Below are 461373 nucleotides of genomic sequence, written 5' to 3' on the forward strand. Positions count from 1 at the left end.
GTCATCGACGTGGGCGGCGCGGAGACCCGGTTCAGCTACGACGACGAGCACTACCTGCGCTCGGAGACGCGGGCCGACGGCGTCGTCTTCCATTTCGTGTACCAGGACGCGGGCGGCGAGCGGCGCTGCGTGGAGACCTGGGGCGAGCTGCCCGGCGGCGACCTCCTCGCCGCGCTCGGCGCCCCCGAGGCGCACGTGGCCGACGGTCCCCGCGGCATCTTCCACACGCGCGTCGCGTACGGGCCCGAGCCTCACCAGACGACGGTGACGGACGCGCTCGGCCACGTGCATCGTTACCAGGGCAACGCGCTCGGCCTCGTCGAGCGCTACGTCGACCCGCGCGGCTACTCCATGCTGTTCACGTACGACGGGGTCGGGCGCCTCATCGCCGTCACCGACGGCGCAGGGGCCACGCAGCGACGCCGCCACGATCTCGCCGGACGGCTGATCTCCCTCAGCGACGGCGGCGGCACGGTCCGGTACCAGACGGACGAGGAGCGGCAGGGCGTCACCACCATCGCCCCGAACGGCCACCGCTCCACCGAGCGGCGCAGCCGGGGGCGCGTCGTCGAGCTCGAGGACGCGCGCGGCAAGACAACGGCCGAGTACGACGCGCGCGGCAAGAACACGAAGATCACGTACCCGAGCGGCCTCGTCGACACGCTCGAGTACGACGCGCACGGCAACCTCGTCCGCTACGCCCAGGGGGAGCGCGTGTGGACCTACGTGTACGATCTCCTGGGCATGCCCGTGCGCATCGAGTCGCCCGGCGGCGCGGCGACAACGCTCGAATACGACTCCTCGGGCAACATCGTCTGCGCCGTGGGGCCGAGCGGGCAGCGCACCGAGCACGCCTTCGACGGGCTCGGGCTGTGCACGGCGACCTCGTACCCCGGCGGCGGCCGCGCGCAGTACCGCTACGTGGCCAGTGCGCTCGTCGAGCAGGTGCTGCCGGACGGCTCGCGCTGGACCATGGGCTACGACGCGCTCCTCCGGCTGAGCTGGATGCAGAACGCCGCGGGCGAGCGGCGCTCGTTCGAGTACGACGCGGCCGGCAACCTCGTCCGCGAGACGACGTTCACGGGGCTCCAGTATCGCTACGAGTACGACGGCGCGGACCGGCTCGTGTCGATCCTCCGCCCCGACGAGTCGATCGTGCGGCTCTCGCGCGACGGCGCGGGCAACGTCGTCTCGCGAGAGTACTCGTCGGGCCTCGTCGAGCGCTTCGAGTACGACGCCCTGGGGCGCGTCGCGCGCGCGACGAACGGCGCCTGCACGACGGAGCTCGCGTACGACGAGCGCGGCGCGATCCTGCGGGACACGCAGACGTGCGGCGGCTTCAAGTTCGTCACGAGCTACGACTACGACGAGGGCGGCCAGCTCGTGGCGCGCCGGTACTCGTCCGGCTGGCGCGTGGCGCTGGAGCACGACACGTACGGGCGGGTCGCCGCGATGGGCGTCGGCCATCCAGACGCCGCCGAGCGCTTCGTCTTCGAGCGCGACGAGCAGGACGGCGAGCGCGCCCGCCGGCGCGACGGTGGCGCCGGCGCCATCCTGACCCGGCGCAACGCCGAGGGCTTCCCGGTGGAGATCCAGGTGGAGGGCGCGTCGGGCGACGTCGTCCGCTCCCGCGCCTACCGCTGGCACCCGACCGGGGCGCTGGCCGCCGTGATCGACAGCGAGCGCGGCGAGCGCCGCTACGACCTCGACGCGCACGGGCGGCCCGCGGACGTGCGCGGGCTCGGCGCGACGGAGGCGTTCTCCTACTCGCCACACGGCACGGCGATCGCGCGGGGTGAAGCGTCGGTCGGCGCCGGCGGGCGGCCGCGCGCGGCGAGCGACCAGGTCCTGACCTGGGACCGGCTTGGCCGGCTCTCGGGCCGGGACGCGCCCGAGCCGCAGCGCACGTGGCGGTACGCCTTCGACGAGAACGATCGGCTGACCGAGGCCGTGCGCGGCGACGGGCTGAAGATCCAGTACATCTACGACGCGCTCGGCCGCCGCGTGGCCGAGATCGTCGGCCAGGGGAGCACGTGGTTCGGCTGGGACGGCGACAGCATCGTCGAGGAGCGCGCCTCGGGCGGGCAGGTCACGCGCCGTGTCTTCGACGCGTCAGGTCACATGCCGCTGCTCGAGTCGCAGGGCGGCGCGGGCTTCCGCCTCGTGGCGACCGACGCCGCGGGGACGCCGTGGCTCACCCTCGACGCGGCCGGCGAGATCACCGAGATCGAGCTCACCACCTGGGGCGAGGTCGCCCACAAGCGCGGCGAGCCGGGCGCGCTCCGCTTCGCCGGGCAGCGCGCCGACGAGCTCACCGGCCTCCACTACAACCGGTACCGCTACTACGCGCCCGACCTGCGCGTGTTCATCTCGCCGGATCCCATCGGCCTCTCGGGCTCGCTGCAGGAGATCGGCTTCGTCCCGAACCCGACGCTCTTCATCGACCCGCTCGGGCTGCTCACGATCATCACGGCCTCGAACGATCCAAAGCTCCACAACGCGTACTACTCGCAGTACGCGGCGAAGTACCCGGGCGCGACGATCCTCAAGCCGAACCAGGTCGTGCCTGGCAGCCTCAAGGGCGAGACCGATGTCGTCATCGACACCCACGGCTGGCCGGGAAGCGTCGAGTGGGCGGGGAAGAAGATCTCGGGGGCCCAGCTCGCGGACAAGCTGAACGCCGCCGGGTTCAACGGGAAGATGCCTGGAACGCGCGTGGACGTCGTCACGTGCAACGGCGGGACGAAGCCGAACTTCATGGGCCGCAGCGTCGCCCAGGCGGTCGCGGACCGGACCGGCGCGACGACGTCCGGCGCGACAGCGAAGGGCGTCCCGGGCGTGGCCTCCGCTGGGCAGATGGGCAACGCGGGCGCCTCCGGCCTGGTCAGCGGGATGCCCACCGGCCTCGGATCCGGCAACGCCCCGGGCAACCTGCACGTCAACGGCGGCGGTCACCTGATCAAGGACATCAAGCCGCGCTGGTACACGTTCGGGCAGTGACGGGCGGCCCGCCGCTCAGGGCGCGCCGGCGGTCGCGGCGGTCGCGCCCTCAAGCGCCTCCGGCGACCCGAGCCAGACGGCGAGCCGCACCTCGTCCTGCGGCGGCGCGCCCAGGACGACGACGAGGAACGGGCCGTCGCACACGAAGTAGCGCTCGTACATATCGCCGCGCCCGAGGGTGAGCGGCCCGGGCTCGGTCGGCGGGAGCGCGTCCCACCCCAGGCGGAAGCGGACGGCATGGCGGGCGTCGCCGATCCGGCGCCCCTCCCCGCCCGCGAGCGGCTTGCCGACGAGCTCCTCGTGCGTACGCGCCGCGCACAGGTCGAGCGGGGGGATCTTCAGCGCACAGCGCCGGTCGAAGGGCTTCACGCCGAACCATCTCCCGAGCCAGCTCCTCGGCCTCCGCGCCGTCGCGACGACCTCCGCGACGGCGGCCCCCAGCGTCTCGGGGCGCTGGCACCGCGCGACGACCACGCGCTCATCCCCCTTGGCCTCCATCTCGATCACGAAGTCGTCGGGGCCGCTGTGGCGATGCACCGTCAGCTGCGCCGCGGCCCGCGACCACGTCGCGTCGTCGACGTCGTTCCAGAGCCCGAACGCAGGCAGGACGCGCTCGCCGAAGAGGACGCCCTCACGCCGGCTGGCGAAGGGCGCTGCGAACGACGGGCGCACGAACGAGAACGCGTACGCCCCGAGGGCGTCTCCGGGCGCGCCCTCAGGCAGCGCGCCCTCAGGCGGCGGCCCGAACCTGCGCGCGCCCTCCTGCGCCACCTCCCGGAGCGCTTCTGCCGCGGCGCCGACGCGCGCGACCGACCAGAGCGACCCGGCGGCGCGCGGCACGGCGGACGCCTCCCCCGCTCGCTCCTCCAGAGGGAAATCCGGCGAGAAGATCAGGGTCTGGTCTGGCGCGATGGGGGACGACAGCGACGGCACGAGCACGGTCGCGCGGCTCATCGTGGGCATGAGGTCCTCTGGTCCTGGAAGGAGGCGGGTAGTATACCGCTCTCCTCCCACCCTCATCGCCGCGCCCGCGACGATCGTGGACCGAGCCATGCCGCTGCCCGATTTCCTCCCTGCGCTGCTTCGTCCGGAGCTCGCCGAGCTCCACGCCTACACCCCGGTCGCCGGGCACTTCCCTGTGCGCCTCGACGCCAACGAGAGCCCGCCGCTGCTCTCGGCCGAGGCGCGGGCGGCCCTCGCGCGCGCCTCGGCGCCCGAGGACTGGGGCCGCTATCCCGACGCGCGCGCCCTCGATCTCCGCGAGGCCATCGCCGCCCACTGCGGCGCGGATCCTGACGAGATCGTGGCCGGCGTCGGCTCCGACGAGGTGATCTCGATCGTGCTCACCGCGCTCAGCCGCCCGCGGCAGGGCGCGGACGCGGCGAGCGTCGTCACGGTCAGCCCCACGTTCGTCATGTACAAGCTGAGCGCGCGCGCGCGCGGGATGCGCGTCGTCGAGGTCCCGCTCGACGCCGGCTGGGATCTCGACGTCGCGGGCCTCGTGCGCGCCGTCGATTTCGCGCGCCCCAACGTCGTCTTCATCGCCTCGCCGAACAACCCGACGGGCGCGCTCATGTCGGAGGACCGCCTCGAGGCGGTCGTCGCCGCGGCGAGGGACGCCCTCGTGATCGTCGACGAGGCGTACATCGACTTTGCCCCGCGCGACCAGCTCGCCCTCCTGCGCAAGCACCCGAACGTCGCCGTGCTGAGGACGCTCTCGAAGATCGGCCTCGCGTCGCTGCGGATCGGCTGGCTCATCGGCGCGCGGGAGCTCGTGGCCGAGCTCGACAAGGTCCGCCAGCCCTACAACCTGCCCACCCCGTCGCAGCGCGCGGCCGCCTTCGCCCTGCGGGAGCTCGGCGGCGAGCTCCGCCGCGCCGCCGCCGCCGTGACGGCCGAGCGCGAGCGCCTCGCGGCCGGGCTCGCCGAGCTCGGCCTCTCGGTCGCGCCGAGCCACGCCAATTTCCTCTGGATCGGCACGCGCCGCCCTGCCGGCGAGGTCTTCGAGGCGCTCGCCGCGCGCGGCGTCCTCGTGCGCAGCTTCCACGCGGCGGGCGGGCGCCTCGCGCACCGGCTCCGCATCACCGTCGGCCTCCCGGAGGAGAACGATCGCCTCCTCGCCGAGATCGCCGCGTGCGCGTAGCCGTGGCGTTCTCCGCCGCACGGCGCGCGCCGCGCGTGTTCCTCGCGACGTTCGCCGCGCACGCGGCGCTGACGGCGCTGGCGCCATTGACGGCGTTGACGGCATTGACGTCCACTGCCGGCTGCGCCGCGCCCCGGGTCGCGCGCTCGATCGACGGCCAGATCATCGAGGGTCGTACCATCGCGGCGCACGCCTATGCGCTGTATGCGATCGGCGCCGAGGCCGAGGCGCGCGGCGATCTCGCGACGGCGCTGGAGGCGTACGAGCTGGCGGAGGACGGAGACCCCGACAGCGCGGACATCTGGACGCGTATCGGGTCGGTGCGCTGCCGGCTCGGGCGCGGGGAGGCCGCGGGCGCCGCCTTCGAGCGCGCCCGCGCGATCGAGCCCGACTACGAGCCGGCCTACCGCGAGCAGGCGCGCTGCGATCTCTCGGCGGGGCGGCTCGAGGCGGCGCTCGGGCGGATCGATCGCGCGATCCTGCTCGATCCGGATCGTGACGACGGTGCCCTGCTCCGGGCCGAGATCCTGCGGCGGCTGGGCCGCACGGACGACGCGCGCCTCGCCTTGCGGGCGCTCGTGGTGCGGCGCCCCTGGTCGACAGAGGCGTGGCGCGCGCTGCACGCGGTGGCCGTCGAGGCGGGCGATCGCGCGGTGGCCGAGCAGGCTGCGCGGCGCCTGCGGGAGCTGGCCGCGCCGGGGGCAGCCGTCCTGGGGCGGCGGATGCCGTCAGGGGGGCGGCTGTCCGAGGTCGACGAGGCGCTCGTCCTGGGCCAGCTGCGCCGCGCCCGCCGCCTGGCGCGTGACGCGGATCTGACGCCGGCCGAGGTCGCGGTGCGCGCGGCCGCGCTGGGCCGCCTCGGTGAGGCCCGCGAGCAGGCCGAGCTCGTCTCGGCGGCCGATCCGGCGAGCGCCGAGGCGCTCGTGGCGCTCGCGGTGGCGGCCGATCTGACCGGTGATCTCGACGCGCTGACGCGGGCCTGCGACGCCCTCGACCTGTCCGCGGCGGCTGGCGGCCCCGCGGTGGCCCCCTCGCGGCTCGCCCGGCTCCTCTTCGCCGAGCTGCTCTTCCGTCGCGTCGGCCGCGACGCCGCGCTCACCTGGCTCGGCCCGCCGCTACCGCCCGCGCTCGTCGGCGGGGATGCGCTGTCCCAGGAGGTCGAGCGGCGCGTCCACCGAGAGCTCGCGGGCGGCGCACCCTGATGGGCGCGTCAACGCAGCGTGCCCCCGCCGTCATGACTCAAGGCACGCGCTTTGTGTGCGGCTTCTCGTTGTACTTCTTGAGGTCGAAATTGAGCTCGAAATCGAGCGTGTTCTCGCCCTCCTTGATCTCGATCTCCCTCTTCACGTCCTGATCGATGGCCGGCAGCAGGGCGGCGGTGAGCACCTTGCCCACGGGGATGCCCTTGATCTCGTACTTGCCGTCGAGCCCGGTCACGTCGTGTGTCGCGAACTTGAGCACGAAGACCTCGGCCTTGAGGAACGGCTTCGGCAGCTTGTCCACGAGGTGGTAGTAGCCTGGCTGCGGCGGGTAGAACTTCACCGGGTCGCCCTGGGGCACGGCGACGAGGACCGCCATGAAGGGGGCGCCCTCGAGGTTCGGCATGTACGGCTCCAGGGGATCGAGGTTCGCGACCTCGAGCCGCTGTCCGTAGGACATGACCACGGTCCGCTTCGAGAACGCGCACCCGTGGATGGTCACCTTCTCCGCCTCTTCGCGTTCCGGCACGTAACCGCTGTAGTTGACGACGGTGACGAGCGCGTCGGCGACCCCGTTCTGCTGTCCCACGCGGAACAGCCGCCCGTAGGTCGCGGCGGCCTCGCCGCACTTGCCGATCGGGAAGCTGAGCCCTGTATCGGGCGGCGGGTCGCCCTTGATGGTGACGCGTCCTCGCAGCGTCCCCGTGGGCCCGCTGTACGGCGCCTGTCGCTTCGGGTTCATCACCTTCGCGACGACCTCGGAGGTCAGCGAGAGCGCGGGCGCCTCGCCCGCCCCGGCCTGCGCGCTCCCCGCAGCGCCGGCGCTCGCGCTCCCTGCGGCCGCCGGCGCTGCGCTCCCCGCGGCCACAGGCGCTGCGCTCCCCGCGGCCACCGGCGCCGCGCTTGCCACCGGTGTCGCGCTCCCTGCGGTCGCGCCGCCGCTCGCGTTCCCTCCCTGACACCCGAGCGCCCCGAGCAGCGCGACGCACGCCGCTCGCATCCTCGCATCGCCCGCTCTTCTCTGCAGCTTCTCGCCGGTTCGCATCGGCGCCGACTTTAGCAACTCGCACGCCCCGCGCAGCACCGCGGATTCACGGCCGAACGAAGCGCGAGCGCCTCGAGCGCCAGCGCTCCGTTGCCATCCGAGTTGGCAGCGCTCCTCCAGGCCTGCACCCGCGTTGCCGAGCGGGGGTTCACCCGCACAGGAGATGGGCCCAGATCGGCGTTTTCGGCGCGCAGGCGTACTCCAGTACGCCGAGCACCGAAAACGTCGAGGTGGGCCCGTATCCGAAGCGGGTGGGCCCCCGCTCTAGCGAGACGCCAGGACCGCGCGGACCGCGATCCCGAGCGAGGTCGTCGGCCAGATGCCGAGGACCATCACGAGCACCGCGGACACCACAAGGGCCGCGTTGACGTAGCCCGAGCGCATCGGCCGCGCGATCGGAGCGCCGGGGGCCGGCTCGCGCATGTACATGTACACGAGCACCCGCAGGTAATAGTAGGCCGACAGCACGCTGTTGAGGAGCAGCGCCACGGACAGCGTGTACAGCTCCGCGCCCATCGCCGCCTTGACGATGTAGAGCTTGCCGAAGAAGCCCGCGGTCGGCGGCACGCCGGCCAGCGACAGCAGGAAGAGCGAGAACGCGAGCGCCGCCACCGGGTGCCGCTTGCCGATGCCGGAGAGGTCCTCGTAGCTCACCGCCTCGGCCCCACGGCTGCCGCAGAGGATGAGCGTCCCGAAGGCGCCGACCGTCGAGACCGTGTAAGCGAGCAGGTAGAACATCACGCTCGCCTGCGCGTCCTCGCTCGCCCGCACCGTCGCGGCCACGCCCACGAGCAGGTACCCGGCGTGCGCGATGCTCGAGTACGCGAGCATCCGCTTCACCGACTCCTGCCGGCCCGCGACGAGGTTCGCGACCGTCATCGTGAGCAGCGCCATCACCGCCACGGCCGGCGGCCAGCCCGCGGCCCACGACGAGAGCGCCGGGCTACCGAACGCCCCGAGCAGCACCCGCAGGAGCGTCGCGAACGCCGCGCCCTTCACCGCCACCGCCATGAACGTCGTGGCCGGCGTCGGGGCGCCCTCGTACGCGTCCGGCGTCCACATGTGGAACGGCACCGCGCTCACCTTGAACGCGAGCCCGACGAGCACCAGCGTCGCCCCGATGAGCAGCAGCGCCGGGTTCGGCGCCGCCGCCCCCTTCGCGCCCGCGATGGCCTCGCCGATCCCCGCGAGGTCGGTGTGCCCCGTCGCCCCGTAGATCAGCGCGCCGCCGTACAGCAGCAGCGCCGCCGCGAACGAGCCGAGCAGGAAGTACTTGATCGCCGCCTCGGTGCTCCGCGGCGACGTCCGGCGGAAGCCGGTCAGCGCGTACGCCCCGAGCGACATCGTCTCCAGGCCGAGGAAGAGCGTCAGCAGATCCCCCGCGCCGGCGAGGATGATCGCCCCGACCGTCGAGAAGGTCAGCAGCGGGTAGAACTCCCCGCGATCGAGCCGGTGCTCCGGGAGGTACCCCCCGGCGAGCAGCGCCGCGAGCGCGCCGCCCAGGCAGAGCACGAAGGAGAAGAACAGCGTGAACCGGTCCATGACCAGGTACGGGGCGAGCGAGTCGAACCCCTCCAGCGTCTCGGGGCCGACGAACCCGACCGCGCCCGAGAACACCGCCCCGGCGAGGAGCGTGATCGCGGTCCCGAGCGCCATGTCGGACGAGGGGCCGGAGCGGCGATCGTGCGACTCCTCGCGGCGGTGCGAGAACGCCTCCGCGAGCATCAGCAACGCGCCGCCGAGCGAGACGACGATGAGCGGCGATACCGCGATGTACGGTCCGAGGATCATCGCGCCGCCTCCCCCGCGCGCGCAGCGAGCGCGCCGTCTCCTCGGCGCGCGCCCCGATCGCGCCGAGCCTGCTCGTCTTCACCCGCCCCCGCCGCGCCCTCACCGGAGCCCAGCGAGGGGGCCCCCTTCAGGAAGGCGGGGGAGAACGTGTCCTCGGGCAGCAGCTTCGCGTTCCGTTCGTCCGCGAAGAGGATCGCCTGCCCGGAGACGACCTTGAACTGGTTGTAAGTAGACAGGACCGACTCCTTCATCCGATCGAGGAAGATCGCAGGGAACAGGCCGATCACGAAGATCATGAGGATCAGGGGCGCGAGCGCGAGCCCCTCGCGGGGCGTCACGTCGGGCAGGTGTTTGTTCTTCGGGTTCGTGAGCGGCCCGAAGAACATCTTCTGCACAACGCTCAGCATGTAGACGGCGGCGAGGATGACGCCCGCCGCGGCGCCGATCGTGTGGATCCCGCTGAACGTCCCGAGGCGCTCGGAGGCGTAGGTCCCCATGATGATCATGAACTCGCCGATGAACCCGTTCGTGCCGGGCACGCCGACGGAGGCGAACGTCACGATCAGGAAGAGCGTCGCGTAGACCGGCATCACCTTGGCCAGGCCGCCGAACTCCGAGACCTCCCGGGTGTGCCGGCGGTCGTAGATCACGCCGACGAGGAGGAAGAGCGCGCCGGTGGAGACGCCGTGGTTCACCATCTGGATCACCGCGCCCTGGATCCCGCTCGGCGTGACGCCGAAGAGCCCGAGCATCACGTAGCCCAGGTGGGCGACCGACGAGTACGCCACGAGGCGCTTCACGTCGGACTGCTTCCAGGCGACGAGCGCGCCGTAGATCACCCCGCCGAGGATCGCGATGCCCGCCAGGTTGGCCGCGAGGCTGGAGGCCGGGCCGGGGAAGAGGCCCATCGAGAAGCGCAGGTACGCGTACGTCCCGATCTTCAGCATCACCGCGGCCAGGATCACCGAGCCGCCGGTCGGCGCCTGCACGTGGGCGTCCGGCAGCCACGTGTGCACCGGCCACATCGGCACCTTGATGAAGAACGCGATCGAGAACGCCCAGAAGCAGAGCATCTGCGCGCTCCGGGGCAGCACCACGCGCGACAGCGCGAGGTAGTCGAACGTGTAGGCGCCCGTGAGCTTCTGGTTCGCCCACACGAGGTACACGATGCCCGCGAGCATCAGCATCGAGCCCGCCATCGTGTAGACGAAGAGCTTGATCGCCGCCTTGATCTTCTCGACGCCGCCCCAGATGCCGATCATCACGAACATCGGCACCAGCATCAGCTCCCAGAAGACGAAGAACAGGAACAGGTCGAGCGCGACGAACGCGCCGAGCATCGCCCCCTGCAGGAACAGGAGGCAGAAGCAGAGCTCCTTGATCCGGCTCTTGATCGAGCCGAACGACGCGTACGCCGCGATCGGCGCGATGAACGTCGTCAGCAGGACGAGCCAGAGGCTGATGCCGTCGATGGCGACGTGCCACCGGATGCCCAGCGTCGGGATCCACTCCTTGATCGACTGGAAGTGCCAGCCCACGGTCATCGGCACGGTGAGCAGCCACAGCGAGGCGAGGAAGCCCGCGCCGAGCACGGCCAGCGTGAAGCCCCGGAGCAGCGAGAGCAGCTGCCGCGGCACGAACAGCACAGCGGCGGCGCCCACGAAGGGCAGCCCGATGAGCACGTTGAGCAGCGACGGCCACTCGTCTGTCGCTCCCGCCGCCTCCGCCGCGGCGCCGGACGGCCAGAGCCACTGCACGAAGAGCACCGTGAGCGCCGCGATGAGCCCGAGGCCGGCGCGCTGCCACGGGGTGTACCCCGCGGCGGCGTGGGCCTCGCCGTGCTCGTCACCATGGTGGTCGTCGCCGTGGTGGTCGTCACCGTGGCCGTCGTGGTGATCGTCGCCGGCGTGGGCGCCCTGCGCGTCGCCCGGCGGGAGGATCGCTCCCACGACGCCGGCGGCGAGCGCCGGCCAGTACTGCGTTACGAGGTCGAGCGCGCTCATTGCAGGCCTCTCGGCTGGATCAGGTCATGGATCTGCTCCGCCGGGGTCGCCCCCGGGGGCAGCGCGGGCACGTCCGAGCCCAGCATGGTGGTCGGGCCCGCGGGGGTCTTGCGGCTCGCCGGCCTGGAGAACGAGAAGGTCTCGGTCGCCTCGCGGTCGAACGCGTTGCGCACGCGGAGGACGACGTCCTTGGTCTCGCCGGGCTCGAGCTTCACCGTGACGTCGGCCGCCTCGGAGAAGTCGCGCGCCGGCAGGCCGGGCGCCTCCCAGCGGTACCGGTAGCCGAGCCCCGGCGCCGCCGAGAGCCTCACCTCGCCGGACCGGCGCAGCTCCGCGTCGTCGACGTTCGCGTCCGCGTGCGGCTTGACGAGGAACCAGCCGACGCCGGCGAGGCCGACGACCATCGACGCTGCGTAGACCTGCACGCGGCCCGTCTGGAGCGCGCGCAGCACCGTGCCGAAGAACCCGACAAGCGCGGCCGAGAGCTTCGCGATGACGCCGTCGATGATCCACTTGTCGGCCATCGTGAAGATGTCGGCGATCGCGTCGACCATGCCCACCACCGTGGCGTTGTAGAGCTCGTCGATCCGCCACTTGTCGTAGATGAGCCGGTAGAGCCCCGGGACGCTCTCGGCGAAGCGCCGCTCGGGCTCGCCGCGCTTGTTCCAGTACACGAGCATCGCCAGGCCGATGCCGGTGAAGCAGGCCGCGACGCCGGGCAGCATCATCGGGAAGAGCAGCCCCTCCACCCCCTCGCGCGCCTTCACCGCCCGCTCCGTCAGCGAGAAGACCGGCTCGAGCAGGTGCGCGAGCGGCGCGAACGCGTGGTTGTGGGTGAGGTGCACGAGCGGCTCCGCCATGAGGAAGCCGGCGAAGACCGACAGCGCCCCGAGCACGATCAGCGGGATCGTCATCGGCAGCGGCGACTCGTGCGGCTCCGGACCCTCGAGCTTCTCGCCGTGCGCGTGCCCGTGGTGGTCGTCGTGGTGGCCGTGCGGGTGCGGGTCCTTCCAGCCGCGCACGATCGTCCAGCCGCGGAACTCGCCGTGGAACGTCTGGAAGTACGCGCGGAACATGTAGAACGCGGTCATCGTCGCGGCCAGGATGCCGAGCCAGTAGATCGCCGGGCCGAGCCACTCGGGCCACTGCCACACCGGCTGCCCGCGCGTCGAGACCGACTCGATCCGGCTGGAGAAGGCGCGCCACAGGATCTCGTCCTTCGACCAGAACCCGGCGAACCCGGGGAAGCCCGCGATCGAGAGGCACGCGAGGAGGAAGGTCCAGCGCGTCAGCGGCATGTGGTTCTTGAGGCCGCCCATGTTGCGCATGTCCTGGGACTGGTCGGTGTCGTGGATGCGGGCGTGCATCGCGTGGATCACCGAGCCGGCGCCGAGGAAGAGGCAGGCCTTGAAGAAGGCGTGCGTGAGGACGTGGAAGAAGCCGGCGGCGAACGCGCCGACGCCCACGCCGATGAACATGAACCCGAGCTGGCTCACCGTGGAGTAGGCGAGCACCTTCTTCAGGTCGTTCTGGAAGAGCCCGATCGAGGCGGCGAACAGCGCCGTGGCCACGCCGGTCACCGCGACGACCGCCATCGCGAACGGCGACAGCACGAACACCGCCGAGAGCCGGGCCACGAGGTAGACGCCCGCGGTCACCATCGTCGCGGCGTGGATCAGGGCGGAGACCGGCGTCGGGCCGGCCATCGCGTCGGGCAGCCAGACGTAGAGCGGGATCTGCGCGCTCTTGCCGGCGCAGCCGAGGAACAGCGCGAGCGCGGCGAGCGTCCCCGCGTACACGAGCACCGGCTGCGACGGGACGAGGAAGCTCAGGAAGCCCGGCACGGTGTCGACCGACATGTTGCCGATCGGCCAGATCTTCACCGCGGAGAGCAGGTTGCCCGCGTTCGCCGCGATGCCGTCGAAGTTCAGCGTGCCCGTGTAGTAGGCGAGCATCGCCATCGCCACGAGGAGGCCGAAGTCGCCGATGCGGTTCACGACGAACGCCTTCTTGCCGGCGCTCGCGTTCTTGTCGTCCTTGAACCAGAACCCGATCAGCAGGTAGCTGCACATGCCGACGCCCTCCCATCCCACGAAGAGGACGGCGAGGTTGTCGCCCATGATCAGGACGAGCATCGAGAAGATGAACAGGTTCAGGTACGCGAAGAACCGGTAGTACCCCGGGTCCTCGCGCATGTACGCGGACGAGTAGAGGTGGATGAGGAAGCCGACGCCGGTGACGACGAGGATCATCGTCCCGCTCAGGCCGTCGACGCTGAAGGCGGCGTCGATCGGGATCGACTGGCCCATCCGGCCGGTGATCGAGAACCAGCGCCAGGCCGTCCAGGTGAGCTTGCCGCCCTCGTGAGGCAGCATCAGGAACGTCGTGACGGCCGCCAGGAAGGCGCCGCCGAGCGCGGCGAGCGCCATCAGCCGGACCGCGTCCTTGCCGAGGCGCTTGCCGAAGAGGCCGTTCACGAACGCGCCGAGCGCCGGCAGGCCCAGGATGACCGCGAGCAGCGCGAACTCGGACGCGGGGAATAAGACTCTCAGGGCTTCCACGCTAACTCCTCAGGAGATCGGCGTCGTCCGAGCGCATCGTCTTCCGGATGCGGTAGAACGCGAGCACGATCGCGAGACCGACTGCGGCTTCCGCCGCCGCGATGGCGATGACGAAGAAGGTGAAGATCTGCCCGGCGTGATCGTGCGGGTGCACCCGGTTGTACGCGACGAGCGTGAGGTTCACGGCGTTGAGCATCAGCTCGATGCTCATCAGGAGGACGAGGAGGTTCCTGCGGAGCAGGAAGCCGATCGACCCGATCACGAACAGCACCGCCGCGACGACGAGGTAGTACTCGATGGGGACGGAGATCATCAGTGCGGCTCCTTCGCCGACAGGGTGGCGTGTCCCGCGAGGGCGCCCGGCTGCGCGGCCCCCTGATCGCCCGGCTCCGGCGACGCGGCGTCCGCGCCTTCGCCGGCGGGCAGCAGCGTCGGGTCGACCTGCTTGCCGCGGGCCACGGCGACGGCGCCGATCACGGCGACGAGGAGCAGCGCGCCCGAGAGCTCGAACGGCACGATCCCCTTCGTGAAGAGCTCGTGCCCGAGCGCCTCGATGGTCCCGAGCGACTCGGGGGCGGCCGGGACGGCCAGGACCCCGGGCTTCGACGCGCTCGCGACGAGGGCGAGCGCGCCGATGCTGCTCGCCCCGAGGACGCCGGCGCCCACGTAGCGCGGCACCGCGGTGCGGGCGTCGCGCGGCGACGTCGCCGACGGGCCGAGGAGCATGATCACGAAGAGGAAGAGGATGACGATCGCGCCCGCGTACACGAGGATCTGGATCGCGGCGAGGAACTCCGCCGAGAGCATCAGGTAGAGCCCCGCGATGCCGACGATCGACGTGAGCAGGCCCATCGCGCCGCGGATCGGGTTCCTGGCCGCGACCGTGGCCAGGCCGCCGAGCAGGACGAGCAGCGACGCCAGCCCGAAGAAGGCGAACTCGAAGATTTTCACGGCGTAAGCACCCCTGTCGACGAGCGGCCCTTGGTCTGGATGTACGCCTCGAACTCCTTGCGGAACTTCCGGAGGAAGCCGAGCGCGGGCATCGCCGTGCCCTCGCCGAAGGCGCAGATGGTGTTGCCCATGATGTTGTCGGCGATCTCGTGCAGCCGATCGAGCTCCTCGATCGTCCCCTCGCCGTGCACGATGCGATCGAGGATCCGGTGGATCCAGGCGCTGCCCTCGCGGCACGGCGTGCACTGGCCGCACGACTCGTGGCGGTAGAAGCGCATCAGGTTGTGCATCGCGAGGACGGGGCACGCCTTGTCGCTGAGCACGATGGCGCAGCAGGTCCCGAGCATCGTCCCGAGCGAGCGGAACGTGTCCACGCCGAGCGGCACGTCGAGCACGCTCTGGCCGTGCCACGGGTGGAGCGGCGACTTGTCGTTCGGCGCGTTGACGACCTCGTCGGCGCGCAGGATCGGGCACGACGAGCCGCCCGGGATGACCGCGAGGAGCTTGCCGTGCTTCACGCCGCCGCCGTACTCGTAGATGAGGTCGCGGAGCGTGACCCCGACGGCGGCCTCGAAGATCCCGGGGTTGTTCACGTGGCCGCTCACGCCGAAGAGCCGGCAGCCGCCGTCCTTCAGGTGGTGCAGCGAGGAGAGCTTCGAGAAGTTCTCCCCCCCGAGCTCGAGCGCCGTGGGCACGGCCGCGATCGTCTCCAGGTTGTTCACGGTCGTCGGCATCCCGAACGCGCCGAACTGGGCGGGGAACGGCGGCTTGAGCCGCGGCTCGCCGCGCTTGCCCTCGAGCGAGTTGAGGAGCGACGTCTCCTCGCCGCAGATGTACGCGCCGGCGCCGGTGTGGACGTAGACCTCGACGGGGTAGTCGATCCCGAACGGGCGCTTGCCGAGGTAGCCCTTCGCGCGCGCCTCCTCGATCGCCCCCCAGAGCCGCGCCTTCGAGAGGTGCAGCTCGTCGCGCACGTAGATGTACGCGGCGTGGGCGCCGATCCCGAAGCACCCGATGATGCACCCCTCGACGACGGCGTGAGGGTTCTTCTCCATCAGGGTGCGGTCCTTGAAGGTGCCGGGCTCGCCCTCGTCCGCGTTGATGACGAGGTAGTGCGGCCGCTCGGGCTTCGGGGGCCACGGCATGAAGCTCCACTTCACGCCCATCGCGAAGCCGGCGCCGCCGCGGCCGCGGATGTTCGCCGCCTTCATCTCCTCGACGAGCGCCTCGCGCGTCATCCCGAGGGCGCGCTTCGCCTGCTGGTAGCCGCCGCCCTTCTCGTAGACGGCGAGCTTGTGGCCGTCGGGCGTGTCGTAGTTCTTGGTCAGATAGCGCGTCAGCCGGAGCATCTCGTCACCTCGTCAACCGGTCGAGGATCGCGTCCACCTTCTCGAGCGTGAGGCCCTCGTGGTAGTCGCGATCGACCTGCATCATCGGGGCGGTGCCGCACGAGGCGAGGCACTCTGCGGTGCGCAGCGTGATCTTCCCGTCCTTCGTGGTCTCGCCTGCGTGGATCCCGAGCCGCTTCTCGCAGTGGTGGAGGACCTGGTCCGCGCCGTTCAGCGCGCAGCTCAGCGTCCGGCACACCCAGACCTGGTGCTTGCCGACGGGCTCCTTGTTGAAGAGCGTGTAGAAGGTCGCGACCCCCTGGACGTGCGCCGCCGAGAGGCCGAGCTGCTCGGCGACCCAGCGGAGCACCCGCTCGGAGACCCACCCCTCCTGTTCTTGGCAGAGGTGGAGCACGGGGATGCACGCGGCCTGGCGGTTCGGGTAGCGCGCGAGGATCTTCTCGAACTCGGTTCGCCGCTCGGCGGTCAGAGCAAATTGTTCGGTCATGTCGGCTGTTGGCACGGTCCGCTGGCTCCCTGGGCGCGCCGCGCTCGCGGCGTGCCCGCTTCCACATGCAGTCGGGACCCCGCAACGCGGGTCCCTTTCAACGAGGGTCCGCCCGGCAGACCGGGCGCTACCTCGTGCGCCTCCGATCTGGAGGCGCCTGCCGGAGGCGGACAGCCCCGCGCACCGGCGGCCGGGCATTCGGTTGTCCGTCGTACGGAGCCGTCCCGAGGCGCGGGCACGCTAGTGAGCGACGGTGGTCACTGTCAAGGCGCGCCGGGGGGAAACATAAAGCGGACCACACAAACCCTGCCCCTGCCCAGAAACCGGACCTCTCCCCCCCGACGTGGCCGTGCCCGCGATCGTTCTCCTAGTCGTGGTCGTGATCGTGGTCGTGGTCGTGGTCGTGGTCGTGGTCGTGGTCGTGGTCGTGGTCGTGGTCGTGGTCGTGGTCGTGGTCGTGGTCGTGGTCGTGGTCGTGGTCGTGGTCGTGGTCGTGGTCGTGGTCGTAGACGCGGCCCCCCCGCCTGGACCCGGCCCCCCAGCTGGAGCACTTGGCCACGCGGTACTCCCTGGGTTTTCTGACGAAGACCGCGTAGCCTGCCGAGAAGTCCGCAGCGTTCTTCGTCTTTCACTTGAGAACCGGAACGCGCTTCAACTACCCTCGGCGCCCATTACGACGCGCAGGGGCGCGGACATCCGTAACAGCGAATCCCCCGCCGGAGGTGGTGCGTGTTCTGTCCGAATTGTGGGACGCAAAACTCGGAAACGGCGTCCACGTGCACGAAGTGCGGCTACAACCTGAAGAGCGCAGCCGCGCCGAAGTTCAAGGGCACCATGCTGATGAGTCAGCCGTCCTCCGGGGCGGGCGCGGCGGGTCCGCGCGCGCCGGGGGCGCCTCCGCCTCCGGCGCCTCCTGCCGGAGCGCCGCCGGGCATGGCCGCGATCCCGAGCCCGCCGCAGGGCCTCGCCGGCACGGTGGTCGGCGTCCCGCCGGCGGGGCTCGGCGCTTCGGCGGGGCCACCCCCTGCCCCGCCGCCTCCCGGAATGGGCTACGGCTCGCCGTCCCCCGGCGGACAGCAGCCGTCTGGCCCGGCCTTCGGCGGCGCGGCCGCGAGCCCGTCGGGCGGCTATGCGCCGTTCGGCCAGCAGCCCCAGGGCGTGAACCCGCTCGGCGGCACCATGGCGATCGACCAGCTGCCCGGTTACGGCGCCCCGGGCCAGCCGCCCGGCGGCATGGGCGGGGCCGCGGGCGCGCCGCCCGGCGCGTTTCCTCCGCCCGGCGGCTACGGCCAGCCCCCTCAGGGCGGCTACGGGCAGCCCCCGCAGGGCGGCCCGGGTGGGAATCCTTTCGGACCGCCCCCGGGCCAGGACCCGATGGGCGGCCTCGGCGGCGCGCCTCCCGGCTACGGGCAGCCGCCCGGTTACGGGCAGCCGCCTGGCTACGGGCAGCCGCCCGGCTACGGGCAGCCGCCTGGCGAGCCGCCTGGCTACGGGCAGCCGCCCGGCTACGGGCAGCCGCCTGGCGGCGCGCCTCCCGGCTACGGGCAGCCTCCGCAGCACGGCGCCAGCGGGTACGGGCCGCCTCCGGGCCAGGACCCGATGGGCGGCGGCTACGGCAGCCCCCCGGGCGGCAGCTACGGCAGCCCTCCGGGCGGCGGTTATGGCGGGTCGCCGGCCGGCGGCTACGGCAGCCCTCCGGGCGGCGGCTACGGCGGGTCGCCCGGCGGCAGCTACGGCAGCCCTCCGGGCGTGAGCGATCCCGGCTACGGCGGGTCGCCCGGCGGCGCTCAGATGTCGGCGCCCGGCCAGTTCGGCCAGGCGGCCAGCAACCTGGGCGTGTACGGCGGCGGCGGCTCGATGGCCCCGGGCGGGAAGGGTGAGATCCGCAATCCGGTCACGGTGTGCGTGATCGGGATGGTCTGCTTCCTCTACGCCATCTGGCAGATGTGGGCGATGCTGAACGAGCTCCAGCAGGCGACGAAGGACCCCGAGTTCAAGCCCTGGTACCTCTTCATCCCGTTCCTCAACTACTACTTCCTCTGGGTGAAGGTGCCGGAGCAGGTGACCCGGGCCAAGCAGATGGCCGGCTCGCGCAACCAGCAGGCCGAGGGCATCGTGCTCTACGTCTTCCTCCCGCTCTACGCCCTCGCGAAGGACCTCAACGAGGTCTGGGACCCGAACGCCGCCTGACCCGCGCCGCGGTCTCCGCCGTGTCGCCGTCCAGCTCGACCGAAGCCCGTTCGCCCGCTCCGTCGGCCCTGTCCCGATGGAGCGCGGCGCACGTGCGCGGCCGCGCTGCGCGCCTGGGCACGGTGGCGGCGGTGCTCGGGCTCCTCGTCGCGTGCGGCGCCCCGCTCTGCCCGTTCGCGATCGTCACCCGCCACCCCTGCCCCGGCTGCGGGCTCACGCGCGCTACGCTCGCCCTCGCGCACGGCCACCTGGCCGACGCGCTGCGGCTCCACCCTCTCTCCCCGGTCATGGCGCCGCTCGTGATCGCCGCGCTCGCGTACAACGCGGCGATCTACGTGAAGGACGGCCGCATCGCGGCCGCCGAGGGGGTGCAGGGCGCGTGGATCACGCGGGTCGGCATCGCGCTGGCGGTCCTGATGCTCGCCGTCTGGATCGCGCGCTTCCTCGGCGCGTTCGGCGGCCCCGTGCCGGTCTAGCAGCTAGCAGCCGCGGACGCGGAGCGCTTCGCCCCTCCGGCGCGACACCGGGCGCAGGGAGCGCACGGCCTGGGCGCCGCGCCGGGGCCAGCCGCGCTGCGAGCGCGGGAGCGGGGCGCCCGCGGCCACGCCCACGCGCAGCAGCACCTCGTAAGCGCGCTCCAGATCGCTGCCGATCACGTCGAGCTGCTCGTCCGTCAGGCCCCGCTTCGCCTTGGGGAACAGGATGTCCTCCTCCTCGTCGGCGTGGTGGGCGAAAATGTCCCGCAGGAGCCGGAGGCGCGCCTCGAAGCGCACATCGGTCACGCGCGTGCGCAGCAGGTTGTCCGCCGCGAAGCGCGCGAGGCCGTGCTTCTCGTACGCGTCGTGGAGCGGCTTCCTGTCGCCGGCCATCCGCTCGGCACACACCGGATAGAGGTACGTCTCCTCGATGCGTACGTGCGCGTCGATCATCCGGGAGAGCTGCGCGACCATCGCCGTCCGGAGGCCCGGGCTGGGCTCGCCGGCGATGCGCGCCATCAGGGCGCTGACTTCGAGATGCTGCTGCTCCAAGAGATCGAGTGCGTCCATGGGGTTCCCCTCGCGTGAAGCTCACCGCCCCGCGCCGTCGCGCTTGAGCAGCGCGTGCACAGCCCCGGATCGCGGTGCCGGGCGGCGCGGTGCAGGCGGCACCGTCGTGGCAAGGAGCGGGCCGGCGCCGGGGCGCGCGGAGCGCTGCTTTGGCTACACCGGCACGCCGGCGAGGGCGTCGCGCATCGCCGAGGCGCTGGGGAAGCGGTGGTCGGGGTGCTTGGACAGGGCCCGCGAGAGCACCTCGTCGAGCACGCGCGGGACATCACGGCGCTCCCGCCGGAGGGGCACGGGCGCGGACCGCACGATCGCGACGAGCACGTCGAGATCGCCCCGGCCCCGGAACGGGAGCTTGCCCGAGAGGGCGTAGTAGATGAGCAACGCGGCCGCGAACAGGTCGCTCCGCTCGGTGATCGCGCGGCTCCGCATCGCCTGCTCCGGCGACATGAAGAGCAGCGTGCCGACGAGCGACCCGGGGCTGTCCGGCGTCACCCCGTCGCCCGTGTCGACGCCGGGCTCGTGCGCGAAGCCGAGATCGATGAGCTTGACCGTCGTCGCGCCCTCCCCTGCCCCGGCGCCCCGCGCCCCGGGGACGAGCAGGATGTTGCCGGGCTGGAGGTCGCGGTGGACGACCTTCGCCGCGTGCATCGCCGCGAGGCCCGCGAGGATCTGGTCCGCGAGGGCGAGCGCGCGGCCGATCGGCAAGGGGCCGCGCTGCCGGACCTCCTCGCTCAGCGTCACGCCGTCGAAGAGCGGCATCACGAAGAACGGCCGCCCGTCCTCGAGGCGCCCCTCGCCGAGGACGGGGCAGACGTTCGGGTGGTCGATGCGGCGGGCGAGCCGCACCTCCCGGGCGAACCGGCCCTCGATCCCGGAGTCCCCCGCGTGCACGCGCCGGAGCGCCTTGAGGGCGACCGGCTCTCCCGTCGCGGCGCGGCGGGCCGCGTACACCGCGCCCATCCCCCCCTCGGCGATGAGCCGCTCGATGTGCAGTCCGTGCTCTGTACGACCGACGAGCGGGTCGACGGCCAGCCGCCCACACGCCGGGGCCCCCGTGGTGATCCCGCCCACCGCCCCGGCGCCACGCCCCGGCGGGAGCCCCTTCGGCACCCCTCGCTCGCGGCCCGCGTGGCGGACGATCCCGGAACGAGGCGGCAACTGTCGCTCCTCGGCTGGACCGCGGCCCGCGTCGGCAGGGTCAGGCAGCGCCTCAGCGATCACGGATCTCTCCCTGGCCGAACCGGAGGAGCAACGCAGTTGGGAGCCAGGATCCACGTAGAGAACCTCGTCAGAAATTACCTGACGAGTGTCCATGGACCAGGCCCGCCAAGCAAGCGGATTGGGTGCCGAAACGACCAACGACGTGTGGGTGCACCTCCGGCTTATGTCCCGTTTCTACTCAGTTTTTGCCCGGACGAAGCGAACCGCCCAAGGCGTTTCTGGACGGTCAGGAAAATCCTGAAGGAAATTGCGTCCCGATCCCCGTTACCTTCGCGGCGCACTCCTCACTACATGCCGAGGGCGACGACGTGGCGAAGCGTCTTGATCTCATTCTCGTGATCGACGTGGAATCGACCTGCTGGGACGGGGACCCGCCGCCGGGCGAAGAGAACGAGATCATCGAGATCGGCGTGTGCCCGCTGGAGGTCGCCTCGTGCCGGCGCCGGGAGCGGCGCTCGATCCTGGTGCGCCCTGAGCGCTCGCGCGTGAGCCCGTTCTGTACGGCGCTCACGACGCTGACGCAGGCGGAGGTCGACGCGGGCGTGTCGTTCAGGGAGGCGTGCGCGACGCTCCGGAGCGAGCTCAAGGCGCAGGATCGCCTCTGGGCGAGCTACGGCGACTACGACCGGCGCATGTTCGAGCGGCAGTGCCAGTCGCGCGGCGTGCCGCTCCCGTTCGGGCCGAGCCACCTCAACGTGAAGAGCCTCTTCGCGGTGACGCACGCGCTGTCGCGGGAGGTGGGGATGGCCGAGGCCCTGGAGCGCGCCGGCCTGCCGCTCGCGGGCACGCACCACCGCGGCGTCGACGACGCCCACAACATCGCGGGCCTGCTCGCGCACCTCCTGCTGGCCGCGCGGCGGTGACGCCGGCGGCGCCGGGCGCTCAGGCGATCGGCGCCGCCTCGAGGGCCTCGGGCTGCGCCCCTGCGGCGTCCCGGGGCGGTGGTTCGCCGGCGGCGGCGCCTCCGGGCGACGCCGCTCGCTCGTCGTCTCCAGAGGCGGTCGCCCCGGCCGCGGCGGGCGGCACGGTCGCCGCGGCGAGGAGGTAAGCGAGGCCCGCGCCGAGCAGCAGGGCGCTGTAGCCGAGGTTCAGCGCGCACAGGGCGCCGAGGGCCATCGCGGTCGCGCCCGCGAAGGCGCAGAGCGCCCAGCACCACGGCAGCAGCGCCGACGAGACCGAGTCCACGATCTTGACCCCGAGCGGCGCGAGCGAGCCCGCGAGCACGCCGAACGGCACGACGATCGCGATGGCGAGGATCGCGCGCGGGAAGGCCCCTAGCCCGAGGCCCCACCGCGCGAGCGGCACGAGGCCCACCGCCGAGAGCGCCGCGGCCACGGCGAGCGCCTCCGCCACCCTCGCGGAGACCGCCGTCGCGGCGCCCGGGGCCACCCGGGCGGTGAGGTAGCCGCCCACGCCGGCCGAGACAAGGAGGATCACGAGCAGGGCCGGGAGCTCGTGCGCGGGCAGGTCGAGCAGGAGGAGACCGTGCCGGAACACGGCGAGCTCGACGAGGGCGAACCCCGCGCCGATCGCGGCGAAGAACGCGAGCGCTCGAGCGGGCGGCGTCGACGACGCGGTCGACGCGCGCGCCGTCTGCGCGGGCGCGTCCTGCGGCGCGAGGCGCCCGCGCAGACGGCGCGCGGCGAGCGCCGGGAGCAGCACGCCGAGCGCGAAGAGGACCGCGCCGACGGCGAGCAGCAGCGCGAGCGCGAAGAGGGCCGTGTGCCCGGCGCGGAGGGCCCCGACGTCGCCGAGCACCGCGGGCAGGCGGCGCGCCGGGACGGTGTACGCGAAGAACGGCCTGTCGTCGGTGGGCGGCGTCAGATCGGCCTCCGCGGCCGCGCCCTCGGCGACGCGCGCGGCCGCCGCGGAGGCCGAGGGCGCGGCCGCCGCGACGAGCAGGCTGCGGACCGGGGTCGCCGGGCGGTCGGGGGCGAGGACCTCCGAGAACCTGTGCTTGCGGCAGTGGCGGCGGAGCGCGTCGACGTCCTCGCGCGCGAGCGGCGCGCGCCGGGCGAGGAGCGCGGTCTTCTGCGCGGCGCTGCACGCGAAGAGGTGGTCCTTCGGCGCGGCCACGCCCGCGCGGCGCAGCGCCGCGGTCACGAGCGAGAGCAGCCGATCGAAGTCCGCGTCCGCGCGGGTCAGGACGAGCGTGCCTTCGGGCAGGAGGCGCGAAAGGAAGTCCCCGACACCCTCCAGCGTGTGGAGCCGGCTCTCCGAGAGCGCGAGCGCGCCGGTCGTCGACGCTTCGACCGTGTCGGCCGACGGGATCACGATGTTCCTGAAGAGCAGCGGCGTGCGCCTGGCGAAGCTCCGCCCGTCGCCCACCACGAGGTGGACCTCGGGCTTGTCGAACAGGTTGCCGCTGAACGCGGCGTACCTCCCGCGCATCACCTCGAGGACGCCGCGGTCGCCCTCGACGGCGACAACCTCCTTCTGCCCGGCCTTGAGCGCGGCGCGCACGTCGCGCCCGCCGCCGGCGCCGACGACGAGCGCCGGGCCTTGGTCCTTGTGCAGCGCGTACGCCATGTCCTCGGGCTGCGGCGGGGGCGTCGTCTTCGCGTCGAGGATCGGGCTCGCCGCGGCGCCGCCGAGCCGCATCAGCGCCGCGCCGGCCTTCGGTCGATCGACGGTGATCAGCGAGCGCTCGGTCCAGGCCTCGTGCTCGGTCCGGTCGGGCGACGCCCGGCGGATGCCGGCGAGCCGGAGCCACGGGGCGCCGACGTCGCCGGCGAGCAGCACGAAGGAGCCGAGCACGAACGTGGCGACGAGGCCGCCGGGCGCCCGCTCCTCGCGCTCGCAGCAGCGCGACCCGAGGTAGAAGAAGATGCCCGCCACCGCGAAGAAGATCGCCGCCGCGAGCGCGGCGCGGGGCGCGCCTGCGCGGAGCGCTCCGGCCGCGGCGAGCCCGCCGAGCGCGCCGCCGACGAGATCGAGCAGGTAGAGCCGGGGCATCTCCGGCGCCGCGTGCCGGATCGCGGCCGCGAGCGCGAGGCCCGCGAACGCGAACGGGACGGTGGAGGCCGCGTAGCACAGCGCGAGCCACGGGAGCGACCCCGGCGCGGGGACGGACAGGGGCTCGCGATGCGCGAGCAGGATGACCGCGGCGAGGGTCGCGCCCGACGCGAGCGCGGCGAGGGTCGCCATGCGGGCGAAGAGCGCCGGCGGGCGGGCGAGCGACGGCACGACGTAGAGCAGCGCGCCGCCCACGCCCGCGCCGACGAGCGACAGCGAGAGCGCGAGGAACGCGTGGATCTCGCCGAACAGCGCCGCGTAGATCCGCGCGAGCGAGATCTCGAGCAGGACCGAGGCGCACGCGAGGGCTGCGACGCCGCTGAAGAGGCCGCTCCGCTGGGGGACCCGCATGGGCCCGCTCCTACCACAGCGCGAAGCGGCGTTTCACCTCTCTCGACCGAGCGGGGCGAGCGGCCACGGCGCGAGCAGCGGCACCGGGCCGCTCTGTCGGCCCAAACGCGGCTCCGCCGCGCCGCTTTGTCTGATCGCGCGCGCGCACTCGTCGACGGTCAGGCGGCGCGGCCCGTACGCGGAGGCGTTGGCCGCGTCGGCGTCCATCAGCCGGGTCGGCGTGTCGATCCCGAAATCGTCCGGGTGCCCCGGCTCGTCGAGCAGCACGTGGCCGAGCTCGTGCGCCAGCGCGAACGACGCGCGATCCGCGCGCAGGCCGGCGCGATCCTCGATGATCGTGTTCCGGATCGCCCCGCCGTCGGCGAAGATGAACGACTCGCCGATCCGCCCGCCGCCCGCGAAGCTCGGGACCATCACGACGTCGACGGTCGAGGGGTCGCCGTCGTCGAACGCCTTGAGCAGCGCCCGCTCCTCGACCGTGCCGGCGATCGCGTCCGTGTCGCTGAAGTGCTGGAGGCCGTCGTCGAGGTCCACGGCGCCGATGCACGCCGTGAGCGTCGCGTCGGTGCTCAGCGCGCCCGCCGCCGGCGGCTCGATGGTCGCGAGCGCGCCGCCCGGCCGCCGCACGAGCACGTCGGTGGTCCCGTGGGCGCCCGCGCCGATGACCGGGTTGTCCGAGAGGCGCACCGAGAACCCCGCCGCGCCGATCGCCGCGGCGACGGCCCGGGCCGCCGCGTCGGGGCGCGCGCGGGGCGCGATCGCCGCGGTGACCTCGTGGCCGTCGACGCGCACCCGGATCGCGCCGCCGCTGGCCGGCAGGCCGTGGTCGCAGCCGATCGCGAGCAGGTGCGGGCGCGGCGGATCGACGAAGGTGACGTCGAGCGCCTCGGGCGGGCCGAAGCTCACGCCGCACGCGCCCCAGAGGGCGTTCGCCCGCTCGACCTCCGCGCGCGCGATGGCGAGCGCGCCCGCGTCGTCGCCGCCCATCGGCGGCGGGCCGCCGGCGCGGGGGCGCACCATGACGATCCGGAGCCGCGCGCGCGTGCGCCCGAGCGGCCCGAGCGGCGAGGCGCGCGGGCCGGCGACGCGGATCATCTGGACCTTCGGCCCGCCGGGCAGGGCGACGACGAGCGCCCCGCCGACCTCGCCCTTCACGGATCGATCGACGATCATCGGGTGGTTGCGATCGATGTCGTCCGCGACCACCCGGAGGGGGCGCGTCGATCCGCACACGAGGCCCGGCGGCACGTCCTCCGGGCACCGCACGTGGCCGAGCGGCACGTCGGAGAGGCGATCCATCGCCGCGCCGGACGGCGCCGCGGAGTGGACGTCGAGCGTCAGCGGCAGATCCTCCGGCGCGCCGATCACGAGCAGCCGGATCGCGTCGGGATCGTCGAGGTTCGCGAACGGATCGTCGCCGAGCCGGTCCGGGGGCGTGCGCTGCAGCGAGGCGTGGGAGCGCGCCATGTCGATGCGCCGCCCGGCGCCGTCGATCGCGCGCACCTCGAACGCGCTGATCGTCCGCGCCTCGCCGAAGAGCGCGATCTCGCTGCGCCCGGCGCGGACCGCCTGGATCTCGACGCGGCGGGCGCCCGCGGGGATCGCCGCGCCGGGCTTGACCGGGCTGCCGTCGACGAGGAGCCGCAGGCCGGCGGGGATCGCCGCGGGCGCCTGGCTCGCGCCGCGCGGCGCTCGCAGCGCCAGGAGCTCCGGGGCGGGCGGCGCGCGAAGCTGCTCGCCGTCCGGCACGCCGTCGGCGTCGTCGTCGTCCAGATCGACCGCGACCAGCGCCGGATCGGCCGCGGCAACGCCGGCCGGGCCGAGCAGCCCGCTCAGGAGGACCGCGAGTGCAGACTGCCGCCTGTTCATGTCGTCATCGCCCTGCCCGCTCGCCCTCCCCGGCCAGTCTATCGCGACTCCGGCCGAGCGCAGCCGGCGCGGCGCGGGAGGGGCCGTCGGGAGCCCTCCGATGGCGGTGCGTCCCGCCCTGCGCCACGTGTCGCGCCATGGTCAGCGTCAGCGCCGTCATTTTCGGTGTCGACGGCACGATCCTCGACACCGTCGATCTGCACGCGGCCGCCTGGCAGCAGGCCTTCCGGCGGTTCGGCCGCGAGGTCCCGCGGGAGAAGCTGCGCGGCCAGGTCGGCAAGGGCGCGGACCAGCTGCTGCAGACGTTCCTCTCGCCCGAGGAGCTCGGCTGGATCGGCGCCGGGATCTCCTCGCTGCGCGACCAGATCTACGGGCGCGAGCTCCTCCCGGGCGCCCGGGCGTTCCCCTGCGTGCGTGAGCTGTTCCAGCGCGTCGCGCGCGACGGGCGCCGGATCGTGCTCGCCTCGCCGACGCCGCGCGGCGAGCTCGACGCCAGCGTCGAGCTCGCCCGGGTGGGCGATCTGGTCTCGTGGACGGTATCGGCCGACGACGCCGACAGGTCGAAGCCGCGCCCCGACGTCCTCGAGGCGGCGCTCGACCGGCTCGGCAGCGTCGATCCTCGCGAGGTCGTGCTCGTCGGCGACGCGCCGTCCGACGCCGAGGCCGCGGCGAAGCTCGGCCTCCTCTCGGTGGGGCTCCTCTGCGGAGGCTTCCCTGAAATGGAGCTCCTCGAGGCCGGGTGCGCGGCGATCTACCTCGATCCGGAGGATCTCCTCGCGCGCTACGGCGCGTCGCCGCTCGCGCCGCCGGGGGAGCGGCTCGCGTCGTAGCGACGCTCGGGCGGGCTCAGGAGACACCGGGCGGGCGCCCGGCGCGCGCCGCCGGGGAGCGCTGGCTCTCCGGGGCGCCGAGCCGCTCCCTGAGCGCCCTCCGCTGCGCCTCGTCGATGGACGACGCGGCGGTCGCGCCGTCGCGGCGCTCCACCGAGTAGACGGCGTCGGGCGGCATTAGGTCGAGGAGCGCGGGGCTCTCGGTCGTGAGCAGGAGCTGGCGCTGGGCGGACGCGCCGCGCAGGTACTCGAGGAGCGCAGGCAGCGCGGCGCGATCGACGCCCGCGTCGGGGTGCTCGAAGCCGGCGAGCACGAGCGGGGGTTCCTGCGAGAGCGCCGTGACCATGGCGGCGAGCCGCAGCGTGGCGTCCGGCTCGTCCGCGGCGGCCCGCCAGCGCTCGCGCCCGTCGCCGTCGACGCCGTGGCGCAGCTCCGGGACGAGGAACCCGCCGGACGAGGACGCGCGGGCGCCGTCGACGTCGCCGATCACCTGGGACAGCCCCGCGAGGAACTGGTCCTGCCATCGCTCCTTCGCGAGCGCACGGAGGACCGAGCCCCAGTTGTCGCCGCTCGCCTTGAGGCGCCGGGAAGCGCTGAGCTTCTGGGGCGAGCGCAGCGTGCGCGGCGCGAGGGAGTAGAGGACCGCCCGGCGCAGCTCGTCGAGCATCGGGGTGAGCGGTCCGTCGGAGAGCAGCGGCAGGACGAGCTTCGTGCCGCTCACGGCGATGGGGGCGACGCCGCGGTACGCGAGCGTGCCGCTGCGCCCCTTGTCCTTGCGCGAGAACCCCTTCGGGCTGCCCTTCAGCCGGTCGAAGGAGACCTCGGGCGCGTCGCTGCCGGCGTCGAAGACCTCGCGCAGGCCCGGCTTGACGAGCCGCGTGAGCGCGCTGCGCTGCCACCATGCGGCCGTCTCGCTCTTGACGCGCGCCTCGCCCTCCCGCTCTCCCGGCGCGAGCTGCACGAGCCAGAACCCGTGGCCCTCGGTCCTGGAGACCGCGACCCCGAGCGTGGTGAGCGCGCCGTCGCCCCGCGCGCCCGCCAGCGCGCCGCCGCGTCGGTTCGCCGCCGCCAGATCGAACGCCCCGTTGGCGCACTCGGCGAGGAACCGCACCGCGTCGAGCAGGCAGCCCTTGCCCGAGCCCGGCGGGCCGGCGAGCGCGGTCAGCGACCCGAGCGTGAGCTCGATCCCAGCCCCGACGCTGCCGTAGTTGCTGACGTAGACGTGGGTGATCATCGCGGCGCGGAGCCTCGCCTCGAGGACGTCCGCCGGGCAGGCTGTCGCCCGTCACGGGCCGGCGATACGCGGCCCTCGGTCTCGGTACCGTCCTGAAAGTCTCCGATGCGCCCCACCCGACGACGATCATCGAACGCCTCGCCAGCGATGTCCGCAACAAGATCCTTGCGGAACGAGCGCCGCCCCGCGATGCGAGGCGGTCACCCCCGCAGGATCGTAAGGCCCGGCACGTAATCGCGCCGGAGCCCCGCGATCGGCGCGGTCGCATCGAACGCCCTGGAGCCCCCTTCGAGCGTTCACCCATGGCCTCCACCTGAGCCGCTGATCTCGCCGGTCGAGCGTCGCTTCATGAACGCCACCGGCGAGAGCCCCGCGAGCTCACGGAACTCCCTGACCAGGTGCGGCTGATCGCAGTACCCGCTCGCGAGGGCGATCTCCGACCACGACCCGCGGGCGACCTGCGCGTTCGAGACGACGCGCTGGAAGCGGGCGATGCGCGCGTACTGCTTCGGCGAGACGCCGACGGTCGCAACGAAGGCGCGCCGCAGGTTCCGCGGGCTGACGTGGAGCGCGCTCGCCGTCTCTTCCACGGTGATCCCTCCGAGCGAGAGCTTCCGGAGCGCGGCGCGCGCGACGGCCGCGGATGCGGGCTCGAACACGTCGGGACCGAGCATGCGGCCCTCGAGGGCGCGTTCGATCGCCTCCAGGCGAGCTCGCGCGGGGTCCCGCGTGACGCCGGCCCCGACCGCCACCAGCTGCTCGAGCAGGGCGTCGGCGCGCTGGCCCCAGAGATCGCGCGCCGGGACGACGCGATCGGCGAGCTCGTCCATCGGCACACCGAAGAAGGGGTACGCGCCGCCGGGTCGAAAGACCACCTGCACCGCGAGCAGGAAGCGCGGCACGCGCTTGTACACGGCGCGCGTCTTGGGCCCGAGGACGACGATGTCGGCGCGATCCGCGTCGAGGAGGCGAAAGACCAGCGACGTCGTGCCATCGGGCAGCAGGTCGAGGTTCGTGACCGGCGGCGCGCTGGCGCGGACGGCGACGACGAAATTGCGGAGCACACGCGACGCCGACGCGCCGGCCTCCGGATGCGGGGCGCGCCGGGCGACGGCCTGTTCGATCGATCCCACCACGTTCGCCATCGTGGGCTCCCGTCGGACGGCCATCAACCCACCCGGCCCCGTCTCGGCCGTTTCCTCCAAGATTGCACGCCGCCACGGGCGCACGGTGCGGTCCAGCGAGGGCTCTTCAGCCCGAACCCCCAGGAGGACCACGATGAACCTCGACCACTACGTCACCCTCGGCCGCTCCGGGCTGCGCGTCAGCCCCCTGTGCCTCGGCGCCATGACCTTCGGCGAAGACCACGGCTTCGGATCCAGCGTCAAGGAGTCCGAGGCGATCCTCGATCGCTTCCTCTCGCGCGGCGGCAACTTCATCGACACCGCCAACGCCTACACCAAGGGCCACTCCGAGAAGATCATCGGCGATCACCTCGGCCGCCACCCGAGCAAGCGCGACCGGGCGGTGATCGCCACCAAGTTCACCGCCAACCTCTACCTCGGCGACCCCAACGGCGGTGGCGCCGGGAGGAAGGCCATCTTCGCGCAGTGCGAGCAGTCGCTGCGCCGCTTGCAGACCGACTACATCGACCTCTACTGGATGCACGTCTGGGACAGGAACACGCCCATCGAGGAGACCATGCGAGCCCTCCATGATCTGGTGGCGGCCGGCAAGGTCCGTTACGTCGGCGTCTCCGACACGCCGGCGTGGAAGGTGGCGCAGGCGCACGCTCTGGCGGGCTTCCGCGGGTGGGCGCAGTTCATCGCGCTGCAGATCGAGCACTCGCTCCTCGAGCGCACGGTGGAGGGGGAGCTCATCCCCATGGCGCGCGAGCTGGGCCTCGGCGTCACGCCCTGGTCGCCCCTCAAGAGCGGCGTGCTCTCCGGCAAGTACACGCGGGAAAATGCCGGCAAGCACAAGACCGATCGCGGCCCGTTCGTGCTCTCAGCGCTCACCGACAAGGCGTACGCCGTCGTCGACAAGCTCGTCGAGATCGCCAGGGCGCTCGACACCACGCCGGCGCGCGTGGCGCTCGCCTGGGTGGTGGCCCGGCCGGGCGTCACCTCCACCATCATCGGCGCGCGCACGCTGGCGCAGCTCGACGACAACCTCGCCTCCCTGGAGGTGAAGCTCGCGCCCGATCAGGTGGCCGCGCTCGACGCGCTCTCGGCGCCGACGCTCGACTTCCCCGCCGGCTTCCTGCGCGTGGCCGGCACGTTCATGAACGGCGGCACGACGATCAACGGCGAGAGCGCGCCCGCGTGGCCGATGGCGCCGAAGAACGACAGCGAGCGGTACTGAGCACGCACCGAGCGCCCGGGCGGGGGCGCTCGTACGGGGCGTCTGGCGCTAGGGCCGCGGAGGCGGGTAGACCTTGAGAGCGGCGGGCGCGGCGAGGAACCGCAGCGCGTTCTCGAGTGTGCGGAACGACCTCGACCCAGAGGTTCGGAGCACACCGAAGTCGACCCACTGGGTGAGCTTGAGCTGATCGAACGTGGGCTTGTAGATCTTGCCCGGTGGGAAGCGCTTCGAGAGCCACCCCTTGACGTCGCGGATGCCCTCGGGATCCCACGGGTACTCCGTGCCCTCCGCAATGCGCACGCCGGGCCGGATCTCCCGTCCCGCCATCAGGTGGATGCACGGCAGGAACCACGCCTCGAACTCACGGTGTGCCAGCACCACGGCGGCAGGAAATGGAAGGCTCGCGGCAGCGACCCACGCCGCGGTCTCGGGTCCCGCCGTGGCTGGGCACCCGTCGTCCTCATCGCGGAGCAGCAGCGCGAAACCGCAGTCGCGCTCGCTGCGCAGGATCTCGCAGGCTCGCAGCACGCCGGATCGAGTGTTGAGCCCCTTGCCGCGCTGCGGTGCACCCCAGACTGCATGCGGAAGTCCGAGGTCAAACCAGAGCCGGGTGACCAGATTCTTCGCCGCGTCGACCTCACCGTGCCCCTCGACGACCAGGTAGCCCTTACGCATCGTCAGCGGTTCCCTCGGGGCGGAGGCCTTCGGCGTGCAGGAGATCGCTCGTCGACAGCAGGCGCTTGTGCACGAGCTCGCGCTGCCGCTCCTCGATCCGCGCGACCGTCGTCGCGCCGTCGCGCCGCTCCACGACGCGGATGTCGTCGATGGGGAGCAGATCCAGGAGGTCAGGGCTATGCGTCGTGAGCAGGATCTGGCTGCGAGTCGACGCTTCCTTGAAGAGATCGAAGAGGATCGGGATCGCGCCTGGATGGACACCCAGCTCCGGCTCCTCGAAGCCGATGAGTGACAGCGGCGTCTCCTGGAACAGCGCCGTAAGGATCGCCGCGATCCGCAGCGTCCCATCCGATTCCTGCGCGGCACCGAGCCAACGCGCGTCACCCAACGCGTCGACGCCGTGCCGGAACTCCGGGATCGCATACCCGGCGGCAAGCACGACGTTGTAGTCGTCGATATCCCCGGCGATGCGGTTCAGCGCGCAGACAAGCTCGCTACCCCAATTTGCCTTGTCCAGCGACCTCAGGGTCGAGGCCCAGTTCTCTCCGCTCGCCATCATCGGCTTCACCGGACTCGGTCCACGCGGTAGGCGCAGGACGTTCGGGAACAGCGAGTACATCGCAACTCGGGTGAGCTCGTCTGCGAGTGGCCTCAGAGCGTCATCAGAGACCTGCGGAAGCACCAGCGCCGTCTGGATGGGCGGGGGAAGAGGGTCGAGGATGTCCCCAACCCCACTGTAATGAAGTCCCTGGAATCGAAGAAACCCGGGGGCCGACAGACGCCTCATCCCTTCCTGCAGTTCGGCGACCTCTTCAAGGTACAGCAACTTCTCCAGCTCCCGACCTGCCCAGCTACCCGGTGTGCCTCCTGGCAACCACGCTGCCCGCTCGCTCTTCACCTCGAAACCGCCCTCGCGGCCCGCCGTCTGAAGCGTGAAGGCCCAGATGCCCAGGCCGCCGTCGGTACACACCTCCGCACCGACGGTCAGCTCCGACGCTGTCTCCTTGCCACGTCGCAGGAGCGATCCGAACCCCTGCCGCTGATGCATGGTCATGGCAAAGGTGAGCGGTGCGAGTCGACAATCGGCGAGGAATCGCACCGCGTCGACGATGTTGCTCTTCCCTGAGGCGTTCGGCCCGACGAGCGTCGTGAGCCTCTCCAGCGGGAGCTCGATGTTCTCGATGCTGCGGAAATTGCGGGCACAGATCTTCGTGATCATCGCAGCTCACCATCCCCCCCGGCGCCCTCACGGCGTCCGCGCGAGCGTTATCGCGAGCGCCTCGCCGTCGACGTTGACCTCGCGCCGCTCGGCCTGCCCCCACGCCGCGGGCGCCGCGCCCAGCACGAGCTCGGCGGCGAGCGCCTCCTGCATGAGCATCTCGCGCGCCGCCTCGGCGACCTTGCGGGCCCGCTCGCCGCCGTCGAGCGCGAGCCGGATCCGCTCGGTGAAGCCGAGATCGAGCTCCTTGCGCAGCCCCTGGACCCGCGAGAGGATCTCCCGGCCGAGCCCCTCGTCGCGGAGCGCGTCCGTGAGCGCCGTGTGCAGCACGACGACCCCCGCGCGGCCGCCGGCCGCCGCGAACCCCTCGCCCGCCTCGACCGCGACGTCGATCTCCTCGGGGCCGAGCTCGACCTGCTCGCCGTCGAGCGCGATCGCGATCTTGCCCTCGGTCGCGAGCGCCGCGCGGAGCGCCGCCGCGTCGGCCTTCGCCAGCACCTGCTTCGCGAGCTGCACCTTCTTGCCGAGCTTCGGCCCGAGCGCGCGGAAGTTCGGCTTGAGCACGTAGCGGACCGCGCTCCCCTCCTCGCCGGGCTTCAGGAAGCGCACCTCGTGGACGTTGAGCTCCTCGGCGATGAGCGGCACGTGCTCGGCGAGCGCCGCCGCGAGCCCCTGCTGCGACAGCACGACGTCGGCCCGGGAGAGCGGCTGCCGCACCTTGAGCTTGTTCGCCGTGCGCACCTGCAGGCCGAGCGAGACGAGCTCGCGCACCGCGCGCATCTCGATCGCGAGCGGCTCGTCCACCGCGGCGGCGTCCGCCTCGGGGAACGCCACGAGGTGGACGCTCTCCGGCTGCGACGCGGGCCACGGCCGCCGCACCAGGTTCTGGTACATGGCCTCGGCGAGGAACGGCGTGAAGGGCGCGCTCAGCTTGGCGAGCGCGACGAGCACCTCGTACAGCGTGAAGTACGCGTCGCGCTTGTCCTGGGCCGCCCGCACGGTCCCCGGCGCAACCTCCAATGTATCGCCGATCGAAGGGGCCCAGAAGCGCGCGCGGCTCCGGCGGACGTACCAGTTCGAGAGCGCGTCCACGAGATCGACAAGCCGCTGCGCCGCCTCGTACAGACGGTACTCGTCGAGGTGCGCCGTCACCTCCCGCGTCGCGAGCGCGAGCTCCGACAGGATCCACCGGTCGAGGAGGGACCGCTCCCGCGCAGGCCGGTAACCGGCGCTCGCCGCGAGCGCCGCGGGCGACGTGTCCGTCGCGCCCGGGTTCCCCTCCGCGGGCGAGAAGCCGTCGATGTTCGCGTAGATGGTGAAGAACGAGTAGACGTTCCGGAGCTTGACCGCGAACTCCTTCTGGTACGCGCGCACGTTCGTGAGCGAGTGGCGCGTGTTCGTCCACGGCGGGGAAGACGCGTAGAAGAACCAGCGGAACGCGTCGGCCCCGGGCGCGGGCGTCGCCGGGTCCTCGATGAAGACGCGCTGGTCCTGCGGCAGCCTGGGCACGTCGTTGGGCATCACCGAGAGCGCCTTGTCGGCCGGCGAGAGGCCCAGGCGATCGAGGTCTCCGCGGGAGAGCGCGACGATGCGGCGCGGGAGGCGCTTGTTGCCCGTCGCCGGCCTGAGCTCCAGCGTCAGCGCCGCGCCCTCGCGATCGGCGCGGTAGACCCGCACCTTCGCCGAGTCGCCCGTGAGATCGAGCCCCTCGTAGTCCTCGCGCGCGATGATCGCGACGCCGTCCTTCGCCGCGCCGAGCCCGGCGCCTCCGCCGTCGGCCGCCGCGAACTCCATCCGGACGCGCTCGAGGATGACCTCGGGCGGCGTGTAGTTGCCCTTCGACTTGCTCTCCTTCTTGCCCTCGCGGTCGCAGACGTGCCCGAGCACGACGCACGTCTGGTACGGGTGCGGGTAGCTCCGGACCCGCGACAGCCCGAGCTTCTCCTGCGTGGCCTCGTCGAAGACCAGCGTCGAGACCATCAGCAGCGAGTAGAACCAGCCCCGCGTCTGATCGATCGCCTCGCTGATGAAGTCCGCCGGGAACGCGCGATCGAACAGCTCCTTCGAGCCCTCCGCGTGCGGGTAGCCCCACTGCGCGAACGGCATGCTCCCGCTGTCGAACCAGGCGTCGATGACCTCGGTCACGCGGCGCATCTCGCCGCCGCACGTCGGACAGGGGAACGTCACCTTGTCGATCCACGGCTTGTGGACGATGAGGTGATCGTTCAGGCCGGGGTCGGCCTTCTTGGCGTCGCGGAAGTGATCGAAGGCGCGGGGGTTCAGCGCCTCGATCTCGGCGACCGAGGCCGGGGCGAGCTGGTGCTCCTCGTCGTTCGCGCAGACCCAGACGTTGAGCGGCGTCCCCCAGTACCGCTCGCGCGAGAGCGCCCAGTCCACGTTGTTGGCGAGGAAGTCGCCGAAGCGGCCCTCCTGGATGTGGGACGGGTGCCAGTGGACCGCGCGGTTGTTGGCGATCGCCTTGTCGATGTTGTCCCGGGTCCTGATGTACCAGGCCGGCCGCGCGAGCTGGATCAGCGGGTCGTCGTCCGCGCGCCAGCAGAACGGGTAGTCGTGGCGGTACTTCTCCTCGTGGACGAGCAGCCCACGGGCCGCGAGATCCTTGATGATCAGCGGATCGGCGTCCTTCACCCAGAGGCCCGAGAACGCCGTGAGCCCGGGCTCGAACGTGCCGTCCGGCCGCACCGCGCAGAGCATCGGGACGTCGGCGCCCGGCTCGGCGAGCTCCGCGATCCGCCGCCGGTGCGCGTTGAAGTCGTCCTCGCCGAACGCGGGCGCGACGTGGACGATGCCGGTGCCGGAGTCGAGCGTGACGAAATCCGCGCCGAGGACGACCCAGTAGAGCGGCTCTGCCTTGCCGTCCTTCCTGCGCAGGGAGGCGCCCTCGAGCGACCTCGTGAAGGCGTCGAACGGCGGGTGGTAGCGCTTGCCGACGAGCTCGCTCCCCTTGAGCTCACGGAGGACGGGCAGGTCCCGCTTGAACTTCTTGGCGAGCTCCTCGCGCAGCGCCGCGGCCACGATGAGCTTGCCGGCCACGGGCGCCGCGCCCCCCGCGGGCGCGCCCGCGTCCACGACGACGTAATCGAAATCGGGCCGGACCGCGGCGTAGCCGTTCGAGGGCAAGGTCCACGGGGTCGTCGTCCAGGCGCAGAGCGCGGTGTCCGGCTCGTCGACGAGCGGGAACGCGACGAACACGCTGGGGTCGTCGACCGTCTTGTAGTTCGATCCGACCTCGGCCGCGCTGAGCGCCGTCCCGCCCTGGGGCCACCACCAGCAGACGCGGTGGCCGCGGTAGAGCAGCCCCTTCCTGTGGAGCTGGGAGAGCGCCCACCAGACGCTCTCGACGTAGCTCCGGTGGTAGGTGACGTAGGCGCTGTCGAGGTCGACCCAGAAGCCGATCTTGTCGGTCAGGTTCTCCCACGCCTCGGTGTACCGGAAGACGGAGTCGACGCACCGCGAGATGAACGGCTCGACGCCGTACCGCTCGATATCGGCCTTGCCGTGGATGCGCAGCTCCTTCTCGACCTCGACCTCGACCGGCAGCCCGTGCGTGTCCCAGCCGGCCTTCCGCGGCACGTCGTAGCCGCGCATGGTCTTGTACCGGGGGAAGACGTCCTTCACGGCGCGCGTGAGCACGTGGCCGTTGTGGGGCATGCCGTTGGCGGTCGGCGGGCCCTCGTAGAAGACGAACGTACCCCGCGAGGGGCCGGTGGCGCGGGTCTCGGCGCGGAGCGTCTTCTCGAAGATGCGGCGCTGCTTCCAGAAGGCGAGGATCTTCGCCTCGTCGGCGGGGAAGTTCAGCTCGGTCGCCACCCTGTCGAACAGGGGCTCGTGCGGGCCGTCGGTCGGTTTCTTCGAGGACGCTTCGGACATGGCCCGGCCTAGTAGCAAGGCCTATTGCCAGCGTCGAGGGAAGCGCTGGCCGGCGCGGAGCGCGCGCGACGAACAGGAGGGGTGCTAGGATCTGACGATGAGCGCGCAGCCCCCGTTATTTCCAGGCAATGCGCCCGAGGTGGAGGCCGCGTTCCAGGCCGTGCCGGACGAGATGGTGGCCGAGATCCTCGACGGGGAGCTGTACACGTTCCCGCGGCCGGCGCGGCCGCACACGCGGACGGCGTCGCTCCTGGGCTCAAGTCTCACGGGCCCCTTCGATCGCGGTAGAGGCGGACCTGGCGGCTGGGTCATCCTCGACGAGCCCGAGCTCCACCTCGGACCGCGGCCTGACAAGGTCGTCCCCGATCTCGCCGGCTGGCGTCGGGAGCGCATGCCCGACCCGCTCGGCCCGGAGGACGCGCCTGCGCACTACGACGTCGCGCCCGACTGGGTCTGCGAGGTGATCTCCCCGCGCACCGAGCGCGTCGACCGGGGCAAGAAGATGCGGATCTACCGCCGCGAAAGGGTCCGCCACGCCTGGCTGATCAACCCGGTGGCGCAGACGCTCGAGGTCTACCGGATCGACGACGGCCGGTGGTCCTTGCTCGACACGTACGAAGGCGACGAGATCGTGCGGCCCGAGCCGTTCGACGCGCTCGATCTGCCGCTCGCCGACCTCTGGGCGCGGTGATCACCGGCCGGGCCTGTCGGCGCGGAGCCGCAGCTCACCCCGCGCGCGGCGCCGGCAGCGCGCCGCCGAAGTCGGCGCGGATGGCGGCCACCCCGTCCGCGCCCGCCTCGAGGCAGGCCGGCGCCAAGGCCGCGTCGATGCCGCCTAGGGCGAGGAGCGCGACGTTGCACGAGGTCGCGGCCAGGCGGGCCCGCGCCTCGCGCAGGGCCGCGAGGCCGAGCGGCTGGCCCTTGCCGGGCGTAGCGAAGATCGGCGAGAGCACGGCAGCGTCCGCGCCGGCCTCGGCCGCCCGGAGAACGTCGTCGACGCCGTGGCACGCGACGGAGACGAAGGCGTCCGCCCCGAGCAGGGCGCGCGCGTCGGCCACCGCGACCGAACGGCCGCCGAGGTGGACGCCGTCCGCGCCAAGGAGGAGCGCCAGATCCAGGCGATCGTTGACGAGGAACGAGGCGCCGAGCGCGGCGGTGGCGTCGCGCAGGCGCCTGCCGAGCGCGTGGAGCGCCGCGCCGGAGAGCTCGGGATCGCGGAGCTGCACCGCCACGCGGGCGCGGGCCTCGGGGGGCAGAGCGCCGAACGCCGAGAGCCGCGCCAGCAAGACCGGCTCCGGGACGTCCGACGCCTGGGTGATGAGGGTCAACCTGGGGGTGAGCATGGCCGTCCTCCAGCGCGCCGGCGGCGCGTCATCGCGCTCCGTCGCCCGCGGGGCGCTCTGCCGGGGCGCCCGCCTCGCCGAGCGCCTCGAGATCCTGCCGGGCCATCCCGGCGAACCGGCTGGCAGGATACCGCTCGACAAGGAAACGCAAGGTGTCGACCTGGGCGCGGCGATCGCCGCTCGCCTTGAAGCGCTCGGCCAGCGCGTACAGGGCCTCGCTCGGGTCCTCGTACACGCGGCGATCCGGGTCGACCTCGCTCGCGCACTGGTAAGGCGCCTGCGCGACGGCGGCGAAGATCGCGATGGAGCCGAAGGCCGCGCGGAAGCCGGTGAACACGAGCGGCATTCGCCGATGAACGAGCGCGAGCGTCAAGAGGACGCCGCGACCCCGGCGACGCCGCTCTTCCTGCCGAGCCGCGCGGGACCGCTCGGCCGGGCGGCCGGCGACGGGGCTAGTTGAGGGACGCGCCCGTCCGGGCGGCGCCGTTCTCGAACCCGCCCTTCGAGGCCGGGGCGCCGAAGGGCGCGTCGCCCGTGTCCTGACCGCCCGTGCTCGACAGGGGCTCGCCGCAGGCGCGCAGGAGCGACTCGTGGAGGGCGCGCGCGCTGTCATCCCAGTCGCGCCGGCCGGCGAGCTCCGCGATCCGCTCCGGGTCGTAGTCGGCCCGGGCGGCACGGAGCAGCGCATCCATCAGCACGCCCCGGTTCCCCGGCGGGATGAGCTCGCCGAGCTCGGCGCTGCGCAGGACGTCTGGGATGCCTCCCACGCTCGTCGCGACCACGCGGCGCCCCGAGGCGAGCGCCTCGAGCAGGACGTTGGGCGTCCCCTCGTGCTTGCTCGGGAGCGCGAGGGCGTCGCACGCGCCGAGCCACAGCGACACCTGATCGTGCGGCAAGTAGCCGGTCACCGTCAGCCGGCCGCCCAGACGGGCGGCGGCGGCCCTGCACGCCTGCTCCTCGGCGCCGCTGCCCACGAGCGCCAGCTCGATGTCCGGGTGGACCGGCGCGAGCCGCTCGAACGCCTCGATCAGATCGAGCACGCCCTTGTCGCGGCTCAGGTGGCCGACGAAGACGATCAGCCGCGAGCTCGGCGACCTCCCGAGCGCGGCGCGCGCCTCGGCGCGGTTGCGAGGCTGGAACGTCTTCACGTCGACGCCGTTCATCACGATGTCGATGCGATCGCGCGGCACGCCGAGCGCCTCGACCCCGTCCGCGAGCTTGCGGCTGACCGTGACCACCCGGGCGGCGCGCGTGAGCCCCCAGCCGAGCGGCCGTCGCAGCCGCCGGTCGCGCGGGATCACGTCGATGTCCGAGCCGTGTGTCTTGATCACGGCCGGCACCCCGAGCAATCGCCCCAGACAGACCGCGGCAAAGCCGTCCGGGTAGGCGAAAGCCCCGACGATCACGTCGGGCAACGGGCCGCGCCCGATGAGCTCCGGGAGCATCGACGCCGCATACAGCGGGCCGTTCAGCACGGGCGCGATCCTCGGCACATAGAGGTACCGCGGGTGCCGGACCGCCAGCCCATCGATGACCTCCTCGCGCGGCGCGCTGGCGCCGATAGGCCACTTCGAGAGGCGCGCCATGCCGGGGAACCACGGAATCGTCGCGAGCACCCGGACGTCGCAGTAGCGCGACAGCGCGGCGAACTGCCGCCGATTGTACGGCGCCTCGTCCGGGTGAACCGCGTTCGGAAAGATCTTCGTGATCAGCAAAACGCGCATCCGCCGCAAGAGCTCCTCCTCTCCGAGCGGGCGAGCGCCTCGAAAGAGGACGTCGTTCGCGCTCGGAATCGTATTCGGTCTAGCCAGTCTCGCTCAGTCTCGTCAATCGCGCCAATGTCGCTCGGTCTCGCCAACCTCGGTCAGCCCCGTTCAGCGCCCCATTTTGCCTCGCTCAGCATCGTTCGATGTCCCATTTTGCCTCGCTCAGCATCGTATTCGCCCTGGTCAGGTTCGATTCGGTCTCACCTGGTGTCGTATGTCGTTACACGTCCAGACCGACCCGATGACCAACCCGTCCGTTGCCGTCGTCCCGTCCAGCGGCCGGCCCGGAGGCCCCCGTGGGGGTCGACCACGCGCGGGCCCGGGACGGGGCGTCGCCCCCGCGCCGCCTGGCGATGAGCTCGTCGAACAGGCGCACATGCCCGTCGACCATTGCTTCCAGGCTGAATTGCTCTGTGAACTTCGCGGGGCCGCGCGCGCGCGCTCGCTCGCGGAGCTCCCCGTCGCGGGCGACCTGCGCGAGGTGCTCGACGAGCGCGCCAGGGTCCTTCGAGGGGACGAGGAACCCGTCGACGCCGTGCTCGACGATCTCGGGGACGCCGCCGACGCGGCTCGCCACGATTGGCTTTCCGAGCGCGAGCGCCTCGAGCAGCGCGAGCGGCAGCCCCTCCCAGAGCGACGGGAGCACGTAGGCGTCGAACGCCGAGACGAGCTCCGGCACGTCGGAGCGATACCCCGGGAAGATCACCCGGTCGCCGAGCCCGGCGTCCCTGGCGCGCTGCTCCAGCCCCGGCCGGAGCGGGCCGTCGCCGGCGATGACGAAACGCGCCTCCGGCGCGCGCCGCAGCACCTCGGGCGCCGCCTCGAGGAGGTAACGGAGCCCCTTCTGCTCGATGTGCACAACGGCGCACCCGAACACGAACTCCCGCTCGCCGATGCCGAGCTCCGCGCGGATGCGCGCGCCCGCGCCGCTCTCGCGGGCGCGGGCGAAGCGCGTCCCGTCGATACCGTTGTGGATGACGCGGACCGGCGCGCGGACCTTCACGTCGTCGACAAGGATGCGCCTGAGGTCGTGCGACACCGCGACCATCTCGTCGGCGAGGTAGGCGTAGTAGCCGAACTTGCGACGATCGAAGCCCTTCGCCCGGTTGATCTGGTTGTGCTCCGAGTAGACGACCAGCGGCCGATTCCGGAGCAGGCGCGCCGCGAAGCCAGCGAAGATGAGCGGAGCACGGTTGTGGACGTGGACGATATCGACCGAGCGCTGGTGAAAGAAGCGCCGGATCCACAGCAGCGCCTCAGGATCGCTCTTGAGGCCCGGCAGCACCGGCCGGAGGTCCTTCGTGATCACGAGGCACTTCGAGCGGGGGAGCTTGACCTCCGAGAACAGCCGTCCCTCGCCGTCGAGGCAGATCAGCGAGAGGTCGAAGCCGTGATCGCCGAGGCGATCGAGGAGGCTCAGCACCACCTTCTCGAGCCCGCCGACCTCGAGGTTGTTCACGACCATGCAGACGTTGGGCTTGCTCATATTCTCCTGAGCGGACCGTCAGGTCGCCGCGGTCGTCGTCGGAGCGCCATGACGCGCCACGACAGCGTGTCGACCGTGCGATGAGCGTTCCGTGTCATTTTGGCTCAGGTAGGTGAGCGTATCATGACATGCCGATGCTGTTCGCTTGACGTGGCGGCGTCGCAGCAGCGCCGTGCTGGACGTCGGACTTGCTCGTTCATCATCCCTCATCGCACCCGCGAGCGCCTCCTCATCGGTGGAATACGCCGGGAACGCGAGCGCGCGGGGATCGAGGTGCGGGGCCACACCCGCAGCGCCGCGCTACAGCGCGGCGATCTTGCCCTGCTCCGGCGAGGACGCCGTCGCATAGAGCTTCTTCGGCATCCGCCCCGCGAGATACGCCATCCGACCGGCCCTCACCGCGTCCTTCATCGCCTGCGCCATCAAGATCGGGTCCCGCGCGCCCGCGATGGCCGTGTTCATCAATACCCCATCACACCCGAGCTCCATCGCCACCGCGGCGTCGCTCGCTGTCCCGACTCCCGCGTCCACGATCACCGGCACCTTCGCCGTCTCTCGGATGATCATCAGGTTGTACGGGTTGCGGATGCCGAGCCCGCTGCCGATCGGCGCCGCCAGGGGCATCACGGCCGCGCACCCGATGTCTTCCAGCTTACGACAGACGATCGGGTCGTCCATGCAATAGGGCAGCACCGTGAAGCCTTCCTTCACCAGGATCCGCGCCGCCTCGAGCGTCGCCTCGTTGTCCGGGAACAGCGTCCGTTCGTCGCCGATGACTTCGAGCTTCACGAGCTCGGACAGACCGAGCTCGCGCGCGAGCCGGCAGGTGCGGACCGCGTCCTCGACGGTATAGCAACCGGCCGTGTTCGGCAGGATCGTGACGCGTCCCTGCTGGAGCAGCGACATCATCGACCCCTCGCCCCGTTCCTTCAAATTGACGCGGCGGAGGGCCACCGTGACGACCTCCGCGCCGGACGCTTCGAGCGCGCGACGGGTCTCATCCAGGTCCTTGTACTTGCCCGTCCCCACGAAGAGGCGGGAAGTGAACGTGTATTTGCCGATCGTCAACGCGTCGCTCGTCATCGCAGGCTCCTCGGGTCTCGACCCAGACGATCTGCTAGTCGGACCGGGACACAGGGTCCAGCGCGTCGACGAAAACCGGCGCTTCCGGCGCGCCTCGCTCGGCAGCATGGTATCTTTGCGCCCATGTCTCCCAGAGCTCTTGGCATAGCCCTCCTCGTCGCGTTGCCTCCAGCGCTCACGCTCACGCCCTTCCCGACAGCGGACAGCCATGCGCAGGCCGGCCAGGAACGCGCCGGGGTGAGCCGCAGCGCGCTGCTGTCCGGGCCGCGCGCGGCGCAGGCGGCCGTGGCGATTCAGCTCTCGCTGGACGAGCTCGTCGCGGCGGCCTCGTACGTCGTGGTCGCGACCGCGCTCGAGCAGCGCAGCCAGTGGGAAGAGCTCGGCGGGGCCCGGAGGATCGTCACCTACACCCGCCTGTCGATCGATCGGACCGTGGCCGGACAGCCCGACGGCGAGGTCTGGGTCAGGACGCTCGGGGGCGTGGTCGGGGACGTCGGACAGCACGTGTCGGGCGACGCGCAGATCGCGCTCGGCGCGCAGGCGATGGTCTTCGTCTCCAGGGTGGGCTCGGCCCTGGTCGTCTCCGGGATGGCCCAGGGCCACTACCCCGTCGTCGACGGCGAGGAGAAGCCCACGGTCGCAGGCGGGGCCGGCGCGCGGCGCATCGCCGTGCGGCGGCTGGCTGCGAGCCCCGACAGCGGGACCGTCCTGCCGCGGCCGGGCCCCGCGATCTCGGCCCGCGAGCAGCTCATCGGCGCGGCGCTCGACACGGCGATCGACGCGGTGAACCAGGCATGGAAGGCGAAGCATGCGCAGAAGTGACCTCGCGCCGCGCCCCGCTGGCGCGCGCCGCCCCGCGCGCGCCCACGCCATCGCCGCAGCCTGCAGCGCGCTCGTCGCCGCGGCGCTCGCCTACCCCGGGGACGCCCTGGCCTTCTGCCGCACGAGCGTCTGTCCGCCGGAGAAGACAGCGTCGGGGAAGGCGGAGACCGCGGCGGTCTGCACGCCGCCGCAGGGCAACGACTGCGGCACCCCGCTCGCCTGGCCTTCGCCGTGCGTGAGCTACTCCCTCCAGGAGGACGCCTCGGTCCAGGTGTCGCTCCAGGAGGCGGAGGCGATCTTCGAGCAGGCGTTCGCCGCGTGGACGGAGGCCGACTGCGGCGACGGGCAAACCCCGCGCATGGAGGTCACCTACCTGGGCCCGGTCGCGTGCGACGCGCACGAGTACAACAAGCGCAAGGCGAACGCGAACATCATCATGTTCCGGGACGACGGGTGGCCGTACCTCGACAGCGGGAACACGCTCGCGCTCACGACCGTCACCTACCACCTCAAGACCGGCGAGATCTATGACGCGGACATGGAGGTCAACTCGTTCGACGTGGTGCTCTCGCAAGGCGACGACGGCGGCACGTTCGACCTCCTGAGCATCGCCACCCACGAGGCCGGGCATTTCCTCGGGCTCTCGCACTCGATCGAGCCGGGCGCGACCATGGTCACGGGCTACCAGCCGGGGCTCAGCGACCTTTCCCAGGACGACCGCGACGGGATCTGCGCGGTGTACCCGCCCGGGGAGCCGATCAAGGGCTGCGACCCCACGCCGCGCCACGGCTTCTCTGCCCTGTGCGCCGCGGATCAGCCCGAGGTGAAGGAGTCGGACGGCTGCGCCGCGGCCCCGCGCGGCGACGCTGGCCAGGGCGGGCGCGGCGGAGAGCTCGTCCTCGTCGCGCTCGCGCTGGTCGGCGTGGCCGTGCGGGCGAGGCGCGGCGCGGCAGCGCGGGCGGGCCGGGAGGAGGCCTGCTGAGCCAGAGCCCTCCCGTCCTGGTCGAGCGCGAAGGCGAGCTCGCCCGGCTGGTCGAGCGCGCCAGCCGCGCCGACGCGCTCGCGGTCGACGTGGAGGCCAACGGGCTGTTCGCGTACCGGCCGCGGCTCTGCACCGTCCAGCTCGCCTTTCGCGAGGGGGACGACATCGCGATCGGGGTCGTCGACGCGCTCCGCGTGCCTGTCGCGCCGCTCGCGCGGCTCCTCGGGGCCGCGGGCCCGCCCAAGGTGCTGCACGACCTCACCTTCGACGCGCGCATGCTCGCCGAGGCGGGCGCGCCGCTCGCTGGCGCGCACGACACCTCGGTCGCCGCGCGCATGCTGGGGTGCGCGGCGACGGGGCTCGCCGCGCTGCTCCTCTCGGAGCTCGACGTGAAGGTCGACAAGCAGCTCCAGCAGCACGACTGGGGGCGCAGGCCGATCGAGGACGCCGAGCTGCGCTACCTGGCCGACGACGTGCGCCACCTGCTCTCGCTCCGCGCGCGGCTCGCGGAGCGCAGCCGCGCCCTCGGGATCGACGAGGAGATCGAGGAGGAGTGCGCCTACAAGCTCGCGACCGCCCTCGGGCCGCCGCGCGATCCGCGGCCCGCCTACGCGCGCATCAAGGGGGCCCAGGCGCTCGATCCGCAGGGCCGGGCGATCCTGCGGCGGCTCGTGGCGGCGCGCGAGGCCGTCGCCGAGGGGGCCGACGTGCCCTCTTTCAAGATCGTCGCCAGCGAGGTGCTGCTCGAGCTCGCGCAGCGGAGGCCTGCCAGCGCAGACGACGTGCGCGCGATCCGCGGGGCCGCGGCGGGCCGCGCGGCCGGGTGCGTCGCGGCGTGGCTCCGCGCGGTCGAGCTGGGGCGCAGCGACGGCGACGTGCCCGAGGGCGAGCGCGCCCTCTTCCAGCAAGCCCGCCCGCCCCGGAAGGAGCTCGCCGCGCGGCGCGCGGTGGAGACCCGGGTCGCGGCGTGGCGCAGGGCCGAGGCGAAGGCGCGGAAGGTGGACGAGCAGGTCGTGCTGCCCGGTCACTGCGCGCAGGATCTCGCGGAGATCGCGCTGGCGGAGGGCCACGCCGGGGACGAGGCGATCGCCGCCGCGATCGCGCGCATCCCGGGGCTCGGCGCGGGACGGCTCGCGCGTTACGGCCGCGCGCTCGCGACGCTCGTGGCCGCGGCGCGGCCGGGCGAGCCGCCAGCCGCCGCGAGGTAGCGCCGCGCGTCGGCCACGTGTCGGTTCCGCGCGTCCGCGATCCCCTGCGCGATCTCCGACACGTGGAGCCCGCTGCGAGCGAGCGCACGTGGCGCGCGCGCCGCCCGGTCGACAGAGCCGCCGGGCGATGGAATAGCAGGGCCCATGCCCTCGACCGATCACCCCAAGGCGCCGAGGAGGCTCCGCCTCTGGCCGCCGGCGATGTGGCTCCGCGCCGCGTTCGCCTTCGCGCTCGTGTTCGGGTGCGCCCTTCTGGGAGCGAGCGCCGGAGAGCTGTCCCCTCCGCCGCCCCCGCCGTCGCCGCCGCCCGCGGCGAACGCCGAGGTCGGCCCGGAGCCGGAGGCGACCCCGGTCGCGCCCGACTCGCCTCGAGCCTCCATGCGCAGCTTCGTCGAGCTGTGCCGCGCGGGCGACTACGCCGAGGCCGCGCGCTACCTGGACGTGCCGCCGAGGGCGAACGGCGAGGAGCTCGCGCAGAAGCTCAAGGCGGTGCTCGATCGGCACCTCTGGCTGGACGTGGAGACGCTCTCGCCGCAGCCGCAGGGGGACACGCAGGACAACCTCGGGGCCAGCGTGGAGCAGCTCGGCAAGATCCCGACGCGGACGGGGTCCCAGCCGGTGCGCCTCGTGCGGCGCACGACGCCCGACGGCGTGCGCTGGATCTTCTCGCGCGCCACGGTGGAGCGCGTCGACGAGTGGTACGCGCGGCTCGAAGATCGCTGGCTCCGCGATCACCTGCCGCCGGCGCTCCTGCGCCCCGGCCCGCGCGAGCTGCTCTGGTGGCAGTGGCTCGCGCTGCCGGTCCTCGCGGTGGCCGGCTGGCTCGTCGGCGCGGTGCTGAGCTACCTCGTCCGCGCCGTGCTCCGCCGCGTCATCGCGGGGACGGAGTCCACGCTCAACGCGGTGCTCCTCGCGGCACGCGGTCCGTTCACGTTCGCGGCGGCGCTCCTCGTGATCACGGCCGCGCTCCCGTGGCTCGGGCTCTACCTGCCGGCCGAGGAGTTCCTCGACAAGGTGCTGCGCGCCGGCGTCTTCGTCGCCGTGTTCTGGTTCGCCCTGCGCACGATCGACGCCGTCGGCGGCCGCCTGCTCGCCGCCCCCGCGACGCGCGACAACCCCGCGGCGCGCTCGCTCGTGCCGCTCATGGGGCGGATCGCGAAGGTCTCGATCGTGATCATCGGCGTGATCGCCGTGCTCTCGGAGCTCGGCTACCCGGTGGCGAGCCTCATCGCCGGCCTCGGCATCGGCGGCGTCGCGCTGGCCCTCGCCGCGCAGAAGACGGTGGAGAACCTCTTCGGCTCGGTCGCGATCGGCATCGACCGGCCGTTCCAGGTCGGCGACTTCGTGAAGGTGGACGCGCTCCTCGGCACGGTCGAGAGCATCGGGCTCCGCTCGACGCGGATCCGCACGCTCGATCGTACCGTCGTCACGATCCCGAACGGCAAGCTGGCCGATCTCCAGATCGAGTCGTTCACGGCGCGCGACAGGATCCGCCTCGCCTGCGTGCTGGGGCTCGATCGCGACACGTCGCCCGAGCAGCTCCGCGCCATCGTGGAAGAGTGCGAGCGCGCGCTGCGGGAGCACCCGAAGACCTGGACCGAGGACGTCGTTGTGCGCTTCATCGGCGTCGGCCCCTCGTCGCTCGACGTCGAGGTGATGGCCTGGTTCCGGACGAGCGACTTCGCGGAGTTCCGGGACGTCCGGCAGGCGATGCTGATCACCTTCCTGCAGATCATCGACATGGCCGGGTCGAGGCTCGCGTACCCGACGCACACGCTGCACGTCGCGCCGCGCGGAGGGGAAGTCCCGCAGCCGGAGGGGGCCTCGGCGGGAGGTACGGCTAACGGGCAGCGCGCGCCGCGGCGGGCGCCATCGGCTGAAGCCCCGCCTTCTCGATGAGCGCGCGGTCCTCGTCCTCGCCGGGGTTCGGCGTCGTGAGCAGCCTGTCTCCGTAGAAGATCGAGTTCGCCCCCGCGTACATGCAGAGCAGCTGCGTCTCGCGCGAGAGCTCCGTCCGCCCCGCGGACAGGCGCACCATCGCGCGCGGCATCATGACCCGCGCGACCGCGATCATCCGGACGAACTCGATCGGATCGACCGGCGGGAGGCTCTCGAGGGGCGTCCCCGGCGAGCGCACGAGGGCGTTGATCGGCACGCTCTCCGGGTGGGGGTCGAGGCGCGCGAGCTCGACGAGCATCTCGCAGCGGTCGGCGATCGACTCGCCCATGCCGATGATGCCGCCCGAGCAGACGGTGATGCCTGCGCGCCGGACGTTGCGCAGGGTGACGAGCCGCTCGTCGTACGTGCGCGTCGAGATGATGGTTTTGTACGCCTTCCGCGAGGTGTCGAGGTTGTGGTTGTAGGCGTCGAGGCCGGCCTCCTTCAGGCGGCGCGCCTGGTCGTCGGTGAGCATGCCGAGCGTGCAGCACGCCTCGAGGCCGAGGGCCTTCACGCCGCGCACCATGTCGAGGACGCGCTCGAAGGCGGGGCCGTCCTTCACCTCGCGCCACGCGGCGCCCATGCAGAACCGCGTCGAGCCGCCGTCGCGGGCGCGCTCCGCGGCGGCGAGGACCGCGCCGACGTCGAGCATGCGCTCCGGCCCGACCTCGGTCTCGTAGTGGCTCGACTGCGGGCAATAGGCGCAGTCCTCGGGGCAGCCGCCCGTCTTGACGCTGAGCAGGGTGCAGAGCTGGACCTCGTGCTCGCCGTGGAACGCGCGGTGGACCGCGCGGGCGCGGTCGATCAGCTCGAAGAGCGGGAGGTCGTGCAGGGCGACCGCCTGCTGGGCGGTCCAGTCGTGGCGGGGCGCGCCCGCCGACGGGGCGTGCCCGGCCGGGCCGCTGCATCCATTCCTGTGCTCCGCCGCCTCTCGTTCGATCCCTTCGAGCATGGGCTCGCTCATAGCCGGGCTTGAGGCGCCGCCGCAAGCAAGGCGCGACAGGGAGGGAGCGCCTGGCGTCCCCGGCGTCCTTGACGGCTCGAAATTCTGCTCTGTTCTGGCGGTCTTGACCCGATTGACGCCTCTAGAGCGCCGTTACCGCCTTCGCCGTCTCCTTGGCGATGGTCCCCTGCGCGACGAGCTGCCTGAGGTGCGCGTCGAAGGTCTGCATGCCGTACGGCGTGACCCCCTTCTCCATCAGCTCGCGCAGCGACGGGCTCCCGTCCGGCCGGCGGATCGCCTCGCGCACCGCGGCCGTCCCGACGAGCACCTCGGCGGCGAGGACCTCCCCCGCGCCGTCGCGGCGAGGGAGCAGGCGCTGCGCGACGATGCCATGGAGACAGTCGGCCAGCCGGTCGCGCACCTCGCTCGGGCTCTTACCGAGCGCGATCAGCCGCCCGAGCGCGCGCGTGACGTCCGCCGAGCTGACCGCCGCGAGCACGAGGTGCCCTGTCTCCGCGGCGTGAAGCGCGAGATCCAGCGACTCGCCGTCGCGGAGCGCGCTGATGAGCACGACGTCCGGGTCCTGCCGCAGCGCGGAGCGCAGCGCGGTCGGGAAATCCGCGGTGTCGACGCCGATCTCGCGCTGGCTCACGCTGGAGCGGTTGTCCTCGTGCACGTGCTCGATCGGATCCTCCAGCGTCACGATGTGGCGCGGCAGGGTCGCGTTGATGTGCCCGACGAACGCGGCGAGGGTCGTGCTCTTGCCGCTGCCGGCCGTGCCCGCGACGAGGACGAGGCCGTGTTCGTGCTCCACCATCGCCCGGACCGCCGAGGGTACGCCCAGCTCCTCGAACGTCGGGATCTTGAGCGGGATGCTCCGCAGGATGATCGCGAGCGAGCCGCGCTGGCGATAGATGTTCACGCGAAACCGGCCGAGGCCCGGTACGACGTACGCGGCGTCGAGCTCCTGGAGCGTGGCGAGCAGCTCGCGCGAAGGGCGCCCGGCGAGCAGCACCCGCGCGGCGGCCTCGCTGTCCTCGGGCCGGATCCTGTCGACGCGGAAGTAGACCATGTCGCCGCGCACCCGCGCGCCCGGCGGCTGACCGACCTTGAGGTGGATGTCGCTGGCGTGGGCGGCAAGCGCCTTGCCGAGGAGCTGATGGAGGAAGGCCTCGGAGGTGTACGGCGTCGTCACGGGGGGCAAGGTACCAAATTGGAACCCGACCGGCCCAAAGCGCGGCTGCACGAACCGAAAGCCGACAGGGCGCCGCGCCGCCGCGCGGGACGGCCGCGCGGCCCGGGACCGCCGCGCGGGACGTCAGGGACGCGGCGCCGCCGGGCCTCCCGCGGCGCCCGCGACGGAGCCCTCGGGATCCAGATCTGCCGGAATACGGAGAGGATCGACGAGCCCCCGCTCGGCGAGCGCGCGCGCCGCCGAGATGGCGAGCGCGCGCTGGTCCGAGGGGAGGTCGCGCCGGCCCGACAGCTCGACCAGGGCCGCGGCCGCGCCGCGCGCCCCGTCCGGGTCGAGCGGCTCGCGCGGGCGCGGTGGCCGCCCGGCGATCCCGAGGAGCGCCTCGAGCAGGGGCGGAAGCGACGGCCCGGACGCCGCGCGGGCGCGCTCGGCGAGCGGCCCGAGCGCCAGGTCGGCGTCATCGGCGTACGGCAGCGCCCGCAGGGCCGTGAGCGTGATGTCGCCGCCGTCGTCGAGCGCGGCGAGGAGGCCGGAGGCGCCCTCGGCCTCGGCCAGCCGGGCGCACTCCAGCGGGTCGTCCCCCGCGGCGAGGCGCCAGCGGGGATCGGTGAGGCGGGGGCTCGGCGGGCGCGGCGCCTGGGAGGGCGAGGCGGCGGCCGAGGCGGGCGACGCAGAGGCGCGAGGGGCGCTCCCCTGCTCGCGGCGACAGCCGAGGGGCGCGAGCAGGACGAGCGCGACGGACGCGACGAAGGCGAGGCGCGCCGCGACAGGCCCCCTCCGCCGCGCGCGGCGGACGCCCTCGCGGCCCCTCCCCTGCTTCACGGCTGATCGAGGACGGAGAGCGACCGCTTCGTGGGCGCGTTCTCGGGCTCCTGCCGCGCGTTGTACTCGTCGACCACCCGGTTGATGTGCATCGAGCAGAACTTCGGCCCGCACATCGAGCAGAACTCCGAGGTCTTGAAGTACTCCTGGGGGAGCGTCTCGTCGTGCATCGCCTGGGCCGTCTCCGGATCGAGCGAGAGCGCGAACTGCTGCTTCCAGTCGAAGGCGTAGCGGGCGCGGCTCAGCGCGTCGTCGCGATCCCGCGCGCCCGGGCGCTTCCGCGCCACGTCCGCGGCGTGGGCCGCGATCTTGTACGCGATGAGGCCCTGCTTGACGTCCTCGGGGTTCGGCAGGCCGAGGTGCTCCTTCGGCGTCACGTAGCAGAGCATCGCGGCGCCCGCGAAGCCGGCCATCGTGGCGCCGATGCAGCTCGTGATGTGGTCATAGCCAGGCGCGAAGTCGGTGACGAGCGGGCCGAGCACGTAGAACGGCGCCTCGTGACAGAGCTCCATCTCCTTCTGCACGTTCATCGCGATCTGATCGAACGGCACGTGCCCGGGGCCCTCGATCATCACCTGCACGTCCTTCTCCCAGGCGCGCTTCGTGAGCTCGCCGAGCGTCTTCAGCTCGGCGAACTGGGCCGCGTCGCTGGCGTCGTGGAGGCAGCCGGGGCGGAGGCCGTCGCCCGCCGAGATCGTGACGTCGTACTTGGCGCAGACCTCGAGCACCTTGTCCCAGTGGGTGTAGAACGGGTTCTGCTTGTGGTGCTCGATCATCCACTGCGCCATGATCGAGCCGCCGCGCGAGACGATGCCGGTGATCCGGCCCTTCACGAGCGGCAGGTGCTCGAGCAGCACGCCCGCGTGGATCGTGAAATAATCGACCCCCTGCTTCGCCTGATGCTCGAGCATGTCGATGAGGTCCGCGGCCGTCATCTTGTCGGTGCCCTTGCACGCCTCGAGCGCCTGGTAGATCGGCACCGTCCCGATCGGCACAGGGGAGTCCGCGATGATCGCGCGGCGGATGCCGTCGATGTCGCCCCCGGTCGACAGGTCCATCACGGTGTCTGCGCCGTACTTGATGGAGTAGCGCAGCTTCTCGAGCTCGCCGCTCACGTCGCTCGTGGTCTGGCTGTTGCCGATGTTCGCGTTCACCTTGCAGAGCGACGCGATGCCGATGCACATCGGCTCGAGGTTCAGGTGGTTCTTGTTCGCGGGGATGATCATCCGGCCGCGCGCGACCTCGCTGCGGATGAGCTCGGGCGAGAGCTTCTCACGGCGGGCGACGTACTCCATCTCCTCCGTGACGACGCCCTTCCTCGCGAAGTGCATCTGGCTCTGGTTCGGGCTCCCGGCGCGCTTGCTCACCCATTCGGACCGCAACATCGACGACCTCGCTTTCGAGGTGGGCGGTTTAGGTCGCGACCGCGCGCGACGCAAGCGCCGCGTCGCGCCTGGCCGCCCGACCTCGAGGCGGCGAGAGAGCGCGCCTCTGCCAGCGCTCGGCCAACGCTCGCAGCGCTCGCCGCGAGCGCGCCGCTGTCCACGCGCGCGCCGCTGTCAGGGAGGCGGCGCTTCGGGGAGCTCGGTCATCATGCCGAGCGTCTGGGCGCCGGCGGCCTTCGCGCCGTCGAGCACCTCCACGACGGTGCCGTAGACGGCGCCGTCGTCGGCGACGACGAAGACGATCCTGTCCTGAGGCCTGCTGTAGCGCTCGAGCAGCGGCCTGAGCTTGCCAACGAGCTCGGCGCGCTCGACCGGCTCATCGTTCACCCGTAGCTCGCCTTGCGCGCTCACCCGGACGACGAGCTGGTCGGGCGGCGGCGGGGTGTCCTGCTTGACCTGCTCGGTGTCCGGCACCCGCACGCCGATGTCCTTCTCGAGCAGCGGCGTCACGACCATGAAGATGATGAGCAGCACCAGCACGACGTCGACGAGCGGCGTCATGTTGATGTCGGAGTTCAGGGGCACCGCCGGCTTGATGACGAACTTCCTCTTCGCGCTCATCGCCGCTATCTCCCCTTCAGCTCCTCGACCGCCAGCGAGACGCTCTTCGCGCCCGACTTGCGCGCCGTCTCCATCACCCTGCGGACGTCGCCGAACGAGAGGCGCTGGTCCCCCTTGACGAGCACCTTGCGCCGCGGCTGCGCCGCGAACTCGCGCGAGAGCCGCTCGGCGAGCCCGGCGTCATCGTATCTGTCGTTCTCGACCCACACCGTCTTCTCCAGCGTCACGGAGAGGATCAGCGGGTCCACCTCCTTCTTCTCCTCGTCCACCTTCGCGGCCTGCGGCAGCTTCACGTCCTTGCCGCGCTGAAGCATCGGCGTGACGACCATGAAGATGATGAGCAGCACCAGCACGACGTCGACGAGCGGCGTGACGTTGATCTCGCTCTTGGGGCCCCTCTGCGGGCCGACACCCATCCCCATCGGAACGCTCGCTTCCCTGCTGGGCGCGTCACCGCCCGCCGCGCCGCGGGCGCGAGGCGCCGGGCGCCGCGCTCCGCGGAGAGGCGCGCGGGTTGTCGCGCGGGTCCCCTGTCAAGCAGCCTCTTCGGCGGTCGGCGCGAGGCGCCCGTCGAGCCGCTTCGCCACGACGTCGAGGAGCTCGTTCGACGACTCCGAGATGTCGATCGCCCGGGCTTCGACCCAGCCCTGGAGATAGTTGTAGCCCATGACGGCCGGGATCGCGACGATCAGCCCGAAGGCGGTCGTGATGAGCGCCTCCGCGATACCCGCCGAGACGGTGCCGAGGCCACTGGTGCCAGCGGCCGCCATCTGCTGGAACGCCGTCACGATGCCCATGACCGTCCCGAGCAGCCCGACGAACGGCGCCGTGGATCCGACCGTGGCGAGCAGGCCATAACCTCGCTTCAGGCTGAGCACCTCGCGCTGCGCCTGCCGCTCGAGCGCCCGCGAGACCGACTCGAACACGCCGTCGCGCTCGTGCCCCTGCGCCGGCAGCCGCGACGGCGCGCTCGAGGCATATGCGGCGAGCCCAGCGCCGACGACGCGCCCGAGATAGCCGCTCTCCCCGCCCGGCTGCGCGGCGGTCCAGGCCCCCTCGAGCTCGCCTCGGGCGAGCATCGGCCCGACCCGCGCCGCGAACGCGCGGGAGGCGGCGCGCGACAGGAACGACACGACGATGCGCTCGCCCAGGACGATCAGCGACGCAACGGACATGATGGCCAGCGCGAAGACAATCAGCTTCGCGAAGAGCCCCATGTGGCCCCACAGCTCGATCAACGTGAATTGCATCGTCTCGCGCCTCCCGGCGCCCCATGTGGCGTGATGGTTCTGGCTATGCTGAAACAGCGACTCTGCCGGACACCGAGCGGACTCGACAGCACCGCAGCGCGGACCTGCCCGTACCCTTATCTACTACGTGCTCCAGCGGTTCAATAACACCCCTGCGCGCCCGGACGTCAAGGGAGCTTGAGCCGGATGGGGAACACGTAGTCCACCGAGACCGGACGCCCCTGATACATGACGGGGGTGTAGCGGTGCGTCGCGAGCGCATCGAGGATCGCCCGATCCATGTGAGGAAGCGACTTGGCCATCCGGCAGCCGCTCAGCGAGCCGTCCAGCTTGATGATGCACTTGACAATCGCGAGCCCCTCGACACGCGCGGCGAGCGCCTCGCGCGTGTACTGCGGGTCGCGCCCCGCGATCTTCGAAGGGCGGGTCATTCCGGCGCCGAACGCCAGCACCACGTTCTGCGGCGGCGCCGTGCTGCCCACCTGGCCGCCGACTTTGCCGCCCAGCTGACCGCCCATCTGCCCGCCGACCTCGCCGCCGACAGTGCCCCCCTGAACGCCGCCCTGGACTCCCCCCTCGACGCCGCCCGGCTGCTCCGGCGCATCCTCCTTGACCGGCTCCGGCTCCGGCTTTGGCTCCGGCTCAGGCGCCTTGGCCTTGGGCTTCTCCGGCATGTCGTAGATGGTGTCAGGCGTCTTGACGGGCTTCGGCTGCTCGATGCGCTCCACCTTCGGCGGGCGCTTCGCGCCGCCGCCCGGAGGCGGCGGTGGCGGCGGCGGAGGTGGCGGCGGCGCCGGGGCGAAAAATGTGACCTCGACGTCCTTCGGCTTCTCGGTTCGGGGGCGCGTGGCCTGCCAGAGGATGGCGCCCGCGATCGCCACGTGGGCGACGATGGAGAGCGCTGCCCCCGTCCCTAGCCGCCCCTGGGTGGCGGTAGCGCGACCGAGTACCGAGTCGAACATGAGGGGTCGTAACTCCTAGGACTCGAGCCGATCGAGGTAGAGAAGCCGCGACGTATGGAAGCGTGCGGCGCCTACCCGGAGTGTACAAGCGAGCGAGTCCTACAAAAAAGTCTATTGTCTGGCGCGATTCCTGTCTAGGGTAAGGAAGGACTCGAGGGGCATACACTTTTGGAGGGAATTCCGTGAAGTTTCTCGAAAAGAGGCTGGAACACGGAGGGCGCTCACGTGCGCCGTTGGGGCCGTGGGCGGCGTTGCTGCTGCTCGCGATGACTTTGTTGACCGCGTACCCTGCGTTCGCGCAGACGGGCAGCGGCGTGCTCCTCGGGCGGGTGGTCGACGCGTCGAACAGGGCGCCGGCCGCCGATGTGGTCGTGACGGCGACATCGCCAGCGCTGCAAGGGGAGCAGCTGGTCGTCACGGACGGCACTGGCCAGTACCGTATCCCGAACCTGCCGCCGGGCGACTACACACTGCGCTTCGAAAAGGACGCGTTCAAGCCGTACGCGCGCGGCGGGATCGCGGTCCGCGCCGCGACGACCATCCGCGTCAACGTCGAGCTGCTCCCGGAGGCGCTCAAGGCGGCGGAGATCGTCGTTGTCGGCCGCGCGCCGACGGTCGACGTCGGCTCGAGCAGCGTGAGCCAGAGCATCACCCAGGACTTCACCCGGCGCATCGCCATCTCGCCCCCCACGGGGAAGGGCGCAACGACCCGCTCCTTCGAGTCGGTCGCCGCGACCGTCCCCGGGGCGCAGGCCGACGAGTTCGGCACGTCCATCGCCGGCACCTCCTCCCCCGAGAACCAGTACGTGATCGACGGCCTGTCGGTGAACGACCCGGCCTACGGGATCGTCGGCACGCCGCTCACGATGGAGTTCATCAAGGAGGTCAACGTGGTGGCCGGCGGGTACATGCCCGAGTTCGGCCGCGCGACCGGGGGCGTCCTCGATGTCGTCACGAAGAGCGGCGGCAACGCGTTCCAGGGCTCGGTCTTCTTCAACATCACGCCCGGCGTCCTCGAGGGCGCACCCAAGGCCGTCCGTCGCCAGGGCGAGACCATCCAGACGGACGAGGCCCTGTCGTCGATCCGCGACTACGGGTTCGAGGTCGGCGGCCCCATCCTGAAGGACAAGCTCTGGTTCTACGCGGGCGCGGATCTCGCGTTCAAGAGCTACTCGATGGAGCGCAACCTGTTCGCAACGCGCTACAACCCCACCACGTTCGAGCCGGTGACGGATCCCGCGACCGGGCTCAACGTCGTCGACCGGCTGCCGGGGACGCAGCGCTTCTACCGCGCCGAGGAGCAGACGCTGCAGTACCTCGGGAAGCTGACCTACCAGATCGATCCGGACCACAGCGTCGCGCTCTCCGTCTACGGCTCGCCCTCCACCTCGGGCGGCAATGGCACGTTCGGGTTCGACCCGCAGCAGGGCGTGACCGAGCTCTCCAACATCATCGGCGAGTACGGCGCGATGGCGCACGAGTATGTGGCGTCTTCCACCGACGTCGCGCTGAAGTGGTCCTCGGCGTTCAAGAACAAGACCCTGCTCCTCGACGCGACCCTCGGCTGGCACAACCAGCGGAGCGCGCGGCTGCCCCCGGACGGCTCGGAGATCGGGACGGACCAGGGCCTGGCGGGCGTGCCCCTCATGGTCTGGCAGCGGTACTCCCCGACCCTGTACTCGATCGACGATTTCGAGAAGCTCTCGCCCGAGGCCCGGGCCATGTGCAAGCCGCTGACGACGGAGACCGGCGAGATCGCGGCGGTGCCCTGCGCGGTGCGCCAGTACTGGCAAGGCGGCCCCGACTACATCGACGACGCCGCGCTCAACCGCTTCCAGCTGAAGGCGATGGTGACGAGCATCTTCGAGGGGCTCGGGCACCACGTGGTCAAGGCCGGCATCGACGGCGAGATCACGACGTACAAGCACATCAAGGGGTACGCGGGCGGCACCACCTACGTGGAGGAGGGAGAGTGGGATGCCTCCCATGACGAGCGACAATTCGGCTTCCTGACCGGCCCGGACGGCCTGTCGACCGGCCTGGGCGCCAGGGACTATGTGATCCAGGACAAGCTCACGGTGTCGTCGCTCGGCGCGACGATCGGCGCCTTCGCACAGGACAGCTGGAGCATCCTCGACCGGGTGACGTTGAACATCGGCGTGCGCTACGACGCGCAGTACCTGTACGCGAGCGACGGCGCGCTCGGGCTGGCGCTCGCGAACCAGTGGTCTCCGCGCGTGGGCGTCGTCTACGACATCACGCAGGAGGGCCGGTCGAAGGTGTTCGCGAACTACGCGCGGTATTACGAGAGCGTCCCCCTCGACATGCTGGATCGCGCGTTCGGCAACGAGCGGTACACCCGCTCCTTTCACCGCGGGGGTGCCAGCGGCTGTAACCCTGGGAATCCCGAGGACGCGACGGGTTATGACGCAGGGCAGTGCCGGAGTGACGACAACCGGGTTCCGCTCGACGAGGCCTTCGGCGCCCCAGGGGCCTTGAACCACGACCCGAACAAGAACTGGTTCACGTTCGGCGGCGGCAAGGCCCCGGTGGATCCGGACATCGAGCCCCAGTCGTCCGACGAGCTCGTGCTCGGCGGCGAATACGAGATCCTCCCGAACGGGCGTATCGGCGCGATGTACACGAAGCGCTGGATGAACAACGTCATCGAGGACATGAGCCGGGACGAGGCGAACACCTACTTCCTCGGCAACCCCGGGAAGGGGATCGCCAAGGACTTCCCGGAGGCGAGGCGCGACTACGACGCGCTGACCCTCTATTTCAACAAGACCTTCTCCGACCTGTGGCTCGCCCAGGTGAGCTATACGCTGTCGTACCTGCGAGGCAACTATCCGGGCCTCTTCAAGCCCGAGACCGACCAGCTCGATCCGAACATCAACACGGAGTTCGATCTGGCGTCGCTCCTCGTCAACCGCGATGGGGCCCTGCCCGGCGACAACACGCACGAGATCAAGATCTACGGCGCGAAGGCGATCGAGCTCCCGAAGGGAATGGTCCTCGACCTCGGCCTCACGTACAGGTCCCGCTCCGGCGCCCCCATCGACACCTGGGGAGCGCATTACCTGTATGGCCCCGACGAGACGTTCGTCCTGCCTCGAGGCGAGGGCGGCCGCCTCCCCTGGATCCACAACATCGACGGTCACATCGGCTATTCGGTCAAGCTCGCGAAGGACAGCGAGCTCACCGTCACCATGGATGTCTTCAACCTCTTCAACTTCCAGGAGATCGTCCAGGTGGACCAGCGCTACACGGCCGAGTACGTCGACCCCTGCGTCGGTGGAACGAAGGAAGATCTGAACCCGAGCAGCGGCCCGACGTGCGTGAAGAACCACAACACCGGCGAGCCGCTCGATCCCAAGGCCGTGAACCCGAACTACGGCGAGCCGACGCAGTTCCAGACACCGCGGCAGTTCCGGTTCGGCGCGCGGGTGACGTTCTAGGCGCGGCGCGCGCGGGAAAGGATGCAAGCGATGAAGAAGCGATGGCTTGTTTGGATGGCAGGGCTCGCGGCGCTCTCACCGCTCGCGGCGATGTCTCCGGGCTGCTCGCAGCCCAAGCCCGAGTGCACGGTCGGCGGCGCCCTTGCGTCCCCGTTCGCAGCGAAGTTCACCCGGATCGACGGGGATGCCGAGGGCCCCTGTGCTCGGAAGGACGGGACTGTCGAGCTGGCCGGGATGCAGGTGTACGATCGGGACGAGAACGGCGACCAGCTCCCCGACGCGGACGCGAAGCGCGTCGCGATCCAGACCCTCGAATTCGGCACTTGGTACCGCGGCGGCGCCGCGATCGACCCGAACCCGGATCTGAACCCGTTCGCGATCGGTGCCTTCACGGCGCGCCAACCGGATGACAACGAGATCTGCACGGTGCCGACGTTCGATCCCGCCGAGGTGGTGTTGCTGCCCGGCGGCGAGGGCGGCGCCGGCGGCGAGGGCGGCGCTGGCGGTGCCGGGGACGGCGGCGCTGGCGGTGCCGGTGGTGCCGGGGAAGGCGGCGCTGGCGGCGCTGGTGGCGCCGGGGAAGGCGGCGCTGGCGGAGCGGGTGGTGCCGGCGACGGTGGCGCCGGCGGTGCGGGCGAGGGCGGCGGTGGGGAAGGCGGCGGCGCACCGCCGGTGGCGCCGGGATCGCACAAGCTCGAGTGGCGCAACATGCGCGTGTACGTGACAGCCGCCAACCTCGGCAATCAATTCGAGGCAGAGGTCACCTACTCGGAGGAGAGCTGCTCGGCGACGTACAAGGTCGTCGGAGTCTGGCCGGCGATCGATTGTCGGGTCTACGCCCCGAATCCCGAGCCCGGGGGCGCTCCGATCCCCACGGACAAGGGCGATGATGCCCTCTGCGTGGATCCTCGCATCTCCCCGGAGCTCAAGGTGAAGTGCGACGTCGGCGCGGGCCTGTGCGTGCTCGACGCGGACTCCATCCCCGCCATGAAGTAGGCAATCTGGAGGCGGGGCGCCCATCGTCCCGCCTCCGCTCCTCCGGCCCCTCTCCCCTCACCTCCCGTAAACCGTCATCGCCCGGGCGCATCCCTGGTCGTCCGAAGGCGGCGGGCTCGAAGAGCCCCCGTTCGCCGCGCAGCGCCGGCGAGGGTCGATGGTCGAGCGAGAGGTGATGCGCGTCCGCGACGACGCGCCCGACCGGCGGCCCAGAGATCAGCGAAGCTCACGTCGCGATCCCTCGGATCGCCGGCTCACGGCGTGGGCTTGGCGGCCAGCCGCGCCAGCGCCGCGCAGCCGGCCCCGCTCGCGATCTCGAGCTTCGTCGTGAGCGCGCACAGGCGCGACGCCCGCCCGAGCGCCGCCGGATCGCCCGATACGATGGCCCGCTTGGACTCGTATCCTGTCCGGACCCCGAGCATCGTCTGCGCGCGGGGGGGCAGCTCCGCGCGCCGCGCCACGAGCAGATCACCGAGCTTCGGGCCGGGATCGGCGGCCGGCGCCCACGTCCAGACCGACGCGACCAGGGCGTCCGCGAAGGCCGCGCGCAGCTCGTCGCCGCCGCGCGCGCCCTCGCACGGCAGCGCCGGACCGGCCGGCCCGACGTCGGTGGCGAGGAGCCTCCGCCCCGCGATCCGCCGGAGCAGATCCTTCTCCACGCCGGCGATCTTGCCGTCGTCGTCCGAGAACGCCCCCGCCTTGAACCGCACGGCGAGCGCGGCGCACTTCTCGTCGCGCTCCGCGCGCAGCCGCTGCTCCTCGCGGGCCCTCTCCTCGGCGCGCAGCCGCTCCTCGCGCTCACGCGCCTCGCGGGCCTCCACCGCGGCGCACTGCTCGAGCCGCGCGGCCACGCGCCGCTGCTGCTCGCTCGCCGCGCGGCCGAGATCGTCCTCCGCGATGTCGCGGACCGCGCACACCTCCGGGCGCTCCAGGACCGCATCGACGCGCGCGCGGGCGGCGCGGAGCCGCACGATCACCGAGAGCGCCGCGACGATCACGAGCGCCGACACGACGATCGACGCGATCCTGCGGAGCCTTCGCCGGCGATACGCCTTGGCGAGCGCGCCGCCGCCGCTCTCGTCGAGCAGCTTGCGGCAGCGGCCGATCATCGCCTGCCATTGCGCGATGTCCTCGGCGAGCACCTGGAGCGGCTCCGCGAACGGGCGATCGCGCCGGACCTTGTTCGCCAGCCGCTCGAGCCACATGCCGGCGTCGGGGGCCCGACCGTGGTCGGTCACCTCGGCGACGCCCTCGAGCAGCCCGCCGATGCGCCCGGCGTAGACATCCCAGGCGACGAGCGCCTCGGACTGGCTGTCGCCGAGCCGCTCGATGGCCTCGCGCACGTCGGCCATCGGGAGGAGGCGCTCGACGTCCTCCCGGCGCACGCCCGCGAGCTTCGCGGCTTGATCGACGCCGCGCTGGAAGCCTCCGAGGAGCCCCGCCGGCGCCAGCTCGCGGAGCCCCTCCGGCACCCGCCTCGCCTGCATGCACGCGCCGGCGTGGTGCAGCGGCCCCATCGCGCAGGTCAGGAAGGTGCCGCCGAGCTTCACGTCCATCGAACCGTGGCTCTCCTCTCCACGACTCCCCACGAGATACCCTGGACAGCCCGGCGCGGAAAGGCTCGCCGCGCTGTCCGGGGTGATCACCGGCCGCCGCGTGAGACCTCGAGGTCCCAGAGCGCGTAGAGCACGTCGACGTCGTACTCGGTGTGTCGCCAGCCGGGGTGGAGCCGGTAGCTGCGCGGGAGCAGGCCAGAACCCAGGATGGCGTCCGTCTGCTCGGCGAAGGTGTAAAGATACATCTTCACGCCGGTCAGCTCGGCGTCGGAGAGCGGGCGCGCGTGGCGCTCGTGGAGCCGGACGTTGGGCCTGCGCTCGACGATGCTCACCAGCAGGCGGCCGCCGGGGCGCATCGCGCCGGCCAGGTTCTTGAGCACGAGCGAGAGATCGTCGCAGAACTCGAGGGTGCCGAGCGCGAGGGTGACGTCGAACCGCCCCCAGGAGCGGGGGATCGGGAGGTGGTAGTCGTGCCGGTGATAGGCGCCTTGGGGCCGCTTCTTGCGCGCGATCTCGAGCATCCCCTCGGCGATGTCGAAGCCCACGACCTCGACGGACGGCGGGAGATCGCGCGTGAGGTGGCCCGGGCCGCAGCCCGCGTCGAGCACGCGGGCGCCGTCGGCGACCGCCTCGCGCAGGAACGCGCGCACGGGCTTCTCGTAGTGCTGGATGTCTTTCCAGGTGGAGACGTAGTCGGGCGCGAAGTCCTCGTAGTAGTCGACGAGCCGCTCGATCCGGGTCGCTCGCTTCATGACGCCTTTCAGGTGATGTCGTCGACCGCCTGGACGGTCTCCTGGATGTCGTGCTCGTGCGTGTAGCCGAGGATGTCGCGCGCCCGCCGGTCGTCGACCATGCACACGTAGCGGATGTGATCGAGCTCGGGGGCCGGGAACGAGGTCGCCCTGAACCGCCAGAGCCGCGGGATGATCGTCTGCATGACGAAGTGGGGGATCGCCGCGCGCGCCCGGCCGGTCATCTCGATGACGCGCGAGAGCGGCAGCGGCGCGGGCCCGGCGAGGTTGAAGATCCCGCGCACGCCGGGGCGGAGCGCCGCGAGGATCGCGGAGACCACGTCGTCCTGGTGAATGACCTGCACCATCGGGTCGAAGCCGAGGAGGGTCGGGATCACGTTGAGCCGGAGGTAGTTCGACGGCGCGTTCCGCACGGAGCCGAGGATGTGGACCGGCCTGAGGATGACCGTCTCGGTCTGGGGGTGCTTCCAGAAGAACGACTGCGCCAGCATGTCGACCTCGATGAGGTCGCGGATCTCGCTGAACGACGCGCCGCCGAGCAGCGGGGCGTCCTCGGTGATGAACTGCGGGTTGTCGGGGCGCGGCCCGTAGGCGTTCGCGCTCGACAGCACGATGAGCTTGGGCACGTCGTACTGCGCGACGAACTCGAGCAGCCGCTGGAACCCGGCGAGGTTCCAGCTGTGGTGCTCCATCTGGCTCACCCGCGGATCGTGCATGACCCCGAGGTGGACCACCGCGGCGAGCTGCTCCTGGCGGAAGATGTCCTGGGTCTTCTTGCGGCGGATGTCGATCTGGTGATGCTCGATGTCCTTGGGGCGCCCCTCGAAGCTGCGCCGGTCGACGCCGATCACGCGCCGCTCGCGGTGGAGGCGCCGCGCCAGGCGCCGCCCGAGGCGACCACAGATGCCGGTGATGAGGATGGACCGGAGGGACGGATCCGTGTCCGCGGCGGGACGGCGGCCTCGACCGAGCATTCGTTCGCTCATCGGAGCGACGGTCGCTTCGAGGAGGCCGATGGTCAAGCCCTTCGTGCCGGTGCAGGCCCACGCGAGTTTTGCTATCGTCCGCCGCCCATGGCCAGCAGAACGAGGCTCGCCAGGCTGAGCCACTTCGTCACCCACAGCGCGCTGCCGCTGGCGCGCGTCGGGGTCGACAGCCTGCGCGGCACGATCGACGACGCGACCATCCGGCTGCTCGGTCAGGACTTCGAGGACCGTCTGCGCCGGGTCGCGCTGCCTCACGCGGCGGACGGGGTCGACCCGTTCGGGCTCGACCGGGAGTGGGCGAAGTACGCGGTCGGGGTCGCCGCGTTCTTTCATCGCCTCTATTTCCGGACCGAGGTGTTCGGCATCGAGCGCGTCCCGGCCGGCCGTGTGCTCCTCATCGCGAACCACTCGGGCCAGCTCCCGTTCGACGGCATGCTCATCGCGGCCTCGCTGTTCCTGGACGCGGAGCCGCCGCGCCTGATGCGGAGCATGGTCGAGAAGTGGACGCAGACGCTGCCGTTCGTGGCGACCTTCTTCTCGCGCGTGGGCCAGGTGGTCGGCGTCCCCGAGAACGCGCGCCGGCTGCTCGACATGGGCGCGGCGATCCTCGTGTTCCCGGAGGGGACGAAGGGGATCTCGAAGGGGTTCTCCAGCCGCTATCAGCTGCTCGACTTCGGGCTCGGGTTCATGCGGCTCGCGCTCGAGACCGACACGCCGATCGTGCCCATCGCGGTCATCGGGGGCGAGGAACAGTACATCTCGCTCGGCAACCTCGAGTCGGTCTCGAAGGCGCTCGGCATGCCGACGTTCCCGATCATCCCACAGCTCCTGCTCCCCGGCGGCCAGATGCCGCTGCCAACCCGATACCGGATCTACTTCGGCGAGCCGATGACGTTCCACGGCGACCCCGACGACGACGACGCGGTGATCCAGGAGAAGGTGGCGCTCGTGAAGGGTCGGATCCAGTCGATGCTGAACCGCGGCCTGAAGGAGCGGAAGAGCGTCTTCTGGTGATCGCGTGACCGCGTGACCGCGTGACCGCGTGACCGCGTGACCGCGCGGGCGCTCAGGCGCCCGCCAGCGTGACCGCTGCGTCGGGGCCGTGCGCGAGGACGCGCGCGAGGCCGCCGAGGATGGCGGGCTCGTTGCGATGGCCGTGGCCGATCGGCAGCCCGGCGACGACGGGGATGCCCAGCGGGAGCAGCCTGTCGCGGAGGACCTCGTCCACCGTGATTCCGTCGGGGCCTGGTGCGCACTGTTCGAAGTCGCCGAGGACCACCGCCGCGGCGGGGGCGAGGTGGCCGCCGACCTCGAGCGTCGCGAGCATGCGATCGATGCGGTAGGGCCGCTCGGTGACGTCCTCGAGCAGGAGGATGCACCCCGCCGGGACCCGGAGCCGCCCCGCGGCGGCGCAGGCGTGGAGCAGGGCCAGGTTGCCGCCGAAGAGCGGCCCCTCGGCCACCCCGGCGCGCAGCGTGGTGAGGCCGTCGAAGCGGCGCTCACCCAGCGGATCTTCGAGGGCGCGGATCAGCGCGGCGCGGGCGCGGGCGTCGCCGCGCCCGAGCGCGGTGACATGGACGCCGTGGAGCGACGCCACGCCCGCGCGCGCTGCCTCGACGTGGAGGGCCGTGACGTCGGAGAAGCCGACGATCCAGCGGGGGTGCGCTGCGAGGGCGCTCCAGTCGAGCCGGTGGACGAACCGGTTCGCGCCGTAGCCGCCGCGGGCCGCGAAGATGGCCCTGACGTCGGGGTGCGAGAGCGCGCGGGCGAGCTCGCCGCTGCGCCGGGCGTCGCTGCCGGCCAGGTACCCGGCCCGCGCGAACAGCCCGTGATGGGAGGGCGCCGACAGCGATGGCGGCCCGCCGCGCCGGCCGTCGCCGTCGCCGTCGAACGGAGGCGGAGGCCCCTCGCCCGCGTCGAAGAGGACGCGGTAGCGCTGGGCGAGCCAGCCGATGCCGACCCGCGCGAGGACGTGCTCGAACGGGCTGGAAGGGGCGATCACCGCGACGGTATCGCCTGGCCGGAGCGCCGGGGGCAGGATCGGCGGGGGAGAGCTAGCGAGCACCAGGGTCGTCGTCGATCAACTCCACGTCTTCCGCATCCGTGTCGACGTCGATCGCGTCGGAGCCAGGCAAGGGCGGCACGACAGGCGCCATGGGGGCAGCGGGCGCGACGGGCACCGCAGGGGCCGAGAGGGGCGCCTCCTCGTGCGCTCGATGGGCCTCGCCGTTGTCGACGTCGCCGAGCGTCGGCGGCCCTGCGGGAGCGTCGAACTCCGACCACTGCGCGGGAGCGGCTGGCGCATCGGAATACGCAGCCGGAGCAACGTGGAGGACCTGGGTGGCGCTATCCAGAGGGAGCCTCTGCCCCTCGTGCAGAACCACATCGACATGGGCAGCGCCGCTGCCCGCGTCGGCCGCGTCGGCATGCGCAGCGACGCCGTAGGCCCAGACCGGCTGCTCCGGCTCGACCGGCAGCGCTTGCGAGGCGGCTGCGTCCGCCGGCTGCGCCTCGGGAGCCGAAAGCGCCTCCGCCGCCGGGTACGCCTCCGCAACCGGGTACGCCTCCGCCGCCGGGTACGCCTCCGCAACAGGCTGCGCCTCTGCCGCCGGGTACACCTCCGCCGCCGGGTACGCCTCCGCAACCGGCTGCGACTCTGCCGCCGAGTACGCCTCCGCCGCCGGCTGCGCCTCCGCAACCGGCTGCGCCTCGACGCCCTCGTGCGCCTCGGAGCCCGCGTAGCCGTTGTTCACCGCCGCCACCGCGCCGGCCTCGAGGCCGAGCGTCTCGAGCGCCGGCGCCCGGGGCGCGAGCGGCGGCTCGGTCAGCGGCGGGCCAGGCGCGCGCGTCGGCAGCGAAGGAGGCGGCGGGGTGCGCTTGAGCTTGCCGGTCTTGGCCCGCTCGAGGCCCGCAGTCGCGTCCGGATCACCCGCCTTCATGCGGAGGACGCGGCGCCAGGCGTCCGCCGCCTCGCGCGCTTCGCCGAGCTCCTCCTCCCAGAGGCGCGCCACCTTGCGCGCGAGCTCCGCCCGCTGCGCCGGATCGCGGCCGCGGAGGATCTGGTCCTCGTAGAGCTGGATCATGCCGCGGTGATCGCCGAGCTCCAGCAGGAGACCCGACAGGTCGTTCACCACGTCCTGATCCGAGGGCGCCAGGTCGTGAAGCTTCTTCAGGTCCGCTGCGGCGCCCTGCCGGTCGCCGAGCACGTCGCGCCGCAGCCTGGCGCGACGCTGCAGGATCTTTCGCACGAGCGGGCCGTCAAAGACCTCGTCCAGCGCGCGGTCCAGCGTCGCGCCGACGCGGGGCAGGTCGCCCACCTCGCGCCCGAGGGCCTCGAGCGCGTCGAGCGAAGCGTCGTCGACCTGCGTGAGCACGGCGCCGCCCAGCCAGCCGAAGGCGCGGTCGACGTCCCCGAGATCCTTGTAGGCGATCGTGGCCGCGCGCCGCAGGAGCGCCGCCCGGGTGCGGCCGCCGTCGCGCGAGCCCTGGCCGCCGGCCGCGAGCGCCTCGGCGAGGATCGCGCGCAGCGCCGTCGACCGCGACCGCTCGTCGTCGTCCCGCGCCACCTGCTCGAGCGTGGCGATCGTCTCCTCCTGGACGCCGCCGCCGAGGGCCAGCTCGAAGAAGCTCCTCGCCCGGTCGGTGGCGCCGCGCTCGCAGGCGATCTGGGCGGCGCGGACGAGCGCCGCGAGGCGATCGGCCGGCGTGCGGCACCGGCTCACCTGGCGCTCGAAGAGATCGATGATGAGGCCAGGGGCCTCGGCCAGCGCCGCGAGCCGCTGGAGCAGCGGCTCGACCTCGGCGGTCGGCACGCTCGCGAGCGCGCCCTCGCCGTGGTGGATCGACTCCAGCGGATCGGCGCCCACGGAGACCCGGACCTCGGCCTGCCGCACGAGCTCGGCCGCCCGGGCCACGCCCGAGAGATCCCTCGCGAGGAGCTCGTGCGCGACGGTGAGGGCCTCGCGATCCTGGAGCTCCACCGCGATCGCCTCGAGCTTCTCCGCGAGGCCTGCGTCGGCGGTGCGGGAGCGCGCGAGCTCCATCGCCACGCGCGCGGCGTCCTTCTGGCGACCGACCTCCACGAAGCGCTCGAACGCCCCGCGGAGGGCGACCTCGCGCCCCGCGCGCGCGAGCGACTCGTTCCAGGCGACCAGCTTGGTCGCGACGATCCCCTTCCACCCGTGCCGATCGCCGAGCGCGACGTACGCCTCTCGGCACGGCTCGTCGCCCTGATCGGCGAGCCGCTCCAGGAGCGCCAGCGCCTCGTCGCTCTTGCCCAGCTGCTGGTCGAGGATCTCGGCGAGGCGCCGGGTCATCTGCGACGCCTCGTCGTCGTCGCCCTCCATCTCGATCAGGATCGCCATCAGGCGCGCGACCGTCGGCCAGTCGTTCAGCCGCTCGGCGAGCCGCAGGAGCCGGGCGACCGCGTCGAGGTCGTCCGGCTCGGCGGCGTGGACGATCTCGAGCGCCCGGACGGCGCCGCGCGGATCGTCGAGCGGGCCCTCGTACAGCGCCGCGAGCCGCTGCGCGATGTCGACCTGGTCGTGACCGTACACGAGCACGAGCTCACGCTCGAGCGCGCCCGCGACCCCCCTCGGGTTGCCGCGCCGCTCCTCCAGGTCGGCGATCCCCTGCAGCGCGATCCGGTTCTGCGGATCGAGCGTCGCCACGACCGCCTCGTAGCGCGCGATCGCGGCCTCGAGGTCGCCAGGGCCATCCGCGAGCATGCGCGCCTCGCGCAGGGCGAGCGAGATCTTGCCGGGCTCGCTGTCCGTCAGATCGCCGAGCTTGCGGAGGAGCTCCGCGCCCTGCTGGTGATCGCCACGCTCGCCTGCGTCCTGGGCCAGCCGCTCGATGGCCTCGGCGTCATCGCCGTCGGCGAGCAGGAGCGTGAGCGTCGCGCGCTCCCCGTCGCGATCGCCGAGCTCGCGCTGCAGGGCCGCCGCGGCCCGCCGCGCCGCGACGCGCTCCGCCCTGTCGCCGAGCACCTCGGCCCGGCTCAGGAGGAACCGCACGAGCTCGGGCCACCGATGGGCGCGCCGGTACAGATCCTCGATCGCGGGGGCGGCGGCGGTCGCCGGATCGATCTCGATGGCGCGCTCGACGCGGTCGAGCGCACCGTCGACGTCCCCGGCGCTGAGGAGCAGCTCGGCGGCCTGGACGAGGAGCGCCGGGCGCGCCTTGCGGTCCGCGAGCAGCGCGCGCTCGCAGAGCGCCCTCGCCGCCTCGGCGAGCCGCCCCGCCGCGACGTAGGCCTTCTGCGCGAGCTCCCACAGCCTCGGTTGGCGCAGCAGCTCGGCGGCCTGGCCGTAGGCGTCGCCCGCGGCGCCCGGCTCATCGAGCCGCATCCGGAGCTCGCCGAGCTTCTGAAGGAGCGGCCCGTGGTTCAGCTTCCCCTTGAACCAGGACGTCGCGTCGGCGAGGACCCGCGCGGCGAGATCGAAGCGCTCGCCACGCTCGAAGAGCTTGACGGCGGACAGGAGCGCCGCGCCGTCGTCGGGCGTGAGGCCCGCGATCCGCACCCACGCCTCCGCGGCCGCGATGGGGTCGCGGCGCTTCTGCTCGTGGAGCACGACGAGCGCCTTCTCGATCTCGACCCTCTGCGCGACGTCGGGCGTCGCGGCGGCGTCGTGCTCGAGCAGCGCGGCGAGGTCATCCCACCGCGAGCTCTGCTCCAGCAGCCGCCTCAGCTCGGCCTGGGCCCGCGCGTCCCCGGGATCGAGCTCGGAGAGCAGCTTCCAGGCCTGGACCGCGGAGTCGACGTCGCGCAGCTGCGCCTCGCACAGCCCGGCGACGTCGCGCAGCTGCGCCTTCCTGCGCTCGATGGGCGCCTCGGGGACGCGCGCCGCCGCGAGCAGGACGTCCCGCAGCTCGACGAACATCCGCTTCTGGCGCAGCTGCTCCTCGACCTGCGCGAGCACGTCCGGGTTGGCCGGCTCGCCCTTGAGCACCTCGCGCAGCTTGGCGAGCGTCAGCGGCTTGCGAAGCTCGGCCGGCTCCTCCCTCGGCGGCTGCAGCGCCTCCGAGGGGGCCGAGCCGCCGATGGCATCAGGCGCCGGCGCGGCGTCGGCCAGGCCGTACGCCCCCGCGGGGGCCTGCGCCGCGGCGTCCGCGGGCGAAGCCAGCGTGTCCGGCGCCGTCGACCCCGGCGCGGGGGCGAACGAAGACGCCGGCGCGAACGCGGCCACCCCCAGCTCGACCAGCCCGGCGGCAGCCGGCGACGAGAGGACGCCCGAGGGTGGCACGGACGCGTGCGCATGGGCGGCTCCCGCGCTGGGCGGCACCGACGACCGGTGCGCGGGCGCGGCGGCCACGCCCAGGGGCGGCGGCGGCGCCGACGGCAGCCGCGGGGGGGGCGGCACGGACGCCCGCTTGCGCGCCTCGGGGGCCATGAACCCGTTCGGGTTGACCTGGAGGTAGGCGAGGTAGCGCGGGCGGAGCTCCGCGATGCGGCCCAGCTGCTTCCCGTAGTGGTCGGCGAGCTGCATCGCGCGATCGTGCCCCGGCGCCGCGCGGAGGGCGTAGACCGAGTACGAGTAGCCGTACTCCCCGTCGTACGTCTCCGCGAGCGCCACGAAGAGCTCCGCGGCCTCGTCGCGCTCTGGCTGCGGCACCGGCTCGCCCGCCTCGATGCGGTCGACGATGGCGACGCCGAGCGCCTGGATGAGCCCCATGTCGTGCGGCACGAACGCGCGCGCGTTCCGCAGCGCCACGGTGGAGCCCGCGAGATCGCCGGCGCGGCGCCGGATGTCGGCCTCGTCGCGCAGCAGGGCGAGCCGCCGTTCCGGGTCGTCGACGAGCGCCTGCTCCATCGCGAAGTACGGGATCGCCTCGGCGTACTGCTGCTGGGCCTTCAGCATCTCGCGGGCGGCGTAGATGGCGTAGACGTTGTGCGGATCGAGCTCCGCCAGGCGGCGCCAGTTCTCGAGGGCGCGCTCCGGCCGCGAGAGCGGCGGCTCGCTCCACAGCCGGCCGAGCTCCTCGTGCAGGGTCGAGACCTGCGCGCGCACCTCGGGCCGCTCGAAGAGCAGCGGCGTGAGCGCCTTGACGAGCCGCTCCAGGAGCGCGACGAGCGCCTTCTGATCGCCCTTGTCGCGGTAGAGCTGCGCCAGCCGCTCCGCCGCGGTCCGCTGCGTCGGATCCTTGTCGATGGCGATCATGAGCGTCCGCGCGGCGTGGTGCGCGTCGCCGATGGTTGTCGACCACACGTTCGCGGCCTCGCTCAGCCAGTGCGCCGCGTACGATGGATCTGCGGTGGAGCTGCCGACGCGCTCGAGCAGCATGGCGTACGAGCGTGGGTCCTGCTCCCCGGCTCGGTGAGCATACGCCAGGGCTTCCCCGTCATGCGGATTCGTGACGAGCCGCTGGACGAGCGTTTCCATCTCACGGGGATCCATCGGTGCGCGGCGAAGTTACACGTTAGCCTCCGGCTCGTACAGCGACTCTCGGTGTCCTTCGCGATCGGACGCCGCTGTCTCTCGCGCGACGGGACTCCATGGAAGAGCGGGGCTTCGGGGGCCCACGTCGGCCTTGCGCAGCGGTGCCGCGCGCGTGCCGTCATCAGTCGAATTTCACATATGGCTTGCGCTGCTGCGCTGGCTTTCGCCTCGGTGTCGACGCCGATGGGACGCCCGTGGGCGCGGGCGCCGCGCTGGCGACACCCGCGGTCGGCGCGGCGGGCGGCAGCGCCGGCGCGGCGGGCGGCGGCGGCGTCGGCGCGGCGGGCGGCGTCGGCGCCGCGGCGGGCAGCGTCGGCGCCGTGGCGGGCGGCGTCGGCGCCGCGGCGGGCGGCGGGTCGGCGCGCGAGATCGCGCTCGCGAGTGCCCGCGCTTCCAGCGCTACCCCTTTCTGAAGGCTGCGCGCGCCGCCGTCCACGGGCCGGCGGAGCTCGCGCACGGCGAGCGCCATCACGATCAGGGACAGGGCGCCGGCGCCGACGGCCACGCGCGACGTGCGCCTCCGCGGCGCGCGACGCAGCGTGCTCGGCGCCGGCGCGGCGCCTTCGCCGTCGCCCACGACCGCGAGCAGCTCGCTCGTGGCGCCGACCTCGGCGGGCTGAGCCGGGCCGAGGCGCTCGCGGTCGAGGCTCGGCCTGGCCTCGTCCATCGCGCGATCGAGCTCGGCGATGAACGCCTGGGCGCTCCGCGGCCGATCCTCGGGCCGCTTGGCCAGGGCGCGCTGCAGGAGCTGCGAGAGCGACGGCGGGATCCTGGCGTCCGGCGCGGCCTCGCTCGCCTGCACGGGCGACGACGTGATGTGCCTCGCCATCACGACGACCGCATCGTCGTCGATGAACGGCGGCCGGCCGACCAGCATCTGATAGAGCAGGACGCCGAGCGAGTAGAGGTCGCTCCGCGCGTCGAGCGGCCTGCCCTGCGCCTGTTCCGGCGACATGTACCGCGGCGTCCCGAAGACGGTGCCTGCCTGGGTCTCGAGGGCGTCGACCGGCCGCTCTGTCCCGGTCATCACCTTCGCGATGCCGAAATCGAGCACCTTGCAGATCTCCTCGTGCTCGCCCGCGGGGGGCCTCGCCAGGAACAGGTTGTCCGGCTTGAGGTCCCTGTGGATGATCCCCTTGTCGTGCGCCTCGGCCAGCGACAGGAGCGCGTGCCGCGCGAAGCGGGCGGCGTCGCCCACGCGCAGCCGCCGCAGGCGCTTGAGCCGCTGACCGAGCGACTCGCCCTCGAGCAGCTCCATCGCGAGGTAGAGGGAGCCGCTGCTCGACGTCGTCCCCTCCCCGGGCGAGTTCTGCTCTGCGGAGCGACCACGGCCGAAGGCCGCGTCCGTCGCGTCGTCCACGACCTCGCCGAAATCGAACACGGTGACCGTGTACGGCGACCTGAGGAGGCTCATCGCGCGCGCTTCGCGGGTGAAGCGCGCCTTCGCCTGCGCGTCGAAGGCCCTGTCCGACCGCAGTATCTTGATGGCCACGTCGCGGCCCATCGCCTCCTGGCGCGCGCGGTACACCGTGCCCATCGAGCCGGCGCCGAGCTTGCCCACGATCACGAACCGATCCGCGATCGCGATCCCCAGGAACGGATCTCCGTCGGCCTCGGCGAGCACCTCGCGGCTCACGAGGGCCAGCCCGTCATGGGGGCAACGAGGCAGCCTCGCGCTCTGGCCGTCGTGGGAACCGCGCTCGCCGGCGGGAGACGGAAGCTGGCTGGACGAGCTCCTCCCCTCCAGCGCGACGGCCCCGAGGTGGTGGCAGCGCGGGCAAATCAGCGCCATGGCCCTGCTGGGCTCGCCGGGCGACCCGGGGGCGCTGGCTGGGAACTGGCCGTCAGCTGCACGAACTACCACCGCGATGGGGGGGATCGTCCGTTACTTGGGCTCGCATCGCAAGGCCCACGACTCGCCTGTCGCTCGCGGATGGCAGCCGAAGAACGCGGCGTCGCCGCAGGACGCATCGCTGCAGCAGACGTCGCTACAGAATCGCTGCGTTTGTTCAGGATCCTTGATGCACATACCACTCCGACAGTCCTCGGGCGTGGTGCACGGAACGCCGACGGCCGCGAGGCTGTCCCCGGACAGCAGCGTGATGCACGCGCGGACGGTCGAGCGTCCGTCGATCGCGAGCTCGGCGCAGCCGACGCGCTGCCTCACCTCGCCGGGCGTGTCCGGGCACATCTCCGATCCACAGCACGGGATGGTGCAGCGGCCGCTCCCTTCAACCTCGGCGCAGAGCCCGGACGCGCAGTCCTCGTCCCGAGCGCACCGCTCGAAGTAGCCTCCATCGCCCAAGGCGGCGGCCTGGCACGCCCAGGCCGGACCGGACGAGACGAGGCCCGTCGTGAGCCGGCACGCCGCCCCGTTCGTGGCGCAGCCGGTGTCGGAACAGCAGGCGTCGACGCAGGCGCCGTCGTCGCAGATGCCAGATCGGCAGTCGCCGGGCGCGGCGCAAGGCGCGCCGGAGAGCCCCGTGCCCACGTCGGGCCGGCCGACCTCCCGGCCGACGCGACAGAGGCCGCTCCCCCCGCCGTCGGGGATCCAGCAGACCGCATCCCGGGCAGGATCGCAGTCGCTCGAGCTGCAGCAGGCGCGCGAGCAGACGCGCGGCCCCTCGACGTCGAACAGCGCGGGATCGAGGCAGAAATCGAGCGCGCCGCAGTCCTCGTGCCGCGCGCAGCGCGCGCCCAGCGCGCGCTCCAGCTGCTGCTCGGCGCAGGCGCCGTCCCTGCAAACGGCGCCCTCGGGGCACGCCGGCGGCCCGAGCGCGCCCTCGTCCGTGCAGTGCACCGGGCCCAGCGTGCCGTCGACGAGGACCTCGCACCCGGCGCCGAGCGACACGAGCGCGGCGAGCCCGCGGAGCAGCCTGCGCCGCGCGGCGATGGGGCGCATCAGAACTGCACCCGGAGCCGGGCTCCCTCGGCGCCCAGCGACAGGCGGATCCCCTGCGCCCCTGCACCGGCGCCGGGCGGGAGACGGCGATCCTGCCCCGGCGTCAGCGCACGCGAACCGACGGCCGAGGCCCCGCGAGCGGCTGGGCTCGCCGCGGGGGCCCCCGGAGCCAGGTACAGGTAGAGCGCCGCTGCCCCGGAGAGCCCGGCGACCAGCAAGGCGACATCCGCGGCGACGGCGCACCGGTGGGCGGCGCTCGCGTCGGCCTGCAGGTCGGCGATGGAGACGCCGGCCCCGGTGCGCTCGCCGGCGCCGGGATCCCGCGCCACGGCGAGCGCGGCAAAGACGCCGCCGACAACGAGCGACCCCGCGGCGATGCCCCCGCTGACGCCGAGCCAGGTCGCGCGCGGCATCGCGCCGCCGACCGCCACGGGATGACGCGCCAAGCGCGGCAAATACGGCAGCGCCGTGGAGACCGAGGCGGCCTTCGCGGGCGCGGACGGCTGCGGCTTCGCGCTGACGAGCTCTCGCTTCGCGCCCTCGAGCCGCTTGAGGACGGCGTGCACCTCCTCACGCGCCTTCGGGAGCGCCTCCATGTCGAGGTAGCGGCGGTAGTAGCGCTCGGCCTCGTCGATCTCGCCCAGCCGCTCGTGGATCATCGCCAGGTTGTAGATGAGCTCTTTGCCCTCGGGATCCAGCGCCACGGCGGCCTCCAGCTTCGCGATGGCCGCGCGGTACTCGCCGTGCTGGTAGCGCCGCTGCGCCTCGTCGTGCAGCGCGGTCGCTCGCTCGATGCGGAGCCGCTTCGTCTCCTCGTCTCGCGAGAGCGGCGGCGGGGCGGGAGGGCTCGGCCCGCCGCCCTGCGGCGGCTGTGCGGGCGGGGCGGCGGGCGCGACAGCAGGCGCGCTGAGCGGCTCCGGCGGGGGCACCTGCGCCGCCAGCGCCGGCGGCGCGCTGTGGGCGACCGCCGCGGCGGCTGCGACCGCGGAGGCGAAGCACACGACGATGCGCCCGGCCTTGGGGCCAATCGAGCGAGGCAAGCGCGCTGTGGGGCTCGTCACGGCCGCCCACCATAGCGTAACTTCCGCGCGGATAACGGCGTCTTGCGGCGGGCGGGGTGAAGGCCGCCGCCCCGGCGATCACCTGAGCTTGCAGCTGTACTCGCCGGCGAACACGAGCGCCCGCTCGCACCGGACGCCCACGGCGCGCTTCGCCGTGGTGAACTCGAAGGTCTGGCCGAACGGCGTCCGTTCCAGCCGCGTCATCTGCGCTCTGCAGCCCTCGCTCGCGCGGCGCGGCTCCGGCGCGCTCGCGGCGCCGTCCTCGCCGCACGCGACCAGCGCCGCCCTCCGTTCGACGTCGGCGTTGTCGGAGACGACGTTGTAGACCGCCGAGACGCTGAACGCGACGCAGAGGGCGAAGAGGGCGAGCTGGCCGAAGCGCTTCACAGCCGGAGCTTACCCTGTCCGGCGCGCGAGGGGCTCGTCGCCGCGCGCGACCCGGCTCAGAGCCGCATGCCCGAGCCGGGCAGCGGGTTCCACGGCTGCCGGCGGGTCGTGTACTGGCCCCGCACGAACGCCCCCAGCACGGGCGCGATGTTGCGCGCGATGTCGTCGTCCCACTCGCCGCCGTTGATCCCGTCCTGCGGGGAAAGATCCGGTGAGAGCAGGAAGAAGCCCGGATAGAGCCGCCGCGGCACCTTGATCTGATCGAGATCTTCCTTGAAGAGATCGATGTCCACGCGCACGAGCCGCACGCTCCGGAGGGCCGTCTGCATCAGCGGATCGCCGAGCGAGCGGTCGACCCCGCGGCACGGCTCGCAGGGATCACTCGTCGTCATCACGAGGACCTTCTCGCCCTGGGCGTATGCCTCCGCGCGCTGCTTGGCGAGCTCCTCGCTGAGCACGGACACGTCGACGCCGATATCGACGATGGAGACCCCGCCGATGCGCCGGTGGGTCGTGTGCTGAGGGACGCTGCCGCTCGGCTGCACCGCCGGAGGAGGCGCCTCCGGCAGCGGCATCGACGGCGACGCCGTGCTCGCCGGCTCCGGCGAGGCCTCCCTCTCCGGGAGGGCAGAGGCCGTCTCTCCGCTGTGATGGGTGCTCCACATCCACACGCCGAAGCCGATCGCGGAGCTCCAGCAGAGGGTGAGCAGGACGCCGAGCGCGAGCCCGACGCTGGCGAGCGCGTACCCCCTGCGCACGGCCGGGGCCTGCTCGATCTCGCGGCGAGCCGCCCAGCCGAAGGCGATCGCCGCGATCGCCCCGAGCGGCCCGAACAGCGCCGCGACGAGCGAGCTCACGGCCAGCGTGGAGAGCTGCCGTCGCTCCGGCGGGGGCGGCGGCGTGAGGTAGGGATCCTGGATGATCAGCCGCGCCGCCTGCGCGCGGCTCAGCTGCGCTGCAGCCGGCGCCAGCGCGACGCGCCCGCGGGCCGCGACCGTGTCGCTGGGCGGCACTGCGGCAGGCGGCTCGCTTTCGCAGGGCAGGGCGCCCGTCTGCACGTCCCTGAGCGCTGCAGGCGGCTCGTTCGCATCGCGGTTCGGCGGTGGCTGAGTCGGGCCGAATGCGTGGCTCACGCTCTTCATCCTAGCGCCGGAGGCAGCGCTACGCCCGCCGCACGGGCCCTCTCGTCGCGTGAGCGCTCAGGGGATGCAGGTGCGCTCGAGCACACGCAAGACTGCGCGCTTCGTGCTCACACCGGTGCTCATGGGCTCCGTCCATGCGACGCCCACCCGCTCACCGGCGAGCGCGACGCTGGGAGAATCCTTTACGGGAAACACCCCATCCGACACCCGGATCCCTCGAGCAGAGGGCGCTCCGTCGGCGGCCAGCTTCACGAGGAGGGCTTGCCCCTCCACCTTGCCATCGTGGCCGACCCACGCCACGAGGGCCCCGTCGCCGCTCGGCGCGAGCGCGCGCCACTTGCCCTTGCCAACGACCCAGGGCGCCTCGCGCGGCCGCGCCTCGGCGTCCAGCGCGCGGGCGATCAAGGTGGCTCCCTCGCTCCAGACCAGCAGCGCGCCGGCGCTGCCCGTGGCCACAAGGCCGAGCCGCTGATCCCTGTCCGGCGTCTCCTGAGCGGCGCCAGCCGGTCGGTCGCCGCCATGTCGCCTCGCAACGACGTGGGCATTCCCTTCCCTGCCCGCGGCGTCGAACCGCGAGGCCCGGATGCTCCCGTCGTCCTCGTCCTGCCAGGCGACGAGGTAGCCACCGGACGCGTCGGCAGCGACCGTCGGCCAGCGCGGCTTCTTGGCGCTTCGCGTGACCCCGACCGCCTTGAGCTGCGGCTGCGCAGGATCCACCGGCGCGAACTGGAACACCCCCAGGCGCTGACGGTCGGGCCCGAAGGGCGCCGCTGCTACCAGGGCGCCACCTGGAGCGGGCGCGAGGGCCACATGGTCGCTGACCTCCCTCCCGATCGCGCCGACGCGCTGGATCTGCACAGGCGGGTTCGTCTCCCAGCGGGGCCGCGCGTACGCGAGCCCCTCCGCGTCGAACCACGTGACCGCCCATTCGTCGCCCGAGGAGAAGATCCGGAGCCCTGCGTCTCGCGTGCTCGAGATCGCCCTCGCGCGAGCGACCTGCCGGGCCTCGCTATCGAAGCCGGCGAACGCGATCTGCGCGTCCCCTCCCTTGAGGTCCACGAGCCACACGGCCCCGAACGAGCCGTCGGCGCGCCCGGCGATCCCCATCCCCTCGCGCAGGATGTAGGTCGCGATATCACCCGACTTCGCCTTGCACCCTTCGAGGGAGCCGACGGGCACGAACTCCTGGACGCCGGTCCCGCGCGGCAGCTCGGGCTCGGCCGGCGCAGTGGCCACGGCGGGCTCGGTCGGGGCGCTCGACGCAGCGGCGGCAGCGAGGACCGCCCCCGAGGCGCTCGAGCCAGGGGCTGCACTCGCGGCTCCTCCCGCCGAGGGGGAGGAGCGGCGATCACAGGAACTGCTGGAGACGGCGAGCAGGGACAGAGCCACGACCTTGGCAAGAGTCGTGGCTAGAGAAGCAGGATAAGAAGAGCGCTTGGTGCGAAGCAGAGGACTTGAACCTCCACGGGAGTTACCCCACTGGAACCTGAATCCAGCGCGTCTGCCAATTCCGCCAGCTTCGCGAGCGGGGACGGCATCACTACCTCACCCCCTCGCGTTCCGTCAAGCGCTGTATCACGCCCCGAGCGTTTTTCTTCCGCCTGCGGTTCCGTCCGTTACGCATGTTGCGTCCGCTACGCCCGGATCTTCCCGGCTGACCCTGGCGCGGTCTCCTCGGTCTCCTTGCCGCGAGTACCCCAGGACCGCCGCGTCGGTTCCCCCGCTGACGCCGCACCGGTGCACGGCGAGGAGCGCCTGTGCTAGGGGAGCGCGCTCCCATGGCGGCCATCGGCTCACCCCCTCCCCTCCTTCTCTTCGTCGGCGTGCGCGCCGTCGACCCGGCACAACAGCTCGACGACGTGATCGATGTCGTCGTGGAAGACGGCGTCATCACCCGGGCGGGACGCGGCGCAGCGACCGACGAGCTGCGCCGCGCCGACCGGGCCGAGATCATCCAGGGCGACGGGTTCCTGCTCCTCCCCGCGTTCGTCGATCTCCACGCCCACCTCCGCGAGCCCGGGCAGGAGTACAAGGAAGACATCGCCTCCGGGCTGGCGGCCGCGGCGGCCGGCGGCTTCGCCCACGTGTGCGCGATGCCGAACACGCGGCCCGTCAACGACACCCGCTCCATCACCGAGGCCATGATCGCGCGAGCCCGCGCGATCGGCGGTCCCGCGCTCCACCCCATCGGCGCGATCACGATGGGCCAGAAGGGCACGGAGCTCACCGAGATGGCCGATCTCAAGGACGCCGGCGCCGTGGCGGTCTCCGACGACGGCCGCTGCGTGACGTCGAGCTCCGTCATGCGCCGCGCGCTCGAGTACGCGAAGACCTTCGATCTCACGATCATCCAGCACGCCGAGGACCACGCGCTCACCGACGGGGCGCAGATGCACGAGGGGGCGATCTCGACGCGGCTCGGCCTCCGGGGCTGGCCGCGCGTGGCCGAGGACATCATCGTCGCGCGCGACGTGCTGCTCGCCGAGGCCACCGGCGCGCGCTACCACGTCGCGCACATCTCGTCGCTCGGGGCGGTCCGCATCCTCCGCGAGGCGAAGGCCCGCGGCATCGCCGTGACCGCCGAGGTGACGCCGCACCACCTGACGCTCACCGACGCCGCCGTGCTCGGCTACGACACGGCGTGCAAGGTCAACCCGCCCCTGCGCGAGCAGGCGGACGTCGACGCGCTCCGCGAGGCGCTCGCGGACGGCACCATCGACGCGGTCGCGACCGACCACGCGCCCCACTCCACGCTCGAGAAGGACTGCGAGTTCGCCGAGGCGTCGCCCGGCCTCATCGGCCTCGAGCTCGTCGTCCCGGTCCTGCTCGACCTCGTCCGGCAGGGCGCCCTCCCCCTCGGGCGGCTCGTCGACGCCCTCACCCGCGCCCCCGCCCGCATCGCGCGGCTCGAGGCGCCCACGATCAAGGCCGGCGCCCGCGCCGAGCTCTGCCTCGTGGATCCGAACCTGAGCTTCGTGCTCGACCCGGCGCGCCTCCGCTCGAAGAGCAAGAACACGCCGTTCCTCGGCCGGCAGCTCACGGGCCGCGTCAAGATGACGCTCGCCTCGGGGCGGGTCGTCTTCGTCGACGGCGAGGGAGCGGCGACATGAGCTCGCGCAAGGTCCATTTCGTCAGCCTCGGCTGCCCCAAGAACCGCGTCGATTCCGAGGTGATGCTCGGCGTCGCGCGCGCGGCCGGCTACGCGCACGTCGATGACGCCTCCGAGGCCGAGGTGATCGTCGTCAACACCTGCGGCTTCATCGGCGAGGCGAAGAAGGAGTCGATCGACGCCATCTTCGAGATGGCGCAGCACAAGGAGCACGGCAGCTGCAAGCGCCTGGTCGTGTCCGGCTGCCTGTCGCAGCGCCACCCCGAGGAGCTCGCCCGCGAGATGCCCGAGGTCGATCATTTCCTCGGGTCGAGCGACATGCTCAAGCTCGGCCGGGTGCTCGCGGGCGACGCGGAGCGGATGCTCGTCGGCAACCCCGCGGAGTGGCTCATCCAGGCCGCTGATCCGCGCACCCTCTCGACCCCCGGCGGCAGCGCTTACGTCAAGATCGCCGAGGGCTGCAACCGCACCTGCTCGTTCTGCGTGATCCCGGACCTGCGCGGCGCGCAGCGCTCCAGGCCCATCCCGGACGTGGTGCGCGAGGTGGAGCAGCTCGCGGCGGCGGGCGTCCGCGAGATCAACCTCATCTCGCAGGACACGATCGCTTACGGCCGCGACGCGGCGGGCCGCGCCGAGGACGGCGCGCGCGCGACGCTCGCGCAGCTCGTCGAGCGGGTCGCCGACGTGCCCGGCGTGCGCTGGGTGCGGCTCTTCTACCTGTACCCCGAGACGATGACCGACGACCTCGTCGAGCTGCTCGCCGGCCACCCGCGGGTCGTGCCCTACGTCGACATGCCGCTCCAGCACGCCGCCGACGCGATGCTGCGGCGGATGCGGCGCGGCCACGGCGGCGATCGCCTCCGCCGGGTCGTCTCCACGCTGCGCGAGCGCGTCCCCGACCTCACGTTCCGCACCGCGTTCATCGTCGGCCACCCCGGCGAGACCGACGCCGAGTTCGAGGAGCTCTGCGACTTCGTGCGCTGGGCCGAGTTCGAGCGCGTCGGCGTGTTCCGCTACTCCGACGAGGAGGCGAGCCGCAGCTACGAGCTCGAGGGCAAGGTCCCCGCGCGCACGGCCGCGAGCCGCTACCGCCGCCTCATGACGCTGCAGCGCCGCATCGCGCACAAGAAGAGCGCCGCCATGATCGGCCGCGAGCTCGAGGTGCTCGTCGAGGGGACGAGCGACGAGCACGAGTACGTGCTCATGGGCCGCCACGCCGGTCAGGCGCCCGAGATCGACGGACAGGTCTACCTCTCCGGCGGCGAGGTCCGCCCCGGCGAGATGTGCCGCGTCCGGATCACGCAGGCGAGCGACTACGATCTCGTCGGCGAGCTGCTCGACGACGAGGAGAGCGGGCGCGGCGCCGGGCTCCCCCCGGCCGCCGATCTCGGCGCCGTCACGGCGAAGCGGCGCGTCGCCCTGCGCGTGCTGCAAACCGATGGACGCGAGCGCCAACAGAATTGACGGTCCAGCGATCGGGTCGCGGCGCGATCGCTGAAAATCCCGCTGCATCAGCGCGCTCCGCGGCGGAGGGGGCGCGGCACACGGTGTGCTATGACGCCGTGCCGTGCCGATGCTCCGCCGCGCTGCGCTTCACCTCGCCGTCGCCTTCGCGATCTCGCTGCTCGCCGGTGCGGCGTGCCTGAGCCCGACGCTGCCGCTCCCCCCACCCGAGCCAGCCGACACGATGCGGCCCGCCGCAGATCGCGAGGGCGTGTGGCAGATCTCGGGCAACTGCAGCCCTGGCGCGCGCGTCAGCCTCTTCAACGAGCGGACGCAGCGGGGCGTGATCGAGGACGACACCGACGGGAACGGCCGTTACTTCCTCGAGATCGAGGCCCAGGTCTGCGACACCCTGCTCGTATGGCAGGAGCTGGAGGGCAACGGAGGCGAGGAGAGCGAGGCGCAATCGTTTGTCGTCGAGGAGCGCACACCGCTCGGCGTCGTGAACGACGCCTGCCCCTGAGCGCGCGACGAAGCTTCATGCGCCGAAGTGGCAGAGTGACGACGCGGCGACGTGACGATGCGGTGACGTGACGACGCGGCGCGCCGCGCCCGATGGCCGCTCTCGACGCGTGAGCGGAGCATCGTGATAGGGTGTTGGCGTGATGGCGTCGATCCCGCCGAGCATCCCGCAGAACGCCACCCGGGTGCTGGTCGTCGATGACGAGCCGGGCCTCCGCCAGGTGCTCCACATTGCCTTCCACCGCCAGGGCTACGAGGTCGTTGTCGCGCCCGGAGCGCGCGCCGCCATCGAGGCCATCCGCCAGAACCCGCAGCCGTTCCCGCTCGTCCTCACCGACCTCGTGATGCCCGACGGCTCGGGGATCGAGGTGCTCACGGCCGCGAAGGCGCGGAGCAACGCGACCGAGGTGATCGTGATGACCGCGCACTCCACCGTGGAGAGCGCGCTCGACGCGATGCGCCACGGCGCGTACGACTTCGTGACCAAGCCGTTCTCGCCGGCGGAGCTCACCGCGCTCGCCGCGAAGGCGCTCGAGAAGAGCTCGATCGTCGCGGAGAACCAGCGCCTGCGCGCGCAGCTCGAGCGGCTCGATCTCCCGTCGCGCGAGCCGCTCGGCACGAGCGCCGCGATGCAGCGGATCTCCGAGCTGATCGCCAAGATCGCGCCGACGCGCACCACCGTGCTGCTCACGGGCGAGAGCGGGACCGGCAAGGAGCGGGTCGCCCGCGCGATCCACGACCAGAGCGATCGCGCGACCAGGCCGTTCCTTGTCGTCAACTGCGGGGCGCTCCCGGAGGCGCTCATGGAGAGCGAGCTGTTCGGCCACGAGAAGGGCTCGTTCACGGGCGCCGGCGCGCGCTCGATGGGCCTGTTCCGGGAGGCGGACGGCGGGACGCTGCTGCTCGACGAGATCGGGGAGCTGCCTGCCGCGCTTCAGGTGAAGCTCCTCCGCGTGCTCCAGGAGCGGAAGGTCCGCCCGGTCGGCGCCGCCGCGGAGATCTCGGTGGACGTCCGGGTCCTGGCCGCGACCAACCGGGACGTGGAGGCCGAGGTCCGCCAGGGCCGGTTCCGGCAGGATCTCTATTATCGGCTGAACGTCATCCGCATCGAGCTGCCGCCGCTGCGCGAGCGCCCCGGGGACATCTCGCGGCTCGCCGAGCGCTTCCTCCGCCGCTTCGCCGCCGAGCTCGGCAAGGACGTCCGCGGCCTGACGACGGACGCGGTGCGCGCGCTCGACGCCTACAGCTTCCCCGGCAACGTGCGCGAGCTCGAGAACATGATGGAGCGCGCGGTGGCGCTCGCCGGAGGGCCCACGATCGGCCTCGGCGACCTCCCGAGCGCCGTCGCCGGCCTCAGCGCCAGCCCGGCGCCGCTGCTCGCGCAGCTCCCGCCCGAGGGGTGCGCGCTCGACGAGGTGATCGGCGAGGTCGAGCGCCGGCTCATCCTCCAGGCGCTCGAGCGCACCGGCGGCGTCCGCAAGGCGGCCGCGAAGCTGCTCGGCGTCACGTTCCGGTCGCTGCGCTACCGCCTCGCCAAGCACGCCCTTGCCGCCGATGGGGAGGGAGACGACGACCCGGAGGGAGGATCCCGACGAGAATCGTCACCGCCGGGCGCCCTGCAGTGACGGTTTTCGTCACCGCCGCAAAAGAACACAACCCCACACCTCCGGCCCCCTGCCCTCCGCACCTCAAGGAAAACCGAGGCAACTCATGAGCTTCTCGCGCAACTCGAAGACGACGCCGCGCCGCGCGCTCCTTGGCACGTCACCTGCTGGAGCGTCAGGGCGCATGCGGAGCAGGCGGCGACAGCGAAGCGCAGCGAGCCGAGCGTTCACGCTCGTCGAGCTCCTCGTCGTCGTCGCGATGGTGGGTGTCCTCGCGGCGCTCGCCATGGTCGGATACCGCAGGTACATGAACGCGGCGGGCATCGCCGAGCCGAAGGCGGTCATTCAAGGCATCCGCGGTGCGCAGGAGTCCTACAAGGCCGAGATGCTCGTGTACCTCGACGTCTCGAGCACGCTCGAATCATGGTATCCCGCAGGGACTCTCAACGATCGGAAGCGCGGGTGGGGCGGCGCGGGTGACGGCCAGGCCAACTGGCGTCTGCTCAACGTCTCGACGGACGGCGCGGTCCGCTTCGGGTATGCGACGAAGGCCGGCGTCGGCAACGCCTTCACGGTGACGCCGAACGCGGGCTTCACCTGGGCGGGAATCCCCGGGAACCCGCTGGTGAATCCGAACTATCTGCCCAACGGGCCCTGGTATGTCGTCCAGGCGGCCGGGGATCGGGACGGGGATGGAACGCTGGCATTGCTCCTGACGGCATCCACGATGGCCGAGATCTACTGGGAGAACGACGCGGAGTAGAGGAGTGTTCGCCCCGGCGCGGCGCGGAGAGCGCCTGTCCGTGGGAGAGGTTTTCGCGCTGCGGGCCGGCCGAGCCCGCACCAGGCGACATCATGGTCAGTCTCGGCAAAGCATCCAATTAAAGAAAGCATCACGGAGGATCGACACTCATGCGTGCAATCAAGCGATATGACAGGAGAGGCTTCACGCTCGTCGAGCTCATGATCGTCGTCGCCATCATCGGCGTCCTCGCCGCGCTGGCGATCTACGGCGTGCGCCGGTACCTCGCGAGCGCGAAGACGTCGGAGGCCAAGAACACCGTGGGCGCGATCTCCCGCGCCGCCGCCGCCGCGTACGAGCGGGAGACCGCCGCCTCGCAGATCCTGGCCGGCGGTGGTACCTCGGACGCCGCGAGCCACGACCTCTGCGATGACGCGGTCCAGATTCCGGCGACGGTTCCTCAGGGCAGGAAGTACCAGCCGAATCCGGCGGGTGACTTCGCCACCGGCGCCGACAGCGGCACGCCGACCGCGGGTTGGCAGTGCCTCAAGTTCTCGATGTCGCAGCCGATCTACTATCAGTACGACTATCACCGCGGCGAGAACGATCCCGATGTCGTGGGCACGCCCCCTCCGCCCGCGGTCGGTGCCACCGGCTTCGATGCGAGCGCCGTGGGCGATATCGACGGCGACACCGTGCTCAGCGCCTTCTCGCGCGGCGGCACCATCAATGGCGGAGAGCTGGCGCTGGCCACCCAGGTCTACATCTCGAACGAGTTCGAGTGAGGTTCTCTGGCTGCTCGGCTCGCATGAGCCGGGCAGCCGTGCTTCATGGGCGTCGTCTGCGAACGGAAAGGGCGTGTTATGTCGAGCACGACATCGGTCCGTGGACGAGGCTTCACCCTCATCGAGGTCATGATCGTGATCGCGATCGCCGGCGTGCTTGCCGTGCTGGCGATCGTCGGCGTCCGCAACTACCTCGTCACGGCGAAGACGGCTGAAGCGAAGCAGACCGTCGGCGCCATCACCCGCACCGCGATCACCCAGTACGAGCGCGAGCGCGACATCTCGGAGATCCTGTCCGGTGCGGGCCTCGTCGCTGCGAACACCCACCTCCTCTGCGCCTCGGCGACGCCGGTCCCGCTCGCCTTCACCTCCGTCGAGGGGAAGAAGTACCAGCCGAACGATGCGCCGGGCCTCGACTTCAACTCGGGCTCGACGCTCGAGGGCTGGCAGTGCCTCGGCTTCTCGATCAGCCAGCCCATCTACTTCCAGTACTCGTACCAGGTCGGCGGGAGCTACGTCAGCCAGGGCCTGCCTGGCGCCTCCCTCCCCAGCGGGGAGGGGTTCGAGGTGGGCGCGGTCGGCGACCTGAGGGGCGACGGGCAGACGTACACGATCGCCCGCACCGGCGAGGTGCGCGACGGCGAGATCGTGACCAGCACCGCGATCTACACGAACATCGACTCCGACTGACGGCGGCCGCACCTCGCTCGCGCTTGTTCGATCGTGGAGGGGTGAGGTAGAGAGAGCCCATGACCTGGCGCTCCTGGAGCGCGCTGGAGCTCAGCGCGGCCTTCGCGGTCGGCGGCAGCGTCCTCGCCGTCGCCGTCCCCGCGTTCTTCCGAAACCTCAGCGCGTCCAAGCTGAGCGAGCCCATCGAGGGGCTCGACCGGCTGGTGACGAGCGCGGTCGCCTACGCCGAGTCGCGGCCGCAGGAGATCAGCTTCCCCCCGTCCGCCCCGCTGACCCCGGCCCAGGTGCCGCGCGGCGTGCGCGCGGTCGATCCGCCGGAGTCGTGGGAGCACCTCACCTGGCGGTCGCTCGACTTCCGCTTCGAGGGGCCCCACGCGTTCTCCTTCCAGTTCACGAGCGAGCTCGACGCGTCGAAGGCCATGCGCTTCACCGCGACCGCGCACGGCGACCTCGACGGCGACGGCGTGCTGTCCACGTTCGAGGTGCGCGGCGAGCGGATCCCCGGGGAGCCGGCCCGCGTGCTGCCGGGCATGTTCGTGGACCGCGAGGTGGAATGATGGGCGCCCCTCCGGCGCCCGGGCCAGGGGCCCCTCCGGCGGCCCCCTCGCTCCTCGCCCGCCTCGCTGGCGCGCGCGACGCGCTGGTCACGGTCGCGCTCTCGGCCGCCGCCGCCGTCGCCATCGGGAGCGTGCGCGCGCCGGCCGCGGACCTGGAGCGGCGCGTCGCCGAGACCTCCGACGTGTACGTCCTGCCGCCCCCGGACGAGGTGGTCACCCTGTCGCTCGGCTACCGCGCCGCGCTGGCCGATCTGCTCTGGTCGCACGTTCTCGTCTCGCAGGGCATGCACACCCTGGAGCGGCGTCGGTTCGAGAACCTCACCCTGCTGCTCGACGCCATCAACGCGCTCGACCCGACCTTCCGCGAGCCCTACCTGTTCGCGGACGCGCTCATCACGTTCCAGACGAGCGACACGCCGCGCCACGAGATCATCAAGGCGCGCGAGATCATGGAGCGCGGGGTCCAGAACCGCCCCCTCGACGGCGAGATCTGGCTCGCGCTCGGCCAGTTCGTCGGCTTCATCGCGCCGGCCACGTACCTGACCGACCCCGAGGAGAAGGCGCAGTGGCGCCTCGATGGGGCCCGGATGCTCGCGCGCGCCGCGGAGCTCGGCGGCGGCGACGCGAACATCAGCTGGCAGGCGCTCGGCGGCGCGGGCATCCTGGGGCGCGCCGGCGAGCGAGAGGCGCAGATCCGGTTCCTCCAGCGCACGCTCGCCGTCACCGACGACGAGGAGCTCAAGCAGAAGATCCGGGCGCAGCTCGACAAGCTCCTCGACGCGCGCGACGCAGAGAAGTACCGCCGGCGCCTCGACGGGTTCCGCGAGCTCTGGCGGCGCGATCTGCCGTTCGTCAGCAACACCGCGATCCTCGTGCTGGGCCCCCCGCGCGACCCGGCGTACTGCGCCGGCGGCGCGCACGCGGACGAGCCGCGCTGCGCGACCACCTGGCGCGCCTGGGCGGAGCGGGTCGAGGGCGAGCGGTGAGCTGCCCCGGGCGCTGAAGCGGCGCGCGCCGGACGCGGGCACGACGCCCGGGCGTCCCCGGAGCGGGCCGAGTGAACCGCCAGAGCCCGCAAGGCCGGCGTCCAGCGGCCTGGACTCGATGACAGCTCGTCCGGGTGTCCCTGGCGGCTCCCTCGGCGCACTTGGCGGCTCTCCAGGCGTCGCTGGCGGTCAGATGTTCATTCGAACTTGACGGCCGCGGTCTTGGTCTCGCCTGCCTTCAGCGTGACGGTGACCGACTTCTTCCCGAGATCGGGATGGATGAACATCACCGTGTGCGACCCCGCAGGGACGCTGACGCCCACCTTGGGCGTGCTCCCCAGCGGCCGCCCGTCGAGGACCACCTTCGAGACCGGGATCGAGTTGATGTTCAGCGTCGCACCGCCAGCAGCCGCCGCGGGCTCCGGCGTTTCCGCCGGCGTCTCCGCCTTCGGCGCGGCGGCCACGGGCTCCGACCTCGGTGCAGCCGGCTCCGGAGCAGGCGCGGGCGCAGGCGCTGGCGCCGGCGCGGCGGCGGCCGGCTCGGACTTGCGCGCCTCCTCGAGCGCGATCCGGATCGTCTTCTCGGCCTGCCCGTCCTCGAACGAGATCGACTGAGAGAAATCCTGGTGCCCCTTCTTCGTCGCCACGATCTTCCAGCGCTCGGACGCGGCGACATCCACCTTGACCGGCGGCTTCTTCCAGGCCGAATCGGGCAGCTTCTTCTCCGTGCCCTTGGCGCTCACCAGCTTGACCGAGGCGCCCGACGTCGCGAGCTCCAGCGTCACTTGCCCCTTCAGCACCTTGAGCGCGACCGCGCCGAGGTCCTTCATCTGACCCTGGCCGACGTCCACCGTCTGCTCCAGGGGCTCGAAGCGCTCGCCGCCGTCGAAGCGGATCTTGTGCTCCCCCGGCGGCACGCTGACCTCGACGGGCAGCGCGCCCTTCTCCTCGCCGTCGATGAAGACCTTCACGCCGGGCGCGCCCGACGCCTTCAGGCCAGTCGTGGTCGACGCGCTGGTGGAAGACCGCTCCGCGTTGGCCGCGTCGAGCGTGATCACGACGACCTTCTCCTTGCCGCCCTCGACGATCTCGACGGTGTCGCGCGGCGGGAAGTCGGCGGCGAGGATCTTGACCACCTTCGAGCCGGGCTCGAGATCACGCACGACGCAAGGCACGGTGTCGCAGCGCTTCTGACCGTCGAGGAAGATCTCGGCCCGGTCGACGGAGCCGCCGCCCGGGGTCTTCAGGTCGATCGTCAGCGCGCCCTTCTTCGGCACCAGCATGACCACCGCCAGGATGAGCACGGCGACCAGCGCGAGCCCGCCGAGGAGCACGCCCGCCTTGCCGGCGCCCTGCTGCACCACGTGGCGCGGGCGGATCTCCGTCGGCTCGTCCTTGCGCGACAGCGCGCGGAGCCCGAGGTCCGGCGGCATCGCCGGCGCGGGCGGGGCGCTCGGGATCGGCGGCGGCGCCGGGACGGGGGTGCGCACCCGCGAGGCCGACGCCGCGCCGCCGGAGCTCGCGACGAGCGCCGCGGCCGCCTTCGGGATCGCCGGCGAGCCCGCCGCCGGCAGCGCGCTCGAGCGCCCAGGATTGTAGTCGTTTCCCTGCTTGTCGTAGACGTGGGTCGACTCCTCGTCGTCGTCCCAGTTCATGTCGACCGCGGTGCCCTTGGCCGAGCGAGGCTTCGCGTCGTCACCCGCCTTCTGCGGCGGCTTCACCGACGGCAGGCGCACCGGCGGAGGGACCACCGGAGGCAGCGAGGCCGAGGCCCCGCTGACCGGCGCCGGCGGCAGCGGGCTCTTCGACGGCAGGGCCGGGGCGCTGATCGCGGGCAGGGACGGCTGGCGCGACCGAGGCGCCACAACGGGCGGCAGGGAGCCCGTCTTGACCGAAGGAGGCATCGGCGGCGGAAGCGACCCCGGGCTCGTCCCCTTCGCCGTCAGGGGCGGCGGAAGCGACGCCGGACCGGTCCCCTTCTGCGTCACGGCCGGCGGCGGGAGCGACGGCGGCGGGAGCGACGGCGGCGGGAGCGACGGCGGCGGGAGCGACACCGGACCGGTCCCCTTCGGCGGCACCGGCGGCGGAAGCGACCCCGGGCTCGTCCCCTTCGCCGTCAGGGGCGGCGGGAGCGACGACGGGCCGGCCCCCTTCTGCGCCACGGGCGGCGGAAGCGGAGACGGCACGCCGCTGGGGAGCGTCGCCGCATGGTTCGGCGGCGGCACCGCCGCGCCGACGAGGGTGCGCGACCGCGCAGGCGGCGAGGGAGGTACGAGGGCGGTGCTCGTGGCGGGCGACTTCTTCTTCGCGAGCCCCTCGAATACGTCCAGATCGCTGCCGCCCTTGTTGTCCGCCATGTTCGAGAACTCCTCAGGATATGCGGCGCCGTTCGCAGCGGCGTCCCGGAAACGGAAACGATCGCGCATGCTCCGCGCGACGAGCGTGAGCTCGATGTACAAGCGCTCGTCGCGGGCGAGCTCGGAGCGCGCTAGAATCCCCTGATCCGCTGCAGCGTACCGCCGGTCCGGTGACTTCGCGAGCGCCATCGGGAGGATCTCGGCGGCAGCGAGGCGCCGCGCGCGCCGCGATCTCGCGCGGATCCAGCGCTCCACCGCCGGCGATGCGACGCGCGACGTCCGCTGCGCTCCGCAATGCGACGCTGCGCGCGATCCACCCCCCGCACATCGCGCGCACGCCCCCGCCCGGCGAGCCCACGCAGATCCGCGCCGAGATGTCGCAAGCTCCGAAGGATCGCAGTCGATGCACCGGCCGACGTGTATTAGTCCGTCGGGCCGCCAGCGCACAAGCGCCTGCTGCACGTCAGGGAAGGGCCAAGGCGCGGCCACCCTCAGTGATCGCCGCCTGCCGTTTCCTCTTTCTTCGGCTTTTTGAAGTACCGAACGCGCTTTTGCTGCAGCGGGTACCAGACGCTGTGCGGAACGATCGGTGTGGATTCGAACATCCTGCCAGCGCCAGGCGCCTCGGCGCGCGTGAGCCGGACGGCGCGCGGGCCCGAGGGCGGATGGACGGCGGCGCCGGAAAGATCGGTATCGCCGCCGAGGGCCACCGAGAGCGGCCGAGGCAGGTAGATCCGCGAGGAGCAACCGAGCCCCGCCAGGAAATCCTGGAGCAGCTTGGCGTCGCGCGGATCGGCGGGTGCCGGAGGCGGCACCGATGCGTCCGGCGCCAGCGCGGCGTCCGGTGCGCTGGACGGCCCGGCCGCGGCCCGCTCGACGTAGATCAGCATCCCATCCTCGTCGTTGACGCCCAGCGCGGCCACGGCCCTCGCGCTGCCGAGCGCCCCCGTCGCGACCCGGACCGCGCCGCGCACCGGGGCTGTCGGCGAGGCGGAGAAGGACCCGGCCGAGTGCCAGATGCTCGATCCCTCGCCCTGCCCCGCGCCGTGCGTCGCGGCGCCGTCGCTGAAGACCGCGACGGTCGCTCCCGCCCCGGCCGGCGGGGACGCCCCGGGCTCGCCCGTCGGCGCGGCCGTGACGGTCCGCGGGTCCACCTTGAGCACCCGCAACCGGACATCGGGCCGCGCGGGATCGGGGCGGATCTCGGTGATCGCGAGCGCATAGGGGAAGCCGTGCTGCGGGAGCCCCTGGGTGCGCCAGGCGCCCTCCCCCGCCTCGGCCGGCGCCGCGCGGGGCGCCAAGGGCGGCCCCGGCAACAGGTGCCGCAGCGTCATGTAGAAGAAGTCGCGCGCCTCCCGCCGGATATAACGGGGGAAGTTCATCAGGCCCATGCCGCGGATGAGCCGGCGGCCGCGGAACCGGTAGCCCGAGAGCCCCGAGACATCGCCCTCGGTCTCCCATTCCCCCTGGAGCGGGCGCCCCAGCGGCGGCAGCTCGCCGCTCGGCGCCACGCGATAGAACTCGAGCCCGCTGTGGCCCGCGTTCATGTCGAGCGCGATCCCGTAGGAGCAACGGGCCTGGATCATCGCCTGGGCCAGGGCCTCCGGGCTCACGTCGGCGCCATAGAAATAGGCGACGAAGCGCTCCCGGGTCAGGCAGATGCCGGTCCTGACCGTGTGCGTCTTGTCGGCCCACCCGGGCGGCGTGCCTCCCCACCACGTCCGGCCGAAGGGATTGAACTTCTCGTCCTCGACCATGACCGTCATGTTCTGGCGGAACGACAGCATCCATTCGGGGACGGTCTCGTCCTCCGACCAGCTCCCGAAGACGGTGCTGCCGTCGCGCCGGACGGCCACCGTTGCGGCGTAGGGCTTCGGCGGCAGGTACATCACCCCGTCGGCCATCATGCCGAACTCGCCGTGCATCGCCTGGAAGCCGGCGTTCGACGCGGCGACCACGCGCTTCATGACCTCGGGCGTGCGCGGGATGAGCCCCGGCCCGGCCTCGCCTGTCGCGCCCTTGGGCTCCACCGTGCCCGCCATCATGTGGAGCTCCACCTGGCGCGGGTCCCAGAGCGCGATGTAGACGCGCGTCGCCTTGCGCGAGCGGTCCGTCCGGAGGAACGTGGTCATGAACGCCGGCGGGAGCCCGTCGAGCTGGCGCACGAAGGCGTCGCCGCCCTGGGGGTTCCACTGCCCCTCCCCGGGCAGCGGCGGCGTCACCCACGGCTCGAGCGGCGCCGGCGGCCAACCGATCTCGGGATCGATCGGGATCTGGCGGACGGGCGGATCCAGCTCGCTCTGGCCGAGATCCGCGGCGATGTCCTCCGCGCCGGTATCGCCCGTCACCGCCTCCTTGTTCCGGAGGACGAAATCGAGCGCCGTGAACGCCACGGCCTTGACCGTCTGCATCGCGGCGTCGCCGATCACGAGGCGCACCCGGTCGACCGCCCAGGTGACGAGGTTCCCGGGCCGCGCGACCTCGGACGCCTCGGCGCGGATCCACGCGGGCAGCGCCGCGTCGTCCACGCCGCGCACCGGCAGGCGGGCCTCGCGGCCGCCCGCGCGGACGACGACCGCGCTGTCGTCCTCCAGGGCGACCACGACGTCGCCCGCGTCCGGGGCGCGGCGGCTCCGCGGCTCTTCGGCGCGCGGCTCTTCGGCGCGCGGCTCTTCGGCGCCCGGCTCCTCGGGGCGCGGCTCCTCGGCGCCGTTCTCCTCGCTCCGGGCAAGGTCGATCGCGAAGGTCCGCCGGCCGATTCCCCGCGGCCGGCCTGTCGCCTGCCAGCTCGTGACGGCCTGCTGGAGCCGCTCGACGAGGGACCAGTCCGCGCCGCCCGAGAGCTCTTGCCCGTCCAGATCGAGCACGTGCACCGTGGGCGACGCCGCCTCGATCAGCGGGCGCGAGACGTAGGCGAGGGCCTCGCCGCGGAGCACGGGCTTCGACTCGTCCGCGCCGCTCGTCTCGGTGAGGTTGTGGATCGCCGAGACGTCGAGCAGGACGCCCTCCGGCGAGAGCCTCGCATCGACGAGGTACAGATCGGTGGGCTCCCCGCGCTCGCCGCCGGCGCGCACGCCGCGCGCGACCGCGCGCGCATCGACGCCGAACGGGCGGAGGCCGCCGCGCGGCGGATCCACCCACACCACGTCGCCGGCCGCCGCGGCGATGCCCCGCTCCGCGAGCTCCACGGCGAGCGCGGTCGAGCGGTCGCGGGCGCCTCCGCCGACGGCGGGCGACATCGCCACGGCCGCGGACGCGCAGAGGACGAGGATGCCGATGCGCTCGCGGCGCAGGAAGGGCGTTTTCGGAGACTGCATTCGCGAACAACGCGCGGAGGGGCGGGGCTCTTGCCCGGGCGGTCGAGGACGACCGGACGCGCGCGCGGCAGCCGTTATCACCGTTTTTGTACCGCGGCCAGGTTCGGGGGCGCGCGGCGCTAGCGTCCGCCGAACCGGCGGTGCTACATCGGGCGCGCCCATGTCGAACGCTGACTCGCCCCCTCTCCGCCGCGACGAGGCGCTGACGATAGCGCGCCTCGCCCACCTCGACCTCTCCGCCGAGGAAATCGAGCGCCTCACCGGTGATCTCGGCAACATCCTCAGCTACGTCCGGCAGCTCGAGGAGCTCGACGTCTCGGCGGTGCCGCCGACGGCGCACGTGCAGATCGAGCGGCTGCCGCTCCGCGCCGACGAGGAGGCGCCGAGCCTGCCGCGCGAGGTGGCCCTGCGGGAGGCGCCGCGGGTCGAGGACGACGGGTTCGCCGTTCCGGCGTTCGTGGACGAGGGGTGACGCCGATGGACACAGCGATCCTCGATCGATCCATCCCGGAGCTCGCGGCGCTCGTGCAGCGCGGCGAGGTGAGCGCCGAGGAGGTGGCCAGGGCCGCGCTCTCGCGCATCGAGCAGCGCGACGGCGCGCTGGGCGCCTTCCTCACCGTGCAGGGGGAGCAGGCCGTCGCGGCGGCGCGCGCGCTCGACGCGCGGCGCGCGCGGGGCGAGGCGCTCGGCCCGCTCGCCGGCGTGCCGATCGGCCTCAAGGACGCGCTCTGCACCGAGGGCGCCCCGACGACCGCCGGCTCGAAGATCCTCACGCGGGCGCCGGCGGGCGGGGACGGCGCGCCCAAGGCGCCCGACCCGGCGCGCGGGTTCCGCCCGCAGTTCGACGCGACGGTCGTCGCCCGCCTGCGCGAGGCCGGCGCGATCCTGCCGGGCAAGTGCAACATGGACGAGTTCGCGATGGGCTCGTCGAACGAGAACAGCGCCTTCGGCCCGGTGAAGAACCCGTGGGACCCGTCGCGCATCCCCGGCGGCTCGTCCGGCGGCAGCGCGGTCGCGGTGGCGGCGGGGATGACGCCCGGCTCGCTCGGGTCGGACACGGGGGGCTCCATCCGCCAGCCGGCGAGCCTCACCGGCGTCGTCGGCATCAAGCCGACGTACGGCCGCGTCTCTCGTTATGGCCTGATCGCGTTCGCCTCGAGCCTCGACCAGATCGGGCCGTTCGCGCACGACGTGAAGGGCGCGGCGCGCCTGCTCGAGGTGATCTCGGGCCGCGATCCGCGCGACGCGACGAGCCTCGACGCCCCGGTGGGCGCCTACGAGGCCGCGTGCGGCCGCGACGTCGCGGGGCTGCGCATCGGCGTGCCCGAGGAGTACTTCGCGAAGGGCATCGACGCGCGGGTCGAGGCGAAGGTGCGGGAGGCCATCGAGGGCCTGCGCGGGCTCGGCTGCGAGATCAAGCCCGTGCACCTGCCGCACACGCGGTATGCCGTGGCGGCCTACTACATCGTCGCGACGGCCGAGGCGTCGTCCAACCTGGCGCGCTTCGACGGGGTGCGCTTCGGGCTGCGCGTGGAGGGCGACCGCGGCGGGAAGGCGGACCTCCAGGGCCTCTACGGCAGGACGCGCGGCGAGGGGTTCGGCCGGGAGGTGAAGCGCCGGATCCTGCTCGGCACCTACGTGCTGTCCGCGGGCTACTACGACGCGTACTACCTGCGCGCGCAGAAGGTCAGGACGCTGATCCGGCGCGATTTCGACGAGGCCTTCCGCGAGGTGGACCTCATCGCGGCGCCGGTCTCGCCGACGGTCGCGTTCCGGCTGGGGGAGCGGGTGGACGATCCGCTGTCGATGTACCTGGCCGACGTCTACACGCTGCCCGCCAGCATGGCGGGGCTGCCCGCGATCAGCGTCCCGTGCGCGACCGCGCAGGCGCCGGACGGCGGGCCTCCGCTGCCCGTCGGCCTGCAGCTCATCGGCCCTGCGCTCGAGGAGGCGCGGCTCTGCCAGGCGGCCTACGCATGGGAGCAGATCTCCCCGGTGCGCGGGCTGCGCGCGCGCGTGTCGAACGCGTGACGAGCGGAGCGCGCCGATGAGCTCCGCGATCACCGTGGCGGCGGCCGGCCCCGAGCACCTCCCTGGGCTCGAGGCGCTCTTCGAGGCCGCCGGCACGCCCTGCTACTGCCGGTACTACCACTTCGGCGGCACCAACAACGAGTGGCTCGCGCGGTGCTCGGACGGCCAGGGCGAGAACCGCCGGGAGTTCGCCGAGGCGCTCGCCTCGGGCAGCGACGAGGCGCGCGGCGTCGTGGCGCTCGCGCCGGAGGCGCCGCACGTCGTCGGGTGGCTCAAGGTCGCGCCCGCGGCGGTCGTGGCGAAGGCGTACGAGCGACGCCTGTACCGCGGGCTGCCGTGCTTCGCGGGCGATCGCGCCGGCGTCTTCCTGATCGGCTGCGCCGTCGTGCACCCGGGCCACCGGCGGCGAGGCGTCGCGACCGCGCTCGTCGCGGGCGCGGTGGAGCTCGCGCCCTCCTGGGGCGCGCGCGCCCTCGACGCGCTGCCGCGCCGCCCGAAGGAGCCGGTGAGCGACGAGGAGCTGTGGACCGGCCCGGTCTCCGCGTTCACGAGGAACGGATTCGTCGAGGTGCACACGTTCGAGCCGTATCCGGTCCTGCGCCGGGTGTTGTGACAGCGCCGCGGCGAGCCCCGGCGGGGTCGCGCTTCGCTTGCGCGCGCCGGCCGACCAGGTAGTGTCGCGCCCGGCGCATGGCTCCCACCTCCGAGCACCCTGAAGCCGCGGCCCACGACGCCGCCGAGCGGAGCTCTGCCGCCGGCGCAGATCACGCCGCTCCCGCCTCCTCCGCGGGCGCGGCCACGGCCGGCACGAGCGAGCCTCCGGCGTCCGCAGCGGCGGAGGCCTCGCCGACCAGCCGGCGCGCGTCGTCCGGCCCGAGGGGCCGGGTCATCGCGCTCACCGGCGCCGCGTCCTTCCTCGGGCGCAACCTGATCGGGATCCTCGAGGAGGATCCGCGCATCGCGCGCGTTGTGGCCATCGACATCAAGCGGCCGGACACGGGCGGCTCCAAGCTGCGCATGCACACGGTCGACCTGACGGAGCCCGCGTCCGAGGAGCGCGTCGCCGAGGTGCTCGCGGCGGAGCAGGTGGACACGCTCGTCCACCTCTGCTTCCTGTCGTCGCCCACCCCGGCGACCGCCTGGGCCCACGAGCTCGAGTCGGTCGGCACGATGCACCTGCTCCACGGGGCGCGCCAGGCGAGCCTGCGCAAGCTGATCCTCTGGAGCCAGACGATCCTCTACGGCGCGCACCCCACCAACCCCAATTTCCTCACGGAGAAGCACCCGCTCCGGGCGGATCCGGACGAGCGCTTCTTCGCGGACAAGATGGCCGCCGAGCGGGAGCTCAACGCCTTCGGCGCGAAGGCCAAGGGCACGACCGTCACCATCCTGCGGACCGCGCCGATCCTCGGCCCGACCGTCCAGAACTACGTCACCCGGTTCCTGGCGCGGCGCCTGGTCATGACGATGCTCGGCTTCGATCCGCTGTGGCAGTTCATCCACGAGGTCGACGCCATCGCCGCCTTCAAGCTGGCCATCGACAGCGATTTCCCCGGGACCTTCAACATCGTGGGCGACGGCGTGCTGCCGCTCTCGACGATCGTGCGCCTCGCGGGCCGGACGGCGGTCCCGGTGCTGCACAGCGCCGCCGGGCCGCTGGCCTCTGCGCTCTGGGCTGCGCATGCGGCGATCGCCCCGCCCAGTTTCCTGCGCTACCTGCGCTATCTCTGCGTGGCGGACGGCGAGAAGGCGGCGCAGGTCATGGGGTTCCGGCCGGTCTACACGACGCGCGAGGCGTTGCTCGATTACACCAGCGCGCAGCGGCTGCGGGACGTGCGTCTGCTGCAAGAGACGCCTGCGTGATGCGGTTCGGGGGGTGAGCGATGGGCACGGAGCACGATCGAGAGCTCGAGGAAGCAGGGGCAGGGAATGGCTCGCCGCCGTCGACGCGCGGGCGCCCCGATCGGACGGGGCCCAGGCAGATCGTGCCGAGCGCCGACATCGAGGACGACGAGGCCCGGTACCTGGCGCCGATCGGCCCGACGGAGCCCTCGGACGGGCGGAAGACGCAGTCGTCCGAGGTGCACGCCCCGGTCGTGCCTGTGACGGCCGAGGAGCTCCAGCGTCAGATCAGGGAGCTCGAGGCGCGGCTCAAGCGGATGCTCGCCGGGGGGCCATCGCCCGACGCGAGCGGCGCGGTGGGAGGAATGCCCGAGACCGAGCGGAGCCCGCGCCTGGGCGGAGCGCCCGCCGCGTCGGCCGGCCTCGCCAGCGAGCCGCCGCTGTCCGAGCCCGGGACGGCGCGCGACGTCCTGTCGACCGACTTCTACCTGCGGCAGTGGGGCCGCGCCGGCCTGCGCCGCCGCTCGGAGGAGGTCGACGAGTTCGGCTTCGATCCCAAGTACGAGGCCCGGTACAGGTCGCTCTTCGACTTCCTGCACAGGCACTATTTCAGGATCGAACTCGAGGGCATCGAGCGTATCCCCGCCGAGGGGCGGTGCCTCGTGGTGTCCAACCATTCGGGCGGGCCCATCCCCTACGACGGGCTCATGCTGCGGGCCGCGGTGCGGCGGGAGCACCCGGCGCGGCGGGAGCTCCGCTGGCTGGCCGACGATTTCGTGTACTACCTGCCGTTCGCCGGCACGATCATGAACCGGCTCGGGGCCGTGCGGGCCTGCCAGGAGAACGCCGAGCGGCTGCTCGCGGGCGAGCGGCTCGTCGCGGTCTTCCCGGAGGGCGTCAAGGGCAGCGGGAAGCTCTACAAGGACCGGTACCAGCTCCAGCGGTTCGGTCGCGGCGGCTTCATCCGGCTCTGCCTGCGCACGCGCACGCCGCTCGTCCCGTGCGCCATCGTGGGGGCCGAGGAGACGAACCCGCTGTTCTATCGGCTCGAGCACCTCACGCGCGCGCTCGGCATCCCGTACCTGCCCATCACGCCCACCTTCCCCGCGCTCGGGCCGCTGGGCCTCGTTCCGGCGCCGACCAAGTGGAAGATCCGCCTGGCCGATCCGGTGCGGTTCGACGCGTACGGCCCGGAGGCGGCGGACGATCAGATCCTGGTGCGGCGCCTCGCGGAGCGCGTGCGCGCGACGATCCAGGGGCTCATCGACGAGACCCTGGCCACCCGGAAGTCGATCTGGTTCGGATGAAGCGATCTGCCGAGGCGAATCCTCACTCCATGCCCGAAAACACAAACGAAGGGGATCCGCCCGCCGAGCCCGAGCGAGCGACGACCAGGGGCGCGCGGCCGGAGGGCGTGCTGGTGATCGACAAGCCGCGCGGGCCGACGAGCCATGACGTCGTGGCCCGCCTGCGCCGCGCCCTGGGCGTGAAGCGCATCGGGCACGCGGGGACGCTCGACCCGATGGCGTCCGGCGTCCTCGTGGTGCTCGTCGGCGAGGCCACCAAGCTCGCCCCGTACCTGACCGCGCAGGACAAGCGCTACACGGCGCGCGTCGTCCTCGGCGTGGGGACGGACACCCTCGACGCGGACGGGGAGATCACCGCGACGCAGCCCCTGCCGCCGTGGCTCGACGCGGAGCTCGGCGCCCTCGCCGGGCCCGGCGGGCCTCCCGCCGGTGAGGCGCTCGCACGCGCGGCGCCGCGCATCGCCGCCGCGATCGACGCGGAGCGCGCGCGGCGGGAGCAGGCACCGCCGGCCTACTCGGCGATCAAGGTCGCCGGGCAGCGCAGCTACGCCCTGGCGCGCGCCGGCCAGGCGGTGGAGCTGTCGGCGCGGGCCGTCGAGGTCCGGTCGCTCGAGGTGACCGGCGCCTCGCGCGGCGAGCCTGGTGCACCTGCCGCGGGTGCTGCGCCGGCCACGGGCGCTGCGCCGGCCGCGGGCGCTGCGCCGGCCACCCTCGATCTCGAGCTCGGGGTGAGCAAGGGCTATTACGTGCGCTCGCTGGCGCGCGACCTGGGCGCGCACCTCGACGTCCCCGCGCACCTGTCCGCGCTCCGCCGCACGGCGAGCGGCAGCTTTACTCTGGAGCAGGCCGTGTCCCTCGACGCCGGCGCCGAGGCGCTGCGCGCTTCGCTGCGCCCGCTCGCCGACGCAGCGGCCGCGAGCCTCCCGGTCGCCCACCTGACCGAGAACGGCGCCCGGCGCGCGCGCATGGGACAGGCGCTCACCGAATCCGACTTCTCCATGGCTCCTGCGCATCCTGGCGCCGCTGTATGGCTCGATCCGGACGGGGTTGTCGTGGCGCTCGGCGCCTCGGAGGTCGCCGATGTGGACGCTGGTGAGGGCCATCCAGCGCCATCGCCGACTCGGTTTTCCGTCCTGCGCGGTTTTTCTGAAGCGCCCGACATGCGTGGGAATGCTGCTAGATAAGAGAAACCCACAGCACATGGCAATTCCCTGGACTTCGGCAGATCTACGGCGCATGTCACTGGCAGCGCTCGGCAGGATCGGTCGAGCTGGGGAGTCCGCCTTCGGGCGAGAGCGGCAAGAACGCGTGGTTCGGTCATCTCCTGAGATTTCGCGTCCCGGTCCGGTTGCGCTCCCCTCGCCTGTTCCGTTACGATTCGTCCGTTAGGAGCCTCTGTTTGAGTCCCGATTTCGTTCCATTGCCAGCGCTCGGCGCTGCAGTTCTCTCCGCTGTACTTGGCTCGCTGTTCGTCGGTGCCGACACCGCACTGACGACGTTGAGCGCGACGAGACTCGGCGCGCTGATAGAGCAGGCGACGGGCCCCACGAAGGCCGCCTACGAGCGGATTCGTCAGGAAGACGCCAAGCTCCGTTCCCGCTACCTGCTCGGCTGGGTCGTATCGACCAGCCTGACGGCCGCCTGCTTCGACCTCTTCTTCCAGCGGATTGTCCCTGGCGCTGCGCTTTATCTCGGGCTGGCGACCACCATCGTCCTCAGCGGAGCCCTTTACGAGGTCAGCTCCACGCTGGGCCGCAAGCACGCCGATCGGACCGCATCGTTGGCGGTCCGCTTCTTGCGCCCTCTCGAAATCGCGATGCTGCCGCTCGCCGTACCGCTCGGCTGGATCGGCTCCAAGCTGGGGCCGCGGGACGGTGAGCAGCCGTCGGACCCGAGGGTTGCCGAGGCGGAGGTCGAGATCCTCGTCGATGAGGTCGAGCGTTCTGGTCTCTTCGGGCGAGAGCCGGCGGAGATGATCCGGAATGTGCTCGAGTTCGCCGATCTCACGGCGCGGGACGTGATGGTGCCGCGATCCAAGGTCGAGGCCATCGAGATCTCCACTCCGCTCGAGAAGGTGCTGGAGATCGTCACCGAGAGCGGGCACTCGCGGTATCCCGTCTACAAGGATCAGACCGACAACATCGCTGGTCTTCTCTACGCGAAGGATCTGTTCAAGGTCCTCGAGGAGCGCCGGCTCAAGAACACGACGCTCCGGGAGATCACGCGGAGCCCTGCCAATTTCGTCGCCGAGTCGCAGCCCCTCTCTTCGCTGCTCCGGGAGATGAAGAGCCGCAGACAGCACCTCGCCATCGTGGTCGACGAGTTTGGCGGGATGTCGGGGATTGTCACCCTGGAGGACGTGCTCGAGGAGATCGTCGGAGACATCCGGGACGAGCACGACGAGACGGACGACGGCGCTGCCATCCAGGATCTGGGCGACGGCCGCCTGGTCGCCGACGCGGCCGTATCGATGAGCGATCTCTCGGCCTATCTTGGCGCCGAGCTCGACCGTGAGGGGAAGTACGAATCTCTCGGCGGGATGCTCACGCAGCACGTGGGCAAGGTGCCCGAGGTCGGCACGGCCGTGAGCAAGTTCGGCCTGCGCTTCATCGTGCGCGACAGCGACGAGCGCCACATCGGCAAGGTCGAGATCGTCCGCCCCCGCGCCCTGGGCGCCGGCGGCGCCGCCTAGATCGCCCCGCGCCGACCCAGCGCGAGCACGGGCGGCCACCGCCGCCCCCCCTCGGCTCCCCTAGTAGCCCGTGAAACCCCGTACGCCTCCCGCAACGCGGGCGGTCCCTCAGATCTGCGCCGGCCGAGCGGCGCGCGCCCGCACAGGAGACGGGCCCAGATCGGCGTTTTCGGCGCGCAAGCGCACTCCCGTGCGCTGAGCACCGAAAACGCCGAGGTGGGCCCGTATCCGAAGCGGGCGCGTGCCGCTCAGCGGGCGAGGGAGAGTTTGCGGAGCTCGTTCGCGAGATCGTCGCCCTCTTTGATGAGGCCGGGCGTCTCTTCGACAGGGTTGTCCTTGTTGCCCTCGAGCAGCTTGCGGATGTCCGCCATCGCGCTGGCGAGCCTGAAGACCATCTGCTCGCTCGTGAGGCCAGCGACGGACTGAGGATCGACCGGGAGGGCCTGAAGATCGCCGCCGGCGATGTCGCCCTTCGTCCAGCGGGTGGCCTCCTTCTCGGCAGCCTTCATGCCCTGCTGCGTGCGCTCGAGGCGGTTCACCGTGTACTTCGCCGGCCAGTCCTTGCCGAACGGGAACGGCGCCTTGTTGGGAACGAGCTCGGCCAGCGTCTTGTCGCCGTCCCGGCGGAAGACCACGGAGAAGTTCACGACCGGCTCCTCCTGCTCCTTCCACGATTTCTCGACGGGCGCCTGCGCGGCCGTGAGGACGTTCTTGAGGCTGTCCTTGGTCTTGTTGAGATCCTGGACCGCCGTGGTGTAGGCGAGGACCTGGCGCATCACCCGCCCCGGGAGGCCGCCGATCTGCTTGCCCTCCAGGTTGGTGGCATCGAACGGGACGTTGATGCCGCCCAGCTCGCCCACGAGCTGCGCGGGGAACTTCTTCCCCTCGAGCGCCGTCCGGCCCGCATCGAGCTTCTCCTTCAGCTCGACCATCTTCTCGTTCGCGGCCTTCACGTCCTTCGCGAGCGCCGCGGCGCCTTCGACCGCGAGCTTGCCGCGATCGCCGCGCTCCTTCGCGCCGCCGATGGCGAAGCCCACGCCGATGCCGACGATCGCCGCGAGGCCGGCGTAGAGCGCCGTCTTCTTGGAGGCCTTCCGCCGCTCCTGCTCGACCTCCTCGCCGACCTCGACCTTGATGGTCTGCGCGGCGGCCGTCGGCTTCGGCGGAGGCGTCTGGATCACAGGACGCGGCGCCGGCGCGAACGGAGGCAGCGGGATGCCTGGCGAGATCCCGGGCGGGGGCGCGATACCCCCCACGGAGGGCATCGGCGGCCGCGCGCTCGGATGCGGCGAGGGCATGCCGACCGGGCCCGCGCTCATGTCGGGAGGCGGCCCCGATCCGGGCTGCGAACCAGGCACGGGAAGGGGGACGGCCGCTCCTGGCGCCCCGCCTATCGCCGTTTTGCCAAGCCGAGCCTTCAGATCGATTTTGCTCTTCTTCTTTTCTTCAGCCATCGGCTCCTCGAGGACGGGATCGCTGCACCACTTCGCGCTGAAAACTCCAGCTCGCCCGAGGGAATCGACCCACCACGGCCCGAACCGGAGCTGCCCCTGCGCGAGCGGCAACAGAAGACGACACGGGCCGGCCTCCAACAGACCGACATGGGAGCGGGGAGGGAAAGATCAGCAACACGACGGGAGCGCCGGGCGAGCGGACAACCCGCCGGGCACGTTAGCGGCGCGCCGCCTGGAATGTCAACGCGATGGCGATCGCAGCGCGGGATGTGTTTCGACAGGCGATCGCCAGGCCACACGGGCCACCCGGCCCCACGGCAGCCCCCGCCGGCCCGCAGCTGCGCCCTCGCCGGGTCTGCGCCGGCGTCCCCCGCCCGTCCTGCGGGCGACCGCCGGCAGCCTGGCCCTCCGCGAAGGGACCGGGTAGGAAGCAGGGGGTTCATGGTCTCGTTCAAGTTCGGCGGGGGTCGGCCGCCGCGGCTCCGCTCTCCTTCCGGCAAAGGACCGCAGGCGCCGCCAGCTTCATCCACCGGCAACAGACCGCACGCGCCACCCGCGGCTTCCTCTGGCGACGGGCGGCAGGCGCCCCCCCCGCTTTCCAGCGGCGGGCGGCAGGCGCCGCCCCCTCCTGCCTCCAGCGGGGGCCGGCGGGGGTCGCCCCCGCGGCGGCCATCGCTCCGGATGGAGACCCGGCGGGTCACGAGCTTCGATGGAACCGACATCACCTACCGCGTGACGCCGCCGCCGTTCGAAGGGGCGAAGACGGTGGTCCTCGTCAACGGGCTGGGCGGGCCGTACCTCGCCTGGCGGGCGCAGGTCGAGTACCTCTCCGACCAGTACCGGTTCATCACGTGGGATTACCGCGGAATGTACGCGTCGAAGCGCCCGTCACCGGACGTTCCGGGCGCCTATGCGGTCGCGAACCATGTCCGCGACCTGGAGGCGATCCTCGCCGTCGAAGGGATCCGGCACGGCGCGCTGATGGGATGGAGCGTGGGCGTCCAGGTGGCGCTGGAGGCGTTCCGCAGGCTCCCGGGGTTCGCCGCGAACCTGGTGCTGCTGAACGGCACCTACCGCCGGCCGCTGGAGACGATGGGGCCGCTGCCGGGGCTCGGGCGGCTGTTTCCGCCGTTCGTGGCGTTCGCGGCGCGCGCTCACACGCTGGCGGCCAGGATGACGGGCAGCACCATCGGCCCGCCGGACGCGGTGCTCTGGCTGAAGCGAATGGGGCTGCTCGGCAAGACGCTCGACAGCGAGGCGTTCGCCGAGCTCGTGCAGCCGTTCGGCCGGCTCGACATGCACGCGCTCTTCAGCAACCTCCGCGCGCTGGACGCCCACGACGCCGAGCACGTGCTCGAGCAGATCGACGTCCCGACGCTGCTCATCACCGGCGACCGCGATGCGTTCACCCCGCGGGCGCTGGCGCAGTCGATGGCGCGCCGCATCCCGATGGCGGAGATCCTCGTGGTCCGCGGCGGGACCCACACCACCGCGGTGGAGTTCCCCGAGCTCGTGTCGCTCCGGATCGAGCGGTTCTTCGCCGACCACGGGTTCTAGCGCCGCCCGCCTGGCCCGAAGCCAGGCGGGCGCGCCGATCACTTCCGGAGCAGATCGGCGAACGGGTTGTTGCGGAAGCCGCCCGACGAGCTCCCCTGCCCCTTCCCTTGCTGCTGCCCCTGAGCCGGCCGGCGGCCGTCGCCGCGATCGTTGCGGCCGCGCGCGTCGCCGCCTGCAGAGGGGCCGCCCGCCTGGGGACGCGCGCCGGCGGGAGCGCCGCCCTTCTTCGCGGTGAGCGAGATGCGCTTGCGCACGAGGTCGACCTCGAGCACACGCACCTTGATCTTCTCGCCCACCTTCGCGACCTCGTTCGGGTCCTTCACGAACCTGTCCGCCAGCTGCGAGACGTGCACGAGGCCGTCCTGGTGGACGCCGATGTCGACGAAGGCGCCGAACGCCGTGACGTTGGTCACAACGCCCTCGAGCTCCATGCCCTCCTTGAGATCCTCCATGGTCCGCACGTCGTCGCGGAACTTCGGCGGCTCGAACGTGGCGCGCGGGTCGCGGCCCGGCTTCTTCAGCTCGCTCAGGATGTCGTTCAGCGTGAACGAGCCGACGTCGCCGGCCTCATACTTCTTCGCATTGATCCGCGCGATCGCCGCCGTGTCGCCGATGAGCGACCCGACCGGCACGCCGAGATCCGCCGCGATGCGCTCGACGAGGCCGTAGCGCTCCGGGTGCACGGCGCTCGCGTCGAGCGGGTGCTCCCCGCCCCGGACCCGCACGAAGCCCGCCGCCTGCTCGAACGTCCGCGGGCCGACGCCGGGCACGTCGAGCAGCGCCTTGCGGCTCTTGAACGCGCCGTTCAGGTCGCGGTGGGCGACGATCTTCTTCGCGAGGCTCGGGCCGATGCCGGCGACGCGGGCGAGCAGCGGGGCGCTCGCCGTGTTGAGCTCGACGCCGACCAGGTTGACGCAGCTCTCGATCACCTCGTCGAGCTTCCTCGCGAGCAGGCCCTGGTAGACGTCGTGCTGGTACTGGCCGACGCCGATGCTCTTCGGGTCGACCTTCACGAGCTCCGCGAGCGGGTCCTGCAGCCTGCGGGCGATGCTGATCGCGCCGCGCACCGTGAGGTCGAGGTCCGGGAACTCCTCGCGCGCGACCTCGCTCGCCGAGTACACGCTCGCGCCCGCCTCGCTCACCGGGACGCAGAACAGCTCCTTCAGGCCCTCCGACGCGAGCACGTCCTTCACGAACGCCTCGGTCTCGCGGCCGTGCGTGCCGTTGCCCACGGCGACGGCGCGGAGGGGGTACTTGCGGCAAATGCGGCGCAGGTCCTGGCGCGCGCGCTCGAGCGAGTCGCTGCTCCCGACCAGGTAGATCGTCGTGTGCTCGAGGAGCTTGCCCGTCTCGTCGACGACGGCGCACTTGCAGCCGGTGCGCTGGCCGGGGTCGATGCCGAGCACCGCCTGCGTGCCGAAGGGCGCCGCGAGGAGGAGCTCGCGGAGGTTCTGGGCGAAGACCTCGACCGCGGCGCGATCGGCCTGCATCTTGAGGTCGACGCGCACGTCGCTCTGGACCGCCGGGAGCAGGAGCCGCTTCACGGCGTCGTCCGCGGCCTTCGTGAGCTCGCCGGCCCACGGCGACTTCGGCTTCAGCCCCACCGCGGCGTGGATCGGGGGGACGAGCGGCTCGGGCGCGAGCTCGATCGAGGCGCGGAGCACGCCCTCGGCCTCGCCGCGGCGGATCGCGAGGTAGCGGTGCGACGGGATGTTCGCGACGGGCTCCTCGAAGCTCCCGTACATGTCGAACTTCGTCTGCTTGGCCGCGTGCTCCTCGTTCTTCTGGACCTTGATGACGCCTTCCTTCGCGTAGGCCTCGCGGACGAGCTTGCGCACGTCGGCGTGCTCGGCGATGCGCTCGGCGCAAATGTCGCGCGCGCCGGCGAGGGCGGCCGCCGCGTCGGGGACCTCCTTCTCGGCGCTGACGAACGCGCGGGCCTCCTCCTCGGGGCTGCCGTCGCCCGGCTGCGACCACATGCGATCCGCGAGCGGCTCGAGGCCCCGCTCCTTCGCGATGATGGCGCGCGTGCGGCGCTTCGGCTTGAAGGGGAGATAGAGGTCCTCGAGCTCGGCCTTGGTGCCGCAGGCGCGGATCTTCGAGGCGAGCGCGTCGGTGAGCTTGCCCTGCTTCTGGATCTCCGTGAGCACCGTGGCGCGGCGCTCCTCGAGCTCGATGAGGTAGGCGCGGCGCTCCTCGATGGCGCGGATCTGCACCTCGTCGAGCCCGCCGGTCGCTTCCTTGCGGTAGCGAGCGATGAACGGCACCGTCGCCCCCTCGGCGAGCAGCTTGGCCACCGCCGAGACCCCCTGGCGCGGGAGGCTCAGCTCCTCGGCCAGGAGCGGGACCGGATCGAACGAGCTGTCCGCGCGGCTCGGGACAGCGACAGGGCTCTGCGTCTCAGTCATGGGCGCGGCATACGCGCAGGGTGCACGCGCGTCCAGGCTTGACTTGCTGTCTGCCTCAGCACGCCGCCGCGATGACCTCGCCGTCGCGCAGCACGGCCCGCGCGCGCGGCGCGCCCCAGGGCTGCACGATCGCGTTCTCGTGGGGCAGGTCCCACACGGCGAGATCCGCGCGCAGCCCGGGACGGACGGCGCCGCACACGCCGCCCAGGCCGAGCGCGGCCGCCGCTTCGCGCGTCGCGCCCAGGATCGCCTCCGCGACCGTGAGCCCGTAGAGCCGCACCGCGAGCGCGAGCGCGAGCGGCAGGCTCTCGGTCGGCGCCGTGCCGGGGTTCGCGTCGCTGCCCACGATCAGCGGGACGCCTGCGGCCCGGAGCGCGGCGACGGGCGGCGGCTCCTGCCGCAGCGTGAAGCTCGCCACGGGCAGCAGCGCGGCGGCGACGCCCGCCTGGGCGAGCGCCGCGATGCCCGCCGGCGCGACGTGCTCGAGGTGGTCGGCCGACGCGGCGCCGAGCGCGGCCGCGAGCTCGGCGCCGCCCACGTCCGCGAACTGCCCGACGTGCACGCGCACGCCGAGCCCCAGCGCGCGCGCCCGCTCGAGCACCGGCCGCGCCTCGTCCACCGAGAACGCGCTCCGGTCGATGTACGCGTCGACGTAGCGCGCGAGGCCGGCCGCGGCGATCGCGGGCAGCCAGGAGCGCGCGACGGTCCCCGCGTAGGCCGCGCGGTCGCCGCCGGCCTCCGGGGGCAACGCGTGCAGCGCGAGGTACGTCGGAACGACGCGGGGCAGGCGCGCGTCCCTCCCCGCCTCGGCGACCGCCTCGAGCTGCTTGCGCTCCGTCGCCTCGTCGAGGCCGTAGCCGCTCTTGGCCTCGACGGCGGTCACGCCGAGCGCGGCCATCCGGCGGAGGCGGGCGCGGAGCGTGTCCGCGAGCTCGCCGGCGGTCGCGGCGCGCGCCGCGCGCATGCTCGCGACGATGCCGCCGCCGGCCGCGGCGATCGCCTCGTAGTCGCCGCCGGCCATGCGGATCGCGTACTCGGCGTCCCGCGAGCCTATCCAGGGCGCGTGCGTGTGGCAGTCGACGAGCCCGGGCGTGACGACCCCCGCGGCCTCGATCGCGATCGGCACGCCGGCCCCGGGCCGCAGGATCTCGCGCCGCGGGCCGACCGCGTCGATCGCGCCGCCTCGCACGACGATCGCGGCGTCCTCGATGACGCCGAGGGGATCGCCGGCCGAGGCGCGCGACGCGTCGCAGGTGACCAGCCGGCGCGCGGTGATGGCGAACGGGCGCTCGGGGTGCCGCGCGGCCTCCGCTCGCGCGGCCCCCGGCGGCGCCGTCACGTCGCCGCCTTCGCGGCGCGCGCCCGCTCGATGTCCTCGACCACCGCCCGGGACGCGGGCCCGCCGACGATCTCGGCGAACGCCGCGGGCGAGGAGACCGGCCGCGGCGGGCACCGGCGGCGCAGGCCCAGGCACCGCGCGGCCGCCTCGACGCAGCGCTCGCGGAAGCGGGGCTCGCGCTCGGCCTTGCGCACGAGCGCCTCGTGCACGCGGTCCTGCAGGTCCTCGCTGTGGCAGATGAGCAGCGCGTCGCAGCCCGCCCAGACGGCCGCGGCGGCGGCCTCCTCGACGGCGTGGTGCGCCGCGATCGCGGCCATCTCGAGATCGTCCGAGAAGAGCACCCCCTCGAAGCCGATCTCGCCGCGCAGGAGGTCGGTGCAGATGGCGCGCGACAATGTCGCCGGGACGCCGGGATCCAGCGCCTCGACGACGATGTGCGCCGTCATGAGCGACGCGACCCCGGCGCCGCAGGCGGCGCGGAACGGCGGCAGCTCGATCTCGTCGAGGCGACCGCGCGCGTGCGAGAGGGTCGGGAGCGCGAGGTGGCTGTCGAGCGCCGTGTCGCCGTGCCCCGGGAAGTGCTTGCCGCAGGCGAGCACGCCCTCCTCCTGGAGCCCCTCCAGGAACGCGACGGCGCTCCGCGCGACCGCGCCGGGGTCGCGGCCGAACGCGCGATCGCCGATGATCGGGTTCGCCGGGTTCGAGTCGACGTCGAGCACCGGGGCGAAGTTCAGGTTGATGCCGACGGCCCGGAGCTCGGACGCGACGGCGCGCGCCGCGCGGCGCAGCAGCGGGAGGTCCGCGAGCTCGCCGAGCGAGCGCATCGACGGCAGCGTCAGGCACGGCGCGGGCAAGCGGGTGACGCGGCCCCCCTCCTGATCGATGCCGATGAAGGGAGGCCGATCTGGGCCGCCCGCCGCGGCGAGCGCCTGGCAGAGCCGCGCCGTGGCGACCACGTCAGGGACGTTGCGCCGGAACAGGATCGCGCCACCCCGCCGCCCCTCGGCGAGGGCCTTCAGGTACCGGGACGGCGGCTCCGCGCCGTCGAAGCCGCCCACGATGAGCTGACCACACAGGACCTCGAGCTCCAGATCGAGCCGCATCGTCCACCACCTCTCGCGCGGCGCTGGCGAGTGGCCGGCCGCGGAATCCGTTCGTAGACGACTCGTAAACGACTTGGGCCGACGAGGCCACTTCCGCGGGATGCCGGCGCACCGGAGGGGAGGCCGCGGCGCCGGAGGGACGCGACGCGCCGCGGCCGGCTCCCTCAGAACCGGATCGCGATCTTCCCGAAGTGTGCGCCGCTCGCCATGGACTCGATCGCCTGGCGCACCTCGGCGAACGGGACCACGCGGTCGACGACCGGCCGGAGCCCGCTCGCCGCGATCGCGCGGTTCATGTCCTCGAACATCGCCCGCGACCCGACGAAGATGCCCTGCGCGGTGATCTGCTTCATCAGGAGGGGGAACAGGCCGACATCCCCCAGCGCGCCGCCCGTGAGCACGCCGATGAGGCTCACACGGCCGCCGAACCGGACCGCGCGGAGCGAACGGGCGAGCGTGCCCGCGCCGCCCACCTCGATCACGTGATCCACCCCCGCGCCGCCGGTGAACGAGCGCGCAGGCGCGTCCCAGTCGGGCTTCGCGCGGTAGTTGATGGTCTCGGACGCCCCCAGCGACCTCGCGCGCTCGAGCTTCTCGTCGCGGCTCGAGGTGACGATGACACGGGCGCCCGCGAGCCGGGCGAACTGCAGCGCGAAGATCGAGACGCCGCCCGTGCCCTGCACGAGGACCGTGTCGCCCGCCTTGAGGTGGCTCGCCACGAAGAGCGCGTTCCAGGCGGTCACGGCGGCGCACGGCAGCGACGCCGCTTCCTCGTCCGTGAGGTGCTGCGGGACCGCGACGACCCCCGCCTCATCGAGCAGCACCCGCTCCGCGGCCACGCCCGGCAGCTCCCCGCCGAGCGCCCCCCGCGCCTTGTCCGCGGAGATCTCCCCGTCGATCCATCGCTGGTGGAAGATCGGGCTCACGCGATCGCCGACCTTCACCCGCGTCACCCCGTCCCCCACGGCGACGACCTCCCCTACCCCGTCGGAGAGCGGGATGAGAGGCAGCGAGAACTTCGGGTTGTAGAGCCCCTTCGCCACGAGCAGGTCGCGGAAGTTGAGCGACGCCGCCTTCATCTGGAGGACGATCTGCCCAGGCCCCGGCTCAGGCTCCGGAAGCTCGATCGGGCGGAGCGCGTCGAGACCGAACGAACCCTGGAGAGCGAACGCTTTCATGCAGATCCTCCTTGAGCGGAGATCCGCTATCCCACGCGGGGTGGAGGCCGGTCAACGCGCCGGCCGCCGCGCGTCGCGCAGCGCCTGGGCGGCGAGCCACAGGCCGGCCGCCGTCACCAGCGCCGCCCCGAGCAGCTGGTCCGCCGACGGGCTCTCGCCGAGCCAGGCGGCGGCGAGCACGTGCGACAGGACGACCCCGACGTAACCGATCGCGCCGATGCGCGCCGCGCTGTCGATCGCGTAGGCGCGCGTCATCGCGAGCTGCGCGAGGCCACCGGCCAGCCCCGTCCCGACCAGCAGGAGAGCGCCGAAGGCGTCGGGCGTCCGCCAGACCGGGATCGAGAGCGCGACCATCGCGGCGCTCGCCACAAGCGAGAAATGCAGCGCGATCGCCTCGGGGCTCGCGCGCTCCCCGCCTGCGCCGATCCTGCGCAGCCAGATCATCGCGAACGCCGAGAAGACGGCGCCGAGCGTGGCGATGAGCGCGATCTCACCCGCGATCGCGAGCCTCGGCGCGGCGACCAGCCCGACGCCCGCGAAGGCGAGCAGGGTCGCGAGCCAGAGGCGCGGGCTCGTCCGCTCGCCGAGCAGCCGCGGCGCGAGGAGCGCGACGAAGATCGGGCTCGTCGCGCCGAGCGTGACCGCGTCGCCGAGCGCGATCTGCGGCGTGCCGAGCGTGTAGAAGCCGCAGAGCATCGCCCCTGTGCCGCAGAGCGAGCGCGCCCACGCGAGCCGCCGGTCGCCCCGGCCCACGGAGAGCGGCGCCCGGCGGACGAGCGCGACGCCGAGCGCGGTGGCCGCGCCCACCAGCGTGCGTGACGCCGCCACCTCGGGCCACGGAGCGTGCTCCGAGGAGAGCCGCGCGAGGACGTTCATCGCGGCGAAGAGCGATTGGGCCAGGAGCATCCACAGGACGCCCGCTGTCGGGTGCGCCGCGCGCCCCTCGCGCTCCGCGGCGAGGACGATCGCGGAGGCCCCGGGCGGGTGCGCGGCGACCGCGCCCTGCGACGATGACGACGTGCTCACGTAGCGCATCGATTACCACCTCGACCTCGCCGCCGTACACGCCGCCGTGCGCCCGGAGGCGCCGGCGCTCCCGGGTGCGTGCGCGACATCGAAGCGCTACGGTCGCAACGATGCGCGCGATCATCGGAGCCACGAGGAGAAGCGGGACAGGAGCGATGGATGGTCAGCGGGAGCGCCGGTCCGGGGCGCTCTGGCTCGGGCTCGTCGCCGCGGGCGCCCACGCGCTCGGGTGCGGCGCGAGCGCCGCGAACGAGCCGGCGGAGGGGCCGTCCGGGGGCACGGCAAGAGAGGGAGCGGCGGAGGAGAGCGCGCGCCCCTCGGAGGGCAAGGCCGCCGGCGTGGAGGCCGGCGGCGAGGCCCAGGGCGCCCAGGCCCCGCCCGCGCCGGGCCAGCAGATGACCCGCGCGGAGGCAGCGCGGTACGTGCTCGGCCTCGTGAACCGCGATCGCGCGGCGCACAAGCTGCCGCCCGTCCGGTGGGACGAGACCGCGGCGCGCGCAGGGCGGCGGCACGCCGAGGACATGGTCCGGATCGGCTTCACCGGCCACTGGGGCAGCGACGGCTCGGTCCCGGAGGAGCGCTACACGGCCGCGGGCGGCGACGGGTTCCCGATGGAGAACGCCGGCTGCTTCGCCGACGCGACCCCCCGCGAGCTCGATCCGGATCCGCGCTTCTCCGCGGAGAGCCTCGAGCGCGTGCACAAGGCCTTCATGAACGAGAAGCCCCCGGCCGACGGGCACCGGCGCAACGTGCTCACAGCGTCGCACACGTCGCTCGGGGTCGGGCTGGCCAAGGCGAAGGGGTTCGACATCGCCTGCCTGGCGCAGGAGTTCGTCGACGACTACGGGACGTACCAGCCGCTGCCCAGGCGGGCGACGATCGGCGAGCGGATCCGGGTGAGCGGCGAGCTCGCCGCGCCGGCGAAGATCGCGGGCGTCGGGATCTCGCGGGTCGAGCCGGGGAAGCCGATCAAGCCGGAGAAGCTGCTCAAGATGGGCGGATACCCGATCCCGCCCCCCTACGCGACGTTCTTCCCGAAGGGCTTCAAGACGCCTATTCCTCTCCAGGTGAGCGGCAATCGATTCGACATCCAGGTCCCGCTGGACGACCGCGGGCGGCCCGGGCTCTACGGCGTCAGCGTCTGGGCGACGTTCCCCCCCTCGGACGAGCTGAAGATGGTCTCGCTCCGCACGATCGACGTCGTCGGCAAGGGAGGCGCGCGATGAGCCAGAGCCGCCCGCCCACGGCGTCCGAGGAGCTCGACGCGGTCAAGGTGCTCGATCACCTGGTCCGCCGCGCGGTCTCGATGGGCGCGAGCGACATCCACGTCGAGCCGAAGCGCGACGGCATCCGCGTGCGCTACCGCGTCGACGGCGTGATGGTGGCGCAGGGGCAGATCCCGATCGAGATCGCGCCGTCGCTCACCTCGCGCGTGAAGGTGCTCGCGCGGATGGACATGACCGAGCGGCGCCTGCCGCAGGACGGCCAGTTCAGCCTCGAGCTCCACGGCCACCCGCTCATCCACCTGCGCGCCTCGACGTTCCCCGCGATCCACGGCGAGACGCTCGTGCTGCGCGTGCTGCTGAGCCACCAGCTGATCCCGCTCGACAAGCTCGGGCTCGCCGAGGGGGACCTGCCGCGGCTCGAGCGGCTCGCCGACCGGCCCTCGGGGCTGATCGTCGTGTGCGGACCGACCGGATCCGGCAAGACCTCGACGCTCTACTCGCTGATCAAGGTCATGAAGACGAGCGAGCTGAGCATCGTCACGCTCGAAGATCCGATCGAGGTCGAGTTCGCCGACATCACGCAGGGGCAGACCAACCCGAGGCAGGGCTTCACGTTCGCGACGGGCCTGCGCGCGATCCTCCGGCAGGACCCGGACGTGATCATGGTGGGCGAGATGCGCGATCCCGAGACGGCGCAGATCGCTCTGCAGGCGAGCCTCACGGGGCACCTCGTGCTGTCGACGCTGCACACCTCCGACGCGGTGGACACGGTCGCGCGCCTCGTGGACCTCGGCGCGGAGTCGTGGATCGTGGCGAACGCCCTGCTCGCCGTGGTCGCGCAGCGGCTCGTCCGCAAGCTCTGCGAGGAGTGCGCGGAGACGTACGAGCTCGAGACCGCCGTGACGGGCGAGGAGGACAAGGTCCTCATCGCGAAGGGCGCCGAGCTGAAGCGCAGCGTCGGGTGCCAGACGTGCCACATGACGGGCTACCGGGGGCGCATGGGCCTGTTCGAGATGCTCGAGCTCGACGACGACCTGCGGGATCTCGTGAAGGCGCGGGCGGGAAAGCGCGCCTACCGGGACGCCGCGCGCAAGGTAGGTCTCGTGCCGCTCCGCGAGGCCGGGCTCGCCAAGGTGAAGGAGGGGCTCACCTCCCTGGACGAGGTGCTCCGCGTGACGTGACGCTCCCCGCTCTGGAGGAGGTCTCGCCGAGCGTCTCGGCCAGACGCGCCGCGGTTCGCCCTGCGATCCGCGGCGCGCCGCCGGTCAGGTGGCCTGCGAGGAGCCGTCGTCGACCGCGTTGGCGGCGATGACGCCCTTGTACCAGAGCGCGCTGTCCTTCGGGATGCGCCGCTGCGTCTCGTAGTCCACCCAGACGATGCCGAACCGCTGCGAATAGCCGCGATCCCACTCGTAGTTGTCCATCAGCGACCACACGAAGTACCCCGCGAGCGGCGCCCCCGCGTCCATCGCGCGCCGCGCGGCGACGAAGTGATCGCGCAGGAACTCGAGCCGCCGCGTGTCCGGGATGCGGCCGTCCTTGTCGGGCTCGGTCGAGTAGGCCGCGCCGTTCTCCGTCACGTAGAGCTTCGGCACGCCGTACTCCACATGCAGCCGGAGGAGCAGCCGCCGGAGCCCTTCCGGGTAGACCTCCCAGTGCATCTCCGTCTGCTCGGAGAGGGGGGCGACGTGCACCGTCCTCGGCAGGTTCTGCTCCTCGGGCACCTTGCTGCTCCGCAGGACCGCCCGCGAGTAGTAGTTGAGGCCGAGGAAGTCGCACTGCGTGGCGATGATCTCGAGATCGCCCGGCTTGCACACGGTAAACCCCTCCGGCGGGAGGTGGCCCAGCGCGATGTAGTCCTCGATCATGTCCGCCGGATAACGCCGGCCGTACAGCGGATCGAGGAACCAGCGGTTGAAATATCCGTCGTAGTGGCGGCACGCGTCGTAGTCTGCGGCGCTGGGGGACGCGGGCATCGCGTAGTTCATGTTCAGCGTGATGCCCACCTCGGCGCCGGGACAGTTCTGGCGCACCACGGGCACCGCGAGGCCGTGGGAGAGCAAGAGGTGATGGCTCACCGCCAGCGCCTTCTTGAAATCGTGCCCGCCCGGCGCGTGGATCCCCTTCTCGTAGCTGAGGAACGCCGTGCACCACGGCTCGTTGTGCGTGATCCACTTCTTCACGCGATCGCCGAGCTTCCGCGAGATGACGTCGGCGAACTCCACGAACGCGTCCGCCGTCGAGCGGTGCTGCCAGCCCCCGACCTGGTCCTGGAGCACCTGCGGCAGGTCCCAGTGGAAGAGCGTCGCGTACGGCTCGATCCCGGCCGCGAGGAGGCCGTCCACGAGCCGGCTGTAGAAGTCGAGCCCCTTCTGGTTCACCGCGCCCCGGCCGTTCGGGAGGATGCGCGGCCACGCGATCGAGAACCTGTAGGCCATCATGCCCAGGCTCTTCATCAGCGCGATGTCCTCAGGCCACCGGTGGTAGTGGTCGCACGCGACGTCGCCGTTGGTCCCGTCGACGATCTGACCGGGCGTCTTCGCGAAGCGATCCCAGATGGACTCGCTGCGGCCGTCCTCGTTCGTAGCCCCCTCGATCTGATAGGAGGACGTCGCGGTCCCCCAGACGAAATTGTCGGGAAATCTCAGAGACGGCATGTCGACTTGTGGTTCTCCTTAGAGCGGTTTTCAGCTGAGCCTGGTACGAACGTCACAGAGCGGCGGTCGCCCGCACAGGAGACGGGCCCAGATCGGCGTTTTCGGCGCGCAAGCGCACTCCGGTGCGCTGAGCACCGAAAACGTCGAGATGGGCCCGTATCCGAAGCGGGTGACCGCCGCTCTAGAGAGGTCCGGCCTCGACGGAGGCGGGCACCTTGCGATCGTAGAGCGCGGAGGGCGCGATGACGGAGCCGGGCGCGTAGAGGTGGCAGCGGACCCAGTGCCCCGACCCGACGTCGACAGGCCCCGGCGTCTGCTCCCGGCACGTGTTCATCACGCTCGGGCAGCGGTCTGCGAAGGGGCAGCCCGGCGGCGGGTCGATGAGCTTCGGCGCCCCGGAGCGGGCGGGGAGATCGCCGCGGATCGAGCCGTTCGGATCCGGGACCGCAGAGAGCAGGAGCTTCGTGTACGGGTGCGCCGGCTGCTGCATCAGCTCCTCGCTCGGCGCGCCCTCCACGATGTGGCCCGCGTACATCACCATCGTGCGATCCGCGACGTAGCGCGCGCTCGCGATGTCGTGCGTGATGTAGAGGTAGGAGATGCCGCGCTCCTCCTTGAGCTTCTCCATCAGGTTCAGGACGCCCATGCGGATCGAGACGTCGAGCATCGAGATCGGCTCGTCCGCGAGGATCACGCTGGGATCCACCGCGAGGGCGCGGGCGATCGCCACGCGCTGCCGCTGACCGCCCGACAGCTGGTACGGGTACTTGAGCGCGACCTCCGCGGGCGGGTTCAGATCGACCGTCTTGAGGAGCGCGTGCACCTTCTCCCGGAGGATCGCCGCGGTGGGCGCCTTGTTGTGGAGCAGGAGCGGCCGCTCGAGGTGGTAGCCGATGGTGTGCACCGGGTTGAGCGAGCCGAACGGATCCTGGAAGATCATCTGCACCTGCCCGCGGTAAGCGAGCGAGGCGCGGGTCGGCTCCTCCTTCAGCACGTCGCGACCCTTGAACACGATCTGCCCGCTGCTCGGCGGCATCAGCCGCGCGAGGAGCCGTGCGATCGTGCTCTTGCCGCTGCCCGACTCGCCGACCAGCGCGATGACCTCACGCTCTGCCAGCGAGAACGATGCGTCGTGCAGCGCCCGGAGCTGCTGCGATCGCAGCCCGCCGCCGACGGGGAAGTACTTCCCCAGGCGCACCACGTCGAGGACAGGCGAGACAGAAGGTTGCGTCATCGTCATCGTCAGTAGAGGTGGCAAGCGCCGCGGTGTTCGGGCGCGATTTCACGAAGGACGGGCAGCTCGTTCTGGCAGGTCGCGAAGGCCTGCGGACACCGGGGGTGGAAGCGGCAGCCGGCGGGCGGGTTGCGCATGTCGGGCGGCGAGCCCGGGATGCCCTGCAGCTTGCGGCGCGGCCCACGGACCGAGGGGAACGACCCGAGGAGCCCCTGCGTGTACGGGTGCTTCGGATCGCTGAAGAGGTCCTTGGCGCGGGCGGTCTCCGCGAGCTTGCCGGCGTAGAGGATGGCGATGCGCGTGGAGAACTCGGCGATGAGCGAGAGGTCGTGCGTGATGAAGAGGATCGAGAAGCCGAGGCGCTCCTTGAGCTCTGCGATCTGCTGCAGGATCTCCCGCTGCACGACCACGTCGAGCGCCGTCGTCGGCTCATCCATGATGAGGAACGGCGGCTTGAGCGCCATCGCGATCGCGATCACGACGCGCTGCCGCATGCCGCCCGACAGCTGGTGCGGGTAGCTGTTCAGGCGCGACGAGTCGATGTTCACGAGCTTGAGCAGCGCGGCCGCGCGCTCCATCGCCTGAGCGGGCGTCACGCCGTCGTGCGCGATGATCGGATCGGAGATCTGATCGCCGATCGTCAGCACCGGGTTGAGCGCGGTCATCGCGCTCTGGAACACCAGCGCCATCTTCCGCCAGCGGAAGGCGCGGAGCTGCTCCTCGTTCATCGCCAGGACGTCCTGCCCGGCGAAGTACACGTGCCCGCCCGTGATGACCGCCGGCGGGCGGAGCAGCCGCATGATGGCCATCGCCACCGTCGACTTGCCGCTCCCCGACTCGCCCGCGAGGCCGAGCACCTCGCCCGGGGCGATGTCGAAGGAGACGTTGTCGACCGCGCACACCGGACCCGTCGGGGTGATGAACTCGACCCGGAGATCCTGAACGGAGAGAAGCGGACTAGGCGCCATGAGTCCTCACCACCGGCGTAGACGGACCCGCCGTGACCTTGCGGCTCCTGAGGAGACGCGACCAGGCTCCCTCCGCGCGGAGCCGCGGATTCGAGATCTCGTCGATCGCGTAGTTGATGAGCGTGAGCGCGAACCCGACAAGCGCGACGCACACGCCGGTGGGCACGATGGTCCACCAGGCGCCCGTGAGGAGCGCGGCGTTGTTGCTCGCCCAGTAGAGGTTCGTGCCCCAGGTGACGGCGCTCAGGTCGCCGAGACCGAGGAACTCGAGGCCGACCTGGGCGCCGATGGCGTAAACCGTCGCGCCGATGAAGCCGGACATGAGGAGCGACGTCATGTTCGGCAGGATCTCCACGAAGATGATGCGCGCGCTGCTCTCGCCGCTCACGAGGGCCGCGGACACGAAGTCCTTGTCGCGCAGCGCGAGCACCTGCGAGCGGAGCACGCGCGCGTTCCACGCCCAGCCCGTGATGACGAGGACGAGCAGGATCGTCATCGGCCCGGCCGGCAGGTAGGCCGCGATGACGACGGCCATCGGAAGGCCGGGGATGATCAGGAACACGTTCGTGAACAGCGAGAGAACGCTGTCGATCCAGCCGCCGAAGTAGCCCCCGGCCATGCCGATCGCCGCGCCGATCGCCATCACGGCGAAGCCCGTGGCGAAGCCGACGGCCAGAGAGGTCCGCGCGCCGACGATCGTCTGCGCGAGCACGTCCTGCCCCTGGCCGTTCGTCCCGAACAGGTGCTCGGCGGAGGGAGCCTCGTGCGGCATGCCCACGAACGCGTGCGGATCTTGCCGCACGATCGACGGGCCGAGCAGCGAGAGGAGCAGGAAGAAGAGCACGATGAGCGTGCCCACCATCGCCTTGCGATTCGAGAGGAGCAGGCGGAGCCATCCCGCCGCACGGGAGCCGCCGCCCCCGCTGTTGCCTTGTTGCGCAGCCATCGCTTCTCCTGGACCCAGCCGTCAGCGCCCGCGGGCGCGAGGATCAAGAAACACGTAGATCACGTCGACCAGGAAGTTCGCCCCCAGCACGGCGAACGTGATGGTGAGGAAGATCCCCTGCATGAGCGGGTAATCCTGATTTCGAACCGCCTGGATGAGCAGATAGCCTTGCCCCGGATACGAGAAGACGATCTCGGTGAGCAGCGAGCCGGCGAGCACGAAGCCGAGCGCCATGCCGAAGCCGGTGACGTTGGGCAGGAGCGCGTTCCTCGCGGCGTAGGTGAACATCACCCGCCACTGCGAGAGCCCCTTGGCCTGGGCCATCGTGATGTACTCCTCGGACAGCACGGTGACCATCGCGCTGCGCATGCCGAGCATCCAGCCGCCGATGGTGGCGATGACGATCGACAGGGCGGGCAGGACCATGTGCGACAGCACGCTCCCGATGAACTCCAGGCTCCAATCGGGCGAGAGCGTGTCGCTGTAGGCGTGGCGCAGCGGGAAGGCCCCGAGCACGAACCCGAGGATGTAGAGCGACACCATCGCGAGCCAGAAGTAGGGGAACGCGCCGAGGAACATCAGGACCGGCGGCATGATCGAGTCGAGCCAGCCGCCCCGCTTCCACGTCGCGATGATCCCGAGCAGCGTCCCCAGGCCGAAGCTGACGATCACGGCGGCGCCCGACAGGAGCAGCGTCCAGCCGAGCCCCGTCGCGATGACCTCCGTCACCTTCGCCGGGAAGTGCGCAACCGAGGTCCCGAGATCGCCGGTCAGCGTGTGGCTCAGGTAGGTGATGTACTGCTTGTAGAGCGGCTCACCCGTGAACCCGAACGCCTTCCGCAGCGCATCGATCGCCTCCGGCTGCAGCTGCCCCCGGAAGCGCACGAACATGGCCGAGGCTGGATCGCCCGGCATGGCGCGCGGAATTAGGAAGTTCAGGGTGAGCGAGGCCCACGCCGCGATGAAGTACAAGCCCAGCTGTCGCAGAAGGTAACGCACAGAAGCTCTCTCTTTTAACCTGCGCTCCGGATCAGGTCACGCCCAACTTCACTTCGGCTTGAGCTCGGTGAGGACCAGCAGGTACTCGGGCGGGTTGTTGGGCGACAGCTTCGCGTACGGGTTCTCCTTGCTGGGGAACCCGGTGAAGCGGCGTGTGTTGTACTCGCCCCAGGACGGCCCGGGGAACAGCGGGATCGAGGGAGCCGCCTCGGAGAAGATCTCCTGGAGCTGCTCGATGATCTTCTTCTGATCCGCCGGCTCGGTCGCGGCCTCGAACGCCTCGAAGAGGCTGTCGGCCTGCTTGGCGCCGAAGCGGTGCCAGTTGCGCGCCGACGTCTCGCCGACCGGCTTCGCGGTCGCGGTGCCGAGGAGGTCCCGGTAGAAGTTGTACGGGGTCGGCTCCTCGTTCGACCAGCCCATCGACAGGTCGAACGTGCCCTTCTGGAGCGCCTCGAAGAACGCGCTGAAGTCGTACGTCTTCAGCGTGGCCTCGACGCCGATCTGCTTCACCTGCTGCGTGACGATCTGCGCCGCGCGCACCCAGTCGGACCAGCCCGTGACGACGTTGAGATCGAAGCGCAGCGGCTTCCCGTCCTTCACGCGGATGCCGTCGGCCCCCTTGGCATAACCCGCCTCGTCGAGGATCTGGTTCGCCTTGGCCACGTTGAACTTGACCCAGTCGCCCGCCTCGACCGTCTTCTGGCTGCGCCAGCGCTCGTGCGCGTCGCTCAGCGCCGTCGCGTCCGCCGGCCGCGTGTAGTTGTTCATCGCGACCTTGACGATCTGCTCGCGGTCGAGCGACATGCTGATCGCCTTGCGCACCCGCGCATCGTCGAGGGGCTTCTTCGTCGTGTTCGTGTAGACGAACACCGTGCTGCCGACGAGCGGGAACCAGTAGTGGTGATTCGCCGGGTCCTTGCCGACGTAGACCTTCTCGATCTCCGGGACGAAGTTGCCGGCCCAGTCGACCTCGCCGTTCAAGAGCGCCAGGTTCGCCTGGTCGTTGCCCGGGTACGCCGGGAAGCGGAGCCCCTTGATCGCCGGCTTGCCCGGCTGCCAGTAGTTCGGGTTCCGGCCGAGCTCGTAGATCTGGTTCTGGAAGGTCTTCACCTCGGTGAAGGGCCCCGTCGCGACCGGGTTCTCGTTCGTGTACGTGACCGGATCCGCCACGTCCTTCCACTTGTGCTCCGGCACGATCGGCTGGTGGCCGAGGAAGACGAGCCCGGGGACGTAGGGCCGCGTGAGCGTGAACTCGACCGTGGAGTCGCCCTTGGCCTCGACCGAGGTCAGCCACTTCCAGACGCCCTGCAGGTCGAGGGCGGCGTGCTTCTTCAGGAGCCCGAAGGTGAAGGCCACGTCCTTCGCCGTGAACGGTTGGCCATCGGACCACTTGACCCCGGGCCGCGTCGTGACGGTGAGCGTCTTGTTCCCGTTACCCCACTCGTACTTGGATGCGAGCCAGGGGGTGAACTCGCCCTTCATCGTGTTGTAGACGAGGAGCGGCTCGTAGATGCCAGCGACGGTTGGCCAGCGAACGTTGCCTGATGCGAGCAGAGGATTGAAGTTCCGCACCCATGACGCTTGCTGCTCGATCGAGACGGTCAGGAAGGTGTCGGCGGCCGGTGAGGACTTGCCCGGCCCCGGCGCGGTGCTCGCGCCGCCCGCGGACTCCTTGGTCGGTTCGGTCTTCCCGCACCCCGCTGTGACACCGACCGAAAGCAGCAACGTCGACAACACGAACGTCCGACGCGGCAACAACCAGTTCCTCATGAGAATGCTCCTCGCGGGGCCCTCGTGGATACGCCCGAGCGCCCACCGTCCCTCTCCCACTCCTCAATCTCCCTGGAAGCCACCACGCAGCAGAGCGGCTCGCCGGAATTCGACACCGCGACGCAGTGCGCCATACCAGCATCCAGGCGTCGGCACTGTAGCCGTTTTCGCACAGCAGTGTCAACGGGGATTCGAGGTCGCTGTCAAGTTCTCGCGCCGCTTACTCAGGCGCGTTTTCAAGGGAGATGTCGTGGTGCGTCATGTCTCGCAGCAGCAACTCCGTCTCATGGTGCTCATGGTGCTCATGGTGCTCATGGTGTCATCACGCGTCATGAGGAATGATGGCTTAAGCACTTGCACTGTTATTTTCTTTGGCCGCAGAAAGAAAGTAAGCAGTCACCGACTGCGTCGGTTCAGGCACCTGAGGTGCGCCGCGGTCCACGCGCGTCCGGGGCACGTCTATACAGACGTCCGCGGGCGATTACAAGACCAGAAATTTCCAACTTCGCGCCGGTAGACAGGGGGCGCGCTCCCAGGGCGAGCGCGGACACCCCCCTGGGCGGGCAGAGAGGGAAGGCCGCGTCAGGGGCGGACGCGGGCGGAGCGTCGGATGCGCTCAGCGTTGTAGTGCGGGCCGCTATTCGACGCCTGATGGGCTGGTCCTCTCCGCCGTGGCCGTGAGTGCCACGTATCAGGAAAGGCTCCCTTCGATGTCAGCAATGTTTCGCGCGGGCGCGGGCGCCGGCCAGACGAGCGGCCGCGAGCGCGTCTCATGGGAGCGGGGGAGCGGACGCTGGCACGCGGAGCTCGCTGCCGAAGAGCTCGTCGGCGGTGCAGTTGTCGACGAACGCGGTCTCCTTACCCAGCTTCAGCTGAGGCTCGGGCGAGCCCTGCACGACCAGCCCGAAGCGGTTGTCCAGGGCGCGAACCCGGGAGAGGCGACCGGTGCTCCGGTCGTACAGGATGCCGGCGCGCGCACAGCCTTCCACCCGCACGTCGTCGAGCGCGACGGTGGAGCCGGCGAGCGCGAGGACGCCGTCGGCGACGAGCTCGTCGCGCCGCCTGCCCTGTGCGGCGCGGGGATCACCCGTCACCCCGTCGACGACGGTCTGCGAGATCTCCGCCTCGGAGCCGAACAGCACAACGCCGGCCGTGCGGCTCCCGCGGACGAGGGACGAAGCGAGCCGGATCTCGTACCCCGCGGCTGCGACGCCGATGCCCGTGCTGTCGTCGTCGTCGTCGTCATCGTCGTCATCGTCGTCATCGTTTGATTCGCCGCCCGAGGTGCCGTCGATCAGGTTCCCGATGATCTCGACCTTGCTGCCGAGGATCTCCGTGCCGGCGAAGATGCCGACGGAGCGGTTGCCGCTCACGACATTGCCCGCGAGCACGGCGGTGGCGCCCCGGTAGATGACGATCCCCTGCCCCACCGGCGCGCGGCGGTCCGGCGCGACATGCCCCTCGACGAGGTTGCCTGTCACGGTCGCCTCGGACCCGTCATATCCCACGAGCAGGCCGGCGCCCTCGTTGCTGCGAATGGCATTCGACACGAGCGTCACCCGGCCCTCCGCCACGGTCAGCCCGGCGCCGTCCCCCCAGCCGCCTTCGGCGAGGGTGCCTTCGATGAGGTTGCCGCCGGCGATCAGCTCGGCGGAAGAGTCGCCGACGTGAACCCCGGTGCCGCGGTTCCGGACGACCGCGCTGTCGTGGAGGCGCATCGCCGCGCCGCGGGCGACGGCGACCCCGAATCCGCCGAGCAACGACCCGGTCGGGGCCGCCACCGTGCCCTGCACCAGGCTCCGCGTCATCGTCGCCGCGCTGCCCTCGCCGATCACGGCGACGCCGATCTCCGTGTTGCCGAGGACCACGCTCGAGTCGATGGCGACGCGCGCTTGCCCCGCCGCATACACGCCGACGCCGTAAGGCGGGTCGGAGGTCCCGGGGCTCGTCCCCTCGACGAGCACGCCGGAGAGGGTCGCGGACGCGCTGGCCGCCACGAGGATCCCGGACAGCTGGTTACCGACGACAGCCGTGCTCTCGATCGACGCCTCGGCGCCGTCCTGCACGACGATCCCCTGGCCGTCCGCCGGGTAGCGCCCCGACGACACGGTCCCCTCGACGAGGCTGCCCACCACGGACGCCGTGGCGCCCGCCTGGAGCGCCGCCACGCCCGCCGCGCGGTTGCCCGTCACGGCGCTCTCCTTCACGAGGAGCGCGCCGCCGGCGTCCGCAAAGGCGCCGATGCCGGTTCCTGCGCTGCCGTCGCGCGTCCCCTCGATCCAGCTCTGCGCGACCGAGAGGCGGGCGCCGTCGCCCGACAGGACGCCGGCATGCATGGCGTCCTTGATGTGAACGCGCTCGAGCGTCACCGCGCTCGCGCCGGTCGCCACGACGCCGGCGCCGTCTCCGCCGATCTCGATCCCCCGGAGCGTCACCTCCCCTGCGTCGAGCACCGCCACGATCGCGGGAGGACGCACGGCCGAGCTCACCCCGCGGATCCGCACGCGCGAGGCGCACGGGCCGGCGATCTCGAGCGGCTTCGTGATGACGACCGGCTCGTCGTAGGTCCCCGCCGCGAGCGCGATCGTCCCGCCGTCGGCGACGAGCCCCAGCGCCGCCTCGATCGTCGTGACCGGCCTCGCCTCGGATCCGTCGCCGTCCGCGCCGGAGTAGCTCGGATCCACATAGACGTTCCCGGACACGCGCGGGACGCTCCCCCACGGCCCACGCCCGCAGCCGACGGGGCCGTCGACCGGCACACACCCCGCTTCCGGCGTCGCGAACGTGCCAGTCGGGCACCTCGCCATGGCCGGCCTGCAGAGCCCGTCGTCGCCCGCGAGCTCCGGAGCGCAGCGGGGGATGCCAGCGGGAATGCAGCCCTCATCGAACTTCGGGATCGTCCCTGCAGGGCATTTCTCCATCGATGGATGGCAGAGCCCGTCGTCCTCCACGAACAGCGCGGCGCAGCCCTGGATGCCCACCGGCATGCACGCGTCCGCGGGGCCGAGGACGTGCCCAGGCGCGCAGCTCGGCGCGCGCGGCGCGACGCCCTCGCAGACGAGCGGGGCGCCGGAGCTCCCCGAGGGGTCGCTGCACGCCGCGACGAGCGGCAAGAGGGCCGCAATGCAGGCGGCCAGGCAAGATGAACCCGCGCGCGTGGCGCAGAAGCGCATGCAATCCCCTCCTTGGAAAGCGCTGCCTCGCGCGCCGCGGGCTCCCGCTCCTCGGGCGAACAGCTCTCCAGAGCTCCCGCAGCAGCGCGGAGACCGCGCGTCGCCTCCATGAACAGGCGCTCCGAGCGCCCGAGATCGTCGAGGAGCCCGCGCCAGTGTGACGAGGACGCCGCCTGTGCGCCTGTGCGCCTCTGCGGCGCCGCGCGAGCTCCTTTAGCGTAATGAATCCTACAACGGAAGATGCGCTCCTGCCAGGCAAAGGAGCCGTGATCACGCCGACTTTCCCTTCGCTGCAGCGCCACGGACGGCTGCGCCGCGCTGGGTCTCCCGGGCGTGGGCGCGCGAACCTCGCTGACACCGAGGCTCGCGCGCGGCCGAGCGTGTGGGTCAGACGTCTTCTGTCAACCACGTTGAACCGGTCGAACGCGGCGCGGGACGCCCCGCGAAGGCGGCCGCTCCCGCTGCATCGCGGGCCCGCCGTCCGCGGCTGAAGGCGGCGACCGCGCCGTCGTTCCGGACGACGGGGTGACGCGCGGCGCGGCGCAGAGCGCGGCACACTCACGCGACGACGGCGAGGTTGCCGCAGGAGGAGCGCCGGACAGGGCCCTTGTCGGCCGAAGTGGGCTGCGCACGGCGTGACCAGATGGCCGCAAGCGATGAGAACATCGCCGCCGACGAGCGCAGATGTCGAGTCGCAGCAGCCCCTGATTGCAGGGATCCACCAGGTCTTCGGAAATGCGGCTTGCCGGGCGCGATAAAGCCGCAAGTCGGGTCGTCCTCCCCCCGGCTCATGCCGTCCCGCCGCGCGCGACGCGCGGCGGGCGCCCCGCGATGGGCGTCGACATTTGCCTTTCTCCAGCGCTCTAGAGGCTCCCACATCGGCGCGTGTCGGCGCGCGCCGGCGCGGCGGGCTCCCCGGCGCGATGAAACGGGGAGAACGCTCCCCCGGCGCGGATTCAGACAATGCACTTTCGCCGTCGCCGACGCGGCAGGCTCTGCACACGAGGAGTCAGGCACGCAGCCTGCTCTCCACGCCGTTCAACATGCCGGCGCGGGCCCGAGGGCCGTAGCAGGGCATGGAAGGAGGACGGATGGTTCGCTCAATCGATATGAAGATGGCGCACGCGGCGATGCTCTTTTCTGTGTTGATGACCGGGTGCGCAGTCGACGCGGTGGCTCCGCAAGAGTCCGACGTGGACCAGGCCGACGTCGACGTGGCGTCGAGTGAGCAGGCGTTGGAGGACGAGGAAGCGACGGACGAGGAGACGCGGGGCGGCGGCCTGATCGGCGCGCCCGGGGTGCCGGGCAAGACCGATATCGGCCAGGCCCCCATCAAGGGCGGCGGCCCGCTCCAGGGCCCCGGCGGCGTCGGACAGGGCCCCTTCAAGGGCGGCATCGGCGGCCCCGGCGGCCCGCTCCAGGGCCCCGGCGGCATCGGACAGGGCCCCTTCAAGGGCGGCATCGGCGGCCCCGGCGGCCCGCTCCAGGGCCCCGGCGGCATCGGACAGGGCCCCTTCAAGGGCGGCATCGGCGGCCCCGGCGGCCCGCTCCAGGGCCCCGGCGACATCGGACAGGGCCCCATCAAGGGCGGCGGCCCGCTCCAGGGCCCCGGCGGCGTCGGACAGGGTCCCATCAAGGGCGGCCTTGGCGGCCCCGGTGGCCCGCTCCAGGGCCCCGGCGACATCGGCCAGGGCCCCGTCAAGGGCGGCGGCCCGCTCCAGGGCCCCGGCGGCCCCGTCGGCCAGGTGGGGCAGATGCCCGGCGGCCCGGTCGGGCAGATGGGCGGGATCCCCGGCCTCGGCGGCTTCCCGGGCATGGGCGGCTTCGGGTGGCCGCTCGGCATGGGCGGCTATCCGTACGGCGGCTTCGGCTTCCCCGGCGGGTTCGGCGTGCCGCTCGGCGGCTTCGGCGGCGCGGGGTGCTGCGGCGGGGGTGGGTTCCCTGGATCGCTCTTTCCCTGACGTCGTTCCCCGGGCGCGACGGCCACGCTGCCGCCGCGCGCCGTGGTGAATCGAACCGAGGGTCCGCCCGAACCAGCGGGGAGAGTCACACGAGCTCCCCGCGAGGCGGGCGGCCCGTCCGTCGACCGGCCTCCCGAGAGAGTGCGCCCTCCGTGGAGCGCGGGGCCCGCGAAACGTTGGACCCCCGCCGCGCGGTCGGGGCAGCATACGGCGATGGAAGACGCCCCCCTCCTAGAGCGCGAGCCGGAGACCAACATCTTCGGCGAATCCATGGTGGTGTTTCACACCGCCGCGGACCTCATCGGCCTGGCTCCCCGCATCCGGCTGGAGCTCGAGCAGCCCGACTACGAGCACATCTTCTACATCACCACGCAGCTCCAGGACCGCCTCGTCCCCTTCCGCGGAGAGGCGGCCGCGGCCTACGAGCGGCTCCCTGCGTCGGTGATCCCGAACCGGGCCGCGATCACCCCGCTCTTCAACGGCAAGCTCATCCTCCGCCCCGAGGCGCTCCGGAGCGGCTCGATCCACGTGCAGGACGGGACGATCCGCCTCGCCGATCAGGGCCTTTACCGCATCCAGCCCGGCGCGTTCGTGCGCTTCAAGGCCTATCGGGTCCAGCACAACCAGGCGCGAGGGCCCTACAAGGGCGGGCTGCGCTTCCACAAGGCCGTGTCGCTCGACCTGTTCAACGCGCTCGCCGCCGAGATGACCTGGAAGACGGCCATCGCCGATGTCCCGTTCGGCGGCGGCAAGGGGGGTATTCGCATGGACCCGCGCGAGCACAGCAAGGAGGAGCTCGAGGCGATCTCGCTCCGGTACATGTACCGGCTGAAGCAGCTCATCGGGCCCAACGTGGACATCCCCGCGCCCGACGTGGGCACGAACGCCGAGGTGATGGCGTGGCTCCTGCGCCAGTACAGCGACGGTGAGCGCGAGCGGGTGAACCACCGCGGCGTCGTCACCGGCAAGGACGTGCGCATCGGCGGCTCCGAGGGGCGCGTCAAGGCGACCGGGCAGGGGCTCGCGTACTGCATCGAGGAGTGGTACGCGCAGCGCGGCGCCCCCCTCGCGGGGGCGCGCTTCATCGTGCAGGGCTTCGGCAACGTCGGCTCCGCCGCCGCCGAGATCCTGTGCCGGATGGGCGCGCGGTGCGTGGCCGTGCAGGACGCCGACGGCGCGATCTTCGACCCGAACGGCGTCGACGTGGGCGCGCTGATGGCGCACGTCAACGAGAACCCGCAGAACCTCCGGCGGTCGGTCGCCGGCTACAGCGGCGCCCAGGCGATCGCGCGGGACGATTTCTGGAGCGTGGACGCGGACATCTGCATCCCGGCCGCGCTCGGCGACGCCATCACCGGCGAGGTGGCCGAACGGCTGAAGGCGAAGCTCGTGGCCGAGGGCGCCAACCGCCCGACCACGACCGAGGGCGACAAGGTGCTCGCGGAGCGCGGCATCAGCGTCATCCCAGACATCATCGGCAATGCGGGCGGCGTGACCGTCTCCTATTACGAGTGGATCCAGAACAAGCGCATGGAGCACTGGACCGAGGGCGAGGTGAACGCGCGGCTGGAGCGCGCCATCAAGAGCAACTACCGCCTGATCTGCGACATCGCGGACGACCGGCCGCGCCGCGCGGAAGCTCACGACTCGACCGGGCTCGTCGTGGGCAAGCGCCTGCCGATGCGGCTCGCCGCGATGGTGCTCGCGCTCAAGCGGATCGAGGCGCACTACATGCTGGAAGGGTTCTCTCAGTGATCTCGGCCAAACGACGAACGCGGCGCCGGAGTCCGGCCGTCCCTATGGCCGGGTTCCCGGCGGGCGGCGGGCGGACCTAGCGAGCGACGCCGTACCCGAGCTTCTTGATGCCGTAGACCTTGATCTTGTGCTGGAGCGTTCGCAGCGGCAGCTCGAGGCGACGCGCCGCCTCCGTCTGGTTCCAGTCGGACGCGCGCAGCGCCTCGAGCAGGAGATCGGCCTCGATCTGCTCGAGGCGCGTCTTGAGGCCGACCGCGGGGGCCGCCCCCTGCCCCGGATCGGACGCGCGCGGGGGGATCGGCTCGGACGGGCGCGAGGGCAGCGGCTCGGACGCGCGGAGGGAGAGGGCCGGCGCGACGCCGGGCTCGGACGAGCGCGAGACGTCGACGGCGCGAGAGGGCGTGGGCGGCGAGCTGGGGGAGGTCACCGCCAGGCGGATGCGCTCCGGGAGATCGCGCGCCATGATCGCGTCGCCCTCCGCGATCACCACGGCCCGCTCGATCGCGTTCCGGAGCTCACGCACGTTGCCGGGCCACGAGTAGCACTTCAGGAGGGCCAGCGCCTCGGGCGCGAGCGACTGGACCCTGCTGAGGTTCGCCGAGTTCGCCTGCGCCAGGAAGCCCGCCGCGAGCGTCGCGATGTCGTCGCGGCGCGCGCGGAGCGGCGGGATGTTCAGCGTCATCGCGTTCAGCCGGTAGAGCAGATCGAGCCGGAACGTGCCCGCGTCGCACATGGCGTCGAGGTCGCGGTGCGTCGCCGCGATCACGCGGACGTCGACCTCCAGCTCCTTGGTCGCGCCGACGCGCGTCACCCGCTTGGTCTCGAGCACGCGCAGGAGCGCGGCCTGCGCTGCCGCGGGCAGCTCGCCGATCTCGTCGAGCAGGACCGTGCCGCCGGCGGCCGCCTCGAACACGCCCTTGTGCTGCTGGCTCGCCCCGGTGAAGGCGCCGCGCTCGTGGCCGAAGAGGGTGCTCTCGACGAGCAGCGCCGGGATCGCCCCGCAATTCACGCAGATGAGCGGCTCGCCGCGCCGCGGGCTGCCGTCGTGGATGAACCTCGCGAGCACCTCCTTGCCCGTCCCGGTCTCGCCGCGCAGGAGCACGGGGATCGAGGAGCGCGCGGCCCGCAGCGCCACCTCCACGAGCGATCGCATGAGCGGGCTCTTGGTCGCGAGGAGGTGGCCGTCGGCCTCCCACTGGCTCTCCGGCGGCGCGCCCGGCGGGCCCGCCTCGTCGGGCGGCCGGGTGCTGTCGACCTTCGGCGTGACGTAGACCAGCGCGCCCTCCGGGGACGCGAGGCGCACGGGCTCGGCGGGGGTGGCGCTCCGCGACGCCTCGTGGCTGACCTCGATGAGCTTGTCGATGGACGTCGCGGCGTCGGGGGACACGGCGACCCCCGCGACCAGCACGGGCTCGCCCTCGCGGCGCGCGACGATCGCCTTCGCGAGCTCCTCGGCGAGCTCGGGGGTGACCTCGGGGAGCAGGATCTCGAGGGTGTCGGCGCTGTAGAAGGCGACGCGATCGACGGGCCTCAGCGCCTCGCGCACGCGGAGCCCCCAGTGGCGGAGGTGGCTCGCCTGCGCGCCGAGCGAGCGGACCACGACGAGCGCGAACTTGCGGCCGAAGAACCTGGACCGCACGATCTCGGCCTGGAGCGCGAAGCGGAGCGCGTCGGAGCCCTCCAGGCCGAACGGGGGCATCTCGCCCCCGGAGAGCACATGGACCGACGCGACGATGCCGCCGAGCAGCACCTCGTCCCCGGCCTTGACCACGCCGCTCTCGACCCGCTGCCCTGAAATGCGCGTCCCGTTGCGCGAGCCGAGGTCCTCGACCACGACCTCGCCGCCCACGAGCGTGAAGCGCGCGTGCCGCCGCGAGATGCTCCTGTCCCGGATCACCACGTCGGCCGGAGCCTCCCTGCCGACGACGACGCCGACGCCGGGGCTCATCGGGGCCATCTCGACGCCGTCATGATGATAGACGAGCAGGAGCACCCGACGCTTCTCCGAGCGCGCGCCCTCGAGGAGCTCCCCTGTCTTGATGGACAGCGGCGCGGTCGTCGCCATGGGGCCGGTCCTGTAACCGCTCACACTGCCCAACTACGCCTCATTCCTCCCAACGGCAACCGGGAAGCTGCGGCGCGCCCGGTCTTCGGCGAAAGCGCGCGCGGGGCGTCCGCATGGTAAGGAGGTCGGATGCTCCGTCTCAACGCCGAATGGACACAGGTGCTCCGCCGGTACAAGGAAGACCACCAGGATCCACGCAACCAGGCGTGTCACCAGGTCGGCATACCGCTCATCGTCGCGAGCTTCCCCGTGGGCGCGACGCTCATCGGCCTCCCGCTCGCGGCCGCGATGTTCGCGACCGGCTGGGGCTTCCAGTTCGCGGGCCACTGCTTCGAGGGGAAGAAGCCGTCGTTCGTGGACGACAAGCGGAGCTTGATCATCGGCGTGCTCTGGTGCCTCGAGAAGTACGGCCTGCGCGTCTTCGAGGAGACGCCCGCCCCCTGACGCTCCTCGCCAGGCGCTTCCCGGGCGCCGTCCACGTACACGGCTGTGACGCGGACAGATCGGCTTCCTGCATCAGAAAACCTGGAACATGGTTTTCTCTGCCACTGTGCTGCATTGCGCAAAGCTTTCTTGACGTGATGCACGCACGGTCGTACCTGTGTCGCGGGCGGGGGCGACGACTCTTCCTGTTTCGGGTCCTCGGCAGGCACCGCGCCCGCCGGTGCATCGACGTCCGTCCGCCCGTGCCTCTGTCCCGACGAGCTCCCGGAGCGTCGGGACCGGCCCGCCGCAGGCGATGAGATGGACGAGGACGAGGAGACGGGGGATGGGGGGTGCGGGGAGCATGAGGGGGAAAGTCGCCGTGATCACGGGGGGCACCTCGGGGATCGGGCTCGCGACGGCATCCGCGCTGGCGCGGCAGGGCGCCCGGGTGACCGTGCTCTGTCGCCGGACCGGCTCCGACGGCGCGAGGAAGCTCGCCGCGCTGAAGGTGCTCGGCGAGGTCAACCTCGTCGAGTGTGACCTCGGCCGGCTCGCGTCCGTGCGCGCGGCGGCCCGCCAGGTGGCCGACAGGTGCGGGGTCGTTCACCTGCTCGTGAACAACGCGGGCGTGTTCCTGCGCGAACGCGCGGAGTCGGCCGACGGCCTCGAGATGACGTTCCAGGTGAACTACCTGTCGCATTTCCTGCTGTCGAACCTGCTTCTCGACCGGCTCAAGGCCGCGCGCGACGCGCGCGTCGTCAACATGGTCGCGCCGGTGGACAGCATCCGGCTCGACTTCGATGATCTCATGTCGAAGCGCTCGTATTCGTTCCTCTCCGCCTCCGCGCGGTCGAAGCTCGCGCTCGTGCTCGCGGCGCGCCGCCTCGCGGAGAGGCTCTCGGGCACCGGAGCCCAGGTGCTCTGCTACTACCCTGGCCTCGTGCGCTCAGGGCTGTTCGAGGGGACCTCGCGCGTCCTCAAGGCGCTGATCGACGTCGTGGGCGCGACGCCGGCGCAGGCGGCCGCGAACCTCCTCGCGATCCTGGCCGAGACGGCGCCCGCCGGGAGCCCCGCCTTCTTCGAGCGGACCAGGGCGAGGCCTCTCAAGGGAATGGCGACCGACGCAGAGGCGGCCTCGCGGCTCTGGGAGATGAGCTCGAGGCTCGTCGGCTTCACCTGAACGGAAGGGCCCCCCGGCTCACCGGAACCCCCGCTTCTTGAGCTCCGCGGCGAGCGACGACTGCACGCGCTCGACCTCCCGGCCGATGGCCCGCACCGCCTCCGTCGCGCTCTCGAGCGTCCCCGCGCGCGCCTCGCGATCGAGCCGGGCGCAGAGCTCCTTCAAGCTGGAGGCCGCGAGCGCGTCGGCGCTCTCGTAGAGCGCCCAGGCGAGCCGCTCGAGCTCGCCGAGCGCGCCCTGCGCCGCGGCCTCGCGCATCGAGGCCACCCGGGTCGGGGCCTCCGTGAGGAAGAGCTCGCTCATCTCGGTGACGACGTCGGGCTCGACGGCGCGCAGCCCGCCCCGCGGCCGCGAGGAGGCGGGCTGGCCGCGCTTCGACGTCGGCGGGGGCGAGGGCGTGACCAGGGTCGGCGGAGCGAGCTCCACGCTCGGCGGCGCGCCGTCGGGGTGGGCGGCCTCGTACGCCCCGGACCGCGACGTCGCGCCGGGAGGCCGCCGCCCGCGGTCCGCCTCGTCCTGCCTCGGCGGCTTCGATGAGGCCGTCGCTCGCGCCGACTTCGGCGGGTGCGCGCGCGCCCCGGCGGACACGTGCTCGGGCGGCAGCCCTGCGAGCAGCCGCAGGCTCGAGTGCAGCTGCGCGCGCCGGATCGGCTTGATGAGCACGGAGTCGACCTCGGCGCGGCTGGGCGCCTCCCTGCCGGCGTAGGTCATGAGGCCGACGCGAACGGGCGCGATCGCGGGGTCCGCCTTGATGCGCTGGAGCAGCATCAGGCCGTCGAGATCGGCCAGCTCGAGGTCGATCAGCACCATGTCGTAGGCGGCGCCGGCGTCCGCCGCCTCGCGCAGCGCAGCCAGGGCGGCGGCGCCGCTGCCCGAGGTGCGGCACGCGAGCCCGAGCTCCTCGCTCAGCTTTCGCACCACCTGACGCACCGAGCCGCTGTCGTCGACCACGAGCACCCGCTTCCCGGGCAGGTCGATGCGCGGGATGAGCGCGCGCTCCGCGCCGCGCGCGCGCCGCTCGAACGGCAGCGCGAACGAGATCCCATGCCGGCGCGCATCGATGTCCGCGGGCTCGCAGAGCTCGCCGCCCATCGCGACGACCAGGCGCTTCGCGACGGCCATGCCGGACGCCACGCCGAGGTCTCGCCCGGACGCAGGGCGCGCTCCGCCGCCCCGCGCGCCCGCTGCCCCCGGCGCCGCCGCGCCGTCCGCCCGCCCTGCGCCGCCCGCGAGGCGCACGTCGAAGCGCACCCGCGCGCGCGATCGCTCGGGCGCGCCGTCGAGCCTGCCCTTCGCCTCGTCGTTGCGGGCCGCGTCCAGCGCGGCGCGCACCAGCACCTCGCCTCGAGGCGCCGCGCCGATCGCGGTCGCCACGACGTTCAGCAGGATCTGCCGCAGCCGCGTGGCGTCGCCGCGCACCGCCGCCGGCACGTCCGGCTCGACGTCGAGCACGAGCTCGGTCCCATCGTCATGAGCGCGATCGCCCAGCAGCTCCGCGGCGTCCTCGATCGCCCGGCGCAGATCGAAGTCGGCGTGCTCGACGGGCAGCCCGCCGCGGCCGTCCGGCTGGCCGAGCGAGATGAGATCGTCGACCATCGACAGCACCGCGTCGCCGCTGCTCCGGATGCGCCGCGCCCAGGCGCGCTGCTCCGGGTCGAGCTCGCTGTCGAGCAACAGGCTGCTGAACCCGACGATCCCGCCGAGCAACGTCCGGATCTCGTGCCGCATCTGCGCGACCGCGCTCGCCTCCCCCTCCTCATGGGCGAGGGCCCATGGCCGCGCGGCCGGCTCCTGCGGCGCGAGCGCGCGCTCCGCGGACTCGCTGCTCCTCGTGCCGGTGCTCTCTGGACCGCTCCGGCGCTGCTCTTTGCCTGCCATCGACGCCCCGCCACGCCTCGGTCACCCGCCCCACGCGGACCCCACGACGCCGGAGCTTCAAGTGTACTGCTTACAATGCCCCGGAGAGAAGCTCGCCGTCGCTTGGAAAGGGATCCTGTCGAAGGCGAGCGCGCGCCGGCGGCTCGCGGCGGACGCTGCGAAAAGCATCGGGCAGGGCCCCCGTCAGTGACGGATGAGGAGCCGTCTCCTCGAGCGCACACGACGGTACGGGCGGCACCAGAGCGCAGCTGTTCGGCGCGGCGCGCCCTAGCGCGCCCCGAGGGCGGAAGGCTGCTCGGCGACGACGGATCCGTGCGCGCTCGATCGACCGGCCGCCGGGCGGCGCCGGGCGGACGACCCGGGGGGCATGTCGCTCAGGGGCCACACGCACGCCGCGCAACCGTACGCGACGCCACGCAGCGCCGCGCGAGACCCCCGCGCAGGCCGAGACGCGCGCTCGTCGCCGTGGCGCGCTTTGTACGCCCCTCCGGCTGGGATACCATAGTCGACCCACTGTGTTCTTCGAGCAGCTCGAGCTCCCCCTCGGAGGGCTCTATCCCCAGACCGAGCCCACGCGCATCCCACGGACCCGGCGCGTCTTCGTCAACCGCAACCTCAAGCTGGCGGGGATCGACTGGGTCGGCTTCGACATGGACTACACCCTGGCGATCTACAACCAGACCGAGATGGACAACCTCTCGATCCAGGGGACCGTCACGAAGCTCGCCGCGCGAGGCTACCCCGAGGAGCTCCTGCGGCGGCTCCGCTATCCGATCCACTTCCCGATCCGCGGCTTGCTGATCGACAAGCGCTTCGGCCACGTCCTCAAGATGGACCGGTTCAAGGTGGTCCAGCGCGGGTACCACGGCCTCCGGGAGCTGACGAAGGACGAGCTCCGGTCGCTCTACCAGCACCGCAAGATCCGGCCGAACACCGCCCGCTACCACTGGATCGACACGCTCTACGCGCTGAGCGAGGCCACGCTGTACGCCGGCATCGTCGACGCCCTCGAGGAGCGCGGCGTCGCGCTCGACTACGCGCGGCTGTTCACCGACATCCGCGAGTGCATCGACGAGGCGCACCGGGACGGCACCATCCTCGACGTCGTCCTGTCCGACCTGCCGCGCTTCGTCGAGCGCGACCCGAACCTGGCGCAGACGCTCCACAAGTTCCGCTCGGCGGGCAAGAAGCTCTTCTTGCTCACGAACTCGCGCTGGCCGTTCACCGAGAAGATGATGACGTACCTGCTCGGGGACGCGATGCCGGAGTACCCGAGCTTCCGGCACTACTTCGACGTCATCGTCGTCGCCGCGCAGAAGCCGGCGTTCTTCCAGGAGCGCCGCCCGCTCCTCATCCGCGACAGCGCCGAGCCCCGCCCCGCCACGGCCCCGCTCGAGCGCGGCGCCATCTACGAGGGCGGCAACCTCAACGACTTCGAGAAGTTCCTGAACATCTCCGGCGACCGGGTCCTCTACGTCGGCGATCACATCTACGGCGACATCCTCCGCTCCAAGAAGGAGAGCGCGTGGCGCACGGCGATGATCATCCAGGAGATGGAGGCGGAGGTCGCCGCCCACGAGTCGTGCCGCCGCGAGCACATGGAGAGCGCCCTGCTCGAGGGGCGCCGCGAGGAGCTCGAGGACCAGCTGCGCTTCTACCAGCAGCGCTACAAGGACCTCACCCGCAAGATCGAAGAGGAGCAGCAGAAGAAGAACGGCGCGACCAACGGGGGCGGAGCGACGCTGCTCGCGGAGGCGAACGGCGAGCACGTCCAGATCGACTACGCGACGTCGTTCTACGAGGCCGAGCGGGGCCGCACCAAGCGCGCGGTCGAGCGCATCCGCGGCCAGCTCCGGGCCGTCGACGCGGAGGTCGGCAAGCTGGAGCGCGAGATCGCCCGCCGCTTCCACCCCTACTGGGGCTCGCTGCTCAAGGAGGCGAACGAGACGTCCAGCTTCGGCGATCAGGTCGAGGAGTACGCCTGCATCTACACGTCGCGCGTCTCGAACCTGCTCGCCTACTCGCCGCTGCAGTACTACCGGAGCCCGCGCGACCTGATGCCGCACGAGCTCTGATCGCCGAGGCCTCCGCGCCGGTGCGCGGGCGCCGCATGAGGAGATCGCCATGAGCATCGCCCGCCCCCGCCCGCTGTTCGTCGCGCTCGTCGCCCCCGCCCTCTTCGTCGCCGGCTCCGCCGGCTGCGGCAAGCGGGCTTGCTTTCACTGGACCGAGCTCGAAGGGGCGTGCCCGTCGAGCGATGAGGCGCGCGTGTTCTTCGAGAACCCAGGCTGCGTGAGCTCCATCGAGTCCATCGACAGCGAGGGGGATTTCGACGGCGAAGTCTGCTGTTACGACGTCACCACGGTCGACACCGGCGACGAGGAGTGCACGACGGTGCTGGGGCCCATGTCCGGCGGCGCCGGCGGCGGACGCCCCCCCATCCCGAAGTAGCCTGGGGGCGCGGCGCGCGGCCTGCGCCGCGTCACTTGCAGCAGCGGAAGCCGGTCGAGTAGTCGTGGTACCCGCGCGAGTGCGCGGTGGTCTTGTACTCGCAGCCGTCGCCGTGCTTGGCGCTGTCGAGGTAGTAGCCGCCGCGGAAGGTCCCGCGCGGCGCGCTCGTCCACTCGTGCAGGTTGCCCACCATGTCGTGGACGCCGAAGCTGCTCTTGCAGCGGCGGAACGCGCCCGAGGACGCCAGCGTGCCCGGGAGCTGGTTCAGGCGGGCGTCGTTCATGTTGGCCCACGTGAACGCCGACTGCGGGGCCTCGCCCCCCTGGCCGAAGTAGCGGTTGAACGACGAGACGCCGCTGTCGTTGCAGGCGCCGCGCTCCCGCTCGCGTCCGTAAGGGAACACCGTGGCGCGCTTGCCCCTGCACGCGGTGACCCACTCGTCGTCCGTGCAGAGCCGCTTGCCGGCGTTCTGGCAGGCCGCCTCGGCCTGATCCCGGCTGATGTACGCCTGCGGCTTCACGCCGCGCCGGCTCACCGCCTTCACCTTCAGCTTGCCGACCGGCTCGAACGGCGAGTGCCGGCGCTTCCCGCCGCCGGAGAGCAGCTCGACGATGCTCGCCTCGAAGCGATCGATGCAGAACGTCCCACGCACCGAGGCCATCCCCGCGGGGCACGCGGCGCGCGCGGCGGCGGCCGTCCGGGGGCTCGGTAGCCCGAGGACCGCGAGGCCGAGCGCGGCGACGCCCGCGGCGAAGGCCGGCGAGCGCGCGAACGACAGGGCGGGCCGGCGCGCGAGGGGGGGAGACGGGAAAGGGGGTCGCATCGCGGAGAGGCCCAGGCCTGGGGCGAGCTCCTGGCCATAGCCGATCCCCGGCGCGGCGGGCAAATCGCCGCAGCTGGCGGAGGCGGGCCCGGACGCGCGCGCTGCTGGCGCTGGACGAGCGGGCGATTTCGGTCACGCTGGCGCTCCCATGACAGCCACCGCCCCGCCCGCCGCCGGCGCCACGGCCGCGGGCCCGCGCGGCGACCTCCCCGCGCCCGCGGGCTCGCCCGGCGATCTTCCCACGGCCCTGCTCCGGAGCTCCCCCGCCGACTTCATCGTCGAGGAGCTCCCCGCTTACGCTCCGAGCGGCCGCGGCGAGCACGTGTTCGTGACCTTCCGCAAGACGGGGCGCACCACGCTCGACGCGGTCCGGGCCATCGCGCTCGCGCTCGGGGCCGACCCGGGCGGCGCCGGCTTCGCCGGCATGAAGGACCGGCACGCGATCACCACGCAGACCGCATCGTTCCAGCTCCCCCTGGCGCAGGATCCGGCGCCCCTGCTCGAGAAGGCCGAGCTGTCCGGGATCGAGGTCCTCGCGGTCGCCCGGCACGACAACAAGCTCAAGCCGGGGCACCTCCTCGGCAACCGGTTCCGGATCGCGCTCCGGGGCATCGCTCCCGCGGCGCTCCCGCTCGCCGAGCGCCGCCTCGCCGAGATCGGGCGCGCCGGCGTTCCGAACGCGTTCGGGCCCCAGCGGTTCGGGAGGAACGGCGACAACCCCGAGCGCGCGCTCGCGTGGATCGCGGGCCGGGAGCGCGGGCCCCGCGACAAGCGCGAGCAGCGGCTGCTCTTCTCGGCGCTCCAGTCGCTCTGGTTCAACGAGGTGCTCGCGCGCCGCGAGGCGGATGGCACCTGGAGCGCCGTGCTCCCCGGCGATCTCGCCAAGAAGCGCGACAGCGGCGGGCTGTTCCTCGTGCCGCTCGAGGGCCCGGAGCTCGCGGACGCCGAGGCGCGCGCCGCCGCGCTCGCGATCTCGGCGACGGGCCCGATGTTCGGCCGGAAGATGCGCTGGCCCGAGGGCGCCCCGGGCGCGCTGGAGCGCGAGGTGCTCACCGCGGCGATCGGCGATCCTCGCAGGCTCGACGCGTTCGCCCACGCCGGAGAAGGCACGCGGCGCCCGCTGCGCCTGGAGGTGGACGGCCTCGAGGTGTCCACCTTGGAGGCCGCCGCCGGGGAGGCGGCGGTGAGCGCCGCCACGCCAGGAGCCTCGGACGATCCGGATGTACGGCACGGAATCGTCGTCTCGTTTGTGCTACCGAAGGGCGGCTACGCGACGACCGTCCTTGGGCGAGTCTTCCGGCTCGTCGACGCCTCCGCCCCCCGGCCCTCCATCGGCAGGCCGGGGGCGGGCAGCGCCCCTCCTCCGGAGGGGGACGAAGTCGAGGAAGGGCAGCCCGCCGTCGACCCGTAGAGGCTCTTCGAAGCGCGGCTCCCCCCCACCCCCCATCGGAAAGGCACCAAGGAACAAGATGAACCTCGTCGAGTGGCTGCAGCGCATCATGGTCGGATTCGGGGCCGCCTGGGTCATGTGGTTGATGATCGCCCTCAGCGTCGTCTCGGTCGCCATCATCCTGGAGCGCGCCTGGTTCTTCTGGTCGCTCCGCGACGATCTCACCGTCCTCGCGCGGGACCTCAAGACGTCCCTCGACGACTCGATCGAGGCGGCGCGGCGGCGGATGGACGCCTCGCCCTCGGCCGAGGCGGCGGTCGTCGCGGCCGGCCTCGCGGTGGCGCACCAGGGGCCCGAGGCGGCCGAGGAGGCCATGGCCGGCGCCGCGGCGCTCCAGCGCATGAAGCTCGAGCGGCGCCTCGCCTACCTGGGCACGCTCGGCAACAACGCGCCGTTCATCGGGCTGTTCGGCACCGTCATCGGCGTCGTCGGCGCCTTCGACGCGCTCGGCCAGGCGGCGAAGACGCCGGTGGCGCAGGCCACGTCGCAGGCCATGGCGCCGCAGGCGGTCATGTCGAGCATCGCCGAGGCCCTCGTCGCGACCGCGGTCGGCCTCGCGGTCGCCATCCCGGCGGTCGCCGCGAACAACTTCTTCCAGCGCATGATCAAGTCGACGCTCGCCAACACCGAGGCGCTGACGCGCGTCCTGCTCGCGCACCTCAAGATCGATCCGGCGTTCGCCGGGGCCGCGCCCGCCGCCGCCGCCGTCGAGCAGCCGCGCGGCAAGGCCGCGAGGGCGTCGCGGCAGGACGAGCACAAGAAGGGCGGCGCGGGCGAGGAGGAGCGCTGATGGCCGGCATGAGCCGCAACGACGATGACGAGATGATCAGCGGCATCAACGTCACGCCGCTCGTCGACATCACCCTCGTCCTCCTCATCATCTTCATGGTGACGGCCAAGATCATCGTCTCGCAGTCGCTCCCCCTCGACCTGCCGAAGGCGGCGCAGGGGCAGGAGGTGCAGCTCATCTTCGGGCTCGAGCTGCACGCGAACGGCGACACGCTCGCCGACGGCAAGAAGCTCGCGAGCGAGGACGCCATCCTGCCGATCGCGCGCGAGGCCCAGGCGAAGAACCCGGAGCTCCGCGCCGTGATCCGCGCCGACACGACGGTCCCGCACGGCCGGGTGATCCGCGCGCTCGATCTGCTGAAGCAGGCCGGCGTCTCCAAGATCGCGTTCGGCGTGACGCCGATCGCGCCCGAGGCCGGCGCGGCCCCGGGTACGGCGCCGGGCTCCCCCGCCGCACCTCCCCCGGCAGCCCCCGCGCCCGCAACCCCGAGCCCCGCGCCGTGAGCGCGCCGAGCGAGACCTTATGAGCCAGGTCACGAGCGATCGCGCCGCGGGGGCGGTCCACGACGGGCGCCGCCGGGGCAAGCGCAGCGGCGCTGAGCCCGGGGGCGCCCTCGATCCCTCGACCCCTCCAGCCTCGCCGGCGCCTGCCCGCGCCGGCGATCGCCGGCGCGGCGCGGATCCGCTCGCCGCGGTGCTCGCCCTCGGCGACCGCGCGTCGCGCGTGGGCGCCTTTCTCGGGGTCACGCTGGCGGTCACGAGCCACGGCGCGGCCTCGGCCCGGGCCATCGTCTCGGGATCGCTGCGCGACATGCGGCACGTGGTCCAGGAGATGCGCACCGGCATCCACGACTACCTCTGGGCGATCTACGAGGTCGACATCCCGCCGCCGAAGGTCGAGGCGCCCAAGCCGCCGGAGCCCGAGCCGCCGCCGCCGGCGCCTGAGCCCGAGCCCGTCCCCAAGGTCGCGCCGCCTCCCCAGGCGAACACCCCGCCGCCCAAGGACGACCCGTACGATCCACCCCCGGCCGCGGCCGAGGCCTCGAAGGTCCTGACGAAAGAGCCGGATCCGGACGAGGTCCTCGACATGACCGATCAGGGGATCGCGAGCGGCGAGGGGCAGGGCGTCGGCTACGGCCAGGTGGCCGGCGCGGGCACAGCGAAGACCCCCACGTTCAACCCGAACGCGAAGGTCGGAGGCGTCGTCGGCGGCAAGGGCACGGGCGACCCCGTCCCTCCCCCGCCCCCCGCCGGGCCGGACCGCTCCGCGCCGCCCGGGCTGATCGGCAGCAGCAACTGGAACTGTCCTTTCCCTCCGGAGGCCGACGTCGACCAGATCGACCAGGCGAAGGTCGTCCTCATGGTCACGGTGCGCCCCGACGGCAGCCCGCTCTCGGTCAAGGTCGTCAGTGATCCTGGACACGGCTTCGGCCGCTCCGCGCGCATGTGTGCGCTCGGCCGTCGCTACAACCCGGGCAAAGACCGCTCAGGCGCTTCGATCGCCGCCACGACGCCGCCCATCACGGTGACGTTCACGCGCTAGCTCCCCGCCGCGAGCTCCCTTTAAATTCGCTCCGCGCCCTTCGCCTCGGTTATCCTCGTCGGCGGCTTGTGATCGTCCCCGAACGGATCGAGCAGCTCTCGAAGGTCCCTCTCTTCAAGGGCCTCACCCCGGCCGCGCTGGAGCTCATCTCGCGCGTCGCGAGCGAAGAGACCCACGCCCTCGGCACCAAGATCTTTCAGCACGGGGATCCGGGCGACAAGCTCTACATCCTGCTCGAAGGCAAGGTGCGGATCAGCCGGGAGATCGCCGGGATAGGCGAGGAGGCGCTCGCGGTGCTCGGCCCAGGCGCCGTGTTCGGCGAGATGGCGCTGCTCGACGAGGCCCCCCGCTCCGCCGACGCGCGCGTCCACGAGCGCTGCCGGTTGCTCACCGTGTCGAAGGACGCGTTCGAGGACCTGCTCTTCCTGCACAAGGAGCTCGCGTACGAGGTCCTCTGGAACGTCGTCCGGATGCTCGTCCAGCGGCTCCGCGAGACGAACAACAAGCTCACGTTCCTCTCCGTTTCAGGCAAATTCGAGTAGAGTGCCGGCCGATCGCCCGGCGACCGTGGGAGCGCGCCAGCGCGGCGCGGCCTGCCGCACGGAGGGCGGCCGTTCGGCTCGAACGCAACGTTCCTTGGAGGACTATGGCAGCCAGAATGAAGCACGCAGCGCTCGCCCTCGCGCTCTGGATGGGCGCCTTCGCAGGAGCCTGCGGCTCCAGCACGCCGCCGCCCGAGACGGCGGCCGACAAGAACGACTTCGACGGCGAGTCGAGCCCGGACGAGGGCAAGGCGACCGCCGACGCCGAGGGCGCGAAGCCGGAGAAGCCCGAGAAGGCCGCGGAGGCGCACGAGGAGGAGCACGAGGCTCCCGCCAAGTCGACGCCGCTCCAGGCGACCAAGTTCGAGGCGGATCTGAAGAAGATCGGGATCAACCTCAAGAAGATCCCCGCGCTCGAGAAGCTCCCGGCGGGGCAGAAGAAGAAGGTGATGCCGCTGCTCCAGAAGGCGCTCGGCTACGACACCTGCGAGGGCTGCCACGTCGAGGGCGACTTCAAGAAAGAGACGCGGGACATGAAGATCGCCCGCGAGATGTGGCGCAACTTCGTGGTGCCGCTCCGCAGCGAGAGCGGCGGAACCCTCTTCTGCGACAGCTGCCACGCCGGGAACGAGCACGTCCTGAACCGCAAGGACAAGAAGGCCCTGCAAGCGTTCATGGAGGAGGAGTACCAAAACAAGGTCGCCCGCGCGAACAAGGAGGACATGGAGTGCGGCACGTGTCACGGCGACGCCATGGAGACCAAGATCATCGAGAAACTCTGGAACATCCCGAAATGACGGGAGCCGCCTGGACGACGCGCGAGGCGCCGGTCCAGCAGCGGGGCACGACGGAATCCGGCGAAGTCTCATCACCGTGCCCGCGCAACGATAGTTAGCCACCTTACCTTTCAGCAGGAGCGGCCTCGAGGCCTGCCTGCGCTCCGATCTCGCACCAGCGTCCACTTCCATCCTGCGCCGGCGCTCGGCCGCCTCATCATCGACGACAGATCGCCATGACGGTGGGTCATGCACCGTTTTCGTACTAGATAGGCGGCATGTGCGGTGTGTTCGGAATCTTTGGCCACCCCGAGGCGGCCAACATGGCCTACCTCGGGTTGCACGCGCTCCAGCATCGAGGGCAGGAATCCGCGGGGATCGTCAGCAGCGACGGGGAGCGCCTCTTCGGTCACCGCGCCATGGGGCGGGTGCAGTCCGGCTTCTCTCCGACCGATCTCGCGACGCTGCCCGGCGATCGCGCCATCGGCCACGTCCGCTACTCCACCGCGGGCGGCTCGCACCTGAAGAACGCGCAGCCGCTCGGGGTCGACTACGCGCGCGGCTCGCTGGCGGTCGCGCACAACGGCAACCTCACGAACCATGAGGCCCTGCGCGATCGGCTCGAGGCGCGCGGCTCGATCTACCAGACCGCGAGCGACACCGAGTCGATCGTCCACCTCATCGCGATGAGCAAGAAGGAAGAGCTGCGCGACCGCATCGCGGAGGCGCTCACGCAGGTGGAGGGCGCGTACTCGCTGCTCTTCCTGACCGAGCGCGAGCTCATCGCCGTGCGCGATCCGCGCGCGATCCGGCCGCTCTGCCTGGGCGAGATGGCGAGCGGGAGCGGCGTCACCCACGTGGTCGCGAGCGAGTCGACGGCGTTCGACCTCATCGGCGCGCGCAAGGTGCGCGACGTCGCGCCGGGCGAGATGCTGATCATCAGCGCCGACGGCGTGCGCTCCGAGTTCCCCTTCGCGCAGGAGCAGCGCAAGCTCTGCATCTTCGAGCACGTCTACTTCGCCCGGCCCGACTCGACCATCCAGGGCGTGAGCGTCTACGAGGTCCGCAAGGCGTTCGGCCGGCGCCTCGCCGCCGAGCAGCCCGTCGAGTCCGGCGACGATCTCGTCGTGATCCCCGTGCCCGACTCGGGCGTGCCGGCGGCGATCGGCTTCGCCGACCGCGCGCGCGCCCCCTTCGAGATGGGGCTCATCCGCAGCCACTACGTCGGCCGCACGTTCATCGAGCCGCAGCAGTCGATCCGGCACTTCGGCGTCCGGCTCAAGCTCAACCCGAACCGGGCGGTGATCGAGGGCAAGCGGGTCGTCGTCATCGACGACTCGATCGTCCGAGGGACGACGAGCCGGAAGATCGTCAAGATGATCCGCGACGCCGGCGCGCGCGAGGTGCACGTCCGCATCTCGAGCCCGCCCACGCGATGGCCCTGCTACTACGGGATCGACACGCCTACGCGGTCGGAGCTCATCGCCTCGAGCCACTCGGTGGACGAGATCTCCAGCTACCTGACCGCCGACAGCGTCGGGTACCTCTCGCTGGAGGGCCTGGTCGAGAGCGTGCGGTCCCTCGAGGCGCGCGCCGAGGACGCCTCGGGCGCGCGGCCGTCGGCGGACAGCTACTGCCACGCGTGCTTCTCCGGGAGCTACCCGATCGCCTTCACGCCGGCCGCGCCGAACCGGCAGCTACGGATGGTGAGCGGTTGACGCTGCCCCGCTCCGGCGCCGAGGGTCCTCCGATGACCGAGGGGACCGCCGATCGCGAGAGCGCGGATCGCGCCGCCGCCTCGGCGCCGCTCTTCGCCCGCGTCGCGGACGAGGTCTCGATCTACGAGGTGAGCCCGCGGGACGGGCTCCAGAACGAGGCGGCGATGATCCCGATCGAGGGCAAGCGGCGGCTCATCGCGGCGCTCGTCGGCGCCGGTCTGCGCAGGATCGAGATCACGAGCTTCGTCTCGCCGAAGTGGGTGCCGCAGCTCGCCGACGCCGAGGAGCTCGCGCGGACGCTCCCGGCGGAGCGGGGCGTGACCTTCAGCGCCCTGTGCCCGAACGCGCGCGGCCTCGAGCGCGCGCTGGCGGTGGGCCTGCGCGAGATCGCCGTCTTCCTGAGCGCGAGCGAGGCGCACAACCGCGCCAACATCAACAAGTCGATCGACGACACGCTCTCGGTGTTCTCGGAGATCGTCCCCCCGGCGCGCGAGGCGGGCCTCGCCGTGCGCGCCTACGTCTCGACCGTGTGGGGCTGCCCGTACGAGGGCGACGTCGACCCTGCCCGGGTCGTGCGCATCGCGGAGCGGCTCATCGATCTCGGCTGCTACCAGGTCTCCCTCGGCGACACGATCGGCGTCGGCACCCCGCGGCAGACGCACGACATCGTCCGCCGCTTCCTCGACGCGATGCCGCCGGAGCGCTTCGCGCTGCACCTGCACGACACGCGGGGCACGGCGCTCGCGAACATCCTGGTCGGCCTGGAGCTCGGGGTGCGCGACTTCGACGCGTCGGTGGCGGGCGTCGGCGGCTGTCCCTACGCGCCGGGCGCGGCGGGCAACATGGCGACGGAGGACCTCGTGTTCATGCTCCACGGGATGGGCGTCCGGACCGGCGTCGATCTCGACAAGGTGATCGAGGCGGGGAACGTCGCCGAGCAGGTCATCGGCCGCCCGCTCCCGGGCAAGGTCCACCGCGCCGGCCCGTTCCGGCTTCGCCGCCAGCCGACCCGGGACTGAGCACGGCCCAGCGGGGCGCCGGGCTGGCGTCGACCGCCGCGCCCGGCCGCGAGGCCGCCGTCAGTCGCCCGCGATGCACCCGAGGCGCGTGAAGAAGACGTGGTGCTCGCCGCCCTCGCGATCGTCGCGGAAGAGGATGCCCACGTCGCCCTCCGGCCCGAACGTCGCGACCGGGCTGATGCTGTCGCGGGGCGCGAAGGTGAGCCGCTGCTCCGCGCTGATCGGCGCGAGATCCGCGTTGACCGTGACCGCGTAGAGCTCGTAGCCGTCGTTCTGATCGCGGTCGTCCGAGTAGATCGCGAGCAGCCGATCGCCGAGCGGGCGCAGGAACGGGTACCTGGAGCGGAAGGGCCCAGGGTCCGAGATGGGCGTGGGCGGCGTGAGGATCTCGCCGTCCTCCGAGACCGCCGCCGCGTAGATGGCCTTGATGCTCGCCGACTTGTCGAACCACGCGATGACGTAGCGATCGCGGTTCCAGACCACCGTCGGATAGACCGCGTCGGTCTCGCCGGTCGTCAGCGTGACGACCTCCGAGCGCGGATCGAGCTCGGCGGTGAACGTCCGGAACTGGATGAAGTGCGTGACCGCGTCGCCCGTGGACCACGCGACCCCGATGCCGCCCTGGCCGGCCGCCGCGGAGGGCGCCTCGTTGCCGAGGCCGTTTGACGCCTCCGTGAGCTGGACGTTGTCGCCGATCAGGTTCCCGTCGATGTCGATGCGCTGCGCGAACAGATCGAAGAGGCCGTTGCGCTCGTCCTGCCAGACGGGGATGAACTCCGTGTCGTTCCAGGTGAGCGTCACGTTGACGGAGAAGCCGGGCGCCTTCGAGAGCCGCCGATCGCCCCCCTCCACCTTCTGGCCGTCCTCGTCGAGCAGGGAGAAGTACACCTCGTAGTCGCCGTCGCGCCGGTCCTGCCAGGCGGCGCCGTACCGATCGCCGACCCACACGATCGGCCCGCCGGAGGCGTCGCCGTTCTTCGGCGTGATGACCTCCTCGCCCGGCTCGAGCGGCTGCCCGTCGACGCTGATCATCGAGCGGTACAGGTTGAAGCCCTGCGTGGTCCCGGTGTAGAGCGACGCGTACGACGTCCCGCTCCAGGCGAGCCCGCCAGAGCCGGCCGGCGCGATGTCGCCCGAGATGCGGGTCGCGTCGGTGTCGAGCGGCACGAAGCGCGCCCCGTTGTCGACCGTGCCGTCGCAGTCATTGTCGACGCCGTCGCAGATCTCGATCCCCCCCGGGAAGGCCGCGGCGCTCGCGTCGTCGCAGTCGTCGCCGCACGCGAGCGGCTCGCCAGGGATCGTGCCGGGCAGCGCCGCGCGGAAGCCGTCGCCGTCGATGTCGAGCGTCGACGGCCCATAGACGCACGCTCCGGTCGCGCTCTCGCACGTGTCCTTGGTGCAGGGATCGCTGTCGTCACACTCCACCGGCTCCAGCGCGACGCACTCCCCGCCGCGCCGCGGGGCCGCGCCCTCGGGCGAGGGCGCCGCGCCGCCGTCGGGCTGCCCCGCCTGGAAGAGCTGGCAGAACACAGGCTTGCAGAGGTCCTCGATGCCGGGGCAGTCGGCGTCCACCTCGCACTCCGGCGCGGGCGGCGGGATGTTCAGCCCCGTCCGCGCCCCGCACCCTCCCGAGAGCGACCCGCCGCCAAGAACCGTCCCGAGAAGGGCCGCCGCCAGCGCCGCCTTCCGGCGCGCGCGCCGACCCAGAGCGTACGTCGTCACAGACATCCGCCCATCCCCGCCACGTCGATCGGCTCGCAGACGAACCCCGGATCGCAGTTGTCGTCGCCGCTGAGCGCGCAGAGCTCGACGCACTGGGTGCCCGAGCCGGTCACCACGCAGGCGAACCCGGCGCCGCACTGGCTGCCGCCGCTGCACGGATCGCCCTGTCGGCCTGGACCGGCCGGCGCGCAGTACGCGCCGTAGATCTCCTGCCCGCACGGCTCGTCCGGATACTGCACGTAGATGAAGCACCCCTCTCCCGGGGCGCAAAAGTCGCTCGACTGATCGTACGGATCGCACGCGAAATCGGTGATCGGCGGCCCGGTGTCGGGACAGCCGGGGTCTTCGTACTCTTCGAGCGGATCCCTCCCCGGGTCCGAGCCGCCTCCCCCGCCGGTCGTGACGGGCGGAGCGCCGGCTTCGCCCCCGCCTCCGCCGTCTGCGGACGGATCGTCCACGATGACTGTCTGGCCGCAACCGACAGCGAGACCGAGCCCAGGGAGCGGTACGCAGAGGAGTGTCAGGAGGAGCGAGGAGCACCGTCGCATGTCGCCATGCTATCGATTCCTCGCGCGCCCGCCATGCATTTGGCAGCGATGGCAGTGTCCTGACGCCACGACGAGCGGTGGATCGTTTCCCCCAGGCTGCAATCCCACTTGCCTGTTGGCCGGCGCTCTGATGTATCTCTCAACAATGCACACGCGCAACCTGCTCACCATCGCACTCCTCGCAGCTCCCCCTCTGGCGCTCGCCCCCCTCATGGCGTGCGGCGGCGATGACGAGACGGGAGGCGGTGGAGCGAGCTCCTCCACCACCACCTCGAGCAGCTCCGGCGAAGGTGGCGGCGGCGGCGAGGCCGGCGGCGGCGGTGAAGGCGGCGAAGGCGGCGCTGGGGGTGCTGGCGGCGGAGACGGCGGCGGCGGCGGCGCGGTCCCCGGTGAGCCCGCCGGCCACCTGCTGATCTCGGAGGTCGCCGTGAGACCTGGAGCGGGCGAGTTCATCGAGATCTGGAACCCGACCGAGGCCGAGATCGACCTCACCAACTACTACCTTTCGGACAACAGCGTTTATTATGCCATCACCACGGGTACCGCCTTCGCGCCGACAGGCAGCGCAGGGACGGACTTCCTCGTCCAGTTCCCCCCCGGGACCATGATCGCGGCGGGCGCGCGCCTCGTGCTGGCGAGCGATGACGGCTTCGAGCTCGAGTACCAGCGGTGCGCCGACTTCGCCCTGGACGAGACGCCCATCCCCTGCGAGGGGGCGGACGTGCCGCCCATGATCGCGCCCACGAACGGCGCCCTCGGGGCGCAATCCGGCGCGCTGCTCACCGACGGCGCAGAGATGGTGATCCTCTTCGAGTGGGACGGCACGGAGCGCAGCCCGCTCAAGGACGTCGATTACGTCATCTGGGGCGAGGAGCTGGGGAACTCGGCGATCGTGTACAAGACTGGCAAGACCGGTTATGCCGATGACACCGCGCGCGGCAGCCAGCGGCCTGCCGCGGCCGCCGGCAGCGGGTCGAGCATGGTCCGCTGTAGCGATCTCGAGTTCGGCGAGCTCTTGACCGAAGGCAACGGCATCAGCGGGCACGACGAGACGAGCGAGTGGCTCGACATCAGCTTCACCGTGGCGTCCACGCCGACGCCCGGCGAAGAGAACGACTGCCCGTGAGCGCGCCCGCTCCGAGCTCGGCTCCTCGCCGCGCGGCGGCGGGAGCCCGGGCTCGGCGCGGGGCGCCTCGAGCCGATCACTGCCGGGTGATCGTCACCTTCTTGATGACCGGCGGGGTGACCGGGCGTTCGCCCTTGACCTCGACGCCGGCCAGCTTGTGGACGAGCTCCTCGGGCCCGCACTCACCGAAGATGGTGTAGCCGTTGTCGAGGTGGAACGCCGCCGCGTCGGTGATGAAGAACTGCGCGGAGTTCGTGTTCTTGCCGCGGTTCGCCATGCACAGGAGCCCTGCGCGATCGTGGCTGCCGTCCTCCCAGACCTCGTCGGGGATGACGTAACCGGCCTCGCCGGTGCCGTTCTTCTTCGCGTCCCCGCCCTGGATCATGAATCCCTTGATGATGCGGTGGAAGATGGTCCCGTCGTAAGCGGGCTTCTTCTCCCATGTCCCCTCCGGCGTCTTCCAGGGCCTGATCCCTCGCGCCAGGCCGACGAAATTGGCGACGGTGATGGGCGCCTTGTCGTCCAGCAGCTTGCAGGACAGCGTGCCGAGATCGGTCTCGATCGACGCGGTCAACGCCTTGCCCGGCGGGAGCCCCTTGGTGGCGTCGTCGAGCGTCCACTTGCCCTTGACCGGGTCGTCCTCGCTGGGCTTGACCTCGGCGACCGGCTTCGCGGTGACCTTGCGCTTCTGCGGCTGAGGGCGCTCCTTCTCTGCCGTCTCCGCCTTGCCGCCGGCCAGCCCCGTCGACGCGGGCGTGGTCTTCGGCTTCGGCGCTTCTTCGGCCGTGGGCTCCGGGGTCTTCGAACATCCCGCGAGGGCCGAGAGCGTGGCGAGGGTGGCGATGGACTGAATGGCGAGGGTTCGAGCGTTCATCGTGCGACGATTTCCCGCGTCGCGGTCCAGCGGTCAAGGACGAGCGTCGCCGTGGTAGGAAGCGGCATGAGCTCGCGCTGCGCCCTCGCGACCCGTCCGTTCACGTCCACCACGTCCGCCTCGCTGGCCGTTCCCGCCGCGCTCGCCTCGCTCGTTCCCGCCCTGGGCGCGCTGCTGCTCGGGATCGCCCTGGGCGCGTGCGAGCGCCGCGTCGACGAGCCGCTCCCGCTCACGCCCAGCAGCAACCTGGGCGACGTTGCGCCTTCCCCCTCGACCGGGACGCCGCCCGCCTCGACCGTGGAGCGGGACGCCGGCCGCTGCATCCAGCCGACGCCGTCGACGCCGGAGCGGCCGTCTCCGAAGCTCACGGGCCCGGATCCGGCGTGCCCCGAGGACCCGACCGGCCCGTTCCAGCTCGCGACCGGCAAGGTGACCTTCCTCGAGGCCAAGGCCCCCGATGTCACCGTCGAGATCGCCAGGAGAGAGCAAGAGCGCGCCCGCGGCCTCATGTACAGGACGAGCATGGCGGAGAACCGCGGGATGATCTTCGTCTTCCAGCAGCCGAACAATCACTCGTTCTGGATGCACAACACGTGCATCCCGCTCGACATGCTGTTCATCGACAGCGACGGTACGATCGTCGGTATCGAGGAGAACACCCCGACGCTCAACGACTCGACCTTCGACGTCGGATGTCCGTCGACGTACGTCCTCGAGCTGAACGCCGGCTGGGCGCGGCGCCACGGCGTCGTCGCGGGCCAGAAGGTGCGGCTCGAGGGGATCTGACGCTCGCCCGAGCGGCGGCTCCGCGGCCGGAGCGTCGCCTTAAATCCCCGTGAACAGACCGAGCTGGCGCGGGGGAGCCGGCGGCCCGAGCGGCGAGCGCGCCGCGCCGGGCGGAGGTGCCGGCGGCGCCGCCGCGTCGAGGACGAGCGGCCCCCGAGGCGGCGCGGCGACGAGGCGCGTGCGCCGGCCGACGAGCGCGTCACGGGCGGCGTCGAGCGCGAGCTCCGGGCGGTTGTTGACCTCGGAGAGGTGCATCAGCGCGACGGTGTGCGTGCCGCCGGGCAGCGCCGCGAGCAGCTCGCACGCCTGCGCGTTCGACAGGTGGCCCCGCGCCGAGCGGATCCTGCGCTTGAGGTGCTGCGGGTACGGGCCGGCCTCGAGCAACCCGGCGTCGTAGTTCGACTCGAGCATCACCACATCGCAGCCGGCGACGTGCTCCAGGAGCCCCGGAGGGACCTCGCCGAGATCCGTCACGAGCGCGGCCCGCCGCGCGCCGTCGTCGACGACGAGCGCGACCTGCGCCGCGTCGTGCGGCAGCGGCCTCGGCGAGAAGGTGAGCGCGCCCACCGCGAACGGCTCGCGCGGCGAGAAGCCCCGGACGCGCTCTGGATCGCCGAGCTCCGCCGCGCGCGCGGTCGCCTCCGAGGCGTAGATCGGGATCTTGTGCTTCTTGTTGTACCTGGCGGCCACGCCGACGTGGTCGGCGTGCGCGTGCGTGATGACGATCGCGTCGGGCAGGAGCCTGCCGTCCGCGCCGCCCGCGGCCGCCGCCGAGAGGCACTGCTCGAGCACCCGCGGCCCGACGCCCGCGTCCACGAGGACCCGCGTGCCGCGGGAAACGAACAGCGTGGCGTTGCCTCCGCTCCCGCTCGCGATGATGGTGATCTTCATACCGGGCTCCGGGACCGGACTACAGGCGGCTCCGTGACCCGTAGCGCAGGCGAGGGCTCGGCTGCAAGCGCGCTGAGCCGCGCGAAGCGCTCGCGACGGCGCTCGAACGACGCTACAGGGATCCCACTTCGTGGCGCCCTCCCCTCGCCCCGCCTCTGCCTCTTCCCCCGACACCGACGCGGAGGTGCCGCTCGTCGCTCCGCGCGCCACCGGCGAGAGCGGCGGCGCGCAGCGCGCCCCTGGCGAGAACGACGCGCCGCTCGCCCCCGGCGAGAACGACGGCGCGCCGCGAGGCGCGCGCGGCAAGCGGCGCCGCCGCGCCCTGATCGCGGCGCTCGTGGTCGTCGCCGTCGTCGCGGCCGCCGTCGCCGCCCTCGTCGTGCTCGGTCCTCCCGCGCTCCGCCGGCGCATCATCGCCGAGGCCCGCGCGCGCGGCGTCGCGCTCGATCCCGGGAAGATCGACGTCGATCTCGGCTCGATCCGCCTGCGCGACGGCCGCTTCTCTCTCCTCGGGGTGCGCGGGATCTCGGGCACGGTGGCGCGCGCCACCATCGAGCTGCGCGGGCTCTCGCCCGCCCGGATCGCGACGGAAGGCGTCGAGCTCACCCTCGTGGGGACCGACGCCCTGGAGGATCTACCGGCGTGGGTCGCGCAGTACGGCCCGCGCGCGGCGGCGCTGCCGCTCACCACGGGCCGCGTCCGCCTGGGTCTCCGGGATCACGAAGGCGGCCCGGAGGTGCTCGCGCTGGCCGACGGCGCCCTCGAGCGGCGCGCGGCCGCCCCGGTCGAGGGCGCCGCCGCGCCGCCCGGCGCGCCGCGGCCGGAGATCGGCGTCCTGAAGCAGGCTCGCGTGCTCGTCGCCGGCAAGGAGATCGCGCGCACCGACATCGCCTGGTCCATCGGCGCAGCGTCGATCTCCCTGGGCTTCGGCGGCGAGGAGCTCGTCTCCGCGCCGCTCAGGGCCGAGCTCCGGCCGCGCCCCTCGCCGAGCGCCTCGATCGAGCTCGCGCCGACGCCGCTCTCCGCCGTGGGCGCGCTCCTCGGCGTCGACGTCGGCGCCTCGACGATGGTCGTCGCCGGAACGCTCGAGCTGCGGCTCGCGGATGGGGCGGACCGGACCGCCCTGTCCAAGGCGCCGCTCGAAGGGCCGATCGCGCTCACGGTGAAGGGCTTCACCCTGCCCCACCCCAGGGAGCTCGACGGGCTCCTCTTCGGCAACACCACGACCGTCAAGGCGGACGCGAGCCTCTCTGCGGACCGCCAGCGCGTCGCGCTGAGCGGCGTGGAGGTCGCCGCCGGCGCGCTGAAGCTCAAAGGAACGGGCACCGTCGAGCGCAACGGCGCGGACGCCGCGATCGCGATGGATCTATCCGGATCCATCCCCTGCTCGCTCCTGGCTGGCTCTGCCGCGATGTCGCACCTGACCGGCGCCGTGGGGCTGCTCGCGCGCGACCTGGTGGGCCGCGCGCTCGCGGGCTCGGTGGCGGTCCAGGTCCGCGTCGACGCGCGCGCGAGCCGTCTGACCGCCGCGCGTGTCACGCCGAGCGCGATCCTCCGATGTAAGCTCCGCTTCTAGCGGATCGCTCGGTCGCGCCGGGTCCCGCAACCCGGAACCGAGAACCCGAATCCCGGGAGGAGAGATCGGTACGGCACCAACGAGGCGAATAAGCCGTGGAATTTTCTCTTCTCGGCGTTCAAGGTACCCAGGTCGCGGCTCAGCGGTTGAACTGCTTTTTCCCGGCGCTGTCGCGTCCGAGCACCGCTGTCGAGCGTTGCCGCCCTCTGCGGGTGGACTCCGCCCGAGCGCCACGAGGATCGATGAAGGAGGAAGGCGAAGGACGAATGTCGATGTCGAGGACGCTCTGACGCGATGAACAACGGCGCGGAGCACGGGAAGCGCGGCGCACCCTCGACGCGCGACGGCCGCGCTGACACGTTGTTCGATGAGGAGCCCGCAATGCGCTCTGGAGCTCTCCCCCTCGCCGCTCGGCTCACGTCGCTGCTAGGGCTCGTGGCGATCTTCAGCGCTGCCTGCGACGGCGGTCTCGGCGCCGCCATGGACGACGCCCCGGGCGGCGGGGGCGCGGCGACGGCATCGGCCTCGTCGGCCTCGTCGGCCTCGTCGGCCTCGTCGGCCTCGTCGGCCTCCGTGACATCGGGCGGAGGCAGCGGCGCGGGAGACGGCGGGGGCCCCGGAGAAGGCGGCGTCGGGGGAGGCAGCGGCGAAACCAACGAGCAGGACTTCCCCCTCGACACGACGCCCCCGGCGCCCTGCCCGCCCGACATGGCGGAGGTCGAGGGATACTGCATCGATCGCTTCGAGGCGCCGAACGTGGAAGGCGCCCTGCCGCTCGTCATGGAGAGCGCCGTCTCGGCGCGCGCCTGGTGCGAGGGGCGCGGAAAGCGCCTCTGCACCGAGGACGAGTGGGACACGGCGTGCCAGGGCCCCGAGGCGTTCGTCTATCCGTACGGGAACACCCACGAAGCGGAGCGCTGCAACGACAACAAGACGTGGAGAGCGCCCGACGAGGGCGCGCTCGGCTCCTGGCCTTCCGACGAGGCGCTGGCCGAGGTCCAGGCGCTGTACCAGGCCGAGCCGAGCGGCACGCGACCGGGGTGCGCGAGCGCGTTCGGCGTCCACGACATGACGGGGAACGTCGAGGAGTGGGTGGTGCGCACCCGATACCACGTCAACGAGTATCCTCACGTCCTCAAGGGCTGTTACTGGTCCGGCTGCTTCGGCGGCGCGAAGCCGCGGTGCGGCTCCACGAACCCGGCGCACGGGGACGGGTTCCGTTACTACGAGACCGGCTTCCGGTGCTGCCGTGACGTCGAGTGAGCGAGCCGGCAGCGACGATCCGGCCCTCTGGCCGGCACGCGCGCGGCTCGAGGGCGCGGCGCGCAGCGGGCGTTCGGCGAGACCGCGGGCGGCGCGGCGCGGGTGACGGACGCGATCCCGCGCCGAGGCCTCGCGACAGGCGTCCTGAACGAACCGCTTCCCGTCGGTTCGGCCGCACGCTAGGGCACCGTGAACGGTGCTGACCTTACCGAGAGAGCCTCGCCCCAGCCTTGACCTCGTGAAGGACGCGATCGCGGCGTTCGCGCTCAAGGGCCGCGGGCGCGCCCGTCCGGACGATCTCGACGCGCGCGACCCGGCGTTCATCGCCCGGGTGCTCCCGCTGCTCGGCTTCCTCTACGACGACTATTTCCGCTGCGAGACCGAGCTCGAAGAGCAGCTGCCCAACGGTCCCTTCCTCGCCGTGAGCAACCACAACGCGATGACGGGAATGCCCGATATGTACTGCCACATGACGGCGTTCTGGCGCCTTTATGGGCCCTCGCGGCTGTCCTACGGGCTGATGCACGATCTCCCGTTCAACGTCCCGAAGGCCGGCGCCTGGCTCAACGCCTGCGGCGCCATCGCGGCGAGCCCGGAGAACGCGCGGCGAGCGCTCGCCCGCGGCGCGGCGGTCCTGGTCTTCCCCGGCGGCGATCTCGACGCGTGCAAGCCCACCTCGGCGCAGTACACGATCCGCTTCGGCCGACGCCGCGGCTTCGTCCGGCTCGCCATCCGCGAGGGCGTGCCGATCGTGCCGATCGTGAGCGTTGGGGCGCACCAATCCCTCTACATCGCCACGGATGGGAGCAGGCTGGCCAGGTGGCTCCGCCTCCCCGAGCTCGCGCGCTCGAACGTCGCGCCGCTCGGCCTCGCGTTGCCGTGGGGGCTCATCGTCGGCATCCCGATCCCCCATGTGCCCCTGCCGGTGAAGATCCATACGAGGGTGCTCCGCCCGCTGCACCTCGGGCTCCCGAGAGAGGCCGCGAGCGACCCGGACGAGGTCGAGCGCGCATTCGCGCGGATCGTCGCGCGCATGGAGGCCGGGCTGGACGAGCTCCGCGCGGCGGGCAGGCACGGTCTCTTCCCCCGGGGTTGATGGGGCGCGTGGTTGATGGCCGCGCGGTTGATGGGCCGCGCGGTTGACGGGCGGACCGCAGGAGAATGGCGGTGCGGTGGCGTGCGGTGACGTCCGGAGCGCGCCCATGGCCCGAGCGGGCGGCGCGCGGCGCTCCAAAACCAGCGGGCGCGCGACAAAGGGCGCTGGGCCTCGCGCGGCGCTCGGAAAACCGAGTCCGTTCATGTAGGCTTGAACGCCAGCCGTGACCCCCGACCGCACCGCGCAGCTCCTCGCACCGCTGGCCCAGCCGGGAGAGCTCATCGCAGCCAAGTACCGCGTCGAGCGGGTCGTGGCCATCGGCGGAATGGGCGTCGTGCTGGCGGCGCGCAACGAGGATCTCGACCAGAAGGTCGCCATCAAGATCCTGCGCCAGGACGCCCTCGCGAACCAGGAGGCCGTCACGCGCTTCCTGCGGGAGGCGCGGACGGCGGCGCGCCTGTCGGGCGAGCACGTCGCGCGCGTGTTCGACGTCGGCACCACCGAGACCGGCGTGCCCTTCATGGTGATGGAGTTCTTGACCGGGCTCGATCTCCAGCAGGTCATCGATACCCACGGTCCGCTGTCCATCCAGGACGCTGTCGACTACGTACTGCAGGCGCTCGAGGCCGTGGCCGAGGCCCACGCGGCGGGCGTCGTCCACCGGGACATCAAGCCTTCGAATCTGTTCCTCGCCGAGCACGCGGACGGCACACGGCACATCAAGGTCCTCGATTTCGGCATCTCGAAGGGGCAAGGCCTCGACTCGCCCGCGGAGCCGGGGCTCACGTCGACGAAGCAGGTGATGGGCTCGCCCGGGTACATGTCGCCCGAGCAGATGATGGCGCCGAGGACCGTCGACGGGCGCGCCGACGTCTGGTCGTTCGGTGTGCTGCTCTACACGCTGGTGACGGGCGAGCCGCCCTTCCAGGGCGAGACGGTCGCCGCGGTGATGGCGAACATCCTGCACCAGCCGGTGCCGCGGCTCCGCGACAAGCGCAGCGACGCGCCGGCCACGCTGGAGCGGATCGTCTCGCGCTGCCTGGAGCGCGACGTGAGCGAGCGGTACGCCAACGTCGGCAAGCTCGCGCAGGCCCTCGATCCGCTCGGGTCGAGCTTCGCGAAGCTCTCGACCTCGCGCATCCAGAGCGCGATCGGCGCGGCGTCGCCGGCCGGACAGACGCTGCTCAACTCGAGGGCGGCCGAGGACAGCGACAGGCTGTCCGGCGCGTCGTGGTCGCACACGAGCAACCGGCGCCGCTCGCGGCGCAGGCTGCTCGTCGCCGCCGGCGTGGCCGCGTTGCTGACCGGCGCGGCCGGGGCGGGCGTGTGGCTGGTCGCGAGCGTGCGCGTGGCGTCGCAGGCGCCGGGCGCCGCCGTGTCACCTCCGCCCGAGCGCGCCGCGGTCGACGCGCTCGGGCCCGAGTCCCCCGCTGCAGCGCCGGGCGCTCCGGCAGCGACCGCCAGCGCCACGACCGTGGCGTCGAGCCCGGCGGCGCCGCCGGTCCCTGCGCCGAGCGCGGCTCCCACGGGCAGCGCCGCGGCCGACGCGCGCCCGAAGGCGACCGCCTCCGGAGCGCCGCTCAAGCCGGGCCACGCGCAGAGACCGCCGAGGTCGACGAGCGAAGACGAGATGCTGAGGAGCCGCCATTGAGATCGTTACGAGCGCGACACGCGGGCGCATGGCTCGCGCTGCTCTGTGGGACCAGCCTGACCTCACCGCTCCTGGCGCAGCCGACCGCGGCGGACAAGGCGCTCGCCGAGGGGCTGTTCCAGGACGGCAAGAAGCTCATGGACGAGGGCAAGCTCCAGGAGGCCTGCCCGAAGCTCGCAGAGAGCCAGCGCGTGGATCCCACGGTCGGGACGCTGCTGAACCTGGCGGTCTGCCACGAGAAAGAGGGCAAGACGGCCAGCGCATGGGCCGAGTTCACGGAGGCGTCCTCGCTCGCGGCGAGCGCCGGGCAGCAGGATCGCGCGCAGTTCGCGGCCAAGCGCGCGTCCGAGCTGGAGGCCAAGCTGACGCGTCTCGTCCTGGACGCGGCGCAGGCGACGCAGGCGGCTCCTGCGATGACGATCACGCTGAACGGCAAGGAGCTGAGCGCCGCCGCGGCCACGGGCTCGGGCATCCCCGTGGATCCGGGCACGGCGACGATCGAGGCCAAGGCGCCGGGCAAGCAGCCCTGGTCGCAGCGGGTGACGCTCGACCTCGGGCCCAGCACGACGCGGGTGACCATCCCGCCGCTCGCGGACGTCGCCGTTCAGGAGGCGAAGGCGGCTCCCCCTGCCCCGCCGCCTGCCCGTCCGGCGGCCGCGAAGCCCGAGGCGACCGGCAACCCGATGCGCGCGCTCGGCTTCGTCGCCGGCGGCGTCGGGATCGCCGGGATCGGCGTGGGGGCGGTGTTCGGGGTGCTGACGATACAGAAAGCGGGGGATGTCGAGGAGGGGTGCAGCGGCAGCTTCCGCTGCAGCCGCGCGGACGTCGAGGCGAACGAGAGCGCCCGGACGACCGCGATGGTCTCCAACATCGCGCTCGGCGCCGGGCTGGTGTGCCTCGGGGCCGGCGTCGCGATGGTGCTGATGTCCCCTCGCTCGCCGGAGCAGGCTGCCACGGGCGAGCGCGTGTGGGTCGCGCCCAGCGTCGCCTCGGACGGGGGGCGCGTGGTGCTCGGAGGCCACTGGTGATGCGAAGCTCGAAGCGCTCTGCCATGACGCTGGCCCTCGCCGCGCTCGCGCCGGGCCTCAACGGCTGCGCGGAGATCGCGGGGCTCGAGGATCGCCAGGTGATCCAGCTGATGACGATCGCCGAAAACCAGGCGGACCCTCGCGCCATCGCGCTCGACGAGGAGGCGATCTACTGGACCAACAGGGGGAATGACGGGAGTCAGGGGAGCTTCAAGGGCGGCGCGCTCCGGAGGCAGATCAAGGATGACTGGGCGGTCATCGATCTGCTCGGGCCTTCCAACGAGGTGCCCGACGCGCTCGCGCTGGACGCGACTCACGTCTACTGGTCGAGCACCGACGCCGCCTTCCAAGGCGACTGCGACCCCGACACGGGGGATACCCGAGACAAGCTGTTGAAGCTACCGAAAGCAGCACCGATTCCCGCTGCTGGCGGGGAGATGCTGTGGGGTAGCTGCGGCGCCGCAAGCGCGATCGCGCTGAGCGCCGACAACGTCTACAGCGCCCGGCCGAACGCCGACCGCATCACCTCGGTGTCCAAGCAAGGTGGCAGTCGGACGAATCTGACGGAGGGCGGCAAGCCGCGCTACGTCGTGATCGACGGCTCCCTCGTCTACTGGACCGATCCCGAGAACAAGACGCTCTCGGTCATCGATATCAGCGGTGATGCCCCCGAGAAGGAGCTCTTCACGGAGCTCGAACCGCCGGGGCTGCTCGCGCTGGATGAGGCCAACCTCTACTGGCTCCACGGGAACAACGTCATGCGGCTTCCGCGGAGCGGAGCGGACGGAGACGCCGCAGTGCTCCTCCTCGACAAGGAGCTGCCGAGCGCTCCCGCCGGGATCGCGACGTACGGGGACTACCTTTACATCACCGTCCAGGAGGCAAAGAGCGTCTACCGGCTCCGCAAGGACGGCGCCGGCGGTCCGCAGGAGATCGCGGCGAATCAAGAGGGCCCGACGGGCATCGCCGCGGACGGGACGGGCGTCTACTGGACGAACTCCGGTTCGGGACAGATCGTCCGCTTCAACGACGAGTGACGCGCAGCCGCCAGCCTGGCGGCCGCCTCGCGCGGACCGCTGGGCCCTCCTGGGCTCAGTCGATCTGCAGGTGGTAGTGGGGCGGCCGCGACTCCTCGAGCGCGAACACGCCCCCGACCTCGTCGACGCCCTCGAGGAAGGCGCGCTTCTCCGCGGGTGTCATGTCCCGGTTCCGGATGTCGACGGCGCCCTCCCGGAGGTGCGCCGAGATGAACACGCCGCGATCGATCTGGGCGCGGATCACCCGCTCGAGGGCGGCGATCATGGCCTCCGGCGGGTGCTCGGCCGAGCGCCCCTCCTCGTAGGCGCTCTTGATCTCGCGCGCCGCCGTCTTGTCCTTGTAGAGGCCGAGGACGTCGGCGCCGTGCCGGAAGAGCTCGTGCATCGCCTCGGCCTGCCGCGCGGGATCCCGCGTGCCGCTCGTGACCACGAGCTCCTTTCCGGTTCGCCGGAAGTAGGCGGACGCGATCTCCGCGACCTTCTGCTCCACGGCGGGCGCGAGCTCGACGCCAGGCAGGACGGCGTAGCGGCGCTCCTCGTCGGCCTCCGCCGGCGTCGCGCCGGGCGCCGGAGCGCGCGCGGGCGGCTCGGCGTCGGGGGGCTCGTCCTCGTCGCTCTCCTGGACGTGCAGCGAGAGCACCCGGGCCGCGGGACCGTCGGGGACCCAGAAGCCGAACCACCCTACCCGCGCGCCGGGGACGGGAGCGGTGACAGGTGGGCGTGGCGTCCGGACAGGCTCGGGCGCCGGCGCGGCCCGGGAGACGCAGCCTCCCGCGGCGAACGCGAGGGCGATGAGGGCGGCGCGGCGAGCGCCCTGGAGAGCGGAGGAGCGCGAGCACAACATGCGAGCCACGAGCGCCTCCTACTTCGTGATCGTGAACGAGGCGCGCGCGAGCTCCTTGCCCACCGCGTCGCTGACCGTCACCGACCAGATCCCCGCCGCGCGCGCCTTCCGCGTGGCAGCCCACGTACGGAAGCGCCGCTGCGCGCCGACCGCGAGGGGGATGCGCAACGGCGGGCCGCCATCGGGCGGCGTGAAGACGACGCTGATCTCCGAGGTGGCCTGGTCCTTGTTCGAGAGCTCGACGAAGGCGTAGAGGCGGTCGATCTCCGCGCTCGCGAACGAGCTCGCCGGCTCGATCGGCTCGCGGCCGGCGATGCCCTTCGAGACGACGAGCCGTATCACCTGGAGCTCGGGCGCCCGAGCGGCGCCCTCTCCCACGCCGCCCTGCGCCGCGCCCGCGGCGGTGCGCGCCTCAGCCGACCCCGACCTGCGGCGCCGCTCCCGACCCGGGCCGCGGGCGGGCGACGCGTCCGCCGCGTCGAGGCGGTCTGCGTCGCTGCGGCCCTCGTCCGCGGCAGCGCCGCTCGCGGCGGCCCGGACCGGCACCGCCGCGTCCGATCGCGCCTCGCCCGCCTGCCCCTCGGACCCGCCGCCTGGCCTCCCCTCCGCCGCGCGGCTCAGCGCGGGAAGCTCTTCCCGGGAGATCCGCGCGATCGCCTCGCTCGGATCGCTGCAACCGAGCCCCGCCCCGCCGAGAACGGCGGCGGCGAGCGCCAGGGCCATGGTTTTCCGTGTCGTTCCCCGCGTGTCCACACCGACGAGGTGCCACGATTCAGCGGAGGGGGCGAAAAAACGGCAACCCGACGGCGAGCGACCCAGCGGCTCGCGCAAGGCTCACGAGGGATCGTCGCCGCACGCTGGACGTGGGGTCCGGGGCGCGGCCATCCCGAGATTCCGAGATCTCATCAGGGATCCCTGATGTGTGGCAGCACCGCGTCGCGATGTGCCGGCGCTCCGGTGGGAGCGCACGTCCGCAAGGCGCCTCGCGGCGCTCCGGTCAGTGCTTCGGACGGGACCGGCGCGGACCGCCGGTCGACTCGCCCTCTGGCGTCGTGGCGAAGCTGGTGATCGCGCTGTCTTCGATCATCAGGATGAGCAGGCCCCCGCTCGCGCCTCGTGCCGTCTTCGCCCGGGATCCCTGGCTTGTCTCCCGCGACGGATGGTCCGAGCTCTCCGCTGAGATCCGCTTCATCTCCAACTCCTTCAAGACTTCAGTCCTGCTGTTCACGCCCCGGCTGGCTGACCTGTGTGGACTTCCGTGCACCGCGTCTGGGGCGAAAACTGAACCGGGCGCGAGAACGCCAATGTTCGCAGAATAGTCACGAATCCGACTGAAAATCACCTGGAAAGCGCCACGCGCGGTGAGTTCTTGCCGGCAGAGGCTCAGGCGTCGGCTTTCGTTTCAGCGGGGATCTACCGGGATTTCATCGGGATTTCCGCGGGAGGTCGCGCGGCGGCGCGACAGGGATTCAGCGCCGGCCGAAGCCGGGCAGCTGGCGGGTTGCGGCCACAACCTCGTCGCAATCGATACAGCGCATGAGCCCGTCGACAAGTTCCATGCTACCGAGGCTGCCGCACTCCGGGCAGCGGTTGGCGAGCTGGTGCTTGCTCTCCTCGCAGAGCCGGCTCTGCTCCGCCTCGGCCTCCGCCTCGACACGGAAGATCTCGGCCGGCGTGCGCGCCTCTCGCTTTCGGTCGTCCATGGCGCGCAACGTATCATGTGCTCGGCGCGCGCCGCGAGCGCCGTGCTCGCAGCCGCCGGGCCTCTCGCTCGCTCACCGCGCGGACTCGATCATGCTCCGGAACGCCGACCGCGCCGACTGCACGGTCTCGTCAGGCCCGACGATCCTGAAGAACCAGTTTCCGCGATCCGGCGTCCTCACCGCCGCGCCGACGAGCCGGTAGTCGTCCTTCACCATCTCCACGGGCGATCGCTTGCGGGCGCCGGACTGCGGCCCGAGCGCGATCTTGTACGTGCCGGCCACCTCGACCAGCTCGACCGGCATGCCACGCACCTCGAACGACGCGCGCCTGGCCTTCGCCCCGACGTCGCCATCGAACTGCGCGAACCACTCGTTGAAGCGCGCATCGACGTCTCCCTTGCTCCCCAGGCCGAACGAGAGGACCTGCACCTCGGCGTCCTCCTTGTCGTTCGCCGCCCTCGGCACCTTGTAGAGGGCCTTGCGCGGGCCGGCGCGCGGCACGTCGAGCGCAGCCCAGCTCCCCGGAACGTCCCACGCGAGCCGCGCGGCGGATGGCGCGCTGGAGACGGCCGGCGGCGGCTCCGGCTCCGCCGGGGTCCTCGAGCAGGCCGAGACCGCGAGCGCCATCATCGCCGCTCGAGCGAACGACACCCGGCGTGGGAGCATGGGGGCGGTTCTACCACTGCGCCCTCCATCGAGGCGCAGGATTTCGATACCCCGCGCGGCAGGGAACCGCGATCCTCTCCTCGGGCGACGAGCCGCCCGAGCGGGGGGCGTCGCGCTCGCTGGAGGGGCCCGGCCGCGATCCGCGCGCGGGCTCGGGTGTAAGCCATCGGCCCCGCTCGCACGTAGAAGAGACGCCCCGGCCAGGGAGAGGGAGAGGAGACGGCGCGCATGGATCAGATCGGCGAGTACCTCGTTCGACGCCTCGTCGGCGAGGGCGGGATGGGCAAGGTCTACGAGGGCGAGGAGCGCCTGTCGCGCCGGCGCGTCGCGCTGAAGGTGCTCCGCCCCGAGCTCGCCCGGAGCGAGCAGGGACGCCGGCTCTTCCTGAACGAGATGCAGATCCTCGCGCACCTCGAGCACCCGAACATCGTCCGGAGCCTCGCCAGCATCGAGGCCTCCGGCGAGCTCGTGATGGTGCTCGAGTACCTGGACGGCCAGACGCTGCGCTCCGTCCTTGGCGCCGCCGGCCGCCTTCCCTGGCCGGAAGCGGTGCGGATCGCGGCCAGCGTGGCGAGCGCCCTCGCGGCGGCCCACGGGCAGCAGCCTCCCGTGATCCACCGCGATCTCAAGCCCGAGAACATCATGGTGCAGCGGGATGGCGGCGTGAAGGTGATGGACTTCGGCATCGCCAAGGTCGTGGAGGCGATGAACCAGACCAACACGCAGAGCGTCGGCACCCTGCAGTACATGAGCCCGGAGCAGATCGACGCGCGATCCATCGATCACCGCTCGGATCTCTACTGCCTGGGGCTCATCCTGTACGAGGCGCTGTCCGGCAGCCCGCCGTTCCAGTCGGCGTCGCCGCGGGAGCTGCTCAACCTGCAATGCACGGCAGAGCCGCCGCCGCTCGGCGACGACGTGCGGAGCGGGCTGCCCCGCGGCGTCGAGCAGCTGCTCTTCCAGCTGCTCGAGAAGGCGCCCGAGGATCGGCCGTACCTCGCTCAGGACATCGTGGATCGGCTGGAGCCGTTCCAGACCGCGGTGAGCGCGCCGCTCCGCGCCGGTGACCGCGTCCGCGCGAGCGCGCCGCAGCGCGCCAGCGATCACGACCGCGAGAGCGCGCCGCTCCGCGCCGGTGACCGCGAGCGCGCAAGCTCACCGCACCGCACTGGCGACCGCGAGCGCGCGAGCTCGCCGCAGCGCGCCGGCGACCGCGAGCGCGCGAGCTCGCCGCAGCGCGGCGACGACCACGACCGCGCGAGCTCGCCGGGCGCCGCGCGCGTCACCGGCGGAGCGGACGCGCCTCGCGCGGACACCATCGCGCTCGTCGAGCAGATCGACCGGCCGCGCGACGTCCCGATCCGGCTCGCGATCGCGATCATCGCGACGCTGTCGGCGCTGGCGGGCCTCGGGACCTGCGCGCTGCGCTCCACGAACGGCGCGCCGGAGCCGCCCACCAGCACCGCGACGCCGGCCGCCACGGAGGGGGCGCGGTGAGGCGAGCGTCGCCGGAGCAGGCAGGCTACACGGAAGGCGCGCCCCTCCCGGCCGTGGGCTGCGCCGCGCGATGGCGCTGCGGCGCGGGCTCCGGAGAAGAGCTCTGGCGGCTCGGCGCGGCGGACCAGGACGCTCCGGCAGGGCCCGAGCACCAGGCCGTCGCGACGCGCCTCCTGTCGCTCGGGAGCGCCGGCGTCGGCGGCTTCATCGACGGCGGCGTCGCCTCGCCGGCCGAGGGCGAGCGCGCCGCCGCGGCGAGCCCGGACGGCGCGCGCGTCTGGCTCGCGCGGCGGCTCGCGGGCGCGCCCCTCTCGGACTGGATGCGCGCGCGGCGCGGGCCCATCCCCTTCCAGGAGGCGCTCGGGCTCGCCATCCAGGTCGCCCGCGCGCTCGCGGCGTGCGAGCGCGCCAGCCTGTTCCCCGGTCCGCTCTCGCCCGACGCGGTCCTCGTGGACGACGCGGGCCGCGTGACGCTGCCCGCGAGCGCGCTCGTCGCCGCCCTCGTCGGCGCGCCGGCGAGCCGCGGCGCCGCCACGGCGCCCCGCGGCGAGGGCGCGCGGGTGTCCTCGGAGATCCCGCCGCTCTGGACGCCGCCCGCGCAGGCCGACGGCGCGCTCTGGGACAGCGCCGCGAACCGGTACGCGCTCGGGCTCGTGCTCTACCGCCTGCTCGCGGGAGAGCACCCGTTCGCGGGCGCTGGCCTGCGGCACGCGCTCGGCGAGGCCGCCCGCGCGGAGCCGCCGCCGTTCATCGAGGGCGTCGCGACCTCGCTCCCCGCGGGCCTGCAGGGCTATGTGCTGCGGCTGCTCCATCCGGATCCGTCGGAGCGGCCGCCGCGCGCCGAGGAGATCGCCGATGCGCTGAGCGGGTTCCTCGAAGAGCGCCCGCCGGCGCCTCCGGTGCACGCCGCCCGGACCTCCCGTCGCGCCGGCGCGGCCACCTCGGCGAGGACCGGCCCCGCGCCGCACGAGCGCGCGCGCCTTGGCGGCGCGGGCAACGCGGGTGCCGCGGGCGCCCACCCCCCGCCGCGCGGCCCCGCCGGCGCCGCGGCGCGGCTGTGGCGGATCGCGCCGCTCGGCGCCGGCGCGCTGATCGCGTCGGCCGCGCTCGCGCTCTCGCGGGGTGAGCCCGGTCCAGCGGCGCCGCGCGCGGTCGCCGTCGCGCCGGTCACGCCGCTCGCGCAGGCGCGGACGGCGGCGGAGGACTGCGCGGCGTGCCACGGCCGCCAGGCCGCGGAGTGGCGCCGCTCGGTGATGGCGCACTCGGTGAAGAGCCCTCTCTTCAACGCGCTGGAGAGCCTCATCGAGGAGCAGGTCGGGCGCACCGCCGACTGCCCGAACGGCGCGGGCATCCTGCGCAAGGTCGATCCCGCGCGCGCCTGCCGGGACGGGCAGAGCGGCGTCGCCGTCACCGGCTCGGGCGGCGAGCACTGGTGCGTGAACTGCCACAGCCCGGCGGAGAACCTCGACGCCGCGATGCCCGCGTGGGACGGCCGCGCCGGCGGCGATCCCCGCGCGCGCCTCCCCGTGCGCGACCTGCTCACCCGGCGCGGCCTGGAGGGGATCTCCTGCAGCTTCTGCCATCAGGTGCACGGCCCGGTCGGCCCGCGCGGGCGCCCCGGATACCAGGGCAACCCGACGTGGACGTCCTTCGTGACGGGCGCCGTCTTCCCTGCGCGTCCCGAGGACGGCCGCGGCCTGTTCGGGATCGCGAACAGCGGCTACGACCTCCGCCCCGAGGAGCTGCTGCTCCCCTCGGGTCAGGGCGCGGCCGCGCGCGCCGGGCTCCAGCCGACGGGATCGGCGGGCGCGATCGAGCCCGTGGTGCACGGTCGCCCGTCAGCGAGCGCGAGGGCGTACCTGCGCTCCAGCGAGTTCTGCGGGGCGTGCCACGACGTGCGCCTCTTCGGCAGCGACAGCCTCGCCGCGGCGCGGGGCGAGCACTTCAAGCGGCTGCGCAACGCCTACACCGAGTGGTCGGACTGGGCGAGGTCCGAGGAGCGCGCGGGCCGCCCGGCGGCGACCTGCCAGGACTGCCACATGAGCACCTATCCGGGCGTCTGCGAGGCGGCCCCGGCGGCGGGCGCCGCGCAGGCGTCGCCGGGAGATCCCGAGTGCCCGCCCGGCACGCGCTTCGCCCCGCGGAGGCCCGGCGCGCGCCCGCGGGGCCGGATCGCGGATCACTCCACCGCTCCGGCGGACGTCGCGACCCATTACTTCTCCGGCGTGGATGTGCCGCTGTCGGACGAGTTCCCCGACGCGCTCATCGATGAGCCGTCGCTCGACGTGCACGGCATTCCGGCGGGCGCGCGCCGCCGCCGCGATCTCTTGCTCCGCCACACGTTCCGCTTCGAGCTCGGCGCCGCGCGCCGCGCCGGTGCGGCCGGGGATCGCGTCGAGATCCCGGTCGAGATCGAGAACACCGGCGCCGGGCACAAGGTGCCGGCCGGCTTCAGCCAGGAGCGCGAGTTCTGGGTTCACCTCGTGGTGAGGGATGGAGAGGGGCGGGTGATCTACGAGGTCGGCCGGATCGACCGCGCCGACGAGGATCTGAGAGACAAGGTGTTCGCCCGGGTGACCACCGATCCAGACGCGAACAACCCCTTCGCGCCGGCGGGCGCTCCAGGCGGGCTGTTCGGCGCGGATGTGCGCGACGGGCCTGATGTCCCCCTCTGGACCCCACCTCCACGGCTCGGCGGCACCTCGTTCCGTGGGCGGGGGCTCATCAACTTTCAGAACGGCTTTCTGCGCTGTGTCCGATGCATCGGCGTCGTGGCCGCAGACGGCACCTGCCAGGCCGCGCCCGGCCAGGGGCTGCACCACGCCGATCGGTTCACGGACGGCGATTACGACCTGGACACCGGCGCTTGCGGCTCGAACCTGTCGGGACAGAACGCCTTTCTCGAGACGTATTTTCCGGTCGGCGCGCTGGACGCGAGCCGGGGCGCCGTCAAAGGGCCGGACGCGATCATCGATACGCGCTCCGTGCCGCCCGGCGTGCCGATCCGGTACACCTACGATCTTCGCACCGGCCAGCGGCGCGGCCCGCTCCGGGCCGAGGCGAGGCTGCTCTTCCGGGCGTTTCCCCCGTTCCTGATCCGCGCCTTCGCCGCGTACGAGCGGGAGCAGGCGCGGCGCGGCCTGCGGCCGACCGGCCCGCTGGTCACCGACGCCATGCTCGAACGCCTCGAGATCGTCGAGCTCGCGCGGGCCGAGGTCGAGATCCCCTGAACCGAGGTCGCCGCGATGGAGCAACGGACGCAACGGACACAACAGACGCACACGACGCGACGGACGAGGCAGGCACCTCGACGCGCCGGCCCACAAAAAGGGGCGAGCCCCTACCCCGGCCTGCGGGGTAAGGGCTTCGCTGGTCAGGCGCTGACGAGCTCAGCGCGCCGTGGTCATGAAGAGCGTCGCCGTCGATCAGGGAGGGGGCGGGGGCGGCTCGGTCGAGAGCGGATCCGGCATCTTATCCGTTTGCGGCCTGGCGATCCGGTAGGGGCGCGTATTGGGCGAGTAGTAGCTCGTGTTCGACGCCGTGACGCTCCACGTGTAGCCGAGCAGGGAGCCCGAGAGCGAGTCGGCGTACACACGCACGTAGCCCGTCCCGGCGCCCGGCGTCATCTTGCCGCCGTTCTGCTCGCCGCACGGCCCGCTCCACCGGCTGTCCTTGTACTTGCCATCGCACCCGTGCGCAGTGCCGGTCGAGTCCGCGATCGGCACAGCAAACTGCCTCGTCCCCGAGTATCTGGGGTTGATCTGCGGGAGGATCTCCTGCGCCGCGCCGATGATGATCATCGTGTGGCCGGCGTAGCTGTCGTCCTTGCCGTCATTGGGGTTGGAGTCGGGGATGGCGCCGACGGCGAAGACATCACCCTTCTGGATGTCGGCCGCCCGGACGACACGGCGGAAGTACGTCTCGAACCCGGTAAGGGTCTCGCCGACCTTCGGGCTGTCGACCATGATTTTGAAATAATAATCGGACGGCGGGCTGTTCTTGCCCCACATCGCATAGATGTCCTGCTGGGTGTACCCCATCGCCTTCTGCAGCGACAGCGTGAAGAAGCACGCGGCCTTGGTCATGCCGGTCCACGCGATGTCCTGGTCCTCGTCGTCCCAGTTCATGAAGCACTCGGGCTCAGTGCCCCACTCGTTGCTGACGGCGTTGTCGATGAACTCGAGCGCCCAGTCCTCGGCGCCCTTCGCGCTCGCGGAAGCCGAAGCGAGCGTGAAAGACGCGGCAGCCAGGGAAGCAACAGCCAAACTCGTCGTGCGCCTACTCATACTTCTACCTCGTTGATTTGGAATGACATTGCATGTGCACTCAAGAACAGATGCTAGTCATTTCATGCCGAACCCTCAAACGAACCCTGGCGCCGAAGATGCCGAGTCTAGCAGGATGGATATTCACTGTAATCGGCTTGGGTGTCAAGGCATTTTCGGGACGCTCGTCCTTTTTCTGCACCTTCTTGAACGTGAAGTAAGACCATGTCGTTTCTTAAGACAGCGGATGCGCGACGGTGTGGAGCGACGGTATCCGACGCCATGACACGCCGGCCTCGTCCGCTCCACGTCCACGTCCCCGTCCACGTCCGCGTTCTTCGCGCCGGTTGTGCTCCTTGCGCGCCTTGCGCGCCTTGCGCCCCTTGCGGGCCTTGCGCGCCTTGCGCGCCTTGCCCCGTTCCTGTCGACCTCGCTCCAGGAGGCGGCTCGGGCCGTGCGGGCGCGGCGGGGGCGGGTCGGGAGGAGCGGCGGCCTGCGTCCTTCGACCAGGAGACCTGCTGATGCCCTCATCGGACCACACCCACGGCGCAGGGGCTGATCGCCCGGGGGCGTGGCCGCCGGCGGTGTTCGACGCCCCCTTGCTGCGAGGGCTCGACGAGCGCGCCCGGCGTGAGATCGCCGGGGCGGGGCGGCTCCGCTCCCTGTCACCGGACGAGGTCGCCTATCGCGCGGGCGACGCCGGCGACGCCTTCTTCGTGGTCGCGTCCGGGCGCGTCGCCCTGCGCGCGACGCGCCGCGGAGACGATCGCGATACCGAGGTGCGCACCGCCGCCGCGGGCGACGTCATCGGCGAGGAGGCGGTCGTGGGGATGTCGCGCAGGACCACCGCAGTCGCGCTCGCCCCCAGCGTGCTCGCCGAGATCCCGGTCCACCTGTTCCGGCGCGCCGCCGGTCGCTCCGGCAAGGCCGAGATCGCCGAGAGGCTCGAGCGCGCGCTGCAGAGGAGCGCGACACGCGACCTCCTCAGCACCCTCGCCTTCACGCGTGACCTGGACTCCGACGACGTCGAAATTCTACTTGACGCAGTGAGTCATCGGCGCTTCGAGCGCGGTCAGGCCATCTATCGCACGGGCGATCCGGCCGCCGAGCTCTGGCTCATCGCTGAAGGGATGGTGCAAATTCAGACCGAGGACGGAGATCGGATTCATGTGCGCGCGTACCTCACCCGAGGTGATTTCTTTGGCGACGTCGAGCTCGACGAGGGCCGCTGCCGGGCGGCGAGCGCCGTGGCCAGCGGCGCCACGACGCTCCTGGCCGTACCGTCGAAGACGTTCGCCGCGCTCGCGCGGAAGCACCCTGATCTGATCCCCCGACTCCGGCGCATCACCGGCGAGCACCACGAAAGGCAGGAGGCGGTCATCGCCGGCCATGCGCGCAATCACACAGCGCACATCTTCAGGGACCTCTATCGCCTTCAAGTCGCGCGGTCGCTCCTGGTCATCGATCTCGAGACGTGCGCCCGCTGCGGACACTGCGCGTGGTCGTGCGCCGACGTGCACGGGGTCTCACGGCTCGTGCGCCGCGGGGACAAGGTGCGCGCGCGGGTGGACGACGCGGAGCCGGCCGCGCAGAAGGAGGCGCCGCGCAGCCTGCTCTTGCCAAATTCCTGCCAGCACTGCGAGAGCCCCGCCTGCATGATCGAGTGCCCCACCGGCGCCATCGGCAAGGACACCGGGGGAGAGGTGTTCATCCGGGACGCGCTCTGCACCGGCTGCGGCGCCTGCGCGAAGGCGTGCCCGTGGGAGAACATCGCGATGGCGCCGCGCCCCGCGGCCGCGCCGCGCCCGGGAGGCGCGGGCTTCGCGGACGTCGCCGTGAAGTGCGATCTCTGCCGCGATCACGACGGCCCCGCGTGCGTGAAGGCCTGCCCCACGGGCTCGATCTTCCGCGTCAACCCGGCGGAGGAGATCGCCGACGTGCGCGACCTGCTCGGCGGGGCCCGGCGCGAGCAGGAGCGCGCCGCCGCGCCACGGAGCGGCGCGGCGCTCGTCGCGGGCAGCGCGCTCGCGGCGGCCGGGCTCGGCGCGGCGGGGCTCTTGGCGCACGCGCGCGGCGGCGCGCGCCCGGGCGAGGGCGCCGCCTTCTCGGCGGGCGTCGCCGCCGCGGTCGGCATGGCGCTGCTCCTGCTCTACGCCGTCCCCAAGCGCGCCGGGCGATGGGCGTGGATGCGGCCCAGGCGGCGCGGCGACACGGCCCTGGAGGGCGGCGATGCCGCGCCCGTGAAGAGCCGGCTCCGCCCGCACCTGACCGGGCACCTCGCGCTCGGCCTCGTCACGGCGGGCCTCGCGCTCGCGCACGCGCCGTGGCCCCGGTCCGGCCGCCCGACGCTGGGCGCGGCGCTGCACCTCGTGTTCTGGGCCACCGTGGCGGCCGGCGCCTTCACGGCGATCGCGTACCGGCTCGCGCCGCGGCGCCTCGCCCGGATCGAGCGCACCGCCGCGCTGCCCGAGGATTTCAGCGCCGCCCGGCGCGAGCTGCTCGACCGCTTCTACCGCGAGGTGAGCGGGCGCAGCGATCTGGTCAAGAAGATCGTCGAGAAGATCCTCGTGCCCTACCTGCAGAGCCCCCTCGGCCCGCTCGCGCTGCTCGCCTCGGGGCGCGGCCTGCGCGAGGAGGAGCGCGCGCTGCGCGCCCGCATCGACGCGGTCCTCGAAGGGCGCGGGGCCGAGCGGCTCGCCGGCCTGGCGGAGCTCATCCGCCTCGCCGTGGAGCTGCGCGCGCTCCCGGCCCAGCGCGCGCTCCTCGCCGCGCTCCGCGGAGGGCTGCCGGCGCACATCATCACCTTCGGCGTCGCCGCGGCGCTGCTCGTGCTCCACGCGATGACGGCGGCGAGCGTGCCTCGATGAGCGCGCGCCGGACCGGGAGCGCGCGCACGCCGCCCCACACGGCCGCTGCCGCGGCGCGGGACAGCGCACCGGGACGCCGCGAACTCGCTATGAAATGGTTGCGAGGCACGGCATTTCTTTGTGCGCCGCGCGCGCCTCCGCCGGCGCGGCGACGCGCGCATCGAGGCGCGCACGTGAGCGCCGCGTCGGCGAAGACGCGCAGCAGGCAGCGCGCAGGCGAGAGGCCTGGACTTTGCCTTCTGCGCCCAGGTACAATTTTCCCGACAGCACCCTAGTGGAAGGTAGAGAAGCCGATGGCTGGTCCTTCGACCAAGTGGATGGGAGCGCTCTCCCGATCAGGCTCCCCCAGCGCGTGGGCGCCGAGAGCGCTGCTGCTCGTGACGCTGCTCACCGCGTCGGCCCTCATCGCCGGATCGTGCCGTGGAGGCAACAACGCCGGTGAGCCGCCGCAACCGGGGACGGACTGGCCCGACGCTGGGCCGGGAACGGGCGACCCGTGCGTCGACGGCGAAGAGGTCGAGTGTCACGTCACCGTCGGCGAGCACGAAGGTGTGCTGACGTGCCTCGACGGGATCCGGCGCTGCGAGGACGGGCGTTACGGCAGCTGCGACGGGACGATGACGATGCGGAGGTCGCCGTTCGGCTCGGCGCCGCCGGGGAGCGGTGAGGGCGGGTATCCGCGCCCGCTCGCCAACTCCGATGCCTCCGACGGCGGCCTGTGCGCGACCAACCCGTGCGACCCGACGTGCCAGTCGTTCGAGGAGACGCCGGACGGGGGGCCCATCAGCCTCGCAGGGACCGGTCCGACGTACACGTGGTCGGTCGGCGACATCAACGAGCTGCCCGATGCCGTCGCGCGGAAGGGCACGCACCAGCCGTGCACGACCAGCGAGGACTGCCAGTTCGACCAGTACTGCGACGACCCCGCAAGGGGCGCGTGCGAGCACGACCCGTGCGCGACAGGCTTGTCGCTGCTGTCGAACTGCAGCGGCTGCGCCACGAAGGTCTGCAACGCGAGATCGAGCTGCTGCACCTTCACGACCATACCGGCCGACTGCGGTCACGACGCCTGCGTGGCGGCTAGCGGCGCCGCGACCAACATGAACACGACCTGCGGCGACGCGTGCATCGCGACCATCTGCGCGAACCATCCGCGCTGCTGCGATATCACGTGCAGCACGACGGCGCAGTGCACTGCGGTCATCGGAGCGGGCAGCACCTGCGTCTTCCCAGGCCGCTGCACCGCGCCCGGCGGCATATGTCCCCCGGGAACCTATTATTCGGGCGGTCGCTGCACCGGGATCTGGACCGCGACCTGCGCGGGTTATGTCCCCACGGAGTGCGCCCCCAAGACGTGCAGCGCGCCGACCACGACCTGGGACGCGAGCTGCGTCGCCCTGGCCGGGTCGCTGTGCGGCTCCACCTGCGACACCGATCCCGGCTGCGCGCACGACAAGTGTTACACCGGCGAACGGCTGCTGCCGGGATGCAACACGTGCGTGGGGCTGATCTGCGATGTGGCCCCCAGCTGCTGCGATACGGGGCCAGGCGGCGGGTGGACACAGAGCTGCGTCGACCTCGTGGAGAGCGTCTGCGGCGAGACCTGCCCGCAAAAAGGCCTCTGCAAGTCGTACCAGCCGAGCCAGACGGACGCCACGTGCACCCTGCCGGACCTCACGATCGGCGTTCCCTGCGGCGGGACGATCCCGGTCTGCAACCGTGGCACCACCCCGGCCCCGGCGGGAATCGCCATCCACCGGTATGCTTCCACCGCGAACCAGCTGCCGTCCTCTGCCCCGAGCAAGGTCCTCAACTCCTCCTGCAGCAGCCCGAAGAGCGGCGGCACCCTGGCCTGCACGACAGCGCAGCCCATCGCCCCGGGCGAGTGCATCAGCGTGGCCGGCTGCACCGGCGTCACCGACGGGATGGAGCTGTTCGTCAATCCCCCTGGCGCCATGCAGATCCCCGAGTGCCGGTGCGGCAACAACGGGAGCATCTATCAATCGGCCATGTGCGAGTCGCCCGCCTGCATCGCGACGGCGAGCGTGTCGCTGGTCAGGCCGGTCACCCTGTTCGTGGCGCTCGATCGATCCACCTCGATGCGGGAGACGCTGTCGGGGGTGGACGTGAGCGCGGATCGATGGAATCCGGCGACGAGAGCGCTCAAGGCCTTCTTCCAGGATCCGGCGTCGGCGGGGCTCGGCGTCGCGTTCCGGTTCTGGCCGCTCGACAACCCGGGCCCGTGCAACGAGACCCCTTCCTGTCCGCCTGCCGGCGGCGGCGGCTGCGCGCTGCCGCTCGTCCCGTTCAACGGCGCCGCGGCCGACAGGTTGACCGCAGCGTCTGCGGCGATGGGGGACCAGCAAGAGATCAAGCTCATGCAGGCCTTCCTCAACTTCCCGACGCCCAACGGCGAAACGCCGATGTACCCGGCGCTGGACGGCGCCACCACCTGGGCGAACAACTACAAGGACGCCCATCCAGAGGAGGAGGTCGCGGTCGTGTTCGTCACCGACGGCATCCCGTCGAGCTGCGGCACCGTCCCCAACGCGATCGGAAACCTGGCACGAACCGCCTTCGTGAACCACGGCGTCCGCGTGCACGCGGTGGGCTTCGGCAACTCGAACCCGGAGATCATCAACCTCATCGCGGACCAGGGCGGAGGACAGGCGTTCAACCTCAGCACTGGCTCGGCTCTGGAAAGTACCCTCCTCACTGCGCTGGTCTCGATCCGCGGAGAGGCGCTGCCCTGCGACGTCACCGTCCCCATCGCGGGCGTCTCGGATCCAGCGTCGGTGTCCGTCGTCTACGAGAACGCCGCCGGCGTGGAGACGACGCTCACGCCCCGGGCCGGGGTCGGCAGCTGCGGCGCGGGGGGCTGGTACTTCGATTCCGGGAACACGAACGTGAAGCTCTGCCCGACGACCTGCTCCACCATCCGCGAGAACCCGGGTGGGAAGGTCCGGGCCGTCGTGCCATGCACGACGACGAGCGTCACGGCGATGACCACGGCGTGGGAGCAGTACCACGGCGTCTGCCCGCCGGGGACCAAGACCCAGTGGGGATACCTCAGGTACAGGACGACGACCCCTGGCGACTCGAGCGTCGAGTTCTTCGTGAGAGCGGCGGACGATCCCGCCGACCTCGCCTCGGCGACGGTCAGGCTCGCGGCGACCGCCCACGCGACGCCGACCGACACCCGGATCTGCGATGAGGGCTCGATGCCGCCGTGCGCGATCGATCTCTTCGACGTGCTGCAAGAGCTGCCGGACGCTCGAACAGAGTACCTGGAGGTCCGGATGAGGCTCAATCCGACGAGCACCGGAGGGGGCGGCGTTCAGGTGCAGGACTGGGAGATCACGTATTCATGTCCAGATACCGAGTGAGCCGAAGCACCATGGTGGCCGCGCTGCTCTGCGCTGCGGGGGTGGTCGCGGCGTGCAGCGGAGATGACGATGCGCCGCGGCCGCGGCCCCCGTCGGCCTCGAGCGGCGCCGGCGCGGCCGGAGGCGGCGACGGGGGCGCGGGCAGCGGGGGCGCCCCCCCGGGCGACTGCGGGAACGACGTCGCCGAGCAGAGTGAGGCGTGCGACGGGCCCGATCTCAGGGGCGCGACCTGCCAGAGCGTCGGGTTCGATAGCGGCGAGGTCCGGTGCAGCTCCGAGTGCACCCTCGACGCGTCGAGCTGCTCGGGCGTCGAGGCGTGCCAGGACGGGCGGGACAACGACGGAGACGAAAGCATCGACTGCGGCGATCCGGAGTGCGAGGCGGCCTGCGCGGACATGTGCGCCGCGCCCGTGGCGCTCCCGGATCCAGGGACCGCGACCGGCGACACCAGCGGCCACGCGGCTGTCGAGGGCAACTGCTGGTCGGGGAGCCCGGGCGTCGCCTACACGTTCACGGCGACGACCACCGGCTTCCTCGACGTGGTGGTGACCCCACGCACGGACGCGCAGCTCGTCGCCGAGCTGCGCAGCGCCTGCGCCGACCCCACGATCGTGGGCGAGTGCGGCAGGCCCAGCATCGGCGCGGGGATCGAGAACCGGCTGACCGTGCCCGTCCGCGAGGGCGATGCGTTCTACGTGATCATCACGGGAGCCGACGCGAGCCAGGCAGGGGCGTTCGACCTCGGCGTGCGAAGCCGACAGACCGTCTGCGGGGACAACATCCAGGATCCGACGGAGCAGTGCGACAACGCCCTCGATCAGCCGGGCGACGGCTGCAGCGATAGCTGCGAGCTCGAGCCGACCGAGGTGGAGCCCAACGAGGACATCGCCTCCGCCAACACCTATGAGATCCCGTTCTTCGCCGCGATCGGCGCCCCGATCGATGATGTCCCGGACGTCGACGTCGTGCGCGTCACCGTGCCGAGCGGGCCGACCGTCCTCACCGCGGAGACCGCGGCTGTCACGAGCTCCGACTGCCTGACCGGCCGGCTCGACAGCGTCATCGAGATCCTTGATGCGAGCGGCAACTTGATCGTGCGACGCGACCGCGGGGACAACGGCCTTTGCGCCCGCGCCGTCGCGCCGGGGCTCGCCGCGGGCGACTACTATGTTCGCGTCACGTCCGTGCTCGGCTCCGTGGCGGAGACGTTCCCGTACCGCCTCGATGTGACGCTCGTCCCCGAGGTCTGCGGGGACGGCACGATGAGCGCCGGCGAGCAGTGCGACGACGGAAACACGGATCCCCTCGATGGATGCAGCGCCACCTGCCGCTTCGAGCTCGACGAGGCGGAGCCCAACGGCGCCCCCGCGCAGGCCAATGCGTACGCGGACCCGTGGCTCGCGGAGATCACGCCGGCAGGCGACGTCGACGTGATCGCCGTGACCGTGCCAGGGCCGCGCTCGACGCTGCACGTGAACGTCATCGACAACGGCACCAACGCTTGCCGGCTGGGGCAGCTCGACAGCTACATCGAGATCCTCGGCGACGACGGGACCACCGTGCTCGCGTCCGACGACGATGGAGGAGTCGGCAATTGCTCCTACGCCTCGCTCACCGACCTCGCCGCGGGCACGTACTATGTGATGGTCCGCGCCGCGTCGCTCGTCCCCGACGCGACCTTCTTTTATCGATTGAATGTCACGCTCCTCTAGCCCGAGCGGCGGAGGCCGCCGTCCGTCCGCGCCGACGGACGGCGGCGCCGACGACGCGGCGGGCCTGCCGGATCCCACGAGGACGCTCTACCGCGCCGATCTCTCCGATCCGCGCCAGCGCGCCGCCCAGCCGCGGGAGGTCGTGCGGGGGCGCGCCGCGCGCCGCGCCGAGGCGACCTCCGACGTCACCCGCTTCCGGGGCGTGCTGCCGGCCACGCTCGCGGGCGCCGTCGCGACGGGCGCGGCGGCGCTGCTCTTCCCGCCGCCGGGGGGGCACGCGGCGCCGGGGCCGCTCTCGCTGCCCCACGCGCGCGCGCAGCTCGCGTGCGCGTCGTGCCACGCCGAGCAGGCGCCCGCCGCGCCGCGGGACACCGCCGCGGCCCGGGAAGCCGCGCCCTCGCGCGGAGCCGCGGCAGGCGCGCGCATCGATCAGGCCTGCGTGGGGTGCCACGGGGCCCACGGCTCCACCCGCAGGAGCCACGGGCAGCTGCTCGCGAGCGGCGCGCTGAGCTGCGCCACCTGCCACCCCATCCACCGCGGCGATCAGGGCGTCGTGTTCGATCCGGCGAGGCCGCCTGTGCGCTTCGCGCCGGGCGCCGAGGTCGAGCTCCCGAGGTCGGCCTTCCGCCCGGGCCAGCCGGCCACCGTGGCGATCGTCACGGCCGGGAGCTGCGCGCCGTGCCACGACCTCGCCGCGCCGCGAGATCCCATCGCGCGCTGCCTCGTCGCGGCGCAGGCGCCGCTCGGTGACGCGCGTCCGATCACGTGCTTCGACGAGCACCGCCCTGCCCTCCCCGAGGACGCCGCGACCGGCCGCGCAGGCGGCGACCCACGCCCCGCCGGCCGCAACGCCGGCCGCGCAGGCGGCGACACGAGCCCCGCCGGCGTCTGCAGCGGCCAGCACACCGAGGACCGCGCCCTCGCCTGGGACGCGGCGCGCGACGCCGCCGCGGCCCTGCCCGTCGTGAAGGCCGGCGCCACGCCCGGCGCGCCCGCCCTGCTCTGGATGGGCGCAGGCCTCGCCGCCGCCGCCCTCGCGTTCGCGGGCGCCCGCGGCGGCCAGGCGCTGCGCGCGCGCCGCGCGCGGCGAGCGGCGCGCGACCCCGGGGGCGAGGACGCGATGCTCCGCCCCGCGGCGCGCGTGCGCCTGCCCCGGATCGACACGACCACCTGCCTCGGCTGCTACGCGTGCGTCGACGCGTGCCCGTACGACGTGCTCGCCATCGAGAAGTACGTCGCGGTCGTGGCCCGCCCCGAGGCGTGCTGCGGCCTCACCCTGTGCGAGCAGCGCTGCCCCAACGGGTCGCTCACCATCGAGGGCGGCGCGCCGATCGCCGATCGCCCGCGCCTCGGCGACGACCTCGGCAGCCTCGACGTGCCGGGCCTGCACCTCGCCGGTGACGTCACCGGGCTCCCGCTCATCAAGAACGCCATCCACCAGGGCGCGCACGCCGCGACGCGCATCGCGGAGGACCTGCGGCAGGCCGGCCCGCGCGGCGCGCGCGGTCAGGAGCTCGATCTGATCATCGTGGGCGCGGGGCCCGCCGGGATCAGCGCCGCGCTGCGCGCCAAGGAGCTCGGCCTCTCGTTCGAGGTGATCGAGCAGGGCAGCGTGGCGCAGAGCATCCAGAGCTTCCCGCGCGGCAAGCTGGTCTTCGATCAGCCGCTCGACCTGCCGATGACCGGGAAGCTGTGGCTGAAGGAGTCGACCAAGGAGGAGCTGCTCTCCCACTGGCTCCGCGTCGTGCGCAAGGAGCGGCTGCCGATCCTGCAGGACACCCGCATGGTGTCGGTCGCCCGCGCGGCCGGCAGAGGCGCGCCCGCCGTCGGCGCGGCGGCCGGCAGAGGCGCGCCCGCTGTCGATGCGACGGCCGGCTTCGTCGTCGTCACCGAGCCGCGCGAGGGCGGACCGCGCACCGAGCGCCATGCGCGGCGCGTGCTGCTCGCCATCGGCCAGCGCGGCTCGCCGCGCCGGCTTCCGTTCGAGCTATCCGCCGAGGTGGAAGGTCGGGTGTACTACCACCTCGCCGACGCCCGGAGCCTCGCCGGCAGCCGCGTGCTGATCGTCGGCCTCGGCGACGTCGCCATGGAAGCCGCGATCGCGCTGTCCCGCCAGCCGGCCACCGACGTCACCGTCGTCTACCGGGGCACCGGGTTCCGCCGCGGAAAGACCCGCAACATCGAGGAGTTGCGCAGGCTTGCGGCGGCGTCTCGCCTCTCGCTCCTGTTCGAGACCGACGTCTCCGCCCTCGCCGCAGATCCGGGCGGCGCGCTCGTGGCGACCCTCGCGTCGCCTTCGGGGGCCCGGGCGCACCCCTGCGACGCCGTGCTCGTCCTGATCGGGAGCATCCCGCCGTGGAGCGCGCTCCGCGCCGCCGGTGTCCGGCCGACCGCGGAGCCGTCAGATCGTTCCGAGCTCGGCGACGTACAAGGGACCACGCCCGCGGTCCCCGCGCCGTGAGTCCATCGTAAGCTCGGGGGGCCCAGGCCGTTCTCTGGAGGAGCCATGAAGCCGACCCACGTCGCCCTGTTCTCCGCCCTCGGCATGATGTTCACGAGCCTCTCCGTCTACTCCCTGGCCCCGTCCGGGGGCGGGAGCTCCGTCACGGCGGTCCCGGAGGTGATCACCGAGCCGCCCCGCCTGGTCCCCGAGGTGACGGGCGGCGCCGTGGCGGCGGTCGATCCGAGCCGCTTCACCACCGGGTCGAGGCTGATGCTGGAGGGGCGCGTCGGTCACGCGCGCCTGCCTCGCTCGGCGCAGGAGACGTTCCTGATGTTCGAGGTCCGCGGCGACGGGGCGCCCGCGAGGTCGCAGGCGCAGGCGAACCTCTCGCTGGTCATCGATCGCTCCGGCTCGATGAAGGGCACCCGCCTCACGAACGCCGTGCAGGCGGCGACGACGGCCGTGAGCCGCCTGAACGACGGTGACGTCGTGTCGGTGGTCACCTTCGACACGAGGACCAGCGTGGTCGTGCCGCCCACCACCATCGGGCCGGACACGCGCGGCCGCATCCTCGCGAGCGTCCGCGGCATCTCGCTCGGCGGCGACACGTGCATCTCGTGCGGCATCGAGGAGGGCCTCTCGCTGCTCGGTCAGACGAACGCCGGCGTGAGCCGGATGCTCGTCCTCAGCGACGGCGACGCCAACCACGGGGTCCGCGACGTCCCCGGCTTCCGCGCGATGGCGCAGCGGGCGCGCGATCGCGGCGTCGCCATCACGACCATCGGGGTCGACGTCGATTACAACGAGAAGATCCTGTCGGCGATCGCGCTCGACTCGAACGGCCGGCACTACTTCGTCGAGAACGACGCCGCGCTCGCGCGCATCTTCGAGGCGGAGGCCGAGCAGCTCACGGCGTCGGTCGCGAGCGGCGCGGAGCTCGCGATCGACCTCGCGCCCGGCGTGGAGCTCGACCGGGTCTTCGATCGCTCGTTCCGGCGGGCCGGCGGTCAGGTCATCGTGCCGCTCGGCGCGTTCGCGGCGGGCGAGGTGAAGACGGTCCTTCTCAAGGTGCGCCTCGGCGGCCTCGGCGGCCCCGGCGGCGACGCGCGCGGCGAGTCCCCTGTCGCCGACGTGGGCCTCACCTACAGGGACCTCGTCGCCAGGACCGACGCCCGGTGCGTGGGCAAGCTCGGCATCGCGATCGCGGACAGCGACGCCGACGCGAGCGAGCTCGACGCGCTCGTCGCGGGGCGCGTGCAGCGCAGCGAGACGGCGGCGGCGCTGAAGCAGGCCAACTTCCTGTTCGAGCAGGGGCGGCTCGACGAGGCGCGCAGCAAGCTCGACGCGCAGCAGCAAACGCTCAAGAAGGCGGCCGACAAGGCGAAGGCCAGCGCCCCGGCGAACCGCGCGAAGGACGTGGCGTCCGATTTCGAGGGCCAGCTCGCCGCGCTGGAGCGCGCGGGCACGGACTTCGCCACGCCGCCGGCGTTCGCCACGCCGCCGCCGGCCGCCGCGGGGCCGGGCGGCTTCGCGCATGCCCCGGCGGCGGCGCCGCCGCGGCCCGCCCCGGCGCAGTCCCGCCAGGGCAAGAGCGCCGTCCGCCGCAACGAGGCGGAGGCCTTCGATCTGGCGCGCTGACGCGCGGCGCCCGGCGCGGGCGGCGCGCTCCGGCCCCCGCCCCGCGGCGACGCGGGGCGTTGACACGCGCCGGGCTTTCGGGTTTTGACTCCCGGCGGTGGGCGTTCGACCTAGGGCGAGCCGGCCGGGAAACCGCCGGACGGGTGGCGACGGCGCGCAGGGCACGCCGCCGCGCGAGCCGCCGTCGACCCGGAAGGCGACCCCCGCGCGGCGCTCGCGCGGCGCGGGGCAGCGCTCGCCGGCGTCGCGGCGCCCTGCCCAGCCCCGGGCCGGGCGCGGGCGCGCGCTGCTCCTCGGGCTCGCGGGCGTGGTCATGGCGGCGTGCGCCGCGCTCCTCGCGCTGGTGTTCGGCTTCGGGCGCGCGAGGGCGCCGGACCGGGGCCGGGTCGTGGAGATCAACTGGCCGGACGGGCTCGACGCGGGTGAGGCGGCCGCGCTGCTCGCGGCCGAGGGGCTCGTCGAGAGCGAGCGCGCCATGGCGCTCTACCTCGGCGCTACCGGCGGCACCGAGGCGTTCGTGCCGGGCCCTCACCTGCTCTTCGAGGGCGCGACGCCGCGGGAGCTGCGGCAGCTGCTCGCGCGCGCGGAGGGCCGCCCCACGGCGAAGCTCACGATCCCCGAGGGCTTCAGCCGATTCGACATCGCCGCCCGGCTCGAGAAGCTGCGCATCGCCGGCCGGAAGACGTTCCTCGCGGCCACCGCCGACGGCGCGTTCCTCGACGCGCTCGGCATCGAGCGGAGCGGCGCCGTGGGCGCGGAGAGCGCGGAGGGGTACCTCTTCCCGGCGACGTACGAGCTCGCGCTGGACTCCGACGCGCGCGACGTCGCGCGGCGCCTCGTCGCCGAGTCCGACCGGCGATGGAGCGCGCTCGCGGCGCAGGGCAAGGACGGGCTCGCGGCGCTCCAGGCGACGCTCGGCTGGGGTCGCCGCGAGGTGCTCACGCTGGCCTCCATCATCGAGAAGGAGGCGGTCGTCGACGAGGAGCGGCCGCTCATCGCGAGCGTGTTCCTGAACCGGCTCCTCGATCCGAGCTTCCGCTCTCGCAAGCTGCAGTCCGACGCGACGGCGCTCTACGGCTGCGTCGCCTCGCCCGAGGAGGCGCCGTCGTGCGCCGAGTGGGGCGGCAAGGCCACGCCCGCCGTGGTGCGGGATCCGAAGAACCGCTACAGCACCTACGCGCACCCGGGGCTGCCGCCCGGGCCGATCGCCAACCCTGGGGCGCCGTCGATCGCGGCCGTGCTGGCGCCCGCGGCGACGAAGTACCTCTATTTCGTGGCCGCGGGCGGCGGGCGCCACCGGTTCAGCGAGAGCCTGGACGATCACAACGACGCCGTGCAGAAGCGCCGGGACGCGACGGCGCCCTAGGCGCGGGACACGAACGCAATCCAGCACACAAACTGTGCCTTCAGGCGCGCGACGGACCCCTTCCCTCCGGCACGGAGTCCCTCACGCGCATCACGGCGGCTCTCCGCGCGCAGCGATCGGATCGTCGTTCCTCGCGTTGCCTCGGCCGCGCCCGCGCCGCCCCCGCTTCCTGGATCTGCGCGCGCCGCGGTGTAGATTCGCGCGCCATCATGCGCCGTCCCGCTCCGTTCCTCCTCGCGCTCTCCGCTCCCCTCGCCGTCGCTGCCGCTGTCGCCAGCTGCTCGCCGCGTACCGCGCCCCCGGCCGAAGTGACGCAGGCCGCTTCCGCGACCGTTGCTCCGTCCGCTCCCCCCGACCCCGCCGCCTCGGCCTCGAGCGCTGCCCCCACCGCCAACGCTGCCCCCACCGCCAGCGCCGCGCCAGCCGCCAGCGCCGCGCCCGCCGCCGAGACGACGGTCGCCGCCGCCAGCGCCGCGCCCGCCGCCAGCGCCGCGCCCGATGCCGCGGCGCAAGCCGACGCCGGGCCGCTCCCGAAGGTCAAGGTCGCCAACATCGGCATGCACATCGGCGGCGGCCCGCACGACGACTTCACCAAGGAGCCGATCAAGCGCTCGGTCGCGCCCCACTTCGACGAGTTCCGCCGCTGCTTCGCGCTCGCCGAGGACCCGACCAAGGGCGGCGACTTCGGCATCGATCTCCGCATCGAGAAGGACGGCGGCAAGGCCGAGGTGCGCAAGCCGCGGACGGCGCTCAAGGGCCAGGCGTTCACGAGGTGCGTGGTCGGCGTCTTCGAGCAGATCGACTTCCTGAAGCCGAGGAAAGGCCCCACCGTGGTGAGCTACTCGCTCCGGTTCACCCCGTGACAGGGCCCCGGCTCACCCGTGGCGCCCGAGGTTCGGCAGCGACCCGCGCGAGGCCTCGACCGCCGTCTCGCCGGCGCGGTCGAGCGCGTACTTGAAGAGGATCGGGCCGAACACCTCGTTCAGCGCCACGCACCCGACGACGAGCGCGCGGAAGCCGGCGCCGAGGCTCGGGAACGCGCGCTCGATGGTCAGGCTGATCCCGAGCGTCAGCCCGGCCTGCGAGACCAGCCCGCACCACGACCACCGCCGCAAGAGCGGCGGATCGTCCGCCAGCCGGTTGCCGATGCGGTTCGCGACCCACGTCACCAGGGCGCGCGAGACGCCGAAGAGCAGCGCGACAGGCCACATCTGCCGCAAGAGGGGCAGGTCGAGGTGCGCGCCGGCCGTCGCGAAGAACAGCACGAACACCACGCTCGCGGCGTCCTCGACCGCGTGCACCAGCTTCTCGCCCTGCTTCGACAGGTTCGCGACGACGAAGCCGGCCACCACGAAGACGAGCAGCGCGTCGAAGCGGAGGTACCGCAGCACCTCCGTCGCGCCGAAGCCGAGCGCAACGAACACGAGGATGAGCTGGCGGCCGATCAGCCGCATGTAGGCCGCGAGCGCGAGGCCGAGCGTCGTGCCGATCGAGATGCTCCCGAGGATCTCGCGGCCGAGCAGCTCCATCTCGTGCATCGACATCGTCGCGCCCGGCTCGAGGAGCGGCCGCACCGTGGAGAGCGCGACCGCCGTCACGACGATGACGATGATGTCCGACGTCATCACGAACGCGAGCGTGTGCATCGCGACGGGGCCGGTCGCGCGCGTCTGGGAGAGGATCCCGAGCACGGCCGAGGGGCTGCGGGTGACCGCGATGACGCCCCACAGGACGGCCACGCCGAGCGCCGCCGTGGTCGAGAGCTCGGCGGCGAACGGCACCAGCGAGCGCGCCGCGTAGAAGACGCCCGTCATCGCCACGAAGACGAGCACCGTCTGGACGAGGTTGTGCAGGAGGATGCTCTTCAGGCTCTTCTTGACGGCGTCGATCCGCAGCTCGGCGCCGCCCGCGAGCGCGATGAGCGCCAGCGCCAGCGCGTTGACCCGCGAGATCTCCTCCACGGCGTGGTGGTCGACGAGCTTCAAGACGTGCGGGCCGGCGACGATGCCCGCGAAGATGTAGCCCGAGATGTGCGGCAGGCGGAGCGGCTCGACGAGCTCGCTCGCGAGCGTGCCCGCGAGCAGGAGGAAGCCGATCGAAGCGACCGCCCCCGCGGGCCCGTGCTCGTGAGGGACCGCGCGCGTCGTGGCGTAGAGCAGCCCGAACAGGATCACGAGCGCGACGGCGTGCGTGAGGTGGTTCAGCGGCCCCTTGGGGGCCGACCCGTGATGGCGCGCGGAGGGCGCGCCCTGCTGCTCGGCGGGCGCGACCGGATCGGCCGGCGCGGCCGGGCCGGCGGTCGAGGCGGGCGAGACGGGCGAGACGGGCGAGACGGGCGAGACGTGCTCGACGTCAGGGAGTGCTGCGGCGCTCACGGTGACACCTCGTCGTTCCTCATCCCTCCCCCACGCTGCGCCGCGGGCGACGGAGGGCCGCCCCTCTCGCCTCCGTCGCCGGACGCGGCGCCGCGCCCGGCGCGGGCCAGGCCGCGGCCGAAGTAGAGCGACTCCCGCTCGGGCGCGGCGAGCTCGCCGGCCTTGCGGAGCGTGGCGCGGAGCGCCTGCGGCCCGACGAGCTCGCCGAACACGGCCGCGGCCGTCGCGGCGAAGAGGACGGTGTGCCCGACCGGGCCCGGAAAGCGCAGCGCGAAGGCGAGGCCGACGCTCATCGCCACCGCGCCGGACGAGAGCAGCCCGAGGCCGAGCCACGGCGACGTCTCGCGCGCGTCGGGCGACACGACGCGGAAGACGAGCCCGGTCGCGAGCTTGCCCACGAGCCTCGCCCCGAGCGCGATCGCCACGATCCAGGGCAGGAACGGCGCCGCCTTCGGGTTCACGTGCGCGCCCGCGAGCAGGAGCGCCGGCAGGATGACCGGCCGCTCGGTCGGCGCGACCATGGCGACGATCTCGTCGCGGTGCCGCGACAAGGCGGCGATCGTCACCCCCATCGCGAACGCCGCGAACAGCGGCGACAGGCCGACCCGGGCGCTCGTGCCCATCGTCAGCAGCGAGGCCCCGAGCAGCACGCCCCAGCTCTGGATCAGGCGGAAATCGCTCCCGAGGAGCACGACCGCGATCAGCCCGAGCACCACGCCGATGAGCGCCGTCACGACCGTCCACCCCCAGAACGGGATGGGCCACTGGGCCGTCGCCTGCGGGACGAGCGCGAACGCGCCGCCCATCATGAGCAGCGGGCCGAGATCGTCGCAGTCGGCGATGTCGGCGATGAGGTCCGAGAGCTTGCCGCTCGCGCTGTAGCGCTGCGTGACCCACAGCACGGCGTGCCGCGTCGTCTCGGCGGAGACGGCGCCCACGCCCGCCGCGAGCAGCGCGCGGTCGCCGCGCTCGAGCGAGGGAGCGCCGTGGGCCGCCGCGAACCAGACCGCGGCGGCCACCGCGCCGCCGGTCAGGAGGCTCATGAGCACGCAGAGCGCCATCCGGGACGGGCGCACGCGGCGGCTGCCGACGAAGCCGAAGTCGAGGCCGACGACCAGCGCGAGCCAGCCGAGCGCGACGCCCGCCACGGGCTCGAACGCGGCGAGCGACGAGGGCTCGAGCAGCCCGAGCGCCGAGGGCCCGAGCACGAAGCCGAGCACGACGTACTCGGCGCCGGAAGGGAGGCCGATGCCCCGGAGCACGCGGCCGCTGACGAGCGAGCTGCCGAGGTACGACAGCACGAGGAGCCCCATCAGGAGCCAGACGGCGTTCACGAGGCGGCGCTCCGGTCGGCCGGCGCGGGCGCGGCGCGCCGCGCGCCGCCGGAGGACGCCGGCGCGCGCCCGAGCCGGATGTCCGCGGCGACGAGGGCCTGCGCGACCGCGGTGAGCCAGCGGCTGCGCACGTCGTCGCCGTCGCAGGCCATCGTGGCCCGGAAATGAGCGCCCCCCTCGTCGATCGCGACGAGCGCGGCGCGGGCGCGGCTGCCGAGGCCCGAGCCCGTCTTCAGGAGCACCTCGCGCACCCGATCGAGATCGGCCGCGGGGTCGACGCTGATCTCGACGGCCACGACCGGAGGGCGGCCGCGGATGCGCGTCGGGTGGAACAGGCTGAGCAGGTGCGGCACGCGCACGACGCAGCCGTCCTCGTCCTCGAGGCGCGCCTCGAACAGCGTCAGCTCGCGGACCCGCCCGGCGCGGCCGCCCACGTCGGCGATGTCGCCGACGCGCAGGCGCCGCCCGTAGATGACCGAGAGGCCGACGGCCGCCGACGCGATGAGCGGCGTGCTGGCGAGCCCGGCCGCCGCGAGCACGACGAAGCCGATCCGCGTGAACGCCCCCTCGTCGGTGCCGGTGATGAGCGGGGCCGCGAGGAGCAGCGCGGCCACGAGGATGCCGAAGCGGACAAGGACGCCGGTGGCGACCGCGAGATCGGACGGGAGCCACCCCAGCGACGTCTCACCCCGGCTCACGCTCCCGAAGAACAGCCCCACGAAGCGGATGAGGACGATGACCGCGAGCGTCGCGAGGATCGCGAGCACGAGCACCGGGACGCTCCGCGCGATGCGCCCCATGAGATCCGACATGGGCGCGAGCACGAAGCCGGTGAGCTTCTCGCTGGTGCCGCGCGTGGAGGCGAACAGCGAGAGGGCGAAGAGGATCCAGATGTAGGCGATGCCCAGCCGGACGAGGACGCCGGCGGCGCCGAGCGCGACCGAGAGCGCGCCCTGCGATGCGGCGGGCCGGAGCATCTCGATGCCGCGGACGTGCAGCGCCGGGAGCCGCTCCGGGTGCTCGGCGACCCAGGCGCGCCCTCGCTCGACGAGCTCGCCGACCTTGCGGAGCAGGAGCAGCGCGATCAGCCCGGAGAAGACGAGCAGCGAGAACGAGAAGACGCTCGTCGCGAGGCGGCTCCGGCTCTGCTCCTTGGCGAGGACGTCGCGCACCGTGCCGGCGACCGCGGCGGCGTGGCCCGCGACCGTGGTGTGGCCCGCCGCCGCCGCGTCCTCGGGGCCGAGGTGGACGAGCGGGCGGTCGCCGACGTAGACGACCGCCACGCCGTCCTGCTCGTCGACGCGGACCTCGGGGACCGCCTTCTCCTGGGCGGCGCGCTCCAGCACGCGCGCCGCCTCACGGGCGCGCTCCGGGGGAGAGAGGCTGCCCCGGTGCACGCGGAGGGCGAAGACCGTCCTGCCGAGCAGCTCGACGCGCGCCTCGGGCTGCTCGACAGCGGGAGGCGAAGGCTGGGGGTCGGGAGCCGCCGGCTCGCCCTGGTCAACGGCCGGGGCCGGCGGCGCGACCGACGCGGACGCCGGCGCGACCGGCGCAGGCGGCGGCGCGGGAGGCCGCGCGACCGGGGCGGGCGCCAGCACGACCTGCGCGGACGCCGGCGGGGCCTCCGCGGGCGATGGCAAGACCTGTACGAGCGGCGGCTCGACCGGATCCGACGGAGGCGCGGCCTGCAACGGCGCGGGCGCGGCCGGCGGGGGCGCGAGCTGCGAGGGCGCGGGCGCAGCCTGCGACGGCGAGGGCACGGCTTGCGACGGCGCGAGAGCGGCTTGCGAGGGCGCGGGCGCGGCCGGCGACGGCGCGGGCGCGGCTTGCGAGGGCGCGGGCGCGGCCGGCGACGGCGCGGGCGCGGCCGGCGAGGACGCGGACGCGGCCGGCGACGGCGCGGGCGCGGCCAGCGCCGGCCCGGCGAACACAGCGCCAGCGGGAGCGATGAGGCCGGCAAGCGCGACCACGAGCGCGGGGAACAGCCTCTGCACGCAGGCACTCTCGGCCGGAGGCAGGCCGCCGGTCAAGCGGCGCAGGACGTGAAACGGCCTCGGCAGGCAGCCCGCGAGCCACGCGCCGTCGCCTCCACGAGCCACGCGCCGTCGCCTCCAGGCGATCACGCGCGCTCGAGTCCGCCCGGAATCCTCGATCTCCGCGCCCTCTCGATGATGGATCGCCTTGCCGCCGAGGCACGGCGCTGGCAGGGCGCCCGCGTGGCAAGGACCAACAGATCGGTGGCCCCGTCGCTGCTCGTGGGCGACATCGGAGGCACCAACACCCGGCTCGCGCTCTACAGCGCCTCCGGCGGCCGGCCCCTCTCCGAGGCCGTCTTCCGCAGCCGCGACCACGCGAGCTTCGAGGAGATCGCCCTCCCGTTCCTCGTGCGCAGCGACGCCCCCCACCCCGCCGTCGCCGTGCTCGGCGTCGCGGGCCCCATCAAGGACCAGGTCGCCACCGTCACGAACCTGCCCTGGCGCCTCGCGGAGCGCGAGCTGTCGCGCCGGCTCAAGATCGCGCGCGTGCTCCTGGTGAACGACCTCGTCGTCGGCGCCACGGGCTGCCTGCACGTCGCCCGCGCGTCCATCGAGCCGCTCACGGAGCGCAGGCCGCGGCCGAAGGGGAACAACGTGGCCGTCATCGCCGCCGGCACGGGGCTCGGCGAGGCCCGGCTCCTCTGGAATGGCGCCCGCCACGTCACGCTCCCGACGGAGGGAGGGCACGCCGACTTTGCCCCGCGCTCCGCGGTCGAGGCCGAGCTGTGGCAGTTCCTCGCCGAGCGCCACCCGGACCACGTGAGCTACGAGCGGGTCCTCTCGGGCGACGGGCTCGGCGCCCTCTTCGACTTCTTCGCCCGCGCCGCCCGCGTGCCGCGCGCGATCGAGCGCCGCCTCGCCGAGGGCGACCGCAACGCGGCGATCGCCGAGCTCGGGCTCGCCCGCGCGTTCCGGCCCGCCGCGCGCGCGGTCGACCTGTTCGTCGAGATCTACGGCGCCGAGGCCGGCAACCTCGCCCTGCGCGAGCTCGCGCTCGGCGGGGTCTTCGTCCTCGGGAACATCGCGAGGAACCTCGTCCCCCACAGGCGCGAGCTCTTCATGAAGTCCTTCGTGAAGAAGGGGCGCCTCACGCCGCTCCTCGAGGGGGTGCCCGTCGCGGTGATCACCGATCCCCTGGTCGGCGTGCGGGGCGCGCTCGCCGTCGCCAGAGAGCTCGCCGCCGCCGAGCAGCCCCGGGCCCGCGCGGCGTCCCGAAGGTCCTGACGCCCCCTGTCCTCGCGCCCATGACGGAGGCGTCGAGTCGCCCGCGCGACTCGATGCCTCCTATCGAGTCGGCGCCGTCGGTCCAAGGCGGATGAGCGCCAGTTCGCCCCGAGGTGCCGAGAGGCCCTATCGCGCGGCGCCGCCTCGTGTCGTGCAGGCTCCGAGCAGGAGCGGACGAGCTCCTCGCGCGTGGCCTCACGCGTGAGGCCACGCGTGAGGCCACGCGTAAATCGAGCGGCCGCGCGCGGCCTCGCGGCGTTGACACGTTGGTGCCATGGTGCTTTAAGACCGACACACCTGACGCTCGTACAGTCGGGGGAAAGAGAAAAGAAGGTCACGTCATGGCAACTTCGGTCGTTCTACCTGATGGGAAGATCCTCGCGCTGGAGAATGGCAACACGGCGTTCGACGCCGCCCGGGCCATCTCGCCGAGGCTCGCCGAGGCCGTCGTCGTCGCGCGCGTCGACGGGGAGATCCAGGACCTCCGCGTGCCCCTCCGGGACGGCGCGAAGCTGGAGTTGCTGAAGGCCGATACGCCCGAGGGCAGGGACACGATCAACCACTCCGCCGAGCACCTCCTGGCGACGGCCGTGCTGCGGCTGTTCCCGGGCGCCAAGGTCACCATGGGCCCGAAGAACCATGGTGACGAGTTCTATTACGACTTCGACGTTGCCGGCCGGACCTTCACCCCTTCCGATCTCGAGAACATCGAGGCCGAGGTAAAGAAGCTCATCGAGCAGAAGATCAAGTTCGATTGGCAGCTCGTCCCCAAGAAGGACGCGCTGGGCGTCTTCGAGGGGCTCGGGCAGAAGAACGAATACAAGACGGAGATCCTGTCCTGGATCCCCGAGGACAGCGTGTCGATCTACCGCTGCGGCGAGTTCGTGGATTTCTGCCGCGGCCCGCACCTGCCCCACGCGGGGTTCATCAAGGGGCTCAAGATCACGTCGTCCTCGGCGGCCTACTGGCGCGCCGACGCCACGAAGCAGTCGCTCCAGCGCGTGCGCGGCGTGGCCTTCCCCAACAAGGACGACCTCGACAAGTACGTGCGCCGCCTGGAGGAGGCGAAGAAGCGCGACCACAGGATCCTCGGGCGGGATCTCGAGCTCTACCTCGTCTCCGAGCGCTACGACACCCACGCGTACTCCGAGAAGGACGAGATCGACCTCTACGTCGGCGTGGACGCGGAGGCGCCCCTCGACCGCGCGCTCGTGGAGCACACCCTCGGCGCCGCGGCCTCGGCGTTCCCCGGGCGGACGATCCGGCGAACGGTGAAGTTCGGCGAGGCGCCGAAGGCGCCTCCGGGCGGTACGGGCGGCGGCGACGAGGCGCGCCCGCACCTGCACGTCCGGCTCCGCGGCGCGGCGGCGCCGGAGTCGAAGAGCGCCTTCAAGGCCGCGGTGAGCGCCCGGAAGGACGCCGACATCGAGGTGCACTTCGAGCCGCACTTCGTCGAGGAGATCGGGGCCGGCCTCGTCATGTGGCTCCCGAAGGGCGGGCTCCTGCGCACCATCATCGAGGACCAGTGGCGCAAGATGCACCTCGAGGAGGGCTACGACATCGTCTACTCGCCGCACATCGCCAAGGCGGACCTGTGGAAGACCTCGGGCCACTGGGACTTCTACCGGGAGGGGATGTTCTCCCCCATGTCGGTGGACGGCCACGACTACTGCTGCAAGCCGATGAATTGCCCGTTTCACATCCTCATGGTCAAGAGCCGGACGCGGAGCTACCGCGAGTTCCCGATGCGCCTCGCGGAGCTCGGGACGGTGTACCGGTACGAGGCCGCGGGCGTCATGCACGGCCTGATGCGCGTGCGGGGGTTCACCCAGGACGACGCGCACCTGTTCTGCCGCGCGGACCAGGTCGAGCAGGAGATCCACCGCGTGCTCCGCTTCATCCTGAAGATGCTCCGCACGTTCGGGTTCGAGCAGTTCGACATCAACCTCTCGACACGGCCGGAGAAGTACGTCGGCGGCCTGGAGGACTGGGCCAAGGCCGAAAGCACCCTCGCGGGGGCCCTCAAGGCCCTCGGCCTCGAGTACACGGTGGACCCGGGCGGCGGAGCGTTCTACGGGCCGAAGATCGACATCAAGCTGGTCGATGCGCTCGAGCGCAGGTGGCAGTGCTCGACGCTCCAGTACGACTTCAACAACCCCGAGCGCTTCACGCTCGGGTTCGTGAACGCCAAGGGAGAGCTCGAGCAGCCGATCATGCTCCACCGGGCGCTCCTCGGCTCGATCGAGCGGTTCATCGGCGTGCTCCTGGAGCACCACGCGGGCGCCCTGCCGGCCTGGCTCTCACCGGAGCAGGCGCGCGTCGTCACGGTGTCGGACAAACACAACGACCACGCCGAGCAGGTCACCCAGGCGCTGCGCGCTCACGGCATCCGGGCGAGCTTCGTCCGGAGCTCGGAGAAGCTCGGCGCGAAGATCCGCGAAGCGCAGGTCGAGAAGATCCCGCATATGCTCGTCATCGGCGACAAGGAGGTGGAGGCGAAGGGCGCCACCGTCCGGCTGCGTGACGGGAGCGACCGCGGCTTCATGAAGACCGAGGCGCTCGCGGAGTTCTTGCGCGAGCAGTGCGCGATCCCCGTCGTGACGTGACGTTACCCGGCCTGCGCGGCGGCGGCGTCGAGCAGCCAGACGAGCCGCCCGGCCCCGCCGCGCACGACCCGCGCCGGCACCTCGTCGGCCGGGCCGGGCAGCTTCGCCTGCGCCACGACCCCGCGCTTGCCCGCCCCGCGGGCCAGGAGCAGCTTCAGCCGCGCCTCCTGGATCACCGGCGCCGTCAGCGTGAGCCGCGGCTCCAGCCCCTTGTCCGGCTGCGCCGGGATCGCGGCGACCAGGCGGTCCTCGATGCCCGCGGCCCCCGTCCCGGGGAACAGCGAGGCCGTGTGCGCGTCGTCGCCGATCCCGAGCGTCATCACGTCGAACGAGACCGCCGACGCGACCCCGAACCGCGCCCGCAGGAGCCGCTCGTACCGCGCCGCGGCCCCGGCGAGGTCCGGCGACTCGCCCTCCATGCGGAAGAAGCGCTCCTCCGGGATGGCGGCCGCCGCCAGATCCCGGCGCGCGGCGCCGTAGTTCGAGCGGGGGTGATCGGGCGCGACCGCGCGCTCGTCCACCCAGAACCACTCGGTCTGCGCCCACGGGAGCGAGAGCGCCGCGAGCCGCTGGTACGCCTCCGACGGCGTGCTCCCGCCCGACAGCGCGACGCGCGCGACGCCGCGCGCCTCGACCGCCGCCGCGATGGCGCGCGCGATGAGCTCCGCCCCGAGCCGCGAGAGCTCCGCCGCGTCCGCCGCGACGAGGGTCTCCTCACCACCGTTCATCTCGGTCCTCCTGTCGGCCCTCGTCAAAGGGCGCTCCACTTCGCCGCGGCGAGCACCGCCTCGCGCAGCAGCCGATCGCCCTCCAGCGAGTCGATCGTCTTCGCCAGCACCCACGTCTCGTCCCGGTAGCCGAGCGGGTGCAGGTGCTCTGCCGAGCGCGCGCCCTCCATCGTCCACCGCACCGTGCCGGGCGCCTTGTCGAGCCGCACGCAGCCGAGCGTCAGCGGCTCGCCGCGCAGCGACGTCCACAGGCGCACGCCGTCGAGCCGCCGCCACGCCTGCGCGTCCGCCGACGGCCCGTCGATCAGCGCGATCTCGATCGGCGCCCCGTCCGCGCCGCGGGCGCGGCCGACCACGCTGCCGCCGGGCTGCGCGGGCCCCCGCGACTCGAACGTCCAGCCGAGCCGCGAGCCCATCCAGCCGAGGAACAGCGCCGCCGGATCCGGCTTCGCCCCCGCGCTGCGCGCGATCTCCACCCGCCGGATCGCCCGGGACGCCTCCGGCATGTCGTCGAAGAACCGGGCCACGAGCTCCCGGAACGAGAACGTCCGCACGAACGCCCGGTCCGCGAGCGGCGCCCTCGTCCCGCGCGCGACCTCCGCGATGCGCTCGATGCACGTCTCGGCCGAGTCGAACACCAGCCGATCGCAGATGGGCGCGAGCGCGTCGCCGAGCACGTTCGGCGCGCCAGGCGCGAGCTCGACGATCACGGCCACGTCGGAGATCGTGAGCGCGCTCACGACCGAAGCCACGCGCTCGGCCGCGGCCACCCCGAACGTGAGCTCCACGCGGTCGTAGCAGATCGGCACCTCGCCGGCGCGGCGGCACGTGGCCGACCAGTCGGCCTGGACGCTCGACGGGTCGAGCCGGTCGTCGAGCGTGATGAGCAGGGTGCGGCCGGCGTGCGTCTCGGCGAGGTCCTCGGCCTGCTCCTTCAGGCGTCCGACCTCGGCGCGGCTCCCCACCGCCACGAAATTGAGGGTCGACGCGCGCGTCTTCGGGGCCGGATCCGCCCGGGATTCGTCGGGCGCCGACCAGAACTCGGCGAGCTCCGACTCGACCCGCTTGATGACGTCGGCGACGCGGCTCACGGCCGCCTCCATGCCCGCTCCGGGGCCTTCCCCCCGTCGCCCGCTCCGCACACGGCGCGCACGTCATCGGACGACGGCTCGACGAGGGCGTCCGCCTCCGGCGGGCCCCAGCTGCCCGCGGCGTAGCGCGCGATCGGCGCGCCCTGCGTCCGCCACCCCTCGAAGATCGGATCGACGAAGCCCCACTGCGCCTCGACCTCGTCGGCGCGCGTGAACAGCGTGGCGTCGCCGCGCAACGCGTCGAGCAGGAGCCGCTCGTACGCCTCGGGCGTGCTGGAGCCGAACGCGGCGCCGTACCGGAAATCCATCGTGACGCCGCGGATCGCGATGCCGCCGCCCGGGATCTTCGCCGCGAAGCGGAGCGAGATGCCCTCGTCGGGCTGGAGGCGCATCACGAGCGCGTTCGGCTCCTCGGTGGCGCCGGGGGCGCCCTTGAACAGGCCGTGCGGGAGCGGCTTGAAGTGCAGCACCACCTCGGCCACCCGCTTCGCCAGCCGCTTGCCGGCGCGCAGGTAGAACGGCACGCCGCCCCAGCGCCAGCTGTCCAGGTGGAGCTTCATCGCCACGTAGGTCTCCGTCGTCGAGTCCTTCGCGACGTCCGGCTCCTCCGTGTAGCCGGGCACCTTCTCGCCGCGCACCATGCCGGGCGCATACTGCCCGCGCACCGTCGACGACAGCGCGTCCGGGCCCGCGATCGGCCGGAGCGAGCGGAGCACCTTCACCTTCTCGTCGCGCACCGCGTCGGCGTCCCACGACGACGGCGGCTCCATCGCGACCAGCGTCAGCAGCTGGAGCGCGTGGTTCTGCACGATGTCCCGCGTGATGCCGACCTTCTCGTAGAACTTGCCGCGCCCCTCGACGCCGATCTCCTCGGCCACGGTGATCTGCACGTGATCGACGTGCTGGCGCGACCAGAGCGGCTCGAAGATCGTGTTGCCGAACCGCAGGACGAGGAGGTTCTGGACGGTCTCCTTCCCGAGGTAGTGGTCGATCCGGTAGATCTGCGACTCCGCGAGGTGGGCGAGCAGGTCACGGTTGAGGGCGCGGGCGCTCTCCAGATCCTCGCCGAACGGCTTCTCGACGACGACGTGCTGGAACGGCGCGTCCTTCTCGTGCGACGGCGGCGCGATGAGGTTCGCCGCGCGCAGGCCGCGCACGATGGGCGCGAACTGGTCGGGGGCGACGGCCAGGTAGAAGACCCGGTTCTTGCGGGTGCCGCGCTCGGCGTCGAGCCGCTCGAGCTCCGCGGCGAGCCGGGTGTACGTCTCCGCCTCGTCGAACGACCCCTGGACGTAGCTGATGCCCTTCTCGAGCTCGCTCCAGGTCGCCTCCTCGAGCGGGCGCCGCGAGTGCTTCCCGACGGCCTCGCGCATCTCCTTGGCGAAGTCCGGCTTCGGGCGCCGCGCCACGCCGACGACGGCGAAGCCGCCGGTGAGGAGCCGGCTGAGCGTCAGGTTGTAGACCGCGGGCAGCAGCTTGCGCCGCGTCAGGTCGCCCGAGGCGCCAAAGATGACGAGCGCGGCCGGCGAGGCGGTGCGCTCCTCGGGCATCCCTTCGCGAAGCGGGTTCTTCTCGGCTTGGGTCATGGTGGGTGAGCTCCGGTCGGTGACGACGACGGGCACGATGCTCGCGCGCCTCCGCGGCGTAGGGTAGTCCCGATCGCACGCGCGGGCGCGGAACGATGCGAGAACGATGCCGGAGACCGCCCGCGCCGAGCGTGCCCGCCGGCTCGCGGCGCCCTTCCATCCGATCGCGACCGGTACTAGGCTCCTCCGCGCGATGGCCGCGCCGGTGCTCCCGCGAATCCGCGTCCCCCACCCCCACGTGCGAAGCGATAGCCAGGTGCTCGCCGGGAGCCCCCACGTCCTCGGGTCGCGCGTCCCGGTCCGGCGGCTCTGGGCGTGGCACCGCGGCGGCGCGTCGGTGGAGACGCTGCTCAAGCGGTACCCGAACCTCGGGCCCGCGCGCGTGCTCGACGCGCTCGCGTTCGCGTACGACAACCAGGACCTCATCGAGGCCGACATCGCGCGCGAGCAGCTGCTCTTCAAGAAGCAGGGCGGGCCCACGGTCGGCGCGCGCCCGCTTTCTCAGCTGAACCTCCCGTTCGACGAGGACGACGAGTGAGCGGCGCCCGGGAGGGCGCGGCGGGCAAGGGACGGGGCGCGCGGAGCGCGTGAGACGCCGCGGGCGAGATACCGTGCGCGCCATGGGAAGCCCCTCGGGCGAACTATATATGTGAAACGCCTCGCGCCACCTGCGATGCAAACCGCCGTCCCCGCGCGATGAGCTCAGCTTGATTCTTTACAGCCATCCTGACTTGGGGCAATGAGGGCCGTCCGTCGCTGGAGCCCGCGGTGCGGGGCTGCTCGGCATGACGAGTGACCGTCGCGCAGGATCGCGGCTGTCCCAGCTTTCAAGGTCGCGGCTGCTGGTGTAGGGTCCGCGCTCCATGGGGTACCGATCGAGGTGCCGGAGGGATTCTGAGATGAGCGTCAATCGATGGAAGTTGTTTGCGATGCCCGTGGCCCTTCTCGGCCTGGCTTCGCCTCTCCTCGTGAACTGCGGCGGCAAGGGGATCCCGGGTGCGGACAGCCTTCCTGGCCCCGCCGGTGACCTGGCGTCGGCCGCGGGCGGCTGCGAAGAGATGAAGAACGGCGGCATCGCGAACCTGAAGTTCGACGGCGGCGCCGAGGTCGAGGGCAAGATCAAGGGCTTCCTCGAGGCGGCTGCGTCGCTCGACAAGCTCACCGTCGCCATGGAGGCGGACCTCATCGCCTCGTGCGGCAAGCTCGGCAAGGACCTCGGCATGAGCGAGGCGGAGCTGAAGGCCGATCCGAGCGGCGGCAAGGGCGCCGAGAAGGTCTGCGGCGCGGTCTCGGCCAAGGTGAACGCCGCCGTGAAGGCGAACGCCGAGGCGAAGATCACCGTCCAGATCGATCCGCCGAAGTGCTACGCCGACATCACCGCCATGCAGAAGTGCCTCGGCGACTGCGGCTCGCCGGTGCAGCCCGGCAAGCTCGAGGCGAGCTGTGAGGGCGGCGAGATCAGCGGCAAGTGCGACGCCGAGTGCAAGGGCAAGTGCAGCGTCGAGGCCGGCGCGGCGTGCACCGGCACCTGCAACGCGAGCTGCTCGGGCAAGTGCGACGTCGGCTTCAAGGGCACCTGCGGCGGCAAGTGCGACGGCAAGTGCGACGGCAAGGAGTCGAAGGGCGCGGCGTGCGCCGGCTCCTGCGAGGGCAAGTGCGACGCCAAGGCCGAGGGGTCCTGCTCGGGCACCTGCGAGGGCAGCTGCTCCGGCTCCTGCGAGGTCAAGGCCGCGGCGAAGTGCTCGGGCTCCTGCTCCGGCGGCTGCAGCGCCGAGATCAAGGAGCCGAAGTGCTCGGGCGAGTTCAAGCCCCCGAGCGTCGACCCGAGCTGCCAGATGCAGTGCACGGCGAAGACCGCCGGCGAGGCGAAGTGCGATGCGCCGAACGTCCGCATCGTGGCGACCGGCAAGGTGAACGCGGACGCGCAGAAGCTCGTCGCCGCGCTCCGCACGTCGCTCCCGGCGATCGCGAAGGTGCAGCTCGGCTCCGGCAAGAAGCTGGCGGCGGCGGTGTCCGGCGTCGGCAAGGCGGGCGTCGAGGTGAAGGACGTGGCGCTCAAGGCCGGCGGCAAGGCGGTCGCCTGCGTCGCGGCCGCGGTCGACGCGTCGGCCAGCGCGACGGCCTCGATCGACGTCAACATCAAGGCGAGCGCGAGCGTCAGCGGCTCGGCGAGCGGTTCGGCCAGCGGCGGGACCTGATCCCCGGCGCGGCCTGAGCGCGGACGCGGCGGCGGTCCCCTCCCGGGGGCTGCCGCCGTCGTCATTTCAGGCGCCGAATCCGGGCTCGCGCCGCAGATCTGGGTGCGAGCTCACCTTTCCGGTCGCGGCGCGCGGGGCGCGATGGCCGAGATCGGCGCCGGATGCGCCGCCCAACGTTGCCGGCAGGTTTCTTGGCCAGACAGCCGCGATGCGGCAAGCCGTCAAAGCGGCGTGCCTCCGGCAGGCTGCCAGGCCATTGCGCGCTGTCGCGGCGCTCGTCCGGGGTATCATGGTGCGTCGGCGAACGATGACGGGGTACTCGGAAGGGCAGGAGCGATGGTCGGCGATCCCTTGATCGAGCGCGGCGCCAGGATCGGCGAGTACACGATCGCCGATCGCCTCGGCGAGGGCGGCTTCGGCGCCGTGTTCCGCGGCCGTGACGGGGCCGGAAACGACGCCGCCATCAAGATCTTCAAGGACGTGAGCGCCCAGAACGCCGGGCAGCTCTTCGCCCAGCAGAACGAGATCGAGGCGCTGCTCCGTCTGCGCCACCCCTCGCTCGTCAAGCTCTCCTCGTACGGCGTCCTGGACGGTGTGGGTCTCTACCTGGCGATGGAGCTCGTGCAGGGCGAGACGCTCGACCGGTACCTCGCACGGATGGGCTCGCTCGACACGATCGAGGCCCTGCGCATCGCGCGCCGCGTGGCCGAGGCGCTCGCGCACTGCCACGCGCTCAACGTCCTCCACCTCGACCTCAAGCCGAGCAACATCGTCCTCACCGATCCGTACGAGCCCCGGCTCAAGATCCTCGATTTCGGCCTGGCGACGCTCACCGTGAGCTTCCAGCCCGAGCACACCCGCGTCAACGCGGGCACCATCGCGTACCTGGCGCCCGAGTGCCTGAAGCGCGGCGCGCTCGGGCGCCCGAGCCCCCGGATGGACCTCTACGCGGTCGGCGTCATGCTCTACGAGCTGCTCGCCGGCCGGCTCCCGTTCTCGGACGGCACCGTCAACAGCGTCATCAACCAGAAGGTCTACGGCACGCTCGTGCCGCTCGCCCACGCGGCGCCCGAGACGCCGGCGCCCGTCGTCGCGCTCGTCGAGGAGCTCCTGGAGCGCGACCCGGCGCGGCGCTTTTCCAGCGCGGCCCGGCTCTGCGCGCGGCTCAAGGAGCTCTATTACATCACGCTCCACGGCACCTCGCAGCCCCCGGCCGGGGCCGAGGCCGAGGCGCCCGAGCGCGACTCCGGCGCGCCGGAGACCTTCGACGACGCGCACGACGCGCCGTTCGTCGGCCGCGAGCAGGAGCTCGGGCGGCTCATCGAGCTCGTCCAGGGCGCGGTGCGCGGCGAGCCGCGGCCGGCCGTGGTGGTCGGCGACACGGGCGTCGGCAAGAGCCGCCTCGTCGCCGAGCTGCTCCGGAGCGCCGAGCAGGCGGGCACGGCGATCGTCGCGTACGGCCGGTGCAGGGAGCTCTCCGGGCTCGTGCCCTACTCCGCGATCCGCGAGGCGCTGACGCAGATCGCGCTCTGGCTGGAGCGGCACGGCGACAGCCGGGCGGCGCGCATCCGCCGGCTGGTGAGCCTCGTGATCGCCGATGACGCCGCCCTCCTCCGGGGGCTCGTGCCGGAGCTGACGCGCGCGGTCGGGCTCGCCGACGAGGGCGGCGCCATCGGCCCGGGCGGCACGCGCTGGGTCGCCGAGCTGATCCTGCGGCTGCTCGGCGCGATCTCCGAGGAGATCCCGGTCGTCCTCGCGATCGAGGACGTGCACTGGGCCGACGAGGCGACGCAGGAGGTGCTGCTGCGCCTCTCGGATCAGCTCGGCGAGATGCCGGTGCTGCTGCTCGGCACGGCGCGGCCGCCCTTCGCTCGCGGCTCGTCGCTGCCTCCGCCCGGCTCGTCGCTGCCTCCGCCCGGCTCGTCCGCGCTGCGCGGCCCGGGCTCGTCGCCGATGACGCCGCGCACGGCGGGGTGGCTCGCGTGGAAGGACGTCGAGCGCCTCGACCTCGGCCCGCTCCGGCCCGAGGCGAACCGGGCGCTCCTCTCCGCGCTCGGCCGCGGCGCGGGGGACGACCTCGTCCAGGAGCTCGTGCGCCGCGTCCCGCTGCTCGCCGCGGGCAACCCGCTCTTCAACATCCAGGTCGTCCGCAACATGGAGACCGAGGGCTTCCTGCAGCGCAGCCGGAGCGGCGCGCTCGAGATCTCCCGCGCCGACGCGCATTACCTCGCGCCCGCGTCGGTCTCGGACGTCCTCTCGCGCAGCATCGACGCGCTCGATCCCACGACGGTCCAGGTCCTCGGCGTCGCCGCGCTCATCGGCCGCCAGTTCCTGCGCGACGATCTGGTCGAGCTCGGGCTCTTCGACCCGGCGGAGGTCGACAGCGCCCTGCGCGACGCCGCGGCGCACTACGTCTGCCTCGGCGAGGACGGAGGCCTCGCGTCGTTCTCGCACGACGCGGCGCGCGAGCAGCTCGCCGCCCGCGTGCCGCCTGACGAGCGCCCCGACTACCACGGGCGCATCGCGCGGCGCATCGAGCTGCGCGGCGGCGATCCGGGGACGCTCGCGCACCACGTCGAGCGCGCCGGCGAGCTCGACCGCGCCGCGTCGACGTACCTGCTCGCGGCGGGCGAGGCCGATCGGCTCCAGGATCCGCACGGCGCCAGCCGCCGGCTGAAGCAGGCGCTCGCGCTGCTCGAGCGGCTGCCGCTCGACCCGGCGCGGATCGAGCTCAGGGCCCGCTGCGCGCACGAGCTCGCGCGCGTGGCGTGCCTGCTCGGCAGCACGGCGGAGCCGCTCGATCTGCTCCGCCGCACGCAGGGGGCGCTGCCGGAGACGCCGCTCGTCACGGCGGCCCTCTCCAGCGCGCTGTCGCGCGTGCACTACGTGCGGGGCGAGTTCGCCGACGCGGTGGCCCACAGCCGCAAGGCGCTCGAGGCGATCGGCGCGAGCCCGGAGCTGCGCCCGTACCAGTGCCTGCCAGCGAACATCCTCGGGCGCGCGCTGTGCGCGGCCGGCAAGGTGGGCCCGGCGACCGAGCCGCTCCGCCGCGGCTGCGAGCTCGCCGAGGCGGCGGGCGAGTACGTCGAGCTCTGCCACTCGCGCGGCATCCTCTGCGTCGCGCTGAGCCAGTCCGGCTCCTACGCCGAGGCAGAGCAGAACGCCGCGGACGCCGCGCGCCTCGCCGAGCGCCTGCGCGACCCGGTGCGGCTGCTCGGCACGTGGTTCTACCACGCGGTGCTCGCGGAGGGCCGGTTCGACTGGGATCTCGGGGTCCGGTCGACAGCGCAGCTGCTCTCGTACGCCGAGGAGCACGGCCTGAGCGGGCTCTACCTGTACATGGGGACGATGTACGCGGGCCGGCACCAGTTCCACATGGGCCAGCTCACGCGGGCCCGCGTGTTGATCGCGAACGCCGTCAACCTGAGCGGCGTGCTGGGCATCGGCATGGGGCGCGGCTGGGCGGAGGGGTACCTGGGCGACGTGTACTTCGTGCAGGGCCTGCTTCGCGAGGCGCTCGCCGCCTACGAGCGGGCGATCGAGATCGGCTCGGCGGGGACGGGCGACGCGTACGCCGTGAGCCTCGGCCGGGTCGGCCGGATGCACGCGCGGGCGCTGCTCGCCGACGACGCCGGCGACGCCGCCCAGGCCGGCGAGCTCGCCGCGTACGGCCGGGAGACGCTCGATCTCATCCGCGCCTCGGGCAACCGGACGCTGCTCGTGACGGCGCTCGAGCGTCACGCCGAGGCGCTCGACGCGCTGGGCGACGGGGGGGCTGCGCGCGGCGTCCGCGCCGAGCGCGCGGCGCTCGTCGAGGAGCTCGGCCTGACGGATCCGACGTTCTGGCCGCGCGTCCCGGCCGAGGCGGCGTTCCAGGGCCCCCCGCGGGCGTACTGGGCCGATCTGCCGCGCGAGGTCCGGAGCGCGGGCCCGAGCAACGTCGGCACGACGGAGGTCGTGGCCGCGACGGTGGCGGAGCTCGCGGCGGCGGCGACGATCGCGGTCCCGGAGGAGGAGCTCGGCGGGCCGACGATCGTGGCGATCCCGCGCCTCCGCCACGTCACGCTGCTGGAGACGCTGGCCTCGGTGGAGGGCTTCGTCCCCCGCTTCGACGGGCCGGAGGCCCCGCCGGTCGCCAAGTGACGGCGGAGGACGGCGGCACCACGCGGGCGGGGCTGCGCGAGCAGGGATCCGCGGCCGCTGCGGAGGTCGCCTCGACGGCCGGCGGTGGGCGTGATGCGCGCTGCGCGGGCGCTGCCACGGCGCCGGCCGGCGCGGTCGAGGTGGTGCGCACGGCGCTCGCCCACGCCTGGGCGATGCTGTTCCTCGTCGTGCTGCTCCCTGTCGGCCTGCTCTGTTTTCCCTTCGATCCCCGGCAGCGCATGCACGACCGGCTCTCGGTCGTCTGGGCGCGCGGGGCGCTCTGGCTGGTCGGCGTGCGCGTCGAGGCCGAGGGCGTCCAGCACGCGCGGCCGGGGGAGCGGTACGTGATCGCGGCGAACCACCAGAGCACGCTCGACATCCTCGCGTTGCTCGTGGTGCTCCAGGGGCGCACGCCGCTCCGGTTCCTGGCGAAGCGCGCGCTGTTCCGCGTGCCGGTGCTGGGCTGGGGCATGCGCCTGTACGGCCACACGCCTGTCGACCGGCGGCGCGCCCGCGGCGCGATCGCGGATCTCGGCGAGGCGCAGCGCAACGTGATGCGGCGGTGGTCGACGATGTTCTTCCCCGAGGGCACGCGGAGCGCGACGGGCCGGCTCCTGCCCTTCCGGCTGGGCGCGTTCCGGACCGCCTCGGCCGCGGGCGCGCGCGTCCTGCCGGTGACCGTCGACGGCGCGGGCGCGCTGCAGCCAAAGGGACGTTATGCCGCCGCGCCCGGCGTCGTGCGGGTCGTTGTGCACCCGCCGCTCGACCCGCCGGGGGCGTCGCTCGAGGCGCTGCACGCCTCGATGGAGGCGTGCAGATCCGCCGTGGCGTCGGCGTTGCCGGAGGCGCTCCGGGAGGGGGGCGAGGCGGCCGCTCGCCCGGAGCGCGCCGGACTGCGTCGCTGAGACGGGCACCACGGCAGTCCGGAGTCGCCGGGTCGAGCTTCAGCTCTCCCGGGCGGCTCCCGGCAGCCTCGGACCCGAGCTAGCCGCCGCCGGGCAGCTTGCCGAACCGCTGTTCGTACTCGGCCAGCCGCGCTGCGAGGAGCGTCGCCTCGTGCTGCGCCGCGCGTGCCCGCTCCCCTGCGGCCCGCGCCTGCTCCTCGGTGGCCCGCGCCTGCTCCTCGCCCGTGGGTACCACGCGCCCTTCCGGGTCGAGCCAGCGCAGCCAGTCGGCCTCGAGGCCGTGGTAGGTGCCGCGGCGGACGCCGAGCCCGAGGTGAAGCCGCGGGCTCGCCACGTCGCCGCCCGCGCCGGGCGCGACAGGCACGTACGCCATCGTGGCGAGATCGAGCGCATAGGCCTCGAGGACGCCTGTGAACGGATCGAACAGGTAGTACTCGGGCACGCGCAGGAGCTTCGCGTAGATCCGCATCTTGTCGGTGCGATCGACCTTCTCGGTGCTCTCCGAGAGCAGCTCGATCACCACGTCGGGCGTCCTTCCGTCCTCTTGCCAGACGACCCAGGACTTGCGCTCGCGCCTCACCGTGTCGAGCACCACGAAGACGTCCGGCCCGCGGAAATCGTTCTTCTTTGCCTGGAGCTCGCTGAAGTAGACGGCCATGTTGCCGCCGACGTACACGTCGTCGCGCTCCTTCCACAGCAGATCCAGCGCCTCGATGAGGAGGTCCATCTGCTTGCGATGCCGCTCGGACTCCATCGGCTCCCCGTCGTCGTACGGCAGCTCGTCCTCGCCGGGCGGCGGGATCGGGACGAACGAGGTGTCGCTCTGAAAGGCCATGCGTCGCTCCTCCAGGGAGAGTACCGCTCGTCGCCCTCGCCGTCGAACGCGTCGCGGAGGCCCCCCGTACCACGGCCCCCCACCGGCCGCGACGGAGCTCCGTGACGATGCCAGGGCACCGACGGCGCGCCGCTCCCGGCTCGGCCTGCCGCCCTGCGCCGCGTCGACAAGCGCACTTCAGAAGAACTCTGCATGACAAACTTCGGGACGAGCGCGCAATGACGCACAAGCGCGGCCCGAGTCCGCGAGCTCTTGGAGCGAATCACCCGCTCTTCGCGCGAATCGCGAGCTCTTCACTCCATCCTCTCGCGGCTGTCAGTGAATTTTCGTCCTTCTTCGAATCCCCTCCGGAGGCACGACGCCGCCGCGCCCGCCGGGCACGCGCCTGACCAGGCGCTGCACCAGGCTCAGGAGCGCCCTTATTTTTTGACCCTTTTTTGACCATGACCGCCCCGTCGCACCTCATCCGTCCTGAGGTTCCCGTATATAAGAGCTCATTACAGACTCATGGCAGACCCCCGCATCAAACCTCAGCTCGTGGTGATCGGCTGCTCGGCGGGCGGTATCCAGACCCTCAGCGCGCTCGTCTCCACGTTCAGGGCGCCGTTCCCGGCGCCTATCGTGATCGCCCAGCACCTCGACCCCCGGCGGCCCAGCCACCTCGTCGACGTGCTGGCCCGCCGCAGCGCGCTGCCCGTCCGCACCGTCGCCACGGTCTCCCCGCTCGAGGACGGCGTCATTTACGTCGTGCCCTCGGGGCGCGACGTGGAGATCAGCGACCACGAGCTCCGGCTCCGGCCCGACAGCACCGATCGACCCAAGCCGTCCGTCGACATGCTCTTCCGCACCGCGGCGGAGGCCTTCGGCGAGGGCCTCGTCGCCGTCATCCTGACCGGCAGCGGCTCCGACGGCAGCGCCGGCGCGCTCCACGTCAAGAAGGGCGGCGGCACCGTCATCATCGAGAACCCCCAGACGGCGAGCTTCCCGGGCATGCCCGAGTCGCTGGCCCCGAGCACCGTCGACATCGTGGCCGATCTCGATCGGATCGGGCCCATCCTCAACGATCTGCTCGCGGGCTCGTACGTCGAGCCCCCCGCGGACGACGAGAAGCGGCTCCAGGAGCTCCTCGATGTCGTGCGCGAGCGGAGCGGGATCGATTTCAGGAAGTACAAGCAGGCGACCATCCTGCGCCGGCTCCGGCGCAGGATGGCGGCCACGAACACGGAGTCCATCGAGGCCTACCGGCAGCACCTCGCCGAGCACCCCGACGAGCTCCAGCGGCTCATCAACAGCTTCCTTATCAAGGTCACCGAGTTCATGCGCGACCCCGATCTCTTCGCGCAGCTCCGGGACGTGATCCTGCCCGGGCTCATCGCGCACGCCCGCAGCGACAACAAGGCGCTGCGGATCTGGTCGGCCGGGTGCGCCACCGGCGAGGAGGCGTACTCGCTCGCCATCCTGATCAGCGAGCTGCTCGGGGACGAGCTCGACGCCTTCAACATCCGCATCTTCTCGACCGACGTCGACAGCGAGGCGATCGCGTTCGCCCGCCGTGGGGTCTACGCGGCGAGCGCCGTCGAGGACCTGCCCCACGGCCTGCTCGATCGCTACTTCGTCGCGGTCGACGGTCAGTACCAGGTCAAGAAGCGTATCCGCAGCCTCACCGTCTTCGGCGAGCACGACCTCGGCCAGCGCGCGCCCTTCCCGCACCTCGATCTGGTGGTGTGCCGCAACGTGCTCATCTACTTCACGAGCGACCTCCAGCGCCGCACGCTGCACCTCTTCGCCTTCTCCCTGCGAGAAGGCGGCTACCTCGTGCTCGGCAAGGCCGAGACGACGAGCCCGCTCAGCGAGTACTTCGTCCCCCACGACATCCACTACAAGATCTACGTGCGCCGCGGCGAGCGCATCCTCATCCCCCCCGGGCCCTCCCTCCCCCCCGTGCTGACCAGGCGCGCTCCCCGCGGCAAGAGCCCCCTCTTGAACATGCGGCCCCTCAGGGAGCAGCCGCGCGCCCGCCTGTCCATCGACCTGCTTCTATCGGGCTTCCGCCAGGGCATCGTGGTCATCGACAGCCGCTACGACATCCTGGAGATCAACTTTGCCGCGCGGCGCCTGCTCGGCATCCACGGCACGGCGCTCGGGCAGGACTTCGTGCACCTGGCGCAGGTCATCCCCCACCGGCCGCTGCTCGACGCCATCGACGCCGCCTTCCGGGGCGAGGCGCGTGACCTGATCGAGATCACCCTCGATCCGACGCCGCAAGGCGAGCGGACCACCATCCAGCTCTCCTGCCTCGCGCCCCAGATCGAGCTCGACCCGAGCAAGCTCGCCGTCGCGCTGCTGGTGATCGAGGACGTCACCGCGGCGGTGCGGCGCCGGGAGGCCAGCGACGACGCGATCGCCCAGGGGGCGCAGCTCCGGGCGGAGCTCGATCGGACGGCGGCCGAGCTCGTTCGCCTGCGCTCCGAGCTCGACGCGCAGACCGCCGCGCGCTCGCAGGTCGAGCGCGCCGGCGAGGCGGACAGGCTGATGATCCGGCGGCTGTCGGAGCAGAACCGTCAGCTGCTCCGGGCCAACGAGGAGCTCACGTCGGCGCACGAGCAGCTCCGCGCCCTGAACGAGGAGCTGATGGTCTCCACCGAGGAGGCGCAGGCCGCCATGGAGGAGGTCGAGACGCTGAACGAGGAGTTCCAGGCGACCAACGAGGAGCTGGAGACCGTCAACGAGGAGCTCCAGGCGACGATCGAGGAGCTGAACACGACGAACGCCGATCTCGAGGCGAGGAGCCGCGAGATCCAGGATCTGTCCGCGCCGATCGAGAACGAGCGGGCGCGGCTCTCCGCGATCCTGCACAGCATGGGCGACGCGCTCCTCGTGGTCGACGGCGCCGGGCGTCCGGTGCTCACGAACGACGCGTATTTCACGATGTTCGGTGAGGGTCGGCCCGTCGCGATGGACGAGAAGGGCCGGCTGCTGCCCGCCCACGACGCGCCGGAGCAGCGGGCCGCGCGAGGCGAGAAGTTCCAGATCGAGTTCTCCATCCCGGGCCCTGGCGGCGCGAGCCGGCACTTCGAGGCCACCGGCCAGCCCATCGCCACCGGCAGCCCGCACCCCGCAGAGACGGCCGAGCGCGGCGTGATCGTCATCCGCGACATCACGGACCGGAGCCTCCGCAAGCTGCAGGATCGCTTCATCGCGATGGCGAGCCACGAGCTCCGCACGCCGCTCGTGCCCCTCCACGGCTACCTCGACATGCTGCTCAGCCTGCTCCCCACGGACGGTGACGCACGCTTTCACCGCTTCGCCTCGCTCGCCCGCACCCAGAGCCAGCGCCTCGCGCGGCTTGTCGATGATCTCGTGAGCGCGAGCCGCATCCAGACCGGGAAGTTCGAGCTCCAGATCGAGGACGTGGACCTCGTCCCGCTGGTCGCGAGCACCGCCGAGGGCGCCCAGTCGCTCGCGGCGACGCCGAAGATCCACGTCGTGCTGCCCCCCGGCACGGCGGAGCCGCTCGTGGTGAAGGGCGACGCCGCGCGCCTGGAGCAGGTTCTCATGAACCTGATCGTCAACGCCTTCAAGCACGCGAACGGCACCCCCCAGCTCGAGGTGCGATTGCGGCGCGCAGGCGGGGGCGCCGAGCTCGACGTGGAGGACTACGGCCCGGGGATCCCCGCGGCCAACCTGCCTCACCTATTCTCGAGCTTTTACCAGGTGGAGAGAGGCGGCCACCCCTCCGGCGGAGGCATGGGCCTCGGGCTCTTCATTTGCAGGGAGATCATCAGGGCGCACGGCGGCCAGATCTTTGTGCGCAGCGCGGAAGGCAAGGGGGCGACCTTCACGGTCAGGCTGCCGCTGATCGAGGACCGACAAGCACACGACTGACGCGCTGAATCGACGCCGCTCTCCTGCGCTCGCGCGCGGCCGGTCGAGCGGCGCTGCGGAAGGGACCAGGCCCATGAAGGGGACGATCTTGGTGGTGGAAGACGACCTGGACTCGAGCAACATGCTCCGGGAGCTGCTGGGGATGGCCGACTATGCCGTCGAGTCGGCCGAGACAGCCGACGAGGCGATCGCCGCGTTGACGGAGCGGCGCTACGACGCCGCGTTGCTCGATCTCACCGTGTCCGGCGCGACGACAGAGGAGCTGATCGAGCGGCTGCGGGGCCTGTCGGATCGGCCGCCCATCGTGCTCTTCTCGGCGCGGACGCCCGATGATCTCCGGACAGCGGCCGAGCAGCTCAAGGCGGCCGCCGTGATCCGGAAGCCGGCGAGCATGGGCGTGCTCCTCTCCACCATGGCGCGGGTGGTCCGCCCGCCTTCGTAGGCGGCGCCTGCGCGCGGGGCCCCGTCGCTGCTCTTCTCTTCTTCTCGTCTGCTTCGCTTCTCCCCCTCTCCTCAGCGAGGCGCACTGTGCCGGAACCGGACATCATCACGATCGGGGCGTCGGCTGGAGGCGTGGAGGCGCTGATCGTGCTTCTCGGGGGGCTGCCTGGCGATCTGCCAGCGTCTCTGTTCGTGGTCCTTCACCTTCCGCCGACGGCGCGGAGCATGCTCGCCACGATCCTCGGGCGGTCGACCCGGCTGCAGGTGGGGGTGGCGGTCGACGGCGAGCCGATCGAGCGAGGGCGGGTCTACGTGGCGCCGGTGGACAACCATCTCCTGCTCGGAGATGGCGTGGTGCGCGTGGTTCACAGCGCGCGCGAGAACGGGCACAGGCCGGCCGTGGACCCGCTGTTCAGGACCGCGGCGGCGGCGTACGGCGACCGCGTGATCGGCGTCGTCCTCTCCGGCATGCGCGACTGCGGCACGGCCGGGCTCATGGACGTGAAGCGCTGCGGCGGCATCGCCGTGGTCCAGGATCCGAAAGACGCCCTGTTCTCGGAGATGCCGCAGAGCGCGCTCGACAACGTCCCGGTGGACCACAGTGTCCCCCTGGCGCAGCTGGCGCCGCTCCTCATGGATCTGGTGCAGCAGGAGGCCGGTGGAGCCCCGGCAGAGCGGCGAGCGGCGACAGGGGGAGGGACGGTGGATGCGATCGAGAGCGATTTCACCTGTCCGGGGTGCGGCGGGAACCTGGTCCGGCGCGACGACGGCGCGACGCTCCAATTCAGGTGCAAGGTCGGCCATCGCTACTCTCCGGAGGGCCTGGAGGACGAGCAGGCTTCGGCGCTCGACGCGGCGCTGTGGATCGCGCTCCGCACGATCGAGGACAGCGCGGCGCTGGCGCGCCGGATGGCGGCGCGCGCGGCGGAGCGGAACCAGCCGCTGTTGCTGGCCCTTTACGAGGAGCGACTCCGGGTGGCCGAGGAGCGGGGCACCCTGGTGCGCCGGGCGCTGCTGGGCACCGGCGGGGGCAACGGATCGACGGGGAGCGCCCGCCCGACGCGGGGGCGGCTGCCGCCGACGGGGTGAGCGGTCGCTCGCGGAGCGGGCCGAGGCCGCGGCGCGGCAGGGCGAGCGCGCCGTGGCGCACGATGGACGGAAGGGCTAGGTGTGGCCCATGGATTTCGCCGAGGTGATGGGCGAGCTGGAGCGGCTCGGCACCGAGCAGAACCGCAAGGTGTACCGGCGCCACGGGATGACCGATCCGCTCTTCGGCGTGAGCTTCGCCCACATGAACGCGCTGGAGAAGCGGATCAAGCGCGACCACGAGCTCGCCGAGGCGCTCTGGGCGACGGGCAACGCCGACGCGAGGACGCTGGCGGTGGCGCTCGCCGATCCGGAGCGCTTCACCTGGGACAAGCTCGCGGCGTGGCTCGACGGTCTGCGCTCGCCGGTGCTCATCGACCTGCTCATGAAGCGTGTCGCGCTGAAGACGCCGTTCGCCCGGGACGCGATGGCGCGCTGGACCGCGTCGAACGACGAGTGGATTGGCCGCGCGGGCTGGACGCTCCTCGGCCTGCTCGCGACCGAGGATCCGTCGCTGCCCGACAGCGTGTTCGAGGAGCGGCTCTCGGTGATCGAGGCGTCGATCCACCGGGCGAAGAACCGCGCCCGCGAGGGGATGAACAGCGCGCTCATCAGCATCGGCGGGCGGAACGAGCCGCTGCGCGGCATGGCGCTCACGGCCGCGCGGCGCATCGGCAAGGTCGAGATCGACCACGGCGAGACGAGCTGCAAGACGCCCGACGCGACCGCCTACATCGAGAGCATCTGGGCCAGGAAGCCGGCGAAGCCCGCCAAGGCCGCCGCGAAGCCCGCCAAGGCCGCTGCGAAGCCCGCCAAGGCTGCCGCCGCGAAGCCCGCCAAGGCCGCTGCGAAGCCCGCCAAGGCTGCCGCCGCGAAGCGGGCCCGCTAGTTCCACCCGCCAGAGCATCGGGGGAGAGATTTCAACGCAAAGGCGCAAAGACGCAAAGGCGCAAAAAAGAGAACAGACTCTCATGCATTTTTGCGTCTTTGCGACTTTGCGTCTTTGCGTTGAAAATTCTCTTCACTCGTGAGACAGGTCCCTGGCGACCTGTAGGACACGCGGAACCAGGGCGCGCGCCCGCAGCGCGAGGCCGCCCCCGCCCCGCGACGCCGCCGCTCAAGGACACGCGCCGTCCGGCGCTGGATCACGCCGGGTGCGCCGTCGTGAACAGCTCGCCTGGCAACCCGAGCAGCTCCTTGCGCGTGAGCCGCTCGACGACCCTGCGCGTGAAGATCAGGTGATCTTCCTCCTCGTGCAGGCGGCGCCGGAACGCCTGCCTCGCCTCGCTGTCGTCCGCCTCGTCGGCGAGCTCGAGCAGCAGCTGCCAGCCGGCGTTGTCGACGAGCTCCGCGGTCAGCAGCGCGTGGAAGAGGTGGGTCGGGTTCATGTCCCCGTCGAGCACGATCTGCTCGATGCCCCGCGACTCGACCGTGACCAGCCGCGACATGTCCGTCTCGGCGTGCGCGTCCCCGCCCAGCGCGCGGATCTGCGCCTCGAGCCACTCCTCGTGCTCCTTCTCCTGGTCCCGGTACTCCTTGAGCTCGCCGAGCCGGGCCATCAGGAGGGGATCGGCCGCGCGGCCGATCTTCTCCACGATGGAGTCGTACAGCTTGACGCCCGCGCGCTCGAAGGTCAGCCGCTCGCTGAGCAGGTCGATGGCCTTGTCTCTGTTCGTCTGTGCAAGCTTCTTCATGGATCCCTCCGACCGGGGCGCATGCGATTCACAGGCCGCCGCGCGCTGCGCCTGCGAGGCGGCGAGGCGGGCAGAGCGCCGGCCGGGCGCGGCGCGCGGCGCTCAGAGGTGCTCTGTCAGGTACTCGACGATGGCGCGGTTCGCGTAATGGCTCGCGGCCGGCGACCGGTAGCCGTGCCGCTCGCCCGGGAACACGAGGGTGTCGAACCGCTTGTCCGCGGCCATGAGCGCCTCGATCATCTTCGCCGTGTGCGCAAAGTGCACGTTCTCATCCATGAGCCCATGCATGAGGAGCAGCTTGCCGCGCAGGTTGCCCGCGCGCTTCGTGAGATCGGTCGCCTCGTACCGCGCGGCCTCCTTGTCGAGGAGACCCATGTACCGCTCCGTATAGCCCGTGTCGTACAGCCGATCGTCGCTCACCGGTGATCCCGCGACGCCCACGTGGAAGCGGTCCGGCGCCATGAGGAGCGCCTCCAGCGCCATCCTGCCGCCGTAGCTGTGGCCGTAGATCCCGACGCGGCCCGCGTCGACGTAAGGCAGCGTCTTCAGGAAATCGAGGCCCGCGATCTGATCGGCGAGCTCGACCTCGCCAAGGCGCCCATGGATGACCGACTCGAACGCGCGCCCGCGGTTCGCCGAGCCGCGGTTGTCGAGCTGAAAGACCACAACCCCGCGGTCCGCGAGGTGATTCCACAGGAGCCACGGAGACCACGAGTTGAAGACCGTCTGGACGCCGGGCCCCCCGTACACGCTCACCACGACCGGATAGCGGCGGCCGGGCTCGATCCTCCGCGGCGCGAGCAGCGCGCCATAGAGCGTGTCGCCGCTCGCGGCGCGCACCTCGACGATCTCGGGGGCGCGCAGCTCGAGCTCCGCGAGCTCGCGGTCGACGGGCGCCGGCAGCGCGCCGAGCTCGGCGTTGTCCGCGCCCCTCACCGCCCCTCTCCACGGGCGATCCAGGGCCGCGTGGAGCTCGACGTACCCCGGCCCCCTCGTATCCACGGTGATCTGGTGCATCCCCGGGTCGGACGTGAGCCGCTTCACCTCGCCGCCCGCGAGCGGCACGGTGTAGAGGTGGCGCTCGGTCGGGCCGTCCTTCGTCGCCACGAAGCGCGCGAGGCCGCGCTCCTCGTCCGGCGGAAGGAGCGAGGTGATGTCCCAGTCGCCCGCGGTGAGCCTGGCGAGCTCGGCGCCCGAGCCGGCGTCCCGCAGCGCGAGGTGGCGGTGGCCGCCCTCGGCGGTCGACCAGAGGAACCTCGGCGAGCGCTCGAGGAGCCGCATGTCGGCGAAGTCCACCCACGTGGGCGAGGTCTCGACGACGACCTCGGCGGCCTCGCCCGAGCGCGGCCTCGCGCGGAGGAGCGAGAGGCGCTTCTGGTCGCGCGAGAGGGTCTGGAACCAGAGCGCCTTGCCGTCCTCCGCCCAGACGAACCGGCCGAGGTAGCGCTCGTCTTTGCCATCGCCGCCCTTCCACGTGAGCCAAGTCGTCTTCCTGGTGGCGAGATCGAGGATGCCCGCCCGGACGCGGGGGTTCTTGCCGCCGACGCGCGGGTAACGCGCCATCATGAGATCTTCCTTGCCGTCGCGGAAGCCGAGGACTGGCACCTTCTCGACCTCTCGCTCATCGACCTCCAGGTAAGCCACCCGGTCGCAGCCGGGGGAGATCCAGAAGCCGCTCGGCTCATCGAACTCCTCCTGACCGTTGAAGTCGCTCAGGCCGCGCGAGACCCCCTCGGGCGCCCCCCGGGTCAGCGCCGTCTCGCGGCGCGAGGCGACGTCGATCATGAAGAGCTCGCGCCCGCGGACGAACACGACGCGCTCGCCGCCGTCGCACACCTTCGGATCGATCTCGGGCTCGGGCGTGTCGGTGAGCCGCGCGATCGCCCCTCTCGGGTCGCGCGCGTCGCGCAAGAAGAGGTCGCCGCCGAAGGGGATGAGCAGGACCTCTGCCCGCTTCGCCCACGAATAGGCCGTGATCCCCCTGGAGAACATGCGCTGTCGCTCGCGGCGGAGCTCCTCCTCGCGGGACAGCGGCTTCGCGTCCTTCAGCAGGTCGCCCGAGGCGACGAGCTGCCGGATCTCGCGTGATGTGGTGTCGAAGGCGAAGAGAGACTGCTCCGGCCCGTCCGCCTGCCGCTGGAGGTAGGTGATCAGCTTGCCGCCGGGCGCGTACTGGATCGCCCTGGGCAGCCGCGCCCCGAGCGGCGGCTGGCGGCCGAGGTGGGCGTACGTGATCCGGCTCGCCTCGGGGCCGGCGATGCGCGTCTTCTCCGGCAGGGCGGCCTGCTTCACCGCCGCGGCCGGAGCGGCCTTGGCGGGCGGGGCGGCCCTCGGCGGGGACGCGCCGGTGGGCGGGGCGCACGCGGCGACCGAGAGGACGGAGAGCAACCCAAAGCGCGCGGGGAGCAGCGGACTTCGCATGGCCGCTATCTCTCCCGTCGCCATGGAGATGTCAAACAGCGCTGCGCGCCGCGGGAAAGGCCGAGGCGCGCGGGCTCACCTTGGTCTTGATACTTTCTTGATGGCAACCCTCCCCCATCTTGACGGCCCTTTGACCCGCGGAGCACTACGTTCAGTCCCGCTCGGCCGGCACGGACGAAAGCACGCCCGATGCGGCCGATGAGGTCGCCATGGATATGGTTTACATGGGGCTGACGCTCCTCCTGTTTTCGCTGTTCGCAGGGCTCATCAAGCTCTGTGAGAGGGTTTGAGCGCCATGATCGCGTTCACCTGGATCGCGGGCATCCTCGCCCTGGGTTTGCTGCTTTACCTGTTCTTCGTGCTCCTCAAGCCGGAGAGCCTGTCATGACCGCCATCGGCGCGCTTCAGGCAGCGCTCTACCTGGCCGTCCTCATTGCCCTCTCCGTCCCGCTCGGCGCCTACATGGCGCGGGTCTACCAGGGGAAGCGCGGCCTCATGGTCCGCGTGCTCGGGCCGGTCGAACGGCTCATCTACCGCGCTGCGGGCGTGCGCGCGGATCAGGAGATGCGCTGGCAGGACTACGCCTTTGCCGTGCTCGCGTTCAACCTGGCCGGGCTCGTCGCCGTCTATGCCCTTCAGCGGCTCCAGGGCGTCCTGCCCCTGAACCCGGAGGGGATGGGCGCCGTCCCGCCCGATCTCGCGTTCAACACTGCCTCGAGCTTCGCCTCCAACACGAACTGGCAAGCATACGGCGGCGAGTCGACGCTCAGCTACCTGACGCAGATGGCCGGGCTCGGCGTGCAGAACTTCGTCTCCGCCGCGACCGGGATGGCCGTGCTCATCGCGCTGATCCGCGGGATCACACGGAAGACAGCGGACACCGTCGGCAGCTTCTGGGTCGATCTCGTCCGGAGCACCCTTTACATCCTCCTGCCGCTCTCGCTCCTGCTCACGGTCTTGCTCGTGTCCGAGGGGGTCGTGCAGGGCTTCGGGAGCTACCAGAGCGCGTCGCTGCTCCAGGCCGTCAAGGACCAGAGCGGCAGCGCGGTCGTTCATCAGGTGATCCCGATGGGGCCCGCGGCGTCGCAGATCGCGATCAAGCAGCTCGGGACGAACGGCGGCGGCTTCTTCAACGTGAACTCGGCGCACCCGCTCGAGAACCCCACGGCCCTCTCGAACTTCCTCGAGATGCTCGCGCTGCTCCTCATCCCCGCCGCGCTCTGCCACACGTTCGGCCGGATGGTGGGCGACAGGCGCCAGGGCTGGACGGTGCTCGCCGCGATGACGGTCCTCTTCGTTGTCCTCCTCGTCGCCTGCATCGCCTCGGAGCAGGCGGGCAACCCCGCCCTCTCCGGCCTGGGCGTCGATCAGGCGGCGAGCGCGCTCCAGGCCGGCGGCAACATGGAGGGGAAGGAGGCGCGCTTCGGCATCACGAGCTCCGCCCTCTGGGCGACCGCCACCACGGCGGCCTCGAACGGCTCGGTCAACGCGATGCACGACTCCTTCACGCCCCTCGGCGGGCTCGTGCCCCTCTGGCTCATGCAGCTCGGCGAGGTGGTCTTCGGCGGGGTCGGCTCGGGCCTCTACGGCATGCTGATGTTCGTCGTCATCGCCGTCTTCGTGGCCGGCCTGATGGTCGGCCGCACGCCGGAATACCTCGGCAAGAAGATCGAGGCGTTCGAGATGAAGATGGCGTCCCTCGTCGTGCTCTTCCCCGCGATCACGGTGCTCCTCGGCACCGCCATCGCGGTGATGACCGAGGGAGGACAGAAGGGCGTCTTCAACCCCGGGCCGCACGGGTTCAGCGAGGTGCTCTATGCGTTCTCGTCCGGCGCGAACAACAACGGCAGCGCCTTCGGCGGCCTCGGCGCGAACAGCCCATTCTACAACACCGCCATCGGCGTCGCGATGCTCATCGGTCGCTATGCGCTGATCGTCCCCGTGCTCGCGCTCGCGGGCGCGCTCGCGCGGAAGAAGCTCGTCCCGGCCGGCCCGGGCACGCTGCCCACGCACACACCGCTGTTCGTCGCGCTCCTGACAGGCACCGTCGTGCTCGTCGGAGCGCTCACGTACGTCCCCGCGCTCGCGCTCGGGCCGATCGTCGAGCACCTGGAGATGACCCGATGACCATGGACCTTCATCGCACCGGCGCGGCGAGCACCCGGCGCGGCGCGCCAGCTCCCCTGCTCCCCGAGCTGGCGCCGCCGCCGAGGTCGCGCCACCCGTCCCGCGACGTGGAGGGGAAGAAGACCGCGGCGAGGCCGCTCCTCGACCCCGCGATCCTCAAGCCGGCGATCGTCGCCGCGTTCCGCAAGCTCGACCCCCGCCACCAGGTCAAGAACCCGGTGATGTTCGTGGTCCTGGCCGGGAGCGCGCTCACCACGGCCCTGTTCGTCCACGCGCTCTTTCACCACGGGCGCGAGGGCGATGCGCCGGCCGGGTTCACCCTCGCCATCTCCGTGTGGCTCTGGTTCACCGTGCTCTTCGCGAACTTCGCGGAGGCCGTGGCCGAGGGGCGCGGAAAGGCGCAGGCGGACACGCTCCGCAAGGCGCGGCGCGACGTCGAGGCCGTGAAGCTCTCCGCCCCGGAGCGCGACGCGGCGCGGACCACCGTGCGGGCGTCGAGCCTCCGGCGAGGAGACCTCGTGCTCGTGGAGGCGGGCGCGATCCTCCCCGGCGACGGCGACATCCTCGTCGGCGTCGCGTCCGTCGACGAGAGCGCCGTCACGGGCGAGAGCGCCCCTGTGGTGCGGGAGAGCGGCGGCGACAGGAGCGCGGTCACCGGCGGGACGCGCGTCCTGTCCGACTGGCTCATCGTCCGCATCTCCAGGAACCCCGGCGAGGCGTTCCTCGATCGCATGATCTCGATGGTGGAGGGCGCGAAGCGCAAGAAGACGCCGAACGAGATCGCGCTCGACATCCTGCTCGCCGCGCTCACCATCGTCTTCCTCCTCGCGACCGTGACGCTGCTGCCGTACTCGATCTTCAGCGTCCGGGCGGCGGCGCAGGGGACCCCGGTCAGCATCACCGTGCTCGTGGCGCTGCTCGTCTGCCTGATCCCCACCACCATCGGCGGGCTGCTCTCGGCCATCGGCATCGCCGGGATGGACCGGATGATCCAGGCGAACGTCATCGCCATGTCGGGCCGCGCGGTCGAGGCCGCGGGGGACGTGGACGTGCTGCTGCTCGACAAGACCGGCACGATCACGCTCGGCAACCGGCAGGCGACGGAGCTCATCCCGGCCGACGGGATCGGGGCGCAGGCGCTCGCCGACGCCGCGCAGCTCGCGTCGCTCGCCGACGAGACCCCCGAGGGGCGCAGCGTCGTCGTGCTCGCCAAGGAGAAGTACGGCCTGCGCGAGCGCGATCTCTCGACCCTCGGCGCCCGCTTCGTCCCCTTCACCGCGCAGACCCGGATGAGCGGCGTCGACAGCGGCGCGCGCGAGATCCGGAAGGGCGCCGTCGACGCGATCGAGGCCTACGTGAAGGAGAAGGGCGGCGCGGTCCCGCCCGCGGTGCGGGCGGCGACGGAGGCCATCGCCCGGAAGGGCGGCACGCCGCTCGTTGTCGCCGAGGGCAGCGCGGTGCTCGGCGTCATCCACCTCAAGGACATCGTGAAGGGCGGCATCAAGGAGCGCTTCGGCGACCTCCGGCGCATGGGCATCAAGACGGTGATGATCACGGGCGACAACCCGCTCACCGCCGCGGCCATCGCGGCCGAGGCCGGCGTCGACGACTTCCTGGCGCAGGCCACGCCCGAGGCCAAGCTCTCGCTGATCCGCGAATACCAGGCGGGCGGACGGCTCGTCGCGATGACCGGCGACGGGACGAACGACGCCCCCGCGCTGGCGCAGGCGGACGTCGCGGTCGCCATGAACACGGGCACCCAGGCCGCGAAGGAGGCCGGGAACATGGTCGACCTCGACTCGAACCCGACAAAGCTCATCGAGATCGTCGAGATCGGAAAGCAGCTCCTGATGACGCGGGGCGCGCTCACGACCTTCAGCCTGGCGAACGACGTCGCGAAGTACTTCGCCATCATCCCGGCGGCCTTCGTCTCGACGTATCCTGCGCTCGGGCGGCTCGACGTGATGGGGCTCGCCACGCCGCGGAGCGCCGTGCTCTCCGCGGTGATCTTCAACGCGCTCGTCATCGTCGCGCTCATCCCGCTCGCGCTCCGGGGCATCCGCTACCGGTCCGTCGGCGCGGAGCGGATGCTCCGCAGGAACCTGCTCGTCTACGGCCTCGGCGGGCTCATCGCGCCGTTCGTGGGGATCAAAGGGATCGATCTGCTCCTCTCCTCCCTCGGCCTCGCGTGAGGTCCCAAGGAAAGAACACCATGCTCGCGCACCTGCGACCCGCCCTCGTCCTCCTCCTCGTCCTCACCGGCCTCACGGGGTTCGCCTACCCGCTGCTCTCGACCGCCGTCGCGCAGGCCGCGTTCCCCCATCAGGCGAACGGCAGCCTCGTGGTGATCGACGGCGGCCGCGTGGTCGGATCGAGCCTGCTCGGCCAGGCGTTCAACGCCTCGCACGACCCGCGCTACTTCTGGGGCCGCCCCTCGGCGACGAGCCCTGTCCCCTACGCGGGGCAGGCCTCTTCCGGGAGCAACCTCGGGCCCACGAACCCTGCCCTGGCCGAGGCGGTCAAGGCCAGGATCGAGGCGCTCCGCGCCGCGGATCCGGAGGCCGCCGCGCCGGTGCCGGTCGACCTGGTGACCGCCTCCGGCAGCGGCCTCGATCCGCACATCAGCCCCGCGGCGGCGGAGTACCAGGTAAGGCGCGTGGCGCGCGCGCGGAACCTGGGAGAGGACGAGGTTCGCCGGCTCGTCGCGCGGCACACCGAGGGGCGCTTTCTCGGCCTCCTCGGCGAGCCCCACGTCAACGTGCTCCTCCTGAACCTCGCCCTCGACGGCGCCCGCTGAGGAGAGCGCGAGCGGTGGCGGACGCACGCGACGACCGGCCGGATCCCGAGGCGCTGCTCGCCGCCGCCCGCGAGGAGGAGGAGCGCGAGGGGAAGGGCAAGCTCAAGCTCTTCTTCGGCGCCGCGCCCGGCGTCGGCAAGACGTACGCGATGCTGCAGGCGGCGCGGTCGCTCCACGAGGAGGAGGTCGACGTCGTCGTCGGGTGGGTCGAGACGCACGGGCGCGCCGAGACGGAGGCGCTCCTCGACGGGCCTCCGCCGCTGCCGCGCCTGCCGGCGATCGAGGTCGAGCACCGCGGCAGGACGCTGCGTGACCTCGACCTCGAGGCCGCGCTGAAGCGCCGTCCGAAGCTCCTCCTCGTCGACGAGCTCGCGCACACGAACGCGCCGGGGCTCCGGCACCCGAAGCGCTGGCAGGACGTCATGGATCTCCTCGACGCGGGGATCGACGTCTACACCACCCTCAACGTCCAGCACATCGAGAGCCTGAACGACGTCGTGGCCCAGGTGACCGGCGTCGTGGTCCGGGAGACGGTGCCCGACTCGATGATCGGGCGCGCCGACGAGATCGAGCTGATCGACCTCCCGCCGGACGACCTCCTCGAGCGGCTGCGCGAGGGCAAGGTCTACCTCTCGGAGCAGATCGAGCGCGCGGCGAGCAACTTCTTCCGCAAGGGCAACCTGATCGCCCTGCGCGAGCTCGCCCTGCGGCGCACCGCCGAGCGCGTCGACGATCAGATGCGCGGCTACATGCGCGCCCACGGGATCCAGGAGACGTGGGCCGTCGCCGAGCGGATCGTCGTCTGCGTGGGGCCGAGCCCCATGTCGGCGCGGCTCATCCGGGCGACGCGGCGGATGGCCGGCAGCCTGAAGGCGGAGTGGCACGCGGTGTACGTGCGGACGCCGGCCCAGGCGCGGCTGACCGCGGCCGATCGCGCGCGGGTCGACAGGAACCTCGCGCTCGCGGAGCGCCTCGGCGCCACGACGGTCCAGCTCCACGGCGCGGAGGTCGCCGCGGAGGTCCTGCGGTACGCCAGGCAGCACAACGTCAGCAAGATCGTCGTCGGCAAGCCGACCCACCCTCGCTGGAAGGACTTCGTCTACGGCTCGCTGCTCGACGATCTCGTGCGCCAGAGCGCCGACATCGACGTCTACGTCATCCAGGGGACGGCGGAGGCGCAGCGGTCCGAGGTCGGGTCGCCGGAGCGGCGCCGCGTCGCGCCGCTGGCGTACGCGCTCAGCGTGTGCGTGGTCGCGCTCTGCACGCTGGTCTCGTGGGTCATGCACCCGTTCTCCGACCTGGCGAACCTCATCATGGTGTACCTGCTCGGGGTCGTCATCGTGGCGAGCCGCTTCGGGCGAGGCCCCTCGGTGCTCGCGTCGGTGCTCGGCGTCGCGGCCTTCGATTTCTTCTTCGTCAAGCCGTACCTGACCTTCGTGGTCAGCGATCTCCAGTACCTCCTGACGTTCGCGATCATGCTGCTCGTCGCGCTGATGATCGCCGGCCTCACCGTGCGCATCCGCCTCGACGCCGAGAGCGCCGGCCAGCGCGAGCAGCGCACCGCGGCGCTCTACGCGATGAGCAGGGAGCTGACCGCCCTGCGCGAGACGGACAAGCTCAGCCTCGCGGCGGCTCGCCATGTGCGCGACGTCTTCGAGGCGGATGCGGTCGTCCTCCTGCCCGGCCCGGACGGCCGCCTCGCCGTCTGCGCCGGGACAGCGGAGGATCTGGTCGCCGGCGAGCAGGAGCGGGCGGTCGCGGAGTGGGCGTATGCGCGCGGCAAGGTCGCGGGAGCCGGGACCGACACGCTCCCGAGCGCGGGCGCGATGCACCTGCCGCTCCAGGGGTCCTCCGGGCCGATCGGCGTCCTCAGCGTCCGGCCGCGCGGGTCGTGGCAGTCCCTCGACCTGAGCCGGCGCGAGCTGCTCGGCGCCTTTGCCACGCAGACGTCGCTCGCGCTGGAGCGCGCCCTGCTCGCGAGGCAGGCCCAGCGCGCGCAGCTCCACGCCCAGGCGGAGGAGCTCCGCAACGCCCTCCTGAGCTCGGTCTCGCACGATCTGCGCACGCCGCTCGCCACGATCACCGGCGTCGCGGGCGCGCTGCTCGACGAGGGGGCCGCGCTCGACCCGGCGGCCCGGCGCGACCTGACGCAGACCGTGCTGGAGGAGGCGCAGCGGCTCGAGCGCCTCGTGCGCAACCTGCTCGACATGACGCGCCTGGAGTCCGGGGCGCTCGCGGTGAAGAAGGAGTGGCTGCCGCTCGAGGAGATCGTGGGCGCGGCGCTGAACCGGGTCGAGGAGCACCTGGAAGGCCGGGAGGTCTCGATCGAGCTCGACAGGGCGACGGGGCTCGTCCCGATGGATGGCGTGCTGATGGAACAGGTGCTCATCAACCTGCTCGAGAACGCGCTCAAGTACTCGCCTGCCGGCAGCCCGATCGGGATCCGTGGGTTCACCGAGCAGAGCATGGCGATGCTCGAGATCACGGATCGCGGTCCAGGCCTGCCGCCCGGTGAGGAGGAGACCATCTTCGAGAAATTCCACCGAGGCCGAGGCCAGACGCAGCGCGGCCTCGGCCTAGGCCTCACCATCTGCCGCGGCCTCGTGGCCGCGCACGGCGGGCGGATCACGGCCGAGAATCGGCCTCATGGGGGCGCGGTCTTCCGCGTGACATTGCCCATCGAGGGCCGCCCGCCGAACCTCGCCGCCCCGGAGCTGCCGGCGGCCGCGGGCGCTTGATATCGTGGGTGCGCGATGGCGGAAGCGTCTCCTCTCGTGCTGCTGATCGAGGACGAGCCGCAGATGCGCCGGTTCTTGCGCGCGATGCTGGCGGCCCGCGGCTACCGGCTCGTGGAGACGGAGACGGGCGCCGAGGGGATCGCCCAGGCCACGACGCGCAATCCGGATCTCGTGCTCCTCGATCTCGGGCTCCCTGACATGGATGGCCTGGAGGTGACCCGGCGGCTCCGGGAGTGGAGCGCGGTCCCCATCATCGTGCTGTCGGCGCGAGGCCAGGAGCAGGACAAGATCGACGCGCTGGACGGCGGGGCCGACGACTACCTGACCAAGCCGTTCAGCGCGGGCGAGCTCCTGGCGCGGCTGCGCGTGGCGCTGCGCCATGCCGCTCACGCGGCGCACGGGGCGAAGGCGGAGAACTCGAGCTTCAAGGTGCAGGACATAGAGGTCGACCTCGCGCGCCGGGTCGTGCTGCGGGCGGGCGAGGAGATCCACCTGACACCGATCGAGTACAAGCTGCTCACGACGCTGATCCGACACGCGGGGAAGGTGCTGACGCACCGCCAGCTCCTCGGCGAGGTGTGGGGCCCTGCCTACGCGGGGCAGACACACTATCTGCGCGTCTACATGGCGCAGCTCCGGCACAAGCTGGAGCGCGACCCGGCGCGGCCGCAGATCCTGATCACCGAGCCCGGCGTGGGCTACCGGCTCAAGGGGACTCGGATCGAGCCGTAGCCAACGCGAGCGCGCCCTCAGCTCGCGATGCGCCGGAGCACGATGACCGGCCGCCCCGCGTCGCGCGAGCGATCGATATCCACCTTGCAGTCGAGCATCCAGTCGTTGTGGTCCTCCGGATCGGCGATGATCTGCTGGACAACCCAGGAGCCGCCGTCCTCGGCGGGGTGGATGATGGTGTTGCTCGGGCTCCGGGCCGCCGGATCGGTGCGAATCGCTGCGTGCTCCGCGTAATAGCCTCGGAGCGCCTCGTCCAGCCGGTCCGCCGTCCAGGGCGCCTCCTCCCCCTCCACCATCTCGGCGGCGACCTCGTAGTCGCGGCGGGCCAGCGCGCGCAGGAAGAAGAAGAGCTCGTTCCTCACGAGCACCGTGAACTCCTTGACGTTCCGCGTGACGTCGAACGCGGCCTGCTCCACGGCGCCGCCCGGGGCCGCCGCGCGCGGCTGGAACGACGGGTCGCGCAGCCGCTCCCACTCGTCGAGCAGGCTCGAGTCCACGCCGCGGATGAGCGCACGGAAATAGGCGATCATCTCGCCGGTGTCGCTGTCCTTCGCGTACTCGGGCACCGTCTGGACGAGCGCCTTGTACACCTCGGAGACGTACCTGAGGAGCAGCCCCTCCGCCCGCTCCAGGTTGTACTCCCGGATGTACTCGCTGAACGACAGGTATTGCTCGTACATCTCGCGCGCCACGCCCTTCGGGCGGATGTTCTCCTGCCCCACCCAGGGGTGCCGCCGCGCGAAGTCGTTGAAGGTCCCGTAGATGAACTCGCGGTTCGGCCTCGGATAATCGAGCTTCTCGAGCTCCTCCATCCGCTGCTCGTACTCCACGCCCGCCGCCTTCAGCTCCGCGAGCTTCTCGGTCTTCAGCCGATCGAGCTGCTTTTGCAGGATGAGGTCGGGGTTCTCGAGGATCGACTCGACGAGCGTCAGGAGATCGAGCGGATACGTGCCGCTGTCGGGATCCAGCTTGCCCACCGTCTCGAGCACGTAGAGCGAGAGGGCGTGGTTCAGCGAGAAGTCTTCCTGGAGATCCGCGTTGATGCGGATGCGCTTGCCCGGCCCGTCTTCCCTGGGGACGAACTCGATGATGCGCGCCTCCACGAGCGAGCGGAAGAGGAGCATCGCCGTCCTGCCGTGCTGGCGCCGGACCGCCGGCCGATCGTGGGTGCCGCGGATGAGCCGCTTCAGCGCCAGACAGCCGCCCTCCTCGCGCCCGAGCACGTTGACGAGCATGCCGTGCGTCACCTGGAACCGGGACACGAGCGGCTCGGGCGGCGACTGGATCAGCTTCTCGAACGTCTGCCGGTCCCAGTGCACATAGCCCTTCTCGGGGGGCTTCTTCCTGACGATCTTCCGCCGCTTGGCCGGGTCGTTCCCCGCCTTCGCATCGAGCCTCATGTTCTCGATGACGTGCTCCGGCGCCTGGGCGACGACGCTCCCCTGGTTGTCGAACCCCTTCCGGCCGGCCCGGCCGCTGATCTGCTGGAAATCACGCACGCTCAGGATGGCCGTCTTCTCGCCGTCGAACTTGCAGAGCTTCGTGAACAGCACCGTGCGGATCGGGATGTTGACACCGACGCCGAGCGTGTCCGTGCCGCAGATGATCTTGAGGTGCCCCTGCTGGGCCAGCTTCTCGACGAGCAGCCTGTATTTCGGCAGGAGCCCCGCGTGGTGGAGCCCGATCCCGTGCCTGACGAAGCGCTGCACCTCGCGGCCGTAGGGGCTCGAGAACTTGAAGGGGCCCCCGAACGCGGACCCCGGCCCCGCGCCCGCGAGGGCGGCGGTGATCGCCCGCTTCTCCTCCTTGGTGCAGTAGTCCTGGCTCATCAGGTTCTGCGCCTCCTCGGCGCAGCCCCGCTGCGTGAAGCTCACGATGTAGATCGGCGCCTTGCCGCCCTTCACGAGCGTCGCGACGGTCTCGTGGAGCGGCGTCTCGCGGTACTCGAAGTCGAGCGGCACCGGGCGCACGGTCGACTTGATCACGGCGGTCTGCTCGCCCGTCAGGCGCGTGAGCTCCTCCTGGAAGAACTCGGTGCCTCCGAGCGTGGCGCTCATGAGCAAGAACCTCGCCTGCGGCAGCGTGAGCAGCGGGATCTGCCAGGCCGCGCCGCGATCGCGATCCGAGTAGTAGTGGAACTCGTCCATGATCACGTAGTCGCAAAGCGCCTTATCGCCCTCGCGGAGCGCGATGTTCGCGAGGATCTCCGCGGTGCAGCAGATGATCGGCGCGTCGCGGTTCACGGCCGCGTCGCCCGTCAACATGCCCACGTTCTCGGGGCCGAAGTCGTTGCAGAGCGAGAAGAACTTCTCGCTGACGAGCGCCTTGATCGGGCACGTGTAGTAGGACTTCATCCCCTCGGCGAGCGCCTTGAAGTGCATGGCGGCCGCGACGAGCGACTTGCCCGAGCCGGTCGGCGTGTTGAGGATCACGTTCTTGCCGCCGAAGATCTCGAGGATGGCCTCTTCCTGCGCCGGGTAGAGCTCGAGCCCCCGCTCGGCGACGTAGTCGAGGAAGCCGTTGAGGAGGTCGTCGGCCGTGAAGTCGTGAGACGACGGCGGGAGGCGAGCGAGGAGCGGAGCGGCGGCTTGATCCATGGCGGCTGTCGGGCGCGCGCCCATGGGCGCGTCCCACCATGCAGAAGCCTGGTTTCAGCGAGAATGCAAGCAAACTCCTCCATGTCCAGGTCGGATCGCCTGCGACGCGCCATCGGAGCGGGAGCGGCGCAGCGGGCAGAGCCGACACCGCTGACGCGCTGGTGCGACAGACAAAGCAGACGGAAGAGAAAGCAGATGGAAGAGACGGAGCACGCGCAGCAGGCTTCGCCCGGCAATCCGGACGAGCAGAGGACGGAGGCGATCGGGTCGCCATGCCGCCCGCAGCGTCACGCGATCGTGATAGCGTGGCCGGACGAAACAGCGGGAGGGAACGCCATGCACACGGCCGATCGGGCGGGTGCATGGCGGATCGGGGCGGGCGGCGGATGGGGGAGACGGCCGGACAGCCAGTATGGGCGATGCGATCGCCCAGCAGGGGGACCGCGCAGATCGACGCGTCGAGCGGGCGCATCCTGCACGTCAGCAGCTCGTTTTGCCTGCTGCTGGGCTACTCGGAGGACGAGCTGATCCAGAAGAAGCTGTCGGATCTCGCCCTGCCGGAAGACCGCGCGGGCTCGCTCGCTGCGTGGCGCTCGCTCCTCGAAGCGGACGAGGAAGAGCTGACGTTCGAGATGCGCTGCCGCTCCAAGGGCGGCGGTGTCCGCTGGCTCCACGTGACCGGCGTCTTCGTCCGTGACGTGCGGCAGAGGCGGTATCGCGCGGTGGTGTTCGTCGAGGACATCACCGAGCCAAGGAACGCGGAGGAGCGCGCGCTCGCCGCGGAGCAGGCGCTGGCGGAGAGCGAGGCCAGGCTGCGGAACATCTTCCACAGCGACATGGCCCCGATGGCCTTCTGGACGCATGACGGACGCATCATCGAGGCGAACGACGCCTATCTGAAGCTCGTGGGCCACACGCGGGAAGAGGTCACGGCCGGCCTGGTCCGCTGGGATGCCGACATGTTGCCGGAGGATCGCGCCGCCGGCGACCGCGCCCTGGCGGAGCTGCGGTCGAGCCGGTGGGCGTTCACGCCCTTCGAGAGGACCTATGTGCTTCGCGACGGCACGCGCCTCAAGATACTGGTGAGCGGCTGTCTGCTGCCCGGGGAGCGGTACGAGGAGGCCGGCTTCGCGATCGTGCTCGACGTCACGGGGCTCCGGCAATCGGAGGCGGCGGTCCGGAGGTGCGAACAGATCTTCCGCGCCATCGGGGAATCCATCGATTATGGCGTCTGGGTCAGCGACGCCGACGGGCGGAACGTCTATGCGAGCAACGCGTTCCTCAGGATGGCCGGGATGATGCAAGAGCAGTGCTCGAAGCACGGGTGGATCGAGGCGCTCCACCCCCAGGATCGGCGCAAGGTCGCGATCTTCGAACGGTGCGTGCAGACGGGTGAGTCGTTCGAGGAGGAGCTCCGGTACCTCGGCCCTGACGGCATCGTCCATCCCGTCCTCAACCGGGGCGTCCCGGTCCGCGACGAGCAAGGCAAGATCACCGCCTGGGTCGGCATCTGTCTGGACGTCAGCCGGCTCAAGCGCACGGAGGAGGCGCTGCGCCAGAGCGAGGGCCGCCTCCTCGCGGCGCTCGACGAGGCGCAGCGGGTCCTCGCCGAGCGCGAGCGCCTGGAGGACGAGCTCCGCGCTCGCGAGCGGGAGCTCGCGTCGCTGATGGCGAACTCGCCCGACGTGATCTACCGCCTGGATCGCGACCTGCGCTGCACCTTCATGTCGCCCACCTCGGCGACGGTGATGGGGTTCCCGCCGGAGCACTACCTCGGCAAGACGCCCCGCGAGAACGGGCTCCCGCCCGACGTTGTCGAGATGAGCGAGGCCGCGTGCCGCGAGGTGCTCGCGACGATCAGGCCGCATCGGATGGAGTTCAGCATCGGCGAGCGGAAATTCCGCGCCCGGGTCATCCCCGAGCTCGGGCCGAGCGGCACCGTGGACTCGTTCATGGGGATCACCGAGGACGTCACCGCGGAGCGGCTGGCCGAGGAAGAGCGCCAGAAGCTCCTCGACAGCGAGCGCGCCGCGCGCGACGAGGCGGAGCGCGTCAGCCGGGTCAAGGACGACTTCGTCGCGACGCTCTCGCACGAGCTGCGCTCGCCCATCAACGCCATCCTGGGCTGGGCGCGCATCCTGCGGGGCCGGGTGCCCGAGCCGCCGACGCTCGCGCGGGGGCTCGAGGTGATCGAGCGCAACGCGCGGCTCCAGGCCGACATGGTGTCCGAGCTGCTCGACATGAGCCGGATCGTCTCGGGGAAGCTGCGGCTCGACGTGCAGCCGGTCGACCTGCCCACGGTCATCCAGAGCGCGCTCGAGGCGATCCAGCTCGCGGCCGAGACGAAGGGGATCGCGGTCGCCTCGAGCATCGACCCCGCGGCGAGCTCCCTGAGGGGGGATCCCGCGCGGATCCACCAGGTCGTCTGGAACCTCCTGTCGAACGCCGTGAAGTTCACGCCCCCGGGCGGGCGGATCGACGTCGCGCTGCGGCGCGTGGGCGCGCACGCCGCGCTGTCGGTGACCGACACCGGGATGGGCATCGCCCCGCAGTTCCTCCCCCACCTGTTCGAGCGCTTCCGGCAGGCGGACGCGTCCTCGACGAGGAAGCACGGCGGGCTCGGCATCGGGCTGTCGATCGTCAAGCACCTGATCGAGCTGCACGGCGGCACCGTGGAGGTCGCGAGCCAGGGCGAGCATCTGGGCGCGACCTTCACCGTGACGCTGCCGCTCGCCGGCGTCTCGCAGGAGGCGCCCAACGCGGCGCAGCGCCCCAGCGAGGCGTGTGTCGAGGCGCTGGCCGACTACCCGGGCGCGTCGCTCGCCGGCCTGCGGGTGCTGGTGGTCGACGACCAGCCCGACGCGCGCGAGGTCGCCCAGCGCGTGCTGGAGGAGTGCGAGGCGACGGTCACGACCGCGGGATCCGCCGCCGAGGCGCTGGCCATCCTTTCGCAGGATCGGCCGGACGTCCTCGTCAGCGACCTCGGGATGCCGGGCGAGGACGGCTTCCAGCTCATCCGCAGGGTGCGGGGCCTCGGCGAGGCGCGCGGCGGGGCGACGCCGGCCATCGCGCTCAGCGCGCTGGCGCGGGCCGAGGACAAGGCGCGGGCGCTCGGCGCCGGGTACCAGGCGCATGTCGCCAAGCCCCTGGATCCGGCGGAGCTCGTCGGGGTGATCGCGGCGCTCGCCAAGGATCGGGCGAACCAGACGAATCTGACGGATATGACGGACCAGACGAACCAGACGAACCAGACGGCTCCGACGGATCGGACGAGCCGATGAGCGGCGGTTGCTCCGGGGGAGCTCCTTGGATTAGGTAGAAGCCTTTACGGCGCCGTCCGCGGCGGGATGGCGAGCACGGTCATGGTCCAACAGATTTCCGTGAAAGAGCTCTTTCTGAAGCTGAAGGCGGGCGAGCCCGTGTACCTCCTCGACGTGCGCACGCCCGGCGAGCACGAGATCGCCGCGCTGCCGGGCAGCACGCTGATCCCGCTGAACGAGCTCGTCGAGCGGGTCGACGAGGTCACGCCCGGCGAGGGCGCGCTGGTCGTCGCCTACTGCCACCATGGCGTCCGGAGCCTCTCGGCCGCCGCCCTCCTCGAGAAGCTCGGCCACGAGCGCGTCGCCTCGCTCCAGGGCGGCATCGACGCGTGGTCGATCCACATCGACGAGAGCGTCCCGCGGTACTGATCCCCCGTCGACGAGCTCAGTTGAGCGAGGCGGCGCCGAGCCGGAAGTAGAGCGATCGGCCTGCGCCGCACGCGCTGCAGGTGACCTTCGCGACGCGGAGGCGGACGCCGTCGAGCGTCTCGGCCGTGTGGTCTTCCACGCGGAAGGCGCCGCGGCAGCGCGGGCACGGGATCGACCGGGCGGCCACCTCGACCTGCGAGGCCGCGTCGAGGGGGATGGCGCGCCCGGGGGTGTGGCCCGGCTCGAGCTGCGCGAGCCGCTCGATATCGCGGGTGAGCTTCGCCGACGTACGATCGCTTTCGCGCCGGGCGGCGCGGGCCGAGAGCTTCTTCTTCGCCATGATGCCTGTCCGTGCGGCCCGCCGATGCGGAGACGCCGCCCGCGCGGGGAGCGCGAGGCCGGGTCTACCGCGTGTCGCGGATCGGCTCCAGGCCCTCGGACACGCCCTCGGCCCCTCCGCCGTACACGTCGCCCTGTGGCGAGACGATGCCCGAGTGCGAGGGCGCGAGGGTGCCGGGCCGCCGCACCTTGGGAGGCCGGACCACCTGTGGGCGGCGTTCGGGGACCGCTCCGGCGTCGGGCGTCGTGGCGGCGGTGTCGCCGGCCCACGTGGAGGGCGTCTCGGCCACGGCCGGATGCGGGAGCGCGGCCGGTGCACGCGCGACGTCGGAGGGCGCTGGCACGGGCGTGCTGAACGGAGCGGGGCCGGTCGTGCTCGCGAGGGTCATCGGCGCGTCCTGGCCCGACGGCGAGCTCGCGGCCACCGGCACGTCCGAGCTCCCTGTCCAGCGCGCCGCGCCGAGCGCTACCGCGGCGAGAAGAACAGCGGCGGCCGCGATCCACGCGCCCGCGCTGCGGCGCCAGCGGAACGCGCGGGTGCGCGACCGATCGCGGCGGCGTTCGGTCACGTCGTGCGGGCTCCCGGCGCTCTCCTTCCCGTCGGGCTCGGTCAGAGGCACCGCCCGCATGCCCGCATCGAGCTGCCGCGGCAGCGCCCTCCGCTTGCGCGCCATCGTCAGCGTGGGGACGTCCTCACGCGCCATCGTCAGCGTGGGACCTTCCTCGCGCGCCATCGTCAGCGTGGGACCTTCCTCACGCACCAACGTCAGCGTGGGACCTTCCTCGCGCGCCATCATCAGCGTGGGGCCGTCCTCACGCGCCATCGTCAGCGTGGGACCTTCCTCGCGCGCCATCGTCGGCGTTGGCGTGGAACCTTCCTCGCGCGCCATCATCAGCGTGGGGCCGTCTTCGGGAGCCATCTTCAGCGCGATGCCGCTGTCCTGCGCCGTATTCAGCGCGGCACCGCTGTCCTGCGCTGTCGCTGGCGCGATGCCGCTGTCCTGCGCTGTCGCTGGCGCGATGCCGCTGTCCTGCGCCATCTTCAGCGCGGCACCGCCGCCCTGCGCTGTCGCCAGCACGGAACCGCTGCCTTGCGCCATCTTCAGCGCGAGGCCGTCGCTCCGGGACATCGTCAGCGTGGGGCCGTCCTCGGAGCTCCCCCCGGGCGAGGACCGGTCGTTCCGCACCATCTTCAGCGTGGGCCTGCTGTCCTGCACCGGGGTCGTGGGGCCGCTGCTCCGCGCCAGCGCCAGCGAGGGCCGCTCCGCGACGGCCACGAGGGGGAGCGTGCGACGCTCGCTGGACGGCGCGTCGGCGCTGGACGAGGTCCCCGCCGAGGCGCCCTGGCTGGGCAGGGTGGTCACGTGATCGCCGGCGGGCGAGAGCGCCGTCGAGCAGGGACCTGCCTCGGCTCCCGCCCCCTTGTCGGCGTCCGGCAGGGTCGACGACGCACCCGGGCCGTCGTTGGCCGCGGCGGGGAGCGTGCTCGGGACGCCGTCGCCCGAGGGCCCGACGGGCCGGGACGACGGAAAGGCCTTGCCCCGGGCGATCGCCGCGATCTGCGCCAGGGCGCGGGCGGAGTGCTCCGAGCCGAACGGCGCGAGCTCTCGCGCCAGATCCGCCACGGTCTGGACGCGCACCTCCGGCTCTTTCTCGAGGCAGCGCAGGATGATGTCCTCGAGGCGGGCCGGCAGCTCCATCCGGTGCACCCGCGGCGGCGTGGGCGCCTGCATGGCGATGGCGACGAAGAGCGCCGAGATCCTGGACACCTCGAACGGAAACCGCGCCGTCAGGAGCTGGTAGAGGATGACGCCGAGCGACCAGATATCGGTGCGCGCGTCGACGTCTTTCGAGCACCGCACCTGCTCGGGCGACATGTAGCAGGGGGAGCCGAGCATCATCTCCGACGCCGTGAGCTTGCCGTCGTCCTCGGCGGCGGCCGACTTGGAGAGGCCGAAATCGAGCACCTTGATGATGGGCGCGCCGGTCGCGCCGGTCGTGAGGAAGAGGTTCCCCGGCTTGAGGTCCCGGTGGACGATGCCGCGCGCGTGCGCCTCCGCGATGGCCTCGCAGCCCTGGATCACGTAATCGACCGCCTCGGACACGGGCAAGGGGCCGCGCGCCTCGATCTCCCGCTGGAGATCGCGGCCGCGCAGGTACTCCATGACGAGGTAAGGGACGCCGAGATCGGCCGTGCCGACGTCGATGACGCGGGCGACGTGCTCGCTGCGGATCGCCGCCGCGGCGCGCGCCTCGCGCAGGAAGCGGGCGCTCGCGCCGGGCAGCGTCATCGCGCGGGGGAGGAGGAATTTTACGGCCACGCGCTGGCGCAGGGAGACATGCTCGGCGGCGAAGATGACGCCCATGGCGCCCTGGCCGAGGCTGCGCTCGAGGCGGTATTTCTGCGCGAAGACCTCGCCTATCGCTGGGATGCCCGCCGTTGACGCGGGGGCATCCGGTTCCGATGGCCCGACCTCCATGGGCACACTATAGCCGCGCTCCCGCTTTTTTTGACGCGAAGATGCGGGGCGTCGGGGGTGGGGGCGGCCGGATGCGGGGGCAGCGGAACGCGGTCGCGAGAGTCGCGTAGGCGGGCCGCGCACCTTCCATCACTCCCATGGTGGGAGCCGTCGGCAACGCGCGGCTCGCGAGGCCCAGACGTCCTCACGCGCCCCCCGCGCGAGGCGCCCTGCTCGAAGGGGTCCCGTCGCGCGCTACGGTTCGCCACGCGTCGCGAGAACACGCGACGCGACGACGCCGGGCTTGCCCGCGCCCCCTCGTCTGCGACGCCTTTTCCCCGCCCCCTCCAGCATTGCGACAGCGCTCTCGCCATGGCACGAGCCCGCCCTCATGCCGACCCGCCCCTTCACCCTGGGCCGCTCCCGCCCGCTCTCGGGCGATCCCGGCGCCGCGGGCGCGCGCCCGTTCGAGCTCCCAGCGCACCACCTCGTGACCCACGGCGTGGTCGTCGGCATGACCGGCAGCGGCAAGACCGGGCTCGTCATGGTCCTCGTCGAGGAGGCGCTGCGCTCGGGCGTCCCGGTGCTCATGGTCGACGTGAAGGGCGACCTGCCCAACCTGCTCTTCACGTTCCCGGAGCTCTCCGCGGCCGAGTTCGAGCCGTGGATCGACCCCTCCGCCGCCGCGCGCGACGGCCGCTCGACGGCCGACGTCGCCGAGGGGCTCGCGGCGCGCTGGCGCGACGGCCTCGCCTCGTCGGGGCTCGGGCCGGCCGACGTCGCCGCGCTCCGCGCCCGCATGGCCCCGCGCCTGCTGACGCCGGGCACCACGGCGGGCGAGCCGGTCCACGTGCTGTCGGCGCTCGAGACCCCCTCCCCGCTCTGGGACGAGGACGAGGAGGCCGCCCGCGAGGCGCTCTCGGCCTCGCTGTCGCTCCTGCTCCGGCTCGTCGGCCGCGACCCGGATCCGGCCCGGAGCCGCGAGCACGTGCTGCTCGCGCACCTCGCCGAGCGGCGGCTGCGCGCGCGGCGGGCCGCGGGGCTCGAGGAGCTGCTCGCGGACCTGGCCGATCCGCCGATCGCCGCCGTGGGCGCCCTCGGCGTCGACGAGTTCTTCGCCCCCAAGGAGCGCCAGGCGCTCGCCCGCGAGCTCAACACCCTGCTCGCCTCGCCCACGTTCGCCACCTGGCGCAAGGGCGCGCCGCTCGACGTCGCGGCGTGGCTCGCGCCGCAGGCCGGCGGCGGCACCGGCGGCGGCAAGACCCCGGCGGTGATCGTCAGCGTCGCGCACCTCGACGACGACGAGCGGCTCCTCGTGCTCGGGCTGCTGTTCGATCAGCTGCTCTCGTGGGTGCGAGGCCTCTCGGGCACGAGCGACCTGCGCGCCCTCGTGGTCTTCGACGAGGTCTTCGGCTTCTTGCCCCCGCACCCGGCGAACCCGCCCACGAAGCGGCCGCTGCTCGCGCTCCTGAAGCAGGCGCGCGCCTTCGGGGTAGGCGTCGTCCTCGCCACGCAGAACCCGATGGACCTCGACTACAAGGCGCTCTCGAACGCCGGCGCGTGGTTCGTGGGCCGGCTCCAGACCGACGCCGACCGCGAGCGCGTCGTCGAGGGGCTCTCGGGCGCGGACGGCGGCGCCGGCGGCGTCGGGGCCGCGGCCCTCTCGGCCACGCTGAAGGCGCTCCCCCCGCGCACGTTCTTCGTGCGCGACGTCCACATGCAGCCGCCGTCGTTCCTCGCCGAGACGCGCTTCAGCCTGTCGTGGCTGCGTGGCCCGGTCACCCGGCGCGAGATCGGCCGCCTCGTCCGGAGCATCTCCCCTCCCCCGCCCGCGCCCGATCCGACGCGCGCTTCTCTCGATTCCAGGTCTGCACATCCAGATCCCGGAGCCGACTCTCTCGATCCCAGGCCTGCATCTCCCGATCCGAGGCGCGCTTCGCCCGCTCCGTCGAGCCCCGCCCCGCGCGCGCCCGTGGGCCCGGGCGGGACGGTCGTCCTCGACCCGCGCCACACGCCCGCCGCCCCGCAGCCCGCGCGGCGCAGCGCGGCTGCTCGTGCGGACGCCGGCGCCCGCGCGCCGGCACCGCCGCCCCCGGCAGCGACGACGCCCCCGCCAGCGCCCGATGGGTGGCGGAGCCTCTACGCGCACACCCCCGCCGCCGCGCCGGAAGGTTTCCGTTACATCCCCTGGGTTGCTGTCTCCGTGATCGCCCACCTGCGCGACACGAAGCTCGGCGTCGCCCTCAACCGGAGCCAGCTCCTCGCCGCCCCGCTCCTGCCCGACGGCAAGCCGGATCTCTCGCGCGTCTCCCGGCTCGACGCCTCGCTGCTCGCCACATCGCCCGCCGCGGGCGCCCGCTTCGCCGAGCTGCCCGCCCCGCTCGCGAAGCGCGCCACCGCGCAGGCCGCGGCGCGCGCGCTCCGGGAGCACGCCTACCGCACGACCGAGGCCGCCGTGGCCGTCCACAAGGAGCTCGGGCTCGCGCAGGACGACGGCGAGCCCCTCGAGGCGTTCGCCGCCCGCTGCCGCGCCGCCGCGGCCCGGCTCGCCGCCGCCGAGCAGCAGCAGGTCGTCGGCCGGTTCGCGCCCAGGATCGCGCGCCTCGGCGAGCGCATCGCCGCCGCGAAGGCGCGGTACGGCCAGGCCGAGGCCGAGGTGGCCGCGCTCCCCGGCGCGGTGGGCGCCGCGCTCCTCGGGCTCGTCGCCGGCCGGGACACCGCCCGGCGCGCCGGGACCCAGCGCGACAAGGCCGCCGCGAAGCTCGAGCGCGCGCGGCAGGAGTGGACCGAGGCGGACGCCGCGCTCCGCGACCTCCACGCCGCGCAGGCCGCCGAGCTCGCGGCGCTGGAGCAGCTCCCCCTCCGGGCCGGCGAGGGCATCGAGACGAAGCGCCTCGTCCCCAAGAAGAACGACGTCGAGGTCGCGTTCGTGGCGCTCGCCTGGGCCGCGACGCTCGCCGGCCCCGCGTGAGCCCGCGGCGCTTGAGCCGCGACGCGACGCCCATACCTCCTCCCTCTCTCGACGTCGCGGTATCGCTGCCTCCATCGAGGCGCTAGGCTCCCCCGCATGCAGCCGATCGGCGCCCCTGAGCGACGCCTCGACAGGGAACCCGCGCGGCTCTGCCCAAGGTAACGCCATGCCGTCCTCCCGCTTCCGCGCCGGGCTCGGCCGTCCGAGCTCGGCGCCCGCCGAGATCGCGTGGTTCGCGTTCCACGGCGACGATCTCCTCGTCCACGCGCGAGCGTCAGAAGACGGCGGCGGCGATCGCTTCGACCTCCCGATCGCGGCCGATCTCGCCGACCTCGGCGTCGTCGTCACGCGCGCGCAGCCGCTCGGCGAGCTGGACGGGCGCGCCTGCCGCTCGGCCGAGCTCGCGCAGGGCGCGCCGGCGCCGGCGGGGTACGCCTACGTCTCGCTGCGGCGCCTCCACGGGCGCATCGATCCGGAGCTGTTCGAGATCGCGGGCACGGCGTACCAGGTGCAGCACTGGGACAAGGCGCACCAGTACTGCGCGGCGTGCGGCGCCGCGCTCGAGGCCGGGCAGGACGAGCGCGTCAAGCGCTGCGTCCGCTGCGCGAGCAACTACTTCCCCCGGATCACGCCGGCGACGATCGTTCTCGTCGAGGACGGCCCGCGCGTCCTGATGACGCGCCAGGCGCGGTTCCCTGCGGGCATGTACGGCCTCGTCGCCGGGTTCGTCGAGCCGGGCGAGACGCTGGAGACGTGCGTCGCGCGCGAGGTCCACGAGGAGACGGGCGTCGACGTCGCCGACATCATCTATTTCGGCAGCCAGCCGTGGCCCTTCCCCCACCAGATCATGGTCGGCTTCACCGCGCGCTACGCCGGCGGCGAGCTCCGCGTCGACACGCGCGAGCTCGAGGACGCGCGCTGGTTCCACCGCGACGCGCTGCCGCTCTTGCCGCCGCCGCTCAGCATCGCCCGGAAGCTCATCGAGGCCTGGCTCGCGCGGCCGGCGCGGTAGCGGCGCCTCAGACGCGCCGCAGCTTCCACGCGCCGCGGCGGAACACGAGCCCGCCCGCGACGGCGAGCGTCGAGAACGCCACCGCGATCGCGACGAACACGCCCGCCGGGCCGAGCTCCGCGGCGCCCGAGAGGCCCCAGGCGAGCGGGATCTCCCAGAGCCAGAAGCAGGCGAAGTTCAGCAGCGTGGGCGTCCAGGTGTCGCCGGCGCCGTTGAACGCCTGCGTGAACACCAGGCCGAAGCCGTAGAACAGGAACCCGCACGAGAGGATCCGCAGCGTCTGCGTGCCGAACCGGAGCACCTCGGCGTCGTCCGTGAACGCGCCGACGATGGCGCGGGCGCCCACCGCGAAGACGACGCCCACCGCGCCGAGCATGACGGTGGTCCAGATGCCCGCGCGGTACACGGCGGCCTCGGCCCGGTCGGGGCGACCCGCGCCAAGGTTCTGCCCGACGAGGGTCGCGGCGGCGTTCGAGAGCCCGAGCGCCGGCAGGATCGCGAACACGATGACGCGCATCCCGATCGTGTAACCGGCGAGCGCCGCGCTCCCGAAGGGCGCGATGATGCGCACAAGGCCGCTCCAGCTCGCCATGCCGATGACGTTTTGCAGCGCGCCGTTCGCGAAGAGCCGGAGCAGCGCCGCGAGCGCGCCCAGGTCGGGGACGAGGTGCCGCGCTCGCACCTTCACCCGGCCGCTGCCGCGCGTGAGGAAGAAGACCTGCAGCGCGACGCCGGTCCCGCGGCCAAGGGTCGTCCCGACCGCCGCGCCCGCCACGCCGAGCTCCGGGAACGGGCCGAGGCCGAAGATGAGGCACGGGCCGAGCGCCATGTTCAGCGCGTTCGACAGCCAGAGCACCCGCATCGACAGCGCCGCGTCGCCCGCCCCGCGGAAGATCGCGTTGATGACGAACAGCATCAGGATCGTCGCGTTGCCGAGCAGCATCATCGAGGCGAACGGCGCGCCGATCGCGATCACCCCGGGCGTCGCCCCCATCACCGCGAGCAGCCGCGACCCGAGCAGCGCGCCGACCGCCGAGATCGGCAGCGAGATGAGCAGGCCGAGCACGATCGCCTGCCCCGCCATGGCGGCCGCCTCCTCGTGGCGCCCCTCGCCGACCCGCCGCGCGACCGTCGCGGACGCGGCGACCGCGAGGCCCATCGCGATGGCGTAGACGAGCGCGAGGAGCGACTCCGTGAGCCCGACGGCGGCGACGGCGTCGGCCCCGAGCCGCGAGACCCAGAAGACGTCGACCACGACGAACAGCGACTCCATGAGCATCTCCATGACCATCGGGATCGCGAGCAGGGCGATCGCCCGGTCGATGGAGCCGGTGGTGAAGTCGTGCTCGCCGCCGCGGACCGCGTCGCGGAGCGTGGACCAGACGCCCGCGCCGCGGCGCGAGCCGGGCGAGGGCGGCGAGGGTGCAAGAGCGTCCGCGCGCAGGTCGGGGGCGGGTGGCGTGCCGGGGTCGCGCATGAGGGCCGGCAAGCTGATCGCTGCGGGCCGCTTCGTCCAGCGGCTTCGCTGGCCGCGCGCGGTTCACCTCACGGCCCGACGGGGTTCACCGGCCCATAGAGCTCGATTTCCGAGACGGAGTACGACGCGTCTCCGGAGGTCGCCCGGATCCTCGCGTAGCGAGCCTCGACCCTCCCCGGGAGCGCATGGACCGGCCGCGTGCGCGTCCCGCCCCCCCCGAACGTGGGCACGGCCGCCAGAGGGACCCATGTCGCCCCATCCGTGGACGACTCGACGAGGTACTCGTCGTTGTTGTCGGCCTGCACCACGACGCGAGCGAGGGAGTAGATCGCTCCCAGGTCGACCGTGAGCGACGTGCCCTCGGGGGTGACCACGGAATACATCGGATCATCCCAGGGCTGACCTTCCGGCGCGAACGTCGTATCGGTGACGAACTGCAGATCTCCTCGAGGCGCTCCGTCCGCCGTGACGGGCCTCGCGGCGGCGAGGTTGACGAGCACCTCGAAGGTCGAGCTCGGAGGCTGGGCCACCGCGACGCTGTCGGCATAGCTTGGATCACCGCTCAGCGCGACGTCGAGGGTGCACCACGCCAGGAGCGTCGGGTCCGTGACGCCCCGGTCGCTGCAGACCTGCCTCGCCGACGCGCGCTGGTCGTCCGGCACATCGCGGAGCAAAGCGGGCCGCTCGGGGAGCGTCCGATCCGTGAAGGTGTCGGTGCTCTCTCCCTCGGCATAGTCGAACAGAGACTCCTCCCGGGCGATCCTCCAGCTCTCGGCGAAGGAGGCATAGAGCTCCTGGAACGTCGGCGAGATCAGGACCGCGCCTGTGCGGGTGGCGACGTCGTCGGAACCCTCGTCGTTGAAGTTGCCGAACAGCCCGCGAACCTGCCCCCTCCCTGATGGCGGAAGCAGGAACCGAAGATCGAGGTGATCCGCTGCCACCGTGATCTCGGCTCGCTCGCCCTCGGCCGGAGGCCAGATGAGCGTGTACTTGGTGCTCTCGAGGAGCACCTGGCCTCCACCGGCCAGGGTGAGGGCGGCCCCGTCCGCGAGGGCCGTCGCGGTTCCATTCACATAGAGCGGAGGCGATCTCCCCGCATAGAGCGCGATGCGGTCGGCGCCCAGCGCGGTTGCCACGGCCGTGTTGACGGAGACGCGACGCGATGCTCCCAGAGATGCCTGGCGGGCTTGAACGACGAGCGGTGCTCCCGAGGTGGATTCGAGGACGACGAACTCGCCGACCGCCTGGAAATCGTAGGCCAATCCATCGAACGTGACCATGTGGGGGTCACCCACGGCGGACGCGCCAGGCATCCCTCCGCTCGATCCTCCTGCCCCGCTGCCCGAGCCCGATCCGCTGCCGGCGCCACCTGCCCCGCTGCTGCTGCCAGCACCGCTGCCACCTGCCCCGTCGCCGCCGGCACCCCCTGCCCCGCCGCTGCCGCCAGCACCGCTGCCACCTGCCCCATCGCCGCCGGCGCCCCCTGCCCCGCCGCTGCCGCCTGCCCCGTTGCCGCCATCTCCCCCTGCCCCGCCGCTGCCGCCTGCCCCGTTGCCGCCATCTCCCCCTGCCCCGCCGCCCCCACCTCCATCTCCCTCAGGGCACCAGCCCGCCTTGCGCTTCAGCTCGTCGAGCGCGACCGACTCGGTCCCATCCGGCTTGTAGAGATAGAACCCCCGGCCCTCGTTGTCGTAGAGCTGCCAGTAGAACGCTGCAGCCAGCCGCCCACCCCGTGCGACGTTCAGCACATTGTTGATGCGACGTCGCACCTCGGCCTCTGGATATTCCAGCTCCGGCAGGCCGAACTCGGAGATGATGACCTGCCCGTTGCCGAGAGCCATCGGATCCGGCGGAAACGTCGGCAACTCGGCCAGCTCCGGAACGAGCTGAACGAACGCGGTACGCTGCGCCACGTCGTCATAGAGAAAGTCGAGCGCCTGGTTCAAGGACATCTCCGTCGCGGCGTCGTTCGCCCCCTGCAGCATGGAGTCGTACGACGAGTAACTCACCATGTCCGGCCCGATGAACGGCAGGAGGTGCGCCAGGCGCAGCAGCTTGCGACGGCAATCGAGCCCCAGCGCCTCGCGCACCCGGTTGACCTCCACCGCGAAGTAGACCTTGACGTCCGAGGCCACGGCGGCTCGAGCCTGCGCGACCCCCTCCTGCTTCGCGCGGAACCAATCGATGGTCTTCTTCACGTCTTCCGCTGACGGCTCGGGCAAGCAGCTCGTGTCTGACCCGTCGGCTTTAGCGCGCAGGAACAGCCAGTCGCCCTCCCAGTTCTTGATGACGAACGTCTTCTTCGTTCCGTTGTACTCTTCGAGGAGGTAGCGAGCGAGCTCGTAATGCTGTCGCTTCTCGAGCTGCAGCACCGTCTCCGCCGTACCGGTGCTGCCTCCGTGGTACATGTTCTCGATGTAGGCCCCCGGCCCGGTCATGGCGGAGACGCTCATCGCAACGAGACGGAGGTTGGGGTCGCCGAGCGCGCGGGTGACGAAGGGCCGCTGCGCCGCCTCCAAGGGACTGCTGACCGAGAGCCACCTTTCGGAGTCGACGGTCCCTTCGTGGGTCGACTTGTCAGGACGGAGCGAGACGTGAATTGCCCGCGCGCCGAGCTGGCGAGCACGGTCCACCCCCTCGGTGAAGACGTTGACAGACTCATCGTGTCGGTACAATGCTCCCTGGTTGGCGAACCCGATGAGCGGCGCATCCGTGCATGAGCCCGGCTGAGGGGGAGACGATTTACAAGAAGCAGCGGTAGCGATCCCGGCAACGGCAAGCAGGAGTCCAAACACCGTACGCATATGCAGAAAGTGCCTTCTTCGCCCGGTGGGGCGGCGATACGACCCAGGTCAAGGTAGCCGCGCCATCAGCGGATCGAGAACGGATCCCGGTCGCGCGCGCTGATGGCGACGCGCAGCGACGGCACCGCGGCGCGCAGGCGCTCTGCGAGGCGCTTCAGCGCGGCGCGCTCGCTGTTCGAGTGCAGCGCGCACACCACGGTGACACCCGCGCTCGCCGCGCGGAGGGCGTCGTGGTGGCGCAGCTCGCCGGTCAGGTAGAGCTCGGCGCCCTGTGCGATGGCGTCTTCGAGGAGCGCGCCGCCCGCGCCGGCGCACGTGGCCGCACGGGAGACGGCGCGCTGCTCGGGGCCGGCCACGAGCAAGGCGTCGACCCCGAGGCCCTCCTTGATGCGGCCGAGCAGCTCGGAGACCGGCGCCGCGCCGGCGAGCGGCCCGATCCGCCCGATGCCGGCCCTGAGCGGCTCGGCGGCGAGCTCGACGAGGTCGAACGCCACCTCCTCGTAGGGGTGCGCTGCGCGCATCGCCTGCACGACCGCGGCGGTCCGGTCGCGGGGGAAGACCATCTCCAGCCGCACCTCGGGGACGCGCTCGAGCCGACCCTTCTCGCCGACCGTGGGGCTCGTGCCCTCCTCCCCGAAGAACGTGCCCGTCCCCAGCGTGCGGAAGCTGCAGCGCGAATACCGGCCGATCTGGCCCGCGCCCGCCTCGGCGAGGGCGTCGGCCACCGCGTCGGCGTGATCCTCCGGGACGAAGACGACGAGCTTGTGCTGCCACGCCTTGGCTGGCGCCCGCCGGAGCGGCGCGCGGTCCGCCGAGATCCCGAGCGCGTCGGCGAGGACATCGTTGGTGCCGCCCTCGGCGACGTCGAGCGCTGTGTGGGGCGAGTACAGCGCGATGCCGTCGCGGATGGCCGCGAAGATCGGGCTCGGCGCGACCATGCGCTTGACGGCCTCGAAGAGGGGCGGATGGTAGGCGACGACGAGATCGCAGCCGAGATCGCGCGCCTCCCGGGCGACCTCGGGGGTGTAATCGATGGCGAGGAGCGCCGCCGACGAGGGCCGCGCCGGGTCGCCCGCGAGCAAGCCGACGTTGTCCCAGGACTCCGCGAACCGGAGCGGCGCGATCGACTCGAGCGCTGAAAGGACGTCTCGGAGGAGGGTCATGAGCGCCTCTATACCAGCGGCGACCGCGGTTCGGTGCGCAGCGGCATCGCGCCGCCCGCGAGGGCTCGCCGCGGCAGCGGCGCAATCGATGCAGACCAGGCCTGTGCCATGCTGTGCCGGTCATCCGTGCGCCGAGAGGCTGCGCCCGCGGATCCTGCGCTGGTATGGATGGTGCTGTTCTCTGGCACCATGCCCAGTACCCCCTCTTCTCCGGCTCAATTCCGGATCGCGCTCGCTCACCAGCTGACGCGCGCGATCCTCGCCACCGCGACGCTCAACGTGGCAGTTGGAGGCGCCGCCTGCGGCGGCGACGTCACCCTGGAGCGCGCGTCGGGCGGAGGCGGTGGCCCCGCGTCGGGCGACGAGAGCTCGGGGGCGCGCGGAGGGATGGGCGGGAATGGCGGGCCAGGCGGCGATGCCGTCACGTCAATCCAGGCCGGCGGCGTCCAGTGGACCGAGGAAGGAACTGTCTGTGTCGCCCTCGGGCCCTCGGGACAGGGAGGACAGGGCGGTGTCGGGGGAGCTCCCGGCGAAGGGGCGAGTGCCGGCGAGGGCGGCATCGGCGGCTCACCCGCGGGCACGTGCCCGACCTTCGACCTCTACGGCTCCTCCGTCCCGGGGCCGCCGCCCGGCGCGCCCGCGGGGTGCTGGTACACAAGCCTCGGTGAAGGTGTCCTCCGAGGCAGCGAGTGCTGCTACGAGTTCGTCGCGACCTGCGGCGGCACAGGCCGTCCGTTCCTCGTGGGCGAGCGCGCGCGCACGGCGCGGGCAGAGCGGCGAGCGGCGAGCGGGTGGCGCGCCGCGGCGCACCCGGACGTGGCGGCGTTGACGCAGTCGACCCGCGCCGCGCTGGCCGAGGCATGGCTCCGCGACGCCTTGCTCGAGCACGCGTCGGTCGCCTCCTTCGCGCGTTTCGCGCTGGAGCTGATGGCGGTCGGGGCCCCGCCGGACATGCTCGCGGCCGCGCACGAGGCCGCGGGCGACGAGGTGCGCCACGCGGCGCTCTGCTTCGGCCTGGCGAGCGCGTACGCGGGCGCGGCGCTCGCGCCGGCGCCGTTCGCGTTCGGCGGGCGGGTCGAGGTCGCCTCGGGCCTGCCCGAGCTCGCGGCGCGCGCCGTCCGCGAGGGCTGCGTCGGTGAGACGCTCGCCGCCGTGCAAGCCAGCGAGCAGCGCTCGCGCGCCACCGACGCCGCGGTCCGGAGCGCCCTTGCCACGATCGCCGAGGACGAGGCCCGGCACGCCGAGCTCGCGTGGCGCTTCGTGGCCTGGGCGCTCCAGACGGGCGGCGAGCCGGTGCGCCGGGCGGTCTCCGAGGCCTTCGAGGCGGCCCTCGCCTCGCCTCCTCCGGCCGCCACGGCGCCGGACGCCGAGGCCGACGCCCTCGCCGCCCACGGGCGCCCTGACGGCGCGGCGCTGGCCGCCTCCCACCGCCGCGCGGTCGCGGAGGTCATCGCGCCTGCGATGCGCGCGCTGCTGGGCGCGTGGTCCTAGCGAGGACGCGATCCGGCGTGTACCGGAAGGTGGAACGTGGAAGATGGACGATGCGCAGGCGCAGCTCGCTCCGGACACGCCGCACGCAGATCGAGTGGAAAAACATCCAGAAGACGGTCAGTAGATCGAGACGATGCGCCGAACGATCACAGGCTACCATCAGGACGATGCGAACGATTGGGTGGCCGAGCTGAGCTGTGGACATGGCCAGCACGTCCGGCACAAGCCGCCGTTCCTCTTGCGCCCCTGGGTCGTCACGTCCGAGGGCCGCGCATCGATGCTCGGCACCGAGCTCGACTGCGTGCGCTGCGATCGGCTCGAGATGCCCGACGGGCTGGTCGCGTACAAGCGCACGGCCGAGTTCGACGAGCTCACGATCCCTTCCGGCCTGCGAAAGAACCATTCCACCAAGCCCGGCGTATGGGGGGTGATCCACGTGATCTCGGGGCGGCTGCGCTACCGGATCGATGGGCTCGGCGGTCGAGAGCTCTCTCTCGATCCAGAGAGCCGAGGGATCGTCGTCCCCGAGGTGCTGCACCACGTCGACCCCGACGGCCCGGTGCGGTTCTTCGTGGAGTTTCGACGCAAGGGCGGGTAACCCGACCCGTCGAATGGGACGGTCGCACCGAGCGTTCTGGGTCCTCATGAGCCGATCCTCCATCGCCCTGCTGGTCGCCGCCGTCATCGGCTGTAGCCCGCCTTCTCCCACCCCGTCTGCGAGCGTCTCCGCGGCTCCTGCGGAACCAGGCCGAGCTCCGGCGCCCGGCGCGACAGCGCCCCCGGCCGCCACCTCCGCCGTGGAAAGCCCGGCGCCCGCGGCAGCCCCCCAGGCCGCCACGGACACCGCCGACGGCTCCAAGGTGAGCGTCGACGATCCGCGGATCCAGAAGATCAGGGCCAGGTATCAGGACATCCAGGCCCGCAAGGACCTGACGCGAAGCGAGCTCCGCTTCGAGTGCGCAGGCGGCGAGGGACGCGGCGAGCTCCGGCTATACCAGGCGGACGGCGCGATCCAGAAGGCGGAGATCGCGGCCGCCGACGCGGGGCACGGCGAGTCGACGTACCAGTTCTACTACGACCAGGGCCAGCTGGTCTTCGCGCTGCACGACGATGGATCCTGGGCCTTTGACGGGACGAGGGGTACGCCGGACAAGCCGGCGACGACGAGCAGCGTCACGCAGCGCCGGTACTATGTGCACGAAGGCGAGCCCGTGCTCTGCATCAAGAAGCACGCGAAAGGTCCCACGGAGAAGCTCGGCCCCTTGCTGGAGCAGGCGCCCAACCGGCCTGACGATTGCTCCAGGGCCAAGAAGACGCAGCAGATCGCCTCCGCCGCCCTGGCGGGCGCGAAGCCCAAGACCATGGATGAGCTCAAGAAGCTGCTCTGTAACTGAGCCCAGCTGCGCTACTCTCAGGACACCTCGCGTGGCTCCTGGCGCGCGCGCCGGAACATCGCGATCCCGAGCAGGATCCCGCCCGCCACGATGGCGATGTCAGCGACGTTGAACACCGGCCAGCGGTGAAGGTGGATGAAGTCGATGACGTAGCCGCGGACGCCGCGATCGATCGCGTTCCCGACCGCGCCGGCGACGATGAGCGCGTACCCGGCCTGCTCGGTGACCGAAGCGCGGCGGCTGCTCCACCAGCCCAGGAGCACCACGCCGAGGACGACCATCGAGCACACCAGGAGGATCGCCACCTTCGCCGGCGACTGGATGCCCCGGAGCAGGCTGAAGGCCATGTCGCGGTTCTCGGCGTAGCGGAGATCGAGCACCCCCGGCACGATCGACAGGGGACCTCGCCGCTCGAGCGCGGCCTGCGCGACCGCCTTGGTCGCATGATCACACCCCACCAGGGCTAGCGTGAACAGAATCAGCACCCAGCCCATCACACGTCGCGCCATGGCCGACGGAACACGGCGCCCTGGCGGTTTGTTCCCGGTCTCTCGCTCGAGCGAGGACGGTGTGGAGCCAGCGCCGCCCCCGAGCGGGCTTCAGGCGAGAAAGCCCGGCAGCGGCCCGCAGTTCGGCTCGATGCCGATGCCCGTCGCGGCGTGGCCGAGCGCGTTCATCACGGACGTGAGCAGCTTGTTCGAGCTCTGCGCGGTGGTGTTGTTGATGTACTGGCCCACGTTCACGCCCAGGTTCTTCCCGCCGATGACCAGATACTGCATGTCCCGCGGGTTGTGGCTGTGGTTCGTGCCGCTCTCCACGCCCCAGAGCAGGATCGTGTTGTCGAGCATCGTGCCGCTGCCCTCGCGGATGCCCGCGAGCCGCTTCGCCAGGTATGCGATATGGCTCGCCCAGAAACGATCGAACAGCATGAAGGCCTGGCGCGTGGTCATCGGCTCACCACCGACGCTGACGCTGTCGTTCGTGCGGCTGACGTGCGCGACCACGTCGTGCCAGCTCTGACCGAAGCCGAGGAGGCCCTCGTGGTGGCCGCCGGAGAAGCTGAAGTGGTAGTCCGCGACCCGCGTGCGATCACACGTGAACGCGCTCACGATGATGTCGGCCTGGATCTGCGCCCAGCGCGTGATCGTGGTCGCGTTGTTGGTGCTGCCGTTGTAGCCCGAGGTGTCCGCGCGCTCGCACGCCGCGCCGGCCGGGACCGACGTGCCGCCGCCCATGCCCGCGATGCGCTTCTCGAGCTCGAACAGCGCTTCCACGTGGAGTTCCAGCTTCTGGCGCTCGGCCTCGCCGAGGAAGCCCTGGATGGTCTTGAGCTCGCGCGTGTTGATCTGGAGGATGCGCTGGTCGGCCTTGCGCTTCGCGGCCGCGACGGCATCCGGCATGCCGCCGGGCGTGGGCGTCGGCGCGGCGCCATCGAAGGTGACGCCGCTGAAGATCGTGTTGAACGCGCGCGCGGGATCGGCCGTGTGGGTCATGGGCTGGCCGGGGCCGCTGTACGAGATGATATGGCGCTTGTCGGCGCCGCCGCGATCGGCGACGCACAGGTGGATGCTCGCGAGCGGCGTGCCGCCGCGCAAGTCGGAGTTCTTCAGCAGGATCTGATCGAGCGAGGGGCCGTTCGCGTGGTGTGAGCTCTCGTCGATGAAGCGCGCGCCCGTGAACAGCTGCGCCATGCCCGCCTCGTGATGATTCCCGACCGTCCAGGCATGGTCGAGCCGGCGCAAGAACAACATGTTGCTCTCGAGGCCGCGGAAATCGGCGAGCGGCTCCTGGAGCTGGAACGTCGACCCGCTGCCGGTCGGCCACCACTCGGGCGGGTGCGAGTCGGGCGTGAAGATCAGCACCAGCCGCTTGGGCACGACGGTCTGCGCCTCGACCTCGCGGTGGCGCAGCAGCGGCGCCAGGAAGATCGCGCCGGCCGCCGTCTTCAGGATGTCTCGTCTGGATACGTCGAAGGGCCTGGGCATGTTCGATCCTCGATGGTGGTGGCTATTCGCGCACGCGCTCCACCGTGCTCGGCGAAGACAGGCGCGCCAGGAGCAGGTCGCGCAGGAGACCGGTGCGATCCAGCGCCGCCGTCCCCTGCACGACCGGCGGAATACCGCGCGCAGACTCGACCTGGCCGAAATAGAAGCGGAAGGCCTGCCGCGCCACGCACTCGCGGACCCAGGTGCTGCGCGACAGCGCTTCTCCCAGCCCCGCGGCGCTGTCGTACTCACCGTCGACATCGGTGTTGAGCAGCCGGCCCGCGGCGTTGATCGGCCGCGGCGTGGCCATGGGCGCGGTGAGCGACGGGCTCCTGTACTGCTCGAGCGTCCGATAGCGGCCCGCGCCGTCGAAATTCTCGAGCATGAAGCCGACGTTGTCGATCAGCGCGTGGCAGCTCTTGCAGACCGCCTGCGCGTCGTGCGTCTCGTACAGCTCGCGCGTGGTCTTCGGGATCATGCGCAGCTCGCTCTCTTCGATCGGCGGCGGCGTGAAGCTCTCGGGCAGCGTGATGTGCTGGCACAGCAGCTGATCGCGGATGAACAGGCCGCGGAGCGTCGGGGACGTGAGGTACTGCTTGGCGGTCTTGGAGAGCACGGAGCCGAGGGAGAGCAGGCCGCTCCGCGCGGTGTCCGCCGCGCCCGAGGCGTCGCTGCGGTAAAACCCGGAGAGCGCTGGATCGGCCTCGGGGACAGGCGCCGTGAGCAGGCTCGCGATCGAGCCCTCCATGCCTCCGTTCGCGCGGAGGAAGCGCTGCGTCTCGGCGAACATCGCCCCCTTCACATCGGCGAAGCCGGGGAACACGTCCTCGAACTTCTCCACCTCGGCCTCGAACGTGTGCAACCGCAACCACTGGACGAGGAAGTGACCGAGCTGGTCGGCGGCGCCCGGCGTCGAGAGCAGCTGGTCGACGTGGCCAGGAAGCAGCGCGGGATCGGCCAGCTCACCGCGATCGGCGGCGGCGACCAGCGTCGCAGAGGGGGGCTCGCCGAGCACGCTGTACGAAAGGAAGGTCGCGATCTCGTGGTCAGTCAGCCGGAACGCCGCTTTCACCTCGTCGCTCGGCGCGCCGATCTCGGTCCGGTACAAGAAATAGGGCGAGTTGAGCACGCCCTTCAGCACCCAGCGGAACGGCAGCGCCGGATCCCCGGACTCGGCGGCGAGATCGAACACTTCGCCATAATGGGTCAGGTCCTCCGCCGTCGCGGGCCGCCGGAACGCCTTGCTGACCGCCGCGCGCACGAAGTCCGTTTTGCACGTCGCGTCGACCTTGCCGCACGGAATCAGCGCGCTGAGCTGCCGATCGCTGAGCGCGAGCACCGCGGCCTCGGCCTTGGCCGCGTACTGCTCGGCCAGGGTCACGCGGACGAGGCCGCTGGTGGACATGTTCGGATAGATGCCGTTGTCCGGCACGGGCTCCATGTCCGAAACGTCGATCGACATCCCCAGCAAGCCCTGGACGGAGCGACCGTATTCCTCCGGGGTGAGCAGCCATGTGCGGGCGCGCAGCGCCGCGGAGGCGGGCGTTGGCGCCGCGTACGGCAAGCTGCCGTCGGCCTGCGGCGGGGGAACGTCGCTGCCGGTCTCGCCGCCAGCCGCTCCCGACGACAGATCGCCGAGCTGCCCGGTGCAGGCGGGCGCCAGAGAACCCAGAACGAAGATCCAGCCCAGAGAACGAAAACGCATATCGGATCTCCACATGGGTACGCGGCGCCGATCGAGACCGCTCCCGCCGAGGAGGCTGGATGTCCAAACGCTGTCCGTAAGTCAAACCGCCCGAAGCCGCCCATACAGCGTCATTGTTGCGCTGCAGTGGATGGCGAAGGTCCCGCTGCGGCCTCGCTCCCCTCGCCCGCGGCACCTTCTTTGAGTTTGCTCTCGGCGGGGCCGCCGTGCCCCGGGCGAGCGACTCGCGGCGCCCGGTGTCGTCGCAGTCTCGAACCGCCTCTCCTGGAGGGCATCGTATCGACGCAGAAATCTGCGTGCGCCTTCCCGCCTTCACATTCCCGAAGGGTTCGGTTCTGATCATCGCCGCGCGCAGCGACCCAGCCGTTCCCTTCGGCGCAGTGCCACTCGTGCTGTAAGTTTGTCTAGAAACCCTGGCCGGCTGCGCCCGGCAGGTCGAACCCAGTTTGAATCAGACCGCTCTTCGCGGCTTCTTCACCGCGCGGAGCCTGCCTGTCGCCGGGTCGCCGCACCACAGGCGGCCGCTCGCGTCCGCCTCGACGCCGGAGAGGCGCACGCTCTCCGGCAGCGCGAGCCGGTCCAGGACCTCGCCGCTCCGGGGATCGACGCGGCGGAGCTCCGACGGCGCGCCCTCCTCCTCGCACATCACGCCGTGCCAGAGATCGCCGTCGGTCCACGTGACGCCGGTGACGAGCCGATCGGAGACGAGCGTGCGGAGGACGGCCCCGCGCTCGGGATCGATCTTGAGGATCTTCCCCTCGCGGTAGATGCCCGCATAGAGCGCGCCGTCGGCCCACGCGAGCCCGCTCACGGGCGTCGCGTCGAAGCCCGGCACCTCGCCGACCGCGGCCCCGCTCGCGGGATCGATCTTCCGGATCCTCCCGCCGCCGACGACCCACAGGTGGCGCCCGTCGAACGCCACCCCGGCGCTGGCGGGCGCCTTCAGGCGACGCAGCACGCGGCCGCTCTCGGGCTCGGTGGACATGAGGTCTCCGCGATCGCCGTGCGCGAACCACACCGCCTGTCCGTCGAACGCGACCCCGTGAATCGATTCAACCCCTTCGAACGTGCGCTCCGCGATGATCTCGGCCTTCCGGGCTTTCACGGTCCACTCCTTCCTCGCCCCGCGCACTCAACGCGCACTCAACCAGGAAGCGCGAGCCCGAGGAGCAACATTTGTGACGCGATCGACAGCGCCGCTCTGGGCCTCGCGTAGCGCCGCGAGGGGCCGCTGCCGGTGACCTCGACCGCGCGCGCGAGCGAGAGCTCCGCGAGCGCGCGCTGCACCGTGCGCGCGCTCTTGCCGAGCGCGGCGCCGATGGCCGAGGCGCTCCACGCGGCGCCGTCCGAGAGGAGCGCGCGGATGGCGCCCGCGTCGCCCGGATCGAGCGGCGCGAGGACGACCACCTCCACGCCCGCGCCGAGCTCCCAGCGGTACGCGTTCCCGAGCGCGCGCACGACCCCGACGCCGCCGAGCTCGGCGCGCAGGCGCCCCACCTCGACGCGCAGCCGCCGCCGGTGGGACTCGTTGACAGCGCGCACGCCGAACGCCGCGCGCGCGAGGGCGTCGCTCGCGATCGCCGCCGGGTGAGCCCGGGCGAGCGCCTCGAGCAGGGCGAACAGGATCGGTCGGCGCGCGAGGTCGGCCCGCACCTCGCCGCCGTCGAGGACGCGGCGGCGGAGCGCGTCCACGACGACCCGCCCCGCGGGCGCGGCGACCAGGGCCTCGACATCGGCGAGGCGCACGGGCTCGTCACGGCCGCCTTGAACGAGGCGCGCCACGGGCTCGTCGTGCGCGCGGAGGAAGCGCTCGGCCTCGGCGATGAGCAGCGGATGTCCGCTCGCCCGCGCCCACGCCACGGCCTGCTCGGCGGCGCGCCGCGCCGAGGACGCGCGCACGAGCCGCGCGTGCACCTCGGCGCGCACGAGCGCCAGCGCGGCCCTGGTGAACACCGGCGCGTCGATCGTGACCGTGGCCTCGACGGCCGCGAGCGCCCGCTCCGCCTCGGCGACGCGGCCTTCCAGGAGCGCGGCCCGCGCTGCGCCCAGGCGAGCCCACGCCGCGTTCGTGAGATCGCCGGCGCGCTCGAGGGCGTCACCCGCCTCGACGAGCCCCTGCCACGCCTCGCCGATCTCCCGCTGCGCGAGCGCGATCTCCGCGAGGGCCGCGCTCGAGCGCGCCCGGGCGCGCTCGGCGCCCGCCGCAGCGAACGCCCGCGCGGCGCGGCCGAGCGCGGCCTTCGCCTCCGGATAGGCGCCCATCTGCGCGAGCGCGATCCCGCGGAGCGCGAGCGCGTGTGGACCTCCGAAGGGGCCGACCACCTTCAGCGCGTCGAGCGCGTCGCCCGCCGCGAGCGAGCGGGCCGCCAGCGCGCCGAGCTCGGCGGGGACCTCGGCCGTCGCATCCATCGCGGCAGCGTCGCACGCCCGGCGGCGCGCGCCAACGGATCGCGACATCGATGTTGCTGTCGCGGCCAGAGGCGCCGTGGTCATTTCCACGGGTCAGCGGCCGGCGCGGCGAGGCGCCGCGCGCGCCGCCCACAGGAGGAGATCCCCATGTGCCCTGCGTGCCTCGCGTCCATCGGATGGGTCCTCGCCCAGGCGGCCTCCGCCGGCGCGGTGACCGCGATCGCCGTCAAGAAGCTCCGGAACCGGAACCATGGCAGGAGCGCCGCCGGCGCCCCCGCGTCGAAGGGAGAGCGCCGATGAGCCGCGCCAAGATCGCTTCAAGGGAAGAGTGGCTGGCGGCGCGCCTCGCGCTGCTCGAGAGAGAGAAAGAGCACGACCGGCGGCGCGACGCGCTGAGCGCCGCGCGCCGAGAGCTGCCGTGGGTGAGGGTCGACAAGGCCTATGCGTTCGACGCCCCTTCAGGCAAGCTGACGCTGCGCGAGCTCTTCGGCGAGCGCCGGCAGCTCCTCGTCTACCATTTCATGTTCGCGCCGAGCTGGGACGAAGGCTGCAAGAGCTGCTCGTACGTGGCCGACAACATCCAGGGTGGCCGCGTCCACCTGGCCGCCCGCGACACGGCGTATTGCGCCGTCTCCCGCGCGCCGCTCGCCAGGATCGAGGCGTTCAAGGCGCGAATGGGCTGGACGTTCCCGTGGGTCTCCTCGGGTGAGACGGACTTCAACTATGACTATCACGTCTCGTTCCGTGAGGAGGAGCGCGCTCGAGGAGATATGGAGTACAACTTCAAGAAGGCGAGCTCCCCCTTCCCCGAGGCCCCTGGGCTGAGCGTCTTCGCCCGCGAAGGCGACGAGGTCTTCCACACCTACTCGACCTATGCGCGCGGGCTCGATGTCCTGATCGGCACCTACAACTACCTGGATCTCACGCCCCTCGGCCGGGACGAGGCCGCGCTCCCTTACACGATGGCGTGGGTCCGCCATCACGACAGGTACCCCACGACGCAAGACACCTCACAAAGCGAAGCGGCTGGGGAAGGCGGCTCGTGTGGGTGCGCCGCCCCGGCGCGCGGGCCCGAGTGACCCGGACTCCTCGCGGATTCCGCGCGGATCACGCCCGCCGGCCGCGGTGCGCGGGGCCCGCCCCCCGGTTTGTTGGCCGCTCCGGCTGCCTCGACGGACACTCGCGAGACGGTCGCGATGAAGAAGTGGAGCTTCCTGGCCCTGGGGCGCAGCTACGAGATCACGGATTATGGCCCCAGGTTCGGTATCGAGGTCACACGGGACGGCTACACCGTGTGGACCGGCTACCGTGACGGAGCGCGGCTCGTGACGGACACGAGCACCCTGCCGTCGCGCGAGCTGGTGGCGCTCCGCGAGGAGCTCGTCCTGCGGGCGAGCTCCTGGAGCGCCGCCCCGGGGACGGGCGCGGGTCTGCGCGCGCGCCGGCCGCAGCGCGCGGTCGAGCAGCTCGATCTGCTCGGGGCGCCGCTGCTCGGCGGCTGCCCGCGCTGAGACGACGCGAGCGCGCCCGACTTCACCGCCGGAGCGGGTCGACGCACCTGGCCGCCGCCCGCGTCGGCGATCGTGAGCCCGCCGCTGCTCACGCCGCCGCGCCCCGCCAGCCGTCGGCCATCCCGCCGCTCTCCCGCGGCACCGGCTGATAGCGCTCGCCCCCCACCAGGTCGCCGGGCTGGATTCCGCTCTTACCGCACTTTGGCCCGGGGACCATGGGCAACCTGCCCACACGGAACCTCATCCGAGCACGTCGCGCAGCCAACCAGCGCGGGCCGGATCCGTCTAAAGTGCGCCGCCATGGCCAACCCGATCGACGCCGACCCCAACCGTCAGAGAGAAACCCCCGCCCAGCGAGACAACACCACCCAGCAGCGCGACACCCCCGCCGCATTTTTCCGCGGCAACTCGGCGCCGGACGCCCGCACCGGCATGCACCCGGCTGCGCTGCGCCGCGCCTTCGCCGATCACCTGCACTACTCGCGCGCCCGGGAATCGCTGTCCGCCACGCCGTTCGATCGGTACGTCGCCATCGCCCTCGCGGCGCGCGACCGCCTCGTCGACCGGTGGACGAAGACGCAGCACACCTACTACGAGCAGGACGTCAAGCGCGGCTACTACCTCTCCGCAGAGTTCCTCCTCGGCCGGGCGCTCGTCGCCAACCTGCAGGCGCTCGACATCTACGACAGCTTCAAGACCGTGCTCGGCGAGCTCGGCCTCGACCTCGATGAGCTCGTCGAGCAGGAGCCCGACGCCGGGCTCGGCAACGGCGGCCTCGGGCGGCTCGCCGCCTGCTTCCTCGACTCCATGGCCACGATCGGCCTGCCCACCTACGGGTACGGCATCCGGTACGAGTTCGGCATCTTCGAGCAGGTCATCCGCGACGGCTACCAGGTCGAGCGCGCCGACGAGTGGCTCCGCTTCGGCAACCCCTGGGAGGTCGAGCGCCCCGAGCACGCCGTCCCGGTCTCGTTCGGCGGCTACACCGAGCGCGTCCCCGACAAGCGCGGCGGCTTCCGCGTGGTCTGGCGCCCGTCCGAGCAGGTCATCGGCGTCCCGTTCGACACGCCCATCGCGGGCTACCAGTCGAACACCGTCAACACCCTCCGCCTCTGGTCGGCCCGCGCGGGCGAGGAGTTCGACTTCGAGCTCTTCAACGCCGGCGACTACGTGCACGCCGTCCACGAGAAGAACCAGTCGGAGGTCATCTCCAAGGTCCTCTACCCGAACGACAACTTCGACAAGGGCAAGGAGCTGCGCCTCCGGCAGGAGTACTTCTTCGTCGCCTGCTCCATCGCCGACATCGTGAACCGCTACAACCGCGTCCACCCGGACTTCTCGCGCTTCGCCGAGAAGAACGCCATCCAGCTGAACGACACGCACCCCGCCATCGCGATCGCCGAGCTGATGCGCGTCCTCATCGACGACCACCTGCTCGCCTGGGAAGACGCGTGGAAGCAGACGGTCGGGGCCTTCGGGTACACGAACCACACCCTGCTGCCCGAGGCGCTCGAGCGCTGGCCCGTCGCGCTCTTCGAGCGGCTCCTGCCGCGGCACCTCGAGATCATCTACGAGATCAACCGGCGGTTCTTGCGCGAGGTCATGGACGCCCACCCGCAGGACCAGGACCGCGTGGCGAGGATGTCCCTCATCGAGGAAGGCCACGAGCGCCACGTGCGCATGGCCCACCTCGCGGTCGTCGGCTCGCACTCGGTGAACGGCGTGGCCAAGCTCCACTCCGAGCTCGTCAAGCGCGACCTGCTCCGCGACTTCTACGACCTCTGGCCCGAGCGGTTCAACAACAAGACGAACGGCGTCACGTTCAGGCGGTGGCTGCTCGCCTGCAACCCCGCGCTCGCCGCGCTCGTCACCGAGAAGGTCGGCCCGAAGTGGGTGACGGAGTTCGAGCGGCTGCGCGAGCTCGAGCGCCACCTCGAGGACCCGGAGTTCATCGAGCGGATCGCCGCGGTGAAGCGCGCGAACAAGGTGGCGCTCGCGAAGGTCATCGCGCAGGAGCTCGACGTCAACGTCGACCCCTCCTCGATCTTCGACGTCCAGATCAAGCGCCTCCACGAGTACAAGCGCCAGCTGCTCAACGCGCTCCACATCGTCGCGCTCTACCTGCGCCAGAAGCGCGGCGAGCCGGTGGTGCCGCGGACCTTCATCTTCGGCGCCAAGGCGGCGCCCGGCTACCGGCAGGCGAAGCTCATCATCAAGTTCATCCACGCCGTCGCCTACGTCGTGAACGGCGACCGGCGCCACACCGGGCTCCGGGTCGCGTTCATGCCGAACTACCGCGTCTCGCTGGCCGAGCGCATCATCCCCGCCGCCGACGTCTCCGAGCAGATCTCGACCGCGGGCATGGAGGCGTCGGGCACCGGCAACATGAAGCTCGCGCTGAACGGCGCGCTCACCGTCGGCACGCTCGACGGCGCGAACATCGAGATCCGCGACGCCGTCGGCCCGGAGAACTTCTTCCTGTTCGGCCTGACCGCCGACGAGGTCATCGCCCGCCGCAGCGAGCACTTCGAGGGGCGCACCGCGGTCGCGACCGACCCGGAGCTGCGCGAGGTGATCGAGCTCATCTCGTCGGGCTTCTTCTCCCCGGAGTACCGCGAGCTCTTCCAGCCCCTGCTCGACCGGCTCCTCGGCCGGGACGAGTACATGATGCTCGCCGACTTCAAGGCCTACTCCGCCTGTCAGCGCGAGGTCGAGGCGGCCTACGCCGACCGGCAGAGCTGGCTGCGCAAGTCCGCGCTCAACATCGCGCGCGTGGGCGAGTTCTCCTCGGACCGCACGGTGCGCGAGTACGCGCGCGACATCTGGGGCCTCACGCCCGTCGAGATCGACCTCGGCGCGGCCATGTCGCTCGTGTGACGGCGCCGGCGCGCCCTCCGCCGCAGGCCGCTCGCGCGCCTGCGGCGGGGCGGCGGCGCCCCGCCGGCCGGAGCCAGCCGGACCAAGCCGGACCAAGCGGGCGCTCGCGAACGAACCCATCAGCACCCTCGGCCCCGTTCCATGAGCCGGGCGCCACGGCGGACGGAAAATCCAGGCCCGCGCGTGGCGAAGGGCGCCGAGGCGGAGCATGCTTCCGGGGCATGAGCCAGCTTCGTCGGCCGCTCGCCGGGGCGGGGCTCTTGCTATCCTTCCCGACGGATTTATGCCGAACGATCCTGAGGAAAGAGAAGACAAGCAGGGCGACCTCGCGACCGAGCGGGAACGGAAGGTCGAGAAGGCCCGCCGCTACAAGGTCGTGTTCCACAACGACGACTACACGACGATGGAGTTCGTCGTGCTCGTCCTCATGAAGTTCTTCCACCGCACCGAGACGGAGGCCACGCACATCATGCTGAGCGTGCACCATCGCGGCCACGGGGTCGCCGGCGTGTACACGAAGGATGTCGCCGAGACCAAGGTCGCCCAAGTCCAGGACTTCGCCAAGGAGCACGCGATGCCCCTTCGGTTGACCGCCGAGCCGGAATGACCATGCGCATCAGCCCCGAAGTTGAGATCGCCTTTTCGCTCGCCACCCGGGAGGCCTCGCGCCGCCGGCACGAGTTCGTGACCATCGAGCACCTGCTCTACGCGCTGCTCTTCGACGAGGAGACGGCCGAGGTCCTCCGGCACGCGGGGGGCGACACGCCGCTGCTCAAGAAGAAGCTCGAGCGCTTCCTCGACGAGGAGATCGAGGTGCTGCCGGAGGACGCGGACACGAGCCCGACGCTCTCGCTCGGGTTCCAGCGCGTGGTCGGCCGCGCCGCGATGCACGTGCAGTCCTCGGGAAAGAAGGAGCTCAAGGGGGCGAACGTGCTGGTGGCGATGTTCGCCGAGCGCGACTGCCCGGCGGTGACGCTCCTCGGCGAGCAGGGCATCAGCCGCTTCGACGTCGTGAACTACATCTCGCACGGCATCTCGAAGACGGGCCAGGACGACGGCCTCCGGGAGGAGCCGCCGGAGGAGGGCGGCGAGCCCGGCGCCGCGCAGCCGATCAAGGATCCGCTCGCGGCGTTCACGATGAACCTCAACAAGGAGGCGGCCGAGGGCCGCATCGACCCGCTGGTCGGCCGCGAGAACGAGGTCGCCCGCACGATCCAGGTGCTCGCGCGGCGGCGCAAGAACAACCCCCTGCTCATCGGCGACGCCGGGGTCGGCAAGACGGCGATCGTGGAGGGGCTCGCGCAGCGGATCGAGAAGAAGGACGTGCCCGCGCCGCTCAAGGACGCGACCGTCTACGCGCTCGACATGGGCGCGCTCCTCGCCGGCACGAAGTACCGAGGGGACTTCGAGAACCGCCTCAAGGCGGTGCTGCGCGCGCTGGAGAAGCAGCCGGGCTCCGTCCTCTTCATCGACGAGATCCACACGATCATCGGCGCCGGCGCCGCGAGCGGCGGGACGATGGACGCGTCGAACCTGCTCAAGCCCGCGCTGGCCTCGGGCCGCCTGCGCTGCATCGGCGCGACGACGTTCCAGGAGTACCGCGGCCACCTCGAGCGCGACAGCGCGCTCGCGCGGCGCTTCCAGCGCATCGAGGTGTCGGAGCCCTCGGTCGACGAGACGGCGCAGATCCTGAAGGGCCTGCAGAAGCGCTACGAGGAGTTCCACAAGATCACGTACACGGCCGAGGCGATCGACGCCGCGGCCAAGCTGTCGGCGAGGTACCTGCAAGATCGCCGGCTGCCCGACAAGGCGATCGATCTGCTCGACGAGGCAGGCGCGGCGGCGCGCCTCCGCCACGGCGACGGGTACACGGTCGAGGCGGCGGACATCGAGCTCGTCGTCGCGAAGATGGCGCAGATCCCGCCGCGCCAGGTGTCGACGTCGGACAAGGCGCAGCTCAAGGATCTCGATCAGTCGCTGCGCTCGGTGATCTTCGGGCAGGACGAGGCGGTGAAGCAGCTCGCGTCGGCGATCAAGCTGTCGCGCGCGGGGCTGCGCGCGCCGGAGAAGCCGATCGGCTCGTTCCTGTTCTCGGGGCCGACCGGCGTCGGCAAGACGGAGCTCGCGAAGCAGCTCGCCAAGGCGCTCGGCATCGGGTTCCTGCGGTTCGACATGAGCGAGTACCAGGAGCGCCACACCGTCTCGCGGCTCATCGGCGCGCCGCCGGGCTACGTCGGCTTCGACCGCGGCGGCCTGCTCACGGAGGCGGCGGCGAAGACGCCGCACGCGGTGCTGCTGCTCGACGAGATCGAGAAGGCGCACCCGGACGTGTTCCAGGTCCTGCTCCAGGTGATGGACCACGGCACGCTGACCGACAACAACGGCAAGAAGAGCGACTTCCGCCACATGGTGCTGATCATGACGAGCAACGTGGGCGCGCGGGAGCTGGCGCAGGCGCGCGTCGGCTTCGGCGAGCGAGGGACGGCGGGCGACGACGACAAGGCCTACAAGAACACGTTCAGCCCGGAGTTCAGGAACCGGCTGGACGCACGCATCATGTTCCGGGCGCTGGATCCGTCGGTGATGGGCAGCATCGTCGACAAGTTCGTCGGCGAGCTCGCGGCGATGCTGGCGGATCGGGCGGTGACGGTCGAGGTGACGGACCGGGCGCGGGCGGAGCTCGCGACGCGAGGGTACGATCCGGCGAACGGGGCGCGGCCGCTCGGGCGCGTCATCGAGAACGACATCAAGCGGCGGCTCGGGGACGAGCTGCTCTTCGGGGCCCTCGAGAACGGGGGGAACGTCGCGGTCGACTTCGAAGGCGGGGAGTTCACGTTCAAGTTCTCGGCGGCTAGCGGGGGGGGCGCGGAGAAAGAGAAGGCGAACGGGGCGGCGGTCGAGCCGGAGACCGTCGGCTAGGACGGCAGCGACGGAGCCAGCGGGGAGGGGGCGCCCGTGCGCGCGGGCGGCGGGGGCCCCTCCCACGAACTCGCGCCTTTTGGGGGGCGATTGCCGTGGGTGCGGGATGAGGCGGATCGGGAGCGATAGGCTGCGATGCGGGCCGGCGCTCGGATTCGTGGGGCCCTACCCCGCCGCCCGCGCGCACGGGCACCCCCTCCCCGCTGGCTCTTCCAAGGGGGTAAGGGGGGTTGGGGGGCGGGTCAGTTCAGGGAGTGCGGCATCGCCAGGGTGAACGACGCGATCTCGGCGTCGAAGACGCGGCCGTCAGGGCGGTGCATCTGGTAGGTGCCGCGCATCGTGCCGCGCGGGGTCTCGAGCACACAGCCGCTCGTGTACTCGAAGTGCTCACCAGGCTTGAGCGAGGGCTGCTGGCCGACGACGCCAGGGCCGCGCACCTCCTCCACCTTCCCGCTGCCGTGCGTGATGATCCAGTGCCGCGTCCTCAGCTGCGCGGGCTCGGTGCCTTCGTTCGCGATCCGCACGGTGTAAGCAAAGACGTAGCGGTGCTCCGTCGGGGATGACTGCGTGGGGACGTAGACCGTCGAGACGGTGACCCGGATGCCCTGCGTGATGGCCGTCGACACAACCACGCACTGCCACCGCTGCGGCGCGCGCACAAGGGCCCGGCCGCGCAGCGCGCACACAAGGGCCCGGCCGCGCAGCGCGCACACAGAGGCGGCAACCGGCAAGGAGCGCCGCGGCTCGGCGTGACGACGAGACGGCCAGGCTCCGAGAGACCCGGCGTTGACAGCTTCCGGCCGCATCCGCACGTTTCGGTGAACCTTGGGTCGACGAACCGTGGAGGACCCGCCGTGGGCGAACAGAACCGTATCTGTGTTCGAGATGCAGTTGGCGAGCCGTTCGTCCCGATCGCGATCCTGCCGCCGAGGCGCGGCGAGAGGGCGGCGATGATCCAGAACGGCGATCCCACCTCCGGAGAGGCGGAAAATCACGGCCTCGGGCTCACGGCCATCGGCCCCGTCATGCCGGAGCGCAAGATCCGCGAGTGGGCCCTCGTCCTCCAGTCGAGCGAGCTTTGGCACGCCGTGCGGTACACGCCGGCAGGCTGGGTGCTCCTCGTGCGCGACGAGGACTACGCCCTCGCCGCAGGCTCGATCGATCGGTACGAAGCGGAGAACCGCAACTGGCCCCCGCTCCGCCCGCGCGAGCGGCTGCGCCACCCTCCGTCCATGGTCGCGGGCGTCGCGTTCGCCGCGCTCGCCCTCTTCTTCTTCCTCGTCACCGGCCCCGCGAGCGGCGGCGGACGCTGGTTCCAGCGCGGCGCCTCCGTCGCCGACCTCGTCGTGGGACCGGAGCCGTGGCGCGCCATCACCGCGCTCACGCTGCACGCCGACTCGGCCCACGTGATCGGCAACGTCATCTCCGGGACGGTCTTCGCGTCCGCCGTGCAGCGCCGCCTCGGGCCAGGCGGCGCCGCGCTCGCCGTGGTCGCCTCGGGCGCGATCGGGAACTTCGCGAACGCGCTCTGGCACCAGAGCATGGGCCAGCACCACGCCTCGATCGGCGCCTCCACCGCGGTGTTCGGCGCGATCGGGCTGCTCGCCGCCACGCAGCTGATGCTCGACCGCGCGCACGACAAGGAGAGCGGCGAGAAGCGCCACCTCCTCCACCTCGCCGCGCCGCTCGTGGGAGGCCTCGCCCTCCTCGGCGCCCTCGGCGCGAGCCCACGCTCCGACCTCGGCGCGCACGCCTTCGGGCTGCTCAGCGGCGCCGCGATCGGGGTCGTCGCCGGCCTCTCGCTGCGCAACCGGCCCGCGCCGCGGCGCCCCGTCGTCCAGGTCGCGCTGGGCGCGACCGCGGCGGCGCTCGTCCTCGGCGCGTGGCAGATCGCGCTCATCACCTGAGCGCACGACAGCGGCGGCGCTCGCCCTCGGCGCGTGGCGCGCGCTCATCACCTGAGCGCGACCTCAATCGACAGGCCAGATCCCCACGGTGCCGCCGACCCAGGTCAGGTCGCGGTTCTGATCGACGCCGAGCATCCTCCCGCGCGAGAGCCGCACCAGGTTGAGCACGAGCGAGAGCTCGGGCTCGTCCGGCGCGCGCAGGAACATCATCCGCACCTCGGCCTTCACCCCGTTCCCGTCAGGCATCGCGAGCGCCGGCTCGTACGCGACCTTCTCCTGGAGCAGCCAGCCCGAGCGCTCCCCCTCCGGGATCGCGGCGATGTCCTCGGGCGTGACATCCACCTTCACCCCGGAGCCCGCGAAGGAGAACAGCGGCTTGAGCACGTAACGATCGAGATCCAGGGGCGCGGCGTCCAGCGCGCTCAGCGTCCGCGCCCGCGGGAGCGCGGGGTGATCGATGTAGGGCAGCGTGTACTTCGACCAGGTCCAGTACCAGTTCGGGTGCGAGCACCACGTGACGTCGAGCGGATCGCCGTACCGGAACGGGAGCTCGACCCGCTTCGACAGGAGCTCGTCGAACACGACGCGGTTGTACAGCCGGCGGACCTGGACGAGCCGCCCGCCGACGCGGCGGAACAGCCGGTCCCCCTCCCGGACGAGCGCCGTCGGACAGACGGCGTCGACGCCGACGAGGAGCTTCGTCGCCACGAAGTCGGGGTACGTCTTCTGCTTCTCCGGCGCGAGGTCGAGCAGGATCACCGACTCTTCGGGCTCTCCCGCGAGGATCGCGCGGCGGAGCTGCGCGAGGACGTCGGCGGTGCTCCGGCCCCCGAAGCAGCACGACCAGCGCCGGTCGAGGCCCGGCATCCCGGCGAGCACCTCGGCCATGATCTCGACCTGGACGAGCATGAGCGCGTAGAGCGACGGGAACGCCTGCAGCTCGACCACCTTGCCCGTGAGCTCGCCGTCCGGGCCGCGCACGATCGCGAAGTCGACCTGCACGCAGTTGGGGAGCGGATCCATGCCCGGGACGTCGAGGTGCGCAGGGATGGCGCGCTTCATCTGCGCGATGAGCGCGGGGCTCGAGATCTGTCGCACGATCTCCGTCGCGGAGCGCTCGAGGTCGTCGCGCAGCCTGTGGGGCAGGAACAGCGGCGTCTCGGCGACACGGAACGGGATCGCGCACCCGAGCCGCCGCTCGAGCCGGCCGAGGTAGTCCGCGTAGGTCGACGGCCCGAAGGCAGCGTTGAACGCGCGCCGGAAGGTGGGGTCCATGTCTTTGTATTTTGTTGGTATCACGGCAACGCGCGCGGCTGAACGACCCGCCGGGCGCCTCCAGCAAGAGCGCGCCGGGAGCTCCCCGCGGTCCGATCCGGCTTGAGGCCGCGGGCACGGCGACTACAGTCGCCGTGAACCCCGCCGAGGCCTCCCACGATGATCAAGCTCCGCTCCGCCATGGTTTTGCCGCTCGTCGCCGCGCTCGCCGCGGCGTGCTCGAAGACCCCCGAGCCGACAGCCACATCCGCGCCCGAGGCGCCGGCGACCAGCAAGCCCGCCGCGCCCGCCGAGGCGGCGCCCGCGCCGAAGCCGGCGCCGGCCAACGGCCAGCAGGCGGGCGGCGGCGAGCTCGCGTGGGACGCTCCGGCGAGCTTCGAGAGCGCGCCGAACCCCAACTCGATGCGCAAGGCCACGTACAAGATCAAGCGCGCCGCCGGTGACGCCGAGGACGCCGAGCTCAGCGTGAGCCAGGCGGGCGGCAGCGTGGACGCGAACATCACGCGCTGGGTCGGCCAGTTCTCCCAGAAGAGCGACGATTCCCCCAAGCGCACCGACCTCAAGGCCGGCGATCTCAAGGTCACCATCGTCGAGGTGAAGGGGACGTTCGCCGGCTCCGGGATGCCCGGCATGCCCGCCTCGGATCCGAAGCCGAACCATGCCCTCCTCGGCGCGATCGCCGAGACGCCGTCCGGGCTCTGGTTCTTCAAGATGACCGGCCCCGAGAAGACGGTCACCGGGGCGCGCGCCGACTTCGACAAGCTGGTGAACAGCCTGCGCGTGAAGTGACGCCACAGCGCGGCGCGTCGACCACGCGCCGCGCCCTCAGTACGCGACCTCCCCGTCGAAGAACCGCGCGAACGCCGGCGGGAGCGCCGACGCGCCGCCCTCCGCGAGCGGCGGTCGCGCGCTCGAGAGCGTCTGCCAGAGGAGGATCGTCTCCCGCGGGCGCTCCTGCGCGATCCCGCGCAGCGCGGCGAGCGCCTTGGCGCTGTACGTGACCTCCCCCGGCACGCCGATCAGCCGCTCCACCTCGGGGATCGCGGCGATGGACGCGGGGGTCGGCATGCCGTAGCCGGGGCCGATCGCGCGGTGATCGATCTCGAAGCGGACCGGCGGGAGCCGACGCCGGGTGAAGCGCGGCGCGCGCCGGGCAAGCAGGCGCTTCATGCTGCCTATCTCGTACCGGACGACGGCGCGGTTCGACGCGATGCGCTCGGTGATGCGAACGCCGACGATCGTGGTCGGCCAGCCGAGCACCGCGGCGCCCAGCGTGAGCCCCGCCAGCGTGCCGCCCGTCCCCGAGGGGACGACGATGCGATCGGGCCGGGGTACCTCTCCACGCTGGACCTGCTCCGCGAGCTCGAGCATCGCGTCGACGTAGCCGAGGCACGGGAGGGCGGACGAGGCGCCTGGCAGGATGAAATACGGCCGGTCGGCCCGTCGCAGCGCCCGGATCGCCCGGACCGCGGTGGTCGCGTACCCGCCGCCATGGACGATCTCGGCGCCGCTGGCCGCGTCGGCGAGCAGCGCCGTGCGGCCGAACCGGGTGATCGGCTGATCGAACAGGACCGCGGTGACGGCGAAGCCGAGCGCGCGGCCGAAGAGGGCCGTGGCGGTGACCTGCGTCGACGCGAGCCCGCCGACGGTGACGAGCGTCCTTGCCCCGCGCCGCTCCGCGTCGGCGAGCAGGAACTCGAAGCGACGCACCTTGTTGCCGCCGTAGAGCGGCGAGATCAGATCGTCGCGCTTCACCCAGACGCCGCCGCGCCCGAGGTACCCCTCGATCGCGGCGCACGGGACGACCGGCGTCGGCGCGTGCGCGAGGGGGCGCCACGGGACCCGCCCCGAGAGCTCGGGCAGTTCGGCGAAGAGCGGCAGCTCCCGCGACGCGGGCAACGCGGGCAAGACGGCGGGGCGCGCCCCGGGAGGCCCCGCCGCGCCGGCCGCCCCGGCGCGGGTGGCTCGCTCCTCGTCCTCACCGTCAGCCACGCTTCACCTCGCGTTCTCGCGTTCAGGCGCGCGCCGCCGCGCCGTGCCCCGCCTGCGTGCCGCCCGGGCCCGCCTGCTCACCGGCGTCGCCGGGACCGTCTTCCTCGCTATTTTCGGTGCCAGCTCCCGTGCCAGCGCCGAGGCGGCCGCCGCGCGCGACCAGGGGATCGCTCAGGTAGGTGTCCGTCAGCCGCTTCGGCCCTGCGAGGCCGAGCAGCCGGAGCGGGAAGAGCAGCACCGAGAGCACCCACGACGCGAGGCCGAGCGCGAGCTTGCCCCCGTACGCCTCCGCCACCAGCGCGAGCTTGCGGCCGGCCGACATCGACGAGATCGGCGCCTCGGTCAGGCCGATCCGCATGAGCCGGAGCTCCGCGATCCGCACCGTGTGGCGCACCAGATCGGGCAGGCGCTTGAGCGCCGGGTGGTCCATCGGCAGGCGCTTCTTCATGAACGCCTCGAGCCGCGAGACGCCCCAGAGCGACACCAGCGCGAGGCCGAGCAGCCGCCTCCGGAGCGCCGGCCTGCCCGCGATGGCCTTCCTCGTCTGCTGCTCGCCGAAGTCGACGTGCCGCTCTTCCTGCCGCACGCCGCGCTTCAGGATGGCGACGATCTCCGGCTCATCCACGGTCTCGATCATCGCGTAGAAGGCCTGGAGGACGAGGCCCTCGCCGAGGGCCATCTCGAGGGCGACGTGCTCGGCCCAGTCCCCGCCCATCAGCCCGGTCGCGAGGAAGCGAACGCTCCAGGCGGCCTTGTCCGGCGGCGCGCCCAGGATCTCGAGGATGCGGAGGAAGTTGCCGACGTGCTGGAACTCCTCGACGGCCTGGCGCGCGAGGAAGCGCGCGGACTCCAGGTCGGGGGCGTTGTAGAGCCAGTGCCCAATCTGGACGCCGGTGATCTCCCCGTAGAGGAACTGCTGCACGGCCCAGACGATCACGTCCTTGTCCTTGACGGGATCGAGCCTGGCGCCCTGGAAATCGAACGCCATCTCTTCGCGGGTCACCAGCATCACTCGCCCTCCGGAGCGGTGAATTTAGCCCAGATCGCGGCCGCCGGCAGGTCCGAGGCGAAGGGCCCGGCGCGGCGCGATCCGCCGCGGCCGCGCTCCTGCTCGGCCCGTCCGGCGGAGCCGGCGCCCCCCCGTGGTATACGGCCGACACGGCGGCATCAGGAACCGCCGACTTGAACCTCAGGAGAAGCACCATGGCGCGTGTCCACAACTTCAACGCCGGCCCTGCCGGGCTCCCCCTCCCCGCCCTCGAGCGCGCGCAGCGCGAGCTCCTCGATTTCGAGGGGACGGGCATGTCGATCATGGAGCACAGCCACCGCGGCAAGGCGTTCGAGGCGGTGCACAACGAGGCGATCTCGCTGCTCCGGCAGCTGCTCGGCCTGTCGGACGACTACCACGTGCTGTTCATGCAGGGCGGCGCGGCCATGCAGTTCGCGGTCGTGCCGATGAACCTCCTGCCGCCCGGCAGGAGCGCCGATTACATCCTGACCGGCGGCTGGTCGGAGAAGGCCCTGGAGGAGGCGAAGCGCGTCGGGACGGTGCGCGTGGCCGGGACCACCGCCGTCGACAAGCGGTACACCCGCATCCCCCACCAGGGAGAGCTCTCGCTCGATCCGAACGCCGCCTACGTCCACATGACGACGAACAACACGCTGTTCGGCACGCAGTGGCACTGGCTGCCCGATACGGGCGATGTGCCGCTCGTCGCGGATATGTCGTCCGACATCCTGTGGCGCAAGATGGATATCTCCAGGTTTGCCCTGGTTTACGCAGGTGCCCAGAAGAACATCGGACCGAGCGGGATCACGGTCGTGCTCGCCCGCAAGGATCTCGTTGACAGCGCGCGAAAAGACATTCCCGTCATTTTCCGTTATGCCACTTACGCTGCCAACAACTCGCTCTACAACACACCTCCGACATTCGCAATCTACCTCATGCGCAACGTGCTCGCGTATACGCTTGAGATCGGTGGGCTCGAGGAGGTCGAGCGACGGAATCGCAAGAAGGGTGAGCTGCTGTACGAAACCATCGACGCGCACCCGGACGTCTTCCGGGCGCCGGTCGAGAAGGAGAGCCGCTCGTTCATGAACGTGGTGTTCCGGCTGGCCAGCGAGGAGATGGAAAAACGCTTCGTCGCCGAGGCCGCAAAGGAGGGTATGGTGGGGCTCGCCGGACACAGGTCGACCGGGGGTATCCGGGTTTCGATCTACAACGCAGTACCCGTTGCATCGGTAGAACGCCTCACGGCGTTCATGCGGGATTTCGCCAAGAGGGGTTGACTCGTGGCGGGAGCACGACGTTCTCAGTAATTCCAGGTTCGCCGCTGTTTCCAAAACACGCTCGGCGAACCTCCCCCTAATTCGTCGCGTCCCAACCTTCAGCCCGCTTGACGTTGTTCCGCCCGGCACAACAGGCCTTCGCGGAAAGGGTCTGTCGGCCTTTCCGCAGCTGGGAGGGAGGCGGTGAACGCCGCTCCCCGACCGGTGCCGGAAGGGGACGGCGAACGCCGCTCCCCGACCGGTGCCGGAAGGGGACGGCGAACGCCGCTCCCTGACCAGCACCGGGAGGGGACGGCGAACGCCGCTCCCCGACCAACACCGGAAGAGAGCGGCCATCGCCGGTCTCGACCGGCCCGGGAGGGGACGGGGGGAACGCCGTCCTTTACCGGCTCGCAGGCCCCGTTCGGAGACCTGAATCGAGCGAGCCAACCGTAAGGAGAGGATGATGGCGAGCATGGATGATCGTATGATTTCCAGGAGTGAGGAGGGCCAGGAGGAGAGAGGGGCCTCGCCGAGCGAACCCCCGCCTTCGTCAGCGTCGCAGCGGGCTGCCAACGAGCGGCAGCAGCGCGGCTTCGCCGCCATGGACGAGGACCGTCAGCGCAAGATCGCCAGCAAGGGCGGGAAGGCAGCCCACGAGAAGGGCACGGCGCACGAGTTCACGCGCGACGAGGCGCGCGCCGCCGGCAAGAAGGGCGGCGAGGTCGTCAGCCAGAACCGCAAGCACATGGCCGAGATCGGTCGCCGTGGCGGCGAGCGCGTGAGCCAGGACCGGGCCCACATGGCCGAGATCGGCCGCAAAGGCGGCGAGGCCGTGAGCGGCGATCGCCAGCACATGGCCGAGATTGGCCGTCGTGGTGGCGAGTCGCGGGGAGACCAGCCGCGGGAGAATCAGCCGCGCTGACCGGGGGACGCACAGGGCCCGGCGCCGGGGGCGCCGGGCCAGCCCCCTACCCCCTCGCGACGACAACGACCCTGGCCTCCCGGTCGTCGCCGCGAGGTGCCTCCCGGGAGGTCTCCAGGCGCAACAGGACCGCGCGCGCCGCGCCAGCGTGGCCCGCCCCCCGCACATCTCGTCCAGACGCCCGGCGCGCCGCCCCAGGAGGGCGGCGCCGAGCCTCCAGCGCGGGGCAGGAGCCGGCGGGTCAGCCGGGCGCGATCGCGCCCAGCGAGACGTCGCTGGGCGTCTCCTTCGGGCCAGGGATCCATTCCTCGTCGGGCTGCTCCGGCGGGAGCACGACCGGGGCGCCGTCGTAGCGCAGGCGCTTGCCAGGCCAGACGAAGCTGCGGAAGAGGTAGGCGAGGAGCGAAGGCTGGTCGAGGCCCGGGTGGATGAAGGGCGCCACGCGCCTCGCGTGCGCGGCCGGCAGGAGGCTCCAGTGGAGGCCGGGCTCCATGTGATGGATGGAGTGGAAGCCGTTGTTGTACGTCCACCAGTTGACCAGCCGGCCGACGAAGTTGCGCGAGTGGTTGTACTCGCTGTCCTCGTCGCAGCCGTCGTGCTGGAGGTAGTTCATGGTCACGATCCCCCACGCGGCGTACTGGTGCGGGATCAGGACGTAGAGGAGAAACTTCTGCCAGTCGAGCGCGAGCAGGGCCCCCATCGCGCCGAGGAACACCGCCGACTCGAGGAGCATCTGACGGAACCACGGCGGGTTCCGCCGGTGCATCGCCTTGAAGTAGCGCATGTCGGCGGGCAGGATGTCCCGGACCACGCGGCTCATGAAAAAGAGGCCGTTCAGCAGGTTCCACCGATAGCGCACCTTCGTCGTCCGCATCACGTCACGCCGGGACTGCGTGTACTTGTGGTGGCTGAGGTTGTGGCCCGGGACGTAGGCGCTGACGGGGTGCCCGTAGGTGAGCGTGAGCGCGACCTGGAACGCGCGGTTCATCCATCGCCGCCGGAACACGGGGCAATGGACCGCGTTGTGGGTCGCGACCGCTCCGAGGAACGAGAACACGCACGTGGTGGCGAGGAGCGGAATCGCGAGCCATGGCGCGCGCGGCGCGTAGACCCATTGCACCGCCACGAGCACGAAATACGTCGCGACGAAGAGGAGTGTCTTGATATCGGCGCGGTACCGGAGCATGGCTGTTCTTCGCGGCTACGACCAGGACCACGCGCCGAACCGACCGGCAGCGCCGAGCAGCGCCGGCCGGCCCGGACGGGCGCAGCGGCCCATCTTCTCGGCGCTCTTCCTAGCGCATTTCGTCGCAGCTGGAAGCTCGAAGTTGCATTCCGACGAGCGCTCCGCGCCATCCTCACCCGACATCCGTGTTTCACGCCGATGTCTCGCGCCCGGTGCGATCGTCTCTACGCACCTCGCGCCGGTGTGCAGGCGTGGGAGCCGCTGCGCCGGTGTGCCGGTGAGGAAGCCGCTGCGCCGGTGTGCCGGTGAGGAAGCCGCTCCGCCGGTGCTCGGCGGCGCGTGCGCCGGAGCACTCCGGCGCGCTCCGGCGCGCTCCGGCGTGCGCTGGGCCGGAGGCGGCTCGCGCTTGACGACCTGGTCGCGAACCGCCAACGTGGCCGCGTGAGCTCATCCCCTCTCGGCTTCGATCCGAACGGTCCCGCCATCGGAAACGGGATTTACGGGCTGCCACACACTGCTGAGGACGCCCGGGTGGTCCTCGTCCCGGTGCCGTGGGAGCCGACGGTGTCCTACCGCCGCGGCGCCGCCAAGGGCCCGGGGGCGATCCTGCGGGCCAGCCGGCAGATCGACCTCTTCGACCTGCACACGGGCAGACCGTACGAGCAGGGCATCGCGATGCTCGACGTCGATCCGGACATCGTGCGCTGGAACGCGGAGGCGTGCGCCGCGGCCGAGCCGGTGATCGCGGCGCACGGGGAGGTCGCTGGCGACCGGGACCTGGAGGCGCGCCTCGCGGCGGTCAACGCGCTCTCCGGCCGGCTGAACGAGCGCGTCACGGAGATCGCCATGCGATGGATGGAGCGGGGCAAGCTCGTCGGCGTCATCGGCGGTGATCACTCCTCCCCCTACGGCGCGATCGCGGCGCACGCCGCGCGTTACCCGGGAATGGGGATCCTGCACATCGACGCGCACGCCGATCTCCGCAACGCGTACGAGGGATTCACCGACTCCCACGCTTCGATCATGCACAACGTCGCGACGAACCACCCGAAGATCCCGCGGATCGTCCAGGTCGGGCTGCGTGACATGAGCGAAGACGAGCTCCGGTTCATCCGCGAGTCGAACGGGCGCATCGTCGCCCACATCGACGCATCGATCGCCGATCGGCTCTTCGAGGGGGAGCCGTTCCACCTGATCGCCGACTCGATCGTGGAGGATCTCCCCGACGACGTCTATGTGAGCTTCGATATCGACGGCCTCGATCCGACGCTGTGTCCGAGCACCGGCACGCCAGTCCCAGGCGGGCTGACGTTCCAGCAAGCCATCGCCCTGATCGGCCGCATCCAGAAGAGCGGCCGGCGCATCGTCGGCTTCGACCTGAACGAGGTCGCGCCCAAGGACGACACCGACGACTGGGACGGCAACGTCGGCGCCCGCCTCCTCTACAAGCTCATCGGCTTCACCCTCCTCTCCCACGACACCCGCAGCCGTTAACGAAGCGAGCGCGTCGCGCGCACTCTCCCCCAACGAGGTGCCCGCCTCAAGAAAGCGCGCGGCGGTAGGTTTCGATCGAGAGGTGGACGTCGAGGGTGCCGGCCATCTCGCGGCAGGAGTGCATGCTGAGCATCGGCGCGCCGACGTCGACCGTGGCGATGCCGAGCGAGGCCGCCGTGATCGGGCCGATCGTGCTGCCGCAGGGGAGATCGCTGCGCACGACGAAGCGCTGGGGGGCGTAGCCCACGTCGTGACAGAGCGCCTCGAGCGCGGCGGCCGTCGCGCCGTCGGTCGCATAGGACTGGTTGACGTTCGACTTGATCACGAGCCCGCGGTTGATCTGCGGGGCGTGGCGCGGCTCGTGCTGATCGGCATAGTTCGGGTGCACCGCGTGGGCCATGTCCGCCGAGACGAGCAGCGACCCGGCCATCGCGCGGGCGAACGCCTGCGGCTCGCGCCCCGGGTAGACGTCGACGATCCGCGCGAGCACGTCGCGGAGCACGCTCCCCGCCGCCCCCACGGCGCTCCGGCTGCCGCACTCCTCGTGGTCGTAGAGCGCGATGACGCGCGTCGCCGCGGAAGGAGCGGCGCCGATCAGCGCGGCCGTCGCGGCGTGGCAGCTCGCGAGGTTGTCCAGGCGGGACGCGAAGATGAACTCGTCGGAGAGGCCGCCGAGCGACGCCTTGAGCGTGTCGTACAGGCAGAGATCGAAGCCGAGGATGGCGTCGCGCGGCGCGTCGACCGCGCGCGCGAGCAGGGCGCTGAGATCGGCCTCCTTGCCCAGGCCGATCACGGGGACGAGGTGCTTCTGCGCGTTCAGCACGAGCCCCTCGGAGTTGACCCCGCGGTTCAGGTGGATCGCGAGGTTCGGGACACGGGCGACCGGGCGGCCCAGATCGACGAGGAGGCGCTCGATCCGCCCGTCCCTGCGCACGTGGACGCGGCCGGCCACGCTGAGATCGCGATCGAGCCAGGTCGAGTACAGGACGCCGCCGTAGACCTCGACCCCGAGCTGCTGGTAACCGCTCCGCGAGAGCTCGGCGCTCGGCTTCACCCGGAAGTTCGGCGAGTCGGTGTGCGCGCCGATGACGCGAAAGCCGCCGAGCGCCGGGTGCTCGGCCCCGACCACGAACGCGACGATCGTCGACCCGCCCCGGATGACGAAGCGGCGATCGCCCGGAGCGACCGCCCACGCGTCGCGCTCCCCGAGCTCCGAGAAGCCGGCCGCCACGAGCCGCGAGGCGACCTCGCGCACGGCGTGGTACGGCGTCGGCGAGCGATCGATGAACGCGCAGAGGTCGCGGGCGGCCGCGACGCCGCGCTCGCGCAGCGCCGCCATTTCGTCCGCGCTCCTCGCGAAGCGCTCGCCAAGGTCGGTCAGTGGCCTGGGATCGCCTGTGCGATCGAGGATCTCGGGGGGCGTCATGGAGGGCGCGGAGTCTAGCAGAGCCGCCGAGCCTCGCCCGGCGCGCCGGCGCGCGCTCGCCAACGCCGAGATGGCGGCCCACGCGGCCGATGCGCCATGGTATCCGCCACCACCGCGCCGCTCGCAGGACCTCCTCCGACGCCGCGCGCCGCAACCCGCAACGGAGACGCGCCCCGATGTACCGCCTCGTCCGACCGCTCCTCTTCGCGCTGCCGCCCAGCCTCGCGCACGAGCTCGGCATGCTCGCGCTCGCCCCGCTCGAGCACGCAGCGCCGCTCCGCGCCCTCGTGCACGCCCGCCTCGCGCCCCGGGATGGGCGCATCGCCGTGCGCACCATGGGGCTCGACTTCCCTTCCCCGCTCGGCGTGGCGGGCGGCTTCGACAAGGACGCCCGCCGGGCCCGCGCGCTCGCCGCCCTCGGGTTCGGCTTCGTCGAGCTCGGCACCGTCACGGCGCAGCCCCAGGCCGCGAACCCGCCGCCGAACCTCTTCCGGCTGCCGGCCGACCGGGCGCTCATCAACCGGCTCGGGTTCCCGAACCAAGGCGCGGCCCGCGTCACGGAGCGGCTCCTCGGCCGCGGCGGCGCGGCGGCCGTGGGCGTGCCGGTGGGCATCTCGATCGGCAAGTCCAGGGTCGCGCCGCTCGATCCCATCGAGCCCGCGATCGACGACTACCTCGCGAGCTTCCGGGAGGCGCGGCGCGCGGCCGACTTCGTCGTGATCAACGTGTCGTCGCCGAACACGAAGGACCTCCGCGCGATGCAGGGCCCGGCGATCGCGCGGGCGCTGCTCTCCGCGATCGCGCGGGAGAACCGCGCCGCTAGGGCGCCGCTGCCGCTGCTCATCAAGGTCGCCCCGGACCTCGGCGACGAGGAGCTCGAGGCGCTGCTCGCCGTGGTCGAGGAGGTCGGCCTCGCCGGCGTCATCGCGACCAACACGACCGTGCGGCGCGATGGGCTCGCGACGAGCCCGGAGGCCGTCGAGGCGATGGGCGCGGGCGGGCTGAGCGGCCCGCCCCTCCGGCAGCGCTCGCTCGCGATGGTGCGGCGTATCCGCGCGCGCCTCGGGAGCAACGTCACGGTGATCGGCGCCGGGGGCATCGAGTCGGCGGAGCACGCGATGGACCAGCTCCAGGCGGGCGCCGACCTCGTGCAGATCTATACCGGCTTCATCTACGGCGGCCCCCTCCTCCCCGCCGCGATCGCGCGCGGGCTGTCGGACCTCGTGGCCCGCTCCGGCGCGCGGTCGATCCAGGACCTCGTGAGCCGGCCAGGCGGCGCGACGCGCGCTGCTATGATCGGCCATGGAGCTTGAAGCGCACGTCCACGACACGATCCGCGACATCCCGGAGAGCGAGTGGAACGCGCTTCACGGGGTGAGCGAGGCGCCGTTCCTCACCTGGGCGTGGTTCGACGCGCTCGAGCGGACGGGGTGCGTGGGCGAGGAGGCGGGCTGGCTGCCCCACCACATCACGCTCCGGGCCGAGGGGGCGCTGCTCGCCGCGGCGCCCGCCTACCTCAAGGACAACAGCGAGGGAGAGTTCGTCTTCGACCACGGCTGGGCCTCTGCGTCCCACCAGATCGGCGCGCCGTACTACCCGAAGCTCGTCGTCGCGGTGCCGTTCACGCCCGCGACGACGCCGCGGCTGCTCGTGCGGCGGCCGGAGGACCGCCCGGCGCTGCTGCCCGTCCTCGCCGAGACGCTCCGCAAGCTGGTCGCGCGGAGCCGCATCTCGAGCGCCCACGTCCTGTTCCCGACCGAGGACGAGGCCGCCGCCCTCTCCGACGCCGCCATGGCGCACCGCTGCGGTGTCCAGTTCCAGTTCGAGAACGAGGGGTATCAAACGCTCGACGACTTCCTCGCGCGCTTCAACGCGAAGCGGCGGCACCAGATCCGGCGCGAAATGCGCGAGTCGACGAGGCAGGGGCTCTCGATCGACACGCTGCGCGGCGCGGAGATCACGCCGGAGATCGTCGATGCCATGTTCGGCTTCTACGTCTCCACCGTGGAGAAGTTCGCCTGGGGCCGGCAGTACCTGAACCGCGCCTTCTTCGAGGAGATCACGGCCCGGCTGCGCGGCGGCGGGGCGCAGGGAGGCGTCGAGATCGTCCTGGCGCGGGAAGGCAAACGCCCCATCGCGGGCGCGCTCAACCTCGCCGGGCCCACGACGCTCTACGGCCGTTACTGGGGCGCGTCGGAGGAGCGCCCGTTCCTGCATTTCAACGTCTGCTATTATCACCCGGTCGAGGACTGCATCGCCCGGGGACTGCGCCGCTTCGAGCCCGGCGCAGGAGGGTCGCACAAGCTCGTTCGCGGCTTCGCACCGAGCGTCACCCACAGCGCGCACCACATCGCGCATCCACGCCTGGACGCCGCGGTGCGCGAGTTCCTCGCGCGCGAGCGCGCGGCCGTCCGCGCGAAGACGGCGGACAGGAGCGTGGCATTCCGCTGAGCGCCTCCCTGGCGCAGCGCGACGTGCGGTGTTGACGTGACGCGCGCTGGAGAGGGATGCTGCCAGACATGCGCGCCTTTCTTGCACTCCTCGCCTCCTCCATCGTCTTCGGGCTCGCCGCGAGCGGCGGCTGCTCGAGCAATGAAGCGACCGATACGACCTCGACCACGGCGGCAGCCACGGTCGCCGGCGCCGGCGGCTCGCTCGGCTTCGGCTGCTTCGGCGGCAGCCCGGATGGGCGGTGTACGATCCTCGCCCAGGTCCCCGAGAGCTGCAGCTGCCCCGACTGCTCCGACACGGCGAGCTGCCTCGGCCGCTGCAACGACGACGGCGCCTGCGACATGCGGCCAGACGCGCCCGAGGGCGAGGATTGCACCTGCCAGGACTGCGCGGGCACCGTCGCGGCCTGCAGCCCGAGGCGCGGGTGCAACGACAACGAGGGGTGCAACGCCAACGAGGATTGCACCTGCCCCGACTGCACGAGCACCCCGCGGTGCACGGATCACTGCACGGACAACGGCTCGTGCGCGGAGTACTTCGAGGGGTGCTCCTGCGCGGATTGCCGCGGCGTGGAGCGCTGCGGCGGGAACCCGGCCACCACGACGGCCGCGGCCACGACGAGCAGCGGCGCGGGCGGCGACCCGACCGGCGGCGGCGGCGCGGGCGGCGGCCCGACCGGCAACGGCGGCGCGGGTGGCGACCCGACCGGCAGCGGCGGCGCGGGCGGCGGCGGCGGCGCAGGCGGCGCCTAGGGCACGCTCGGCGCCCTCGCGGCTCCGCGCGCTCGCCGCTCCGAGCCCTCACTGCTTCGCGGTGAGCCCGTGCTTCCTCAAGAACATCCGCACGTGGTGGCGCTCCATGCCCGCACGGCGCGCCATCTCGCTGACGTTGCCGCCCGTCGCGCGGATCAGCTCGCTGAAGTAACGCTGCTCGAACGCCGCGACGGCGCTCCGCTTCGCCTCTCCGAACGCCGACGTCGGCACGACCACGTCGCCGCCGCCCTCCAGCGGCAGGATCGAGGCGATCGCCTCGGCCCCGGGAGGCAGGCTCGCGGCCACGCTGGTGACGTTCATGAGCTCGCGGACGTTGCCAGGGAAATCGTGCTGGCCGAGCGTCGTGGTGATGAGATTGACCATCTCCACGGCGCGCTCGGGGCACCCCAGGCGCTCGCAGACGCGCTCGACGAGCAGCGGGATGTCCTCCCGCCGCTCGCGGAGCGGCGGCAGCTCGATGCGCATCTGGGCGATCCGGAAGAAGAGATCGCTCCGGAAGCGCCCGGTGTTCATGCTGCGGCCGAGGTCGCGGCGCGTCGCCGCGATGATCCGCACGTCGACCGGCTCGTAGATCCGCGACCCGACGCGCTTCACCTTCTGCTCGGTGAGCGCGCGCAGCAGCTTCGGCTGGAGATCGGGCGGCAGCTCGCCCAGCTCGTCGAGGAAGATCGTCCCGCCGTTCGCCTCGTGGAAGGCGCCGCTCCTCCGCTCGTTCGCCCCGGGGAAGGCGCCGCGCTCGTGCCCGAAGAGGAAGCTCTCGGCGAGCGCGCCCGGCAGCGAGGCGCAGTCGACGACGACGAACGGGCCGCCGCGCCGGCTCGAGACGTCATGGATGGCCTGCGCCGTGAGCTCCTTGCCCGTGCCCGTCTCCCCGGTGATCAGCAGCGAGAGCTCCGTCGAGGCCACCTCGCGCAGCAGGCGGAACAGGTGGCGTATCCGCGGCGAGGCGCCGATCAGCGGGCCGAAGCTCTCGTCGAAGCCGACGTCGACGCGCTCCTTGTCGAGCGGCTCGAAGCTCAGCACCGAGCCGCCGACCTGGATGGCGCACGCGGCCGTCAAGATCGCCTCGCGGATGCGGACCGTCGACACGAACGTCCCATTCTTGCTGCCGAGATCGCGGACGAGCACGCCCGGCCCCTCCGCGCGAAGATCGCAATGCGTCGAGCTGACCTCCGGATCGTCGACCACCACACCGCAGCTCGGATCGCGCCCCACCACGATCGGCGCGATGCCGATCTTGACGGGATCCCGGCCCGCCGATCGCAGCGTGCCGCCGCGAACAAACCACTGAACCGCGCGAGCGCGGGTCGCATCCCTCGTCGAGCTCATATCCAACGGTTATTCGATTTCCCTGGTCTTGACCACATCCACGCACGCCCCGCGCGCCCACGGGCGCGAGCGCCCACCTGGGCGCACCGGGTACGTGGCTTCCGGAGGAGCCGCAGCCTCCCGTCGAAAAACTTCACAGTTACTAGAGGAATTGACGTGATCGACGAGAAATTCTGATCAAGCAATGTGCTGAGCGCATAGCGGGAGAGGCCCTCGAGAGGGTAGAGTACGTGGTCTACGCAAGCGATGAAGCGGGCGTTCGTCCAGCTCGCCTCATCGGGTGTCGATGGTCGATGAACGAGGACCCGGCCATCGCGGGGTGGATGCGCCCTGCGATAGGGGCTGTCGGTGTGTGTTCTTTCAACGCGATTCGGGGCTCCGCTCTCCCGGTCCCCTCAACGTGGGAGTCGCGCGAGCGCTCCCGGCGAGGATGCTTATGCCGAGAATAGGATGGTTACTCCGGAAGCGCGCCGCGACGGCCCTGGGGCTCCTGGGGCTCTCCGCGGGCGCGAGCGCGCTCGCGTCCGTGTCCACCGGTTGCAGCAGCGAGGCCGACGGCCCGTGCATCTCCGACGAGCAATTCTTCGCCGAGAAGGTGTGGGTCCCCATCCTCTCGACGAAGTGCATCGGCTGCCATAATCCGCAGGGGCAGGCGGCGGAATCCAAGCTGATCCTCGCCGGGAGCAGCGAGGCGGGGTTCCTCGACAAGAACCTCGCGACGTTCAAGTCGCTCGCCGGGCTCGAGCTCGGCGGCGAGTCGTACGTCCTGCTCAAGCCGACGAAGGCCATCGAGCACGGCGGCGGCCAGGTCCTCGCCTCGGACAGCGCCGAGGTCGAGGCGCTCCGGGCGATGGTGGAGCGCACGAAGGAGCCGTCGTCCTGCGAGACGGACGTCAACGCGTCCTTCGCCGGCGTGGTGATGAGCGGGCCCGAGGAGACGCTCCGCACGGCGAGCCTCGAGCTCGCCGGGCGCCTGCCGACCGAGGCCGAGGAGGAGGCCGTCGCGCAGAGCGGCATGGCCGCGCTGGATCCGATCCTGGACCAGATGCTCACGGAGGAGACGTTCTATGTGCGGCTCAAGGAGATCTACAACGATCTCTTCCTCACCGACCGTTACCTGAACGGCGAGGAGGCCGTCGATCTGCTGCGGAGCGACGCGTACGATCCGAAGTGGTACAACAGCCTCCCGCAGGATCCGGCGCTGGTCGCGAAATACGGCGCGCGGGATCTGGAGGACGTCTCCAACAAGCTGAAGAGCTGGACGAACCGGGCCGTCGGGAGGGAGCCGCTCGAGCTCATCGCTTATATCGTGCGGAACGACAGGTCCTTCAAGGAGGTCCTCACCGCCGACTACACGGTCGTGAGCCCCTTCTCCGCCAAGGCGTACGGCGTGACGCCCGAGTTCAAGAACGACGCGGATCCGGACGAGTTCGTCCCGGCGAAGCGCGATCCGATCCCGCTCGCCGGCGTGCTCACCTCCCCCGTCTTCCTGTCCAGGCACCCGACGACGAACACCAACAGGAACCGCCACCGCGCGAGGATGGTCTATCAGTTCTTCCTCGGCACCGACATCCTGAAGACGGCCGAGCAGCCGCTCGATCAGACGAAGATCACCGACTTCAACCCGACGATGAACAACGCGGCGTGCACCGTCTGCCACGCCGCCCTGGACCCGCTGTCGGGCGGGTTCCACAGCTTCGACTCCGCGGGCCGGTACAAGGAGGACGACACCTGGTACGAGGACATGCGGCCGCCGGGCTTCGGCGCCGAGTCGGTGCCTTTCAGCGAGTTCCCGACCGCGCTCTCGTGGGTGGCGAAGCGCGTCGCCGACGACCCCCGCTTCGCGCTCTCGGCCGTCTATACGATGTACACCGGCCTCACCGGGCAACAGCCGCTCGCCGCGCCGACCAACGACGATCCGGAGTTCAACGCCAAGTTCCGGGCGTACCTCGCCCAGTACCACGCGTTCAACACGATGGCGCACGACTTCGCCGACGGCGGCTACAACCTGAAGACGGTCGTCAAGGCCATCGTCAAGAGCCCCTATTTCCGGGCGCGCAACGTGGCGCAGGCGTCTCGGGGCGAGGCGCTCACGCAGCTCGGCGGCACGCGGTTCCTCGGGCCCGAGCAGCTGCACCGGAAGATCTGGGCGGTGACGGGGTATCCGTGGCGCCCGCGGGCGTTCGAGGACGACGGCAATCGCTACGACTTCCTGCTCCGGCGCGACGCCTACCGCATGCTGTACGGCGGCATCGACTCGCAGGACGTGATCCAGCGGATCACGGAGCCGAACGGGATCATGGCCAACATCGCCGACCGGATGGCGAACGAGATGGCGTGCATCGCGGTGCCGCGCGACCTCTACCTCCCGCAGGAGGAGCGGCTCCTCTTCCCGTACGTCGAGACGACGTTCGAGCCGCGCGACACGAACGATTTCGACGTGCTGCCGGCCGTCGAGGGGATCAAGCAGAACATCCAGTACCTGCACAAGCGGGTGCTGGGCGAGTCGCTCGAGCTCGGCGATCCCGAGATCGAGCGGACATACAAGGTCTTCCTCGAGACGTGGGAGGAGGGCAAGGCGGGCATGGCGAAGCCGGAGGGCGAGGAGGGCCGGCTCTCGAGGTCGCTGCCTGGCCCCTGCCAGGTGCACAACGACTACTGGACTCGAGAGGGGCTCCCCGACGAAGAGAAGCTCACGCGCGACGAGAACTACACGATCCGCGCGTGGATGAGCGTCACGACCTATCTCCTTTCGGACTTCAGGTTTCTTTACCAGTAGGAGCAGCCATGGAACGTCGAGATTTCCTCAAACTGGCATCTATGGCGGGCCTCGGCGTCGTCGCAGCGGGCGCGCTGTCGAGGGACGCCGCCGCGGCCGGCCCCTACGCGGGCCCCCTCTGGGTCCACATCCACGCGAGCGGCGGCTGGGACCCGACGAGCCTCTGCGATCCCAAGGGCGCGCGGGACGAAGAGGAGCAGAAGACGCGGGAAGCGATGAACCGCAGCTACCTGAGCGCGGCGATCGGGACCGCCGGCAATCTCAAGTACGCGCCGGTCGGCGGCAACGACGCGTTCTTCAAGAAGCATCACAGCAAGCTGCTCGTCATCAACGGCATCGACACAGGGACGAACAGCCACGACGCCGGCGTCCGCAACACGTGGTGCGGCACGCTCCGCGAGGGCAAACCCGGCTTCGCGGCGCTCGTGGCCGGCGTCCACGGCGGCGCGCTGCCGATGGGGTTCATCAGCAACGGCGGCTACGACACGACGGCGAACGTCGTGGCCGTCACCCGCATACCCGACACCGGCCTCCTGCAGCGGCTCGCCTATCCAAACAGGATCGATCCGGGGAACGAAGAGAACCGCGAGCAGTACCACACCGACGCCACGATGACGCGGATCCTGGAGGCGCGGCAGGCGCGGCACGCGGCGAAGCTCGAGCAGCAGCGGCTGCCCCACGTCAAGCAGGCGCTGAGCACGCTCTTCACGTCGCGCGTCGGGCAGAACGAGCTCAAGCAGCTCATCCAGTACCTGCCCGCGGAGTTCGAGAGCGCCTCGCTGCGGCGGCAAGCGCAGGTCGCGCTCGCGGCCTACCGCGCCGGCATCTGCGTGAGCGCCAACCTGTCGGTGGGCGGGTTCGACACGCACGGGAACCACGACGACAACCACATCCCGCGGCTCGACCAGATCTGCGACGGGATCGACTTCATCCTGACCGCCGCGGAGGAGCAGGGCATCGCGGACCGGATCGTCCTCGTCGTGGGCTCGGACTTCGGGCGGACTCCGGGCTACAACGAGGGCAACGGCAAGGACCACTGGAACATCACCAGCATGATCCTGGCCGGCGCGGGCATCGCGGGGAACCGGGTGATCGGCGCGACGGACGACCGGCACAACCCGCTCGACGTCGATCCGGTCACGCTCGCGCCCAAGGAGGGCGGCGTCCGGCTCAAGCCGGGGCACGTCCACAAGGCGCTGCGCAAGCTGGCGGGGATCGCGGACGATCCGCTCGTGGAGCGATTCCCGCTCTCCGAGGAAGAAGACCTGCCCATCTTCGGGTGATGTGGCCCGAGGGCGGCGCGCCGCGACGCGGGCCCCCGCGTGGGGAGGCCACGCTCACACGGAGGGGGCCTCCCCGCCGCCATTGCGGTAGTCGCGCAGGAACATCAGCACGTCCCGCGCCTCCTCGATCAGATCGTCGTAGGTCATCAAGGTGATTCCCGCCATGAAGCTGTTGTCGAGGGCCAGGCGGTCCCGCAGTTGCGGGCTTCCGGTCCTGCCGATGACCACGAAGCCGCGCGGCCGGTGCAGCGACACGCGCAGGTTCTTGCGAACCTCGTAGCTCACCTGCCCTCCGGTCTGCTTTTCGGCGAGGTCGATGTACTCCATGACCTGCCCGATGGCTCGCGCGCACTCCTCGCTGTGGTGAAGCCGGTCGCCGTATTCCTTGAAGACCTGCTGATCAGGGCGCTTCAGCTCCCAGATGTCGGGAAAGCCGTCGTGCCGGACGAAGAGCAGATCCACCTTGACGCCGCGATCGACCTCGTACGGGGAATGGCATTCCCGGTACCGAGGTCCGAGGAGGACGCGCCAGCTCTTCCGGAGAAAGATCCGGATCTCCTCCTCCCGGGGGTTCCGCGCGATCAGCTCCTCGAAAGCTCGCACCGTGCTACGAGCGACATAGGCAGGGCTCTCCAGCGCCACCGCGACGGCGCGGAGGAGCGCCGCGCGGAGGTCCTCGTCGTCCTTGAATAGGAAGTGACCGCCGCGGTTGCGCTGCATCACCTGACGCATCAACTCGCGGTTCCGGCTGTGAGCCGTCGCGACCACGACCGGTCGGAACGGCTCGGCGCGAAGGAGCGCGTCCAGCACGCGGAGGCCATGGTCGGTGTGCTCGTCCGCTCGCCCTGGCCTCGATGGGATCTGCAGGTCGAGCACGACGACATCGGGCTGGAAGCGCTCGGCGACGGCGAGGCCGTCCTCCGCCGACGAGGCTCGCTCGACCTCGTAGTGCTGCGCCCGCAGCCACTCGACCGCTGCCTCGGCGTTCGTCTCATCGTCCTCCACGATGAGGACGCGCTTTGCTTGCCTGCCGCTCATACGCCTCCGCTCCATGCCACGAGGTCCACATAGAAACACGTCTCGGACGCCGTCTCGTCTAGCCCCACCTGCCCGTGCATGTGCTCGGCGTAGCGGCGGGCGATGGGCAGCCCGAGGCCAGTGCCGCGCGGCTTCCCGGCCCCGCCCCGCTTCGTCGTGACGAGCGGCTCGAAGACGCGCTGCCAATCCTCGGGCGGCACGCCGCCCCCGCTGTCCCGGACCTCGATGCGGATCACCGCACCGATCTGGCGAGTGACCGCCCTGACGCACGGCGCTCGGTCGCTGGCGTCCACCATGGCGGCGTGGAAGGCGTTCTCCATCAGGCACTGCATCACCTCGCGGAGCGCGTCGCGCATCGCGCGCACGCGGACCGACGCTTCGACGTCAACGACTAGCATCACCGCCGGGTAGCGCGCGCGAAGCTCCCTTCCGATCTCCTCGATCACCGGCCGCACAGCGACCTCCTCGATCGGTTCGTCGGGCGCGGTCTCCCAGAGCCGGGTGCGGTCCGCGAGGCTCTGAATGAAGCGCAGCTCCTCCTCGATCTGTTCAAAGGACCGAGCCAGGGAGGTCACCCGCTCCCTGCCGATACCGTCGCGGATCTCGCGGAGGCGCGCGCGCACCATGCCGACGGGGCGGTTGAGGAGATGCGCGAAGGTCAGCTGCAGCTTCCGCTCCACCTCGCTCCGGACCTTCTCGTCAAGCTGAGCGACCCGGCCTTGAGTGACCTGCGCGGAGACCTCCGGCGCGACGAGCGCGAGGAACAGGAACACGAACGGCGGGAACTGATACCGAAGCAGGATCTCGGAGTTGCCCGATTTGATCTCGCGAGCAATCTTCCGGGCCATGTAAAAGTCGCGCAGCAAGGGGTTCTTGAACGCGCTGCGCGCATTGTCCAGCCAGGTCAGCAGCGGATCCATCGGATATCGCAACCACATCCCTCCAGGCACGGAGAATCGGTCCGACCGGCGCAAGCCTGTGGCAAACTGCTCGAGTGCAAGATCTTCGAGCTGCCGCGGCAGCTCATCTCGCAGTTCTGTCTTGAGCGGCGGAGGCGGTCGTGCCTGGAGCTCTAGGGCGTTCGCGTAAGCCACCACGACGGCGGCGACCCACGCGTCAATCGACGCAGGCGATTCCATCGGAGCGGTGCTCTCGACAGCGGACACCATGTGTCGCAGATGTGGCAACGCATCGGACAACGAACGAAAGCTATCATTCTCGGCGCGAGCGCGTGCGAGCCGGCCGGCGAGCTCGGGTGAGCCCAGGCGCTCACGAAACCAGGAGGTAATTTCGTCCGATGACGGCGGGACAAGCGAAACGCGGACGACGTCAATCCCTCGCGGAGGCAAATCGAGGGCATCGTCCTCGCCCGCCCTCAGCAGACACCGCCAGCGCTGCTCTTGCATGGACTCGGCTCTCAAGCGGGAGGGCTGACCTATCACCGGCACAACCGCGCCTGCATCGAGCGCCAGACGGCTGATCGCATCCTTGGATGTGTAAGAGATGTCCAGGAGCGGGCTGGCCTTCTCCGGGTCCTGTGAGAAGCGAACGGCTGCGCGGCCGATCGCGTGCATCAACGCGGTATATTTACCGGAATTCGGCGGGCCCTCGATGACGAGCATCGGTCGGTTCTGTGAATCAATCCATGTCTCGATGAAAGGCTCCAGCCGAACTTCCGTGCCATCGTTCAACCGCCCACGCCTGGGCAGGTACATCGGCTCCCGTTCGCGCTCATGGCGATACGCCTGCTGTCGGGCGTCATCGGCAATACCCGAGACCTCCAGCAGCCAGCGCCGGAAGGTCAGCACGTTGCTGGTACGACCCACGAGATCCGGCGCGTAGCCGCCGGGCAGCCGCCCGCTCATCACGATCGCGATGGCGCGATCGGCCTTCCGGGCCACACGAGCAGACTCGAGCTCGGTGAGCGTGGAGTCCATGTCCTCGGGAGAGCGAGGGAGCACTCGGAAATAGGTCCGTGGACGGATGAACCCGCTGCGTGGTGTCGCAAACCGATCCGTCGAGCCTTGCTCGAGCCCGACAGCTTGCTGCACTTCGTAGTTGCACTCCTCGAAGATCTTGATGACCCTCGCCTCTGGCGAAAGCGGCTCGCTCCGGTCTTCCTCCATCGAATTGTTCCTTCGGCCCGTGTGAACTAGCGAAGCGTCGGGTCGGCGTCCAGCGACGCGTACCGTGCTCTTACGCGAGGACGGGAACGTCGGCGCGCCGGGAACGCCCGGCGACTCTCCTCCAACCTGCACGCTAGCGACCCGAGCGGGGTGAGCGCCTTCGGCCAGCCGCCTGGACGTCGGCGCTCCCCTCGCCCGCCGCTCACTCCACCGAGAACGCGATCTCCTCGCTGGCGGCCGCTCCGTCCGCATCGACGCGGAGCCGGTGCGCGCCGGTGACGAGCGGCCAGTCGAGCGCAAACGGCGGACCGACCTCGATGGGGCGCCCGTCGAGCACGAAGCGCACGCGGGGCACGCCCGGAGGGACGTCGGCGCGAAGCCGGATCGCCTGCAGCGAGTTGATCGAGGGGTCGAGGACGAACCGGGCGCCGTCGGGCGGGTACGCGACGCGGACGCGCGCGCCGGCGCCGGTCGGAGGAGCGCCGGGCGCGCCGTCGAGCCCGGCGAGCGCGCCGCAGAGGGGCGACGCCGCGTCGGGCGCGAGGGGGCGGCCGGCGGCGCGCGCCCACGCGGTGAGCTCCGCGTCGTAGCGCTCGAAGACGCGCTCCTCGACCGCCGCGTCGGGGCAGGCGCCGGCGCGCAGGCCGTTCCGGCGATCGATGCGCACGGTCTCGTGCATGTCGCACGGCGAGAGCGCCGCGGCGTCGCCGCGCGGGAGGAGCTCGCGGCGGCGGTGCGGGCACGCGGCGGTCGGCCGCATGCCGGACAGGGCGCAGACCTCGACCTCGGCGAGCTGCTCGGGATCGGGCGGTTCGAACGGGCGCGGCGGCCGGACGCGCGCGGCGGCGAGCATGGCGTCGCGGAACAGCGGGCCCGCGCCGGTGATGCCGCTGACGCCGCCCATGGGCGAGCCGTCGAAGTTGCCGACCCAGACGGCGACGGTGACGTCGGGCGTGAAGCCGACCGCGATGTTGTCGCGGAAGCCCTTGGACGTGCCCGTCTTCGCGGCCACAGGGAACGGGAGATCGAGCGCGTTGCCCTCGCCGAACGACGCGAGCCGCGCCCGGTCGTCGGCGAGGATGTCGACGATCACCCGGGCGCGCGCGGCGTCGAGGACGCGCGCGCCGCGCTCGGGAGGCGACGCGGGCGGCTCGGCGGGCGCGTCGCTACCGCTGGGCGTTGACGACACGGGAGAGGCCGCTGCTTGCGAGGAGGGCGACGGAGGCGACGAGGGGGCGAACGAGCGCACCGCGCGCACCGGCAGGTAAAGGCCTCCCCGCGCGAGCGTGGCGTAAGCGTTCGCGAGGTCGACAAGGCGGACCTCGCCGTCGCCGAGCGCGATGGCGACGCCGTAGCGCGACGGCTCCCGATCGAGCGAGCGGAGGCCGAGCTCCCGGAGCCGCTCGAGGACGCGCTCGGGGCCGAGCGCGGCCGCCGCCCAGACCGCGGGGACGTTGTACGAGTTGGCGAGCGCGTCCCGCAGGCGGACGGGACCGTGGAAGCGGCCGTCGTAGTTCCGCGGCGCGTAGTTGCCGTCCGCCGTCGGGAACGAGAGCTCGACGTCGGGAAGGACGGTCGCGGCGGTGAACCCGAGCTGCTCCATGGCGAGCTCGTAGACGAACGGCTTCAGCGCTGAGCCGGGCTGGCGCAGCGCGAGGACGCCGTCGTTGTGGCCGAGCCCGGCGGCGTCCTGGATATCGTGCGAGCCGACGTACGCGAGGATCTCGCCGGTCGCGTTCTCGATCACCACCACCGCCGCCGCGCCGACGTCGCGATCCGAGAGGCCGCGGACGGTCTGCTGCGCGAGGACCTCGATCTCGCGCTGGAGGCCGCGGTCGATCGTCAGCGTGATCGAGGTCGCCCGGCCGCGAGGCCACGCGGCGCCGGAGCCCTCGGCGGGAAGACCCGCGCCTGTGCCCAGCGCGCCGCCGAGCACGGCGCGGACGAGGTGCGGCGCGCCGAGGCCGCCCCCCTTCGGGGCGAGCGCGATGGGCTCCGCGCGGGCGCGGGCCACATCGGCCTCGCCGGCGAGGCCGGCCGCGAGCATGCGATCGAGGACGCGGTTCCTGCGGCGCTCGAGCGGCCCGGTGCCGCGGCGCGGATCGTAGAGCGCCGGGCCGCGCGGCATGCTGGCGAGCGCGGCGGCCTCCGCGAGCGACAGGTCCCGCGTGGGCTTGTCGAAGTAGAAGCGGCTCGCCGCCTCGACCCCGCGCAGGCCCGGGCCGAACGCGACGCGGTTCAGGTACTGCTCGAGGATCTCGCGCTTCGAGAGCGACGCCTCGATGCGCAGCGCGAGCGCCGCCTCGCCGAGCTTGCCGCGCGCGGTGCGGGGGCGCGGGACGAGCGTGCGCGCGAGCTGCTGCGTGATCGTGGACCCGCCCGAGACGACGCGCCGCTCCGCGGCGAGCTGGCCGACGGCGCGGGCGATCGCGATCGGATCGACGCCGGGGTGGCGCGCGAACCGCTTGTCCTCCGCGGCCAGGAGCGCGCGCTGGATGCGATCGCCGGCCTCGGAGAGCGGAAGCCAGCGCGCGCGCGCGCCGTCGCCGGCGCGGAGCTCGCGGAGCACCGTGCCGTGGCGATCGAGCAGGACCGTGGACACGGCGTGGTCCTCGGGCGCCCCGAGCTCCGGCGGGAGCGGCGTGAGCGCCGCGAGGGCGGCGAGCAGGAGCCACGGCGCTACAGCGAGGGCGACCGCGATCTGCGCCGCGCGGCGCAGGATCCGCCGCGCGCGCGGTCCGAGGCGCGCGAGCCACCGCCCTGCGCGGCCGGGTCCTTCCGGGGAGTGCGCGCGCACGGCTCAGCGCGGACGCGGCGCCGCGTCCGGCCCTCGGCTCCCGACCTGGACCGTGACGGCGCCCGTCCGACCGAAGACCTCGGGGCTGTACATCTCCTCCGCGCGCGCGGGCGGGACAACGAACGAGCCGAGCGTCGTGGCGCGCGCGAGGTACCGGTACCGGTACATCCCGGCGGCCATGTGATCGACGAAGAAGAGGACGCGGTCGTCGCGGATCTCGCGAACGAAGCGGCTCGGGTCGTAGACGCGGCCGGTCGCGCGGAGGTCGTCCTGATCGACGTCGGCGTCGTCCGCCTCGGCCTGGGCCTCCGCCGCGTCGACGTCGAGCGAGCGCGCGGACGTCGCGAGCCGCGCGTCGACCGCCTCGAGGCCCGCCGGCAGCGGATCGTCGATGACAACGAAGTCGCGCGGAGAGGGCGTCACCACGACGATCTCGCCGAGCACGAGATCGCCGCCGGCGAACGCGACCGACGGAGGAGCCGCGCCGGCCGCGCCGCCGACCACGGCGGCGAGGTCCTCGGGCGCGAGCGCGCGGAGCGACTTCTCGACGAAGAAGCCGCGGTCGAGCGCCTCCGTCGGGAGCTGCTTGCGCGCGTAGCGGAGCCGCGCCTCGTAGAACAGGCGGCCGCGCCCGTCGACCGCGAACGCGAGCGGCGCGCCCGCGGCGCTCGCGAGCCTCGCCGCGGGGATCGACGTCTTGACCTGCTCCGTCGTGGGGCCGTGGAACGGCGCGGAGAACAGCTCCGCCTGCCCCAGGAACACCCGCGCGTCGAAGTCCGGCGCCGTCTTCTCCTGCGCCTTCCGGTACTGATCGAGCGCGAGCAGCGCCCAGGCCGTCTCCTGCGTGCTGCGCCACGTGCCTCCGCGGCGATCCGCGAGCAGCCCCGCCGCGAGCCGCGGCGCGAGCGGGTGCGCCGGCCGCGCCGCGAGCAGCGCGCGCAGCACGAGCGCCGAGGTGCGGGCCTCGGAGTCCATGAGCACCGCGTACGCGTCGCCGTGGTTGTGGACGGCCCGCGCGACCGGCCCGTCGAGGCGCAGCGCGCCCTCGAGCTCGCGGACGAGCTGATCCACGGACGCCCTGTCGCTCTTGCCGATCACCATCGCGTGCGCGAGGAGCGCCTTCGAGAAGAGCGGCAGCTTGTCGCGCTCCTCGAACAGCTGGCTCGCGCGCCCGGGGTCGGGGGCGCCGCTCGCCGCGAGGACGTCGACGAGGAACGGCGCCGTCGCCCGGAGGAGCGGGTCGGCGCCGATCCGGTTGAGCTCCTGGCGCAGGTACGACGTCGCGCGCTCCGCCGCGTCGGGCGGCACCGCGACCCCGTAGCGCCTGGCCTCGGTGAGGCCCCACAGCGCGTACGCCGTGGTCCACAGATCCGCGCTGTCCGACTCGGCGAAGAAGCCGAAGCCCCCGTCCCCGCGCTGGTGCGAGAGGATCTCCCGGATCGTCTTGCCGATGACGGCCGTGAGGTCCTTCGGCAGCGCGATCCCGTACGCCTTCGCGAGGTCGCGCAGCGACAGGAGCGGGACCATCCGGCTCGTCAGCTGCTCGGTGCAGCCGTACGGGTACTCGAGGAGCTGCTCCACGCCGCCGCCGAGGCCCACGAGCGCGGTCGGCGCGAGGCTCACCGTGAGCCCGCCCGTGTCGTCGCGGATCGCCGACAGGTCCCCGAGCCGCTCCGCGCTCGCCGTGGTGGTGTCGCCGTAGAGCGCGACGGCTTCCGGCGCCATGGGCGCCTTGATCTCACGGTTCACCTCGACAACGTCCGACGCGCCGCCGCCGGTCGCGCGGAAGCGCAGCGTCGCGGCGCCGGCCCGCGGCGCCGAGAGCGCGAAGCGGACCTCGGCCGACCCGCCCGGCGCGAGCTCGACCGAGCGCTTGGCGCTGCCCGCGAGCGTCAGCCCCGAGGCGGTGACCTCCACCTCGACCATCGCCGGCTTCGCGAGCCCCTTCGAGGTCACGACCACCCCCGCGTCGATCGCGTCGCCCGCGCGGAGGAAGCGCGGCAGCGCGGGCCGGGCCATGAGCGGGCGGCTCGTCGTCACCCGGGACTCGCCGTAGCCGAAGCGATCGTCCTCGGCGGCCACGACCGCCATGACCCGGTACGTCGTGAGCGAGTCCGGCAGCTTGAAGCTCGCGTGCACCTGCCCGGAGGCGTCGGTCACGAGCGCGGGGTTGTAGTAGGCGCTCTGGCGAAAATCGCGGCGCACGCCCGTGCCGCCCTCGGCGCCGCCGCCGCCCGCGCGCCCCTTGTCGGCGCCGAGGTCGGCGAACGGGTTGCGCACGCGCGCGAGCGCCTCGCGCGTCTCGATCGTCGCCACCTTCAGGGGGCGCGGCGCGCCGAACACGGGGATCGGATCCGGCGTCGTGTACCCCGTCAGCGACAGCACGCCCTCGTCCACGGCGTAGAGCGTGACCTCCGCGCGGGCGGGCTGGCCGGCGCGGTCGCGGACGTCGACGTCCACGCGGATCGGATCGCCGGGGCGCGCGTCCGCCTTGTCGGCGCGGACGCGCACCGCGAGCCGCTGCGCCTCCGGGTTCACGCGGAGCGGCGCGTAGCCGAGGCGGAACGCCGGCGCCCCGACGTCGGGCCCAGGCGCCCCGCCCTTCCCCGGCGCGGGCTGCGGCTTCGTCCGCCCGCGCAGGAGCAGCACCGAGACGAAGGCGTTCGGCCGGAGGTCCTCCGTGATCGGGACGTCGATCACGGGCATGGCGCCCGACAGCGTCACCTTCCGGTGCGCGGAGATCCCGGCGCGCTCGACCGTGACCAGCGCGTCGGCGGAGGCGAACGGCGACTTCACGATGATGCGCGCCGTCTGGCCGATCTCGTAGCTGTCGCGGTCGGGAACGAGGTCGACCTTGAGCTCGTCGCTGTCGCCGAAGCCCCCGCCGCCCTCGCCGAGCGCGTAGACGCCGGCCGCGGCGCCGACGGGGTTGCCGCGGCGGTCCCTGGCCGTCGCGTGCAGGAGGTAATAGCCCCCCGACGGCACCGTGAGCTCGCAGCTCCGCGGCGCCGCCGCCGTCGTGACGCCGCACCGCGCGACGACCTTGTCGACCGGCGCGCTCACGCTGCGGTACGCGCTGCCGCTCTCCTCCCGGGCGAGCGTCCACGTCCGGTGCACGAGCTCGACCCGGACCGCGACCTGCGCGACGCGCGCCCCCTTCGGATCGACCGCGAGGATCTCCGGCCGCAGCACGTCTCCCGCCTTCGCGAAGAGCTCGGGCTCCTTGAGGGCGACGTAGAACTCGGCCGGGTGCACGAGCGCCGTCGAGCTCCCGGCGATCGTCTGCCGCGACACGTCGGTGACCGACGCCTCGCACGTGACGAGCTCCGTGCCGCGCTGCCCCGGCATCGAGAGCGCCGCGCCGATCGCCGCCTGCCCGGCCGCGTCGAGCTTCTCGCGCGCGCTCTGCACCTCGAACCCGCGCGGCGCCTGGTCCCGCAGCGCGTCGGTGAGCTCGTCCTCGCGGACCGTGAACCCCTCGATCCCCGGCGGCGAGAACGACGCCGGCGCGCGCGTCACGGAGAGCGATGCCTCCGCGTTCGTCATCGGCGCCCCGAACAGGTAATCGCCGCGCGCGGTCCAGCGCGCCTTGTCGCCGCGGACGTAGCTCGGCCTGTCGCTCTCGACGCCGACCTTGAACTCGGCGGGGCGGTACTCGGCGACCTCGACGCTGCCCATCACGTCCGGCCACCCCGCCTCGCCGCCCTGGACCGTGGCGGCGAGGCTGTACGTGCCGAGCCGCGCGCTCTCGGGGATCTTCACGTCGGCCGAGAACGTGCCGAAGGCGCCGAGCGTCGGGGAGAGCGAGACGAGCGCCTCGCCGTCCGGCCCCTCGACCTTGAGCGCGACGCTCTTGCCGGCCGGCGTCTTCGCCCCGCGCGCGCCCTCCTCGCGGAAGATCCCCTTCACGCGCACCGTGTCGCCCGGCCGGTAGATGCCGCGATCGGAGAACATCATCCCGAACGGGCGCGCCTCGCTGAAGTCGGACGCCGCGCCGAAGCGCCACCCGTTGAGCGAGTCGGCGACCGTGCGGTACGTCCAGTCGTCGCCCGCGCGCGCGAAGACCACGCTGCGCCCGAGCGTCGTCGAGGCCTCCGGACCGCGCGCCGTCGCGGGGACCACCGCGAACCCCTCGGCGTCGGTGGACACCGCCGCGGGCGCGGGCGCGCCAGGGGCCCGGATCCACACGCGCGCCCCGGGCACCGGCGCGCCCGTCGACAGGCGCGTCACCCAGACGAGCGAGCCGCTCGGCGAGACCTTCGCGCTGATCCCGAGGTCGGTCACCTGCGCGATCACCGCCTCGGAGGTGGTGCGCGCGTGCCGCGTCCCGGGCCGGGAGGTGTAGCTGATCCCGATCGCGAGCGGCCCGCGCTTGCCCTCGCCGCCCAGCACCTCGGCGGCGCGCACGAGGTGCGTCGCCGGCGTGTTGGTCGCGGCGGCCGGGCGCAGGGCCGTCTGCTTGCCGGAGGGCAGCGCCGCGATCTCGCCCATCTTCGGGCTGCGCCCCGGGCTGTGCGGATCACCCTGGAGCGCGAGGATCATCTCCTCGGTCATCGCGCCGACCGCGAGCGAGAGCTCGCGCACGTTCACGGACACGACCGGGATCTCGCGCCGCTGGGCCGGCTCGAACACGCTCCCGACGAGGCCGATCTGCGCCTCGGGCCAGCGATCGTCGAAGGCGATCTCCTCGGTGACGACGCCGGCGAGCGCCTGCCCGTGCACGTCGCGCAGCCCGGCGGCCACGCGCACCCGGTAGCTGCGACCCGGGGCGAAGGCGCCGCCGAGGGGGATGTGGCTCGTGGGCTCGTCGTCCTCGATCCACGACGGCCACAGCAGCTTGACGGCGGGCTCCACCGAGATCGCCCGCTTCGCGTCCGCGAACTTGATGGGGTTCGAGAAGGCGAGCGTGAACCCGCCGTCGGCCGCGCAGCGCCCCCCTGGCGTGTCGCGATCGCACTGGGGGCGCAGCGCCCGGAGCGGCCCGTAGGTGCGGTACGTGAACCGCTGCTCCTCGCCGGCCGGCAGCGGCCCTTCGCGGCCGCGGAGGCCCTCGGCCACGGCGAGCTCGATCTCGCTGTCGCGCGGCAGCGGCGCGCGGGGGACGAGCTCGGCGAGCATCTCGTTCTTCGCGTCGGGGCGCCGCACCTCGAACGCCACCTTGTCTTTCCGATCGCCCACCGAGAGGGACGCGCGCCGCGCGATCTCGGCGGTGTCGACCGGCTGGTTGAACCGCAGCTCGAACCGCGCCTCTGGCCTGAGGTCGTCCTTGCCCGACCAGGGCTCGACGCGCGCGACCGCGGGCAGCTCGGTGCGGAAGGTGAAGGAGTACGGCTCGGCCAGCGTGCTGCCGTCGAGCGCGCGGGTGCCCGCCGGGACCTCGACGGTGAACTCCGTGCCGCGCGGCAGGCGGCCTTCGGGGACGAACGTGAGGCCGCTCGTGCCGACCCAGCGCCAGCGTCCAGGCGCGGACGGCTTCAGGACCGCCGGCGCCGCGGCCTCGCTGCCCGCGAGATCGAGCGATCGCATCGGCCGGTTGAAGACGAGGCTGATCTCCGCGGGGCTCGTGGTCTGCCCGCGGGGCGCGCCGAACACCACCGCGAACGGCCCTGCCGCGGCCTTTCCGCCCGGCTCGAGCGCGCCGGGCGCGAGCGTCCCTCGAGGCGGGACGTTGGGGGCGCGCGCGCCCTGGACGCAGGCCAGGCTGAGGGCGAGGACCGCGAGAACGGCGGGCGCAGATCGGAGGCGCGGAGCGACGGACATGGCCGCGACTCAGCAATGGGGATGCCGCGGGCGCAAGAGGCGAGTCCGCGGCGGAATCCGGGCGGGTGATGTGGCAGGCGAGACACACCCGGCGACCCCCGGTGACGCTTGCCACGCGCGGCCGGAGCCGCGGCACGACGGCTACGCTGCCGTCGCGCTCCCCGCGGCCGCGGATCCGCCGCTGCCCGTCACGCTCGACTCGGTCGCTTCCGGGACAGGAGCCGGGACGGGGAATGAGACGAAGAACGTCGCCCCGCGGCCGAGCTCGGTCTCGACCCAGATCCGCCCGCCGTGCCCCTCGACGATCCTGCGCGCGATGGCGAGCCCGAGGCCCGTCGAGAGCTCACCGCCGGTGCTCATCGTGCTCGCGCGGCCGAACGGCCGGAACAGGTTGCCAACGTCCTCGGGCGCAATGCCGGGCCCCTCGTCCTTGACCGCGATGAGGACCTCGGCGCCCTCGCACCGCACGATGACCCGGATCACCGTGCCGTGCGGGGAGTAATGGATGGCGTTGCTGATCAGGTTGTTGAGCACCTGCTCCACCTTCAGCGTGTCCACCTCCACCCGCTGCACCTCGCTCGGGCTCTCGAAGCGGAGCTCCATGTTCTTGCGGCTCGCGAGCACCGTGTTGAGGCCGACGTTTGCCTCCACCAGCTGGACGAGATCGGCGCTCCGCTTGTCCAGGTTCAGCTTGCCGGACTCGATGGTCGAGATCTCGAGGAGATCGTTGAGGAGCGAGAGCATGAAGTGGCTCGACGTTCGGATCTTGTCGACGATCTCGAACTCTTCCTTGTTCATGCGCTGACGCTGGGTGAACAGCAAGAAGTCGCTGTACCCCATGATCACCCCGAGCGGGTTCCGGAGGTCGTGCGCGGCGATCCCCACGAACGCGTTCTTCTCCTCGTTGAGCCGCTGGAGCTCGGCGTTCTTTTGGGCGAGCTCCTCGTGCATCCGGACGAGCTGCCGGTTCTTCCGCTTGAGCTCGATCTCGCTCGCCTTGTGGCCGATCGCATACCGGATGGTGCGCTCCAGGAGCTGCGCGTCGATACGCCCCTTGACGAGGTAGTCCGTGGCACCGGCGCTCATCGCGGCGACGTCGATCTCGCGATCGCTCGCGCCGGTCAGCATGATGATCGGGATCGCACAGCCCGGTGGGTGGACCGCCTCCAGGATCTCGATGCCGGTGCAGCCGTCGAGGCGGTAATCGAGGAGGCAGACATCGTATCGTCCTTCCTTGAGCGCGCCGAGCGCGGCCTCACAGGTGCTCACCCACGTGACGTCGTAGCGTGTGCCTCGGACCTCGGCGAGGATGTCTTTGACGAGGAGACAGTCTTCCTCGTCGTTGTCAACCAGAAGAACCTTGATCGTTCCCGTATTCATGCGCGTGCTCGACGTCCGGCGGGAGCTCGACGATCTCGAACCAGTAGTTCCCTAGCGCCTTCATGACCGCGGTCATCCCCGCGAACGTGACCGGCTTCGAGATGAACGAGTTGACCCCGAGATCGTAAGATCGATAGATATCCTCCTCCGCCTTCGAGGTGGTGAGCACGATGATGGGGATCCTCCGGAGATCCGGGTCGTGCTTGATCTCGGCGAGCGCCTCGCGGCCGTTCTTCCGCGGCATGTTCAGGTCGAGCAGGATGAGCCCCGGGCGGGGCGACACCTCCGGATCCGCGAAGCGCCCGTGCCGGCGGAGGTAGTCCATGAGCTCCTCGCCGTCGTTGACGAAGTGCAGATTGTTCAGGAGCCGCGCCTCGTCGAGCGCCTCCTGGACGAGGAGCTGGTCGTCGAGATCATCGTCGGCGTAGAGGATGGTGATGGATCGCTTGCTCAGGGTCATGTCTCCCCCGCGTGGCGCCCCGTGCTCGCCCGTGCGGGCGCCGCCTCGGCCTGCTGTGGCTTCATGTTCTTGCCTGCACCGTCGGTCCGGCTCGGGTGGGTCATGGGGAGCCGGATGACGAAGTCGCTGCCGCGCCCTGGCTCGCTCTTCACCTGAATGCTGCCGTGATGGCGCTCCGCGATCTTCTTGCAGATCGCCAGGCCGATCCCCGTCCCCTCGTACTCGGCGCGCGGATTCAGCCGCTCGAAGACCGTGAAGATGCGCTCGGAATACTTCGGATCGATGCCGATCCCATTGTCCTCCACATGGAGCTCGTAGATCGCCGGAGCGCCCGCCTCGCCCGCGTCTTCCACGCGTCCCCAGATCTTCACCCGGGGCGGGACGCCCTTGCCATGGAACTTCAGCGCATTGCCGAGCAAGTTCTGAAAGAGCTGACGCATCTGCACCGAGTCGCCGTCGATCGTCGCCAGCTCGCCCACGTCGATCTTCCCCCCGCTCCGCTCGATGGCCACCTCCAGATCCGAGAGCGCCGCCTGGACGACCTGGTCGAGCTTCACGACCTCGAACGGCTTGCCCCTCGTCGTCAGGCGGGAGAACTCCAGGAGATCGCTGACGAGGAGCTGCATCCGCCGCGCGGCGCTCTGCATCCGCTCGAGGTAATCGCGGCCGCGCTCGTCCAGCGCCTCGCTGCACCGCTCCTTGAGGCGATCGCCGAAGGCCACGATCTTCCGGAGCGGCTCCTGGAGATCGTGCGATGAGACATAGGCGAACTGCTCGAGCTCCCGGTTGCGCTGCTCGAGCTCCACGTTCTTCCTCCCGATGTCGGCCTGGAGCACCTCGAGGTGACACGCGTAGGTGCGGAGCCGCTCCTCGGTCTGCCTCTGCAGCGAGATGTCGCGCAGGGCGGCCGTCACCAGGAGGCCGCGCGGCGTGGTGAGCGGGCTCAGCTTGATGTCGGCCGGGAACTCTGTCCCATCCTTGCGCCGGGCCATGATGTTCAGCGCCTGTCCCATGGGCCGGCCGTGTGGGTTCCGGGTGTACCGGTCCCGCTGGCCCTTGTGCCGGTCGCGGAGCTCTACCGGCGTGAGCACGTCCACCGACCGGCCGAGGAGCTCCTCGCGCGCGTAGCCGAAGATCTGCTCGGCCTCGCCGTTGACGTAGACGATCGTTCCGCGCTCATCGACCACGATCATCGCGTCGGGCGCCGCCTCCAGCAGCTTGGCGAGGGGCACATCGATGTCGCGCTCCGCGCTGGAGGCGATGAGCTCATCTGACATCGTCCTATCCATGGGAGCCGACAATTATAGCACGAACAGTGCCACATCCTGGAGCTCGACCATGCGGACATGCGCCAAGTCGCGGCACGCAGATCCTGCCGCGCGCGCGCATGCGGTGCGCCGGGCGAGCGGGGCTTTACTCCGCGTCCGCGCGCGGCGGCCGGCCTCGGCGGCTTACCGGTTGGGATGCCGTGACGGCACGACGTCTCTCGTGTCGCCCCGCGCGGCAGGAGCCAGCACGCGGAGGACCTCGCCATACCTCTCTCGAGGCCCTCGGAGCGCGCTCGTGGCGACGTCTAGGGGCTGAGGTCGTACGCGTGCTTCGCCGCCCACACGGTGGTGGCTCGCATGTAGTAGGGAGCGCGGATGCTGCCGTTGCCCTCCCATGCCTCCGGCGTGCGGAACCACAGGCCGTCGGTCTTCCAGATCGTGTCGACCAGGCTCGCGCCGATCTCGCCGGCCTGCGCGGCGAGCCCCTCCTGGATCATGCCGGCCACCACGCCCCAGGAGGTGCCCACCCAGCACTCGCGCGTCTGGTTGCTCGTCCCGTCGACCGAGCCATTGGCGGTCATGACGTTGACGACGCCGCGGGTCCCGCCGTCGAACCGCTTGAAGTTGTTCTCGTAGATCTTCGTGAACGCCGACACGGCGTGGCTCGGGTCGACGATCGGCGGCAGCCCCAGGGCGCGCGCGTACCACTGGCCTGCGAGCTGGTCCGACATGATCCGGCTCGTGTCCCGGCTCCCCGTGTCGATCTTGTAATACGCCCCCGTCCAGAGCTTCGACTCGAAGCCGCCCTTGGCCTGATCGAACCACGTCTGGTAGGTGCCCGCGAGCGAGGTGTCACCGACCGCGGTCGCCAGCTCCTTCGCGGCCTCGCTGGCGGCGAGGAAGAGGCTTCCGCAGTACGCGGTGTTGCCGTGCAGATCCATGTCGTCGTAGGTCTGATCGATGCCGTTGCTCTCCGGCAGCCCGTCCCCGTCGCCGTCCTGGCCCTTCACCTTCTGCATCGCCATCTTCACGGCGGGCCAGCAGTAATCGAGGAACTCCTTGTCGGTCTTCCCGGTGAGCGCCCAGTCGCGATAGACCATCAGGACCAGCTTGGAGTTGAGATCCTTCCAGTTGGTCGAGTCGCGGTACGTGTACGCGTTCCACTTGCGGAAAACGCTCTCGTTGTCCCCGAAATCGTGCGCGGTCGTCCCGATCGCGCGCGGCCTGTCGGAGCGCATGGTCGTCACGCTGTCGCAGAACTGCCGCACCTCCTGCTTGTCGATGTCCGGCCAGAGCGAGAACAGGGCCCATGAGCCGTAAAAGCGCACGTCCGAGGTCCCGTAGAACGGGTAGATGTACGACTCGAGGCTGGTGAACATGTCCTCGTCCGGGTCGTCCGGCTGGCCGGACGCAGCGCCGGCCTCCCAGTACGTGCCCGCGATGGCGTAGTAATAGAGCTCGTTGAACAGAGCGCCCTTGAGCCACTCCGGGTACTTGGGGTCGTCGAGCACGCTCGCCTGCCAGTCCTGGATCGCCCAGAGCCACGGCTCGTGCTCGGCGAGCGCCTCCGCCGCGATCGTCCACGAGGCGTTCCCCGTCCGCCCGAAGTGGCGCGTGTACGCGCGGTACCACCTGTCGCCCGAGCCCGCCTGCGTGACCGGGATATCCCACGCGAGCACGATCGGCACAATGGCGCTCTTCCCCGGCTCCACCGTCGCCTTGAACGCGATCGCCCCGAGCGAGTGCCCTCCCGTCGTGTTGGCGAGCGTGCCGTCGTTGGCGAGCTCGCTCTGCAGGGCGGCGACGCTGTCGGCGGACTGGTACGAGACGACCACGCCCGGCGCGTTCCGGCTGGCGAGCGTGAACTCCCCCTGTCCCTCGGAGTTCGGCGCCCCTCCGCCTCGGGTGAGGACCAGGCCGACGTCGTCGCCGGAGGTCTGCGCCGTGGCGCCATTGCCGCCGTGATCGTTCTTCCAGGTCAGCATCACGGCGACGTCGCAAGGCGCTCCGGTCGGATTCGTGATCTCCCACCGATAGACGCCGACCGGATAGCTGGATTTCTTGTAGTCGCCCGGGATGATGGGGCTGTATTGTTCGACCTTCGCTTTGCAGGGGAATGCCGCGCCGTGGTAATCGACCCACGAGCGCGGAAAGAGCGAGGAGTACGTCGCCTGCCCCTGGCCCAGGCCGTCCTTGTCGAGGCGCTTCGTCTGCGCGTCGCCCCCTTCGGCCTTCTGGTACATGAAGAAGCCCGCGTTGTTGTCGACGTTCTGGTCATTGCTCCCGATATCGAGGCGCCCCTTGTAGAACCTGCCGTCGAACCGCCAGGTGATCGTCCCGGCCCCGAAGCCGCCGATGGGCGCGCCGTCCTCGTAGACGCCGTCCGTGATACCCCTGCTCCACGCCTGAGCCGGGATGGAGATCGGCTCGCCCGGCACGTGCGCCGGCGGGCCGCCGCCTTCGCTGCCGCCGGAGCCGACCGCGGGTGGAGCGCCGCCGGTGCCCGCCCCTGACGACGAGCTGCTCGCAGGGCCCTGGCTTGTTCCGGCGCCGGCTCCGGTCAATGTTCCGGCACCGGCGCCGCCAGGCCCTGATCCGCCGTCCGACGAGGACGAGCTCGATCCACCTCCTCCGCACGACGCGGCTGTCGCCACGACGAGGACGGCACCGGCAGCGACGACACCCAGAGAGCGTAGTGGGACAAGGGGCAATGTCATGACGGCGAGCATATGCAGATCGTGCGCACACGTCACCGTACCAATGGCAATGCATTCACTTCGTTACCGCTGAAACATTCCGTCGTTTCCGAGGCGAAACCTGATTTCGCGCGTCGCTGTTCACCCGGGCCGCCTTTAGCGCGGCGCGAAATCTCCAGGGCGTCTCCCACGACCCGCACGACTCCAGCGCGCGAGCGAGACCCCTACGATCCCTCTTTCATTGCCAGGCTTGCTCCGCAGCGCGCGGCCGAGGAGCGGCGCTCATGGCCATGTGGCTTTGACCGCATTGATCCAGGTGTCCGCGAGGCGAAAGGCCGGGTCTTGCTCGATGTGCACGAAGCGCCCGCTGTAGCTCGTGGCGGAGCGACCACAGACCTGGCTCGCCGAAACGAAGTTGAGGAGCCTGCCTTGAACGTTGGTCGTCGCGTTCAGCGAACAATCGCTGCTGCCGGGAACGCCGACCCGCCAGGTGGGCTTCTCGGCCAGCAAGTTGCGCTTGAGCTCCAGTATCTTGTCACCCGGGACGGGGGCGACATCCATGCCGTGCGAGGCGAACACGTCCTCCGCGCAGGTATCTCTCGCCATGCCATGCCACTGAACGCCCCACCAGGGATTCGATCCATAAAAGGCCGCGAGCTCCAGATAGGTCGCGTGAAACGCGTTCGTCACGTTGTGGGCCACGTCCGAGACCATGGTCGAGCTCTGGCAAACGCTGTCGGTGAAGCTCGCGTCGCGGTGAGCGCCGGCCATCAGGAAGCTGCGGGATCTCGTCGCCTTGAAGATGCTGACGGCCTGGATCTCCGTCTCCAGGTCCGCTGTCGCATGCGGCGCCGAATGAGCGAGCTCTCGCTCCGCGGCCGCGTCCACGATGAACGTGCCCAGCCCGAGATCGACGGTCCCGTCGCTGTTCCGATCGCCGACCTCCATGAGCACACAGTACCTTCGTCCATTGTTGACGTCGCGGAGGAGCCGGATCCGCGCAGACGACGACAGGCTGGACGGCAGCACGATAGTGCAGCTGCCGCCCATCATGGTGCGAACGACGCTCCGCCACGCGGTCAGCTGCGTCGAGCTCGGGGTGACGAAGATGCCTGAGTCCCTGCCGGGCATCTGATCGCGAATGCACGTCACGAGCGCCTCCAGGGTCGCGCTCGACGAGCAGGTCAGGTCCGCCGACACCGCCGGGCGAGACGCCATGAGCACGCCAGCGCCGAGCAGGAACAGAATCGTTCGTTCGAACCGCATGACAGCGTTACCTCCAGTCAGGGGTTTGCGGGTGGGATCGATCGGCGGTCCTCTGCGCGGCGCGCGGCGCGCCGCGCACGTGGGCACAGGGACGAGGCTCGCCGGGGACGCACGGCGCGGACCTCGGCATTCCCAGATCTTTCAGGCGCGCGAGCGCTCGCCGCTCTCTTCGCCGTCCACGCAATGCTCGCCAAGCAAACTCACCGGCAGGCGACGGCGGGTGCAAGGCGGAGACCGCCACGCTGTGCGAACCGTTCGCGGTCGCCGCGGCCACCACATCGCAGCGTTACCGCCACATCGCAGCCCGGCCACCACACCACAGCGTCGCTCGACCCGGTGAGCCCCCGGGGTGTCGCACGTCATGACAACGGCGCGTCGCTCGCCGGCCGGAGCGGGTTGTCCCGGCGCGGGGGGCCCTCCCTGTCCGTCCTGTCACGACAAGCAAGCTCCCCGAAAACGTGTGGAAATAATGGAGGCCTTATCCTCGGCAGCGTGAAAGTCATCTCGCACGGGCTGCTCGGGCGTGAGACGACCGAAGCGATCGCCATCCCCCTCGGGGCCCTCGCGGCCTCGCTCCTCGTGTTCGGCGCGTTCGTGGCCGCCCAGGGGGTGAACCCCTTGGGCGTCTATCACGACATGGTCCGAGGCGCCTTCGGCACGTGGTTCTCGTTTCAGAACACCCTCCTTCGGGCCGCGCCGCTCATGCTGACCGCGCTCTGCACGGCGCTGCCGGCGCGCCTCGGCCTGATCGTCATCGGCGGCGAGGGCGCGCTCGCCATGGGCGGGCTCTCGGCCGCGTCGGCGGCGCTGGCCGCACGGGCGTGGGGCGCGCCGCCCGCCGCCGTGCTCGCCGCGATGCTCGTCTCCGGGCTCGCCGCCGGGGCGCTCTGGATCGGCCTCGCCGGCGCGCTGCGCGTCTACCGCGGCGTGAGCGAGACGATCAGCAGCCTCCTCCTCAACTACATCGGTATCGCGATCCTGAACCACCTCGTCGAGGGCGCGCTGCGCGACCCGGCGAGCCTCAACAAGCCCTCGACCGCCTCCATCGGCGCCGAGAACGCGCTGGGGAGCCTGCCCGGCCTCGAGGTCCACTGGGGCCTCGCCTACGGGGTGCTCGCCTGCGCGCTCTGTTATGTGCTGATGCACCGGACGACGTTCGGCTTCGGCGCGGCGATGAGCGGCGGCAACGTCCGCGCGGCGCTCCTCGCCGGACTGCCGGTCAAGCGCCTCGTCGTGCTCACCTGCACGCTTGCCGGAGCGTGCGCCGGGCTCGCCGGCATGGTGGAGGTCGCGGCGGTCCACGGCCGTGCCAACGCGTCGCTGGTCAGCGGCTATGGCTACACCGGCATCCTCGTCGCGTTCATCGCGCGGCACAACCCGCTCGCGGTCATGCCGGTCGCCCTCCTGCTCGGCGGCATCGGCGCGAGCGGCGGCCTGCTGCAGCGGACGGCGCGGCTCCCCGACGCGACGGTGAGCGTGCTCCAGGGAATGCTGTTCATCGCGATCCTCGCCAGCGAGACGCTTTATGGCCGTTCCCTCGCTGCCCGCGAGCCCAAGGTCCGTCAGGCGGCTCCGGCGCCTTCGGTGGCATGATGAACGACGCAGCTGCGCTCGGACTCTGGGGCATCCCCCTCGCGGTCGCCGCCGGGGCCATCCGCATCAGCACGCCATTCCTCTTCGTGAGCCTCGGCGAGTGCCTCACCGAGAAGAGCGGCCGCGTGAACCTCGGCCTGGAGGGCACGCTCGTCATGGGCGCGATGGGAGGTTATGGCGTCTCGTACCTCACGGGCTCTGCCTGGCTCGGCGTGCTCGCCGCCGGCGCCATCGGCGCCGCGCTCGGCGCGTTGCACGCGTGGCTGTGCTCGAAGCCGCGCGTCAACGACATCGCCGTCGGCATCGCGCTCATGCTCTTCGGCGTCGGCCTCGCCTTCTTCCTCGGCAAGCCGCTCATCCAGCCGACGGCGCCCCGCCTGCCCGCGATATCACTCGGCTTCTTCAGCGATCTCCCCCAGGTCCGCTCCGCGCTCCAGGTGAACGCGCTCTTCCTCATCGGGGCCGCGCTCGCCCCGCTCCTGCTCTGGGCGCTGAACCGCACCCGCTTCGGGCTCGTGCTCCGCACGGTGGGCGAGAGCGCCGACAGCGCCCGCGCGATGGGGGTCGACGTGAACCTGGTCCGGCGGCGCGCGACCATGGCCGGCGGCTTCCTCGCCGGCGTCGGCGGCTCGTTCCTCTCGCTCTTCTACCCTGGCAGCTGGAACGAGGGCCTCTCGAGCGGACAGGGGCTCATGGCCGTCGCCCTCGTCATCTTCGCGCGCTGGAACCCGGTGCGCTGCCTCTTCGCTTCGCTGCTCTTCGGCGGCGCGAGCGCCCTCGGGCCGGCGCTCCAGTCCGTGGGGATCACCTGGGGATACCACCTCTTCAACGCCGCGCCGTACATCGTGACGCTGGCCATCATGGTCGCCGCGAGCTCCGCGACCCAGACCCTGCGCGATCAGCCCGCCGAGCTGACGCTCGCGCGTTGATCGCGCGAGGCGGCGCGCGCTGTACGAGCCGTGTGAACGGTACGAAACGAACGAAAGGAGCGAGCCCCGCGAGACGAGCGAACCGTACGAGACGAGCGAAACGCTGAATGACAGGAGGACTCGACCGATGCCCTACGTGGCCGCTGATCCCTACGCCTGGCCTTACAACGGCGCGCTCCGCCCCGAGACGACGGCCCTGATCGTCATCGACATGCAGACCGACTTCTGTGGGAAGGGCGGGTACATCGACCTGCTCGGCTACGACGTCTCCCTGACGCGGGCGTGCATCGCGCCGATCCAGCGCGCGCTCGCGGAGCTGCGCCGCCGCGGCTATCACGTCCTGCACACGCGCGAGGGGCACCGGCCGGACCTCTCCGACCTCCCGGCGAACAAGCGGTGGCGCTCCCGCCGGACCGACGGCGGGCGCGGCACGGGCGTGGGCATCGGCGATCCCGGGCCGTGCGGGCGCGTGCTCGTCCGCGGAGAGCCTGGGTGGGAGATCATCCCGGAGCTCGCGCCCCTGCCCGGCGAGCCGATCATCGACAAGCCGGGCAAGGGCTCGTTCTGCGCGACGGATCTCGATCTCATCCTCCGCCAGCGCCGCATCGAGAACCTGATCCTCACGGGGATCACGACGGACGTCTGTGTGCACACCACCATGCGCGAGGCGAACGACCGCGGGTACGAGTGCCTGCTGCTCTCCGACTGCTGCGCGGCCACGGATCCTGGCAACCACGCCGCCGCGCTGAAGATGATCAAGATGCAGAACGGCGTGTTCGGCGCGGTCTCGACCTCCGCCGCGCTGCTGGAGGCGCTCCCGTGACCATGGACCCGCGCGTCTTCTCGAGCCCCGCGGCGAGGCCGCCCCGCGCCGCCGCCCGGGAGCCCAGCCTCCCCACGCCGCCGCCGGCGCTCTCCGCCGCGGGGATCACGAAGCGGTTCGGACCGCTGCTCGCGCTCGACGACGTCTCGCTGCGCCTCGCGCCCGGGAGCTTCCACGCGCTCCTCGGCGAGAACGGCGCCGGCAAGAGCACGCTGGTCAAGTGCATCATGGGCTATCACCAGGCCGACGCCGGCGAGGTGAGGGTCGGCGACGCGGCCCTGTCCATCAGGAGCCCGCGCGACGCCCAGGCGCTGGGGATCGGCATGGTCTACCAGCACTTCACCCTCGTGATGAACATGACGGTCGCCGAGAACCTCGTGCTCGCGCGCGCGTCGCTCCCCCTCGTGATCGACTGGCGCAAGGAGCGCGAGGCGATCCGCGCGTTCATGGAGCGCATGCCTTTCCGGCTCGATCCGGAGCGGACCGTGCGCGCGCTCGCCGCGGGCGAGAAGCAGAAGCTCGAGATCCTGAAGCAGCTCTACCTCGGCAGCAGGATCGTCATCCTCGACGAGCCGACCTCGGTCCTCACGCCCGGGGAGGCCGACGATGTGCTCGGGATGCTCCGGTGCATGGCCGACGAGCAGCGGATCAGCGTGCTCATGATCTCGCACAAGTTCCGCGAGGTGACGGCGTTCGCCGACGAGGTCACGGTGCTGCGGCGCGGCCGGGTCGCCGGCCGGGGCAAGGTCAAGGACCTCACGCCGGCGGCCATGGCCGAGATGATGGTCGGCGCGCAGCCGGCGCAGGTCTCCGCGGCGCGCGGCGACGCGCCCGCCGGGGAGCCGGTCCTGCGCATCGAGGGGCTCGCCGCGAGCGACGATCGCGGGCGGCCGGCGCTCGACGGCGTGACGCTCACGGTCCATCGCGGCGAGATCGTCGGCATCGCCGGCGTCTCCGGCAACGGGCAGGAGGAGCTCGTCGAGGTCCTCGCCGGGCAGCGCGCCGCGCGGGGTGGCAGCGTGCTCGTCCATGGCGAGCCGTACGGCGCCGGGCGCGCGCAGATCCTGAAGCACCGGGTGCGGTGCCTGCCCGAGGAGCCGCTGCGCAACGCCTGTGTCCCCGCGATGTCGGTCGCCGAGAACATCGGGTTCCGCGTCTTCGACAGGCCGCCCTTCACGAGGCTCCGCTGGGGCGTGAGCCGGGCGGCGCTGAGGCGGTCGGCCGAGCGCCTCGCCGCGGAGTACGCCATCAAGGCGCCCTCGGTCGACGCCCCGATAGGCAAGCTCTCCGGCGGCAACGTGCAGCGCGCCGTCCTCGCGCGCGAGCTCGGCATGGACGAGGACATCGAGCTCCTCGTCGCCGCAAACCCCTGCTTCGGGCTCGATTTCGCGGCCGTGGCCGAGATCCGCTCCCGCATCCTGAAGGCGCGCAACCGCGGGACCGCCGTCCTCCTCGTGAGCGCGGATCTCGACGAGATCTTCGCCATGGCCGACCGTGTCCTCGTGATGAGCGAAGGCCGCATCGTCCACGAGTCGCCGATCGCTTCGGCCGACGTCGCGGAGATCGGCCGCGCGATGGCGGGGCACCGATGACGGCGCGGCCCCTCGAGATCGCGGCGAGGCCGTACCCCTTCCGCGTCGCCGATCGGGACGCCGTGGCGCTGCTCGTCATCGACATGCAGCGCGACTTCCTCGAGCCCGGCGGCTTCGGCGCGGCGCTCGGCAACGACGTCAAGCGGCTCCAGCGCATCGTGCCGACGGTCCGGCGCGTGCTCGACGCGTTCCGCGACCATGGCCTGCCCATCATCCACACGAAGGAGGGTCACAGGCTGGATCTCTCGGACTGCCCCCCTGCGAAGCGGGGCCGGGGTGCTCCTGGGATGCGGATCGGCGATGTCGGGCCGATGGGGCGCATCCTGGTCCTGGGCGAGCCGGGCAACGACTTCGTGCCCGAGCTCGCGCCGGCGCCCGGGGAGCTCGTCGTGCCGAAGCCCGGGAAAGGCGCCTTCTACCGGACGGGGCTCGACGCCAGGCTGGCGGCGCTCGGCGTCTCCCACCTGCTCATCGCCGGCGTGACGACCGAGGTTTGCGTCCAGACCACGATGCGCGAGGCGAACGATCGCGGCTACGAGTGCCTGTTGATCGAGGACGCCACCGAGAGCTATTTCCCCGAGTTCAAGGCGGCGACCCTGGAGATGGTTCGTGCCCAGGGCGCGATCATCGGCTGGACCGCCCCCGCCGCCGCCGTCCTAGAAGCGCTCTGATCGATACCCCTTCCAGCGCGGCTGCTCGATGCCCGCTCCAGAGCAGCCGCTCGATACCCGCTCCAGAGCGGTGGTCACCCGCACAGGAGACGGGCCCAGATCGGCGTTTTCGGCGCGGAAGCGCACTCCCGTGCGCTGAGCACCGAAAACGTCGAGATGGGCCCGTATCCGAAGCGGGTGGCCACCACTCTAATGTGTTGAGCCGAGGGCGCCGGCGACGAGGTAGTCCATGCTCTCGAGCGCGATGTCCGTCTGCTGCTGCGCGACCGAATCGGCGATCACCACCTTGCCCTCGTTGTTCATGATCGGTCCCTTGAAGATGGTGAGCGTGCCCTCTGTGAGCTTCGCCTTCGCCTCCTCGGCCTTCTTCTTTGCCTCCTCGGAGACGGCGGGGCCATAGGGTGAGATCTTGATGTACCCCTCCTTGAAACCGCCGCGCAGGAGGTGCGGATACGGCTTCCCCTCGCGGATGAACGTGATGTAGTCGGTGTAGACCTTGGACCAGTTCCACTCGGCGCCGGTCAGGTACCCCTTCGGGGCGAGCGTCGCCTGGTTCGTGTGGTAGCCGGTGCTGAACGCGCCACGCCGCTCCGCGAGCTCGATGATCACCTTGGGCGAGTCCACATGGGCGGTCAGGACGTCGACGCCCTGATCGATGAGGCTGTTGGCCGCCTCCGCCTCCTTGACGGGCATCGACCAGTCGCCGGTGAAGATCACGGCCGTCGTCACGCTCGGGTTCACGCTCCGGGCGCCCAGCGTGAAGGCGTTGATGTTGCGGAGCACCTGCGGGATCGGCTTCGCCGCGATGAACCCGAGCTTGCCGCTCTTCGTCGTCATCCCGGCGACGATGCCGGACACGTACTCGGCTTCGTCGATGTAACCGAAATAGCTGCCGACATTGCTCGGGTGCTTTGACCCGTCGTAGAGGCCACCACAATGGAGGAAGGTCTTGTCCGGGAACTTCTCCGCCACCTTGAGGAGGTGCGGATCGAAGTAACCGAAGGACGTCGGGAAGATCACCGTCGCGCCATCGAGGTTGATCATGCTCTCGAGCGTCTTCTGCACGGCGACCGTCTCGGGGACGTTCTCCTCCTCACGGGTCTTCACGCCGGCCAGCTTGCCGAGCGCGGCGGCCCCCTCGGCGTGCGCCTGGTTGTAGCCGTAGTCGTCCCTGGGGCCGACGTAGATGAAGCCCACCGTGAGCGGCTGATCGCTCGATCCCTCCTTGCTGCAGCCGGCCGACGGCAGGAGCGAGAGCGAGAGGAGCAGTGGACGGAGGATGGCGAGGAAGCGCTGCCCCCGCGCCACGCCGGCCGCGATGAACCCAGGGAGCGCGGGGAGCAGAGGAGTTCTCGGTGTGCTCTTCACGCCATGGATGTGTACGCGACTCCTCATTTCTGGAACTTTTCCCACGCGTGAATTTCGCGCGCTTCGCGTAATTACCGTTGAGCGCGCACCGCGCGCTGTGGCATGGTTCCATCAACACTGGAGATTCGCGATGACAGCTACACTTTCAGCAGCGACGCGGGATTTCGTGCCTGTGCAGTTGCCATTCATCATTGCGAATGTGGCAACGATGGCCGCTCATCCGGAGTCGGTCCCCTGGCGGCGCCTCCGGGAAGGCGTCGAGATTCACCGCCTTTACGGCAGCAGCGACGCAGGCGCCTCGGCCGCGCTCCTGCGCTACGCGCCGGGGGCATCCGTGCCGCAGCACGTCCATCGAGGCCATGAACACATCTTCGTGCTCACAGGCTCGCAGTCGGACGAGCGCGGGCACCACCGCGCCGGCACGCTCGTGATGAACGCCCCGGGCAGCCGCCACAGCGTCTCGAGCGCCGAGGGCTGCATCGTGCTCGCGATCTGGGAGCAGCCCGTCGTCTTCATCTGATTCATCTGATTCATCTTCCCATCTGATGTAAGCGCGCCGCCCGAGGCCACGCCGGCCTGACCTGGGTCCGGGGTACGACATCGCCGCAGGCACGTCCTGAGCGGACCGCGAGCGTGCCCCCGGCGCTCGCTTTCTCGGGGCACAGAGGTTCAGGTACGCTGCGCTTTGCCGTAGGCTGGACGCTCATGGATTCACGCGGGAAATCGCTCCCTCCGGGGCCGCTCGTCACGGACGAGGACATCCGGGAAGAGCTCCGGCGGCTGTTCGACGCCGGTCCCGACTCGGGGCTCGTCATCCGGGTCTATGGCGAGTCGGGCGAGGGGGCGGCCGCGGCGGACGCGTTCCGCGAGATGTTCGCGTCGCTGCGCATGTACGAGGGGAAGCCGCAGGACCAGCCGCTGGAGATCCTCGTCGACGCGCCGAGCAAGGCGCACATCGCGCGCGCGCTGTCCGTGCTCGGCCACAAGCAGCACCAGAAGCGGATCCTCGATCACATCCTCACCACCTTCGGGCGCCGGCTGATCGACCCGCTCGCCGAGATCCTCGACACGACCCCGACCGGCTCGGTGACGGCGCGGCTGACCATGCTGCGGGACATCTTCCTCGCGCACGTCGCGGATCTGCGGATGACGCCCGAGTCGCAGCAGATCCTCTCGAGCGACCTGCGCAAGCTCCTGAGCGACGACTACCTGGTGATGGTGGCGGAGAACGAGGAGCGCGTGCAGCGCCCGCGCGTGGCGATGCTCGCGCAGCAGATCCTCAGGCTCGTCGGCTCCACGTTCCACAACGCGCTCAAGCGGTGGCCGGCGCACGCCGAGCAGATCGCCTCGTCGATCGCGCGGCGGAGCCCGAAGAAGGTCCGCCTGAGCGAGGTGCCGAAGCTCATCCGCGGCCAGATCACCGACGGCATCGAAGAGTTCCTGTGGATCGAGACGAGCGCGGACATCGAGGGCGCGCTGCGCCCGATGCTCGCCGAGCACCAGGACGTGATGCCCGTGACGCAGGCGACGCTCGACCGATCGACGTACCGCGAGTTCGCGGACGCCTGCTGGGCGATCATCGCCGAGCACTGCTGACGGCGGGGCGAGCGCTGCCGGATCACTGACCCCGCCGCGCTGCAGGCTGAGATCCATCACGTCCTGGTCGCTTCGCTCACCGCTTCACCGCGTGTCCCGCTCGATTCGTCTGGAGGGAGAGAGACCCCCTCCGGAGCAAGCCCCCGCGCGCGCCGCGTCGGGAATGATTTCCGCCTCCCGCTGTTGTAAGGGGCCGCTGGCGCCTGGGCCGCCGCGCTCTGCGGCGTCCGAATCGCCGGCGCGGAGAGCTTCTTCCCTTCGCGGAGGGGTGCACGGCCGTGATCGAAATCAGCGACCTATACAAGTACTACGGCGACCGGAAGGCCATCGGGCCCCTGTCGTTCTCGATCGAGGCGGGAGAGATCGTCGGTCTGCTCGGCCTGAACGGCGCGGGCAAGACGACAACGCTCAGGATCCTCGCCTGCGATCTGCTCCCGTCCGCGGGCCGTGTGCTCGTGGACGGACTGGATGTCGTCGACCACCCCCACGAGGTGCGGTCCCGCATCGGATACCTCCCCGACAGGCCGCCGCTCTACGACGAGATGAGCGTGCGCGCCTTCCTCCACTTCGCCGCGCGCCTGCGCGGCGTCGACGCCGGCGCGGCCGACGCGCGGGTGGCCGAGGCGCTCGCGGTGACGCAGCTCGACGACGTGGCCGCGGACCCCATCAGCTCGCTGTCCCACGGCTTCAAGCAGCGCGTCGGCATCGCGCAGGCCATCGTGCACAAGCCGCAGCTGCTCGTCCTGGACGAGCCGATCAGCGGGCTGGATCCGGTGCAGATCGTCGAGATGCGCGCCCTGCTCCGGAGCCTGCGCGGCAAGCACACCATCCTGCTCTCCAGCCACATCCTCTCCGAGATCAGCGAGACGTGCGATCGCATCCTCGTGATCCGGGACGGCGAGATCGGCGCGCAGGGCACCGAGCAGGAGCTCTCCGCCAAGCTGCTCCACGGCGTCCGGGTCGAGCTCACGGTGCGCGGCCCCGCGGCCGAGGGCGCGGGCCGCGGCGAGGCGGCGAAGGCGCTCGAGCTCGCGCGCGAGGTCGAGGGCGTCACGTCCGTCGAGCAGCTCACCACGACCGAGCCGGGGGGCGACGTCGTGAGCTTCGCGGTCGAGGCCGACCGCGACGTGCGCGCGGCGCTGTGCGCCGAGCTCGTGCAGGCGGGCATCGGCATCCTCGAGGTGAAGCGGAGCGAGCGCGAGCTCGAGTCGGTGTTCCTGCGGCTCGCCTCGCGTGGGGCGCCCGGGGCGAAGGACAGGTCCGCCGCGGCCGGCAGGGCGAGTGCCGGCGGCGACGCAAGGAAGGCCCCTGCCGAGGAGCAGGCGGAGGAAGGCGAGGGCGAGACATGAGAGGGACATTGCTCGTCGCGCGGCGGGAGCTGTCCGCGTACCTGAGATCACCGCTCGGGTACGTCGTCGCTGCCGCTGCGTTGCTCATCGACGGCATCTATTTCCACGTCGCGGCGCTCGGCTCGGGCGCGCGGCTGTCGGCGGAGGTGCTGCTCAAGTTCTTCGACGGCACGGCGTTCATCACGATGGTCGCGGCGCTCATCCTCTCGATGCGGCTCATCGCCGGCGAGCGCGAGAGCGGGACGCTCATCCTGCTCAAGACCGCGCCCGTGCGCGACGGCGAGATCATCGTCGGCAAGTTCCTCGCCGCGCTCGCGCTGGTCTCGCTGATGACGGCGATCACCATCTACATGCCGCTGCTCATCTTCGTGAACGGCAAGGTGTCCGTCGGGCACATCCTTGTCGGCTACTCCGGGGTGCTGCTGCTCGGCGCCGCGTCGCTCGCGATCGGGCTCTTCGCCTCGACGCTCGCGGCGAGCCAGGTCATCGCGGTCATCCTCGGGGCGGCGATCCTCGGGACGCTCGGCTTCCTGTTCCTCGTCGCCCGCGTGACGGAGCCGCCGCTCAACGACTTCGTGAGCGCGCTGAACCTCTACCCGCTCAACCAGAAGCCGTTCCTGAACGGCGTGCTCCGGCTGGAGAACGTCGTGTACTACGTCGCGGTCGCGTACTTCTTCCTGCTCGCCGCGACCCACACCCTGAAGGCGCGGAGGTGGCGGTGAAGGACAAGCAAGCTCAGGCCGACGAGGCCGAGATCCGCGGCGAGGGAGCGGGCTCCGCGTCCCCGCCGGACGCCGGGCGAGAGGCCCCGCCGGCCGGCGAGCCGGCGCCCGCCGCGCCGCGCGAGGCGCCTGCGCTCCGCGCCGGAGGCTGGATGGTCCCGGCGTACGCGGGCGCGCTCCTCGCCCTCTTCCTCGGCGAGCGCGTGGTGCCCACGATCGAGTGGCTCCGCTATGCCCTGTCGGGGCTCGGGTTCTTGACCCTGGTCCTCGTCACCGCGCTGCGCTTCGCGACCGCGGTGCGCGAGTCGGGCGAGCGCCGCGCGGTCGAGCGCGCGCTCGCGATCCTGTCGGCGCTCGGCGTCGTCGCTGTGGCGGCCTACTTCACCACGACCGACGCGGGGCAGGCCACGCTCGGCGTCTCGCGCGCCGCGCCCGAGCTGCGCGGGCGCATCGACGCCGCCACGACGGTCGCCTGGGTCGCGCTGCTCGTCATGGCGACGGTGCCGCTGTTCTTCGGCGAGGCGGCGCTCGCGCCGATGCGGCGCGCCGAGCGCATCGAGGGCCGGCGGGTGCGCGCCGCGACGCTCTCGGGCCTGACGCTCGGGTTCGCCGCGGTCTACTCCGCGCTCTTCGTGTTCGCCGCGAGCAAGCTCGATCTCAAGGCGGACTTCTCGTACTACCGCACCGCCCGCCCGGGCGAGTCCACGAAGCGCGTCGCCGAGAGCCTGACCGCGCCGCTCAAGATCACGGCCTTCTACCCGCAGCAGAACGAGGTCGGCGCCGAGGTGGAGGGCTACCTGCGCGAGGTGAAGGCGGCGTCGCCGCAGATCACCGTGGAGGTGCAGGATCGCCTGCTCGTCCCCGCGCTCGCCAAGGAGGCGAAGGTCACGCAAGACGGCGTCATCGTGCTCTCGCGCGACGGCTCGCGCGAGACGCTCACCGTCGGCTCCGACATCAAGAGCGCGGGCGCCAAGCTGAAGAGCCTCGACGCCGACTTCCAGAAGGTGCTGCTCAAGGTGATCCGGCCGCAGCGCACCGCCTACCTGACGGTCGGCCACGGCGAGCTGAACGAGTCGGCCAGCTCGCCCGAGGGGCGGACGACCAAGAACCTCCGCAAGCTGCTCGAGTCCCAGAACTACGTCATCAAGGACCTCGGGCTCGCCCAGGGGCTCGGCAGCGAGATCCCGAAGGACGCGAGCGTCGTCATCGTGCTCGGCCCGCAGAAGGCGTTCCTCCCGGAGGAGGTCGCGGCGCTCAAGCGGCACGCCGAGGAGGGCGGGCACCTCCTGCTCGCGCTCGATCCGGACGCCAAGGTCGATCTGGATCCGCTCGCCGGCGCCGTGGGGCTCACGTGGAAGCCCGAGGTCCTGGCGAACGATCGGGTGTACGTGCGGCGGCGCTACAACGACTCGGACCAGGGGATGCTGGTCACGACGCGGTACTCCTCGCACGCCTCGGTGTCGACGCTGAGCCGCCACTCGCAGCAGGCGCCGACGATCTTCCCGGGCGCGTCGTCGCTCGACAAGCGCGAGGACGGCGGCCTCAAGATCGACTTCGTCGTCCGCTCGCTGGGCGAGACGTTCGCCGACGCGAACGGCAACTTCAAGTTCGACGAAGGCGGCGAGAAGCGCAGCGCCTACAACCTCGCGGCGGCGGTCTCGAAGGAGCTCGCGCCTGCCGGGGACGACAAGGAGAAGAAGGAGCTGCGCGCGTTCGTGGTCGCCGACGCCGACGTGTTCAGCGACGCGGCGTTCAGGAACGAGCCCAACATCGTGCTCGCGCTCGACGCGCTCCGGTGGCTCGGCGGCGAGGAGAGCTACGCCGGGGAGATCACGACGAGCGAGGACGTCCGGATCGAGCACACGAAGGAGAAGGACCAGGTGTGGTTCTGGGCCACGATCCTCGTGGCGCCGGCCATGGTGCTGGGTCTCGGGCTCTTCATCACGCGCCGCGGGCGGCGCGCGAGCGGGAGGCGCGCATGAGGTTGGAACGCAGCTTTTTCGTGCACCTCGGCCTTGTTGTGGTCGCGGCCTTGTTCGCGGTCATCGTCTGGACGCGCGACGAGAAGGCGGCCGCCCTCTCGGTCGCGGACGTGACCGTCTGGGCCGGCCGCGCCGACGACGTCGAGCGCATCGCCTTCGAGGGGAAATCGAAGACGGTCGTCCTCGAGGCGAAGAAGGACAAGGAGGGCCGCTACTTCGTCGGCACGGCGGAGCGCAAGACGACGCCCCCGGCCGAGAAGCCGAAGGACCCGCACCAGAACCCCGACGACGCGGCGCAGGACGACGAGCCGCCCGCAGAGGCTGAGCCGACGGTCAAGACGACGACGTTCGTCTCGGTGGCCGCCGGCAACAAGCTCGCCGAGGCGATCGCGCCGCTGAAGGCGCTGCGCTCGATCGGCCGCATCGCGGACGACCGCGCGGCCGAGTTCGGGCTGACCGAGCCCGAGGGCACGCTCACCGTCAAGCTGCGCGGCGCCGAGCGAAAGCTTGTCCTCGGCGGCGCGACGCCCGGCGGCGCGGACCGGTACGCGCGCGACGAGGCCACGGGCGAGGTGTACGCCATCAAGGGCGACATCTACCGCGATCTCGACACCGCGGAGTCACGGCTCCTGGAGCGGGATCTGCACGAGTGGAAGGACGTCGATCTCGCCAGGGCGCGCGTCATCGCCGGGGACAAGCGCCGCGAGGTCGTGCGCAGCGGCGACGAGGGCAAGAAGTTCTGGGCCGATCCGGCGAGCCCCGAGCAGAACGACGAGACGGTCGGCAACTGGATGAGCAAGCTCGACCGTCTCCGTCCGACCGAGTACGTGGCCGTTGCCCCGGAGCAGAAGGAGGTCGTGGTGCGGATCGAGTACACCGGCCGCTCTGGCGACATCGGCTTCGCCGAGCTCGTGAAGGGGCCCCCCGGGGCGAGCGGCAAGCCCGACTATTTCCTGGTCACGGAGCGCACCCGCCTTTACGGCAAGGTGCCGGTAGGCGTCGCTGAGCAGGTCGAACAGGACGTCGGCGCCGTCGTCAAGTAGCCCTTGCGCCTCGCGACCGCGCCGGAGCAGCCGCCCGGCGCGGTCGGCGCGGTCAGCCTTCCGCGCGGCGCCGGCCGCGCCCTGCGGCGCAAGCTGCCTCCCCCAGTCGCTCTTTACTTGCCGTACCGGGTCCGGTCCTGCAACGCTCGGGCGCAATGTTCTTCCGACGATTGCCTACCCTAGCGCTGAGCGCTGCGGCGGCGCTCGCGACGGCGTGCGGTTCGCCGCCTCCACCGCAACCCGTAGCGCCGCCGCCGGCCGTGATTGAGGCGCCTCCACCTCCACCTCCCCTTGCTCCGAAGCCATGCAAGGCGCTCGACGAGCAGTGCCAGGCAGAGGCGTCAACCAGGGCGAAGATCGCCCAGAGCTCACTCGTGTTCACGCCCGCGAAGGGCTGGACCTATGCCCAGGCGGAGAGCGCCACGATCGCGCAGGCCGCGGACGAGGGCCCGGCCTTCGCGACGGCGCAGATCGACGCGGGCGAGGGCAAGCAGGCGATCGAGAAGCGCGACGCCGCGCTCGAGGCGCTGGCGCGCGAGATCAACGTCACCTTGCCGAAGAAGAAGGTGAACTGGAAGAAGCCCGACGACATCAAGGACGTCGCCGGGCGGAAGATCGGCCTGTGGCAGAAGGAGGGCGCCGCCCGCGGGACCAGGAAGGGCCCGCTGCTGATCTTCGGCGACACCGGGAAGGACGGGGAGATCGTGCTGGGGCTCGGCTTCGTCCCCGAGGACGACAGCTCCGGCGCCGACGAGACCATCCTGCAATCGATCGAGTCGATCTCGGTCGCGGCGGAGTGATCTCGTGACGGCACCGAACGTCGCGCCGGGCAGCGTCATCGCGGGGAGGTTCTCGGTCCGCTCGCTCCTCGGCTACGGGGGCGCGACGGCCACCTTCCGCGCGGTGACGGCGCAAGCGCGCGACGTCGCCATCAAGCTGTACTCGCCCGTCGTCGGTCAGCGCGCGGACGCGATGCAGCACCTCCAGCGGTACGTGGCCGAGACGAACAGGCTGCCGCCAGAGCTCGCCGCGCACATCCTCGAGGCCGGCTACGACCCGGCGACCGCGGCGCCCTTCACGGTGACGGACATGATCCCGTTCCCGTCGCTCGCCGAGCTCGTGCGTCGCCGGCCGATGGGCTTCGAGGAGGTCGGCTCGATGCTCCGCTCCCTCGCGGCGGTGCTCGACGCAGCCCACGCCCGCGAGGTCCCCCACCACGGCCTCAAGCCGACGAACCTGTTCATCGACCCGAGCGCTCCGGGCAGCGTGAAGCTGACCGACTTCGGGCCGTCCCTCGCGCGGAGCATGGTGCCGACGCAGGAGGGGTATGTCCTCTCCGCGCCGTGGCTAGCGCCCGAGCAGCTTCAGCCGGGCGGCCAGGCGGGACCCGCCGCCGACATCTTCTCCGCTGCGCTGGTCTCCTTCTTCGCGCTCACGGGCCGCTCGTACTGGCGTTCCTGCCAGGGTCAGGTGGACATCCAGGGCTGGCAGCGCGAGCTCATGGCGCCGCGCCTCGCCGCGTCCGTTCGGGCCGCGGAGCTCGGCATCCCGCTGAGCCCTGTGCTCGACGGCGCCTTCGCGCGCGCGCTGGCGCACGATCCGCGCGAGCGCTTCCGCTCCGCGAGCGAGCTCGCGGCCATGCTCAGCGGCTTCTCGGCGGCCGCGATCGAGGTGGGCTCGACGCTCGCCCTGTCTCCTTCGGTGAACGAGGCGGTCGCGCCCGCGCCGCCGGCCGTCGCCTTCACCGCGGCGAGCGCGCCCGCGCCCTTGCCGCCCGGCGACGCCACGCAGCTGGTGCCCTCGCCGTTTTCACCCTCGCCGCAGCCGTCGCACGCGCCGTTTTCACCCTCGCCGCCGCTGGCGCCCTCGCCGCAGCCGCCGCAGCCTTTTGCCGACGCGCCCGCCGGACAGGCGCCGTCGCCTCCGGCCCAGGGCCAGACCGCATCCAGTCGAAGCGGCGTTCCCGCGCTGACGGCGGTCAGCACCGCGCCCCGGTCGCCGTGGGGCAAGGCGGCCTCGCTGATGGTGGGCATCGTCGGTGTGCTGCTCGTCGGGGGCACGGCCGCCGCGTGGTACGTCCTGGACCGCAAGGACAAGGCGCAGCCGAGCCCCAGCGCCTCGACCAGCGCTTCCGCGGTGGCTCCCTCCGCGCAGTCGGCCGAGCCCGCTCCACCCGAGCCAGCCCACAGCGCGCCGACCGCCGACGCCGGGACCCCGACCGCCGAGCCTCCGATCGACGCCGGCGCCTCGACCGACGCCGGTGTGGCGACCGACGCGACGGTGAAGATCTCCTGCAAGCCCGTCGCCTGCGAGGAGATCACCATCGACGGCAAGGTGACGCAGGCCCCGGAGGTCGAGCTCGGGCTCACCCCTGGGGTTCACAAGGTGAGCGTCAAGCGAAGCGGCTACTTCCCGCGGAGCCTGAGCGTGGTCGTCAAGGCCGGAACGCCGCTCGTGCAAGAGTTCCAGCTCACCGAGATCCCCCCGGCTCAGCCGGCGGGGCAGGCGGCGAGCAAGCCTTGCGGCAAATTCCTCAAGCGCTGCAAGTAGCCCTCTTGCGCGCGCTCACGCGCGAGGGTGCGCCCGACGGTACGCGGCGCGTACGTGGTCGTCGGCGAGGTGCGTGTAGATCTCGGTCGTCACGACGTTCGCATGACCGAGGAGCGCCTGGACGCTCCGGAGATCCGCGCCCCCCTCGAGCAGGTGCGTCGCGAACGAGTGGCGGAGCTTGTGCGGCGAGCTCGGCTTGGCGATGCCCACGGCGCGCGCGTATCCGCCGAGGAGCTTCCACACCGCCTGCCGGGTGAGCGACCCGCCGCGCGGCGAGAGGAACAGCACCTGGCTCGCCGCGCTGCGCGGGTGCGTCGCGCGCAGCTCCAGGTAGGCGTCGATGGCGGCGAGCGCGGGCTCGCCGAGCGGCACGAGCCGCCGCTTCCCCCCCTTGCCGAACGCCATCACGATCCCTTTGCGCCGGTCGATGTCCGCGAGCTTGAGGCGCACCACCTCGCTGACGCGCAGACCGGCCGCGTACATCACGTGGAGCATCGCGCGGTCGCGCATCCCCTTGAACGTCCCTTGCTCGGGCGCCTCGATGAGGAGCGCGATCTCGTCGAACGAGAGCACCTTGGGCAGCCGCCGCCCGACCCTGGGTCGCTCGACCAGCGCGCACGGATCCCGCTCGATGCGGCGCTCGCGGAGCAGGAAGCGGATGAACCCGCGGACCGCGGAGAGGTGGCGCGCCGCCGAGCTGGCGCTGATGCCCGCCTGGCCGAGCGCGACCAGGTAGGTGCCGATCAGCGCCTGGTCGAGCCCGTCGACGGTCGTGACGCCGCTCGCCTCGGCATGAGCGACGAGCTTGGCGAGATCATGGCCGTAGGCCTCGAGCGTCAGGGGCGCCAGAGCCCGCTCGACGCGGAGGTGATTCAGGTAGGCGTCCACCCAGGTCGCAAGGTCCACGGCCAACGGTACTTCGAAAGCGGCGAAGCGCGCCAGAAAGCCGGGCCGGAGCGGATCGACCCAGAACGCCCTGAACGGCAATACGTCTTCCTCCCTTCCGGCGTTTCACCTCCCCGTCCTGGTTCCAGCCGGACGCGGAATGCGTCACAGTTGGCCCCGTGGTGTCAGCCTTCGAGGTCATCGAGCCCCGCGGAGCGGAAAGCCCGGTCCTCGTCGAGGTACCGCACGCGGGGGTCCACGTGGATCCCGAGTCGCTGTCCTGGACCATCGCGCCGGCGCGCAGCATCGGGCGCGACGCGGATCTGTACGTCGACGCGCTCTTCCAGGATGCTCCGGCCGAGGGGGCGACGCTCCTCTTCTCCAGGATGAGCCGGCTGGTCGTCGATCTCAACCGGAGCGAGGCCGACTGCGACGGCGACGCGGTCGAGGGCGGCGGCCGGGCGCCCTACCCGCGGGGGCTCATCTGGCGCATGACCACGGACGGCGAGCCCATCCTTGCTGCTCGGTTGCCGCGGCAGGAGGTGGAGCGCCGGCTCGACCGCTTCTATCGCCCGTATCACGGCGCCCTCAGCGCGCTCCTCGCCCGCAAGCGCGAGCGCTTCGGCTTCGCGATCCTCCTCTGCGCGCACTCGATGCCGAGCCAGAGCCGCCGCGGCCACGCGGAGGGCGCGTTCGGTCGAGCCGACATCGTCCCCGGCACGCGCGGGCGGACGACCGCCGCGAGCGTGGTGATCGACGCGGTCGATCACCACGCGCGCGCCTGCGGCTTCTCCGTGCGCCATGATGACCCCTATAAAGGGGGCTTCAGCACGGCGCACTACGGCCAACCGCACCGTGCCATCCACGCCGTGCAAATCGAGATTGCACGCCGGCTGTACATGGACGAGCAATCCCTTGCCATGGATGGGCAAGGATTCCCCGCCGTGCGAGACTTCGGGCGCACCCTGGTCGCGCGGCTCACCTCAGCCGAGCTGCTCGGTCAGCTCCGCAGCAGCCCTCCCATCGACGCCCGTGAGATCTGATCCAGCTCCATCAATGGAAAAGCCTTTCGGAGAGGCGAGCCGCGACCGCCCGCCAGCGAGCCGTCGCGCGATCGCCGAACGGGAAAAGGCCGCACCAGCCCAGCCGGAGGGCGCCACAGCCGGCGACAGCCCGGCCGACCGCGCCCAGGAGGGACCGGCTGCGGCGTCGAACAGCGTCGCTCCGGTCGATCGGCGCCTCGAGTCGAACCCGGCCATCCCGATCGAGGTGGCGCCCCCGAGCACGCGCGAGCACGTCACCAAGCCGCTCCTCGCGTCCGAAGCGCTCATGGAGGACCTGGCCCCGATGCGTCCAGCGCAGGACGCGGCGCGGATCTGGTGTGCTGCGGTGGGCGCCGGCTTCCTTCTGCTCGGCGGCCTGTCGATCGCTGGGCTCCGCCCGGACGGCGTTGTCGCGGGGCCGCCAGCGTTCGTCCTGGGCATCGTCGCGCTGTTCACCGCGCTCACGTCGGTGAGCTACCGGCAGCGCGCCGTCGCCATGGTGGTGCTCGGGGCGATCGCGACCGTCATCGGCCTCCAGAGCTCGGGGACCGCGGTCGGCTGGGGAACCGCCCGGGCCGTCGCGGCGATAGCGCTCCCGGCGGCGCTCGTCTTCCGGTCTCGCTACAGGGCCTACAGCGGCGCGCGGTGGCTGCTCGTCGCCGCCTTCCTCGTCACGCTCCCATCCTTCGGGCATGCGATCGGAAAGCTGGTTCTGCACGATCCGCACCTGGGCCATCTCGGCGCCTTGCTGGTGATCCTGGCGGTCCTGTCCAGCCTTACCGGGTTCATGGGTGCGGAGACGACGGGCGCCGGGTCGTTCCTTGCCGTCGCTGTGGTGCTCGCCTTCACGGCCGACCTGGTCGTTGGCCGGCTCGCGCATCTCGACACCTTCTCGCCCCGGGACATCGTCATCGTGCTCTCCGCGGGCCTTGCGTTCGCGGCGACGTCGGCCATCACGAGCCTCGGCCTGTTCCAGATCCTGGCCTGGCGCCTGGCTGCCGACGCCCGGCGTATCGATCTGCACTCCCGCCGCCCCGAGAACGAGAAGGACGGGCGGGATCGGCGTCCGCCCTCGGGCGGCGAGTGGCTGACCTAGGCCGCGCGTCAGAATGCGCGTAAGGCGTCGGGGACACCGAGGGGAGAGGCTCGTCCGGGCCCGTTTGCGACCCGCTCTTCCCCATCCCGCCCTGCGTCCGGCCGGCGTCAGCGCGCGCTCGACCCTTCCGACAGAGATTTCCAGCCCGCGGCCGCAATGAACCCCCCGGAGGACGCTTGACATGTCCCCCGGCTTCCTTCACTTTCCCGCGCTCCCGAGCCCCCCTGCTCCCCCGCGCAGGGCGTGCGCCCGGCCAGCTAGTTCGATTTACGGTCGGGGCACCGACGCAGGGCCCCTTCCAACCGAGGACGTCATGGCGAAGAGCGACATCACTGGGAAGCGGAAGCTTCTGGCGCAGAATGTCTCCCACTCCAACATCAAGACGAAGCGCTGGCAGCTCGTAAACATCCAGACCCGGCGCGTCTGGGTCCCCGAGCTGAACCGCTTCGTGAAGCTCAACCTCACGACGCGCGACATCCGCACGATCGACAAGATCGGCGTTGTCGCCTACGCGAAGCGCCACGGCGTCGCGCTCTAGGCCCAGCGTCAGCGCGCCGGCCGGCCTGAATGTCGGCCGCCGCTTCGCGGCTGGATGCGCGCCGCGATCTGTTCTCCCCCTCTCGGGGTTCACCTCCATCCATCCCCAGCCCCGGAAGTGCCGCGTGCGTGACGGCATGCGGAGCATGCAGCCGGCGCGAGCTGACAGGCGTCGGCCGCGGCGCACGTTGCACAGCGGCTCGCAGTACCTCGCTGCCGCCTCAGCGCGCCTCCACGGCGCCCTCGATGGCCCACGTGGCGTCGGCTGACGGAAGCCGCATGGCCGGCCGATCTCCGCTTCGGCCGACCGACGCCCGCTGCGCCTCACCCCTCCGCTGGTTGCGTCCCTGCGCCCGCCATGAAGCCGGCTGCGAGGTTGGCCGTGCGCGCGTCGCGCTCGTCGCGCAGGACGGCGATCGCGGCGCTGGCGCCCTGCCGCGTGCGGACATCATGAAGGGCTGCTTCGAGCGCGGTGCCGCCGAGGAGCGCGGTGAGGACGCTCACCTCGATCGTGGGCTTGCCTGCGAGCGCGATCGCGGCGGCGAAGGCGCCGCGCTGGAGGATTCCGATCGGCGCGGCCGCGGGCAGGGGCGTGCCGGGGGCGAGGCGCGTGATCCCGCGGCGCACCGGGACGGCGTCGCGGCCGAGCACGATCTCGAGCTCGGGGACGGTGATGCCATCGTCCGTGCGCGTGTAGGCGAGCGCTGCGACCGTGCCCCAGCCGTCGCAGGCGACGATGGCGTCCGTGGGTCGCGCCACATCCCCTACCGGCCACGGCGCCTGGAGCGCGGTCGCACCCTCCGCGATCGTGGTCGACGCGGCTTCCACCTCGGCGGGCACCGCTTCAGCGAGGTCTTCGGCGGTCAGCGTCCCCCCTGCGACCGCCCCGCCGACGGCCAGCAGCGCCCGCTCCACATCGCGCGCCCGGAGCGCCACCGCGCCGAGCGAGCCGACCTCGCGGAGCAGCGCGGCGCGCCCGGTGGCGCCCGCGCGCTCCGCCGCGACCACACCGGAGCGAACCAGCTCACGGAGCCGCGCGCGTCCGAGATAGCCATGCAGAAGGACCAGCATGCCGAGCGAGCGCGGCACAGCGACGTGCGCGGCCTCCGGGACGCTCTGCCCGTCGACGAACCCGCGCGGCCGCGGCGCGCCGCGCCCAGGCTGGATCGCCCGTCCATCAAACGCCCTCGCGCCGACGCCGACGCCCGCCGCCAGCGCGACGGCGGGCGCGAGCAGCACGTCGGGCTGCGCGCCAGCTGCAGCGAAGAAGCCGGCGACGATCGCGTCGATCGCGCTGCCGGAGGACTCGAGCGCGGCCCGAGCGGCCGAAGCCGCAAAGGAATCGCTCGCGGTGGCTGCCGCGCCGCGGATCACTGCTCCTCGTCCTCGGCGACGAGGGTGCTGGGCATGGGCATGGTCGGCCTTACCACAGCCGACGCCGTCGAGCGATCGGGCGTGCGCGCGAGCGCCGCCGCGAGCAGCGACTTGATCTGCGGCGCGCTGTCTCCCTCGACCACCAGGAACACCTCACGCCGTCCGCGCAGGCGCTCGGCGACCCGCTCGAGCGCGGCCGCTCCCATCGACGAGGACCGCCCGAGCGCGCGCAGCCGTGTATAGACGATCGGCCCGGGCGGCGGCGCGTCGCGGGCCACGTCGAGCACCGGGATGACCTTGGCGGCGCGCGCGGTCGCGACGATGTCGTCGCGCTCCCAGATCCCGGAGGGCTCCCAGCAGCGCACGACCCCTTCGGCGGGCAGGCGCTCGAAGAGCGCCGCGAGCTTCTTGCGGTTGCTCGCCGTCGGCCGGAGCGACGCCGGCGTCTGCAGCAGGACGCACCGCGCCTCCAGCACGGCCGCCACCTCGAGCGAGGCCGAGAGCGCCTCGTCGAGGTCGCGCCCGCCGGCGAGCTCGCCGACAACGCGCGGCAGCACCACGCTGAAGACGAAGCCCGGCGGCACCGCCTTGCGCCACTTGCGCAGCGTCGTCGCGCGAGGCAGCGACGTATCGAGCGGGCGGAGCTCGACCAGATCGAAGCGATCTTTGTACTTCTGAATATCGCCCTTGAGCGAGGGCAGTCCGACGAGGAGGCGGGCCATCAGCGCGGACTCTTAACCCACCTTGCCCGCCGATGCAGCGCGTGCCCGACGGCGGCGCGATTTCTCATTTGGGGAGCAAAATCCTTGATTTATTCGAAGTGGAACCACTGCGTCGGGTTGTCCCGGAGGAAACGCTCCATCTCCCCCGTGATCTGCCGCGCTGCCACGTCGAGCTCGGACGATCCTGGCTTGCGGGGGAGCGAGATGGGCGGCGCGATGCAGATCTCGTACTCCATGAAGCCGGTCCGCCGCGTGAACACAGGGACGATCGGCGCGCCGCTGACCGCCGCGAGCTGAAGCGGGCCCTCCGGGACGCGCCAGGGTCGCCCGAAGAGCTCGACGTCGCGCCCGCGCATCCCGGACGGAAGTCGATCGATCTGGATGGCCACGACGCCCTGCCGCCTGAGGTGCGCGAGCAGCGGGAGCACCGCGAGCGGATCGTCGGCCACGTGCTGCATCCGCACGCCGACCCGATCTCGCGTGCCGTCCTGGATGGCCTGCGCTCGCTCGTCGCGCTCACGCTGCATCACGATGAGCACGTCGGCGGCGTGCACCGATCGCAGCAGCGGCGCGGCGGCCTGCCAGCCGCCGGTATGCGCCGTGACGACGATCACGCCGAGGCCTCGCCGGAACGCGCTCGTGAAGTGCTCGTCGTTCACGCACAGGCCAGTGAGCCGATCGGGCCGGCTGCTGCCCGCGATGAACGCGTCCGTGAGACAGCTGGCGAAGTTGATGAACACCCGGGCGACGTCGCGGTACTCGTCGAGCGTCCCCCGCTCGCCCAGCGCCAGCCGGAGATTCCTGCGCACGGCCCTCCGCTGCTCCGGCAACACCGCCCCGACGACGAGCCCGAACAACGCAGGGCTGTGCCGGACGAGGAGGTCCGGGCCATGGGTCACCCCGGCGTCGACTGCCCGCCGCCAGAGGACGGAATCGTGCCGGCGTAGATCGTCGAGGAGCGCTCGGAGCCTGGAGGGGAGATCCACGTTGGTGCTCGTGCGCGCGGCGCCTTGCCGGCGCACACCGTAGCGGATCATCGGGCCCCCGCGAAGAGCGCCCGAGCACCGCCGCGCTCCCGCGCCGCGTTCGATCGCGGCGGGCGGCGCGCCTCAACCTGCACCGGGATCCTCGTTCGACCCGTCAGGCCTCGGCGCGCCCGGGTCCGCCGGCTCGCCGCCCGCTGCGTGGCTCACCCCCCACGCGGCGACGGCGCGCACCGAGGCGTCGTCATGGGCGAGCGCCGCGACGAGCGCGCGCTTCGCGCTCGCTGCCGCCGCGCCCTCTGCGCCGCTCGCCAGCCGGTTCGCAGCGACGATCGTCGCGTTTCGGGCGAGCCCGCCGCGTCGCGCGCGCCGGACCGGCGTCCCCACGGTCAGCGCGTCGAACGCTTGCTCGTCGAGCGCCACGAGGTCGTCGACGTCCCGCGCTTCCCATCGAGCCAGAGGATGGAACGGCGCGGTGCGCTCGAGGGCCGGGGGCGCGGTCCTGTTGAAGGGGCAGACCTCCTGGCAGACGTCGCAGCCGAAGAGGTGCTCACCCATGCCGGATCGCAGCGCCTCGGCCGGCGCGTTCCTCTGTTCGATCGTCAGGTACGCGATGCAGCGCCGCGGATCGAGCACGAAGGGCGCGTCGAACGCCTGCGTAGGGCACGCGTCGAGGCAGCGCGTGCACGACCCGCAGCGCTCCGCGATGGGCACATCGGGGACGAGATCCAGCGTGGTGACCACCTCGCCGAGCAGCTGGTAGCTCCCCTGCCCCGGCGTGATGATCAGCCCGTTCTTGCCGACGAAACCGATGCCAGAGCGCGCCGCCCAGACGCGCTCCATCACCGGCTCGACGTCGCAGAGCGGCCGCGCGAGCACGGAGGGCCCGAGCGAGCGGATGAACGCCGCGAGCCGCCGGAGCCGCCGCTTCAGGTGGTTGTGATAGTCCTGCCCGCGCGCGTACCGCGCGACGCTCTGCGCGAGCGGCGGGTCGCGCCGCTCGCTCTCCTTGGGCCGGGCATACCTGCGGCCGACGCACACGACCGAGCGTGCTCCCTCAAGGATCGCGCTGGTGTCCAGCCGGCGCCGCTGCTCCGCATATTCCGCGAGGTACCCCATCTCCCCGTGCATGCCGCGCGCGACGAACTCCAGGTACCGTGCGTGCTCGACCCCCAGCGGCTCGTCGGCGCGCGCGACGCCGACGACGTCGAAGCCGAGCGCGAACGCCTGCTCGCGCACAAGCCGATCGGGCGTCGTTCGCGCCGCGCTCGCCTCCCCCGCAGGACGATGGGCATCGCGCTCGCTCATCGCCGGAGGATGGACCAGAACGGCGCGCGGCGGTGCTGGCGCCACGCTCGACGACCGCGCGCCACGCGAGATCACCCGGCGTTCCGGTCGCCGAGCAGCCGATCGAGCGTGATCGCGCACGCCGCGCGCACGCTCAGGTGGTTGTAGCCGGTGCTCGCCTCCGCCCTGATCGGCTCGATCCGGACGTCGGCATCGGCGATGACCTCCGGCGCGAGGCCCCAGCCTGTGCCGAACAGGATCACCACCGGATCGCTCGCTTGCGCGAGGCGCGCGCGGGTCGCCGCGTAGCTCGTCACCGTGAGCCCTCGCGAGGCCGCCGCGGTCGTCCAGACTTCGACGCCGCGCCGACCTGCGCCGCTCAGCGCGGAGTACACGTCGTCCAGGCTGGGGACCACGCTCAGCACATCGAGCGCGACCGCGCGATCCGGGATCCGGCGCTTGCCGGAGCCGATCACCCAGTGTTCCTTGATCCGCTCTGCCAACGCGCGCTGAGCGGCGACCGGATGAACGACGAAGAGCCGCTCGGCGCCGTACGTGCGCGCGCTCCGCGCCATGTCGTGCAGATCGAGGTTCGTGATCGCCGTGGTCACCGTCTCCCCGGACCGGTCGAGCACGGGGTAGTGAACGAGCGCGAGCGCGAGCCTCATCGCCGCGCCTCGCCGCTCTCGTCCGCGGGCGGCTCTCCCCCCCGCGCCTTGCGCCAGAGGTCGGGCCTGCGCTGGGCCGTCCGCAGCTCGGCCTCCGTTCGTCGCCAGCGCGCGATGGCCGCGTGGTTTCCTTGCTGCAGCACGTCGGGCACCTTGAGCCCACGGAACTCCGCGGGACGGGTGTACTGCGGGTACTCCAGGAGCCCTGACAGCGCGGGGCTGTGCGACTCGTGCTCCGCCGACACAGCGTTCCCGAGCACCCCTGGGAGCAGGCGCACGCACGCATCGATCACCGCCATCGCCGCAACCTCGCCGCCGGTCATCACGAAGTCGCCGAGCGAGATCTCCTCGTCGACGAAAGCGCGCACCCGCTCGTCGAACCCCTCGTAGCGACCGCAAACGAGCGCAACGGCAGGGCGCGCCGCGAGCTCGATGGCCTTCTCCTGACGGAAAGGCTGCCCCTGCGGCGTGAGCAGCACCCGGTGCGCGCGCGGCAGAGGCCCCGAGGACGCCGCCGCCTCGGCCCCGGGAGGCGCGCTCGACGCATCGCCTTCGGCGGCGGCCTCGTCGAGCGCCTCCAGGCAGCGGACGATGCAGTCGACGCGCATCACCATGCCGGAGCCGCCGCCATAAGGCGTGTCATCCACGCTCCGGTGTCGGCCGAGGCCAAACTCACGCGGGCTGCGCGTCCGCACGGCGAGCGCACCCGACGCGAGCGCGCGCCCGACCATGCCGATCGCCAGGAACCCCTCGAACAGCTCCGGAAACAGGGTGACTACGTCGATGCGCATCGAACTTGCCGAGGAGGGCTCCCTTGCGTGGAACGGCGGCTCAGACGAGGCCTTCCAGCGTCGCCAGCTGGACGACCTGCCGCTCCGCGTCCACGCTGCGGACGAAGCTCTCGGTCAGCGGGATCTCGATGGAATCTGCGCCCTGCCTCTCCACGACGAGCACATCGCAGGTCGGGTACGACTGGAGCGACCTCACGTGCCCGAGCAGATCGCCATCAGGCGTCATCACGCGCGCCCCCTCCACGTCGCAGGCGTAGAACTCGCCCTCGGAGAGCGGCGCGAACGCGTCCCGAGGGACGCACACCGTCGCTCCGCGCAGGGCCTCGGCCGCGTCCCGATCGTCGATCCCGGCGATCCGCACGAGCAGCGCCTTGTCGACGGGCCGCGTCGCGACGATCTTCGCGTCCCGAGCAGAGCCGTCGGGAAGGCCCAGCCTGATCGGAGGGCGCGTGAGGAGCAGGTCGGACGCCTCGTTGTAGAGGCGCAACCGCAGCTCCCCCTGAACGCCGTGCGGACGGGCGACATCCGCAACGGGAACGTAGCGTCGCTCCACGTCGGGCTCTTCTCAGTCGAGGATGTCGAGGTGCGCGCGGCGCCCCGACTTGCTCGCGGCGGCGCTCAGCAACGTCCTGATCGACTGCGCTGTGCGCCCGTCCTTGCCGATCACCTTGCCGATATCCTCGCGCGCGACCGTCAGCTCGATCCGGGGGAAGCGGTCTCCCGCGACCTCGCGCACGACGACCCGGTCCGGCTGGTCGACGAGCGCGCGGGCAACGAGCGCGACGAGATCGACCAGCGGAGACGTCGACGAGACCATGCTACTTCGCGGCGTCCGCGGGAGCGGCCGCCTGGGCCAGCCCAGGGTGCTTCAGGAGCAGCGCCACCGTGTGCGTCGGCTGGGCGCCGTTCGAGATCCAGTGCCTCACGCGGGGAACATCGAGGCGGATCTCGGTCCTGCGCGGGTCGTACGTGCCCAGCCGCTCGATGAACCTGCCGCCGCGCGGGCTGCGCTGGTCGGCGACGACGATGCGGTAGAAGGGCGTCTTCTTGGTGCCCGCGCGGGCGAGGCGAATATGAACGGCCATCTGTAGAACCTCGATCGATATGGAAGAGCCCGTGCCCACGTTGTGCACGGCCTGCTCTGGAGGCGCCGGAGCGTAGCTCGTTCAGTGCTCGGCGCCAGAAGTGGGGGCGCAACGTAGGCGAAGATCCTGCCGAGGGTCAACCCCGCACGAGCAGGGCACGTCCGCGCAGGACAACTTTCGGGCCCCCACGGCCTGCTCGAAGCCCCTCTCGCTCAGTCGCCAACCGTCGCCAACCGTCGCCAACCGTCGCCAACCATCATCGCCGGACGAGCCCGGTGCGAGCGCGGAGCCGAGATCCGCGTGACTGCACGGACGCCAACTTCGTGGAATTTGCGAGGAAAACGGGGAATGTCTCGGAGGTACGTCGTCCAGGACACGTTGCTGGAGCAGCGCCTCCAGGGTGTTCACGGGGGAGCGCGTGCTACACGTGGCGTCAGCCCAGATCGAGGATGATGACGCCCCGGTTGGGATCGTCCTCTTCCGAGTCCGGAAGACGACGAGGTGCGGGGTAGCGTTCGATCGGCAGCTCGAGGCGCGGTCGAATTTCTTCTCTTCTGGACCGATCCTTCTCTTCTTCGCGCTGCCGTATTTGCTCGATGATGAACGGAGGAAGCATCGACTAACCCCTCCACCTCGTAGAGTGCTCGGCTGAATTGGTGGAACGAGGTCTGCGAGAAAGCACCCCGCTCTTAGAAGCGAATCTAGCAATGTGGGATGGCGGGTCAAGGTTATCGGTCGGGCCGACAGTGGTATGTTCGCAGCGCTCATGACGCGGCACGGCGCGTGGTTTGCGCACGCATGCTCCTCAGGTTCTAGGTCCGGTCCCGGGTCGGGTTCTGGTTCCAGTTCCAGTTCCAGTTCCAGTTCCGTTTCCGGCTCCGCTTCCGAATTTGTTCGGGAAGATCGGCGTTGGCCGGTGCGCTCGCAGGTCACATCCTGCTCCTTCCTGGCGGCGCTGGTCGCACTGATGGCGCTGCTCGCGCCCGCCCGAGCAGCAGGCGCCGCCTTCGACGTGAACGACCCGAGCTGGGAGGGTTGCTCGGAGCTTCTCGAGATCGCGCGCGCGGAGCTGGGGGCCACGAGGGTCCACCCCGTCGCTGTGCTCGACTGGAGCCAGGTCGGCCCCGAGGACGGCATCCTGGTCCTCCACCCGCTGCAAACGCTCGATGCTGACGAGACGACCTCCTTCATGAAGGCCGGCGGGCGGCTCGCCATCATCGACGACTTCGGCCGCGGCGACGACACGCTCCGGCGATTCCAGATCGAGCGCATCCCGACGCCAGCCCGGCCGCTCGCCGCGCTCCGGAACCGGCCCTCCCTCGCGATCGCGGAGCCGGTCGCTGACACCGTCGGGGGCCACTCGGTCGGCCGGCACCCCGTCGTCAGCCACGTCGAGCGGCTCGTCACGAACCACGCGACCGGCCTCCGGCATCCGAACCTCTCGCCCGTGCTCCGGATCCGCGCTGTCAGCGAGCCGGACGTGATCCTCGCCGTCGCCGGGCAGGTCGGCAAGGGCCGGCTCTTCGCGATGGGCGACCCGTCCGCGCTGATGAACATGATGCTCAGGTACCCAGGCAACCGCGCCTTCGCCTCGGGCCTGACGCGCTACCTGGTCGACGAGGATGGGGCTCAGCCGCGCCGAGGGCGGCTCCACATCGTCGCGAACCGTTTCGACGAAGAGAGCTCGTTCGGCGGCGAGACGTCGCTCCGAAAGGACTTCGACGCGCACGTCAAGGCGCTCGCGAGCGCGGTCGAGGACGCCCGCCGCGACGGGCTTCCGGGCGGCGCCCTCCTCGCGCTCGCGGCGCTCGCCGGCCTCGGCCTCGCCATCTGGACCGCGCGCGCCTCCGCACGGCCGTACCGGAGCCCGCTCCCACGGTACGCTCGTCCGACGCCGCTCGTCGCTCAGGGAGGCGCAGCCGGGCGCTTCGCCGTCCTCGCCGCCCCCTCTTCCCCGCGGGGCCTCGCGTTCCTCGAGCTGAAGAGCGCCCTGTTCGAGGCGCTGTCCTTGCGGTTCGGCCTGGAGGCGAATCCGGCGCAGGATGCGGTCACGCGGCTCGTGGCGCGAGAGGGATCTCTTGACGAGCGAGCCCTCTCGGCCTTCAAGGATGTTCTGGGCACCATGTACCGAGTCGAAGCGTCCGTCGTCGCCGGCAAACCGGCGAACGTGTCCAGGCCCGCGCTCTTGCACGCCACCGACGTCGTGCGGCATGTCCTCGCCGCCTGCGGCGCCGACGGCCGGAAGCCGCCGCGCGGACGTCACCCCGGCGCGCCCCCCGATCCTGCGACGGCGTCCCCGTCGCCAACAGACGCGAAGCTCGCACCACCCCACTCAGACAAAGGCGCTCGATGAACCAGGTTCAGGCCGTCGCCGTCGACGAAATCTCCGCGGCCAGGGAGCGGATCGAGGCGGTCCGGCGAGAGATCACGCGCGTTTACATCGGTTCGTCGCGCGCCATCGATCTGATGCTCACCGCCCTGCTCGCGCAGGGGCACGTGCTGCTCGAGGGCGTCCCCGGCGTCGCGAAGACCACGCTGGTCAAGGCGTTCGCGGCCGCGCTCGGCGCGACGGTCCGGCGGATCCAGTTCACGCCCGACCTCCTGCCCGCCGACATCACGGGGACCTATGTCCTGTCGCCCAAGGAGGGGACCTTCACGCTGCGCCCCGGTCCGATCTTCGCGAACCTCGTGCTCGCCGACGAGATCAACCGCGCCCCGGCGAAGACCCAGTCGGCCCTCCTCGAGGCCATGCAGGAGCGACAGGTGACGATCGAGGGCGATCGCTTCGAGCTGCCGTCACCCTTCATGGTGCTCGCCACGCAGAACCCGATCGATCTCGAGGGGACCTACCCGCTGCCCGAGGCGCAGATCGACAGGTTCCTCATCCGCGTGAGCCTCGGCTACCCGCAGCACAAGGACGAGGTGGCGATGCTCCGCGCGCACAACGTCGAGGCGCCGCGGGCGCGGCCGACGCTCTCCGTCCAGGACCTCCTCATGCTGCAGGGCGTCGCGCGAAGGATCCACGTCGAGGACGATCTGTACGAGTACGCGGTGAACCTCACCGCGTTCACGCGCACGCACCCTCGCGTGCTGCTCGGCGCATCGCCCCGGGCCACGCTCGCGCTCGTCCAGGCGGCCAAGGCGGCGGCGGTGATCGGCGGGCGCCCGTTCGTCACGCCGGACGACGTGCGCGGCATGGCGCCAGCGACGCTGGCCCATCGCCTGGTGCTGGTGCCTGAGGCCGACGTGGATCCCAAGGCGCGCGACACGATCATCGACGAGGCGGTTCAGCGCGTGGGGTACCGGCGCGCGGCGCGGCCGGCGTAGATCCGCATGCAGCTCTACCCCACGCGCACCGCCGCCCACCTGGCCATCGCCGGCGTCGCGGTCATGGGCGCCGGGCTCATCGCGCGCGAGCCGGCGATCGTCGGCTGGGGCGGGGCGATCCTGGTCGCCATCGCGCTCGCCCGCGGCGTGACGCTGGTGTCGGTGGCGCGCATCCGCGCGGCTGGGTTCGAGATGCTCTGGGGCGGCTCGCGGCGGATCCTCCGTTCCGCGCGCGGAGGCACCGTGGAGATCGAGGCCGAGGTTCGGAACCGCGACACCCTCGCGGCTCGCTACGTCAAGCTGCGCACCATCGCCTCGTCGCAGCTCGACGTGCGCATCGAGCCGAACCGCGGCGAGGTCTCCGCCTCGGGTCGGCTCAAGGTGAAGGTCATCGTGCGAACGCCGCGCGTCGGCCAGCACGGGCTCCACGGGCTCGCGCTCGAGGTACACGGCGCCCCGGGCCTCTTCGAGGTGCCCCTGACCTTCGCGAACCCGTATGGCATCGAGGTGCTCCCGCGGCCCTTCATGCCGTACCTGACGCAGCCGCGCGGAGGGCGCAGTCACCTCCTCGCAGCCTCTGGCAAGCCCGGGCGCGTACGCGGCGAAGGAGACGACCTGCGCGAGCTGCGAGAGCACCAGCCGGGGGACCCGTTCCGGAAGATCGCGTGGAAGGCCAGCGCGCGCCGGGGCACACTGCTCGTGCGGGAGTTCGAGCGCGAGGAGCGGGATGTGGTCTGGGTCCTCGTCGACGCGGCCGTGGAGCTCTGGGCGGGTCCGCTCGGCCGCGCTCCGCTCGATCTCATGATCGACGAGGCCGCGGCCATCGCGACGAGGCACCTCGGGCGCGGCGATCGCGTCGGGCTCATCGTCCTGGCCCCCGGCCCGCGCGTGACGATCGCGCCCGATCACGGCCCGGGGCATGGCCACAAGATCGCGCAGGCGCTCACCGTCGGGTGCGGCACCTACGACGCGGATCGGAGCGAGCTCGACGAGTCGGACGTCGCGGCGCGCGTCATCGAGCACCTCAGGCCGCTCGACGCGCGCGGCCTCGACGACCTGCGCCGCGGCGACCTCGACCGGCTGGCGGCCCGCGCGGAGTCGATGCGCGCGCGCGCGCCGTTCTCGGCGCCGGCGCCGCTCGGGCGCTCGCAGCGCGAACGGACGCTGCGCCGCTACCTCGCGAGCTACGGCATCGAGTCGCCCGCGCGCGCCGAGCCGGATCGGCGCGATCCCGCCGTGGCGGTCGCCGAGTCGCTCACGCACATCGCGCGCGTCAAGCCGCGCGCGAGCATGGTCTATGTCCTCGCGCCGCCTCCGGCCGACGCACAGCTGGGCCAGCTCTCGGAGGCCGTGCGTCGGCTCTCGCGCAAGGCTGTTCACGTGGTGTGGACGCTCCCGGATCTCGAGCCAGGGCTCGGGCCTCCGTGGGAGGCGCCGCGACCGCAGGAGAGCGACGGCGACGAGGGGCAGAGCGGCCCCATGCCGTCCAACAAGGCATTCCAGGAGCTCGCGCCGATCGCGGCCGAAGCGGTGATTATCCGCGCGCGGGTGGCTCAGACCCGCCGCGAAGCCGTGCTCCGCAAGGTCGGCGTGCGCGTGGTGCGGCTGCGCGCGGCAGCGGCGCCCAGCAGAGCCGCAGACGTAGCCCGCGATGGGGCGCACCCACCGCAGATCTGAGGACGGGCGATGGCCATCGCAGAGCTCTTGCGCACACGCGGTCTCTCCCCGAAGAAGGGGTTCGGACAGAACTTCCTCGTCGACGTCGATGCGGCGCGCCGGATCGCCGAGGCGGCCACGACGACGGAGGGCGGCGCGGTGATCGAGATCGGAGCAGGGCTCGGCGCGCTCACGCGGCCGCTCCTCGATCGCGCCACGCACGTCGTCGCCATTGAGCGCGATCGCGACCTCGTCCCGATCTTGCGGGAGCAGCTCGCTGGACCGATCGAGGAAGGCCGCTTGACGCTGCTCGAGGCCGACGCAGCGCAGGTCGACTGGGTCGGCGCGCTCTCCGGCCACGCGCGGCCGCACGCGGTGGCGGGCAACCTCCCGTACCACATCACGGGCCGGCTCCTCGAGCAGGCGACCACCGTCGCGCATCAGATCGATCGCGCGGTGTTCATGGTGCAGCTCGAGGTCGCGGACCGCCTGGTCGCGGCCCCGGGCAGCGCCGACTACGGCGCGCTGTCGGTCTTCGTGCAGGCCGCGTTCGACGTGCGCCGCCTCCTGATCGCGCGCGCCGGCGCGTTCTACCCGAGGCCCGAGGTCGACTCGGCGGTCGTCGTGCTGACGCCGTGGCGCCCGCGGCGCGCCGAGGAGACGGACGCCTTCCGCGCGGCCGTGCGCGCTGCGTTCTCGGCGCGCCGCAAGACGCTCCGGAACGCCTGGAAGAACCTCTATGGCTGGTCCTCTCAGGAGCTCGAGCGGCACGCGAAGGACGCCGGCATCTCGCTCGACGCTCGAGGCGAGACGCTCAGCGTGGAGGCGTTTGCGCGGATCGCCGCCTCCAGAGGACGCTGAGCGCCCGCCGCGCGCGGGCGCCCCTCGCCAGCGCCGGTGAGCGACCGCGGATGAACGTCGCGCCCCGACGTCGCGTACGGAGCCTGGCTCCCGCAAAACACGCCCAACGCCGCGCGTCCGCAGCGACGCGGCTGTCAAAAATCCCGCAGAATTTCTGGCAGACGGCACTAGTCGGACGCGCAGGTCCGTGCTAGTGGGCCCCGCGACTCGTCAAAGCACGTACGAGGAGGGCTCCCGCTCCATGGTTGTTGGAAAGATCACCCAGGTCATCGGACCGGTCGTCGATGTCGATTTCCCGGCTGGCCAGCTGCCCAAGATTTTGAACGCGCTCAAGCTGAGCAACCCGAGCATCTCGGCTGAGCCAGACAACCTCGTGCTCGAGGTCGCCCAGCACCTCGGCGAGTCGTCGGTGCGCACGATCGCGATGGACTCCACCGACGGCCTCGTGCGCGGGATGGAAGTCCGCGACACGGGCAAGCCCATCATGGTGCCGGTCGGCAACGAGTGCCTCGGCCGGATCCTGAACGTCGTCGGTGTGCCGATCGATGAAGCCGGGCCCGTGCACGCCAAGAAGGTGGCGCCGATCCACCGGGAGCCGCCCCCGTTCATCGAGCAGTCGACCAAGGTCGAGGTCTTCGAGACGGGCATCAAGGTCATCGACCTGATCGCCCCCTACCGCAAGGGCGGCAAGATCGGCCTCTTCGGCGGCGCCGGCGTCGGCAAGACGGTGCTCATCCTGGAGCTCATCAACAACGTCGCGAAGGCGCACGGCGGCGTGTCGGTCTTCGCCGGCGTCGGCGAGCGGACGCGCGAGGGCAACGACCTCTTCCTCGAGATGAGCGAGTCGAAGCTCGCGGACGGCAGCCCCGTCATCTCGAAGGCCGCGCTGATCTACGGCCAGATGAACGAGCCCCCGGGCGCTCGCTCCCGCGTCGCGCTCTCGGCGCTCGCCGTGGCCGAGCACTTCCGCGACGAGGAGGGGCAGGACGTCCTCCTGTTCGTGGACAACATCTTCCGGTTCACCCAGGCCGGCTCCGAGGTGAGCGCGCTCCTCGGACGCATCCCGAGCGCCGTCGGTTACCAGCCGACCCTCTCGACGGAGATGGGCGCCTTCCAGGAGCGCATCACCTCGACGACCAAGGGCTCCGTCACCAGCGTCCAGGCGATCTACGTCCCCGCGGACGACCTGACCGACCCCGCGCCGGCCACGGCCTTCGCCCACCTCGATGCCACCACCGTGCTGTCGCGCGCGATCTCGGAGCTCGGCATCTACCCGGCCGTCGATCCGCTCGACTCGAACTCGACGATGCTCGACCCCCAGATCGTCGGTGAGAAGCACTACTCCGTCGCGCGGCGCGTTCAGCAGACGCTGCAGCGCTACAAGGACCTCCAGGACATCATCGCCATCCTCGGCATGGACGAGCTCAGCGAGGACGACAAGCTCGTCGTGGCGCGCGCCCGCAAGATCCAGAAGTTCCTGTCGCAGCCGTTCTTCGTGGCCGCCCAGTTCACCGGGCTCGAGGGCAAGCTCGTGCCGCTCAAGGACACGATCGCGGGCTTCGAGGAGATCCTCGACGGCAAGCTCGACCATGTCGCGGAGCAGGACTTCTACCTGGTGGGCGGCATCGAGGACGTGAAGGCCAAGGCGTCGCAGAGGGCGTCCTGACGCAGCCATGGCCGACACAATCCTCCTCGAGATCGTGACGCCGACCGGTGTCGCGCTGCGCGAGCAGGTCACGGACGTGACCGCGCCGAGCGTCGCCGGCGAGTTCGGTGTGCTCCCGGGTCACCTCCCGCTGCTCGCCGCGCTCCGGACCGGCCTCGTGACGTACCACCAGAACGGTCAGGAGCACCGTCTGGCCGTCCATCATGGCTTCGTCGAGGTCGCCGGCGACACCGCGCTGCTCCTCACCGAGCGCTTCGCGGTGAAGGATGACGTCGACGTCGTGAGGGTACGCCTCCGGCTCAAGGAGGTCGACACCGAGCTCGACCACTGGCAAGGCGACCTGACTGATCCTCGCCGCCGGGCGCTCATCGAAGAGGAGCAGTGGCTCGCCACCGAGCTCGAGCTCATCGGCGATCCGCCCCCTCCGATGGTCCGCGAAGACACGCGCTTCCTGGCCGAGCACGCCGAGGCGCCGCCGGTCGACGAGATGGTCGAGGCTTCCCAGCCCGACGAGAGCCTGACGGACCACAAGAAGCCCGGCTCTCCGTTCCCCGATCCGAAGTGACATCTCTGGCGGCTACCGCCTTGCACGTGCGGCCGCCGCACAGGACACTTGTCTCCACACAGGCCGCGAGGGACTGGGGGGTCTCCCGCTTCGCGAGCCGCCCGTACCGCCGAGGCGCCGGCGCGGACGCCGCCACGCCGTCTGAGTCCACCCGTGATGATCTGCGGGCCCCGCACGCACGGAGCCCCCAAGGCAGCCCATGATCTCTCCGGAGACGATCGCGCTCGTGAAAGAGCGCACGGATCTCGTAGCGCTCATCGGCGAAAGCGTGCGCCTCGCCCGCCGAGGGCACTCCTTCACCGGGCTCTGCCCCTTTCACAAGGAGAAGACGCCCAGCTTCCACGTGAGCCCAAACCGCGGGTTCTATCACTGCTTCGGCTGCAAGGAGACCGGCAGCGCCATCGACTTCGTGATGAAGCTCGAAGGCCGGACGTTCGCCGAGGCGGTCCGCGCGCTCGCCGAACGCGCCGGCATCGAGGTGGCGGAGTCGCTGACCGAGGCCGAGCGGCGCGAGGCGCAGGCGGCGCGCAGGTCGAAGGACGACCTCTATGCCGTCAACCACCTCGCCGCGACGTTCTTCGAGCACAGCCTCCGCGGGGGGCCGGGCAGCGCTCCTCACCCGCTCGCGCGCCACGCTCACGAGGAGCTCCAGCGGCGCGGCCTGCCCCTCCGCGACGGCGATGGAGCCGCCGATCCGATCGCCGACGCCCTCCAGGCGTTCCGGATCGGCTACGCCCCGTTCGGATGGGACGGGCTCTCCACGTACCTGCGACAGCAAGGCGTCTCCCCGGTCCTCGCGGAGCGCGTAGGGCTCCTCGTACCGCGCTCGTCGGGGAGCGGACACTACGACCGCTTCCGGCACCGGCTCATGTTCGCCGTCACCGACGTGATGGGCCGGGTGATCGCGTTCAGCGGACGCGCGTTGCCCGATCCCAGCCCTTCCGAGCTCTCGTCGCTCGGCCTCACCGGCCCTGCGCCGCAGGCGGACGGCGCGCCGGCGAAGTACATCAACAGCCCCGAGTCGCCGATCTACACGAAGGGCGAGCACCTCTTCGGGCTGCACCAGGCGCGCCAGACGATCCGCCAGCGCGGCGAGGCGATCCTCGTGGAAGGCAACTTCGACGTCGTCGCGCTCCACGCGCGCGGTATCGGCCAGGCGATCGCTCCGCTCGGTACCGCCTTCACGCCCGGACAGGCGAAGCTCATCAAGCGCTTCGCGCCCGCGGTCATCCTGCTGTTCGACGGCGACGCGGCCGGCAAGAAGGCCACGCGCGCGGCGCGCGCCCCGTGCCGTGAGGCGGGGCTCAGCGCGCGCGTCGCCGTGCTGCCTTCCGGCGTCGATCCGGACGACCTCGCGCGCAAGCACGGCCCAGAGGCGATCGCGCGCATCGTCAAGGCGGCGCGCGGCCTGCTCGAGCACCTGATCGACGAAGCGCTCGACGGCGACAGCTTCGGAGGCTCGTCGCTGCCCGAGCAGCTCGCCCGCGTGCGCGCCGTCACCGCCCTGCTCAGCGAAGAAGACGACCCGAACCTCAGGATGATGGCGAAGCTCTACGCCGATCGCCTCTCCTCGAAGCTCGTGATCGGCGGCCGTTCACCGGACGACCTCCGGCAGCTGGAGCGCGTCGTCGAGGAGTCCCTCTCCCGCCCGCGGAGCCAGCCTACCCGCGAGGTGATCCCCTCCGGACAGACGACCGAGACGTGGGAGCGCGCTCGCTCACGCGCGCAAATCCAGGAGGTAAGCCTGGAGATCCTGGGCGCGATCCTCGATTTTCCCGAGCTTCTGGCCGACGACGATCTCCAGACGGCGCTGGAGTGCCTCGAAGGCGATGTCGCCCTGGCGATTGTTGCGGCGCGTCACAATTTCACTTTTGAAATGGGTCTTGCCGCCAGCGAATTTCTTGCGCAAGTCCCGGCTCCGATCCATTCATTCGCGGCTGGACGGCTGGTCTCGCCTGTCTTCGAAGCGGCCTCAACGGCCAAGGCGACGCTCTTGGAGAATTCACAAAAGTTGAGCAGACAAGCCCTGGCGCGACAAAAAGCAGCCGTCGTGAGCCAGCTCCAGAAGAGCGCGGTCGACGCTGATGCTGAAAACGCTTTGCTGCGTGAGCTATTCCAGCGAAGAGCGGGGGGTCTCGGTCTTCCTTGATGCGTTCCGAGTCGCCTCGCCGTGGTGACTCGACGTGCGTGATCCCTAGAGTTTATCGGAGTCATTGGGTGTCTTGTCGGTCGCGGCGAGCTGATCGCCGTAAGTGGAGCATGAGGTAATGGCGAGCAAGGCCAAGCAATCTTCCGGTCGGGCAGGCGGGGTCGCGAGGGCGGCGGGGGGCGGCGCGCTGAACGGCGCGCGGCACGCATCGACACGCGGGCACGCCGAGGGAGGGGCACGCCCAAGCAACAAAGGAGACGCGGGCATCCGGGCCGAGCGGTCAGAGAAGGACCGGAAGACGCTCGAAAAGCTCGTTGAAACCGGCAAGAGCAAAGGCTTTCTCACCTATGACGAGGTGAACGACGCGCTCCCCGCGGACGTCGCGCCCGATCAGCTCGACGACGTGGTGGGCGCCCTCGGCGACGAGGACATCGAGATCGTCGACGGCGCGACCCAGGTGAAGATCGCGCCGAAGCGCATCGCGGACGAGGAGGCGGGCGAGAAGAAGCTCGTCGTCACGCCCGACCGCGAGGAAGAGGACGTCGACTACTACTCGAAGTCGAACGACCCCGTCCGGATGTATCTCCGGAAGATGGGCAGCGTCTCGCTGCTCACCCGCGAGGGCGAGGTCGAGATCGCGAAGCGGATCGAGATCGGCGAGCAGAAGGTCAACGCCGCGATCCTCGACTCCCCCATCGCCGTCCGCGAGATCATCGATCTCGGAGAGAAGCTCCGGAAGCACAAGATCCGGGTGAAGGAGCTCATCAAGGACGCCGAGAACGACGACCAGGAGTTCGACGAGGAGGAGGCCGACCGGCGCATCATCCGCCTCATCGACAAGGTGAAGCGCGTCGACAAGAAGAAGGCGGAGCTCCTGGAGGAGCGCAAAGAGGTGAAGACGGAGGTCCGCCGCAAGCAGATCGACGTCGAGGTGACGCAGGCGACAGCCGAGCTCGTGACGACGCTCGAGGAGATGCGCCTCAACAAGCGGACGATCGACAAGATCGTCCAGAAGCTGAAGAGCCTCATCTCGAAGGTCGAGAAGGCCGAGGCGGGCGCGACGGAGCTGGAGCGGCGCACCGGGCTCTCGAAGGGCGAGCTCAAGCGCGAGCTTATCAAGGTGAAGGGCAACCGCGCCCTCGAGGGGCGGCTCGCCAAGAAGCTCAACGTCAACCGCGAGGAGCTCAACGACTTCGAATCGACCATCAAGAACGCCCAGAAGGGCCTGAAAAAGGTCGAGGAAGAGCTCAACATCGACGTCGCCGCGATCCGCGATACCTACGAGAACATCCGCGAGGGGGAGCGGATGGCGGAGCGCGCCAAGGCGGAGCTGGTCGAGGCGAACCTCCGCCTCGTGGTCTCCATCGCGAAGAAGTACACGAACCGCGGCCTCCAGTTCCTGGACCTCATCCAGGAAGGGAACATCGGCCTCATGAAGGCCGTCGACAAGTTCGAGTACAAGCGCGGCTACAAGTTCTCGACGTACGCGACGTGGTGGATCCGGCAGGCGATCACCCGCGCGATCGCGGACCAGGCGCGGACGATCCGCATCCCGGTCCACATGATCGAGACGATCAACAAGCTGATCCGCACCTCGCGCTACCTCGTGCAGGAGTACGGCCGCGAGCCGACCCCCGAGGAGATCGCCGAGAAGATGGAGCTCCCGCTCGACAAGGTGCGCAAGGTCCTGAAGATCGCGAAGGAGCCGATCTCGCTCGAGACCCCCATCGGCGAGGAAGAGGACTCGCACCTTGGCGACTTCATCGAGGACAAGAGCGTGATCTCGCCCGCGGAGGCCGTGATCAACATGAACCTCGCGGAGCAGACCCGTAAGGTCCTGAAGACGCTGACGCCGCGCGAGGAGAAGGTGCTCCGGATGCGCTTCGGCATCGGCGAGAAGAGCGACCATACGCTCGAAGAGGTCGGCCAGGACTTCGAGGTCACGCGCGAGCGCATCCGACAGATCGAGGCGAAGGCGCTCCGCAAGCTCCGGCACCCCAGCCGCTCGAAGCAGCTCAAGAGCTTCATCGACAGCTAGTCCGTGGGCTGGCCTGCTCGCCAAACGAAGGGAGCTCTCCCGCGCAGGCCGCGCTGCTGGCCTCTCGCTGGACGAGCACGCGCTCGCGTGGGCAGCCCTTGGCTCGGCGAGCAGCGCGCCGCCGTGGCCCTCCTCGTGCTCGCGAGCGCGGTCCTCGGCGGCTGCACCAAGACGATGTCCGAAGAAGACTGCCGCACGATCGGCGAGGGCATGCGCGCCGCGTGGGCAGCGGAGGCAAAGCGGGTGGGGTCCACCGCTCCAGGAGGCCCGGGGAAAGCCTCCGTGGTGATCAACAGCGAGGGCGAGAGGCTCTCGTCGGAGTGGACATCCGACTGCAAGCGGGAGCTCGCCGGGAGCAAGGTAGACCCCGGCGAGCTCAGCTGCCTTACCCGCGCGAAGACGCTCGTAGAGCTCCGCCGGTGCGCCACGCCCTGAACACCTCGGAGCGCGGCCGGGGCGGGGCGCCGCGCGACCCCTTCAGTTGAGGTAGCGCTTGTCCTTCGGGGGGTCCTTCTGGCCGCCGGGGATGACCCTCAGCGGGACGCCCCCGGAGCGGCCGCGCGCCGCAGGGACGCGGCGGAGCGCGGCGGACTGCGCCTGCAGCTGACGGAAGCGGATCCGCAGATAGAAGCGGCGCAGCGGGGAGAAGTCGCCGAAGAGATACCCCGCGAGCATGCCCCCGAACGGCGTGATCAGCCCCTCGGGGGGCGCGCGCATGGCAATGACGTTGAGCACCGAGATCCCGAAGATGAAGACGAGCAGCATGGTGCCCGTCACGGGGAGGACGAAGAAGAGGCGGACCGTGGCATGTCGGTGCGCGAGCGCCCACGCGACGGCGACCGCCTCGATCATCCCGAGCCCGCCGTAGAAGACCGGCCGCGCCATCTTCGGGAGGAGCGCGCCCACCGCCACCTGGAGCGCGAACGCGAAGGCGGCGGAGCCGAACAGGAACGCCAGCGTGCGTCTGGCGCCCCAGCGCTCTTCGAGCGAGGCGCCGAGGAAATACAGGCCGAGCAGCGTCGTGACGAAGTGCCAGGGATCGCTCGGGTTGTGGACGAGCGGCGCGGTGAGCAGCCGCCACACCTGACCGTGGAGCACCTTCTCGCTGATGCCGAGGAACGGCTCGAGCACGCCTTCGCCAGCGCCCCCCCAGTTCAGGCCCAGGGTGAACATCACCCAGATACAGCCGATCGCGATCATCATCCCCAGCAGGGCCTTGCCTGGCTTGGGGAACCCCATCGAGCTGTGCTCCGGGCGCATGGATCTCCACCTAACAGCGGCGCCCCCGACGAGCAACCGCCGCCCCCGGACTCCGCGGCGATCCGCCCGGCGCCGACCCGCCGTCCAGCGGCCGCGACGCCCGCCACGCGCCATCCAGGACGCTCTGGGGCAGGGCCCGCCCGGCCGCGCACCAGCCCCCGGCAGCCCGCCGGGGAGCGCGCACGTCCCTGCTGCGCCCGCTGGCCAGGGGCTCAGAAGAAGTTGCCGATGTTGAACTCGAACTTGTACGTCTCTTCGTAGGGCAGCCGCTTGAACGGGAAGCCCCACTCGAAGCGCAGCGGGCCGAGCGGGGAGAACCACCGGAGCCCGAATCCCCACGAGGTGCGGACGTCGAGGAGGCGCTCGGCCGAGAAGCACGGGTTCGTGACGTCGTGCGGCGATGCGGGGGCGGCGTTGCAGTACAGCTTCTCGAGGTTCCAGGCGTTGCCCAGATCCGTGAAGACGACGCCCTTGATCTGCACAGCCTCGAGGATCGGGAACTCCAGCTCGAGGTTCTGGTAGTACATCAGGTTGCCGCCGATGTTCGCGCCGTTCGCGATAGGCAGCGAGTTCGGATCGAGCGACTCGCGGAGCGGGAGGCGCGGGCCGATGTCCCGGATCTCGAAGCCGCGCACGTCGAGGATGCCGCCCAGGAAGAAGCGGGCGAAGATCGGCACGCCCTGCGGGTTGGGGCTCGTCACCATGCCGGCCTCGGTGTTCAGCTTGAGGACCAAGCTGTCCGTGATCGGGTAGTAGAACCTGCCTGTGGCGCGGTACCGCAGGAACTCGTTCTCGCTGCCGAACGCGCTGTGGGCGAGCTCGACCGAGCCCTGCAGGTAAATGCCCGAGGTCGGGAAGAGCTGGTTGTTGCGCGTGTCGAAGGTGAGCGCAGGACGGATGCTCGACGTGAGCCCGGCGTTGAAGAGGTTGTAGAGCGGGAGCCGCTGGAACGAGGCGCGCTCCTCTGCCGTGCCGAGGCCGGTATTCGTGGCCGACGAGATCTCGTCGTTCTCCAGCGTGTAGGTCAGCTGCGCGCGCAGCTCCGGCTCGATGAGCGGGTAGCCGAGCGTGAGCGAGCCGCCGGTGGAGGTCTGCGAGAACTCCGTGTACGTCCGCAGCTGGTTGTAGACGCTCACCGCCGCGGAGAACGGGCTGTCGAACAGGTACGGCTCGAAGAAGCGGACGTCGATGAGGCGCCGCGATCCGGAGATCTGCGCCTGGAGCGACAGCGACTGGCCGCTCCCGAGCAGGTTCGCCTGCTGGACCTGCGCCGTCGCGATGAAGTTCTCGACGCTCGAGAAGCCCGCGCCGATCTGGAAGGTGCCCGTCGGCTTCTCGCCGATGTCGACGTTGACGTTGATGTGCTGGGGATCGTCGCCCTGCTCGGTGGAGATGTCGACCCGCTCGAAGTAGCCGAGCGCCGTGATCCGCTGCTTCGATCGCTCCAGCTTCGTCTCGCTGAACAGCCGCCGCTCCTCCACCTCCATCTCGCGGCGGATCACCTTGTCCCGCGTCTTCGTGTTGCCGCGGATCTCGATGCGCCCGAAGTAGACGAGCTGGTTTCTGCGGATGCCGACGGTGATGTCGACCTCGCGCCTGTCCGGGTCGAGCTGGGTGTCAGGCGACGCCTCGACGTTGGCGTAGCCGGCGTCCCGGTAGAGCGTCTGGATCGCGCCGAGATCCTTCGCGAGCTCGGCGCGGTTGAACCAGTCGCCCGGCTTGGCCCGCACCATCTCGCGCAGCGCGCGGCGCCCGCCGAGCGGCTCGATCTCGCGGCCGTCGGCGTCGCGCTCGTAGACGCGGAGCGAGCGGATGCGGAAGCGCGGCCCCTCGTTGATCGTGATCGTGACCTCGATGCCCGTGCGGTCGGGCGTGAGCATCACCCTGGGCGTCGCGACCTGCGCCGCGAGGAAGCCACGATCGTAGTAGAGCGCGTTGATCACGAGGACGTCGCGCTCGAACGCGTCCTGGCGGAAAGGACCGCCGGTGCCGAAGGCGAAGAAGCCCCCCTGCCCCGTGATCATGACCTCCCGGAGCTCCTCGTCCGAGATGTTCTGGTTGCCGATGAACGTGATGCGCCGGACGGTGACCGGCGAGTGCTCCTTGATCGTGAACTTGACGGTGACCTGGTTCTCCCGCTCCGGCTTGACCTCGTAGCTGACCTCGGCGAGGAAGAAGCCCTCCTCGGCGTACTTGTCGCGGAGCTTCTGCACGCCACGCCGGATCGCCGCGTAGCTCAGGATCGTGCCGGTCTTGATCTCGACCGAGAGCGCCTCGGTGAGGTCCTCGCTGTCGATCTCCTTGTTGCCGGAGAACTCGATGGCCTTGATGCTCGGGCGCTCGCGGACCAGCACCCTCAGGCTCACGCCGTCGTCGCGGCGCGTGAGGTCGACCTCGACGTCGTCGAACAGGCCGGAGTCCCAGAGCTCGCGCACGTCGCGCGCCAGCCCCTCGGGGGTGAACGGCCTGCCGACCCGCGTCTGCCCGAGGTAGACGAGCACGTCCTCGGTCGAGACCCGCCGGTTGCCGGCGATGGCGACCTGAACGACCGGCTGCCCACGAGCGAGCTCGGCCTCCGTGGGCGCCAGATGGATCGTCGGCTCGACGGCGTCGGCGGCGACCTGCGCAGGTGTACCGGCGCCAGGCTGGGCTCCTACGGTCGCGTCGGCCGGCGCGGGCGGCTGCGCAGCGCTGGCCGGGGCCGGGGCGGGAGGCGGCGCGGCGCCGCCCCGGGGCGGCTGCGCGCCCGGAGCACCTCCGGGCACCTGAGCTGCCGCGAGCCGGGGCCGTATCGCCGCTACTGCAACGAACACCAGGAAGAGGCCGAGCCAGACGAGCCGCAGCCAGCGGCCGAGAAGGCGAAGCATGGGTCGGGTGCCTGTCGCGTACAAGGCGCCACCCCGTAGCCCAGCGCGCCGTGAGTCTCAAGGGCGGACGCCGAAATCAAGGCGTCGCCGTCAGGCCGCGCTGCACTGCCCGCGTTCGGGTCGATCTCGCGGCCATCTGACGCTATGCCAGGGGCCGCACGAGCGCAGGCGAGCACTCGCTGCCAGAAATTCCCGCGAGGCAGCCTTGACCGAGCGCGAGCCCCTGGGTAATTGCCGAGGCTCGCCAGCGTTCACCTGAACATCGGAGCACCTGTTCGTCCGGTGCCCGCGCACTCCCTGGAGCATCGCGTGTCTCGAACCCCCTCCCTTCCGTCCGACGGTGACGCGTCCCGCAAGGGCCGCCGTGGCGGCCGGCCCGGTGACAGCGAGCCGCCGCCGCCCCCGGCGCCCGACACCTCGCTCGCCGACGAGGCGCAGCGCCGGTACCTGAACTACGCGCTCAGCGTCATCACGTCGCGCGCGCTGCCCGACGTCCGCGACGGGTTGAAGCCGGTGCAGCGCCGCATCCTCTACGCGATGCTGCACGACCTGCACCTCGGGCCGGACGCGAAGTACCGGAAGAGCGCCGCGGTCGTCGGTGACGTGATGGGCAAGTACCACCCGCACGGCGACGTCGCGATCTACGACGCGATGGTCCGGCTCGCGCAGGACTTCGTGATGCGGGCGCCGCTCATCGCGGGCCACGGGAACTTCGGCTCGGTGGACGGCGATGCGCCCGCCGCGATGCGTTACACCGAGGCGAAGCTCCGGCCCCTGGCGCTGGAGCTGCTCAGCGAGCTCGGCCAGCGCACCGTGGACTTTCGTCCCAACTACGACGGGACCCGCTTCGAGCCGATCGTCCTCCCGTCGCGCTTCCCCAACCTCCTCGTGAACGGCTCTCAGGGGATCGCGGTCGGGATGGCGACGAGCATCCCGCCGCACAACCTGGGCGAGGTGATCGACGCGTGCGTCGCGCTGATCGAGAACCGCGAGCTCACCACGCACCGGCTGCTGTCGCACGTGAAGGGGCCGGACTTCCCGACCGGAGGTCAGCTGCACGCGACGAAGAAGGAGCTCGAGGCCGTCTACACGGCAGGCCAGGGCTCGCTGAAGCTCCGCGGCGAGTGGCAGCTGGAAGAGGGCGACGGCAAGCGCGGCGCCGCTCCGCAGATCGTGATCACCTCGATCCCGTACGGCGTCGAGCGGAAGGCGATCGTCGAGAAGATCGCCGAGGTGATCCTCTCCAAGAAGCTGCCGACGCTCGTGGACGTGCGCGACGAGTCGACCGGCGAGGTGCGCATCGTGATGGAGCTCAAGCGCGGCGCCGACGCGCAGCTCGTGATGGCGTACCTCTACAAACAGACGCCGCTCGCGATCAACGTGCAGGTGAACCTCACCTGCCTCGTGCCCACCGACAACGCGGAGATCGCCGCGCCGCGGCGGCTCGGCCTGCACGAGATCCTGACGAAGTTCCTCGACTTCCGCTACGCGACGGTGACGCGGCGGCTCGAGTTCGAGCTCGGCGAGCTGAGGCGGCGGATCACGATCCTCGAGGGGTTCGAGAAGATCTTCGACGCGCTCGACGAGGTGATCCGGATCATCCGCAAGAGCGAGGGCAAGGCCGACGCGGCCGAGAAGCTGATGAAGCGCTTCACCCTCAACGAGGAGCAGACGGACGCGATCCTCGAGCTCAAGCTCTACAGGCTGGCGCGGCTCGAGATCCTGCTCGTGCAGAAGGATCTCGGCGAGAAGCGCGCCGAGGCCAAGCGGATCGAAGGGCTGCTCCGGAGCGACGCGAAGCGCTGGGGGATCGTCCGCGACGAGCTCGTCGAGATCAAGGGATCCTACGGCGAGAAGCGCCGCACGAAGGTGGTCGGCTCGATCGACGAGCCCGAGTACCAGGCGGAGGACTTCATCGTGGCCGAGGACGCGAACGTGATCCTCTCGGCGCAGGGCTGGGTGAAGCGGGTCCGCGAGGTGAAGGATCTGGCCTCGACGCGCATCCGCGAGGGAGACAGCGTCCTCGCGGCCGTCGCCGGCTCGACGCGGTCGACGGTCGCGTTCTTCTCGAACCTCGGCGCGTGCTACGTGTGCCGCATCCACGAGGTGCCGCAGTCGACCGGCTACGGCGATCCCGTGCAGAAGCTGTTCAAGCTGGCCGACGGCGAGCGGCTGATCGCGCTGATGTCCTTCGATCCGAGGGCGCTCGACGTCCCGGCGCAGACCCCGGACTCCGCCGAGCCGGAGCCGCCCTTCGCGCTGGCGATCACCCGAGGAGGCCTCGGCTTCAGGTTCTCGCTGCGGCCGCACCGCGATCCTTCGACGCGCTCCGGGCGCCGCTTCGCCAAGCTGAACGAGGGCGACGAGGTGCTGTTCGTCCACGCGGTGGACGGCGCCGACCGGGTGCTCTGCGCCTCGAGCGACGCCTGGGCGCTCAGCGTGGCCGTGGAGGAGCTCGCCCTGCTCTCCGGCCCGGGCAAGGGCTCCGTCGTCATGCGGGTCGCCGAAGGTGAGCGCCTGATCGGCGCCGCGCTCGCCCTCAGGCCGAGCGACACGATCACGGTCGAGACGGAGAAGGGCAAGACGCTCGAGATCGCCGCGAGCAAAATCGCCGGCCAGCGTGGCACCCAGGGCGAGCCTGTCGCGCGACGCGACCGCTTCGCCCGCGTGGTGCCGCCGGCCGTCGTCGTACCGACGCTGGAGGTGAGCTGAACATGGCCGCCACGAATCCCCCGGTCCGCGCCGCTTCCGGCGCACGTTACACGGCCGCTGACATCGAGGTGCTCGAGGGGCTCGAGCCCGTCCGCAAGCGCCCCGCCATGTACATCGGCGGCACCGACGCCAGGGGCTACCACCACCTGCTCTGGGAGATCGTCGACAACGCCGTCGACGAGGCCATCAACGGGCACGCGAAGCGGATCGAGGTGACGCTCGACGCCGATCTCCAGGGCGCCACCGTGACCGACGACGGGCGCGGCATCCCCGTGGACGTGCATCCCAGGTACAAGCGCCCGGCGCTCGAGCTCATCTTCTGCACGCTGCACGCAGGCGGGAAGTTCGCGAGCGACAACTACAAGGTCTCAGGCGGGCTCCACGGCGTCGGATCGAGCGTCGTCAACGCGCTCTCCGAGCTCGTGGAGGTCCGGGTGCTGCGCGACGGGTTCGAGCACCAGCAGACGTTCTCGCGCGGCGCGCCGACCAGCAAGCTCAAGAAGGGCGCGCCCACCCGCAAGCACGGCACGAGCATCCATTTCCGGCCCGATCCGGAGATCTTCGGGCAGGGCCGGCGCTTCGACTCCGAGACCATCCGCGAGCGCCTGGAGGCCAAGGCGTACCTCCACGGAGGGCTCGAGATCGCGTTCCGCGATCTCTCGTCCGGAGAGTCGATCGAGCTCCTCCACCCGAACGGCATCGCGGACTTCTTGCCGAAGCTGGTCGCCCAGCGCGGCAAGGCGGTCACGCACCCGACCATCTTCTACGTCGCGCGCGAGGGCGAGATCCGCCTGGAGGCCGCGCTCCAGTGGACCGAGTCGACCGACGAGTACGTGAAGTCGTACGTCAACGGCATCCCCACGCACGCGGGCGGCGCGCACGAGTCCGGCTTCAGCGGCGCGATCGTGAAGGCGGTCCGCGCGTTCATGGACGCGAAGAAGGTCCAGCCGAAAGGGGTGACGCTGACGGCCGACGACATCCGCGAGGGGATCGTGGGCGTCCTGTCCATCTACATCCAGGACCCGCAGTTCCAGGGGCAGACGAAGGATCGACTCAACAACGCGGAGGCAGGGCCGGCGGTCGAGGGCCTGGTCCGGCCGGCGCTCGAGCAGTGGATGCTCCACAACGGCACGGCCGGCGAGTCGATCGTTGCCCGCGCGATCCTGGCGGCGCGCGCAAGGGAGGCGCGGCGTGAAGCGACCCAGCAGGTCCTGCGCAAGACGCCGGTGTCGCACCGGCTCAACCTGCCGGGGAAGCTCGCCGATTGCGCCTCGACCGATCCGAGCGAGAGCGAGCTCTTCATCGTCGAGGGCGACAGCGCAGGTGGCTCGGCCAAGCAGGGCCGGGACCGCCGGACCCAGGCGATCCTCCCGCTCCGCGGCAAGGTGCTCAACGCGGAGCAGGCCTCGACCTCGAAGGTGCTCGGCAACAAGGAGCTCCAGGACATCGTGAGCGCGCTGGGCTGCGGCTTCGGGAAGGACTTCGATGCCTCCAAGTTGCGCTACGGAAGGATTTTTCTACTCATGGACGCCGACAGCGACGGCCAGCACATCGCGACGCTGCTGCTGACGTTCTTCTACCGGCACCTGCCCGGCCTGCTCCGCGGCGGGCACGTGTTCCTCGCGCAGCCGCCCCTCTACAGGATCGACGTCGGCAAGGAGACGCACTGGGCGCTCGACGACGCGGAGCGCGACAGGGTCCTCGCGAAGCTCCCCAAGACGGCCAAGGCGGATATCTCGCGGTTCAAGGGGCTCGGCGAGATGCCCGCGGAGGACCTCAAGGCGACCACGCTCGACATCCGACGCCGGCGCGCGCTGCGCATCGTGATCGAGGGAGAGATCGAGACCGATCGCATCCTGAACGAGCTGATGGGCAAGGACGCCCAGGCGCGTTTCCGCTTCATCATGGAGCGCGCGCCGAACGCCGAGATCGACGTCTGACATCGATCCCTCGTTCGAGAGGTCGCGGCGACTTCGCGCCTCGCGCGGACCTCGTTGGATGCGGCGCCGCGCTCCCGCATTCATCCTCCCTGATCCCCATGAGCTCGCCGCGAGGACGTCGCGATGCAGGCGACCGCCATGGCGTGCACGTCACGAAGACACAATGTGCCAACCGCGGGTGATCTCTGGCGCCTGTGCCACGTGAACGGCAGGCCACACCCCGTCGGACATCGCGAGCAGGTAGCCGAGCAATCGCGGGATTTTGTGCTGCTGAATGCCGAACCGCGTGAGCCGAGAACGCTGCGTCAGCCTGCGGCCTGCTGGTTGCAATACGTCGCGCCGGTGGCCGCGATGACCGCGAGACACCGCCCTTTCACCGCTGGAGAGGTACTCGTGACGACTGCGCTTCCCATCTCGACTCCGATCGCACCCTCCTCGACCCACAGCATGCCGGCCACATGTTCGCTGTCGGTTCCGAACGGCGCGCCTGCCGCACGGCCGGCGTCGCTCCCCACGCCTGGCGTCGCTGCGCCGAGCCACAGCGCGCAGCCGCCGCGCGAGCGCTCTGCACTGACCGGCGCCTCCCGATCCACGCCACCACCGCGCTCGGCAGCCCCGCTCCCGCGCAGTACCTCGGAGCGGATCCTGCTCGGCCGCGACCGCATCCGCAGCGCCGCGGAAGCAGGCCAGAGGATCCGTTCTTACGAGGTCGCGCTGGATCTAGATCTGTCCGAGTTTCATTTCGCGCGGCTCTTCCGCGCCGCCTTCGGGTCATCGCCCCACGTCTATTACGATGAGGTGCGTGCGGAGCGCGCGCGAACGCTCCTTCATGAGGGGCTGACCGAGGGAGAGGTCGCCCGCCGCATCGGCTTCCGCAGGCCTGCGGAGCTCCGCGCCCTCCTGTCCAAGCGCGGCAGCACGCCGCCCCCTGCCGGAGAGACGGAGCCGAGCGACGCCTCTGCCGAGTGAGCTGACGGCAGAGATCGGCCATAGGAAGCGCCGGCACCGCCACCTCCGGTGCGAGGACAAAGTGCTTACCCCCATGACATGACGATCAGAGCCTCCGATGCGTGAGCGAAGGTAGGTTCGCCCTGACCCGATCGAGGTAGGAGGGGTCGAGCATCGCCATCGCGATCCCCTCCCCTTCCGAGGCCTGAGCGATCACCTCACCCCACGGATCGATGACGCACGATTTCCCGAACGTCGCCCGCCCGCCTGGATGCTTGCCCCACTGCGCCGCGGCCACGACGTACGCCTGGGCCTCGATGGCCCGGGCGCGGAGCAGGACCAGCCAGTGGTCCTTGCCGGTGAGCAGGGTGAACGCGGCAGGGACGGCGATCGCCTCTGCGCCCGCGGACGAGAGCGCGCGGTAGAGCTCCGGAAACCGGACGTCGTAGCAGATCGACAGCCCGAGCTTCACGCCGTCGATCTCGGTGACGACGGGGCGCTCCCCGGCGGTCGTCGACGCCGACTCGCGGTACTTCGTTCCGTCGGCGATCTCGACGTCGAAGAGGTGAATCTTCCGGTAGCGCGCGGTGAGCCGGCCGTCGGGCCCGAAGACCGCGCAGGTGTTGTACGGCCGCGCCGGATCGTGCGCGCGCTCAGGGAAACCGCCGGCCACGATGGTCACCCGGGCGGAGCGCGCCGCGTCGGCGAGACGACGGGCGATCGGACCTCCGCCAGCGTCGAGGTCCTCCGCGATGTTGCGCTTCCCCTCCTCGTTGCCCATGTACGCGAAGTTCTCGGGCAGCACGACCGTCGTCGCCCCACGGCGCGCCGCCTCCACGACGAGCACCTCGATCCGCGCCAGGTTCTCGCCCACGTTCTCCTGGCTGGAGAGCTGAAGGGCCGCCCAGATCACCGGTTTCTCCATGCGGCAAGCCTACCGCACGGGGACCCGGCGTGGACCACGCGCCGACGGGAGCGCTGGGCTCGTCAGATTCCTCGATCTCCGGACGCTCCCGCAGCGCCACTGGCACCAGCGCCACCTGCACCGCCGGCACCCGCAGCCCCGGCGGCACCAGCGCCACCTGCACCGCCGGTACCCGCAGCCCCGGCGGCACCAGCGCCACCTGCCCCACCGCCACCCGCCCCGCCGGCGCCAGCGCCACCTGCCCCACCGCCACCTGCCCCGCCGGCGCCCGCGGCTCCACCGCTGCCGTCCACCTCGGAGGGCGCGGCGCACTCGAGCGGCGCGCCGGAGTAGGTGCACCTGGCGCTGCACGCGGCGCACACACAGGCGAGTACCCGCTGGAACATCCGGTGAGCGGCGCTCGCATCGTCCGGGAACACACACGCCGTCTGGCAGGATTTGTTGTGGCCGCACCCCTTGAGGCACAGGCTGATCGGCCTGCACTCAGGCTCCCCGTCGCACGCCGCGAGCTCCGCCTCGCAGCGCCCACCGCGGGACGCATGCTCGTTGAAGCAGTCGCCGCAGCGCCCGGCTTCGCCGCCATAGGCCGCGAGACACTCGCATACGTTCGCCGGCCCCTCGTCGGCGCCCGCATCGGGTAGCGCTCCCCCCGAGGCGCCCACGCTGGCGGAGGCGCCTGCCTGAGGGCGCGGCGACGCGAGCCGCTCGTCGGTGCAGCTCGGGAGCGACGCAAGCGCGAGCGCCGCGCCCCAGGCCATCACGCCGCAGAGGACAGCCCAGCCGTACAACCCGACAGGAGCGCGCATCGCCCTCCGCACGATCGCCATGATGAGGACGAGCGTAGCCTGCCTCTCTCCCGCGACCGAGCCTGAGCCGCACGGCTCATGGATGTCCGCAGGATCCGCCGAGGCCGCACGGAACCCTCTCCCGGCGGCGCCCGATCGCTCCTATGCTTTGCCCGCACGCCACAAAAATTCTCATGGAAATCGCTCCCCTGTCGCTGTTGCCGCGCTCCGTGCTCGCCCTCGCCAAGGAGGTCGCCCGCGCGCTGCTCCGGCGACCTGTCGTCGGGATCGCCGCCGCCGCTCAGACAGCCGATGGCCGGTGGCTGCTCATTCGCCGCAGCGACACCGGAACATGGGCGCTCCCGGGAGGCACCCTGGAATGGGGAGAGACGCTCCGCGACAGCATCGTGCGGGAGCTCGCCGAGGAGGCCGGCGTCACCGAGGTCGAGCTCGGGCGGGTCGTGGGCGTGTACTCGCGGCCTGATCGCGACATCCGCTTCCACGCCGTGACGGTCGTCGTCACCGCCCGGATCGCCGCGCCGACGCGCCCTCCGCAAAATCCGCTCGAGATCCGCGAGGTCAGGCTGTTCCGGGAAGACGAGCTCCCGTCCGAGCTCGCGATGGGCATGGGGGATCTCTTCGCCGCCGCCCGGCGCGCCGGCGACACGGAGCTCGAGTGAGCCGAGGCAAGCGATGACGCAGGCACACCACGACGACGCCGGAGCGCGCAACGCGCTGCAGGGCGGGCTCGCGACGGATCCGAAGCACAAGGCGAGGATCGAGGAGCTCGCCGAGCGCATCGAGAAATACAGGGCGAGCTACTACGCAGGGCACCCCGAGATCTCGGACGCGGCGTTCGACGCCCTCGAGGACGAGCTCCGCGCCCTCGATCCGGCGCATCCGGTGCTCGCCCGGGTCGGCTCGGCCTCCCTGATCACCGAGTGGGAGAAGGCGCGGCACGAGATCCCGATGGGCTCGCTCAACAAGGTCGTCTCCGAGGACGAGCTCCTGGGCTGGGTCGCCCGGTGCGACGAGATCCTCGTGAAGGACGGGCACGGCGACGGCGGCACGGGCGCCGCGCCGCCGGCGCCGGGCTCCACCTCGAGCGTCGCGGGTGACCTCTTCGTGGCGGAGAAGCTCGACGGCATCTCCATCGAGGTCATCTACAAGGGCGGCAAGCTCGTCGACGCCATCACGCGCGGCGACGGCGAGTGGGGCGAGCGGATCACCGCGAACGTCGCGCGGATGAAGGGGATCCCCTCGCGGATCCGGGAGAAGGGCAGGCTGTCGGTGCGCGGGGAGATCATCCTTCGCCTCTCGGACATGAAGCGCCACTTCCCCGGTGTCACCAGCCCGCGCAACATGGCCGCGGGCGCGGCCAAGCGGTTCGACGGCCAGGGGGCAGAGCACTGCACCGTGCTCTTCTACGACGTCGCCGAGCACCTCGAGATCCCGACGTGCCGGGCGCGCTTCGCCTGGCTGCGCGAGCTCGGCTTCGCGACGCCGCAGACCGCGCACGGCAGCGTCGACGACGTCGTGAAGCTCTACCGGCGCTACTCGAGCGAGCTCCGCGCGAGCCTCGACTACGAGATCGACGGGCTCGTCGTCTACGTGGACTCGCTCCACCTCCAGGGCCTGCTCGGCGACGTCAACCGCCGGCCGCGCGGCGCGGTCGCCTTCAAGTTCGCGTCGCCCGCCAAGGTGACGACGGTCGTGGCGATCCAGTGGGACACCGGGCCGAGCGGCCGCGTCACCCCGGTGGCGATCGTCGAGCCGGTGGAGCTCGCGGGCGCCAACGTCCGGCGCGCTTCCCTGCACAACTCGGCCAACGTGCGGAGCCTCGGCATCGGCGTGGGCGACGAGGTGCTGGTCTCGCGCCGCAACGACGTGATCCCGTACGTCGAGGAGGTCGTCGAGAAGCGCGGCCCCGTCGCCGTTCCTCCATCGGTCTGTCCGGTCTGCAGCGCGCCGCTCGTCGTCGAGGGAGAGTACCTCCTCTGCCGGAACGCCGCGTGCCGCGCGCTCATCGAGGGGCGCATCCACAACTGGATCGACGCCATCGGCGCGCTGGAGTGGGGCGACAAGCTGATCGAGCAGGTGGTGGCCGCAAGCCTCGTCCGAGAGCCGCTCGACCTCTACAAGCTCACGGTCAAGAGCATCGCCGACCTCGATCGGCGCGGCGAGAAGAGCGCGACGAAGTGCCTGGAGCAGCTGAAGAGCCGCCTCCCGCTCGCGCTGCCGGTGTTCCTCGCGGCGCTCGGCATCGAGGGGTTCGCGATCCAGACCGCGCGGCTGCTCGTGTCGGCGGGGTACACGACGATCGAGAAGCTGCTCGCCGCCGGGGAGGACGAGCTCGCCGGCATCCCGGGCCTCGGCGCGATCAAGGCCGCGAGCATCGTTCGAGGGCTGCGCGCCCGCAGCGACGAGATCGGGCGGCTGCTCGCCGCCGGCATCGTCCCGGTCGCGCCCGAGGCCGAAGGCCCGCTCGCCGGACTGACGTTCTGCTTCACCGGCGCGGGCGCGCGTCCGCGCGGCGAGCTCACCCACCTCGTCGAGTCGAACGGCGGCCGGGTGCTGAACAGCGTGACGAAGGAGCTCAACTACCTCGTCATCGCCGACGTGGCCTCCGCGTCGAGCAAGGCGGTGAAGGCGCGCAAGTACGGTACGAAGCTCATCACCGAGGACGATCTGGACAAGCTCATCGCCGAGCGCCGCGGCGGCTGACCGAGGCGAGCCGCGGCCGCGACCCTTCGGCCCCTACCAGGTGATGTCCTGGTCCTCGGTGACGCCGAGGACGTCCCGGAGCTCGAGGAGCCGGCCGTCCGGGAGGCGGATCGTGCCGGAGTAGAGGCCGATCGGCTGCATGAACTCCGACGCGAGCAAGCCGAGGTTCGTGTGGTTCGAGTGCGCCGCGCCAGGGACGAAGCGTAGATCCACGGCGCCGTCCGCGGTCCGGACGCGCCACGGGTCGAGCGGCCGCGCCGCGTCGAAGGTGAACCGGCCTTCGGCGAGCGGGATGAGCTCGCCGTCGATCCAGATCGCGCACTCGGCGTCGCCGACGAAGCCTTCGCCGAGGTTCAGGCCGACGCGCTCGCCGCTCTCCGCGCGCCCCAGCGCCAGGGCCCAGCGCCACGTCGTGCGGCGCCGCAGGAGGCCGCTCGTGTAGTCGTAGCTGGCGATCGCTCCGTCGAGGGAGATGCGGCGACCGAGCACCGACGCCTCGCCTTCGACGCCGAGGAGCAGGCGCTTCTCGGTGGTGATCAGGAAGCCGTCCGAGGCCTGCGCGATCGCCGAGAGCGCCGGCGGGGCCGCGCGGCTGTCGAGCCGCGCCTCGAGCTCGACGCCGGGGAGCGCGGCGGTCACCGCGGTCGTCGCGTCCGTGCGCGGCCGCTCGATCCGGACGCGCGCGCGGGGGAGCCACGCCCGCGCGGAGCGGCCTTCGCCGCTCGCGTCGCCCACGCTCACCGCGAAGGGCGGCCCGAACGTCGCGCGGTCCACGAGCAATCGACGGCCTGCCTTGTCGAAGACGACGCTGAGCGCGATCGACAGGTAGCCGAGGTGCACGACCGAGACGGCGACGAAGACCTCGTCGGACGCGATCGCCACGTAAACCCATCGCTTGTGCTTGAGCAGCCGATCGAGCCTGCGCGGCGCGAGGAGCGCCGGGTCGACGCGCGGGAGATCGCCCCGGTACGAGCCGACGCGCGCCGCTCCCGTGCTCGGGTCGAGGATCGTATCGGGCGGCGTGGTGAGCTCGCGCATCGGACGAGAGTAGCGGCGACGTGGTCGCTGCCCAAGACGAGCGACGCCGGAAACCTGACATCGTTAGAGTTGTGCGAATTGCGCGATATCGCGTGATTGCGCCGAGCGCTCTCCTCCGCGGCCATCTGGCTCACGCCGCGGCGGAGAGCGGCGGCGCCGGAGCCTGCGCGCCCTCGGCTCCGCCGCTAGACTCGCGTCATGATCGACGCCATCGCCACGCCCCCGAGCCCCCTGAACGAGCCCGTCCTCACGTACGCGCCTGGCAGCCCGGAGCGCGCGGCCCTCAAGGCGGAGCTCGACCGCCGGGCGCGGGAGACGATCGAGATCCCGATGGTCATCGACGGGGAAGCGATCCGGACCGGCGCGCTCGACGAGGTCCGCGCGCCGCACCGGCGCGACCTCCTCCTCGCCCGCGCCCATCAAGGCGGCGCCGAGCACGTCGCGCGCGCGATCGAGGCCGCCCGGCGGGCGCACCCGGCCTGGTCGAGGACGCCGTGGACCGAGCGCGCCGCCGTGTTCCTCAAGGCGGCCGAGCTGCTCGCGACCCGGTACCGCCCCACGCTCAACGCGGCGACGATGCTCGGGCAGAGCAAGACGGCGTACCAGGCGGAGATCGACTCGGCCTGCGAGCTCATCGACTTCTTCCGCTACAACGTCCACTTCGCCCACCGGATCGCGGCGGAGCAGCCGGCGAGCGCGCCCGGCATCTGGAACCTCGCGGAGCCTCGCCCGCTGGAGGGCTTCGTCTTCGCGGCGACGCCGTTCAACTTCACCGCGATCGCGGGCAACCTGTGCGCGGCCCCGGCGCTGATGGGCAACACGGTGGTCTGGAAGCCGTCCGCGAACGCGCTGTACTCGGCGCACTTCGTGATGGAGCTGTTGATCGAGGCGGGCCTCCCGCGCGGCGTCATCAACCTCGTCATGGGCCCGCCCGAGCTCGTCTCGAACGCGTGCGTCGATCATCCGGACTTCGCCGGCATCCACTTCACGGGCTCGACCGCGGTCTTCCAGTCGATCTGGCGCCGCATCGGGGAGAACATCGGGCGCTACCGCAGCTACCCGCGGATCGTGGGCGAGACCGGCGGGAAGGACTTCGTGTTCGCGCACGCGAGCGCCGACGTCGACGCGCTCGCCGTGGCGCTCGTCCGGGGCGCCTACGAATTCCAGGGGCAGAAGTGCTCGGCCGCGTCGCGCGCGTACATCCCCCGCTCGCTCTGGCCGGCCCTCAAGGACCGGCTCGTTGGCCACATCCGGGCGATCCGCGTCGGGGACGTCGCCGACTTCCGCAACTTCATGGGCGCGGTGATCGACGAGCGAGCGCACGCCCGGCTCACGGGGCGGATCGCCGCGGCAAAGTCGGACGCGGCGTGCTCGATCGTGTGCGGCGGCGGCGCGCGCGCGCACGACGGGAGCGACGGCTGGTTCATCGAGCCGACGCTGATCGAGACCACGGATCCGCGCCACCCGCTGATGGCGGAGGAGCTGTTCGGGCCGGTGCTCACGGTCTGGGTCTACCCCGACGGCGAGGAGCACAGGGCGCTCGCGCTCTGCGACGAGACGTCGCCGTATGGCCTGACCGGCGCCGTGTTCGCGCGGGATCGGGCGTTCATCGAGGCGGCGAGCGACGCGCTCCGCTTCGCCGCGGGCAATTTCTACATCAACGACAAGCCGACCGGCGCCGTCGTCGGGCAGCAGCCGTTCGGCGGCGCGCGCGCCTCCGGCACGAACGACAAGGCGGGCAGCCTGTTCAACCTGCTCCGCTGGGTCTCCCCGCGGGTCGTGAAGGAGACGTTCGCCCCGCCTCGCGCTGTCGCCTATCCGTTCATGGCGGCCGAGTAGCAAGCGCGCCCCGCGCCGGAGAGGCGGCGGGCATCGTCGATCAATCCTCCGGCGAGTAGTCGCAGACACCACCCGCGAGATCGGCGCAGGACCGGTCCTCCTCCTCGTAACACTCGGCCGTGCGCTCGATGGCCGTGGCATAGGACGCGCGGCCGGACAGCTCGAGGCACAGCGCGACGCACGTGTCCTTTCCAGGGCTGTCGGTCTGGCACTCGGCGTTCTTGGTGCAGACCACCTCGCACGCGTCGATGTCCGACGAGCATCCAGGGGTGGGAGCGAGGAGCAGCAGGGCCAGGATGAGCGCGGGACGGGGCATGGCGAAAGTTCCAGCGGCCATCGGAGCACGCGGCCGAGCCGGCGGCGAGAGGCGAGCAGGGGGCGGCCGCGCGGCGCCGGCTCGCCCCTGCCCCGGATCCCTGCTGGAAGCGCGCGCCGCCGGAGGCGAATCGAGCCGGTGAGCCCACCGGCGAACTCCGTGTTCCGCCCGAGTCGTCAAGCGCACCAACGAAGATGGGCGTCTCTTCTCAGGGAGTCATGCGCGGAGCCATTGCCATCCGACGCGCCAACCACCGAGCTCTACAGGCCGATCCGACCTCGGCCATTCAGCTGTGGAGCAGCACCCGGCCATTACGTATGCTCCAGATCTCCGCCCGTCAAAAGCGTGCGCTCCCATGGCGCGCAGGACGAGCAGAAGCGTAGGTGTATATTTCCCACGCCGCTACATCAGGAGTCGCTGTGGGATAGCAAACGTTGGAGGTGCCATGAGGTCGATGCATTTTCTGGGGTTCTTCGTGCTCAGCACGATCGCGGCGACCGCCGCAGGCTGCGGCGGAGACGACGAGGGCGGCGGCGGGGGCGGCGAGGGAGGAGCCGGGGGCACCACGACGTCCTCCGCGACCACCGGCCCCGTCGCCGGCAGCACCTCCACGGGCGCAGGCGAGGTGGACGACGGGAACGACAGCCCCGAAGAAGCGGAGCCGATCCAACCCGAGGACGGTTGGCTCGAGGGGACGCTCGAGCCGCTGGACGAGGACGCCGACTACTACCGCTTCACCGGAGCCAAGGGGCAGCCGGTGTACATCCTGAGCGACGCGAGGCCTTCGGATGACGAGAGGGATCCGACATACCCCGATACGGTCATCACGTTGCTTGACGCCGACGGGAACCAGCTCGCGCAAAACGACGACCCGGCCCGGGGCTTCACCAATGACAGCGAGCTGCTCACCGTCCTGCCAGCAGACGGCGAGTACGTCATCGTCGTCCAGGATTGCAACGCTGCCTTCCCGCAGTTCGCCTTCCCGAACGGCTGCTTCGACCCCGCCGAGGTCGTGAGCTTCGACTACGGGGTGGCGCTCCTCCCGCTCGATCCGGCGGAGAGCGATACCGACAGCCTCATCGGCGACATCGAGCCCAACAATGACGCCGAGCAGGCCGTGCAGCTGCACTATGAGCTGAACAACGACGAGTCGGGCCACTTCACCACCTTCGCGTTCGGCAATTTCGAGAGCGCGACCGACGTCGATGTGTATTCGTTCACCCCGCCGGAGACCCCCGCGGTCGACAACGCCATCCTCGCCCAGCTGATCGCCGACCAGCCGACAGGGATCGAGGGCAACGGCTCGACGGTGGACGTCAGCGAGATCGCGGTGTTCGCTTCGACCGATCTGACCAACGCCTACGCGAAGGTGGACCCGTCGACAGGCGGCGATATCGCCCTCCCGGTGGAAGCCGGGCAAGAGTACTTCGTCTTCGTCAAGCGCCCTGCAGGAGAGGCAGGAAAGAACGACTTCTACATCCTTCTGCACAACCGCGTGAACTCCGATCCCATCGAGGCCGAGGAGGAGACCAACGGTGTCGTCGAGACGCCGGAAGCTGGCCTTGTCTCCTTCGCCAACGGGGGAGGCGGCGTCAGCTACGCGATCGAGGGGCAGATCGCCGACGGAGAGACCGCAGACGTCGACATCTATGCGGTCCCCCTCGACGACGTGGAAGAGGGCTGGACGTTCTCGGTCGTCTGCGAAGCGCAGCGGAACGGGTCCGGGGTCCGCGAGCTCAGCGCCGAGGTGCTGAACGGGGACGGCACATCGATCGACGCCGCCACCTACTCGGCCACGGAGACCGAGGACGAAAACCTGTACGTCGAGCGGGTCGCGATCCCGGAGGCCCCGGCGGACAACCGGCTGCTCGTCAGGGTATCGGCCGGGACGCCCGCCGCCGACGTGACGAGCCGAGGATACAACTGCCTCTTCGCCTACCTGCCGCCGAAGACCGAGTGACGGTCTGAAGCACCTCGCTCCCCGTGGTATAGCCCGACCGACATGAAGGTCGGCACCACACCCGCGCGCTCAGGGCTCCTCTCACTTCTCCTGCTCGTCGCCTGCAACGCTGGCACCCAGACCAGTGGGGTCTCCTCGCCGGCCACGGCCGGCAGCGCCGCGCCGCAAGGGGCGACGTCGACGCCGGCGACGACCGCGCCGTCCGAGACGCCGACACGCGCCGAGTTCGATCCCGTGGCGCAGGGGCTCACCGTGGAGGGCGTGAAGCAGCTCTGCGACGAGCACCTGCGCGCCGCGGAGGGGCACCTCGCCGCGATCAGGGCGCTCCGAGGCGCGCCGCCGGAGAAGCTCACCTACGCGGCGACGCTCGGGCGGTTCGACGACGCCGCGCTCGAGGTGAACAGCGCGGGCGAGTTCCCGTACCTGATGGGGGTCGCGCACCCGGACGCGGCGGTGCGAGAGGCCGCGAGGCTCTGCGAGCCGAAGGTCGACAGGTTCACGACCGCGATGTGGCTGGACGCCGATCTCGCCGCCGTCATCGAGGCGTACGCCGAGAAAGGCGACGCGCGCGAGGCGTTGAACGGTGAGCGCGCCCGGTTGCTCTCCGATGTCCTCCGCGACTTCCGCCGCAACGGGCTGTCGCTGCCGGTAGACCGACAGCAGCGCCTCCGCGACGTGAACGAGCAGATCACGCGCATCGGGCAGGAGTTCATGTCGAACCTGTCCGCGTCGACCGCATCGATCGAGATCGCGCCCGCGTCCCTCCAGGGGTTGCCCAAGGAGTACGTGGCGAAGCACGCGCCCAAGGCGAACGGCAAGGTCGAGATCACCACCGACTACCCCGACTTCTTCCCGTTCGTCACCTACGCCAAGGACCGCAAGGCCGCGCTCGCTCTCTACGTCCTGTTCACCAACCGCGGCGGCGAGAAGAACGTGAAGCTCGTCGATCGCCTCCTCGCGCTCCGCTCCGAGAAGGCCAAGATGCTCGGCTACAAGAGCTGGGCGGACTACGCCATCGAGCCGCGGATGGCCAAGACGAGCGGCGCCGTGCGCGGCTTCCTTGACCAGGTCAGGACCGCGCTGAAAGAGCCCGCCAAGGCCGAGTTCGCCGCGCTGATGAAAGAGCACGTGCGGCTCGGAGGCAGGCCGACCGACAAGCTCCCCCCCTCCGATCGCTACTACCTCGAGGATCGGGTCCGCGCGTCCACGTACCAGTTCGACTCGCAGGCGCTCTCGGATTACCTCGAGCTCGGCGCGGTGAAGCAGGGGCTCATGGACATCACCGCGAAGATGTACGCCCTCGAGTACAAAGAAGTCCCCGCGAAGGCGTGGCACCCCGACGTGACCGCGTACGAGGTGCGCTCCGAGGGCAAGCTGATCGGCAAGTTCTACCTCGACCTCTACAGCAGGCCCGACAAGTACAAACACGCGGCGATGTTCACCGTGCGGACGGCGAAGCTGCTCGACGACGGGTCGTGGCAGAGCCCCGTCGCGGCGCTCGAGTGCAACTTCCCGAAGCCGGGGGCGCAGCCGGCGCTGATGTCCCACGAGGACGTGGTGACGTTCTTCCACGAGTTCGGGCACGTGCTGCACCACCTCCTGACGCGCTCGGAGCTGGCCTCCTATTCAGGGACCGCGACGGTGCGCGACTTCGTCGAGGCGCCGAGCCAGATGTTCGAGGAGTGGGCGTGGTCGCGCGAGGTGCTCGATCTGTTCGCGAAGCACCACGCGACCGGCGAGAAGATCCCGGACGCCCTCTTCCAGGCGATGACCCGCGCACGAGGCTTCGGTCGAGCGCTCGCGACGCAGCGGCAGCTCACCCTCGCGTCGATCGATCTGGAGCTCCACACCCGCGATCCGGGCTTCGACGCGACGGTGGTCGTGGAGCAGGCGCAGCGCGCGAACGAGTCCTTCGCCTTCGTGAAGGGGACGCACCTGCAGTCGAGCTTCGGGCACCTCATCACCTACGACGCGGGCTACTACGGCTACCAGTGGGCGCTGTCGCTCTCGCGCGACGTGCTCACCCGCTTCAAGCAGGAAGGCCTGCTGAACCCCGCCGTCGCTCGCGCGTTCCGCGACGAGGTGCTCGCGAAGGGCGGCGGCGTCGAGGCGGGAGCGCTCGTCACCCGCTTCCTCGGCCGCCCGCCGAGCCACGACGCGTACCTCGCTTACCTCCGGGGCAAGGAGTGAACGGGCAGCTTCAGGGCTCGATCGCGACGCCGAGCTCCTCGCGCAAGGCGTGGTAGGCGTCCGAGACCGTGAACGAGAGGAGATCGCCGATCTTCTCCTCGGGCGTCAGCACGCCCGGCGCGTCTCCCCGCGAGAGCGACGACGCCGCCACCGAGAGATCGCCGGTCAGCAGATAGCCGACCCGGGCAGCGCACCGCTCGACCGATCCCACCCAGTGCGCGAGATCGAGCGGCGCGCGGATCTCGTAGAGCTCGAACACCGCGGCCTCCAGGGCGTCACGCTCGCTCTCCGTCAGGTGCTCGTCGAGGAGGGGCACCAGCGCGAGCACCGCGCCCTCGAGGTCGGCGGGGACGAGCTCCGACGGCCGCGCCACCTTCACCGCTGCGGCCAGACAGACGCCGAGCTCCTCGAGCGACGGGAAATGCAGCAGCAGCCGGTGCGGGTCGACGTGGTACGCGACGTGGCTGCCCACCAGGAACGCGAGCTCGGCCGCCGTCCTCCCGCGGAGCGCCTCGCCGCCGACGAGGACGCTCGGCTCCTCGACCGCTACCGCGGCGACCGCGATCGGCGCGTCCTTGCGGAGGTAGACCGCCGGCGCGGCGATCCCGAGACACCGGCTCGCCCACGAGAACAGGCGAACCACGCCCGCCGCGTTCCGCTCCGCATCGGCGCGCGTGGCCGGATCGAGCTGGGGAGCCCGCTTCTCCCGCACGCGCTGGGCGAAGCGCGCGCGGATCGCCGCGCCGGCGGCCGACGCGAGGACCTCCTCGAGCGCGCGATCGCGATCGCCCGCGCGCAGGAGGTCCCACGTCGCGACGCTCAGCCCGCGCGCAGGCTGGACGAGGCCCGCCGGGCGGTGCTCCTCGAAGATGAAGCGCTCCCGCTCCTCGGCCGCGCCGAGGTAGACAGCCACGCTCGCAGCGGACCACGCCTGGTCGACCCGCCTCAGCTTCTGGAACGTGTCGAACAGGTCGTGAAACACCTGGACGTTGCCGGGATCGAGCACCGCGGCGGCCTGGAGGTGCGCGGCGGCGCGCTCGATCCGGCCGGCGGTCCGCGCGAGCGACGCCGCGCTGAGCCGCCCCGGGACGTCGTCCGGTCGCTCGTCCACCGCGCCCTCGAACGCCTCCAGCGCGGAGGTCGGATCCTCGAGGTGATCGCGGAAGAGCATGCCGAGGCGGCGGCAGAGCTCCCAGGTGACGTCGCTCCGGACGCGCAGGTCGGCGATGCGCTGCGCCCGCTCGAGCATCCGCCGGTACGCGAGCTCGAGCTCGCCCCATTCCTGCCGCGCCGAGAGGAGGATCGCGATGAGGGAGAGCGGATCGAGGAACGTGGGATCTGTGTCCAGCGCGCGCTCGAGCAGCTCGATCCCGTCCCGCTCCCGCGTGACCTCGGTCAAGGTCGCGCGGGCCTCGCCCTGCATCGCGGTGCGCGCGAGCTCCAGGAGCGCGAGCGCTCGCTGCCTGGGCTCCTCCATCCGCTCGATGAGGCAGCGGCGCGCCTCGATCGACGCCTCGACGTCGCCCGCGGCCTGGTAGAGCCGGCCCAGGCCGCGCAAGACCGCGGGGTCGTCGGGGCGGAGCTCCCGCGCCCGCTCGAGGAGCTCCAGCGCGCGCGCCGGCTCTTCGGCGATGCTCTCCCAGCGCTCTGCGCACTGGACGAGGAGCCCGAAGCGATCGCCGTCCCCCTCGACGCGCGTGAGCAGCCGCTCCTCCGCGATGCGCAGCCGGACGAAGTCGCGCCCGGCGAGGTGGAGCTCGACCAGGGCCTCGAGCGCGGGCCGGTGCTCCGGCGCGAGCGCGAGCGCCTTGTCGAAGCTCTCGATCGCCTCGCGGTGCCGCTCCTGGCGCCACCTGGTCTGGGCGATGCGCAGGTGCACCTCCGCGCGCGCGTCCCGGTGCGCTACGCCGACGAGCGCGAGCGCCTTCCTGTACGCGGTGAGCGCGCCCTCCAGGTCCCCGGCGGTGGCGAGCATGTCGCCAGCCGCGAGGTACTGCGCGACCGGATCGTCCGGCGCCGGCGCCGGCGTGGTGGCGGCGTCCCGCTCGTCCGCGACGTCCAGCGGCGCGGCCTCGGGCCCCTCTGCCGGGGGCGCGCCCGGGGCGCCGCCGCGCGGGACGAGCACCGAGAAGGAGCCCCGCCCGCCCGTCCGGGCGAAGCACGGGATGGCGCTGGCGAGCTCGGCGTTCCCCTCCACGCGGCGGAAGATCGCCTCCGCGGTGAGGCCGCGCTCCGGCTCGGCCTCGTCGAGGTGCTCGACGAAGGCGCGGGTGAGCACCGACGGCAGATCCGCGTCGAGCGAGCCGATCGGGTGGGCCGCGACGAGGAGCTCGACCCCCGTCACGGAAGACGCCACCGCCTGCTCCGCGGCGGCGACGACGGCGCGCGAGGTCGCCCCGGGGCCGTGATGGCACTCGAGGACGAAGAGCACCTCGCCGCGCGCGCGATCGCGGAACACCGAGGCGATGTCGCCCAGCGCGTCGCCCACGCCGGGGTTCTCGGGGTCGAGGCAGAGGAAGAGCTCCCCGTCCGGCGACAGCGCGACCGCGCTGGAGGCGTAGAAGAGGAACAGGGTGGATGCGTCGTCGCGCGCGGCGTCCTCCGCGTCGACCAGGGTCCTCCGCGTCGCAACGACCTCGTCGAACAGCGCGTCGAGCTGCTCCGCGAGATCCCGGGCGGGATCGACGTCGATCACCCGGAAGCCCGCGTCGTCCAGCGAGAGGCGGGCCCGGATGAGATCTCCGTCGAGCGAGCCGGGCGCCGGCCGCTGATCGCGGTGCAAGCTGGGCGTGGCGACGACGGCCAAGCGCATCAGGGCGCCCTCTTCTCGTTGCGTACGCGCATGCAGGCGAGCAATCTACCCAGGGCCGCGCCCGAAGCGAAGCGGGTTGCCACGCTGCGCCGCACCGCGCCGCCGCGTGAGGTCCCCCGCACGAGAGATCAGCCGGCAGAGAACAGGCATGAGCGAAGGCAGGCGTCGTTGGTGGACGGAAGCACCCCGCAGCGCAGGAGCGGCTCGCGCCGCGTCAGCCGCGTCAGCCGCGTCAGCCGCGTCAGCCGCGTCAGCCGCGTCAGCCGCGTCAGCCGCGTCAATTGCGCTCGCGGTCGCCCTCGTGTCCGGCTGCGGGAGCGTGTGCGACGAGGCGACGGAGCACACCGAGGAGTGCGGCTTCCACGGCAGCGGCATCTCCCCCGAGGCGTCGTGCGACGGCCGCGTCCGGTGCGCGTCGGCGTGCGCGGCGGAGGCTCCCTGCGGCGCGTTCGATGGCACCGACGCGGCCGCGTTCGATCGGTACCAGCGCTGCCTCGAAGCTTGCTGAGCCCGCCGCGGCGCTCAGCGGGCGGCCCGGACGAGCGCGACGCCGTCCGGCGGCCGGTCGTCGTCCGGGCCGAGGCACAGCAGCGACAGCTCCTTCCAGGGAGCGAGCCCCTCGCCGCCGAGCGGCTCGAGGGTGAAGAGGACGTCCTCGAGCACGCGGCCAAAGCCGTAGACGTCATCGCGCGGATCGCTCGCCCGCCCGGCGAGCCGCTCCGGTGAGACGTACCCTGGGCTGCCGCCGGCGGACGGCGCGCCACGCGGCCTGGCCAGCCCGAAGTCGGTGAGCACGGGCTCGCCGAGGTTGCGCAGGAGCACGTTGGCCGGCTTCACGTCCGCGTGGACGTAGCCGCGCTCATGGATCCGGGCGAGCGCGCGCGCGAGCGGACGTGCCCACCGCGCGATCGGCGCGAGCGCCGCGGCGTCGCCGGCGCGGAGCACGTCTCTCACCGACCCCCGCGCGATCCACTCGAGCGCGATCCACCCCTCCTCGGGGTCCGCGTCGAAGACCCGCACGACGCCGGGGCCCGCGAGCGCCGCGGCGAGCCGCACCTCGCGGGTGAGGTGCGCCCGGTCGCCGCCCCGCCCGTGGTAGACCTTGAACCCGATGCGCCGGCCGAGCACCTCGTCCTCGGCCTCGTAAACCGCGCCGGCGCCGCCGCGCGCCACCTCCCGGAGCAGACGGAACGGGCTCTTGCCCGCCGAGGGCGCGACCACGGTCGCGTCCTCCAGGCGGGCGACCGCGGCGGGCCGATCCGCGCCGAGCGCCGCCCGCCAGCGCTGGTGGCGCTCGCGCGCGCCCGGCGCGCCGATCTCCCGGACGAGCACCCGCTCGATCGCGCCGACCGCGCGCGGGAGCTGCCCCAGCGAGGCGTAGAGATCGGCCGCGAGGACGAGGCCTTCGGTCGAGGAGACCGGCTGGGCGCGCGACGCGCCTCCGCGCTCGCGCGACGCGGCGCCCTCCAGCACGGCGAGCGCGCCGCGCTCGTCGCCCCGGGCCGCGAGCAGATCCGCGCAGGCCACGCGGATCGGATCGGGCAGGACCCGCTCCTCCATCGCCGCGACGAGGTGCGCCACGGCCTCGGCCTCCCGGAGCGTCCCGCGCGCGCGCCGGAGCACCGCGATGACCTCGTCCGTCGAGGGACCCTCCCGCGTGCCGGAGCTCCGCAGCCGCGCGATGTCGTCGCCTCCGTCTTCGCGCGACGCGCGCGCGTGCGCCTGCGGCCGCTCCGCTCTCGCCGGATGCGCGCTGCCCCCGACGTCCGCCCCGCCCGGCCCGGCGCCGCCGCGCGCGTCCGCCGGCGCACCGCCGCCCGCAGCGGCGCCGCCGAGGCGCTCCTTGAGCCGCCGCCACAGGCTCACGCTCTGCCGCCCTCGGCGCCGCCGCGCCGGATCGACGGAGCCTCGCCCGCGGGGGGTACCCGGAAGACCGCCGTCCCCCCGCGCGCCGAGGCGATCGCGTCGCCCGCGCAGAGCTCGACCGACGGAGCGAGCTGGTAGTCGCCGAGGAACGGCGGCGGCGCCCCCGGCGGCGTCTTCAGCGCGACGAACGCCGAGGCCCCCGCCCGATCGACGCGGATACGCCAGGGACCGACCGGCAGATCGCCGAGCGGCGCCGTGAAGCGATCGCCCGCGATCTCCACCACGCACCCCTCCCCGGTCCCCGGCGTGATCGCGCACGGCACCTCCCCGCCGAGCAGGAGCTGCACGCCGCGGCCGACGGGCAGCGGCCCCGTGAGCCGCGCGCCCGCCAGCGTCGTGCCGTTGCGCGTCCCGAGATCCTCGACCTCGACGCCGGACGGGCCGCGCCGGATCCGCACGTGCGTCCTGCTGACGGCGCGGGACGCGACGACGAGGGTCGCCTCGCCGCGACCGATCGTGACCTCGTCGCCGAGCGCGCACCGCAGGAGGGCGCCGCCGAGCTCGAGCGAGAGGATCGGCCCCGAGAGCAGCCGCGCGCGGATCGCGCGCAGGGCGTCGGCCACCGGCTCGCCGCCGCGGTTCCCCGCGATCCAGGCCTCGGCGACCGCGATCGCCTCGCGGCGCTCCGCCATCCGGTCGAGATCCGCGATCGACCGCAGGACCGCGGCGAGCTCTCGCTGGTCCCTCTCGACGGTCATCGAGGAGCGGAGCCGCTCCTCGAGCCGCTCGATCGCGCCCGCCGCGGCCAGCACCCGCGTCTCCGACTCGGTGTCGCCCACCAGGGCGTACGCGTCGGCCGCGCGCTCGAGCTCGCCCGCCTCCTCGAGCTCGCGCGCGACGGCCAGCGCCTCGCTCCGCATCACGCTCGCGCCCCGCGCGCGCACCAGATCGAACGCGAGCAGCGCCTTGCGCCCGAGCGCCGCGCGCTTGAGCTCCGGGCTCTCCGCCATGCGGGACGCCGACGCGCAGAAGGCGATGCGCTTCTCGACGCTGCGCTCGGCGTCCGCCCGGAGGAGGAGGACACGGGCCGCGTCGTCCGGCATCCCGGCGTCGAGGTACAGCTCGACCGCCCCCGCGAGATCGCCGGCGAGCTCCTTGGCCTCGGCCGCCCTGCGTCGGCTGTCCCCCCGCCTGAGCCCGAACCACTCAAAGAGACTCACGCAGCGCCATCCTCGCCACCATCCGACATCCTACCCTTGATGCGCGCCGGCCCCAACCGCCAGCGTTGACTCCCTCCCTCGTCACCCGCAGGATTTGCGGCCTCGATGTCGACAACGAACCGCCTCGGCGAACTGCTCGTCCGCGAAAAGCTCATCAGCCTCCAGCAGCTCAGGCAAGCCCAGGAGGAGCAGCGCAAGACAGGTCAGAACCTCGGGTACGCGCTCGCCAAGCTCGGGTACATCTCCGACGGAGAGATCACGAGCTTCCTCTCGACGCAGTACCGCGTCCCGGCCGTCGCCCTCGACGAGTACGAGATCGACGCGGAGGTCTCGCGCCTCGTCTCGCGGGACGTCTGCGAGAAGCACAAGATCATCCCCATCTCCAGGTCGGGGACGGCGCTCGTCGTGGCGATGGCCGATCCGACGAACCTCCACGCGATCGACGACATCAAGTTCCTCACGGGCTTCAACGTGGAGCCCGTCGTCGCGTCCGAGACCGGCATCACGGAGGCGATCGAGCGCGCCTACAACGTCGGGCCCTCCTACGACGAGGTGCTGAGCGAGTTCGGGGAGGAGGAGGTCGGCTTCCAGGTCGAGGCCGACGACGTGAACGTCCTCGAGCTGGAGAAGGCCGCCGAGGGCGCGCCCGTCGTCCGGCTCGTCAACGCGATCCTCCTGAACGCGATCAAGAAGGGCGCGAGCGACATCCACGTCGAGCCGTACGAGAAGAAGCTCCGCGTGCGCTACCGCATCGACGGCGTGCTGATGGAGGAGATGCAGCCGCCCATCAAGCTGAAGAACGCGATCTCGAGCCGCCTCAAGATCATGAGCTCGCTCGACATCGCCGAGCGGCGGCTCCCGCAGGACGGCCGCATCAAGCTGAAGATGGGCAGGGGCCGGGAGATGGACTTCCGCGTCTCGGTGCTCCCGACGCTCTGGGGCGAGAAGATCGTCCTCCGCCTCCTCGACAAGTCCAACCTGCAGCTCGACATGGCGAAGCTCGGCTTCGATGCGAAGCCGCTCGCGGACTTCAAGTGGGCGATCGGGCAGCCGTGGGGCATGGTCCTCGTCACCGGCCCGACCGGCTCCGGCAAGACGACGACGCTCTACTCGGCGCTCTCGGAGCTCAACCAGATCGGATCGAACATCAGCACCGCCGAGGACCCTGTCGAGTACAACCTGCACGGCATCAACCAGGTGCAGATGCACGACGACATCGGGCTGAACTTCGCGATGTCGCTGCGGTCGTTCCTCCGGCAGGACCCGGACATCATCATGGTCGGCGAGATCCGCGACTTCGAGACGGCCGAGATCGCGGTCAAGGCCGCGCTCACCGGCCACCTCGTGCTCTCGACGCTGCACACGAACGACGCGCCGTCGACGATCTCGCGCCTCCTCAACATGGGCGTGGAGCCGTTCCTCATCACCGCCAGCGTGAACCTCGTGCTGGCCCAGCGCCTCGCGCGCAAGATCTGCCCCGACTGCCGCGTCCCGCTGAAGGTCGACGCGAGGGTGCTCCTCGACTTCGGCTTCACCGAGCAGCAGGTGGCGCGCGCGGAGCTCGTCCGCGGCGCGGGCTGCAAGACCTGCAACGGCTCGGGCTACAAGGGCCGCGTCGCGCTCTACGAGGTCATGCGCTTCACCGACGCGCTGAAGGAGATGGTCCTCCAGGGCGCGTCCACGGCCGAGCTCAAGGCCGCCGCGATCAAGGGCGGGATGCTGACCCTCCGGATGAGCGGGATCGAGAAGGTGCTCGCGGGCGTCACCACGACCGAGGAGGTCGGCCGCGTGACGATGGGGGACTGAGCGCATGACCACCGAGCTCGTCGGACAGCAGGAAGGCCTCCGGTACACGCTCCAGCAGCTCCTCCGCGCGATGGTGGAGAAGGGCGCGAGCGACATGCACATCACGAGCGGCACGCCGCCGCTCCTGCGCATCGACGGCACGGTGGTGCCGCTGAAGCTCCCGCCGCTCATGCCGAGCGACACGAAGCAGCTCTGCTACTCGGTGCTGAGCGAGGAGCAGGTGGCGGCGTTCGAGCAGCGCAACGAGCTCGATCTCTCGTTCGGCATGAAGGGGCTCGCCCGTTTCCGCGCCAACATCTACATGCAGCGCGGCGCCGTCGCGGCCGCGTTCCGGCAGATCCCCTTCCGGATCATGAACTTCGACGAGCTGGGCCTGCCGCCGGTGGTGCTCGACATCACCGCCAAGCCCCGCGGCCTCGTGCTCGTGACGGGCCCGACGGGCTCGGGCAAGACGACCACGCTCGCGAGCATCATCGACAAGATCAACTCGGAGCAGCGGCTGCACATCCTCACGATCGAGGATCCGATCGAGTACCTGCACCCGCACAAGCTGTCGCTCGTGAACCAGCGCGAGATCGGCTCCGACACCGCGTCGTTCAAGGACGCCCTGCGGTACGCCCTGCGCCAGGATCCGGACGTCGTGCTCGTCGGCGAGATGCGCGACCTCGAGACCGTCGAGTCGGCGCTGACGATCGCCGAGACCGGCCACCTCGTGTTCGCCACGCTCCACACGAACTCGGCGATCTCGACGATCAACCGCATCATCGACGTCTTCCCGCCGCACCAGCAGTCGCAGGTGCGCCAGCAGCTCTCGTTCACGCTCGTCGCCGTGATGACGCAGCTCCTCCTGCCGCGCGCGAACGGCCCGGGGCGCGTCATGGCGATGGAGGTCATGATCCCGAACGCGGCGATCCGGAACCTCATCCGCGAGGACAAGCTCCACCAGATCTACTCGCAGATGCAGGTGGGCCAGGCCGGCAGCGGCATGCAGACGATGGCCCAGTCGCTCGTGTCCCTCTACCAGCGCCGGATGATCACGCTGGAGGAGGCGTTCGCGGCGGCCGCCGACGGCGAAGAGATCCGGGCGATGCTGGAGCCCCGTCAGGCGGTGAGCTCACGGAACAGCGGCCCGAAGCAGGCTTGACCACAACGGCGCCCTGCCCTTCGGTTCACCCTGCACGCTCGACCCGCCTCGCGGCTCACGGCGCAGCGCGGCGGGAGGCGGACGGACGGGCGAGCGAGCGCCGCTGGCATCCAGAAAACCGAAGTAAAATCGAGGCCATGGAGAGGGGGCTCCACACTTTTTTGACATCTACCCAACCGTTCAGTAGGTTCCGCCCGATGCAGGGGCTCACCGAGCGACAACAGCAGGTGCTTCACTATATCCGGCAGTCGATCAGCGAGCGCGGCTACCCGCCGACGCTGCGCGAGATCGGCGCGCATATGGGGATTCGCTCGACGAACGGGGTGAACGATCACCTCCGGGCGCTCGAGCGCAAGGGCTACCTCACGCGCGAGGACATGAAGTCGCGCGCGCTCCGCCCGCGCGATCTCGACGGCGCGGGCGCCGGCGGCGGCGCCGATCTCCGCGGCGCGCTCGTGAACGGTGGGAACGACGCCCCTGCGAACGACCAGGAGGACGACCTCGTCGAGATCGCGGTCGTCGGCCGGATCGCCGCGGGCCTGCCGATCCTCGCCGAGGAGCACGTCCTGGATACGGTCCGGATCGAGCGCACGCTCGTGCGCGGCGGGCGCGAGGTGTTCGGCCTGCGCGTCACCGGCGACTCGATGATCGAGGCGGGCATCTTCAGCGGCGACTACATCTTCGTGCGCCGGCAGCTCACCGCGCAGCGCGGGGACATCGTGGTGGCGCTGATCGGCGACGAGGCGACCGTGAAATATTTCTTCCCCGAGAAGGACTACGTGCGGTTCCAGCCGGCGAACGCGGCGATGGCGCCGATCCTGGTCCGGGCGAGCGACTTCAAGCCCGCGATGCTCCTCGGCGTGGTCGTCGGCGTCTACCGGAAGCTCTGACTTCACCTTTCCCTTCCCCGAGCCGGTTGACGCGCGCCGAGCGGCCTTGATAGCGTCGCGACGGCCGGGCAGACGGTCTTAGGTGCCCGCTCCAGAAAGAACGCGATCGTGACGACGCACGGGCGGCGATTCGGGACTTGGATTTCAGGCGCGGGCATGGTGCTCGCGGCGGCTCTCACGGGCGGCTGCGGCGGTACCCTCTACGCGTTCACCGCGAACTCGGCCTCGAGCAAGCTCGAGACGGCCGAGGCGCTCGGCGCAGAGAAGTATGCGCCGTACGAGTACTACACCGCGCGCGAGCACCTCTGGAAGGCTCGGGAGGAGGCCGCGGCCGCCGACTACGGCGACGCGATCGACTTCGCCGACGTCGCAGAGGAGTACGCGGACAAGGCGATCACCCTAGCGAAACAGGCGCACGAGGGCGCGGGTCGATGAGCATTGGAATGACGCGCCGCAGTTCCCGTCGCGCAGGCGCCGTCGCTGTCGTGGCGATCGCCGGGGCCGCCTTCTCGTGCACGCAGGTGCCGGTCATGCGTGGCGACATCGAGGCGCTGACCACCATCGCGAAGCAGGCGGAGCGCAACGGCGCGCTCCGCTGCGCGCCGCGCGAGCTGGCGATGGCGAAGTCGCACCTGTCGTTCGCCTCGGTCGAGCTCGATCAGGGCTTCTTCGTCCGGGCCAAGGAGCACCTCGACATCGCGAAGGCGAACACGCACGCCGCGTACGACCTCTCGCCGCCGCAGAAGTGCGCCGAGCGCGGGTTCGTCGAGGAGGCGCCGCCGCCGAAGCCCGGAGACTGCGACGGCGACGGGCTGCTCGATCCGCAGGACAAGAAGTGCCCGTGCGACGCCGAGACCTGGAACGGCTTCCAGGACGATGACGGCTGCCCGGACGATCCGGACACGGACGGCGACGGCCTGACGGACAGCAAGGACAGCTGCGTGCTCCTGCCCGAGGACAAGGACGGCTACCTCGACGAGGACGGCTGCCCCGAGCTCGACAACGACCTCGACACGATCCTCGACGCGAACGACAAGGACAGCACGGGCAAGAACTGCGCGAACGACCCGGAGGATCCGGACGGCTACGAGGACGCCGACGGCTGCCCCGAGCCGGACAACGACCAGGACACCGTGGTCGATCTCGAGGACCAGTGCCCGAACGAGCCGGGCGTGGTCGGCGGCGACAAGCCGGGCTGCCCGAAGAAGCCGAGCCTGGTCATCGTCACCGAGAAGGAGATCAAGATCACGCAGCAGATCCACTTCGAGTTCGACAAGGACAAGATCCGGCCCGAGAGCTTCCCGATCCTCGACGCCGTGGTGGAGGTCCTCCAGCAGAACCCGAAGATCAAGATCGAGATCCAGGGGCACACGGACAACAAGGGCGCCGCGGCCTACAACAAGAAGCTGTCGGATCGGCGTGCGGCCTCGGTGAAGAAGTACCTGGTGGCCAAGGGCATCGACGAGGCCCGGCTGACATCGAAGGGGTACGGCATGGAGCAGCCGATCGTGCCGAACACGTCCGACCAGAACCGCGCCCTGAACCGGCGCGTACAGTTCGTCCGCACGGAGGGCGCGCAGTAGTCCAGCCGTCGCGGGGGCACCGCCGCCTGGCGTGTCGGGGTACGGTCGCTCTCGACCGCGCAGTCCAGGGGGCCGGACCCGGCCCCCTCCTCCTGAAAGCAAGAGCCCCTCCCCAGCACACCCTGGAGGTCTGAACCCGTGTTTTTCCGTCGTTCACGCCGCGCTCGTCTCGCGTCTGCACTGACTTCGCTCTGGGTCCTCGGCGCGCCGGCGGTCGCCGGCGCCGCCGGCGAAAAGGACGCGGAGGCGATGAAGCTGCACAACCAGGCGATGGACGATGACTACCTCTCTGTCGAGTTCGACAAGGCGGAGAAGAAGCTCAAAGACGCCCTGAAGAAGTGCGACAAGAACGCCTGCTCGAAGCCGGTGGTCGGCAAGCTGCACATCGCGCTCGGCACGGTGTATGGCGGCGGCAACAAGCTCCAGCAGGCCAAGGCCGAGTTCGTGCTGGCGCTCCAGGCCGATCCGAAGGCGGCGCTCATCGACGCGCTGACGACGACCGAGCTGGCCCAGGCGTTCAAGGAGGCCCAGAAGGAAGCGCAGGCCGCCGGGAAGGCGCCTCGCGACGGCGGCGGCAAGGCCACGAAGACCGCGGCGGGCGACGTTCCCCACACGCCGGTGGCGGAGCAGGCGGTGAACACGCCGGTGCCCGTGTATGTCGAGATCCCGGACGAGATCGACGCGTCCAAGGCGACGGTCCGCTACAAGCCGTTCGGCTCGCCCAAGTGGAAGTCGCTCGAGATGAGGCGCGTCGAGAGCGGCTTCGGGGTGGAGATCCCCTGCGAGGATGTCACGACGACCGGCGACATCCGGTATTTCGTCATCCTGAGGGACGAGGCGGGCGATCCGGTGGGCACCGCCGGTTCGATGCAGGCGCCTCACCGGGTGCCGATCAAGAACGAGATCGAGCAGGAGCCGTCGCTGCCTGGCCAGGAGCCGCCGAAGCGGTGCGCCGCGAAGGAGGATTGCCCGCCAGGCCTGCCTGGCTGCCCCGAGGCCGGCGGCAAGCGCGGGGACAAGACCTGGGGTTCGGCCTGCGAGGCGACCGAGGAGTGCCAGTCGGGGCTCGCCTGCGTGAACGGGACCTGCGAGCAGGGGAGCGACGGGGACGGCGGGGCGTCGAAAGGCGCGGGCAAGGGCAAGGGCAACCGCAACGTGGTCGGCGTCTCGGGCCAGCTCGACCTGCTCCTGGTGCGCGGTACGGATTACGTCTGCTCGGGCAGCGACGCCGCCTACGCCTGCTTCTATTCGGGCGGCGAGGGCCGGCAGTTCTACGGCGATCCCGCGGATCTCGAGGGAACGAACGGGGTCAAGGGCGGCCTGAGCCTCGCTGGGTGGCGAGTGATGCTGTCGTACGATCGGCAGCTGTTCTCGGATTTGTCGCTGCTCCTCGGCGTACGGGTCGGATTCGCGTTCGGCGGCTCGCCGTCTTCCCAGAACGGGCCGAACCCGTGGACGGACGAGGCGGGCAATGACCTGCAGAACCCGCATCTCCAGGCGCTCAGCTTCCTGCCGCTCCATGCGGAGCTCCGCGCCACGTATTTCTTGCTGGGGGATCGGATTGTAGAGAAGGGCGGGTTCCGCCCCTATGCCTTCGCCTCGCCCATCGGGCTGGCCCAGGTGAACGCCTCGGTGCCTGTGGATGTGTGCGATCGCCGCACCGAGGAGGGGGATCCGGTGCGCACCAGCAGCAGCAACAGGTGTCCGGCGAACACCCGCTACGTCGAGAATCTCGATGCCTACCAGATCACCGGGCGGAACTTCTCGGCGCTAGGCGCCGGTGTGGTCTATGGCATCACCCAGAATTTCGGAGTGTCTGCCGAGATGAAGGTGATGCTGTTGTGGCCAACGCTCGGCCTCGTCCTGGCCCCCACCGTCAGCCCCGTGTTCGCCTTCTAGCGCCGTCTCCCGCACAGAGCGACGTCGCCGACGCGCAGACGTGCTCCAGCGTGCCCTGCGCTAGAGATCGAAGTGTTCGGTGCCGAGCAGCTGGTAGAGGCCGTAGAGCGACCCGGCGTCGTGGTGCTCGAAGCGAACGCCCGCGCGCGCCGGCCGGCCCGCCGCACCGCGGCGGATCCAGGCGATACGACCGCGGAGGCTCAGCGGATCCCACAGGTTCGGGGCGGTGACCTCGAGCGTCACCGACGCCTCGGGATCCAGGAGCTCCGACGCGAGCTGGGCCTCGGACAGCTCGATGCCGGCGCCGCCCAGCCCCAGATCGCGGATGCGAACGCCGTGCTCCTCGATCGACTGGCGATCGCGCAGCGTCGCCCCAAGATCGACGCGTCGCCTCGCGTGAACGCGAAAGTGGTCCCGGACAGCCATCCTGGCGCATTCTCCAGTCGACGCGAACATATCACGAGAGACGCGCGCACACGCTCGGTTCGCCGAGCCGTGCGGCGCAGGGGCGCGGGCGCGACCACGCGCGCCGCGCGAACAGCATGCTCGCCCGGTCGCCCATGGCTGCGTTCGGTAAAGCGACCGTCACGTGTTAGCCTTTGGGCTTCGCGGCGAACCTTGGGTAACATGCGGACCACATCCGCTGGAGCGAGTCGCGAGCGAGTCGCGAAGTAGACGGGAGTTCTACCCTGATGGCCCAGGACACACGCAAAGATCCGCGAGCGAGAGTGCTGCAGATGACCGTCCGCTACAAGAGCGCCACGGTCGACGAGTTCATCGAGCACCACTCGCATGACGTGAGCCGTGGCGGCATCTTCATCAAGACGCCGTCGCCCTTCCCCGCTGGCACGCTGCTCAAGTTCGAGATCCGTCTGCAGGACGAGCAAGCCGTGATCGCCGGCGTCGGCCGCGTCGTGTGGAAGCGCGAGCCCGCGCAGGGGAGCGACGCGCACCCGGCGGGCATGGGCGTGAAGTTCATCAAGATCGATGAGAAATCCAAGGCCGTGATCACCCGGCTCGTCGACGCGCAAGCGGGCGCCGGGTCGGCGTTCGAGGCCGGCATCACCGACCGCGCGGATCTGGGCGACGACGTGCAGGAGATCACGGCCCCGTCGGCGACCGCGAGCGCGCCGCAGGCCGAGCCCGCGGCCGCTGCCTCCAAGGCAGCGCAGGCGCAGGTGAAGCGGGCGTCGACGATGCTGGGGCTCGGCTCGATCGGGGCGAAGGGCGACGCGGGCAAGGGCGAGGCGAAGAAGGCCGACGTCGCGGAGGGCGGCAGCTTCTTCCCGCAGACGAACCCCGAGAAGGAGATGCCGCCGCCCGACGAGCGGACGATGATGAAGCAGGCGGCCGAGCTGCTGAAGCAAGCGCTCGCCGACGCCGGCGGCTCGCTGGACGAGATCGGCCCGTCCAAGGAGCCGCTCATGGCCGCGCCGCCGAAGAAGGCCGAGCCCGCTCCGGCGCCGAAAGAGGAGCACGTCAGGCCGCTGGCCGAGCCGGCGGCGATCCCGGTCCCGGCGGTCGCTCAGCTGGCGAACGAGCGGGAGGCGCGGGACGATGCGCCCGCGGCCGAGGCGAGACCAGCGAAGGCGGCCCCAGCCAGGAGGCCGGCCGAGGTCGCGGACCGGGCGCCGGCGGACGATCTGCACGGCAAGCCTGCGCGCCAGGACGTGAAGGCGGCCGACGATCAGGCGAAGGCGAAGCCAGCGGCCGCCAAGCCCAAGGAAGACAAGGCGGCCACGGCCAAGGCTGCACCCGCGGCCCAGGCTCCGCTCGCACAGGAAGAGGAGAGCAGCGGCACCGGCCGGCTGCTCACGATCCTGCTGGTCGCGGCGGCGCTCTGCGGCGCGCTCTGGCTCGTCTTCGGGCAGAGCGACAAGCCCACTGCGACCCCGCCGGCCGCGCCCGAGCAGCCCGCAGCGAAGCCTGCAGCTCCGGCGGAGAAGCCTGCGGCTCCGGCGGAGAAGCCTCAGCCGACGGAGGTCGTGCCCGCGGCGACGGACAAGGCTGCGCCCGCCGCGACGGCGGCGCCCACGACGACCGCCGAAGTGCCGGCGGCGCCGACGGCGAGCGCCACCGCGACCGCGGAGCCTGCGGCGCCCAAGGCGACGGCCGAGCCTGCAGCCCCGGCGACGGCGGAGCCCGCGGCGCCCAAGGCGACGGCCGAGCCTACGGCGACCACCCCGGCGCCGGAGCCTGCAGCCCCCACGGCGACGGCGGCGCCCGCGGCGCCCAAGCCGGCGGCGCCCAGGCCCAGGCCGGCCGCGCCGAAGCCCCCGAAGAACGACGATCCCTACGGTTGATGACCAGGCCGCGGGTCCTCCGCGGGAGAGGCAGCTGCGATGAGCGGCTCGGTGAGTCACGTCGGTGAATCAGGGCTGGGCCGCCCGAAGGCGGCCGCCACGCTGGCCGCGCTGGGCCTGCTGGCCGCGACCGGGCTCGTCTGTGGCGCGGTCGCGCTGCGCGACCCGACGGCCGTGACGGCGCTCGAGCAGGGCGCCAGCGCCAGCGCCTCGCCGAGCCCTCCGCCGGCCGCCGCGCCCAGCAGCAGCGTCCGCGAGAGCAGCGGCGCGCCGGCCCCCGAGCCGGCGCCGGCGCTCGCGCCCGCGGAGCCCGAGGCCCCGGCGAAGGCGCCGCCTGCCCGCGCTCAGCCCGCGGAGCTCGAGAGCGCCCAGGCCGCGGGGAGCGCGGCGCTCGGCTCGCTCGCGCAACGGTATCCGGAAGACCCTGCGGTCCTCCGGGCGCTCGCGGTCGCGCAGGGGCGCGAAAAGGCGATGGCGGCCGCGCTGCTCACGGCGCAGCGGCTGTTCGAGGTCGCTCCCGAGGAGGCGACGAACGACGAGCTCAAGCAGATCATCCTGAGGGCAGCGAACGGCACCCCGGACCTCGCCCTCACGGCGTTCGATCTGATGGCCAAGCACATGGGAAGCCGCGGTCCCGACCTGCTCTACGAGGTGGTGACCGCGCCGAAGTTCGGCGATTGGCCCAGGGACCACGCGAGCACACGGCTGATGGAGAGCAGCGTGCGGCAGCTCGCGTCGCCGGCGCTGCTCGTCGCCGACGATCTGCGCCGCCTCACGGAGTGCCCCACCAAGGCGATGCTCGCCAGGGCGCGCGAGGAGGGCGATGTCCGGGCGCTCCATTACATCAAGGCGCTGGGCACCCCCCAGCCATGCCGGGGCCATCGGACGCGCAAGTGCCTCAGGTGCGGCCCCCTCCAGAAGGAGCTCCGCGCGACGGCCGGCGCCATCGAGAAGCGCAAGAACGACAAGGCGGCGGCAGCGCCTCCCGCTGCGAGCGCCGCTCGCTGACCGCCTTCGCCTCGCCAGCCTCCGGAGCGGCCTGCTCCCTTGCATCGCCGCTGTCGCGCCCCGACGTGACGGTGCCGAGCGGCGTCTCACCCCACCACCCCTGCAAAGCTGGAGGTATGAAGGGAGCGCCTCGGCACGCGCCGCGCGGGCGACTCGATGCTCCGCAGCAACCGCTCAACACCTGCTGGGAGCGGCACGGCCACGCAGACAGCTCGACGCGTGGAACCAGCTCACCAGGGGAGCGAATCGGGGTGGGCGCAGCAGGACTTGAACCTGCGACTTCGTCCGTGTGAAGGACGCACTCTACCGCTGAGTTATGCGCCCGATGCCAGCCGGTTGTCACCCGGCCGTTTCGGAAAGACGTGGCGCTTTTAACCCAAACATCGGCGTTCGACAAGAAGAACTCGCTGGCGATGTCGAACTTCTTCGCGGCGCTCCGTTAGCCCCGGAGCCGGCGGCCCGTGACGCAGGCCCGGAACCGGCGGGTCGCCGGTGAAGGCGCGTCTGCGGCTGCGGCCAGCGAGCCGGCCGCGGGGCCCGCGCGCGCCGACTGCACGCCCCCCGTGAGCGACCGGGGCATGGAGGCCAGGCGGGCCGCCGCGTCCGCGCCACATCGCGATCGGGCGAGCGGGGACGGGCGCCGCTGCTCTTCGAGCGCGCGCGTGGGCACCGGCGCAGCGACGCGCGGTGCGCGGTGCGCGGTGCGCGGTGCGCGGTGCGCGGTCAATCGAGCGTCGCGACGGCGCGCCGGAGCGCGGCGAGGCCTGCTTCGATGTGGTCCTCATCGCAGGCATACGAGAAGCGAAGGTACCCAGGCGCGCCGAAGGGGGTGCCGGCGACCGCGGCGACGTGCGCCTGCTCGAGCATCCACGTCGCCACGTCCTCGTCGCTCGCGAGCGTCGTCCCCTGGAAGGCGCGCCCGCAGAGCCCGCGCACGTCGGCGAACGCGTAGAACGCGCCTTCCGGCATCCTGCAGCGCACCCCCGGTACGGCGTTGAGCCCCTCGACCATCAGCGCGCGCCGCCGGGCGAACGCCGCGCGCATCGCGAACACCGCGTCGCGGGGCCCGTTCAGGGCGGCGACAGCGGCCGCCTGGGAGACGGCCGCCGCGTTCGTGGTGCTCTGACCCTGGACCACGTCGAGCGCCCTCGCGACCTCGGCCGGCGCGATGCTCCAGCCGATCCGCCAGCCCGTCATGGCGAAGGTCTTGCTGACCCCGTCGACGACGATCACCCGCGGCGCGAGGTCCTCCGCGAGCGCCGGGAGCGACACGTGCCGGAACCCGTCGTAGGTAAGATCGGCATAGATCTCGTCGACGACGATCCAGCAGTCGTGGCGCCGCAGCACGCCCAGGAGCGGGAGCAGGTGCTCTTCCGCATACGCCGAGCCGGTCGGATTGGAGGGCGTGCACAGGATGATGGCCTTCACCCGCGGAGAAAGCGCGCCCTGGAGCGCGTCCGCCGTAAGGCGGAACCCCATCTCCTCGGTCGTGTTGACGACGACCGGCGTGGCGCCGACGAGGCGCACCTGCTCCGGGTAGCTCACCCAGTAGGGCGCGGGGATGACGACCTCGTCCCCCGGCTCGAAGAGCGCGGTCGCGAGGTTGAACAACGCGTGCTTCGCGCCGCAGCTCACGGTGACCTGGCTCGGCAGCGGCCGCCAGCCGCGGTGCTGCTCGGTCGCGGCGCAGATCGCCGATTTCAGCTCGGAGATGCCGGACACGGCCGTGTAGTGCGTGGCGCCGGCGTCCAGCGCCGCCTTCGCCGCGGTACGAATGTGCTCCGGCGTGTCGAAGTCAGGCTCGCCCACGCCGAAGGAGAAGACCTTGTGCCCGTCGGCGCGGAGGCGGGCGGCCCTCGCCGCCATGGCGAGCGTTGCACTGGGCGCGACGGCCGACAGACGGTCAGCGAGCTTCCTGGGCATCGAGACACTGAGGAATAAAGGGCGGCCTGAGATAACGCAAGGCGCTACCGCTCCGGCGCTTGCGCGGGCGGCTCGGATGTGCCGCTAGGGCGACGGCGTGGCGCCGCCGACCTGGACCGCGGGCTTCTGCTCGTCCTGCTTGATCGAGTAGCGCACGAGCGCGCGGAGCACGTCGTTGCGCTGCACGTTTCCGAGGAGGCTCTTCATGTCCTCGTAGATCGACGGATCGACAAGCAGGGCGCCGAGGGTCCCCTTGCCCGCCCTCATGTCGTGCACGATCGCCCGCAGATCGCCCGTCATCGCCGTCACGTTGGCGAGCGCCTCGGCGCCGTCGCCCTTGCCGCCATAGAGCGCGTCGTGCGCGAGGCTGTCGCTCTCGCGGATACCCCGCAGCGTCATGGCGACCTCGTCCGCCGCGGTCCCGAACTGCTGAATCTGCTTCTGCGGGCCGTCGCCGTAGATGACGTCGTGCGCGAACCCCGGCCCCTCCTTGACCCGCGAGACGACCCCCCGCACCTCGCGCACCGCGCTCGCGAGCTCCGTGCTGAGGCGGTCGAGGCTCTGCACGGTGCGCGAAATGCGCTCGGCCTCCTCGGGATCGGTCAGGAAGCGGTGCGGGTAGCCTTCCCCCTCGGTCACCTGCTTCATCAGCGTGTTCGCCGAGGCGACCGTCTCGCGGAGATCCCTGTGCAGCTTCTCGTCGGCGATGCTCTCCGAGACCTTCTGGATGTTGTCGAGCGTCGCCTCGGCCTTCTCGGCCATGCCGGTCACCTTCCCCATCACGTCGGTCGGCACCTCGCCGGGGATGTGGCCGCCGGGCGGCACCGAGTCCGGGCTCTGCCCCTTCGTGAGCTCCAGCATCTTGTCGCCGAGCAGGCCCTTGTTCGCGATCTGGGCGACGCTGTCCGTCCTGATCCGGCTCGCCTCGCTCTCGACGATCTCGAGCTTCACATAGATCTTGGTGTCCTTCGGATCAGGGCCGTAACCGACCTCGGCAACGTGACCGATGTCGATGCCTCCCATGCGGATGGGCGCGCCCGGCTTCAGCCCCTGGACGTCGGCGAAGTTCGTCGTGAAGCCGACGGAGGAGTCGAAGAGCCGCCGCTCGTCGCCTATCAGGAAAATGACTACGGCGGAGAGCACAAGGCCCGCCAGCACAAAGAGTCCGACCTTCAGATCACGCGCTCTGCCCATGCAGAAGGGCATCTTGCGCGATCTCGGGGGGATCGTCACGCACCGAGAAGCGTCTGGACGTCCTCATTCACCGGAGCGGTCCCGGTAATGAAATCGGCGACATGCGGATCGGTAGACTTCCGGAACTCGTCCGGGGTGCCGGTCGCGATGACCTCGCCGCGGAAGATCATCGCCATCCGATCCGAGATCGAGAACGCGCTCTTCATGTCGTGTGTCACCACGATGCTCGTCACGTTGAGCGCCTGCTTCAGCCCCTTGATGAGGTGGTTGATGCGCTCGGTGTTGATCGGATCGAGGCCGGTCGTCGGCTCGTCGTAGAGCAGCACCTCGGGCTGCACCGCGATGGCGCGCGCGAGGCCGACGCGCTTCTTCATGCCGCCGGACAGGTCCCCCGGGCGCATCTGCTCGATGCCCGGCAGGCCGACCAGCGACAGCGCCCAGTTGACCCGATCCGCGATCTGCGCCTCGGTCATCTCCTTGCGGTAGTGCTCGTGCAGGCCGTAAGCGACGTTCTCACCGACCGAGATCGAGTCGAACAGGGCGCCGCCCTGGAAGAGCATCGCGATGCGCTGGCGCACCCCGGCGATGCGCGACTCGCTCAAGCGCGTGATCTCCTCACCGTGAAACTGGATAGATCCATCATCAGCGTCGAGCAAACGGATGAGCAGCTTCAGCATGACGCTCTTGCCGACGCCCGAGCCGCCCATGATGGTGAGCGTCTCGCCCGGGTACACTTCGAGGTTCAGGTCGCGGTAGATGACCTTCGGACCGAAGGCCTTGCGCACACGCGAGAACCGGATCAGCGGCTCAGCCACGCGTTCACGCTAGCACGCCGCGGAGGCCCGCCGCGAACGCTCAGTCGGACGCCGCGACGTGCTCGATCCTGATCTCGACGGCGTCCCCGCCGCGCCAGGCGTCGCGCCGGAGGCGGCCCACCACGTCGACGCGCTTGCCGGTGAACCGCGGCGCGAGCTCGCCCAGCTCGAAGCCGAAGCACGAGATCTCGCGGCGGGCGAACGTGAGCTCCAGCTTGAGGTGGCCCTTCAGGTTCCTCGCGGAGCGCACGGCCGCGCCCGCCACGAGGACGTACGACGGGCGGTTGCCCTCGCCGCACGGCTCGAGCCGCTCGAGATCGCGCGCCACGGCCGCCGGATCGTCGCGATCGTCGAGCCGGACGTGGGCGGCCGCGAACGCCGCGGCGGCCGGGAGGTCCTGCTCGCGGAAGGCGTCGCACCACGCCGCCCGGAGCGCCTCGACGCGATCGGCGCGCACCTCGACGCCGGCCGCCGCCTGGTGGCCGCCGAAGCCGACGAGCTCGGCGCGGCACCGGGTGAGCGCGTCGTGGAGCCGCGCGCCCGCTGGACCGCGCACCGAGCCGCGCCCCTTCGCGCCCTCGAGCGCGATCACGATCGTCGGCTTGCCGTAGCGACCCGTGATCCTGCCAGCGACGATGCCGACCACGCCGGGGTGGAAGCCCTGCCGCGCGATGACGATCGCAGGATCCCGATCGAACCCGGCGCGCTCGATCTCGGCGAGCGCGGAGGTCAGCATCTCGTCCTGGATCGCGCGCCGCTTCATCTGCGCCTGCTCCACCGTGGCGGCGAGCGCGGAGGCGGTCACGCCGTCGTGCGCGAGCAGGAGCTCCAGGGAGATGTCGGGATCGCCGAGCCGACCGGGCGCGTTGAGGCGGGGCGCGATCCGGAAGGCGACGTCCTCGGCGGACGCGCCGCGCCCGAGATCCAGGTTGGCGAGCGCCGCGAGCGCGCGGAGCCCTGGACGGGGCCCGGTCTGGAGCACGCCAAGGCCGGCCCGCACGAGCGCGCGGTTGTCGCCGGTCAGCGGAGCGACGTCGGCGACCGTGCCGATCGCCACGAGGTCGAGGTAGGGGCGGAGATCGAGCGACGAGCCGAGCTTCTTGCGCACGGCGGCCAGGAGCGAGAGCGCGAGCCCGCAGGAGGCGAGCCCCTTGTACGGGAAGCCGCAATCGGCGCGGTGCGGGTTCAGGAACGCGATCGCGGGGAGCGGCTCGGCCGGCACGAGGTGGTGATCGATGACGACGCAGTCGATGCCGGCCGCGCGGGCCGCGGCCAGCCGCTCGTGATCGCTGGATCCGCAGTCGCACGTGATGAGCAGCGTGGGACCGGCGCGCATCACGCGCTCCAGCGCGGGCGCCGAGAGGCCGTAGCTGCCTTCGGCGCGCGTCGCGAGGAGCGGCACCACCTGTCCCGAGAGGGCGCGCAGCCCGCCGGTCATGATGGCGGTCGCGGTGATCCCGTCGCAGTCGTAGTCGCCGAAGACGGCGATCCGCTCGCCGGAGCGCACGGCGCGCGCGATCCGCTCCGCGCTCGCCTCGCGATCGGCCATCGCGTCGGGAGACGTGAGGTGTGAGAGCCGCGGGTCGAGGAAGCGCCGGGTCGCCTCGTCAGGCGCCCAGCCGGCCCGGTGCAGGATGTCGGCTACCGTGATCGACAGCCCCAGCTGGCGCGCCATCACGAGCGCCTCGGCGGACGCCTCGCCCGGATCCGCGACGGGCGCGGCGCCCCCCGCCGCGGGCGAGGCCGGCGCCTCGCGCTCGGGGAGCTCCCTCCAGGCCTCCGTGGCGGTGCTCATCACAGAAGCGGGTACACCGACGAGAGGAATGCGTCCATGGCCTGGGGCGGTTCAGGCCGCGCGGCCCCGCGCGGCCACGGCGAGGCGCTCAGACGACCGCGTCGGCGCGCTTCTGCGTGCGGACGCGGCTGACCTTCTTGCGCTTGCTCCCGTTCGCGCCGAAGAACCGGCGGTCGATCCACTCGGTGAGCGGCGCAGCGACGTAGATCGACGAGTACGTGCCGACGACGATCCCGACGACGAGCGTGAACGCGAAGTCCCGGATGACGCCCGTACCGTAGAAGAGGAACATGACGAGCGACAGCAGCGTCGTCATGGACACGAGGATCGTGCGCCCGAGCATCTCGGAGAGCGAGAAGTTGATGACGGCCGAGAAGCTCATGTCCCGGTGCTTCCCCAGGTTCTCGCGGATCCGGTCGTAGACGACGACCGTGTCCGTGATCGAGTAGCCGACGATCGTGAGCAGCGCGGCGACCGTGGACAGGGTGATCTCCCGCTGCGTGATCACCATCGCGCCGAGCGCGATGCCGACGTCGTGCACGAGCGCGACGATGCCGCCGGGCGCGAACCGGATGTCGAACCGGAACGCGATGTACGCCATGATGAAGAAGATCGTGATGGCGATGCTCTTGATGGCCGCGTCGCGCAGCTGCGCGCCGGCCTTCGGGCCGATCCACTCGACCCGGAGCGCCTGCTCGGGCACCTTGTCCGCGCCGAGGTGCTGCCGGAGGCCGTCCATCAGCTGATCGCCCTTCGACTTGAGGTGGAGTTCGACCTTGTGGTCGCGCTCGCTCACGATGAGCGGGTTATTGGCGCCGGCCCTGAGCTCGACCCCCTCGATGCCCGCGAGCTGATTCTTGATCCCCTCCAGGTCGGGCGCTGTGTCGTAGCGCGTGGAGATCTTGTCGCCGCCGGGGCTGAACTTCACCTCGGTGGCGCGCAGCGCGGGCGGGCAGCGGTCCTCGGGGACGGAGCCGTTCTCCGGCGGCAGGCACAGCCGATCACGCACCGCGGCCTTCTGCCGCTCCGACAGGGCCGAGACCTCGTGGACCCGGATGAGGTAGCGGTTCGAGTTGGCCTGATCCGCGACGGACACGATGTCCGGGGAGTCGAAGCCCGCCTTGGTGACGGCCTCGCGGACCTCGGCGCTCGAGACTGGAGCCCGGAAGGCGACCTCGACCTCGGTGCCTCCCTTGAAATCGGTCCCGAGCTTCGGCCCCGGCACGATGAACGAGATGATCGACAGGATGAGCAGCACCCCGCTGAGCCCGATGAAGAGCCAGCGCTTGCTCATGAAGTCGAACTGACGGCCAGGTTTGATGAGTTCCATCGTCGTGTCTCAATCGGAGAGCCGCTCGCGCGTTCTCCCTCATAAGGTCGGAGATCGGCTCGCGCGCCCTCGTTCTCAGCCGAGCGAGAGCGTCTTGATCTTTCGGCCGCGGACCGCCCAGTCGAACATCAGGCGGGTGCAGACGACCCCGGTGAACAGGCTGATCGCGATGCCGACGATCAGCGTGATCGCGAAGCCCTTGATGGGGCCGGTTCCGTACTGCGCCAGGATGAGCCCCGAGATCAGCGTGGTCACGTGGCCGTCGAGGATCGCGCTGAACGCCTTGTCGTAGCCGATGTCGACCGCGGCGCGCGGGCTCTTGCCGTTCCTCAGCTCCTCCCGGATGCGCTCGTTGATCAGCACGTTGGCGTCGACCGCGATGCCCATGGTGAGCACCAGGCCGGCGATGCCGGGCAGCGTCATCGACGCCCCGAACATCGCGAGGACGGCGATCTGCAGGATGAGGTTGAAGATGACGGCGATGTCCGCGATCAGCCCGGCGCGGCTGTAGATCACCACCATGAACACGACGACGAGCACGCCGCTCGCGATGGCCCCCTTCATGCTCTGCTGGATCGCGTCCTTGCCCAGCGACGGGCCGATGCGCTGCTCGTTCGAGGGGGAGATCGGGGCCGGCAGCGCGCCCGATCGGAGCACCAGCTCGAGCTTGCGCGCGTCCTGGAGCTGCTGATCGGGGTTCTGCGAGCCCATCGTGATCTGTGCGCGGCCGCCGCCGATCTTCGTCTGGATGACCGGCGCGCTCTCGACCTTCTCGTCGAGGATGATCGCGAACCGCCGCTTGACGTTCCTGCCGGTGATGTCCTCGAACCGGTCGGCGCCGGTCGGGGTGAAATCCATCGACACGTACCAGCCGCCGAGGCCGCCGTCGCTCTGATCCGGGAGCGCCTGCGCGTCGCGCACCATGTCGCCCGTGATCTCGGCCTTGCTGAAGAGGAAGTACGTCCGCCAGCCGATCTCCTCGATGGCGTCCTTCTCCTCGTTGAACTCGTACAGCTTGCCGTAGCCGATCTCGTTGTCCGCCGGGACCTGGAGCGTCCCGACCCACTCGCGCAGCCGCTTCAGCGTGTCGCGCATCTCCTCGTGCTCGGCGCGCACCATCCGGGCGAAGTGGACCGGCTTCGTCTTCCCGGGGCCGACCGGCGCGTTCTCGATCGAGAACGTCAGCCCCTTCGGGAGGTCCTCCTCCTTGGCGCTCCTCGCGATCGGCTCGAAGAAGTCCTGGTCGTCGTCGACCATCTTGAACTCGAGCCGCGCGGTCTGGCTGATGATCTCGCGGATCGTGGTGAACGAGGCCTCGTCGTCGCCGGGGACCTCGATGATGACGTCTTCGTCGCGCGTGGAGACGCTCGCCTCCTTGAGGCCGAGCCCGTCGACGCGGCGGAGCACCGTCTCCTTGGCCTGCGAAACCGCCCGCTCACGGATGTTGCTCGAGACCTCGTCGCGGATCCGGAACTTCGCGACGCGGCGATCCGCCGAGCGCTGGAGCTGCAGCTCGTGCAGGAACTTCGCCAGGAACTCGTCGTTGATCTTCTCGGAGTCCGCCGGGTCGTTGAACGTGATCGCGATCGTGTCCGCCTGCTCGCGCGACTTCTCGATGCGGAGCTTCGTCTGGAGCTTCTGCATCTCCTCGATCGTCGGCGGCTTGTCGCCCTCGTGGAACCCGAACGACTTCGCGAGCGCCGCGCGCAGATCGTCGTAGTACCGATCGCGCTTGTCGCTGATCGCCTCGTCGACGTCGACCGTGTAGACGAGGCGGAGGCCGCCCTTCAGATCGAGCCCGCGCACCAGGCGGAACGGGATGTTCGACGTCAGGAAGCGGCTGAACCCGAGCTCGCCCGCCCTCGCCTGCGTCTCCTGCTCCGCGACCTCCTCCGACGAGAGGCCGGTGTGGACGGGGCGGCCGTGCCGCTCGTCGTGGTAGGTCGGGTAGATGGCGAGCGCCGAGCCGAGCGCCAGGAACAGGACGAAGCCCGTCTTTACCCGCCACGCGAAGTCGATCCACGGCCCGACGCAGAGCAGCGCCCACGGCACCATCAGGCCGAACGTCGCGAGGGCCCAGAACACGTGGTAGTGGGCCGCGATCGCGGCGGCGCCGGCGGAGAGCGCCGCCCAGGCGAAGACGCTGCGCTTCGCTCGGCTGAGCCACGCGCCGAGGAGGCACAGGCCGGCGACGCCGGCGAAACCGTACTGGAAGATGTTTAGGAGCATGGAGTCTGGCGCCGCGGGGGCGGTAAAAAAGCTTCCTGTTGGGCCGAGCGCCGGCCTACGACTTCTTTTCCTTCGCCGCGTCGGCGACCTTGGCGTCCGCCGCGGCGACCTCGCCCGGATCGGGGCCCTGGATCGCGCTCTTCAAGACCTGCACGTTCACGCCGGGGGCGATCTCCAGCTTGACCCTGGGGGAGTTGGGGCTGATGTCGATGATCCTGCCGAGGAGCCCGGACTGCGTGACGACCCGGTCGCCCGCCTTGAGGCTCGACTCGAGCTGCTTCTGCTTCTTGCTCTGGCTCCGCGTCATCACGAAGATGAGCAGCAGCGGCAGCGCCAGGATGAGGAACTGGAAGGCCCCTCCGCCGAACGGCGAAGAAGGCGGCGCCTCCTGCCCTCCGGACGGCGGCGATTGACCTTCGACCGGCGTCGCGGGCGCGTTGCCCGCTCGCCCGGGGGCGGCGTTCGGCTGGAACCAGTGTGAGCTTGCCAAGGTGACGCGTGTCTCCGGGCCCCGACGGGCTCGCCCGCAAATTGCGGGCCTCTCCCAACCCCCCGGGGCCCGCCTCCATACCCAGGATCCAAGGGTCGCGCAAGGAGCTAGGCGGGCAGGCTCACCCGGGCGTCCGGGGAATGCAGCCTGGCGGCCCTTTCCGCGCTTGAGTCCCCTGCCGCTCTCCCGCTGCCGCGCGGCGTCAGCCGTCGCTGCCGAACACGATGTGCCGTCGAGCGCGCTCCCCGGTCGCGATCTCCGCGAGCGAGAGGCGCACGTCGCGTTCGGTGATGGTGCCGTCGATCGTCGCGAACGTCGCGGAGAGGATCGGCGGGATGCGCCCGACGCTGGGGAAGCCCGGGGCCCAGGTGAGCGCGTCCGCGAACGCCGCCTTCACCCCGGCGGCGACGGGCCCGTACGGCGCGAGCGGCACGTCGAGCGGCTCCAGGACGACGATGGCCTTGGCCCGCGCGAGCGTCTTCACCACGTCGGCGCCGAAGAACGGGCGGAGCGCGCGCACGCCCACGAGGCCGACGCGGCGGCCCTGCGCGCGCAGGCTGCGCACGACCTCGCGCGCGGCCGGGAACGCGCAGCCGACGACGACCATGATCTCCTCCGCGTCCGCGGTGTCGACGCGCTCGATCGCGCCGAGCGGCCTGCCGGTCAGCTCGCAGAGCTCCCGCATCGCGCTGGCGAGCGCGAACGGAACGCGCGCGCAGAAGCCTCGCTCGGCCCGCTTCCGGACGACGCCGCGGCCCTGCGGGCGAGGCCCCCCGTCGCCGTCGCTCTCGCCCGGCGCCGCGTCTGTGAAGGTCGGCGCGCTCCGCGCGGAGCCGAGGAAGCGCGCCGCGAGCTCGCGCGCCCCGCCGAGGGCCGACACGTCCGACGGCAGCGCGTCGACGAGGTGGAGGAACGGCGTCTCGCTGTCCTCGGCGGCGCGCCGCGCCACGAGCGTCATGTCGGCCGCCTCCTGGCTGCTCCAGGTCACGAGCACCCCCGCGCCGACGTCGAGCGCTGGCGCGAGCTCGTCGCGCCCGACGGCGAGCCCGCCGCGGCGCTCGATGACATGCACGGTGACCGGCGTCCGCACCGCCGCCGCCTCACCGAGCGCGGCGAGCGCCCCGACGAGCTCGTGGGCGCCCAGCACGACGCTCGCGCGCTGCCCGGCGCGCGTGCGCGCAGCGGCGCCGCGGATCGCCTCGGTGGCGCACGCGGCGCGCTCGATCGGCAGATTGCCGGGCACGGCCGCGTGCGCGGCGAACAGCGCGCTCCCCGCGGCCACCTCGACATGTGCGATCACCGCCGCCGGATCCGGCGGCGAGCCTAGACCGTCAGGCCCTGCCATCCCATCGTTCGTCGCCCGAGCCGCACGCGAGGTCAAGCGCGAGCGCGATCGGCCTCCGCGCAGCGGGCGGCCTGAAGTAGCGCGGCGATCGCGATCGTCGGTGTCCGGACGTAACTCCTCCGAGAATTCGCGCTCCCACCGCGCAATGAGCTTCCGCCGCGCGGGGCTGCCGACGGTCGCGCGCCCGGCGCGTCCAGCGCGTCGTGGAAGCCTGCCGCGCCCGGGCTGTGGCTGCCGCCGGGCCTCGTCGACCGCCGGGCCTCGCCGACCGAACGAGGGCATCGACGGTCCGGCGAACCGGCTGATCGACCAAGGCGGCGAGGCGAGGACGGCCGCCGCCCGAGCCTTCACCAGAACCGGTCACCATGGCCCCGCCGCCACGACAAAATCGACCCCACGAAACATATCGCTTGACGGACTTCCCCCCCCTTGATAGGAGGCGCTCTCCGTTTCGTCGGCCTCGGGCCGAGCGGGCGGGACATAGGCGCGTAGCTCAGTGGTAGAGCACTACCTTGACACGGTAGGGGTCGCCGGTTCGAAACCGGCCGCGCCTACAAATCAGCAGGAGACCTAGCCTGCGAGGTTTCATGGCCCTCGATCAGACAGCCCTGGCCGCCCCGGCGGCCCGCACCACGGTGCGCAAGGCTCTCGCCGACGACATCGCCAAGAACCGCCCCTTCCTCGGCGCCCACGTCAACGGGCGCCTCATCGATCTTCACACCCCCTTCCACTTCGACGACTCGGCCCGGATCGGGCCGGTCCGGACGAGCGCTCCGGATGGCCCTTCGGCGAACGCCGCTGCCGCCCTCCGGCGGCGCGACCTCGACGAGGCCCTCAGAGCGATGCCGCTCGCGGAGCTCGCCGACCGGCGAGTCGCGGCGCGGAAGCTCCCCCGGCTCGCCGTGAGCGCATCGGGTTCGTGACCTGCCGCTCCGGCCGGCCTCTCTCGCCCGGCAGTCCCTTCCCCACCCCCGTCGAGCCCGGCGCGCCATGGCCCGGAGCGCCGATGCGCCGCGGCGCCCGTCCTGCTTGCCGCCGTTGCCTGCGGCGCAGAGTCAGGCGACATTATCGCGGTGATGGACGCCACGACCGGGCTCGGTCGCGAAGCGGCGGCCCGTCGCTTTCAAGAGCACAGAACACAAGGAGGCAGCGAAATATCACATGGCGATGAGACGCTTCGACCCTCGGCAGGCCCAGCGGGGGCCGCAGATCCGCATCAACCAGCGCATCCGCGTCCCGGAGATCCGCGTCATCGGTGATGATGGCGAGATGCTCGGCATCATGCAGACCCACGAGGCGCTGCGCCGAGCACAGGAGAAGGGGCTCGACCTCGTCGAGGTCAACCCGAAGGCGGATCCCCCGGTCTGCAAGATCCTCGACTTCGGCAAGTACAAGTACGACGAGAAGAAGAAGGCCCGCGAGGCGAAGCGCAAGCAGAGTGTGGTGGAGATCAAGGAGATCAAGCTCCGTCCCAAGACGGACGACCACGATCTCGAGTTCAAGACCAGGGCTGCTCATCGGTTCCTCGGCGCAGGCCACAAGGTGAAGTTCACGGTGCGCTTCCGCGGCCGCGAGATCACCCACCCGGAGAAGGCGCAGGAGCAGCTCGACTGGATCGTCCAGCACTGCGAGGAGATCGCGAACGTCGAGGTGCGCCCCATGATGGAGCAGCGCACGATGACGCTGATGATGGCGCCCAAGCCGGCGATCCTGCAGAAGGTGGCCCAGGCCCGCGCCGCCGCGGAGAAGGCGCGTCAGAAGGCGATCCAGGAAGGGCGCGCCGCTCCTGCGCAGGACGACACGGAGGAAGAGGAGATCGAGAAGCTCGAGAGGGAGCTCGAGGAGCAGGACGACGAAGAGGACGACGAGGCGGAGGGGACCGAGTAACGCATCCGGCGAGAGAGCGCGCCACGACACCGATCACGGTGCTGCGCGCCTCGCGAGGGCGGCGTGATGACGCCTGCTGAGATGCGCTGAGCGCTCGTGCGCTGGCCGCCTCGCCGCCGCGCAGCACGCAGCGCGCCCATGGCTCGACCGTGGGCGCCGCAAGGAGCGCGCTCCCTTCGCCGGGTCAGTGCGGGATCAGGCCGCCGAACCACGCGCCTGCGGCGAGGGCGGCGAGCGCGGCGACGAGCAGCACGGCCTTCACCGCGCCGCCCCCGGTCCTGGCTGGAGGGGCCAGATCCGGCTCCAGGTCGCGCGGCGCGGCCGGGACGAGCGGCGCGACAGGCGCCGGCGTGGGCGGCGCAGGACGCTGCATCTCGGGTACGGGCCGCGGGGAGGCCAGGGTCGGCACGGCTCGCCTCTCGAGCGGCGGATGCACCGGCACAGGCGGCGCGAGCAGCGGGCCCGCTGGCCTGGACGAGGGGACGCCGGATGAAGGGGCGATCGGAAGGCCGAACCCCGTCTCCTCGAGCGCGGCGAGGTTGCCCTCCTCGACCGACACGGTGGCGAGGGACCGCCGCATGAGGTCCTCGCCCGGCACCGAGAGCTTGTCCCCCGGCGCCGAGAGCTTGATCTCGTCGGCCCACTTGCCGATGTCCTCGAAGGCCGAGATCTTGAGCGGCTCGTTCAGGCGCGTGGTGCTCGGCGCCGCCTTGTCGTCCGGGAGCGACGTGAACTCGAGCAGCGTCTCCTCGATGAGCCGGTCGATGAACGACGCCTTGTCCGACGTGGGAGCCCGCTTCCGGAGCGCCATGGCGCTGCGGACGTGCTCGGCGATGTCGTAGGCGCTGACGGGCCTGCCGAACCTGTACAGGAAGGTCGTGAGATCCCGGCCGAGCTCGCGCGCCGAGCCATAACGCTCCGCGGGATCGCGGGCCAGCGAGCGGGCGACGATGCGATCGAGCTCCGGGGGGACCGCCTTGTTGCTCTCGGAGAGCGGCGGGATCTGCGCCTGCTGCACGAGCTTGACCGTCTGGTAGTCGGTGTCGCCGAGGAAGAGCCGCTTCCCGGAGAGCATCTCCCAGAGGATCGCGCCGAGCGCGAAGATGTCGGTGCGGTGATCGACCTCCTGGCCCTGCGCGGCCTCGGGCGAGAGGTAGCTGAACTTGCCCTTGATGATCCCGGCCTCGCTCTTCTCGAGCTGGCTCGTCGCCTTGGCGAGGCCGAAGTCGACGATCTTCACCTCGCCGTACTTCGTGATGAGCACGTTCGGAGGCGACATGTCCCGGTGCACGATCTGGAGCGGATGCCCGTCGGCCGCCTTGAGCTCGTGGGCGTACGTGAGCCCCTCGCAGAGCTTCGCCGTGATGAAGACGGCGGACTCGACCGGGAGGGTGCGGCCGGCCTTGCGCATGGACTCGAGGACCGCCTTCAGGTCGGCGCCGTCCACGTACTCCATCACGATGAAGTACGCGTTGTCGCCGACGCCGATGTCGAACACCTGCGCGACGTTGGAGTGGGAGAGGTGCGCCGACAGCCGCGCTTCGTCGAGGAACATCGCGATGAAGCGCTTCTTCTCGCTGAGGTGCGGGAGCACGCGCTTGATCGCGACCTGCTTCTTGAACCCCTCGATCCCGGCGCTCTCCGCCAGGAAGACCTCGGCCATGCCGCCCGAAGCTAGCCGCTCGATGACCCGGTAGCGCTGCTGCTGGTGGGCATCCGTCATGGTCCACCTAGTACACCACGTCCCACGCTGCGCGCGGAAACAACCGGCTCGTCTTCATCGGAGCCCGCGGGCAAGGCGCGCAAAGAGTGCGGTCTGTAACGATCGCGCACGAGCGCGCGCCCTGTCCCCTGGACGCAGCCTTACGCGGGCATCGCAGCGGCCAGGCTCGGGAGGCGAGGCTCGCTCAGCCCGTGAGCGCGCTCCGCACGAACGGGCGAGGTGCAGGTGTGACCGGCACCGCCACCGCGCGCACGCGGCTCCTCGACGCGACCGCGCCGCGCGCGAGCGCCGCGGGCTCGATCTGTGCGACCTGCGCGGCGGCGCGCTTCCGGCGATCGTCCAGCTCCGCGGCGAGCATGTCCTTCACCATGTCGAGGAGCTCCGGCAAGCCCGACAGGCGCAGCCCGACGTCGTTCGTCCAGAGGATGATCTCGAGCTCTCCGTCAGGCGTCCTCGCCTCGGGATCCCACGCGAAGACCGTCTCGGCCGCCGCGTCGATGCCGAACGGGACGAGCGCGCTCCGCGCACCATAGCGACCGCGCACGGTCGCCGGCGCGCCGTCGCGCTCGCCCGCGCCGCGCCCCTCCTCGCCCTCGCAGTGCTCGAGCACCATCCGCCCGACGTCCATGTACGAGCCGCGCGCGAGCGCGCGCACCCCGAGCAGGCTGGCGCCGGCGAACAGCTGCGGCCAGCCGTCGTGCCGCGAGAGCAGCTCCCGATAGCTCGGCGGCAGCGCCATCCCGAGGCGCCGCTCGACGCCGGCGATCGCCTCCTCGGGAGCCCCGGCCGGCGGCGCGATCGGCATTCCACGCCGCGGATCCATCCGCGCGAGCTCCAGCTTGAGCGCGCGGATGCGGTGCATCGACTCGAGCCACTCCATGCGCGCGACCCTACGCGCGCGGCGCCGGAAGGAGCAAAAAACGAGCGACGCGCCGCCCCGCCGCGCAGGCGCAACCCGGGGGACACACGCGCTTGACAGTCATTTGGGTCAGCGGCACGGTGCTTGCGTGGCTGGCTTGGGCTCCTGGGCATCGCTTCGCACCGCCTTCGTCGTGGCGGGCGCCACGTTCGTCATCGCGTCGCTCGCGACCGCGTGCCTCGACTACGCGGGCGAGGAGCTGTTCGATCAGTGCGACACGCCGGCGGCGCCGCTCCCCGGCTCGGGGTCCGGCTCGGGCGCCACCACGAGCGCCGGGGCGGCCAGCGTGGATCAGCCGGACTGCGGCGCGCCGACGCACGCGCCCGGCTCGGGGTCCGGCTCGGGCTCGTGAGGGAAGAGCGGCGCGATCTGCTCGCGCTCGCCGCGCTCGCCGCGCTCACCGCCGCCGCGCTCGCCTCGCGCCTGCTCTTCCGCATCGATCACGACGAGGACATCGACGCGCTCCGGTTCGCGCTGGGCGTGGAGCGGTTCGACGTGGTCGCGCTCCGCCCCCACGCGCCGTACTACCCCGTGTTCGTCGCGGCGGCGAAGGGGCTCGCGCTGCTCGGCGCGACGCCGCGCGCGGCGCTCGCCCTCGTCAGCGCCGCGTCGGGCGCGGCCGCCGTCGCCTTCACCGCCCTGCTCGCGCGCGACGTCGCCGGGCGGCGCGCCGCGGTGTTCGCCGGGGTCCTCGCGCTCGCCTCGCCGTTCCTGTGGCTGTCGTCCGAGAAGCTCCTCAGCGACATGGCCGGCACCGCGGCGGTGACCGCGGCGCTCTGGCTGTGCGCACGCGCGCGGCGCCCCCGCGGCGCGCAGGCGGCCGCTCCGGCCGCGCCGCTGGATACCGCCGCCGCGGCGGCGCGCACGCGCACCTGGGCGCTCGTGCTGCTCGGCGTCGGGCTCGGCGTGAGGCTCTCGTACTTCCCGTTCGCGCTCGCCTGCCTCGCCGTCATCGCCCGCGGCGAGGGCGGCCGCCTCGCGTGGCTCGCGCGCGGCCGCGACCTCGCGGCCGGCGCGCTCGCCTGGCTCGTGCCGCTCGTGCTGATCGCGACGCCGCGCGACCTCGTCGCGACGACGTGGGTCCAGGGGCTCGGGCACTTCACCCGCTGGGGAGGGACGGCGATCACCGTCTCGTCGCCGCTCGATCGCCTCCGCGGCGTGCTCTGGGGGATCTGGGCCAACGGGCTCGGCGGAGCGTGGCCCGACGCGCCGGCGGCGCGCTGGCTCGGCGCGCCGCTCCTGATCGCGCTCCTCGCCGCGGGCGCGCTCCGGGTCGCGTCGCGAGAGCGGGCCGCGCGCGCGCTGCGCGAGCAACCCGAGCTCTGGGTCTCCGCGTTCGCTTACTTCCTCTGGGCGCTCCTCGGGCAAAACATCGCCTTCAAGCCGCGGCACTGGCTCCCGCTCGTCCCGCTCCTCCTCGTCGCCATGGCCGCCGGCGCAGCGGCCCTCTCGGCGGCGCGCCCCGCGGCGGAGGGCGCTCCGCGCCACCGCGCGCTCCGCGCCGCCGCGCCCTTCGCCCTCGTCGCGGCCCTCGCGGCGCAATGGCTCGCCGACGCGATCTCGCTCGCTCGCCAGCACGAGGCGCCCTCGCCGGCGGCCGCGATCGTGCGCTTCCTCCGCGACGCCGGCGCGGAGCAGCGCCCGGTGCTCACGCGCGACCTCGACCGGATGATCCAGGAGGGCGCGCCCGGCCGGCTGCCCGTCCGCGTCCGCGACGACGCCGCGCTCGTCCGCTACGTCGAGCAGGCCGGGCCGGGCGGCGCGCTCATCACCAGCGAGGCGCTGTCGCCGGAGGCGCGCGACGCGCTCGCAGGCCGCGGCTACACGATCGCGATCCGCTTCGCGCGCCCGCGCTCGCGCTACGTCGACGCGCTCTGGAGCGATCTTGCGCTGCTCGAGGCGCTGCCCGCCGGACCTCCGGCAGGCGGCGCGCTCTCGCGCGCGCCGCGCGGCGCGCCCCCTCGCTGAAAACGAGGTTGACCTCCGTTTTCAAGGGCGCGAAGACTCCCGCTCCTCCGGGCTCCCGGTCCTCGTCATGAAAGCGATCACGTCCTTGTGGCCTCGCTCCGTGGGCGTCGTCCTCGGCGCGCTGCTGCCCTTCGCCGCCGCCGCGCAGCCGCCGCCTGCTACGCAGCCCGCGCTCGCCGCGCAACCCGCGCTTACCGCCCAGCCAGCGCCCGCCCCGCAGCCCGCCCCCGCCGCGCAGCCCGCGCCGGACGGCCCGGTCCTCGACCTGCCGCCCGAGGACGCCGCGCCGCCGCCGGAGCCCCGGAAGCCCGCCGTCGGTCTCGGCGCCGGAGAGGCGCCCGAGCACGAGCTCGTCCGCGGCCTGACCGAGCAGCGGTTCCGCAGCGCCGGGGCGAGCGCCAGCAGCACCTCCGTCGGCGGCTACGGCGAGGTGCATGTCCGCGGCACGACGACCGGCCGCGAGGGCGAGCGCGCGTGGGTCGCCGACATCCCCCGGCTCGTGCTCTTCGTGGCGCACGAGTTCACGGCCGACATCCGGTCCTACGTCGAGCTCGAGGTCGAACACTCGATCTCCTGCGCGAGCTGCCCGGGCGCCGCGGAGCTGGAGCAGGCCTACATCGAGTGGAACGCGGCAGGCCGCGCCCTCGGGCTGCGCGCTGGCCTCGTGCTCGTCCCGATGGGGATCATCAACCAGTGGCACGAGCCGCCTGTATTCCACGGCGTGGTCAGGCCCAAGGTCGACACCCTGGTCATCCCCTCGACGTGGCGCGAGATCGGGATCGGCGCGTTCGGGCAGCCGCTCGACTGGCTGCGCTTCGAGGCCTACGCCATGACCGGCCTCGATCCGCTCGGCTTCCGCGCGGGCGGCCTCGCCGGCGGGCGGCAGAGCGGCGGGCTCGCCCGCGCCAACGCATGGGCGGCCGTCGCGCGCGTCGAGGCCGAGCCGCTGCTCGGGGTCGTCGCGGGCGCGTCGGTGTACGCGAGCGACGCCGGGCCGAACGGCGAGGGCAAATTCTTCCTTCGCGACGGCACCCCGGTGGATCTGTCGGTCCCGGTCCTCGGCTGGTCGCTCGACGCGCGCTGGCGCAGGAGCGGCCTGGAGACGCGGGTCCTGTTCGCCGAGTGGCACCTCCCCGAGGCGCGCGCGCTGATGGTCTCGTTCAACGAGGGCGGCGCGCCGAACTTCATCGATCCCACGAGCCCCGTGGCCTCCCGGATCCGCGGCGGCTATGTCGAGGCCGCGTTCGACGTGCTCCGCCCGCTCGGCGTGGGCCACGAGCTCCTGCCGTTCGCGCGCGTCGAGGCGTACGACACGCAGTCCGCGGTGCCCGAGGGCTACAAGGCCAACGCCTCGTACGGCGTCCGCGAGCTCACGCTCGGCGCCTCGTACCGGCCGACCCAGGGGGTCGTCGTGAAGGCCGACTACCAGCTGCGCGACCGCACCCTCGGGTTCGACCAGACGCAGCTCAATTTCGGCCTCGGGTTCATGTACTGAGCGCGCCGGACGCGGGCACACCATGTCACTCCGCCCAGACGACGCCGGGCCCGAGCGCCTCGTGGTCGGCGCCGGCATCTCCGGCCTCTACGCCGCGCTGCTGCTCGCGCGGGCCGGCCGGCGCGTGCGCCTCGTGGAGCGCGCGGCGCGGGCCGGCGGGCTCGCGGGCGCCGAGACGTTCCGCGGCCTGCCGTGCGATCTCGGCTCGCACCGGCTCCACCCGGCCGCCCTCGATCAGCCGCTCTTCCGCGAGGTGCACGCGCGCTCCCCGTTCCTCTCGCGCCCGCGCCGCGGGGTGCTCGTGCTCGGCGAGCGCCACGTCCCCTACCCGCCGAGCGCGCCCTCGATGCTCCGCGCGCTCGGCCTGCGCGCCGGCGCCGCCATGGGCCTCGGGTTCGTGGCGCAGCGCGGCCGGCGCGCGGCCTTCGCCCGCTGGGAGCACGACCGCGCCCTCGCCGGCGAGGACGTCGGCTTCGAGCGGTTCGTGCGCGACCGCGTCGGCGCGGCGGCCTACGCGTCGTTCTACCGGCCCTACGCCGAGAAGGTCTGGGGCCTCCCGCCGTCCGAGCTCTCCCAGACCGTCGCGAAGAAGCGGATCAGCACGACGAGCCCGCTCGCGCTGTTCAAGGGGCTCGCCCGCGGCCGCGGCGGCGCCTCGGCGGATCTCGCGCGGTTCATCTACCCGCCGGCGGGCATCTCGTCGCTCGTCACGTACCTCGAGGCGCGCCTCGCGGAGGCCGGCGTCAAGGCCGAGTGCGGGACCGCCCTCGGCCTGGCCGGGGCGGGCGCGCGCGCCGGCGCGGCGCCGATCCTCTTCGCCGGCGATCTCGCGGATCTCGTGCCCGACGCGCCGCTCGAGCACCGCGGGCTCTACCTTGTCTACCTGGCGTACCCGCGCGCGCGGCTCGGCGCCCCGGAGACGTACTACTGCCCCGACCCGCGCTTCTGGTTCGGCCGCGTCTCCGAGCTGCAGAACTACGCGCCCGATCTCCGCCGCCCCGGCGAGACGGTGCTGTGCGTCGAGATCCCCGAGGGGGCCTGGGGGAGCGGGCGCGACTTCGCCTCGGGCCCGCCGCTCGAGGCGCTGCTCGACCAGCTCGTGCGCGCGGGCATCGCCCCGCGCGGGGTGGCGCCGCTCGAGGCCCGGCAGCGCTTCGTGCCCCGCGTGTACCCGCTCTACCGGCGCGGCTGGCTGCGGGACTGGCGGGCCGCGATGCGCCGCGCCGCCGCGCTCGGCGTGGTCCCCTTCGGGCGGCAGGCGCTCTTCCTGCACTGCAACCTCGATCACTGCGCCGCGATCGCGGCCGACGCGGTGGCGCACGTCGAGGCCGGCCGCAGCCCGGAAGCGTGGGCGCTGAACGCCGAGCGCTACCTGGACGTGCAGGTGCGCGACTGACGCCCACGCCACAAATCCGCGGCCCAAACGCCGTTGACTTTGACTTTCACGAATGACAGCTTCGTCGGAGCTTTGATGCGTCCTTCTCGTGACCTCCGCACCGCCCACTTCGCTGCAGCAGCGGCGCTCACGTTCATCCTGGCGGCGCTGCCCGCCCACGGCGCGACGTACTGGACGGTCCCTGCTGTCCTGAAGAGCTTCTTCGCGAGCTCGAAGAAGGTCGGTCATCGCAAGGTCGTCCTCGGCGACGCGGAGGCGCAGGAGCTCGGCAAGAAGCTGGGGGCGCCGGTCAAGCGCGAGTGGGTTGTGTACGTCGCGGAGTCCGACGGCAAGATCGACGGCTACGCGATCAAGGACGAAGAGAAGGGGATGCACGAGCTGATCGACTTCGCCGTGCAGTTCTCGACGGCCGGCGCGGTGGAGCGCATCGAGATCCTCGAGTACCGCGAGGCGTACGGCGACGAGGTCCGCGGCGATCGCTTCCGCGCCCAGTTCCGCGGCAAGACGGCGGGCGACCCGATCACCGCGGGCAAGGACATCGACATCGTGTCGGGCGCATCCATCTCGTCCCGCTCCGTGGCGCTCGGCGTCAAGCGCGACGCGCTCGTCCTCCAGCTCGCGCTGAAGCGCGGCGGTCTGTGAGGGATTTCACAGCTTCAGCCGGTCGGCTGAGGTCGCTCTCGCTCGGCGCGAAGCTCCTCTATTCGGCGTTCACGCTCGCGTCGGTCATCGGGCTGCTCGTGTCGTGGCGCCTCTACGGGGCGATGGTGCAGGACGCGGGGGCCGCCGCGTACTACGCGGGCGCGGCGGTCGCCGCGCCGCCGCCTGCCCCGACCCAGGCGCCCGCCGCGGCCGAGGGGCCCGCGCTCGATCTGGGCCCGGAGCTCGAGCTCCCCGGAACGCCGGAGGCGCCGCGCGTCCTTGTCGAGCAGATCTCCGAACGGAAGCTGCTCGAGGTGACGCATTTCCACCTCTTCTCGGTGCCGGTCTACGTGCTGATCCTCGCGCACCTGTGGCTGCTTGCGCGCCTGCCGTCGTGGCTCCACACCGCGGGCGTCGCGGCGGCCGTCGTCACGAGCGGGCTGCACATCGCGGCGCCATGGCTCCTCCGGAGCGCGCCCGGCGCCGCGGCGCTGATGCCCATCTCCGGCGTGGCGATGCTGCTGTCGCTCGGCGCCATGGCGGTCGTCTCGACCGTGGACATGTGGCTGCCGAGGCGCTCGCGGCGAGGCGAGGCAGCGCCGGCCGACGAGCCCCAGGCCCAGTAAACCCCCGCGCGCTCCCCACGCGGAGCGCGCTCGCCCCGACGGGCGAAGGCGCCCTGGGGACCTGGTCACCAGCGCGCCGGACGAGGCCTCAGCCCGGCGCGTCGTGCTCGGGGACGAGCCAGAGCACCCCGAGCGGCGGGAGCGAGAGCACGATGGATTGCGGGAACCCGTGGCTCGCGACGTCCTCGACCTCGACGCGACCCAGGTTGCCCACGCCGCTGCCGCCGTACTGGACCGCATCGGTGTTGAGCACCTCCAGGTAGGCGCCGCGCCGCGGGACGCCGATCCGGTAGTGATGGCGCGGGACCGGCGTGAAATTGCCGATGAACACGACGTGCGTGCCCGAGGGTGACATCTGATCTCCCGCGCCGTCGCCGTAGCGGATGAACGAGATCACGGTCTGCATGTGGTCAGTGCAGTCGATCCACCGGAAGCCGTGGTGCTCGTCGTCGAGCTCGTACATCGCGGGATACTTCTTGTAGAGCGCGTTGAGCTCCGTCACGAGCCGCTTGAGCCCCGCGTGCTCGGACACCGAGAGCAGGCCCCAGTCGAGCTCCGTCTTCTCGCTCCACTCGGCGAACTGGCCGATCTCACCGCCCATGAAGAGCAGCTTCTTGCCCGGGTGCGCCCACATGTAGCCGTAGAGCGCGCGCAGGTTCGCCAGCATCTGCCAGTAGTCGCCGGGCATCTTCGAGAGCAGCGCCCGCTTGAGGTGCACGACCTCGTCGTGGCTCAACGGCAGGAGGAACTTCTCGGAGAAGGCATAGATCAGCCCGAACGTGAGCTGGTGGTAGTGGAAGGCGCGGTGGATGGGCTCGTGCTTGAAGAAGTCGAGCGTGTCGTGCATCCACCCCATGTTCCACTTGAAGTCGAAGCCGAGCCCGCCGACGTACGTCGCGTGGGTGACCGACGGCCAGGCGGTGGACTCCTCCGCGCAGAGGATCGCGCCCGGACAGCGCTCGTGCACCCGGTTCGACAGCTCGCGGATGAAGTCGATGGCCTCGATGTTCTCGCGGCCGCCATACCGGTTCGGCACCCAGTCGCCGCCCTGCGCGGCGTAGTCGAGGTAGAGCATCGAGGCGACCGCGTCGACCCGCAGGCCGTCGATGTGGAACTCGTCGAGCCAGTAAAGCGCGTTGGCCACAAGGAAGTTCCGCACCTCGTGGCGGCCGTAGTTGAAGATGTACGTGTTCCACTCGCGGTGCTCGCCGAGGCGCGGGTCGAGGTGCTCGTAGAGCGCCGTGCCGTCGAACCGCCCGAGCGCCCACGCGTCCTTGGGGAAGTGCGCGGGGGTCCAGTCGAGGATCACGCCGATCCCCCGCTGGTGGCAGCGGTCGATGAAGTAGCGGAGGTCGTCGGGATCGCCGAAGCGGCTGGTCGGGGCGAAGTAGCCCGCCACCTGGTAACCCCATGACCCGTCGAAGGGGTGCTCCATGACCGGCATGAGCTCGATGTGCGTGAAGCCGAGCTCGGCCACGTAGTCGACGAGGTGGTCGGCGAGCTCGCGGTACGTCATCCAGCGCATCCCGCCCTCGTACGGCGGGCCCTCGCCCTGCACGCGCCGCCAGGAGCCGGCGTGGACCTCGTAGATCGTGAGCGGCTTCTTGCGGGAGTCGATCCTGCCGCGCTCCTGCATCCAGTCGCCGTCCTGGAACACGTAGCGGCTCGTGTAGACCCGCGAGGCGGTGGCCGGCCGGAGCTCCATCGCCTGGGCGACGGGATCGGTCTTCACCGTGAGGTGCCCCTCCGGCGTCTTGATCTCGTACTTGTAGAGCGCGCCCTCGCCGAGGCCCGGGATGAAGAGCTCCCAGAAGCCCTCGCCCATCCGGCGCATCGCGTGGCGGCGGCCGTCCCAGTGGTTGAAGTCGCCGAGGACGCTCACCCGCCGCGCGTTCGGGGCCCAGACCGCGAACGACGTCCCGGAGACCCCGTCCACCTCGCGCACGTGCGCGCCGAGGACGCGGTAGAGCTCCCAGTGCCGCCCCTCGGCCAGGAGGTGGCGATCGATGTCCCCGAGCGTCGGCGGCATCGCGTACGGGTCGAGCTCCACCGACGAGTTGCCGTCCGCGAAGCGCAGCTCGAGCTGGTACGGGAAGCGTCCGTCCGCGGGGTAGGACACGCCGGGGAAGCGCGCCTCGAAGAGGCCTGCGGGGTGGACGCGCTCCATCGGCTGCCTCCGGAGCCTGGGGTCGCCCGGGACCACCGAGATCTCGGTGGCGTCCGGCCGAAAGACGCGGACAACCAGGTCGTCCTCGTCTTCGTGCGCGCCGAGCACGTGGTGCGGATCCGGATGCTCGACTGCCGCGATGAGATCGAGTTCTCGTTGTTCCAACATGTCGGGGTCCGCCTATAGCGGCTCCACTCGCCGACGTCATGCCGAGAGTCCGCCCGAGACGCCGACCAGGCTCACCCGGGCACACCGGCGCGGCCTGCGGCGCCGGTCCCCCCTGGCGCAACCACGGTGTGCTCACCATTTGTCCGCAGCGCAACAGCGGATGTCGGGGGGGCCGGATCGACCGTGAGCACGCCGAGAATCGTCGGGATTCATCGGGAAACAGCGCAAATGCTCATTTGCTGTACCTTCTCGGGAAGGGTAGGGTCCCGGCGTCGAGCAGCGCGCCACGGAGGCCATCCGGCAAGCGACGCGGGCTCGACAGGCGGAGGGATCGAACATGGGTCAGGTGGTGAGCGAACGCCCGATCGGGGGCAACGGCAGCGGTCCTGGCATGAACGGGCACGGAGGCGCGGCGATCCGCAGCTACGCGCCCGCGACCGGGGAGCTCCTTGGAGAGGCCCCGAACACCAGCGCCGAGGAGGTGCGTGCCGCGGTCGCCCGGGCGCGGCGCGCGCAGGAGGCGTGGGGCGCGCTGCCCGTGGAGGAGCGCTGCCAGCGCGTCCTTCGCTTCCGCGACGCCATCGTCGATCGCACGGACGAGATCGTCGATCTGCTCTCGCGCGAGTGCGGCAAGCCGCGCCACGAGGCGCTGCTGCACGAGGTCCTGGTCGCTGCGGACATGGCGACGTACTTCGCGCAGATCGCCCCGAAGGCGCTCGAGCCGCACGAGATCAAGCTCCACCTCTTCAAGCACCGGCGCAGCTGGGTCCACTACGTCCCCCGCGGCGTGGTCGGCGTGATCTCGCCGTGGAACTTCCCGTTCCAGCTCGCGCTGCGCGACGTGCTCGCGGCGATCGTCGCCGGCAACGCCGCCGTGCTCAAGCCGAGCGAAGTGACGCCGCTCATCGCGCTCAAGCAGAAGGAGATCTGGGACGGCGCGGGCATGCCCGAGGATCTGTTCCAGGTCGTCACCGGCTACGGGCCGACCGGCGCGGCGCTCATCGACAGCGGCATCCAGATGCTCCTCTTCACCGGCAGCGTCGGCACCGGGAGGAAGGTCGCCGCCGCCTGCGGCGAGCGCCTCATCCCGTGCGTGATGGAGCTCGGCGGCAAGGCGCCGCTCATCGCCTGCGCGGACGCGGACATCGAGCGCACGGCGCAGGCGATCGTCTTCGGCGGCTTCGCGAACGCGGGGCAGGTGTGCGTCGCGGTGGAGCGGGTCTACGCGCACCGCGAGATCCACGATCGCCTGCTCGAGCGCACCGTCGAGATCACGAAGGGGCTGAACCAGGGTGATCCGGGCAAGGAGTTCGTCGACGTGGGGGCGATCATCTTCCCGCCGCAGATCGACGTCGCCGAGCGGCACATCAAGGACGCTGTCGACAAGGGGGCGACCGTGAAGGCCGGCGGCAAGCGCGCGCCGGGGCAGGGCCAGTTCTTCGAGCCGACGATCATCGCCGGCTGCGATCATGCGATGACGGTGATGACCGAGGAGATCTTCGGGCCGGTCGTGCCGTTCATGCAGGTCGCGACCGAGGAGGAGGCGATCCGCCTCTCGAACGAGTCGCACCTCGGCCTCAACGCCTATGTCTTCTCGGAGGACACCGATCACGCCCGCCGGCTCGCCGAGCGCCTGCAGGCCGGCAGCGTGCTGGTGAACGACGTGCTCATGAACGGCGCCCTCCCCGACGCGCCGTTCGGCGGCGTCAAGCAGAGCGGCTTCGGCCGGGTGATGGGCGAGGATGGGCTCCGGCAGATGTGCGACGTCAAGCACATCAACGCGGACCGCATCGCGCTGGGGTCGAAGGACCCGACCTGGTTCCCCTACACCGCGTCGTCGTACAGCTGGTTCAAGCGAGGCATGCGCGCGCTCTTCTCGAGCGGCGGCTTCCTGCGGCGCATCGGGGAGCTCTTTTAGGACGGCGCGCTGTCGACGGCGCGGCGGGAAGCCTCGAGAACGTCAGCTGGCCAGACGCCGGATGGACGGCCGCCGGGCGGGCACAGATCCTGCGCTTCGTGCCAGCGGCGCGCGCTCTTGCATCCCTGCCCCCTTCTGATCCACGCTGAACCCATGTCTACCCGGCCTGGGTCCTTGCCGAGCGACCCCATCCTCGCGGCCATCGATCGCGCGGCGCGTGTGCAGAGGCTCACGCCGGAGCAGCGCGCCGAGCTCGATCGGGACCTCGCTGACATCGCGGCGGGCCGTGCGCGCCTCGTCGCTCACGAGGATCTGCCGCGGGCCCTGGAGGAGCTGGCCCGCGAGCAAGGCGGATGAGCTTCCGCGTCGTCTGGAACTTCCCTGCTCTGGTCACGTTTTACAGGCTGCCGATGCACTCGGCCTTCATGATCGACCGGGCGGTCGTCCGCTTCGCGGAGACGGGCGAAGGCGAGCTCGCGTGGGAGGCGCCCTACTACCTCCTCAGCGCGGGCTTCCATGACGTGGTACTCACGATCGATCGCGAGGCGCGGACGATCACCGTGCTCCGCATCTACCGCGCTCGCTGAGCGCTACAGCCCCGAGCTGCGACATCACAGCAGGCTCCCCTGGAGGATGACCTGCGCGACGTTGAAGTAGATCACGAGCCCTGAGACGTCGACGAGGGTCGCGACGAACGGCGCGGAGGCGCTGGCCGGGTCGAATCCTAGCCGGCGGATCACGAAGGGCAGCATCGCGCCGGCGAGCGTCCCCCAGGCCACGATGCCGACCAGGCTCGTGGCGACGGTGGCGGCCACCTCGACATAGTGCTCCCCGTAGGTGTGGAAGATGGCCTGCCACACGAGGATGCGGACCATGCCGATCGTGGCGAGGATGAGGCCGAGCGAGAGGCCGGCGACGACCTCGCGACGGACGATGCGCCACCAGTCCTTGATCGTGACCTCGCCGAGCGCCATCGCGCGGATGATCAATGTCGTCGCCTGCGACCCGGAGTTGCCGCCGCTCGAGATGATGAGCGGCACGAAGAGCGCGAGCACCACGGCTCTCGCGATCTCCTCCTCGTAGTGCCCCATCGCGCTCGCCGTGAGCATCTCGCCGAGGAAGAGCGCCGAGAGCCAGCCGGCGCGCTTCTTCACCAGGGCGAGCATGCCGGTCTGCATGTAGGGCGTGTCGAGCGCCTCCATGCCGCCGAGCTTCTGGATGTCCTCGGTCGCCTCCCTCTGGACGACGTCGACGATGTCGTCGACGGTCACGATGCCCTTCATGCGGCCCTCGACGTCGACGACCGGCAGCGCGTTGAGGTCGTGGCGCGCGATGACCCGCGCGACCGCCTCCTGGTCCAGCGTCTCGGGCACGGAGATGACGTCCCGCCGCATGACCTCGGACAGGGCCTTGTCACCGCGCGCGGTGAAGAGATCCCGGAAGGACACAACGCCCTGCAGCCGCTGCTCCTGGTCGAGCACGTACGCGTAGTAGATGGTCTCGATCTTCTCCTGGGCCTGCCGCTGGAGGTACCGGATGGCCTCGCCGACCGTCATGTCGGGCCGCAGTCGGGCGAATCGTGGGCTCATGAGCCCACCTGCTGCGTCCTCGGCGTACGCCATGAGCGCCGCAACCTCGCGCCGGGTCGGCTCGTCCAGCGTCTCCAGGAGCGAGGCGCGGATTTCCTGGGGAACGAGCTGGATCACGTCCGCGGCGTCGTCGGGCGCGAGGAGCCGCATCCAGAGCTTTCGCTCGCCGGCCTTCATCGCGAGGAGGACGGCGGCCTGCTCCTGCTCGGCGAGGCCGAGGAAGAAGCTGTGCGCCTCGCCCCGCTCGAGGTGCTCGACGCCGTCGGCGCGCTCTTCGGGGGACAGCACCGCCCAGATCTCGCCGAGCTCTGCGGCGGTAAGACGGTCGTCGGACATGGGTCACCTCCACGACGAGGTTGCGGGCGAGGAATGCTGGATCGAGGATGTCGAGGCGCGCGACCTGAGGTCCCGCGGCAACGAAAGGTCCCGGCGCGCCGAGCATCTATCGCCGAGCCCGGCACGTGCAACGGGGATTTTTCGGCTCAGATCAAACCGACGCGGGCTCGGTGGGCTTGATCTGGACGGGCGCGGGCGCAGGCGGCCCCGGCTCGCCCGGTGTGGCGGCGCTCCCCACAACCTCTCAACATGCTCACCGTCCTAGCGACCGGATCCCCGGCGCGCGCTGTCGCGCGGGGCCGCGGCCGGCTCCACCATGCGCCGCCCTTCCATCGTCATCTTCCAGCCGATCCCTCGCTGCCGGAGCTCCGCAGTGTAGATGGAATCGCGGCGGAGCCGCCGGGACACGAGCGTCGCGATCGCGGTGGCGAGCACGAGCGGCAGGACGATGGCGTAGTCGCCGGACAGCTCGAAGACCATCACCGCGGCCATGAGCGGGGCGTGCGTTGTCGCGGCCGTCGCGGCCGCCATCCCGACCAGCGCGTAGCCCCCGGCCTCGCCGAGGGGCACGCCGGCGTGGGAGAGCGCCCAGGCGTAGAGGACGCCGGCTCCTCCGCCGAGCAGGAGGGTCGGCGTGAAGACGCCGCCCGGGCTCCCGGACGACACAGACGCTGTCGTGGCGAAGCACTTGCCGAGCAGCAGCAGCGCCAGGAAGCCGACCGGGAACCTCCCGTCGAGCACCGCGTTGAGCGGCTCGTAGCCGTTGCCGGCGACCTCCGGGAGGAACGCGACGACCGCGCCTGCCAGCGCGCCCCCGGCGGCCGGGCGCCAGGGCAGCCCGAGCCAGGGCCGCCGGAACTGGCGCTCGCCGAACGACAGCAGCCGCATGAACCCCTGGGCGCCCAGCGCCGCGGAGATCCCGAGCCCGGCGAAGGCGAGTAGCTCGGCCGGCGACCGGAGGTGGAACGTGCGCTGGCCATAGATGGGGGCCTCGCCGAGGACCGCGCGCGTGATCGCTGCAGCAATCACCGTCGAGATGAGCGCGGGCACGATCGCGTCGAGCACGACGATGCCCGTGACGACCTCCAGCACGAACAGCACCGCGGCGAACGGGGTGTTGTAGGCCGCCGCGAACCCTGCGGCGGTCCCGGCGGCAATGAGCAGCCGCGCCCGGTCGATCGGCAGGCCCAGGCGGTCGCTGACGAGCTTGCCGGCCGCTCCTCCGAACTGGATGAGCGGTCCCTCGCGGCCGATGGATCCGCCGGTCGCGATCGCCAGCCACGATGCGGCGGACTTGAGCAGGGTGACGCGCATGGACAGGCGGACGCGCCCGAGGACCACGGCCTCCATGACGTCGCCGACGCCGTGCCCCGCGGGCGCCCGCGCCACGAGCATCCCCAGGAGGCCGGCGAGGAGGCCGCCCGTGGCCGGCAAGGCGAGCCGCGCCCAGCGCGGCGCCGCGAGCATCGCCGCCACGACGTCAGACGTGCCCGCGGCGCGGTGGAGCGCAAGCGCCAGCGCCGAGCGGAACGCGATCGCGAAGGCCGCCGCGGCCATGGCGACGAGCAGGACGCCGAGCCCGAAGCGAACGCTCGCCGCCCACGGCGCGGGCGCTGCAGGCGGGGCGGCGGCCTCGCCGTGGCCCGCGGACTCCGGGGCGTCGCGCGATGCTGGAGGTACCACGCGGGGACTCTATCACCCGGCGCGTCTGCCCTCCTTGCCGCGCGGGCGGCGTCCCGCAGGCGGCCCGCGGAATGCATCCGGGGTTGGTCCGGTTCTTGAAAAGAAACTTGAAAAGAAAAGCGATTCCAGCCGTGAAATCGAAGCGGAGCGCCTGGCTGACGGCCACTCGGCGGGGGCGGGCCCGTCGTCCGGACATCCTGCTCGCAACAGCGACAAAGGAGGGTGAGCAATGGTCACGAACGACAGATTGATCAATCCGACGCGAGTCGTCAGGGACTACCTTAACAGCTCCCTTGTCTGGAACGACTTCCTGGCGCAGGGCGGCTTCATCTCAGGCGACATCGTCGTGGCGGACCCGTTCAAGGCGGGGACCACGTGGACCCAGCGCATTATCCAGCAGATCCTCGACAACGGAGAGGAGCGGAAAGACGCTCTCTCGGACACGTCCCCCTGGCTGGACTCCAGCTTCGGCGACCACGCCGCGATGCTGGCGATGCTGAAGGCGCAGCGTGAGGCCGGCGAGCGTCGTGTGCTGAAGTCGCATCTGCCTGCGGACGCCGTGCCCATCGCCGCGCAGGCCCGCTACATCTTCGTCGGCCGGAACGGCAAGGATCTCGGGATCAGCTTCCACAACTACTTGAGTCAGTTCTCCGCCAAGACCATGGACGAGATCAACCGCATCCACGCGGAGTGGTCGAGCGATCCAACGCGGCTCGTTATTCCGGAGAGCGCGCAGGAGTTCTTCGACAAGTGGTTGGACACCGACGGGTACGGCTGCTGTGACCTGTTCGACGTCGTGCGATCGTGGTGGAAGCTCCGGGACGAGCCGAACGTGCTCCTCGTGCATTACCGGCGGCTCAAGGAGGACCTGCGCGGTCAGATCGTGCGCATCGCCGAGTTCATCGACGTCGATCCGACCAGGCTGCGGCTGGACGTGATCCTGGAGCACTGCTCCTTCGGCTACATGCGCGAGCGGGCCGAGCAGATGGCCCCGTTCGCCGGTACACACATGCGGGACCCCAAGGCGTTCTTCCACAAGGGGCCGGCCCGCGACTACCGCGCCGAGATCACCCCCGAGCAGGGCGCGCGCTTCGATCGGCTGGCGCTCGAGAAGCTGGGAACCGACTGCGCCCACTGGCTGGAGACCGGCGAGGAGCGCCCCGGAGCGTCGGCCGGCGGGCGCCGTCAGGCGGCCTGATCGTGCCCTCGCCCCTGCATCGCTGAAAGAAGGATCTGCGCGACCTCCGGGCGGCTGAACTCGGGAGGAGGCAGCTTCCCGGCGCGCAGGAGCTCGCGCACCTGGGTCCCCGAGAGCGTGATGCGCGTCTCCGGCCCTCCAGGCGCGGTCTTGTCGGTCGCCATCCCGCCGACGACGGTGGACCAGAAGGCCTCCTCGAATTTGAGCGGCTCGATGCCGATCTCGCTCGGGAGGAAGTCGTCGAACGCACGCTGCGCGTCGTACGTTCCATAGAAGCGCCCGACGCCAGCGTGGTCGCGCCCGACGATGAAGTGCGAGCAGCCGTAGTTCTTGCGCACGAGCGCGTGGAAGATGGCCTCGCGCGGCCCGGCGTAGCGCATGGCGGCCGGATACAGCCCGAGGACGACCCGGTCTGCAGGGTAATACTTCTCCAGCAAGAGCTCGTAGCAACGCATCCGCACGTCCGCCGGGATGTCGCCGGCCTTGGTCGCGCCCACGAGCGGGTGGAGCAGGAGCCCGTCCGTGATCTCGAGCGCACACTTGGTGATGTGCTCGTGCGCGCGATGGATCGGATTGCGCGTCTGGAACCCCACGACGCGCCGCCAGCCGCGCGCCTCGAAGGCCGCCCGCGTCGCCGCCGGATCCCGGGGATACTCCGGGAACTGCGGTGAGAGCGGCCGCTCGATCAACCAGACCTCGCCGCCGAGGTACAGGTCGCCCGACGACCGCAGGTAGGCGACGCCCGGGTGGCTTCCGTCCGTTGCGCCATACACGCTGCGCGCCTCGACCTCCTTGTCCGGTGTCCAGTGGTCGACGAGCTCGAGCACGCCGACGACGCGCCCGTCCGGCGACTCCAGCGCCACCTCGCTGCCGAGGGAGAGACGACCGGCGTCCTCGTCGGGGACAGCGAGCGTGATCGGGATCGACCAGACGAGGCCGCTCTCCAGGCGCCGCTCGCGGACCACGCGGAGGTAATCCCGCGACGTCATGAACCCCTTGAGCGGGGAATAGGCGCCATTGCCGATGAGCTCCAGATCGCTCGCCCCGCGCTCATCGAGCCTCACCCTGGGTAAGCGAGCCGCGCGCTCGAGCAGCCGCTGTGCGGCGTCGCCGCGAACGAACCTATCGACGAGCTCCCCGCCGTGCGGGGGCACGAGGCCCGCCCTCGCCGGCTCGGCCGGCTGCGCCATGGGACGGATATACCCGAGCTCCTCGAGCTTGGCGATGATCCTGGCGAGGCCCTCGTGGGGCGACTCGCGATCGGTGTGAACGACCACCTCGGGCGAGCGCGGCGGCTCATACGGATCATCGACGCCGGTGAAGCCCTTGATTTCGCCCGCGCGGGCGCGCGCGTAGAGCCCCTTGATATCCCGGCGTTCGAGCACCTCGATCGGGCACTCGCAATAGACCTCGCAGAAACGCCCGATCGCGCGCCGCTGCTCGTCGCGGATCTCCCGGTAGGGGCTGATCGCCGCGGTGATCGCGCATGCGCCGGAGCGCGCCACGAGCCTGGCGACGAAGCCGATCCGGCGGATGTTGGTGTCGCGATCCTCTCGCGAGAACCCGAGCCCCTTCGAGAGGTGCGTGCGGACGACGTCTCCATCGAGCGACTCGACGTGCACGCCCCGCCTCGGCAGCTCGGCGGCCAGCATGGCGGCCAGGGTTGATTTGCCGGACCCCGACAGCCCGGTGAACCACACGACGAAGCCCTCGATCGAAGCCATTGTGCGCCTCCTTTCGACGTATCCGTACGCCACCGCTTTGGGCACGCAGTATGCCACTCCGCATGGGCGCGCTGGCGCACCCGCACACGACCGTCGTCTGCGGTACGCGGGTGCGGGCGACCTCCGCGGCGATACGGCGCGACGCAGCGGCATGACGATGTACCTGATAGCCGCGCTCGGTCTGGTCATCGGGATCGTATCGGCCATCCTCGGGGCTGGCCCGTCGATCCTCACCGTCCTGCTCTTGACCACCGTCGCCGGGCTCGAGCTCCACCACGCGGTCGCCACCTCGCTCGTGGCCGTCATGCTGATGAGCCTCGTCGCCGTCGTCCCGTATGCCATGGAGAACGCCGTCGTCTGGCGCTACGCCTTCGCCTTCGGCCTCGCCTCGATGACTGGAGCGTACCTCTCAGGACACATCGCGGGTGTGATCCCGGACCACGTCCTCCGGGTGATCTTCTTCATGGCCACCGTGGTCGCGTCCGGCGCGATGTTCTGGGATCGCCGCCAGCTTCCGCAGGACCAAGGCAGAACACGATCGAGCTGGCGGCCTATAGCCGTGCTCGCGGTAGGGGGGATCCTGGTCGGTTGCTTGACCGGCCTGGTCGGTCTCGGCGGCGGGTTTGCCATCGTCCCCCTGCTCGTCGTGTTCACGGGGACCCCGGTGCACTCCGCGATCGGCACCTCCATCCTCGTCATCGCGATGAACACGATGGCTGGTCTCGCCGGCCATCTCCCCCACCCTCCGATCGATTGGCAGCTCGCCGTCTGCCTGAGCGTCGCCGAGTGCGCAGGCAGCCTGGCCGGCGCCAGGCTCTCCAGGCACATCAGCGTGACCGTGCGGCGTCGGGCGTTCGCCGGCCTCATGCTCGCGGCGTCGGTCTTGACGCTCGGGCAAGCCATGCATGGATATCATCCCTCGCACGTGATGAACGGGCGAGGCCGCGGCTGCGCAAATCCCTACCATGATACCAATCCCACGGCGGCCGACTGTGCGCCATTGTGACACGCGGGTGCCCCCCCTAGCGGTGGGCCGCGCCCGGTATTAATCGTCGGCACGATGAATACTGATCCAGAGATCGAGGAGGTGATCCGCATCGCGCGCGCGGCCGAGCGTCGCGTGCGCGCCATTTACGCCACGGCCTTCACGGTCGAGCTCAAGGGACCGGGTGATCCAGTGACGCGCGCCGACCGAGAGGCGAGCGACATCATCTGCGAATCCCTGGCCGCATCCTTCCCAGGCGACGCCATCCTCTCCGAGGAAGGTGTGCCCGAGGATCCCGCGGAGGTGGCCCGCCTCGTCGGCTCGCGCCGGGTGTGGTTCGTCGATCCTCTCGACGGCACGCGCGAGTTCACCGAGCACATCGGCGAGTTCGCGGTGATGATCGGCCTCGCCGTCGCCGGCCGCGCCGTGCTCGGCGTGGTGGTGATGCCGGCCGACGGCGAGGGTATCGCCGGCCGAGTCGGCGGCGCAGCGTTTGCCGAGGACGCGCAGGGCGCGCGGCGCCCTCTCTCGGTGAGCGCGGTGAGCGATCCGCGCGAGGCCACGATCGTGATCTCCCGCTCCCACCGCCCTCCGCGGCTCGACCCGTTGCTCGATCGCCTCGGCACCGGACGCATCGTCCCCTGCGGCTCCGTCGGCGTGAAGGTGGCGCGCATCGTGCTGGGGCAGGCCGATCTCTACGTGCACGACGGCGGAGGCGCCAAGCGCTGGGATACCTGCGCCCCCGAGGCTGTGCTGACCGCCGCAGGCGGGCGCATGTCTGATCTCGACGGCGCGCCCATCGACTATCGAAGTGACGACCTCGTCCTCCGGCGCGGCATCGTGGCTACCAACGGCGCGCTGCACGAGGCGGTGCTCTCCGCGGTGGTGGCGAGCAAGGTGCGCCCGGCCGCGGGTCGAAGCGACGACAGGGACGTGACCAAGGGTCCCTGAGGCACAGGGGTTGGCGGGAGCCGACGAGAGGCGCACATTGAGGGGGGATATGGCGCGTGACATCCTGATCGCCGTCGTGATCACCGCAGCCATCCAGTCCGTCTTCGGGGTCGGGGTGCTGCTGTTCGGCACGCCCATCCTCCTCCTGCTGGGGTATTCCTTCACCACGACGCTGACGGTGCTCTTGCCGATATCCATCTCCATCAACCTGCTTCAGATCGTCCAGCACTGGCCCCAGATCGACTGGCCCCTCTTCCGAAGGATTCTTTTGTACACGATCCCCTTCATCGTGGCTTGCCTGGCGCTCGTCACCCGCGTCGAGATCAACGTCGGCTTCATCATCGGTCCGTTCCTCGTGCTCGTCGCCCTCAAGGACTTCTCCCGGCGGGTCGGCGCGGCGATCGAGTCCCTGATACGCTACGAGCGCACCTACCTCGTCACGATGGGAGTCGTGCACGGCCTTACGAACCTGGGCGGCTCGCTCCTCACCGCCCTGGTGCACGCCAAGAAGTACGACAAGGACGCGACTCGAGTCACGACCGCCATCGGCTATTGTGCGTTCGCGGTATTCCAGATTGCCACGCTGGTGGCCACCGCGACCCACGCCCGCATCGATTACGGCGCGCACGCCATCTACGTGGCGACGGGCATCGCCGTCTTCTTGCTGGTCGATCGGCTCGTCTACGTCAGGATCGACAACGCCAGGTACAGGCGCCTCTTCGCGGCGTTCCTCTTCGCCTCGGGGGTGCTGCTGACCTACAGGGCATTCGCCCGCTCGTCTCCACCTGGGCACAGCGGCCTGACATCGGGCAGCCGTGCCCAGGTCGAGACGAGAGCCCCCGCAAGCGCGTTGGACGCGGCCGCAAGCCAGTAGGCATCACGCAGCGGGCGAGCGCCGGCGTCCGCCCCCGCGCTGGCGTCCGCCGGAGCCACGGCTCCGGACGGCCGAGCGACCGGCCCCGACGTCCTCGTCAGCGGCGCGGCCGCGTCTCGGCGCCGTACCGGCCGCCGAGCCCGTCAATCTCTCGGATGTACTGGACGCCGGCGGGGACGCGCGCCTTCTGGGCGCGGACAGGAGGATGTGACGCGTCCGTCAGGGCGGTGTGCTCGGCGTGCACCGGACTGTCTCAGCCTCGTTGCGCCCGCGCCCGGGCGCGACCATGACCATCGCCATGCCGGAACCAGTCCCAGCAAATCGCACCGGCGTGAGGCAACGGTTGCGCCCGTTCTCCGCGCTCATCTCAGAAATCGCGCCGCTCGATCTCCGGCTCGTCGGGCGCACGATCCTGCATGCCGTGCTCGTCGGGGCCATCGCGGGCCTGGTCGCGGTGCTCTTCTTCGGCGCCCTCGAGCTCGTCGAGGAGCTGCTCCTCGGCCATCTCGCCGGCTACGCGCGGCTTCGAGCCCACGGCGAGGCGATCTTCAGCGGCGGCGGCTCCGAGCACCGGAACGTCCGGCTCTGGTTGCTGCTGGTGATCCCGGCGCTCGGAGCGTTGGCCGGGGGCATCCTCACCTGGCGCCTCGCCCCCGAGGCCGCGGGCGGCGGCGGAGACGCGATGATCCAGGCCTTCCACCACCACGGCGGCCGGATGCGCAAGCGGGTCGCGTGGGTCAAGGCGCTCGCGTCGATCCTCACCCTCGGCGCCGGCGGCTCCGGCGGTCGCGAGGGGCCGACGATGCAGATCGGAGGAGCGCTCGGCTCGCTCGTGGGGCGTGGGCTCGCGGTCGGCCGGCGCGAGCATCGCATCCTGATGCTCACAGGGGTCGCGGCCGGGATGTCCGCCATATTCCGCACGCCGCTCGGCGCCGCCCTGCTCGCCGTCGAGGTGCTCTACCGCGACGATTTCGAGGCGGAGGCGCTGATCCCGGCGCTGCTGGCCAGCGTCGTCTCCTACTCGGTCTTCATCTCGTTCTTCGGCGAATCGACGCTCTTCGCGCACGCGCCCAAGTATGCGTTCATCCCGTCGCACCTCCCTCTCTATGCGCTGCTCGCGCTGGTCTTGGCCTTCGTCGCGATCGGCTTCTTGAAGTGCCTCGGCGGCGTGAAGGCGCTCGCGGCGCGCTTGCCGATCCCGCCCTGGGCACGTCCAGGGCTCGGCGGGCTCGCGCTGGGCCTCTTCTGCGTGCCCGTCCTCTGGTTCGTCGGCCGCAGGATCGACAGCCCCGGGCAAGGGCTCGGGCTGCTCGGCGGCGGCTACGGCGCCGTCCAGGTCGCGATCACCGGCGCGCCGTGGCTCCACCCGGGCTGGCGCGGCGTGGAGCTCCTGCTCCTGCTCTGCGCCGCCAAGATCGTCGCCTCGTCGCTCACGCTCGGCAGCGGCGGGTGCGCCGGCGACTTCGCGCCGTCGCTCGTCATCGGCGGCCTCTTCGGCGGCGCGTTCGGGCGCGCGGCGGCGCTCCTTCTCAACGACCCGCGCATCGATCCGGGCGCCTTCGCGCTCGTGGGGATGGGCACCTTCTACGGCGGCGTCGCGCACGTGCCGGTGAGCTCCCTCGTGATGGTGTGCGAGCTCGCCGGCAGCTACGACCTCCTGGTCCCGCTGATGCTCGCCGAGGGTGTCGCCTTCGTCGCGCTGCGGAAGCACTCGCTCTACCACGCGCAGCTCCCGACCCAGCGCGAGTCTCCCGCGCACCCGGTGCCGACGCTCGACGTGCTCAAGACCATCCGGGTGCGGCAGATCATGATCGAGGAGCGCACGCTGGTGACGTTCGCGCCGGGGACGCCTGCCCGCGAGATGCTCCTGCGAGCCGCGGACGCGAGCTGGCAGGAGGTCTTCCCGGTGCTCGATACGTCGCGCCAGATGGTCGGCATCATCACCGGCGAATCGCTCCGGATCGTCGCGGTGGAGCACGACCTCGAGCGGATGACCGTGGCCGCCGACGCCATGCAACCGCCGGTGGCCGTGTCGGTCGCCGACGATCTGCGGACGGCGACCGAGGCGATGGTGGCGCACGGCGTCCGCGAGCTCCCGGTCGTCGACGGCGAGGGCGCGATCGTCGGGTTCGTGGACGAGGCCGACATCGGAAAGGCCTATCTGGAGGCGACAACGAGGCCCGCGCGCGCAGACGAGACACCGATCCTGCTCGGCTGAGCTTCCGTGCCGTGGGACTTCGGATCACACGGCCCGTTCGACCCGCGCGCCAAGGCCTCGAGCCTGCCCCCTCTGCGCCGCCCCGTGAGCGACTCCGTCATGGCGATGCCTCCTGACGATTCACGCTCTTGAAGAGCCGCTCCGCATCGTCTCGGCGGCAAAGCTCCGTTCCGTCGTTCATGACCGCGGCCGCCCCGGCGGCCACGCCGAACCTGACGGCCTCGTCGAGCGGGCGCCGCTCGACGAGGGCCGCGGACAGCCCTCCCACCATGCTGTCGCCGGCGCCCACCTTGCTGCGAACGGGCACCGAGGGAGACGAGAAACGGTCGACGCCACCGGCGGTGATCAGGATGGCGCCACCGCGGCCGAGCGACACGACCACCACCTCGGCGCCGCCGCGTTCAACCATCTCGCGCGCGGCCCGCTCGATCTCCTGATCGTGCGACATCTCCCGGCCAGCGATCTCCTCGAGCTCGCGCACGTTGGGCTTCACGAGATAGACGCCGCGCTCCAGCGCTCGCCGCAGCGCGGCCCCCTTCGTGTCGACGATGAGCTTGCACCCGCCGGGCGCGGCGCGGAGGAGGTCGCCGTACCACGCCGCAGGCGCGGCGTCCGGCAGGCTGCCGCTGAAGACCACGTACTCCACAGACGGCGGGATCTGCCGCAGGTGCTCCATCCAGCGGCGCCGATCCGCGTCCGAGAGCGGAGGACCCGGCATGCCGAATCGATACTGCTCGCCGGTGGAGCGGTCCGTCACGATCAGGTTCTCGCGCGTCTCCCCCTCGATGGGAACCGGCGCGTGCGGCACGAGCTCGGCGTCGAGCAGCCGCGCGAGCCGGCTGCCCATGTGGCCCCCGCGGCTCCAGAGCGCGTGGGCCTCGCCGCCGAGACGTGTGATCACCCGAGCGACGTTGATGCCTCCCCCGCCCGGATATTCGTGCACGTCCTGCCCGGCGAGCTTGCGGTCGGCGACGACGCGATCCACCGAGAACGTCTTGTCGATGCACGGGTTCAGGGTGACCGTCACGATCTTCATGGCGCGCCCGCCTTCAGCCAGTCTCCACCGATCGTGGCGCTGTCGAGGACGTCGATCTTCATCGTTGCTCCGATGGGCGCTGCGGGCCTGGAGGATGGTTTCCCGGCAGGCGCGCCCGGCTCGGGTCGGGGCGCGCCGCGCGCCCGGCGGCGTCTCCCGCCGCGTCCGGCGACCTTCCGGACGCCACGGGCTCGCTGTCGGCGCGCTCGCGCTCGGCCCGATCCGCGCCCGCGCGCTCGGCGTGCCGCGCGGAGAGCCTCGGCCCGAGCTTCCGGAGGACCAGGACCCTCACGCCGCTCAGGAGGAACATCCAGACGATGGCGTAGCCCCAGAGCCCGAGCGCCAGCCACCAGGGGATGGGCGCGACGAGCCATCCGAAGATCGCGACCAGCGTCCCGAGGATCTGGGTCGACTCGAGGGCGACGAGGAGCTTCCAGCTCGGCCACGGGCGCCGCCAGAACCAGTCCCGGACGCGGGTGACGTAGACGGTCATGTGTCCCGCGACCAGCAGCTTCAGGAAGAGGACCGTCTGGAGCTCCTCGACCGGGAGCCGGAGGTAGCTCAGGGCAAACCACAGGAGCAGGGACGACGCCAGCACGCCGGTCAAGCCGAGGAGGGAGGCGTCGGCGAGCACCCACCGCATGTTCCATCGCACCGGCTCGGCCGAGCTCCGCGTGTTGTCCATCGCGATGGTCATGATCGGGATGTCGTTGAGGATCGCGAGCAGGGCCACCATGATCGCGGTCACGGGGTAGATCCCCAGCAGCACGATCGTGCCCGCGACGAAGAGCACCATCCGGGTCGTCTCCGCGATGCGGAACGTCGCGTAGCTCCGCATCCGCTCGAAGATGCGACGCGCCTCCTCGATCGCGCCGATGATGACGCCCAGGCCGGGCTCGGTGAGCACGATGTCCGAGGCCGCGCGGGCGGCATCCGTGGCCGAGGAGACGGCGAGGCCGACATCCGCCTTCTTGAGCGCCGGGGCATCGTTCACGCCGTCTCCGGTCATGGCGACGATCTGCCCCTCGCGCTGGAAGCGCTCGACGATGTTGTACTTGTCCTCGGGGGTCACCTCGGAGAAGCCATCGGCCGACATCGCTCGCTCGACCTGGCGCGGGTCGTCGGATCGCAGCCAGTCGCCCGCCTCCACGATGTTCTGGCCGAGGCCTACCCGGGACGCGACCTGTCGCGCGATCGCCTGGTGATCGCCGGTCAGCAAGCGGACATCCACGCCGTGCGCCTTCGCGTCCTCGACGACGCGGGCCGAGTCCTCCCGCGGCGGATCCAGGAGCGAGAGCAGCCCCAGATAGCGCCACGTACCGCCGTCCTGGCGCGCAACGCCGAGCGCTCGGAACCCGGCAGCGCCGAGCCTGTCGACCTCGCTGCGCACCGCGTCGCGCAGCGGCTCCTTGGCCTCGCACAGCCTCAGCAGCACCTGCGGAGCGCCCTTCGCCACCCGGAAGGAGTCGCCACCCCGGGTGACCTGCGCCCCGGCGTACTTGCGCGTGGAGTCGAACGGCCTGAAGCTCCGGATCTCGAAGGGAGCGAGCCGCTGCACGTCCACGGCCGCGAGGATCGCGGCGTCGATCGGGTCCCGCTCCTCGCTCCGATCCGATGCCAGCGCGGCCGCGAGCACGAGCTCATCCCGGTCCCTGGCCTCGACGACCACGGGTTCCTGAAGCTCGAGCTGGTTGAGCGTCAACGTACCCGTCTTGTCCGAGAGGAGGATCTCGACCCCGGCGAGCTCCTCCATGGCCGCGAGCCGCGAGACGATCGCCTTCTGCGCGGCGAGTCGCCGGGCTCCCACGGCCATCGTGACCGAGAGCACCGCGGGCAGGGCCACGGGGATCCCGGCGACCGTCAGGATGAGCGCGAAGAGCAGGACATCCATCCAGCCCTGCGCCCGCATGAGCTCGATCGAGACGACGGTGAGCACCAGGACGGCGGTCGCCGCCATGAGGAAATAGCCGATGCGGAGGACCGCCTTCTGGAAGTGGGAGCGCTCCTGAACTCCCGCGACGAGCTCGACGGTCCGCCCGAACCGCGTGTTGCGGCCCGTCCCGAGGACGAGCGCCCGCGCCTCGCCGCTCTTGACGGCGGTGCCCGTGTAGACCGCGTCTCCAGGGCGCTTGTCGACGGGAAGCGACTCGCCCGTGAGGGCAGACTCATCGATCGAGAGCTCGTCGCCGACCAGCTTCCCGTCCGCTGGCACGACGTCGCCGCGCCGCAAGACGAGGATGTCTCCCGGGACGAGCTCCCGGGCGTCGATCGTCCGACGCTCCCCGCCGCGCAGCGCGCGCGCCCTCGGGGCGAGGGTGTTCTTGAGGGCCTCGATGGCCTCCGCGGCGCGGCTCTCGTGCCACCAGCCCACCCCGCCGTTGACGAGCAGCATGACCAGGACGATGCAGAGCTCCTCCCACCGCGCTCCGATGCCGGAGAGCACGCTCGCCGCCTCCAGCATCCAGGGGATCGGGCCCCAGAAGTACGACAGGAGCTTCAGGAGCGGACGCTTCTTCTCCTCCTCGATGACGTTGGGGCCGTACTCCTCGAGCCGGCGCTTCGCTTCATCGGCGCTCAGGCCACGCCGAGCGTCAGAGCGCAGCTCTGAGAGCGCATCGTCGAGGCTCGCATCGTCGAGGGCACGCATGTGTCACGTCGCTCCCCTGCAGACCCTTCAGCCTGCGGTGCAAGAAGGGGGCCGCAGCGATGCCCGCTGGAAGCGAGCCATCACGGCAGCCAGCCCGCCAGCCCTTCGGGATCCCGCCGCGCGCGCTCGGCGTGCCCCACGCGGCCGCCAAGGAGGGTGGATCACCGCCGGCGGGAGTCACCCCACGGCGCGCCGCGCCTGGGCGCCCTGCCCGCGCGCGGCAGGCCCCATGGCCGCCGACAGGTTGCGCGCCGCGTTCACCAGCGCGACGTGCGAGAGCGCCTGCGGGAAGTTCCCGAGGAGCCTCTTTTCACGCGGATGGTACTCCTCGGACAGGAGGCCGACGTCGTTCTTCAGCGCGAGCAGCCGCTCGAAGAGGGCGCGCGCCGCCTCGACCCGACCGCTCATCGCGAGGGCGTCCACCATCCAGAAGCTGCACGCGAGGAACACCCCTTCCCCGGCGGGGAGGCCGTCGCGGGCGGCATCGCCGCGGTACCGGAGGATGAGGCCGTCCTCCGACAGGTCGCGCTGGATCGCCCGTAGGGTGCCGGTGACTCGCGGGTCGTCCGCTGGCAAGAAGCCCACGAGCGGGATCCTGAGCAGGCTCGCGTCGAGCGCGTCGCCGCCATAGGTCTGGGTGAAGGTGTTGCGCGCCGGATCGAACCCCTTCTCGCAAACCTCCCGGTGGATCTCGTCCCTGATCTCCCGCCAGCGATCCAGAGGGCCATCCTGACCAAAGCGCTCGATCGTGCGCACCCCGCGATCGAAGGCCACCCAGGACATCACCTTCGAGTGCGTGAAGTGCTGCCGCGGTCCTCGCACCTCCCAGATGCCGCTGTCCGGCTCCTGCCAGGTCTTCTCGAGGAAATGGAGGAGCGCCCGCTGGAGATGCCAGGTCTCCTCCTCGATGGCCATCCGGTCCTCGCGCGCCTGATAGATGCAGTTCATCACCTCGCCGAAGACGTCGAGCTGCAACTGGCCTGCTGCCGCGTTGCCGATCCGGACCGGCGCGGAGCCCTCGTAGCCGGGGAGCCACGGCAGCTCGATCTCGGACAGCCTGCGTTCCCCCGACGCTCCGTACATGATCTGCAGCTGCGAAGGGTGCCCGGCCACCGCCCGCAACAGCCAGCCACACCACGACGCCGCGGCCTCGCGAAAGCCGGAGCCCAGGAGCGCGAGCAGGGTGAAGGTCGCGTCCCGCAGCCAGCAGTAGCGGTAGTCCCAGTTCCGCACGCCGCCGAGGCGCTCCGGGAGGGAGGTCGTCGGCGCGGCGATGATACCGCCGGTCGGGAGGAAGGTGAGCGCCCTCAACGTGATGAGCGAGCGCATCACGTCCTCTCGCCAGTCGCCCTCGTAGGTGCATTGTGCGCACCAGCCCCGCCACCAGGCGTCCGCATCGTCGAGCGCCCGGAGCGCATCGACGCTCCGGGCCGGCGCCTCGATCGAGGGGTGCCAGCCCAGCACGAGGGAGGCCTTCTGCCCCTCGGCGACCGTGAACTCGGCCGAGACCGTCGCGTCCTCGACGGTGAGCGGGACATCGGTGAACAGCGACAGGGCGTCCGGGCCTGCCAGGGCGGTGACGCCTCCCGGCATCCGCTGGACCCACGGCAATACCGCACCGTAGCCGAAACGGATGCGGAGATCCATCGCCATGGCCACAGCGCCCTTCACGCACTCGACCACGCGCACGAGGTGCGGCGTGCGCGAGCCCGGCGGCATGAAGTCGATCACACGGACCACGCCGCGCTCGGTCGCGAAGGTCGTCTCCAGGACCAGGCCATCCTGCCGGTAACACCGGCGCGCCGCGCGCGTCGCGTCGCAGGGCGCGAGCTGCCAGCGGCCGTGCCGCTCGTCGCCGAGCAGCGCGGCGAAGCAGGCGTCGGAGTCGAACCGCGGCATGCATGCCCAGTCGACCGACCCGTCCCGTCCCACCAGCGCGGCGCACCGGGCGTCGCCGATGAACGCGTAGTCCTCGATGCGTCCTGCCATGCTCCGAGACACCTAAGCTGCCGTCGCCTGGCTCGCCAGCGTGGACCGCGCACGGGGCTGCTCGTCCTGCCCTGCCCCGGTCACGCAGTCACGCCGTCGGCGCGCAGCCGAGCTCGGCGATGTCAGGCGCGACGTGCGCGAGGTGCAGGTGCGTTCACGGTGATGCCGGGCCGGCGTCTCCGCTCGCACCTGCGCCCAGCGTGCGGCGGTGCGTCAACCTGCCGAGCAGCTGGAGGGCGCTCACGCAGCTGTCGGTCGAGTTCTGGCCCGACCGGAAGGAGTCCGGGAGGCCGAAATTGAACCCGATGTAGAGCGCGATGAAGGAGGGGCGCAGGTGCGCGGGGATGTGCAGCGCCTCGCCGAGCGGGGCCGCGAACAGGGCGAGCTCGCCCGGCACGCCGGGCACGACATACCCGAGCAGGAACACGATCGGCACCACGAGCGTGAGCTCGAGCAGCGAGATCTGATGACCGACCACGCGGGCGGCGGCGCCCGCCATGACGAACGCGCAGATCAACGTGCCATTGACGTTGAGCCAGCCGCCGAGGCCCACCACGAAGAGCCTGAGCTCCCGCGGCACCGCCGGGTAACATTTGCGGACGAGGTGCAGGTTGAGCGGCGTCGCCAGCGCCTCGCTGCACGAGGCCCACAGCAGCGGATAGACCTTGAGCCAGTAGTCGACGAAATAGTCGCGCAGCGAGAACCCCGGGAGGGCGGCCCTCATCCTCAGCAGGCTCGCCGCATGGAAGCCGAGGCAGGCGGCGCCGACGATCCCGGACACGAGCAGGTAGGAGACCTTGAGGCCACCGGCGCTGCCGGCGCCGGCGCCGAGCGAGAGCGACCCCATCGAGGCGCGCGCGAGGGGGTCTCCGTGCGTCTGCGTGGCGAGCTGCGCAGGCAGACTCCGGAGGTAGACGCCGAGCCCGAACATGAAGGGCGGGACCAGGCACTGCACGGCGCCTCCCGCGCTCTCCAGGGCATCCGCGGCGCGCTCCAGCGAGCGGGCGACCCGAGGCGCACGCACCGCCGCGAACGACGTCACGATGCCGGCGTAGAGGGCGACGAAGCACGGACTCGAGAGGACCAGGCCCGAGGCGCTGTAGAGGGTGCGCGCGGCCTCGAACGGCGCGCCCGTGGTGTGGCTGGGGAGCAGCGGGAGCCCGAACGCGAGCCAGGTGACGACGACCCCGAACAGGCACGCGGCCAGACGCTTGAGGGCGAGCCAGCCCATGACGTACGCGAGCAGCCGACCCGGGCGCCCTTGCCGGTGCAGGCTCACGAACGTCGGCACGAGGACGACGAAGATCACGGCCGGCGCCAGGGTGGTGTACCAGCGCATGAGGCCGTCCATGGCGCGGGTCGACCACCGCGCGACGCCGGTGTCTCGGCCGGACACGAGCAGGCCGAGCGCGAGAGCGAGGAGCGTCGCGACGGGCAGCAAGCTCCTGAGTCGCTCCCGCAATCGACCTGAGCGGGCTGGGTCAGCCATCGGAGCGAGGAGCGCCATGTCTCCCCCCCAGGGAATGCCGCGCGCGCGCCGCTGTTCGTGACGGAGCCCCGGAGATCCATGGACACCCGGACAACGCCGCAGACGAACACGCCGATCGATCGGTTGTCACGTCCGCGCTCGCGTGGTGAAGAGGGACGTGATGGAGTCCAGGATATCCTGGATCGACAGGGCAGGAGGCGGCTTGTCCGGGTTGTCGAGGGCCCTATCCACGTAATGCCCGAGGTACTCCGTCGTGACGAACGCCGTGAACGCGTTCGTCACCGCGCCGGCCAGCGGGATCAGCCCCAGCGTCATGGTGAGCATGAGCCGAAGGGCGCCGCCGCCCCAGATGATCTGGTGGACCTGGGACCACGCCGCCTTCGAGAGGGACGCGCCTCGCTCCTTCGCGAGCGACGCCGTGAGCAGGTACTGGATGGGAATGACGAACAGCTGGTCCGAACCCGGGATCGGCTGGACGATGAAGCTGATGCCGGCAGCGCCAGCCGAGAATGCGTGCGTGGCGAGCCGTGCCCCTAGATCCATGGAGGAAGCTTAATGCCCGCTCGGCCGCCGGGGAGTGGCTCGCGCCGCTCGTCCGGGCGCGGGTCGAGGGAGCGATGTCCCGCGTCTCCCGCTTTCCATGGAACGCCGCGCGATCCATCCTCACATCTTCTCGTTGATGCCTTTCCGGAGGAGCACCAGTTCACCGGGTAGCTGGTCGCGAAGCCGAGGAGAAGACGTCAGCGGTGGCTGCTCGGCTCCCGTAGCGCCGGTATGCGCGCCAGCGGGCGCCTGATGGCGTGTCGCTGCGAGGCAGCGCGCGTACTCCTCGAGCGCGATCGAGTCGTGCAGCCGGACCCCATGGCTGCTCAGCTTGGCCAGCGCGCGCGACACCCCGCGCGGCGCCACGCTGACCAGGCGGCCGATCTGCGCCAGCGCCCATAGCTCGAACCGGCTGCCCGGGACCAGGCGCCTGGCGGCGTTCAGCGCGAATACCCGGCTGCGGCGCACGTAGTCGTCCAGCTTGCGCTCGCAGGCCTGGAACGCGCGCGCGTGGTCGCCGCCGGCCGCTGCCAGCTCGCCGGCGAGGATGTAGGCGCCCACCACCGCGAGGCTGGTGCTGCCGCCGACCGCCGGCCCCGGCGAATAGCCGGCGTCACCGGTCAGGGTGACGCGCCCGCGTGACCACGAGTCCATGCGCAGCTGCGTGATCGAGTCGAAGTAGAACGCCGGGGTCCGATCGAGCTCGGCCATCAGCCGCGGCACCTCCCAGCCGGCTCCGGCGAACGCCTCGCGCAGCAATTGCTTCTGCCGCGCGACGTCTCGGTGGTGGACATCGAGCTCGCGCGGGCTGCGGAACAGGAACACCGCGCGCGCGTCGTCGATCGTATGCGAGCCGTAGATCGCCGCCATCCGCCCGACACCGCCCAGCACGATCGCGTGGTCGTGCAGCTGCAAATCGTTGGGGATCGAGATCACCGCGAGGTAGGCGCCGATGAAGCGGGCGAACTGCCGTTCCTCGCCGAACACGAGCCGCCGCACATTCGAGTGCAGACCGTCGGCGCCGATCACCAGGTCGAAGCGCCGCGGCGCGCCGCGCTCGAACGTCACGTCGACACCGGCCTCGTCCTCGGCGAGCGAGGCGATCGAGTCGCCGAACACGTACTCGACGTCGTCCCGGGTCGCGTCGTGGAAGATCTCGCTGAGATCGTCGCGCATGATCTCGACGTGGCGGTCGGACACCGCGTGCATCAACCGGCCGACGTCGATGTCGACCTGCCCTTGCGCCCCCTCGCGCAGCAGCGTCATGCGCTCGGTGCCTGTCTTCTTGGCCTCGACCCGCGCCAGCACGCCCATGCGCTCGACGATGTTCATCGCCGGCCGAAACAGGTCGACCGCGTGGCCGCCCGTCTTGCGCAGCGTCGGCGCGCGCTCCACCACCGTGGGCCGAAACCCGTGCCGCTTGAGCCAGTAGGCCAGCACCGGACCGGCGATGCTGGCGCCCGAAATGAGGATCTCCATGAGCCCCTCCTTACTTACCGATAGGTAAGCATGCGGCCCGACCCTGCACAAGGCTTACCGAACGGTAAGTAAGCGGCTACGCTCCGCGGGTGCCCCGAGCCCGGCCCTCCGACACCAAGGCGCGAATCCAGGCGGTGGCGCGCGAGCTGTTCGCGCGCCAGGGGGTCCAGCGGACCAGCCTGCGCGAGATCGCCGATCACCTCGGCATCACCAAGCCCGCGCTCTACTACCACTTCGACTCGCGCGAATCGCTGGTCGCCAGCATCGTCGAGCCGCTGCTCGCGGACATTGACGCGTTCGTCGCCGAGCGCGAGGGCGGCCCGCAGCCTGACCCGCGCGTCCTGCTCGCCGACTACTTCGATCTCCTGCACCGCCACCGCGACACCCTCACGATGGTGGTCCGCGACCTGGCCACGCTCGCCTACCTCGACCTGGGCATGCGCATGATCGAGTGGCGCCGCCGCCTGATGCGCCTTCTCATCGGCCCGCGCCCCTCCCTCGCCGCCCGCGCCCGCGCCGTGGTCGCCATCGGCGGCCTCTCCGACTGCGTCATCGAGTTCACCGACGTGCCGATGGAGAAGGTCAAGTCGCTCGCCGTCGAGGCCGCCCTCGCCGCGCTCGCGCCGACGTCCTGAATCGCGTACCCACGCCTTACTGCCGTAAGGCTCGGCGCCCTTCGACCGGCGCCCCCGAGACAACGTGAGCGCCGGCGGGGGGCTGTGCGCGGCGGCGCGCGGGTGGGCGCGGCGAGCACCGAACGAGGTGCCATAAGCTCTCAGGGGGCTCTGCGTCTCAGGCGCGCCTTGTGTGGCGCGCGACGAAACGTCTCAGAAGGCATGGCCCGAAGTGAGACATGCCGGGCGGTGGCCCCTGCGCAAGCTCCCCCGCCCCAGTCTTGGCGGATGGCCGAGCGCCCACCCGCGCGCCGCCGCGCACAGCCCCCCGCCGGCGCGGCGGCTCGGCTCAGCCCTTCTCCGTTACGCGGCCGCCGCCGGCTCGCCCACCGCCGCCCCCGCCGCGCCACCCGCCCCCGCGGCATCGATAGGCGCCTCCTCCAGCGCCGCCGCGATCACCTGGCTCATGTCCTCGACGAAGATGAGCTCCAGCTCGGCCCGCACCTCCTTCGGGATCTCCTCGGCGTCACGCGCGTTCTTCTGCGGCAGGACGACCCGCTTGATCCCGGCGCGGTGCGCCGCGAGCACCTTGGACTTGATCCCGCCGACCGGCAGCACCCGCCCGCGCAGCGTGCACTCGCCCGTCATCGCCGTGTCCGAGCGCACCCGCCGCGCGGAGAGGAGCGACGTCAGCGCCGTGAACATCGTCACGCCCGCGGACGGCCCGTCCTTGGGCACGCCGCCCGCAGGGACGTGGATGTGCAGGTCCTCCGCCTCGAGCTTCGCCGTATCGACGCCGAGCTCGATGGCGTGGCTGCGCACGTAGGTGAGCGCCGCCTTCGCCGACTCCTTCATCACGTCGCCGAGCTGACCCGTGATCTCGACCCTCCCCTTCCCCGGCATCCGCGACGTCTCGATGAACAGGATGTCCCCGCCCACCGGCGTCCAGGCGAGCCCGGTCGCGACGCCGGCGACGCTCGTCCGCTCCGCCACGTCGCTGAAGAACCGGACCTTGCCAAGGTACGTCCCGAGATCGCTCGCCTCGACCACCACGCGCGGCGCCTTGCCGTCCGCCGCGCGGGCGATCTCCAGCGCGACCGCCCGGCAGAGCTTCTTGATCTCGCGGCCGAGCTGCCGCACCCCGGCCTCCCGCGTGTAGTCGCGCACGATCGCCGCGAGCGCCTCGTCCGTGATCGACAGCGACCCCGGGTCGATCGCGTGCTCCTTGAGCTGCTTCGGGACGAGGTGCGACCGCGCGATCGCGATCTTCTCGTCCGGCGTGTAGCCGGCCAGCTCGATGACCTCGAGCCGGTCCCGGAGCGGCGCCGAGAGCGCGCCGAGATCGTTCACCGTGCAGAGGAAGACGACCTCCGACAGATCGAACGGGAGCTCCAGGTAGTGGTCGACGAACGTCCGGTTCTGCTCCGGATCGAGCACCTCCAGCAGCGCCGCCTCGGGCGAGCCCCGCCACCCGGCGCCGAGCTTGTCGACCTCGTCGAGGAGCACGATCGGGTTCTTCACCTTGGCCTTCTTCAGCGCGTGCACGATCCGGCCGGGCAGCGCGCCGACGTACGTCCTCCGGTGGCCGCGCAGCTCCGCCTCGTCATGCACGCCGCCGAGCGAGATGCGCACGAACGGGCGGCCCGTGGCGTCGGCGATCGACTGGCCGAGCGAGGTCTTGCCCACGCCGGGCGGGCCCGCGAAGCACAGGATCGTCGCGCGCGCCTTCCCGGTCAGCTTGAGCACCGCCATGTGCTCCAGGATGCGGCGCTTCACGTCGTCGAGGCCGCGGTGATCCTCGTCGAGCTTCGCCTTCACCGCGTCGAGGTCGTCCTTCACCTCCGCCCTCGCGCTCCACGGCAGGTCCGCGATCCACTCGAGGTACGTGCGGATCACGTTGTGCTCCGCGCTCTGCGGGCCGACCGACTCGAGCCGGCGGAGCTCCCGATCGGCGACGGCGCGCGCCTCCTCGGGGAGCCCGGCCTCGTCGAGGCGCCGCCGGAGGGCCGACAGCTCGTCCTCGCCCTCCTCGCCGCCCGCGAGCTCCTTCTGGATGGCCCGGAGCTGCTCGCGGAGGATCACCTCGCGCTGGCCCTTGCCGAGCTCGCGGCGCACGTCGCCGTCGATCTTCTTCTTCAGGTCCGCCAGCGCGGACGCCTCGGCGAGCAGGCCGGCGACCCGCTGGAGCCGCGGCACCACGCGGAGCTCGGAGAGCACCTCCATCTCCTTCTCGGTGGGCAGGCCGAGCGCGCCGGCGACCTGATCCGCGAAGACGCCCGGCTCCGCCCGGCTCGAGGCGGCGATCTCGGCGAGGTTGGTGCCCGTCTTCGGGCCGACCTCGCGGGCGCGCTCGCGCAGCGACGCCGCGAGCAGGCGCGCCTCCTCGGCGTCGCCGAGGAACTCGGGCGCGAGGGTGCCCTCGGCCCGCCACGTCGGCTCGGTCTCGACCAGGGCCGAGAGCGCGAAGCGATCGAGCCCCTCGATCACAAGCCGGTAGCCGTTCGAGACGCGCGAGATGTCGACGACCCGCGCGAACGTGCCGATGTCGTGGAGGTCCTCGCGCCGCGGATCCTCGCGCTTCGGATCGCGCTGCGCGATGACGCCGATCACGTCGCCGGCGTGGACGGCGTTGAGCAGCGCCACCGAGCGGGGGCGCCCCACCGGGAGCGTGAGCACGGTGCCGGGAAAGAGGACGCCGGTGCGGAGCGGGAGCAGGGGAAAGGGAGAACGAGGCGCGCTGGCGCCGCTGCGAAGCTGGCTCATGCGAACTCCTGTGGCAGCGGTCGGCTCGCGCCATCCCTGCCGGATCGGTCGAAGGTCAGGTGGACTGCGTGGACAGCGCGCTGCGCCTCCGCCCGTCAGGGCAGCGCAGCGCGCGGATGGGCTCACGTAGACCGCCGCGAGCAACCGCTCGGGCGAGCTCCATGAATCGATGAACGAAAAGTAAATTCGTTCACGCATCCGTCAACCCGCCCCCCCGGCGAGCGCGACGGCCGGATCAGAACGCCTGTACGCCGAGCACGAGGCCGGGCCAGGCGCGCTTGGTGGTGGTGGCGTCGGAGCCGAGGGGGGTGCTGCCGTAGGGGCTCAGGCGGGCGTCCGCCGGGGTGTCGCCGAACGAGACGTTGAAGCTGGGGCCCCCGAAGATCGCGAGCTCCGGGAAGAGGCGGAAGCCGAGGAGCGCGCGCGCCTGCGCGATCGTGGCCGCGGACTCGAGCGTCGAGGGCTCGTGGAGCGTGTACCCGAGCACGTCGAGGTCGATATAGGCGCGCTGGTGGATGGAGAAGCGGCCGCCGAGGCCGAGCGCGGAGACCAGGAGAGGGCGATTGCCGATCGTGCGAAGGCCGATCCCGTAAATGTTGTGGAAGTGTTCGCTCCCGTGCTTGACGCCGGCCACCACGATGCCGGACTCGAGCCCCCAGACGTCCACGTGCAGGCGGCCCTTGCGGATGAAGTTGAACAACCCGAGCGAGAACGGCGAGTCGTCGGCGTAGTTGACGAGGCCGATCTGCGCGCCCCCCACCTTGCCGGTGGCGATGTTGAGGAGCCCGATCTGCACGTCCGCCGACTCGCCCGCGGCCACGTTGGTCAGGCCGGCCTGCAGGTCGGCGGACCCGCCGGCGGCGACGTTCACCAGGCTGAGCTGCACGTCCGTCGCCTCGCCCACGGCGACGTTGGCCATGCCGATCTGGACGTCGGTCGCCTTGCTCACCGCGACGTTGGCCACGCCGATCTGAAGATCCATCGACGCTCCCACGGCGAGGTTGGCCATGCCCACCTGGGCTCCGTCGACCTGGCCGGCGGCGTTGAGCACGCCGACCTGCGCGCCCGCGACCTGGCCGGCGGCGGCGTTGATCGCGCCGATCTGCGCGCCCCGGAGCGAGCCGACGACGTTGACGCCGCTCGTGACCTGCACGCCGCGCGCCGGACCGAGCACAAGGTTGGCCACGGTCGAGAGCTGGGCGCCGCACAGGAACGACGAGGAGATGCTGGCGCCCGCGCTGAGCTCGATGCCCGTGGTGCCCGCCGTGTATCCGGCGACGAGGTTCAGCGAGTAGTGGCGGACCACGTTCGTGCCGGTGGAGGTCGAGGAGCCGACGAGGGGGAGGACGTCGGCGCCGAAGAGGACGCTCGTCGCGCCGGGGGACGCGCACGGAGGCGGCTCCGGTGGCGCGGCGGCGGGGCGCGCGGCCTTCGCGGGGCGCGCGGCGCGGGGAGATGGCGCCGGCCTGCCGGCGGCGGGCGGCGCGGGGGCCGCCGCGGGCGCTGGCTGCGCCGCGGCCGGCGCCTGGGGCGGGCGCTTGCCGAGCGCCGCGGCGAGCTCCGCGGCCTCGTCCCGGACGAGGTTGCCCGCGAGCAAGGCGATCGCCTCGGCGGCGCGATCGGGATCCTCGGGGACGTCGATGGTGCGCTCGATGCGGCGGCCGTCCGAGGCGCGGTACGTCAGCGTGACGCGGCCGTCGGGCTCGCCGCGAAGGACCAGCGTGGAGCGCCCGGTGATCGCCGCGGGGGCGAGCGTCACGCCGCCGCCGAGCTCGCGCGCGACGGCCGCGCTCACCGCGTCGGGATCGAGCGTCCATGGCGCGCCGTCGATGACGAGATCGACGCCGGCGGCGCTCGGCTCCTCGGCGAGGACACCCGCGGGAGGCGCAGAGATCGCGGCGAACGCGGCCGCCGCCGCGAGGGCGCGCAGCAGGACGCCCGCGCGGAGGCGCGCGGCGACCCCCAGGGAACGGCGCGGCGCGCCCCTCGGAGCCGCGGGGAGAGGAGCGGTGTCGGGTGTGTTCATCGACCGTGCTGTGCCCGCTCGCCGCGCGTTCGTTCACGCGCCGCTGCGGTCACTCGTCCGCGCCGCTGAGCGCCTCGATCAGCGAGCGCGACTCGTCCTTTCGGTAGCCGCCGAAGGCGCCCTGCGCGAACGGATCGAGCGCCCGCCGCGCCTCGTCCTTGCGGCCGAGGCGAACGAGGCAGAGGGCGCGGTTGTACTGGGCTTCCACCGCGAAGCGGCCGCGCGGGGCGGCGGCCAGGTACGCGTTCCACGCGTCGAGCGCGGCCGCCGGGTTGCGCTCGACGAAGTGCGCGCGGTGCGCCGCCTGATAGAGCGCGTCCGCGTCGGGGCCGGCCGGCGGACGCTGGATGGCCTGCGGATCGCCCGCGGCCGGCCGCGGCGCGGTCGGCAGGCGCGCGGCGCTCGGCGAGACGGCCGCGACCGGGCGCGAGGCCGACCGGACCGGCGCGACCGCCAGCACCGGCGCGCGAGGCGGCGCAGGGGCGATCGGGGGCTCCGCGATCGGCGCAGGCAGCGGCGGCGGCTCCGGCGCGACCGCCTCCGCGCTCGCCTCGGCGTCGGGCGGCGCAGGCGCCTCGGCCTCCGGCGGCGCGGGCGCCTCGGCCGCGTGCCGCGGCCCGGACAGCGCGCGCTGCGGCGGGGGCGCGGGCGGCATGGTGGGCGCCTCGGAGACGCGCAGCCCGAGCCGCGACGCGAGGTCGTCCCAGCCGCCGGGGAACCAGCGCGCGGCCGAGGCCCACGCGACCGATCCGACGAGCACGGCGGCCAGCGGGACCACCACGCGGACCATCGCGAGGCGGCGGGCCCGCTGGGCCTTCAGGCTCCTCATCACGCGGGCGCGCGTCTCGTCGCGGCGGGCGCGCGACGCGTCTGCCTCCGCGCGCAGCGCGCGCGCGGCGTCGCGGAGCACGTCGTCCTTCTCGTTCACGGCGCCCTCTCTTCCAGCAGCGTCCGGAGCTTCTGCTTGGCGTGGAACAGCCGCGTGCGCACGGTGGCCTCGGGCACGCCCATGATCTCGGAGGCCTCTCGCGCGCTGCGCTCCTCGACCTCGCAGAGCACGAACGCCACGCGCTGCGCCGTCGGCAGCGCGTCGAGGGCGCGGTTCAGGGCCTGGGCGAGCGCGGCGCGGCCGGCTTCCCGCTCGGGGCTCGACGCGTGCTCCTCGTCCGGCTCCAGGGCGAGCCGCGCCATGGCGGCGCGGCGCCGCGCCGCCGCGCGGAGGTGGTGGCGGGCGTGGTTGACCGCGATCGCGATGAGGAACGTCTTGAGCGACGAGCCGCCGCGGAACCGCTGCGCGGCCTGCGGCAGGCTGAGAAAGACGTCGTGGGCCAGGTCCTCGGCGGACGCGTCGTCGCCGGTGAGGCGGCGGGCGAACCCGCGCACCGCGCCGTAGTGCTTGTCGTACGCCTCGCCGACCGCCGCGGCGTCCCCGCGCCGCAGCCGCTCGACGAGCTCCTCCTCCGCGTCCTGCGCGCGCTCGGCGCCGCGGGAGAAGAAGAACGGCATGAGGAGCGCCATGGTCTTCATCGGGCGCCACCTCTCCCCGGCGCGCGGGGGCTCGACGTCGCCGGACGGCTGTGCCCCCGGAAAACCCGCTGCTCGATCCGTCCCATCTCGGTCCATCCCTGCGCCATCATCGTTACACCCGAACGCGCTCGGCGGCGTTGCCCGTTTGCCATCAACAAGCGTCGGAGAGCCCGGGTCGACGTGAGGCACACCCCGTCGTGCCCGGCGTGGAAGAGAGCGTTCATGGTCGGCGCGTCGGTTTCGTGCCCGGAGGGGTCGGGAACGTTCAACGCCGGTGGGCAAAATCGACCACCGGGGGTCCGGGCGGCTGAAATCGAGGGCCAGGGAGCGCGATCAGCCGCCGGGGTCCACCCCGCCGCCCGGGAGCTCCGGACCGGCGGCCGTCGAGATCGTGCGCAGGCGCACGACCCATTGAACGGAGCGCATGGGAGCGGGCACGCAGCTCCGAGTGGGCAGAGGGCGCCGCGCCGACGAGCCGCGCCGCTGCCCTGGATCCATCGCTGATCAGGAGTGAGGATATATGAACATGCGCACGGCCTTCGAGTGGGGTCTCGGTCTCTCTTTGTCCGTCTTCTCGATGACGACGGTCGGTTGTTACATCGAGACCGGCGAGGACTGCGACTGGGACGATGACTGTATCGACGCGCCCGACGCTCCCGACTTCGAGCGCCCGGATCCGGACGAGGACACCGAGGAACCCGACGGTGAGGACGGTGCGAGCAGCAGCGGCGGCGAGAGCAGCGCGAGCAGCGGCGGCGAGAGCAGCGCGAGCGGCGGCGGCGAGAGCTCACCAGGAACCCCCGGCGCCTGCGAGGCGTCTTGCGACTGCCCGAGCGGCGACGTGTGCGTCGAGGGGACCTGCAAGACGCCGTGCGCGGCCTCGTGCGAGTGCGCCGAGGGCGAGTCGTGCGAGGGTGGCTATTGCGCGCCCCCGCCGGAGCCGGCCATCTCCTGCGAGGTGGACTGCGATTGCCCGAGCGGCAGCGAGTGCGTCGAGGGCGCCTGCACCTGAGTCGCGGGGCGCTCCCCGGGCGCGCGGAGCCCTGATCTCGAAGCGCGCCCCCTCGTGCGTCTCGTGGAGTTCCGCGCTCTCATCCCCACAGCCCGACTCTCGATCGCCGAACTGGTGAATTCCGCGAAGCGGGGCAAGGAGCGCGGCGGGGGAGCCCTGGCTCACCGCGACGGGATGAGCCGCTCGAGCCGGGAAATGTACCCCGGCAGCTCCGCCGCCAGCGCTCCGGGCAGCGCCCGGTCCGCCTCGAACAACATCGCCAGGTTGCCGTAAAGCGCCGCGTCCGCGAGGCTCGGGGCCTCGCCGAACAGGAACGGCGATCGCTTCAGCGTCCGGACCGTCGGCGCGAGCAGGGTCTTCGCGCGCTCGAGCAGCGCCGGGGTATCGCGCTCCCACTGCTCGATACAGCCAGCGCCGAACTTGCGCTCCTTGATCAGCGTGTACAGGGCGCGCTGACCCGGCCGCTCCCAGGCGTCGCGGATGCGCGGCGACGCGATCCGAAACAGCACGTCCTCCAGCGGTCCGTCGCAGAAGTCCGCGTAGGCCCAGACCGGGCCCTCGAGGACGTCGAGCGTCAAGCGCCGGGCGGCAGGGTCCTCGAGCAGGAGCTCGCAGATCCGCCGCGACTCGACAGTCACCCGGCCGTCGTCGCCGACCAGCACCGGAACGTAGATATAGCCGCCGGTCACGCGGGCCAGCTCGTCGCGATCGTCGTACGGAACCTCGACCAGCTCGTACGGGCGACCCAGGAGGTCGAGCAGCATCTGAACTTTGCGGGCGAAGGGGCTGTATCGGAGTCGGTAGAGCTTCATGAATCCCGGGATACCGCGGCGCGCCTGGACGAGCGAACGAATGTTTTCCATGGTACATGAGAAATTCTCATGACCAGCCCCGCCCCGGGGGATCACCCTCCGCCGCTGCCGTCGCTCACCGCCCTGCAGGCGTTCGAGGCCGCGGCGCGCCATTCGAGCGTCACCCGCGCGGCGCGCGAGCTGGGCGTGACCCAGGCCGCCGTCAGCCACCAGATCCGCGCCCTCGAGGACGCCCTGGAGACGGCGCTGTTCCGGCGCTCGCCGCACGGCATCAGCCTGACGGAGGACGGCGAGCGCTGGGCCGCGGAGCTGGGCGTCGTGTTCGCCAGGCTGCGCGAGGCGAACGCCCGCCTGCGGCGGCCCGCCGCGGACGCGCGGCCCGCCGTGTCGGTCAGCGTCACGCCGTCGTTCGGGGCGCGCTGGCTCGTGCCGCGGCTCGGGCAGTTCCTTGTGAGCCACCCGGAGGTCGACGTGCGCATCTCCGCCACCGAGCGCCTCGTCGATCTCGCGAGAGAGCCGGTGGACATCGGCATCCGTTATGGCCTCGGCAGCTACCCGGGCCTCTTGACCGTCAAGCTGGCGGACGACGCCCTGATCGTGGCCGCCGCGCCGAGCGTCGCGAGCAAGCGCGCGCGCTGGCGCGTCGAGGACCTGAGCCACGAGGCGTTGCTCGGGGACGACCACCCCGACGCCTGGGGCCGCTGGTTTCGCGAGCGCTCGCGCCGCCTGCCGGCCCGGGTGCGCCAGAGCCAGCTCACCGACTCGTCGATGCTTGTGGACGCGGCGGTGCGCGGTCAGGGGGTGGCGCTCGCGCGCTGGTCGCTCGCGGCCGCAGAGCTCGAGCTCGGCCGCCTGGTGCTGCTCTTTCCCAGGCTCCCGGCGCTGCCGACGGGCCTCGCTTACTACCTCGTGAGCACGCGCGCGAGCCTGCGGCGCAAGCCGGTGGCCGCCTTCAGGGACTGGGTCGTCTCCGAGGCCGCGAGCCTGCGCAGGCCCGGCGGCTGACGGCGCGGCGTCAGCCCCCCGGCTCGCGGGCGGGCCCGCGGCCGACGAGGCCGTAAAGGACGATCCGGTGGACCGCGGACAGCATCGCCTCGACCTCTTCGCGGGAGCCCTGGAACAGCCACGGAGGAGCGAAGCTCGCATAGGCGCGCAGGAGGGCGCGCGCGGTGAGCTCGGGGTCGGCGGCGTCGAGCTCGCCGGCGGCGGCCCCGCGCGCGACGAGATCGCGGAGGAGCGCGCGCTCCTCGTCGAGGAAGCGGGCGTGGGCGGCCTTCACGGCGCGGCTCTGGCAATGCACGAGATCGCACGCGTGCGCGCCCGAGCCGGCGAGCTCCAGGAAAGCGCGCGCGCGGGCGTCGAACACCGCCCGCAGCCGGTCGCAAAAGGGCGCGTCGTCCCCGGCCGCGGCGGCGCGCATCGCGGCCATGACGGCGCGGTGCTCGCCCTGGGAGAGCTCCTCGACGATGGCGTCCTTCGAGGCGAACTCCAGGTACACGGCGCCGACCGCGATCTCGGCCTCGCGCGCGATATCGGCGACGGTTGTCTTGGCAGGCCCGTACCGGCGGAGGAGCCGCTCTGTCGCCTCGAGGATCCGCTGGCGCCGCTCAGTAGCGCCGCCGGGGTAACCGTGCTCCATGAGGTGAGCGATGTTCTCCCGGATTCACGGCCGGGGGAAGCGTCCTGGCGGGCGGCCGGCGGGGACCACGAGGCCGCCACGAGGCGCGGGCACGGGCGGGGCCGCGCGCTGGCCGCTGGCGATGGCGCACGAACCCGACGGCGCGCGGGCCGCGCCGGCGCGACGGGGCCCAGCCCCGAGATTGATCGCCGTACGCCCGGCGGCTATCGTGGGCTGGCTTTGCACCGGATTTTCCGCGAAGATCGCGCAGTTCAGGGGATCCGCGGTCCGGCGTGCGAGGGGACCGAGCCATGACGAGCACCGCGCCGACACAGGACGAAGCCGAAGGGCTGGTGCGACCGGGGCAGGTCATCGCCGAGAAGTACCGCGTCGAGCGGGTGATCGGCGCCGGCGGGATGGGCGTCGTCGTCGCCGCGACCCACCTCCAGCTCGAGGAGCGGGTCGCGATCAAGCTGCTCCTGCCCGAGGCGGCGAAGTCGCGCACGCTCGCGGAGCGCTTCGTGCGCGAGGCGCGCGCCGCGGTGAAGGTCAAGAGCGAGCACGTGGCGCGCGTGACCGACGTCGGGACGCTCGACTCCGGCACGCCGTACATGGTGATGGAGTACCTGTCGGGCAGCGACCTCGCCGACGCGCTCCGCGCGGGCGGGCCGATGACCCCGCAGGCGGCCGTCGAGTACGTCCTCCAGGCCTGCGAGGCGCTCGCCGAGGCGCACGCCGCGGGCATCATCCACCGCGACCTCAAGCCGGCGAACCTGTTCCTCACGCGGCGCGCGGACAGCTCCCCGTGCGTGAAGGTGCTCGACTTCGGGATCTCGAAGGTGGCGACCGGCGGCTCCGACCCGCGCATCACCGACACGAAGGCCATCATGGGGTCGCCGCTCTACATGTCGCCGGAGCAGCTCAAGTCCTCGCGCGACGTCGACGCGCGCTCCGACATCTGGTCGCTCGGCGTCATCCTGTTCGAGCTGCTCACCGGCGCGCCGCCGTTCGACGGCGCGACGATGCCGCAGCTCTGCGTGGCGATCATGCAGGGGATCCCGAGCCCCCTCGCCGCGTTCCGCTCCGACGTGCCCCCGGCGCTCGAGGCGGTGATCCGCAGGTGCCTGGAGAAGCTGCCGGAGCAGCGGTTCCGCCACGTCGGGGAGCTGGCCGAGGCGCTCGCGCCGTTCGCGACCGGGCGGGCCCGGCTCTCCGTCGACCGGATCAGCGGGATCTCGCGGAGCTCGGGGCCCCCGCGGCCGGAGCTCCCTTCGGCGAGCGGGGTGACCACCTCGCCGACCGTGGTGAACACGTCGCTGAACACCTCGCCGACGTGGGGCGGGACGGTCGTGCCGCGGAAGCGGCCGGTGGGGCTCGCCGTCGCGGCCGGCGCCTTCGTGTCGCTGATCGCCGCGCTCGCGGTCTTCGCGTTCCTGACGTCCCGCTCGCGCGGCGACGGCGCGGCGACCGAGCCGACCGCCAGCGCCTCGGCGGCGCGGTCGCCGGACGCCGCGGCACAGCCGCCGACCGCGCCCGCGTCGCTCTCGCCGACCGTCACGCCCGGCGGCGCCGAGGCCCCCGCGCCGGTGGACGACCGCACGGCGGCGCCGGGCCCGGCCGAGATCGCCCCTGCGCCCCCCGCGGCGCCGGCCAGCGGCAAGCCCGCGGCGCCGCGCCGGCCGGGCGCCGCACCGCGACCCCCGGCCGCCACGCAGGTCACGCAGGCTCCGGCCACCCGGCCGCCCGCCGCCCCGCCCGGCGGCAACCTGTTCGACGATCGCAAGTGAGGACACCACCATGACGAGCCTGCCCGTGAAGCACCTCGGGCGCCTGCTGGCGCTCGCGATGTTCCTTGCCGCCCTCCTCTCGGGCGGCCGCGACGCGAGGGCCGACACGGCGGCCGCGCAGGCCCTGTTCGACGCGGCCAAGCAGCTGATGGCCCAGGGCAAATACGCCGACGCGTGCCCCAAGCTCGAGGAGAGCCAGCGGCTCGACCCGGGGATCGGCACGCAGTTCAACCTCGCGGCCTGCTACGAGCAGCTCGGCCGGACGGCGAGCGCCTGGTCGATGTTCCTCGAGGTGGCCGGCGCGTCGAGGGCCGCCGGCCAGCTGGAGCGCGAGAAGGTCGCGCGGCAGCGCGCCGCCGCGCTCGAGCCGCGGCTCATCCGGCTGACGATCACGGCGCCGGCCGACTCCCCGGCCGACCTCCAGGTGAAGCGCGACGGCGCCCTCGTGGGGCGCGCGCAGTGGGGCACGCCGGTGCCCGTGGATCCCGGGAAGCACACGGTCGAGGCCTCCGCCGCCGGCCGAGCGCCGTTCGCGAGATCCATGGAGCTCACCCGGGCGGGCGCCTCGGAGACGCTGGCCATCCCGCCGCTGCCCGCGGGCGCGCCGGCGCGCGACGCCGCGCTCCCGCCGAGCGGCCCCGCCGCGCCTGCGGGCGCCGCCGTGCTCCCGCCGAGCGGCCCCGCCGCGCCGCGAGCGAGCGGCGCCCCGTTCGCGCCGGTCGCCGCGCACGCGCCGGCGCCCCCGGCCGCGCCGCTGACGAAGCGCCGCAGCAAGGGGATGATGGTCACCGGCATCGTCCTGACGAGCCTCGGCACCATCGCCCTCCTGGGAGGGGGCCTTGTGATCGCCTCCACCCCCTCGTGCTCCGGCGACGGCTGCGAGTACGACTCCAGCGACCCGTTCGCCGACGACGCGGGCTACGAGGAGGACGGCTCGGAAGGCGCCGGGGTCGGGCTCGTCGTCGGCGGGCTCGTCCTCGCCGGCGTCGGCATCCCGCTCGCCATCATCGGCGGCCGCAAGGTGCCGGTGCAGCCCGAGAAGCAGGCTGCCTCCACGCCGGCGCCGCCGCCCGAGCTCGTCATCGGCCCGCGCTACGCCGGGCTCCGCTGGTCCATGTGAGCGCCGGCGCGGCGCTGCGCCGGCCCGGCGCGCGCGGCGGTGCGCCGCCGCGGCGCGCGGCGAGGGGGCCGTGAGCGCTCATTCCGGATCGATCCGGTACACGGCGCCGCCGAGATCGACGACGTAGACCTCGCCGGCGCCGTCCTGCCCGAAGCTGGCGATGCTGAAGCCGAACGATCCGAGGTCGTCCGTTCGGTCGACGGGCGCGGAGGCCACCCCGGCCTCGTAGGTGAGCGTCCATACCCTGCCGCTGCAGTAATCGCCGTAGAAGTAGCTCCCCCGGAGCCACGGGATCTCGCTGCCCCGGTAGACGTAGCCGCCGGTGACCGAGCAATCCTCGATGACCCGCCCGGCGTGGCCGTACTCGACGGCAGGGAGCGTGATGGTCCCCTCGAGATCGCAGCTCTCCGCGGGGATGAAGCAGTGCGCGCCCTCCATCCGGCGCCAGCCGTAGTTCTTCCGTCCCTGCCCGGCCGGCTCGATGTTGATCTCTTCCCAGAGGCGCTGACCGACGTCCGCGATGTAGAGATCGCCCGTGCACGCGTCGAAGCTGAAGCGGTACGGGTTCCGCAAGCCATAGTCCCAGATCTCGGGCAGGACGCCTTCGCCCGTCATGTTCCCTTCCGGGATGCTGTACGGGTGTGTCGAGACGTCGAGGCGAAGGATCTTCCCGAGCAGGGTCGTGAGCGCCTGGCCATTGCCGATGTCCGCATGGTTGGGGCCGGCGTCGTTGTTGTCCCCGCCGTCGCCGAGCCCGAGATAGAGGAAGCCGTCGATCGGGCTGAACTCGAGCGAACCGCCGTTGTGGTTTCGATGCAGATCCACGACCTCGAGGGTCGTGGCCACCGGGTCTGGACTGGCCACGTCCGGTCGCTCTCCCCGCGCGAACTCGACCACGCGCGCGTTGCCGCCCGTCGCCTTGTCCGTGTAGTGGACGAAGAAGCGACCTGTGTCCTCGTAATCGGGGTGGAAGGCGAGCCCGAGCAGGCCGCGCTCGCCGTTGTCATTGAACAGGACGCGATCCCGGATATCGAGAAACACCTTGGGCTCCGCCGCTCCATCGTCGAGGACGAGGATCTGGCCAGGCTGCGTCAGGATGAAGAGCCGCGTGGGGTCGCCCGGCGCGGATTTCACGAGGAGCGGGTGATCGAGGCCGGAGACGAGCGTTGTGAGCTTCAGCGCGCCCTCGTCCTCGCTCGGCGGCGCGCAGCTGAATCCCGCCGCGGGCTCACCGCCGCCGCTGCCGCCAGCCCCGCCGCCGCCAGCGGCGCTGCCGCCAGCCCCGCTGCCGCCAGCCCCGCTCGCGCCAGTCCCGCCGCCAGTGACGCAGCCGCCCACCCCGCTGCCGCCAGCCCCGCTCGCGCCAGCCCCGCTGCCGCCACCCCCACTCGCGCCCGCTCCGCCGGCCGCGGCCGACGAGGCCCCGCTGGTCGTGCCAGACGGCAGCGGAGAGATCGACTCCTCGCGCGCCGAGCAGGCGATGAACGCGAGCTCGGCCGCCAGAGAAAGCGCGATGATCGGAAGGGGCGACAGGGCTGAGCTCGACGGCCTCATGGCTTGACGATATCGTAGACCGAAGCCCAGGGCGGCGAAGATCCGGTGTTGGAGGCGCCCGCGCGCCCCGCCCGCCGCGCGCGCACGCCGGACGGCGCCGCTGCGGCCCCCCCTGACGCGCCTGTGCCGGCGTTCGGGGCGTGGCGAGATCGCGAAACGAGCCCCGCGATCCACGCATCGATATCGATGGAGCCGGCCCAATCGCCGCACTTCGAGCGAGGCCGAGCACACGAGAGCATGGCATCCGTTTTTCCGCGCTGGAGCAACACCGCTTTCCGACTCGCCATCGCCGCCGTCTTCCTCGGCGGCGCGGCGGCCGTGTCAGCGCCGATGATCTACGTGCGCTCGGACTGGAACACCGGGCGCCATCTGCCCGTGCAGCAGCCCGTGCAGTTCGATCACAGGCACCACGTGCAGGACGACGCCATCGAGTGCCGGTTCTGCCATTACACGGTCGGGCGGGCGGCCACGGCGGGCATGCCGGCGACAGCGGACTGCATGGGCTGTCACAGCCAGATCTGGAATCAGAGCCCCAAGCTCGAGCTCGTCCGGAACAGCTATTTCTCGGACACGCCGATCGTCTGGAACCGCGTCAACGACGTCCCCGACTTCGTCTATTTCAACCACGCGATCCACGTGAACAAGGGCGTCGGCTGCGTGACGTGCCACGGCCGCGTGGATCAGATGCCCGAGGTCCGCCAGGTGACGCCGATGACGATGGGCTGGTGCCTCGAGTGCCACAGGGCGCCGGAGCGCCACCTCCGCCCGCTCTCCGCGATCACGGACATGGACTGGGACCCGGGCCCCGACGCGGAGCGGATCGGCCGGCAGATCGCGCAGCAGCTCGGCGTGAGGCACCTCGTCCACTGCTCGGCTTGCCACAGGTGAGCGCGCGGGCGCGAACGGAGCGACACACGGGGGATCATCGAGGAGCGACCAGGACACCTACGAGAGCGCGAGAGGACGAGGGGCCATGAGCGGCCGGCAGCGGAGCGCCGTCAGGGCGGCGGCGCGGATCCAACGATGACCTGAAGAGGGACGATGGCTGATCAGAAACAGTTCCCGTGGAGCGCCGCGCTCGACGGCAAGACGGGTAAAGCGTACTGGCGCAGCCTCGCGGAGCTCCTCGAGTCACCCGAGCTCATCGAGGCCGCGGCGCGGGAGCTCCCGGCGAGCGCGGGCGATCCGACCGCGATGAGCCGGCGGCGCTGGCTCGAGCTCCTCGGCGCGGGCATGGCGCTCGCCGGCGTGTCCGGGTGCAGATCGAGGGCCGGGGACAACATCGTCCCTTACGTGACGACGCCGCCCGAGGTGACGCCGGGCGTGCTCCGGTATTACGCCACCAGCCTGGATCTCGACGGGTTCGCGACGGGCATCCTCGTCGAGAGCCACGAGGGGCGGCCGACGAAGGTCGAGGGCAATCCGCAGCACCCGGCGAGCCTCGGCTCGACCGGCGTCTACGAGCAAGCGTCGGTGCTCGGCCTCTACGATCAGCACCGCGCGCGCGCGGCGCGCCGCGGCGCGGCCCCGGCGACGTGGCGCGCGTTCGTCCAGCAGTTCGAGGGCGCCCGGAGCGATCGCGGCGCCGGGCTCCGGTTCGTCCTTCGGCCCACCGGCTCTCCGCTCCTCCTCGACCTCATCGGCCGCGTCCAGGCGCGCCATCCGGAGGCCCGGTTCACGTTCCACGCGCCCGCTCGGTCGGCGCACCCGGCGCGCGGGGCCGAGCTCGCCTTCGGCGCTCCGCTCCAGGCGCAGTACGACTTCCGGACAGCCGACGTCATCCTCGCGCTCGACGCCGACTTCCTCGCCTCGATGCCGTTCAGCGTGCGGTATGCGCGCCAGTTCGCGGAGCGCAGGCGCATCGGCTCGCCGACAGGCACCATGAACCGGCTCTATGTGATCGAGCCCGGGCTGACGCCGACGGGGAGCATGGCCGATCACCGCCTGCGCAAGCGGCCGAGCGACGTGCCGGCGATCGCCGCGGCGATCGCGGCCGAGCTGCTCCTGACCGAGGGCGCTCGCCCGGGGCTCATCCCTCCCCAGGCGATCGGCGCGCTCGATCCGCTCCGGGCGCGGGTCAGCGAGGCGGAGAGGCGCTTTGCCCGGGCGGTGGCGCGCGACCTCGCGCGCGGGGGCGCGGCGAGCGTCGTCGTCGCGGGGGAGCGGCAGCCTCCCGGGGTGCACGCGCTCGCGCACCTCATGAACGCGGCGCTCCGTAACGACCGCGCGGCGTGGACCACCGCGGGGACCTTGATCACGGCAGGCGCCGCCGAGCAGGACCTCACGGCGCTCGCCGAGGAGCTCCGCCGCGGCGCCGTCGATACCCTCGTGCTCCTCGAGAGCAACGTGGTTTACACGGCGCCCGCGGATCTCGAGCTCGCGGCGCGGCTCCCCTCCGTCCCGAGCCGGGTCTACCTCGGGCTCTACGAGGACGAGAGCGCCGCGGGCTGCGACTGGTTCGTGCCCGCCGCGCACGATCTCGAGGCCTGGGGAGACGCGCGCGCGTACGACGGCACGAGCTCGCTGATCCAGCCGCTCATCGAGCCCCTCTTCCAGGGCAGGACCGCCGCCGAGGTGCTCGCGGTGTTCGCGGGCGAGACGCAGAAGAGCGCGCGCGACCTCCTGCGCGACGCCTGGGCCGCGCGCCGGGGCGGCGCCGATTTCGATGGATTCTGGGAGGACGCGCTCCGGCTCGGGCTCGTCGAGGGCACCGCGGCCCCGCGCGAGGACGCCAAGCTGCGGCTCGACGGGGTGACCGCGGCGCTCGCGCAGCTCGTGGCGGCGGCCCCGCCGAAGGCGGACGCCATCGAGGTCGCCTTCTCGGCCGACGCGAGCGTCTATGACGGCCGGTTCGCCAACAACCCGTGGCTCCTCGAGCTGCCCGATCCCATGACCAAGCTCACCTGGGACAACGCCGCGCTGCTCAGCCCGGCCACGGCGAAGGCGCTCGGCCTGGAGAGCGAGGATGTGGTCGATCTCGAGCTCGGCGGCCGGACGATGTCGATACCGGTCCTCGTCGCGCCGGGGCACGCCGACGGCACGGTGTCGCTCGCGCTCGGTTACGGGCGCAGCGGCGCCGAGTCGATCGCCGCGGGGGTGGGGTCCAACGCGTACCGGCTCCGCACCTCGGCCGCGCCCTTCTTCGCGGCAGGCGTCTCGGTGACGAAGCGGCCGGACCAGAAGCACAAGCTCGCCCTGACGCAGAGGCACTGGAGCCTGGAGGGGCGCCCCATAGCGCTCTCGGTCCCGCTCGCCGTCTACCGCGAGCGCCCCGACTTCACGGAGGCGCTCAAGGGGCCGCAGCCCTCCCTCATGCCCCCGACGCCTCCCCCCGGGGCGCCGAAGGACCAATGGGCCATGACGATCGATCTCACGATCTGCACCGGCTGCAGCGCGTGCGTCACCGCGTGCCAGGCCGAGAACAACGTCGTCGTGGTGGGCAAGGAGGAGGTCCTGAACAGCCGCGAGATGCACTGGCTCCGCATCGACACGTACGTGTCCGACGACCCGCGAGACCCGAGCAACCCGGCCGTCGTCCACCAGCCCATGCTGTGCCAGCACTGCGAGAAGGCGCCCTGCGAGTACGTGTGTCCCGTGAACGCGACGACGCACAGCCCCGACGGGCTCAACGAGATGACGTACAACCGCTGCGTCGGGACGCGGTTCTGCTCGAACAACTGCCCGTACAAGGTCCGCCGCTTCAACTGGTTCGATTACGGCGAGCTCCGCGCGTACAACACGGGGCTCACGAAGCTCCAGCGCAACCCCGACGTGACGGTGCGGGAGCGCGGCGTCATGGAGAAGTGCACCTATTGCGTCCAGCGGATCCGCCGGGCGGAGATCGCCGCGCGGGTGGAAGACCGCGCGATCCGCCCCGGGGAAGTCGTCACCGCGTGCCAGCAGGCCTGTCCGACACAGGCGATCCAGTTCGGCTCCCTCGCGCACGGAGAGACAGCGATGGTCGCGTGGCGGGGCGAGCCGCGGAGCTACGCGGTGCTCCACGACCAGGGCACCCGGCCGAGGACCATGTACCTCGCGCGCGTCGACAACAAGAACCCGGAGCTCGACGAGCCGTGACGGAGCCCCTCATCCTCGGCCGGCCAACCGACGAGGAGCTCTCCGAAGAGCTCCTGTCGGTCGTCTGGAAGCCGCGGTCCAGGCTGTGGTGGGCGGCGTTCGCCCTCACCGGCGCCGGGACGGTCGTGCTCGCGCTCGCCGTCCTCTACACCGTCACCACCGGCATCGGTGTCTGGGGAAACAACATCCCGGTGGGCTGGGCGTTCGGGATCATCAACTTCGTGTTCTGGATCGGCATCGGCCACGCGGGGACGTTCATCTCCGCGATCCTGCTCCTCCTCGAGCAGCGCTGGCGCACGAGCATCAACCGGTTCGCCGAGGCGATGACCCTCTTCGCCGTCATCCAGGCGGGCCTCTTTCCGCTCCTGCACCTCGGCCGGCCGTGGTTCGCCTACTGGCTCGTCCCCTACCCCGCGACCCTGCGGGTATGGCCCCAGTTCAAGAGCGCGCTGCCGTGGGACGCCGCGGCCGTGTTCACGTACTTCACGGTCTCTCTCGTCTTCTGGTACATCGGGCTCGTCCCCGACTTCGCGGCCCTCCGCGACCGGGCCCCGAGCCGCTTCCGCCGGATCGTCTACGGCGTCCTGTCGCTCGGCTGGCGCGGCTCCGCTGCCACCTTTCGTCATTACCGGCTCCTCTACGGGTTGCTCGCCGGGCTCGCGACGCCGCTCGTGCTCTCGGTGCACTCGATCGTGAGCACCGATTTCGCGATGGCGCTCGTCCCGGGCTGGCACTCGACCATCTTCCCCCCGTTCTTCGTCGCCGGGGCCATCTTCTCCGGGTTCGCGATGGTGCTGACGCTGCTCATCCCGGCGCGCCGCATCTTCCACCTGGGGAACGTCGTCACCCAGCGGCACATCGACAACCTGAGCAAGCTGGCGCTCGTCACCGCCTGGATCGTCATCTACTCGTACATCATCGAGCTGTTCGCCGCCTGGTACAGCGGATCGGAATACGAGATCTACCAGTTCTTCGTCGCGCGCCCCGCCGGGCCGAACGCCGCGATCTTCTGGGCGCAGATGATCTGCAACGTGCTCGTCCCCCAGCTGCTCTGGTTCCCGCGGGTCCGGAGGAACATGCCCTTGCTCTGGATCATCTCGATCCTCCTGAACGTCGGGATGTGGTCCGAGCGGTTCGTGATCATCGTCATGGGGCTGCAGCGCGAGTTCATCCCGTCGGCGTGGCACGCCTACCACCCGACGTACGTCGATATCTCGATGTTCATCGGGACGATCTGCTTCTTCCTGCTGCTCGTCCTGATCTTCCTCCGCCTCTTCCCGTTCATCCCCGTGGCCGAGGTCAAGGAGCTGAACCACGAGCTCAGCCACAAGGAGGATCACTGAGATGAGGAGAGGACTGCTCGCCGAGTTCGAGACGCCCGAGGCGATGCTCCGGGCGATCGCGGAGCTCAGGAGCCGGGGATACCGGCGGCTCGACGCGTTCACGCCGTACCCGATCCACGGCATCGACGAGGCGCTCGGGCTCCGGCGCTCGCCGCTCAACTGGATCATCCTGCCCTTCGCGCTCGCGGGCACCGCGGGCGGCTACCTCGTCCAGTGGTTTTGCAATGCGTTCGACTATCCGCTCATCGTGGGCGGGCGGCCCGCGCACGCGGCCCTGGCCTTCATACCGATCACCTTCGAGATGATGGTGCTCTCGGCCGCCCTCACCGGGTTCGTCGTGCTGCTCGTCCTCGCCAGGCTGCCCGAGCTCTGGCACCCGGTGTTCGACGTCCCCGGGTTCGAGCGCGCCTCCATCGATCGGTTCTGGGTCGGCATCGACGCCCGCGATCCGGCGCTCATCAGCCCCCTCACCGAGCGAGATCTCACCGATCTCGGCGCCGTCACCGTGGCCTGGGCCGGAAAGGAGCGCTCATGACGCGCGGACGGCTCCTCTCGCTCTCCTGCCTGGCCGCGGCGCTCTGCCTCTCGTGCACGCCGGTGACCACGGCCGACGCCGAGCCCGGCGACGCTGATCTGCTGGATCTCGAGCGCATGCTCAGGCAGCGGCGCTTCGCGCCCTACCAGCCGACAGACCTCTTCGACGACGGCTCGGTCATGCGCCACCCGCCGGCGGGCGCCGTGCCGAACGACCGCGTGACCGGCGATCCCGGGCTCACCCAAGGGTTCACGGGAGAAACGTACGTGGCGCGCATCCCGGTCCCGGTGACCATCGAGCTGCTCCAGTACGGGAAGGAGCGCTTCGAGATCCACTGCGCCGCCTGCCACGGTATCGCCGGAGACGGCGAGTCGGAGGTCGCGCGCACCATGACGCTGCGGCGCCCGCCGTCCCTCGTCGACCCGCGCGTGCAGGCGTTCCCGCCCGGCCGCATCTACCGGGTCATCGTCGAGGGCTACGGCCTCATGCGCTCGTACGAGGCGCAGGTCCCGCTGATGGAACGCTGGGCGATCGTGGCCTATGTGAAGGCACTCGGGAAGAGCCGCGCCACCGCGCTCGACGCGCTCCCCCCGCCCCTCCGCGAGCGCGCCCGGAAGGAGCTCCAGTGAACCGGCGATTCCCCATCTTCCGGGGCGGCCGCGCGATCGTGTCGAGGTCCCTCGGCCTCGCGCTCCTCGGCGCCCTGTTCCTCGTCATCGGCGCGTTCGTCGACCGGGAGCGGCTCTTCTACGCCTACCTCGCGGCCTACGCCTTCGCCGTGACCACGGCGGTCGGGGCGCTCCTGTTTCTCATGATCTGCCACGCCATGGCCGCGACATGGCCGGTGGCCGTCCGCCGCCTCGCAGAGGCGATCGTCGGGACGCTGCCGCTCCTCTGCGCGCTGTTCGTCCCGCTCCTGTTCGGCCTCGGCGCGCTCTACGGGGAGTGGCTCCGCCCCGAGTCGATCCCCGACGAGCACGTCCGATCCGTCGTGCTCCACAAGACGCCTTACCTGAACCTCCCCTTCTTCCTCGTGAGGACGGGGATCTACTTCACGGTGTGGCTCGTCTTCGGCGCCCTGCTCCGGCGCGGCTCGATCCAGGGCGACGCGACCCCGGAGCTCGCGGACAGCCGGCGTCTCCGCGTGATCAGCGTCGCCGGCCTCCCGCCCGTCGCGCTCACGCTCTCGTTCGCGGCCTTCGACTGGCTCATGTCCCTCGCGCCGACGTGGGTGTCGACGATGTTCCCCGTCTACGTGTTCGCCGGCGGCTTCGTCGCGGCGATCGCGCTGCTCACGGTGCTCGCGTTCGCCGCCGAGCGCGCCGGGCTCCTGCCCGGGCTGAACGCGTCGCATTACTACGCGCTCGGCCGGCTCCTCCTCGCGTTCACCATCTTCTGGGCCTACGCCGCGTTCTTCCAGCTCCTGCTGATATGGATCGCGAACAGGCCCGAAGAGGTGGAGTTCTACGTCCTCCGCTCCCACGGCCCGTGGGCGGTCGTGTCCCTCATCCTCGTGCTCACGCGGTTCGTGATCCCCTTTCTGATCCTGCTCAACTACAGGATCAAGCGGCGCCCGGCCTGGCTGTCGGCCGTCGCCGCCTGGATCTTCGTCGCGCATTACCTCGACATGCACTGGCTCGTCGCGCCCGAGGCGCCCGGCGCTCGCGCGCCGTTCCACTGGCTCGACGCGGCCGCGCTCCTCGCCGTGGTCGGCTCGTGCGTCGCGTTCACCGTGCTGCGGGTGCGCGGCAAGCCGCTCGTCCCCGTCAACGACCCGGCGCTGCCGGCCGCCTTCCGCTACGAGAGCGTATGACGTCCAACTATCGCCGCCCCGACGTGCACCAGGAAGAGGATGTCGTCCAGTGGAAGACGATCCTCGCCGTCGCGTTCGCCGTCGTCGTGATCTTCATCGTCCTGGGCCTCTGGGCCTGGATGCTCATGCGCGGGCGCGAGGCGGAGCTCCGCCCCGCGGGGAAGAGCGCCGAGCGTGCCAGTGAGATCTCCCTGCCGCGAGGCGAGATGGCCGGGGTGGATCAGCGCATCTTCCGGCGCGAGGAGATGGGCGAAGAGGGCGTCGGCACGGCGCTGAACCGCCGGAAGCGCGAGGAGCTCGGCCGCTTCGGCTGGGTCGACCAGAGCCGCGGGCTCGCGCAGATCCCGATCGAGGACGCGATGAATCTCGTCGTGGAGGAGAGCCGCTGATGAGGATGCAACACCTGTCCACGGCGGCGTTCCTCGCGCTCGTGCTCGCGCGCGCGCCGGTCGCGGCCGCCGCCGATCCGCCGTCGCTCCCGCCCGCCGCGCGCGAGGCCGACATCGAGGAGCGCCTCGGGAACGCCATCGACACGGCGCTCCCCTTCACCGACATGGACGGGCGGCGCGCCCCGCTCGCCGAGCACTTCGACGGGCGGCGGCCGGTCCTCCTGGTCCTCGCCTATTACCGCTGCCCGACGCTCTGCGGCCTCGTGCTGCGCGGCCTGGTCGCCGGCATGGCGAAGCTCGACTACCGGCTGGGCGAGGACTACCGCGCGCTCACGGTGAGCTTCGATCCGCGAGACACCCCGGCCACGGCGGCGCGGAAGAGGACAGCCGCGCTGTCGGCCCTCGGCCTGGCCGGCGCGCCGACGCCGGAGACCTGGCCCTTCCTGACCGGCGCGCTGCCCGAGATCCGCGCGCTCGCCGGCGATCTCGGCTTCCGGTTCGCGTACGACCCCCAGACGGAGCAGTACGCGCACCCCGCCGCCGTCTTCGTCCTCACGCCGCAGGGCCGCATCTCACGGATCCTCTATGGCATCGAGTTCTCCCCCCTCGATCTCCGCCTCTCGCTCCTCGAGGCGAGCCGGGGGCAGATAGGCACCCCGCTCGAGCGCGTGCTCATGACGTGTTATCGCTACGACCCCGCGAGCCGCCGGTACGGCCCTTATGTGGCCGGCTTCCTGAGGCTCGGCGGGGCCGCCATCCTGGCCTGGGTCGCCGCGGTTGTCGCCTTCTTCGGCTGGCAAGGGCGGCGGCGCAGGAGACTGGAGCGCGCGCGATGAACGAGCTGTTGCGCCAGCTGCTCTTCTTGCCCGAGCAGCGCTCCTCGCTGGCCCGCGAGATCGACGGGCTGCACTACTTCGTCATCCTGGTGACGATGGGCGGCGCCGCCCTCATCACGCTCATCGGCGGGTATTTCCTGATCCGCTATCGCCGGCGGCTCCAGGACACGCCGCGGCCGCACCCCGGGGCGTTCGCGCGGCCGGCTCTCTTCCTCGAGACGGTGTCGCTCTTCGCGCTGGGCTTCCTCTTCCTCACGTTCTGGACCATCGGCACGCGCCAGTTCGCCGACCTGCGCACGGCGCCGGACGACGCGCTCGACGTCTATGTCACGGGGAAGCAGTGGATGTGGAAGTTCGGTTATCCGGGGGGAGACAGCGAGATCTCGGTGCTCTACGTCCCCGCGCACAGGCCGGTCCGGCTCATCATGACGTCGCGCGACGTCATCCACAGCTTCTACGTGCCCGCGTTCCGCATCAAGCAGGACGTCATCCCTGGCCGGTACACCACGGCCTGGTTCGAGGCGAACCAGCCCGGCGCTTACCCCATCCTCTGCACGGAGTTCTGCGGCACGAGCCACTCCGAGATGCGCGGCCAGGTGATCGCGCTCGACCCGGTCGACTACGAGCGCTGGCTCGCGGGCGGCCTGGCGAGCGCCCCGGCGTTCGCGCAGGAGGCCGCCGCCGAGGCGGAGAACGAGCTCGCCGAGGCGGAGCCGACGATGCCGAGCCGCGGCGAGCGCGCCGCCGCGAAGCACGGCTGCCTCCGCTGCCACACCCTCGACGGAACACCGCACGTCGGCCCGAGCTGGGCCGGTCTCTACCGCGCCGTCGTACCGCTCGAGTCCGGCGGCGAGCGCATCGCCGACGAGGCCTACATCACGGAGTCGATCATGGATCCGCTCGCCGCGCTGCACCGCGGGTTCCCGCCGGTCATGCCGTCCTATCTCGGACAGATCGCGCCGCCCGACGTCGCCGCGATCATCGAGCTCATGAAATCGATCCGCGACGTCCCTCACGGCCCCGACGTCCCGTGGGACGGCGGCGTCCCCGGGAGCAGCGTCACGCCGGAGGGGGTAGCGCCATGATGGCCCACGAGATCGAGGGGACAGCGCCCGTCCACGGCGCGCACGAGGTCGATTATCTCCGCGCCGGCGCGGGCGTGCGATCGTGGCTGCTCACGACCGATCACAAGCGCATCGGGCTCATGTTCTACGTGCTCGTGGTGCTGATGCTCCTGCTCGGCGGCGCCTTCGCGCTGGTCCTCCGGACCGAGCTCCTGACCCCCGGGCCCACCGTGATCAGCGCGGCGGTCTACAACCGCATGTTCACGCTCCACGGCGTGGTCATGGTCTGGCTCTTCATGATCCCGTCGATCCCGAACATCTTCGGGAACTTCGTCCTCCCGCTCATGATCGGCGCCAAGGATCTCGCCTTCCCGCGCCTCAACCTGGCGAGCCTCTACGTCTACGCGATCGGCGCCGTCGTCACGCTGGCGGCGACGATCGCCGGGGGCGCCGACACCGGCTGGACGTTCTACCCGCCGTACAGCACGACGACGCCCGCGGGCGTCCTTCCGGTCGTGATCGGCATCTTCATCCTCGGCGCCTCGTCGATCATGACGGCGGTGAACTTCATCGCCACGACCCACACGATGCGCGCCCGCGGGATCAGCTGGGGACGCGTGCCGCTCTTCGTGTGGGCCATCTACAGCACGAGCATCATCATGCTGCTCGCGACGCCCGTCCTCGGCCTGACGATCCTGCTCGTCGGGCTGGACCACGTCTACCATTTCGGCGTCTTCGATCCGACGCTCGGCGGCGATCCCGTGCTGTTCCAGCACCTGTTCTGGTTCTACTCCCACCCTGCCGTCTACATCATGGTGCTCCCGGCGCTCGGGGTCGTCAGCGAGGTGGTCTGCACCTTCGCGCAGCGGCAGCCGGCGTCCTACTGGGCGATCGCCCTCTCGTCGTTCGGCATCGCGTTGATCGGGTTCGCGGGGTGGGGGCACCACATGTTCGTGGCCGGGATGAGCGAGCTCGACGCCGGGATCTTCGGCGCGTTCTCGATGTTCATCGCGATCTTCTCCGCCATCAAGGTCTTCACCTGGGTGGCGACGCTGCACAGGGGGGCCATCCAGTTCAACACCCCGATGCTCTATTTCTTCTGGTTCCTGTTCCTCTTCGTCTTCGGCGGCATGACGGGCGTCGCCGTGGCCACGCAGTCGCTCGACGTCCACTGGCACGACACCTATTTCGTCGTCGCCCACTTCCATTTCATCATGGTGGGCGGCACGCTCACCGCGTTCCTCGCGGCGGCGCACTACTGGTTCCCCAAGATGTTCGGCCGCGCCTACTCGGAGCCGATGGGGCTGCTCACGTCGTTCGGGGTGTTCCTTGGGTTCATCCTGACGTTCCTCCCCCAGTTCCTGGCGGGCAACGCCGGGATGCCGCGCCGCTATTACAGCTATCCGGCGCAGTACCAGTGGCTGAACGTCCTCTCGACGGGCGGGGCCTACCTGCTCGCGGGCGCGCTCGCGCTCGCGCTGGTCAACCTCCTCGTCGCCCTGCGCTGGGGGCCGCGCGCCACCGCCAATCCATGGAGGTCCCGGAGCTACGAGTGGATGACGCCGCCCATCCCGCCGGAGCACAACTTCCCCGTGACGCCGGTCGTCGATCGCGGCCCGTACGATTACCACCTGACCGAAGAGGAAGCCCATGCCCGAGTCTCAACCGCCCGCTGAGCAGCTCGCGCCGGCGCGGCTCGCCATGCAGTTCGAGGATCTCGAGAAGCAGACCCACGCCGCGCATTTCGGCATGTGGATCTTCCTCGCCAGCGAGGTCCTGCTCTTCGCCGGGCTCTTCGCCCTCTACGCCTCCTACCGCGCGGTGTTCGGCCACGAGTTCAGCGCCGGCGTCGCGCACAACAACGCCGTCATCGGGACCGCGAACACAGCGATCCTCCTGACGAGCAGCCTGCTCGTCGCGCTGAGCGTCTACGCCGTGCGCCTCGACCGGCCCACGATGGCCGGCCGCCTCCTGCTCGGCGCCATCGCGCTCGGCCTCGCCTTCCTCGTGCTGAAGGGCGTCGAGTACACCCAGCACTTCCACGAGGGGATCTTCCCCGGCTCGGCCTACCGCTTCGAGGAGCTCCCGCAGGCCGGCGCGAAGATGTTCTTCACCCTCTATTTCCTGACGACCGGGCTCCACGCGATCCACGTCACGGCGGGGCTCGTGGTCCTCGGCTGGCTCACGTGGGGCTGCTTCCGGCGCCGGTACGGCGCGGGCAACGACACGCACATCGAGCTCGGCGGCCTCTACTGGCACCTGGTCGACGTGATCTGGATATTCCTCTGGCCGATGCTCTACCTGATGCACTGATGCATCGCTAACGGCACGTTGCGCCCATGACCGTCAAGCACCTCTCCTCGCGGACCTACGTGATCGTCTGGCTCCTCCTGATGGGGCTGACGCTGGCGTCGTACCTCCTCTCGCTGGCCCACCTCGGCGAGGCCGACGTCGTCGCGGCGCTGCTCATCGCCACGGTGAAGACGCTGCTCGTGCTGCTCTTCTTCATGCACCTCATCGAGCAGCGCTTCACGAACGCCCTCCCGATGATCGTGGCGGCGCTCCTCGTCGGCCTGATGCTCACGCTGATGCTCAGCGACGTGACGAACCGCCAGGCGATCTTGCAGCGGCCGATCCCGCTGCCCCGGCCGCCGGCGGCCACGCCCCGATGACGGCCGCGCCCCGGTGATCCGTCCGCCGCGCGTCGCGACGGCCGCGCGGCGCCGTCGCGCGTCGCGATGGCCGCGCGGCCGAGCTCGTCGGGGCGACGCAGGAGCTCGGCTGTCGACGGAGGGCGCGCGACGCCGATCTCACCGCATCTGCCGCCGCTCACGTGGGCTATCCGCCGGCCCGGTTCGGGCCTACAAACACGTGCTCTCGATGCCGCGCGACGGCCCTGCGGAAGGGTGTCTGCGCCTCCGGCATTGAACGTTCCCAGGAGCGACCATGAACAGGTGGATTGGGCGGGCCGCTGTCCTGTGCGACCTCGCCGCGGCCGCGTGCACGCCCGGCCCGGCGGACGCGCCATGGCTCGCGGAGGGGGACGGGTCTCTGGCGCTGGACTGGGCGGCGGCCTCTCCGACGGCGTTCCGCGGCGCCCCCGGGAACGTCGACCCGAGCGCGCCGTGCTCCGCGCGGGTCCTCTTCACGGAGGCCTTCGCCGACAAGGCGACCCGGTGGAGCCTCGCGGCGGGGTGGGAGATCGGGCCTGCGAGGGCGTCGAGCGACCAGCGCGCGGGGTTCCCCGATCCGGCGAGCGATCACACCGGGGCCGGCGACGACGGCGTGGCGGGCGTGGTCCTCGGCGGCAGCCCGAGCGTCACCGCGCCGCACCCGCAGCGTTACCTGACCAGCCCCGCCGTCGACGCGCTCGTGAGCGGGCGAGTCACGCTGTCGTTCTGGCGATGGCTGAACACGACCTACCGCAACAAGGCCCGCGTCGAGGTCTTCGACGGATCGCGCTGGCGGATCGTCTACGAGTCTCCGCACGACGATGTCACCGAGTCCGGATGGAAGCGCGTCACCTACGATCTGACGCCCTACAAGAGCTCGAGCCTGCGGGTGCGGTTCGGCTACAGCGCCGTCATCGCCTTCGGCGGCGCGCCCATGTCGGGCTGGAACATCGACGACGTGCAGATCAGCGCCTGCCGCTGAATCGGCTCATGGCCCGAGCACGAGAGCGCTCGCGGGCTCCCGCGAGCGCTGCAGCGACACACATCCAGGGCGTCATTTTCCTCTCCTGCTGACAGATCTCGCTCCCGTGTCCGCCATGGCTCGCCCTGGCACCTCGCTTGCTCAACCCAGCCCTGAAGCGCGCGAGGACGTAACCCTGCGCCAACCTGTGCCAAAGAAAGGACCCGTCGAACCATGTCCATCCAGAAGAAGCGAAAGGTGCTGAAGGCGCCGTTCATCGTGACCGTCGCCGCGGCGGCCTCGCTCGCGGGCGCGGTGGCCTTGCCGGGGTGCGATCCCACGGTGACGAGCGGCAGCTGCCCCGAGTCGGCGCCGGCGGTCGGCTCGGCCTGCGAGGGGGACGACGTCTCGTGCGGCTACGGCGATGACGGGTGCGGCCGCCCCATCGACTTCACGTGTTCGGGCGGGGTGTGGGAGCAGGACCCCATAGCGACCTGCAACCCACCGCCCCCGCCGGAGTGCCCCGTGGAGGTGCCGGAGGCCGGCAGCGCCTGCGAGGAGCCCGGGAAGACCTGTAACTATGACGCCACCAGTTGCCCCTCGGTGGTGACGTGCGGCGACGACGGCACGTGGTCCGAGCCGATCTCGCCGGCCTGCAACCCGCCGCCGCCGGAGTGCCCGGTGGAGATGCCGAAGGCCGGAAGCGCCTGCGCGGAGCCCGGGAAGACCTGTAACTATGACGCCACCAGTTGCCCTGCGCTGGTGAGCTGCGGTGACGACGGCACGTGGTCCGAGCCGATCTCACCGGCCTGCAACCCGCCGGCGCCGGTGTGTCCCGAGGTGATGCCGACCGACGGGGATCCCTGCGTGGCGGCGAGCGGGCCCTGCCCCTACGAGATGATGACCGGCTGCGGCCCGATGCCGACCGAGGCCGTGTGCGTTCAGCAAAAGGACACCTGGAGCTGGCAGGTAGCCGAGATCTTCTGCAACCCGCCGCCCCCCGAGGTCTGTCTCAACGCCGCCACCGAGGACGCTTGCGAAAACCTCGGGCCAGCGTGTCGCTGGCTCACGCCAGGCTGCGGCGACGCCTCGACGACCCCCGTGCTGGCCAAGGCGGGCTGCTTCCCGAGCCAGGGTTGCGAGGTCGACGCGGCGTGTCCGGGCGGGACGCTCTGCCAGGAGCTCGTCATCAACCCCTGTTACAAGCAGGCCTGTGACGCGTGCGGCTCGACCACAAAGGTGTGCGCGCCGCCTGGCGGGCGCCCGAGCGCGTCGCCGTGAGCTCGTCCGGGGGCGGCGAGCGCCCGTCTCCCGTCTTGCCGCCCCCGGACTCCCCGCCTACCGTGATCCCATGACGGACGCCTCCGACGCAGAGCAGGACAGCGACGCTGACGCGGAGGCGCCGCGCGGGCAGCGCGCCCCCCTCCCTCCCGCGAGCGACGCGGTGCGCGCCGAGTGGGGGCGGCGCGTCGAGGCCGAGTACCGCTCGGCGGCGATCACCCAGCACCTCACGCTCTGGCTGATCCAGATGGGCGCGTCGCCGGATCTCATCGACGACGGCCTCCGCATCGTCAAGGACGAGCTCGCGCACGCGCGCCTCAGCCATCGCGTCCACGCCCGCGCGGGCGGCGGCGCCTTGCCGGCGCTCCGCCGCGAGACGCTCGGGCTCAGGAGCAGCGGAGACGAGCCGCTCGAGATGGCCGTCGCCCGGGCGGGCGTGGAGGTGTTCTGCCTGGGGGAGACGGTCGCGGTCCCGCTCTTCAAGGTGCTCCGCGAGGGGTGCACCGTGCCTGTCGCGCGCCGGGCGCTCGACCGCATCCTGCGCGACGAGGTGCGGCACCGCGACTTCGGCTGGACGCTGCTCCGTTACCTGCTCGAGCAGCCGTGCGCGCCGGCGGTGCGGCAGCTGGTCGAGCGCGAGCTCCACGCCATGTTCACGCGGCTTCGCAGGAGCTATATGCCCGCTGGCGGCGCGAGGCGCGCGGCGATCTCCGACGAAGACCGCGCCTGGGGCCTTATGCCGCCCGCGCGGTACGGCGAGATCCTGGAGCGCGCCGTGGAGCGGGACTACGCGCCTCGCTTCGGCGAGCACGGCCTCGATGCGACCGCCGCGTGGCGCGCGGCGACAGCGCCCGACAGGTCCGCCGCGCCCCCCTGAGCCCGACGCCTCCCAGCCGCCGCGGCGCCGCACGACGGCCGCGCCCCCTGCGCCTGACCCCGCCAGCCCTCGCGCACAGCGCCGCCGGCCTGGAGCCTGCGCGGACGCGCCGTCACGCCATCACGCGGATCACCCGCCGTTCCGGCAGGCTCGCCCGCCTCTGCTCCCATTCGCCGCGCGCCGCCGACTCGAGGATGCGGCGCAGGAGCAGCGCTGGCGCGTCCGCCTCGACATGGTGCTCGCGGAGGGCCCCCTGTTCGGCGCAGGTGAGCTCCGCGCTCTCCAGGAGGAGCCGGTCCTGCCGCAGGATCGCCGGCTCTTCCTGGCGAAAGCGCGCGCGCGCCCCGAAGGGCAATGCCCTCGCGATCATCCACTCCAGGCGGCACCGATCGGGCGCGGTCGGGACGAAGTGCAGGACGATCCGGCGCGAGGGCCCTCCCAGCGAGCGCACCTCGACGCGGTCGGGGAGCTTGAACGAGAGCAGCGTCTGCACCGACTGCTGCCCGGGCGCGCGGCCGTCCTCGTCGACCGGCCCGCGTAGCGTCATCCCATCGAGCGTCGGCCGCAGCTCGAGGAGCTCCTCGCGCAGGCCGCGAAAGAGCGCCGTGTAGAACTGCCAGTGGGTCCACGGGTGCGCAAACGCTGGATGACACCAGTCGAGGTTGTTCTCCAGGCCTTTGATGGAGGAGCACCCGAGCTCCACCGAGCCCTGATCCCAGCGGTGCGCCGCAAAGCCGTCGATGCTCGGCGCGGGCGGCGGCGCTCCGCCGTGGCCCTCGCCGAGCCAGACCCACACATACCCGTCCTGCTCCGCGCACGGGAACGCCGGGACACCGCACCTCTCGGGGATGCGCCTGTCCCCCGCGAGCGACGGGATGTGCACGCACTCGCCGCCGCCGCCGTACCTCCAGCCGTGGTATCCGCACGCCAGCTCTCCCCGGGTCACGCGCCCGAGAGACAGCTTGACGCCGCGGTGGCAGCAGCGATCCGCGAGCGCGCGGGGACGGCGGCCGTCTCCTCGAAATACAACGATGTCCCGATCGAGGACCCGGACCGCGCGGGGGGCATCCTCGAGCTGCGAGGACGCACAGGCAACATACCAGTACTCCCTGAGGAACATGACCTCACCTCCAGCAAACATTCACGAATGTATGTAAATCGACCTGAAAAAAACGCCCTCAGCGCCGGAGCCCGCGCAGGAACGTCGCGACCATGCGGCGCACGACGGCCCTGGACTCCAGCGCCGTCGGGTCCATGAGGTGCAGCGCGGTCGCTCCGTGCACGAGGCTGACGGCCGCGAGGGCCGCGGCCCTCGGGTCGGTGGCGCGGTCGATCTGGCCGGCCGCGATGCCCTTTCGCACGAGGTCGGCGACCATGTCGACGAGCCGGCGCGCGTTCGCGATCTTCTGCTGAAACCCCGGTTCCAGCTCGGGCGTGAGCTCGGTCTTGAACAGCGTGATCGAGAGGACCGCGCGGTACTCTGGATCTTCCTCGAGGTACTCGAGCGATCGCGTGAGCAGGCGCTCGATCGACTCGAGCGGCGCGTACCTGGGCGAGAGCGCCTCGGCGAAGACCTCGTTCGCCTTGGCGAAGCGCTCGCCGATCAGCGCCGAGTAGAGCTCCACCTTGCCCTTGAAGTGCCAGTAGACCGCGCCCCGCGTCAGCCCGGCTTCCGCCGCGACGTCCTGCAGCGTCGCCGCCGAGTACCCCTTGCGGCTGAAGACGCGCAGCGCCGCGTCGAGGATCTGCTCGCGGGTCGCCGCTGCTTCCTCCTTCGTCCGTCGCACCCACTTCATATACATTCTCGAATGTATGTTAGCAAGCCCGATCGCACCTGGTCGCCTGCAGGCGCGCGGGGTGGGGTCGCCGTCGGGACGGGCAGGGCGATCGGACGGAGAGGACGCGAGATCAGGTCGTGAAGGCGCCGGGCTCGGGCTCAGGTCGTGAAGACGCCGAACTCGGGGCTGTAGATGACGACGCCTCGGGCGCGCTCCAACGCCCCCTGCGCGAGCTCGATCGCCATGAACGCCTCGTCCGCCGCGTACTCGTTGCCGAGGCCGCACAGGCTGGCCTTCTTGAACCCGAACCGAGCGTAGTACTCCGGCGATCCGAGGACGACGGCGAACGCGAAGCCGGCGTCCCTGCACGCCGCGATCCCCCGTCGCGCCAGCGCAGAGCCGATGCCGCGGCCCGCAAGCCCAGGCGAGACCGCGAGCGGCGCGAGGCCGACGCCTTTGCCGGGGACGCCGTCGCCGGCGATCGTCACGGGGCTGAACAGGACATGTCCGACGATGCCCGTGTCCGTCACCGCGACCAGCGAGACGGCCGCGCGCCCCGCGTCCCGCAGCCTGTCCACGAGATCCGCCTCGAGCGCCGAGGGAAACGCCGCGAGGTGAACGGCGCGGATCCCCGCTTCATCGCCCGCGCGCTCCGGCCTGACGTCCATCATCGACGCACCCCGCCGGGCCGACGCCCCTCCGCCGATCGGCCTGCGCGAGGGGCAGCGTCCGGCGCGATCCCCCGCCCGCGAGCCGCGTCAAGCGCCAGAGAGGACGCGGCCATGACAGACCATGTCCCACCGGATCGACGCCTCGACAACGCCCCTTCCTCTCCAGTTCTCCACAGGCCTTCTCCACAGGACATCCCCTGGACAACAGCTGGATTCTGTCGATTACCTTCGCCGCGCGCGCCTCTTCTCGTCATGGCCATTGGCACAGCCTAGCGGAACGCCGCGCGCGGCAGGGCGACCGAGTGGACCGGCGCCCGACGACACACGCAAATACACGTAAATACAACGATTTTTGCGACCACGCGCGCCGCCGTCCGCCCCTGACGGGTTGGGACAATGTCCGTCCGATCGATCCCTTTCCCGACGGGTCGAAGATGACTATCCATGGTAGACATCAAGAACGCGGCGCGACGGCGTGTCTCTCGCACGAGCGTGTAAATGGCGCGCCGGAATGCTTCGTTTTGGAGGAGACTTCATGGAAAAGATCTCGCTCACGTACTTTGTCGACTTCGTTCTCAAGGCCGGGACGCCCAAGCTGACGGGCGTCAGGGAGTTCAAGGAGCGGAAGGACGAGCTCCACACGGACTTTTACAGGCAGGTGCGAGAGGCGATCGTCGACATGCACAGGAGCGGAAAGCCCACCAGCGTGCTCGACGGCTTCCTCGCCGCGCAGCACGACGAGCGGCGCCGCCGCATCTATCCGTCGGTGGTGAACGGTTATCGCAAGTTCCTCGCCTCGACGAGGATGACGTGGTTCGAGCCGCCGGCGTCGACGTACCGCCTCGGCGATCTCGAGATCAACGTCAACCCGGAGCTCGGGCTCGTCATCGATGGGACGCCGCATGTCATCAAGATGTATTTCCGCGGGGAGCCCCTGTCGTCCAAGCGCGTCTCGGTCGTGCTGAACCTGCTCATGAACGGGCTCGCGGAGAGCACGCCGGGCGGCGCCTTCGCGGTGCTCGACGTGCGGAACGCCAAGATTCACACCTTCAAGGTGCCGAACCCGCGGCTCAGCCTGCTTCTCCGCGGCGAGGCGGCCTCTTTCGCCACCATCTATACCGGGCTGTGATCGCGGCGCCGCGGGGCGAGGCGGCGCCCCGCAGACATCACACCACGTCGTCTCCCGGCGTCCACCGAGCCCACGACGCCCACCGCGATACCGGCGTTGCCGCCCCGCGCGCCCCCCGCCGCTCATCCCGGCGTGGGGCGCGCGGCGCGCGCGCCCCACCTGGAGCAGGACGCGCACCAGGTGGACGCGGGAGCCGAAAGGTCGATGTCACGACGACGACGCCGTGACGCCATGACGCGACGACGCGACGTCGCGGCGACGTGATGACGCGACGCCGCAATGACTGGCGCACACGCAATCGAGCTGTAGGAGATCGACGCCACTGGCCTCATCGCCGAACGCACAAGCAGAGTAAAAATGACCGATTCAGAGAAAGAGAACTACGAACGCTCGGGCAGTTTCGTTTATCCTCGGGCTGCCATGGACCGCCGCGCGCAGATCACCGCAACCCCGCTTCATGTGCCCAGCATTCTTGTGGTCCTTGATCCCGCGTGGCCGGCGCTCTTCAGCCTGTGCCTCGCGGTGGCGCCGGGCTGCGGGGTGCTCCTGCACCGCTGCGACGCGGCCACCGCCGCGACGATCGCCGCCGAGCGGCGGCCGCTCGCGATCCTCCTGTCCAACAGCATCTACGCGAGGGATCCCGCCGATTTCGAGGCGCTCGCGCGGGACGTCCATTCGACGCTGCTGCGGCTCGATGAGGAGGTCAGCGAGCGAGAGCTCGAGGCGATGCTGAACGGCGCGCTGCGCGAGACGCGCGAGTTGAACGCGCAGCGCGACGCGGCTCGGCGCGACGAGGGCGGCGGGCGCTACACGATGATCGGGGCGCAGCGCAGCGAGACCTTCGGCCAGAAGGCCGCCTCGAGCGCGGACTCCCGCGCACCGCAGCGGGTGGGCGCGGGCGCGGATCCCCGCCTCGCGCCGCAGGTCCGCGCGAGGTCGACGAGCCAGAGCACGCTGCCGCCGCCATCGGCGCGCTCCGCCGCTCCGCCGTCGGCCCGGGCGCCCCTCGCGAGCCACGCGCTCACGCCGGTGCCTTCGTCGAGCCCGCCGCCTTCGTTCCGCTCCCCCCCCTCGGTGCCCTCCGCGCCGCCGCTGACGCGCACGCAGCCGAGCGCGTACGCGCCGGGCGGGTCGCCATCGGCGCCGCCGCCCTCCGCCCGCTCGCTCCCGGGCCCCGCGCGTGCGTATGCGGAGACCGCCGGGGGCGGCCGCCTGTCGAGCCTGCCTCCATCGTCGCGCCCCGAGCCCCTGTCGAGCCCGCCTCCGTCGATGCGCTCACAGCTCCTGTCGGGTACACCTCCGTCGACGCGCGCGCAGCCGAGCGTGCCGCCGGTCCCCTCGTCGCGCCCTCTGCCAGGGGGCCCTGCGGCGCGTCGGCCCACGCCGACGCCGTCGAGCGCGCCGGCAGGGCCGCCCCCCTCCACGCGCAGCCTGCCGAGCCCGCCGTCCTTGCGCACGATGGCGAGCTCGCCCCCCTCCGTGCGCTCGGTCCCGCCCGGCGTGCCCTCGCGCTCCGAGCCCCCGCCGTCGATCAAGACGATGGGTCCGCTGTCGGCGCGGATGGCTCCGGCGTCCTCGGTGCGCCCCGAGCTGTCGCCGCGCTCCGGCGTCCGAGAGCGGGGCAGCGAGGAGCTAGACGCCGTGTTCGAGGATCAGAAGCTGCCGCTCGACGCGCTCGCACGAGGCAACCGCGGCACCACGACCACGCGCTGAAGCGCGGGCCAGAGCGTTTTCCGCCCCCTCAGCACCATCCAGAGCAGAGCGGCCATCCAGAGCGGAGCGGCAGCAGAGCGGCGGTCTCCCGCACAGGAGACGGGCCCAGATCGGCGTTTTCGGCGCGCAAGCGCACTCCGGTGCGCTGAGCACCGAAAACGTCGAGATGGGCCCGTATCCGAAGCGGGTGACCGTCGCTCTAGCGGGGGCGTGTGAGCCAGGAGATGGTGGAGCCCGCGGCGCGCCCGAGCAGATCGCCCGCGATGTCGAGCAGCGGGGGCGGGGCGGGCGCGCCGAGATCGCGGCCGAGATCGACGAGGATGCGGTCGACGCACTCCATCGCGCTCGAGGCGGCGAGATCCATCCCAGCGCCGCGCCCGCCGGCCGCGCGCCCTGCGAGGTACAGCCCCCGCACGGGCGTGTACACCGCCGGCCGCGCGCGGCCGACCTGGCCAGGCGTCTGCGCCGTCCCCGACGCGAGCTCGCCGCCCGGAGCGCACGCCTCTCCGTCCGGGGATGACCCGTCGACGAAGATCGCCTGGGAGAGCACGCCGGGCACCGCCGCCGACAGCGCGCGCAAGAGCTCGTCGACCGTCGCGCCAGGTCCGCCGCGCGAGGCGCCGCCGCTCGCACCCGGTACGGCGCACGCGCAGAGGAGCTCATGTCCAGGCGGCGCGAGCGACGGGTCGAAGCGCGTCGGCGCGAGGCAGTAGAACGGGAGCGCCGGCGCGCCGGCGCCGCCCGCGAGACCGGCGAGCGCGCCCGCCGGGACGAGCCGCCTGCGCAGCCCGATCTTGACCTCGACCCGCCTCGGCTGGGGCGCGATCGCACGGACGCGCGCCACGTAGGCGTCGGGGAAGTGCGGCTCGCCAACGAGGCCCGACACGGTGCGCAGGAGCCCGGTCGCGCTCACCACGATGCGCGCGGGGAGCGCCGTTCCGTCCTCGAGCTCGACGCCCTGCACGCGACGATCGCGCACCAGCACGCGGCGCACGGTCGCGCCCGTCCACACGGCAGCGCCGAGCTCCCGGGCCAGGCGGCAGAAGACCTCGGGGATCCGCGACGCGCCGCCCTCGGGATAACGCGGCTGGCCGGCGCGGGCGAGCCGGCGCAAGGAGAGCAGCGCCTCGCCCGCAGACGCCTCGGCTCCTGGCAGCAGCAGCGGCAGGCCAAGCAGGCCGCCGAGCCGAGCGGCGGCGGCGGCGCGCGGGATGAAGCGGGCCACGTACGCCTCGGCCGTCACGTCATCACACGCGGCCATATCGACGTCGCGCATCGCCGCCGCGTGCGCGAAGAGACGCGCGGCCCCCGCGGCCTCCAGCGGCGTGAGGTCGAGGCCGCGCGCGAGATCCAGGGCGGTTCCGGCGAGCCGGAGGGGATCTGCCTGCAGAACGACGCGGCGAGCGCGCGCGGCCCCGGCGCGGGCGCCCGTGAAGCAGAGCGCCGCCGGCTCGTCGCTCTGCTGGAAGGTGATGGCGTCGCCCTGGCCCACGCGGCGCAGCACGTCGCCGAGCGGGCCTTGCTCGCCACAGCCGAGCATGTGCGTGACTGTGTCGACGCGGAAGCCGTCCCTCTCGTAAGCGGCAGAGGAGCCGCCCGGGCGGCGCTCCTTCTCGACGAGCAGGGTCGGGATGCCGGCGTGCGCAAGGAGGAGCGCCGCGGCAGCGCCGCCGACGCCAGAGCCGATCACCACCGCGCGCAAGGGAGCCTCGTCCATGAAGTCACGAGAACATACCGCGAAGAGCCCGCGCGGCGCGCGCCGCGCCGCCGGTAGTCACGCGGAAACCGCGCTGGAATCACGCTGGAATCACGCTGGAATCACGCTGGCAGACGTTGGCAGACGCGAGACCACGCGAGACCACGCGAGACCACGCAAGGGGAGGCCGCGGGATGCGAGGGCGCGTAAGTCACGTGGGAAGACGCGGGGCCGCGCGAGGAGACACCGGGCTACGCGGAATCACGCAGGGCAAGGCAGCGCAGCACACCACGACTCGACAAAGCGCCGAGGCGCGCGCCGAGCGTTGACCCTCGAGAGCGGCCCCCCGTAGAGTGTAGCCTTGCAGCCGACGTGCCCGCTATGAAGACCTGCCCGCAGTGCCATCAGCGTTACCCGGCCGACAGCGCCTTCTGCTTCATCGACGGCTCGTCGCTCGTCTCCGAGAAGGATCCCCGCACCGGGGCGTCGATCGCGGGTCGCTACGTCATCGAGCAGGGCCTCGGGATCGGCGGGATGGCCACGGTCTACAGGGCGTACAACAAGCTGATCGGCACCCCGTGCGCCATCAAGATCCTGAACCGCGAGTTCGCGCAGGACACGACGACGCGGGAGCGCTTCCGGCGCGAGGCACGGCACGCGCAGCGGCTCGCGCACCCGAACATCATCGAGATCTTCGATCAGGGCGACACGGACGACGGGCTGCCGTTCCTCGTGATGGAGCTGCTCCAGGGGACGAGCCTCGCCGACGTGGTGGAGCGCAGCCGGGTGCCGCTCGCGCGGGCCCTGCCCATCTGGGTGCAGATGGCGCGCGCCCTCGGCCGAGCGCACGACTTCGACGTCGTGCACCGCGATCTCAAGCCGGAGAACGTGTTCCTGCTGAAGGGCGACTGGGTGAAGCTCCTCGACTTCGGCATCGCCCGCTGCGCGCAGGACGCGCGCCTCACGAACCTCGGCGAGATCTTCGGCACACCGCAGTACATGGCGCCGGAGCGCAGCACGACGATCGACGCGGGCCCCCCGGCGGACCTCTACTCGCTCGGGGTCATCATGTTCGAGATGATCACGCAGCGGCTACCGTTCGACGCCCCGGATCCAGCGAGCTGGATCCTGAAGCACATGAACGAGCAGCCGCCGCACCTCAAGGAGCTCGCCCCGGAGATGCCGGACGCGCTCGACCGCCTCGTCAGCGCCCTGATGGCGAAGGAGCCCTCCGAGCGCCCCGTCGACGCGTACCGCGTGCTCGCGGAGCTCGAGGAGATCGCGGCCGCGAGCCGGATCGCGCTCCCCCCGCCGCCGGAGGCGATGCCGCGCGACTCGGCGGTGCGCTCGAGGGGCGCCGGGCGCGATCCCTGGGTAAGCCGGCTCGAGCTGTTCGAGCGGATGACGGCCCGCGCGTTCGGCGCGTCGGCGCCGGGGGAGATCCAGCGGCAGCTCGAGGCGCTGCGCGGCGTCGTGCGGGAGCACGCCGACCTCCGATCGAGGGCCCTCGACGAGCAGCGGCGCCTCGAGGGCGTCGCCGAGGAGTGGCGCGACGGCCGGATGCAGATCGGGCGGGCGATGGACGCGCTCACGGTCGACGCCTCGCTCACGCGCGAGGAGGCCCGGTCGTTCCGCGCCAGGGTGGCGCCGCTCAGCGCGGCGACGCAGGCGTTCGTCCCCGAGGTGCTGATCGCGCACAAGGAGGCCGTGCGCTGGGAGGGCCGGAGCGGGTTCGCCGAGCCCTACCTCGAGCTCGCCGCCAGCTACCGCAGGCTGGCCGAGCTCGTCGAGGGCTGGTATGCGTCGCGCAAGGCGGACTACGAGGCGGAGAGCGAGGCGATCGCCCGCGAGCACGAGGTGGCCGAGGTGGACGCGCAGATCAAGAAGCTGCGCGAGCGCCTCGAAGAGCTCGACCGGCAGCTCGAGGCGCGGCGCCGGGAGTCCCAGGAGCGCATCGCCGAGATCGGGCGGAGGGTCGATCAGCTCGACGCCGAGCTGCTCCACCTGGCCAGCCGCTTCTGCGCGCCGCTCCGGTCGAAGCCGGAGCTCGGCACGCTCTTCGTGGAGCTCGAGCGGCTCGCCGGCTGATCGCTCTGCTCCGGCGCGCCTCGGGCGCACATCGTGGCGGCGTGTCGCAGGTCGTGGCGCTCCGGCGAGGACTTCCCTTCGGCGCGCGTGGATCCGGCTCGGATGCGCCCCCGAGGAGCTCGACCCGACGGCGCGGCGTTCCTCCGCCGCCTGCCGTCGCGCCGCGCGCCAGCACGGTCGCCGCGCCCCGTGCGTACTAAGCTACCCGCCGTGACGCCCGATCCCGCACCCGAGGCGCGGCGCTCCTCGCCGCCGCGCCCGCCGCGCGCGCCGGGACGCGCGCGCCGCGCTGCGTCCGCCGTCGCGGCGGCGCTCGGGCTCACGCTGACGTTCGCGGGCGCCGCGGCCGTGGGCGTCGCGCTCCACCTCGACACGCCCGCCGCGCGCCGCGTGGCCCGCGACGCCACGAACCGGCTCCTCGGCTCGCTGTTCCAGGGGCGGATCGTCGCTGACGAGATCGACGCGCTCGGCCTGGGCGGCGTGCGGATCCGATCCGCGGTCGCGCTCGATCCACGGGGGAACAAGGTGATCCGCGCGAGCGGCCTCGAGGCGCGCGCCGACGTGCTCGCGATGCTCCGCGGCGCGCTCTTCGGCGCGGGCGCGCTCCGCATCGAGGTCCCGTACATCCGGGTCGAGCAGGCCGACGTGCTGGTCCAGGACAACGGCGCGGGGGGCGTCACCCTCGGCGACACGTTCACGCCGCTGCCGCCGCGAAGCCCGCCCTCGTCCAGGCCCGAGGCGCCTCCGCGCGACGTCGTCGTCGCCCTCTCGCACGTCGAGATCGGGCGCGGGTGGGTCCACGGGCAGCTCGCTCCGCCGCGCGCGCTGGACGCCGATGTCAGCCGGCTGTTCGGGTCGGTGCACGTCGGCCCGGAGGGCGTCGCGGTCGACGTCGATCAGACGGGCCTCGTGGATCGCGCCTTCCTGCCGGCCAGGACGGCGGGCACGGCGAACTACCACCTCCGCGCCGGGGACAAGGTCCGGATGTGGAGCAGCTTCGCCGGTCGGCTCGCCGACGTCGAGATCACCGCGCGGGCCGTGCTCGACGAGGAGCACCTCGAGGCGCAGGCGAGCGTCCCCCGCGCCACGCCGGAGCAGCTGCGGAGCCTCCTCCCGGATCACCCCCTCACCGAGCCGATCTCCGCGCGCGTGGCCCTGGACGGCCACCTCCCGCAGCTCGACGTGGTGGCCTCTGCCTCGGCGGACCCTGCCGGCCCGGCGGGCGGCGGCCTCGCCCTCACCGGGCGGCTCGACGTGACGGGGCCCGTGCGGCTCGACGCGGAGGTCCAGGCGCGCGACGTCGATCTGCGACTCTTCGGCGTGCGCCTCTCGCCCGACACGGCGAGCGGCGCGGCGCCCGCCCCGGCCGGCGCGGCGCCCGCCCCGGCCGCGCCCGCCCGGCGCCGCGGCGTACCCACCCTGACCCACGCCGCGCCCGCCCTGCCCCGCGTTGCGCCCGCGCGGCTCGGTGCTGCCGCGGCGAAGCCCGCGCCGGATCGCGGCTCCGAGCCGGCGCCCTTGATCACCGCGGACGGCCGGGTGCACGTCGAGCTCGGCGACCTGCTCCGGCTCTCCGTCGAGGCGCGGACCGAGCCCACCGCGCTGCTCGGGCAGCGCGTGCCGGCGGCGGACGTCCACCTCGTGCTCGACCGCGGCGAGCTCCACGCGCGCGTGCACCTCCACGAGCCGGGCGCTCCGATCGACGCCGCCGTCTCGCTCCTGCCGGGCGGCCAGGGCCTCCGCTTCGCGGCGACGGCCGACATCCCGGCGTTTGCCGCGGCGCCGCGCCTCGCCGGGCCCGTCGACGGCGCCGGCCGCGTGCGCGTCGAGGGGAGCCTGCGCGGGGGAGCGCTCGACGCGCGCGTCGAAGGTGCGTTCGCCGGGCTCCGGGTCGGCCAGGACGTCGCGCTCGCCAGCGCGCGCGTCGCGGGGCGGGTCTCCGGGCCGCTCGACGCGCTCTCGATCGACGCCTCGCTCTCCGGGAAGGAGGCGCTCGCCGGCGGCCACACGGTCGACGAGGTCACCGCGCAGATCTCCGGCCCGCTCACCTCGCCGAAGCTCCGCGCGACGCTCACCGACGGCGACGACTCCCTGAGCGCCTCCGCGCGGCTGGCCACCACTCCCCTCGCCCTCCGCGACGTCGAGCTCCAGCTGAAGCGCGACGGCGCCGCGGTCGCGGGGAAAGTCACGGCGATCACCTCCTCGGCCGGCGGGCTCTCCGTCGAGGGGCTCGATCTCTCCTCGGCCGAGCTCGGCTCGCTGAAGGGCCGGCTCGCGGTGCGGGGCGACGACGTGACCGGGCGCCTCCGGGGCGACGGCATCGACGTCGGCCGCGTGGCCCGGATCCTCGGGATCCCGATCCGCGTGCGCGGGCGCGCGGAGGTCGACGTCGCGCTCGATCGGGACCGCGAGACCGGTCGCTCGGGCCACGTACGGATCGGCCTTGCGGGGGGCGAGGTCGCGTTCCTGTCCGGCATCTCGGCGCAGCTCACGGCGAGCTTCGAGCGCGACCAGGTCAAGGCCGACGGGTCCGTGCGCATCGACGCGAAATCGCCGCAATCGAAGGGGAACGGCGGGCAGCCGCCGAACGGCGCGTGGAACGACGCCCTGCCGCGGTGCGCCGGCACCCTCGCGAGCGTGCGTGTGTCCGGCGCCGAGGGCACGCTGGAAGGGCCCCTCCTGCGCGCGAAGACCTGGACCGCCCTGGTCGGGAAGGCCGAGGTCGCCGCGAACGACTGGGACCTCGGCTGCCTCGCGCAGCTCATGCCGATCGGGCACATCGTGAGCGAGGTGCGCGGCAAGCTCACGGCCCGCTTCGGGGTGTCGCGCGCCGCCGGCGAGCCGTTGCCTTCGCTGCACGACGTGCTCGTGCGGACGCACGGCCTCGCGCTCGCCGGTCCTCATCGGCTGGGCGACGAGCGCCCGGCCTGGGAGTCGCACTTCGTCGACGCGCAGCTCAAGGGCTCGTTCAGCGGCGCGACCGGCAAGGCGGACGCCGCGCTGACCCTGTACGACGGCGGGCTGCTCGCCGACGTCTCCGGCGCGCTCGAGCTCGATCTCGAGGCGCTCACGGGGCCGCCCGCGGCCCTTTGGCCGTCGCTCCTGCGCTCGCCCATCGCCGTGCACGCCTCCGTCCCGCGGCGCGGGATGGACCAGCTCACCACGCTGCCCTCGTTCGTGCGCGAGGCGCTCCCGCCGCTCGCCGGCGAGGTGCGGATCGACGCGTACGCAAGCGGCACGATCGAGCGTCCGTTCCTGACGGCGCGCACCCTCTGGTGGGGCTTGACCTATGCGCCGCCGGGCGCCTCGAGCGCGACGGATCTCCTTTTCCCCACCGATCTCGACGCGTGGCTCACGTACGACAGCGAGAAGGCCACGCTGGACGCGCACGTCACGCGCGGCGCGGCCGAGATCGCGACCGTGAGCGCCGAGGTGCTCGCGCCGCTCGAGCGCCTGCTCGCGGACGCCCCGGCGCGCGCGCTCAAAGGCGCGCCTCCGCCCCCGGCGTGGACGGGCTCCCTCCGCGCGACGCTGCGCGAGGTCCCGCTCGGCGAGATCCCCCTGCTCGCCGACAGCGGCATTGCCGGGCGCATGAGCGGCGAGATCGAGATGCGCGGCCTCAACATCGCGCCGTCGCTCAGGGCGCGCCTTACGGTGCCGGGCGTCACGCTCGGGAGCGATCTCGCCTTCGAGCGCGGCGTGCTCGCGCTGCGGATCGACCCGATGCGCGAGGCCGGGCGCGGGAACCTCCGCGTCACCGAGCTCGCCCTCGAGGGCCGGCGCGGCGGCAAGATCCGCGCGAACGCCTTCGCGAGCGTGCGCTTCCGCGGCGGGTTCATCCCGGTCCTCGACGGCGAGCGCACGGACCTCGCCATCTCCGCGGAGCGCTTCCGGCTCGCGGCGCTCCAGCCGCTGGTCGGCGGCCTGCTGAGCAAGGTCGATGGGACGCTAAACGGCGATCTCCGCGTCGAGCTCGGCGGCCCCTCCGACGCGGACGGCAACCTCCGCGCCCAGCTGGAGGTCACGGACGGCGTCGTGCACATCCCGGAGCTCGGGCAGGAGCTGCGCGACGTGGCCGCCCGCATCACGGCCGAGGACGGCGTCCTCCGGATCCAGGGCTTCCGCGCGGCGGGCACGACCGGGATGGCGCAGGGCTGGGCCCTGTTCCGGCTCGCCGGGCTTTCGCTGCGCGACGGCGCCGGGGCGCTGACCATCGCCGAGGACCAGGCCCTCCCGCTCACGCTCGAGGGGGTGCCGCTCGGGACCGCCTCCGGGGCGCTGTCGTTCATCGCGGAGAAGAAGCCGGGCGAGCTCGCTCTGTACGCGACGGTCCCCACGCTCCGCGTCTCGCTGCCGGCGACGAGCAGCCGCGACGTCCAGCCGCTCGGCGACAACCCCGACATCTCCGTCTCGCAGCCGCTCGGGCCGGAGAAGCAGCGGCGCGCGGCGGACGCGCTCCGCTACTCCGTGGCGTTCGACGTGCGCGACGCGTTCGTCAGCGGCGCGGGGCTAAGGCTGCGCCTGCAGAGCGCCGAGGACGCGCCGCCGCGCGTCGTGATCGGAGAGGACACGCGGGTGTCGGGCGGCATCGTGGTCACGCGGGGCGAGCTCGAGATCTACGGCAAGGCGTTCGAGATCGAGGGCGGGCGCGTGCGCCTGCGCGAGGAGGACGCGTCGAACCCGCACCTGAACGTCACGGCGCACTGGGACGCCCCCGACGGCACGCGCATCCACGTCGCCTTCAACGGCAACCTCCGGCCCATCACCGACAGGTCGCTGCGCTTCACCTCGAGCCCGCCGAGCTCGCAGCAGGACATCCTCGCGCGGCTCCTGTTCGGCGCCGATTTCTCGGAGGGCGCGCAGGCCGCGGGCTCCCAGACGCCCGCGGGCCTCGCGGCCGGCGGCGTCGCGGCGTCGGTCGGCAGCGAGATCGCGTCGGCGCAGTTCAACGCGCTGCTGAGCGGCATCGCGCCGCTGCGCGGGCTGACGACGCGGTTCGGGACGACGTCCGAGGGCGCGCTGCGGACGAGCCTGGTCTACCGGCTGAGCGACAACCTGACGGCGCAGGCCACCTTCGAGGAAGGCGCGCAGCAGCGCGCCGCGACGGGGGGATCGAGCGGGCCGACCCCTGGCGGGACGGCGAGCGAGCGCGGCACGCAGACCGAGGTCACCATCGACTGGCGCTTCAGCGAGCACTGGACGCTCCGCGGCACGGTGGGCGTCGACGCGCGCCAGGCGACCTCGGGCATGCTCGACCTGCTCTGGCAGTACCGGTACTGAGCCGAGCGCGGCCACCTCGGCCCCGCGCCACGGCGATCCCTCCCGGGATCTCCGGCGCGCGGGGCTAGCGCGCGGCCCGCGGGGGCAGCGTGACCTCGCGCCCACCGACGAAGAGCGTGGGCGGCTCGGCCTCGACGAGCAGCGGAGCGAGCTGCGTCTGCGCGTGGCGCGAGAAGCGCGCCTCGAGCGCGCCGCTCCGGGCGCGCGCGTACACGACGCCGTCCTCGCCGACGGAGAGCGTCGCCGGATCGAGCGGCTCCTCCGTGCCGTCGAACAGGAGCAGCGAGACCGCGCCGCCCTCGCCGATCCGGAGCGCGTCGACGAAGAGCGGCGCGTCGTCGACCTGGAAGTAACACCAGTCGTAGCCGTTCGTGAGGATCGGCCGGCCGTCGTCCGGGTGCCGCCCGATCCAGGACCGGAGCCCGCGCTCGATCGCCGGATGGTCGACCCGGGCGCCGTCGTGCCAGAAACGGCCCTCGCGATCGAGCCGGATCGAGCTCTCGCGGGAGGTCCCTGGGGGCGGCGCGAAGCGGAAGAAATCGGGATGGTCGCCGGGTTTCATGGGTCACCTCGCAGGAGAGATGCGGCCCGGCGCGGTGAATCGCAAGGAGC

348 protein-coding genes, 3 tRNA genes and 2 pseudogenes (1 of these 353 only partly in view) are annotated in these 461373 nt (G+C 71.8%); 189 read left to right on the forward strand and 164 right to left on the reverse strand.

Annotation, left to right across the window (positions count from 1 at the left end; all coding sequences use genetic code 11):
• A protein-coding gene (locus WMF45_RS23585; protein WP_437719095.1) for a PAAR-like domain-containing protein crosses the window boundary here: on the forward strand, positions 1-3000 show its 3' portion. 1152 nt of this gene lie to the left of the window's left edge; the window shows 3000 of its 4152 coding nt (coding positions 1153-4152); its start codon lies beyond the left edge, outside the window; its stop codon occupies positions 2998-3000.
• Between the two features lie 15 nt (positions 3001-3015).
• On the opposite strand, the gene WMF45_RS23590 is transcribed toward WMF45_RS23585, so the two are convergent.
• Complete coding sequence (locus WMF45_RS23590) at positions 3016-3963, reverse strand: hypothetical protein (protein ID WP_437719096.1); 948 nt, start codon at positions 3961-3963, stop codon at positions 3016-3018.
• 88 nt (positions 3964-4051) lie between these two features.
• Between WMF45_RS23590 and hisC the strand changes: the two genes are divergently transcribed.
• Together hisC and WMF45_RS23600 are read left to right on the forward strand one after the other, a co-directional pair.
• Positions 4052-5143 (forward strand): histidinol-phosphate transaminase, encoded by a 1092-nt coding sequence (gene hisC, locus WMF45_RS23595; protein WP_437719097.1) that lies wholly within the window; start codon positions 4052-4054, stop codon positions 5141-5143.
• Entirely contained in the window at positions 5134-6345 is a 1212-nt protein-coding gene (locus WMF45_RS23600; protein ID WP_437719098.1) for a tetratricopeptide repeat protein, read from the forward strand. Before hisC ends, WMF45_RS23600 begins: the two co-directional genes overlap by 10 nt.
• A gap of 37 nt (positions 6346-6382) precedes the next feature.
• Here WMF45_RS23600 and WMF45_RS23605 read toward each other — a convergent pair whose 3' ends face one another.
• The 9 genes from WMF45_RS23605 to WMF45_RS23645 form a co-directional block, all read right to left on the reverse strand.
• Complete coding sequence (locus WMF45_RS23605; protein ID WP_437719099.1) at positions 6383-7387, reverse strand: hypothetical protein; 1005 nt, start codon at positions 7385-7387, stop codon at positions 6383-6385.
• Between the two features lie 264 nt (positions 7388-7651).
• The gene (locus tag WMF45_RS23610; protein WP_437719100.1) at positions 7652-9178 is read right to left on the reverse strand and encodes an NADH-quinone oxidoreductase subunit N; all 1527 of its coding nucleotides are present in this window, start codon (positions 9176-9178) and stop codon (positions 7652-7654) included.
• A complete protein-coding gene (locus tag WMF45_RS23615; protein ID WP_437719101.1) occupies positions 9175-11181 on the reverse strand; it encodes a complex I subunit 4 family protein in 2007 nt (668 codons plus the stop codon). The genes WMF45_RS23610 and WMF45_RS23615 overlap by 4 nt, the downstream gene beginning before the upstream one ends.
• Positions 11178-13742, reverse strand: coding sequence for an NADH-quinone oxidoreductase subunit L (gene nuoL, locus WMF45_RS23620; RefSeq protein ID WP_437719102.1), 2565 nt, complete (start codon positions 13740-13742; stop codon positions 11178-11180). The genes WMF45_RS23615 and nuoL overlap by 4 nt, the downstream gene beginning before the upstream one ends.
• Before the next feature lies 1 nt (position 13743).
• The gene (nuoK, locus tag WMF45_RS23625; protein ID WP_272093012.1) at positions 13744-14055 is read right to left on the reverse strand and encodes an NADH-quinone oxidoreductase subunit NuoK; all 312 of its coding nucleotides are present in this window, start codon (positions 14053-14055) and stop codon (positions 13744-13746) included.
• Entirely contained in the window at positions 14055-14693 is a 639-nt protein-coding gene (locus WMF45_RS23630) for an NADH-quinone oxidoreductase subunit J family protein (RefSeq protein WP_437719103.1), read from the reverse strand. The genes nuoK and WMF45_RS23630 overlap by 1 nt, the downstream gene beginning before the upstream one ends.
• A complete protein-coding gene (nuoF, locus tag WMF45_RS23635; RefSeq protein ID WP_437719104.1) occupies positions 14690-16042 on the reverse strand; it encodes an NADH-quinone oxidoreductase subunit NuoF in 1353 nt (450 codons plus the stop codon). Before nuoF ends, WMF45_RS23630 begins: the two co-directional genes overlap by 4 nt.
• Positions 16043-16046: 4 nt before the next feature.
• Positions 16047-16529, reverse strand: coding sequence for an NADH-quinone oxidoreductase subunit NuoE (gene nuoE, locus WMF45_RS23640; RefSeq protein ID WP_044965469.1), 483 nt, complete (start codon positions 16527-16529; stop codon positions 16047-16049).
• Positions 16530-16896: 367 nt separating this feature from the next.
• On the reverse strand, positions 16897-17088 hold the full coding sequence (locus tag WMF45_RS23645) for a hypothetical protein (protein WP_437719105.1): 192 nt from the start codon (positions 17086-17088) through the stop codon (positions 16897-16899).
• A gap of 170 nt (positions 17089-17258) precedes the next feature.
• Between WMF45_RS23645 and WMF45_RS23650 the strand changes: the two are divergent.
• From WMF45_RS23650 to WMF45_RS23660, 3 genes and pseudogenes are all read left to right on the forward strand, one after another.
• Positions 17259-17324: pseudogene (locus tag WMF45_RS23650) on the forward strand (zinc-ribbon domain-containing protein); the annotation flags it as partial.
• Positions 17325-17363: 39 nt separating this feature from the next.
• Positions 17364-18719: a hypothetical protein gene (locus tag WMF45_RS23655; RefSeq protein ID WP_437719703.1), complete on the forward strand. Its 1356-nt coding sequence runs from the start codon at positions 17364-17366 to the stop codon at positions 18717-18719.
• A gap of 92 nt (positions 18720-18811) precedes the next feature.
• Positions 18812-19195 carry a DUF2752 domain-containing protein gene (locus tag WMF45_RS23660; protein ID WP_437719106.1) on the forward strand — a complete coding sequence of 128 codons (384 nt, stop codon included), beginning with the start codon at positions 18812-18814 and terminating at the stop codon, positions 19193-19195.
• Between the two features lie 3 nt (positions 19196-19198).
• On the opposite strand, the gene WMF45_RS23665 is transcribed toward WMF45_RS23660, so the two are convergent.
• On the reverse strand, positions 19199-19765 hold the full coding sequence (locus tag WMF45_RS23665; protein ID WP_437719107.1) for a hemerythrin domain-containing protein: 567 nt from the start codon (positions 19763-19765) through the stop codon (positions 19199-19201).
• A 153-nt stretch (positions 19766-19918) separates the two neighbouring features.
• Positions 19919-20923, reverse strand: a complete 1005-nt coding sequence (locus WMF45_RS23670; RefSeq protein ID WP_437719108.1) for a serine/threonine-protein kinase — start codon at positions 20921-20923, stop codon at positions 19919-19921.
• Positions 20924-21294: 371 nt separating this feature from the next.
• Between WMF45_RS23670 and WMF45_RS23675 the strand changes: the two genes are divergently transcribed.
• On the forward strand, positions 21295-21849 hold the full coding sequence (locus WMF45_RS23675; protein ID WP_437719109.1) for an exonuclease domain-containing protein: 555 nt from the start codon (positions 21295-21297) through the stop codon (positions 21847-21849).
• 19 nt (positions 21850-21868) lie between these two features.
• Here WMF45_RS23675 and WMF45_RS23680 read toward each other — a convergent pair whose 3' ends face one another.
• Both WMF45_RS23680 and WMF45_RS23685 read right to left on the reverse strand, forming a co-directional pair.
• A complete protein-coding gene (locus WMF45_RS23680; protein ID WP_437719110.1) occupies positions 21869-24352 on the reverse strand; it encodes a hypothetical protein in 2484 nt (827 codons plus the stop codon).
• 33 nt (positions 24353-24385) lie between these two features.
• Positions 24386-26221: an ImmA/IrrE family metallo-endopeptidase gene (locus WMF45_RS23685; RefSeq protein ID WP_437719111.1), complete on the reverse strand. Its 1836-nt coding sequence runs from the start codon at positions 26219-26221 to the stop codon at positions 24386-24388.
• A gap of 137 nt (positions 26222-26358) precedes the next feature.
• Between WMF45_RS23685 and WMF45_RS23690 the strand changes: the two genes are divergently transcribed.
• The gene (locus WMF45_RS23690; protein ID WP_437719112.1) at positions 26359-27051 is read left to right on the forward strand and encodes an HAD family hydrolase; all 693 of its coding nucleotides are present in this window, start codon (positions 26359-26361) and stop codon (positions 27049-27051) included.
• Positions 27052-27067: 16 nt separating this feature from the next.
• Here the strand turns inward: WMF45_RS23690 and WMF45_RS23695 are convergent, their stop codons facing one another.
• Together WMF45_RS23695 and WMF45_RS23700 are read right to left on the reverse strand one after the other, a co-directional pair.
• Positions 27068-28285, reverse strand: a complete 1218-nt coding sequence (locus tag WMF45_RS23695) for an AAA family ATPase (RefSeq protein ID WP_437719113.1) — start codon at positions 28283-28285, stop codon at positions 27068-27070.
• A gap of 296 nt (positions 28286-28581) precedes the next feature.
• The gene (locus tag WMF45_RS23700; RefSeq protein WP_437719114.1) at positions 28582-29430 is read right to left on the reverse strand and encodes a helix-turn-helix domain-containing protein; all 849 of its coding nucleotides are present in this window, start codon (positions 29428-29430) and stop codon (positions 28582-28584) included.
• A gap of 133 nt (positions 29431-29563) precedes the next feature.
• On the opposite strand from WMF45_RS23700, the gene WMF45_RS23705 reads away from it, so the two are divergent.
• Complete coding sequence (locus tag WMF45_RS23705) at positions 29564-30649, forward strand: aldo/keto reductase (protein WP_437719115.1); 1086 nt, start codon at positions 29564-29566, stop codon at positions 30647-30649.
• A 48-nt stretch (positions 30650-30697) separates the two neighbouring features.
• On the opposite strand, the gene WMF45_RS23710 is transcribed toward WMF45_RS23705, so the two are convergent.
• Genes WMF45_RS23710 through ileS form a run of 3 tightly spaced genes read right to left on the reverse strand, consistent with a single transcriptional unit; the run spans position 30698 to position 36434 of the window.
• Entirely contained in the window at positions 30698-31324 is a 627-nt protein-coding gene (locus WMF45_RS23710; protein WP_437719116.1) for a DUF4276 family protein, read from the reverse strand.
• The gene (locus WMF45_RS23715) at positions 31317-32543 is read right to left on the reverse strand and encodes an AAA family ATPase (protein ID WP_437719117.1); all 1227 of its coding nucleotides are present in this window, start codon (positions 32541-32543) and stop codon (positions 31317-31319) included. The genes WMF45_RS23710 and WMF45_RS23715 overlap by 8 nt, the downstream gene beginning before the upstream one ends.
• Positions 32544-32570: 27 nt before the next feature.
• Entirely contained in the window at positions 32571-36434 is a 3864-nt protein-coding gene (ileS, locus tag WMF45_RS23720) for an isoleucine--tRNA ligase (RefSeq protein ID WP_437719118.1), read from the reverse strand.
• Between the two features lie 97 nt (positions 36435-36531).
• Here ileS and WMF45_RS23725 point away from each other — a divergent pair, with 97 nt between their 5' ends.
• Positions 36532-37125: a Uma2 family endonuclease gene (locus WMF45_RS23725; RefSeq protein WP_437719119.1), complete on the forward strand. Its 594-nt coding sequence runs from the start codon at positions 36532-36534 to the stop codon at positions 37123-37125.
• Between the two features lie 34 nt (positions 37126-37159).
• Here the strand turns inward: WMF45_RS23725 and WMF45_RS23730 are convergent, their stop codons facing one another.
• From WMF45_RS23730 to WMF45_RS23750, 5 genes are all read right to left on the reverse strand, one after another.
• Entirely contained in the window at positions 37160-37777 is a 618-nt protein-coding gene (locus WMF45_RS23730; RefSeq protein WP_437719120.1) for a thiamine phosphate synthase, read from the reverse strand.
• A gap of 28 nt (positions 37778-37805) precedes the next feature.
• Positions 37806-38123 carry a hypothetical protein gene (locus WMF45_RS23735; protein ID WP_437719121.1) on the reverse strand — a complete coding sequence of 106 codons (318 nt, stop codon included), beginning with the start codon at positions 38121-38123 and terminating at the stop codon, positions 37806-37808.
• 106 nt (positions 38124-38229) lie between these two features.
• Positions 38230-39501: a glycosyltransferase family 4 protein gene (locus tag WMF45_RS23740; RefSeq protein WP_437719122.1), complete on the reverse strand. Its 1272-nt coding sequence runs from the start codon at positions 39499-39501 to the stop codon at positions 38230-38232.
• A gap of 262 nt (positions 39502-39763) precedes the next feature.
• The gene (locus tag WMF45_RS23745) at positions 39764-41029 is read right to left on the reverse strand and encodes a glycosyltransferase (protein ID WP_437719123.1); all 1266 of its coding nucleotides are present in this window, start codon (positions 41027-41029) and stop codon (positions 39764-39766) included.
• Between the two features lie 300 nt (positions 41030-41329).
• Entirely contained in the window at positions 41330-42112 is a 783-nt protein-coding gene (locus tag WMF45_RS23750; RefSeq protein ID WP_437554954.1) for a thiazole synthase, read from the reverse strand.
• Between the two features lie 123 nt (positions 42113-42235).
• On the opposite strand from WMF45_RS23750, the gene WMF45_RS23755 reads away from it, so the two are divergent.
• From WMF45_RS23755 to WMF45_RS23770, 4 genes are all read left to right on the forward strand, one after another.
• Positions 42236-42934: a hypothetical protein gene (locus tag WMF45_RS23755; RefSeq protein ID WP_437719124.1), complete on the forward strand. Its 699-nt coding sequence runs from the start codon at positions 42236-42238 to the stop codon at positions 42932-42934.
• Positions 42921-43916 carry a matrixin family metalloprotease gene (locus tag WMF45_RS23760; protein ID WP_437719125.1) on the forward strand — a complete coding sequence of 332 codons (996 nt, stop codon included), beginning with the start codon at positions 42921-42923 and terminating at the stop codon, positions 43914-43916. Before WMF45_RS23755 ends, WMF45_RS23760 begins: the two co-directional genes overlap by 14 nt.
• A 17-nt stretch (positions 43917-43933) precedes the next feature.
• Positions 43934-45124: an HRDC domain-containing protein gene (locus tag WMF45_RS23765; protein ID WP_437719572.1), complete on the forward strand. Its 1191-nt coding sequence runs from the start codon at positions 43934-43936 to the stop codon at positions 45122-45124.
• Positions 45125-45268: 144 nt separating this feature from the next.
• Entirely contained in the window at positions 45269-47023 is a 1755-nt protein-coding gene (locus WMF45_RS23770; protein WP_437719126.1) for a mechanosensitive ion channel family protein, read from the forward strand.
• On the opposite strand, the gene bioB is transcribed toward WMF45_RS23770, so the two are convergent.
• The 8 genes from bioB to WMF45_RS23810 form a co-directional block, all read right to left on the reverse strand.
• Positions 46965-48014 carry a biotin synthase BioB gene (bioB, locus tag WMF45_RS23775; protein ID WP_437719127.1) on the reverse strand — a complete coding sequence of 350 codons (1050 nt, stop codon included), beginning with the start codon at positions 48012-48014 and terminating at the stop codon, positions 46965-46967. The genes WMF45_RS23770 and bioB overlap by 59 nt on opposite strands.
• Before the next feature lie 133 nt (positions 48015-48147).
• On the reverse strand, positions 48148-49200 hold the full coding sequence (locus WMF45_RS23780) for a type IV pilus twitching motility protein PilT (protein WP_437719128.1): 1053 nt from the start codon (positions 49198-49200) through the stop codon (positions 48148-48150).
• 123 nt (positions 49201-49323) lie between these two features.
• Positions 49324-50022: a thiamine biosynthesis protein gene (locus tag WMF45_RS23785; protein ID WP_437719129.1), complete on the reverse strand. Its 699-nt coding sequence runs from the start codon at positions 50020-50022 to the stop codon at positions 49324-49326.
• The gene (thiC, locus tag WMF45_RS23790) at positions 50019-51404 is read right to left on the reverse strand and encodes a phosphomethylpyrimidine synthase ThiC (protein WP_437719573.1); all 1386 of its coding nucleotides are present in this window, start codon (positions 51402-51404) and stop codon (positions 50019-50021) included. Before thiC ends, WMF45_RS23785 begins: the two co-directional genes overlap by 4 nt.
• 177 nt (positions 51405-51581) lie before the next feature.
• On the reverse strand, positions 51582-52028 hold the full coding sequence (locus tag WMF45_RS23795; RefSeq protein WP_437719130.1) for an ExbD/TolR family protein: 447 nt from the start codon (positions 52026-52028) through the stop codon (positions 51582-51584).
• A 5-nt stretch (positions 52029-52033) separates the two neighbouring features.
• Positions 52034-52450: an ExbD/TolR family protein gene (locus tag WMF45_RS23800; protein WP_437719131.1), complete on the reverse strand. Its 417-nt coding sequence runs from the start codon at positions 52448-52450 to the stop codon at positions 52034-52036.
• 111 nt (positions 52451-52561) lie between these two features.
• On the reverse strand, positions 52562-53278 hold the full coding sequence (locus WMF45_RS23805) for a MotA/TolQ/ExbB proton channel family protein (RefSeq protein WP_437719132.1): 717 nt from the start codon (positions 53276-53278) through the stop codon (positions 52562-52564).
• 167 nt (positions 53279-53445) lie between these two features.
• Complete coding sequence (locus WMF45_RS23810; RefSeq protein ID WP_437719133.1) at positions 53446-54240, reverse strand: energy transducer TonB; 795 nt, start codon at positions 54238-54240, stop codon at positions 53446-53448.
• Positions 54241-54506: 266 nt separating this feature from the next.
• Here WMF45_RS23810 and WMF45_RS23815 point away from each other — a divergent pair, with 266 nt between their 5' ends.
• Together WMF45_RS23815 and WMF45_RS23820 are read left to right on the forward strand one after the other, a co-directional pair.
• The gene (locus WMF45_RS23815) at positions 54507-57701 is read left to right on the forward strand and encodes a TonB-dependent receptor (RefSeq protein WP_437719134.1); all 3195 of its coding nucleotides are present in this window, start codon (positions 54507-54509) and stop codon (positions 57699-57701) included.
• A gap of 30 nt (positions 57702-57731) precedes the next feature.
• Positions 57732-58697, forward strand: a complete 966-nt coding sequence (locus WMF45_RS23820; RefSeq protein ID WP_437719135.1) for a hypothetical protein — start codon at positions 57732-57734, stop codon at positions 58695-58697.
• Between the two features lie 254 nt (positions 58698-58951).
• Here WMF45_RS23820 and WMF45_RS23825 read toward each other — a convergent pair whose 3' ends face one another.
• From WMF45_RS23825 to WMF45_RS23835, 3 genes are all read right to left on the reverse strand, one after another.
• Complete coding sequence (locus WMF45_RS23825) at positions 58952-60253, reverse strand: hypothetical protein (protein WP_437719136.1); 1302 nt, start codon at positions 60251-60253, stop codon at positions 58952-58954.
• A gap of 86 nt (positions 60254-60339) precedes the next feature.
• Positions 60340-61005 carry a class I SAM-dependent DNA methyltransferase gene (locus WMF45_RS23830; protein WP_437719137.1) on the reverse strand — a complete coding sequence of 222 codons (666 nt, stop codon included), beginning with the start codon at positions 61003-61005 and terminating at the stop codon, positions 60340-60342.
• A gap of 8 nt (positions 61006-61013) precedes the next feature.
• Positions 61014-61979 (reverse strand): NAD-dependent epimerase/dehydratase family protein, encoded by a 966-nt coding sequence (locus WMF45_RS23835; protein ID WP_012236892.1) that lies wholly within the window; start codon positions 61977-61979, stop codon positions 61014-61016.
• A 99-nt stretch (positions 61980-62078) separates the two neighbouring features.
• Between WMF45_RS23835 and WMF45_RS23840 the strand changes: the two genes are divergently transcribed.
• Entirely contained in the window at positions 62079-63005 is a 927-nt protein-coding gene (locus tag WMF45_RS23840; protein WP_437719138.1) for a lysophospholipid acyltransferase family protein, read from the forward strand.
• Between the two features lie 52 nt (positions 63006-63057).
• On the opposite strand, the gene WMF45_RS23845 is transcribed toward WMF45_RS23840, so the two are convergent.
• From WMF45_RS23845 to WMF45_RS23885, 9 genes are all read right to left on the reverse strand, one after another.
• Positions 63058-64056, reverse strand: a complete 999-nt coding sequence (locus tag WMF45_RS23845; protein ID WP_437719139.1) for a S66 peptidase family protein — start codon at positions 64054-64056, stop codon at positions 63058-63060.
• Entirely contained in the window at positions 64046-69373 is a 5328-nt protein-coding gene (locus tag WMF45_RS23850; RefSeq protein ID WP_437719140.1) for a hypothetical protein, read from the reverse strand. The genes WMF45_RS23845 and WMF45_RS23850 overlap by 11 nt, the downstream gene beginning before the upstream one ends.
• Before the next feature lie 178 nt (positions 69374-69551).
• A complete protein-coding gene (locus WMF45_RS23855) occupies positions 69552-71222 on the reverse strand; it encodes a serine/threonine-protein kinase (RefSeq protein WP_437719141.1) in 1671 nt (556 codons plus the stop codon).
• A 93-nt stretch (positions 71223-71315) separates the two neighbouring features.
• Positions 71316-72332, reverse strand: a complete 1017-nt coding sequence (locus WMF45_RS23860) for a hypothetical protein (protein WP_437719142.1) — start codon at positions 72330-72332, stop codon at positions 71316-71318.
• Positions 72332-73393 (reverse strand): tetratricopeptide repeat protein, encoded by a 1062-nt coding sequence (locus tag WMF45_RS23865; RefSeq protein WP_437719143.1) that lies wholly within the window; start codon positions 73391-73393, stop codon positions 72332-72334. Before WMF45_RS23865 ends, WMF45_RS23860 begins: the two co-directional genes overlap by 1 nt.
• A 78-nt stretch (positions 73394-73471) precedes the next feature.
• Positions 73472-73780: a hypothetical protein gene (locus tag WMF45_RS23870; RefSeq protein ID WP_437719144.1), complete on the reverse strand. Its 309-nt coding sequence runs from the start codon at positions 73778-73780 to the stop codon at positions 73472-73474.
• A gap of 56 nt (positions 73781-73836) precedes the next feature.
• Entirely contained in the window at positions 73837-74913 is a 1077-nt protein-coding gene (locus WMF45_RS23875; RefSeq protein WP_437719145.1) for a DUF4190 domain-containing protein, read from the reverse strand.
• Positions 74914-74979: 66 nt separating this feature from the next.
• Positions 74980-76158 carry a hypothetical protein gene (locus WMF45_RS23880; RefSeq protein ID WP_437719146.1) on the reverse strand — a complete coding sequence of 393 codons (1179 nt, stop codon included), beginning with the start codon at positions 76156-76158 and terminating at the stop codon, positions 74980-74982.
• A 200-nt stretch (positions 76159-76358) separates the two neighbouring features.
• Positions 76359-76445 (reverse strand) — tRNA-Leu (locus WMF45_RS23885).
• Between the two features lie 255 nt (positions 76446-76700).
• Here WMF45_RS23885 and WMF45_RS23890 point away from each other — a divergent pair.
• From WMF45_RS23890 to WMF45_RS23930, 9 genes are all read left to right on the forward strand, one after another.
• On the forward strand, positions 76701-78032 hold the full coding sequence (locus tag WMF45_RS23890; RefSeq protein ID WP_437719147.1) for a dihydroorotase: 1332 nt from the start codon (positions 76701-76703) through the stop codon (positions 78030-78032).
• A complete protein-coding gene (gene rimO, locus WMF45_RS23895; RefSeq protein WP_437719148.1) occupies positions 78029-79495 on the forward strand; it encodes a 30S ribosomal protein S12 methylthiotransferase RimO in 1467 nt (488 codons plus the stop codon). The genes WMF45_RS23890 and rimO overlap by 4 nt, the downstream gene beginning before the upstream one ends.
• A gap of 109 nt (positions 79496-79604) precedes the next feature.
• Positions 79605-79997 (forward strand): hypothetical protein, encoded by a 393-nt coding sequence (locus WMF45_RS23900; protein ID WP_437719574.1) that lies wholly within the window; start codon positions 79605-79607, stop codon positions 79995-79997.
• 142 nt (positions 79998-80139) lie between these two features.
• A complete protein-coding gene (locus tag WMF45_RS23905) occupies positions 80140-81621 on the forward strand; it encodes a sigma-54-dependent transcriptional regulator (protein WP_437719575.1) in 1482 nt (493 codons plus the stop codon).
• An 85-nt stretch (positions 81622-81706) separates the two neighbouring features.
• On the forward strand, positions 81707-82363 hold the full coding sequence (locus WMF45_RS23910; RefSeq protein WP_437719149.1) for a type IV pilin protein: 657 nt from the start codon (positions 81707-81709) through the stop codon (positions 82361-82363).
• Between the two features lie 149 nt (positions 82364-82512).
• Entirely contained in the window at positions 82513-83127 is a 615-nt protein-coding gene (locus WMF45_RS23915) for a type IV pilin protein (protein WP_437719150.1), read from the forward strand.
• Positions 83128-83205: 78 nt separating this feature from the next.
• Positions 83206-83817 carry a type IV pilin protein gene (locus WMF45_RS23920; protein WP_437719151.1) on the forward strand — a complete coding sequence of 204 codons (612 nt, stop codon included), beginning with the start codon at positions 83206-83208 and terminating at the stop codon, positions 83815-83817.
• Positions 83818-83876: 59 nt separating this feature from the next.
• Entirely contained in the window at positions 83877-84374 is a 498-nt protein-coding gene (locus WMF45_RS23925; protein WP_272093088.1) for a hypothetical protein, read from the forward strand.
• A complete protein-coding gene (locus WMF45_RS23930; protein ID WP_437719152.1) occupies positions 84371-85360 on the forward strand; it encodes a hypothetical protein in 990 nt (329 codons plus the stop codon). The genes WMF45_RS23925 and WMF45_RS23930 overlap by 4 nt, the downstream gene beginning before the upstream one ends.
• Positions 85361-85557: 197 nt before the next feature.
• Here the strand turns inward: WMF45_RS23930 and WMF45_RS23935 are convergent, their stop codons facing one another.
• Both WMF45_RS23935 and WMF45_RS23940 read right to left on the reverse strand, forming a co-directional pair.
• Positions 85558-87906, reverse strand: coding sequence for a PEGA domain-containing protein (locus tag WMF45_RS23935; RefSeq protein WP_437719153.1), 2349 nt, complete (start codon positions 87904-87906; stop codon positions 85558-85560).
• A gap of 302 nt (positions 87907-88208) precedes the next feature.
• Positions 88209-91034: a hypothetical protein gene (locus WMF45_RS23940; protein WP_437719154.1), complete on the reverse strand. Its 2826-nt coding sequence runs from the start codon at positions 91032-91034 to the stop codon at positions 88209-88211.
• A 160-nt stretch (positions 91035-91194) separates the two neighbouring features.
• Between WMF45_RS23940 and gatC the strand changes: the two genes are divergently transcribed.
• From gatC to WMF45_RS23975, 7 genes are all read left to right on the forward strand, one after another.
• Complete coding sequence (gatC, locus tag WMF45_RS23945; protein WP_012236913.1) at positions 91195-91506, forward strand: Asp-tRNA(Asn)/Glu-tRNA(Gln) amidotransferase subunit GatC; 312 nt, start codon at positions 91195-91197, stop codon at positions 91504-91506.
• Between the two features lie 5 nt (positions 91507-91511).
• Positions 91512-93065, forward strand: a complete 1554-nt coding sequence (gatA, locus tag WMF45_RS23950) for an Asp-tRNA(Asn)/Glu-tRNA(Gln) amidotransferase subunit GatA (RefSeq protein WP_437719155.1) — start codon at positions 91512-91514, stop codon at positions 93063-93065.
• Positions 93066-93081: 16 nt separating this feature from the next.
• A complete protein-coding gene (locus WMF45_RS23955) occupies positions 93082-93678 on the forward strand; it encodes a GNAT family N-acetyltransferase (RefSeq protein ID WP_437719156.1) in 597 nt (198 codons plus the stop codon).
• A gap of 77 nt (positions 93679-93755) precedes the next feature.
• Positions 93756-94928 carry an NAD-dependent epimerase/dehydratase family protein gene (locus WMF45_RS23960; RefSeq protein ID WP_437719157.1) on the forward strand — a complete coding sequence of 391 codons (1173 nt, stop codon included), beginning with the start codon at positions 93756-93758 and terminating at the stop codon, positions 94926-94928.
• A 20-nt stretch (positions 94929-94948) separates the two neighbouring features.
• Positions 94949-96214 carry a lysophospholipid acyltransferase family protein gene (locus WMF45_RS23965; RefSeq protein WP_437719158.1) on the forward strand — a complete coding sequence of 422 codons (1266 nt, stop codon included), beginning with the start codon at positions 94949-94951 and terminating at the stop codon, positions 96212-96214.
• 29 nt (positions 96215-96243) lie between these two features.
• Positions 96244-97398, forward strand: a complete 1155-nt coding sequence (locus tag WMF45_RS23970; RefSeq protein ID WP_437719159.1) for a tRNA pseudouridine synthase B — start codon at positions 96244-96246, stop codon at positions 97396-97398.
• Positions 97399-97634: 236 nt separating this feature from the next.
• Positions 97635-98906 carry a hemolysin family protein gene (locus WMF45_RS23975; RefSeq protein ID WP_437719576.1) on the forward strand — a complete coding sequence of 424 codons (1272 nt, stop codon included), beginning with the start codon at positions 97635-97637 and terminating at the stop codon, positions 98904-98906.
• Between the two features lie 248 nt (positions 98907-99154).
• On the opposite strand, the gene WMF45_RS23980 is transcribed toward WMF45_RS23975, so the two are convergent.
• Positions 99155-100225: a formin gene (locus tag WMF45_RS23980; RefSeq protein WP_437719160.1), complete on the reverse strand. Its 1071-nt coding sequence runs from the start codon at positions 100223-100225 to the stop codon at positions 99155-99157.
• 816 nt (positions 100226-101041) lie between these two features.
• Here WMF45_RS23980 and WMF45_RS23985 point away from each other — a divergent pair.
• Entirely contained in the window at positions 101042-101917 is an 876-nt protein-coding gene (locus tag WMF45_RS23985) for an alpha/beta fold hydrolase (protein ID WP_437719161.1), read from the forward strand.
• Between the two features lie 38 nt (positions 101918-101955).
• On the opposite strand, the gene WMF45_RS23990 is transcribed toward WMF45_RS23985, so the two are convergent.
• The 5 genes from WMF45_RS23990 to WMF45_RS24010 all read right to left on the reverse strand — a co-directional run bounded on the left by WMF45_RS23990 (position 101956) and on the right by WMF45_RS24010 (position 108980).
• The gene (locus WMF45_RS23990) at positions 101956-104325 is read right to left on the reverse strand and encodes a Tex family protein (RefSeq protein WP_437719162.1); all 2370 of its coding nucleotides are present in this window, start codon (positions 104323-104325) and stop codon (positions 101956-101958) included.
• Between the two features lie 55 nt (positions 104326-104380).
• On the reverse strand, positions 104381-105664 hold the full coding sequence (gene hutI / locus WMF45_RS23995; RefSeq protein WP_437719163.1) for an imidazolonepropionase: 1284 nt from the start codon (positions 105662-105664) through the stop codon (positions 104381-104383).
• Entirely contained in the window at positions 105661-106767 is a 1107-nt protein-coding gene (gene nagZ / locus WMF45_RS24000) for a beta-N-acetylhexosaminidase (RefSeq protein ID WP_437719164.1), read from the reverse strand. The genes hutI and nagZ overlap by 4 nt, the downstream gene beginning before the upstream one ends.
• 164 nt (positions 106768-106931) lie before the next feature.
• Positions 106932-107945, reverse strand: a complete 1014-nt coding sequence (locus WMF45_RS24005) for a zinc-dependent alcohol dehydrogenase family protein (RefSeq protein WP_437719165.1) — start codon at positions 107943-107945, stop codon at positions 106932-106934.
• A 51-nt stretch (positions 107946-107996) separates the two neighbouring features.
• A complete protein-coding gene (locus WMF45_RS24010) occupies positions 107997-108980 on the reverse strand; it encodes a DMT family transporter (RefSeq protein WP_437719166.1) in 984 nt (327 codons plus the stop codon).
• Between the two features lie 101 nt (positions 108981-109081).
• On the opposite strand from WMF45_RS24010, the gene WMF45_RS24015 reads away from it, so the two are divergent.
• Positions 109082-110197, forward strand: coding sequence for a CAP domain-containing protein (locus tag WMF45_RS24015; RefSeq protein WP_437719167.1), 1116 nt, complete (start codon positions 109082-109084; stop codon positions 110195-110197).
• On the forward strand, positions 110194-111378 hold the full coding sequence (locus tag WMF45_RS24020) for a GspE/PulE family protein (protein WP_437719168.1): 1185 nt from the start codon (positions 110194-110196) through the stop codon (positions 111376-111378). The genes WMF45_RS24015 and WMF45_RS24020 overlap by 4 nt, the downstream gene beginning before the upstream one ends.
• A gap of 84 nt (positions 111379-111462) precedes the next feature.
• Here the strand turns inward: WMF45_RS24020 and WMF45_RS24025 are convergent, their stop codons facing one another.
• From WMF45_RS24025 to WMF45_RS24055, 7 genes are all read right to left on the reverse strand, one after another.
• Complete coding sequence (locus WMF45_RS24025) at positions 111463-112854, reverse strand: GH1 family beta-glucosidase (protein WP_437719169.1); 1392 nt, start codon at positions 112852-112854, stop codon at positions 111463-111465.
• A 181-nt stretch (positions 112855-113035) separates the two neighbouring features.
• Positions 113036-114094 carry an ABC transporter ATP-binding protein gene (locus WMF45_RS24030; RefSeq protein ID WP_437555002.1) on the reverse strand — a complete coding sequence of 353 codons (1059 nt, stop codon included), beginning with the start codon at positions 114092-114094 and terminating at the stop codon, positions 113036-113038.
• 2 nt (positions 114095-114096) lie between these two features.
• The gene (locus WMF45_RS24035; protein ID WP_437719170.1) at positions 114097-115056 is read right to left on the reverse strand and encodes an ABC transporter ATP-binding protein; all 960 of its coding nucleotides are present in this window, start codon (positions 115054-115056) and stop codon (positions 114097-114099) included.
• Complete coding sequence (locus WMF45_RS24040; RefSeq protein ID WP_437719171.1) at positions 115046-116002, reverse strand: ABC transporter permease; 957 nt, start codon at positions 116000-116002, stop codon at positions 115046-115048. The genes WMF45_RS24035 and WMF45_RS24040 overlap by 11 nt, the downstream gene beginning before the upstream one ends.
• Positions 116003-116023: 21 nt before the next feature.
• Complete coding sequence (locus WMF45_RS24045) at positions 116024-117001, reverse strand: ABC transporter permease (protein WP_437719172.1); 978 nt, start codon at positions 116999-117001, stop codon at positions 116024-116026.
• Between the two features lie 48 nt (positions 117002-117049).
• Positions 117050-118771, reverse strand: a complete 1722-nt coding sequence (locus WMF45_RS24050) for an ABC transporter substrate-binding protein (RefSeq protein ID WP_437719173.1) — start codon at positions 118769-118771, stop codon at positions 117050-117052.
• Between the two features lie 770 nt (positions 118772-119541).
• Positions 119542-121944, reverse strand: coding sequence for a right-handed parallel beta-helix repeat-containing protein (locus tag WMF45_RS24055; RefSeq protein ID WP_437719174.1), 2403 nt, complete (start codon positions 121942-121944; stop codon positions 119542-119544).
• A gap of 1091 nt (positions 121945-123035) precedes the next feature.
• Between WMF45_RS24055 and WMF45_RS24060 the strand changes: the two genes are divergently transcribed.
• Both WMF45_RS24060 and WMF45_RS24065 read left to right on the forward strand, forming a co-directional pair.
• A complete protein-coding gene (locus WMF45_RS24060; RefSeq protein WP_437719175.1) occupies positions 123036-123905 on the forward strand; it encodes a hypothetical protein in 870 nt (289 codons plus the stop codon).
• A gap of 213 nt (positions 123906-124118) precedes the next feature.
• Entirely contained in the window at positions 124119-125660 is a 1542-nt protein-coding gene (locus WMF45_RS24065; protein ID WP_437719176.1) for a Glu/Leu/Phe/Val family dehydrogenase, read from the forward strand.
• A 76-nt stretch (positions 125661-125736) separates the two neighbouring features.
• Here the strand turns inward: WMF45_RS24065 and WMF45_RS24070 are convergent, their stop codons facing one another.
• Positions 125737-127749: a sigma 54-interacting transcriptional regulator gene (locus WMF45_RS24070; protein ID WP_437719177.1), complete on the reverse strand. Its 2013-nt coding sequence runs from the start codon at positions 127747-127749 to the stop codon at positions 125737-125739.
• A gap of 105 nt (positions 127750-127854) precedes the next feature.
• Between WMF45_RS24070 and WMF45_RS24075 the strand changes: the two genes are divergently transcribed.
• Both WMF45_RS24075 and WMF45_RS24080 read left to right on the forward strand, forming a co-directional pair.
• Positions 127855-128169 (forward strand): Mpo1-like protein, encoded by a 315-nt coding sequence (locus tag WMF45_RS24075; protein ID WP_437555011.1) that lies wholly within the window; start codon positions 127855-127857, stop codon positions 128167-128169.
• Between the two features lie 343 nt (positions 128170-128512).
• The gene (locus tag WMF45_RS24080; protein ID WP_437555013.1) at positions 128513-129331 is read left to right on the forward strand and encodes an SDR family NAD(P)-dependent oxidoreductase; all 819 of its coding nucleotides are present in this window, start codon (positions 128513-128515) and stop codon (positions 129329-129331) included.
• A gap of 18 nt (positions 129332-129349) precedes the next feature.
• Here the strand turns inward: WMF45_RS24080 and WMF45_RS24085 are convergent, their stop codons facing one another.
• Positions 129350-131209 carry a response regulator gene (locus WMF45_RS24085; RefSeq protein WP_437719178.1) on the reverse strand — a complete coding sequence of 620 codons (1860 nt, stop codon included), beginning with the start codon at positions 131207-131209 and terminating at the stop codon, positions 129350-129352.
• A 515-nt stretch (positions 131210-131724) separates the two neighbouring features.
• Between WMF45_RS24085 and WMF45_RS24090 the strand changes: the two genes are divergently transcribed.
• Both WMF45_RS24090 and WMF45_RS24095 read left to right on the forward strand, forming a co-directional pair.
• Positions 131725-133284 (forward strand): HAD-IG family 5'-nucleotidase, encoded by a 1560-nt coding sequence (locus WMF45_RS24090; protein ID WP_437719179.1) that lies wholly within the window; start codon positions 131725-131727, stop codon positions 133282-133284.
• Between the two features lie 49 nt (positions 133285-133333).
• Positions 133334-133660 carry a hypothetical protein gene (locus WMF45_RS24095; RefSeq protein WP_437719180.1) on the forward strand — a complete coding sequence of 109 codons (327 nt, stop codon included), beginning with the start codon at positions 133334-133336 and terminating at the stop codon, positions 133658-133660.
• Between the two features lie 31 nt (positions 133661-133691).
• On the opposite strand, the gene WMF45_RS24100 is transcribed toward WMF45_RS24095, so the two are convergent.
• A complete protein-coding gene (locus WMF45_RS24100) occupies positions 133692-134483 on the reverse strand; it encodes an SUMF1/EgtB/PvdO family nonheme iron enzyme (RefSeq protein ID WP_437719181.1) in 792 nt (263 codons plus the stop codon).
• A 148-nt stretch (positions 134484-134631) separates the two neighbouring features.
• On the opposite strand from WMF45_RS24100, the gene truD reads away from it, so the two are divergent.
• The 8 genes from truD (at position 134632) to WMF45_RS24140 (ending at position 142320) form a co-directional block, all read left to right on the forward strand.
• Positions 134632-135894 (forward strand): tRNA pseudouridine(13) synthase TruD, encoded by a 1263-nt coding sequence (gene truD / locus WMF45_RS24105; RefSeq protein ID WP_437719182.1) that lies wholly within the window; start codon positions 134632-134634, stop codon positions 135892-135894.
• Positions 135895-135952: 58 nt separating this feature from the next.
• Positions 135953-136723, forward strand: coding sequence for a MotA/TolQ/ExbB proton channel family protein (locus WMF45_RS24110; RefSeq protein WP_437719183.1), 771 nt, complete (start codon positions 135953-135955; stop codon positions 136721-136723).
• Positions 136723-137226: an ExbD/TolR family protein gene (locus tag WMF45_RS24115; protein WP_437719184.1), complete on the forward strand. Its 504-nt coding sequence runs from the start codon at positions 136723-136725 to the stop codon at positions 137224-137226. The genes WMF45_RS24110 and WMF45_RS24115 overlap by 1 nt, the downstream gene beginning before the upstream one ends.
• Positions 137227-137245: 19 nt before the next feature.
• Complete coding sequence (locus WMF45_RS24120) at positions 137246-138265, forward strand: energy transducer TonB (RefSeq protein ID WP_437719185.1); 1020 nt, start codon at positions 137246-137248, stop codon at positions 138263-138265.
• Between the two features lie 68 nt (positions 138266-138333).
• Positions 138334-138807 (forward strand): cyclic nucleotide-binding domain-containing protein, encoded by a 474-nt coding sequence (locus WMF45_RS24125; RefSeq protein ID WP_012236950.1) that lies wholly within the window; start codon positions 138334-138336, stop codon positions 138805-138807.
• Positions 138808-138923: 116 nt separating this feature from the next.
• Complete coding sequence (locus tag WMF45_RS24130) at positions 138924-139604, forward strand: hypothetical protein (protein WP_437719186.1); 681 nt, start codon at positions 138924-138926, stop codon at positions 139602-139604.
• Between the two features lie 257 nt (positions 139605-139861).
• Positions 139862-141301 (forward strand): amidophosphoribosyltransferase, encoded by a 1440-nt coding sequence (gene purF, locus WMF45_RS24135; RefSeq protein ID WP_437719187.1) that lies wholly within the window; start codon positions 139862-139864, stop codon positions 141299-141301.
• Between the two features lie 32 nt (positions 141302-141333).
• Positions 141334-142320, forward strand: coding sequence for a hydroxymethylglutaryl-CoA lyase (locus WMF45_RS24140; RefSeq protein ID WP_437719188.1), 987 nt, complete (start codon positions 141334-141336; stop codon positions 142318-142320).
• A gap of 60 nt (positions 142321-142380) precedes the next feature.
• On the opposite strand, the gene WMF45_RS24145 is transcribed toward WMF45_RS24140, so the two are convergent.
• Positions 142381-144048: a putative metal-binding motif-containing protein gene (locus WMF45_RS24145; protein WP_437719189.1), complete on the reverse strand. Its 1668-nt coding sequence runs from the start codon at positions 144046-144048 to the stop codon at positions 142381-142383.
• Complete coding sequence (locus WMF45_RS24150) at positions 144039-144590, reverse strand: hypothetical protein (RefSeq protein ID WP_437719190.1); 552 nt, start codon at positions 144588-144590, stop codon at positions 144039-144041. Before WMF45_RS24150 ends, WMF45_RS24145 begins: the two co-directional genes overlap by 10 nt.
• Positions 144591-144735: 145 nt before the next feature.
• Here WMF45_RS24150 and WMF45_RS24155 point away from each other — a divergent pair, with 145 nt between their 5' ends.
• Positions 144736-145716: a lamin tail domain-containing protein gene (locus WMF45_RS24155; RefSeq protein WP_437719191.1), complete on the forward strand. Its 981-nt coding sequence runs from the start codon at positions 144736-144738 to the stop codon at positions 145714-145716.
• 76 nt (positions 145717-145792) lie between these two features.
• Here the strand turns inward: WMF45_RS24155 and WMF45_RS24160 are convergent, their stop codons facing one another.
• Positions 145793-146590, reverse strand: a complete 798-nt coding sequence (locus WMF45_RS24160; RefSeq protein WP_437539435.1) for a peptidylprolyl isomerase — start codon at positions 146588-146590, stop codon at positions 145793-145795.
• Between the two features lie 66 nt (positions 146591-146656).
• Here WMF45_RS24160 and WMF45_RS24165 point away from each other — a divergent pair, with 66 nt between their 5' ends.
• The gene (locus WMF45_RS24165; protein WP_437719192.1) at positions 146657-147376 is read left to right on the forward strand and encodes a DUF192 domain-containing protein; all 720 of its coding nucleotides are present in this window, start codon (positions 146657-146659) and stop codon (positions 147374-147376) included.
• 39 nt (positions 147377-147415) lie between these two features.
• Here the strand turns inward: WMF45_RS24165 and WMF45_RS24170 are convergent, their stop codons facing one another.
• Positions 147416-148267, reverse strand: coding sequence for an MBL fold metallo-hydrolase (locus WMF45_RS24170; RefSeq protein WP_437719193.1), 852 nt, complete (start codon positions 148265-148267; stop codon positions 147416-147418).
• Positions 148268-148397: 130 nt separating this feature from the next.
• Here WMF45_RS24170 and WMF45_RS24175 point away from each other — a divergent pair, with 130 nt between their 5' ends.
• The 6 genes from WMF45_RS24175 (at position 148398) to WMF45_RS24200 (ending at position 155918) form a co-directional block, all read left to right on the forward strand.
• Positions 148398-149843, forward strand: a complete 1446-nt coding sequence (locus tag WMF45_RS24175; RefSeq protein WP_437719194.1) for a hypothetical protein — start codon at positions 148398-148400, stop codon at positions 149841-149843.
• A 381-nt stretch (positions 149844-150224) separates the two neighbouring features.
• Positions 150225-151106: a formylglycine-generating enzyme family protein gene (locus WMF45_RS24180; protein ID WP_437719195.1), complete on the forward strand. Its 882-nt coding sequence runs from the start codon at positions 150225-150227 to the stop codon at positions 151104-151106.
• Between the two features lie 238 nt (positions 151107-151344).
• Positions 151345-152202: a 1-acyl-sn-glycerol-3-phosphate acyltransferase gene (locus WMF45_RS24185; RefSeq protein WP_437719196.1), complete on the forward strand. Its 858-nt coding sequence runs from the start codon at positions 151345-151347 to the stop codon at positions 152200-152202.
• Positions 152203-152425: 223 nt separating this feature from the next.
• On the forward strand, positions 152426-153853 hold the full coding sequence (locus WMF45_RS24190; protein ID WP_437719197.1) for a serine/threonine-protein kinase: 1428 nt from the start codon (positions 152426-152428) through the stop codon (positions 153851-153853).
• Entirely contained in the window at positions 153850-154881 is a 1032-nt protein-coding gene (locus WMF45_RS24195) for a hypothetical protein (protein ID WP_437719198.1), read from the forward strand. The genes WMF45_RS24190 and WMF45_RS24195 overlap by 4 nt, the downstream gene beginning before the upstream one ends.
• Positions 154881-155918 (forward strand): hypothetical protein, encoded by a 1038-nt coding sequence (locus WMF45_RS24200; protein WP_437719199.1) that lies wholly within the window; start codon positions 154881-154883, stop codon positions 155916-155918. The genes WMF45_RS24195 and WMF45_RS24200 overlap by 1 nt, the downstream gene beginning before the upstream one ends.
• 55 nt (positions 155919-155973) lie before the next feature.
• On the opposite strand, the gene WMF45_RS24205 is transcribed toward WMF45_RS24200, so the two are convergent.
• The 5 genes from WMF45_RS24205 to WMF45_RS24225 form a co-directional block, all read right to left on the reverse strand.
• Positions 155974-156762 carry a hypothetical protein gene (locus tag WMF45_RS24205; protein ID WP_437719577.1) on the reverse strand — a complete coding sequence of 263 codons (789 nt, stop codon included), beginning with the start codon at positions 156760-156762 and terminating at the stop codon, positions 155974-155976.
• 18 nt (positions 156763-156780) lie between these two features.
• Positions 156781-157485 carry a DUF2914 domain-containing protein gene (locus WMF45_RS24210; RefSeq protein WP_437719200.1) on the reverse strand — a complete coding sequence of 235 codons (705 nt, stop codon included), beginning with the start codon at positions 157483-157485 and terminating at the stop codon, positions 156781-156783.
• 274 nt (positions 157486-157759) lie between these two features.
• Positions 157760-157954 carry a hypothetical protein gene (locus WMF45_RS24215; RefSeq protein ID WP_437719201.1) on the reverse strand — a complete coding sequence of 65 codons (195 nt, stop codon included), beginning with the start codon at positions 157952-157954 and terminating at the stop codon, positions 157760-157762.
• 277 nt (positions 157955-158231) lie between these two features.
• On the reverse strand, positions 158232-158465 hold the full coding sequence (locus WMF45_RS24220) for a hypothetical protein (protein ID WP_012236968.1): 234 nt from the start codon (positions 158463-158465) through the stop codon (positions 158232-158234).
• 72 nt (positions 158466-158537) lie between these two features.
• Positions 158538-159131 carry a hypothetical protein gene (locus WMF45_RS24225; protein WP_437719202.1) on the reverse strand — a complete coding sequence of 198 codons (594 nt, stop codon included), beginning with the start codon at positions 159129-159131 and terminating at the stop codon, positions 158538-158540.
• A 228-nt stretch (positions 159132-159359) separates the two neighbouring features.
• Between WMF45_RS24225 and WMF45_RS24230 the strand changes: the two genes are divergently transcribed.
• Positions 159360-160628, forward strand: a complete 1269-nt coding sequence (locus WMF45_RS24230) for a serine/threonine protein kinase (RefSeq protein WP_437719203.1) — start codon at positions 159360-159362, stop codon at positions 160626-160628.
• Positions 160625-163858: a serine/threonine protein kinase gene (locus tag WMF45_RS24235; RefSeq protein WP_437719204.1), complete on the forward strand. Its 3234-nt coding sequence runs from the start codon at positions 160625-160627 to the stop codon at positions 163856-163858. The genes WMF45_RS24230 and WMF45_RS24235 overlap by 4 nt, the downstream gene beginning before the upstream one ends.
• A gap of 195 nt (positions 163859-164053) precedes the next feature.
• Here WMF45_RS24235 and WMF45_RS24240 read toward each other — a convergent pair whose 3' ends face one another.
• Entirely contained in the window at positions 164054-164914 is an 861-nt protein-coding gene (locus tag WMF45_RS24240) for a hypothetical protein (RefSeq protein ID WP_437719205.1), read from the reverse strand.
• A 500-nt stretch (positions 164915-165414) separates the two neighbouring features.
• Here WMF45_RS24240 and WMF45_RS24245 point away from each other — a divergent pair, with 500 nt between their 5' ends.
• The 7 genes from WMF45_RS24245 to WMF45_RS24275 all read left to right on the forward strand — a co-directional run bounded on the left by WMF45_RS24245 (position 165415) and on the right by WMF45_RS24275 (position 179168).
• Complete coding sequence (locus WMF45_RS24245; protein ID WP_437719206.1) at positions 165415-167760, forward strand: cyclic nucleotide-binding domain-containing protein; 2346 nt, start codon at positions 165415-165417, stop codon at positions 167758-167760.
• 377 nt (positions 167761-168137) lie between these two features.
• Positions 168138-171146, forward strand: a complete 3009-nt coding sequence (locus tag WMF45_RS24250; protein ID WP_437719207.1) for a vWA domain-containing protein — start codon at positions 168138-168140, stop codon at positions 171144-171146.
• Positions 171128-172858: a pre-peptidase C-terminal domain-containing protein gene (locus WMF45_RS24255; protein WP_437719208.1), complete on the forward strand. Its 1731-nt coding sequence runs from the start codon at positions 171128-171130 to the stop codon at positions 172856-172858. The genes WMF45_RS24250 and WMF45_RS24255 overlap by 19 nt, the downstream gene beginning before the upstream one ends.
• A complete protein-coding gene (locus tag WMF45_RS24260; RefSeq protein ID WP_437719209.1) occupies positions 172842-175319 on the forward strand; it encodes an NAD(P)-binding domain-containing protein in 2478 nt (825 codons plus the stop codon). Before WMF45_RS24255 ends, WMF45_RS24260 begins: the two co-directional genes overlap by 17 nt.
• Before the next feature lie 45 nt (positions 175320-175364).
• Positions 175365-176939 (forward strand): vWA domain-containing protein, encoded by a 1575-nt coding sequence (locus WMF45_RS24265; protein ID WP_437719210.1) that lies wholly within the window; start codon positions 175365-175367, stop codon positions 176937-176939.
• Positions 176940-177036: 97 nt separating this feature from the next.
• On the forward strand, positions 177037-178305 hold the full coding sequence (gene mltG / locus WMF45_RS24270; protein WP_437719211.1) for an endolytic transglycosylase MltG: 1269 nt from the start codon (positions 177037-177039) through the stop codon (positions 178303-178305).
• Positions 178306-178514: 209 nt separating this feature from the next.
• Positions 178515-179168, forward strand: coding sequence for a hypothetical protein (locus tag WMF45_RS24275; protein ID WP_437719212.1), 654 nt, complete (start codon positions 178515-178517; stop codon positions 179166-179168).
• 12 nt (positions 179169-179180) lie between these two features.
• On the opposite strand, the gene WMF45_RS24280 is transcribed toward WMF45_RS24275, so the two are convergent.
• The 3 genes from WMF45_RS24280 to WMF45_RS24290 are packed head-to-tail and all read right to left on the reverse strand — an operon-like array spanning position 179181 to position 182991.
• Positions 179181-180680, reverse strand: a complete 1500-nt coding sequence (locus WMF45_RS24280; protein WP_437719213.1) for a cation:proton antiporter — start codon at positions 180678-180680, stop codon at positions 179181-179183.
• Positions 180677-182014: a cation:proton antiporter gene (locus tag WMF45_RS24285; protein WP_437719214.1), complete on the reverse strand. Its 1338-nt coding sequence runs from the start codon at positions 182012-182014 to the stop codon at positions 180677-180679. The genes WMF45_RS24280 and WMF45_RS24285 overlap by 4 nt, the downstream gene beginning before the upstream one ends.
• Complete coding sequence (locus WMF45_RS24290) at positions 182011-182991, reverse strand: mechanosensitive ion channel domain-containing protein (RefSeq protein WP_437719578.1); 981 nt, start codon at positions 182989-182991, stop codon at positions 182011-182013. Before WMF45_RS24290 ends, WMF45_RS24285 begins: the two co-directional genes overlap by 4 nt.
• A gap of 1239 nt (positions 182992-184230) precedes the next feature.
• Here WMF45_RS24290 and WMF45_RS24295 point away from each other — a divergent pair.
• On the forward strand, positions 184231-185274 hold the full coding sequence (locus WMF45_RS24295; protein ID WP_437719215.1) for a glucokinase: 1044 nt from the start codon (positions 184231-184233) through the stop codon (positions 185272-185274).
• Between the two features lie 341 nt (positions 185275-185615).
• Complete coding sequence (gene thrS / locus WMF45_RS24300; protein ID WP_437719216.1) at positions 185616-187880, forward strand: threonine--tRNA ligase; 2265 nt, start codon at positions 185616-185618, stop codon at positions 187878-187880.
• A 2-nt stretch (positions 187881-187882) separates the two neighbouring features.
• On the opposite strand, the gene pgl is transcribed toward thrS, so the two are convergent.
• The 3 genes from pgl to zwf are packed head-to-tail and all read right to left on the reverse strand — an operon-like array spanning position 187883 to position 191285.
• Positions 187883-188608 carry a 6-phosphogluconolactonase gene (gene pgl, locus WMF45_RS24305; RefSeq protein WP_437719217.1) on the reverse strand — a complete coding sequence of 242 codons (726 nt, stop codon included), beginning with the start codon at positions 188606-188608 and terminating at the stop codon, positions 187883-187885.
• A gap of 23 nt (positions 188609-188631) precedes the next feature.
• A complete protein-coding gene (locus WMF45_RS24310) occupies positions 188632-189699 on the reverse strand; it encodes a glucose-6-phosphate dehydrogenase assembly protein OpcA (protein WP_437719218.1) in 1068 nt (355 codons plus the stop codon).
• Complete coding sequence (zwf, locus tag WMF45_RS24315) at positions 189696-191285, reverse strand: glucose-6-phosphate dehydrogenase (RefSeq protein WP_437719219.1); 1590 nt, start codon at positions 191283-191285, stop codon at positions 189696-189698. Before zwf ends, WMF45_RS24310 begins: the two co-directional genes overlap by 4 nt.
• Before the next feature lie 106 nt (positions 191286-191391).
• Between zwf and WMF45_RS24320 the strand changes: the two genes are divergently transcribed.
• The 4 genes from WMF45_RS24320 to WMF45_RS24335 all read left to right on the forward strand — a co-directional run bounded on the left by WMF45_RS24320 (position 191392) and on the right by WMF45_RS24335 (position 198531).
• The gene (locus WMF45_RS24320) at positions 191392-191823 is read left to right on the forward strand and encodes a DUF433 domain-containing protein (RefSeq protein ID WP_437719220.1); all 432 of its coding nucleotides are present in this window, start codon (positions 191392-191394) and stop codon (positions 191821-191823) included.
• A gap of 361 nt (positions 191824-192184) precedes the next feature.
• Positions 192185-193483 carry a hypothetical protein gene (locus tag WMF45_RS24325; protein ID WP_437719221.1) on the forward strand — a complete coding sequence of 433 codons (1299 nt, stop codon included), beginning with the start codon at positions 192185-192187 and terminating at the stop codon, positions 193481-193483.
• A gap of 336 nt (positions 193484-193819) precedes the next feature.
• Entirely contained in the window at positions 193820-197626 is a 3807-nt protein-coding gene (locus WMF45_RS24330) for a serine/threonine-protein kinase (RefSeq protein WP_437719222.1), read from the forward strand.
• Positions 197623-198531: a lysophospholipid acyltransferase family protein gene (locus WMF45_RS24335; protein WP_437719223.1), complete on the forward strand. Its 909-nt coding sequence runs from the start codon at positions 197623-197625 to the stop codon at positions 198529-198531. Before WMF45_RS24330 ends, WMF45_RS24335 begins: the two co-directional genes overlap by 4 nt.
• A 79-nt stretch (positions 198532-198610) precedes the next feature.
• On the opposite strand, the gene WMF45_RS24340 is transcribed toward WMF45_RS24335, so the two are convergent.
• On the reverse strand, positions 198611-199366 hold the full coding sequence (locus WMF45_RS24340; protein WP_437719224.1) for a Uma2 family endonuclease: 756 nt from the start codon (positions 199364-199366) through the stop codon (positions 198611-198613).
• Between the two features lie 507 nt (positions 199367-199873).
• Between WMF45_RS24340 and WMF45_RS24345 the strand changes: the two genes are divergently transcribed.
• From WMF45_RS24345 to WMF45_RS24360, 4 genes and pseudogenes are all read left to right on the forward strand, one after another.
• Positions 199874-203251, forward strand: coding sequence for a CheR family methyltransferase (locus tag WMF45_RS24345; RefSeq protein WP_437719225.1), 3378 nt, complete (start codon positions 199874-199876; stop codon positions 203249-203251).
• A gap of 73 nt (positions 203252-203324) precedes the next feature.
• Positions 203325-203693, forward strand: coding sequence for a response regulator (locus tag WMF45_RS24350; RefSeq protein WP_437719226.1), 369 nt, complete (start codon positions 203325-203327; stop codon positions 203691-203693).
• An 86-nt stretch (positions 203694-203779) separates the two neighbouring features.
• Positions 203780-204781: a chemotaxis protein CheB gene (locus WMF45_RS24355; RefSeq protein WP_437719227.1), complete on the forward strand. Its 1002-nt coding sequence runs from the start codon at positions 203780-203782 to the stop codon at positions 204779-204781.
• A gap of 88 nt (positions 204782-204869) precedes the next feature.
• Positions 204870-205553 (forward strand): annotated as a pseudogene (locus tag WMF45_RS24360) (DNA alkylation repair protein); the annotation flags it as partial.
• Between the two features lie 370 nt (positions 205554-205923).
• Here WMF45_RS24360 and WMF45_RS24365 read toward each other — a convergent pair.
• Together WMF45_RS24365 and WMF45_RS24370 are read right to left on the reverse strand one after the other, a co-directional pair.
• The gene (locus WMF45_RS24365) at positions 205924-206472 is read right to left on the reverse strand and encodes a hypothetical protein (RefSeq protein WP_437719228.1); all 549 of its coding nucleotides are present in this window, start codon (positions 206470-206472) and stop codon (positions 205924-205926) included.
• 102 nt (positions 206473-206574) lie between these two features.
• Entirely contained in the window at positions 206575-208893 is a 2319-nt protein-coding gene (locus WMF45_RS24370; protein ID WP_437719229.1) for an alpha/beta fold hydrolase, read from the reverse strand.
• Between the two features lie 295 nt (positions 208894-209188).
• Between WMF45_RS24370 and kdpF the strand changes: the two genes are divergently transcribed.
• From kdpF to WMF45_RS24400, 6 genes are read left to right on the forward strand one after another with little or no spacing between them, the layout of a single operon-like run.
• Positions 209189-209281, forward strand: a complete 93-nt coding sequence (gene kdpF, locus WMF45_RS24375; protein ID WP_437719230.1) for a K(+)-transporting ATPase subunit F — start codon at positions 209189-209191, stop codon at positions 209279-209281.
• Positions 209278-211020, forward strand: coding sequence for a potassium-transporting ATPase subunit KdpA (kdpA, locus tag WMF45_RS24380; protein ID WP_437719231.1), 1743 nt, complete (start codon positions 209278-209280; stop codon positions 211018-211020). Before kdpF ends, kdpA begins: the two co-directional genes overlap by 4 nt.
• On the forward strand, positions 211017-213212 hold the full coding sequence (gene kdpB / locus WMF45_RS24385; protein WP_437719232.1) for a potassium-transporting ATPase subunit KdpB: 2196 nt from the start codon (positions 211017-211019) through the stop codon (positions 213210-213212). The genes kdpA and kdpB overlap by 4 nt, the downstream gene beginning before the upstream one ends.
• 20 nt (positions 213213-213232) lie before the next feature.
• The gene (gene kdpC / locus WMF45_RS24390; RefSeq protein ID WP_437719233.1) at positions 213233-213817 is read left to right on the forward strand and encodes a potassium-transporting ATPase subunit KdpC; all 585 of its coding nucleotides are present in this window, start codon (positions 213233-213235) and stop codon (positions 213815-213817) included.
• A gap of 14 nt (positions 213818-213831) precedes the next feature.
• Positions 213832-216555, forward strand: a complete 2724-nt coding sequence (locus tag WMF45_RS24395; RefSeq protein ID WP_437719234.1) for a DUF4118 domain-containing protein — start codon at positions 213832-213834, stop codon at positions 216553-216555.
• 15 nt (positions 216556-216570) lie between these two features.
• Positions 216571-217287: a response regulator gene (locus WMF45_RS24400; RefSeq protein ID WP_437719235.1), complete on the forward strand. Its 717-nt coding sequence runs from the start codon at positions 216571-216573 to the stop codon at positions 217285-217287.
• A gap of 17 nt (positions 217288-217304) precedes the next feature.
• Here the strand turns inward: WMF45_RS24400 and WMF45_RS24405 are convergent, their stop codons facing one another.
• Positions 217305-219884: a DEAD/DEAH box helicase gene (locus WMF45_RS24405; protein ID WP_437719236.1), complete on the reverse strand. Its 2580-nt coding sequence runs from the start codon at positions 219882-219884 to the stop codon at positions 217305-217307.
• Positions 219885-220303: 419 nt separating this feature from the next.
• On the opposite strand from WMF45_RS24405, the gene WMF45_RS24410 reads away from it, so the two are divergent.
• Positions 220304-223165, forward strand: a complete 2862-nt coding sequence (locus WMF45_RS24410; RefSeq protein WP_437719237.1) for a PAS domain S-box protein — start codon at positions 220304-220306, stop codon at positions 223163-223165.
• Positions 223166-223246: 81 nt separating this feature from the next.
• On the forward strand, positions 223247-223573 hold the full coding sequence (locus WMF45_RS24415) for a rhodanese-like domain-containing protein (protein ID WP_437719238.1): 327 nt from the start codon (positions 223247-223249) through the stop codon (positions 223571-223573).
• A gap of 16 nt (positions 223574-223589) precedes the next feature.
• On the opposite strand, the gene WMF45_RS24420 is transcribed toward WMF45_RS24415, so the two are convergent.
• Together WMF45_RS24420 and WMF45_RS24425 are read right to left on the reverse strand one after the other, a co-directional pair.
• Positions 223590-223913 carry a hypothetical protein gene (locus tag WMF45_RS24420; RefSeq protein ID WP_437719239.1) on the reverse strand — a complete coding sequence of 108 codons (324 nt, stop codon included), beginning with the start codon at positions 223911-223913 and terminating at the stop codon, positions 223590-223592.
• A 64-nt stretch (positions 223914-223977) separates the two neighbouring features.
• Complete coding sequence (locus WMF45_RS24425; RefSeq protein WP_437719240.1) at positions 223978-226392, reverse strand: protein kinase domain-containing protein; 2415 nt, start codon at positions 226390-226392, stop codon at positions 223978-223980.
• A gap of 370 nt (positions 226393-226762) precedes the next feature.
• Between WMF45_RS24425 and WMF45_RS24430 the strand changes: the two genes are divergently transcribed.
• Positions 226763-229342, forward strand: a complete 2580-nt coding sequence (locus WMF45_RS24430) for a helicase HerA-like domain-containing protein (RefSeq protein ID WP_437719241.1) — start codon at positions 226763-226765, stop codon at positions 229340-229342.
• Positions 229343-229508: 166 nt separating this feature from the next.
• Positions 229509-230354, forward strand: coding sequence for an NAD(+) diphosphatase (gene nudC, locus WMF45_RS24435; protein ID WP_437719242.1), 846 nt, complete (start codon positions 229509-229511; stop codon positions 230352-230354).
• Between the two features lie 7 nt (positions 230355-230361).
• On the opposite strand, the gene WMF45_RS24440 is transcribed toward nudC, so the two are convergent.
• The 3 genes from WMF45_RS24440 to WMF45_RS24450 form a co-directional block, all read right to left on the reverse strand.
• A complete protein-coding gene (locus WMF45_RS24440; RefSeq protein ID WP_437719243.1) occupies positions 230362-231831 on the reverse strand; it encodes an MATE family efflux transporter in 1470 nt (489 codons plus the stop codon).
• 68 nt (positions 231832-231899) lie between these two features.
• A complete protein-coding gene (locus tag WMF45_RS24445; protein ID WP_437719244.1) occupies positions 231900-234506 on the reverse strand; it encodes a VWD domain-containing protein in 2607 nt (868 codons plus the stop codon).
• Positions 234507-234700: 194 nt separating this feature from the next.
• Positions 234701-235798 carry a Nif3-like dinuclear metal center hexameric protein gene (locus tag WMF45_RS24450; protein WP_437719245.1) on the reverse strand — a complete coding sequence of 366 codons (1098 nt, stop codon included), beginning with the start codon at positions 235796-235798 and terminating at the stop codon, positions 234701-234703.
• A 189-nt stretch (positions 235799-235987) separates the two neighbouring features.
• Between WMF45_RS24450 and WMF45_RS24455 the strand changes: the two genes are divergently transcribed.
• The 3 genes from WMF45_RS24455 (at position 235988) to WMF45_RS24465 (ending at position 238683) form a co-directional block, all read left to right on the forward strand.
• Positions 235988-237289 carry a ferritin-like domain-containing protein gene (locus WMF45_RS24455; RefSeq protein ID WP_437719246.1) on the forward strand — a complete coding sequence of 434 codons (1302 nt, stop codon included), beginning with the start codon at positions 235988-235990 and terminating at the stop codon, positions 237287-237289.
• Positions 237290-237422: 133 nt separating this feature from the next.
• Positions 237423-237887: a DUF3565 domain-containing protein gene (locus WMF45_RS24460; RefSeq protein WP_437719247.1), complete on the forward strand. Its 465-nt coding sequence runs from the start codon at positions 237423-237425 to the stop codon at positions 237885-237887.
• 199 nt (positions 237888-238086) lie between these two features.
• A complete protein-coding gene (locus WMF45_RS24465) occupies positions 238087-238683 on the forward strand; it encodes a hypothetical protein (protein WP_437719248.1) in 597 nt (198 codons plus the stop codon).
• A 17-nt stretch (positions 238684-238700) separates the two neighbouring features.
• Here the strand turns inward: WMF45_RS24465 and lspA are convergent, their stop codons facing one another.
• The 5 genes from lspA to WMF45_RS24490 form a co-directional block, all read right to left on the reverse strand.
• Positions 238701-239192, reverse strand: coding sequence for a signal peptidase II (gene lspA / locus WMF45_RS24470; RefSeq protein ID WP_437719249.1), 492 nt, complete (start codon positions 239190-239192; stop codon positions 238701-238703).
• Positions 239193-239282: 90 nt separating this feature from the next.
• A complete protein-coding gene (locus tag WMF45_RS24475) occupies positions 239283-240668 on the reverse strand; it encodes a DUF1552 domain-containing protein (RefSeq protein ID WP_437719250.1) in 1386 nt (461 codons plus the stop codon).
• A gap of 22 nt (positions 240669-240690) precedes the next feature.
• The gene (locus tag WMF45_RS24480) at positions 240691-242373 is read right to left on the reverse strand and encodes a DUF1588 domain-containing protein (protein ID WP_437719251.1); all 1683 of its coding nucleotides are present in this window, start codon (positions 242371-242373) and stop codon (positions 240691-240693) included.
• 451 nt (positions 242374-242824) lie between these two features.
• Positions 242825-243478 carry a Vgb family protein gene (locus tag WMF45_RS24485; protein WP_437719252.1) on the reverse strand — a complete coding sequence of 218 codons (654 nt, stop codon included), beginning with the start codon at positions 243476-243478 and terminating at the stop codon, positions 242825-242827.
• A gap of 38 nt (positions 243479-243516) precedes the next feature.
• Positions 243517-244830: a helix-turn-helix domain-containing protein gene (locus WMF45_RS24490; protein WP_437719253.1), complete on the reverse strand. Its 1314-nt coding sequence runs from the start codon at positions 244828-244830 to the stop codon at positions 243517-243519.
• Positions 244831-244929: 99 nt separating this feature from the next.
• On the opposite strand from WMF45_RS24490, the gene WMF45_RS24495 reads away from it, so the two are divergent.
• From WMF45_RS24495 to WMF45_RS24505, 3 genes are all read left to right on the forward strand, one after another.
• Positions 244930-245082 carry a hypothetical protein gene (locus WMF45_RS24495; protein WP_012237017.1) on the forward strand — a complete coding sequence of 51 codons (153 nt, stop codon included), beginning with the start codon at positions 244930-244932 and terminating at the stop codon, positions 245080-245082.
• A complete protein-coding gene (locus WMF45_RS24500) occupies positions 245079-245861 on the forward strand; it encodes a DUF899 domain-containing protein (protein WP_437719254.1) in 783 nt (260 codons plus the stop codon). Before WMF45_RS24495 ends, WMF45_RS24500 begins: the two co-directional genes overlap by 4 nt.
• Positions 245862-245978: 117 nt before the next feature.
• Positions 245979-246293, forward strand: coding sequence for a hypothetical protein (locus WMF45_RS24505; protein ID WP_437555088.1), 315 nt, complete (start codon positions 245979-245981; stop codon positions 246291-246293).
• Positions 246294-246381: 88 nt separating this feature from the next.
• Here the strand turns inward: WMF45_RS24505 and WMF45_RS24510 are convergent, their stop codons facing one another.
• On the reverse strand, positions 246382-246537 hold the full coding sequence (locus WMF45_RS24510) for a hypothetical protein (RefSeq protein WP_437719255.1): 156 nt from the start codon (positions 246535-246537) through the stop codon (positions 246382-246384).
• Positions 246538-246593: 56 nt separating this feature from the next.
• Here WMF45_RS24510 and WMF45_RS24515 point away from each other — a divergent pair, with 56 nt between their 5' ends.
• From WMF45_RS24515 to clpA, 3 genes are all read left to right on the forward strand, one after another.
• Entirely contained in the window at positions 246594-249170 is a 2577-nt protein-coding gene (locus WMF45_RS24515) for a glycogen/starch/alpha-glucan phosphorylase (RefSeq protein WP_437719256.1), read from the forward strand.
• Between the two features lie 283 nt (positions 249171-249453).
• On the forward strand, positions 249454-249777 hold the full coding sequence (clpS, locus tag WMF45_RS24520) for an ATP-dependent Clp protease adapter ClpS (protein WP_272093285.1): 324 nt from the start codon (positions 249454-249456) through the stop codon (positions 249775-249777).
• Positions 249774-252089 (forward strand): ATP-dependent Clp protease ATP-binding subunit ClpA, encoded by a 2316-nt coding sequence (gene clpA / locus WMF45_RS24525; RefSeq protein WP_437719257.1) that lies wholly within the window; start codon positions 249774-249776, stop codon positions 252087-252089. The genes clpS and clpA overlap by 4 nt, the downstream gene beginning before the upstream one ends.
• A gap of 242 nt (positions 252090-252331) precedes the next feature.
• Here clpA and apaG read toward each other — a convergent pair whose 3' ends face one another.
• Positions 252332-252715: a Co2+/Mg2+ efflux protein ApaG gene (apaG, locus tag WMF45_RS24530; RefSeq protein WP_044965505.1), complete on the reverse strand. Its 384-nt coding sequence runs from the start codon at positions 252713-252715 to the stop codon at positions 252332-252334.
• 228 nt (positions 252716-252943) lie between these two features.
• Between apaG and WMF45_RS24535 the strand changes: the two genes are divergently transcribed.
• A complete protein-coding gene (locus WMF45_RS24535; protein WP_437719258.1) occupies positions 252944-253996 on the forward strand; it encodes a rhomboid family intramembrane serine protease in 1053 nt (350 codons plus the stop codon).
• 63 nt (positions 253997-254059) lie between these two features.
• Here the strand turns inward: WMF45_RS24535 and WMF45_RS24540 are convergent, their stop codons facing one another.
• Positions 254060-255271, reverse strand: a complete 1212-nt coding sequence (locus WMF45_RS24540; protein ID WP_437719259.1) for a hypothetical protein — start codon at positions 255269-255271, stop codon at positions 254060-254062.
• Between the two features lie 159 nt (positions 255272-255430).
• Here WMF45_RS24540 and WMF45_RS24545 point away from each other — a divergent pair, with 159 nt between their 5' ends.
• Positions 255431-256060 (forward strand): hypothetical protein, encoded by a 630-nt coding sequence (locus WMF45_RS24545; RefSeq protein WP_437719260.1) that lies wholly within the window; start codon positions 255431-255433, stop codon positions 256058-256060.
• Between the two features lie 36 nt (positions 256061-256096).
• On the opposite strand, the gene WMF45_RS24550 is transcribed toward WMF45_RS24545, so the two are convergent.
• Together WMF45_RS24550 and WMF45_RS24555 are read right to left on the reverse strand one after the other, a co-directional pair.
• Positions 256097-257263, reverse strand: coding sequence for a 1-aminocyclopropane-1-carboxylate deaminase/D-cysteine desulfhydrase (locus WMF45_RS24550; RefSeq protein WP_437719261.1), 1167 nt, complete (start codon positions 257261-257263; stop codon positions 256097-256099).
• 22 nt (positions 257264-257285) lie between these two features.
• Positions 257286-258272, reverse strand: coding sequence for a ferritin-like domain-containing protein (locus WMF45_RS24555; protein WP_437719262.1), 987 nt, complete (start codon positions 258270-258272; stop codon positions 257286-257288).
• A 194-nt stretch (positions 258273-258466) separates the two neighbouring features.
• Here WMF45_RS24555 and serC point away from each other — a divergent pair, with 194 nt between their 5' ends.
• Both serC and WMF45_RS24565 read left to right on the forward strand, forming a co-directional pair.
• A complete protein-coding gene (gene serC / locus WMF45_RS24560) occupies positions 258467-259552 on the forward strand; it encodes a 3-phosphoserine/phosphohydroxythreonine transaminase (RefSeq protein WP_437719263.1) in 1086 nt (361 codons plus the stop codon).
• Between the two features lie 583 nt (positions 259553-260135).
• Positions 260136-260456 carry a KGG domain-containing protein gene (locus WMF45_RS24565; RefSeq protein ID WP_044965509.1) on the forward strand — a complete coding sequence of 107 codons (321 nt, stop codon included), beginning with the start codon at positions 260136-260138 and terminating at the stop codon, positions 260454-260456.
• A 241-nt stretch (positions 260457-260697) separates the two neighbouring features.
• Here the strand turns inward: WMF45_RS24565 and WMF45_RS24570 are convergent, their stop codons facing one another.
• Positions 260698-261642, reverse strand: a complete 945-nt coding sequence (locus WMF45_RS24570; RefSeq protein WP_437719264.1) for a fatty acid desaturase family protein — start codon at positions 261640-261642, stop codon at positions 260698-260700.
• 441 nt (positions 261643-262083) lie between these two features.
• Between WMF45_RS24570 and WMF45_RS24575 the strand changes: the two genes are divergently transcribed.
• A complete protein-coding gene (locus WMF45_RS24575) occupies positions 262084-263136 on the forward strand; it encodes an agmatinase family protein (protein WP_437719265.1) in 1053 nt (350 codons plus the stop codon).
• Positions 263137-263182: 46 nt separating this feature from the next.
• On the opposite strand, the gene WMF45_RS24580 is transcribed toward WMF45_RS24575, so the two are convergent.
• Positions 263183-264475, reverse strand: a complete 1293-nt coding sequence (locus WMF45_RS24580) for a M18 family aminopeptidase (protein WP_437719579.1) — start codon at positions 264473-264475, stop codon at positions 263183-263185.
• A 263-nt stretch (positions 264476-264738) separates the two neighbouring features.
• Here WMF45_RS24580 and WMF45_RS24585 point away from each other — a divergent pair, with 263 nt between their 5' ends.
• The 3 genes from WMF45_RS24585 (at position 264739) to WMF45_RS24595 (ending at position 267765) form a co-directional block, all read left to right on the forward strand.
• On the forward strand, positions 264739-265875 hold the full coding sequence (locus tag WMF45_RS24585) for a quinone-dependent dihydroorotate dehydrogenase (protein WP_437719266.1): 1137 nt from the start codon (positions 264739-264741) through the stop codon (positions 265873-265875).
• On the forward strand, positions 265865-267013 hold the full coding sequence (locus tag WMF45_RS24590; protein ID WP_272093297.1) for a GNAT family N-acetyltransferase: 1149 nt from the start codon (positions 265865-265867) through the stop codon (positions 267011-267013). Before WMF45_RS24585 ends, WMF45_RS24590 begins: the two co-directional genes overlap by 11 nt.
• A 68-nt stretch (positions 267014-267081) precedes the next feature.
• A complete protein-coding gene (locus WMF45_RS24595; protein WP_437719267.1) occupies positions 267082-267765 on the forward strand; it encodes a hypothetical protein in 684 nt (227 codons plus the stop codon).
• Between the two features lie 48 nt (positions 267766-267813).
• Here WMF45_RS24595 and WMF45_RS24600 read toward each other — a convergent pair whose 3' ends face one another.
• Positions 267814-269115, reverse strand: a complete 1302-nt coding sequence (locus WMF45_RS24600; protein ID WP_437719268.1) for a sigma 54-interacting transcriptional regulator — start codon at positions 269113-269115, stop codon at positions 267814-267816.
• 436 nt (positions 269116-269551) lie between these two features.
• On the opposite strand from WMF45_RS24600, the gene WMF45_RS24605 reads away from it, so the two are divergent.
• Positions 269552-271894: a DUF1588 domain-containing protein gene (locus WMF45_RS24605; RefSeq protein ID WP_437719269.1), complete on the forward strand. Its 2343-nt coding sequence runs from the start codon at positions 269552-269554 to the stop codon at positions 271892-271894.
• Between the two features lie 8 nt (positions 271895-271902).
• Positions 271903-273177, forward strand: a complete 1275-nt coding sequence (locus WMF45_RS24610) for a DUF1501 domain-containing protein (protein WP_437719270.1) — start codon at positions 271903-271905, stop codon at positions 273175-273177.
• Between the two features lie 54 nt (positions 273178-273231).
• Here WMF45_RS24610 and WMF45_RS24615 read toward each other — a convergent pair whose 3' ends face one another.
• The 9 genes from WMF45_RS24615 to WMF45_RS24655 all read right to left on the reverse strand — a co-directional run bounded on the left by WMF45_RS24615 (position 273232) and on the right by WMF45_RS24655 (position 291968).
• Positions 273232-274215: a Shedu anti-phage system protein SduA domain-containing protein gene (locus WMF45_RS24615; RefSeq protein WP_437719271.1), complete on the reverse strand. Its 984-nt coding sequence runs from the start codon at positions 274213-274215 to the stop codon at positions 273232-273234.
• Positions 274212-276341 (reverse strand): sensor histidine kinase, encoded by a 2130-nt coding sequence (locus tag WMF45_RS24620; RefSeq protein WP_437719272.1) that lies wholly within the window; start codon positions 276339-276341, stop codon positions 274212-274214. Before WMF45_RS24620 ends, WMF45_RS24615 begins: the two co-directional genes overlap by 4 nt.
• Positions 276342-276543: 202 nt before the next feature.
• Complete coding sequence (pbpC, locus tag WMF45_RS24625; protein WP_437719273.1) at positions 276544-279138, reverse strand: penicillin-binding protein 1C; 2595 nt, start codon at positions 279136-279138, stop codon at positions 276544-276546.
• 3 nt (positions 279139-279141) lie between these two features.
• Positions 279142-284898, reverse strand: coding sequence for an MG2 domain-containing protein (locus tag WMF45_RS24630; RefSeq protein ID WP_437719274.1), 5757 nt, complete (start codon positions 284896-284898; stop codon positions 279142-279144).
• 141 nt (positions 284899-285039) lie between these two features.
• Positions 285040-286278: an ATP-binding protein gene (locus WMF45_RS24635; RefSeq protein ID WP_437719275.1), complete on the reverse strand. Its 1239-nt coding sequence runs from the start codon at positions 286276-286278 to the stop codon at positions 285040-285042.
• Positions 286244-286738 (reverse strand): response regulator, encoded by a 495-nt coding sequence (locus tag WMF45_RS24640; protein ID WP_437719276.1) that lies wholly within the window; start codon positions 286736-286738, stop codon positions 286244-286246. The genes WMF45_RS24635 and WMF45_RS24640 overlap by 35 nt, the downstream gene beginning before the upstream one ends.
• Complete coding sequence (locus tag WMF45_RS24645; RefSeq protein ID WP_437719277.1) at positions 286735-288015, reverse strand: sensor histidine kinase; 1281 nt, start codon at positions 288013-288015, stop codon at positions 286735-286737. Before WMF45_RS24645 ends, WMF45_RS24640 begins: the two co-directional genes overlap by 4 nt.
• A gap of 296 nt (positions 288016-288311) precedes the next feature.
• A complete protein-coding gene (locus tag WMF45_RS24650) occupies positions 288312-290723 on the reverse strand; it encodes a GH116 family glycosyl hydrolase (RefSeq protein WP_437719278.1) in 2412 nt (803 codons plus the stop codon).
• 261 nt (positions 290724-290984) lie between these two features.
• Entirely contained in the window at positions 290985-291968 is a 984-nt protein-coding gene (locus WMF45_RS24655) for a hypothetical protein (RefSeq protein ID WP_437719279.1), read from the reverse strand.
• Positions 291969-292460: 492 nt separating this feature from the next.
• Between WMF45_RS24655 and WMF45_RS24660 the strand changes: the two genes are divergently transcribed.
• From WMF45_RS24660 to WMF45_RS24680, 5 genes are all read left to right on the forward strand, one after another.
• Positions 292461-293561 carry an ABC transporter permease gene (locus WMF45_RS24660; RefSeq protein ID WP_437719280.1) on the forward strand — a complete coding sequence of 367 codons (1101 nt, stop codon included), beginning with the start codon at positions 292461-292463 and terminating at the stop codon, positions 293559-293561.
• On the forward strand, positions 293561-294490 hold the full coding sequence (locus WMF45_RS24665; protein WP_437719580.1) for an ABC transporter permease: 930 nt from the start codon (positions 293561-293563) through the stop codon (positions 294488-294490). Before WMF45_RS24660 ends, WMF45_RS24665 begins: the two co-directional genes overlap by 1 nt.
• Before the next feature lie 127 nt (positions 294491-294617).
• Complete coding sequence (gene biuH, locus WMF45_RS24670) at positions 294618-295313, forward strand: biuret amidohydrolase (RefSeq protein WP_012237046.1); 696 nt, start codon at positions 294618-294620, stop codon at positions 295311-295313.
• A 2-nt stretch (positions 295314-295315) separates the two neighbouring features.
• On the forward strand, positions 295316-296905 hold the full coding sequence (locus WMF45_RS24675) for an ABC transporter ATP-binding protein (protein WP_437719581.1): 1590 nt from the start codon (positions 295316-295318) through the stop codon (positions 296903-296905).
• Positions 296902-297576, forward strand: coding sequence for a cysteine hydrolase family protein (locus tag WMF45_RS24680; protein ID WP_437719281.1), 675 nt, complete (start codon positions 296902-296904; stop codon positions 297574-297576). The genes WMF45_RS24675 and WMF45_RS24680 overlap by 4 nt, the downstream gene beginning before the upstream one ends.
• A gap of 189 nt (positions 297577-297765) precedes the next feature.
• On the opposite strand, the gene WMF45_RS24685 is transcribed toward WMF45_RS24680, so the two are convergent.
• Positions 297766-298824, reverse strand: coding sequence for a BMP family ABC transporter substrate-binding protein (locus tag WMF45_RS24685; RefSeq protein WP_437719582.1), 1059 nt, complete (start codon positions 298822-298824; stop codon positions 297766-297768).
• A gap of 328 nt (positions 298825-299152) precedes the next feature.
• On the opposite strand from WMF45_RS24685, the gene WMF45_RS24690 reads away from it, so the two are divergent.
• From WMF45_RS24690 to WMF45_RS24725, 8 genes are all read left to right on the forward strand, one after another.
• Complete coding sequence (locus WMF45_RS24690) at positions 299153-299464, forward strand: cupin domain-containing protein (RefSeq protein WP_231865009.1); 312 nt, start codon at positions 299153-299155, stop codon at positions 299462-299464.
• Positions 299465-299649: 185 nt separating this feature from the next.
• Positions 299650-300540: a hypothetical protein gene (locus tag WMF45_RS24695; protein WP_437719282.1), complete on the forward strand. Its 891-nt coding sequence runs from the start codon at positions 299650-299652 to the stop codon at positions 300538-300540.
• Between the two features lie 278 nt (positions 300541-300818).
• Positions 300819-301889, forward strand: a complete 1071-nt coding sequence (locus tag WMF45_RS24700) for an ABC transporter ATP-binding protein (RefSeq protein ID WP_437719283.1) — start codon at positions 300819-300821, stop codon at positions 301887-301889.
• Positions 301886-302611 carry an ABC transporter permease gene (locus WMF45_RS24705; protein WP_437719284.1) on the forward strand — a complete coding sequence of 242 codons (726 nt, stop codon included), beginning with the start codon at positions 301886-301888 and terminating at the stop codon, positions 302609-302611. Before WMF45_RS24700 ends, WMF45_RS24705 begins: the two co-directional genes overlap by 4 nt.
• On the forward strand, positions 302608-304593 hold the full coding sequence (locus tag WMF45_RS24710; RefSeq protein ID WP_437719285.1) for a Gldg family protein: 1986 nt from the start codon (positions 302608-302610) through the stop codon (positions 304591-304593). The genes WMF45_RS24705 and WMF45_RS24710 overlap by 4 nt, the downstream gene beginning before the upstream one ends.
• Positions 304590-305636 carry a DUF4340 domain-containing protein gene (locus WMF45_RS24715; RefSeq protein ID WP_437719286.1) on the forward strand — a complete coding sequence of 349 codons (1047 nt, stop codon included), beginning with the start codon at positions 304590-304592 and terminating at the stop codon, positions 305634-305636. The genes WMF45_RS24710 and WMF45_RS24715 overlap by 4 nt, the downstream gene beginning before the upstream one ends.
• Positions 305637-306010: 374 nt before the next feature.
• Positions 306011-306436 (forward strand): hypothetical protein, encoded by a 426-nt coding sequence (locus WMF45_RS24720; protein WP_437719287.1) that lies wholly within the window; start codon positions 306011-306013, stop codon positions 306434-306436.
• Positions 306437-306440: 4 nt separating this feature from the next.
• Positions 306441-308186, forward strand: a complete 1746-nt coding sequence (locus WMF45_RS24725) for a serine/threonine protein kinase (protein ID WP_437719288.1) — start codon at positions 306441-306443, stop codon at positions 308184-308186.
• Positions 308187-308201: 15 nt separating this feature from the next.
• On the opposite strand, the gene xerD is transcribed toward WMF45_RS24725, so the two are convergent.
• Complete coding sequence (xerD, locus tag WMF45_RS24730) at positions 308202-309173, reverse strand: site-specific tyrosine recombinase XerD (RefSeq protein WP_437719289.1); 972 nt, start codon at positions 309171-309173, stop codon at positions 308202-308204.
• Between the two features lie 77 nt (positions 309174-309250).
• On the opposite strand from xerD, the gene WMF45_RS24735 reads away from it, so the two are divergent.
• The 3 genes from WMF45_RS24735 (at position 309251) to rpmB (ending at position 311748) form a co-directional block, all read left to right on the forward strand.
• Entirely contained in the window at positions 309251-310114 is an 864-nt protein-coding gene (locus WMF45_RS24735; RefSeq protein ID WP_437719290.1) for an N-formylglutamate amidohydrolase, read from the forward strand.
• A 13-nt stretch (positions 310115-310127) separates the two neighbouring features.
• Positions 310128-311210 (forward strand): hypothetical protein, encoded by a 1083-nt coding sequence (locus WMF45_RS24740; RefSeq protein ID WP_437719291.1) that lies wholly within the window; start codon positions 310128-310130, stop codon positions 311208-311210.
• 313 nt (positions 311211-311523) lie between these two features.
• Complete coding sequence (gene rpmB, locus WMF45_RS24745; RefSeq protein ID WP_061608570.1) at positions 311524-311748, forward strand: 50S ribosomal protein L28; 225 nt, start codon at positions 311524-311526, stop codon at positions 311746-311748.
• Positions 311749-312071: 323 nt separating this feature from the next.
• Here the strand turns inward: rpmB and WMF45_RS24750 are convergent, their stop codons facing one another.
• The 10 genes from WMF45_RS24750 to WMF45_RS24795 form a co-directional block, all read right to left on the reverse strand.
• Positions 312072-313121 carry a hypothetical protein gene (locus tag WMF45_RS24750; RefSeq protein WP_437719292.1) on the reverse strand — a complete coding sequence of 350 codons (1050 nt, stop codon included), beginning with the start codon at positions 313119-313121 and terminating at the stop codon, positions 312072-312074.
• Complete coding sequence (locus WMF45_RS24755) at positions 313118-313843, reverse strand: DUF72 domain-containing protein (RefSeq protein WP_437719293.1); 726 nt, start codon at positions 313841-313843, stop codon at positions 313118-313120. The genes WMF45_RS24750 and WMF45_RS24755 overlap by 4 nt, the downstream gene beginning before the upstream one ends.
• 89 nt (positions 313844-313932) lie before the next feature.
• A complete protein-coding gene (locus WMF45_RS24760; protein WP_437719294.1) occupies positions 313933-314880 on the reverse strand; it encodes a lysophospholipid acyltransferase family protein in 948 nt (315 codons plus the stop codon).
• A gap of 72 nt (positions 314881-314952) precedes the next feature.
• Positions 314953-316134, reverse strand: coding sequence for a tRNA epoxyqueuosine(34) reductase QueG (gene queG, locus WMF45_RS24765; protein ID WP_437719295.1), 1182 nt, complete (start codon positions 316132-316134; stop codon positions 314953-314955).
• Between the two features lie 71 nt (positions 316135-316205).
• Positions 316206-316781: an RNA methyltransferase gene (locus tag WMF45_RS24770; protein ID WP_437719296.1), complete on the reverse strand. Its 576-nt coding sequence runs from the start codon at positions 316779-316781 to the stop codon at positions 316206-316208.
• Positions 316778-317572 carry a tRNA (guanosine(37)-N1)-methyltransferase TrmD gene (gene trmD, locus WMF45_RS24775; protein WP_437719297.1) on the reverse strand — a complete coding sequence of 265 codons (795 nt, stop codon included), beginning with the start codon at positions 317570-317572 and terminating at the stop codon, positions 316778-316780. The genes WMF45_RS24770 and trmD overlap by 4 nt, the downstream gene beginning before the upstream one ends.
• A gap of 40 nt (positions 317573-317612) precedes the next feature.
• Entirely contained in the window at positions 317613-318125 is a 513-nt protein-coding gene (rimM, locus tag WMF45_RS24780; protein ID WP_437719298.1) for a ribosome maturation factor RimM, read from the reverse strand.
• Positions 318126-318137: 12 nt separating this feature from the next.
• Positions 318138-318389, reverse strand: coding sequence for a KH domain-containing protein (locus WMF45_RS24785; protein ID WP_437572994.1), 252 nt, complete (start codon positions 318387-318389; stop codon positions 318138-318140).
• A 1-nt stretch (position 318390) separates the two neighbouring features.
• Positions 318391-318657, reverse strand: coding sequence for a 30S ribosomal protein S16 (gene rpsP / locus WMF45_RS24790; protein WP_012237071.1), 267 nt, complete (start codon positions 318655-318657; stop codon positions 318391-318393).
• A 433-nt stretch (positions 318658-319090) separates the two neighbouring features.
• On the reverse strand, positions 319091-319273 hold the full coding sequence (locus tag WMF45_RS24795; RefSeq protein WP_157906850.1) for a hypothetical protein: 183 nt from the start codon (positions 319271-319273) through the stop codon (positions 319091-319093).
• A gap of 135 nt (positions 319274-319408) precedes the next feature.
• Here WMF45_RS24795 and WMF45_RS24800 point away from each other — a divergent pair, with 135 nt between their 5' ends.
• The 9 genes from WMF45_RS24800 (at position 319409) to WMF45_RS24840 (ending at position 331354) form a co-directional block, all read left to right on the forward strand.
• On the forward strand, positions 319409-321010 hold the full coding sequence (locus WMF45_RS24800; protein WP_437719299.1) for a DUF4350 domain-containing protein: 1602 nt from the start codon (positions 319409-319411) through the stop codon (positions 321008-321010).
• On the forward strand, positions 321007-321984 hold the full coding sequence (locus tag WMF45_RS24805) for an AAA family ATPase (RefSeq protein WP_437719300.1): 978 nt from the start codon (positions 321007-321009) through the stop codon (positions 321982-321984). Before WMF45_RS24800 ends, WMF45_RS24805 begins: the two co-directional genes overlap by 4 nt.
• 6 nt (positions 321985-321990) lie before the next feature.
• Positions 321991-323661 (forward strand): DUF58 domain-containing protein, encoded by a 1671-nt coding sequence (locus WMF45_RS24810; protein WP_437719301.1) that lies wholly within the window; start codon positions 321991-321993, stop codon positions 323659-323661.
• Positions 323662-323670: 9 nt separating this feature from the next.
• The gene (gene rsmA, locus WMF45_RS24815; protein WP_437719302.1) at positions 323671-324501 is read left to right on the forward strand and encodes a 16S rRNA (adenine(1518)-N(6)/adenine(1519)-N(6))-dimethyltransferase RsmA; all 831 of its coding nucleotides are present in this window, start codon (positions 323671-323673) and stop codon (positions 324499-324501) included.
• Positions 324502-324742: 241 nt separating this feature from the next.
• Positions 324743-326167: a F0F1 ATP synthase subunit beta gene (gene atpD / locus WMF45_RS24820; RefSeq protein ID WP_012237076.1), complete on the forward strand. Its 1425-nt coding sequence runs from the start codon at positions 324743-324745 to the stop codon at positions 326165-326167.
• Positions 326168-326174: 7 nt separating this feature from the next.
• Positions 326175-326732, forward strand: coding sequence for an ATP synthase F1 subunit epsilon (gene atpC, locus WMF45_RS24825; RefSeq protein ID WP_437719303.1), 558 nt, complete (start codon positions 326175-326177; stop codon positions 326730-326732).
• 199 nt (positions 326733-326931) lie between these two features.
• Entirely contained in the window at positions 326932-328881 is a 1950-nt protein-coding gene (dnaG, locus tag WMF45_RS24830) for a DNA primase (RefSeq protein ID WP_437719304.1), read from the forward strand.
• 118 nt (positions 328882-328999) lie between these two features.
• Positions 329000-330919 carry an RNA polymerase sigma factor RpoD gene (gene rpoD / locus WMF45_RS24835; protein ID WP_437301468.1) on the forward strand — a complete coding sequence of 640 codons (1920 nt, stop codon included), beginning with the start codon at positions 329000-329002 and terminating at the stop codon, positions 330917-330919.
• An 87-nt stretch (positions 330920-331006) separates the two neighbouring features.
• On the forward strand, positions 331007-331354 hold the full coding sequence (locus WMF45_RS24840; RefSeq protein WP_437719305.1) for a hypothetical protein: 348 nt from the start codon (positions 331007-331009) through the stop codon (positions 331352-331354).
• A 42-nt stretch (positions 331355-331396) separates the two neighbouring features.
• Here the strand turns inward: WMF45_RS24840 and WMF45_RS24845 are convergent, their stop codons facing one another.
• Together WMF45_RS24845 and bamA are read right to left on the reverse strand one after the other, a co-directional pair.
• Positions 331397-332179 (reverse strand): rhomboid family intramembrane serine protease, encoded by a 783-nt coding sequence (locus tag WMF45_RS24845; RefSeq protein ID WP_012237081.1) that lies wholly within the window; start codon positions 332177-332179, stop codon positions 331397-331399.
• Positions 332180-332391: 212 nt separating this feature from the next.
• A complete protein-coding gene (bamA, locus tag WMF45_RS24850) occupies positions 332392-335046 on the reverse strand; it encodes an outer membrane protein assembly factor BamA (protein ID WP_437719306.1) in 2655 nt (884 codons plus the stop codon).
• 309 nt (positions 335047-335355) lie between these two features.
• On the opposite strand from bamA, the gene WMF45_RS24855 reads away from it, so the two are divergent.
• The 3 genes from WMF45_RS24855 (at position 335356) to WMF45_RS24865 (ending at position 340667) form a co-directional block, all read left to right on the forward strand.
• Complete coding sequence (locus WMF45_RS24855; protein WP_437719307.1) at positions 335356-337758, forward strand: DNA gyrase/topoisomerase IV subunit A; 2403 nt, start codon at positions 335356-335358, stop codon at positions 337756-337758.
• A gap of 2 nt (positions 337759-337760) precedes the next feature.
• Entirely contained in the window at positions 337761-339698 is a 1938-nt protein-coding gene (locus WMF45_RS24860; RefSeq protein WP_437719308.1) for a DNA gyrase/topoisomerase IV subunit B, read from the forward strand.
• 123 nt (positions 339699-339821) lie between these two features.
• Positions 339822-340667, forward strand: a complete 846-nt coding sequence (locus WMF45_RS24865) for a helix-turn-helix domain-containing protein (RefSeq protein ID WP_437719309.1) — start codon at positions 339822-339824, stop codon at positions 340665-340667.
• A gap of 85 nt (positions 340668-340752) precedes the next feature.
• Here the strand turns inward: WMF45_RS24865 and WMF45_RS24870 are convergent, their stop codons facing one another.
• Positions 340753-341571 (reverse strand): carbon-nitrogen hydrolase family protein, encoded by an 819-nt coding sequence (locus WMF45_RS24870; protein WP_437719310.1) that lies wholly within the window; start codon positions 341569-341571, stop codon positions 340753-340755.
• A gap of 979 nt (positions 341572-342550) precedes the next feature.
• Here WMF45_RS24870 and WMF45_RS24875 point away from each other — a divergent pair.
• The gene (locus WMF45_RS24875; protein ID WP_437555139.1) at positions 342551-343036 is read left to right on the forward strand and encodes an NUDIX hydrolase; all 486 of its coding nucleotides are present in this window, start codon (positions 342551-342553) and stop codon (positions 343034-343036) included.
• Between the two features lie 13 nt (positions 343037-343049).
• Entirely contained in the window at positions 343050-345080 is a 2031-nt protein-coding gene (ligA, locus tag WMF45_RS24880; RefSeq protein ID WP_437719311.1) for an NAD-dependent DNA ligase LigA, read from the forward strand.
• 33 nt (positions 345081-345113) lie between these two features.
• On the opposite strand, the gene WMF45_RS24885 is transcribed toward ligA, so the two are convergent.
• Positions 345114-346118: a DUF2804 domain-containing protein gene (locus WMF45_RS24885; RefSeq protein WP_437719312.1), complete on the reverse strand. Its 1005-nt coding sequence runs from the start codon at positions 346116-346118 to the stop codon at positions 345114-345116.
• 198 nt (positions 346119-346316) lie between these two features.
• Here WMF45_RS24885 and pruA point away from each other — a divergent pair, with 198 nt between their 5' ends.
• The gene (gene pruA / locus WMF45_RS24890; protein ID WP_437719313.1) at positions 346317-347957 is read left to right on the forward strand and encodes an L-glutamate gamma-semialdehyde dehydrogenase; all 1641 of its coding nucleotides are present in this window, start codon (positions 346317-346319) and stop codon (positions 347955-347957) included.
• Between the two features lie 40 nt (positions 347958-347997).
• On the opposite strand, the gene WMF45_RS24895 is transcribed toward pruA, so the two are convergent.
• Entirely contained in the window at positions 347998-348273 is a 276-nt protein-coding gene (locus tag WMF45_RS24895) for a hypothetical protein (RefSeq protein ID WP_437719314.1), read from the reverse strand.
• Between the two features lie 445 nt (positions 348274-348718).
• Here WMF45_RS24895 and WMF45_RS24900 point away from each other — a divergent pair, with 445 nt between their 5' ends.
• Both WMF45_RS24900 and WMF45_RS24905 read left to right on the forward strand, forming a co-directional pair.
• Positions 348719-350233 carry a hypothetical protein gene (locus tag WMF45_RS24900; protein WP_437719315.1) on the forward strand — a complete coding sequence of 505 codons (1515 nt, stop codon included), beginning with the start codon at positions 348719-348721 and terminating at the stop codon, positions 350231-350233.
• Between the two features lie 42 nt (positions 350234-350275).
• Positions 350276-352423 (forward strand): M3 family metallopeptidase, encoded by a 2148-nt coding sequence (locus WMF45_RS24905; protein ID WP_437719316.1) that lies wholly within the window; start codon positions 350276-350278, stop codon positions 352421-352423.
• A gap of 10 nt (positions 352424-352433) precedes the next feature.
• Here the strand turns inward: WMF45_RS24905 and WMF45_RS24910 are convergent, their stop codons facing one another.
• On the reverse strand, positions 352434-355235 hold the full coding sequence (locus WMF45_RS24910) for a tetratricopeptide repeat protein (protein WP_437719317.1): 2802 nt from the start codon (positions 355233-355235) through the stop codon (positions 352434-352436).
• Positions 355236-355536: 301 nt separating this feature from the next.
• Here WMF45_RS24910 and WMF45_RS24915 point away from each other — a divergent pair, with 301 nt between their 5' ends.
• On the forward strand, positions 355537-355743 hold the full coding sequence (locus WMF45_RS24915) for a hypothetical protein (protein ID WP_437719318.1): 207 nt from the start codon (positions 355537-355539) through the stop codon (positions 355741-355743).
• Positions 355744-355757: 14 nt separating this feature from the next.
• Here WMF45_RS24915 and WMF45_RS24920 read toward each other — a convergent pair whose 3' ends face one another.
• Both WMF45_RS24920 and WMF45_RS24925 read right to left on the reverse strand, forming a co-directional pair.
• The gene (locus WMF45_RS24920; RefSeq protein WP_437719319.1) at positions 355758-357101 is read right to left on the reverse strand and encodes a serine/threonine-protein kinase; all 1344 of its coding nucleotides are present in this window, start codon (positions 357099-357101) and stop codon (positions 355758-355760) included.
• Positions 357098-358321, reverse strand: a complete 1224-nt coding sequence (locus WMF45_RS24925; RefSeq protein WP_437719320.1) for an FHA domain-containing protein — start codon at positions 358319-358321, stop codon at positions 357098-357100. The genes WMF45_RS24920 and WMF45_RS24925 overlap by 4 nt, the downstream gene beginning before the upstream one ends.
• Before the next feature lie 105 nt (positions 358322-358426).
• Here WMF45_RS24925 and pilB point away from each other — a divergent pair, with 105 nt between their 5' ends.
• The 6 genes from pilB (at position 358427) to WMF45_RS24955 (ending at position 365643) form a co-directional block, all read left to right on the forward strand.
• Positions 358427-360127: a type IV-A pilus assembly ATPase PilB gene (gene pilB / locus WMF45_RS24930; RefSeq protein ID WP_272093387.1), complete on the forward strand. Its 1701-nt coding sequence runs from the start codon at positions 358427-358429 to the stop codon at positions 360125-360127.
• A 4-nt stretch (positions 360128-360131) separates the two neighbouring features.
• Positions 360132-361271 (forward strand): type IV pilus twitching motility protein PilT, encoded by a 1140-nt coding sequence (locus WMF45_RS24935; RefSeq protein ID WP_437301486.1) that lies wholly within the window; start codon positions 360132-360134, stop codon positions 361269-361271.
• Between the two features lie 197 nt (positions 361272-361468).
• Complete coding sequence (lexA, locus tag WMF45_RS24940) at positions 361469-362161, forward strand: transcriptional repressor LexA (RefSeq protein ID WP_012237101.1); 693 nt, start codon at positions 361469-361471, stop codon at positions 362159-362161.
• Positions 362162-362317: 156 nt separating this feature from the next.
• On the forward strand, positions 362318-362596 hold the full coding sequence (locus WMF45_RS24945; RefSeq protein ID WP_044965531.1) for a DUF4398 domain-containing protein: 279 nt from the start codon (positions 362318-362320) through the stop codon (positions 362594-362596).
• Positions 362597-362604: 8 nt separating this feature from the next.
• Positions 362605-363744, forward strand: coding sequence for an OmpA family protein (locus WMF45_RS24950; protein WP_437719321.1), 1140 nt, complete (start codon positions 362605-362607; stop codon positions 363742-363744).
• 138 nt (positions 363745-363882) lie between these two features.
• Positions 363883-365643 carry an EB domain-containing protein gene (locus WMF45_RS24955; protein WP_437719322.1) on the forward strand — a complete coding sequence of 587 codons (1761 nt, stop codon included), beginning with the start codon at positions 363883-363885 and terminating at the stop codon, positions 365641-365643.
• 60 nt (positions 365644-365703) lie between these two features.
• Here WMF45_RS24955 and WMF45_RS24960 read toward each other — a convergent pair whose 3' ends face one another.
• Entirely contained in the window at positions 365704-366069 is a 366-nt protein-coding gene (locus WMF45_RS24960) for a PilZ domain-containing protein (RefSeq protein WP_012237106.1), read from the reverse strand.
• Between the two features lie 266 nt (positions 366070-366335).
• On the opposite strand from WMF45_RS24960, the gene WMF45_RS24965 reads away from it, so the two are divergent.
• Together WMF45_RS24965 and WMF45_RS24970 are read left to right on the forward strand one after the other, a co-directional pair.
• The gene (locus WMF45_RS24965) at positions 366336-367946 is read left to right on the forward strand and encodes a TIGR02266 family protein (RefSeq protein ID WP_437719323.1); all 1611 of its coding nucleotides are present in this window, start codon (positions 366336-366338) and stop codon (positions 367944-367946) included.
• Between the two features lie 39 nt (positions 367947-367985).
• On the forward strand, positions 367986-368954 hold the full coding sequence (locus WMF45_RS24970) for a hypothetical protein (protein WP_437719324.1): 969 nt from the start codon (positions 367986-367988) through the stop codon (positions 368952-368954).
• Between the two features lie 252 nt (positions 368955-369206).
• Here WMF45_RS24970 and WMF45_RS24975 read toward each other — a convergent pair.
• The 9 genes from WMF45_RS24975 to WMF45_RS25015 form a co-directional block, all read right to left on the reverse strand.
• Positions 369207-369278 (reverse strand) — tRNA-Val (locus WMF45_RS24975).
• A gap of 399 nt (positions 369279-369677) precedes the next feature.
• A complete protein-coding gene (locus WMF45_RS24980) occupies positions 369678-370820 on the reverse strand; it encodes a pyridoxal phosphate-dependent aminotransferase (protein ID WP_437719325.1) in 1143 nt (380 codons plus the stop codon).
• A gap of 141 nt (positions 370821-370961) precedes the next feature.
• Positions 370962-372071: an MlaD family protein gene (locus WMF45_RS24985; protein ID WP_437719326.1), complete on the reverse strand. Its 1110-nt coding sequence runs from the start codon at positions 372069-372071 to the stop codon at positions 370962-370964.
• 35 nt (positions 372072-372106) lie between these two features.
• Positions 372107-372886, reverse strand: a complete 780-nt coding sequence (locus WMF45_RS24990; protein ID WP_437719327.1) for an ABC transporter ATP-binding protein — start codon at positions 372884-372886, stop codon at positions 372107-372109.
• Positions 372887-372926: 40 nt separating this feature from the next.
• On the reverse strand, positions 372927-374681 hold the full coding sequence (gene recJ, locus WMF45_RS24995; RefSeq protein ID WP_437719328.1) for a single-stranded-DNA-specific exonuclease RecJ: 1755 nt from the start codon (positions 374679-374681) through the stop codon (positions 372927-372929).
• Positions 374682-374769: 88 nt separating this feature from the next.
• Positions 374770-376011 (reverse strand): protein translocase subunit SecF, encoded by a 1242-nt coding sequence (gene secF / locus WMF45_RS25000; RefSeq protein ID WP_437719329.1) that lies wholly within the window; start codon positions 376009-376011, stop codon positions 374770-374772.
• Between the two features lie 75 nt (positions 376012-376086).
• Positions 376087-378240, reverse strand: coding sequence for a protein translocase subunit SecD (secD, locus tag WMF45_RS25005; protein ID WP_437719330.1), 2154 nt, complete (start codon positions 378238-378240; stop codon positions 376087-376089).
• Positions 378241-378295: 55 nt separating this feature from the next.
• Positions 378296-378730: a preprotein translocase subunit YajC gene (yajC, locus tag WMF45_RS25010; RefSeq protein ID WP_437719331.1), complete on the reverse strand. Its 435-nt coding sequence runs from the start codon at positions 378728-378730 to the stop codon at positions 378296-378298.
• A gap of 202 nt (positions 378731-378932) precedes the next feature.
• Positions 378933-380075 (reverse strand): transketolase, encoded by a 1143-nt coding sequence (locus WMF45_RS25015; protein ID WP_437719332.1) that lies wholly within the window; start codon positions 380073-380075, stop codon positions 378933-378935.
• Positions 380076-380557: 482 nt separating this feature from the next.
• Here WMF45_RS25015 and WMF45_RS25020 point away from each other — a divergent pair.
• The 3 genes from WMF45_RS25020 to infC all read left to right on the forward strand — a co-directional run bounded on the left by WMF45_RS25020 (position 380558) and on the right by infC (position 381962).
• A tRNA-Val gene (locus WMF45_RS25020) sits at positions 380558-380629 on the forward strand.
• Between the two features lie 33 nt (positions 380630-380662).
• Entirely contained in the window at positions 380663-380998 is a 336-nt protein-coding gene (locus tag WMF45_RS25025; protein WP_437719333.1) for a hypothetical protein, read from the forward strand.
• A gap of 244 nt (positions 380999-381242) precedes the next feature.
• Positions 381243-381962, forward strand: a complete 720-nt coding sequence (gene infC / locus WMF45_RS25030; RefSeq protein ID WP_437719334.1) for a translation initiation factor IF-3 — start codon at positions 381243-381245, stop codon at positions 381960-381962.
• Positions 381963-382146: 184 nt separating this feature from the next.
• Here the strand turns inward: infC and WMF45_RS25035 are convergent, their stop codons facing one another.
• Positions 382147-383685, reverse strand: coding sequence for a serine/threonine protein kinase (locus WMF45_RS25035; protein WP_437719335.1), 1539 nt, complete (start codon positions 383683-383685; stop codon positions 382147-382149).
• A 184-nt stretch (positions 383686-383869) separates the two neighbouring features.
• Entirely contained in the window at positions 383870-384565 is a 696-nt protein-coding gene (locus tag WMF45_RS25040) for an SMI1/KNR4 family protein (protein WP_437719336.1), read from the reverse strand.
• Positions 384566-384701: 136 nt separating this feature from the next.
• Between WMF45_RS25040 and WMF45_RS25045 the strand changes: the two genes are divergently transcribed.
• The 6 genes from WMF45_RS25045 (at position 384702) to WMF45_RS25070 (ending at position 390731) form a co-directional block, all read left to right on the forward strand.
• Positions 384702-384956 carry a hypothetical protein gene (locus tag WMF45_RS25045; protein ID WP_437719337.1) on the forward strand — a complete coding sequence of 85 codons (255 nt, stop codon included), beginning with the start codon at positions 384702-384704 and terminating at the stop codon, positions 384954-384956.
• Entirely contained in the window at positions 384953-386572 is a 1620-nt protein-coding gene (locus tag WMF45_RS25050; RefSeq protein ID WP_437719338.1) for a hypothetical protein, read from the forward strand. Before WMF45_RS25045 ends, WMF45_RS25050 begins: the two co-directional genes overlap by 4 nt.
• Before the next feature lie 67 nt (positions 386573-386639).
• Entirely contained in the window at positions 386640-388067 is a 1428-nt protein-coding gene (locus tag WMF45_RS25055; protein ID WP_437719339.1) for a hypothetical protein, read from the forward strand.
• A 22-nt stretch (positions 388068-388089) separates the two neighbouring features.
• Positions 388090-389463 carry an FAD-dependent oxidoreductase gene (locus tag WMF45_RS25060; RefSeq protein ID WP_437719340.1) on the forward strand — a complete coding sequence of 458 codons (1374 nt, stop codon included), beginning with the start codon at positions 388090-388092 and terminating at the stop codon, positions 389461-389463.
• Positions 389464-389538: 75 nt separating this feature from the next.
• Positions 389539-390105, forward strand: coding sequence for an FMN-binding protein (locus tag WMF45_RS25065; protein ID WP_437719341.1), 567 nt, complete (start codon positions 389539-389541; stop codon positions 390103-390105).
• Positions 390102-390731 (forward strand): hypothetical protein, encoded by a 630-nt coding sequence (locus tag WMF45_RS25070; RefSeq protein ID WP_437719342.1) that lies wholly within the window; start codon positions 390102-390104, stop codon positions 390729-390731. The genes WMF45_RS25065 and WMF45_RS25070 overlap by 4 nt, the downstream gene beginning before the upstream one ends.
• A gap of 88 nt (positions 390732-390819) precedes the next feature.
• On the opposite strand, the gene glgB is transcribed toward WMF45_RS25070, so the two are convergent.
• On the reverse strand, positions 390820-393066 hold the full coding sequence (gene glgB / locus WMF45_RS25075; protein ID WP_437719343.1) for a 1,4-alpha-glucan branching protein GlgB: 2247 nt from the start codon (positions 393064-393066) through the stop codon (positions 390820-390822).
• A 349-nt stretch (positions 393067-393415) separates the two neighbouring features.
• On the opposite strand from glgB, the gene WMF45_RS25080 reads away from it, so the two are divergent.
• From WMF45_RS25080 to WMF45_RS25090, 3 genes are all read left to right on the forward strand, one after another.
• The gene (locus WMF45_RS25080; RefSeq protein ID WP_437719344.1) at positions 393416-394984 is read left to right on the forward strand and encodes an aldehyde dehydrogenase family protein; all 1569 of its coding nucleotides are present in this window, start codon (positions 393416-393418) and stop codon (positions 394982-394984) included.
• A gap of 153 nt (positions 394985-395137) precedes the next feature.
• Entirely contained in the window at positions 395138-395341 is a 204-nt protein-coding gene (locus tag WMF45_RS25085) for a hypothetical protein (RefSeq protein ID WP_437719345.1), read from the forward strand.
• The gene (locus WMF45_RS25090; RefSeq protein ID WP_437719346.1) at positions 395338-395571 is read left to right on the forward strand and encodes a hypothetical protein; all 234 of its coding nucleotides are present in this window, start codon (positions 395338-395340) and stop codon (positions 395569-395571) included. Before WMF45_RS25085 ends, WMF45_RS25090 begins: the two co-directional genes overlap by 4 nt.
• 24 nt (positions 395572-395595) lie before the next feature.
• Here the strand turns inward: WMF45_RS25090 and mgtE are convergent, their stop codons facing one another.
• Both mgtE and WMF45_RS25100 read right to left on the reverse strand, forming a co-directional pair.
• The gene (gene mgtE / locus WMF45_RS25095) at positions 395596-396909 is read right to left on the reverse strand and encodes a magnesium transporter (RefSeq protein ID WP_437719347.1); all 1314 of its coding nucleotides are present in this window, start codon (positions 396907-396909) and stop codon (positions 395596-395598) included.
• A 261-nt stretch (positions 396910-397170) separates the two neighbouring features.
• A complete protein-coding gene (locus WMF45_RS25100) occupies positions 397171-398592 on the reverse strand; it encodes a chloride channel protein (protein ID WP_437719348.1) in 1422 nt (473 codons plus the stop codon).
• A gap of 229 nt (positions 398593-398821) precedes the next feature.
• Here WMF45_RS25100 and WMF45_RS25105 point away from each other — a divergent pair, with 229 nt between their 5' ends.
• Positions 398822-399790, forward strand: coding sequence for a sulfotransferase domain-containing protein (locus WMF45_RS25105; protein WP_437322548.1), 969 nt, complete (start codon positions 398822-398824; stop codon positions 399788-399790).
• Here WMF45_RS25105 and sat read toward each other — a convergent pair.
• Entirely contained in the window at positions 399778-401721 is a 1944-nt protein-coding gene (sat, locus tag WMF45_RS25110; RefSeq protein ID WP_437719349.1) for a sulfate adenylyltransferase, read from the reverse strand. The genes WMF45_RS25105 and sat overlap by 13 nt on opposite strands.
• On the opposite strand from sat, the gene WMF45_RS25115 reads away from it, so the two are divergent.
• From WMF45_RS25115 to WMF45_RS25125, 3 genes are read left to right on the forward strand one after another with little or no spacing between them, the layout of a single operon-like run.
• Complete coding sequence (locus tag WMF45_RS25115) at positions 401672-402520, forward strand: sulfite exporter TauE/SafE family protein (protein ID WP_437719350.1); 849 nt, start codon at positions 401672-401674, stop codon at positions 402518-402520. The two genes, sat and WMF45_RS25115, sit on opposite strands and share 50 nt — an antisense overlap.
• Before the next feature lie 54 nt (positions 402521-402574).
• The gene (locus WMF45_RS25120) at positions 402575-403450 is read left to right on the forward strand and encodes a 3'(2'),5'-bisphosphate nucleotidase CysQ family protein (protein WP_437719351.1); all 876 of its coding nucleotides are present in this window, start codon (positions 402575-402577) and stop codon (positions 403448-403450) included.
• 49 nt (positions 403451-403499) lie between these two features.
• On the forward strand, positions 403500-404324 hold the full coding sequence (locus tag WMF45_RS25125) for a TSUP family transporter (protein ID WP_437719352.1): 825 nt from the start codon (positions 403500-403502) through the stop codon (positions 404322-404324).
• A gap of 97 nt (positions 404325-404421) precedes the next feature.
• Here WMF45_RS25125 and WMF45_RS25130 read toward each other — a convergent pair whose 3' ends face one another.
• Positions 404422-404568: a hypothetical protein gene (locus WMF45_RS25130; RefSeq protein WP_437719353.1), complete on the reverse strand. Its 147-nt coding sequence runs from the start codon at positions 404566-404568 to the stop codon at positions 404422-404424.
• An 87-nt stretch (positions 404569-404655) separates the two neighbouring features.
• Between WMF45_RS25130 and WMF45_RS25135 the strand changes: the two genes are divergently transcribed.
• On the forward strand, positions 404656-406542 hold the full coding sequence (locus tag WMF45_RS25135; RefSeq protein WP_437719354.1) for a chloride channel protein: 1887 nt from the start codon (positions 404656-404658) through the stop codon (positions 406540-406542).
• Between the two features lie 97 nt (positions 406543-406639).
• On the opposite strand, the gene WMF45_RS25140 is transcribed toward WMF45_RS25135, so the two are convergent.
• The 6 genes from WMF45_RS25140 to WMF45_RS25165 all read right to left on the reverse strand — a co-directional run bounded on the left by WMF45_RS25140 (position 406640) and on the right by WMF45_RS25165 (position 415725).
• The gene (locus WMF45_RS25140) at positions 406640-407578 is read right to left on the reverse strand and encodes a 1-phosphofructokinase family hexose kinase (RefSeq protein WP_437719355.1); all 939 of its coding nucleotides are present in this window, start codon (positions 407576-407578) and stop codon (positions 406640-406642) included.
• Between the two features lie 58 nt (positions 407579-407636).
• On the reverse strand, positions 407637-410225 hold the full coding sequence (locus WMF45_RS25145) for a plasma-membrane proton-efflux P-type ATPase (RefSeq protein WP_437719356.1): 2589 nt from the start codon (positions 410223-410225) through the stop codon (positions 407637-407639).
• Between the two features lie 177 nt (positions 410226-410402).
• The gene (locus WMF45_RS25150) at positions 410403-412214 is read right to left on the reverse strand and encodes a glycoside hydrolase family 15 protein (RefSeq protein ID WP_437719357.1); all 1812 of its coding nucleotides are present in this window, start codon (positions 412212-412214) and stop codon (positions 410403-410405) included.
• Between the two features lie 154 nt (positions 412215-412368).
• Entirely contained in the window at positions 412369-413655 is a 1287-nt protein-coding gene (locus WMF45_RS25155) for a cation:dicarboxylate symporter family transporter (protein ID WP_437719358.1), read from the reverse strand.
• A gap of 174 nt (positions 413656-413829) precedes the next feature.
• The gene (locus WMF45_RS25160) at positions 413830-414246 is read right to left on the reverse strand and encodes a hypothetical protein (RefSeq protein ID WP_437322554.1); all 417 of its coding nucleotides are present in this window, start codon (positions 414244-414246) and stop codon (positions 413830-413832) included.
• Between the two features lie 120 nt (positions 414247-414366).
• Positions 414367-415725, reverse strand: a complete 1359-nt coding sequence (locus tag WMF45_RS25165) for an FAD-dependent monooxygenase (RefSeq protein ID WP_437719359.1) — start codon at positions 415723-415725, stop codon at positions 414367-414369.
• Positions 415726-415814: 89 nt separating this feature from the next.
• On the opposite strand from WMF45_RS25165, the gene WMF45_RS25170 reads away from it, so the two are divergent.
• Positions 415815-416360 carry a TetR/AcrR family transcriptional regulator gene (locus WMF45_RS25170; RefSeq protein ID WP_437719360.1) on the forward strand — a complete coding sequence of 182 codons (546 nt, stop codon included), beginning with the start codon at positions 415815-415817 and terminating at the stop codon, positions 416358-416360.
• A 342-nt stretch (positions 416361-416702) separates the two neighbouring features.
• Here WMF45_RS25170 and lon read toward each other — a convergent pair whose 3' ends face one another.
• The 4 genes from lon to WMF45_RS25190 form a co-directional block, all read right to left on the reverse strand.
• Positions 416703-419102, reverse strand: coding sequence for an endopeptidase La (lon, locus tag WMF45_RS25175; RefSeq protein WP_437719361.1), 2400 nt, complete (start codon positions 419100-419102; stop codon positions 416703-416705).
• Between the two features lie 235 nt (positions 419103-419337).
• Positions 419338-421128, reverse strand: a complete 1791-nt coding sequence (locus WMF45_RS25180) for an LA_2272 family surface repeat-containing protein (RefSeq protein ID WP_437719362.1) — start codon at positions 421126-421128, stop codon at positions 419338-419340.
• A gap of 49 nt (positions 421129-421177) precedes the next feature.
• Positions 421178-422056: a tetratricopeptide repeat protein gene (locus WMF45_RS25185; protein ID WP_437719363.1), complete on the reverse strand. Its 879-nt coding sequence runs from the start codon at positions 422054-422056 to the stop codon at positions 421178-421180.
• Entirely contained in the window at positions 422053-422655 is a 603-nt protein-coding gene (locus WMF45_RS25190; protein ID WP_437719364.1) for an RNA polymerase sigma factor, read from the reverse strand. Before WMF45_RS25190 ends, WMF45_RS25185 begins: the two co-directional genes overlap by 4 nt.
• A gap of 520 nt (positions 422656-423175) precedes the next feature.
• On the opposite strand from WMF45_RS25190, the gene WMF45_RS25195 reads away from it, so the two are divergent.
• Positions 423176-423667, forward strand: coding sequence for a hypothetical protein (locus WMF45_RS25195; protein ID WP_437719365.1), 492 nt, complete (start codon positions 423176-423178; stop codon positions 423665-423667).
• A 161-nt stretch (positions 423668-423828) separates the two neighbouring features.
• Here the strand turns inward: WMF45_RS25195 and WMF45_RS25200 are convergent, their stop codons facing one another.
• Positions 423829-424530 (reverse strand): glutathione S-transferase family protein, encoded by a 702-nt coding sequence (locus tag WMF45_RS25200; RefSeq protein ID WP_437719366.1) that lies wholly within the window; start codon positions 424528-424530, stop codon positions 423829-423831.
• Positions 424531-424548: 18 nt separating this feature from the next.
• On the opposite strand from WMF45_RS25200, the gene gcvA reads away from it, so the two are divergent.
• Positions 424549-425484: a transcriptional regulator GcvA gene (gene gcvA / locus WMF45_RS25205; protein ID WP_437719367.1), complete on the forward strand. Its 936-nt coding sequence runs from the start codon at positions 424549-424551 to the stop codon at positions 425482-425484.
• Between the two features lie 10 nt (positions 425485-425494).
• Here the strand turns inward: gcvA and WMF45_RS25210 are convergent, their stop codons facing one another.
• Positions 425495-426118 carry a TetR/AcrR family transcriptional regulator gene (locus WMF45_RS25210; protein WP_437719368.1) on the reverse strand — a complete coding sequence of 208 codons (624 nt, stop codon included), beginning with the start codon at positions 426116-426118 and terminating at the stop codon, positions 425495-425497.
• A gap of 290 nt (positions 426119-426408) precedes the next feature.
• On the opposite strand from WMF45_RS25210, the gene WMF45_RS25215 reads away from it, so the two are divergent.
• Entirely contained in the window at positions 426409-427884 is a 1476-nt protein-coding gene (locus WMF45_RS25215) for a serine/threonine-protein kinase (protein WP_437719369.1), read from the forward strand.
• A 10-nt stretch (positions 427885-427894) separates the two neighbouring features.
• The gene (locus WMF45_RS25220) at positions 427895-429004 is read left to right on the forward strand and encodes a hypothetical protein (RefSeq protein ID WP_437719370.1); all 1110 of its coding nucleotides are present in this window, start codon (positions 427895-427897) and stop codon (positions 429002-429004) included.
• Between the two features lie 78 nt (positions 429005-429082).
• Here WMF45_RS25220 and WMF45_RS25225 read toward each other — a convergent pair whose 3' ends face one another.
• Entirely contained in the window at positions 429083-430558 is a 1476-nt protein-coding gene (locus tag WMF45_RS25225; RefSeq protein ID WP_437719371.1) for a PQQ-dependent sugar dehydrogenase, read from the reverse strand.
• 237 nt (positions 430559-430795) lie between these two features.
• Between WMF45_RS25225 and WMF45_RS25230 the strand changes: the two genes are divergently transcribed.
• The 15 genes from WMF45_RS25230 to WMF45_RS25300 all read left to right on the forward strand — a co-directional run bounded on the left by WMF45_RS25230 (position 430796) and on the right by WMF45_RS25300 (position 446406).
• Entirely contained in the window at positions 430796-431446 is a 651-nt protein-coding gene (locus WMF45_RS25230) for a cytochrome c3 family protein (RefSeq protein WP_437719372.1), read from the forward strand.
• Between the two features lie 153 nt (positions 431447-431599).
• Positions 431600-434635 carry a TAT-variant-translocated molybdopterin oxidoreductase gene (locus WMF45_RS25235; RefSeq protein WP_437719373.1) on the forward strand — a complete coding sequence of 1012 codons (3036 nt, stop codon included), beginning with the start codon at positions 431600-431602 and terminating at the stop codon, positions 434633-434635.
• On the forward strand, positions 434632-435978 hold the full coding sequence (nrfD, locus tag WMF45_RS25240; RefSeq protein ID WP_437719374.1) for an NrfD/PsrC family molybdoenzyme membrane anchor subunit: 1347 nt from the start codon (positions 434632-434634) through the stop codon (positions 435976-435978). The genes WMF45_RS25235 and nrfD overlap by 4 nt, the downstream gene beginning before the upstream one ends.
• Position 435979: 1 nt before the next feature.
• Complete coding sequence (locus tag WMF45_RS25245) at positions 435980-436513, forward strand: DUF3341 domain-containing protein (RefSeq protein ID WP_437719375.1); 534 nt, start codon at positions 435980-435982, stop codon at positions 436511-436513.
• Positions 436510-437142, forward strand: coding sequence for a c-type cytochrome (locus WMF45_RS25250; protein WP_437719376.1), 633 nt, complete (start codon positions 436510-436512; stop codon positions 437140-437142). Before WMF45_RS25245 ends, WMF45_RS25250 begins: the two co-directional genes overlap by 4 nt.
• A complete protein-coding gene (locus WMF45_RS25255) occupies positions 437139-438326 on the forward strand; it encodes a hypothetical protein (RefSeq protein ID WP_437719377.1) in 1188 nt (395 codons plus the stop codon). Before WMF45_RS25250 ends, WMF45_RS25255 begins: the two co-directional genes overlap by 4 nt.
• Positions 438323-438715 carry a hypothetical protein gene (locus tag WMF45_RS25260; protein WP_437719378.1) on the forward strand — a complete coding sequence of 131 codons (393 nt, stop codon included), beginning with the start codon at positions 438323-438325 and terminating at the stop codon, positions 438713-438715. The genes WMF45_RS25255 and WMF45_RS25260 overlap by 4 nt, the downstream gene beginning before the upstream one ends.
• Complete coding sequence (locus tag WMF45_RS25265; protein WP_437719379.1) at positions 438715-439551, forward strand: SCO family protein; 837 nt, start codon at positions 438715-438717, stop codon at positions 439549-439551. Before WMF45_RS25260 ends, WMF45_RS25265 begins: the two co-directional genes overlap by 1 nt.
• Positions 439548-440636 carry a cytochrome c oxidase subunit II gene (gene coxB / locus WMF45_RS25270; RefSeq protein ID WP_437719380.1) on the forward strand — a complete coding sequence of 363 codons (1089 nt, stop codon included), beginning with the start codon at positions 439548-439550 and terminating at the stop codon, positions 440634-440636. The genes WMF45_RS25265 and coxB overlap by 4 nt, the downstream gene beginning before the upstream one ends.
• On the forward strand, positions 440633-442291 hold the full coding sequence (locus tag WMF45_RS25275; RefSeq protein WP_437719381.1) for a cytochrome c oxidase subunit I: 1659 nt from the start codon (positions 440633-440635) through the stop codon (positions 442289-442291). Before coxB ends, WMF45_RS25275 begins: the two co-directional genes overlap by 4 nt.
• A complete protein-coding gene (locus WMF45_RS25280; protein ID WP_012237157.1) occupies positions 442266-442928 on the forward strand; it encodes a cytochrome c oxidase subunit 3 in 663 nt (220 codons plus the stop codon). Before WMF45_RS25275 ends, WMF45_RS25280 begins: the two co-directional genes overlap by 26 nt.
• Positions 442929-442954: 26 nt before the next feature.
• Positions 442955-443287 (forward strand): cytochrome C oxidase subunit IV family protein, encoded by a 333-nt coding sequence (locus WMF45_RS25285; protein ID WP_437719382.1) that lies wholly within the window; start codon positions 442955-442957, stop codon positions 443285-443287.
• Between the two features lie 274 nt (positions 443288-443561).
• The gene (locus tag WMF45_RS25290; protein WP_437719383.1) at positions 443562-444269 is read left to right on the forward strand and encodes a hypothetical protein; all 708 of its coding nucleotides are present in this window, start codon (positions 443562-443564) and stop codon (positions 444267-444269) included.
• Positions 444270-444482: 213 nt separating this feature from the next.
• Positions 444483-445529, forward strand: a complete 1047-nt coding sequence (locus WMF45_RS25295; RefSeq protein ID WP_437719384.1) for a hypothetical protein — start codon at positions 444483-444485, stop codon at positions 445527-445529.
• A gap of 70 nt (positions 445530-445599) precedes the next feature.
• On the forward strand, positions 445600-446406 hold the full coding sequence (locus WMF45_RS25300) for a ferritin-like domain-containing protein (RefSeq protein WP_437719385.1): 807 nt from the start codon (positions 445600-445602) through the stop codon (positions 446404-446406).
• A 112-nt stretch (positions 446407-446518) separates the two neighbouring features.
• On the opposite strand, the gene WMF45_RS25305 is transcribed toward WMF45_RS25300, so the two are convergent.
• The 3 genes from WMF45_RS25305 to WMF45_RS25315 form a co-directional block, all read right to left on the reverse strand.
• A complete protein-coding gene (locus tag WMF45_RS25305; protein WP_437719386.1) occupies positions 446519-447526 on the reverse strand; it encodes a Rieske 2Fe-2S domain-containing protein in 1008 nt (335 codons plus the stop codon).
• Positions 447527-447584: 58 nt separating this feature from the next.
• Positions 447585-448202 (reverse strand): TetR family transcriptional regulator, encoded by a 618-nt coding sequence (locus WMF45_RS25310; RefSeq protein WP_437719387.1) that lies wholly within the window; start codon positions 448200-448202, stop codon positions 447585-447587.
• A 140-nt stretch (positions 448203-448342) separates the two neighbouring features.
• Positions 448343-448855, reverse strand: a complete 513-nt coding sequence (locus tag WMF45_RS25315; RefSeq protein WP_437719388.1) for a GNAT family N-acetyltransferase — start codon at positions 448853-448855, stop codon at positions 448343-448345.
• Positions 448856-449390: 535 nt separating this feature from the next.
• On the opposite strand from WMF45_RS25315, the gene WMF45_RS25320 reads away from it, so the two are divergent.
• Positions 449391-449984: a hypothetical protein gene (locus WMF45_RS25320; RefSeq protein ID WP_012237163.1), complete on the forward strand. Its 594-nt coding sequence runs from the start codon at positions 449391-449393 to the stop codon at positions 449982-449984.
• A gap of 420 nt (positions 449985-450404) precedes the next feature.
• Positions 450405-451697: a hypothetical protein gene (locus WMF45_RS25325; protein ID WP_437719389.1), complete on the forward strand. Its 1293-nt coding sequence runs from the start codon at positions 450405-450407 to the stop codon at positions 451695-451697.
• Positions 451698-451896: 199 nt separating this feature from the next.
• On the opposite strand, the gene WMF45_RS25330 is transcribed toward WMF45_RS25325, so the two are convergent.
• Positions 451897-453414 carry a phytoene desaturase family protein gene (locus WMF45_RS25330; protein WP_437719390.1) on the reverse strand — a complete coding sequence of 506 codons (1518 nt, stop codon included), beginning with the start codon at positions 453412-453414 and terminating at the stop codon, positions 451897-451899.
• Positions 453415-453774: 360 nt separating this feature from the next.
• Here WMF45_RS25330 and WMF45_RS25335 point away from each other — a divergent pair, with 360 nt between their 5' ends.
• Both WMF45_RS25335 and WMF45_RS25340 read left to right on the forward strand, forming a co-directional pair.
• Positions 453775-455481, forward strand: a complete 1707-nt coding sequence (locus tag WMF45_RS25335; protein ID WP_437719391.1) for a protein kinase domain-containing protein — start codon at positions 453775-453777, stop codon at positions 455479-455481.
• Positions 455482-455691: 210 nt separating this feature from the next.
• Positions 455692-460761, forward strand: coding sequence for a translocation/assembly module TamB domain-containing protein (locus tag WMF45_RS25340; protein ID WP_437719392.1), 5070 nt, complete (start codon positions 455692-455694; stop codon positions 460759-460761).
• A 64-nt stretch (positions 460762-460825) separates the two neighbouring features.
• Here the strand turns inward: WMF45_RS25340 and WMF45_RS25345 are convergent, their stop codons facing one another.
• Positions 460826-461323: a hypothetical protein gene (locus WMF45_RS25345; protein WP_437719393.1), complete on the reverse strand. Its 498-nt coding sequence runs from the start codon at positions 461321-461323 to the stop codon at positions 460826-460828.
• Between the last annotated feature and the right edge of the window lie 50 nt (positions 461324-461373).

It is taken from the genome of Sorangium sp. So ce448 (assembly GCF_051520915.1).
Classification (GTDB): domain Bacteria; phylum Myxococcota_A; class Polyangia; order Polyangiales; family Polyangiaceae; genus Sorangium; species Sorangium cellulosum_B.

Coding starts and splice junctions, on each gene's coding strand:
- WMF45_RS23590 (WP_437719096.1), bottom strand. CDS start 3,963: ATGCCCACGATGAGCCGCGCGACCGTGCTCGTGCCGTCGCTGTCGTCC.
- hisC (WP_437719097.1), top strand. CDS start 4,052: ATGCCGCTGCCCGATTTCCTCCCTGCGCTGCTTCGTCCGGAGCTCGCC.
- WMF45_RS23605 (WP_437719099.1), bottom strand. CDS start 7,387: ATGCGAACCGGCGAGAAGCTGCAGAGAAGAGCGGGCGATGCGAGGATG.
- WMF45_RS23610 (WP_437719100.1), bottom strand. CDS start 9,178: ATGATCCTCGGACCGTACATCGCGGTATCGCCGCTCATCGTCGTCTCG.
- WMF45_RS23615 (WP_437719101.1), bottom strand. CDS start 11,181: ATGAGCGCGCTCGACCTCGTAACGCAGTACTGGCCGGCGCTCGCCGCC.
- nuoK (WP_272093012.1), bottom strand. CDS start 14,055: ATGATCTCCGTCCCCATCGAGTACTACCTCGTCGTCGCGGCGGTGCTG.
- nuoF (WP_437719104.1), bottom strand. CDS start 16,042: ATGCTCCGGCTGACGCGCTATCTGACCAAGAACTACGACACGCCCGAC.
- nuoE (WP_044965469.1), bottom strand. CDS start 16,529: ATGACCGAACAATTTGCTCTGACCGCCGAGCGGCGAACCGAGTTCGAG.
- WMF45_RS23655 (WP_437719703.1), top strand. CDS start 17,364: ATGCTGATGAGTCAGCCGTCCTCCGGGGCGGGCGCGGCGGGTCCGCGC.
- WMF45_RS23665 (WP_437719107.1), bottom strand. CDS start 19,765: ATGGACGCACTCGATCTCTTGGAGCAGCAGCATCTCGAAGTCAGCGCC.
- WMF45_RS23680 (WP_437719110.1), bottom strand. CDS start 24,352: ATGCGGGTCCCCCAGCGGAGCGGCCTCTTCAGCGGCGTCGCAGCCCTC.
- WMF45_RS23685 (WP_437719111.1), bottom strand. CDS start 26,221: ATGAACAGGCGGCAGTCTGCACTCGCGGTCCTCCTGAGCGGGCTGCTC.
- WMF45_RS23690 (WP_437719112.1), top strand. CDS start 26,359: ATGGTCAGCGTCAGCGCCGTCATTTTCGGTGTCGACGGCACGATCCTC.
- WMF45_RS23695 (WP_437719113.1), bottom strand. CDS start 28,285: ATGATCACCCACGTCTACGTCAGCAACTACGGCAGCGTCGGGGCTGGG.
- WMF45_RS23700 (WP_437719114.1), bottom strand. CDS start 29,430: ATGGCGAACGTGGTGGGATCGATCGAACAGGCCGTCGCCCGGCGCGCC.
- WMF45_RS23705 (WP_437719115.1), top strand. CDS start 29,564: ATGAACCTCGACCACTACGTCACCCTCGGCCGCTCCGGGCTGCGCGTC.
- WMF45_RS23710 (WP_437719116.1), bottom strand. CDS start 31,324: ATGCGTAAGGGCTACCTGGTCGTCGAGGGGCACGGTGAGGTCGACGCG.
- WMF45_RS23715 (WP_437719117.1), bottom strand. CDS start 32,543: ATGATCACGAAGATCTGTGCCCGCAATTTCCGCAGCATCGAGAACATC.
- ileS (WP_437719118.1), bottom strand. CDS start 36,434: ATGTCCGAAGCGTCCTCGAAGAAACCGACCGACGGCCCGCACGAGCCC.
- WMF45_RS23725 (WP_437719119.1), top strand. CDS start 36,532: ATGAGCGCGCAGCCCCCGTTATTTCCAGGCAATGCGCCCGAGGTGGAG.
- WMF45_RS23730 (WP_437719120.1), bottom strand. CDS start 37,777: ATGCTCACCCCCAGGTTGACCCTCATCACCCAGGCGTCGGACGTCCCG.
- WMF45_RS23735 (WP_437719121.1), bottom strand. CDS start 38,123: ATGCCGCTCGTGTTCACCGGCTTCCGCGCGGCCTTCGGCTCCATCGCG.
- WMF45_RS23740 (WP_437719122.1), bottom strand. CDS start 39,501: ATGCGCGTTTTGCTGATCACGAAGATCTTTCCGAACGCGGTTCACCCG.
- WMF45_RS23745 (WP_437719123.1), bottom strand. CDS start 41,029: ATGAGCAAGCCCAACGTCTGCATGGTCGTGAACAACCTCGAGGTCGGC.
- WMF45_RS23750 (WP_437554954.1), bottom strand. CDS start 42,112: ATGACGAGCGACGCGTTGACGATCGGCAAATACACGTTCACTTCCCGC.
- WMF45_RS23755 (WP_437719124.1), top strand. CDS start 42,236: ATGTCTCCCAGAGCTCTTGGCATAGCCCTCCTCGTCGCGTTGCCTCCA.
- WMF45_RS23760 (WP_437719125.1), top strand. CDS start 42,921: ATGCGCAGAAGTGACCTCGCGCCGCGCCCCGCTGGCGCGCGCCGCCCC.
- WMF45_RS23770 (WP_437719126.1), top strand. CDS start 45,269: ATGCCCTCGACCGATCACCCCAAGGCGCCGAGGAGGCTCCGCCTCTGG.
- bioB (WP_437719127.1), bottom strand. CDS start 48,014: ATGCTCGAAGGGATCGAACGAGAGGCGGCGGAGCACAGGAATGGATGC.
- WMF45_RS23795 (WP_437719130.1), bottom strand. CDS start 52,028: ATGAGCGCGAAGAGGAAGTTCGTCATCAAGCCGGCGGTGCCCCTGAAC.
- WMF45_RS23800 (WP_437719131.1), bottom strand. CDS start 52,450: ATGGGGATGGGTGTCGGCCCGCAGAGGGGCCCCAAGAGCGAGATCAAC.
- WMF45_RS23805 (WP_437719132.1), bottom strand. CDS start 53,278: ATGCAATTCACGTTGATCGAGCTGTGGGGCCACATGGGGCTCTTCGCG.
- WMF45_RS23810 (WP_437719133.1), bottom strand. CDS start 54,240: ATGTTCGACTCGGTACTCGGTCGCGCTACCGCCACCCAGGGGCGGCTA.
- WMF45_RS23815 (WP_437719134.1), top strand. CDS start 54,507: ATGACTTTGTTGACCGCGTACCCTGCGTTCGCGCAGACGGGCAGCGGC.
- WMF45_RS23820 (WP_437719135.1), top strand. CDS start 57,732: ATGAAGAAGCGATGGCTTGTTTGGATGGCAGGGCTCGCGGCGCTCTCA.
- WMF45_RS23825 (WP_437719136.1), bottom strand. CDS start 60,253: ATGGACGTGAAGCTCGGCGGCACCTTCCTGACCTGCGCGATGGGGCCG.
- WMF45_RS23830 (WP_437719137.1), bottom strand. CDS start 61,005: ATGAAGCGAGCGACCCGGATCGAGCGGCTCGTCGACTACTACGAGGAC.
- WMF45_RS23835 (WP_012236892.1), bottom strand. CDS start 61,979: ATGCTCGGTCGAGGCCGCCGTCCCGCCGCGGACACGGATCCGTCCCTC.
- WMF45_RS23840 (WP_437719138.1), top strand. CDS start 62,079: ATGGCCAGCAGAACGAGGCTCGCCAGGCTGAGCCACTTCGTCACCCAC.
- WMF45_RS23850 (WP_437719140.1), bottom strand. CDS start 69,373: ATGGAAACGCTCGTCCAGCGGCTCGTCACGAATCCGCATGACGGGGAA.
- WMF45_RS23855 (WP_437719141.1), bottom strand. CDS start 71,222: ATGGCGCTGATTTGCCCGCGCTGCCACCACCTCGGGGCCGTCGCGCTG.
- WMF45_RS23860 (WP_437719142.1), bottom strand. CDS start 72,332: ATGCGCCCCATCGCCGCGCGGCGCAGGCTGCTCCGCGGGCTCGCCGCG.
- WMF45_RS23890 (WP_437719147.1), top strand. CDS start 76,701: ATGGCGGCCATCGGCTCACCCCCTCCCCTCCTTCTCTTCGTCGGCGTG.
- rimO (WP_437719148.1), top strand. CDS start 78,029: ATGAGCTCGCGCAAGGTCCATTTCGTCAGCCTCGGCTGCCCCAAGAAC.
- WMF45_RS23900 (WP_437719574.1), top strand. CDS start 79,605: ATGCTCCGCCGCGCTGCGCTTCACCTCGCCGTCGCCTTCGCGATCTCG.
- WMF45_RS23905 (WP_437719575.1), top strand. CDS start 80,140: ATGGCGTCGATCCCGCCGAGCATCCCGCAGAACGCCACCCGGGTGCTG.
- WMF45_RS23910 (WP_437719149.1), top strand. CDS start 81,707: ATGAGCTTCTCGCGCAACTCGAAGACGACGCCGCGCCGCGCGCTCCTT.
- WMF45_RS23915 (WP_437719150.1), top strand. CDS start 82,513: ATGCGTGCAATCAAGCGATATGACAGGAGAGGCTTCACGCTCGTCGAG.
- WMF45_RS23920 (WP_437719151.1), top strand. CDS start 83,206: ATGTCGAGCACGACATCGGTCCGTGGACGAGGCTTCACCCTCATCGAG.
- WMF45_RS23925 (WP_272093088.1), top strand. CDS start 83,877: ATGACCTGGCGCTCCTGGAGCGCGCTGGAGCTCAGCGCGGCCTTCGCG.
- WMF45_RS23930 (WP_437719152.1), top strand. CDS start 84,371: ATGATGGGCGCCCCTCCGGCGCCCGGGCCAGGGGCCCCTCCGGCGGCC.
- WMF45_RS23935 (WP_437719153.1), bottom strand. CDS start 87,906: ATGGCGCTCGCGAAGTCACCGGACCGGCGGTACGCTGCAGCGGATCAG.
- WMF45_RS23940 (WP_437719154.1), bottom strand. CDS start 91,034: ATGCAGTCTCCGAAAACGCCCTTCCTGCGCCGCGAGCGCATCGGCATC.
- gatC (WP_012236913.1), top strand. CDS start 91,195: ATGTCGAACGCTGACTCGCCCCCTCTCCGCCGCGACGAGGCGCTGACG.
- gatA (WP_437719155.1), top strand. CDS start 91,512: ATGGACACAGCGATCCTCGATCGATCCATCCCGGAGCTCGCGGCGCTC.
- WMF45_RS23955 (WP_437719156.1), top strand. CDS start 93,082: ATGAGCTCCGCGATCACCGTGGCGGCGGCCGGCCCCGAGCACCTCCCT.
- WMF45_RS23960 (WP_437719157.1), top strand. CDS start 93,756: ATGGCTCCCACCTCCGAGCACCCTGAAGCCGCGGCCCACGACGCCGCC.
- WMF45_RS23965 (WP_437719158.1), top strand. CDS start 94,949: ATGGGCACGGAGCACGATCGAGAGCTCGAGGAAGCAGGGGCAGGGAAT.
- WMF45_RS23970 (WP_437719159.1), top strand. CDS start 96,244: ATGCCCGAAAACACAAACGAAGGGGATCCGCCCGCCGAGCCCGAGCGA.
- WMF45_RS23980 (WP_437719160.1), bottom strand. CDS start 100,225: ATGAGCGCGGGCCCGGTCGGCATGCCCTCGCCGCATCCGAGCGCGCGG.
- WMF45_RS23985 (WP_437719161.1), top strand. CDS start 101,042: ATGGAGACCCGGCGGGTCACGAGCTTCGATGGAACCGACATCACCTAC.
- WMF45_RS23990 (WP_437719162.1), bottom strand. CDS start 104,325: ATGACTGAGACGCAGAGCCCTGTCGCTGTCCCGAGCCGCGCGGACAGC.
- nagZ (WP_437719164.1), bottom strand. CDS start 106,767: ATGCGGCTCGATCTGGAGCTCGAGGTCCTGTGTGGTCAGCTCATCGTG.
- WMF45_RS24005 (WP_437719165.1), bottom strand. CDS start 107,945: ATGAAAGCGTTCGCTCTCCAGGGTTCGTTCGGTCTCGACGCGCTCCGC.
- WMF45_RS24010 (WP_437719166.1), bottom strand. CDS start 108,980: ATGCGCTACGTGAGCACGTCGTCATCGTCGCAGGGCGCGGTCGCCGCG.
- WMF45_RS24015 (WP_437719167.1), top strand. CDS start 109,082: ATGCGCGCGATCATCGGAGCCACGAGGAGAAGCGGGACAGGAGCGATG.
- WMF45_RS24020 (WP_437719168.1), top strand. CDS start 110,194: ATGAGCCAGAGCCGCCCGCCCACGGCGTCCGAGGAGCTCGACGCGGTC.
- WMF45_RS24025 (WP_437719169.1), bottom strand. CDS start 112,854: ATGCCGTCTCTGAGATTTCCCGACAATTTCGTCTGGGGGACCGCGACG.
- WMF45_RS24030 (WP_437555002.1), bottom strand. CDS start 114,094: ATGACGATGACGCAACCTTCTGTCTCGCCTGTCCTCGACGTGGTGCGC.
- WMF45_RS24035 (WP_437719170.1), bottom strand. CDS start 115,056: ATGGCGCCTAGTCCGCTTCTCTCCGTTCAGGATCTCCGGGTCGAGTTC.
- WMF45_RS24040 (WP_437719171.1), bottom strand. CDS start 116,002: ATGGCTGCGCAACAAGGCAACAGCGGGGGCGGCGGCTCCCGTGCGGCG.
- WMF45_RS24050 (WP_437719173.1), bottom strand. CDS start 118,771: ATGAGGAACTGGTTGTTGCCGCGTCGGACGTTCGTGTTGTCGACGTTG.
- WMF45_RS24055 (WP_437719174.1), bottom strand. CDS start 121,944: ATGCGCTTCTGCGCCACGCGCGCGGGTTCATCTTGCCTGGCCGCCTGC.
- WMF45_RS24060 (WP_437719175.1), top strand. CDS start 123,036: ATGGTTCGCTCAATCGATATGAAGATGGCGCACGCGGCGATGCTCTTT.
- WMF45_RS24065 (WP_437719176.1), top strand. CDS start 124,119: ATGGAAGACGCCCCCCTCCTAGAGCGCGAGCCGGAGACCAACATCTTC.
- WMF45_RS24075 (WP_437555011.1), top strand. CDS start 127,855: ATGCTCCGTCTCAACGCCGAATGGACACAGGTGCTCCGCCGGTACAAG.
- WMF45_RS24080 (WP_437555013.1), top strand. CDS start 128,513: ATGAGGGGGAAAGTCGCCGTGATCACGGGGGGCACCTCGGGGATCGGG.
- WMF45_RS24085 (WP_437719178.1), bottom strand. CDS start 131,209: ATGGCAGGCAAAGAGCAGCGCCGGAGCGGTCCAGAGAGCACCGGCACG.
- WMF45_RS24095 (WP_437719180.1), top strand. CDS start 133,334: ATGAGCATCGCCCGCCCCCGCCCGCTGTTCGTCGCGCTCGTCGCCCCC.
- WMF45_RS24100 (WP_437719181.1), bottom strand. CDS start 134,483: ATGCGACCCCCTTTCCCGTCTCCCCCCCTCGCGCGCCGGCCCGCCCTG.
- truD (WP_437719182.1), top strand. CDS start 134,632: ATGACAGCCACCGCCCCGCCCGCCGCCGGCGCCACGGCCGCGGGCCCG.
- WMF45_RS24110 (WP_437719183.1), top strand. CDS start 135,953: ATGAACCTCGTCGAGTGGCTGCAGCGCATCATGGTCGGATTCGGGGCC.
- WMF45_RS24115 (WP_437719184.1), top strand. CDS start 136,723: ATGGCCGGCATGAGCCGCAACGACGATGACGAGATGATCAGCGGCATC.
- WMF45_RS24120 (WP_437719185.1), top strand. CDS start 137,246: ATGAGCCAGGTCACGAGCGATCGCGCCGCGGGGGCGGTCCACGACGGG.
- WMF45_RS24130 (WP_437719186.1), top strand. CDS start 138,924: ATGAAGCACGCAGCGCTCGCCCTCGCGCTCTGGATGGGCGCCTTCGCA.
- purF (WP_437719187.1), top strand. CDS start 139,862: ATGTGCGGTGTGTTCGGAATCTTTGGCCACCCCGAGGCGGCCAACATG.
- WMF45_RS24140 (WP_437719188.1), top strand. CDS start 141,334: ATGACCGAGGGGACCGCCGATCGCGAGAGCGCGGATCGCGCCGCCGCC.
- WMF45_RS24145 (WP_437719189.1), bottom strand. CDS start 144,048: ATGTCTGTGACGACGTACGCTCTGGGTCGGCGCGCGCGCCGGAAGGCG.
- WMF45_RS24150 (WP_437719190.1), bottom strand. CDS start 144,590: ATGCGACGGTGCTCCTCGCTCCTCCTGACACTCCTCTGCGTACCGCTC.
- WMF45_RS24155 (WP_437719191.1), top strand. CDS start 144,736: ATGCACACGCGCAACCTGCTCACCATCGCACTCCTCGCAGCTCCCCCT.
- WMF45_RS24160 (WP_437539435.1), bottom strand. CDS start 146,590: ATGAACGCTCGAACCCTCGCCATTCAGTCCATCGCCACCCTCGCCACG.
- WMF45_RS24165 (WP_437719192.1), top strand. CDS start 146,657: ATGAGCTCGCGCTGCGCCCTCGCGACCCGTCCGTTCACGTCCACCACG.
- WMF45_RS24170 (WP_437719193.1), bottom strand. CDS start 148,267: ATGAAGATCACCATCATCGCGAGCGGGAGCGGAGGCAACGCCACGCTG.
- WMF45_RS24180 (WP_437719195.1), top strand. CDS start 150,225: ATGCGCTCTGGAGCTCTCCCCCTCGCCGCTCGGCTCACGTCGCTGCTA.
- WMF45_RS24200 (WP_437719199.1), top strand. CDS start 154,881: ATGCGAAGCTCGAAGCGCTCTGCCATGACGCTGGCCCTCGCCGCGCTC.
- WMF45_RS24205 (WP_437719577.1), bottom strand. CDS start 156,762: ATGTTGTGCTCGCGCTCCTCCGCTCTCCAGGGCGCTCGCCGCGCCGCC.
- WMF45_RS24210 (WP_437719200.1), bottom strand. CDS start 157,485: ATGGCCCTGGCGCTCGCCGCCGCCGTTCTCGGCGGGGCGGGGCTCGGT.
- WMF45_RS24215 (WP_437719201.1), bottom strand. CDS start 157,954: ATGAAGCGGATCTCAGCGGAGAGCTCGGACCATCCGTCGCGGGAGACA.
- WMF45_RS24220 (WP_012236968.1), bottom strand. CDS start 158,465: ATGGACGACCGAAAGCGAGAGGCGCGCACGCCGGCCGAGATCTTCCGT.
- WMF45_RS24225 (WP_437719202.1), bottom strand. CDS start 159,131: ATGCTCCCACGCCGGGTGTCGTTCGCTCGAGCGGCGATGATGGCGCTC.
- WMF45_RS24230 (WP_437719203.1), top strand. CDS start 159,360: ATGGATCAGATCGGCGAGTACCTCGTTCGACGCCTCGTCGGCGAGGGC.
- WMF45_RS24240 (WP_437719205.1), bottom strand. CDS start 164,914: ATGAGTAGGCGCACGACGAGTTTGGCTGTTGCTTCCCTGGCTGCCGCG.
- WMF45_RS24245 (WP_437719206.1), top strand. CDS start 165,415: ATGCCCTCATCGGACCACACCCACGGCGCAGGGGCTGATCGCCCGGGG.
- WMF45_RS24255 (WP_437719208.1), top strand. CDS start 171,128: ATGTCCAGATACCGAGTGAGCCGAAGCACCATGGTGGCCGCGCTGCTC.
- WMF45_RS24260 (WP_437719209.1), top strand. CDS start 172,842: ATGTCACGCTCCTCTAGCCCGAGCGGCGGAGGCCGCCGTCCGTCCGCG.
- WMF45_RS24265 (WP_437719210.1), top strand. CDS start 175,365: ATGAAGCCGACCCACGTCGCCCTGTTCTCCGCCCTCGGCATGATGTTC.
- WMF45_RS24275 (WP_437719212.1), top strand. CDS start 178,515: ATGCGCCGTCCCGCTCCGTTCCTCCTCGCGCTCTCCGCTCCCCTCGCC.
- WMF45_RS24290 (WP_437719578.1), bottom strand. CDS start 182,991: ATGCTCCGGCCCGCCGCATCGCAGGGCGCGCTCTCGGTCGCGCTCGGC.
- thrS (WP_437719216.1), top strand. CDS start 185,616: ATGGCAACTTCGGTCGTTCTACCTGATGGGAAGATCCTCGCGCTGGAG.
- pgl (WP_437719217.1), bottom strand. CDS start 188,608: ATGAACGGTGGTGAGGAGACCCTCGTCGCGGCGGACGCGGCGGAGCTC.
- zwf (WP_437719219.1), bottom strand. CDS start 191,285: ATGACCCAAGCCGAGAAGAACCCGCTTCGCGAAGGGATGCCCGAGGAG.
- WMF45_RS24320 (WP_437719220.1), top strand. CDS start 191,392: ATGCCGGAGACCGCCCGCGCCGAGCGTGCCCGCCGGCTCGCGGCGCCC.
- WMF45_RS24325 (WP_437719221.1), top strand. CDS start 192,185: ATGAGCGTCAATCGATGGAAGTTGTTTGCGATGCCCGTGGCCCTTCTC.
- WMF45_RS24330 (WP_437719222.1), top strand. CDS start 193,820: ATGGTCGGCGATCCCTTGATCGAGCGCGGCGCCAGGATCGGCGAGTAC.
- WMF45_RS24340 (WP_437719224.1), bottom strand. CDS start 199,366: ATGGCCTTTCAGAGCGACACCTCGTTCGTCCCGATCCCGCCGCCCGGC.
- WMF45_RS24345 (WP_437719225.1), top strand. CDS start 199,874: ATGGCAGACCCCCGCATCAAACCTCAGCTCGTGGTGATCGGCTGCTCG.
- WMF45_RS24350 (WP_437719226.1), top strand. CDS start 203,325: ATGAAGGGGACGATCTTGGTGGTGGAAGACGACCTGGACTCGAGCAAC.
- WMF45_RS24365 (WP_437719228.1), bottom strand. CDS start 206,472: ATGAAGAAGCTTGCACAGACGAACAGAGACAAGGCCATCGACCTGCTC.
- WMF45_RS24370 (WP_437719229.1), bottom strand. CDS start 208,893: ATGCGAAGTCCGCTGCTCCCCGCGCGCTTTGGGTTGCTCTCCGTCCTC.
- kdpF (WP_437719230.1), top strand. CDS start 209,189: ATGATCGCGTTCACCTGGATCGCGGGCATCCTCGCCCTGGGTTTGCTG.
- kdpA (WP_437719231.1), top strand. CDS start 209,278: ATGACCGCCATCGGCGCGCTTCAGGCAGCGCTCTACCTGGCCGTCCTC.
- kdpB (WP_437719232.1), top strand. CDS start 211,017: ATGACCATGGACCTTCATCGCACCGGCGCGGCGAGCACCCGGCGCGGC.
- kdpC (WP_437719233.1), top strand. CDS start 213,233: ATGCTCGCGCACCTGCGACCCGCCCTCGTCCTCCTCCTCGTCCTCACC.
- WMF45_RS24400 (WP_437719235.1), top strand. CDS start 216,571: ATGGCGGAAGCGTCTCCTCTCGTGCTGCTGATCGAGGACGAGCCGCAG.
- WMF45_RS24405 (WP_437719236.1), bottom strand. CDS start 219,884: ATGGATCAAGCCGCCGCTCCGCTCCTCGCTCGCCTCCCGCCGTCGTCT.
- WMF45_RS24410 (WP_437719237.1), top strand. CDS start 220,304: ATGCGATCGCCCAGCAGGGGGACCGCGCAGATCGACGCGTCGAGCGGG.
- WMF45_RS24415 (WP_437719238.1), top strand. CDS start 223,247: ATGGTCCAACAGATTTCCGTGAAAGAGCTCTTTCTGAAGCTGAAGGCG.
- WMF45_RS24420 (WP_437719239.1), bottom strand. CDS start 223,913: ATGGCGAAGAAGAAGCTCTCGGCCCGCGCCGCCCGGCGCGAAAGCGAT.
- WMF45_RS24425 (WP_437719240.1), bottom strand. CDS start 226,392: ATGGAGGTCGGGCCATCGGAACCGGATGCCCCCGCGTCAACGGCGGGC.
- WMF45_RS24430 (WP_437719241.1), top strand. CDS start 226,763: ATGCCGACCCGCCCCTTCACCCTGGGCCGCTCCCGCCCGCTCTCGGGC.
- nudC (WP_437719242.1), top strand. CDS start 229,509: ATGCCGTCCTCCCGCTTCCGCGCCGGGCTCGGCCGTCCGAGCTCGGCG.
- WMF45_RS24440 (WP_437719243.1), bottom strand. CDS start 231,831: ATGCGCGACCCCGGCACGCCACCCGCCCCCGACCTGCGCGCGGACGCT.
- WMF45_RS24450 (WP_437719245.1), bottom strand. CDS start 235,798: ATGACCCTCCTCCGAGACGTCCTTTCAGCGCTCGAGTCGATCGCGCCG.
- WMF45_RS24455 (WP_437719246.1), top strand. CDS start 235,988: ATGCCCAGTACCCCCTCTTCTCCGGCTCAATTCCGGATCGCGCTCGCT.
- WMF45_RS24460 (WP_437719247.1), top strand. CDS start 237,423: ATGCGCCGAACGATCACAGGCTACCATCAGGACGATGCGAACGATTGG.
- lspA (WP_437719249.1), bottom strand. CDS start 239,192: ATGGCGCGACGTGTGATGGGCTGGGTGCTGATTCTGTTCACGCTAGCC.
- WMF45_RS24475 (WP_437719250.1), bottom strand. CDS start 240,668: ATGCCCAGGCCCTTCGACGTATCCAGACGAGACATCCTGAAGACGGCG.
- WMF45_RS24480 (WP_437719251.1), bottom strand. CDS start 242,373: ATGCGTTTTCGTTCTCTGGGCTGGATCTTCGTTCTGGGTTCTCTGGCG.
- WMF45_RS24490 (WP_437719253.1), bottom strand. CDS start 244,830: ATGTCGCGATCCGTTGGCGCGCGCCGCCGGGCGTGCGACGCTGCCGCG.
- WMF45_RS24495 (WP_012237017.1), top strand. CDS start 244,930: ATGTGCCCTGCGTGCCTCGCGTCCATCGGATGGGTCCTCGCCCAGGCG.
- WMF45_RS24500 (WP_437719254.1), top strand. CDS start 245,079: ATGAGCCGCGCCAAGATCGCTTCAAGGGAAGAGTGGCTGGCGGCGCGC.
- WMF45_RS24505 (WP_437555088.1), top strand. CDS start 245,979: ATGAAGAAGTGGAGCTTCCTGGCCCTGGGGCGCAGCTACGAGATCACG.
- WMF45_RS24510 (WP_437719255.1), bottom strand. CDS start 246,537: ATGAGGTTCCGTGTGGGCAGGTTGCCCATGGTCCCCGGGCCAAAGTGC.
- WMF45_RS24515 (WP_437719256.1), top strand. CDS start 246,594: ATGGCCAACCCGATCGACGCCGACCCCAACCGTCAGAGAGAAACCCCC.
- clpS (WP_272093285.1), top strand. CDS start 249,454: ATGCCGAACGATCCTGAGGAAAGAGAAGACAAGCAGGGCGACCTCGCG.
- clpA (WP_437719257.1), top strand. CDS start 249,774: ATGACCATGCGCATCAGCCCCGAAGTTGAGATCGCCTTTTCGCTCGCC.
- WMF45_RS24540 (WP_437719259.1), bottom strand. CDS start 255,271: ATGGACCCCACCTTCCGGCGCGCGTTCAACGCTGCCTTCGGGCCGTCG.
- WMF45_RS24545 (WP_437719260.1), top strand. CDS start 255,431: ATGATCAAGCTCCGCTCCGCCATGGTTTTGCCGCTCGTCGCCGCGCTC.
- WMF45_RS24555 (WP_437719262.1), bottom strand. CDS start 258,272: ATGCTGGTGACCCGCGAAGAGATGGCGTTCGATTTCCAGGGCGCCAGG.
- serC (WP_437719263.1), top strand. CDS start 258,467: ATGGCGCGTGTCCACAACTTCAACGCCGGCCCTGCCGGGCTCCCCCTC.
- WMF45_RS24565 (WP_044965509.1), top strand. CDS start 260,136: ATGGACGAGGACCGTCAGCGCAAGATCGCCAGCAAGGGCGGGAAGGCA.
- WMF45_RS24570 (WP_437719264.1), bottom strand. CDS start 261,642: ATGCTCCGGTACCGCGCCGATATCAAGACACTCCTCTTCGTCGCGACG.
- WMF45_RS24580 (WP_437719579.1), bottom strand. CDS start 264,475: ATGGCGGCGCTGCGCGAGCGCGGCGTCGCGGCCGCCCGCGACCTCTGC.
- WMF45_RS24585 (WP_437719266.1), top strand. CDS start 264,739: ATGTACCGCCTCGTCCGACCGCTCCTCTTCGCGCTGCCGCCCAGCCTC.
- WMF45_RS24590 (WP_272093297.1), top strand. CDS start 265,865: ATGGAGCTTGAAGCGCACGTCCACGACACGATCCGCGACATCCCGGAG.
- WMF45_RS24595 (WP_437719267.1), top strand. CDS start 267,082: ATGCGCGCCTTTCTTGCACTCCTCGCCTCCTCCATCGTCTTCGGGCTC.
- WMF45_RS24600 (WP_437719268.1), bottom strand. CDS start 269,115: ATGAGCTCGACGAGGGATGCGACCCGCGCTCGCGCGGTTCAGTGGTTT.
- WMF45_RS24605 (WP_437719269.1), top strand. CDS start 269,552: ATGCCGAGAATAGGATGGTTACTCCGGAAGCGCGCCGCGACGGCCCTG.
- WMF45_RS24610 (WP_437719270.1), top strand. CDS start 271,903: ATGGAACGTCGAGATTTCCTCAAACTGGCATCTATGGCGGGCCTCGGC.
- WMF45_RS24615 (WP_437719271.1), bottom strand. CDS start 274,215: ATGAGCGGCAGGCAAGCAAAGCGCGTCCTCATCGTGGAGGACGATGAG.
- WMF45_RS24620 (WP_437719272.1), bottom strand. CDS start 276,341: ATGGAGGAAGACCGGAGCGAGCCGCTTTCGCCAGAGGCGAGGGTCATC.
- WMF45_RS24630 (WP_437719274.1), bottom strand. CDS start 284,898: ATGTCCGTCGCTCCGCGCCTCCGATCTGCGCCCGCCGTTCTCGCGGTC.
- WMF45_RS24635 (WP_437719275.1), bottom strand. CDS start 286,278: ATGAATACGGGAACGATCAAGGTTCTTCTGGTTGACAACGACGAGGAA.
- WMF45_RS24640 (WP_437719276.1), bottom strand. CDS start 286,738: ATGACCCTGAGCAAGCGATCCATCACCATCCTCTACGCCGACGATGAT.
- WMF45_RS24645 (WP_437719277.1), bottom strand. CDS start 288,015: ATGTCAGATGAGCTCATCGCCTCCAGCGCGGAGCGCGACATCGATGTG.
- WMF45_RS24650 (WP_437719278.1), bottom strand. CDS start 290,723: ATGACATTGCCCCTTGTCCCACTACGCTCTCTGGGTGTCGTCGCTGCC.
- WMF45_RS24655 (WP_437719279.1), bottom strand. CDS start 291,968: ATGCGGTTCGAACGAACGATTCTGTTCCTGCTCGGCGCTGGCGTGCTC.
- WMF45_RS24665 (WP_437719580.1), top strand. CDS start 293,561: ATGAACGACGCAGCTGCGCTCGGACTCTGGGGCATCCCCCTCGCGGTC.
- biuH (WP_012237046.1), top strand. CDS start 294,618: ATGCCCTACGTGGCCGCTGATCCCTACGCCTGGCCTTACAACGGCGCG.
- WMF45_RS24675 (WP_437719581.1), top strand. CDS start 295,316: ATGGACCCGCGCGTCTTCTCGAGCCCCGCGGCGAGGCCGCCCCGCGCC.
- WMF45_RS24680 (WP_437719281.1), top strand. CDS start 296,902: ATGACGGCGCGGCCCCTCGAGATCGCGGCGAGGCCGTACCCCTTCCGC.
- WMF45_RS24690 (WP_231865009.1), top strand. CDS start 299,153: ATGGCCGCTCATCCGGAGTCGGTCCCCTGGCGGCGCCTCCGGGAAGGC.
- WMF45_RS24695 (WP_437719282.1), top strand. CDS start 299,650: ATGGATTCACGCGGGAAATCGCTCCCTCCGGGGCCGCTCGTCACGGAC.
- WMF45_RS24705 (WP_437719284.1), top strand. CDS start 301,886: ATGAGAGGGACATTGCTCGTCGCGCGGCGGGAGCTGTCCGCGTACCTG.
- WMF45_RS24715 (WP_437719286.1), top strand. CDS start 304,590: ATGAGGTTGGAACGCAGCTTTTTCGTGCACCTCGGCCTTGTTGTGGTC.
- WMF45_RS24740 (WP_437719291.1), top strand. CDS start 310,128: ATGGAAAAGCCTTTCGGAGAGGCGAGCCGCGACCGCCCGCCAGCGAGC.
- rpmB (WP_061608570.1), top strand. CDS start 311,524: ATGGCGAAGAGCGACATCACTGGGAAGCGGAAGCTTCTGGCGCAGAAT.
- WMF45_RS24755 (WP_437719293.1), bottom strand. CDS start 313,843: ATGGCCCGCCTCCTCGTCGGACTGCCCTCGCTCAAGGGCGATATTCAG.
- WMF45_RS24760 (WP_437719294.1), bottom strand. CDS start 314,880: ATGATCCGCTACGGTGTGCGCCGGCAAGGCGCCGCGCGCACGAGCACC.
- queG (WP_437719295.1), bottom strand. CDS start 316,134: ATGAGCGAGCGCGATGCCCATCGTCCTGCGGGGGAGGCGAGCGCGGCG.
- WMF45_RS24770 (WP_437719296.1), bottom strand. CDS start 316,781: ATGAGGCTCGCGCTCGCGCTCGTTCACTACCCCGTGCTCGACCGGTCC.
- trmD (WP_437719297.1), bottom strand. CDS start 317,572: ATGCGCATCGACGTAGTCACCCTGTTTCCGGAGCTGTTCGAGGGGTTC.
- WMF45_RS24785 (WP_437572994.1), bottom strand. CDS start 318,389: ATGGTCTCGTCGACGTCTCCGCTGGTCGATCTCGTCGCGCTCGTTGCC.
- rpsP (WP_012237071.1), bottom strand. CDS start 318,657: ATGGCCGTTCATATTCGCCTCGCCCGCGCGGGCACCAAGAAGACGCCC.
- WMF45_RS24795 (WP_157906850.1), bottom strand. CDS start 319,273: ATGCTTCCTCCGTTCATCATCGAGCAAATACGGCAGCGCGAAGAAGAG.
- WMF45_RS24800 (WP_437719299.1), top strand. CDS start 319,409: ATGTTCGCAGCGCTCATGACGCGGCACGGCGCGTGGTTTGCGCACGCA.
- WMF45_RS24805 (WP_437719300.1), top strand. CDS start 321,007: ATGAACCAGGTTCAGGCCGTCGCCGTCGACGAAATCTCCGCGGCCAGG.
- WMF45_RS24810 (WP_437719301.1), top strand. CDS start 321,991: ATGCAGCTCTACCCCACGCGCACCGCCGCCCACCTGGCCATCGCCGGC.
- rsmA (WP_437719302.1), top strand. CDS start 323,671: ATGGCCATCGCAGAGCTCTTGCGCACACGCGGTCTCTCCCCGAAGAAG.
- atpD (WP_012237076.1), top strand. CDS start 324,743: ATGGTTGTTGGAAAGATCACCCAGGTCATCGGACCGGTCGTCGATGTC.
- atpC (WP_437719303.1), top strand. CDS start 326,175: ATGGCCGACACAATCCTCCTCGAGATCGTGACGCCGACCGGTGTCGCG.
- dnaG (WP_437719304.1), top strand. CDS start 326,932: ATGATCTCTCCGGAGACGATCGCGCTCGTGAAAGAGCGCACGGATCTC.
- rpoD (WP_437301468.1), top strand. CDS start 329,000: ATGGCGAGCAAGGCCAAGCAATCTTCCGGTCGGGCAGGCGGGGTCGCG.
- WMF45_RS24845 (WP_012237081.1), bottom strand. CDS start 332,179: ATGCGCCCGGAGCACAGCTCGATGGGGTTCCCCAAGCCAGGCAAGGCC.
- bamA (WP_437719306.1), bottom strand. CDS start 335,046: ATGCTTCGCCTTCTCGGCCGCTGGCTGCGGCTCGTCTGGCTCGGCCTC.
- WMF45_RS24860 (WP_437719308.1), top strand. CDS start 337,761: ATGGCCGCCACGAATCCCCCGGTCCGCGCCGCTTCCGGCGCACGTTAC.
- WMF45_RS24865 (WP_437719309.1), top strand. CDS start 339,822: ATGCAGGCGACCGCCATGGCGTGCACGTCACGAAGACACAATGTGCCA.
- WMF45_RS24870 (WP_437719310.1), bottom strand. CDS start 341,571: ATGGAGAAACCGGTGATCTGGGCGGCCCTTCAGCTCTCCAGCCAGGAG.
- WMF45_RS24875 (WP_437555139.1), top strand. CDS start 342,551: ATGGAAATCGCTCCCCTGTCGCTGTTGCCGCGCTCCGTGCTCGCCCTC.
- ligA (WP_437719311.1), top strand. CDS start 343,050: ATGACGCAGGCACACCACGACGACGCCGGAGCGCGCAACGCGCTGCAG.
- WMF45_RS24885 (WP_437719312.1), bottom strand. CDS start 346,118: ATGCGCGAGCTCACCACGCCGCCCGATACGATCCTCGACCCGAGCACG.
- pruA (WP_437719313.1), top strand. CDS start 346,317: ATGATCGACGCCATCGCCACGCCCCCGAGCCCCCTGAACGAGCCCGTC.
- WMF45_RS24895 (WP_437719314.1), bottom strand. CDS start 348,273: ATGCCCCGTCCCGCGCTCATCCTGGCCCTGCTGCTCCTCGCTCCCACC.
- WMF45_RS24900 (WP_437719315.1), top strand. CDS start 348,719: ATGAGGTCGATGCATTTTCTGGGGTTCTTCGTGCTCAGCACGATCGCG.
- WMF45_RS24905 (WP_437719316.1), top strand. CDS start 350,276: ATGAAGGTCGGCACCACACCCGCGCGCTCAGGGCTCCTCTCACTTCTC.
- WMF45_RS24910 (WP_437719317.1), bottom strand. CDS start 355,235: ATGCGCTTGGCCGTCGTCGCCACGCCCAGCTTGCACCGCGATCAGCGG.
- pilB (WP_272093387.1), top strand. CDS start 358,427: ATGTCGACAACGAACCGCCTCGGCGAACTGCTCGTCCGCGAAAAGCTC.
- WMF45_RS24935 (WP_437301486.1), top strand. CDS start 360,132: ATGACCACCGAGCTCGTCGGACAGCAGGAAGGCCTCCGGTACACGCTC.
- lexA (WP_012237101.1), top strand. CDS start 361,469: ATGCAGGGGCTCACCGAGCGACAACAGCAGGTGCTTCACTATATCCGG.
- WMF45_RS24945 (WP_044965531.1), top strand. CDS start 362,318: ATGGTGCTCGCGGCGGCTCTCACGGGCGGCTGCGGCGGTACCCTCTAC.
- WMF45_RS24950 (WP_437719321.1), top strand. CDS start 362,605: ATGACGCGCCGCAGTTCCCGTCGCGCAGGCGCCGTCGCTGTCGTGGCG.
- WMF45_RS24960 (WP_012237106.1), bottom strand. CDS start 366,069: ATGGCTGTCCGGGACCACTTTCGCGTTCACGCGAGGCGACGCGTCGAT.
- WMF45_RS24965 (WP_437719323.1), top strand. CDS start 366,336: ATGGCCCAGGACACACGCAAAGATCCGCGAGCGAGAGTGCTGCAGATG.
- WMF45_RS24970 (WP_437719324.1), top strand. CDS start 367,986: ATGAGCGGCTCGGTGAGTCACGTCGGTGAATCAGGGCTGGGCCGCCCG.
- WMF45_RS24980 (WP_437719325.1), bottom strand. CDS start 370,820: ATGGCGGCGAGGGCCGCCCGCCTCCGCGCCGACGGGCACAAGGTCTTC.
- WMF45_RS24985 (WP_437719326.1), bottom strand. CDS start 372,071: ATGGGCAGAGCGCGTGATCTGAAGGTCGGACTCTTTGTGCTGGCGGGC.
- recJ (WP_437719328.1), bottom strand. CDS start 374,681: ATGAGCACCGCCACGGAGGCCTGGAGGGAGCTCCCCGAGCGCGAGGCG.
- secF (WP_437719329.1), bottom strand. CDS start 376,011: ATGGAACTCATCAAACCTGGCCGTCAGTTCGACTTCATGAGCAAGCGC.
- secD (WP_437719330.1), bottom strand. CDS start 378,240: ATGCTCCTAAACATCTTCCAGTACGGTTTCGCCGGCGTCGCCGGCCTG.
- WMF45_RS25015 (WP_437719332.1), bottom strand. CDS start 380,075: ATGGCAGGGCCTGACGGTCTAGGCTCGCCGCCGGATCCGGCGGCGGTG.
- WMF45_RS25025 (WP_437719333.1), top strand. CDS start 380,663: ATGGCCCTCGATCAGACAGCCCTGGCCGCCCCGGCGGCCCGCACCACG.
- infC (WP_437719334.1), top strand. CDS start 381,243: ATGAGACGCTTCGACCCTCGGCAGGCCCAGCGGGGGCCGCAGATCCGC.
- WMF45_RS25035 (WP_437719335.1), bottom strand. CDS start 383,685: ATGACGGATGCCCACCAGCAGCAGCGCTACCGGGTCATCGAGCGGCTA.
- WMF45_RS25040 (WP_437719336.1), bottom strand. CDS start 384,565: ATGGAGTGGCTCGAGTCGATGCACCGCATCCGCGCGCTCAAGCTGGAG.
- WMF45_RS25055 (WP_437719339.1), top strand. CDS start 386,640: ATGAAAGCGATCACGTCCTTGTGGCCTCGCTCCGTGGGCGTCGTCCTC.
- WMF45_RS25060 (WP_437719340.1), top strand. CDS start 388,090: ATGTCACTCCGCCCAGACGACGCCGGGCCCGAGCGCCTCGTGGTCGGC.
- WMF45_RS25065 (WP_437719341.1), top strand. CDS start 389,539: ATGCGTCCTTCTCGTGACCTCCGCACCGCCCACTTCGCTGCAGCAGCG.
- glgB (WP_437719343.1), bottom strand. CDS start 393,066: ATGTTGGAACAACGAGAACTCGATCTCATCGCGGCAGTCGAGCATCCG.
- WMF45_RS25085 (WP_437719345.1), top strand. CDS start 395,138: ATGTCTACCCGGCCTGGGTCCTTGCCGAGCGACCCCATCCTCGCGGCC.
- WMF45_RS25090 (WP_437719346.1), top strand. CDS start 395,338: ATGAGCTTCCGCGTCGTCTGGAACTTCCCTGCTCTGGTCACGTTTTAC.
- mgtE (WP_437719347.1), bottom strand. CDS start 396,909: ATGTCCGACGACCGTCTTACCGCCGCAGAGCTCGGCGAGATCTGGGCG.
- WMF45_RS25105 (WP_437322548.1), top strand. CDS start 398,822: ATGGTCACGAACGACAGATTGATCAATCCGACGCGAGTCGTCAGGGAC.
- WMF45_RS25115 (WP_437719350.1), top strand. CDS start 401,672: ATGTACCTGATAGCCGCGCTCGGTCTGGTCATCGGGATCGTATCGGCC.
- sat (WP_437719349.1), bottom strand. CDS start 401,721: ATGGCCGATACGATCCCGATGACCAGACCGAGCGCGGCTATCAGGTAC.
- WMF45_RS25120 (WP_437719351.1), top strand. CDS start 402,575: ATGAATACTGATCCAGAGATCGAGGAGGTGATCCGCATCGCGCGCGCG.
- WMF45_RS25125 (WP_437719352.1), top strand. CDS start 403,500: ATGGCGCGTGACATCCTGATCGCCGTCGTGATCACCGCAGCCATCCAG.
- WMF45_RS25140 (WP_437719355.1), bottom strand. CDS start 407,578: ATGAAGATCGTGACGGTCACCCTGAACCCGTGCATCGACAAGACGTTC.
- WMF45_RS25145 (WP_437719356.1), bottom strand. CDS start 410,225: ATGCGTGCCCTCGACGATGCGAGCCTCGACGATGCGCTCTCAGAGCTG.
- WMF45_RS25150 (WP_437719357.1), bottom strand. CDS start 412,214: ATGGCAGGACGCATCGAGGACTACGCGTTCATCGGCGACGCCCGGTGC.
- WMF45_RS25160 (WP_437322554.1), bottom strand. CDS start 414,246: ATGGATCTAGGGGCACGGCTCGCCACGCACGCATTCTCGGCTGGCGCT.
- WMF45_RS25165 (WP_437719359.1), bottom strand. CDS start 415,725: ATGGAGATCCTCATTTCGGGCGCCAGCATCGCCGGTCCGGTGCTGGCC.
- lon (WP_437719361.1), bottom strand. CDS start 419,102: ATGAGCCAGCTTCGCAGCGGCGCCAGCGCGCCTCGTTCTCCCTTTCCC.
- WMF45_RS25180 (WP_437719362.1), bottom strand. CDS start 421,128: ATGAACACACCCGACACCGCTCCTCTCCCCGCGGCTCCGAGGGGCGCG.
- WMF45_RS25190 (WP_437719364.1), bottom strand. CDS start 422,655: ATGAAGACCATGGCGCTCCTCATGCCGTTCTTCTTCTCCCGCGGCGCC.
- WMF45_RS25195 (WP_437719365.1), top strand. CDS start 423,176: ATGAACATGCGCACGGCCTTCGAGTGGGGTCTCGGTCTCTCTTTGTCC.
- WMF45_RS25200 (WP_437719366.1), bottom strand. CDS start 424,530: ATGGAAAACATTCGTTCGCTCGTCCAGGCGCGCCGCGGTATCCCGGGA.
- gcvA (WP_437719367.1), top strand. CDS start 424,549: ATGACCAGCCCCGCCCCGGGGGATCACCCTCCGCCGCTGCCGTCGCTC.
- WMF45_RS25210 (WP_437719368.1), bottom strand. CDS start 426,118: ATGGAGCACGGTTACCCCGGCGGCGCTACTGAGCGGCGCCAGCGGATC.
- WMF45_RS25215 (WP_437719369.1), top strand. CDS start 426,409: ATGACGAGCACCGCGCCGACACAGGACGAAGCCGAAGGGCTGGTGCGA.
- WMF45_RS25220 (WP_437719370.1), top strand. CDS start 427,895: ATGACGAGCCTGCCCGTGAAGCACCTCGGGCGCCTGCTGGCGCTCGCG.
- WMF45_RS25225 (WP_437719371.1), bottom strand. CDS start 430,558: ATGAGGCCGTCGAGCTCAGCCCTGTCGCCCCTTCCGATCATCGCGCTT.
- WMF45_RS25230 (WP_437719372.1), top strand. CDS start 430,796: ATGGCATCCGTTTTTCCGCGCTGGAGCAACACCGCTTTCCGACTCGCC.
- WMF45_RS25235 (WP_437719373.1), top strand. CDS start 431,600: ATGGCTGATCAGAAACAGTTCCCGTGGAGCGCCGCGCTCGACGGCAAG.
- WMF45_RS25245 (WP_437719375.1), top strand. CDS start 435,980: ATGAGGAGAGGACTGCTCGCCGAGTTCGAGACGCCCGAGGCGATGCTC.
- WMF45_RS25250 (WP_437719376.1), top strand. CDS start 436,510: ATGACGCGCGGACGGCTCCTCTCGCTCTCCTGCCTGGCCGCGGCGCTC.
- WMF45_RS25260 (WP_437719378.1), top strand. CDS start 438,323: ATGACGTCCAACTATCGCCGCCCCGACGTGCACCAGGAAGAGGATGTC.
- WMF45_RS25265 (WP_437719379.1), top strand. CDS start 438,715: ATGAGGATGCAACACCTGTCCACGGCGGCGTTCCTCGCGCTCGTGCTC.
- coxB (WP_437719380.1), top strand. CDS start 439,548: ATGAACGAGCTGTTGCGCCAGCTGCTCTTCTTGCCCGAGCAGCGCTCC.
- WMF45_RS25275 (WP_437719381.1), top strand. CDS start 440,633: ATGATGGCCCACGAGATCGAGGGGACAGCGCCCGTCCACGGCGCGCAC.
- WMF45_RS25280 (WP_012237157.1), top strand. CDS start 442,266: ATGCCCGAGTCTCAACCGCCCGCTGAGCAGCTCGCGCCGGCGCGGCTC.
- WMF45_RS25285 (WP_437719382.1), top strand. CDS start 442,955: ATGACCGTCAAGCACCTCTCCTCGCGGACCTACGTGATCGTCTGGCTC.
- WMF45_RS25290 (WP_437719383.1), top strand. CDS start 443,562: ATGAACAGGTGGATTGGGCGGGCCGCTGTCCTGTGCGACCTCGCCGCG.
- WMF45_RS25295 (WP_437719384.1), top strand. CDS start 444,483: ATGTCCATCCAGAAGAAGCGAAAGGTGCTGAAGGCGCCGTTCATCGTG.
- WMF45_RS25300 (WP_437719385.1), top strand. CDS start 445,600: ATGACGGACGCCTCCGACGCAGAGCAGGACAGCGACGCTGACGCGGAG.
- WMF45_RS25305 (WP_437719386.1), bottom strand. CDS start 447,526: ATGTTCCTCAGGGAGTACTGGTATGTTGCCTGTGCGTCCTCGCAGCTC.
- WMF45_RS25310 (WP_437719387.1), bottom strand. CDS start 448,202: ATGAAGTGGGTGCGACGGACGAAGGAGGAAGCAGCGGCGACCCGCGAG.
- WMF45_RS25315 (WP_437719388.1), bottom strand. CDS start 448,855: ATGATGGACGTCAGGCCGGAGCGCGCGGGCGATGAAGCGGGGATCCGC.
- WMF45_RS25320 (WP_012237163.1), top strand. CDS start 449,391: ATGGAAAAGATCTCGCTCACGTACTTTGTCGACTTCGTTCTCAAGGCC.
- WMF45_RS25325 (WP_437719389.1), top strand. CDS start 450,405: ATGGACCGCCGCGCGCAGATCACCGCAACCCCGCTTCATGTGCCCAGC.
- WMF45_RS25330 (WP_437719390.1), bottom strand. CDS start 453,414: ATGGACGAGGCTCCCTTGCGCGCGGTGGTGATCGGCTCTGGCGTCGGC.
- WMF45_RS25335 (WP_437719391.1), top strand. CDS start 453,775: ATGAAGACCTGCCCGCAGTGCCATCAGCGTTACCCGGCCGACAGCGCC.
- WMF45_RS25345 (WP_437719393.1), bottom strand. CDS start 461,323: ATGAAACCCGGCGACCATCCCGATTTCTTCCGCTTCGCGCCGCCCCCA.